Source organism: Pseudomonas halotolerans, from assembly GCF_039581215.1.
GTDB lineage: Bacteria > Pseudomonadota > Gammaproteobacteria > Pseudomonadales > Pseudomonadaceae > Aquipseudomonas > Aquipseudomonas tehranensis.
Genome location: NZ_JBCNTJ010000004.1, coordinates 1 through 420,209 on the forward strand (window position 1 = coordinate 1; position 420,209 = coordinate 420,209).

Sequence of the window (420,209 nt, forward strand, 5' to 3'; positions counted from 1 at the left end):
AGGCGTTGAGCTAACCCATACTAATTGCCCGTGAGGCTTGACCATATAACACCCAAGCAATTTGCTGACCCGATACATACAGGGCACCAGATTGCGGTGTGTGAAGACGCTATGAACCGAAAGTTCGCACAACACACAAATCTATCGCATACCCATTCGCTGGCACGTGACCGCAAGGCACGCACCGGCTACCGAATTTCTTGACGACCATAGAGCATTGGAACCACCTGATCCCATCCCGAACTCAGCAGTGAAACGATGCATCGCCGATGGTAGTGTGGGGTTTCCCCATGTGAGAGTAGGTCATCGTCAAGATTAAATTCCGAAACCCCTATCTGCTGATGCAGGTAGGGGTTTTGTTTTGCCCGCAATAAATTGCGCCGAGGCTGCGAATAAATTTGCACAGTTATTTTCAAGCCAGCGCACTAGAATAGTTTCCACCTTAGCTGAGCCAGAGCTCTTTATGCCCGATCCGTTTGACGCCCCTCGGTTGTCAGATCTGCCGTTGGATGACTTGGTGGCGTGCCATGAGTGCGACCTGTTGATGCGCAAGCCCCAGCTTGCCCATGGCGAAAAAGCCGAATGCCCGCGCTGTGGGTATGAGCTCTACGCTCACCGACACAACGTAGTCGAACGCAGTCTTGCCTTGGTCATTGCCGCTCTGCTGTTGTATGTGCCGGCGAACTTTTTACCCATCATGCAGCTCAATCTACTCGGGCAGTCCTCCCAGGACACCGTTTGGAGTGGCGTGGTCGGCCTGTTCAATACCGGTATGCAAGGTGTATCGGTGGTGGTTTTTCTGTGCAGCATGGGTATTCCGCTGCTCAAACTGCTTTGCCAACTGGCCGTGTTGCTGACCATCCGCTGGAACATCGGCCGTAGCTACGGTTTATTGCTGTATCGCATTTATCACCATTTACGTGACTGGGGCATGCTGGAGGTTTACCTCATGGGCGTGCTGGTGGCCATCGTCAAGTTGGCAGACATGGCAGCCATTACCGTGGGGCTTGGTCTGGCGTGTTTTATCAGTTTGTTGCTGGTTCAGGTCTGGCTGGAGGTGGTGATGTCGCCGCATCAGATCTGGCAAGCGTTATCAGGAGAGGATGCCCATGCGGGCGATTGATGCCGGTATTCTGATCTGCACGGAATGCCATGAGTTAAACCGGCAGGAAGCTGACGTCGATACACAAACCTGTACCCGTTGCGGCGCCCTGGTTCATCCTCGTCGCCCGAACAGCTTGATGCGGACCTGGGCGTTATTGGTCACCGCCGCGATTCTCTACATTCCAGCCAACATGCTACCGATCATGACCATCAACTCGCTGGGACAAGGGGCTCCGAGCACCATCATGGCCGGGGTTATCGAGCTGGTTCAACACGGGATGATTCCGATTGCCGCCGTGGTGTTCATCGCCAGTATCGTCGTTCCGACCTTCAAGCTGATAGGCATCGCCTTGTTGCTGTTTTCCGTGCAACGGCACCAGCCCATGTCTGCGCGGCAACGCATCCTTATGTACCGTTTTATCGAGTTCATTGGGCGCTGGTCGATGCTGGATATTTTTGTGATCGCCATATTGGTGGCGGTAGTGAATTTCGGCCGGCTCGCCAGTGTCGAAGCCGGTCTCGGTGCAATCGCTTTTGCCAGCGTAGTGATTTTGACAATGATTGCCGCAGTAACTTTCGATCCCCGACTGATTTGGGATAACACGGAGTCGGATGACGACCATGACTGATTTGCCTACCGCTAAAACCCGACCGGCTTCGAACTGGTCCGCTATTTGGGTCCTGCCGCTGATTGCCTTGATTATCGGCGGCTGGCTCGGCTGGCGCGCTTATAACGAAACCGGCATCGAGATCAACGTGCGCTTTGAAAGCGGCGAGGGCATTCAGGTCAACAAGACTGAAGTCGTTTACAAGGGTATGCCGGTTGGCAAAGTGAAGTCCCTCAAGCTCGATGACGAAGGCAGCTCGAAAGGCGTGGTTGCGACCATTGAGATGAACAAGGACGTCGAGCAATACCTCAAGACCGGGACACGTTTCTGGCTGGTCAAGCCGAGCGTGACCCTGGCCGGGATCACCGGCCTGGAAACCCTGGTTTCCGGTAACTACGTGGCCATCAGCCCGGGGGAAGGGGAGCCGGTCCGTAAATTCAAGGCCTTGGCCGAAGAACCGCCGCTATCGGACGCCAAGCCCGGTTTGCACCTGACCCTCAAGGCCGAGCGCCTGGGTTCGCTCAACCGTGGCAGCCCGGTGTTCTATAAACAGATCCAGGTCGGACAGGTGAAAAGCTACCTGCTGTCCGAGGACCAGGGCACGGTCGAGATCAAAATCTACATCGAACCGACTTATGCCAGCCTGGTGCGTAAACATACGCGTTTCTGGAATGCCAGCGGCATCAGCATCGATGCCAACCTGTCGGGCGTCAAAGTGCGCAGCGAATCCCTGGCGAGCATCGTGGCCGGTGGTATCGCGTTCGCCACGCCGGAGAGTCGCAAGGACAGTCCGCCCACGGACCCGAGCCTGCCGTTCCGTCTTTATGAAGACTTCGACGCAGCCGCTGCCGGCATCCGCGTGAAGGTCAAGCTCAGCGACTTCGAAGGATTGCAGGCCGGTCGTACCCCGGTGATGTACAAAGGCATCCAGGTGGGCAGCCTGAAGAACCTCAAGGTCGATCCGGACCTGTCCAGCGCTACCGCTGAATTGACCCTCGATCCACTGGCTGAAGATTACCTGGTGACCGGCACCCAGTTCTGGGTGGTCAAGCCGTCCATCTCCCTCGCAGGGATTACGGGCCTTGAGGCACTGGTCAAAGGTAACTACATCGCCATACGGCCCGGTGATAAGGGCGGGGCGCCGCAGCGCGAATTTGAAGCCAGGCCAAAGGCGCCACCGCTGGACTTGCGTTCGCCTGGGCTGCACCTGGTCTTGCTCACTGAAAATCTGGGCTCGCTGGAGGTCGGCAGTCCGATTCTCTACAAACAGGTCAAGGTTGGATCGGTGCAGAGCTACCAGTTCTCCCGCAAGAAAAAGCAGTTGATCATTGGTGTGCACATCGAGAAGGAATACGAAGGTCTGGTCAACGGATCGACCCGGTTCTGGAATGCCAGTGGGATTACGCTCACGGGTGGTTTGACGGGGGGTATCCAGGTCAAGAGCGAATCGCTGCAAAGCCTGATGGCCGGCGGCATTTCTTTCGAGACGCCGGAACCCAATGTGCCGTTGAAAAGGCGCATCCCACGGTTCCGCCTGCATGCGGACCGCGAAGCCGCGCAACAGAAAGGCACAATAGTGACGATCAAGGTCGATCGTGCCGATGGTTTGCGCAGCGGCACGCCGATCCGCTTCAAAGGGCTGGATGTGGGCAAGATCGAGGACGTGGACCTCAGCGCCGACATGCAATCCATCCTGCTCACTGCACGTATTACCGAAGTGCCGGAACGTATTGCTCGGGTCGGCTCTCAGTTCTGGGTGGTCAAGCCCGAACTGGGGCTGATGAAGACCTCGAACCTGGAGACGCTGGTGACCGGGCAGTACATCGAAGTACAGCCACCGGTGAAAAACCTGGGGCCGCAGAAAAACTTCGTGGCCCTCGCCAGCCCACCGCAAAACGCTGTCCCTGAAGCCGGTCTGAGCCTGGTGTTGAGCGCCGCTCGCCGTGGTTCGTTGAAGACCGGCGTGCCGGTGACGTATCGCGAGATTACCGTGGGCAAGGTGACCGGCTATGAATTGGGCCAGACGGCGGACCGTGTGCTGGTCCATATCCTCATCGAGCCCAAGTACGCGCCACTGGTGCGTAGCGGCACGCGGTTCTGGAACACCAGTGGCTTCGGCATGGACTTCGGGTTGTTCAAAGGTGCGACAGTGCGGACTGAGTCGCTGGAGACGCTGATCCAGGGGGGCATCGCTTTTGCCACCCCGGATGGCGAGCGGATGGGCAACCCGGCGCGACCGGAACAGACCTTCCCGTTGTTCGATCAGTTTGAAGAGGAGTGGCTGACCTGGGCGCCGAAAATCAAGCTGGGTAAGTGATTGGGGAAGTCAGGCTGTTCTGCCGCCATCGCGAGCAGATTTGCCCCCACCCAATGAGTGTCTTGCCGGATTGTCACGAACGACGCTAAACCTGTGGGAGCGAGTCTGCTCGCGATGATCCTGAAAAGCCCACCGCAATGAAAAAGGCCGCGATCCATTGGATCGCGGCCTTTTTTGTGTCCGGCTGTTCACCTCAAACCGGATCCAGCTCCGGCTCGTCGGCCTGCACGTTCACCGTGGCTTTCACCGCATCGTGACGGCGGATGTACTTCCAGTCTGCCTCGTCGATGTAGATGCCGTTGGGGCCGCTGCCGCCTTCCAGGTCGATGGCGACGCTGGCGCAGACTTGCGGCTTCACACTGGCCAGGATCGGCACAAAACCCAGCTGCAAACTGGTTTCCAGCAGCGCGGCCTGGTTTTTCTCGTCGATGTCTGCCGCTTCGTCAAGGTAGTACGGCAGACGCACGCGACCGGCCTGTTCGCGGTCCATCAGGTGCAGCAACAAATACATGTTGGTCAGCGCCTTGATGGTCATCGTGGTGCCGTTGGACGCCGCGCCATCGATATCGGTGTGGATCACTGGCTGGCCGTTGACCTTGGTGATCTCGAAGGCCAGTTCGAACAGGTCCTTGAGGCCGAGCTGGTTGTGGTTGGCCGCCACCAGGCGGGCCAGGTATTCCTTGGCCTCTTCGTTCTTGTTGTCCTGCTCGGCGCTCTGGCTGAGGTCGAACACCGACAGGGTCTCGCCTTCCTCGTACTGGCCGGCGCTGTGGATGATCTGGTCGATGTGCTTGAGCGCTTCCTTGTTGGGGGCCAGAACGATCCGGAAACTCTGCAGGTTGGAGACCTGGCGTTTGTTGATCTCGCGGTTGAACAGCGCCAGTTGATGCTCGAGGCTGTCGTAGTCGCTGCGAATGTTGCGCAGGGTCCGGGCAATGTCAGTCACCGCCGCACGGCGCGCCTTGCCCAGGGTCAAGGCTTCGTCGGTGCGGTGGGCATAGGCGTTGATCAACAGTTGCAGGCGGCGCTCCATGTCGTCTTCGCTGTCGAACTTGGCCACGCCCTTGAGGCGGACCTGGGCGTACAGCGCTTCGATCTGGCCATCGACCCGCAACAGACCCTGCCAGCTGTCCTGGTAGTCATTGAGCAGCGGCAACAGGTTATCCATGGAGTCGTCGACGGGGTCCATGAACGGCGTGCCAAACGGCAGATCCGCTGGCAACAATTGACGACGGCGCAGGGCATCGTCGAGGGTGCGTTGCTTGGCTTCCATGTCGGCGATCTGCCGGCCCACCAGTTGCAACTTGGCGGACAGTTGCTGGACACGTTCAGTGAACGCATCGCTGGAGCGCTTGAGTTCGTCCTGGGCGGCTTCCATCTGCGCCAGTTGTTCGAGCTTCTCGCCTTCTTCGGCGCTCAGGGTCTGCGTGCGACGGAAGTCTTCCAAGGCTTTTTGCGCATCCAGCACCTGTTGGTACAGCGCCTCGGTCTGGGTCTTGCTCGCGGCCCGGTCGGCGGCCACGGCTTGTTGGGTCTTGAGCTGCTTGAGTTCTTTTTCCAGGCGTTCTTTCTGGTCCCGCAGCGCGGCACGATCGGCCAGGGCTTGCAGGGCCGGCGGTTCGATGTGGGACAGGTCGATGGACAGGCCCGGGACTTCGAAACGCTCACCTTTGAAGCCGTCGAGGATCAGTTCCATGGATTTGACCCACTCGCCGTTCTCGTCCAGCGCGATACCGTGTTCACCCAGGGGCAGGCTGAACAGCGCACTGTTGAACAGGCGCATCAGGCGTTCGACGTCCTGTTGCGAGAATTCTTCCCGCAGGCGGGCGTAGCTGTTGTTATCGGCGTGATCGAGTTGCTGCTTGACCGACTTCAGGCGTTTTTCCAGATCCCGCAGGCGCTCATCCAGGTCTTCGGCGCTGAACTGCCGAGACTGGGCGAGGGCACCGGCCAGCTCATCGTGAGCATCCTTGGCCGCGAGCAGTTGCTGCTCGAGGACCTTGACGTCATCCACCAGGGCGAAGCGGTTCTTGAGCACCGACAGCTCGCCGAGCCAGCGCTGGATACCGCTGATTTCCCGCTCCAGGCGCATCAGCTCCTGAGTGCCGCCGCGCTGGTCGTTCTGCAACGAATCCTGTTCGTTGCGGTAGTGTTCGGCCTGGATGGTCAGCTCTTCCTTGCGCGCACTGGCGTAGTCCGACCAAGTACCCAGCAACGAGTCGAGCAACGGTGACAGGCGATGCAGTTTGCCGCGTAGGACATCGCGCTGCTTCACGCCATTGGCCAGCGCTTCCACCAATGGACCGGCGGCCACCAGGGAGTTGTAGTCCTGTTCCATGCGTCGTACATCGCGGAAGGCTTCTTCGCACGCGGCGATGTAGTCCACGCTACCGGAACGCAGGCTGTGCTCGAACGCGTCGAGGAACAGTTGCTTGAGCTTGGCCGCGGTAATTTCGCGCATGTGCAACAGGTTGATGAACAGCGCGCGGAAGGTCTTGAGGCTTTGCTCGCTGGTGGAGCGCAGCGGGATCAGCGTCAGGTCCAGCGGAATCGAGGTATGACCGCCCACCAGCAGGCGGCGCAATTCATCGGGCTTGAGTTCGTAGGCTTTGAGGCCTTCGCGCTCCAGATTTGTAAACAGCTCTTTCTGACGCAGGCAGGTGTCGTCTTTCTGATAATGGGCCAGGTCCAGCTTGCCAGCGTAGGCAAAGAACTGGTGGCCAAAACCGCCGCCAGGGCCGCGCCCAACCACACCGATCACATGCGGGCCGTGGGGCAGGGCGACTTCCACCAGGATGTAGCTGGTGTCCGAGGCAAAGTAGAACCGCCGGGATTGCTCCAGGCTGTACTTGCCGAAGCTCATGTCCGACATGCGCGCCAGGATCGGGAACTGCAAGGCGTTGATCGACGCGGATTTACCGAGGTTGTTTGCGCCGTACACCGACAGCGGTTCTTCCAGCGGGAACAGGCCCAGGCTGTAGCCGGCGGTGTTCAAAAGGGCAAAGCGGCGGATGCCGTAGCGTTCCTTGCTCATGCGTCGGTCTCCTGTTCTTCGGCAATGGCACGGGCCAGTGCGTCTTCTTCGCTCTCAGCCTCAAAGGGGCTCAGGTCCAGCGGATCGTCGGTCTGCAGCAGTTTTTCGTCGCTGTCTTCGTCGATCAGTACCGGCGCAGGCAACGGCAACACGCTGTGCAGGCTGGCGGCCAGGTCGCGGTCCTGCTGGACCGACAGGCAGACGTCGAGGAAACGGTGCATCGGTGGCAGGAAGCGGTAGACACCGTTCTCTTCGCCGGCAAAACCCAGTTGGGTCATGCGGCGCATGATTTTTTCTTCCAGCTCTTCCTGGGTCTGCACTTCGGCCTGAAGGAACAGGTCGCGGTACTTTTCCAGCAACGAAGGCAATTCATCGCGGCCCAGGCTACCACCGTCGAGCACGGCAATCGGGTCGCGGCCCTGGTCTGCCAGGTGCTCGACGAGAATGAAGGTGAACAGCGCCAAGCGTTGGGCAGTCTTGTTCACCGCGGCGGCGGCCAGGTCTGGCACGAAGTAGTAGAAGCCACGGGTATCGCACACCAGTTCGAAGCCCAGGGCCTTGAACAGCGTGCGGTACTGGTCCTGGAAGTTGGACAGTTGCGCGTACAGCTCCGGGTCACGGCGGCTGACGTGGTAGCCCTTGAACAGCTCGCGAAAGATCGGCGCCAGCTGGGACAGTTCGGATAGATCAAGATGCATGGGGGATGCTCGCAGAATCCTCGGCGGCGCTGTCGCGGGCCGAGAGCAGGGCGAAGGAGCGCAGGCTGACCTGATGCTCGTGAGTGTGATAGTCGCGGCGTTCCAGACGCTCGCGCTTGAAGCGTTTTTCCCGCGACAGGCGGGAGAACCAGTACAGCAATTCGTCGGTGGCGCCGTCCGGCTCCTGCTCCAGCAACCAGCTCATCAGGTCCGGCATTGGCAGCGCGTCTTCGCAACGCTCGACCATCTCACGTACGGTGCGCGGCGCGCGCGGCGCCTCGCCACCCTTGTGGGTCTTGTGGGATTTGGGGAAACGCGCCGGTTTCGGCTCGAAACGGGCCAGGGCGTACACGTAGGCTTCGACCTGGCTGGCGCTGCCCAGGAAGGTGCTTTGCGGCCGGGTGAACAGCGGCATGGCGGCCTGCGGCACGGCATCGAGGCCTTTGCGGCGAATGGCGGCCAGGGCCAACGCGGCGCCACGGGTCACGGCGTTGTGGCGGCGGGCCTCTTCGCGCAGCGGCAACAGCAACTCACGGGCATGGCGCAGGGTCAACTGGGCGCTGGTCTGCATCTCGAGGATGCGCGCGTGGGTGCGCAGCAGCATGTCGTCGTCCACCAGGTGGCCGAGGCGCTGCTGTTCGGTGAGCATGCGCAACAGCACATTCTCGACCTTGCGTACGCCTTGCTCGAACGCGCCGTCGGCGTTCACCAACTGGATCATTGGTTCGACGTATTCGTCCCAGGTCGCCAGCACTTCGGCGTAGCGCTGGCGCAACGGAATCTGCCGGTCGCTGGTCTTGGCCCGTTCGGCCACCGCTACCAGGGCCTGTTCGTCGTTGGCGAGTTTCTTGAGGACGTCCCGCACACGCATGTCCAGCAGGCGCAGCTGGCGGGCCAGGTCGTTGCCGTCGCGGATGTCGAACGCGTCCTGGATGTAGCCGGCCAGACGCTCGAGGTGGCGCAGGTAAGCTTCGATTTCCAGGCACAGGCCCAGGCGGTGTTCGCGGCGCAGGTAGGCGAGGAAGTCATGGATCTGGGCGTTGAGCTCGAAACGGTTCGGGCTTTTTGCCACCGGTACGAGGATGTCCAGGCGAATCCACACGTCCAGCAGATTGGTGATGTCCTGGGGCGTGCTGTCCAGTTGTTGGGCGGCCAATTGTGAACGCAATTCGTTGAGGCTCAGGGTGCCCTGGTCGAAGTGCTCGCACAAAGGTTCCAGCAATGCCCAGTGTTCAGCGAGGGCGCGCAAGACGCGCTTGGGTTCGATCATCGCAATGGCCGTCGGGTTGGCAATTAAAAGGGGCGATTGTACTGCATCAGGCCGGTTGCGATTCACCCCTGAGACGGACTGTCGGTTGAATCGCTCAACTATTGATTCAACAGGGAAGCGATCTGTCTCGAAGGGCGGTAGAATCCCTCCCACTTTCAGTTATCCACAAGTGGCCGACCCTTGCTTATCGAGTCCCGCCGCCGCGCCTATCTGACCGCCATGCAGGTGGTCAACTGGCTGCCGCGTACCGAATTGCCGTTCGCCGCCCCGTCGCGGGCCGAGCTGCTGGAAACGCCCGAGCCGATCGAGATCGAGCCGGTCGTGACCGCGCCCGTGGCCAGGACGGTTGCCGAGCCGGTGGCGCCCGTGGTCGAACGGCCGAAGATCGAGGTTCCGCGCCCGAGCCTGGCTTCGACCCGCACCAACGCCAAACCGGTAGAGGCCGCCGATGAGACCCCGGCCCCGGTCAAGGCACCTTACGTCGCACCGCCGCGTTTTGCGCTGCAATTGCTGCGGGCAGGGCGTTGCCTGCTACTGGTGGAACTGCCCACGGGCGAACCGTTTCAAAGCCGCGATCCGGCGTATCTGTTGCTCAAGGACATGTTGCGTGCCGCCGGTCTGCCGGACAGCCCACAGATCATTGGCGAGCCGGTGCGCTGGCCGTTGTTGTCCCGCGGGACCATGGACCAGGGGCCGGAAGCGGCACGCGATTTTGTCCAGGGTTTTGTCTCGGCGCGGCTTGAAGACGAGCCCTGCGCGTGCCTGTGGCTGATCGGCCTGCCGGCGGTGAAATTTGCTGGCGAGGTGGATGCGCAAGCGTTCAATCGCGAACTGCAGGTCGAAGGCCTGGGCTCGGCCTGGGCGTTGCCCGGCCTGGAATTGTTAATGGAAACGCCACAGCGCAAGGCTGATGTCTGGCAAGCCATGCGCCGGCTGATGGCGCGCTGGAAAGAATCGAATGAGTGACGCTGTATCGTTCCGCCCGATGACCGAGGCGGACCTCGACGCTGTGCTGAAAATCGAATACGCGGCCTACAGCCACCCCTGGACCCGAGGCATCTTCCTCGACGGGCTGGGCAAATACCAGATCTGGCTAATGTTCGAAGGCCAGCAGCCAGTGGGCCACGGCGTGGTGCAGATCATCCTGGATGAAGCGCATCTGCTCAACATCACCGTCAAACCGGAAAACCAGGGGCGTGGCTTGGGTTTGCGCCTGCTGGAGCACTTGATGTCCATTGCCTACAAGGCCGAGGCTCGGGAGTGCTTCCTGGAAGTGCGTGACAGTAATCGCACGGCCTTCCGGTTGTATGAGCGCTACGGCTTCAATGAAATTGGCCGGCGGCGCGACTATTACCCTGCGGTGGGCGGACGCGAAGATGCGGTGGTCATGGCCTGTACTTTGGTCGATTGAATTGCACGTGCCCCCATGTGGGAGCGAGCTTGCTCGCGATGAGGGCAGCACATTTAACATTAATGCAACCTGACCCACCGCCATCGCGAGCAAGCCCGCTCCCACAGGGGATCTGCGGTGAACTCGGATCTTGCGATCAGCGCTTGCCATCCAGTGGGTCGATATCGGCCATTTCCGCTTCATCCAAACCGTCGCCCCCGCCAATATCATCTTCATCCACCACGCTGAGATCCCAGTCGGCCTGCCCATCGTCGCCGGCTTCATGGGCGTCCCGGGCGCCGTCTTCGCGGATCAGCGTTTCCGGGCTCATGTCGTCGTCGGTGGCTTCGTGATCATCCATCGAGGCCCCTGTCAGCCCGGCTTCACGCACGCGTTCACGAGGCATCAACTGCTCGCGTTCGTTTTCCGGCAGTTCGTCACCGATTTTCGCACTGGGCTCTTGTTCGTCGAATTCCAGTTCATGCATCGAGCCCATGCGGTCTTCGTTATCGTCGATGGGTTCCGGTTGCACCGCGTCGAAAGGGCGTCGTGAATCATTCATGGCAATTCCTCATACTGTGGGGCTTACTGGGTGGACCCACAGCCGTGGCGAGAATTCCAACGGCATTCTGGACGTGACCTCGACAGGCGGTCGTCTGTCAAAGTTGCGCACTATTCTCGAGGGCTAGATAGCATGAACGAATTACAAGATCTGATTGATAACAACGCACGCTGGGCCGATGCGATCAAGCAGGAAGATCCTGACTTCTTTTCCAAGCTGGCCCGTCAGCAAACCCCTGAGTATCTGTGGATCGGCTGTTCCGATGCGCGGGTGCCGGCCAACGAGATCGTCGGCATGCTGCCCGGCGATCTGTTCGTGCACCGTAACGTGGCCAACGTGGTGCTGCACACCGACCTCAACTGCCTGTCGGTGATCCAGTACGCGGTGGACGTGCTCAAGGTCAAACATATCCTGGTCACCGGGCATTACGGCTGTGGCGGTGTGCGAGCCTCGATGCAGGATCGTCAACTGGGACTGATCGACGGATGGCTGCGCTCGATTCGCGACCTCTACTACGAGCACCGCGAAACGTTGGCCCAATTGCCGACCGAAGAAGAGCGCGTGGATCGCTTATGCGAGCTCAACGTGATCCAGCAGGTGGCCAACGTCGGCCATACCAGCATCGTGCAGAACGCTTGGCATCGCGGGCAGAAACTGTCGATCCACGGCTGTATCTACGGGATCAAGGACGGCCGCTGGAAAAGCCTGGATACGACGATCAGCGGTTTCGAGCAGTTGCCGCCGCAGTATCGGTTGCGCCCGGTCGACGCGCCCTGATTCGGCTCATTCAGTCGCGATGACAGCGGCGACGCCAGTGCCTCAGGAATTTCATCCCTCGCTCGTTGGGCGGTTCGTCATAGCCTGTGATCCAGCCATGACAGTTGGACGAACCGCACCGGCAGGCGAACTGTCGATACAGTTTCTGTTCGGTACTGGCGTAATCCATCGTCAGGCAGTCACCTGCCTCGATGCTGGTCAGCGCCCATAACCACAGTTCGCTCATGTCCAGGAAAACATTCGGGCTGCAGGAGTGCTGCAGCAATCCGGTGAAGCGCGGGTCATACATGTGGATGTCCGGCAGGATCTGCAGTGTATGCAGGCGTCGTCGGCTCACGATCAGCCCCGATACCCTGCACATCCTTTCCAACGGCGCAAACCGCCTGCGGGCGACGATGCCATTGCCGCGGCCGTTAGTCGTCTGGCGCACTTCGAAATCGCGCCTGGATGGATAACCCATGCGCGTGCTGAGTTGTTTCTCGGGATAGATGCCGTCCCGGCTCGCTGAGAAAGCGTTGTCTACAATGAGGGTGGTCATGACGGTCCCTGTCCCGTAGGACGCTCGGCCTTCTGGCGCTGGCGATCCTGCCAGCGGTCGTTGAAACCTGCCCAGCTTCGCGCAACCGTGAAACGACATCTACTGTCGACTCTGACAGGAGCCAAAGGCGCTTTCCCGCGTGAGCGCAGGCTTACGCGGGAAAGCCCTTGGGGTTTACACCGCGTCAGGCAGCGCTGGCATGGGGACTTTCAATTGTGGAAGTTGTGATTTGATCGCCGGCTCCGCGCATTTTTTCGCCGCTTCGTCCGCAGACAGCTTGCGGATCGAGGTATAGAACAGCTCACAGGTTTCTTCCTTTTGCGTGACCTGCCAGGTCTGTGTGCATTGGTTCAATTGCGCCGTCGGATCGGTGCCCGGTTTGCTGCCCATGCCGGCTTGCCAGCACGCAGCGCTCAGGTCCTGGCCCATGACTTTCAAACCTGCCGCATCCGCCTTGGCCTGGTCACCGTCGTAGCTGTCAGGATCGGCGGCGTACCAGATGTAGCTCGGGTGGTTGGAACCCAGGACCGGGACCTTGACGCCCGCAGACGGAGTAATGGTTGCCAGGCCGAGCACGTTCACGGTCTGGCCGTACTGTGTCTTGATCCAGTTCCGCACGGGAGCGCCGAAGGCCACCATCGGCAGCGTTTCTCCGCTGGTGTTCTGGCTGACCTCCTTGACCATGGTGGTCTGGTAATCGTTGAAATAGTCGTAGACCCCGCCCAGCGCCTGACCGGCATCGGATGGGGCGGCGATTGGCGCGATGTCGATGATGGTCTGGTAGGCCGGGGTCTGTTCGGCGGCGATGCCGTTGGCGGTCAGCAGCGTGGCCCAGCGATCGGTGGTGGCCGATTCCAGGTAATCCTGCGCCTGGGTCAGGGAGTAATCCGGCGGGAAGTGCAGCAGCTCGATGCTCTTGCGATTCTCCAAAGCCATGCCCAGCGGCAGGAACAGGTACCAGTCGTAGGCCCATTTGTTATCGCTGTTGAGTTTGCTGGCGCCGTTGTACGCCAGGTCACCGGCGTCGAGCAGCGCAGTCAGTGGTTGACCGTAACCCTTCGGCACCCCACTGATGCTGGCATAGACTTTATCGTTATCGCGTTTGACGCTGACCTTGGCCGTGCTGTAGCCATCACGTTGCACACTTTGGCTCAGGTAATGCTCGACGGTCTGTTCCAGCGTCCAGTCGCGAAAGCAAATGACGTTGCAGTTATTGGGATAAGCGAAGAGACGGGTGACGCGTTCGGTACTGCCAAGGTATACGTCGATGTCGGCGGCGTGGGTGGCGGCACTGAAGGCCAGGGTGGCAAGAGAAAGTACGGCGAGTTTGGACATGCTCAGATCCTTTTCAGCGTGTGGACCCCTCGAACAGGGTGTAGCCATACTGAAACAGACCGGAGCGAAGAAAAAGTGGGCCGACGAAAATATCGGCCCTTTTTTATGGCTTTATGGCATCACCGGTGGCAGATAAGACAATGTCGTCCCCAGCGCCCACAGCAGCACCAGCACCAATGGCGTGTGAACCAGTAATTGCACGAAGGAGAAACCGATCAGGTCCCGGGCCTTGAGCCCCAACACCCCCAGCAACGGCAGCATGTAGAACGGATTGATCAGGTTTGGCAGCGCTTCGGCGGCGTTATAGATCTGCACCGCCCACCCCAGGTGATAGTTCAGATCATTGGCCACCTGCATGACGTAGGGGGCTTCGATGATCCATTTGCCGCCTCCCGATGGAATGAAAAAGCCCAGCACCGCCGAGTAGGCGCCCATCAACACGGCGTAGGTATCGTGGGACGCGATCTGTACGAAAAAGGTGGATATGTGATGGGCAAGTGTCTGGGCGTCGCTGCCCTTGACCGTGGTCAGCAGCGCGGCAATCGAGCCGTACAGCGGGAACTGGATCAGTACGCCGGTGGTGGTCGGCACCGCGCGCGCCACGGCATCGAGAAAGCTGCGCGGCCGCCAATGCAGCAACGCGCCAAGCATCAGGAACAGGAAATTGTAAGTGTTAAGCCCGGAGATGGCGCTTATCGCAGGTTTGGTCGAGAACTCGTGGAACAACCAGCCGGCGGCCAGCAACGCCAGGGCAATGGTCAGCAGCGGGCTATGTTCCAGCCACTCTCCCGGGCGGGTGCGAGGCTGCAACGCCGGCATGCTGAAGCTAGGGTCTATCCCGCAGGCGGCGGCGTCACGGGCACTGTTCGGGCCGGGAGCGGTGGCATAGGCCACGATCAGCGAGATCACGATCAACGCCAGCAACATCACCCCGGATTGCCAGAGAAAAATGGTCTGGGTGAACGGAATGACCCCAGTAATCGACAGGATCGACGGTGGCAAACTGGCCGGATTGGCCTGCAATTGCGCTGCCGACGAAGACAAACCCAGTGCCCACACCGCGCCCAGGCCCAAGTAAGCGGCGGCGCCGGCGGCGCGATAATCCATTTTCAGATCGGTGCGACGGGCCAGGGCACGTACCAATAAACCGCCAAATACTAGGGAAAGACCCCAGTTGAGCAGCGACGCGACCATGGAGATCAGCGCGACCCAGGCCACCGCAGAGCGGCCGTTCTTCGGGATGCGGGCCAGGCGATCGATCAGTTTGACAGCGGGCGGCGAGCTGGCGACCACGTAACCGCCGATCACCACGAAGGCCATTTGCATGGTGAACGGTATCAGGCTCCAGAAGCCATCGCCGAACGCCATGGCAGCGGCCGTAGGCTTGGCGCCGATAAACAGTGTCGCCACCGCTACTACCAGTACCGCCAGTGCGGCAAACACCCAGGAATCGGGGAACCAGCGCTCGGCAAAACTGGAACAGCGCAAGGCGAAGCGGGCGGAACGGCTGTCTTGGATGTCGGTGGTCACGGCAATTACCTCGGTTTTTATGGTTATGGGAATTGGGAGCGGCCTGGTCTTGGCGGTCAGGCGCCAACACTGGAACACTCCAGTGACCATGGAGGTTAATCCGGGTTCGCGAGCGCGCAGGATTATTTTCAGAAGCGGCCTGTGGTGCTCTTTAGAAAAAAATCGGCGAGCCGATGGCAAGAGAACAGGCCACCTAACTCTCCTGCTCTCGGAGCATGCCCATGTTCAACAAACGCTTGAAGCAGGAGCTTTCGGCTCTTCGCCAGGAACTGTCCAGCCTTATGCAGGTGAAGGAGAGCCTGGACCGCGAGATGCTGGCCCTCACGTTGGATGCCGACGGGCGGGTGCAAACGGTCAATCAGAATTTCCTCGACGAAATGCATTACAAGGGTCAGGACCTCATTGGTCGGTCCGTCGAAGAGCTGGTGCCGGCTTACCTGAAATCCAATGAGTTCCAGTTGCGTTTCAAGACGGCGCTGACTCGAGGCGAGCATTTCTCTGGCGCCGTACGGCTGCTCCGGGGCAACGGTAAGGAAGCCTGGTTGCGTTCGATCCTCCAACCGGTACGGGCGACTGATGGGCGAATCCGCTATTTCTCGATGTATTCCAGCGACCTGACTCGTACCATCGAGGCGTCGCGCGAGCATGAAAACCTCATTGGTGCGCTGGTGCGTTCCACGGCGGTGATCGAATTCGACCTGGGCGGTCACGTACTGACAGCCAATGATCGTTTCCTCAATGCCATGGGTTACAGCCTGGCGCAGATCAAGGGCAAGCATCACCGCATGTTTTGCGAACCGGAGGAATACAACAGCGCCACCTACCAGCAATTCTGGCAGCGTCTCAATAGCGGCGAGTTTGTGGCCGGTCGCTTCAAACGCCTGGACAGCAACGGCCGTGAGGTCTGGCTGGAAGCCTCTTACAACCCAGTGGTCGATGCCAACGAGCGACTGTACAAAGTGGTCAAGTTCGCCACGAACATCACCGATCAGGTCAACCAGGAAAAAGCCGTCGCCGAGGCGGCCGGCATTGCCTACAGCACCTCGCTGCAAACCGACAATAGCGCCCAGCGCGGCACTGCCGTGGTGACCCAGGCCGTGGGCGTGATGCGCGACCTGGCCCGGCATATGCAAACCGCCGGCGAAGGCATCGAGGCCTTGAATGAGCAATCCCTGGTGATTGGCACCATCGTCAAGACCATCAGCGGCATCGCCGAACAGACCAACCTGTTGGCGCTCAACGCGGCCATCGAAGCCGCCCGGGCCGGTGAGCAGGGCCGGGGCTTCGCGGTGGTGGCCGATGAAGTGCGGCAACTGGCGTCGCGTACCAGTCAGGCCACTGATGAGATCGTCGGCGTGGTTCGCCAGAATCAGGACATGGCCCGCAACGCCGTGGCACTGATGACCGACGGCCAGCACCAGGCCGAACAGGGCCTGGCCCTGGCAGCGGAGGCGGGGACGGTGATCGTCGAGATTCAGGATGGAGCGAAGAAGGTGGTCGATGCCGTGAGTCAGTTTGCCAATCAGTTGTCGACTTGATTTGTTATTATCGTTTTTTACATATTAATTATTGTTTTGCGATAATTTCGACGCTATGGTTTGCGCTTCCTTTGTTCTGTGGAGCCTCCCATGTCTTCGAATCGTCTCGCCCTGTACAGCCAGCGCATGGCTGTCATAACCCTTGTCTTCATTATTACGATGATGGTCCTCAACGCCGGTGTCTGGTTGTTTCCTGACGTTGCTGCAGAATATGGTCTGGGCTTTGCCCTGACCGAGCGACAGCTGTCGAGCTTGTCAGCAGAGGCTATGCGATTGACTGGCTGGCAATGCCTTGGCGCAATGCTGCTGTCGAGCATACCGCTGCTGGCACTGGCGTTTGGGCTGGCCCATCTGCGGCAGTTGTTCCAGCGATATGCTCAAGGCGAGTACTTTTCCAGCGAAGCAGCCGTTTGCCTGGGGAAGGTAGGTCGCGCCGTGGCGCTGTGGGTGCTGCTGGATTTCCTGTGTGAGCCGTTTCTCAGCCTGCTGGTGACGATCAACGCACCGGTCGGCCAGCGATTGCTCACCCTCAGCGTTACCGCTCCGTCCTTTGTCGCGTTGTTTCTTGCTGCCTGCATTGCAATCATTGCCCGTATATTGTCCCGGGCCAGTGAAGTCGATTCAGAAAACCGAACTTTCGTTTGAGATCCCCATGCCTATCGTTATTCAACTTGATGTGATGCTGGCGACGCGCAAGGTTAAATCCAAGGACCTGGCCGCCGCGATAGGCATTACGGAAGCCAACCTTTCCTTGTTGAAGCAAGGAAAGGTCAAGGGTATTCGCCTGGCAACCCTCGAAGCCATTTGCAGCTATCTGCAATGTCAGCCTGCCGATCTGCTGATTTACCAACCGCAGAGCGACGCCCCCAAGGTCTGACTCCTGGGGGAGCGAGCCTGCTCGCGATGGCCGGCGACGCGACTTCGCAAACCGTCCGGATAGCCGCGACGCTCAATCCCCCAGGGCCTGACCCTCACGCCGCGGGTCCGCCCCACCGGCCAGTGAGGTTTTGCCCTGGGCATCGCGGACTCGGACGATCGCCTGGGTCCCACTGGTCATGTCGATTTCGCTCACGGCATGGCCTTTGTCTTTCAACGCCTGGATCAGCGTTGGGCTGAATTGACCCTGTTCCAGTTCGGTGGGGCCGTTGCGGCTGCCGAAGTTGGGGAGGTTGATGGCGGTTTGCGGGTCCAGGTTCCAGTCCAGCAGGCCGATCACTGACTTGGCGACGTATTCGATGATTTGGGAGCCGCCCGGTGAGCCGATCGCGGCCAACAGTTCACCGCTCTGGCGATCGAAGATCAGGGTCGGCGCCATGGACGAGCGGGGGCGTTTGCCGGGTTCGACGCGGTTGGCGACCTTTTGCCCGTTTTCTTCGGGTATGAACGAGAAGTCGGTCATCTGGTTATTGAGCATGAAACCCCGGACCATCAGGTGTGAGCCGAACGCTGACTCCACCGTAGTGGTCATCGACACGGCTCCCCCTTGGTCATCCACTGCCACTACTTGCGAGGTGGAAATGCGCAGGGGCGAACGGTCCGGGGCGTAGGCCACCTGGACGCCCGGTGGTGTGCCGGGTTTGGCGATGCCCATGCTGCGTGGACCGATCAGGCTCGCGCGGCTGGCCAGATAACCGGGATCGACCAGGCCGTTGACCGGCACGGGGACGAAGTCCGAGTCAGCGACATACAGCGCACGGTCGGCGTAGGTCAGGCGTTCGGCTTCGGAGATCAGATGCACTGCTTCGGGCGTCGGCTCAATGCCGGCGGGTTTCTCAGTCTTGACGGGTTTCAAGGACGTGAGAGCCGTGCGGCTGTCGCGTTGTTCCAGTGCCTGCAAGGTTCCGAGGATCTGCGCCACGGCGATCCCGCCCGAAGACGGGGGCGCCATGCCACAGACTTGCCAGCGCTTGTAGTCAGTGCAAAGCGGCGCACGCTCCCGGGCGGCGTAGCCCTGAAGATCATTCAATGACAGGCTGCCGGGGTTGGCATGCCCTTGCACCTTGGCGACGATCTCTTCGGCCACGGGCCCTTTGTACAAGGCGTCGGGGCCTTCGCTGGCGATGCGCTTGAGCACCTCGGCCAAAGCGGGATTTTTCAGCCGCGTACCGACCGCTTTCGGGCTGCCATCGGCGTTCAGGAAATAGGCGGCCATGTCCGGCGACCCCGGCAAGGATGCGTCGGCCGCAATCATCGAGTGCAACCTGGGCGAGATCGCAAAACCCTGTTCGGCCAACGCGATGGCCGGTTCGAACAGCGTGGCCCATTCAAGTCGGCCATGTTTGCGATGGGCCAGTTCCAGCGCCCGCAACACGCCCGGTGTGCCCACGGAACGGCCGCCTATCTGCGCGGCGGTAAACGGCATGGGTTTGCCATCAGCTTGCAGGAAAAGTCTCTCGGTGGCACCGGCCGGTGCCGTTTCGCGACCGTCGTAAGTGCGTACGGCCTTGCCGTCCCACAACACGATGAATGCACCGCCACCGATTCCGGAGGACTGCGGCTCCACCAGGGTCAGCACCGCCTGCATGGCAATCGCCGCGTCGATGGCTGAACCGCCGCGCCGCAACATCTGCCTCCCGGCTTCGGCCGCCAACGGGTTGGCCGCCGCGGCCATGTGCTTGTCGGCGTGGCGGGTCTGCAAGTCTGTGCGGTAGCCGGAGGCGATCTCCGGTGCGATGGGCAATGCTGGGGTTGTGGAGGAGGGCGGGGCTTTACAGGCAACCAGGGCCAGGGCGACAGCCAGCAGCGAAACGGCTGACAGGCGATGAAGATTGGGTTTCAGATCTGCAAGCATGTGTCGCTCCGTCCGTGGGCCAGGGGATAGGGAACGACTGTAGCGATGGGAGGCGTCTGGCGCAAATCAGCGCGAAGTTGAGGGAACGCTTTTATCGAGGCATAAAAAAACGGCTTATCTTTCGATAAGCCGTTTTTAGTACTTGGTGGCTACACAGGGACTTGAACCCCGGACCCCAGCATTATGAATGCTATGCTCTAACCAACTGAGCTATGTAGCCAAGTGGCGCGCATTATTCGCCGGTAACGAAGATGTGTCAAGCGTAAATCTGAAATATTTCTCAGCGCTTTCAACCGCTTATCCATCCTCGCTGCAAATACCCGTCAACCGAGTTGAAATCTCCCCGTGTTGGCGCTCAGAGCCTGGCTGCCCTGGCTCAACGTATCCGCCGCGAGGTTCACGGCTCGTGCCCCTTCAAGCAATCGCATGGCCGCCTGGTCGACCTGTTGGATATTGCCGCTGACCTCGTCGGCGGTGCTGGCTTGTTCGTCCACGGCGGTGGCGATTTGCGCCAAGGTGTCGGTGACGCTCTGCACGGCGCTGGCAATTTCTCCCAGTCGTTCGCCAAGGCCGGTAACGGCTTGCGCATCGGTCTGGGCCTGGCCGCACGCGGCTTCCATCAGGCTGACGGCTTCGTTGACCGTGGCGCGCAAACTGTCGACGGTGCCAGCAATCTGTTGGGTGGAGGACTGGGTGCGTTGCGACAGGCTGCGTACCTCATCGGCCACCACCGCGAAACCACGGCCTTGTTCCCCGGCGCGAGCGGCTTCGATGGCGGCATTGAGGGCCAGCAGGTTGGTCTGCTCGGCCACGCCACGGATGGTGTCGACCACTACCTGAATCTGTTGTCCCTGTTCGCTGACCCGGCCCAACGCGGCGGCGGTCTCGTTGAGCCGCTGGTTGAGTTGCTGGATGCTCGCCGTGGTGCGTTGACTGTCGCGGCTGCTGTCGGCGGCGATGCGGCGGGTCTGCTGGGCGCTGTCGGAAGCCTGCTCACAGCTTCTTGCGACCCCTTGAGAGGTGGCGGCCAGTTGCGTCGCGGCGGCCGCGATCTGGCTGATCTGTATCTGTTGGGCTTCGACTTCCCCCAGGGCGCCGCTGGAGTGAGTGTTGAGGGTGCGCACGGCATTGCTCAACTGCAACGTTTCGTGGTCCACACCTAACAGGCTGTTGCGCAACTGCACCACTGCGACGTTGAGGGCAGTACTGATGGCCGCCAGTTCGTCGCGTCCTTGCACCGGTACTTGCAGGCTGAGGTTGCCGTCACGCAGGGCTTCGGCCAGCAATGTGATACCACTGGCGCTATGGCGGATGGACGCTTGCAGGCAAACGAAGAGGTAGAGGGCGGCCAGTAACAGGCAGCCCAGCACCGTGGCCACCAGCGTGAACTGACGGATAGCTGAGGTGTGGTAGTGGTCCAGTCGTGCGTCCAGGGCGGTCAGAGACTGCTGGCGCAGAGTCGCCAAGTCCGCCAGAAGGGCATCCATGTGCTTCTCGAAGTCTTCCGGCTTGAGGTTGATGGAACCGCCGAACACCCCTTCATCCAGTACTTTCAGGCCAGCGTCCAGATGCTTTAGGCTGTTCTGGAATTGTCCGGCCCAGGTTTGCAGTTCGCTGGGCAGGTGTGCTTGCAGCACCCCACCGGTTTTGACCAGTTGATCCCGGGCGTCGCCGATCCGGCTGCGCAGGTCGCGTAATTGCAGGCGGCTTTGCAGGGTGAACTGCCCCGACACGACTGAGGCCTGGCCAACGCTGGCCAGGCGTCCGACCCGCTCTATCAGGTCGGGCGACTGTTGGGTCGAGATCTGGGTCAGCAGATAGGTTTCCAGCCAGGAGGCGAGGGTCAGGCGATTGTCCATGACGATCTGTTCGCGCAAGGCTTGCAAGGCACTCAAGGCCGCGGTGAAGCGGTCATAGCCGTCCGGCCACCAACCTACGGTGCCCAGGCTTTTTGAATCAAGGCCATTGAGACTGGTTTGCAGCGTTTGGTAGCGGGCGAGTGTGTCGGCTTCGGCACCCTCGGTTTGCAAGGTGCTACCCAGGTCATTGGCAGCCTGGTTGAGGGCCGGCTGCACGGCATCGAACGCCGCCATCGCGGCAAGTGTCGCGGGTGTTGCCTGTCGATTGGTTTCCGTGGCTCGCCAACGGGCCGCGCGGTTGCGCTGGGCGGCGAGCAGGTTGTCCAGGTTATCCAGGGCCAGCAATTGGCGAACCCCGGCGCGTTCTTCGGAAATCAGGCTGAGTTTGTCGCGATAGTCTTGGCCGATGATCCACAGGCTGCCCATCAGTGGCAGGATGAAAAGCAGGAACAACAGCTGAAATTTTCGGGCAAAGCCGAACCGCCCCAGCAATCTGATTCCCGGTGATAGAAAAGCCTGCATGCCCATACTCCCCTGAGCACCCTTGCACTGTTTTTGTGCGTTTTTGGCGCAATGCCAAAACGGGTGCCCTTTTAAAAGGCCTCGAAAGTTTGTCCAGGCCCGCTCTGTAGGCTGGCTCTGTAGCGAAACTTCCCATTCTCGGTCCCCTTTGTAAGGGGCCGCGTTGTAGACCGTTAACAAGGCAAGATTCAGACCATGGCGTTGCGCTATTACCGTGTTCGCTAACAATATTTCAAGTCGATAGCAAGCTAAGGGGATAGCCTTGTTGCACCGAAAAATGGCACATTGATGAATCCGCTTCCCGTGCCCAACCCGTATGGAAACTCCCATGGCTATCAGCGATACCCAGGTCGATACCGCGTCTATCCCTGCCGCACCCCAAAGCAGCCCGTTGGTCATGCGCATCATCGGAGCCGTGGCGTTGGCGCATTTGATCAACGACCTGATTCAGGCGGTACTGTCGTCCATTTACCCGATGCTCAAGGCCAGTTATGGGCTGACCTTCACCCAGGTTGGCCTGATTACACTGACCTTTCAGTTGACGGCATCACTGCTGCAGCCTTGGGTGGGTTATCACACGGACCGACACCCCAAGCCCTGGCTGCTGCCGGCCGGTACGGTATGCACGCTGATCGGGATCGTGATGATGTCGATGGTTGGCAGTTTTGCCATGATTCTGCTGGCCGCCGGTCTGATCGGTATTGGCTCCTCGACCTTTCACCCTGAAGCCTCGCGAGTCGCACGCTTGGCCTCGGGCGGGCGTTATGGGTTGGCGCAGTCGACGTTTCAGGTTGGTGGTAACGCCGGCTCTGCTTTCGGCCCTTTGCTGGCGGCGGCGATCATCGTTCCATATGGGCAAGGCAATGTGGCCTGGTTCGGGTTGTTCGCACTGTTTGCGCTGTTCGTGCTGTACCGCATCAGCCGCTGGTACGCCAACCACCTGAACCTGTTCAAGCTCAAGCAAGGTCAGGCGGCTACTCACGGTTTATCCAAGGGCCGGGTCTTGAATGCACTGGCGGTGCTGGGCTTGCTGGTGTTCTCCAAGTATTTCTACATGGCCAGTTTCACCAGCTACTTCACGTTCTACCTGATCGAGAAGTTCGACCTGTCGGTGGCGTCCTCGCAGTTGTATCTGTTCCTGTTCCTTGGCGCTGTGGCGGCCGGGACCTTCTTTGGTGGTCCGATAGGCGACAGGATCGGGCGTAAAGCGGTGATCTGGTTCTCGATCCTTGGCGTGGCACCGTTCACCCTGATTCTGCCTCACGTTGATCTGCTGTGGACCAGCATCCTCAGCGTGGTCATCGGCTTCATCCTGGCCTCGGCATTTTCGGCCATCGTGGTGTATGCCCAGGAACTGGTGCCGGGTAATGTCGGAATGATTGCTGGGGTGTTCTTTGGCTTGATGTTCGGCTTTGGCGGGATTGGCGCCGCGCTGCTGGGGCATCTGGCGGACATCCGGGGCATCGAGTATGTGTATTGGTTGTGCTCGTTTTTGCCGTTGTTTGGGGTCTTGGCGATCTTTCTGCCCAACAGCAGAAAAAACTGACGTGTGCCCACCGGCGGGGCGAGTTAACCCCCGCCAGTCCTAGTCAAACAACTGAATTTCAAAGCGTTGAAAAAACGCCGACAAGAGTGACTTGATCAGCCGCCTGGAATCACGACTAAAGTACCGTTTTGTATAAGTCTTAAGTTTGATTTTGTATAAACGTCGGCCATGTTAATTTGCGGGTGTGGTTGATGGATTGAATGGACGCTGCGGCAATCTTCAAGGGGGTCCGCTGGGGTGACCGGAAAGCAGGTTTCCACATTCTTTCCACCCGCCGCTCTTATGCCCTGGGGCATAAGGCCTTCGGCTCTTGATCTGAATACCTTCACCCTTCTGGTGAGGTGACTCACGCCCGAACCTGCCACGCTTCAAATACTTATAAAAGTAGCTGTACCGCCGTGCCCGTGAAGGCGATTGCCCCGTGGACGGTGGAAGCAGCCGTGATCGATTGTTATTTGCCGTGTCGTGCACAAGTTTGAGGCGGTCGTCTTAAACGTTGGCAATAAAAAGAATCAGGCAGGGGAAGATATGAAGTTCAAGTCGTTGCAGGCACGCATTTGTGTCACGGCAGGCGTATGCCTGTTTGTTTCATCAACCAGCCTGGTGATTTACGGGATCTTTACCGCCAGGGCCAATGAACAATATGTGGCGACCGAAGTCTCGGCGCTGGTTGAAAAATCAACGATCCGGGAGATTCAGAACCTGGCCGAGTCGCGTGCCAATGCCATTCAGGCCAAGTTGCAAAATGCGCTGGATGCGGCCCGCACCATGGCCAATACCTTTGCCTCCAGCAAGGCTGCGCAAAGCCCTTTGGCGTTGGGACGTGAACAGATCAACACGGTATTGCTCAGCGTTCTCAAAGATAACCCTGACTTCAATGGCACTTACTCCTGCTGGGAACCGGATGCGTTGGATGGCCAGGATCTTGAGTTCCGGAATGTACCGGACGGCAGTAATCCGTTGACAGGGCGCTTCACGCCTTACTGGACGCGCAGCGCTGGCGGACATGTGGCGGTACAACCGTTGGTCGAGTATGACTCCCCGGAGCGTCACCCCAACGGTGTACCCAAAGGGGGATGGTACAGCGGCCCACGTGACACGCTGAAGGAAAGCGTGTTGGACCCCATTCCTTATGTGGTTCAGGGCAAAAACGTATGGCTGACGACGTTGTCGGTACCGATCGTATCCAATGGCAAGTTCTACGGTGTGGTCGGAGCTGACTTCGACATCGACTTTATCCAGAAACTCAGCGAGCAGATGTCGGCCGATCTTTACGGTGGCAAGGGCACCGTGTCGATCCTGAGTAACCAGGGGCTGGTGGTCGCGGACAGTCAGCGGACCGACCTGATTGGCCAGCCCATCAAGGCCTTGTTGCCTGAGTCTTGGGAGAAAGTGCTGCGCGATATCCAGAGTGGTCGTGGTGACGGTCTGCTCAATCCGCACACCCAGCACATCGAAGTGCTGATGCCCATTGAGCTGGGGCGCACTGGCAAACCCTGGGCGGTGCTGATTCGTCTGCCAAAGGCGGTGGTCATGGCTCAGGCCATTGCCCTGGAACAGGAGTTACAGGCGCGCAGTATCAGCAACAGCATCTGGCAAGTGTCGGTTGGCCTGGGCGTTTCGTTATTGGCGCTGGTTGCCCTATGGTTTGCCGCCGCAAAAATCGTTGGGCCGATTCGCGAAGCCGCCGCCTTGGCAGCCAACATCAGCCTGGGGGATTTCTCGCGTCGCCTGGTGCAGAAATCCGAGGACGAAGTAGGTCAGTTGTCTGTCGCGCTTAACGACATGTCTGAAAGCCTGCAACGGCAGGTCAGGGTAGCCGAGCGCATCTCCGAAGGTGATCTGGACCTGGAGGTCCGGTTGTCCTCACCCCACGATACCCTTGGCAAGTCACTGGAGAAGATGGTGGGTAATCTGAACCAACTGATTGGCGAGGTTCAGGCCAGCGCCACCCAGATCACCGGCAGCTCGGCCCAGGTCACCGATCTGAGCCAGTCATTGTCCGATGGGGCGTCCAATTCTGCCTCGTCCATCACTGAAATCAGCGCGGTGATGACGCAAATGGCCGCACAGACCCGGGACAATGCCGAAAACGCCAAGAAAGCCGACGAGCAATCCCAGGCATCACGGGCCGATGCTGGGGAAAGCGACAAATTGATGAGTGAGCTGATTGCCGCCATGGCCGAAATCGACAATTCGGGCAAAGACATTACCGCAATCATCACCACCATCGATAACATCGCCGCACAAACCAATCTGTTGGCTTTGAACGCGGCTATCGAAGCCGCCAGGGCAGGTGAGCTGGGGCGTGGTTTTGCTGTGGTGGCGGATGAGGTACGCAGCCTGGCCGCGCGCAGCGCCGAGGCCGCCCAGCAGACGGCTGCACTGATCGCCGACTCTTCGAGCAAAACGCAACGCGGCATGATCATCGCAGGCCGGACCGCCGAATCGTTGAAAAACATCGTCAGCGGAACCAGTGCTGTTTCCAACCTGGTTTCGTTGATCTATCAAGCTTCCAGCGAGCAAGCGTCAGGTTTGCAGCAGGCCAGCATCGGGTTGGAACAGATCGATGAAGTGACGCAGAAAAACCAGTCCAACTCACAAGAGTGCGCGGTGGCGGCCAAGGATCTGTCGGAGCGAGCATCCCTGATGCAGCGCGTGCTGGGGCGCTTCAAAGTCAAAAGGGGGTAGGGTTTTTTCTGGCCGGCTTCAGGCGCCCGCCTGGCGTTGATCAAGCGATAGCCTGGATTGGCGGCTACGCTGTGCACCTAAGATCTCTCGTGCGAGGGAGTAAGCTCTCTCGCCACGGGTTCAATCCAGTGCTTGAAGGGGCGCCATTGCACGGTTTTGCCCAATAGCGTCTCGATAACGCCCCCGAGGGTGTACTATCGATACCTGCCCATCGGATATCAGTTAGCCATGTCCACGCTAAGCGAAGAGAGCCGTCAGATCGTAGCTTCTCTGGCGCACCGCGTTGGTCCCAACGCTGACATTGCAAAGATCGCCCACGCGATCGTGTCCATTTTGCAGGATGTAGAAGCGGCCCTGACCCCTGTGATTGGTCAGCAAGGGGTTGTCGCGTTGTATCGCCGCAGCCTGCATCTGTGTGGGGCCGCTCATCCGCGCCTGACCAGCGCCTGCAACAAGGTGCCGCCCGGCCTGGTTCTGACCGCTCTGAATTCAGTGCTTGTTGAGCAAAGCGAAGCCGATGCGCGGTTTTTCGGTGAAATGCTGCTGACCACCTTCTATGAGTTGCTGACCACGCTGATCGGACCCTCGCTTACCGCACGTTTGCTTCGTGGCGTGTGGGATTCTTCTTTGAGCGACACCCCTTCGCAGGAAAATTCGCCATGAGCAGCAAAGTGACTATCAACCGCTTGGCCACCGGCGTGCCAGGACTGGACGAGGTCTTGGGCGGAGGGTTGCCGGAGTTTTCGTTCAACCTGATCGCCGGCCCGCCCGGTTGCGGCAAGACCACCCTCGCGCACCAGATGATGTTCGCCCTGGCGACCCCCGAGCGTCCGGCACTGTTTTTTACCGTGCTGGGTGAGCCGCCACTGAAGATGCTGCGCTATCAGCAGCAGTTCGATTTCTTCGACAGCGACGCGATCAATCATTCGATCCGCTACGTCAACCTGGCCGACGACACCCTGGCCGGAGATCTGGACGAAGTGCTGCGACGCATTGTCAGTGAGGTGGAGGCGCACACCCCGGCGCTGGTGTTCGTTGACTCGTTTCGCTCGGTGGTGCTGGCCAGCCAGACTCAGGACAACCCGAATAACAACTTGCCGCAGTTCGTCCAGCAACTGGGCATGTTGATGACCACCTGGCAGGCCACGACGTTCCTGATCGGCGAGTATTTCACCGAAACCGATACCAACCCTATTTTCACCGTGGCCGACGGGCTGATCTGGCTGCGCCAGAGCGTTCAACGCAATTCCATGGTGCGCAAGATGGAAATCATGAAGATGCGTGGCCAGCCAACGCTGCCGGGTCTGCACACTTTCCGCATCGCCTCATCGGGAATCAAGGTATTTGCCCCTGCGCCCTACAATTCGGTCGAAGCCCCGCTGGAGTTCCCCATTAAACGCTTGGGAATGGGTGTGCCGCAGCTCGACGAAATGCTCGGTGGTGGTCTACCGCGCGGTTATTCCCTACTGGTCGCTGGCCCGTCGGGTTCTGGAAAAAGCATTCTCGCGGCATCTTTTCTCGCTGAGGGCGCGCGAAACGGTGAAAACGGCGTGATCGCCGTGTTCGAGCAGCGCCCTAATCACTCCCAGAACGCCACCCTCTCGAACTTGATTAAAAGCGGCAAAGTCGGGCTGGTGGATAGCCGCGCGCCAGACCTGTCCATCGACGAGATCGTGCAGTTGCTGTTGAGCGAGATTACACGCCTGAACGCCACGCGGGTGGTGATTGACTCGCTGTCGGGGTTCGAACTGGCCCTGGCGCCGACCTTTCGCGAAGACTTTCGCGAGTCGCTGTCGCGCATGGTCACCGCGTTGACCAGTGCCGGTGTCAGTGTATTGCTGACGTCGGAGCTGGAGGATCGCTACACGGACCTGCGTTTCAGTCCTTACGGCACGGCTTTTCTCACCGACGCGATCATCGTTCAGCGCTACATTGAAGTGCAAAGCCGCTTATTGCGCATCATGGCCGTGGTCAAGGTGCGAGCCAGTGCTCACTCCGATGAGTTACGTCTTTACAGTATTGACGATGGCGGTTTGCAGATCGGTGAAATGTTGCCGGATCAGGAAGGTTTGCTCGGAGGCCGGCCTACCCGGCGGCTGTCTGGCAAAGGCACTGGATGAGGCATCATCATGAATGAGGCCAATGGCGGGAATGAACAAGCGAAGGCGACAGCTGCTCGCGAGCTGTTCCTGCTCGGCCAGAAAACCGTCGAGGCGCGCGCGGTGCTGGCCGCGCTGCGCAAGGAACTGAACGATGCCAACACCCAACTGGCCGACAAGCAACATGTCGAGCAACTGATCGAGGCCAATCAGCAACTGGTGCTGGCGATCCTGTCGGCCCAGTCCGAGGCGCAAAAGCCTCCTTCCACGCAGGCGGAACAACAACTGTATCGGCAGATGCGCGAAGCCAATGAGCAATTGGTCATTGCCGCCATCAGTGCGCAACACCTGCAAGACTCGGCTGAACGGGCGCTGGAGCGCCAGCGCAGCGTTCTCACCTTGGTTGCCCACGAATTGCGCCATCCACTGACGCCCATCAGCATGATTGCCGGGCGACTGGTGCGGGTGCCCAGTGATGAACTGCCACGCATGCAGAAGCTGATCGAAGGTCAGGTTCGGCACATGTCTCGATTAGTCGAGGACTTGCTCGATGTCTCCCGCGTCAGCACCGGCAAGTTTCGTCTCGATTGCCAAACTGTCGATATGGTTTCGATCATTCATGAGGCCGTGGATATCTGTAAACCGGTCATGATCAGCGCAAACGTGCTGTTCAGCGCCACACTGCCCGAGTGTGCCCTGCTGGTGTACGGGGATCCGGTCCGGCTTGCCCAGATTCTCGGCAACCTGCTGGGTAATGCGGCCAAGTACACCCCCGTGGGCGGCACTGTCGAACTGTCGGTCACCGTCGAAGGCAGTGTCCTACAGGTCAGCATCCGCGATACCGGCATAGGTGTTTCGGCCAAGGCGCTGCCCTTTATCTTTGAACCCTTTGTGCAGGATGTTCACGCCATCGGCTTCAACGGCGCAGGCCTGGGCATTGGCTTGACAGTGGTGCGCGAGTTGGTCGAAAGCCACGGTGGCACAGTGGTCGGCAAGAGTGAGGGGGATGGCAAGGGCAGCGAGTTCGTGGTGAGGTTGCCGTTGGCAAACCACTGAGCTCGTGCAGTCGTCCCACCTCCAGGGCCGTTCGAGGGTGTCAAATTCTGTAATAATTCGAGCGGTATGACGGGGTCGGAAACATCATAAGATCACCTGCCCAATTATTTTCAGGTCTTTATGAACGCCCTCCAGGAGCCTCCCAGTCGTTTTTCCCCACCCGCGGCTTGTCCCCATCCGCTCTGCCAAGCCCTGCCTCGCTCCACCCGCCCGATAGCGCTTTTCCCCTTCGCGCCTTTCGCTCCGACTCTACGAGAGGTTAAATAACCTTATGGAATGGATTGCTGATCCGACGGCATGGCTCGGCCTGCTGACTCTGATCGTGCTGGAACTGGTGCTTGGCATTGATAACCTTGTATTCATCGCCATCCTGGCTGACAAGCTGCCGCCGGAGCAACGCGATCGTGCCCGTATCATTGGCCTGTCCCTCGCGTTGTTGATGCGTCTTGGCCTGCTGGCCAGCATTTCCTGGATGGTGACCCTGACCGAGCCGTTGTTCGAGGTCTTCGACAAGACGTTCTCCGGCCGGGACCTGATCATGCTGTTCGGTGGCGTGTTCCTGTTGTTCAAGGCCACTATGGAGTTGCACGAGCGACTTGAGGGCCATGTGACAGAACGTTCGGGCAATGCGGCCTATGCGATGTTCTGGCCGATCGTCGCGCAGATTGTGGTGCTGGATGCGGTCTTCTCGCTGGACGCTGTGATCACTGCCGTGGGCATGGTGGAACACCTGTCGGTCATGATGATCGCGGTGATCTTCTCCATCGGCTTGATGATCATCGCGAGCAAGCCTCTGACCAACTTCGTCAACGGGCACCCCACCGTCATCATGCTCTGCCTGGGCTTCTTGATGATGATTGGCTTCAGCCTCACGGCCGAGGGCCTGGGCTTTCACATTCCGAAGGGGTATCTCTACGCCGCGATCGGTTTCTCGATCCTGATCGAGCTGTTCAACCAGTTGGCCCGCTCTCGCCGCAAGAAGAGCGTGCAAGGTCATCGACCCATGCGTGAGCGTACCGCCCACGCGGTTTTGCGCTTGCTGGGTGGCCAAAAGTTGGGGGCCGATGAAGTCGGTGAAGAGATCGCTGACATGCTGTCAGGCGATGAAGCCGAACAGGTCTTCCATCGACGCGAACGGATCATGATCAGTGGCGTGCTGCAGTTGGCGGAGCGCCCAATACGTAACGTCATGACTCATCGCGCAGAAATCGACCACATCGACCTGGCCGACTCTGCAGAAGAGATTCGTACCAGGCTGATGCACTCGTCGTATTCCAGGTTGCCGTTGATCCGCGAAGGACGTGTGGATGAACCTTTGGGGTTCATCCACAAGAAGGAGTTGCTCAAGGAACTGTTGGCGGGCAACCAGCCGAATCTGGAAGCCATGGCTCGCAAGGCCATCAACCTGCTGGACAACTTCACGATTCTCAACGCGCTGGAACAGATGCGCAAAGAGTCGACCCACATCGCCTTTGTGGTGAACGAGTTCGGTGATTTCATCGGCCTGCTCACCATGACCGATATCCTTGAATCCATCGCCGGTGAACTGCCCGATGCCAGTGAAATAGAAGGTCCGAACATCGTGGCTCAAGATGGCGGCTTCCTGGTCAGTGGTGCGCTGAATCTCAGTCAGATTCGCGAACACATCGGCTTCCAGGCGAAAGCGACGGATGACTATCAAACGCTCGCGGGGTTAGTCATGAGCTTGCTGGATCGTTTGCCGATCATTGGGGATAAACTCAATTGGCAGGAGTGGAGCATGACCGTTGTCGCGGTCGAGGAGCGTCGAGTGACGAGGGTGCTGCTGCGTAAAGATCAAGCGTAGAAAGCTCCGGCGCAACACCGTTCCCAAGACGAAAAAAATCCCCGTATCAGCTAATGATTACGGGGATTTTTTTGTCTGTCGGGAGCCGAGGGATCGGTTACACGTTAAAGCGGAAGTGCATCACGTCGCCATCCTTGACGATGTATTCCTTGCCTTCCAGGCGCCATTTACCGGCTTCCTTGGCGCCAGCTTCACCCTTGTACTGGATGAAGTCTGCGTAGGCGATGACTTCGGCGCGGATGAAGCCTTTTTCGAAGTCGGTGTGGATCACGCCAGCGGCTTGCGGGGCCGTGGCGCCGACGCGTACGGTCCAGGCGCGGACCTCTTCGACACCGGCAGTGAAGTAAGTCTGCAGGTGGAGCATTTCGTAACCGGCGCGGATCACGCGGTTCAGGCCTGGCTCTTCCAGGCCCAGGGCCTCGAGGAACATGTCTTTTTCCTCACCATCGTCCAGCTCGGCGATTTCCGCTTCGATCTTGTTGCAGACCGGAACGACCATGGCGCCTTCTTCTTCGGCAATGGCCCTGACGACGTCCAGGTGCGGGTTGTTCTCGAAACCGTCTTCAGCGACGTTGGCGATGTACATGACCGGCTTGGTTGTCAGCAGGTGGAAGCCCTTGATCACCAGCTTCTCATCGGTGCTCATATTCTTCATCAGGCTGCGCGCTGGCTTGCCTTCGGTGAAGTGGGCGATCAACTGCTCCAGCAGGCCTTTCTGAACGACGGCGTCCTTGTCGCCCCCCTTGGCGTTGCGAGCGACTTTCTGCAGTTGCTTCTCGCAGCTGTCGAGGTCGGCAAAGATCAGCTCCAGGTCGATGATCTCGATATCACGCTTGGGATCGACGCTGTTGGAGACGTGAATCACGTTTTCGTCTTCGAAGCAGCGCACCACGTGGGCGATTGCATCGGTTTCGCGAATGTTGGCCAGGAACTTGTTACCCAGACCCTCACCTTTCGAGGCACCGGCGACGAGACCGGCGATGTCGACGAATTCCATGGTGGTCGGCAGGATGCGCTTGGGGTTGACGATAGCCGCCAGCGCTTCCAGGCGTGGATCGGGCATCGGCACGATGCCGCTGTTGGGCTCGATGGTGCAGAAGGGGAAGTTTTCCGCCGCGATACCGGACTTGGTCAGGGCGTTGAACAGGGTGGACTTGCCGACGTTAGGCAGGCCGACGATGCCGCAATTGAATCCCATGGTGTTTCCCCTCGGAGTAGTGTCAGGCCTTCTGGCTGTGCAGGTTTTTCATCGCGCGGTTCCATTCACCGGCGAGGATATCCGGCAGCACGCCGAGGGCAAAGTCGATGCTGGCATCGAGTTTTTCCTGCTCGGCGCGAGGCGCACGACCCAGGACAAAATTTGAAACCATACTGGCAACGCCCGGGTGGCCAATGCCAAGCCGCAGGCGGTGAAACGTATTCTGATTACCCAGTTGCGCGATGATGTCGCGCAACCCGTTGTGACCGCCATGGCCGCCGCCCTGCTTGAGTTTGGCGACGCCCGGAGGCAGGTCGAGTTCGTCGTGGGCCACCAGGATTTCTTCAGGTTTGATGCGAAAGAAACCGGCCAATGCCGCCACGGCCTGGCCGCTGCGGTTCATGTAGGTGGTGGGAATCAACAGACGAACATCCTGACCCTGATGTGAAAAACGCCCGGTCAGGCCGAAATATTTGCGATCAACCGCCAGGTTGACGCCTTGTGCGTGCGCGATGCGCTCAACAAAAAGGGCCCCTGCGTTATGCCGGGTCTGTTCGTATTCGGCGCCTGGATTTCCCAGGCCAACGATCAGTTTAATGGCAGTCACGATAGGGGCCCTTCCTGGAGTGTGGAAAACAACGTCGCGCTCAAACGGTGTGGCGACAGTGGACGAAAATGGCGGATCTACCGTTAAGTAAACTTCGCGTTCTCGCCCGCTGTCTCGCTACGTTCCAGTCCGCGATGTTTCCGGTCACTCCGGCGACAGAGTGAAATTACTCTGCAGCTTCTTCTTCAGTCGCTTCTGGAGCAACACGTGGAGCGTGGACGTTGGCAACAGCCTTGTCATCGCCGTGCGCCAGGGCAACAAACTCAACGCCTTTAGGAGCCTTGAGGTCGGACAGGTGAATGATCGTGCCGATTTCGGCGTCAGCCAGGTCGACTTCGATGAATTCAGGCAGGTCTTTCGGCAGGCAGGAAACTTCCAGCTCGGAAGTTACGTGCGAGATTTCGCCGCCTTTCTTGACCGGAGCAGCTTCGTTGATGAAGTGCACTGGAACAACAGCAGTCAGCTTCTGACCGGCAATAACGCGTACGAAGTCAGCGTGCATCACGTGGCCTTTGGCCGGGTGACGCTGCAGGGCTTTGATGACGACGTTTTGCTTGGTGCCGCCAACGTTCAGCTCGATGATGTGGCTGTAGGCCGCTTCGTTTTCGAGCAGTTTGGCAACTTCTTTGGCCAGCATGCTGATGGACTCAGGGGCTTTGTCGCCACCGTAGACTACAGCTGGAACCAGGCTTGCGAGACGACGCAGGCGGCGGCTCGCACCTTTCCCCAGGTCGGAACGCACTTCAGCATTCAGAGTAAAATCGTTCATGTTGTATCTCCAAAATAACCACATTCGCCCCAGCGTTTGCGACCAGCGCTAAAGGCGATATGGGCAAAAAAGCCCCGCCCCGGCAGGTAATGTCGGGGCGGGGCGCTTTTCGTCAACGAGATGTAATGGAAAGGGCAGGGCCCTTAACGGAACATCGCACTGATCGATTCTTCATTGCTGATGCGGCGAACCGCCTCGGCAACAACCGGTGCGATATCCAGTTGGCGGATACGCGCACAGGCTTGTGCTGCAGCGGACAGCGGGATGGTGTTAGTGACCACCAGCTCGTCCAGCACGGAATTTTCAATGTTTTCGATCGCTCGGCCCGACAGCACAGGGTGTGTGCAGTAGGCAAAGACCTTGGCAGCGCCATGCTCTTTCAGGGCCTTGGCCGCGTGGCACAGGGTGCCGGCGGTATCGACCATGTCGTCGACCAGAATACAGGTACGCCCTTCGACGTCGCCGATGATATGCATCACTTCGGAGTGATTGGCTTTCTCACGGCGTTTGTCGATGATACCCAGATCAACGCCCAGGGATTTGGCAACGGCCCGTGCACGCACGACGCCGCCAATGTCCGGGGACACGATCATCAGGTTTTCGAAGCGCTGATCTTCAATGTCATCCACCAGAACCGGGGAGCCGTAGATGTTATCCACGGGAATATCGAAGAAGCCCTGAATCTGGTCAGCATGCAGATCGACCGTGAGCACACGATCGATGCCGACTACGGTAAGCATGTCAGCCACGACTTTCGCGCTGATTGCCACACGTGCGGAACGCGGACGGCGATCCTGACGGGCATAACCAAAGTAAGGAATAACAGCAGTAATACGAGTAGCCGAGGAGCGACGGAAGGCATCAGCCATCACGACGAGTTCCATCAGGTTATCGTTGGTCGGAGCGCAAGTCGGCTGAATAATGAAGACGTCTTTACCGCGAACGTTTTCATTGATCTCGGCAGTGATTTCGCCGTCGGAAAACTTACCGACAGAGATGTCACCGAGAGGGATATGCAGCTGACGTACAACACGCCGAGCCAGATCGGGGTTAGCGTTCCCCGTAAAGACCATCATCTTGGACACGCGCAGTACCTGAAGGCTGAGGGTATACCTGGATGAGTATAGGAAAATGGCAGGGGCGGCTGGATTCGAACCAACGCATGGCAGGATCAAAACCTGCTGCCTTACCGCTTGGCGACGCCCCTGTATCTGTTGCTGCGAGTGCCCAGCACTCGATTCCTTTTAGAGCAGACTTTGCAGCTTGCGATGCAACATCGAAACGTTGCTTCCTTTCGCTACAAACCCTGTAAGGGTCTCTGTCAGAAGGGCCGAGACTTTATCAGCTTCAGCTTTGCTTGGGAAGCCCCCAAACACACAACTTCCAGTGCCGGTGAGTTTTGCTTCGGTAAATTTACCTAACAAATTCAAAGCGTTACGAACATCTGGATAACGCCTTGCTACCACCGGTAAGCAGTCATTTCGACTGTTTCCCTTGGGAACGGGGCGCACTTTAATGGGAGGAGAGTTACGTGTCAACAGTGGATCTGAAAAAATTTCTGCTGTACTTACAGATACTTGCGGCACCAGCACCAAGTACCAGGGTTCCTCGGGGTCTACCGGTGTGAGTTTTTCCCCGACGCCTTCGGCAAAAGCCGCGTGGCCCCGTACGAAAACCGGCACGTCGGCGCCCAGCGTCAGGCCCAATGCAGCCAGACGATCGGCGTCCCAATTCAGTTGCCACAGGTGGTTGAGCCCCAGCAAAGTCGTCGCCGCATTTGAGCTGCCGCCGCCGATGCCGCCGCCCATGGGCAGGATTTTCTCGATCCAGATATCAATGCCCAGCGAACAACCGGATTGCTCCTGAAGTTTTTTCGCGGCTTTGACGATCAGGTTGCTGTCGTGAGGAACGCCTTGGAATTCGGTGTGCAACTGAATCACGCCGTCGTCACGCACGGCAAAAGTGATTTCATCGCCGTAGTCGAGAAACTGAAAAATTGTCTGCAACTCGTGATAGCCGTCCGGACGACGGCCCAGGATATGCAACATCAGGTTGAGCTTGGCCGGGGAGGGCAGGGTCAGGCGTGCAGCGGTCATGTCATTGCCCCAGCTTGCGCGGCTGCCATTGCTTGATCACCAGCGTGACGTCCAGGTTGCTGCCATGCAGTTTGATGCGCTCGGGCAGCCAGTAACCGTTTTGCTGGGCATAACTTAAGTATTCGATCTGCCAGTTGTCCTGCTCCAGATTGGACAGGCGACTGTCGGCATCGAGGGTCAGGCGGCTTTTGCTGTCCGGTGCCGGCAGGCCGCGAACCCACCAGGTCAGGTGGGATACGGGCAGCTTCCAGCCCAGTTGCTCTTCCAGCAAGGCTTCCGGGGAGGGGGACTCGTAGCGACCCTGATTGGCCACTTCCAGTGAAACCTGGCCTGGCCGACCGGTCAGGCGCGCCGCGCCGCGACCCAGTGGGCCGGACAGGCGAATGTCGTAGTAGTCCTGGCGTTGCAGCCAGAACAGTGTGCCACTGCCCGAGTCTTTCGGTGCGCGTATGCCGATCTTGCCGTCGATCTGCCAGCCGTCGAGACCGCTCAGTTGTTCCTTGTGCTCGCGCCATTGGGCCGGGTTGCCGTGGCCCTGGACGGATTCTCGGGCGCCGAAGCCGGCACAACCGGCGAGCAGGGCGATAAAGCTGAAAACGATGAAGTGGCGCAAAAACATAATTTTAAAGGGTCTCTGATCCGGTCAGGCGTTTGATGGTACCGCGCAAGATGGGGCTGTCGGGCTGTTCCTTGAGGAACTTGCTCCAGATCTGCCGGGCTTCGCGCTGTTTGCCGTTGGCCCACAGGACTTCGCCCAGGTGCGCGGCGACTTCCTGGTCGGGGAAACGCTCCAGGGCCTGGCGCAGCAGGCGTTCGGCCTCGTCGAGGTTGCCCAGGCGGAAATGCACCCAGCCAAGACTGTCGAGCACCGCCGGGTCTTCCGGGTTGAGCTGGTGGGCCTGTTCGATCAGCACCTTGGCTTCGGCGTATCGGGTGGTGCGATCGGACAAGGTGTAGCCCAGGGCATTGAGGGCCATGGCATTGTTGGGGTCGCGCTGGATGATCAGGCGCAGGTCTTTCTCCATCTGGGCCAGGTCGTTGCGTTTTTCCGCCAGCATGGCACGGGTATACAACAGGTTCAGGTCGTCCGGGTATTGCTTCAACGCCTGATCAAGCACAGTCCAGGCTTTGCCACCCTGATTATTGGCCGAGAGGGTTTCTGCCTCGATCAGATACAACTGGATGCCGTAGTCCGGCTGCGTGTCCCGCTGCACGGCGAGGCGACTCTGGGCCTCGGCCGTTTTGCCGTTGCTCATCAGAATATCGGCCTGGCGCAACTGGGCCGGCAGATAATCGTTGCCTGGGCCGACCTGAGCGTACTCGAGCAGCGCACTCTCAGGGTCGTTGCGTTCTTCGGCGATGCGGCCCAGGTTCAAGTGGGCGGAGTCCACATGCGTTCCCCGGGCAATCAGGTCTTCCAGGTGGCCCTTGGCTTCTTCCCACGCTTTGGCTTCCAGGCATACCAATGCCAGGGAATAGCGCAATTCATCGTCTTCAGGGTACTGCTGGACCAGGCTGGAAAACTCCACCTTGGCGTCGTCCATGCGGTCGTTTTCCACCAGCATGCGCGCGTAGGTGAGGCGCAGGCGTTTGTCGTCCGGGTATTGCCTGATGCTTTTTTCCAGCAGCGGCAGGGCTTCGTCGCCGCGGTTCGAGCCTTGCAGCAAGCGTGCACGCAGCAGAATCGGCGCCACTTCGCCCGCTTGCGGCGGGTTGTTTTCCAGCAGGGTAAGGGCGCCTTGGGTGTCGCCATCCTGTTGCAGCAGCAGGGCCTTGCCAAAAATCAGTTGGCCGTTATCGGGATGACGCAGCAGCAGGCGATCAAAGCTTTTAGTCAGGCCGTCGCGGGTTTCCTGGTCGGTGTCGGCCGCTGACAGCGCAAGGAAATCGAAATGGGTGTCGCCCTTGCCCAGCAGGACTTTCTCCATGTACACCATGGAGTCGTCGTAGCGTCCGGCCCGCGCCAGTTGCACGGCGGCGGCGCGTTGCGCTTCGAGGTCCTGGGGGGCGTTTTTGGCCCAGATCAGTGCGGTATCCAGGGCGGGCTGGTCGGCACCCAGGTATTCGGCAATGCGAAACGCCCGCTCGGAAATGCCCGGGTCCTGCGTATTGATGGCCTGGGTGACATAGTTGTCCAGCGCAATGTCGAAGCGATTGCGCTGGCCTGCCAGTTCGGCGCTCAACAGGCTGAAAATGGTTTCTTCGCTGAATGAGCTGTAGACCTTGGGCTTTTCTGGGGCCTGGGTGCTGTCTTCGACCGGCGGCGTACCGTCTGTCGACACGGGGGCCATGGACTGACAGCCGCCGAGCAAGGCAAAAGCGAGGAGCAACGCGGAAGATCTATTCATATAGGAAAAGGACGACTAACCTGCGGTCGGATCATCATGACACAAGCCTTGGGTCAAACATAACCGGCCCGTCGATTTACGCCGTGTGCCACGACGATAGAGATCGAGTGGTTGTTCTGAATCTGGCGAAGTAGGACAATTGCCGGCTTCACGTCACTATCAGCGACCTTGAATGGCCTTCCTTGCACTTGGTATTAACCACAAGACTGCTTCCGTAGACGTCCGCGAGCGCGTGGCCTTTACGCCTGAGCAACTGGTTGAGGCCCTGCAGCAGCTTTGCCGACTCACCGAGAGCCGCGAGGCTGCCATCCTCTCCACCTGCAATCGCAGCGAGCTATATATAGAGCAGGATCACATTTCGGCCGATACCGTGCTGCGCTGGCTGGCCGAATATCACGATCTGAGCCTTGAAGAGCTGCGCGCCAGTGCCTATGTGCATGAAGATGATGCGGCCGTTCGTCACATGATGCGTGTTGCCTCCGGGCTCGATTCGCTGGTGCTGGGCGAACCGCAGATTCTCGGTCAGATGAAGTCGGCCTACGCCGTGGCCCGCGAGGCCGGCACGGTCGGGCCTCTGCTGGGGCGCCTGTTCCAGGCCACGTTCAATGCCGCCAAACAGGTGCGCACCGACACGGCCATTGGCGAAAACCCGGTGTCCGTGGCATTTGCCGCGGTCAGCCTGGCGAAACAGATTTTCAGCGATTTGCAACGCAGCCAGGCGCTGTTGATCGGCGCGGGAGAGACCATCACCCTGGTTGCCCGCCACCTGCACGACCTGGGGGTCAAGCGTATCGTCGTCGCCAACCGTACCCTGGAGCGCGCCAGTACCCTGGCCGAGCAGTTCGGCGCCCATGCCGTGTTGCTGTCGGACATCCCGGCCGAGTTGGTGCACAGTGACATCGTCATCAGCTCCACCGCCAGCCAGTTGCCGATCCTGGGCAAAGGCGCGGTGGAAAGCGCCCTGAAACTGCGCAAGCACAAGCCGATTTTCATGGTGGACATTGCCGTTCCCCGGGACATCGAGCCGGAAGTGGGCGAGCTGGACGATGTTTATCTCTACAGCGTCGACGACTTGCACGAAGTGGTCGCCGAGAACCTCAAGAGCCGGCAAGGCGCGGCCCAGGCAGCTGAAGAGATGATCACCGTCGGCGCCGAGGATTTCATGGTGCGCCTGCGCGAGCTGGCGGCGGTGGACGTGCTCAAGGCTTATCGTCAGCAGAGTGAACGCCTGCGCGACGAAGAGCTGCAGAAGGCCCGGCGCCTGCTGGCAAATGGTGGCAGTGCCGATGAGGTGCTGGTGCAACTGGCTCGCGGCCTGACCAATAAATTGCTTCATGCTCCCAGTGTCCAGCTCAAGAAGCTGACCGCCGAAGGCCGCCTCGATGCGTTGGCCATGGCCCAGGAACTCTTTGCCCTCGGTGAGGGTTCACCGGATAGCTTTTCGGATAAAAAATCGCAATGAAAGCGTCACTGCTCAATAAACTGGACATTCTCCAGGACCGTTTCGAGGAACTGACCGCCTTGCTGGGCGATGGTGAGGTCATTTCCGACCAGAATAAGTTCCGCACGTATTCCAAGGAATACGCCGAAGTCGAGCCGATTGTCGCCACCTATAAACAGTTGCTCAAAGTGCAGGGCGACCTTGAAGGCGCTCAGGCGTTGCTCAAGGACAGCGACCCGGACCTGCGCGAAATGGCGGTCGAGGAAGTCCGTGAAGCCAAGGAGCAGTTGCTTGAACTTGAAAGCAACCTGCAACGCATGCTGTTGCCCAAGGACCCTAATGACGGTCGCAATGTGTTTCTCGAGATCCGTGCCGGGACCGGCGGCGACGAGGCGGCGATATTCTCCGGTGACCTGTTCCGCATGTATTCGCGTTACGCCGAGCGTCGCGGCTGGCGGGTGGAAATCCTCTCGGAGAACGAAGGCGAACACGGCGGCTATAAAGAAGTCATCGCCCGGGTAGAGGGTGACAACGTCTACGGCAAGCTGAAATTCGAATCTGGCGCCCACCGTGTACAGCGTGTACCGGCCACTGAATCTCAGGGACGCATTCACACTTCGGCCTGCACCGTGGCGGTTTTGCCCGAGCCGGACGAGCAGGAGGCCATCGAGATCAACCCGGCGGACCTGCGGGTCGACACCTATCGCTCCTCGGGTGCGGGCGGTCAACACGTCAACAAGACCGATTCGGCGATCCGCATCACTCACCTGCCTTCGGGCATTGTGGTCGAGTGCCAGGAAGAACGTTCCCAGCACAAGAACCGTGCGCGTGCCATGTCCTGGTTGTCGGCCAAGCTCAACGATCAGCAGACCAGCGCCGCAGCCAATGCCATTGCCAGCGAACGCAAGCTGCTGGTGGGCTCGGGGGATCGCTCGGAGCGGATCCGTACCTACAATTTTGCCCAGGGCCGGGTCACCGACCATCGCGTCAACCTGACGTTGTATTCGCTCGACGAAATTCTCGCGGGCGGCGTCGATGCGGTGATCGAACCGTTGCTGGCTGAATACCAGGCCGACCAGTTGGCTGCAATTGGCGAGTAAGCACAGGTGAATATATGACCATCATCGCCAGTTTGTTACGCGCCGCCGAGTTGCCTGATTCGCCCACACCTCGACTGGATGCCGAATTGTTGCTCGCTGCAGCACTGGGCAAGTCCCGCAGCTTCCTGCACACCTGGCCCGAGCGAATCGTGCCAAGCGAAGCGGCGTTGTTGTTCTCTGAGTACCTGCGCCGCCGTCGTTCTGGCGAGCCAGTGGCTTATATCCTCGGGCAGCAAGGCTTCTGGAAGCTCGACCTGGAAGTGGCGCCCCACACCTTGATTCCGCGCCCCGACACCGAACTGCTGGTGGAAACCGCGCTGGCCTTGCTGCCTGCCGCGCCGGCCAGGGTTCTGGATTTGGGCACCGGCAGCGGCGCAATTGCCCTGGCATTGGCCAGCGAGCGTCCGGCCTGGGCAGTCACCGCAGTCGATCGTGTGTTGGAGGCGGTGGCCCTGGCCGAACGCAATCGCCAGCGCCTGGACCTGCGCAACGTCACGGTGCTGAGCAGCCACTGGTTCAGCGCTTTGGACGGCGAGCGTTTTGAGCTGATCATCAGCAACCCCCCCTATATAGCCGCCACCGATCCTCACCTGGCCGAGGGCGACGTGCGGTTCGAGCCGGCCAGCGCCCTGGTGGCAGGACACGACGGGCTTGATGATTTGCGCACCATCATCGCCCAGGCCCCCGATCATCTAAAAGCGGGTGGCTGGTTGATGCTCGAGCACGGTTATGATCAGGCCGACGCGGTGCGTGATCTGCTGCAAACCCAAGGGTTTGCTGAAGTCCACAGCCGCAGGGACCTGGGCGGGCATGAGCGTATCAGCCTGGGGCGCCTGCCGTGCTGAACGATCAGGAGCTGTTGCGCTATAGCCGGCAGATTCTGTTGCAGCACGTCGACATCGACGGGCAACTGCGACTCAAGCACAGCCGTGCATTGATCGTCGGCCTCGGCGGCCTTGGCGCTCCGGTGGCGTTGTACCTGGCCGCTGCAGGCGTCGGTGAATTGCATCTGGCGGATTTTGATACAGTCGACCTGACCAACCTGCAACGCCAGATCATCCACGACACCGACAGTGTGGGCCTGAGCAAGGTCGATTCGGCGATGCGTCGCCTGACGGCACTCAACCCCGATATCACGCTGGTGCCTCACCCACAGGCCATGGACGAAGACACCCTGTCTGCTGCCGTCGCGGCGGTGGATGTGGTGCTCGACTGTTCCGACAATTTCTCCACCCGCGAAGCGGTGAACGCGGCGTGTGTCGCCGCGGGCAAACCGCTGGTCAGCGGTGCGGCAATTCGCCTGGAAGGGCAGTTATCCGTGTTTGATCCGCGCCGTTCGGAAAGCCCCTGCTATCACTGCCTTTACGGCCACGGCAGTGAAGCCGAATTGACCTGCAGCGAAGCCGGGGTGCTCGGGCCGCTGGTGGGGTTGGTAGGCAGTCTGCAAGCCCTTGAAGCCTTGAAACTGTTGGCCGGCTTCGGCGAGCCACTGGTGGGGCGTCTGCTGTTGATCGACGCCTTGGGCAGCCGTTTTCGTGAGCTGAGGGTCAAGCGTGATCCGGGGTGCGCCGTCTGTGGTAGTCAGCATGAGTGAAGCGCCGGTCGGTGTGTTCGATTCGGGTGTCGGCGGGTTGTCGGTGCTGGGCGAGATCCGTCGCCTGCTACCCAATGAGTCACTGCTCTACGTTGCAGACTGTGGGCATATTCCCTACGGCGAGAAAACCCCGGAGTTCATCCGGCAGCGGTGTGCAATCATCGCCGACTTTCTCCATCATCAGGGTGCCAAGGCGCTGGTGGTGGCTTGCAATACCGCGACGGTCGCAGGGGTCGCCGATTTGCGTCGCGATTATCCCCACTGGCCCATTGTCGGCATGGAGCCGGCGGTCAAACCGGCGGCCGCTGCCACCCGTAGCGGCATTGTCGGTGTGCTGGCAACCACCGGCACACTCCAAAGCGCCAAATTCGCCGCATTACTTGATCGGTTCGCCACCGATGTACAGGTGATCACCCAACCATGTCCCGGGCTGGTAGAGCTGATTGAAGCCGGTGATCTCGATAGCCCGGCCCTGCGTCAATTGCTGCGGGGCTATGTCGAACCGTTACTGGCCGCCGGCTGCGACACGTTGATCCTGGGCTGCACGCATTATCCGTTCCTCAAGCCATTGCTCAAGCAGATGGTCCCCGAGCACATCAGCCTGATCGACACCGGTGCCGCCGTTGCCCGACAACTTCAACGCCTGCTTGATGAGCGCAGGCTCCTGGCGGCCGGGCCCGCCAGCGAAACGCGGTTCTGGAGCAGCGCTGATCCGATACATTTAAGAAATATCCTACCCGCGCTATGGAATTCGTCTGGCATTGTGCGAAGCTTCAGTCTGTAAAAAAAAACATGAAAAATGCCTAAGTCGGCTGAACTTCTGTTTTAACGCGGATTTCTATAGCTTTGTCTGTTTGTAAGAAAACTAACTAAGTCTGTTCGGAAAAGGATGTTTCTAATGAAGCGTTTATTCTGCTTGGCTGCACTTGCGGCTGCATTGTTGGGGCACACTTACACCGCACAAGCGGCAGGTGTGGAGTTTGGGGTAGGGCAGACCGGCGAGTCGACCATGACCTATCGCTTGGGCATGCAGTTCGACTGGGACAAGAGCTGGTGGCAGAGTGACGTCGGTCGCCTGACCGGCTACTGGAGTGGTGCCTATACGTACTGGGAAGGGGATGAGGCTTCCAGCAACCACAGCCTCTCATTCTCGCCCGTGTTTGTGTATGAATTTGCCGGCCAGAACGTAAAACCCTACATCGAAGCGGGTATCGGTGTGGCGTTATTCGAGAACACCCAAGTGGAAAACAACCAACTGGGGACTGCTTTCCAGTTCGAGGACCGCATTGGTCTGGGGCTGCGCTTCAATGGCGGACATGAAGTGGGTATTCGCGCCACTCATTACTCCAACGCAGGCATCAAGTCGACCAACGACGGTATTGAAAGTTACGCGCTGCACTACACGATGCCGCTGTAACACCCAAGTCCTGTGGGAGCGGGCTTGCTCGCGAAAGCGGTGGGTCAGTCAATAGGAACGTGCCTGACCCAACGCTTTCGCGAGCAAGCCCGCTCCCACAGTCAGTGCCTTGATTGGCTACTGATACGCCGTCGCAATCCCTTTGCGTTCCTCGATACATTCCGGTGCGCCCATCTCGAACTCGCGGCAGATCAACGGGCGTTTTTCGTAGATCGTGCACATCATGCTGTCGCGATCCAGCGCCGCGCACCAGCCATCATCGAGCCGCAACATCACTTCCCCACCCCATTCGTCCGTGTCGATAAAGCGTTCAGGCACGCCAGTGTCAGTGATCAACATCACTTCCAACTGGCAACAGCACGCCGCACACGTCGAACAAGTGACGGCAGGCAGGGGGATTTGTTGGACAGGGATAGTTTTCATGACGCGCAGTGTAAGGCAACCCGACCTCTCAGGGTTGGCCCTTGATCGGGCGCCCGTTACCCGCTTTATTTGAGTCGACATCAGCCAACATGGACTCGGTCGAGGAGGGCAAAGGCCAGAGTGTGGTCATGGACGAAACGGGAAGCTCCACTTCATGGGGGCGTGCGGCCAGTTGTGTCAGCACGTGATTCGCTGCCGTTTCGGCCGTCCACAGCACGGGGGCCGGAAAACAGTCGTCGAGGCTGCGCGAAGGGCTGTCAAAGCCCGGGTGAACCAGCGTCACGTCGATGCTCTCGGCCGCCAGCTTGACGCGAGCCGACTCGAACAGAAAACGCGTCCCCTTGCCATCGGCTTCGGTATACGACGGCGGCAGGTAAGTCGCCGGGCTGGTGATACCCACCAGATGGGATCGGTTGCCTGCGCGCAGCAGTGGCAGGGCCGTGTGAATGCAGAAGCTGGCCGCTATCAGATTGGTGCGCACAATGTGTTCGATGATCGATGGGTCGGTGAGTTGGCTGTCAATATATTCGGCTGTTCCGGCGTTGAGAATCACGGTGTCCAGAGAGCCCCACTGTCGGGCAATCTGTTCGCCGATCTCACGTACGGTCTGGCTGTCGGTCAGGTTGCCGGGTACCGCCAGTACTTGACCCGGATAACGTGCCGAAAGGTCTTCGCACGAGCGCGAAGAGCGCGAGCTAACGGCCAGATAAGCACCAGTTTTGAGTATCGCTTCGGCCAACGAAACACCGATGCCGTTGCCGGCACCTGTCAGCCAGTATCGCTTTCGAATTTCCAGACCCATTCCATACTTCCTTTCGACCGAGCTGCGTGGGCGAGCTTGATGTAAGACTGTATGGCCGCAGCATTGAAATTGCATCTTGCGATCGGGAATTTTTTCTGTTCGCTGATCGCCCGGTTTCTACTGAATGCTTATCGCGTGGGCAGGTTTCTGAACGCCTGCAGTGCACGCGACCGGGACTGACTCAGGTCGACAATCGCTGGAGGGTAATCCGCCACGTCAAACAATCCGCCCTGCATCTTTGGGTTATGGACCTGTTGCTTGTCAAGATCGTTCAGTTCAGGTAACCAGCGTTTTATGAACAATCCTTCCCGGTCGAATTTTTCCGATTGACTCAAAGGGTTGAAGATCCGGAACCAAGGCGCCGCATCCGTCCCGGTAGAGGCGCTCCATTGCCATCCGCCGTTGTTGGCGGCCAGGTCGCCGTCGATCAGGTGTTGCATGAAAAAGCGCTCACCCTCGCGCCAGTCGATCAGCAGGTTCTTGGTCAGAAACATCGCGACCACCATCCGCAAACGGTTGTGCATCCAACCGGTTTCCAGCAGTTGACGCATGGCCGCGTCGATAATCGGCAGGCCAGTGCGTGCCTGTTTCCAGGCCGCCAGCTCTTCGGGGGCGTTGCGCCAGGCCAGCGCTTCGGTTTCCGGGCGGAACGCACGGTGGCGGGATACACGCGGATAGCCCACCAAAATGTGTTTATAGAATTCACGCCAGAGCAATTCATTGATCCATGTCACAACTCCGACGCTTCCGCTCTCGAATTCACCCTGGTTGGCCTGCAGTGCCGCGTGCAGGCATTGACGGGGCGAGATCACACCGGCCACCAGGTACGCCGAGAGCTGGCTGGTGCCAGGCCTGGCGGGAAAATCCCGTTCGCTCTGGTAATCCTCCAGGTGTTGCTCCGTGAAAGTGTCCAGGCGTCGCCGGGCTTCGTTTTCACCGGCTGGCCAGAGGGCGCGCAGCTTTTCACTCGCAGGCGGGAAGCCTTCGACTTGGGTGGGTACCGAATCGCTGACAATACCGGTGGGTGCCTGCCGGGTAGGCGTGGCGACCAGGCTTGGCAGCGAAATGTGCAGGCGGCTGTAACAGACCTTGCGAAACTGGCTGAACACCTGGAAATAGGTACCGGTTTTGGTCAGCACACTGCCGGGTTTGAACAGCAATTGGTCGAGGTGGCTGTGAAATTCGATGCCCTGGCTCTGCAACGTTCGGGCAACGTCGGCATCGCGGCGAGTTTCGTTCAAGCCGTATTCTTCATTGACATGGACGGCGTCAATTTTTAGCTCCTGGCACAACGAGAGCAGAATCTGCGGTGCCTGATCCCAGCGCGGCGCGTGGCGGATCAGCAGCGGGATGTTCAACTCCTCCAGGGCAGTGCTCAACGAGGTGAGGTTACGCAGCCAAAAGTCGATCTTGCACGGCGCGTCGTCATGAGCGCGCCATTGTTCCGGGCTCGGCAAGTACACCGCCACACACGGCCCCCGGGTTGCTGCGGTGGCCAGGGCGGTGTTGTCGTGCAGGCGCAGGTCGCTGCGCAGCCAGATCAGTTGCAGGCGGTTTTTCATTTAAATAAGTTCTCTGCGGCTCAGTTCGCGGTAAGCCGATAACGGATCTTCGGCCCACGTCAGATTGTCGGTCGAGACGCCTGTGGATAACCGCGCATGATGAATCGACGCAGCCGGGCCGGCGATGATGATCGGGCAATCAACCCCACTGAGCAGTTTGGGCAGTTGGGACAGGTTCAGCGCGTTACTGGAATACAGCAGCACTGCGCGGGCCTTGAGGCGTTCGATGGCCAAGGCCAGTTCGCCCGCGGGTATCGGCCCATCGAACACTTCCACGGGGCAATCGGCGCTGCTGGCCAGCCAGGCGCTAAGCCACAATTGGGGTTCCAGGGGCAGGTCCGAATGGTTGACCAGCAGCAATGGTGCGCCGCGCAATTGACGATTGTTGTGGTAAATCCGGCTGCCGAATTTGCTGCGCAGCCAGGAATACAGAAACACCCGTTCCAACTGCGCACCAAACTGGCCTTGCCAGCGCAATTGCAGCTCGGCCAGCAACGGCAACAACAACTGTTCGCACACCGTCCAAGGCGGATAAAGCGCCATGGCCTGGTTGACCAAGTCATCGACCTGACGCTCGGCCAGTTGCGTGACTGCCTGGACCAGGGCGTGGCGCTGACGCTGCCAATCGTTTTCCAACGGTTCATTGGGCGGCTGCGGCGTGTCGAGCAGCGGTTTTATCTTGCTCACCGCCACCCCGCGATCAATCCAGGTGAGGATGCTCAAAATGCGCTGCACATGTTCGGCATTGAACAGTCGGTGGCCCTTGGGTGTGCGGTGCGGCACGATCAGGCCGTAACGGCGCTCCCAGGCTCTTAGCGTGACAGCATTCACGCCCGTTTGGCGGGCGACTTCGCGTATGGGCAGCCAGCCCTGCGCCAGGGCTTCGGCGAAGTCGGCCCCCAGGTCTTCGCTGGCGCTGGAATCAGGTTCGCTTTTCATCAAATGGCATTTCGCAGGCTGAGGTTTTCCGGGTGCGGCTGCAGGTAGACCTGCTGCGCCAAATAGGGATCGGGATGCAGGCGCAAGTGATGCTTGAGCAAGGTCAGCGGCACCACCAACGGCACGATGCCGAGGCGGTATTGCCCGATGAGGTGTTGCACTTCCTGTTTGTCCTCGGCGTTGATGGCGCGTTTGAGGTAACCGCTCAGGTGCTGCAGCACATTGGTGTGAGTGCGGCGGGTGGCGCATTTCTTCAAGGCAGCCATCAGGGCGCTGAAGTAGCGCGCGCCCAGTTCGTCAGGGTCGGCCTTGCCCATATTGCCCAACATATTGCCCAAGGCCTTGTATTGCACCGGGTTATGGGCCATCAACAGATATTTGTAGCGCGAGTGGAAGTGGATCAGGGCACGGCGTGTCAGGCCTTGGCGGCGCAGCGGTTGCCAGGCTGCGTAGGCAAATACCCGGGTCAGGAAATTTTCCCGCAGCACCGGGTCGTTCAGGCGCCCGTCTTCCTCCACCGGCAAATCGGGGTGGTGCTCACAAAACGCCTGGGCGTAGATGCCGCGTCCGCCGCCATCCTGTGGCACGCTGTTATGATCGTAGACCTTGACCCGCTCCAGTCCGCAGGAAGGCGACTTCTGCATGAAGATGTAGCCGCAGATGTCATCCAGTTCCTCGGCCATCCGGTGTCCGTAATCGGCCAATGGCCGGGTTACATTAAGCTCGTGCCGGACCGTGCCAACCGCTTCAGGCCGTTCGGGATTGCCCACCAGCCGGATCGGCTCGCGAGGGATGCCCAGGCCGATGGCGACTTCAGGGCAGACCGGCACGAAGTCGAAGTACTCAACCAAGGTGCGGCTGCATAGCTGCGATTGCTTGTGTCCGCCGTTGAAGCGAACTTCAGCGCCCATCAGGCAGGCGCTGATAGCGATTTTCGGTTTGGCGACGGCATCCTGGGGCATGGGCGACCTCTGATTTCAAAATCTTGTACAAAATAACATTCGTGTACAATATTTTCATCATAGATCCGAACGGACACAAGTCAACCGCTTTTATGTGTGAGAGGGGCGATGTGGTTTTCGCAGACAGGCTGCTGCCTGGTTCGACAGCAGCGGGTGACGCGCGATCGCAGGTTTTATTGCAGGCTGGCGTGCAGGCGGCGGGCGGCCTCCTGACCGCTTAGCCAAGCGCCTTCGACGCGGCCGGACAGGCACCAGTCGCCACAGACATACAGGCCCAGGTCGGCATCGGCCAAGGCGCCCCACTCGTGGGTGCCTGAGGGGCGCGCGTAAAGCCAGCGGTGGGCCACGCTGAAGCTGGGCGCAGGCATCGCACTGTGCAGCAACTCGGCGAAGGCACCATGCAGGTGTTCGATCACTGCCTCCTTGGCCATGTCAATGTGTTGGCGGCTCCAGTCGCTGGTGGCGTGCAGCACCCAGGTGTCGAGCTTGCTGTCACGTCCCGGTTTGCTGCGGTTGCGAGCCAGCCAGTCGAGGGGGCTGTCTTGGACGAAGCAGCCTTCCATGGACGTATCCAGCGCTGTTTCGAAGCCCAGGGCCACAGCCCAGGTGGGGTCCATCTTCACGCCAGCGGCCACTGCGGCCAACTTCGGCACGGCCGCCAGCAGTGCTGTGGCCTGGGGCGCGGGCGTGGCGATCACCACCTGGCCGAAAGGGCCATGGGTGAAGCCTTCGGCGTCCTGCAAGTGCCAATGTTCCTGACCGCGGTAGACCTCGGTGATGCGGCAGGAGAACTGCACCTGTAACTCGCCAAGCAGGGCACGGGTGATGGCGCTCATGCGCGGAGTGCCGACCCAGCGGGTCTGCTCATCCGGCGACGGGCTCAGTTGCCCATTCTTGAAATGATAAAGCTGCGGTGTCCATTCCGCCGCCCAGCCTTGGGCTTGCCAACGCTGGACCTCCATCACGAAGCGGCGGTCGCGAGCGGTGAAATACTGCGCGCCCATGTCCAGTGCGCCGGCATCACTGCGCTTGCTGGACATGCGTCCGCCACTGCCATGGCTTTTATCGAAGAGTTGAACAATATGCCCGGCCTCCGTCAGGGCCTGGGCGGCTGAAAGTCCGGCGATGCCGGTGCCGATGATTGCGATAGGTACAGTCATGAGGGCCTCGTTTACCTTTCTGTACAGACTACGCCGTCGTTTAAACCTGTACAATTAGGGTTTTTGGTATAAGTTTTACCGTTCGCGTTTTGACAGGGTGTCCTATTGTTAAACACAGACCCTGCCTGATACGAAAAATCCCTGCTTATAAAAATAGACTAATGGGCCGGGTAAAACGCGATGCGAGGAACACTTCATGCACATATTGCTGACCGGCGGTACTGGTTTGATCGGACGTCAACTCTGCAGCCTTTGGTTGAAGCAGGGCCATCGCTTGACGGTGTGGAGTCGTCGACCCGAAGTAGTGGCAAAACTCTGCGGCGCGCAGGTGCGGGGCGTCGCCAAGCTCGACGAAATTACCGAGCCGGTGGAGGCGGTGGTCAACCTCGCAGGGGCGCCGATTGCGGATAGACCCTGGAGCCACAAACGCAAGATGTTGTTGTGGAGCAGTCGCATTACCCTGACAGAAGTATTGCTGGCATGGCTGGAGCGTTGCGAACAAAAACCTGGGCTGTTGATTTCCGGTTCCGCGGTGGGGTGGTACGGCGACGGTGGTGAACGTGAGCTGACCGAAGACTCGGGACCGGTGAGCGAGGACTTTGCCAGCCAATTGTGCATCGCCTGGGAGGAAACCGCGCAGCGGGCCGAGGCCATGGGTATACGCGTGGTACTGGTTCGCACTGGCCTGGTCCTGTCGGCCGAAGGCGGCTTTTTGTCGCGCCTGCTGCCGCCGTTCAAACTGGCGCTGGGCGGGCGTATTGGCAATGGTCGGCAGTGGATGCCGTGGATTCACATCGCCGATCAAATCGCTCTGATTGATTTTCTTCTGCACCGCGATGAGGCCAGTGGTCCTTATAATGCCTGCGCACCGAACCCGGTGCGCAACCGCGATTTTGCCAAGGCCCTGGGGCGCGTTTTGCATCGGCCGGCCGTGGTGCCGATGCCTGAGCTGGTGCTGAAGGTTGCACTCGGCGAATTGTCACTGCTGTTGCTGGGCGGCCAGCGCGCGACGCCGGCCCGATTACAGGCGGCGGGTTTCACTTTCCGGTTCACTGATTTGCATGCGGCTCTCGACGACTTGTCGGGCCGCCTTTGAAATAGGACGTTGCATGACCGATCACGCGTTGCTTTTGGTGAATCTGGGTTCGCCTGCTTCCACTTCGGTGGCCGATGTGCGCCGCTACCTCAATCAGTTTCTGATGGACCCCTACGTCATCGACCTGCCATGGCCGGTGCGGCGCTTGCTGGTGTCGCTGATCCTGATCAAGCGCCCAGAGCAATCGGCCCATGCCTATGCATCGATCTGGTGGGACGAAGGCTCGCCGCTGGTGGTGCTCAGCCGTCGTTTGCAGCAAGCCATGACTGCGCAATGGACCCAGGGGCCGGTTGAGTTGGCGATGCGTTATGGCGAACCGTCCATAGAGTCGACCCTGGTGCGCCTGGCAAGCCAGGGCCACAAGAAGATCACGTTGGCGCCTCTGTATCCGCAATTTGCTGACAGCACGGTCACCACGGTGATCGAAGAAGCCAAGCGGGTGGTGCGCGAGAAGAAGCTCGATGTGCAGTTCTCGATTCTTCAGCCGTTCTACGATCAGCCGGAGTACCTCGACGCCCTGGTGGCCAGCGCCAAGCCGCATCTGATGCAGGATTACGATCATCTCCTGCTGAGCTTCCACGGCTTGCCGGAGCGGCACCTGACCAAGCTCGACCCCACCGGTTTTCATTGCTTCAAGGACGCCGATTGCTGCAAAAATGCACCGCCTGAGGTCATGGCGACGTGTTACCGCGCGCAATGCATTCGCACTGCCGACCTGTTCGCCCAGCGCATGGGGCTCAAGGATGGGCAGTGGTCGGTGTCGTTCCAGTCGCGCCTGGGGCGCGCCAAGTGGATCGAACCCTACACCGAAGCGCGCCTGGATGAACTGGCTAAAAGTGGCGTGAAAAAAGTGCTGGTGATGTGCCCGGCGTTCGTGGCCGACTGCATTGAAACCCTGGAAGAAATCGGTGATCGCGGGCGTGAGCAGTTTCGTGAGGCGGGCGGGGAGGAGTTAGTGTTGGTGCCGTGTCTCAATGATGATGCGCAGTGGGCGCAGGCGTTGAGCACTTTGTGTGAGCGGGCACCGATCGCCTTGTAATACAAGCCTGTGGCGAGGGAGCTTGCTCCCGCTGGGTTGCGCAGCGACCCCAAACTTAGCGAGCGCTTCGCACTCGAGCGGGAGAAAGCTCCCTCGCCACATTATGTACAGGCTGATTTATAGCAGCGGCTCATCCGCCTTCTTGTGCTTCCAGCCGTCATTGCCCGGCAGGATCAGGTTCAGGGCGATCGCCACCACCGCGCACAGCGCGATGCCTTTGAGGCCGAAGTCGTCCGGGCCGGTGCCGGTGCCTACCAGCACACCGCCGATACCAAACACCAGCGTCACCGAAACGATCACCAGGTTACGCGCTTCGCTCAGGTCGATCTTGTGGCGAATCAGCGTGTTCATGCCCACCGCCGCGATCGAACCGAACAACAGGCACAGGATCCCGCCCATCACGGGCACCGGGATGCTTTGCAGCAGTGCGCCGAACTTGCCGATGAACGCCAGGCTGATGGCGAAGATCGCCGCCCAGGTCATGATTTTCGGATTGTAGTTTTTGGTCAGCATCACCGCGCCAGTGACTTCGGCGTAAGTGGTGTTGGGCGGGCCGCCGAACAGGCCAGCTGCCGTGGTGGCGACGCCATCGCCGAGCAGGGTGCGGTGCAGGCCGGGTTTTTTCAGGTAGTCGCGACCGGTCACGCTGCCCACGGCGATGACCCCGCCGATGTGCTCGATGGCCGGCGCCAGGGCCACCGGTACGATGAACAGGATCGCTTGCCAGTTGAACTCCGGCGCGGTGAAGGCCGGCAGGGCGAACCACGGCGCGGCGGCGATCTTGGCGGTGTCCACCACCCCAAAATAAAACGCCATGGCAAAGCCCACCAGCACGCCGGAAATGATCGGCACCAGGCGGAAAATGCCTTTGCCGAACACCGCAACGATCAGGGTGGTGAGCAGTGCCGGCATCGAGATCAGCATGGCCGTCTGGTAGGCAATCAGTTCGCTGCCGTCACCGGCCTTGCCCATGGCCATGTTGGCGGCAATCGGTGCCATGGCCAGGCCGATGGAAATGATCACCGGCCCAATCACCACCGGTGGCAGCAAGCGGTCGATGAACCCGGTGCCCTTGACCTTCACCGCCAGGCCCAGGAAGGTGTAGACGAAACCGGCCGCCATCACGCCACCCATGGTCGCGGCCAGGCCGAACTGGCCCTTGGCGAGAATGATCGGGGTGATGAAGGCAAAGCTCGAGGCCAGAAATACCGGCACCTGACGCCCGGTGACGATCTGGAACAGGATTGTCCCCAGGCCCGCGGTGAACAGCGCTACGTTCGGGTCCAGCCCGGTGATCAGCGGCATCAGTACCAGCGCGCCGAAGGCGACGAACAGCATCTGCGCGCCGGACAAAACCTGGCGCCAGAGCGGATCGTTGAACTCATCCTGCATGCTCAAGCGTCCTTCTGCTTGGTGCCGAAGATCTTGTCGCCAGCATCGCCCAGGCCGGGGATGATGTAGCCATGTTCGTTGAGTTTCTGGTCGATCGAAGCGGTGTAAATGGTGACGTCGGGGTGAGCGTCTTCCACTGCCTTGATGCCTTCGGGGGCCGCCACCAGCACCATGGCGCGGATGTCACGGCAACCGGCTTTTTTCAGCAGGTCGATGGTGGCGACCATGGAGCTGCCGGTGGCGAGCATCGGGTCGATGATCATGGCCAGGCGCTCGTCGATTTCCGGCACCAGTTTTTCCAGGTAGGTGTGAGCCTGCAGGGTCTGCTCGTTGCGGGCCACGCCCACGGCGCTGACCTTGGCGCCCGGGATCAGGCTCAGCACGCCTTCGAGCATGCCGATGCCGGCACGCAGGATCGGCACCACGGTGATCTTCTTGCCGGCGATTTTTTCCACCTGGACCGTGCCGGCCCAACCGTCGATTTCATAGGACTCCAGCGGCAGGTCCTTGGTGGCTTCATAGGTGAGCAGTGCACCGACTTCCTGGGCAAGTTCGCGGAAGTTCTTCGTGCTAATGTCGGCGCGGCGCATCAGGCCGAGTTTATGTCTGATCAGCGGGTGGCGGATCTCGAGGATGGGCATGGGGAAAGCTCCGGCGGCGGGCAAAAAAACCGGCCTAGATTAATCTATCCGAGGGTGTTGTCCTATAGACAATACAGAACGTTAGTCCACAAACGCTTGATCTGGCCGGGCGGGATGCGTACCTTTGCCCGCTTTTCCGAACCCGTCCCTCCCCCAACCTCCCCTGGAGAGCGCCATGTCCGCTGATCTCGAGCATATCCGTCAAATCATGCGAGAGGCTGACTGCCTGTACACCGAAGCCGAAGTCGAAGCGGCCATCGCCCGTGTCGGTGCGCAAATCAACGACCAGTTGGCCGATTCCAACCCGGTGGTGTTCTGCGTCATGAACGGTGGGCTGATTTTCTCCGGCAAGCTGCTGACCTACCTGAACTTCCCGCTGGAGGCGTCCTACCTGCACGCCACCCGTTACCGTAACGAAACCAGCGGTGGCGACCTGTTCTGGAAAGCCAAGCCGGAAGTTTCGTTCATCGACCGCGACGTGCTGATCATCGACGACATCCTCGACGAAGGTCACACCCTGGGCGCCATCATCGACTTCTGCAAACACGCCGGTGCCCGCGCCGTGCACACCGCCGTGCTGATCGACAAGGACCACGACCGCAAGGCCCGTCCGGACCTGAAAGCCGATTTCGTCGGCCTGCCGTGTATCGACCGCTACATCTTCGGCTACGGCATGGACTACAAAGGTTACTGGCGCAACGCCAACGGTATTTTCGCCGTCAAAGGAATGTAATTGATGAACCGACCGGGCTTTCTGGATCAAGCGCTGTTCAACGAACTGGCCGAGAAAGCCACGGCCAGTCCTCGCGGGCGGCAACACCATAACTTTCATGAGATGGACGAGCCCTGCCACCGCATGGTGGTTGGCTTGCAGCCCTGCACCTATATTCCACCTCATCGCCACCTCAGTGCCGACAAGGCTGAAACCTTACTGGTACTCAAGGGCCGGCTCGGTGTGCTGATCTTTGATGAAGCCGGAACGGTGGTGGACAAGCGTATCTTGCAGGCCGGTGGCGATTGCCTCGGTGTCGATCTGCCGGCGGGCGTGTACCACGGTTTAGTGGTGCTGGAAGCCGACAGCATGATGTTCGAGTGCAAGGCCGGGCCTTACCGCCCGGTAGGCGACGGTGAACTGGCCCATTGGGCGCCCCGCGAAGGCGCGGTGGGGGTGGCTGAATATCAAGCCTGGATGCGCGCGCAGTTCGACTGAGCGGTGCGGTAGCGAGGCTTCTGTGGCGAGGGAGCTTTCTCCCGCTGGGCTGCGCAGCAGCCCCAGTTGCAGGTGGGTGCTACGCACCCAAGCGGGAGCAAGCTCCCTCGCCACAAAAAGCTCCATGGCCACAGATCAATCAGGCCGGCCTCGAGTGAGCTGGGCTACCGGCCAGCCATTTTTCGCTTTTGACCCGTGCCTGCTCCAGAGTCTGCACATACGCCAATTGGCGCTGCTCGCGATGGATGCCGGCGCGGCGCAACTTCAGGCGTACCCGTGGCGCGGTCGCCACCAGAATCAAGCCGATGCGCTGCTTGCGGTAGTCCTTGAGAATACTTTCAAAAGCCGCCAGTGCAGTCATGTCCAGCATCGGCACGGCGCTCATTTCCACCACCACCACCCGAACCCCCGGATCGAATTTGCGCAGCACATCCAGGGCCTTTTCTGCCGCGCCGAAGAACAGCGGTCCACGGATGGCGTAGCAGCGAACGTGCTCGGGCATGTCCAGTAAGGCCTGATGAAACTGGCGCGGCAGTTCGGCGGTGTCCGTCAGCTCGCTCATGCGTTTGATGAACAGCCCGGCGGCCAGCAGCAGGCCGACGGCGACCGCCATGACCATGTCGAACAGTACGGTCAGGGTCAGGCAGGTCAGTAGCACCAGCACGTCACTGCGTGGGGCGATGCGCAAGGTGTGCAGCACGTGTCCGGCTTCGCTCATGTTCCAGGCCACCATCACCAGCAGCGCCGCCAGCGCTGCCATGGGCAGATAGCTGAACAACGGCGCCAGCAGCACAATTGCCCCCAGCACCACGAGGCTGTGAATGATCGCGGCCAATGGCGAAGACGCGCCGCTGCGCACATTGGTGGCGCTGCGGGCAATCGCCGCCGTGGCAGTGATGCCGCCGAACAGTGGCGCCACCAGATTGCCCAGGCCCTGGCCGATCAGTTCGGCGTTGGGGTCGTGTTTACTGCCAGTCATGCCGTCGGCCACCACCGCGCACAACAGCGACTCAATGGCACCGAGCATGGCGATGGCGAAGGCGGGTGCCAGCAATTGGCGAATCAGATCGTAGGACAGTCCCAAGGGGTGACCCTGACTGTCCGCCAGGTTCCATGGCCAGTCGAAACTCGGCAAGAAGGGTGGGATGCCGGGGTAACTGATGCCGTCGACCACGTAGCTGAAACGTTCGCCCAGTGTCGCGATCTGCCATCCGGCGCTTTCCAGTGCCAGCCCCAACAGCGCACCCACCAGCAGGGCCACCAGATGACCAGGAATGCGGGGAACGAAGCGCGGCCAGATAATCAATACCGCCAGGCAGATGACGCCGATAAGGCCGTCGCCGAGCCGGGCGCTGGGCAGCGCCGTGATCAAGGCGCCCAGTTGCTCGATGTAATGTTCGGCGTTGCCGACCGTGGTCAGGCCCAGCAGGTCTTTGAGCTGCAGGGTGGCAATGACCACGCCGATGCCCGCGGTAAAACCGAGAACGACCGGATAAGGAATGTACTGGATCAGCCGCCCGGCCCGCATCAGGCCGAGCGCGATCAGAATCATCCCCGCCAGCATCGTGCACAGCAGCAGGCCGCCCAGGCCGTACTGCTGGGTGATGGGCAGCAGGATCACCACGAACGCCGCTGTCGGCCCGCTCACGTTGAAACGCGAGCCGCCGGTGAGGGCGATCAGGGGGGCGGCCACCAGCACCGTGTACAAGCCATGCTGCGGCGGGACACCAACGGCAATGGCCAGGGCCATGGCCAAGGGGATGGCAATAATGCCGACGGTCAGCCCGGCCACCAGATCGCCGCGCAGGCGTTCAAGGGTATAGCCGGCGCGCCAGGCTTGGCGCCAGGCTGCGAATAAGGGTGGGGCGGAGAAAGACATGGGCACTCCATGCACGAAAGAAAGGGATTCATCCTGAGCTTTGCCAAACCCAGAAACCGTGGCGAGGGAGCTCGCTCCCGCTCGGTTGCGCAGCGACCGCAAGATCTTGGGTCTGCTGCGCAGCCCAGCGGGAGCGAGCTCCCTCGCCACAAGGGCCGACACCGGTAGGCCAGGGCTGATGGCTCCTTGAGTATGCCGTGCTCGTGGCGCGGATGTATTGACCTGGATCGTTATTTTTAGCGCCTGGGCCCGTGCTAGAGTGCCAGGCCAAGATCAGGAGCCTGTCATGAGTGTATTGAACCGCCGCTGCGCCGCTCTGCTGCTGATGTCCAGCCTGTCGTGGGCGGCCGTTGGCGCGCCGATGCACAGTCAATTCCTGCCCCCGGATGAGCTGGCGGTGCGCCAGGAACAACCTGAACACCAGCAATTGCTTCAAGTCACCGAGTATTCGGTGGTGCTGGGCAATCAGCGTCAGTCCAACCAGCAACCGATACCGGTTACATCGCCGTTGCTGGTGCGCCTTAAAGGCAAGCCCTTGAATAAAGGCGCCACCCTCAACCAGGTAATCCTGAACTTTGATGGCGAAAGCAAAAGCCTGAAAAAACCTGCCTTCGACGAGGCGAGCAAGACCCTGACGCTGTCTTATCCACAGGCCCAGTATCAAGTGGTGATCGATCTGCTGCGCAACGACACGGTGTACGTGCAGTTCCTCAGCTACGCCAACGGCCATATCTGGGCCGACCTGCACACCGGCGCTGTACGCCCGCGTTGAGCCCCGAGGCCTGCCGGGGGTAAACTGCCCGCCCCCGTGAACTGTGCGAGCTGGAGCCCGGCAATGCGTAAAGACAAGAAACAAGTGATTGGTGACGAGATTGGCGATGAACAGATCAAGCTGTTCCTCAATTTCGACCCGGTCGATGCCACTTCGCCGTCGCTGCACAAACTGATCAAGGCGTACCGTGGCCTGCGGGTCGACGACTTCGAGCGGTTCCTGGTTTTTTTCGTCGAGGCCGGTTACGACCTCAATGGCAAGGATGAGCACGGCAACGATTTCGTCGCGCTGATTCAGGACCAGCGCAATGCCGAGGAATACATCGAGTTGATCAACAAGGCTCGTGGCTGAATATTTTGGGGCCTGCTTCGCAGGCCAGCGGGAGCAAGCTCCCTCGCCACAAAAGCTTCTCCCATAAAAAACGCCCCGCTCTCAGAAAGAACGGGGCGTTTTTTATGCGGTTGAATCAAGCGAAGCTGGGTGTCTCGCTGCTTTGTTCAACCAGTTCCAGGGCGATGTTGTTCTGCGTACTGACCTTGCGATACAGCGCCGCGTCGGTTTCCAGCACTTTTTCCCGCGCCGGGAAGATCTCTGCGAGTTTGCTCGCCCATTCTCCCTTGGCTTTGTCCGGGAAGCAGCGCTCGATCAGGTCCAGCATGATCGAGACGGTCACCGAAGCACCGGGCGATGCGCCGAGCAAGGCGGCGAGGGTGCCGTCCTTGGCCGCCACCAGTTCGGTGCCGAACTGCAGGACGCCGCCTTTCTTCGGGTCTTTCTTGATGATCTGAACCCGTTGGCCGGCCACTTCCAGGCGCCAGTCCTCGGCTTTCGCCTCGGGATAGAAACGACGCAAGGATTCCAGACGCTGTTCCATGGACTGCATCACTTCGCTGATCAGGTACTTGGTCAGGTCCATGTTGTCCCGGGCCACGGCCAGCATCGGGCCGATGTTGCCGGCACGTACCGACAGCGGCAGATCCATGAGCGAACCGTGCTTGAGGAACTTGGTGGTGAAACCGGCGTATGGCCCGAACAGCAGGGATTTCTTGCCGTCGACCACGCGGGTGTCCAGGTGCGGCACGGACATCGGTGGCGAGCCCACGGCGGCCTGGCTGTAAACCTTGGCCTGGTGGTGCTTGACCACTTCCGGGTTGTCGCAACGCAGCCACTGGCCGCTGACCGGGAAGCCGCCGAAGCCCTTGCTTTCTTCGATGCCCGACGCTTGCAGCAACGGCAATGCCGCACCACCGGCGCCCAGGAAGACGAACTTGGCATCGACTTCGCGGCTGCTGCCGGAATTGACGTCCTTGATGCTGACGGTCCAGCCAGTGCCATTGCGCTTGAGGCCGGTGACGCGCTTGCAATACTTGACCTGGGTGTCCGGGGCGCTGGTCAGGTGCTTGAGCAACTGATTGGTCAGGGCGCCGAAGTTGACGTCGGTGCCATTCATGACGCGGGTGGCGGCGATGACTTCATCAGCTGGCCGGCCCGGCATCATCAGCGGCATCCATTCGGCCATCAGGGCCTTGTCCTCGGTGTATTCCATGTCCGCGAAGGCGTGATGCTGGCGCATCAGCTCAAAGCGCTTTTTCAGGAACGACACGCCTTTTTCACCTTGCACGAAGCTCAGGTGCGGCACGGGGGCAATGAAGGATTTGGATGAGCCGAACGTGCCTTTTTTGGTCAGGTACGTCCAGAACTGCTTCGACACCTCGAACTGGGTGTTGATGTGCACGGCTTTCTTGATGTCGACACTGCCATCGGCCGCCTGGGGCGTGTAGTTCAGCTCGCACAGCCCGGCGTGGCCGGTGCCGGCGTTGTTCCACGGATTGGAACTCTCCGCGGCACCGGAATCCATCAACTCGACGACTTCCAGCGAGATCGCGGGGTCGAGTTCCTTGAGCAGCACGGCCAGGGTGGCACTCATGATGCCGGCCCCTACCAGAACTACATCGACTGCTTCGTTATGCGCCATTTAACGCGTCTCCAAAATCTGCAGCACCAAATTGTCGGCATGGCGGCCAGGGAGTGGCGGGGCAGGTCAGTTGCGCCCCAGGTATCCATGGCCAGGATCGCCATGTCCGAATCTTCGCAATTTATCGCAACTACTGCGGATGCATGCAGCCTGGCCTCAGAGTCCCATGAACTCATTTAAGCGCCGGGCAGGCAATTCGACTTATGGCCGAGACATCCGTTCGTGCAACCAAATCCGTAGCGGACAGGCTTCAGGCGCCGGTTCTTGAGCGATACGCGGTCCTGTGTCGTTGGGCTGTTTCAGACGCTAATGGTGCTTGTTCAGACGCAAAACTATTCATTTGCTCGCCACACTCTCGTGAAGTTGTGAAAACCCGTTTTTTCACGCTCTTTTGAAGACGTGAACCTCAAAAAAGGGCTGTCCCAGCCTGGCACTGCGCCCGGATTGGTTTGCCCCCATGTAATACATGACAGGCAAAACGGGCAGACAGCTCAGTGACCGAGCGTAATGACAGCTCTGCAGATTCGCGAAAAGTGGTGATTTGCTTTGAAAAACAGCAAGCACGCCAGCTTCACTCGATCTGTGTGGGCGGCTCTCTGTGGGCGGTGCGGGGTGCCAATACCAGCGCATTAGCGGTGTTGCGAGGCCCGATCAGGAGACGTCCTTATAATCGGGGGCAGATTGTATCGAAGAAACGCAGGGAAATGGTCGTGTTTAATGACTTTTATTAGCCTTCCGGTCAGACGGCCAACAGTTGACGGTTGCGTGGACGAGTGCCGAGGGTTTGCACGCGGGCGCTGGCGGGCAATGGCTGGTGCAGCCAGTTCAGGCGAATCTCTTCGATTTCCACCCAACCTTCGCCCATGGGCTGCAGGCTGCATTGCTTGAATGCCTGACAACGGCCGTTGCGGTCCAGCAGGGCGAAGCAGCGGTGCTGGGGGCGCGGGGTGAACAGGGAAATGAGAAAGCGCATGGTCGGATACCGTGTCGGAGAGCGTGTGACAAGGCTGACAGGAGGCCATGACATGCCGGTGTAAGGATCATGACAATGGCATGACGCGAAGCGCTTTTCCCACGCTGTGTCAGTCATTTGAGTATTCATCGTGCAGCGCTAGTTCACCGCCATGGCGCACCGCTATACTGCGGGCCTGTTTGTGCCCGATTCTGGAGAGAAGAGCATGTTGCAACGCCTGTTGTTCGGTTTGATCGCTGTGACCAGTCTGGCCCTCGTCGGCTGCGCCCACAGCCCGCAACAACTTAACCCGGAGCCCAAGCTCAACGCCCAGCTGGCGCCTGTAGGGCGCGGTCAGCCGGTGGTGGTGCGGGTGGTGGACGGTCGTCCGTCGCCGACCCTCGGCACCCGCGGCGGGCTGTACCCGGAAACCAGTGTGATCACGGTGCAGGGCGCGCAGATCCTGCCCAAGCTGCAGGCCCAGGCCGAAGCGGCGGTACGTTTGCTGGGCTTCACACCTACCGCCAACGCGATGAATGCACCGCAACTGACCGTCACCCTGGCCGAATTGAAGTACCAGTCGCCCAAGGAAGGCATGTATGTGACCGAAGCCACCATCGGCGCGACCTTCCGTTCCGAGGTGCAGAACGCCAATCGTCGCTACAGCGGTCGTTACGGTGCTTCGCTGGACCAGCGCTTCGGCATGGCGCCTAACCAGGACACCAACACCAAGCTGGTCAGCGACGTGTTGAGCGACGCCCTGACCCGCCTGTTCAAGGACCCGAGCATTGGTCAGGTGCTGGCTGAGTAAGGTATCGACCGCATGGCCCTGGGCTGCAATGGCCCAGTGGTTGCGATCAGATGTGTGAAAGCAAACCTGTGGGAGCAAGGCTCGCCCGCGATAGCGATCTGTCCTTCACCGCATTGTCGAAGGTGCCGTTCTCATCGCGGGTAAGTCTTGCTCCCACAGAGTGAAACCGTCATGCAGCCTGGGAATACAGCTCCAGCACGCTGATCCCCGTCAGCAGATCGGTCTCCGGAAGGTCGGCGTGTTGATGGCCACCAAGGGCGCAATACACCAGCCAATGCCGATCCTGCACGTTGAAGGACAGGCTGCCGACGAGGTTCTGTTGTTCGTCGCTCGGGCTGATGAGATAGAGACGATCCTGGTTTTCGGCGTGAAGCATGGCGGGTTCCGGGCAGGTTTGAAGGGCGACAGGGTGGCCTATTCAGATGACGAAACCGTGACGCCTGAAATTAGCCGGATTGAATCTGTGGCGAGGGGATTTATCCCCGTTGGGTCGCGAAGCGGCCCCTGGGACGTCTGCCTTGCTTAAGCGTTTGCGAGCGCTGCGCACTGGAGCGGGGATAAATCCCCTCGCCACAAAGTCTGCGCGCCATCCTCCCAACTGATCGTTATTGGTCGGAAAAAGTGCGGTAGGGGCGCAGGCTTTCGGTAGAATTCACGCCGTTCGTAGGTCCCGGACGCGTCCTGTCCGTTTATTGCTTGAGGTTCGTGATGTCGCTGCATTTGTTTTCGTTGTTCGCTGCTCACCCTGCCAAACTGATCAACCTGCTCGCATTGTTGTTTGCCTGCCCGGGCGGTTGGGTGCTGCATGCCACGCGCCGTCGTGAGCAACGGGCGCGGGCCTGCCTGGAAGCGCGTAATCGCGAAGGCGACGAGCGATTCGAAGCGCTGCTGGATCTGGCCACCCAGCGCATGAACCGGTTTTTCTATCGTTTTGGTTTTGCTTGCCTGGCGCTGGCGCTGCTGGTGTCTTGGATCAGCACGCAGTTCTGATGAAATAGCCCGTGGCGAGGGCGCTTGCTCCCGCTGGGCTGCGCCCTGTAGGCGCTGACGAGTGCAACGAGGCTGCGATCTTCCCCTGGCACCTGAACCCCAAGCGAACGATCAGAAGATCGTCCGAACGCGGCCCGAGCCTTCGGCAGCCCCTACACAAACCCAGCGAGAGCAAGCCCCCTCGTCATAGGGAACCGGTGTCCATCGCTTAAAGCGCCAACCCTGCCTTGACCCGATACTGATTACGCACCGGCGTCGCATATTGCAGCACCAGGAATGGCCGATGCTCCACCGGGCAAGCGTCCAGTCGGCGTTGCCATTCCTCCTGGGCCTTGGCCAGTTCGTCGGCGTCGAATACCTGGGCCGCTGTCGGCACCTGCAACTGCGGGTCGGCGTCGGCCCATTGGGCGTAAGCCAGGTAATGCACCGGGAACAGGCGGTAACCGCCGAGAATTTGCCGGTCCATTTCCTGGGCCAGTTGCTTGGTGTCCTCGAACAACTCAGTGATCGGCGCGGCAAAGTTCACGTGGACCCGACCCTTGTAGCCGGTAATGCCTTTGGCGATGCTCACGTCGTCCTCGCCCGGTGCCTTGGTGTAGGTGCCGGTGGTGGCGCGGATGTACAGTTCGCGAGCCTTGGCCTGGTCGCAGGGGTCGTATTCGTAGCTGATGGAGACCGGCGTGAGGTTCAGCGACTGGATGACCTCGCCGAACGGCTCGTCCTTGCGGCTCATGTGGAACATCTTGAGGATCGCCGATTCGGTGCGGTCGTCACCGTCCTTGGCCCGTCCTTCGGCCTGGGCAATCCAGATCGAGGCGCAGTCGTTGCGGATCGAGTGGTTGATGTAGGCCGACAGCAACTGGTAAGCGGCCATTTTTTCCCGTCGCCCGGTGATGGAGCGGTGCACGATGAAACTCTTGTTCAGGCGCATCAGGTCGCTGACAAAGGGCTTCTGCAACAGGTTGTCGCCAATGGCGATGCGTGGCGTTGGCAAGCCGGCGTGGTACACGGCGTAGTTGACGAAGGCCGGGTCCATCACGATGTCACGGTGATTGGCGATGAACAGGTACGCGCTACCGGATTTGAATTGCTCCACCCCGGTGTAGGTCACGCCATCGGTGGCACGCTCGATCGTGTGGTCGACATAGAACTCCACTTTGTCCTGCAAAGTGGCGACCGATGTCACACCGGCGAACTCACGACGCAGCCTTTGCGCTATAAGAGGCTTGAGCATCCAGCCCAAAGCCCCGGCCAGGCGTGGGAAGCGGAAGTGGGTGAGGATATCTAGAAACGCCTTGTCGCCGAGCAGCCGCGCCAGCACCGCTGGGACTTCGCTGTCGTCGTAAGGTCGGATGGCATCGAATTCGCCCATCATGCTCTCTTGTAGGAAACGGCTAGGGTAAGTAAAGGTTGGATCGAAAAACCGACAGGGCACGGCCTGAAAGATAAGCCAGACAAAAATAGCCCTGCAAACAGACCGGCGATTATACGCACAAGTCACCTGGGAGACCGCGATGCTGGAAACCGCTCCGTATGAATGTCCGTATTGTGGTGAGGAAGTGGAAACGTTGGTGGACCTGTCCGGCGGCGATCAGACCTATATCGAGGACTGTCAGGTCTGTTGCCGGCCGATAACCTTCGTCCTGCAGGTCCACGATGAAGAATGGCATCTGGAAGTCTTCAGTGAAAACGAATGATGGGGGCCGTCCATGCAGCGAATCTACGAGCTGGAAAACCTGATGGAAGGCGAACTGCTCCAGGGCATGCTCGCCAGTGAAGGCATCACCGCCCACCTGGTGGGTCGTGACCTGGTGGGCGGTGCGGGAGAGTTGCCGATGCATGGCCTGCTGGGGCTGGTGGTGGAGGACGACCAGGCGCAATACGCTCGGGACCTGATCGCCGCCTACAATGCCGCGTTGCCATTGCCCGGTGATGAGCTGGACAGTTACCCCGGCACACTGGTCTGTTAGGCTGGCGACCGATTGATCAAGAGTCGTGTTGCCCCATGTGTGGACGTTATGCCCTGTTTCGCTGGAACCCCGCCTTCGCGGCCTTGCCCGGCTTCCCCGCCGACCAAAAGGCCCAATGGAATATTTCGCCCAACGATTCGGTGCTGATGCTGCGCGCCGGCTCTGAAGGGCAGCGCGAACTGGCCCGGGCTCGTTGGGGCCTGACGCCGCCGTGGTTGACCGACCTGTCCCGTACCCCGGCGCACGCCCGGGCCGAAACCGTGGCCGAGCAACCCATGTTTCGTGAAGCTTTGCGCCTGCGCCGCTGCCTGCTGCCAGCCAACGGTTTCTATGAATGGCGCGGTGGCACGCGCAAGCGTCCGTACTGGCTAACGCCGGGGGAGGGCTCGTCGCTGTTTTTTGCCGCGATCTGGGAAGCTTATCCAGTGCAGGAGCAGGTGTGGCTGAGTACCGCTGTCATTACCCAGCCAGCGGCGGGGCAGCGTCGACCGTTGATTCTGGATGAAGAGGGGCAGCGCTTGTGGCTAGACCCCGAAACGCCACTGCATGCCTTGCAAGGGCTGCTGGCGAGCGAGCCGGGGCAATTGCGCGAGCGGGTGTTGGCCAACATGGTCAATGATCCGAAGCTCAATGGGCCGGAGTGCCTGACGCCGGCTTGAGTGTTGAGGCGTCTGTGCTGGCCTCATCGCGAGCAAGCTCGCTCCCACAGTGGGCTGCGGGTGTTCACAGCAATAGTGTTCACCGCCAATCCCTTGTGGGAGCGAGCTTGCTCGCGATGGGGGCCTAGGGTCAAACCTTGAACTGATTGATCAACCGCCGTTGTTGCTCCGCCAGTTTGGTCAGCCCCGCACTGGCCGCGCTGGATTCGTCCGCGCCGCCCGCCACTTCATTTGCCACCTGCCCGATGTTGATCACGTTACGGTTGATGTCGTCGGCCACCGCGCTTTGTTCCTCGGCGGCGCTGGCGATCTGGGTGTTCATGTCGTTGATCACCGATACCGCCTGAGTGATGGTCTCCAGAGCCTGGGCCGCTTTCGCCGCATGTTGCACGCTTTCGTCAGTGCGGTGCTGGCTGTCTTCCATCACCCGCACCACGTCCCGGGTGCCTTGCTGCAACTGTTGGATCATCGTCTGGATTTCTTCAGTGGCCTGCTGCGTTTTCTGCGCCAGGTTGCGCACCTCATCGGCCACCACCGCGAATCCACGCCCCTGTTCACCGGCGCGAGCCGCTTCGATGGCGGCGTTGAGGGCCAGCAGGTTGGTCTGTTCGGCGATCCCGCGGATGGCGGTGAGAATCGCGTTAATGTTCTCACTGTCCTTGGCCAGCGCTTGCACCACGCCCACGGCCTTACCGATTTCCAGGGCCAGGGCACCAATGGAGGTGGAAGTGTCCCGCACGATCTGCATGCCCTGGCTGGCGGCCTGGTCTGCGTGACCAGCAGCTTGCGCGGCCTGGGTCGCGTTGCGGGCCACGTCCTGGGCGGTGGCGGTCATCTCGTGCACGGCGGTGGCGACCTGATCGATCTCCACCATTTGCTTGTGCACGCCTTGGTTGGTGCGGATGGCGATGTCGGCCGTGTGCTCCGAGGAATCGCTGACGCTCTGCACCGAGGTGACGACTTGGGTGATCATCCCTTGCAACTTGCTCAGGAAGGTATTGAAGCCCTTGGCGATGGCACCCAGTTCATCGGCGCGGTCGCTCACCAGGCGCCGGGTCAAGTCGCCTTCGCCCTGGGCAATGTCATCAAGCATCGCCACCATTTGCTTGAGCGGTCGGGCAATGCCGTGGCCCACCAGCCAGATCACCAGCAGGCCGATGCCGGCAATCACCAGGCCGACCATGGTCATGCCGAAGATGTCGGTCTGGCGCTGCGCGTCCAAGTCTTTCTGCAACGCTTGCAGTTCAGCCATCACCGCGTTGAGCGGCAGTTGCAGCATCAGCGTCCAGCGGGCCTGGGTTTCACCGATGCCGAACGGCATGTACACCTCGATATGCCCATGGGCTTCATCGACGTCGTAACGCACCTGGCCGACGCTGAGTTTGGACAGGTTGTCCAGCTCATTGGCGTCCAGCAGGTCACTGGCCTTCTCTCCCAGTTTGGACGGGTCCTTTGTGAAGGCCACCAACCGGTTATTGCTGGAGAGCAACGCCATTTCCCCGGCACCCTCATACAGCTGGCGGTCGGCAGCGACGAGCATGTCCTGGATGAAGTTCACCGACAGGTCGGCGCCGACGATGCCTTGGAACTGGCCATCGACCATGATTGGCTCGATGAACGAGGCGAGCATGGTCATGGTGTCGCCGACGCGATACGGCGCCGGGTCGATCACGCAGGCTTTTTTGCTGTCTTGCGAGCACAGGTAATATTCACTGGCGCGAATGCCGGTGGACAGCAGTTTCTGGTCCGTGACGTCGGCGAGTTTCTCCAGGCCCAGGGTGCCGTCCTGGTTACGAAACCACCAGGGCAGGAAGCGCCCGTCGGTTTCCATGCCCAGCACCGGGCTGTTCGCGTAATTGGCGTCGTCGTGGTCGATGGCGTTTGGTTCCCAGGCGATATAGGCGCCGAGAATCTTCGGGTTGCGCACCACGGTCTCGCGCAGCAGGCTGATCATCTGCTCGCGGGGCACCTTCAGTTGTGCGTTGCCGTCCGTGCCATTCATGCCCATCAAGGCGTTGGTGGTCGCAAGGCCCCGGGCCAGCAACAGCGGAGCCTCCAGCTCCCGCTGAATCAGACTGGCCTGGGTGCGGGCCAGCGCGTCGAGGCGTTGTTCGATGAGATGCTCGAACTGCACCTTGGTCCGCTGTTGCACCATCTCCTGGGTGCGGGCACCGGCAAACAGTGCGTACAGCACCAGAGCAGCGACCACACTGAGGATGATGGCGCCGGCCAGAGCGGCCACGGAAAACTGGATCGATTTGAATTTCATAAAGGCTCCGGACGCGGGAATGACGTCTGAAGCCTGTATCGGCGTTTCTCAGGCCCGGCATGAGGCGCTGTTCGTCGGATGACTGTTTTGGCTTTATGGGTGTCGTAAATGGACTGGAGTAGGGTCTGTCTGAAAAAACTGTAATCCCTCGCTATGTATCTGGCGCCGATACAAATCAGCGCCTAGGATACGCCCACGTTTCCAGGGAGCTTCTTACATGAACAAGATATTGATGGTGAGTGCACTGAGTGTGGGCTTGCTGCTTGCCGGTTGCCAGTCGGTCAACACCACCAGCGGCGGAGCCGTGGGCGTGGAGCGCAAGCAATACATGTTCAGCATGCTGTCCACCGACCAGGTCAATCAGATGTATGCCCAGTCCTACCAAAAGACCATGGGCGAAGCGAGCGCCAAGGGTGTATTGGACAAGACCAGCAGCGACGCCAAACGCGTCCAGGCCATTTCCAGTCGGCTGATCGCTCAGGCACCTGTGTTCCGCCCGGATTCGGCGCAATGGAACTGGGAAGTGAACCTGATCAAAAGCGATGAGCTCAACGCCAGTTGCGGCCCCGGCGGCAAAATCATTTTCTATACCGGGCTGATCAACAAGCTCAAGCTCACTGACGATGAAATCGCCGCGATCATCGGCCATGAAATCGCCCACGCCTTGCGCGAGCACGGCCGCGAAGCGATGTCCAAGGCCTATGGCATCGAAATGGCCAAGCAGGGCGCCGGTGCATTGTTCGGTCTGGGCCAGGACAGCCTGGCGCTGGCCGATACTGTGGCCAACTACGGCATGACCCTGCCCAACAGCCGTGGGAACGAAAACGAAGCTGACCTGATTGGCCTGGAACTGGCCGCTCGCGCCGGTTATGACCCGAATGCCGCAATCACGTTGTGGAACAAGATGGCCAAGGCTTCGGAAGGCGCGCCGCCGGAGTTCATGAGCACCCACCCGTCGTCCAGCAGCCGGATTGCGGCGCTGCAGGCGGCGATTCCGAAGGTGATGCCGCTTTATCAGCAAGCCCGGAAATAAGTATTAAGGCTGTTTCTTTGTGGCGAGGGAGCTTGCTCCCGCTCGGTCGCGTAGCGGCCGCAAAAGCTTAGGGCTGCTTCGCAACCCAGCGGGAGCAAGCTCCCTCGCCACAAGAGCCTGTATCAACCTGATCAAACCCACCCACTGCTCTGCATCGCCTTGTAGACCGCCACGACTGCCAGGACAAAAAATGCCGAGGCCGCCAGGCGGCGGATCAGCGTCAGGGGGAGCTTTTCAGCGGCGAAGTTACCGGCCAGTACCACCGGCACGTTGGCAATCAGCATGCCCACGGTGGTGCCGATGATCACCAGCCACAGTTCCGGGTACTGCGCGGCGAGCATCACTGTGGCGATCTGGGTCTTGTCGCCGATTTCCGCCAGGAAGAACGCGATCAGCGTGGTCAGGAAAGGCCCGAATTTGCGGGTCGTGCTGGCTTCATCATCGTCCAGTTTGTCCGGCACCAGCGTCCACAGCGCCGTGGCGGCAAAACTCACCGCCAGAATCCAGTGCAGGACCGCATTGGAGAAGATGCCACTGACCCAGGCACCCACCGCCCCGGCCGCCGCATGGTTGGCCAGTGTCGCGGCCACGATGCCGGCAATGATGGGCCAGGGTTTGCGAAAGCGAGCCGCGAGAATAAGCGCAAGCAATTGCGTCTTGTCGCCGATTTCGGCCAGCGCAACGATAGCGGTAGGTACGAGGAAAGAGTCCAGCATCAGGTGATTCCTAGAGGGGCGGGTCGACACGGCTATGACACGTACAGCCTTCCCGCCCCGGGTAAGGTGTGCGTGTCATAGGTCTTGTCAAACCCAGCGACCATCTGCGTGGACGCTTGGGCCGCATACGCCATGGTCTGCTGACCAAGTATGTTGACGTATGCCGGGCGAGCAGGTTGCTCGCGGGAGACTACTCCCCTAGGACGGAGCGGATTCTGCCTAGGCAAATCCGATTGGGCAAGTGCTGTTTCTTAAATTTGCTTCAGCCGCGCTTGGCCCGGTAGATGCGGAAACCCTGGCCTTCGGCCTTGATTGCGCACACGCCCAGATGCTCTTCGATCAGTGGTTGATATTTGAGGAAGCTGTTCGCCACCAAGCGCAGTTCGCCGCCGTTTTTCAGATGTTTGGCTGCTTTTCGCAGCAGGTTTTCCGTGGCGTGGTAGTCGGTGTGCACGCCGACATGGAACGGCGGGTTGCTCAGAATCGCGCTTAATCCCATGGGCGCGGCGTCGATACCGTCGCCGGTCAACACCTCGGCTTCCAGGCCATTGGCGGCCAGGGTCAGGCGGCTGCTGGCGGCGGCGAAGGCATCCACGTCCAGCAGCGTGACGGTGTTGTGCGGATAGCGGCGCTTGACCACCGCCCCCAGCACGCCGGCACCACAGCCAAAATCCAGCAAGTGGCCGCTGGGCAGTTTGTCCAGGTGTTCCAGCAACAGCGCACTGCCGCGATCCAGGCGACCATGGCTGAACACCCCCGGTAGGCTGATGACCTTCAGCGCGCCTTCGGCCAGGGGCAGTTCGTAGGTCTGGGCCAGACTTTCCAAAGGCTTGGCCTCGGGGGCATCGGCCACGGTGACCTGCCACAACTGGCAATGACGCGCGCTGTCGAGCTTGCGCGGTTTGCCGAAGGCGTTGAGCTGCTTGGACGCGCCTTCGATGCCGCTGCGCTTTTCCCCCACCAGATACACCTCGCGACCGGCCAGGCGCGACGCCACGGCATTGAGGATGTAATCGGTCAGGTCCTTGGCCTTGGGCAGGAACACCACGGCGGTGTCGAACTCAAGGGCCGGCACGTTCACGCCGAAGTGGCTGCGTTCGGGGAAACGGGCATCCAGCGCGGCCTGATCACCGGCGTGCCAGCACCAGCCATGGGCTAGGGGCAAGCGACCGAGCAGATCGTCGGCGGGCAGGCCGGCCAGCAACACCGAACCCTGAAATAACTCGGCCTGACGAAGCAGTACTTCACTGCGCGGATCCATGGTCTGCTCCTTGAAAAAAAGTGCGGCAGTTTATCAACTGACGACTCGCTGCGCTGTACCGCTGAAAAAGCCCAGGGCGTTTTCCGTCAGTTGGCCGACGATCCGTTGCCGCGCCTCGCGGCTGCCCCAGGCGTTGTGGGGCGTGACGATCAACCGCGGAATGTCGGCGGCCAGCAGCGGGTTGCCCTGGGTGGGTGGCTCCACGCTCAGCACATCGGTGGCCGCGCCGCCCAAATGGCCGCTGCGCAGGGCATCGGCCAGGGCCTGTTCGTCAATCAGGCCGCCGCGGGCGGTGTTGAGCACAAAGGCGCCAGGTTTGAGCAGCGCCAGTTGCCGGGCACCGATGAAATTCCGGGTGTGCTCGTTGAGCGGACAGTGCAAGGTCAGGGCATCGACTTGCGGCAACAGTTGATCCAGCGGCAAGCGGTCGGGGCGAGCAGGGCGGCCGGGGATCTGCCCCAGCAGCACACGCATGCCGAAGGCTTCGGCCAGTCGCCCGACGGCGCTGCCCAGCTCACCATGACCCAGCAACCCGAGGGTTTTGCCTTCCAGTTCGACGATGGGGTAGTCCAGCAGACAGAACTGCGAAGCCTGTTGCCAACGGCCTTCGGCCACCGCCTTTTGGTAGTCACCCAGGCGCGTCGCTAGATTCAGCAACAGCATGATCGTGTGCTGGGCCACCGACGGCGTGCCGTAGCCCTGACAGTTGCACACGGTGATGCCGTGTTGGCGGGCGGCGTCCAGGTCGACGTTATTGGTGCCGGTGGCGCTGATCAGGATCAGCTTCAGTTCGGGGTTGGCAGCCATGGCAGTCGCATCGATCACGACCTTGTTGGTGATCGCCACCGTGGCGCCCTTGAGCCGTTCGGTCACTTCATCGCCGGTCGTGCGGGCGAACAGTTGCAGTTCGCTGAAGCACTTGCGCAGTGGTCCCAGGTTCAGATCGCCGAGGTCCAGGGAAGGGTGATCGAGGAAAACTGCGCGGCCGGTGTTTGTCATCAGCTGTACCTTTTATCTGAGGAATCGAAGGCGTAATGTGGCGAGCCTATCAGATGAATGGCGGCCCAGGCGCCGACCACCCGTGGCGAGGGAGCTTGCTCCCGCTGGACCTGTAGGAGCTGGCGAAGCCTGCGATCTCTTGATCTTTCGCTCAAGACTCAATGGACCATAAGAAGATCGCAGCTTCGCTTCGCTCGTCAGCTCCTACAGCGTCAGCGGGAGCAAGCACCCTTGCCACGGTATTCATTTTAAAAGGCCTACTCTCCAGGAGCCCCCATGTACCTCACCGAATTCCTCACCGTCGCCCTGATCCACCTGCTGGCCGTGGCCAGCCCGGGGCCGGACTTTGCCGTCGTGGTGCGTGAGAGCGTGACCCATGGCCGCCGCGCCGGAACCTGGACGGCGCTGGGTGTGGGCACGGCGATTTTCCTGCATGTGGGGTATTCGCTGCTGGGCATTGGCCTGATCGTGTCGCAATCGATCGTGCTGTTCAACGCGCTGAAATGGGCTGCCGCCGCCTACCTGCTGTACATCGGCTTCAAGGCGCTGCGAGCTCAACCGGTCAAGCCGACGGCGGACAACCTGCATAAAGAGGTTGGCGAACGTACCGCTCGTGGCGCGTTCACCTCGGGTTTCGTCACCAATGGCCTGAACCCCAAGGCGACGCTGTTTTTCCTGTCGCTGTTCACCGTGGTGATCAATCCTCATACGCCCCTGGCAATCCAGGCCGGCTACGGCGTGTACCTGGCGGTGGCGACGGCGGTGTGGTTCTGCCTGGTGGCCATGCTGTTCAGCCAACAGCGAGTGCGCGCCGGGTTTGCCCGCATGGGCCACTGGTTCGACCGGACCATGGGCGCGGTCCTCATTGCCATTGGCATAAAGCTGGCGTTTACCGAGTCTCACTGATCGGTTTTGATCCTTCCTGTGATCGTCTCCACACCCGCCAGGGGACGGTCAGTGGCGTTGACGAACGTACTCCAGAAAGGCGTCGATGTTGTCACTGCACAGCAGTGGCGACACCGCTTTGACCTCCTCCATCGGCCAGTCCCACCAGGCTGATTCAAGCAAGGCCTGACGTACCGGTTCCTCAAAGCGCCAGCGAATGAACCGGCACGGGTTGCCGCCGACGATGGCGTATGGCGCGACATCGCGCGTCACCACGGCGCCGGCCGCGACCACGGCGCCATGACCAATGGTCACCCCGGACAGAATCATCGCTTCGGCGCAGATCCAGCAGTCGCTGCCAATCACCACGTCGCCCTTGGTTGGGTTGCAGCCCGGAATACCCTGGGCCTGTTCGATCATCAGCGGGAACGGAAAGGTGCTGACCCAGTCGGTGCGATGCCCGCCACCCAGCAGGATTTTCACGCCTTGAGCGATCGAGGTATAAGACCCGACCTTGAGGATCGTGTCGTCGCCGAACTCCATGACTTCGGGAATGCCATACGTGCCCACACCAATCTGGTATTTCGGATAGCGCAAACGGATTTTTTCCGGCGCTCTCTCGAGTTTCTCCAGGCGCTTGAGATGTTTGCGTACTTTGCGCTCTTTGAGCTTTTTCAGAAAATTCAAGGACGAGGCCTCGCTGTCGGGCGTCGCAAGACCAGTCGCTTGAAGCGCTTCAGGCTGGTTGCGTTCAGGTGGCGCCACGGGATGCTGCGCAGCAGCCGCCAGGCTTCTTTGCGGTCTTCGACCACCGCGTACTTCAGCGCTTTGTGAACCAGCACCGTGCGGGCCGCCCCATAGGCGGGGTGGGCTCGATAGGGCTCGATAGCCTGCAGGTCGGCCTTGAGCATCAACCGGTATTTTCTCGACAGGTTATTGGGGTGGCGTCGATAGCGCGTCACACAAACCGGTAGTTCATGAATTTCATAACCCTTGTGGGCGATCCGCAAGGTGATCTGGAAATCCTGGACCCGCAGCAATGGATCATAAAAACCGGCGTCCCGCAGTGCGCTCATACGATACAGCGCTGTTGGCGCGCCGATTACCGCAGCGTTGCGTAGAAGGTCGTCGAAGGTATGCACCTGGATATGGTCGCGCTGTTGCTCCTTGATGGTGTGGCCTTCACTGTCCATGTAGATGATCAAGGCGCCGACACAACCGACTTGCGGATGCTCGTTCAGATACTGGGCGCGGACCCGGACCGAGTGGGGCAACATGATGTCGTCAAGGTCCGGGGTCGAGATGTAATCGCCCTTGGCGTACTTCAACCCGTGGTTGAGCGCCGCGCTGACACCCTGATTTTCCTGGGAGTACAGCTGAAAGTCGTAGGTCTGTTGCAACTGCCGGAGCATGGCGAGGCTGTTGTCGGTGGAGCCGTCATCGACCACGATGACCTCAACGTTCGGATAATCCTGGGCAAAGATGCTGTGGATCGCTTCTTCCAGGTATTTCTCGGCGTTGTAGCAAGGGGCCACGATCGACACGAGCGGCTCACTCTGTGGCGCGATGGCCGGGGAAGAAGTCAGGTCGGTGTTCATGATTCTCTGCAAAAAGCGGGTGGTATCGGGTGAGCCTGTGAGAGCACTTACCCACGGGCTTTTGTAACGACGTTGACACCTATGCTCGCTGCTGGATCCAACTCTGACAAGGTTTAACCCACATAAACCGTGCAAAACCTGCGGTTAGGTGGCTCAAGGCTAGTATTTGCGGGCGGATCAAATCATTCCTTTGGCTGATTTGATCCGCGTAGCCGCGCTCTAAAGTGCTTACCTCCAGCCACGACCGTGCAGTCAGAAAAGGGACTCTTATGTTGCAGACTCGCGTTATTCCTCCAGCCGAAGGCGCTTATCAATACCCGCTGCTGATCAAGCGGCTGCTGATGTCCGGTGCGCGTTACGAGAAAACCCGCGAGATCATTTACCGCGACCAGTTGCGCTACAGCTATCCGACCCTGATCGAACGCGTCGCGCGGTTGGCCAATGTGCTGACCGAGGCCGGGGTCAAGGCCGGTGATACCGTGGCGGTGATGGACTGGGACAGCCATCGTTACCTGGAATGCATGTTTGCGATCCCGATGATCGGCGCGGTGATCCACACCATCAACGTGCGCCTGTCACCGGAACAGATCCTCTACACCATGAACCACGCTGAAGACCGCTTCGTGCTGGTCAACAGCGAGTTCGTCGGTTTGTACCAGGCGATTGCCGGGCACCTGACGACCGTGGAAAAAAACCTCCTGCTGACTGACTTGCCTGAAAAGACCGCCGACCTGCCGAACATGGTGGGCGAATACGAACAGTTGCTCGCCGCCGCCAGCCCCGCCTACGACTTCGAGGATTTCGACGAAAACTCGGTCGCCACCACGTTCTATACCACCGGCACCACCGGCAACCCCAAGGGCGTGTACTTCACTCATCGGCAACTGGTGCTGCACACCATGGGCGTGGCGACCATCATGGGCGCCATCGACAGTGTGCGGTTGCTGGGTACCAACGACGTGTACATGCCGATCACGCCGATGTTTCATGTCCACGCCTGGGGCCTGCCGTACGTGGCGACCATGCTCGGGCTCAAACAGGTCTACCCCGGCCGTTATGACCCCGAGTTCCTGGTGCAGTTGTGGCGCAAGGAGAACGTGACCTTTTCCCACTGCGTGCCGACCATCCTGCAAATGGTCCTCAATGCCAAGGGCGCCCAGGAGACTGATTTTGGAGGCTGGAAAATCGTCATTGGCGGCAGCGCCCTGAACCGTAGCCTGTACGAAGCGGCCAAGGCCAGGGGCATCCAGCTCACCGCCGCCTACGGCATGTCGGAAACCGGCCCGCTGGTGTCTTGCGCCCACCTCAACGACGAATTGATGGCCGGCAGCGAAGACGAACGCATCACCTATCGGATCAAGGCTGGCGTACCAGGGCCGCTCGTGGAAGCGGCGATTGTCGACGCCGAGGGGCGTTTCCTGCCGGCTGACGGCGAGACCCAGGGCGAGCTGGTGCTGCGTGCACCGTGGCTCACCGAGGGTTATTTCAACGAACCGCAGAAGGGTGCCGAGCTCTGGGCCGGCGGCTGGCTGCACACCGGCGACGTTGCCACGCTGGACAGCATGGGCGTGATCGATATTCGTGATCGCATCAAGGACGTGATCAAGACCGGCGGTGAATGGATCTCGTCCCTGGACCTGGAAGACCTCATCAGCCGTCATGTGGCGGTACGCGAAGTAGCAGTGGTGGGTATTCCCGATCCGCAGTGGGGCGAGCGCCCATTTGCCTTGCTGGTCATCCGCGAAGGGCATCAGATCGGGGCTCGCGAGCTCAAGGAACATCTCAAGCCGTTCGTCGAATTGGGGCACCTGAGCAAGTGGGCGATCCCGAGCCAGATCGCCCTTGTTACGGAAATTCCCAAGACCAGCGTCGGCAAGCTCGACAAGAAGCGTATCCGCATCGACATCACCGAATGGCAGAGCAACAACAGCACTTTTCTGTCCACGCTTTAAACGTTTTTGCCGTGCCCAAAAGGGCACGGCAGCCCCACCAAGCAAGCGCTTGCCTTGTCAAACCGAAAATTTCAGCCATCCTTGCCGTGCCGACATCTGTCGGCCTGGCGAAAGGACTGTTCCAGAGTGGTCGCGGGCTGCAAATCACACTTTAGAGGGATCAAGCCGTACTACCTGCTGGCTATAGTCCGTTTAAGGATTTTCAAGAACGGGGCGCACGCACTAAACGGGCGATGCGACTTTGAACGGGGGTGGAACGTTGCCATTCCCAGCCGTTGAAAGTGTTCTTGGACAATACTGACTGCCATAAAAATAAAAGCACATGGAGTAGCGTCGATGACCTCAGCAAACACGTTCTGGCGCCGGGCAAAACTGCCTCTGGCGGTCAGTCTCGCCTCTTCGCTCGCCGGGCCAGCATTCGGCGTCAGTTTCAACATCGGTGAAATCGAGGGCCAGTTCGACTCGTCCCTGTCGGTAGGCGCAAGCTGGTCCACGGCCAAGGCCAACCGGGACCTGATCGGCGTCAACAACGGCGGCAAGGGCCTGTCCCAGACCTCCGACGACGGTCACCTGAACTTCAAGCGCGGGGAAACCTTTTCGAAGATCTTCAAGGGCATCCACGACCTGGAACTGAAGTACGGCGATACCGGCGTGTTTGTGCGCGGCAAGTACTGGTACGACTTCGAACTCAAGGACGAACATCGCCTGTACAAGGACATCAGTGACAGCAACCGCAAGGAAGGCGCCAAGTCTTCCGGCGGGCAGATTCTCGATGCGTTCATCTACCACAACTACGCCATTGCCGATCAGCCCGGTTCGGTTCGCCTGGGCAAACAGGTGGTCAGCTGGGGTGAAAGCACCTTCATCCAGGGCGGGATCAACTCGATCAACCCGGTCGACGTGTCGGCGTTCCGTCGTCCTGGTGCCGAGATCAAGGAAGGCCTGATTCCGGTCAACATGTTCTATGTGTCCCAGAGCCTGACCGACAACCTGTCGGCCGAGGCGTTCTACCAACTGGAGTGGGACCAGACCGTTGTGGATAACTGCGGTACGTTCTTCTCCCAGCCGGACGTGGTTGCCGATGGTTGCAGCGATAACCTGCGGGTATTGAACAAGCGCTCTACGCTGCCGACGGCCGCATTGGGCCCAGCGGAGGCGCTCGGCGTCGACGTCAACGAAGAAGGCGTGCTGGTGCGTCGCGGTCCGGATCGTGATGCCCGCGACAGCGGCCAGTGGGGCGTGTCGTTCAAGTACATGTTCGAGCCGCTGGACACCGAGTTCGGTGCCTACTTCATGAACTACCACAGCCGTGCACCGATTTTCAGTGCCACTGGTGCTCCGCAGTCCATCTTTGACCTGGCAGCCAGCTTGCCGCCTGCGTTCGCTGCGTTGTCGCCTTTGCTGGTGGCGGGTAACTCGAACTACTTCATCGAATACCCTGAAGACATCCGTCTCTACGGTTTGAGTTTCTCCACCACCTTGCCTACCGGTACGGCGTGGAGCGGTGAACTGAGCTATCGCCCGAACGCCCCGGTACAACTGAGCACCACCGACATTCTTTTCGCCGGTGTAACGCCACTTCCAGGGCTTGGCAATGCTTCGGTACTCCCTGGCTCCCCGGGTCAGGACCTGCATGGCTATAACCGCAAGGAGATCACTCAGTTCCAGACCACGTTCACCCACTTCCTGGATCAGGTCATGGGCGCCAGCCGTCTGACCCTGGTGGGCGAAGTCGGCGTGACCTACGTGGGCGGCCTGGAAAGCAAATCCGACGCTCGCTACGGCCGTGACCCGGTGTTCGGCCCAGGCGAACTGCCTAACAATTTCTGTAACGTGCTCAATGGCTCGACCGCGGCAGGTGGCGGCCAGACCAGTGCCGATGTGAACAGCAATTGCAACAACGATGGCTTCACCACCTCCACCTCCTGGGGCTATCGCGCTCGCGCCATCTGGGAATACCCGGACGTGTTCGCCGGCGTGAACCTCAAGCCCAACGTGGCCTGGTCCCACGACGTCAAAGGCTACTCGCCAGGCCCAGGCGGTAACTTCGAAGAAGGCCGCAAAGCTGTCAGCCTCGGCCTGGATGCCGAGTATCAGAACACCTACAACGCGAGCCTGGCCTACACCAACTTCTTTGGTGGCGACTTCAGCACCGTGGACGATCGCGACTTCCTGGCGCTCAGCGTCGGCGTGACCTTCTAAGCACAGTATTTCAGGACGACACACTATGAAAATAACAAAGAGTCTGTTGCAGGTCGGTGTTTTGGGGCTATCCCTGCTGGCCGCCAGCGTCATGGCAGCCGTACCTGCCGCCGACGCCGATAAACTGGGCAAAAGCCTGACGCCGATGGGCGCCGAAATGGCCGGCAATGCCGACGGTTCGATCCCTGCCTGGAAGCCCATGGCCAAGAACTCCGGCAGCGTGGACAGCAAGGGCTTCCTGTCCGACCCGTTTGCCAGTGAAAAACCGCTGTTCACCATCACCGCGCAGAACGTCGATCAGTACAAAGACAAACTTGCACCGGGCCAGTACGCGATGTTCAAGCGCTACCCGGAAAGCTTCAAGATGCCGGTCTACCCATCCCATCGCGGTGCCACGGTGCCGGATGAGGTGTTCGCCTCCATCAAGAAAAACGCGGTGAACACCAAGCTGGTGTCCGGCGGTAACGGTCTGGAGAACTTCGAGACGGCTGTGCCGTTCCCGATTCCCCAGAGCGGAGTGGAAGTGATCTGGAACCACATCACCCGCTATCGCGGCGGCAGTGTGACTCGCCTGGTGACCCAGGCCACGCCGCAGCCCAACGGTTCCTACAGCCTGGTGTACTTCAGGGACCAGTTCGTGTTCCGCGACAAGATGAAGGATTTCGATCCGGCCAACCCTGGCAACATCCTGTTCTACTTCAAGCAGCAAGTGACCGCGCCGGCGCGTCTGGCCGGTGGCGTACTGCTGGTGCACGAAACCCTCGACCAGGTCAAGGAACCGCGCTCTGCGTGGGTCTACAACGCCGGCCAGCGTCGTGTACGTCGTGCGCCGCAGGTCTCCTATGACGGCCCGGGTACCGCCGCCGACGGCCTGCGTACCTCCGACAACCTGGACATGTACAACGGTGCGCCGGATCGCTACGACTGGAAACTGGTGGGCAAGAAAGAACTGTACATTGCCTCCAACAGCTACAAGATCGATTCGCCTCAGCTCAAGTACGCCGACATCATCAAGGCCGGCCATATCAATCAGGACCTGGCTCGCTACGAGCTGCGTCGTGTCTGGCATGTGACCGCGACCCTGAAGGAAGGCCAACGCCATATCTACGCCAAGCGTGACTTCTACATCGACGAAGACACCTGGCAAGCCGCAGTGATCGACCATTACGATGGTCGTGGCCAACTGTGGCGCGTTGCCGAGGCCCATGCCGAGAACTACTACGACAAGCAAGTGCCGTGGTATGCCCTGGAGACCCTCTACGACCTGCAGTCCGGCCGCTATCTGGCGCTGGGCATGAAGAACGAAGAGAAATCGGCCTACGACTTCGGCTTCACCGCCACCACCGCCGAATTCACGCCTAACGCCCTGCGCCAGGAGGGTATCCGCTAAACAGCTTCACCCGAGGCCGCATCCTCAAAAAACGCCCCGACTGGTTCGGGGCGTTTTTTTGCCTGACACAAAACCCCTGTGGCGAGGGGATTTATCCCCGCTGGGCTGCGAAGCAGCCCCAAAAAGCTCGATCATTCCCTTGCTCCTGCGTGGGAATGATCAAAGCGCCACAAGAGCGGTGGCTATCTGAGTTTTTCGAGTCGGTCGGCTTGTAGCCTTTTTGTAGCCATTTGTAGCAGCTCCCTTCAATACCTCTGCGTTTACCGCTAGTCTGCGGACATCGGCAACGCCGCCACCCGCACTCCAACAAGAGCCGGCCATGACTGATCTGTCTTCACTTCCGGGTTCTGCCCGCACTGCCGTCGCGGTTCAGGACGGGCGTTTCTACCGCCCGCCCTTGCCCGATGGTCACGTCGTGCGGCCGCGGTTGTGCGAGCGTTTGAGGGCGGGGTTGGGAGGCCGATTGCTGTTGGTGAGCGCCCCGGCCGGGTTCGGCAAAAGTTCACTGGCGGTGGAGTTCTGCCAGAGTCTGCCGGCTCATTGGCAAAGCCTCTGGCTGGGGCTCAGTGCCCGGGACAACGATCCGGGGCGCTTTCTGGAACGGCTGCTCGAAGGGCTCCAGGCGTTCTTCCCGCAGTTGGGAGGGCGGGCGTTGGGGCTGCTGAAAATGCGCCAGCGCCACCAACCTTTCGCCTTCGAAGAGTGGCTCGACGGCCTGCTGGATGAACTGTCCGCGCATCTGTCGCCGGATACACCCTTGCTGCTGGTGCTCGACGACTACCACTTGGCCCAAAGCCCGGTGCTGGACCGTTGCCTGCAATTTTTCCTTAATCATCTGCCCGAAGGTTTGCTGGTGCTGGTCACCAGTCGACAGCGCCCGGACTGGCATCTGGCGCGCCTGCGTCTGTCGCGCCAACTGCTCGAACTGAACGAGCAGGACCTGCGCCTGACCCATGAAGAAGCCCAGACCCTGCTGCAGCACCACAGCAGCTCGTTACGCGGGGAAGCTTTGGAGAGCCTGATCCAGCGCAGTGAAGGCTGGGTGGCCGGGCTGCGCTTTTGGTTGCTGGCCGCTTCCGAGGCCGGGACTGAGGGCCGCATGCCCCAGGCGCTGCATGGCGGCGAAGGGCTGATCCGCGATTACCTGCTTGAGGAAGTCATCGACTGTTTGCCCGCCGAGGTGCAGGCGTTTCTCTACGACACCGCGTCCCAGGAGCGTTTTTGCAGCGAACTGTGCGATGCCGTACGCGAAGCCCATGACAGCGCCCAAATCCTGGAGTATCTGGCGGCCCACCAGGTGTTTCTGGTGCCGCTGGACGAGCATGGCCACTGGTACCGTTACCACCACCTGTTCTCCGACTTGCTGCGCAGCCGGCCCAGTGCGCCGGCCATGGTGCCGGCCGCGACCCTGCACCTGCGGGCCTGCCGCTGGTTCAACGCCCAGGGCCTGATCGACGAGGCCGTGGAGCAGGCGCTGCGGGCCGGGCACCTGGATGTGGCGGCGAACCTGGTGCAGAACCTCTCGGAGGAGCAATTGCTGGCCGAGCAGAACGTCGGCATGTTGCTGCGCTGGAAAATGGACTTGCCCGACAGCCTGCTTATCAGCACGCCGCGCTTGATCGTGCTGTACAGCTGGGCGCTGGGGCTGGCCTGCCAGTTGGACGCCGCCGAAGAACTGGCCGCCCATCTGAGTCGGTTCTTACCCGCGCCTTCGGCCACGGCGCAAAAATCCATGCTTGCCCAATGGCTGGCCCTGAGCGGAATCATTGCCCGTGGCCGTGGCGATCGCCAGGCGACTGTGCGTTATTGCACCGAAGCCTTGGAGAGCCTGCCGCAAAAGCGTTATGGCCAACGGCTGATGTGCCTGTCCACGCTGTCGAACCTGGCGATTGCCGACGGTGACCTGTGGCGCGCCCGGGCCTTGAACCGCGATTCCCTGGAGCTGGCGCAGCGCGTCGGTAACCCGTTGTTCGAGGCCCTGGCCCATTATGATCGCGCCCGGGTTTTGCAGGCGCGAGGGGAGATCCTGCGGGCGCTCGATGAAGTGCATCAGGGCCTGCAACGTTTGCACGCACTCTCACCCCAACGGCTGTATGCCGTGCGGGCGCGGTTGATTCTGTACGAAGGTTTTTTGCTGACCCTGCGCATGCAGCCCCAGGCCGGATTGGCGCGCTTACAGGCCGGCCTCAACGAAGCGCGGGCGTGCCGCGATATCAGCGTGTTGATCGGCCACTGCGTGATCGCGCGGGTTGAAGGCCATGCTCGCGAATTCGCCCGGGCTTTTGCCGAACTGGCCGAAGCCGAGCGCCTGATGCATATCTGGGACGTTCCGCCGATCTACTACCTGGCGATGATCACCCTGGTCAAATGCGAACTCTGGCTGGCCCAGGGCCGTACGGACCTGGCCGAAGCCTGGCTGGCGCGGCTGGGGCAGACCTACACCGGTGAACGGGCCGCCGCGCCGCCGGAGTTCCACCCGCAACTGCCGCTGCATGTCGAGCTGCAACAGGCGGTGCTGGAGTCCATCCGGGGTCAGCCCATGTTGGCCGAAGGACGGCTCAATGCGTTGCTTGAACACGGCCAGCAAACCGGCCGGCAGATGCTCAGTGTGATGGCGCTTAACCAGAAGGTCGCCTTGCTGCTGAGCGTCGGTCGCGAACCCGAAGCCCGCAGTACCCTGGCCCAAGCCCTCGAAGCCGCCGCTGGCGGTGTGTTGCAGCCGTTCGAATGGTTGCTGGGCGAACATCGGGAGTGGCTGCGCGAGCAATTGTTGCGCGCGCCACCCAGTCCCTTGCGCCAGAACCTGCTCGAGTGCCTGCCGTCGACGGTGGCTGCCGATTCATCGGCCCCCGTCGAAACCCTCAGCAGCCGCGAGCGGGCGGTACTGCAATTGATTGCCCAAGGCTGCTCGAACCAGGAAATCAGCGAGCAGTTGTTCATCTCGCTGCACACGGTCAAGACCCACGCCAGCCATATCAACAGCAAGCTCGGCGTGGAGCGCCGCACCCAGGCCGTTGCGCGAGCCAAGGTGTTGGGGTTGTTGGGCTAGAGGTAAGGTGGCATGACATGAGGTCCCTGTGGCGAGGGGATTTATCCCCGCTGGGCTGCGCAGCAGCCCTAAAACCTGAGATATCGGTGTGTCAGGCAAAAATCATGTCTTAATTTCCAGGGGCTGCTTCGCAGCCCAGCGGGGATAAATCCCCTCACCACAAAAAGCCAGTCAGAGGTCAGTAAAGGAATTGCCTGATGTTACCCCTGTACAAAACCATCCCATCCCCCGTGGGCGAGTTGATCCTCGTCGCCCGGGGCAGCAAGCTGGCGGCCATCCTCTGGGAAAACGAACGTCTCAACCGCGTGCGCCTGGGCCCTTTGGAAGAGGACAGTCAGCACCCGATCCTCAAGCAAACCGAACGCCAGCTCATGGAGTATTTCGCCGGCCAGCGCAGGCACTTCGATCTGGAACTGGACTTTGCCGGCACCGAATTCCAGGTCCGGGTCTGGCAGGCGCTGCTGACGATTCCCTTCGGTGAAACCCGCAGTTACCGCGACATCGCCATCCAGCTCGGCCAACCCACGGCGGTACGGGCGGTAGGTGCCGCCAACGGCCGCAACCCCATTTCCATCATCGCCCCCTGTCACCGCGTCATCGGCACCTCCGGCAGCCTCACCGGCTTTGCGGGCGGCCTTGCGGCCAAACAGTTCCTCCTGAGCCTGGAAGGTCAGCAGACGCTGCAGTTGGTGTTTTGAATGCTTAATTGTGGAGCGCCACTAAACCCTGTGGGAGCGAGCCTGCTCGCGATAGCGGAGTGTCAGCTTGCAAAAATGCTGGCTGTACCAGAGCCATCGCGAGCAGGCTCGCTCCCACAAATTGTGTGCAGTGCCCACTCGGTTCAGGCCGCAGGCTCTTGCGGCGCCCGCATGCGCGTCGGCGGTTTACCGTTGGCGTTGTGCTGGAATATCTGCGTCGGCTGCCCCTGCTCATTGAAGAACACCTGCCCGATCCCCGCCGAGTTCCACAACCGCTCGCCGGCCTCGGCGTGTTCCGGGGTGTGAGGAATGATGCGCATGCTGCGGCGCTTGGTGAACCAGTTCAGGGGCGAGCGGGGAGAGTAGAGCCAACGGTTGAGGCGATCGAACCATTCCAGCAGCGCCGGCGGGAACTCGTTCTTGATGCCGCTGCTGGTGATCTGCCAGATGCGCGGGCCGCCCCTGCGGTGGGGGATCAGCACTTCATAGACGAAGGAATAATGCACATCCCCGGACAGCACCACGTAATTACCCGGTGTGCGCGAGTGCCGGAAAATGTTCAGGATCACCTGCGCCGCGCCGCGATGGGCCATCCAGTTTTCCGCATCCACCAGCAACGGATAGCCGCACCAACTGAATACCCGTTGCACGGTTTCGATCAGCTTCACACCGAAGATCGGCGCTGGTGAAACGATGATCGCCGAGGGGTGATCCAGCAGCTCCTGCTGAAGTTCGCTCAGGGCTTCCCAGTCGAGCAATCCCGAAGGCTGCTTGAGATTGCGCTCGCTGCGCCAGCGACGGGTGCGGGTGTCGAGCACCACCAGGGCCGGGGTGGTCGGCAGCACGTAGTGCCATTGCTGGAAACCCAGCAACGTGTCGATCAGTTTGTCCTGTGGGCCGCTGTCCAGGTAGCGGTCCTGGGCAGTGTCGCTCAGGGCCAGAGTTTGCTGGACCACCTCATCGAACGCGTCGGGGTTGTTGCCCCAGCCCTGGCAGAGCATGTAGGCGATCAGTGCATTGCCGATGATGCGCTTGGAGAACGGGTGGCCGTAGGCCGTTTCTTCCCACTGCGCGGATAAGTTCCAGTCATCGGTGATGTCGTGGTCGTCGAAAATCATCAGGCATGACAGGTGCGCAAACACCCGCGCCACGCCCCCAAGACTCGCCTTGAAGCCATCGATGCGCTGCTGTTCCAGGTCGTAACGCTGGCGCCGCTCGGCGGTCAGTTGCGGTGGTTGCGGATCGATCAGCGTCCACGGCACAGGTGACCACACCAACAGGTACATCGCCATGACTTCAGCGAAGGTCACCAGATGATTGTCGGCGCTGCTGCTGGTGAAAATCGGCTTGCGGGCCCCGCCGAAAAACCGTTCGCGCAGGGTTTCGTTGCTTTCCAGCGCCGGTAAAAGATCGGCGCGGTGGTAGTAACTGGCCGGGTGTTCATAGAGCTTGGCGCTGTCTTCTACCACCGCGCCGTCCAGGCATTCCTCGAACAGCCCCAGCCGTTCGATCAATGCATGAATCGCCCGCAGTGTCGGCCCGGCGACGTCGTCGGCGTAGACCTGATCACCGCTCATCATTAACAGCGCCGGCCGCTGCTGCGGGGCTTGTGCCAACAGCCGGTCGACGCAGAGCAAGCCGTCGTTGGTCGGGTAGTGGGGTTTGCGGCAGGAGCCATGGACCAATTGATCGATACGCGAGTGCAGGACGAAGTTCGGACGCTGCGCCTGGCCATACAGCAGATGGGGCGCCCATTCGGCAATGGGGGCGCCGTCCACCAGCAGGTCGTAGTCAATCGCCACGTCCTGGGGCAGGGCGGTGTCGAGTCGCACATCGATCAGGTGCACAAAAGCCTGCTGCCCCACCGGCACGACGGTGCAACGCGGGGCATCCAGGGTGACATCACCCACACCGTCCACATGTAGCGTCAACCTGAGCGGGCGGGTACCCACCAACCACATCACCAGCCGCGTGGGCTCCAGCCGCCGCAACAGCGGGCCGACCAGGACTGGGGGCAAGGCAGGGGAGATGTCAGGTGGGGACGGCAACATTCGCGGGTAAAGCTCTGGTTCCGATAGAGGCGGGGATCATAACGCAATGCGCCACGTAGCTGGGATTCGCTGAAAAGGCGATGTGCTCCGGCCTTTGTGGAGAGGGAGCAAGCTCCCTCTCCAGGGGGGGCACTGGACTTTGCTGCATCACTGCGCCTGGTTGGACGCTTCTGCGGCTTTGATCAGGTCGGGGCCGATTTCCTTTTCGAACTTGGCCCACACCGGTTTCATCTTGTCGCGCCAGGCGTTGCGCTGCTGGGGCGTGAGGCTGATGATTTCGGTGGTCCCGGCGTCGAGAATGAACTGCTTGTCCTGCTGGTTCAGTCGGTCCGCCTCACTGTTTGCATAGGCGGTGGCCTCGGCCACGATCTTGTCCAGTTCGGTACGGATATCCGGCGGCAGGCCATTCCAGAAGTCGGACGAGGCAATCAGCATGTAGTCGAGGATGCCGTGGTTGGATTCGGTGATGTACTTCTGCACCTGATGCTGTTTCTGGTTGTAGAAATTTGAGTAAGTGTTTTCCGTGCCGTTGACCAACCCGGTGCGCAGGCCTTGGTACACCACAGAGAAAATCATCGGTTGGGGCCGGGCGTCCACCGCCTTGAATTGCTCTTCCAGCACGGCCGAACTCTGCACCCGGAATTTCAAGCCACGGGCGTCCTCGGGTACACGCAGGGGTTTGTTGGCCGACAACTGCTTCATGCCGTTGTGCCAATAGGCCAGACCCGTGATGTTCTTGCTTTCCATGGATTTGAGCAGTTTCTGGCCTTCCGGGCTCTGCTGGAAGCGGTCCACCGCAGCAATGTCGTTGAACAGAAACGGCAAGTCGAACAGCTGCACGGATCGGGTGTACTGATCGAACTTGGCCAGCGAGCGCGCAATGATCTGCACGTCACCCAGCAGCAGCGCTTCCATCTCCTTGTCATCGCCAAACAACGTGGAGTTGGGATACACCTCGACCTGCACCCGGCCCGGCAATCGTTCATCCACCAGTTTCTTGAACATCAACGCGCCCTGGCCCTTGGGCGTTTGCTCGGCGACCACATGGGAAAATTTGATCACGATGGGGTCAGCCGCCATGGCGGTGCCCAACACGCTGAAACTGAGGGAATAAACAAGCGCTTTCCATAGAGGTTTGAGCATTGCAAGGCTTCCCTTTTATTGTCGATGATGGGGCACGGACACTTGGCCCGACACCGCCGTGACGAGGGAACAAACTCCCTCGCCACAGCGCTTTGTGCAGTCGGGCTTAGCTCATCCCCAACCAGTTCGGCAATGCCAGTGAGATCCATGGCACATAGGTAATCAGTATCAGGAACGCGAGCAGGATCATCAGCCATGGCATGGCCGCGCGGATGGTGGCGGGCAGTGACATGCCGGTCACCGCTGAGGTGACGAACAGGTTGAGCCCCACCGGCGGCGTGATCAGGCCGATCTCCAGGTTCACCACCATGATGATGCCCAGGTGGATCGGGTCGATGCCCAGTTGCATGGCGATAGGGAACAGGATCGGCGCCAGGATCAGGATGATCGCCGACGGCTCCATGAACGCACCGGCAACCAGCAGCACGATGTTCACCACCAGCAGGAAGGTCACCGGTGTCAGCCCGGCCTCGATCACCCATGCGGTGATTTGCTGCGGCAGTTGCTCGGTGGTCAGCACATGGGCAAACAGCATGGCGTTGGCGATGATGAACATCAGCATGATGCTCAGCTTGGCCGATTCGAGCAGCACCTTGGGCGTCTCACGGAACGTCAGGTCCTTGTAGACGAACAGTGCGATGAATGCCGAATACACCGCCGCAACGGCAGCCGCTTCAGTGGGGGTGAACATCCCGGAGTAAATTCCGCCGAGGATGATCACCATCAGCAGCAGTCCCCAGAGCGCCTTGCGGGCCGTGGACAGCCATTCACGGAACGTCGCCCGAGGCAGGGCCGGCAGGTTTTTCTTCACGGCAACGATGTAGATCGCCACCATCAACGATAAGCCCAACAGCAGGCCCGGGATCACCCCGGCCATGAATAGCTTGCCCACCGAGGTTTCGGTCGCGGCGGCGTATACCACCATCACGATCGACGGCGGAATCAGGATGCCCAGGGTACCGGCGTTGCAGACGATGCCGGCGCCGAACGACTGTGGATAACCCGAGCGCACCATACCGGCAATGGCAATGGAGCCGACGGCCGCTACCGTCGCAGGACTTGAGCCCGACAACGCTGCAAACAGCATGCACGCCAGCACCGCGGCAATCGCCAGGCCGCCACGGATGTGGCCGACACAAGCGTTGGCAAAGTCGATCAACCGTCGCGCTACGCCGCCGGTGGTCATGAACGCACCGGCCAGCAGGAAGAACGGAATCGCCAGCAGCGTGTAGTGTTCAGAGGTTTCGAACAGCTTGATTGCCAGTGAGCGCACCGAGTCCGGGCTGAAGTAAATGATCGTCAGCGAACCGGCCAGTCCCAACGAAATGGCGATGGGCACGCCGATAAACATCAGCACGAACAGCGCGATGAACAGGAAGGCAATGGTCATGGCTTGTCTTCCTCGTGGTCGGTCAGTTTGATGGCTTCGGCTGCTTCATCGGCCAGGCCCAGGCCGGTTTGACGATTCATCAGGATGCGCACGAGAATTTCCGCGAAACGGATAAACACCAACGCAAAACCCACCGGCACGATCAGGCCGATGTGCCATTGCATGATGCCAAAGTGGCCCAGGTCCTCTGCGCCGATCTGCGCGATCATCAGGGTGTTGATCCATTCAAAACTGGCAACGGCCAGCAGCCCGGCGTAGGTCAGGCAGCACAGGCAAGCGATGACGCCGATAAAGCGTTGTACCGGCTTGCTTGCCAGTTTCACCAGCGCATCCACGCCGATGTGCCCGGCCGTGCGCACGCCGTACGACAAACCAAAAAAGATCAGCCAGCCAAACAGCGCCTTGGTCAGCGAGCTGCTCCAGGTCATGGCCTGGGCCATGCCCATGATGCTGTCGCCAATGGCGAACGCCGGTGTGCTAGCGGCAGGCCAGTTGTCGCCGAGGCTATAGAAAACGGTGTAGAGGTTGTTGAGTACCACATAGACGAAAGTAACCAGCGTCATGGCGGCCAGAAGAAAGGCAATGAAACCTTCCTCGAAGTGTTCCCAGATGCGCCGAAGGGCGTTCATGGATGACATCTCCTGCAGGGGGGACGACAGGCCGGCGCTGCCAGAGCGGCAGCACCGGCCAACCCATTACTGAGCCTTGTTGGAGGCTTCGGCGGCTTTGATCAGATCAGCACCGATGTCACCTTCAAACTTCTTCCACACCGGCTTCATCTTGTCGCGCCACTCGCCGCGCTCTTCAGGCGTGAGGGTGATGATCTCGGTGGTCTTGGCATCGACGATCTTCTGCTTGGCGTCCTGGTTCAGTTGCTCGGCTTCCTTGTTCACCTGAGCCGTGACTTCCTTGATGATCTTGTCCAGTTCAGTACGAACCTCTGGTTCCAGGCCGTTCCAGAACTTGGTGTTGGTGATCAGCATGTAGTCGAGTACACCGTGGTTGGACTCGGTGATGTACTTCTGCACTTCATGCATTTTCTGGCTGTAGATGTTCGAGTACGGGTTTTCCGCACCGTTGACCACGCCAGTCTGCAGGCCTTGGTACACCTCGGCGAAACTCATTTTGCGCGGGTTGGCGTTCACTGCCTTGAACTGCTCTTCCAGCACGGCCGAGGCCTGCACGCGGAACTTCAGACCACGGGCATCCTTGGGTTCACGCAAGGGCTTGTTGGCCGACAATTGCTTCATGCCGTTGTGCCAGTAGGCCAGGCCGGTGATGTTCTTGCTTTCCATGGACTTGAGCAACTTCTGGCCTTCAGGGCTCAACTGGAAGCGGTCCACGGCAGAGATGTCATCGAACAGAAACGGCAGGTCGAACAGTTGCACAGACTTGGTGTAGTGCTCGAACTTGGCCAGCGACGGCGCAATCATCTGCACGTCACCCAGCAGCAGCGCTTCCATTTCCTTGCCATCGCCGAACAGCGAGGAGTTGGGGTACACATCGACTTTCACTTTGCCTGGCAGACGCTCTTCCACGAGCTTCTTGAACAGCAGTGCGCCCTGGCCCTTGGGCGTTTGCTCGGCGACTACGTGGGAGAACTTGATGACGACAGGATCCGCCGCCATGGCCGTGCTCAACGCACTGAGTGCCAGCGTACAGGCGAGCGCTTTCCAGATAGGTTTGAACATTGTGGGGTTTCCTCTTTGTTTTTGTATTTATCGTGCGGGCTCATTCAAAACACAGCGCACGGCGGACAGTTGCAAGTCTAGGCAGAAAAACAGTTTGCCGGGGGATTGTGACGGTCAGTACGGGAAAAATCGCGAGTATGGGCTAACGCCTCAAAAGGGTGCGTTAGAGCCTTCCAGGGCCGGGGCGATAACCTATGGGACCGAAACAGGGCGAAAGGTTTCAGCCTGCAACTGTAACGGGGGTCAGGAAACCATAAAAGAGAAATAATGGCTACTGGCCTGTCGGTCCGCATCAAACGCCAGTGGCGAGGGATTTAACCCCGGTGAGGACGCGATAGGGTCCGTAATGGCCTTGTGATGCTGTTCATGATTGAGCCAAAATCCCCCTGCCAGACTCTACTGGCCCCAGGAAGCCTGGAACGCTGTTCAACCCCACAAGGATTTACGGATGATCGATTTCAACAACAAAGGCTTCTTCAAGCTCAAGCAAAACGACGAGTACGCAGAACGCGTAACAGCCCTGCTGCTGGACGGCGAACAGGTCATCGACGCCTATAAGTCCATGCGCGACGGCGTAGTCTTCACCAACAAACGCATCATCGCGGTGAACGTGCAGGGCATCACCGGCAGCAAAAAAGACTTCACCTCCCTGCCTTATAAAAACATCGTGGCTTACTCGGTGGAAACCTCCGGCACCTTCGATCTGGATTCGGAGCTGGAGATCTACTTTTCATCCCTGGGCAAAGTGAAATTCGAATTCACCGGCAAGACGGGCATCGTCGAAATATCGAGGCTGATCTCCAGGCATCTTTTGGCCTGATGTCAGCGGCCCCAGGATGAATGCGAAGACTCGAGGGGTGAAGTGGCGCCTGTTACGTTGAGCATTCAAATGCAAGGTGACAGCCACATGCCACTTCAATGAGGGGCATGTGGCGAGTCCTTCGGGGGAGTTCATCTGCAGTACATGTCGGTCACTATTTTGCTGTCGGAGCTGTCGGTAACCACAGTGAGACGATCATCGTTCAAGTCCTTGGTCATGACCACTCCGGTGACTCTGACAGTTTCCAGATTCAACTGTTTTTTATACTCCGCTTCGGACAGTGAAGGTTCGCCCACTCCACCCGGTTTCAACTCCTTGGCTTGCGCGACTTTGTCCGCGTTGCAAGGCTCGCCCTGCGCTGCGAAAGCTTGAAAAGTCATGCCGCTCAATAATAGGGAAAGAACCAGCAGGGTCGGTTGGGTGCGGCTGTATTTAGTGCTCATCATGAACTCCTTGCGGGTCATCGAAGATTGGCTTCGCGTACTTGCGAGGCTGGATCAGGTTAGAAGTGAGCCGCAGTGAGGACCACTGTCATATCTGACAGTCGCCAAGACCTGATTGAAGTAAGTGAATACGGATCTTGTATCGGAACGCTATAAACGAAAGCCCACCACACATCCCCTGTGGGAGCGAGCTTGCTCGCGATGACGGCGGCACATTCAGCATCCGTGAAGCTCAGGGCTCCAGCGCCGGGCCCTTCAGCTCGATCTGATTGCCATCCGGATCGAAGCAATAGATCGACCAACCCTTTCCCTCCGCTCCATAGCGCATCTGCGCTTTCTCAACGGTCAAGCCGGCCGAGGCCAAATGAGCGAGGAGGGCTGGTTCATCAAACGGCTCGATACGCAGGCAGAAGTGATCGACGTTGTGCCCTTGCTTGCCAGCTGCCGGCCCACCCTCGCGACCCAGCGGTCCGTCGACAGCAACCAGGTCGATCATCGAGACACCGGTGCTGAGGTGGAGCATCCCCAAGTCGTCCCGGCGCTTCTTGAGCTCGCAGCCGAGCACCGACGTATAGAAAGCGAGACTGCGCTCGAGGTCTTTTACCCGCAGGACGATGTGGTCGATGTGTTGGATTGTGAAGTTCCGCATACAAGCCTCATAGCTTCAGTGATGGGCACTAACGGGGTTACTTCACTTTAGCTAACCACGCTGGAATGTCGTCGCAGAACTCAACTTTGCTGTCCCTGATCAACATCCTCTTACGCGCTGGATGACGCCAGGGGCCGATGACTTGAGAAAATTGTATTTGCCCTTTGGGACCAACTTAGGAAAACCTCCTCGATACGATTGCACTCCGGCTCATCCAGGTACATGTGAAAAATCCCATGGGCCAGATACTCGGTGACGCCAATCAGTTTTTCGGTTTCCGTGTAGGTGGCGTTTTTTACGCAAGGAGGGTACTTGATTGTCGATTTTGCGCTGGAGCCGGGCGCCGTTCGTTGACTGTCGATATTCCAGCCAGTCTTCAAATCAGCCAATAACACTTTGATCGAAGCGCAGAATTCGGATGTCAGCAGGGCGAGAACTGCATCCCTATGCTCAAAGGGTGAAATTTTTTCCAGCTGCTCTACAAATGCCTCCAGTTGCCGAAGCTGTACGCGAATGTCGGCAGCCTTGAAACCCAGTGACCTCCATTGTTTGCCGCCTTTTATTTTCAGATCGGGCTCGCCCTTGCGTGGGCCGAAATCCTTGGCTGACAGACTCTTGTTATAGGCATTCTCACGCACGTAGCTGAAGCTCATGAACGCGCGAAGCACGATCTGGTAGATAGCCCTGGTGGTTTGTATTTTCTCTTCGTTGACTCTTTGGGCTTCACGCCTGTGATCTTCTGCGCGTTCCCGTCTGCTTCTTTCCTGGGCATTTCGGCCTTCGTGCCGGGAAACGAGTATCGCCACGATGATTGCGTAGATGCTGCCGATGCCTTGAAGCCATGCGGGAAGATCCTGGCTGCCCCAAATCAGTACCGCAGACATGATTATGATGAAGGACGTGGCAATGGCGCCGTACATGAACACCTGAGAGTCTTGATTCGATTTCTGATTGGCTTTGCTCAAGGTCTTCGTGATGCCCAGGACAAGCAAGCAGGATAAAACGATGATAAAAAACGTAGCACGTTGCCCGATGGCGTCGGCGGTGAGGAGGGTCATGAGCTGATCTTCATTGTGAAGCTCAGTGGGGTTGGCGTTCCAGGCATCTTCGGGCTTCCTTGAGGGTTGATGGCTCAATGCTATCTTCTGGGTGTTAATTCGGACAAGGCTCGCGAACACACCGCTCATGATGAAATGGTTCAAGACCCTCACCCGCACAGATGGAATTGGTATGAAATACAAGCTGCTGGATTCGACGGGCACACCCATGACCTTGCCTTTCCTGATCGCCGCGAAAGAAAGCAAGGTGGTCTTCCAGGCGTGGGCAATGGTGGAGCAACGCGTGAGCCTTGATCTGACTTCGATGTTCGTCACCAACCGTTTGAGCCTTTGGTGACCATAAGTTCTGGATGACGCTCAAGGACATGCCCTACGTCGCAACAATTTTCTCGCACGCTATCAATTCCTCTGATAGCGTGCAGAAAACATGATTCAAGTGAGGTGGAAGGCTTCTTCAATCGTCTTGATCAAACGGTCGCCATCTACACCTTTGTAGGCTTGAGGATTTGACGCCAGCTCAGCAGGCACTTGGTCAAGAAAGCTCTTCAAATCGCGCGCCAGCCGTTCCGGTAGTGGGGCCATTCCTTCGGTGAGACCGACAGTCAGTACTATCACATCCCTAAAGTGTTTTTTGATATCGCGACTGTCTACTGGAATACCTTGCTCAAGCTGCGCCTTCTTGTTAAGCCACGCATGGGCTTTGAGGGGAACGAGCCGGTCGGCACCAATGTGGCTGATCTCCTGGGTGTGATCAACGCCGTCCAGAAGAAAGGCGTAGTACTCGTCATCAAGAATGATCGCAGATAGGCTGGCGGCTTGCTCCTCCACGGGGACCTTGGTCATTCTGGCCGCTTCTTCGTGCTCCAGGCCATCCGGGAGACGGGAAAACAGCTCGACCTGAACGGGAAAGGATTTGTCCTCCGGATTCTGAAAACGATAAAAAACCGGGGAGTCTCCATCGCTGTCACCATTCTGGCGAATGGCATAGCCGCCGTCCTTGATGAACTTCCAGAACTGCCCGACGAACGCACGATCAAGTGCCTCGACGACCAGGACGATATCCAGGTCCTTGGTCAGTCGAAACTCTTCACCCAGTTCCTCCATAGCAATCGAGGCTGCCACCCCGCCGATCAGAACGTAGCTGCCCTGGAAGTCCCTGAAATACTCTCGAAACCGGTCGACACCCACTACCATTTCACGTTCTCCATCATTTCATCCAGACACATTTGCACGCGTTCATCATGGTTATCCTTGAGGCTCAGATAGAGAGAGAAGGGGTCTACCGTCCTCGTGGCGAAGTTGCTGCGTGGTGGCTCATAACTCCAAAACTGAATGCAACACGCTGCATGGTTTTGCGGCACTTCAAGGTAGGGCGCCGTGGTCTCGAGTTTCGATTTGGCCGTTTTCGAAGTTGAGCTCCAAGCGCCGAACTCTTCCCCATAGGCCGCAGCCGTTTCAGCCTGCGCGCGCGCACGAAGCTGATCGAACTGCGCCGTCGTCATTGCAACACAAGGGACTTTTGGGCTGGCAAGAAGGCTCATCTCCGCCAGGGCTGTTTCTCCCGCCAACAGCATTGGGGTATCAAACGCCTCAGGTATTACATTGAGCCAAAGGGTTTTCTTGACCGGCGTGCGCATGGACTCCTTCGCCATTTCCCAAGTCTCCCTGGGCGATAAAGGAAAAAGGATGGCTGCCTCACCCATTTCCTTTCCAGGCTTAACAATGTCCAAGTCGGTCAGTTCCTTGATCGCTCGGGTGACGGTCATTTTTGCGTAGGTAAAAGATTGCTCTAAGGCAGCGCGAGTGGTCAGAAACGGGTGATGCCATCCTTTGATCAGATATTGAATCAGTATGGCTTGGGTGGCGGGGCTCAGGACCTGAGGTTTCTCCAGGCGCTGGCGGTAATACTCACGCAAATCCATGCCAAAGGCCGGAAGGAAAAGCTGATTGCCCGGCACGATGAACTGGACGCCTTTCTCCACCAGTCGCTTGCGGTCATAGCTCGGAAGCGTGTCGGTGACGAAAATCATCAGGTCGCCGGTATCGGGCAACTTGTTGTATGCCTGCAAGTTGTGGATGGCCTGGATATGCTTGGCGACATCCGCAACGCTGGCTTCGCGCTGTGGACGTTCCTTGAGAATGAGGCAGCCGGCCCCGAAGATTTCCGTGACGAAAAATTCGTAGCGGTCACGCAATGCATATGGAAGGATCTTGACGTGCTCCCACGTTTTCAAGCGCAGCTTCAGGCCCAGCACGTTCTCTACGTAGACTTTAAGCTCAATCAGGTCACGCCTTTCGGAGAGGTCATGCTCTTGGCGGATCGCAGTCATGGTCATTCTTCCGTATCACGATTTCAACACGGTATCAGACGTTGTGATAGCGTGCAAAATTCTTGATGCGCTTCGATAAATGTTGGCGCCTAGAGTAACGAGAGGGGCAACCATTCAGCCGCATCCCAACCTCGTGGCGAGTTCAAGCTGTCTTGATTCACGTTAACTGGACACATGTGCAGGAGAAAATCGGGTTGAGCATCGCCACGTATCATGGTTTTTGACCTCACGCCTCAATGGGTTGCTACGCTCGTACTGGCGAGATTTGGAACCGATCACCCACGGACCCAAAACCATGAAAAAACAAGATCAGGAAAACCTCCTCAACACCCTGAAAACCCGCTTCGAGCAAAACCCCCACCGCCACCCAAACACCCCCTGGGCCGACGTCCAAACCCGGCTCGAAGCCAACCCCAACGTCCTGAAGTCCCTCAGGCCATGGAAGCCACCGGAGGCGAACCCGACGTCATAGACCAGAACAAAGAGACCGGCCTGATCACCTTCTGCGATTGCGCCAAAGAAAGCCCGACCGGCCGCCGAAGCCTCTGCTACGACCGCGCCGCCCTGGACGCACGCAAAGAGAACAAACCCAAAGGCAGCGTCCTGGAAATGGCCGAAGCGATGGGCATCGCCCTGCTGACGGAAGACCAGTACCGCGCCCTGCAACAGCTCGGTGAGTTTGATGCCAAAACATCCAGCTGGCTGGCCACACCTCCCGAACTTCGCGCACTCGGCGGGGCGTTGTTCGGTGATTACCGTTATGAGCGGGTGTTCGTCTACCACAATGGCGTGCAGTCGTATTACGCGGCGCGAGGGTTTCGGGGAGTGCTTTGGGTTTGATGGTTTATCTGGGAAGCCGCTCCCCACGCGCTGGGCCTAGACGCTCAAACCGAGATCATCGTAGCCGCAGGTTTTTCACTACTGCCTCCCCTTGCGAGCCGCCAGGCCAACACAAATCAACGGATGCTGAAGCACCGCCAGTTACATGGAAAATTGCAAAGTTTTTATCTTCCGAGTGACTGAATAGATGCTCAAAATAAATGGAAGTATGACCGCTAATCTTTCCAGAGTTGGCTATCCCTCCACTGGCGAGCTGGCCTGCCGGCATGCGAGAAATAGCGCTTGAGGTGACTTGGTAAACACTGGCTTTATGATATTTATTGTGGCTTAGTCGAAAGGCAGCGGCACAGTGTACATCACCACTGATGAATACAAGTGTCTTGCCGCTCTTGTCTAACGTTTGAAAAATGCATTCAAGCAAGAGATTGCGCTCCGCATGATTTTTACGATGGTCCCATTCATCCATGCAATCATCCTTTGCTGAGTCAATCCACGACCCGACCGTCAATACCACGGATTTCCAGTGAACGAAGGGCACCGGGCTTATTACAAATAAGAGAGGTGAGGGTAAGTTTTCATTGGCTTTCAGCCATGCTTCGAATCGTTCGATTTGTTTTGTACCAAGAAGAAAGTTTTTCTTTTCAGCATTTTCGACGTCATGATGTCCGCGCAGGTCAAGCATATAGAATGGAATGCCTCCATTCTCAAAGCTGTAATCCCAAATGCATGAGTCCGGTTCATTCAGTGAGTCCTTGGAAATGCCGGTGTTGGGGTTGTGGCTGTGAGCATACTCGAAGTAAGCCGTCCTCGCAGCCGTCCACATTGAGTTTACTAATTTTCTGTCTGTGGCTTTGTCATCACGCTTGAAAAATCTGGAAATGATTGCAATTCTTTCTGAGTATTTACGAGAGCCCCAGCCATCCATGATCTCATGATCATCCCAAATCATATACTGAGGGAATTTGGAAAACGCTTCCTGCAGGTGGGGGAATTTCCAGTACACACGATAGTACCAGCGATACAGATTCAGTAAGTACGCATCAAGTTTTTTGGTGTCAAGTTTTCCGTCTATGGAACTCTCGGTTATTAAATCGTCTTTGTTGTCTTTTAACCACTCCCAGATATCAGGAAAGTGCTTGCTGTTCTGGCAATCAACGTATACCTGATCCCCTCCGCCTATAGCGAAGCGGGCGGTTGAAATATTCATTTTTTCGAGGAAGAGAGGCCAGGCGCCATAACTTCCATTCGCATTGAATGGGTCATGGCAGCTATAGAATCCAAAGCTGAAGTCAGGCATTTTTTCAGCCATGGTCTTAAAGGTAAGCGACTTGTGACACCCGATTTCTGTTCTGCGAAATGTGTCCGTACCATCGGTCTCGTCGGTCATCAGATAGTAATAGTAAAAGGTATCCTGCTTTAGGCCCTCAAGATCAAAAGTATGAGTCAGATCGTCATCCCAACTGAAGTGATAGGGTTCATAGTTGCAGTCGAAAGGTTTTAGAAACATCGCCAAGGGTTTGCCGTCTAACTTGACCAAGTCTCCGTCAATGGGTTTCGTCGACCAGACCAAACTCCAGATGCCAGGTCGATACACACGAATCCAAATGCGCGCGGTGTGAGGTGTCACATGGCCAATAATGCTCGCGCTTTGAAGTTTGCAAACGTCATATTCGTTATTCCTGGGGTCTATCAGGGCCATGGGAGTTCCTTTGCCCGAGTTGTTTTTTCAGGGGCATGAGATGGTTTCGTTGTGTGGGGTGGTGCCCCTGCAATAGGATCTACAGAGGGACAATAGAGGTTACTCCTTGCTACTGGAATCCTCCGGGACCGGCGGGTGTCTGCTTGGGGCCTTTGGGATGTTCGGAGAACTTGGCAAGAGGAACCACTTGCGAGCTTGTACGTCTGAAGCGTAAGTTTCCCAGCCCAATACAGTTACCCGCGGATTGAAGCTGTTGTTTAATTCTTCCTCCAGATTTTTCAGATAATTCCCCAGGTGTTGCACCCAGTACATATTTAAAGTGGCTACCCAGCATAACGCTAGGGTGCCGATTATCGCCAAAAGTAATGCCCAGCCCTGATACGGTAGTGCCCGTTCGGCGCTGGGTATAGCAAATGCGATAATTGCCCCGGCGAACGCGACATGTGAAAACGCCGTGCGCAGGCGATTTTGTATTTCGTTTTTTAAATGGTCATACTCCTTGAGCTTAATGTCGAGTTGTACCTGAGAATAACTTTCGGTCGTCATAATATGCCCCTGATGTTGAGAGGAACGAAGCACAGTACAGGACAACTGGACACTGCAAATGGCTGCACGAGAAGGGTAGATCAAAAGTTAGAATAATCATGTGGCTGAAGTTAAAATATTAGGCGATAAAAATTACGTAAATTATCGCTAAATTCAAAGGCAGAGCCGTTGAAGATTGACTTCGCGTCTTTGGGGAAAGTGAAGTTTGAATCTTACCGGCAAGACAAGCATCGTCGAAGCCGGCAGACCGATCGTTCCCCATCCTCTCACCTGATCCGTCAGTCATCGAGCGACCTGTGAACCGAGTCTGCTCGCGATAACGGCAGCCATGTCCATCGTTGATGCCTTGGCCCTGTTGTTTTTTTCTACAAAGCGAAGCTCCTGCTTGGGTCTGCCCCCGTCGTGAGATGCGTGTGATAGCCTAAAATGCCATTAATTCTCAATTGAGTATCAATCCTATTTGGATTTCGGATGAGTTTACGTATGATAGGCATTCTCAATAACGCCCATCACATGTGAGCCACCATGTTCGCCTCCAACCTCTCCTGCGCACAAAACACCACTGCCCCACGCTCGCCTCTGACACTTCGGCCCTTGGCTCTTTCAGTGCACATGCTGGCAATCGGTATCGTCTTCTGCGCGCCTGCTGCACAGGCGGCGGAGCAGGTCGAGCAGGTTGAGACGGGAAACTCTCTGACCTTGGCCCCTATCGCGATCACGGAGACCGCTCCCCGCGAGCGCAGTGCCGTCACCGAAGACACCCACTCGTACACCACTGACGCGGCGCGCACGGCCACGCCGTTGAGCATGTCTTTGCGCGAAACGCCGCAATCGGTCAGTGTCGTTACCCAGCAGCGCATTCAAGACCAGGACCTGAAAACCATTCTCGATGTGGTTAATAACGCCACCGGGGTTTCGGTCAACCGCTACGAAACGAGCCGGGCGCAGTTCAACGCCCGGGGCTTTGAGCTCAACTCGTTGATGATCGATGGCGTACCCACCATTTACGAGCAGCCCTGGAGCTCAGGAGAAATTTTCAGCAGCCTGGCGATGTATGACCGCGTTGAAGTGGTGCGCGGTGCCAACGGTTTGATGACCGGCGCCGGCGACCCTTCCGCGTCCATCAATATGGTGCGCAAGCGCGCCAGCAGCACTGAACTCAAAGGCTCGGTCGAACTGAGCGCCGGCACATGGGACACCTATGGCGTTGAGGCCGATGTGGCGACCGCGTTGAACGAGGAGGGAACTATTCGCGCGCGTCTGGTCGGGGAGACCAACGAAGGCGATAGCTGGATGGACATGAATTCGACCCAGCGCCAAACCCTCTACGCCACCATGGACATCGACCTGACGCCCGACACCACGCTGTGGTTCGGTTTGAGCCGCCAGGAAACCAAGGAGAATTCGCCGATGTGGGGCGGCCTGCCGGTCTGGTACGCCGACGGCAGCCGTACTCGCTGGAGCCGTTCGAAGACCACTTCCGCCGATTGGAGCAAATGGGACACCACCTACGAAACCTACTTCGTCAACCTCGACCACACCTTTGCCAACGACTGGCAAGTCAACCTCAGTTACAACCGCGGCGAACGCACCGGCGACTCCTCCCTGCTTTACCTTTCTGGCAATCCCGGCAGGGATGGCAGCTCTGGAATGAGTTCGTTCCCGGCGACCTACAAGACCGAAACCACCCAGGATGATTACAGCATTCGTTTCAATGGCCCGTTCTCGCTACTGGGCCGTGAGCACGAGTTGGCCTTCGGTTACGTGGACAGCAAGCAGAAGTTCGACGCCGATGCACTCAACGCGCAAACAGGTTTTGGCGGGGTGGCCAATTTCGATGCTTATAACGGCAACTTTCCCGAGCCGGTATGGGGCCCAAGGTCCGACTACGGCTACAGCGAAACACGGCAGAAGGGCCTCTTCGCTGCCACCCGCTTGAACGTGACCGATGACTTGAAAGTGATCCTTGGCGCCCGTGAAAGCTGGTACGAAAAGACCAGTGATGACATCTATTCGGAAGTGAGCAAGATCGATGTTGATAACGAGCTGACGCCCTATGCCGGCATTGTTTATGACCTCACCGACACTATTTCGGCCTATGCCAGCTACACGGAAATTTTCCTGCCGCAGTCGGTGCGCGACCGCAGTGGTCAGACACTGGAGCCCATCGTGGGTGAGAGCAATGAAATGGGGCTCAAAGGAGAATTCTTCGAGGGCCGTTTGAACGCCTCCGCGGCGATTTTCCAGATCAAGCAGGACAACCTGGGCCAAAGCACCGGCCAGTTGATCGACCCTTCGAATCCCGTCGGCGGCTATGCGTACGAAGCCAGCGAGGGCGCCACCAGCAAGGGCTTCGAGCTGGAGGTCTCCGGCGAACTGGCCACCGACTGGAACGCCTCGGTGGGCTATACCCAATTCACCGCCGAAGACGCTGAGGGTAACGAGGTGAACACGCTGTACCCCACCAAGTTACTGCGTACCTTCACCACCTACCGCCTGCCAGGCGCCTTCAACAAACTGACCATTGGCGGTGGGGTTAACTGGCAAGACTCGATCTACACCTACGCCACCAACCCGGCCGGCAACCCCGAGAAGATCCAGCAAGATGCCTACGCCCTGGTCAACCTGATGGCGCGGTATGAAATCACCGGCAACCTCTCGGCGCAGGTGAATGCCAACAACGTCACCGACGAAAAGTACTTCGACATCTTCGATGCCTACGGCGCCCTGACCTACGGCGCACCTCGCAGCATCACCGCTTCGGCGAAGTACCGCTTCTAAGCAATCCTTGGGCGCCATTGCCCGCCGCTAAACCAAATGAACACGACACCGGCTTTTTGAGCCGGTGTTGTGCCTTTTCGCCGGCCCTACACCGAACCATCCTCGCTGTACGACCACGCAAGGACACCCGAACTTGTGGCGAGGGGATTTATCCCCGCCGGGCTGCGAAGCCGCCCCCAACCATCCAATACAATGCTCCCGGAACATGGCGCCCGGGTTGGCCCTCGTCTACCGTTGACAGGAACCGTCACCCCCCTGGAGAAAGCCCCCATGTTCACCTTCCCCCGAGCACACCAGAGCAGAAGATGGGAAGGGCAAGGAGCCCTATTCGGTGGGGGAATTCCTTGGTATGGAAGGGAGGGCCTGGGCGTGTGCTTCGGTTTCAGTACGCTCTGGGCCAAGATCGGTGCGCCCTTTGACTGTTTCGCCACGTTGCGGGCCAGGAAGGAGGACGTCTCCCGGACGCAGGAGATGCTGAGCGAGTCAATGACGTTGGGCGAACTCGTGGCGATGGGCAGCACCGCCGATGCGGTCATCGGACGCGACTCGATCAAAGAGACGGCTTACGCTGATGGCGTTGCCAGCCACATCGTCCTCGACGTCCTCCAGAGGACCGGGGCTCGCCACTTCATTATCTCGTTCTATTTCGTCGGTGGTCCGCAGGGCCGTGGTGCTCACGCCATCGCGGCGTCCTTCGATGAGGGCCAGACGGGCAGACTCTTTGACCCCAACTACGGTGTCGGTGCTTATCAATCGAGGACCCACCTGTGCAACGACCTGCATGCGCTACTGGCGAGCTACGTCCTTCCCGGTGGGCATGTGACCGAAAGCTACCTGTTGGAGTTTGATCACGAGGATGAATTCGGTGAGTTCCAAGGAGCCGCACTCCACTGATCGGAATCAAATTCACCTCACGTCAGTGGCCGGGGAGTTCGGATCGATAGCAAACCGGCGAACTCCCCTGCACCTGCTTCTCCACTTCATCCTCAAGCCATTCGGCCAACACCACCGCGAACTATCGATTAAACCGTTCAACCAACGAATATTGAGTCTTGGCCGTTTGGGTCAATTCCTTGCTGAGCTCTGCCGAATGCCTTGCTTGCTCCGACGTTTGATCCGCCAGGTTCGCGATGGTGTGGATGTTGCGGCTGATTTCCTCGGCAACCGCCGTTTGCTCTTCAGTCGCAGCGGCAATCTGGCTGGTCATGTCGGTAATGTGCGCCACGGCTTCACTGATGCCCACCAAGGCTTTGTCCGCTTCAAGCACCCACGTCACGCCTTCTTCGGCCTGGCGATGCCCGCTCTCCATGGTCTTCACGGCGTTGTTGGACGAGGCCTGCAGCTTTGAAATCAGGCTATGGATTTGTGCAGTCGACTCAGTCGTGCGCTGGGCCAACTGACGGACTTCATCGGCAACTACCGCAAAACCTCGACCCATGTCTCCTGCGCGAGCGGCTTCAATGGCCGCGTTCAGTGCCAGCAGGTTGGTCTGATCGGCAATGCCTTTGATCACGTCCACCACTGTGCCGATTTCGTTGCTGTCCTTAGCCAATTGCGCGACCGTGAGCCCGGTTTCACCCACCACCGCCGAGAGACGCTGAATAGCTTCGCGGGTGTCCCGAGCCACTTCGCGTCCACGCCCGGTGAGCACATTGGCTTGCTGGGTAGCATCAGCAGTGCGTTGAACGTGGCTGGCGACTTCTTGCGTGGTGGCTGCCATCTGATTGACGGCGGTCGATACTTGTTCGGTCTCCACGCGTTGGCGTTCAAGTCCGCGGGAGCTGTCGACCGCGAGACTATCGGATCTGCCGGCGAGTTGGTTCAATTGCTCTGCCGTATCCTGCAGTCGAGTGAGGCAGGTTTTGAGCCGGGATGCCTGGCTGACGAACGCCGTTTCAAGACGCGCCTGAGGGCCGCGCTCGTCGCTGTACATTTTCGCCAGCAACGAGTCGGAGGTTGAGGCTTCTGCCGTTTCCAGCAGGCGCAACGTTCCTCGGTTTTGCCAATGCGACACAAACAGCCCTATGGGAACCGATGCTGCGACAGCGAGAATAATGGCTTCAGGAATGCTCAGCAGCGCACCACCCAGCGTGCCCACTAAACCCATGACCAAAACCGGCAGCCAAGCGAGCAGCGCGGGTTGCCATTTATCACTGCCTGGGACGGCCGATTTTCCGAGACTGATGCGCTTGTAGAGCATTTCGGCGCGACGGATCTGTTCGGCGGTCGGCTTCACTCTGACCGATTCGTAGCCAACGACCTGACTGCCTTCGAAAATCGGCGTGACGTAGGCATTGACCCAATAGTGATCGCCGTTTTTCGAGCGGTTCTTGACGATGCCCATCCACGGTTTGCCCTGCTTCAGCGCCCCCCACATATGGGCGAATACGGCAGAAGGTACATCGGGGTGACGAACGATATTTTGCGGCGCGCCGATGAGGTCCACTTTGTTGAAACCGCTTATATCGACGAAAGCATCATTACAGTAGGTGATGACGCCGCGTGCATCGGTTGTCGAGATAAGTTTTTGTTGAGGTCCGAGGGTCACCTCGCGCTGCGTAACGGGTTGGTTGTTTCTCATCAATATCGCTCCTGTGCCCTAAGCTAGAGGCATCGGCCGCAATGAGAGAAAGCTGAGCGAGTAATGCTTATAGAACCTGTCGCGCGTCGGATAAGTGGCTTCCCGCCGCGATGTACAGCGGCGACATTGCGATCCCCCTTGAACAACCGCCCATCATTCACCCAGCACCGCTGACCTGAAGATACCGCTGAACCCGTGGCGAGGGAGCTTGCTCCCGCTGGGCTGCGCAGCAGCCCCAAACACCTCCGGCAGCCACTCGGCAATCGGGAGTTCGTCCTTGCGACAATTGCGCGTCCATAGACGGTCCACCAGAACCCGCACGCCATCTTCAGTGCCCGCTGATTCGTAGGCTCGTTTGCAGTGGATCATGAGGGCATGCCCCGAATCCCCCAGTCACCGACGAACCCACATCCCGTGCCCAGTCTGCCCGCAACAAAAAACTCGACGAAGCCGCCACTCGTGCCTTGGACTACTACCTGAAACCCAAGCCAGAGAAAGAAACGCCTGACAATCCCAGCACTATTTTCCGTATTGATCCTGATGTTGATTCGGAGTGTTTGCTCGCGAACCTCAGTGAGAACCTGGCTTCAGCGAATGCCATGATCAGCGATCTGGCGTTTGATCTGGATGGGGCACGACGGCATGTGGCGTTGGGGATTTTGCAGGTGATTGAGGTGAGTGAACTGTTGGCGAATCGGGCTTTGGGTATTGTTGAGGTGAGGTAGCGCTCAGCTGCCGTTGTAAAATAAAAAGGTCTTGTTTAACAAGACCTTTTTTTAAATAAATCCCTCTGTTTTACTTCTTTAAGAGGGATCGGTTGTTTCTAGCTGGAAGACCCAAAGCTGATCTGGAAAGCTACCAGAGTATAAGCCGAACACGCCATTGGTGTTGTAATAAAGGTTAGGCATGCCTTTTTGGATGCCCAGTTTGTTCTTTATATACACGCCCGCGAGTTCAGGGTCAGTGCTGAATTCCCATACCTGGTCGGGGCTATGCTCGTAAGCATTGTATTCCATTGAGCAGGTGGCCAATTCACTGCCGTTGTCGTTCCAATAAAAAGTGAGGTATGAGTTATACGCGACGCTGCATATTTTCAGATCGCCATCAAGGTTCTTTATATAAAATAATTGGTTGTTTTGGTCAGTGTCTGCGATATAGGCTTTTCCTGCGTCGCTGATGGTAATGTACTTTCCTGTTTGCGCATTCATAATCCTAAAGGTCACCCCTTCAGGAATGTTTTCCGCATTGACAGTAAAGGTCTGTATAGTGAAATGTTGGTCGGGGTAGTCCGGATTATAGACGCCGATACCAGCATTGTTGTTGGCAAAAAGGTTCAGGCCGGTGGCGCTGTTTTTTATCGTGACCACTTCCGGATTTTTACTTATTTCCGTAATGTCCCAATGTTGGTCCTCATAGTCCGCATACCCTAACGGATACAAACCGACTTTATTGTTGCTAGATGAGTAATCTGTCAGCCATTTTTGCGCATAGACATTAAGTATCTTTATTTCCCTAGTGTCGCTGCCGTGTTCTGGCTGAATAGACCAATAGGAAGGATATTCCAATGGGTTGTAGGGTTCGGAGTGATCCAAAATCTCAACGCCTTCTTTGTCTGGAGTCGCGGACAAGTACCCAGATGAATTGCAGGCGCGGACAAACATAGTGTCCGCATAGGCAGACAGATTCGGCTTGACATACAGCGGCTCAGAGTCGTAAGGAGGCGTGACCTGACCCGTGTCATGCTCAAGATGTAGATACCAGATTTTATGGCTGTGATCCAACTTGTATATTGGGTCGAGCGTCGCATAAACAACCAAGTCCGAGCTGCCGTAGACCCCTTCTTTTTTTGCACCAAAATAAGCGTCGGCGTCGGGGTTGGTGTTCTTTACCTTAAATATTCCCGATAGCTGTGATACGGCCCAGCCCAAAATTGAACCGGCAGCCGCCCCGCTTCCTCCTTCCTCCCAGTCAGCGGAATCGAATCCCAAATCATCAAGTTGTTGTACATAATCACCAGAGAACTGTTCCCACTGGCTAAGATTGATAGCATCTCCGGGTCCTTTAACCCTTGTAGAAAACCAAATTAAACAAGCGTGAGCCGTTTGTGTATCGTTGGCAGCCAATTCAAGCGTAGGGCCTGCAAGTGCGTAGAAGGTTACCGGAAACGGGCAGGCGTTACGTACTTTCATTCTTCCCCAGGTCATACTTAACTACTCCTTGTTGTGAACAATTCCATAAAATAAAGTTGTGCATGGCCCTGCCTTTGTAAATAAGGCTTTATCAATCCTGATGGGCAGTGCCAAGGAACCACTGATTCATAGCAACCGATCAAGGCGGGTTTCAGGTATGCGTTGTAACCTAGTGTTCGAAGCGATCGATTTCTCTCGATCTCAACCGTAGTTGAAGGTGTCTGTTTACGCAAATTGTTGAGGTGAGGTAGGTCACGCTGGAGAATATGTCCTTCAGCCGTAATAGGGGGCTCAGCAGCCCCTTTTTGAGGGGGCAATGAGACCTGGGGCGGCGATCTGGGCGGGCGGCTGTCATCTTGCGCCGGATGGCATAGGAGCAGGCCTGTGAGGTGGTGCCGACGTCCAGGTGCGAAAAGCCCTTCAGCTAGAACTGGGTGATGACCTAGAGAGTTACAGATGACGTTCAGAGCGCGGCTAGATCCTACGGGCAAAGCGCACGCGTACAGCCTCTCGCAACCTGCTGAGATAACCGTAATATCAATGCTCGGCTGGGTGCCTGGTCAGTGCTGATCCATGACATCGCGGCCGCAAATGGGTGGGGCTTGACAGGTCTGGGATACTGAAAGCAGTACCGCGGTTAACGCGATGCGTCTATCACGACTCAAGGTGCCCTATGCGCAATGAAGAACTCAAGACAGTGTTCGACCAGCAAGCTGTCAGCTACGACAAGCAATGGGAAAGGATGGCGCCGATTCGCGCCGCCCTCTATTTGCTGCTCGAATCTCAGTTCGCCGGCCTGACGGAAAATGCCCGGATACTCTGCGTCGGTGTTGGCACCGGGGCGGAACTTGCCCATCTGGCGGAGCGCTTTCCCGGCTGGCATTTCACTGCTGTCGACCCCTCGGGCGCGATGCTTGACGTCTGTCGTCAGAGAGCCGCTCAGAATGGCTTTCTCGCGCGCTGCCATTTTCACGAAGGCTACCTTGACACGCTCGTCGCCGAGGCCCGCTACGACGCGGCTACCTGCTTGCTGGTATCCCAATTCTTGTTAGAAGAAGGCGCCCGCACCTCGTTCTTTCGCGAGATTGCCCGCCGCCTTAAACCACACGGAATATTGGCGAACGCCGACCTCGCCTCTGATACCGAATCGCCGGCCTACGAGGTGCTGTTATGCAGTTGGCTGACATTGATGTCCTCCGATGGTCTTCAGCCAGAAGTGCTGGCGCGAGCGCGTACTGCCTACGCCAGGAATGTTGCGATCCTGCCTGCGCGACAGGTCGCGGGGCTTATTGAAGCCGCCGGGTTTGACGCCCCTGTGCAGTTCTTTCAGGCGGGATTGATGCACGGATGGTTCTGTATGCGGCAGACCGATCTAGAGTGAGTTAGGCGCACTGTCGCCGGAATACTTCTAAGCCTTATTCAAGACAGACGATTTGAATGATGCGGTTGTCGCCATGAATCGTTGTATGCGTCCACTCTTCTATCGTCTTTATCTGCTGTGGTGACAGGTCGTAGACGAAGCAGAAATCTTCAGGTTTTGTCCAACCCATCAGCGCGGCCAACGGGTCCATGTATGCGCTTGGGACTTCTACGGTCTGAATTAGCTCTTCAGTGGTCATGTCGAAAATTTCAACCGTGGGCGTCATTTTTCTACTTTCCTTGTTGGATCGGCAGGACGCTTTACGCCGCCGTCACGTACAAACGTTTTGGATGGGTGAGTGATTAGTTGTTTTTACCAATTGGTTCGGTACCGAAATGCGATTTGGTAGTCGAATTTTTCTGGTTCGATTGGATGGTCAAAGAAGGGCTGAATGATCGGTATCCACCCGGCGCGCACATCAAAGCCCCCGTCATATATTTCTGGTTCGCCTTCCAGAGCCAACGCAGTGATTACCGACAAGTCATCCCCTAGGTCGTTCGAGTATTCTTCGCCTTCACCCAGCTCGGTTTTCTTGTCATACCAATCCAGCCTTAGTTTTAAGCCCATCGAGTCCTCACAAATACCTTTTAATGTTGCGGTTTTTTCTAGCCTGACCTACTTGCGCGCCCGTCTCGTGATCGAACGCGCCTAAATGACTGCCATCGCTTGCGCGATATGCCTCTAGCTCACCATGTCTGGAGTCCCATTCGTAAATGGTCCTTCCTTTAGGATCAACCCACCGCTCTCTAAGTCCAGCCCCTGCTTGTTTTGGTGTTTTCTTTTTTGCCGATTTTAGATCCGGAAAACCGGTGATTTCTCCGGTTTCTGGTGCTGGATGGTAGTCATAGTCGGCATTGCCGCTTCGCCTGACAGAGACGACGACATAAACCGGCCGAACCCCCGAGTCCGCCGGAAACACCAGAATGAAATCCCTGTACTCCGGCGGATAGATCGGGTGGACGATGATGCTGTCGGCCATCGGCGTCGGTGGATAGATCCAGATGTGAGGTGCCTGGGGCGCCGCTTCCAGGGCGGGGATGCCGAGGGTGTCGGACGGGTTGGTGGCCGGCGTCCAGATCAGTTCAATGCCATCCCCCAGATCGGCGATGAACTGGTCGGCTCGCGGGGTGAACTGCACAACCTCGACCATTTCCCAATCGCGGTTCTGGCCGGTGTAGAAGCCGTAGCCCTTGAGACTGCCGTCGGCCTGCTGCTCGATGCTCAAGCGCATGCGGCTGCGGGCCTGTTTGAGGTTGCGTAACTGGTCTTCGCTGTAGAGCGCGCTGTCACCCAGATTGGACGGCCAGAGCAGGGCGACGACGCCTGTCAGCAAGGCTGCGCCGACGGTGCCGCCCGCAGCGGCAGCCGTGGAAGTTGCCGAACCGCCCAGCGCGAGCCGGCCCAAGGTAACCGGAACCGCGCCAGCGCCGAATGGCTTGAGGGGGAGCGTGCCGGATGGGTCGGCGCTCCGGCCGCCCAGCCACATGAGATCGCCGTACTGCTTGACCAGATCTGCCGGCACGTAGCCGTTGGGGTTGCTGTAATCGATGATGCCGTTGGGGAGCTTGCAGCTCTTGGCAAACACGCATCCGGGCACGGTGGGCAAAGGCTTGTTATCCACCGCGGCCCAGCGTTCTTGCTCATAAGCCGCCTGCCGAGCAAGCATGCCTTCGTACGCCTGCTGCCGGGTTTCGCGCTGGGCCAGTTCGCTGGCGGTCATGTCCCGATAAGTGACGTGATGCCCGTCACCGCTGGGCGGGTTGCGGACCTGGGGGATGTCCTTTTTGCGTGTCGCCACGTCGTGAGTCTCGTCCGGAAAAATGCAGGACAGACGCTAACGCGGGAAGGGAGGGACGCGATGTAGGAGCTTTCTTGAAGTGGTTGTTCTGGTTTCCTCAATACCGGTAGGGCTGGCTATTTGAAGCTCGGAAAAAGCTGAAGCGTCAGATCGGGCTGTCAGATATTGGGCGCCCGCAACTCGCCAGCCGACCTCGCCTTGCGCCTTTACCTACAACTACGCCAGAATCCGCCGGCTTGTTCGCCTTGGGTTGCGTCGGTAGTTTGAGTCCTGTCACTGCTCATCAGTGATCGGGTTTAGTCGCCCGTCGTTGCTAAGTCGCTCAAGCGTCCATCAGTCAGGTATCCCCATCCCTGCACTCGATGGTGGCTGTGCGCAGGGCGCCTCCGGGCGCGCCGATTTCTTAGCTCGTCGGTCGACTAACCTGCGTACAGCTGCCTCCCAATCGTTTAGTCGCGAACGGGAAGTAGCCTCAACCAAAGAGAGCTAAGGCCATGGTCAAAATTACACCGAATCCTCCAGTTACAGACGAACCCACATCACGGGCCCAATCTGCCCGCAACAAAAAGCTCGACGAAGCGGCCACTCGTGCCCTGGATTACTACCTGAAACCCAAGCCTAAGGGTGAAACGTCTGACAAGTCCGACTCTATTTTTCGGATTGATCCAGAGGTTGATTCTGAGTGTTTGCTTGCGAATCTGACTGAGAACCTGGCTTCGGCGAATGCCATGATCAGTGATCTGGCGTTTGATCTGGATGGTTCGCGGCGGCATGTTGCTTTGGGGATTTTGCAGGTGATTGAGGTGAGTGAGTTGTTGGCGAATCGGGCTTTGGATATTGTTGAAGTAAGATAGCCGAGCCGCTCGGCTGCACCAAAAAGGTCTAGCACAGCTAGACCTTTTTTGTTCAATGGGAAGTGTTTTCCGCCCTTCGACGAAACCTCAGAAAATGAGGGGGCGCATCGTGCAGGTTTAAGTTATTGGACCGGGCGCCGATAGGTGTGCGGAAGAAAATCACCCAAGGACTGGAAACATGTTTTACCCACGCGAAGCTGAAAAAGATCATCTGTACAACCGAATAGTCCTGCTGACCGTTGCATGCCTAGTCTTGCTGTTCCTCGCATCTCTGGCAAAGCATTCAGGGTCCATTTACGGAGCCATTCGATGGAGCGCCGTCGAGGTAAAAGGCACCGTAACGCAACTGGAAAGCATCCCGATGAATCCCAACGGCATAATTCTTCATTACCGCTATGTCGACAGCGATCAGCAAGCCCATGAGGACGAGTATGCGGACCAACGCTATAACGAACACGATCAGTACGAGGTAGGTGGCGACATTCCTCTGTTGTACTCACGCTGGTTCCCTCAAATCAGCAGTATCGCCACCGAGCTACATACGTATCGCACCGGCTTCATCATCATGGCTGGCGGAGTCGTGCTGACATTGGTATGCCTTGGAATCTCCTTCATGACCTTTGGACGAATTTATCGTATGAAGGAAGAGGATCGCTTCTATTGAAAGGCTGTGAGTCTAGGATCTCTGAGCGGTCGGCCTGCATCGTCTTGTAGAGAATATGGGGGGGCAGATTTCTCCCGAATAAGAAGTCTGGTTCCATCCCTTTTTTCCTCCTCATGGATTAGGAGCTATTGATGACCGTTGCCTCAACACTTAAACAGTACTCGATAAAAAGCTGGGCCGCTGTCGTAGCCATTGTTGGCTTGCTGGCATGTTTCCCCACCATTTCCTCTTGGTTGGCCGAGATGAGGGCCGACTACTACAAAAGCCATTTTATTGGCCGTTGGACCGAGGAGTTCAGTTATCCCAACGCCGGCGGCGTTCAGTTCGAATTCAAGGGCATGATCGAGTACTTCGCCAACGACCATTACAACGTTAGCGGCGTGGTCGCGTTGGTCGGTACAGAGCCTTCGAACCTCTTCCGGCTCGAATACAGCGTAAATGGCGCGGGTGGCTGGAGTGCTGATGGCGAGAACCTCTCGTTCACATTGCAGCAGATGAAGACGTTACCCAAGGCCTATATAGTTGACGGCAAGGCTGTTTCGCCGTTGTGGGTGGCGCAGTTTGTTGGCCCGAGCATGCCCAACCTCAGCGATATCTACCCGGCAGGAGCATCGGGGCAGGCGCGCATCAAGGAGCTGAAAAAGGACAAGATGGTCTTGGAGCAAATGGACCCCCAGGGCAGGCCCTACATCGTGACGGGCCATCGTCAGGTCGCTGAGCAGTCTGGGCAGCCTTGATTTGAGGCCTAGGTATCTGCAGGAAGTGGACAGCGTCAGATCGGGCTGTCAGACATTGTGCGCCCGCAACTCGCCAGCCGACCTCGCCTTGCGCCTTTGCCTACAACTACGCCAGAATCCGCCGGCTTGTCCGCCTTGGGTTGCGTCGGTAGTTTGGGACCTGTCACTGCTCATCAGTGATCGGGTTTAGTCGCCCAGGGTGAAACAGGTTGTGCAAGGCGTCATCCAGTCGGGATTCCCATCCTGCACTCGCTGGTGGCTGTGCGCAGGGCGTCCTCGGACGCGCCGGTTTCTTGTTTCCCCGGTCGACTAACCTGCGTACAGCTGCCTCCCATCGTTTAGTCGCGAGCGGGTGATGGCTCCAACTACAGGAAGCAAGACGATGGCAAAAGTTACTCCGAATCCCCCAGCGGCAGACGAACCCACCTCCCGCGCCCAGTCCGCCCGTAACAAGAAAATCGACGACGCCGCCACGCGAGCGTTGGATTTTTATCTGAAGCCCAAGCCTGAGAAAGAAACGTCTGACAAGTCCGACTCCATTTTGCGGATTGATCCGGGGGTGGATTCTGAGTGTTTGCTTGCGAATCTGAGTGAGAACCTGGCTTCGGCGAATGCCATGATCAGTGATTTGGCGTTTGATCTGGACGGGTCGAGGCGGCGGGTTGCGTTGGGGATTTTGCAGGTGATTGAGGTGAGTGAGCTGTTGGCGAATCGGGCGTTGGATATTGTTGAGGTGAGGTAGATAGCAATATCACGTGCTACCTAGGCTAGAAAAGGCCTTGTCCAGCAAGACCTTTTCTTGCCCGCTGGAGACTCGTGCGTTCCATAAACGGTATCTTGTAGCGAGTGGATTGCTGGGATTACATTTGAGGATACATGCTGCTCGATTTCGGAAGGGAGGCTAGATGTCGTAGCTAACGGTAAGCGACTCTCTAAATTCTATTTGAGACGCTGAACTTATGCTCGGTGAAAAAAGCTTGGCTTAGCTCATCCAATCACACGCTTGGGTTTGCAGCCAGCCGCCAATAGCTTGCCCAATTTCGGCAGATCCATGTGACGAGTAATCCCGTTTGTAGAAAGTGTAAAAGGACGGATTTATTTTTCTTTATTCGAAATATTTTTTATTCTGCCTTTCGTATTGATGTTACTTAACTGATCTTCGATCAGCACTAGTAAAAATCATCGTTTGCGATCGTCGATGAATTTTTCACTTGGCCATACAATGGAAAAGGTTCTACACATGAAGATTACGGATATTGTCCACAATTATCCAGATGGTTCCTGCTTAGCTCGTGGTTTGTGTCGAGTTAGATCATTCGTGAACGAGTCAGGGATAGTGGTTCTGCTTACTGATTTGGGTAATAAAAATGATGGCCAGTCAGTAACGAACGCTGTGGAGCATATTATCAAGTCGCTGCAGGTGTTGGGTGTCGTTATGGGCCCGGCAACATTTTTGGAGCACTACGAGCGAGAAGACCCTCGGGGCGATACTTTCGATGTTGTCACCGTTGGGTCTCCTGGTGGGACGCACTGGGAAACTATAAGTCGTGAAGAGGCATGTCGACTGATCGGATGTTCACTGAGCGAGTTGGATGAGCGGAGTTGGCAAAATGCTCGCATTGTTGCGGAAGCGGACCGGCTACGTTTTTCTAGAAACCGATTTGTTGATTCTCCCTATCGGGGGAGCAATGCCGTAATAAAACGTCGTTTGGAGATCGATGACGGAATGATTTCTAGGGCAGAAGTGAAGGCATTGATCGGCGCAGGTGCTCGCGAGCGAGATCTCCAATGCCTATTGAAAAGAGACCTTTCAATCTTTGCAGAGACCTACGCCCAGCCAGATGATGAGTACATTTGCTTTTCGGAGTTTCCTTTAGCAGACGGATACGTTGACTTCGTGGTACTCACTGGGCGCTCGCGCATGGACGTAATTTTGATCGAGATAAAGGGCGCCGATTTCAACTTGCTGAACGCAGACCATTACAAGGAGTTCAATCATAAGATCCACCAAGCGGCCGGCCAGCTCAGAAACCGTTTAGGACATATCTATCGTGAGCTTTCAACGTTCAGAGATCATGTCCATTCCGTCAGGGCCAGAGCTGAACGGGGAGAGTTGATTCATAACGCTTTTATGGGGCCTCACGATGGGCTTGAGGTTGACCCCCAAAAGGACATTAACATTCGAGCAGTTCTCATAGGGGGGCGGACGGTTGATGATCGTGCAGAAAGTACAAAGAGGCACGACTACGAACACCGTTTCACTCCTCCGATCAGGATTGAGTCTTGGGATACCTGGATACGTAGGCTTCAGCGATCTTGATCCTCTTTCTTAATCTGATGGCGCGTCCCCCCCTGCGGTGCTATGAGATAAGGGGGATTTATTTTTTATATGTGTCCGAGTAAATCCGTCACCATTTACATATAGTTGCACCGTTCGCCTTGAAATCGATAGGCGCCAAACTCATGAAACGTTAAGTCAGGCGCCTGTCCCGTCAGCTTTTTTTTGGCGGTGGTGGTGGCGGTGGAGACTTCGAAGGGTTTCCGTGATCTTTAACGAAGCGCATTGGAGGCGGTGGTGGCGGTGGAGGTTTTTGATTGCTCATGCTGGTATAGCTCCTGTTGGTGGGTATAGAAAGGAACGAACGATAATACTGAAAGGATCATGGTGAGCGTCACGTAGTTTGCTAACGATACGAGTTTCGAACCACGCTTATCGTTGTTTACTGTATTAAATGTTGCGCCTTCAATGTAGTAATTCAAAATAATAGATCTGAAATAGATTTCGGCATCGTCATCATTTTCACCGTGAACGGCGAAGTGAGCGGTCGCAGTGGCACGATACGCCTCTAGCTCGCTCAGCGTCGGAAGTCCTCTATCGAAATCGCGTAATTGCCAAGATGAACGAAAGTAATACGCCCCGCAAAGTAGGCAGAAGACAGCGCATAAATAAAGAGTCCAGAATGATACGCCCACAAAACCGTCATCTGTGTTGGGTGCCTTACTCAGCATGTACGATAAAAAAGATAAGAGTACGCCAAGAATGGCCAGAGGAAGGTTGAGCCTCGATATTAGCTTCTCCTTACGTTCCAGTTCGTAAAAATAAACTTTTTCATAAAATGCAAACCTTGCTGCGTCGTCCACGAGGGCATCCTTCAAACTTGGAGCTACCATGCCACACTAAAACCTGAGTCAAGGAGCTTAACACTGCATGGTTGGCTTCAGCTTTAATCTCTTCGACGGTCTAGCTGAACGTCAGCCAAATCGGTTCGAGGGTCATTATGAGAACTATATCAGTCTGTTTCAGGCTCCATTAGAAAATTGATCCAAAACCCTGGGGGTATTGGCAATTCATGATGGTGACAAGCGACCAAAATCACTGGCCAGAACCCTGACTTGATAGGCGATAGACTTTGCAAGTCGGTATTCAAGTCACATGCCTCTGCGATGGTTGCAATGAGCTGACGCCCGCCTGTGCTCAACGGGAGCCTGCAAAGGGCTCGCCCATGGGGATTGTTACCCACATAAAATTTTTCTTCTGACGTGGCATCAGGCAGCCAAAGCTGAAGGGTGCAGTGTTTTAATTCATTCTGAGCAAGGCGACTCAGAATCTCAACCGCCTCATGTTCACCAAATGCATGCAACCAAGCTGCGATCAAAGGGACTACTGTACTGCCCGCCGTCGCTTCCTTGAAGTACTCATCGGATTTATTGCGTGGGTGCTCGGCTAGGTCTCGGTAATCTGAAAGGGAACTCGTATAACGGCCATGTGTATGGATGGAGAAGTTGAGGCGATAAGCCATTTGCTGGAGCCAGGAAGCCACCTCCGTCGCATCAAGTCCGCTAACCATCCAAAGTTGAAGGAACAAGGCGATGCTAGTTCCTTGTCGATCTTTTATCGGTAGAAATAGTGCGGGATTGTTTCGGATTAGCGCCAGCCCTGCGTGCGTGAGCCGCACAACGCTTTTGCTGAATTGCTCTTTGTGTTCCTCGCTGCTCCGCTCTCCGATCCAATGGAGCCATAATCCGGCCAGACCAATGCGACCCAATATTTCAAATAGAGCAAGATTCACGTCCAATGGGCTGTGGGAACCTGTCGCCATTGATATCCCGTGGTGAATCTCCACGTATGGCAGCACTCGTTGCTCTAAGAACTCCAGGGAAATGGTAAAATGAAGTTGAATTATTTGATTGACAACGATGCTGAGGGCCTTCAGCTCACTGTTGTTACTGCCGAGAATGGGTCGAAGTAGTTCCCAAGCAGCCAGCATCGCCAGCTCACTTGCCCGATACGGAGACTCAAGATTGCCGGCACTACGGGCCCAAACAAATAAAATCCACAGACAGATGTTTAGTTGTCGGGAAGCGCGTACACGGGCTTTTTTCGATCCCGTGCCGAATTTACATAGCTCCCCTACCAAACGGTTAAAGTGTTCATATGAAACTTCTGGCTCGTCGACCATAGCAACAGCTTTCTGGAAGCTGCTGCGCAGCGGCTTTGGAAGAAGCTCCTCTCGCAATATTCCTTTTAGAATCATTTCGGCGATTTTGTCGCCATTCCACTCATCAAAGGAAACTTCCGTTGTGGTGTTCTTGTTGATAAAACCTGTTAATTTCTCTCGAACTTGCTCGTTAACATCTCCTCCAAAAGCTAGGCAGATAACAATCTTCAGGTGCTTGTATTTGGCTGGAACCCTGCTGGGAATATAGGCGTCTAGAATCTCATTCAACGATGATCGTAGAGCCTGTGGATTACCGTCCCAGTCTTGACGAGTAAGGTCACCTTTTTTGACGGAAAACAGAAAGAGCTTTTTCTCCCCATCGTCGTCCTTCCCAACAGCGGCAATATCTACGCCAAGCTGGCTTGTTCCTCTTTGAGGGCGCGAATAAACGTTGAAACCAATCTCGCTCAACAGGTCTGGGAGGATGGCATCTAATTCATCTCTCTCCTTGAGCGATGCCAAATAGTCACGAATCAATAGCTTCACTTTTCCATCCTTTCGTTGCGGAAAACGCGGAGGATGTAATCAAGACCGACGGGATCAATGGCCAACATGCGTGGCATCTCATAGGAAATGCCATGGGAGTGCAGGTCGAACTCCATGGGGCGCAGCCTTTCTTGGCCGTCATCTACGAAACTCAATGAACGATTGCCATAGAGCAGCACGGAGCGGCTTATCAGATTCAAAAAAACAGACTCGCTTTCCGCCTGTTTGTGGGCGTCTCGCATCTGATCCGAAATACGTAGGCGTTCTATGCGACGATGGTGTTCTGATGGTTGAAGCTCGACAATCAGTGGAACTGTTCGTTGAGCTTTGAGATTGGTCTCGTTATGAGCTAGGGCCCGGATAATAGTTTTACTCGCTGTATCATCCGGAGCAAGGCTTTCGAGATACTCTCGCACCCCGTTATAGTTTTGAAGCAAGGGGTCAATCAGTAGTTGTTGCACTTCTTGGGCAGTACTGGCGTCACAGACCCGTAGCACTGAGACCAATATAGACGCAGCCGTTATCGGCTTAAAGAAAAACCAACCAACAGCCTTTCGGCAAATGAACAGCTGTGCTGTGGGAGAGAGAGCTAGGTCTTCGGCCTTGAGGCTCAGTGGTACGCCATCTAGTCTCGGCCCTTGTATCGCATCGGCGAGCCCGTTACAAAGTCGGGGGGTCCCGAGTCCTAGCCATTGAACTACGACTCGGCTAAGAACGTCTGGGGGCCCAGAAAGCAAGGTCCGGCTGAAACTATCTAACGTTTCAAGTTCTAAATCATTATCTGGGCGTGAGAGAAGCACGGTAACGAAAGAAACAGCCGACTCGTCATAGCCAAGCTTTAACAATGTTTGCAGGCCAATATCTAGCTCCTCTACAGTTCCCTTGTTAGCTGAATCCATATAGCTCAATGCACCCAGCAGGAGGGTAACGATGTCTGACGTAAGGGCCTGCTGACGCGCCCAAAGGGCGTGTGCACACTGGTGTATAGTGAATTTGCTAGGGTTCATTAGCAGCCTACTTATTAGCAGGTTTGCATCTGCAGGCGATATATATGCACCACATGCCAAAATTCGCATGGAGGCATGCAGTAAACTGGCCCTTACAAAATCGTCAATATTGCCGTCTAGAAGTGCGTTGAAGACTGCAAAAGTCTCTGCACATGACGCTGAGTTTGGGTGCTGGATACGTCCCAGCGCAGCAATGGATGCCTGACGACAAGTCTCATATTCAAGCGTAATACGGCGCGCCTCGATCAGATCGTTAGTAGCCTCCAACGCGAATGCAAGATGGTGGCAAGCGAGTTCGTCGCCTTTAAGGGCAGCAGCGATTACCTCCTTAGCACGTTGGGGGACATGCTCGCACCATTCGCGAAATGCAGCATTGGGTTCATTCGCTGCTCCGTCGTTCCCCCCGTGGATTACCAACTCATTGACGCAGCGCATCATACGTTCAGGGGACGTATCTAATTCTGGTAAGAGACGGCAGAAAAAGTATGATGCGCTAAAAAAATCAGTTCCTTGGAGCTCCTGAATAGCGCCATTCTCAACAAGGACCAATAGGTCAATGGTTCCAGCGTTATGCAATGTAATGCAAAGCTTTTCGACCTCATGAGTGTTCACCCTGTCACTCATTCCAAACCCGCATGCCATTTGGTTAGCTAGCTCCCCGCCGTTGAACAAGTTGACTAGCTCTGCGGTTGTCGGTGCCACGTCCATGTACCTCACTTTAAATACATTGATCGGTCGGATGTCCGTCGCATTTCTATTGTAGAAATATTTTCAGCTATCTAGGTACGAGATGTCAGCTAGGATCGTTTCCCGATGTTGGCGACGGCAAGCATTTTCTGATGTTATGTCTTATATGATGGGCCGCTACGGGTCAATTGCAAGCGGCCATTGCTTGCACCTATTCAGCGCAGCAGAGTGCGTACCCGTATAGCTTTTTTATTTTCAGATGATTTCTTTCAAAACCGACATATGAATAGGCTTTCAGATAAGAATGGCTGGCTTGCAAAGGCTGTCTGCTTCTTCGAGCGAACTAGTCCCTCCCTACCCGCATGCAATGAAAGCACTGGAGCTTTTTTGGGGCTGCTGGGGCGTCGGTGTTGGGGGGGAAGGCGGTAGGTTAGGGCATTCGGTCCGGCATCAAGCTCCGACATCTCAAAGCTTGATTTGTCAGAAGCCTCTCGGCGTGCCAGAAGTGACATTTGCCTTTCGCAAAAGAAGGATGAGCCCGAGGCTGCGATGACTCCACAGGCTCTAACCGGTCACGCAGCCGAGAAAGGGCTGTTTGGCTCACATCAGATGTCGATCTCAGAGGAAGGCAGGTCTCCTGGCTGGCTTCACGATTCGTTTACTCATCGAATATCCCTCAGGTAGCACTCTGAGTGCGATGAGCGGTATATCAAGCTGCGTCATCATTTGCGCCGCGCTAAAATCCGCAGCCAAACGATGCAGCTCCCGCCCCAGCACCGTATCCACCCCACCAACCGCCCCCAACGCCAGATCCAAACACCGACCAATCTCACCCTGAATCCCAACCACATCCCGCCGCCGCACCAACAACCCAAAAACCTCCCGATCACAACCGCCCATCAACGGATCATCCCGCAGGATCGGTCTGTGACCCTCGGTCTCATAAGCCAGCTTCAGCGAGTAAAGAGCGACCGTTTCCAGCAGCAATTCCATGGGGTGAAGTCCTTTGTCAGCGGGTGAGGAAGGGCGGTGGGTCAACTGGGCGTTGCAAGGCGGAGCATCGGTGGGGGCAGTGGCATTTTTGTGAGCGCTTTGCGCTCAAGCGGGAGCAAGCTCCCTCGCCACGGGTTCTTCCTTGCTCCCAGGTTCTTCCTTACCACTGGCTCTTCCTCACCATAAGGTTGGGTATTCTGGGGCCGCTTCGCGGCCCAGCGGGGATAAATCCCCTCGCCACAAAGGGGAGCGGTGATTTATTCCTCCCACCACAAAAGCGGGTGGGGGATTGGTTGGGATCTGCGTTAGCCGCGAAAAACCACTTTCCTGCAGGCGAAAAAAAAGACCTTGAATTTCAAGGTCTTTTTTTAAGATGGTGCCCGAGGGAGACTCGAGTAATAGCATAGCTGTATGATTTAAATAGTTTTTTGTCTATGTACACTTCCACGTTGTGCTTCGAAGTGTACACCCTGCCTGCTGTCAATAAGGACTGGTGTGGATGAAAGTTTGATCGGATATCTCCATCCAATTTCCGACGAGCTGTCAATAATATTTTCACGAAACTGGTTAAGGATAGACTCCCAGGTCTGCCGAAAATGCTGAACCGACACCTGGCGAATTTTCATGATTAGTCGGGCGTCATGAGCCCCCCAAGCTGACTACTGCAGTTTCGACGGTTTAGGCTGATCCTTAAATGCAGAATTTTTTGCGAACACCTCGGCGATGAAATCCATGAATACAATGGCCCTCTTGGGGAGAAGCCGGTCGGCGACGTAAATGACTTGCACGGGGACAGGCGGAGCTGCGTAGTCCCTAAGCAACACCTGCAGATTGCCATTTTTCAGCCCTTCCTCGTAAAGCCATTCGGGGCCCTGTGCGATCCCCAGTCCGTCGTTTACACACTCTCGTATGGCCTCAGGTGAGTTGACCCGAAGCCTGCCAGAAACGGGAACATCGATATCCCGAAAGCGCCATGTGGTGCCTGTCGACAGCAGGGTGTAGATCAGGCAATCGTGCGTTCTCAGATCATTGGGCGTCGTGGGGATTCCGCGTTTGGCCAGGTATCCCTTGCTGGCAACGCATACACGCTCGAACCAGCCTAGCGGCCGCGCACGCATTGCGCTGTCTTCCAGATGTCCGATGCGGATCGCCAGTTCAGCCCCTTCGTCGACCAGATTCACATAGCGATCATTGATCTGCAGGTCGAGCGTCAACTCTGGATAGCGCTCCAGAAATGTGGATACATGCGGCACCACGAATGCATGGGCTAGCGCGGTCGGGCAGGCGACTCGCAACAATCCGGACGGGGCGACGTTCTCCCTGAAGGACGACTCCGATTCTTCCACGGCATCGAGAATGCGCCGGGTATCTGCGTAATAGCGTTCTCCCTCGGGGGTGAGGGCAAGCTTTCGTGTGGATCGGTGAAGCAGCCTGGTTTGCAAATGATCTTCCAGCGCCGCCACATAGCGGCTGACGTTGGGCTGCCCCAGCCCCAGGTCACGCCCCGCAGCCGAGAAGCTTCCTGTCTCAACAGCGCGAACAAAGCAGGTCATCAGCAGTAGTCGATCCATCTAGGCCTCTCATTCATGCAATACAAGCATGAAATGTATTCGAATAGACCATCTTATCAATGCACAGGTATGAATACATAGTTTCCTTCTGGCAGGTCAGTACATCGACTGACCGTGAAAACCGAAAAGGAAACTTACATGTCCCGATTGCAAGGCAAACGCACTCTCATCACCGGCGGCACCAGCGGCATTGGCCTGGAAACGGCTAAGCAGTTCCTCGCCGAAGGCGCTCGCGTGATCGTTACCGGAGTCAATCCGGAGTCCATCGCAAAGGCTCAGGCGGAACTGGGCAGCGAAGTATTGGTACTGCGTGCTGACTCAGCCAGCATCGATGCACAGAAGGAACTGGCGCAGGCCGTTCAGACTCACTATGGCCAACTCGATGTTGCCTTTCTCAATGCAGGCGTATCCGTTTGGCTGCCGATCGAAGAGTGGACGGAGGAAATGTTCGATCGCTCCTTCGACATCAACGTGAAGGGGCCGTACTTTCTGATCCAGGCATTGCTACCAGTCTTCGCGAATCCTGCGTCGGTGGTTCTCAATACCTCGGTTAGTGCACACCTCGGCGCCGCGCGTTCATCAGTTTATGGCGCGACCAAGGCCGCGTTCCTGAACATGTCGAAGACGCTTTCTAGCGAACTGCTCCCGCGTGGTATTCGCGTCAATGCAGTCAGCCCTGGTCCGATTGATACGCCGCTTTACGACAAGCTCGGTATTCCCGATGCCTATCGCGAACAGCTCAACCAGGATATCGCAGCGACCATTCCGTTCGGACGGTTTGGTACGCCCGAGGAAGTGGCAAAGGCCGTGCTGTACCTGGCGTCAGACGAGTCCCGCTGGACGGTTGGCTCGGAACTCATCGTCGACGGTGGCCGCTCGCTTTAGCTGCCAACGATACGCGAAGGAACGTCTCCTGCGCTTTTACGGAAAACTGATCGAATAGAACGGACTCGCCTTCATTGCCGTCTGTCGAGTGGCTGATTGGCGCCGTGCGCTGGCCAGCCGTTTCAGCATTCAGGCGGCAGTTGAAGGGACTACCCCATCCAGTTCCGCAAGCACTTGCAGGACGCAATAGCACTCTTGGTTACTGCATCGGAAACGCGTCCCCTTTGAATGCCGATGCGGGGAAAAAAGATTTATTTAGTGTCATGTGAGTTCTCATACGTTCCCCGTCGCGGGATGCGTTACCACGCGGAGCGTGGGAATGAGCGCTGCGGTTTATAGGATATCTTTCACGTAAGCGTTCAGCGCGATGAGTGGAGCATGAAGGTCCTCCATTCTCTGCGCCGCGCTGAAATTCGCAGTCAGACGATGCAGCTCCCGCCCTAGCACCGTATCCACCCCACCAACCGCCCCCAACGCCAAATCCAGGCACCGGCCTATCTCACTTTGAATCCCAGCCACATCCCCCCCGCCGCACCAACAACCCAAAAACCTCCCGATCACAACCGCTCATCAACGGATCATCCCGCAGGATCGGGCTGTGGCCCTCTGTCTCATAGGCCAGCTTGAGGGAGTAAAGAGCGACCGTTTCCAGTAGCAATTCCATTGGGTGAAGTCCTTTGTCAGCGGGTGAGGAGGGGCGGTGGGTCAACTGGGCGTCACAAGGCGGAGCATTGGTGGGTGTAGTGAGATTTTTGTGAGCGCTTTGCGCTCAAGCGGGAGCAAGCTCCCTCGCCACGGGTTCTTCCTTGCTCCCAGGTTCTTCCTTACCACTGGCTCTTCCTCAGCATGAGGTTGGGTATTCTGGGGCCGCTTCGCGGCCCAGCGGGGATAAATCCCCTCGCCACAACGGGGAGCGGTGATTTATCCCCCCACCACAAAAGGGATCGGGGTTGGCTGGGATTTGCTTGGGGCATGGCCAATCACTTTCCTGCAGGCGAAAAAAAAGACCTTGAATTTCAAGGTCTTTCTTTAAGATGGTGCCCCGAGGGAGACTCGAACTCCCACTCCTTTCGAAAACGGATTTTGAATCCGCCGCGTCTACCAATTCCGCCATCAGGGCTCAATGGCGGCGAAGTATAGAGAGGTGCCTACCGTTGGTCAATCACGTTTCATGGTGAATTTTTGATAATTCCGCTAGACTTTCCGGCCCTGCTAGACGAACCCCATCATGCGTGTTGCTGACTTTACTTTCGAACTCCCTGATTCGCTGATCGCTCGCCACCCTCTGGCCGAGCGTCGCGCCAGTCGACTGTTGACCCTGGACGGGGTCAGCGGTGCCATGGCTCACCGTCAATTCACTGATTTGCTTGAGCATTTGCGCCCAGGCGATTTGATGGTGTTCAACAATACCCGGGTGATTCCGGCGCGTTTGTTTGGCCAGAAAGCCTCCGGCGGCAAGCTGGAGATTCTGGTGGAGCGGGTGCTGGACAGTCATCGGGTGCTGGCCCATGTGCGCTCGAGTAAGTCGCCCAAACCGGGTTCGTCGATTCTGATCGACGGCGGCGGCGAGGCGGTGATGGTGGCGCGGCATGATGCGTTGTTCGAGCTGGAATTTGCCGAAGAGGTGTTGCCGCTGCTCGACCGTGTCGGGCACATGCCGTTGCCTCCTTATATAGACCGCCCGGACGAAGGTTCGGACCGCGAGCGTTATCAGACCGTGTACGCCGAGCGTTTGGGGGCGGTGGCGGCGCCGACGGCGGGGCTGCATTTTGATCAGCCGTTGCTGGAGGCGATTGCTGCCAAGGGCGTGGAGACGGCGTTCGTGACGCTGCACGTCGGCGCAGGTACGTTCCAGCCGGTGCGGGTGGAGCGTATCGAAGACCATCACATGCACAACGAATGGCTGGAAGTCAGCCAGGAAGTCGTCGATGCCGTGGCGGCTTGCCGCTCGCGCGGTGGTCGGGTGGTGGCGGTGGGGACCACCAGTGTGCGTTCCCTGGAAAGCGCTGCGCGTGATGGCGTGCTCAAGCCGTTCAGTGGCGACACTGACATTTTTATCTACCCGGGCCGGCCGTTCCATGTGGTCGATGCCCTGGTCACCAACTTTCATTTGCCCGAATCCACGCTGTTGATGCTGGTTTCGGCGTTCGCCGGTTATCCCGAAGCCATGGCCGCCTACAAGGCCGCCGTCGAGCATGGATACCGCTTTTTCAGCTACGGTGATGCGATGTTCATCACCCGTAACCCCGCGCCACGCGGACCCGAGGAAACAGTATGAGTCGCACCTGTCGCATGTCCTTCGAGTTGCTTGCTACCGATGGCAAGGCTCGTCGCGGTCGTCTGACCTTCCCCCGCGGTACGGTGGAAACCCCCGCGTTCATGCCGGTGGGTACTTACGGCACGGTCAAGGGTATGCTGCCGCGGGATATCGTTGCCACGGGCGCGGAAATTATCCTGGGCAACACTTTCCACCTGTGGCTGCGCCCGGGCATGGAAGTGATCAAGGCCCACGGTGACTTGCACGATTTCATGCAGTGGAACGGCCCGATTCTGACTGACTCCGGCGGCTTCCAGGTGTTCAGCCTGGGCGCCATGCGCAAGATCAAAGAAGAGGGCGTGACCTTCGCGTCTCCGGTGGATGGCGCCAAGGTGTTCATGGGGCCGGAAGAGTCGATGCAGGTCCAGCGCGACCTGGGCTCGGACATTGTGATGATCTTCGACGAATGCACGCCGTACCCGGCCGATGAAGACGTGGCGCGGGTGTCCATGGAGTTGTCGTTGCGTTGGGCCCAGCGCTCCAAGAACGCCCATGGCGAGAACACGGCGGCGCTGTTCGGCATCGTTCAGGGCGGCATGCATCAGGATCTGCGCATGCGCTCGCTCGAAGGCCTGGACAAGATCGGCTTCGACGGCCTGGCCATCGGCGGTCTGTCGGTGGGCGAGCCCAAGCACGAAATGATCAAGGTGCTCGATTACCTGCCGGGTCAGATGCCGGCTGACAAACCTCGTTACCTTATGGGCGTTGGCAAACCGGAAGATCTGGTTGAGGGTGTGCGCCGCGGGGTGGACATGTTCGATTGCGTGATGCCAACCCGTAATGCCCGCAATGGGCATCTGTTCATTGATACGGGCGTGCTGAAGATCCGTAACGCGTTTCATCGCCATGATAATTCGCCGCTGGATCCGACCTGCGATTGCTACACCTGCCAGAACTTCTCCCGTGCTTATCTGCACCATTTGGACAAGTGCGGCGAAATGCTGGGTAGCATGTTGAATACCATCCACAATTTGCGCCATTACCAGGTGCTTATGGCTGGTTTGCGCGAGGCTATTCAACAGGGTACATTGGCCGCCTTTGTCGATGCCTTCTATGCCAAGCGCGGGTTGCCTGTTCCGCCCTTGGACTGAGTTTTCCGATCCTAAGATTCAATACTTGCAACTGGAGTGCTAAATGAGCTTTTTTATCTCTAATGCCATGGCTGACGCGGCGGCACCTGCTGCCGGCCCTATGGGTGGCGGTTTCGAGTGGATTTTCCTGGTGGGCTTTCTGGTCATCTTCTACCTGATGATCTGGCGTCCACAGGCCAAGCGCGCCAAAGAGCAGAAGAACCTGCTCAGCAGCCTGCAAAAGGGCGATGAAGTGGTCACCACCGGCGGCATCGCTGGCAAGATCACCAAAGTGGCCGACGACTTCGTGGTACTGGAAGTGTCCGACACTGTTGAAATGAAGTTCCAGAAGGGCGCCATCGCGGCCACGCTGCCAAAAGGCACGCTGAAAGCGATCTAAGTAACAACTTCTATTCAATCGACGGGGCGCGCAAGGCGCCCCGCGTCATAAGCGGGCGGCGTGATGCTGAACAAATACCCTCTGTGGAAATATTTACTGATCCTGGCGGTGCTGGCGGTCGGTCTGATTTATTCCGCTCCCAATCTTTATCCTGATGACCCGGCCATTCAGGTCAGTGGCGCAAGCACTGCCTTGCAGGTCACTCAGGCCGATCTGGACCGTGCGAGCGCAGCGCTCAAGGCGTCCGGCATCGACGTAAAAGCCGCGACCGTTGCCGAAGGCGGCAAGGGCGGTTTGTTGCGTCTGGTCAAGGCTGAAGACCAGCTGCCGGCCAAGGACGTGGTGCGCAAGGCCCTCGGTGACGACTATGTCGTGGCCCTGAACCTGGCCCAAACCACGCCGCAATGGCTGCGCAACCTCGGCGCGCATCCGATGAAGCTGGGTCTGGACTTGTCCGGTGGTGTGCACTTCCTGCTGGAAGTGGACATGGACAAAGCGCTGGATGCACGCCTGAAAGTCTACGAAGGCGACGTCAAGAGCCTGTTGCGTAAAGAGCGCCTGCGCTATCGCAGCCTGCCGCAGCTCGACGGTGCCGTTCAGTTGGGTTTCGCTGACGAAGATGTACGCGAGAAGGCCCGTGCGCTGATCCGCAAGAACTTCAACGATTTCGACATTGTTCCGGCCGACCTCAATGGTCAGCCGGTGCTGCGTCTGGCGATGACCCCGGCCAAGCTGGCGGAAATCCGCGAATACTCCATCAAGCAGAACTTGACCACGGTGCGTAACCGCGTCAACGAGCTGGGTGTGGCCGAGCCGATCGTCCAGCGCCAGGGCGCCAACCGCATCGTGGTTGAGCTGCCGGGCGTGCAGGACACCGCCGAAGCCAAGCGTATCCTCGGCAAGACCGCCAACCTGGAATTCCGTCTCGCGGCCGAACCGGGTGCTTCCCGCGCCACCACCGAGAGCTTCGAGTTCCGTGAAGGCGGTCGTCCCGCGGCGCAGATCGAGCGTGGCCTGATCATCACCGGTGACCAGGTCACCGACGCCCAGGCGGGCTTCGACGAGCAGGGTCGCCCGCAGGTGAACATTCGCCTGGACGGCCACGGCGGCGAACTGATGAGCCGCGCCACGCGCAGCAATGTCGGTCGCAGCATGGCGGTGATCTTCATCGAGCAGAAGCCGACGACGACTTACACCAAGCAAGTGGTCAACGGCGTCGAGAAAGACGTACCGGTCCAGACGTTCAAGGAAGAGAAAAAGATCATCAGCCTGGCGACCATTCAGTCGCCGCTGGGCAGTCAGTTCCGCATCACCGGCCTCAACGGCCAGGGTGAATCCTCGGAACTGGCCCTGCTGCTGCGTGCCGGTGGTCTGGCGGCGCCGATGTACTTCGCTGAAGAGCGCACCATTGGCCCGAGCCTGGGTGCCGACAACATTGCCAAGGGTGTCGATGCATCGCTGTGGGGCATGCTGTTTGTCTCGCTGTTCATCATCGCCATCTACCGCTTCTTCGGTGTGATCGCCACGGTGGCGCTGGCGGTGAACATGGTGCTGCTGCTGGCGCTGATGTCGCTGCTGGGGGCTACGCTGACCCTGCCGGGTATCGCCGGTATCGTGTTGACCATGGGCATGGCGGTAGACGCCAACGTGCTGATCTTCTCGCGGATCCGTGAAGAGATCGCCGCCGGCATGTCGGTCCAGCGGGCAATCAACGAAGGCTTCGGCCGGGCATTTACCGCGATTATCGATGCCAACCTGACGACGTTGCTGGTGGGCGGGATTCTCTTCGCCATGGGCACCGGCCCGGTCAAGGGCTTCGCGGTCACCATGTCCCTCGGGATCTTTACCTCGATGTTCACAGCCATTCTGGTGACCCGTGCAATGGTCAACCTGATTTATGGTGGCCGTGACTTCAAGAAGTTGTGGATTTAAGGGGCTGCCATGTTACGTACAATCAACTTCATGGGCGTTCGCAACGTTGCGTTCGGCATCACTGTACTGCTGACCTTGCTGGCGTTGTTCAGCTGGTTCAGCAAGGGCCTGAACTACGGCCTGGACTTCACCGGCGGTACGCTGATCGAGCTGACCTACGAGCGTCCGGCCGATGTCGGCAAGGTGCGCGAGCAACTGCTGGCCTCGGGTTACACCGACGCGGTGGTGCAGAGCTTTGGCGCCACCACCGACCTGCTGGTGCGCATGCCGGGTGAAGACCCGCAGTTGGGTCAGCAAGTGGCCGAGGCCTTGCAGAAGGCCGGTGGCGACAACCCGGCGCAGGTCAAGCGTGTCGAGTATGTTGGCCCGCAAGTGGGTGAAGAGCTGCGCGACCAAGGCGGCCTCGGCATGCTGATGGCGCTGGGCGGCATCCTGCTCTACCTGGCCTTCCGCTTTCAGTGGAAGTTTGCGGTGGGCGCGATTGTCTCGCTGATCCACGACGTGATCGTGACCGTGGGCATCCTGTCGTTCTTCCAGATCACCTTCGATTTGACGGTGTTGGCGGCGGTGCTGGCGATCATCGGTTACTCGCTCAACGACACCATCGTGGTGTTCGACCGGGTGCGGGAAAACTTCCGTGTGCTGCGCAAGGCGACGCTGATCGAGAACATCAACATCTCGACCACCCAGACCCTGCTGCGGACCATGGCGACGTCGATCTCCACGTTGCTGGCGATCGGCGCGCTGCTGATTTTCGGTGGTGACAACCTGTTTGGCTTCTCCATTGCGCTGTTCATTGGTGTATTGGCGGGTACTTACTCGTCGATCTACATCGCCAACGTGGTGCTGATCTGGCTGAACCTGAGCACCGAGGATCTGATTCCTCCGGTGGCCACTGATACGGAAGTGGACGACCGCCCGTAGGGTTTGGTCTCCGCCCGTCACAGCCCGAAAGGCGCGAGTTGAACTCGCGCCTTTTTTTGTGCTCCAAGGCTGGGAGAAGCGCGGACAAATCCGCATGTGATGGTCAGGAGGTTCAAGTGAACAAATCGATGCTGGTTGGTGCGGTATTGGGTGCTGTCGGTGTGACTGCCGGTGGTGCGGTCGCCACCTACAGCTTGGTCAAAAGCGGCCCTGAGTATGCGCAAGTATTGGCCGTGGACCCGGTTAAAACACAAATCAAGACCCCCCGTGAAGTGTGCAAGGATGTCACCGTGACCCGGCAGAAGCCGGTCCAGGATCAACACCAGATCGCGGGTACCGTATTGGGCGCCGTGGCCGGTGGCCTGTTGGGTAACCAGATCGGCGGCGGCACCGGCAAGAAAATCGCCACCGTGGCGGGTGCGGCCGGCGGCGGTTATGCCGGTAACAAGATTCAGGAAGGCATGCAGGAGCGCGACACCTACACCACCACCCAAACTCGCTGCAATACGGTCAACGACATCAGCGACAAGGTTGTAGGTTACGACGTTCGCTACATGCTCGATGGCAAGGAAGGCAAAGTCCGCATGGACCGCGACCCGGGTAACCAGATCCCGGTGAACAAGGAAGGCCAACTGATCCTGGGGCAGAACGAACCGGCTCAGTGATCCGGCTGTTATGAAGAAGCACCCTTCGGGGTGCTTTTTTTACGCCCGTATTTCGGACATCCCTCCATCCTTGTGGGAGCGGGCTTGCCCGCGAAAGCGGTGGGTCAGCCTGCACCCTTTTTCGAAGATATGTCTCATTGTGGCGAGGGGATTTATCCCCGCTGGGGCGCGAAGCGGTCCTCAATGCCAGCAACCCGATATGTCAGGCAGATTGAATTGACTGCTTGAGGCAGGGGGCTGCTACGCAGCCCAGCGGGGATAAATCCCCTCGCCACAAATGGAGGTGCCAGGCATAAGGGGCGGTTCTAGAAGGCATAAAAAAAGCACCCCGAAAGGTGCTTTTTCTGTAGCCGAGCTGCTTAGCGCTTCAGCGAAGCCGGCAGGTGTGGCTGGATGGCGGTGAGCACAGCCTTGAAGCATTTGGTGTTGCCGGCAACGATGTGTCCTTTTTCAAGGAAGTCGTGGCCGCCGGTGAAGTCGCTCACCAAACCACCGGCTTCCTGGATCAGCAGGGCGCCTGCGGCCATGTCCCATTCGGACAGGCCCGACTCCCAGAAGGCATCGAAACGGCCGGCAGCGACATACGCCAGGTCCAGGCTCGCGGCGCCAGCGCGGCGGATGCCGGCGGTCTGGCCGACCAGGGCGCGGAACATGCCCAGGTAGTTGTCCAGGTTGTCCATCTGGTCATCGCGGAACGGGAAACCGGTACCCAGCAGGGCGCCGTCCAGGCTGGTGCGACCGCTGACGCGCAGGCGACGACCATTGAGTTGGGCGCCACGGCCACGGCTGGCGGTGAATTCTTCCTGGCGAACCGGGTCCAGCACGACGGCGTGTTCCAGGCGACCACGGTATTTGCAGGCAATGCTGACAGCGAAATGAGGGATGCCGCGCAGGAAGTTGGTGGTGCCGTCCAAAGGATCGATGATCCACAGGTACTCTTCACCTTCGATGCCGGTGCCGGCGTGCATGCCGGTCTCTTCACCCAGGATCGAGTGGTTCGGGTAAGCCTTGCGCAGCGCGTCGACGATTTTCTGTTCGGCGGCGCGATCAACCTCGGACACGTAGTCCTTGGCGTCTTTTTCATCGACCTTGATGGTATCCAGGCGCTCGATGGAGCGGAAGATCAGTTCACTGGCGCTGCGGGCGGCGCGCAGCGCGATATTCAGCATGGGCTGCATGGATGTGTCACCTAAGGTTGTTAAAGAAAGCCGCGCATTCTATCAGAAAGTTTTCACAGGAGAAGGTTGGTGTTCGCTTTCATAGCTTAACGGTAGGTGCTTAGGTAAGATTTGCTCCCTTTATCGTGTTCGAGAGCGCCTCCCTTGTTGCAGAACATTCGTGTCGTCCTGGTCAATACCAGCCATCCGGGAAATATCGGCGGGGCTGCGCGGGCCATGAAGAACATGGGCCTGTCGCGCCTGGTGCTGGTCGAGCCGCGCTCGTTTCCCCATCACGAAGCCGACGCCCGGGCTTCCGGTGCCGGTGACATCCTGGCAGCCGCCCAAGTGGTCGCCACCCTGGAAGATGCCCTGGTGGGCTGCAACCTGGTGCTCGGCACCAGCGCCCGCGACCGCCGCATCCCCTGGCCGCTGCTCGACCCCCGCGAATGCGGAACCAAAGTGGTCGAGGAAGCCGGGCAGGGCGCTGAGATCGCCCTCGTGTTTGGCCGTGAAGATTCCGGCCTGACCAACGAAGAGCTGCAGCGATGTCACTTTCACGTGCATATCCCTTCCGACCCACAGTTCAGTTCCCTGAACCTCGGGGCGGCGGTGCAGGTATTGAGTTATGAAGTGCGCATGGCCTGGCTGGCAGCCGAAGGCAAACCCAGCAAGGTCGAAAAATTCGAGGCCACGTCGCCGCGCAGTGAGACACTGGCGACCATGGACGAGCTGGAGCGGCTCTATGAGCACCTGGAGCAGACCCTGGTGGACATCGAGTTTCTTGACCCGGACAAGCCCCGGCACTTGATGGCGCGCCTGCGCCGGTTGTACGGACGAAGCTCGGTCAGCCGGGCGGAGATGAATATATTGCGCGGCATCCTCACGGAAACCCAGAAAGCGGCCCGTGGCGAGCTGATTAAGCGGAAGGAATAAAGATGTTCGATCGTTTGCGTGAAGATATCCAAAGCGTTTTCCATCGTGACCCGGCGGCGCGCAATGCCTTTGAAGTGCTGACCTGCTACCCGGGCATGCACGCGATCTGGATCCATCGCCTCTCTAGTGCCTTATGGGGCATGGGCTGGAAGTGGCTGGCGCGGGTGGTCTCCAACTTCGGACGCTGGCTGACCGGGATCGAGATCCACCCGGGCGCCAAGGTCGGTCGCCGGTTCTTCATCGACCACGGCATGGGCATTGTCATTGGTGAAACCGCCGAGATCGGCGATGACGTGACGCTGTACCAGGGCGTGACCCTCGGCGGCACCAGTTGGAACAAAGGCAAGCGCCACCCGACGCTGGAAGATGGCGTAGTGGTCGGTGCCGGCGCCAAGGTGCTCGGGCCGTTCACGGTGGGGGCGGGGGCGAAAGTCGGCTCCAACGCGGTGGTCACCAAGGCTGTGCCGGCCGGTGCAACCGTGGTGGGTATCCCGGGGCGAATCATCGTCAAGTCCGATGAAGAGCAGGACGCCCGCCGCAAGGCCATGGCCGAGAAGATCGGCTTCGATGCCTATGGTGTCGGCGAAGACATGCCCGACCCAGTCGCCCGTGCCATTAATCAGTTGCTCGATCACCTGCAGGCCGTCGATGGGCGCCTGGAGGGCATGTGTGGCGCCCTGAAGGACCTGGGCAGTAATTACTGCGCCAAGGACCTGCCTGAACTGCGCGAGGAAGATTTTGCGTGTGTGAAGGATAAGGATCAAAGCCAGGCCAGCTGAGGCCCTGCTGGCCTCATCGCGAGCAAGCTCGCTCCCACACTGGATCTGTGGCGTACGCAAATGATGCGGCCACCCAGGACCCCTTGTGGGAGCGAGCTTGCTCGCGATGAACGATAACGCGGTATCACTGGTCGCCACTGGCCAGCCTTTGCTATGATGCGCGCGCTCTTTTGCGGGTAAACCTGAGTAAAGCACTAGGTCTTATAGTTGACTTAAATACTCGGGAATTGCATACTCGCCCCATTCCGAACTCCGTGGTAATTGTCCATGCGACTGACTACAAAAGGCCGATACGCCGTGACCGCGATGCTGGATCTGGCATTGCACGCGCAGCACGGGCCGGTGTCCCTGGCCGATATCTCCGAGCGCCAGGGCATTTCCCTGTCTTACCTTGAGCAGCTGTTCGCCAAGCTGCGCCGCAGCAACCTGGTTTCCAGTGTGCGCGGCCCCGGTGGTGGCTATCAGCTGTCACGCGACATGCAGGGCATCCAGGTCGCCCAGGTGATCGACGCGGTGAACGAATCGGTCGATGCGACCAAATGCCAGGGCCTTGGCGACTGCCATGGCGGCGATACTTGCCTGACCCATCACTTGTGGTGTGACCTGAGCCTGCAGATTCACGAATTTCTAAGCGGTATCAGCTTGGCTGACCTTGTAACTCGCCGTGAGGTGCAAGAAGTAGCCCAGCGTCAGGACCAGCGCCGTTGCAACAGCAAGGCGCCGCACCTGGACAAGATTGAAGCGTCCGCCGTCGAATGACCGCCGCAGAGCACGCGGAACGCCAGCCAGCCTGATTTAGGAGAAAGTCCATGAAATTGCCGATTTACCTTGATTACTCTGCGACCACCCCGGTTGATCCGCGTGTCGCGCAAAAGATGAGTGAATGCCTGCTGGTCGACGGAAACTTCGGTAACCCGGCGTCCCGTTCCCACGTGTTTGGCTGGAAAGCTGAAGAGTCGGTCGAAAATGCCCGCCGCCAGGTCGCTGACCTGGTCAACGCCGATCCACGTGAAATCGTCTGGACCTCTGGTGCTACTGAGTCCGACAACCTGGCAATCAAGGGTGTCGCGCACTTCTATCACACCAAGGGCAAGCACCTGATCACCTCCAAGATCGAGCACAAGGCTGTCCTGGACACCATGCGCCAGCTGGAGCGTGAAGGCTTCGAAGTGACCTACATCGAGCCCGGTGAAGACGGCATCATCACCCCAGCCATGGTCGAAGCCGCACTGCGCGACGACACCATCCTGGTTTCGATCATGCATGTGAACAACGAAATCGGCACCGTCAACGACATCGAAGCCATCGGCGAGCTGACCCGCTCCAAGGGCGTCCTGTTCCACGTCGACGCGGCCCAGTCCACCGGCAAGGTCGACATCGACCTGTCCAAGCTCAAAGTCGACCTGATGTCGTTCTCTGCCCACAAGACCTACGGCCCTAAAGGCATCGGCGCGCTGTACGTGAGCCGCAAGCCGCGTGTTCGTATCGAAGCGACCATGCACGGCGGCGGTCACGAGCGTGGCATGCGTTCCGGCACCCTGGCGACCCACCAGATCGTTGGCATGGGCGAAGCCTTCCGTGTGGCCAAGGAAGACATGGCTGCCGAGAACGTGCGCATCAAGGCCCTGAGCGACCGTTTCTTCAAGCAGGTCGAGCACCTCGAAGAGCTCTACGTCAACGGCAGCATGATCGCCCGCGTACCGCACAACCTGAACCTGAGCTTCAACTACGTTGAAGGCGAGTCGCTGATCATGGCGCTCAAGGATCTGGCCGTGTCGTCCGGTTCGGCCTGCACCTCGGCGTCCCTCGAGCCTTCCTACGTATTGCGCGCCCTGGGCCGCAACGACGAACTGGCTCACAGCTCGATCCGCTTCACCTTCGGCCGCTTCACCACCGAAGAAGAAATCGATTACGCCGCGCAGAAAGTCTGCGAGGCCGTTACCAAGCTGCGCGCTCTGTCGCCGCTGTGGGATATGTACAAAGACGGTGTCGACATCTCGAAAATCGAGTGGGCGGCGCACTGAGAAGTCGCCTCCAGAGCGACTCACTGATGAGGATTGAAGCAAATGGCATATAGCGAAAAGGTCATCGACCACTACGAGAACCCGCGCAACGTCGGCAAGATGGACGCGCAGGACCCTGATGTTGGCACCGGCATGGTCGGCGCCCCAGCGTGCGGCGACGTGATGCGCCTGCAGATCAAGGTCAACGAGCAAGGCATCATCGAAGATGCCAAGTTCAAGACCTACGGCTGCGGTTCGGCCATTGCGTCCAGCTCCCTGGCCACCGAGTGGATGAAGGGCAAGACCCTTGATGAGGCTGAAACCATCAAGAACACTCAGTTGGCCGAAGAACTGGCCCTGCCGCCAGTGAAGATCCACTGCTCGGTACTCGCCGAAGACGCCATCAAGGCTGCCGTTCGCGATTACAAGCAGAAGAAAGGCTTGATCTGATCCGCGCACAGGTAAGGAGTTTTCATGGCTATCCAGATGACAGAAGCGGCAGCTAACCATATCCAGCGCTCTCTTGCAGGGCGCGGCAAGGGCGAGGGTATCCGCCTGGGTGTTCGCACCACGGGCTGCTCTGGTCTTGCCTACGTGCTCGAATTCGTCGACGAAGTGGGCGAAGACGATCAGGTGTTCGAGAGTCATGGTCAGAAAGTGATCATCGATCCGAAAAGCCTGACGTACCTGGACGGCACTGAACTGGATTTCGTCAAGGAAGGGTTGAACGAAGGCTTCAAGTTCAACAACCCCAACGTGCGCGGTGAATGTGGCTGCGGCGAAAGCTTCAACATCTGAGGCGGCTTGTGGGTACTCCTTGTCATTTTGCTTTGTTCCAGCTGCAACCGGGCTTTTCCCTGGATCTTGAGCAGTTGTCTGCTCGTTATCTGGAGCTGGCCCGCGGTGTCCATCCCGACCGTTTCGCTGATGCCTCGGAGGCAGAGCAGCGGCGTGCGCTGGAACAGTCGGCGAACCTCAACGACGCTTACCAGACGCTCAAGAACCCGGCCAAGCGCGCGCGTTATCTGCTGGCCATCAGCGGTCATGAGTTGCCTCTGGAAGTCACCGTGCATGATCCCGAGTTTCTATTGCAGCAGATGCAGTGGCGCGAAGAGCTCGAAGATCTGCAGGACAGCGCCGATCTGGCCGGTGTCGCGGTGTTCAAACGCCGTCTGAAGGATGCCCAGCACACCTTGAATGAAAGCTTCGCAGCCTGTTGGGACGATGCTGCGCAACGCGAACAGGCCGAACGCCTGATGCGGCGCATGCAATTCCTCGACAAGCTCACCTACGAAGTGCGCCAGCTCGAAGAGCGCCTCGACGATTAACCCAGTGCCGCTCCGGTCGCACGCCTGATTACAGATAAGTCCTGATTACGATGGCCCTACTGCAGATCGCCGAACCCGGCCAAAGTCCACAACCGCACCAGCGTCGCCTGGCTGTGGGAATTGACTTGGGTACTACCAATTCCCTGGTCGCTGCGTTGCGCAGCGGCCTTTCCGAACCGCTGGCCGATGAGCAGGGGCAAGTGATCCTGCCGTCTGCCGTGCGCTATCACGCCGATCGCGTGGAAGTGGGCGAGTCAGCCAAACTGGCCGCCGCGACCGATCCCTTCAACACCATTGTCTCGGTCAAGCGCCTGATGGGCCGTGGCCTGTCCGACGTCAAGCAATTGGGTGATCAGCTGCCGTACCGTTTCGTCGACGGCGAATCCCACATGCCGTTCATTGAAACCGTGCAGGGCCCGAAAAGCCCGGTGGAAGTCTCAGCCGACATCCTCAAGGTGCTGCGCCGGCGCGCCGAAGCGGCGTTGGGCGGTGAATTGGTCGGTGCGGTCATCACCGTCCCGGCCTATTTCGACGACGCCCAGCGTCAAGCCACCAAGGACGCGGCCAAGCTGGCCGGTCTGAACGTGCTGCGCCTGCTCAACGAGCCGACCGCCGCTGCGGTGGCCTACGGTCTGGACCAGCACGCCGAAGGCCTCGTCGCGATCTACGACTTGGGTGGCGGCACCTTTGATATTTCCATTTTGCGTCTGACCGGCGGCGTCTTCGAAGTCCTGGCCACTGGCGGCGACAGCGCCCTGGGCGGCGACGACTTCGATCACGCCATCGCTGGCTGGATCATCGAGCAGGCTGGGTTGTCCGCCGACCTTGATCCGGGCGCGCAACGTCACCTTCTGCAAGCGGCCTGCGCCGCCAAGGAAGCCCTGACCGACGCTGCAACGGTCGAAGTGGCGTACGGCGACTGGAAGGCTGTGCTGAGCCGTGAAGCCTTTGATGCGCTGATCGAACCCATGGTCGCTCGCAGCCTCAAGGCCTGCCGCCGCGCCGTGCGTGATTCCGGTGTGGAGCTCGAAGACGTCAAGGCCGTGGTCATGGTCGGCGGTTCCACCCGTGTGCCGCGGGTTCGTGAAGCCGTCGCCGAGGCCTTTGGCCGTCAGCCGCTGACTGAGATCGACCCGGACCAGGTGGTTGCCATTGGCGCCGCGATCCAGGCCGATACCCTGGCTGGCAACAAGCGCGATGGCGGCGAGCTGCTGCTGCTCGACGTGATTCCATTGTCCTTGGGCTTGGAAACCATGGGCGGCCTGATGGAGAAGGTGATCCCGCGCAACACCACCATCCCCGTTGCCCGTGCCCAGGACTTCACCACGTATAAAGACGGCCAGTCGGCCATGATGATTCATGTGCTGCAAGGCGAGCGTGAACTCATCAGCGACTGCCGTTCCCTGGCGCGCTTCGAATTGCGCGGCATCCCGGCGATGGTGGCCGGTGCGGCGAAGATCCGCGTGACCTTCCAGGTCGACGCCGACGGTTTGCTCAATGTTTCCGCCCGCGAGCTGGGTTCGGGCGTCGAGGCGAGTATCCAGGTCAAGCCGTCCTACGGTCTGACCGACGGCGAAATCGCCAAAATGCTCAAGGATTCGTTCCAGCATGCCAGCGATGACAAGGTCGCCCGTGTATTGCGCGAGCAACAGGTCGACGGCCAACGTCTGGTCGAAGCCGTGCAGGCCGCTCTTGAGGCCGATGGCGAGCGTCTGCTGGACGCCGAGGAGCGCATGGTGATCGAGCTGCAAATGCAGGAATTGTCTGAATTGATCAAAGGCACCGATGGTTATGCCATCGAGCAGCAGACCAAGCGTCTGTCGCAAGTCACCGATGCCTTTGCTGCCCGCCGCCTGGACTCGACGGTCAAAGCCGCCCTGGCGGGGCGCAACCTGAATGAAATTGAGGAATAACTGATGCCGCAGATCATTTTTCTGCCACACGCCGAGCATTGCCCGGACGGTATGGTGGTAGAGGCCGAAACCGGCAAGTCCCTTCTCGAAGTGGCCCATGACAACCACATCGAGATCGAGAGTGCTTGCGGCGGCGTCTGTGCCTGCACCACCTGCCATTGCATCATTCGCGAGGGTTTCGACTCGCTGAATGAGGCCGATGAGCTGGAAGAAGACTATCTTGACCGGGCCTGGGGCCTGGAGCCGACGTCGCGCCTGACATGCCAGGCCAAGGTCGGGACCGAAGACCTGGTGGTCGAAATTCCGAAATATTCGCTTAACCATGCGGCCGAAGCGCCGCACTGATGGTGACACTGTCATGAGCTATGGTTGGAATGATGTACAACGCATCGCAGAAGAGTTGGCCGAAGCCAAGCCGGACGTGGATCCACTGACTGTGAATTTTGTCGATTTACAGCGCTGGATCATGGAGCTGCCGGAATTCGACAGTACCTCTGGCCGTTGTGGCGAGAAGGTCTTGGAAGCTGTCCAACAGCTCTGGATCGAAGAAATCGACTGATCCACCTGGCAGGTTAGGCAATACCCCTGAACCCGCGTATAATTCGCGGGTTTAATTTTTCGCAAATTACCGTTTCTGGAGTTACACCATGGCTGTTCAACGTACTTTCTCCATCATCAAGCCTGACGCCGTTGCTAAAAACGTGATCGGCAAGATCGTTACCCGCTTCGAAGACGCTGGCCTGCGCGTTGTAGCTTCGAAAATGAAGCAACTGTCCAAGGCCGAAGCCGAAGGCTTCTACGCTGAGCACAGCGAGCGCGGTTTCTTCGGTGAGCTGGTTGCCTTCATGACTTCCGGTCCGGTTGTCGTTCAGGTGCTGGAAGGCGAAAACGCCATTGCTCGCAACCGTGAGCTGATGGGCGCCACCAACCCTAAAGAAGCTGCTGCCGGCACCATCCGTGCTGACTTCGCTGAGTCGATCGACGCCAACGCCGTTCACGGTTCGGACTCCGAAGCCGCTGCTGCTCGCGAAATCGCTTACTTTTTCTCCGCTACTGAAGTAACCACTCGCTAAGCCCAGGCTTTTGAGTGAAGGTGAATCCATGACTACATCGAACGGCAAAACCAACCTGTTGGGCCTGACCCAGCCGGAAATGGAGAAATTCTTCGACTCGATCGGGGAGAAGCGTTTTCGTGCCGGCCAGGTGATGAAATGGATTCACCATTTTGGTGTCGACGACTTCGACGCCATGACGAATGTCAGCAAGGCTCTGCGCGAAAAGCTCAAGGCTGTTGCTGAAATTCGCGGTCCGGAAGTGGTCAGCGAGGACATCTCCAGCGACGGCACCCGTAAATGGGTGGTGCGCGTGGCGTCTGGCAGCTGCGTCGAGACCGTTTACATTCCCCAGGGCAAACGCGGCACCTTGTGCGTTTCGTCCCAGGCAGGCTGTGCCCTGGATTGCAGTTTCTGCTCCACCGGCAAGCAAGGCTTCAATAGCAACCTCACCGCCGCCGAAGTGATCGGCCAGGTGTGGATTGCCAACAAATCCTTTGGCAGCGTCCCGGCGACCGTCGACCGTGCCATCACCAACGTGGTGATGATGGGCATGGGTGAGCCGCTGCTCAACTTCGACAACGTCATCGCCGCCATGCACCTGATGATGGATGACCTGGGTTATGGCATCTCCAAGCGCCGGGTGACCCTGTCTACCTCCGGCGTGGTGCCGATGATCGATGAGCTGGCCAAGCACATCGACGTCTCCCTGGCGTTGTCGCTGCACGCACCTAACGACGCATTGCGTAACCAATTGGTGCCGATCAACAAGAAATACCCGCTTAAGATGTTGCTGGAGTCGTGTCAGCGCTACATGTCGTCCCTGGGCGAAAAGCGCGTGCTGACCATCGAGTACACGCTGCTCAAGGACGTGAACGACAAGGTCGAACACGCGGTCGAGATGATCGAGTTGCTCAAGAACATTCCTTGCAAGATCAACCTGATTCCGTTCAACCCGTTCCCGCATTCCGGCTATGAACGTCCGAGCAACAACGCGATTCGTCGCTTCCAGGATCAGCTTCACCACGCTGGCTTCAACGTCACCGTGCGCACCACCCGCGGCGAAGACATCGATGCCGCGTGTGGCCAATTGGTAGGACAGGTGCTGGATCGCACCCGTCGCAGTGAGCGCTACATTGCCGTGCGTGAATTGAACGCCGCCGACGATGTCGCGCAAAACGCTGCGAACAGTCACTAAGAGAGGAACTCTATGTCCCTGCGCTTCGCGCTGCTGTTGCTGTTGGCCGGTCTTTGCACCGGTTGTGTTCTGTCGGGTGACTACAACCCCATGAAAACCAGCAAGGGGCGCGATGAGGCGCGTGAAGCCTATGTGCAATTGGGCATAGGCTATCTGCAACAGGGCATGACCGAGCGAGCCAAGGTGCCGCTCAAGAAGGCCCTGGAGCTGGACGACTCAGACGCTGATGCCAATGCGGCCCTGGCGTTGGTATTCCAGGCCGAGATGGAACCTGAGCTGGCCGACGCGCATTTTCGCAAGGCGCTGTCTGCCCAGCCGCAGGATGCGCGGATCCTGAATAACTACGGCAGTTTCCTCTTCGAGCAGGAGCGTTATAAAGAAGCCTACGAACGCTTCGAACAGGCGGCCGCCGACACCCTTTACCCCGAGCGCTCACGGGTTTTCGAGAACCTGGGCATGACGGCTTCGAAACTTGGTCAGCGTGATCTGGCCCGCCAGCAGCTTGAAAAAGCCCTGCGGCTCAACCGCCAGCAGCCGCGGGCATTGCTGGAAATGGCTGAGTTGTCTTACGAAGACAGGCATTATGTGCCCGCGCGGGATTATTACGAACGTTTTAGCCTGCTGAGCGAGCAAAATGCACGTAGTCTATTGCTCGGTGTCCGGCTGGCCCATGTGTTTGAAGATCGTGACAAGGCCGCCAGTTTTGGCCTGCAACTGAAAAGACTCTATCCCGGTACGCCGGAATATCAGCAATACCTGTCGGAGCAATGATGAAAGCGGCGCATCCTGAAGTTGTAGCAGCGACTCGCGTAAATCCCGGTGAGACCCTGCGCCAAGCTCGCGAAAGCCATGGCTGGTCGCTGGCAGAGGTGGCCCTCAAGCTCAATCTCACCGTGACTTCTCTGGGCAACCTGGAAGCCGGCGCGTTCGATAAACTGCCCGGGCATACTTTCGCCCGGGGCTACATCCGTGCCTACGCCAAATTGCTCGGCATGGACCAGACCGAACTGGTCCAGCAATTCGATCAATACACCGGTTCCGACGCCCAGGGCAGCAGCGTGCACAGCCTGGGCCGCATCGAGGAGCCGGTTCGCGTTTCCCACACCATTTTGAGAATCGTCAGTTTGCTGCTGTTGATCGCGGTGATTGGTGGCGGTTTCCTCTGGTGGCAGGACCAGGCTGCCTTGCGCGCCAAGGATCCGATCGGCATGAGCCCTGAGCATGTTGAGGTCGAAGGCGCCGACGGCACCACCCGCATACACCCACTGGACGAGCCGGAAGACCAGGCTGTCGTGGAAGGCCAGACCGCCGGAGAAAGCACTCTGGTGCTGCCTCAGGGGCAGGATGGCGCTGATCCCGCCGTCGGTGCCGAACCGAGTGTGCCGGCCGCTCCGGCAGACGCGCCCGCTGCATCCGCCCCCGCGCCAACTGATAGCGAGCCGGTTGCTCCAGCGCCGAGCGTGGCGAATACGCCGGCTCCGGCTGCGCCAGCACCCGCTGCACTCGCCGCAGCGCCAGCCGCTCCGACAGCCTCTACCGCTCCGGTCGCGCCTGTCGCACCCGCTGCCGGTGAAGGTCAGGTACAGATTCAGTTTACCGCCGACTGCTGGACGCAGATCACCGATGGCACCGGCAAGGTGCTGTTCAGTGGCCTCAAGCGCAAGGGCGATAGCACCTCCGTCAACGGCACGCCGCCGTTTGCCGTGCGCCTGGGTTACGCCCGTGGCGCGCAGGTCAGCTACAACGGCCAGCCGGTCGACGTGGCTCCGTTCACCAGTGGCGAGACCGCTCGCCTGAAGTTGGGTCAATAAGTCATGCACGGCGAATCTCCAATCAAACGTCGCGAATCGCGAAAGATCTGGGTCGGCAACGTTCCTGTTGGCGGCGATGCGCCCATCGCTGTGCAAAGCATGACTAACAGCGACACCAACGACGTCGCCGCCACCGTTGCGCAGATCAACCGACTGGAAGCCGCCGGTGTCGACATCGTGCGGGTTTCCGTGCCGGACATGGACGCCGCCGAGGCGTTCGGCAAAATCAAGCAGTTGGTCAAAGTGCCGCTGGTGGCCGACATTCACTTCGACTACCGCATCGCCCTGCGCGTGGCCGAGTTGGGTGTGGACTGCCTGCGCATCAATCCGGGCAACATCGGCCGCGAAGACCGCGTGCGTGCGGTGGTGGATGCCGCTCGCGACCGTGGCATTCCGATTCGCATCGGCGTCAACGCCGGTTCCCTGGAAAAAGACCTGCAAAAGAAATACGGCGAACCGACCCCGGCTGCGCTGGTGGAGTCGGCCCTGCGCCATGTCGAACATCTGGAGCGCCTGAACTTCCAGGACTTCAAGGTCAGCGTGAAGGCTTCCGACGTGTTCATGGCCGTTGAAGCCTATCGTCTGCTGGCCAAGGAAATCGTCCAGCCGTTGCACCTGGGCATCACCGAAGCCGGTGGGTTGCGTTCGGGCACGGTGAAATCCGCCGTCGGCCTCGGTATGCTGCTCGCCGAAGGAATTGGCGATACCATCCGCATCTCGTTGGCGGCCGACCCGGTGGAGGAAGTGAAAGTCGGCTACGACATTCTCAAGTCCCTGCACCTGCGTTCCCGTGGCATCAACTTCATTGCCTGCCCTAGCTGCTCGCGGCAGAACTTCGATGTGGTCAAGACCATGAACGAGCTGGAAGGGCGCCTGGAAGACCTGCTGGTACCGCTGGATGTCGCGGTGATTGGTTGCGTGGTCAACGGGCCGGGCGAAGCCAAGGAGGCCCATATCGGCCTCACCGGTGGTACGCCGAACCTGATTTATATCGACGGCAAGCCGTCGCAGAAGCTGACGAATGACAATCTGGTGGATGAACTGGAACGGCTGATCCGCCAGAAAGCGGCCGAAAAGGTCGAAGCCGACGCAGCGGTCATCGCACGCGGCTGAGCAAACGAATTTTTAAGGATTACCTGTGAGCAAGTCCCTGCAAGCCATTCGTGGCATGAACGACATCCTGCCCGAGCAAACGCCCCTGTGGCGTTATTTCGAAGGCACCGTGGCGCGTTTGCTGGATAACTACGGTTATCGGCAGATCCGCATGCCGATCGTCGAGTTCACCGAGCTGTTCAAGCGTTCCATCGGCGAAGTGACCGACATCGTCGAAAAAGAGATGTACACCTTCGAAGACCGCAACGGCGATTCGCTGACCTTGCGCCCCGAAGGCACGGCGGCGTGCGTGCGTGCAGTGCTCGAGCACGGCATTACCGGTGGTGGCCAGGTGCAGAAACTCTGGTACATCGGCCCGATGTTTCGTCACGAACGTCCGCAGAAAGGTCGTTATCGCCAGTTCCACCAGATAGGCCTCGAGGTGTTCAACCTCGACGGTCCGGACATCGACGCCGAGCTGATCGTGTTGACCTGGCGCCTGTGGGGCGAGCTGGGCATTCGTGATGCGGTCAAGCTCGAACTCAACAGCCTGGGCACCAGCGAGTCCCGTGGGCGCTACCGCGAAGCGCTGGTGGAGTTCCTGTCCGCTCACCTGGACAAGCTGGACGAAGACAGTCAGCGCCGCCTCAAGACCAATCCGCTACGGGTATTGGATACCAAGAACGCCGACACGCAGGCGATCCTGGTCGATGCGCCGAAGATGGCTGACTACCTCGACGAAGAGTCCCGCCTGCACTTCGAGGGGTTGAAGGCGCGCCTGGACGCCGTCGGCATTCCGTATGTTATCAACCCGAAGCTGGTCCGCGGTCTGGATTACTACAGCAAGACCGTTTTTGAATGGGTCACCGACAAGCTGGGTGCCCAGGGTACGGTGTGTGCCGGCGGCCGTTACGACGGGCTGGTGGAGCAGATGGGTGGGAAGCCGACGTCGGGCGTGGGTTTTGCCATGGGCATCGAACGTCTGGTGTTGATGCTTGAGACGCTGGACAAGATTCCGCAAGAAATCGCCCGTCAGGTCGACGTTTACCTGTGCGCCTTCGGCGAAGCAGCCGAACTGGCGGCCCTGGCGTTGAGCGAGCGAGTCCGCGACCAGCTGCCCAACCTGCGCCTGCAGATCAACGCCGGCGGCGGCAGCTTCAAGAGCCAGTTCAAGAAAGCCGACAAGAGCGGTGCGCTGTATGCACTGATTCTTGGTGACGACGAATTGGCCCAGCAAGTGGTAGGTTTCAAACCCCTGCGTGGCCAGGGCGAACAACAAAGCATTGCCTGGGATGCGCTTGCCGCACACCTGGCCACCTGCGTCGTGCAGGGTTGAAGCTGTCAAACAGCCGATTTAGCGATTAAGGAGTATTGGGGTGTCGAGTACCGAAGATGAACAGCTGGCGGATTTGAAGGACTGGTGGACGCGCAACGGCAAGCCGTTGGTCACTGGCGGCCTGTTGGCGCTGGTCATCGTGTTCGGCTGGCAGGCCTGGCAGAAGTACCAGAGCAACCAGGCGCAAGGCGCTTCGGTGCTCTATCAGCAATTGCTGGAAACCACCCTGACCCCGGACGGCAAGCCTGACGCTGCCCGCGTGGCGGAGTTGGCCGGCAAGCTCGACAACGAATTCGGCGGCACGGCCTACGCGCAATATGGTCGCCTGTTCGTGGCCAAGGTCGCGGTCGACACCGGCAAGCTGGACGACGCCGCCACCGAGCTGAAGGCCATTGTCGACAAGCCGGTCAACCCGACCCTGGGCGAAGTGGCGCGTCAGCGCCTGGCGCAGGTGCTGGCGGCGCAGAACAAGGCCGAAGACGCGTTGAAGCTGCTCGACGGCGATGCCGACAAGGCGTTCCTGGCGACCCGCGAAGAACTCAAGGGCGACCTGCTGGTACAGCTTGGTCGTGCTGATGAGGCCCATGCGGCCTACCAAAAAGCCAAGGCTGCGCTGTCGGATGAAGCCGCGGTCGGTGGCCTGCAAATCAAGCTGGACGACCTGGCCAAAGGGGATGCGTGACGTGATCCGTTGGAAACATGCAGCATTGCTGGCTCTGGCCATTCTGGCCGCGGGTTGCAGCAGCAACAGCAAGAAAGAACTGCCACCGGCCGAACTGACCGACTTCAAAGAAGAAGTCGTGCTGCAGAAGCAATGGAGCCGCTCCATTGGTGACGGCCAGGGGGAAACCTACAACATGCTGGTGCCGGCCATCGATGGCGACACCATTTATGCCTCCGACGTGACTGGCGTGGTGATGGCGATGGACCGCACCAACGGCGACGTCAAGTGGGAGCAGGATCTCGAACTGCCCGTTTCCGGCGCCGTTGGCGTGGGTTACGGGCTGGTCATGATCGGCACGCTCAAGGGCGAAATCGTTGCCCTGGATGCCAGCAGCGGTGAAGAGAAATGGCGTTCCCGCGTGACCAGTGAAGTCCTCGCACCGCCGGCCACCAACGGTGACGTGGTGGTGGTACAGACCCAGGATGACAGCCTGATCGGTCTGGATGCGGCTACTGGCGAGCAGCGCTGGTTGTACGACAGCACCCCGGCGGTACTGACCCTGCGCGGTACCAGTGCGCCGGTCGTGACCAACCGCCTCGCGGTGGCTGGGTTGTCGACCGGTAAAGTGGTTGCCTTGGATATTTCCAACGGCGTGCCGGTCTGGGAACAGCGCGTGGCCATCCCGCAGGGCCGTTCGGAACTGGAGCGTGTGGTCGATATCGACGGCGGCCTGCTGTTGTCTGGCGAGACGCTGTATGTCGCCAGTTACCAGGGCCGCGTTGCGGCGCTGGACCTGGAAAGCGGCCGCCCACTGTGGCAGCGCGATGCGTCCAGCTACGCCGGTGTCGCCCAAGGTTTTGGCAGCGTCTACGTGAGCCTGTCCTCGGGCACGGTTGAAGGCGTCGACGAGCGTTCCACCACCGCATTGTGGAGCAACGATTCCCTGGCCCGTCGTCAACTGTCGGCCCCGGAAGTGTTCTCCAGCTACGTTGCAGTCGGTGACCTGGAAGGTTACCTGCACCTGCTCAGCCAGGTGGACGGTCGTTTCGTCGGCCGTGAGCGCATCGACAGTGACGGCCTGCGTGCCCGTCCGCTGGTGGTGGGCAACATGATTTATGTGTATGGCAACAGCGGCAAACTGGAAGCCCTGACCATCAAGTAAGACTATGCTTGGGGCTAATCCCCCAAGCGGCCTTGTTCACAAGGTTTGCAGGGCTTGCACAGACTGCCCCGAGCACCAGCCGCTGCCTCGCAGCGGCTTTTGTATTTTCTGAAATAACGAAGTGGAGAGCCGCATGGTTCCCGTAATCGCCCTGGTGGGCCGACCGAACGTCGGCAAGTCCACCTTGTTCAACCGCCTGACCAGGACTCGCGACGCCATTGTCGGCGACTTGTCCGGTCTGACCCGTGATCGCCAATACGGTGAGGCCAAGTGGCAAGGGCGTACCTATATTCTGGTCGACACCGGCGGCATCTCCGGTGATGAACACGGCATGGACGAAAAAATGGCCGAGCAGTCGCTGCTGGCCATTGAAGAAGCGGATGTGGTGCTGTTCCTGGTAGACGCCAAGGCCGGTTTTACCGCCGCCGACCAGATGATCGCCGAGCATTTGCGCAAACGTAACAAGCGTTCCTACGTCGTAGCCAACAAGGTCGACAACATCGACCCGGACATGGCTCGCGCCGAGTTCGCTCCGTTGGGCATGGGTCAGGCGATTCCGATTGCCGGTGCGCATGGTCGGGGTATCACCCAGATGCTGGAAATCGCCCTGGCTGATTTCCCGAAAGACGACGAAGACGAACCGGAAGACGGCGAAGAAGAAATCGTTGCCGAAGGCGAGGAAGCCAAGCGCATTCCTGGCCCTAGCGAAAAAGACGGGATCAAGATCGCCATCATCGGCCGTCCGAACGTCGGCAAGTCGACGCTGGTCAACCGCATGCTCGGCGAAGACCGGGTCATTGTGTACGACCAGCCTGGCACCACCCGCGACAGTATCTACATCCCGTTCGAGCGTAACGAAGAGAAGTACACGCTGATCGACACGGCCGGTGTGCGCAAGCGCGGCAAGATCCACGAAGAAGTCGAAAAATTCTCCGTGGTCAAAACCCTGCAGGCGATCAAAGACGCCAACGTGGTGATCTTCGTGATGGACGCCCGCGAAGGCGTGGTCGATCACGACCTGAACCTGCTCGGCTTCGCCCTGGAAGCCGGCCGTGCGTTGGTCATCGCGATCAACAAGTGGGACGGCATGACGCCCAGCGAACGGGATTTCGTCAAGGTCGAACTGCAGCGTCGGCTGTTCTTCGTTGACTTCGCCGACATTCACTTCATCTCGGCCTTGCACGGTACGGGCGTGGGCAACCTTTACGCGTCGGTGCAGAACTCGTTCAAGTCGGCGGTCACCCGCTGGCCGACCAACCGCCTGACCCAGATCCTGGAAGACGCCGTTGGCGAGCACGCGCCACCGATGGTCAACAACCGCCGGATCAAGCTGCGTTACGCTCACCTGGGTGGCGCCAACCCGCCGATTATCGTGATTCACGGTAACCAGATCGAGAAAGTGCCCAAGTCGTACGTCCGCTATCTGGAAAACACGTATCGCCGCGTCCTCAAGCTGGTCGGCACGCCGATCCGCATCGAGTTCAAGGGCGGCGAGAACCCTTACGAAGGCAACAAGAACACGCTTACCGACCGTCAGGTCAACAAGAAGCGCCGCTTGATGTCGCACCACAAGAAAGCCGACAAGAAGCGCCGCGATAAGCGTTGATCTGCTGGTCACTGTGGGTGCTTTGTCCACAGTGCCCAAATGACAGCACACAGGACCCTGTGGCGAGGGGATTTATCCCCGCTGGGTTGCACAGCAACCCCAAAACAGTGAGTTCAACCTGGCTGACACATCGAGTTGCCGATTTTAGGGCTGCCTCGCAGCCCGACGGGGATAAATCCCCTCGCCACAAGGTTTGTGTCTGGCTGAGTAGTTATGTCATTGAGAGGGTGCCCATGGGCACCCTTTTTCATGCCCGGCGATTGGGCTATCCTCGAGCTCTCCCGCGCCGTACCAGAGCCGGGTGTAGACGCAGGGAACCCCAATGATCACCAGCAAGTTGCCGAATGTCGGCATCACCATTTTTACCCAGATGTCCCAGCTCGCCGCGCAGACCGGCGCGCTCAATCTGTCCCAGGGGTTTCCCGATTTCGATGGCCCGCAGGCCCTGCGCGATGCAGTCGGCCGGCATGTGGCCCAAGGTCATAACCAGTACTCGCCCATGACCGGTTTGCCGGCGCTGCGCCAGCAGATTGCGGCGAAGATTGCCCGCAGCTATGGCGTCAGCGTCGATGCCGATCAGGAAGTGACCGTGACCCCCGGTGCGACCCAGGCGATTTTCTGCGCCATCGCGGCCGTGGTTCACAGCGGCGACGAAGTGATTGTGTTCGACCCTTGCTACGACAGCTATGAACCCGCCGTCGAGTTGGCCGGTGGCCGTTGCGTGCATGTGCAGTTGGGCCTGGATGATTTCGCCATCGATTTCCAGAAGCTCGGTGAAGCCTTGAGCCCGCGTACGCGCATGATCATTCTCAACACGCCGCATAATCCCAGTGGAGCGCTGATCAGCCGCGCCGAACTCGACCAGTTGGCGGCGCTGATTCGCGACCGCGACATTTACCTGATCAGTGATGAAGTCTACGAACACCTGGTGTTCGACGGCGTCGCCCACGCCAGTGTCCTGGCCCATGAAGAACTGTACCGGCGGGCCTTTGTGGTCAGTTCGTTCGGCAAGACCTACCACGTCACTGGCTGGAAAACCGGCTACGTGGTGGCGCCACCCGCCCTCACGGCGGAATTGCGTAAGGTGCATCAGTACGTCAGCTTCTGCGGCGTGACGCCGTTGCAGTACGCCCTGGCCGACTACATGGCCGATCACCCGGAACACGTCGAAGAACTGCCGGACTTCTACCAGGCCAAGCGTGACCTGTTCTGCGACTTGCTGACCCCCTCGCGCTTCAGTTTCAAGCGGGTGCCCGGTACCTATTTCCAGTTGGTGGATTACTCGCAGATCCGCCCGGACCTCAAAGACGTCGACATGGCACTCTGGATGACCCGTGAGCACGGCGTGGCGACGATCCCCGTCTCGGTGTTCTACCAGAACCCACCCGCAGGTCAGCGCCTGGTACGCCTGTGCTTTGCCAAACGTGAGGAGACGCTGCGCGAAGCGGCGGAAAAACTATGCGTGATCTGAGTGCCTTGCCCAACCTCAATGTGGCGCTGATCCAGACCACCCTGGCCTGGCACGACCGCGAGGCCAACCTGGAACATTTCGAGGGCTTGCTGGCGCAGGCGCGCGGGGCAGACCTGATTATCCTGCCGGAGATGTTCACCACGGGTTTCTCCATGGATTCCGAGACCCTGGCTGAGCCGGAAAACGGTCCCTCACACAAATGGCTCCAGGCCCAGGCTGCGAAGCTTGAAGCGGTGATCACCGGCAGTGTGATGATCCAGGCCGCCGACGGCAGCCATCGCAATCGTCTGCTCTGGGCGCGACCGGACGGCGAAGTGCTGCATTACGACAAGCGTCATCTGTTCCGCATGGCCGGTGAGCACAATCACTACACGCCGGGCGAGCGCCAGGTGCTGTTCGAACTCAACGGCTGGCGCATCCGTCCGCTGATTTGCTATGACCTGCGCTTCCCCGTGTGGAGCCGCGACGCCGAGGACACTGATCTGTTGCTGTACACCGCCAACTGGCCCGGTGCGCGGCGCCAGCATTGGAACCGTTTGCTGCCGGCCCGGGCCATCGAGAACCTGTGCTACGTGGCCGCGGTAAACCGCATCGGCCACGACGGCAAGGGCTTTGCCTATACCGGTGACAGTCAGGTGTTGGACTTCCAGGGCGAAACCCTGCTCAGCGCCGGTGAGGCCGACGGGGTGTTCACCGTGTGTTTGAGTGCGGCGGACCTGGTGGCATATCGCACACGCTTTCCGGCGAACCTGGATGCCGATCGCTTCGAATTCACGAATTGAACGACTCAGCCTTAAAGAATGGTGTTGCGTGCTGATAACCGGTCAGCCAGGGAGAAGCTCTATGACCGACTTGTATTGCCTGACAGGTCGCCATCGCGAGCCAGCTCCCACAGGGGGCTGAGGTGGGACAGGATTTCGGCTCCCACTGAAGATCCAGCGTGGGAGCGAGCTTGCTCGCGATGAGGCCAGTACAGTCAGCACCACACCATCAGCCGAACAAAAAGGCCCCAGGGTTCACACCCCGGGGCCTTTTGCATTTCAGCTAAACCATCAGGCTGCTTTGGCTTCCGGCTGGCTCAGGGAGCGGTTCAGCGCGCTGAACAGGGCCTTGAAGCTGGCGGTGGTAATGTTTTCATCGATGCCCACGCCGTGGACCGCACGCTCACCGTTGACCCGCAGCTCGATGTACGCCGCAGCCTTGGCGTTGGTGCCGGCGCCGATGGCGTGTTCGTTGTAGTCCATGATCTCCACCGGGATCGGCAGGCCGGCCACCAGCGCTTCCAGCGCGCCGTTGCCCTTGCCGCGCCAGTGCAGGTTGGTCTCGCCTTGGCCCTTGCTGGCCACTTCCACTTCCACGGCGCTGTTGCCGTTTTCTTCCTGCAGGCGATGGCTGACCAGCGCATACGGGGTGTTGGCTTGCAGGTATTCGCTGTGGAGCAGGGCGTGGATCTGCTGGGCGGTCATTTCCAGGCCCAGGCGATCGGTTTCGCGCTGCACCACCTGGCTGAACTCGATCTGCATGCGACGCGGCAGGCTGATGCCGTATTCCTGCTCCAGCAAGTAGGCGATGCCGCCCTTGCCCGACTGGCTGTTGACCCGGATCACCGCCTCGTAGCTACGGCCGATGTCGGCCGGGTCGATCGGCAGGTACGGCACTTCCCACAGGGTGTCCGGTTTCTGCTGGGCGAAACCCTTGCGGATTGCGTCCTGGTGCGAGCCGGAGAACGCGGTGTGAACCAGGTCCCCCACGTACGGATGGCGCGGGTGCACCGGGATCTGGTTGCACTCTTCGACCACTTTGCGCACGCCGTCGATGTCGGAGAAATCCAGCTCAGGGTTGATGCCCTGGGTATAGAGGTTCAGCGCGACGGTCACCAGGTCGACGTTACCGGTGCGCTCGCCGTTGCCGAACAGGCAGCCTTCGACACGGTCGGCGCCGGCCATCAGGCCCAGTTCAGTGGCGGCTACGCCGGTGCCACGGTCGTTATGGGTGTGCAGGCTGATGAGCACGCTGTCGCGACGGGTGATGTTGCGACCGAACCACTCGATCTGGTCGGCGTAGACATTCGGAGTCGCGACTTCCACCGTGGCCGGCAGGTTGAGGATGACCTTGCGCTCAGGTGTCGGGTTCCAGACCTCGATCACCGCGTCGCAGACTTCCTTGGCGAATTCCAGCTCGGTGGCGCTGAAGGTTTCTGGCGAGTATTCGAACTGCCATTGGGTTTCTGGCTGTTGCGCGGCGTATTTGACGAACAGCTTGGCCGCGTTCACCGCGATTTCCTTCACGCCTTCCTTGTCCTGGTTGAACACGATGCGGCGGAATGACGGGCTGGTGGCGTTGTACAGGTGGACGATGGCTTTTTTCGCGCCGCGCAGAGATTCGAACGTGCGGGCGATCAGGTCTTCACGAGCCTGGGTCAGCACCTGGATGGTGGTGTCGTCCGGGATGTGGCCTTCTTCGATGAGGGTGCGCACGAAGTCGAAGTCGGTCTGCGAAGCCGCCGGGAACGACGCTTCGATTTCCTTCACGCCCACGGCGACCAGGGTTTTCCAGAAACGCAGCTTCTTGGCGGCGTCCATCGGCTCGATCAGCGACTGGTTACCGTCACGCAGGTCGGAGCTGCACCAGATCGGCGCGGCGGTGATGGTCTTCGATGGCCAGGTGCGATCCGGCAGGTTGATGGTCGGGAACGCGCGGTACTTGGAAGACGGGTCTTTGAGCATGCTCATCGGGGGAATCCTTTTATTGTCGTGGCCGGAAAAAGGCGGCCTGCCGGTGGTTCGAACGGGGGTGGCTTACAGCCGGGACGAGGTGCCGCGATTCAGCCTGGCAGTCGTGCGCTGACGAGGCACAGGCTGCGGTGCTGGCGAAGCTGAATGAGGGTGTGAGAGGTTTTCATGCCTTCAACCCTAACCGCGCGGAGGGCGGATCGCAAGCAGTCGGGAAAAATTGAGATAAGTTCTGTTTTTAGACTGGTTTGCGAGATTTAATCGCGCATATTAGAGGTGTTGATCTTGGAAATTGCGTCGATGTTTTGAGCTTGGCAATTCACAGGCGGTGGCGATGCGGCTACCGTCATCGCGAGCAAGCTCGCTCCCACAGGGGATCTCTGTGGGTTGCGAGAGAGGTATTCACAACAGATCCCACTGTGGGAGCGAGCTTGCTCGCGATGGGGCCAGTAGCCCCACCTTCCCATTCAGGGCTGGAACGCCCCGATAAAAATCGCCGGATCCACCCGCGCATCGTTCAGGCTGATGTTCCAGTGCATGTGTGGCCCGGTCGCCCGCCCCGTGGAGCCGACTTTGCCGACCACGGTGCCGCGCTTGAGCTGCTGGCCGACCTTCACGTCGATCTTCGACAGGTGGCAGAACATGCTGATGAAACCCTGGCCATGGTCGACGAACACCGTATTGCCATTGAAGAAGTAATTGCCAGTGAGGATCACCTTGCCCGCCGCCGGGGTTTTGATGGGCGTACCGGCGGGCACGGCGAAGTCCAGCCCGGCGTGGGGGTTGCGTTCTTCGCCGTTGAAGAAGCGCCGCACGCCGAACTTGCTCGACATCGGACCATTGACCGGCTTGTCCAGCAGCAGGTTGCTGGGGATGTTCGGGCTGAAGCTGCGATACGCCTTCAGTTGCACGGCCAGTTCGGCGTTGATGCGTTTGAGGTCCGCCGGATTTGGATTGACCTGGCGCTTATTCTTCAGCGTGATGTGTTGCTCGGGGTACTTTTTATAGCCGACCACGAACGGCTGAGTGCTGCCGCCACTGCTGATCTGCTGGGTGCCGGGCTTGACTGTCAGCGGGATGCCGACAATTGCCAGCCAGTTGTCCTTTTCCTTGACCACCAGCACCGGTTTGCCCTGGTAACTGGCCTTTGGCGGCTGGGCCGCGCTGCCCAGGTCCACCACGGCCACGCCGCCGGGCACCGGCTTGTTCAGCAGGCGGGTGATGTAGCTGTCGGCGTTGGCGTTGAAGGTCAGGCACAGCAAGAGCAATGGGGCGAGATATCGCGGCATGAATCAATCCAATAGAGAAAGGGTGACCGGCGTCAGGTGATTGTCTTCGACCCGGACCAGCAGTTCACCTTCACCGAGCCGTGCGGTCAGGCGCTGGCCGGTCTGGGTCTGCCCGGCGCTGCGGATCGCCTGGCCGCGCTCGTCCAGCAAAATACTGTAGCCCCGGCCGAGGGTCGCCAGTGGGCTGACGATGTGCAGCGTCTGCATCTGGTTGTGCAGTTGCACGCGTCGGGTTTTGAGCCCTTCACGCATCGCACGGGGCAAGCGCGCGGCGAGGCTGTCCAGGCGTTGGCGCAGCAGTGCCAGTTGCCGCCCCGGATGCTGCCCGGCCAGGCGGGTCTCCAGGCGGATCAGGCGTTCGCGGCGGGTATTGAGGCTGCGCTCGAAGGCCCGGCGCATGCGCATGTCCAGGTCGTCGAGACGCTGGGCTTGCTGGCGCAGACGCTCACCGGGGTGGCGCAGGCGCCGGGTGAGGCCTTCGAGGCGCAGTTGGTCGCGCATCAGGCGGTCGCGCATGCGCATCACCAGCCGCCGGTGCAGGCTTTCGACCCGGCGCACCAGGTCGCCGGCATCGGGGGCCAGCAGTTCGGCAGCGGCGGACGGGGTTGGGGCGCGCACGTCAGCGACGAAATCGCTGATGGACACGTCGGTCTCATGGCCGACGGCGCTGACGATCGGCGTGACGCAGGCGTCCACCGCCCGGGCCACGGCTTCTTCGTTGAAACACCACAAGTCTTCCAGCGAGCCGCCGCCCCGGGCCAGGATCAGCGCATCGAACCCCCGGGCGTCCGCCAGTTTCAGTGCGCGGACGATTTGCGCGGTGGCTTCGCGGCCCTGTACGGCGGTGGGGATCAGCGTCAGGGAAATCTGCGGCGCACGGCGGCGGAAGACGCTGATGATGTCGCGGATCACCGCGCCGGTGGGCGAACTGATGATGCCGATGCGTTGCGGATGGGCCGGCAGCGGCACCTTGCGTTCGGCGCTGAACAGGCCTTCGGCGCTGAGCTTTTCCTTCAGCGCATCGTAGGCCAGGCGCAGGGCGCCATCGCCCGCCGGTTCCACGGTGTCGAGAATCAACTGGTAGTCGCCGCGGCCCTCGAACAGCGAGACCTTGCCGCGTACTTTTACCGCCAGCCCGTCTTTGAGGGCCTGACGCACCCGCGCGGCATTTTGGCGGAACAGTGCGCAACGCACCTGGGCGCCGCTGTCCTTGAGGGTGAAATACACATGGCCGGAGGCAGGGCGGGCAAGGTTGGAAATTTCGCCCTCGACCCAGATGTTGCTGAACACGTCTTCAAGCAACACCCGCGCACGGCCGTTGAGCTGGCTGACAGTCAGGACTTCGCGGTCCAGGCCCAGTCGGGCAAAGGGATCTTTAATCATGGGCCGCATGATAAGGGCATTCGCTGCTCAATCTCCATGTTCACCGCAAAACCTTCCGGGAATGGGCGCGGTACAATGCTCCATTGCCCATAGGTTCCAGGTGGGCGCGGGCTTTGCTCGTCGCCACCGGTAGATTCACCGCAGGATGTCCCATGAATTCGCAAAGCATCATCGTCCCGAAAATTTCCACCCTGCCGGTCCACGAGCCCCGGGCCCGGGCGATCGTGCGCTGGTTAGTGCGCAAGAACATCGTCGAAGAACAACTGACCACCTGCGGGCGCACCGGCAATCGCATGGCCCACGCCATCGCTCCTGGCGCACGAGCGGTGGTCCTGCATCCCGAAGCCTTGCCGTTCGGCGAAGCGATCAATGGCCTGGAGATCATCACCAAGCGCTGTATCTATACGCCGGCCAAGGGCTTTCTCGAAGAGGCCGGCTGTGCCGAATGCCGCAAGGAAATCGGCGAGGCGCTGTTCGAAAGCCTGGAAGACTGGATGCCAGCGCGTACCGACAACTTCACCTGCCCCGAGTGTGGGCACGAAGATGACATCAACGGGTTCCTGTTCCTGCAGCCGTGTGGCTTCTCCAACCTGGGGTTCATCTTCAATAACTGGCTGGAGGCGGGGTTCAAGCAGGACTTTATCGACGAATTCGCCGACTGGCTGGATCAGCCGGTGAGTTGGGTGAAGGTGGAGTTGTAGATAGGCGCACTGGAGATTGCTTTTGTGGCGAGGGGATTTATCCCCGCTGGGGCGCGAAGCGGCCCTAAACCCAGGCTATGCGGTACATTAGGCATATTGAGTCGACTGCTTTGGGACTGCTGCGCAGTCCAGCGGGGATAAATCCCCTCGCCACAGGGGCTGGCGTGCAACAAGGAGTGTTGTGTTTTAGCCCATCAATCAGCCAGGCAATAATAGACAGAGTTTTACATTGAGCCAGAGGGGGTCCATGAGTATAATGGCGCGCTTCCATTTTCCCGCTCGGGAGCCCCCGCGATGCTGCGTATCAGCCAAGAAGCTCTGACCTTCGACGACATTCTTTTAGTGCCTGGTTATTCCGAGGTGCTGCCTAACGAAGTCAGTCTCAAAACCCGTCTTACCCGTGGCATCGAGCTGAATATTCCGCTGGTTTCCGCCGCCATGGACACCGTGACCGAAGCCCGTCTGGCCATTGCCATGGCCCAGGAAGGCGGTATCGGTATCATCCACAAGAACATGACCATCGAACAGCAGGCCGCCGAAGTGCGCAAGGTCAAGCGGTTCGAGGCTGGCGTGGTCAAGGACCCGATCACCATCGAGGCTGACGCCACGGTCCGTGATCTGTTCGAACTGACCCGCATGCACAACATCTCCGGCGTTCCGGTGCTGCACGATGGCGACCTGGTCGGCATTGTCACCTCCCGCGACGTGCGTTTCGAGAACCGTCTGGACGCCACCGTTCGCCAGGTGATGACGCCTAAAGAGCGTCTGGTCACGGTCAAGGAAGGCATCGGCAAGGACGAAGTTCGCGAGTTGCTGCACAAACACCGCATCGAACGCGTGCTGATCGTCGACGACAAGTTTGCCCTCAAGGGCATGATGACCGTCAATGACATCGAAAAAGCCAAGGCTTATCCGCTGGCCAGCAAGGACGACCAGGGTCGTCTGCGCGTAGGCGCTGCGGTCGGCACCGGCAAGGACACCGGCGACCGCGTCGCGGCCCTGGTCAATGCCGGCGTCGACGTGGTGGTGGTCGATACCGCCCACGGTCACTCCAAAGGCGTGATCGACCGCGTTCGCTGGGTCAAGCAGAACTTCCCTGACGTGCAGGTGATCGGCGGCAACATCGCCACCGGCGCTGCCGCCAAGGCCCTGGCCGAAGCTGGCGCCGATGCAGTCAAGGTCGGTATCGGCCCTGGCTCGATCTGCACCACCCGCATCGTTGCCGGTGTCGGCGTGCCGCAAATCAGCGCCATCGCCAACGTCGCCGCTGCCCTTGAAGGCACTGGCGTACCGTTGATCGCCGACGGCGGCATCCGGTTCTCCGGTGACCTGTCCAAGGCCATCGTCGCCGGTGCCTCCTGCGTGATGATGGGGTCGATGTTCGCCGGTACTGAAGAAGCGCCAGGCGAGATCGAACTGTTCCAGGGCCGCAGCTACAAGGCTTACCGCGGCATGGGCTCGCTGGGCGCCATGTCCCAGGCCCAGGGCTCCTCCGATCGTTACTTCCAGGACTCCTCCGCAGGCGCCGAGAAGCTGGTGCCTGAAGGCATCGAAGGTCGCGTGCCGTACAAAGGCACCCTGAGCGCCATCATCCATCAACTGATGGGCGGCCTGCGTTCTTCCATGGGCTACACCGGCAGCGCCAACATCGAAGAGATGCGCACCAAGCCGGAATTCGTCCGCATCACCGGCGCCGGCATGGCCGAGTCCCATGTCCACGACGTGCAGATCACCAAGGAAGCGCCGAACTACCGAGTAGGTTAAGGCCTTCAGTAAAACGTTAATCACCGGGGCTGTTCATTCAGCCCCGAGTTGTTTCTGATTCACTACATGAGAATGAGTCATGGCCCTCGACATTCACGCTCACCGCATCCTGATCCTCGACTTCGGTTCCCAGTACACCCAACTGATCGCCCGCCGCGTGCGTGAAATCGGTGTGTACTGCGAATTGCATCCGTTCGACATGGATGACGAAGCGATTCGCGAATTCGCGCCTAAAGGCGTCATCCTCGCCGGCGGCCCCGAGTCCGTGCACGAAGCCGACAGCCCGCGTTGCCCGCAAGCCGTGTTCGACCTTGGCGTGCCGGTCTTCGGTATCTGCTACGGCATGCAGACCATGGCCGAACAGCTGGGCGGCAAGGTAGAAGGTTCCGACCTGCGTGAGTTCGGCTATGCCCGCGTCGACGTGGTCGGCAAGAGCCGCCTGTTGGACGGCATCGAAGACCATATCGACGCCGACGGCCTGTTCGGCCTTGACGTGTGGATGAGCCACGGTGACAAGGTCACCAAGATGCCGGAAGATTTCCACGTCCTGGCCAGCACCCCGAGCTGCCCGATTGCCGGCATGTTCAACGATGATCGCCGTTACTACGGCGTGCAGTTCCACCCGGAAGTGACCCACACCAAGCAGGGCGGTCGCATCTTGTCGCGCTTCATCCTCGACATCTGCGAATGCGAGGCCCTGTGGACCCCGTCGAAGATCGCTGAAGACGCCATCGCCCAGGTTCGCGCCCAGGTGGGCACCGATAACGTACTGCTCGGCCTGTCCGGCGGCGTGGACTCCTCGGTGGTTGCCGCGTTGCTGCACAAGGCCATCGGCGATCAACTGACCTGCGTCTTCGTCGACAACGGCCTGCTGCGCCTGCACGAGGGTGAGCAAGTGATGGCCATGTTCGCCGAGAACATGGGCGTCAAGGTGATCCGCGCCAACGCCGAAGAGCAGTTCCTGAACAACCTGGCCGGCGAGTCCGACCCGGAGAAGAAGCGCAAGATCATCGGTCGCACCTTCATCGACGTATTCGATGCCGAATCCTGCAAGCTCGACAACATCAAGTATCTGGCCCAAGGCACCATCTACCCCGACGTGATCGAGTCGGCCGGCGCCAAGAGCGGCAAGGCCCACGTGATCAAGTCCCACCACAACGTCGGTGGCCTGCCAGAGGAAATGAACCTCAAGCTGGTCGAGCCGCTGCGCGAACTGTTCAAGGACGAAGTGCGTCGCCTCGGCCTGGAGCTGGGCCTGCCGTACGACATGGTCTACCGCCACCCATTCCCGGGCCCAGGCCTGGGCGTGCGGATCCTCGGTGAAGTGAAGAAGGAATACGCCGACCTGTTGCGTCGCGCCGACCACATCTTCATCGAAGAACTGCGCAAGGCCGACTGGTACCACAAGGTCAGCCAGGCGTTCGTGGTGTTCCAACCGGTGAAATCGGTGGGCGTGGTCGGCGACGGCCGTCGTTACGCCTGGGTCGTGGCCCTGCGTGCCGTGGAAACCATCGACTTCATGACCGCTCGCTGGGCGCACCTGCCGTACGAGCTGCTGGAAACCGTTTCCGGGCGCATCATCAACGAAATCGAAGGCATCTCCCGCGTCACGTATGACGTGTCGAGCAAGCCGCCGGCGACGATTGAGTGGGAATGATGGGGCGTCCGGCATTGTCCGGCACCCATTAGCAAGAAATGCCCTGAAGCCCGCGTAATTGCGGGCTTTTGGCTTTTTGGGTAAATGCCCTGCTGGCTGCTCGTTACCTTGTCGTCTTGGCAGGGAAGGGACTGGGATCAAATCTCTTGATCAGCCAGGTTTCGTTGGGTTCTCTCGTGATGCATGAGTGCTTTTTCCGGGCATGGTGTTATTTTTCGTGCGCGGCGATGAACATGGCGACGGCCGCCCGACAATAGGATTCGATTTCGATGTCGTCCTCTGCCCTGGCCTCATCGAAGCGCGCGATCATCAGGAGATCGGATCCTTTGAAAAGCGCGGCAAACAAGCGGGCGGACTGGAGAGGATCGGGCACGTTCAGAACCGTCTTCGCGTGCAACTGACGCAACAGGGCTTCGATCTGGGCAATGACATAGGCGGGGCCGGCTTCGTAATGGCGCTGGCTTAACGATTTTTGATTCGTCTTGTCGGCCATGATCATGGCTTCGACACTGCGCACATCCGGGCTCAGCAACGTGCGAAGCAGGGACGTTCCCACTGCCATGAGCTGATCTGCCGCCGAACCGCCGACGCCTTCAATAAGGGCCTGCGGTGCAAACTGATGGCAATGGGCCGCAATGGCCGCACTGAACAGCGCCTCCTTGTTCTCGAAGTGTCGATAGATGCTGAGCTTGGATATCTTCGCCCGCTGGGCGACCTTGTCCATTGTCGTCGCTTGAAAACCCAATTCCACAAAAAGTTCGCCTGCGGCGTCGATGATCGTCTGGCCTAGCGCATCGTTGACGGGGCGGCCGCGTCGGCCCTGACTGTTTTCGGTCATAAAATTCCAGTACTTGACAGTATCTAAATTCGTGAATTATGGTACTTCCGAGTTTCTTAATTGTGCAAGCGATCTCCCTTCATCACAGCGCGACAGCGCGGAGCCCATCACCATGAATGACGTCATCATCATCGGCGGCAGCTTTGCCGGTCTTGCCGCCGCCCTGCAGCTTGGCCGTGCCCGCCGAAAGGTCACCGTTCTCGATACCGGCCTGCCGCGCAATCGCTTCGCCGACCACTCCCATGGCCTGCTCGGCCACGACCACAAGCCACCGCTGGAGATCCTGGCCGAGGCGCGGCAGCAGCTGGCACGCTATCCCACGATCCAACTGGTCAATGCCCGGGCCGAGAGCGTCTCCGGCACCATCGACGATTTCTCCGTCCTCACGGGCGAGGGCGAAACCCTTAGGGCGCGCCGCCTGATCCTGAGCTATGGCGTCGCCGACCAGATGCCTGAACTTCCCGGCTTTGCCGAAGGCTGGGGCTCCTCCATCGTGCCTTGCCCCTATTGCGACGGCTTTGAAGTTGCCGGCCGGCATTGGGGTCTCGTCTGGTCCGGCCCAATGTCGCACAACTACGTCAGGCTGTACCACGACTGGACCGACACATTGACGGTCTTCACCAATGGTCATGACATTCCACCCGACATCCGGGCCGATCTGGCGCGCCGTGGCATCCCTGTCGTCGATGGTCGGGTCACCGAAATCGACCATGACGAGAGTCATAACGCCACCGTCAGGCTCGACGCCGGCCCCTCTGTCGCGGTCGACATCCTGTTCGCGCATCCGCGCAACAAGCCGTCCGCACGCCTGCATGAATCGCTGGGTCTCGCCACGGTCGATACGCCCCAGGGCATCGTCCTCAAGGTCGACGAGCGCCGCGAAACCAACGTGCCCGGCATCTACGCCGCCGGCGACCTCGCTAACCCCGCAATGCCCTCGGTCACCACGGCATCATGGCAAGGCGCGACGGCGGGCATCTCCGCCCAGCAATCGATGCTGGTTTGAGAGCACAGATTCCAACGATCAGAATGGAGATAACATGACAGAGCAAAAAGCCTATCAGGTCGCCGACTGGAATGGCCAAAGCGGAGAGTACTGGGCCGCCAACCAGGCCCGGCTCGACGCCATGTTTGCGGTGTTCGGCCAGACCGCGATCGAAGCCGCCGCGCCCGCCACGGGGGAACGCGTGCTGGACGTCGGCTGCGGCGCGGGCGCGTCGAGTCTGGAACTGGCTCGCCGCGTCGGCGCGGGCGGTCATGTGCTGGGCGTGGACATATCCGAACCGCTGATCGGCCGAGCGCGCGCACGGGCGCCCCAGGATACGCCGGCCCAGTTCCGAGTAGCCGACGCCAGCCGCGCCGAGCTGCCCGAGGGCGCGTTCGACATCCTGTTCTCGCGTTTCGGAGTCATGTTCTTCGACAATCCGACAGGGGCCTTCACCCATATGCGACGCGCGCTCCGGCCGGGCGGGCGGCTCGCTTTCGTCTGCTGGCGCGGCGTGGCCGAGAACGATTGGGTGCGCCTGCCGATGGGCGCGATCAAGGGCATCGTCCCACTGACCACACCGACCGATCCCGAAGCGCCCGGCCCATTCTCGTTCGGCGACCGGGGGCGGGTGACACGCATCCTGACGGCGGCCGGCTTCACCGGTATCACTATCGCGCCCTTCGATGCTTCCATCCCGTTCGGCGAGGGCGGGACGCGGGACGCGGCCATCGACGACGCGGTGAAGATGGCGTTCGAGGGTGGCCCATTGTCGCTTGTTCTCGCTGATCAGCCCGACGACCTCCGCGCCCGTGCCTGGGCCGCGGTTCGTGCCGCCTTCGCGGGCCTCCCCGGCGAGCGGTCGGTGATGATCGACGGCGCGGCGTGGATCGTCATGGCACGCAATCCGGCAAGCTGACAGGGTACCTGGCGGTAAAAACCGTCATGAACCGGAGGAAAAACCTCGATACTTACCGACACCGCACTGCGCAACTTCAAGTCAAAGTCCAAGATGGCTGTCCTAGAGCCGATCGAACGGTTTTCGATCCAAGAGACAGTCGATGAACGCCCCGAGGAGGGCTGGTCGATGCTGGCGGCTCGGATAGTAGAGGAACAACCCCGGGCGTGAAATCGACCAGTCCGGCAGGACCTGGACCAGCCGTCCCTGGGTCAAGAGCTCGCCCACGCCATCTCGCTCGAAGTGATAGGCAATGCCGAGCCCGTTCAGTGCAGCTGCAATGCCGATGTCAGCATGATTGGTGACGACGGGGCCGTCCACCGCCACTTCGAGTCGCTGCCCTCGTTTCTTGAACTCCCAACGATATTGCCTGCCGTCCATCTGGAGCCGCCAGTTGATGCATGCATGGTTATGCAAATCGGCAGGTGACTTGGGGGTTCCTCTACGCGCGATATAGTCCGGGGAGGCCACGGCCACCATGTTCAGGTCCTGCGTGAGGCGCACGGCAACCATGTCTTTCTCGAGCTGCCCACCCACGCGGATGCCCGCATCAAAGCGGCCAGAGACAATATCGGCGAGCGCGTCGTCGACCACGATGTCGAGAACCACGTCAGGGTGTGCTTGATGGAAGCGTGAAAGCCGGGGCGCGATGATGGTCCGCGCTGCGATCCCCAGCGTGTTGATGCGAAGCGTGCCGCTCATCTGCCCTGTCGCCTCACTGGCTTGGGCGACTGCAGCAGCCATCTCCCGAAACAATGGCGCTATGCGCCTGTAGAGCAGTTCGCCACTGGCTGATGGCGCGACGCTTCGAGTTGTGCGATTCAGAAGGCGAGCGCCGATGCGGCCTTCGAGCTGCCGGATGGTTTGGCTGAGTGCCGACGGCGATAGGCCCAAATGCTCTGCAGCTCGGGCAAAGCTTTGGCGCTCCACGACGGCTACGAAGGCCTTCAGTTCAGCGAAGTCGGATCCACGCATTCTGTATCGTTTCCTAAGCAACCTATAAAGATTCTAGTGTATTCACTGAATGCAGGTAGACGCGCATCCTGAGGCCTTCGCTGACCCCATGGAGCCAAAACTTGAATACCTTGACCCTTCCTGAGCCTATTGCCGCGTACTTCGCGGCGGAACACAACCCCGACGCCTTGGCGCGTTGCTTCACCGCGCAAGCCATCATGAAGGACGACGGCCGTACCTACACGGGCGTCGACGCCATCAAGGCCTTTATGGCCGAGGCATCGGCCAAGTACAGCGCGACGAGCGTGCCGTTCGCCATTGAGGGAGAGGACGGCTTTCAACTTGTCCGCGCCAACGTCACCGGCAACTTCCCTGGCAGCCCGATCGTTCTGTCCTACCGCTTTCGCCTTGAACGCGGCCTGATCGCATCGCTGGAGATCACGGCATGAGCTTCGACCTTCATCTGAATGGCCTGCGGACATTGGTCACGGGCGGCACGCTGGGCCTTGGTGCTGCCGTCGTGAAAACCCTTGTGAAGGCCGGCGCTCGGGTGGCGACATCCGCGCGCACCGTGCCAGCGGAGCCGGTGGAGGGCGTCAACTACGTGGCTGCCGATCTGTCGACGGCGGAAGGTGCGAATCACCTTGCTCAGACCGTCCTGCAGGACTGGGGCGGCGTCGATATCCTGATCAACGTGCTCGGCGGTTCGAACACTCCCGGTGGCGGTTTTGCCGCGATCAGTGATGAGCACTGGTTCGCCGAGCTGAACCTGAACTTGATGCCTGCCGTACGCCTGGATCGTGCGTTGCTGCCAGCGATGCTGGCTCAGGGCTCCGGCGTCATCATCCACGTCAGCTCCATCCAGCGCGTGCTGCCTTTGCCCGAGTCCACCACCGCCTACGCCGCAGCCAAGGGGGCCCTCACGACCTACAGCAAGTCTCTGGCGAGAGAGGTGACGCCGAAGGGCGTTCGCGTGCTGAGCGTTGCGCCGGGCTGGATTGAGACCGAGGCTTCCGTAGCGTTTGCGCAGCGGATGGCGGCAGACGCCGGAACGGATTACGAGGGCGGCAAGAAAATCGTCATGGATTGGCTGGGAGGAATTCCAGTAGGTCGACCGGCCACACCACAAGAGGTGGCCGATTTGATCGCTTTCCTGGCGTCCCCGCGGTCTGCTTCGATCGCCGGGGCCGAGTATCGGATCGACGGCGGCACCGTTCCAACAGTTTAGCCAACAGCCGCAACTGGCTGAACACTGGCCGCGTGACCTCGCAGTATGGCCCCGGCGTGCGCCGGGGCTCTTCCCGAACCGGACGCGGCAGTTCTGCCGCGTCCGGTCTCAATGGCCAACCGCAAACGCCTCGTCGCCACAGTCAAAGCTCTGTTCTCAAACTGTCAAAGGCGTCCTGCAGGAACTCGGCCACCGGCTTTCGCTGGCCGGTCTGATCCCGCCACGCCTGAAGTGCGAGTCTCATCGCACCGACGGACACCACGGCCACCATCCGAAGGGCCAACCGCCGTTCAGGCTGCCGCCAGACCTCACACAGCGTATTGAACAGCGCTTGCTCCTGTTCCGCGTAGTACGCCTGTTTGCGCGCAAGAAGCGATTCGCTCGAACGCATGAGATTGTCCACGGCTGTCATCTGCTCGGTCGTATAGCGCGCGATGTGCTTGACCATCACATCGCGAACAGCATCGAGTGGCGGTACGTCGGGCGATGTCTTCAGCAGGTCGGCAATCAGCCTGGCCGAATCGGCGTCCTGCCAGAACAAGATGATGTCGTCCTTCGATTTGAAGTACGAGAAAAACGTGCGGCGCGAGATGCCAGCCGCCGCCGCGATGGTGTCCAGCGTTGTGCCTTCGTAACCGTTGGCGAGGAACAAGCGTTGGCCGGCCTCGGCGATGCGCTGACGTGTTTCGCGGCGCTTGCGTTCCCGCAAGCCTTCTGTGGGGGGCGCACCTGCGGGAGGGAGGGTTTCTGACATTTCGATGGCCTGTTGCATTTCTGCACTAAGTGCATTAAGTTTTAGCACTAGGTGCATATTTATGTGCACCTAGTGTACGTTCCCACTCCTCGGCAGGCAAGGATCATGACCCACTGGACAGTTTCCGATATCCCTTCCCAACGCGGCCGTACGGCGGTCGTCACCGGTACTGGCGGCCTTGGGTTCCAGGACGCGCTGGCGCTGGCCCGTGCCGGTGCGAATGTCATCATCGCAGGTCGTAATCGGTCGAAAGGGGCAGCAGCAGTCAATCAGATTCGCCAAAGTGTTCCCGGCGCGAATGTGACTTTCGGGGCACTGGATCTCGCCAGCCTCGAATCCATCGAGGCGTTCGGCGAGAGCCTGCGGAGTTCGCGCGACAGCCTGGACTTGCTGATCAACAACGCGGCAGTGATGGCGCCGCCGAAGCGTCAGGTGACTTGCGACGGATTCGAGTTGCAGTTCGGCACGAACTACCTGGGTCACTTCGCCTTGACTGCCCAACTGCTGCCGCTGCTGCGCAAGGGTAACAAGCCACGCGTGGTCAGTCTTTCAAGCGTCGCCGCCCGAAGCGGCACGATCAACTTTGATGATCTGCAAGCTCAGCGCAGCTACAAGCCGATGCCGGTTTACAGTCAATCGAAACTCGCTTGCCTGATGTTCGCCCTTGAATTGCAACGCCGCAGCGAGGCTGCGGGCTGGGGCATCCAGAGCGTCGCTGCCCATCCTGGCATTTCGCGCACCGACCTGTTACCCAATGGCGCCGGTGCATTGAGCGTTCCGGGTATGGCTCGTCGGTACATGTGGTTCCTGTTCCAACCGGCAGCGCAGGGGGCGTTGCCGACCCTCTTCGCCGCGACTTCACCGCAGGCTCGAGGCGGTGTCTATTACGGCCCGGATAGGCTGAGCGAAACACGCGGCTATCCGGCCGTTGCCAAGATACCTCCGCAAGCACTGGATACGGGCGTTGCTGCGAGGCTGTGGATTGAGTCGCAAGGGCTTACGGAAGCGGTCTTTCGGTAAACCAACCGCGCCTACATACCGTGGCAGTGTTGGGAGGGGGGCCGTCACCTTTCGCTACGATTACCCGCCTTGGAGCGCACCAGGAAGCGCTTATCATCGGCTGCAGCCCTATGGGTATTTCACCGGCATGGTTCACGGAGGCTTGTCGCATGCCAATCAATTTAGCCTTTTTGAGATGCTGCTGTGTGCGGCTGCTTGAAAGAAGGGTAGGTTGTCATGTGACAACTCTGCGGGTCATGCGAATACTCGATACCACGGGCGATGCTGAGGAGTTGAACAATGGAATTTACCTTTACCTTGAAATATCAGCTTGCTGACGATGGTTGCACCCCGGATGAACTGGTCGAGCGGCTGGGTGAAGCGGGCTGCGACGATGCCTTGGCAGGCATCGGGTAGCCGGGGCGGCTGGCGCTTGAGTTCACTCGCGATGCGCCTGATGCGGTTGAGGCCGTGCTTAGTGCGCTGGGCGACGTTCGCCGCGCCGTGCCATCGGCCAGACTGATCGAGGTTGCGCCTGATTTAGTCGGGCTGACCGACGTAGCCGAGATCGTCGGTGTATCTCGGCAAAACATGCGCAAGCTGATGTTGGCTCATCCGGGCAGCTTCCCGGCTCCCGTGCACGAGGGGAGTGCGTCTATCTGGCACTTGGCGGACGTTCTGACCTGGCTGCAGGCCAAGGGCAGCTATTCGCTGACCAAGAACGTGTTGGACGTGGCCCGGGTGGCCTTGCAGGTCAACGTTGCGAAAGAAGGCCGAGGGTTACCGGGCATGGCTTCCAAAGAATTGGAAGCTTTGGTTGGGTGACATGCTTGTGGCGTCGCTGAACGGGGATTCCACACGACTTCAGCGCCGCGCCACATCCGAAAAATAGAACTTGTCCAGGGTATGCCGCGATTCGGTGTACTCGAACTGTCGGCCGTCCTGGAGAAAGGTCTGGTTGCTGACCACGATGACGTGGCTCTGGCCGTCGAGGTCCAGGTGTTGCTGGTCGTCCTTGCCGCAGCGGACTGCTTCGATGGTGCGCTGGGCATAGGCGATTTGTAGCTGCAGGGTCTGTTCGATGAAGGCGTAGATCGACTGCACAGCTATGTCGCGGGTCAGGCCGGGGATCACGTCGCTGACGAAATGGTTGATGTCCAGGATCACCCGTTTGCCATCGATTCGCCGTACCCGCTTGATGCGTGTGATCGGGCTGCCGGCGGGGGCCTTGATGTGCTCGAGCAGGGCGCCTTCTAACGGCAGTTGAGTGAACTCGACCACATCGGTGCTGACATCGTCGCCCAGGCGTGGGTACGTCTCCTGGAAACTGACGATCCCCCCGAGTTGGAACTCGATGGGAGAGGTTGACAGCACAAAGGTGCCCTTGCCATGGATCTTCTGGGCAAAACCACGTTCCTGAAGCTGTTCGATGGCCTTGCGTACCGTGCCACGACTGGCCTGGTAGCTGTCCATCAGTTCGGTTTCCGAAGGCAAGCGGGCGCCACGCTCCAGGCGTTCGGTGGTAATGCTGGTCAGCAGATCGTTGTAGATCTGATTGTATTTACTCATGGAAATGGCTCTGTGCCGCGCTGTTCACCGGGGCGGAACCTTAAGGGTCAAGTGGGGGCGTTGTCCATTCGGCTGTCATTATTTGATGACAGGAGCGTAGGACGTTTCCTGTTTTATTAGGGGGTATCATAAACAATTTCAAAACTCGTCTGTACGAGTTGTTGATTTAACTCGTACAGACGAGTACTTTCCCTTCCACGTGCTGTCGACTCTCAATAACAAGAATGACGCGGAAGAAAAAAGCATGAGCCACGACTACCCCAAAATCGCCAGTGAGCTGCTGCAAAGCCTCGGTGGCGTCGACAATATCGAGCAGGCGGCCCATTGCGTGACGCGCCTGCGCCTGTCCCTCAAGGACGCCGCGCAGGTGGACAGCGCCGCGCTGAACCAGGTTGACCTGGTCAAGGGCTCGTTTTTTACCGGCGGGCTGTTCCAGGTGGTCATCGGGCCGGGCGAAGTGGAGAAGGTCTACGCTGCCCTGCGGGAACTGACTGGCCTTGCGGCCGCGACCATTGCCGACGTCAAGCGTCAGGGCGCGCAGAAGGGCAACGGCATGCAGCGCCTGGTACGGGTGCTTTCCGACGTGTTCATGCCGATCCTGCCCGCACTGGTGATCGCCGGTCTGTTGATGGGCGTCAACAACCTGCTGGGCGCCAAGGGCATGTTCATTGCCGATCAGACGTTGCTCGACGCGTATCCGAACCTGGACGGTGTCTGGAGCCTGATCAACCTGATGGCCAACACGTCCTTCGTCTTTCTTCCGGCCCTGGTGGGATGGTCGGCGGCCAAGCGTTTTGGCGGCAGTGAAATCCTCGGCATCGTGCTGGGCCTGATGCTGGTCCACCCGGACCTGCTCAACGCCTGGAACTACGGCAAGGCAGTAGCGGGACTGGACGGTCAGAGCCTGCCCTATTTCGATATCTTCGGCTGGTTCCGGATCGAAAAAGTCGGCTACCAGGGGCAGATCCTGCCGATCCTGTTGGCGGCCTATGTCATGAGCGTGATCGAGAAATGGTTGCGTGCCAGGGTGCCCAACGCCATCCAGCTGCTGGTGATTCCCATCACCACCATCGTGGTCACCGGGGTGCTGGCCCTCGCTATCATCGGGCCGGTCACCCGGCACCTCGGGATCCTGATCACCGAAGGCATGGTGGCGTTGTTCGACCTGGCGCCCGTGATTGGCGGCGCGATTTTCGGCCTGCTCTATGCGCCGCTGGTGGTCACCGGCATGCACCACATGTTCCTGGCGGTGGACCTTCAGCTGATCTCGACCCAGGGCGGGACCTTTATCTGGCCGATGATCGTCATGTCCAACCTGGCCCAGGGTAGCGCGGCGCTGGCGGTGTTCTACATGACCCGCAATGCCCGGGACAAGAGCATGGCATCCACCTCGGCGATTTCTGCTTATTTCGGCATCACGGAACCGGCGATGTTCGGGGTCAACCTGCGTTACAAATTCCCCTTTTACTGCGCCCTGGCGGGCTCGGCCCTGGGCTGCATTTTCCTCTCGTTGAACAAGATCAAGGCCTCGGCCATTGGCGTAGGAGGCTTGCCGGGTTTCATTTCGATCGTTCCCGACGCCATACCGATGTTCGTGATCGGCATGGTCATCGCCATGAGCGTGCCCTTTGCCCTGACCTGTGCATTGAGCATGAAGATCGTCCGGCCGGGATATCGGGTCGCCTGACACTTGTGAGATTTGGGCTGGCCCGCGATGAGGCCCCCGGATCAGTAGCAAACAGACTGAAGGAATCTCGCCATGCAAGACTGGCAACGCTCAGTGATCTACCAGATTTATCCGAAGAGTTTCTACAGCCATGGCGGCCAGGCCACCGGTGATTTGCTGGGTGTCGTGGACAAGCTCGATTACCTGCACTGGCTGGGTGTGGATTACCTGTGGCTCACCCCTTTCCTGCGTTCCCCACAACGGGACAATGGCTACGACATCAGCGATTACTACGCCATTGACCCCAGCTACGGCACCATGGCCGATTGCGAGTTATTGATCGCCGAAGCCCGCAGGCGCGGCATCAAGCTGATGCTCGATATCGTGGTCAACCACACTTCCATCGAGCATCCCTGGTTCCAGGCCGCCCGCAGCAGCCTCGACAACCCATACCGTGATTTCTATATCTGGCGCGACCAGCCCAACAGTTGGGAGTCAAAATTCGGTGGTTCTGCCTGGGAGTACGAAGCGCAGACTGGCCAGTATTACTTGCACCTGTTCGACCACACCCAGGCCGATCTGAATTGGGACAACCCTCGGGTGCGCGCCGAAGTGTTCAAGATGATGCGCTTCTGGCGGGACAAGGGCGTGGGTGGTTTCCGTCTCGATGTGATCAATCTGATCTCCAAGCCGGCCGACTTTCCTGACGATCACACCGATGGCCGACGTTTCTATACCGATGGCCCGAACGTACACCGCTATCTGCAGGACATGCACCGGGAAGTCTTCGAAGGTTTCGACCTGATCAACGTCGGCGAGATGTCGTCCACCCACCTTGAACACTGCATTCGTTACTCGTGCCCGGACTCACGGGAGTTGTCGATGACCTTCAACTTCCATCATTTGAAAGTGGATTACCCGAACCTGCAAAAGTGGGTGCGGGCCGACTTCGACTTTCTTGAACTCAAGCGCATCCTGTCCGACTGGCAGATCGGCATGCAGGCCGGTGGCGGCTGGAACGCCCTGTTCTGGTGTAATCATGATCAGCCGCGGGTGGTATCGCGTTTCGGCCATGACGGAGAGTATCGGGTGGTCTCGGCGAAGATGCTCGCCACCGCGCTGCACTTTCTCCAGGGCACCCCCTTCGTGTACCAGGGCGAGGAACTGGGGATGACCAATCCGGGCTTCGATCACATCGATCAATACCGCGATGTGGAAACCCTGAACATCTACCGCCTCAAGCGTAACGCCGGTGTGCCTGAAGCCGAAGCCATGGCGCCGATCATGCAAAAGTCCCGCGACAACGGGCGCACGCCGATGCAATGGACTGCCGGGCCGAACGCGGGCTTCAGCCGTGCCGAACCCTGGATCGACGTACCCGACAATGCGGCCTTCATCAACGTCGAGCAGCAACTGCAAGACTCGACCTCGGTGCTGCATTACTACCGTCGCTTGATTGCCCTGCGCCGCAGCGAAGCGCTGATCCAGGACGGGGTCTATCGCCTGCTACTGCCCGAGCATCCCCATGTGTGGGCGTACCTGCGCGAAGGGCAAGGCGAGCGCCTGCTGGTCGTCAGCCACTTTTATGGTGGCGACTGCGAAGTCCAGTTGCCCGAAGAGATCCTCTGCGCCGACACCAGGCAACGATGGGTGATTGGCAACTACGACCGCCAACACCTTGAACGACGATTGTTCCTACGCCCCTACGAGTCGTTTGTGTTGCACCTGAGCGACTGAATAAACGTCATTTCTGACGAAGCATTGCTTGATAGCGACCACGTTGCGCTCGACGCACCGTGTGCCCTTTGTCGCCCATTTGTTGGCAGGCGAAGGCAGATTGAAGTGCATCAAAAAACAATAAAAAAGAAAGGGCGGCATATGAAAATAACAATAAATCGTGGACTTGCGGTGTCTTGTATCTGCCTGACGTTGCCATTTCCGGCCCAGGCTCTGGAGTTCTCCGGCTACCTGCGCAGTGGCGTCGGCAGCGCCACCAATGGCCGCTCCCAATCCTGTTTCCAGTTGCCCGGGGCGCAAAGCAAATACCGATTGGGCAACGAGTGCGAACAATATGGCGAACTGGAGCTGCGCCAGGATCTTTTCACCCTCGACGACGGCTCGGTGCTGAGCGTGGATGGCATGGCGTCGCTGTATAACCGTTACGACCGCACGCCGACTTTCCGGGGCGAAAACGGTGCGGCACGGATGCCGCAGATGTATGCCCAGTGGTCGAACATGCCCAGCCTGAACGGAGGCTCGCTCTGGGCCGGTCGGCGTTACTACAAACGTAACGACATCCATATTTCCGATTTCTACTACTGGAACCAGAGTGCCACCGGCGCCGGAATCGAGGACGTGTTGATCGGCGGGCTGAAATACAGCTACGCCTTTTCGCGCAAGGACAACCTGTACCAGAAAGATCCGGTCAACCGGCATGATTTCAACGTGGGCGGCTTCGATACCAACCCCGGTGGCGAGCTGGAGTTCGGCGTGAGCTTCATTGACCAAGCGAATCGTCGCGACGCTCATCGCGGTTGGGCCCTGACCGCCCAGCATGTGCAGCAGGACTTCCTTGGCGGCAAGAATAAACTGGCCTTGCAATATGGCGAAGGGCCCGGCACTGGGCTGGGTTATACCGGCGACACCGGGCTGGACGACAGCAACAAGAGCTATCGTCTGGTGGAGTTTTTCGATTGGCAGGTCACACCGCGTTTCGGCGGGCAGGTGCAGGCGGTGTACCAGAAGGATATCCGCCCCGAGGGTGCCGACCAGGACTGGCTGTCGTTGGGGGTTCGCCCGGCCTACGCCATCACTGATCAGTTCAAGCTGGTGGCCGAACTGGGTCACGACCAAGTGCAGGCCCGCGATGGGACGCGCAAGCTGAGCAAATTCACCTTTGCCCCTACTTGGTCGCCCAAGGGCCCGGAGTTCTGGGCTCGCCCGGAAGTACGACTGTATTACACCTACGCCAGTTGGAACGCGGCGGCCCAGCGCGCAGCCAATGAATTGGCGGCCGGTTCGGCGCTGTCCGACACCGGTGCATTTGGCGGCGCGCGGCATGGTTCCAACGTGGGCGTGCAGGTCGAGTACTGGTGGAAATGACCCGTGTGGCGCGGGTCGGTGGACTTTCCATGCCCGCGATGCGAAAAGAACAGACAGCAGCAGGTGAAGTCATGAACACAACGCAACCTTTGCAATTGCTCGCACCGTTGTCCGGGGTCTTGATGCCCTTGGACAACGTGCCTGATCCGGTCTTCTCCAACCGTGTAGTGGGGGATGGAATCTGCATCGATCCAACTTCGCAGACCCTTTGCGCGCCGCTCTCCGGTGTCGTCGGCACGCTCCAGGACAGCGCCCATGCGGTGAGTGTCACCGGTGACAACGGCGTTCAGGTGTTGATGCACATCGGCTTGGACACGGTGAACCTGGCGGGCAAGGGCTTTACTTCCCGGGTAGAAATAGGTCAACGAGTCGAGGTCGGGCAACCACTGATCGATTTCGATGCCGACTACATCGCCTTGCACGCGCGCAGTCTGTTGACGTTGATGCTGGTGGTCACTGGCGAAGACTTCATTCTGATACCGGCCCAGCCGTCCTGTGTGGAAAGCGGTCAGCCGCTGCTGCAGGTGAGTCAAGGGACACAAGGGCAGGGTGCACAGGCGCAACAGGGCTCGGTGCTGTTTTCCAAGCCGCTGGTCCTGCCGAATGACAGCGGTCTGCATGCGCGTCCCGCTGCGGTGTTCGCCCAGGCAGCCAAAGGCTTTGATGCGGACATCTGCTTGCACAAGCAGCAAGCCAGCGCCAATGCCAAATCCGTGGTGGCGATCATGGCGTTGCAGACGGGCCAGGGCGACAGTTTGCAGATCAGTGCCGCCGGTCCACAGGCCGAACAGGCGCTCGAGGCACTGACGCAACTATTGTTGGCGGGCTGCGGCGAATCCGTCCGGGCGCAGCCAACACCAGAAGTGCCCATGTGCGTCGAATCGCCCACGCCTGATCGCTGGCAAGGCGTGTGTGCCTCGCCAGGCTCGGTGTCGGGCGTGGTGGTGCAGATTGCGACCCAGGCGTTGGAAGTGCACGCGTCAGGCGCGGGAGTCGAGATCGAGCAGTCCCTCCTGGACCAGGCGTTGGACCAGGCCAACCAGGCATTGAAGGCGTTGCAGATTGAGAGTGCGGGCAGCGTCCAGGCCCAGATTTTTAGCGCTCATCAGGAGTTGCTGGAAGACCCCACCTTGCTGGAGCAGGCTCGGAATTTGATCCTCGAAGGCAAGAGTGCGGCCTTTGCCTGGAAAACCACGACCGAAACCACCGCCACGCAATTCCAGCAATCGGGCAGTGCCCTGCTGGCCGAGCGCGCGATGGACCTGTCCGATGTCGGGCATCGGGTCCTCAAGCTGATTCTCGGCGTGCAGGACCACATCTTGGACCTGCCCGAGCAGTCGATCCTGGTGGCCGCGCAGCTGACGCCATCCCAGACCGCCAACCTGGACACCTCGCGAATCGCCGGTTTCGTCACGGTGGGGGGCGGTGCTACCAGCCATGTGGCGATCCTGGCCCGTGCGCTGGGCCTGCCGTCGTTGTGTGGTGTGCCTGAGCAGGTATTGACCCTCGCCAACGGCACCCCGGTGTTGCTGGACGCCGACAGCGGCGAACTGCACTTGAATCCAGATCCGATGCGGATTGAACAACTCCAGGCCTCCCGTGACCGACAGTTGCGACGGCAGCGGCGTGACCTTGAACAATCAGCCCTGGCGGCCCGTACCCTTGATGGTCATCGAGTCGAAGTGAGTGCCAATGTGGGGTCGCTACAGGACGTGGAGCAGGCCATCACCCTGGGAGGCGAAGGTGTCGGATTGTTGCGCTCCGAACTGCTTTACCTGGATCGCGCCCACCCACCTGGCCATGACGAGCAAGCGGCCTTGTACAGCGCCGTCGCCCGGGCCCTGGGGGCCGAGCGCAATCTGGTGGTGCGTACCCTGGATGTGGGCGGGGACAAGCCGCTGGCCTATGTGCCGATGGCCCGCGAGGCCAATCCGTTCTTGGGCATGCGCGGTATTCGCCTGTGCCTGGAGCGACCGCAGCTGTTGCGCGAACAGTTCCGGGCAATTCTCGCCTGTTCGGGCCTGACGCGGCTGCACATCATGCTGCCAATGGTCACCCAACTGTCGGAGTTGCGCCTGGCGCGGCAGATGTTGGACGAAGAGGTGCGCAACCTGGGCCTGCCGCAAACGCCGAAGCTGGGCATCATGATCGAAGTTCCGGCGGCGGCCCTGATGGCCGACCTGTTTGCTCCCGAAGTGGATTTCTTCTCCATCGGGACCAACGACTTGACCCAGTACACCTTGGCCATGGACCGCGACCACCCGCGTTTGGCCAGCCAGGCCGATGGCCTGCATCCGTCGGTGCTGCGCCTGATCGCCCGGACGGTCGAGGCCGCTCACGCCCATGGCAAGTGGGTCGGGGTGTGTGGCGCGCTGGCGTCGGAAACCTTGGCGGTACCGGTGTTACTGGGCCTTGGCGTGGATGAGCTATCGGTCAGCGTGCCGTTGATTCCGGCCATCAAGGCCGGCGTGCGTGAATGGGATCTGAGCGAATGCCGTACGCTGGCCCAACAGGCCTTGGCCCAGGAAAGCGCCGAGCAGGTGCGCGACCTCTTGCGCAGGCATTCATCCACAGCCAATCCGGCCACCCTGGCCATGGAGCATTGAACATGTTCGACAAACTGCAACAGGCATTCTGGAAAGCCCTGACCCCGGACCTGGTACCGGAGGAACTGCCTAGGTCAGCGACAGCGGCTGATGAGCTGTCACCGGCCATCGTCGCCGCGCTGGGTGGCGTGGATAACCTCAAATCCCATCAGCCGGTGGCATTGACGCGGCTGCGGGTGGAGTTGCGGGATGTGGGACGAATCGACCGGGCGGCGCTGAGTGCGGCCGGGGTGGCCGGGGTGATGACGCTGGGAAACGGCGTGTTGCATCTGATTACCGGCTTGCAAGCCTGAGCCTGGGCCTGTGGTAAGCGATCTTTGGCAAGGGAAACAGATTGTCCATCAACAGGATGACATCCCTTGGTCATAACCACTCTTACTGTTTCTCATCTGCGGGTGTATCGTATTCGCCTTTTGCGGACCTGTCGGTTCGCCGCAGATTCAAAGGTGGTCGCTTCATGTCCTTTACCCGTCGCCAAATACTCGGTGGCCTGGCCGGTCTTGTTGTCGTTGGCGTAGGCGCGGGGGGCGCCTCGCGGTATTGGTTGGGCAAGATGGCCGATGCCGAGGCCGGTCACGACTATGAGCTGATCGCGGCACCGCTGGACGTTGAGCTGGTGGCCGGGCACAAGACCCAGGCCTGGGCCTTTGGTCCGTCGGCACCGGGCACCGAATTGCGGGTGCGCCAGGGCGAATGGTTGCGGGTGCGCTTCATCAATCACCTGCCGGTGGCGACCACCATTCACTGGCACGGTATCCGGCTGCCGCTGGAGATGGACGGCGTGCCGTATGTCTCGCAATTGCCGGTGCTGCCGGGTGAGTATTTTGATTACAAGTTCCGTGTGCCGGACGCCGGCAGCTATTGGTATCACCCCCACGTCAACAGCAGCGAAGAACTGGGGCGCGGGCTTGTCGGGCCCTTGATTGTCGAAGAGCGCGAGCCCACCGGCTTCAAATACGAGCAGACCCTGAGCCTGAAGAACTGGCATGTGGATGAGCAAGGCGAGTTCGTCGCCTTTAGCATTCCCCGTGAAGCAGCCCGGGGCGGGACGGCCGGGCGTCTGTCGACCATCAACGGCGTGTCGCTGCCGGTCATTGATCTGCCAGCCGGACAGATCACTCGGGTACGCTTGCTGAACCTGGACAATACCCTGACTTATCGCATCAACATTCCTGGCGTCGAGGCGCAGATCTACGCCCTGGACGGCAACCCGGTCGAGCCGCGCCCGTTGGGCAAGGAATACTGGCTGGGGCCGGGCATGCGTATTTGTCTGGCGATCAAGGCGCCGCCGGCCGGGGAAGAGTTGTCATTGCGCAATGGCCCGGTGCGCCTGGGCACGTTGCGCTCCGTGCCCAACAACGAGGCGCCGGCCCAGTGGCCGCCCGCGCTGCCACCTAACCCGGTGGCCGAGCCCGACCTGGCCAATGCCGAGAAACTCAACTTCAATTTCGAGTGGGTCGGTTCGGTGTCGGTCAACGTCGACAACGGCAAACCGCCCAGCCTTTGGCAGATCAACGGCAAGGCCTGGGACATCACCGACAAGACCTGCGCCGACCGGCCAATCGCCACGCTGAAGAAAGGCCAGAGTTACATTTTTGAATTGAAGAACATGACTCAGTACCAGCATCCGATCCATTTGCACGGCATGAGCTTCAAAGTGATTGCTTCCAACCGGCACAAGGTCATCCCGTATTTCACCGACACCTATCTGCTGGGCAAGAACGAGCGGGCGCAGGTCGCGCTGGTGGCGGATAACCCGGGGGTGTGGATGTTCCATTGCCATGTGATCGACCACATGGAAACCGGCCTGATGGCCGCCATCGAGGTGGCGTGATGCGCCAGATTCGTCCTGCCCGGATCATTGATCGCAGCCGTGACCAGGATTTCATGCGTGAAGCCCTGGCCCTCGCCGCACAAGGCGCGGCCCTGGGGGAAGTGCCGGTGGGCGCGGTGCTGGTGCAGGACGGTGAGATCATCGGCCGCGGCTTCAACTGCCCGATCAGCGGACATGACCCCAGCGCCCACGCGGAAATGGTCGCCATCCGCGCCGCCGCCCAGGCCGTGAGCAACTATCGCCTGCCCGGCAGCACCCTCTATGTGACGCTGGAGCCCTGCAGCATGTGCGCCGGCCTCATCGTCCATTCGCGCATCGCCCGGGTCGTCTACGGCGCCCTGGAGCCCAAGGCCGGCATTGTGCAAAGCCAGGGGCAATTTTTTAGTCAGGGGTTCCTGAATCATCGAGTGATGTTCGAGGGCGGGGTGCTGGCTGAAGAGTGCAGTGCGATGTTGAGTGAGTTTTTCAAGGCTCGCCGGGCCAAATCCCAACATTGACGCCGCCCCCCTAATGTGGGAGTGAATCTCTGTGGGAGCAAGGCTTGCCCGCGATGAACGATAACGCGGTCTTGCTATAGACCGCGCTGCCGCCATCGCGGGCAAGCCTTGCTCCCACAGGTTCATTCCCACAGAAGCTCGCGCACAGTGGGGGCGATTTATTTACGCGCCACAATCACCGCCCGCATCGGCGCCGGCAGGCCTTCGATGGTCTTGCTGTGGTCGGCGGGGTCGAGAAAGTCGCTCAGCGACTGATATTTCATCCACTCAGTGCCGCGCTGTTCTTCCACCGTCGTGATGCTCACGTCGACGCAACGCACATCGCTGAACCCGGCGCGGCGCAGCCAGCGTTCCAGGGCCGGGACCGAAGGCAGGAACCAGACGTTACGCATCTGCGCGTAGCGATCCTCGGGCACCAGCACCTGATGTTCGTCGCCCTCGATCACCAATGTTTCCAGGACCAGCTCTCCGCCCTTGACCAGGCAGTCCTTGAGCGCCAGCAGATGCTCGATCGGCGAGCGGCGGTGGTAGAACACGCCCATGGAAAACACCGTGTCGAAGCCTTCCAGCTCCGGCGGCAGGGCCTCGAATGGGAAAGGCAGGTGCCAGGCGTTGGGCTGCGCGAGGTAGCGCTGCACCGCCTGGAACTGGCAGAAGAACAGCCAGTTGGGGTCGACGCCGATCACCGTATCGGCCCCGGCGCCGAGCATCCGCCACATGTAATAACCGTTGCCACAGCCCACATCGAGAATGCGCTTGCCCGTCAGGTCCAGGTGCGGGGCCACCCGCGACCACTTCCAGTCCGAACGCCATTCGGTATCCACATGCACGCCAAACAGATCGAAAGGCCCTTTGCGCCAGGGCGACAGGCCCATCAGCGCGGTGCGCATCTGTGCACGGGTTTCGTCGCTGCAATCGGTGTCGAGGGTCAGGCCGTTCAGCAGGTCGACCCGGCTCGGTTGCAGCACTGGCAAGGCATCGAGGGCGCTCTGCCAGCGCTCCAGGTCGCCATGACCCTTTTCCATTTTGCTGTCCAGTTGCGTTTGCAACGTCGCTGCCCAATCGGCCAGGGGGGTGCCGGCCAGATGGCGGGCCAGGGGAGACAGATCAATCATGGCAGCGCAATCAACGAGGTAAAGTTAAGACACTGGAACCACGGCACGACTTTCGAGAAACCGGCCGCCAGCAGGCGTTCGCGGTGTTCTTCGAGGCTGTCGGGTTTCATGACGTTTTCGATGGCGCTGCGTTTCTGGGCAATCTCCAGCTCGCTGTACCCGTTGGCGCGCTTGAACGCCACATGCAGGTCGGTGAGCAGCGCGTGCTCTTGTTCATCGTTAAAGCGCAGCTTTTCCGAGAGGATCAATGCACCGCCGGGCAGCAGGGACTGGCGGATGCGGCTCAACAAGGCGGTACGTTGATCCGGCGCGATGAATTGCAGGGTGAAGTTCAGCGCAACCACCGAGGCCGGCTGGAACGTCAGGGCGAGGATGTCGCCTTCGATCACTTCAACCGGTAGCAACTCCTGGAACATCGAGTCCTGGCCGTTAAGGTACTCGCGGCAGCGCTCAACCATGGCCGCCGAGTTATCCACCGCAATCACTCGGCAACCGTCGGTGCGCACATGGCGGCGCAGCGCCTGGGTCACCGCGCCCAGGGACGAACCCAAGTCGTAGAGGACGGTGCCCGGCTGGGCAAATTGCGCGGCGAGCACGCCAAGGTTCTCGACGATGGTCGGGTAACCCGGCACCGAACGTTTGATCATGTCCGGAAACACCCGCACCACGTCCTCGTTAAAGGCGAAGTCAGGCACCTGGGCCAGGGGCTGGGCGAATAGACGATCGGGTTCTTTGCTCACGGCAGTTCCAGCGGCATGGGTGGTGAAAAGGCCGGCATTTTAACCAAAAAACCTCTGGGAGCGAGCCTTTGTGGGAGGCAAGCTTGCTCGCTGGCTCAATGCGGTTTTTGGCTGAACGCTGACGCCGCAATCCCCCACTGGCCCAGCCAATAGCTGATGATGATCAGGTAAGGCGCGGCATGAAAGGGCGCCACGAAGCGGTTGATGCCAATGACACTGTCGGAAAATACAAACGCCAGCGCCCCGGCAGCGGCCAGCCAGGCCGAACGTTCGGGGACTTCAGTGCCCAATCGCGCCAGCGCACGCCAGAGCATGGCGCTGATGGCCAGGCCATAGACAATCACCGGGACCAGCAAAGGCCCGAGACCGCTTGATATCAGAATTCCCAGCAGCGTTGCCCCAAGCCCCAAGGCCAGGGCCAGTGAGAGCAACGCCGGACGGCGACAGTCGCTGAGGTAGGCTTTCAGGTAGGCCAGGTGCGCCAGCAAAAACACGCCAAGGCCAAACACGAACAGATCCCCTGGCCAAGCCAGCAGCACATCGCCCACCAGCGAGAAAATCAATCCCAGGCTGATCCAGCGCCGATATTCGCTGGGTGGCGCATCGTGCAGCCAGCCGAGCAGGGCCAGTACTGGCATCGGCTTGACCAGCAGGCACAGCAGGGTGGCATGCACCGTGAGCCCGTACACATAGGTGGCCGCGCCCATCAATGCAAGGATCAGCCAACCCATGGTCAATTCACCGAAATGGCGCAGTCGAAGGTTTCCACCGGCGGTACTTCAGGTGCCCAGGGCTGTTGATAAGTCAGGCGCAAGCGACCGGTTCCAGCCGCAAATGCCTGGAAACGCCAGGTGGATACCCCGGCCGCGCCGACGATGCCGGCGTCTTCCGGGTTACGGTAAACCTCAGGTCCCAAGGCCTTCAACACGCCGCCAGCCGAATCCTGGATCGCCCAGCGATAGCCAGTGCTGGGGTTGCTGGGCAAATTCAGGATCAGGTTCTGGCCGTTAGTGAGCTGCACCGGGCACTGGCTCAGTTTTTCCACGGTCACGTTGTGTTTCGGTTGCGTGGCACAGGCACTCAGCAGGGCAAGGCTTACAGGGACGAGCAGGCGGGTGAGGGACATAAGGGCTCCGGCATTCACGACGAACGGCGAGCATAACCGAAGATGCTACTGGGTGTGTCAGGTGGGGATATGTTGTTGCTGATGACGCCATCGCGGGCAAGCCATTGCTCCCACAATGGATCTTGGTTGCACACACAATCTGTGAGCGACATCGACCTCTGTGGGAGCAAGGCTTGCCCGCGATGGGGCCCGCACAGGCGCTACAGAATTATCAGAACAACACCTTAGCCACATCAGCAAACCGCTTGGCAAAGTGCACGGTGACGCCTTCCTTGAGGTAGTCCGGCAGCTCTTCGAAGTTGCCCCGGTTGGCTTCCGGCAGGATCAGCTCATTGATTTTCTGCCGTCGCGCCGCGATCACTTTCTCGCGCACCCCACCAATGGGCAGCACGTGCCCGGTGAGGGTCAGTTCGCCGGTCATGGCCACGCCTTTTTTTGGTGCCTGGTTGCGTGCCAGGGACAGCAAGGCGCTGGCCATGGTCACCCCGGCACTCGGACCGTCCTTGGGGGTGGCGCCTTCCGGTACATGCAAGTGAACGAAGGCTTCGTCGAAGAACTTCGGATCGCCACCAAATTGCTTCAGATGCGAGCTGACGTAGCTGTGGGCGATTTCCGCTGACTCTTTCATCACCTCCCCCAACTGCCCGGTGAGCTTGAAGCCGCGATTGAGCGTGTGGATGCGCGTCGCTTCGATCGGCAGGGTCGCGCCGCCCATGCTGGTCCAGGCCAGGCCGGTAATCACACCGACGCCGGACAGCACTTGCTCGTTGCGGAACACCGGCTTGCCCAGGGATGCCTCGAGGTCCTTGGGCCCGAGCTTGATCACGGCCTTCGGGTCGTCGATCAGTTTCATCACCGCCTTGCGCACCAGCTTGCCCAGCTGTTTCTCCAGCTGCCGCACCCCGGCTTCACGGGCATAGCCGTCGATCAGGGCCTTGAGGGCGCTGTCGGAGATATTCAGGCTGCCTTTGGACACGCCGGCCTTGGCCAGTTGTTTGGGCCACAAATGGCGCTTGGCGATGGCGATCTTCTCTTCGGTGATATAGCCCGACAGGCGAATCACTTCCATCCGGTCCAGCAGCGGCCCGGGGATCGAGTCCAGGGTGTTGGCGGTGCACACGAAGAGCACTTTCGACAGGTCCAGGCGCAGGTCCAGGTAGTGATCGAGGAATTCGACGTTCTGCTCCGGGTCGAGGGTTTCCAGCAGGGCCGAGGCCGGATCGCCCTGGTAGCTCTGGCCCATCTTGTCGATCTCGTCGAGCATGATCACCGGGTTCATCACTTCGACGTCCTTGAGCGCCTGCACCAGCTTGCCCGGCTGGGCACCGATGTAGGTGCGCCGATGGCCCTTGATTTCGGCTTCATCGCGCATGCCGCCGACGCTGAAGCGGTAGAACGGCCGCCCCAGGGTTTCAGCGATGGATTTGCCGACACTGGTCTTGCCTACCCCCGGTGGTCCCACCAGCAGCACGATGGAACCGCTGATTTCGCCTTTATAGGCACCTACGGCGAGAAACTCGAGGATGCGGTCCTTGATGTCGCCCAATCCGGCGTGGTGCTGGTCGAGCACCTTGCGCGCGTGCTTGAGGTCGAGCTTGTCCTGGCCGTACACGCCCCATGGCACCGACGTCGCCCAATCGAGGTAATTGCGGGTGACGGCGTATTCCGGCGAGCCGGTTTCCAGGATCGAGAGCTTGTTCATTTCCTCTTCGATGCGCTTTTGCGCCTGGGCCGGCAGGTCCTTGCCCTCCAGCCGTTGCTCGAATTGTTCGAGATCGGCGCTGCGGTCGTCCTTGGTCAGCCCCAGCTCTTGCTGGATAACCTTCAGCTGCTCCTTGAGGAAGAATTCGCGCTGATGTTCGCCAATCTTGTTATTGACCTCGGCAGAAATCTCCTTCTGCAACCGCGCGACTTCAACTTCCTTGCGCAGCATCGGCAGCACTTTTTCCATGCGTTTGAGCATGGGGACGCAATCGAGCACTTCCTGCAGCTCACTGCCGGTGGCCGAGGTGAGCGCAGCGGCAAAGTCAGTCAGGGGCGAAGGGTCGTTGGGGCTGAAGCGGTTGAGGTAGTTTTTCAACTCTTCGCTGTACAGCGGATTGAGTGGAAGCAGTTCCTTGATCGCATTGATCAACGCCATGCCATAAGCCTTGACCTCGTCGGTCGGCTCGCTTGGCTGGTGCGGGTATTCGACTTCCACCAGGTACGGTGGGCGATGGTGCTTGAGCCAGGTACGGATGCGAACGCGGGTCAGGCCCTGGGCAACGAACTGCAGTTTGCCGCCTTCGCGACTGGCGTGGTGCACCTTGACCAGCGTGCCGTACAGCGGCAACGCCGACGTGTCGAAGTGGCGCGGGTCTTCCTGGGGCGTGTCCATGAAAAACAGCGCCAGGGAATGGTGTTCGGATTTGGCAACCAATTCCAGGGTTTCGGCCCAGGGTTCCTCATTGACAATGACCGGCAGCACCTGGGCCGGGAAGAACGGGCGATTATGGATTGGAATGATGTAGACCTTGTCCGGCAGGTTTTGCCCGGGCAGGGCCAGGCCAGTGCCGGAGGAGGTGTGTTCGATGTGTTCGGGGTCAGCGTAATCGTTTGTGGCTTCAGTAGAGTGCTGGTCGCTCATGGGGCACCTGCGCAATGGGGTATGGGTCTTAGATGGGGCAGGTGAGGGGTGGTTTCAATGGTGGGCGATTGTTAGCTGTTATTTCATTGGCGGGTTTGACGTCCGTAGGAGCTGTCGAGCGAAACGAGGCTGCGATCTTTCCACAAACGCTTGAGGTCCAAGTGAAAGATCAAAAGATCGCAGCCTCGCTTCGCTCGTCAGCTCCTCCGCAGTTCGGGATTCGCGTCAGTCTTCAGGTCAGGCAACCCTGTTCAAATCATTATGGCGCGTCTCTTTCAGGCACAGCACCGCGATCACGCTGAGCACCGCGGCTGCCGAGACATAACCGCCGACGTAGCTCAAACCGCCCATTGCCACCAGTTTCTGGGCAAAGAACGGGGCTGCCGAAGCGCCGACGATGCCGCCCAGGTTGTAGGCGGCCGAGGCGCCGGTATAGCGCACATGGGTGGGGAACAGTTCCGGTAGCAAGGCGCCCATGGGGGCGAAAGTCACGCCCATCAGAAACAACTCGATGCACAGGAACAGCGCCACGCCCCAGGTCGTTCCTTGGGTCAGCAAGGGTTCCATGAGGAAACCCGAGGCAATCGCCAGCACACCCCCGATGATCAGAATCGGTTTGCGCCCGTAGCGGTCGCTGGCCCAGGCCGACAGCGGCGTCGCGGCGGCCATGAACAGCACTGCAAAGCACAGCAGGCCGAGGAAGGTTTCGCGGCTGTAGCCAAGGGTGGCTACGCCGTAGCTCAGGGAAAACACGGTCGAGATGTAGAACAGCGCATAACACACCACCATCGCCGCGGCGCCCAGCAATGTCGGCGCCCAGTACTGGCTGAACAGCTCGACCAGCGGCACTTTCACCCGTTCCTGACGGGCCATGGCATCGGCGAATACGGGGGTTTCATGAAGCTTGAGTCGCACATAGAGGCCGACGATCACCAGCACCGCACTGAGCAGGAACGGGATCCGCCAGCCCCAGGAACGGAACTGCTCGTCGTCCAGGGTCATGGCCAGGGTCAGGAACAGCCCGTTGGCCGCCAGGAAACCAATGGAAGGCCCCAACTGGGGAAACATGCCGAACCAGGCGCGTTTGCCCTTGGGTGCGTTCTCGGTGGCGAGCAGCGCCGCGCCGCCCCATTCACCGCCCAGGCCTAGCCCCTGACCAAAACGCAGCACGCACAGCAGGATCGGCGCCCAGGCACCAATGCTGGCGTAACCGGGCAGCACGCCGATCAGCGTGGTACATACTCCCATCAGTAGCAGGGACGCCACCAGCGTGGACTTGCGCCCGATCCGGTCGCCGAAATGGCCGAACAGCGCCGAGCCCAACGGGCGAGCGAGGAAGGCGATGCCGAACGTCAGGAAGGACGAGAGCATTTGTGCCGTGCCTGAAGTCTGCGGGAAGAACACCGGCCCAATCACCAGGGCCGCAGCCGTGGCGTAGACGTAGAAGTCATAGAACTCGATGGCTGTGCCGATGAAACTGGCGGTCGCCACGCGAGTGGCGGAGTTCGTCGGCGGGGCAGACACAGCTTCGTTGCAAGTGGTCGTTGTCATGCGGTGATCCCTGACAGTCATGTGCTCCATTGGAGCGAATTATTATGGTCGAACTCCCTCGGGCCGCTGGCGCTGTTTCCGGTAGGAACAGTCCCAGGGTTGATGCAGATTTTGCCGATGGACTGGCCGGAACCGGTTGGGTGCGGGGTAAGCACAAGGTTCGGGCGGCGCTGGATAAGCGGGTTGAGTATAGGAAGGGTGCTAACGAATCGACAATATCTATTGACGCCGAAGCGAGCTTTTGTGGCGAGGGGATTTATCCCCGTTGGACTGCGAAGCAGTCCCAAAAAACGTTGCGCTGAATCTGATGCAACTGAGCTAATTAGTTGGGGCGGCTGCGCGACCCAGCGGGGATAAATCCCCTCGCCACAACAGTGTTTCACCTTGAGCTCGTGGGGAATCAGGAAACTGCAGGCACCGAACTGTTGTGCCACACCAGCACCTGGCTGACGCGGTTATCCACGGTTTCGATGATTTCCAGGCGATAGCGGCCGATCTTCAGGCAGACCGGGCTTTCGGGAATGGTTTCCAGCGCCTCGGTCACCAGGCCATTGAGAGTCTTGGGGCCTTCACAAGGCAGGTGCCAGCCCAGCGTTCTGTTCAGTTCGCGGATTGATGCGGCACCGTCGATCAAAAGTCGACCATCAGGCTGGGGATGAACGTGGGGGTTGTCGAGGCTGTGCTCGCTTTCGAACTCCCCGACGATTTCTTCAAGGATGTCTTCCAGGGTGACGATGCCCAGCACTTCGCCATATTCATCTACCACCATGCCCAGACGCCGTTGCTGCTTGTGGAAATTCAGCAATTGCAGCTGCAGTGGCGTGCTTTCGGGGACGAAGTAGGGTTCGTGGCAGGCAGCCAGCAACGCTTCCTGGGTCAGGCTCGCGTCCTTGAGCAGGTGGCGGATCTGGCGGGTGTTGAGCACTGCTTCGACCTGATTGATGTCACTGTGAAACACCGGCAGGCGAGTGCGGCGGTTCAGGCGCAGTTGCTCAATGATCTCACCGATGGGGTCGTCGAGGTTGATGCCATCGACCTCGCTGCGGGGCACGAGAATATCGTTGACGGTAATGTTGTCCAGAGCATGGATGCCGGAAACCGGGTGCGGCCGGCCGCTGCTGTATTCGGGTTCGTGATCGTTGCGCGCGGGTGTGGGCATCTCATCGTCGTTTTGCTGTACCACGCTTGCCTGGCGGGCAAACGGACGCAGCAGCAATTGACTGATGCCATTCAACAGCCAGGCAAATGGATACAGAAGCTTCAAGGGCACGCCAAGCAGGGCGTTGCCTAATGCCAACACCGCATCGGGGTGGCGGGTGGCCAAGGTGCGCGGCAGGTAGTCGGCAAAGACCAGCAGGGCCGCGCTGGTACCGAGCCACGCCACCCAGGGGCCGTGTTGCAGCCAGGTAAAGACTGCCAGCCACGTGCCGATAACGACCGCCAGGGCGCGGCAGAGGGTATTGCACAGAATCAGACTGTCCCGCGGGAAGCTCAGCTTCGCCAGTGGCTTGTCACCGGCGCGCGAAGCCTTGCGTTGGGCCAGCAAATGCTGCTGGGCGGCTTCGATGGCCGTGAACAGGGCGGACCAGAGAATCAGCACGACCAGTACAGCGAACAGCGGCCCCACGGGCAACCTATCCATTAGAGCCGTCCGTCAGACATGCAGAATGTATTCACGAACCAGCTTGCTGCCGAAATACGCCAGCATCAGCAGGCAGAAACCGGCCAGGGTCCAGCGAATGGCTTTATGGCCGCGCCAGCCCAGACGGTTGCGGCCCCACAGCAGTACGCTGAACACCACCCACGCCAGGCACGCCAACAGGGTTTTGTGCACCAGGTGCTGGGCGAACAGGTTCTCGACGAACAACCAGCCAGAAATCAGCGACAGCGACAGCAGTGTCCAGCCGGCCCAGAGGAAACCGAACAGCAGGCTTTCCATGGTTTGCAGCGGCGGGAAGTTGCGGATCAGCCCGGAGGGGTGCTTGTGCTTGAGCTGGTGATCCTGCACCAGCAGCAGCAAGGCCTGGAACACCGCGATGGTGAACAGGCCGTAGGCGAGGATCGAGAGCAGTATGTGGGCCAGGATGCCCGGTTCTTCATCAATGATCTGCACCGTGCCCGACGGCGCGAATTGCGCCAGCAGCACCGTGGCCAGTCCCAGCGGGAAAAGCAGCACCAGCAGGTTTTCCACCGGGATCCGTGAGCAGGCCAGCAGCGTCAGGGCGATCACGGCCACGGCAATGAGGCTGGCGGCGTTGAAGAAGTCCAGGCCCAGGCCAATGGGCGTCATCAGGTGGGTATAAAGGCTGGCCGCGTGGCCGAGCACCGCCAGCACGCCAAGTATGACCAGCAGGCGTTTGTTCGCCTTGGCGCCGGAGGCCAGGCGGGAGCCTTGATAGAAGGTCGCAGCGGCATAAAGACAAGCGGCGGCGAGGGAGGCAAGCAAACTGGGTGACAAGGGGAGCATAAATCCTGTTAGGCAGGCCCGAAAGGCGCTGAGTTTGGCATACAATCCCCATCGCACGAAAGACCAGCGCAACTGACGGCGAGGTGTGCGCCGGGCGCAGTCTTCGCTATAATCCGCGACCTGCCCACGCCGCAGGCTCGCCGAGCACACTTTTTACGGTCTGGGCCGCCATTATCCCGGTCATATCTGGGCCTGAAAGGATCGCGCATGTTTGAAAACCTAACCGACCGTCTCTCGCAGACGCTGCGCCATGTTACCGGCAAGGCGAAGCTGACCGAGGACAACATCAAAGACACCCTGCGCGAAGTGCGTATGGCGTTGCTTGAAGCCGACGTCGCCCTGCCGGTGGTCAAGGACTTCGTCAATTCGGTCAAGGAGCGCGCCGTCGGCGCCGAGGTGTCGCGCAGCCTGACGCCGGGCCAGGCGTTCGTGAAGATCGTCCAGGCCGAACTCGAAAGCCTGATGGGCGCCGCCAACGAAGACCTGAACCTGAGCGCCGTGCCGCCAGCGGTGGTGCTGATGGCCGGCCTGCAGGGCGCGGGCAAGACCACCACGGCCGGCAAGCTGGCGCGCTTCCTTAAAGAGCGCAAGAAGAAGTCGGTGATGGTGGTGTCCGCGGACATCTATCGCCCGGCGGCGATCAAACAGCTCGAAACCCTGGCCAACGACATCGGCGTGACATTCTTCCCGTCCGACCTGAGCCAGAAGCCGGTGGACATTGCCCAGGCGGCCATTAAAGAAGCAAAACTGAAATTCATCGACGTGGTCATCGTCGATACCGCCGGTCGCTTGCACATCGACGAAGAGATGATGGGCGAGATCAAGGCGCTGCATGCCGCGATCAACCCGGTGGAAACCCTGTTCGTGGTTGATGCCATGACCGGCCAGGACGCGGCCAACACCGCCAAGGCGTTCGGTGATGCACTGCCGCTGACCGGCGTGATCCTGACCAAGGTCGACGGTGATGCCCGTGGTGGCGCCGCGCTGTCGGTCCGTGCCATCACCGGTAAGCCGATCAAGTTCATCGGTATGGGCGAGAAGAGCGAAGCGCTCGAGCCGTTCCACCCCGAGCGTATCGCCTCGCGCATCCTCGGCATGGGCGACGTGCTCAGCCTGATCGAGCAGGCCGAGCAGACCCTCGACAAGGACAAGGCCGACAAACTGGCCAAGAAGCTGAAGAAGGGCAAGGGTTTCGACCTCGAAGACTTCCGCGATCAGTTGCAACAAATGAAGAACATGGGCGGCCTCGGCGGCCTCATGGACAAACTGCCGAGCATCGGTGGGGTAAACCTGGCGCAAATGGGTAATGCCCAGGGCGCGGCTGAAAAGCAGTTCAAGCAGATGGAAGCCATCATCAACTCCATGACCCCGGCCGAGCGCCGCGACCCTGAGTTGATCAGCGGTTCGCGCAAACGCCGCATCGCCATGGGGTCCGGCACCCAGGTGCAGGACATCGGTCGCTTGATCAAGCAGCACAAGCAGATGCAGAAGATGATGAAGAAATTCTCCGCCAAGGGCGGGATGGCCAAGATGATGCGCGGCATGGGCGGTATGTTGCCCGGCGGCGGCATGCCGAAAATGTAAAGAATCTGCGCCGGCTGTCATGTCGGCGTTGCCCCGCACGGATGCGGGGATCTCCAGCAAACCCGTGCTGCACGGGAGCTGACCTGCCGTTTTTCATGACGGCTCTATGGCAAATCTTGATCGCACGGCGCCAGGCGCCGGAAAAAGACATTTGCAAAAGTCCGGATATTCCTTAGAATATGCGGCCTTTCGGGCACCTATGCCCGCTGTGCATTTAGATTTGCAGCACCGACTACAGGAACGATGTTCACATGCTAACAATCCGTCTTGCCCTTGGCGGCTCCAAAAAGCGCCCGTTTTACCACCTGACCGTAACCGACAGCCGCAACCCGCGTGACGGTTCCCACAAGGAGCAGGTTGGTTTCTTCAACCCTGTTGCCCGTGGTCAGGAAGTTCGTCTGTCCGTGAACCAAGAGCGCGTAGCCTACTGGCTGAGCGTTGGTGCACAACCTTCTGAGCGTGTTGCTCAGTTGTTGAAGGAATCGGCTAAGGCTGCGGCCTGAGCAATATGAACGCGACGCCAAAAGATGCTGATGATTTGATCGTTGTCGGCAAAATCTATTCTGTTCATGGCGTTCGCGGCGAAGTGAAGGTTTATTCCTTTACTGATCCGATCAAAAACCTGTTGGACTACAAAACCTGGACGCTCAAGCGCGAAGGTAGCGTGAAACAGGTTGAGCTGGTCAGCGGACGTGGGAACGACAAGTTCCTGGTCGCAAAGCTCAAGGATCTTGATGATCGTGAAGAAGCACGTCTTCTGGCCGGTTTTGAGATCTGCGTGCCACGCAACCTGTTCCCTGAACTGACCGACGGCGAGTACTACTGGTACCAGCTGGTGGGTCTGAAGGTCATCGACCACCTCGGGCAACTGCTCGGGAAAATCGATCACCTGCTCGAGACCGGTTCGAACGATGTCATGGTGGTCAAGCCTTGCGTCGGCAGCCTGGATGATCGCGAACGCCTGTTGCCCTATACCGAGCAATGCGTGTTGGCCGTTGACCTTGCAGCAGGCGAGATGAAGGTGGAATGGGATGCGGATTTCTAAACGTGGCTAATTTGCGCGTTGAAGTCATCACGTTGTTTCCCGAGATGTTTTCCGCCATCAGCGAGTACGGCATAACCAGCCGCGCGGTGAAACAGCAGCTGCTGCAGCTGACCTGTTGGAATCCGCGGGACTACACCACGGATCGGCATCACACTGTGGACGATCGCCCGTTTGGCGGTGGTCCGGGCATGGTGATGAAGATCAAGCCCCTGGAAGACGCTCTGGTTCAGGCCAGAACCGCAGCCGGGGAGGGCGCGAAGGTGATTTACCTGTCGCCCCAAGGCCGCCAGCTGACTCAGTCGGCGGTACGCGAGCTGGCGAATTCGGATGCATTGATCCTGATTGCCGGCCGTTATGAAGGCATTGACGAGCGTTTTATTGACGCTCATGTCGATGAAGAGTGGTCGATTGGCGACTATGTACTGTCTGGCGGCGAGCTGCCGGCGATGGTGCTGATCGATGCGGTTACACGACTGCTGCCTGGAGCTTTAGGGCATGCAGATTCCGCCGAGGAAGATTCCTTTACGGATGGTCTGCTGGATTGCCCGCACTACACCCGACCGGAGGTGTATGCGGATCAGCGTGTTCCCGACGTATTGCTAAGTGGCAATCACGCGCACATCCGGCGTTGGCGTTTACAGCAGTCCCTTGGTCGGACCTATGAACGACGCGCCGATCTTCTGGAAAGCCGCTCGCTTTCTGGAGAAGAGAAGAAGCTGCTCGAGGAATATATCCGCGAGCGGGACGATAGTTCACAACGTATCGATGGTAAGTCCGACGACTTGCCTTAGGAGCACAGCATGACTAACAAAATCATTCTTGCACTCGAAGCAGAGCAGATGACCAAAGAAATCCCTACCTTTGCCCCGGGCGACACCATTGTCGTTCAGGTGAAAGTGAAGGAAGGCGACCGTTCGCGTCTGCAAGCGTTCGAAGGCGTTGTTATCGCCAAGCGTAACCGCGGCGTAAACAGTGCATTCACCGTTCGTAAAATCTCCAACGGTGTTGGCGTAGAGCGTACTTTCCAGACCTACAGCCCGCAAATCGACAGCATGGCTGTCAAGCGTCGCGGTGATGTGCGTAAAGCCAAGCTGTACTACCTGCGTGACCTGTCGGGTAAAGCAGCTCGCATCAAGGAAAAACTGGCTTAAGTCCAGCTTCCGATGCAAAAAAAGCAGCCTGCGGGCTGCTTTTTTGTTGCCTGCGATTTGGTCTTTGAGCACCCTGCATCTCATCATTTCCATTTCGATGCCGCGTACGCACGCATCCCTCATGAGTTTTTATGCCAGCCATTGATCACCCGCTGATAGACCAGTTTCTCGACGCCCTGTGGCTGGAGAAGGGGCTGTCCGACAACACCCGCGATGCCTATCGCAGCGACTTGGCGCTGTTCAATGGCTGGTTGCAGGAAAATCACTTGGAACTGGTCAATGCCGGCCGGGAGTTGATCCTCGATCACCTGGCGTGGCGTCTGGAGCAGAACTACAAACCCCGCTCGACCGCGCGGTTTCTCTCCGGTCTGCGTGGGTTTTATCGCTATTTGCTGCGGGAAAAGCTGATCGCGGTAGACCCGACCTTGCGTGTGGAAATGCCGCAACTGGGGCGTCCGCTGCCCAAGTCCCTGTCGGAAGCCGACGTGGAGGCGCTGCTGGCGGCGCCGGACCTCAGCGAGGCCATCGGTCAGCGCGACCGGGCCATGTTGGAAGTCCTGTATGCCTGTGGCTTGCGCGTCACCGAGTTGATCAGCTTGACGCTGGAGCAGGTCAACCTGCGCCAGGGCGTGCTGCGGGTGATGGGCAAAGGCAGCAAGGAGCGTCTGGTGCCGATGGGTGAAGAGGCAATCGTGTGGGTCGAGCGATACATGCGCGACGCCCGCCATGAACTGCTGGGCGGGCGCCCCAGCGACGTGCTGTTCCCCAGTCTGCGCGGCGAACAGATGACTCGCCAGACCTTCTGGCACCGCATCAAGCACCAGGCCAAGGTGGCCGGGATCGGCAAGTCACTGTCCCCCCATACCTTGCGTCATGCCTTTGCCACGCACCTGCTCAATCACGGTGCCGACCTGCGGGTGGTGCAGATGCTGCTGGGCCACAGTGACCTGTCCACCACCCAGATCTACACCCATGTCGCCCGGGCGCGGTTGCAGGATCTGCATGCCAAACACCACCCCCGCGGTTGAGTGAAGATCCCTGTGGGAGCGGGCTTGCTCGCGAAAGCGGTCCATCAGGAATCAATGGTGACCGACACACCGCATTCGCGAGCAAGCCCGCTCCCACAAAAAAGCATCAGCGAATGCCTTGTATCACCGGCATTCGGCCACGCGGGCCTTATGTGGTAGGCTTTGCCGGTTTGCACAGTGGGCGGTTGGAACCCGAATCTGCCGGTCGGCGTTCCCCGTCCCATTTGTCCGTCTCAGGAGCTCCCATGCGTTTGATCCAGATGTTCACCGCCGCCGCCATTGCGTTGGCCAGTACTGTTGCCATCGCCGATGACGCGGCCGACAAGGCTATCCGCAAGAGCCTGGAAAACCTTCAGATGGAGGTGCCGATCGAAACCATCACCGCCAGCCCCATGTCCGGCCTGTATGAAGTCAAGCTCCAGGGCAGTCGCGTGCTCTACGCCAGCGCCGACGGCCAATACATCGTCCAGGGCAACCTGTTCGAGCTCAAGGATGGCAAGCCGGTCAATCTCACCGAGAAGACCGAGCGCCAGGGCATTTCCAAGCTGATCAACGGTATTCCTGTTGCCGAAACCGTGGTTTACCCGGCGGTGGGTGAAACCAAGTCCCACATCACCGTGTTCACCGACACCACCTGCCCGTATTGCCACAAGCTGCACGCCGAAGTGCCAGAGCTGAACAAGCGCGGCATCGAAGTGCGCTATGTGGCGTTTCCGCGCCAGGGCCTGGGCTCGCCGGGTGATGAGCAGTTGCAGGCAGTCTGGTGCTCCAAGGACAAAAAAGCGGCCATGGACAAAATGGTCGATGGCAAGGAAATCAAGGCCGCCAAGTGCGAAAATCCGGTTTCCAAGCAGTTCGCCCTCGGGCAGTCCATCGGTGTGAACGGTACGCCGGCCATCGTTTTGGCGGACGGCCAGGTGATTCCGGGCTACCAGCCGGCGCCGCAAGTCGCCAAACTGGCCCTTGGCGCCAAATGATCATGGGCCGTGCCTTTATGAAGATCACGGCTCGGCGAAAACCTTCGTCGGGCCGTTAAACACAAAGTCGCGTTGCTGCGCGGCTGTATTTCACGGCCGACCTTGCGTCGGCCGTTTCATGGGGAGTCAAGAGTGAATCCGGTCAAAGTAGGCATCTGTGGGTTAGGTACCGTCGGTGGCGGCACCTTCAACGTACTTCAGCGCAACGCCGAGGAAATTGCTCGTCGTGCCGGGCGTGGAATCGAAGTGGCACAAATTGCCATGCGCACGCCAAAGCCTCAGTTCCAGACGACCGGTATTGCGATTACCAACGATGTCTTCGAAGTGGCCACGAACCCTGAGATCGACATCGTCATAGAGCTGATGGGCGGCTATACCGTTGCCCGCGAGCTGGTACTCAAGGCCATCGAGAATGGCAAGCATGTGGTCACCGCGAACAAGGCGCTTATCGCTGTTCACGGTAATGAGATTTTCGCCAAAGCGCGGGAAAAGGGCGTGATCGTCGCGTTCGAAGCCGCCGTGGCCGGTGGCATTCCGGTGATCAAGGCGATCCGCGAAGGCCTGTCGGCCAACCGCATCAACTGGGTCGCGGGGATCATCAACGGCACCGGTAACTTCATCCTCACCGAGATGCGCGAGAAGGGTCGCACCTTCGAAGACGTGCTCGCCGAGGCCCAGGCCCTGGGTTACGCAGAAGCCGATCCGACGTTCGACGTGGAAGGCATCGACGCGGCCCACAAGCTGACGATCCTGGCGTCCATCGCCTTTGGTATTCCGCTGCAATTCGACAAGGCCTACACCGAAGGCATCACCAAGCTGACCACCGCTGACGTGAACTACGCTGAGGCCCTGGGCTATCGCATCAAGCACCTGGGCGTGGCCCGTAGCACGGCCAGTGGCATCGAACTGCGCGTGCACCCGACCTTGATCCCGGCCGATCGCTTGATCGCCAACGTCAACGGCGTGATGAACGCGGTGATGGTCAATGGCGACGCTGCGGGCTCCACGCTGTTCTACGGCGCTGGCGCCGGCATGGAACCGACCGCTTCTTCGGTGGTGGCCGACCTGGTGGATGTGGTGCGCGCGATGACCTCCGACCCGGAGAACCGTGTGCCGCACCTGGCTTTCCAGCCGGACTCGCTGTCGGATCATCCGATTCTTCCGATCGAAGCATGCGAAAGTGCCTACTACCTGCGTATCCAGGCCAAGGACCATCCAGGCGTACTGGCCCAGGTGGCAAGCATTCTTTCGGAGCGCGGCATCAACATCGAGTCGATCATGCAGAAGGAAGTCGAGGAGCACGACGGCCTGGTGCCGATGATCCTGCTGACCCACCGAGTGGTCGAGCAGCGCATCAACGACGCGATCACCGCGTTGGAGGCCCTGCAGGGCGTGGTGGGTCCGGTGGTCCGTATCCGCGTCGAGCATTTGAATTGAAGCAGCTGCAAGCGCCAAGCTGAACGCTGCAAGTTAAGTCAATAAAGCTGCAAGCCATGAGCTGCAAGCTACAAGTGGAAGCCCGGCTGCTTTTAACTTGTCGCTTGTAGCTTGTAGCTCGAAGCTCAAACCAAAGGTTTGCCCCCATGCGCTATATCAGCACCCGCGGCCAGGCACCGGCCCTGAATTTCGAAGATGTCCTGCTGGCCGGCCTGGCCACGGACGGCGGCCTCTATGTGCCGGAAAACCTGCCGCGTTTCACCCAGGAAGAGATCGCCTCCTGGGCCGGCTTGTCGTATCACGAGTTGGCTTTCCGAGTCATGCGCCCGTTTGTCACCGGCAGCATTCCGGACGCCGATTTCAAGAAAATCCTGGAAGAGACCTATGGCGTCTTTTCCCATAACGCCATCGCACCGCTGCGTCAGCTCAACGGTAATGAATGGGTGATGGAGCTGTTCCACGGCCCGACCCTGGCCTTCAAGGACTTCGCCCTGCAATTGCTCGGTCGTCTGCTGGACTACGTGCTGCAAAAGCGTGGCGAGCGTGTCGTGATTGTCGGCGCTACCTCCGGCGACACCGGTTCGGCCGCCATCGAAGGCTGCAAGCATTGCGAGAACGTCGACATTTTCATCCTGCACCCGCACAACCGTGTCTCGGAAGTGCAGCGTCGGCAGATGACGACGATTTTCGGCGACAACATCCATAACATCGCCATCGAAGGCAACTTCGATGACTGCCAGGAAATGGTCAAGGCCAGTTTTGCCGACCAGAGCTTCCTCAAAGGGACGCGGCTGGTGGCGGTGAATTCGATCAACTGGGCGCGGATCATGGCCCAGATCGTTTATTACTTCCACGCGGCCCTGCAACTGGGCGGCCCGGCCCGTTCGGTAGCGTTCTCGGTGCCTACGGGCAACTTCGGCGATATCTTTGCCGGTTACCTGGCGCGCAACATGGGGCTGCCGATCAACCAGTTGATCGTGGCCACCAACCGCAACGACATCCTGCACCGCTTCATGAGCGGCAACCAGTACGTCAAGGAAACGCTGCACGCCACGCTGTCGCCGTCCATGGACATCATGGTGTCGTCGAACTTCGAGCGCTTGCTGTTCGACCTGCACGGTCGCAATGGTGCGGCGATTGCCGGCCTGATGGACAGCTTCCGGCAGGGCGGTGGTTTCAGCGTCGAGCCTGAGCGCTGGACTGAAGCGCGCAAGTTGTTCGACTCCCTGGCGGTGGATGATGCGCAAACCTGCGAGACCATTGCCGAGGTGTTCGAGCAGAGCGGTGAATTGCTCGATCCTCATACAGCCATCGGCGTGAGAGCCGCTCGTGAGTGCCGTCGCAGTCTGGACATCCCGATGGTGATCCTGGGCACTGCTCATCCGGTCAAGTTTCCGGAAGCGGTGGAGAAGGCTGGCGTAGGAAAAGCGCTTGAACTACCCGCACATCTTTCTGATTTGTTTGAGCGAGATGAGCGTTGCACCGTGTTACCCAATGACTTGAAAGCCGTGCAGGCCTTTGTCAGTCAGCATGGCAACCGCGGCAAGCCTCTCTGAACGCTGAAAACCTGTCACATTTTGAAGCCCGTCTCCTGACGGGCTTTCTTGTTTCTGCATGCCAAACTGATCGGGTTTTCGCCCTTGGAGGGACGGGCGAGTAATCTCGAAGGAAATGCAGATGTTGTTTTTTATCAGACGCAAACCAGCCCTGAGCTGGATGATGGGCCTGGTCCTGATGTACTGGGCGTTGGGGGTGGACGCGGCGCAGTTGGCGGCCTACGAAACGCCACCGTTCGGTCCCGTCGAGCGGTTGGCGCTGGATCCGCAGGAATTGAAGTGGATCAAGGAGAACCCACAGGTCATCGTGGCCTCGATGCAGTTTCCGTTGTACCTGTTCAAGAATGAGCATGGGCAATGGAACGGCCTGAACAACGACATTCTCCAGCGTATTGCACGCATGACGGGCCTTGAATTTGTGCATCGCGAGTCGTTCTCCCCTGATCAATTGCTGGCCATGCTGGAGAACGCAGAGGCCGACATGACGACCACGCTGGCGATGAACGACGAGCGCAGGGATTTTCTGAACTTCAGCCACGCCTTTGGCGGCTCCGGCTGGGTATTCGTCGGACGCGACGGGGAGGCCGTCCCCGATTCGCTGGAGCAGCTCAATGGCAAGATCCTGGCATTGCCGGCGCGACATGCCTTGGAAGCACAAATCCGGCGCGACTACCCGGCCATCGAGTTGCGCACGGTCAAGACTTACGGGGAAGCGAGGGCCCTGGTGGAGAGCCGGGAGGCCCACGCCACCATTGAAAACGAAACCGGGGTGCATCTTTATCCGGCAGGACAGTTGCGTGTAGGAAGAAGCCTGGAGGGCAAGTGGGAACCGGACTATCTGGCCGTGCGTCAGGATCTGCTCCCATTGCTGAGTATTCTGAACAAAGCGCTGGAGGTTTTTCCGGCCGAGGAAATGCGAGCGCTGCGCTCCAAATGGATGGCAGGTATCGCCCCTGGCCAGGCGCCATCGGTCTGGTTGCGGATTTCCCAGTGGGGGTATTGGTGTGTGACGGTGGTCGTGTTGTTCGCTCTGCTGTCTCTGCTTTGGAACCGCCGCCTGCAGATACAAATCGACCAGCGCCTCAAGGCCGAGGCTGTCCTCAATGATCAGTTGATGCTCCAGAGGGCCTTGATGGATGCCATTCCCGATCCGATTTTCATCCGTGATCTGGAAGGGCGTCTGATCATGTGCAACAAGAGTTACGAAGAACAGTTCGCGACGCGCTTTGAAAAGTTGCGGGGAACCCGGCTGACGGACTCTGCAGTGTTCCCGCCGGCGACTGCCGAGTTGCTGCATGGCGAGGTCATGGAGCAACTGCGAACCGGCCAGTCCCGGTTCGTCGATCGTCAACTGATGTTCAGGAGTGGATTCCGGAAAATCCATCATTGGTCAGTGCCTTTTTATGGGGCCGACGGGCAGTTGCGCGGTTTGTTGGGAGGCTGGATCGATGTCGGGCGCCGATGGAACCGTTCCGAGCAATCGCTGGCTTGACGCAGGCGGCTCGCGAGAAAGTTTCTTCCAGCGGCAGCTGTTGTTTGCCTGTCATATTGGACGCGCATGCTCGGTTGAACGGCTTCGAGGTGTACCGGCTCGGTATGCGAACGAACTTTCTACTGCAGCGCACGGTCATTTACTGTGAACAAGCAGTTGTTTTCGGACTATTGAAGGGTGAGCGAATGGAAAGTATCAGCCTATTGCTGGGTGAGGCTTTGAGCCCGTATCAGGTGACGCTGACTCCCTCTGGCGCCAGAGGCGAGTGCCTGGTAACGCTGAAGAATGCCTGCGGGGCCATCATGGTCGAACGCCTGTTCAACCAGGCCCAATTGACCGACAGACGCCAACTGACGGACGTGGTCGATGGCCTGCATCGCGATGTGCTGATTGCCGAGGGGCGTCTTGAGCCCTGTGTGATCGCGGCGTTGCGCAATCTGGCACGTGACAAGGTCATGGCTATCCCGAATTGAGCGCTATTTCGTGGGAACCTTCCTACGTCCTGATGAGTCAGAGCTTTTACCAGCAAGATCAAGCATTGTGCTCCGGTGCTTGTCGCTTGTTGTACCGACCTCAATGGTCGCGTTTAACCCCGAGTTGTCTCCCCACTTCTCGGGGTTTCTTTTTGCCCGTCGTTTTAGGTTTTAGCGTGCTCTGCCGCTGGGCGGCGCAGTAACTCTGTGGGAGCGAGCCTGCTCGCGATAGCGTCGGGTCAGTAGGCTGGGTAATGACTGGCACACCGTTATCGCGAGCAGGCTCGCTCCCACAGTTGATCTTCAGTCATCACAGACTTTCGTTCACTGCAGGGCGCCTCAAATGGCGCCGTCGGTGCGCAGCTTGGCGATTTGCTGTGCATCGTAGCCAAGCTCGCCGAGTACTTGGGCATTATGCTCACCCAGCGCTGGCCCCACCCATTCAGAGGTGCCCGGTGTGTCGGAGAGTTTCGGTACGATGCCCGGCATCTTGAACGCCTTGCCGTCCGGCAGCTTGGCCTTAAGAAACATTTCCCGGGCCAGGAACTGCGGATCGCTGAACATATCTTCGGCGCTGAAAATCCGGCTGGCCGGCACTCCTGCCTGATTCAAGTGCTCGATGACGGTATCGAGCGGCAGTGAATTGACCCAGCGATCAATGACCCCGTACAGCTCATCGCGGCGAGTGTCGCGCCCATCATTGCTGGCCAGTTGCGGGTCATTGGCCAGATCGTCACGGCCAATGACCTGCATGAAGCGCTTGAAGATCGCGTCGCCGTTGGCGCCGATCTGCACGTGCTTGCCATCGGCACTGGTGTGGATGGACGACGGGGTGATGCCGGGCATGATGTTGCCGGTGCGCTCGCGGATGAAGCCGAACACGTCGAACTCCGGCACCATGCTTTCCATCATGGCGAAAATCGCTTCGTACAGCGCCACGTCCACCACTTGCCCGGCTCCGCCGTTGACCTCGCGATGACGCAGCGCCATCAGTGCGCCAATCACGCCCCAGAGGGCGGCAATCGAATCACCGATGGATATGCCGGTGCGCACCGGTGGCCGGTCTTCGAAGCCGGTGATGTAGCGCAGGCCACCCATGGACTCGCCCACTGCGCCAAACCCGGGTTGATCTTTCATCGGCCCGGTCTGACCGAAGCCCGAGAGCCGCACCATGACCAGCTTCGGGTTCAGCGTATGCAACACATCCCAGCCCAGGCCGAGTTTTTCCAGCACACCGGGGCGAAAATTCTCGATCAGGATGTCGGCTTCGCCGAGCAGCTGTTTCAGAATCGCCAGACCTTCGGGGTGCTTGAGGTTCAGGGTCAGGGATTTCTTGTTCCGTGCCTGAACGAACCACCACAAGGACGTGCCTTCATACAGCTTGCGCCATTTACGTAACGGGTCGCCGCCATCGGGCGACTCGACCTTGATCACCTCGGCACCGAACTCACCGCAGATCCGCGAGGCGAAAGGTCCGGCGATCAAGGTGCCGAGTTCGATGACTTTGACGCCCGCAAGGGGTTTGGCAGTAAGCGACATGACGGATCCTGTAGAACAAAGGCAGAACGAATGGAGCGTTTTATCATAGGCCGGCTCCAGTCGCCGCAGGTTGATGGTCGGCAATTCGTGGAATACCCACCTCATCGGTTAGACTTGCCGCCTTTCCCTGTATCAAGAAGCCCGTTCATGGCCCAGCCGTCCACGACCTACAAGTTTGAACTGAACCTCACCGACCTCGACCGCAGTGTGTACGAGAACGTGAAGCAGACCATCGCCCGTCATCCTTCGGAAACCGAGGAGCGTATGACCGTGCGTCTGTTGGCCTACGCTTTCTGGTACAACGAACTGCTGGCGTTTGGCCGGGGTCTGTCGGACGTCGATGAACCAGCGCTGTGGGAAAAAAGTCTGGATGACCGTGTATTGCACTGGATTGAAGTTGGCCAGCCCGATGCCGACCGCCTGACCTGGTGCTCGCGCCGTACCGAACGTACCAGCCTGTTGGCCTATGGCAGCCTGCGGGTCTGGGAAGGCAAGGTGATCCCGGCGGTCAAGAACCTCAAGAACGTCAACATCGCCTCCGTGCCTCAGGAGGTGCTGGAGACGCTCGCTAAGGACATGCCCCGCGTGATCAAGTGGGATGTGATGATCAGCGAGGGGACGATTTTCGTGACCGATGATCGCGGCCAGCATGAAGTCCAGTTGCAATGGTTGCTGGGTGAGCGCGGCTGATCCCGCCTCGGCATCAATTGAACTCATTGTGGAAGCGGGCTTGCTCGCGAATACGGTAGATCAGTTTGCATTTATGTTGAATGTGCCGCCGCTTTCGCGAGCAAGCCCGCTCCCACACAAGCTCCCTTGCCAGAATTTTCACGATTATCCAGAGAAATATCCGTCACCCCATGCGCATAGAACCCCGCCAGTTACCCGACACCCTGCCATTTCTCGGTGATCTGCCGCCCCTGTTGACGCGCCTGTATGCGGCCCGTGGCGTGCAGTCCGAGGCTGAACTGGACAAGAGCCTGGCGCGCTTGATTCCTTATCAGCAACTCAAGGGCATCGACGCGGCGGTGGATCTGTTGGTGGTGGCGCTGGAGCAACGCCAGCGCATCCTGATTGTTGGCGACTTCGATGCCGACGGCGCGACGGCCAGCACGGTGGGCATGTTGGGCCTGCGTTTGCTCGGCGCCGCCCATGTCGATTATCTGGTGCCCAATCGCTTCGAATACGGCTACGGACTGACCCCGGAAATTGTCCAGGTCGCCCTGACCCGCGAGCCGCAGTTGCTGATCACCGTGGACAACGGCATTTCCAGCGTCGAAGGTGTGGCGGCGGCGAAGGCGGCGGGGCTCAAGGTGTTGGTTACCGACCACCATTTGCCGGGCCTCGAACTGCCGGCGGCCGACGCCATCGTCAACCCGAACCAGCCAGGCTGTGAGTTCCCGAGCAAGGCATTGGCCGGTGTCGGTGTGATTTTTTATGTGCTGATGGCGTTGCGGGCGCGTCTGCGCAGCCTGGGCCGGTACGCCAGCAGCCCCCAGCCAAACATCGGCGAACTGTTGGATCTGGTGGCACTGGGCAGCGTGGCGGATGTGGTGCCCCTTGACGCCAACAACCGGATCCTGGTGCATCAGGGCCTGGAACGCATTCGTGCCGGGCGTGCCCGCCCCGGTATCAAGGCCATCCTGGAAGTGGCCAGGCGCGATCATTCTCGCATCACCTCCACCGACCTCGGCTTTATCCTCGGCCCGCGCCTGAACGCAGCCGGGCGTCTGGACGACATGAGCCTGGGCATCGAATGCCTGCTCACTGACGATCCGGCTTTGGCGCGGGAGATGGCGGCGCAACTGGACGGCATGAACCAGGACCGCAAATCCATCGAGCAGGGCATGCAGCGTGAAGCACTGGCCCAGCTCAAGGATTTGCCGGTGGAATCGATGCCGTTCGGTTTATGCCTGTTCGATCCACAGTGGCACCAGGGCGTTATCGGGATTCTCGCCTCGCGGATGAAGGAGCGTTATTTCCGTCCGACCATTGCTTTTGCCGATGCCGGAGACGGCCTGCTCAAGGGGTCGGGGCGCTCGGTGCCGGGTTTTCATATTCGCGATGCCCTGAGTGTAGTGGCCGCGCAACATCCGACGCTGATCAGCAAGTATGGTGGCCATGCCATGGCGGCGGGACTGACGTTGGCGCAAGAGAATTTTCCAGCGTTCGCCGAGGCATTCGACGCTGAAGTGCGCCGACAATTGCGTGAAGAAGACCTGACCGGGCGCCTGTTGTCGGACGGCACCCTGGCGGTGGAAGAGTTTCACCTGGAGCTGGCTCGGGCGTTGCGTCACGCCGGGCCCTGGGGTCAGCACTTCCCGGAGCCGATGTTTCACGGGGTGTTCCAGTTGGTCGAACAGCGCGTGGTGGGCGAGCGGCACCTCAAGGTCGTCCTCAAGAGCGAGTGCGGCTCGGTGAAGCTCGACGGTATCGCCTTCGGCATCGATCGCGATATCTGGCCAAACCCCACGGTGCGCTGGGTGGAACTGGCCTACAAACTCGACCTCAACGAGTTTCGCGGCCAGGAAACGGTGCAGTTGATGATTGCCCATATCGAACCGCGGTAGGCTCCAATACTCATCTGCTGAGTGGCGACTCCTTGTGTGGGAGCCAGGCTTGCCCGCGATGAAGGCGATGCGGTTTTTCAAAGAACGAGGTGCCTGTCTCGCGAGCAAGCTTTGCTCCCACACGAGAATCAGGGGCGGTTTTTAATTCTGAACCCACCCTGATCCCGGGTTGTCGACTAGGCTCTAAGCACTGCTTGATAGCCCTTGTGACGTCTTGTCGGATTTCTTTGCCCGCGGGGGCGGGTGTTGCACCTTTTTGTCACTCGTCGACTTTTCAAACAGAACCCTGGAGCCTGCCCACTGATTCGAGAGGTGCCCCATGAGTCTGCTGCTGGAACCCTATACCCTTCGCCAATTGACCCTGCCCAATCGCATCGCCGTGTCGCCGATGTGCCAGTATTCGAGCGCCGATGGCCTGGCCAATGACTGGCACCTGGTACACCTCGGCAGCCGCGCCGTGGGTGGCGCCGGCCTGGTGTTCACCGAAGCCACTGCCGTCACTGCTGACGGCCGCATCACCGATCAGGACCTGGGGTTGTGGAACGATGAACAGATCGGCCCCCTGCAACGCATTACCCGCTTCATCACCGCCCAAGGGGCCGTGCCGGGCATACAACTGGCCCACGCCGGACGCAAGGCCAGCACCTGGCGGCCCTGGCTCGGCAAGCATGGCAGCGTAAAACCGGAGGAGGGTGGCTGGATTCCGGTCGGCCCATCGCCGATTGCCTTCGATCCGCAGCACACCCAGCCGGTCCAACTGGACGAGGGGCAGATTGCCGGTGTCATCCAGGCGTTCGTGGAGGCGGCCAAACGTAGCCTGACGGCCGGCTTCAAAGTCGTGGAAGTCCACGCCGCCCACGGCTATCTACTGCATCAATTCCTGTCTCCCTTGAGCAATCAGCGTCGTGATCAATACGGCGGCTCGTTCGAGAATCGCATCCGGCTGGTGCTGCAAGTGACCGAAGCGGTCAGGGCCGTATGGCCTGAGGAGCTGCCGGTGTTCGTGCGCGTATCGGCCACCGACTGGGTCGAAGATGGCTGGAACCCGGATGAAACCGTGGAGCTGGCGCGAAGATTCCGGGCACTGGGGGTGGACCTGATCGATGTGTCCTCGGGCGGCACCGCCGCGAATGCAGAAATTCCCACCGGTCCCGGGTATCAGACGCGGTTTGCCGAACGGGTGCGCAAGGAGTCGGAAATCGCCACCGGCACTGTCGGCATGATTACCGAACCGGCCCAGGCCGAGCACATCTTGCGAACCTGCCAGGCCGACATCATTTTCCTGGCCCGCGAATTGTTGCGCGACCCGTACTGGGCGTTGCATGCCGATGATGACTTGGGGGGACGCAAGGCCACGTGGCCAGCGCAGTACCAGCGGGCCACGCACCGGGAACAGCCGATTCATGAGTCGGATTTGCGCGATTAAGCGTTAGCTTGAAACAAAAAGCCCCGGTTTTTAGGCCGGGGCTTTTGTTTATTGGGCTGGATGGTCCGGCGTCTGTACTTGCCTCATCGCGAGCAGGCTCGCTCCCACAGTGGATTGGTGTTGTTCACAGAACTTGTGATCCACACCCTACCCTGTGGGAGCGAGCCTGCTCGCGATGGCGTCATCCCTGACGCTGAAGGCTTAAGGGTATTTACGCTTATCCGGCGCCGGCGGGAAGTACTGGTACAGCCAGGTCTCGCTCAAGGTCCGGTCCTTGGTGCGCAGGAACAGGCGCATCTCCACCGGGTCCACGCGGTCGTCGGTCGGGTACCAGTCGAAGGTGATGCGGTAACCCTTGATCGCATCCAGCACCAGCACGTTGAAGTCCTTCACCTCGCCGTGGGAGCAGGTCACGACCGGTTCGATACCGGTGCCGGGGGGGAGCTGGTCGAGACCGCCGCCGTTGAAGTCCACGGCAAAGCGTCGGGCCCAGACGGTAGGGTAGTGCTCGCCCGGTGCCCAGCCTTCGATGAAACCGCCCATGCCTGAACGGGTCGCGTTGACCTGGGCCAGCTCCGTGCTCACCGGTGGCAGGGCGCTCCAGTAGAGCTTGTAGCCATAGTTGAGCGATTCACCGGCGGCGACCGGCTTTTTCGGCGTCCAGAACGCGACGATGTTGTCCAGGGTTTCACCGGTGGTAGGAATCTCCAGCAGATCCACCGAGCCTTCGCCCCAGGCCGTCGTAGGTTCGACCCACAGGCTTGGGCGCTTGCTGTACCAGTCCACGGTGTCCTGGTAGCTGGCGAAGTCGTGGTCGGTCTGCACCAGGCCAAAGCCTTTGGGGTTGTTGTCGGCGAAGGCATTGAACTGCAGGGTGGCGGGGTTGTTCAGCGGGCGACAGACCCACTCGCCATTGCCGCGCCACATCGCCAGTCGGTCGGAGTCGTGAATTTGCGGGTGGATGGTGTCGCACATGCGCCGCTCAACGGTGCCGCAGCTGAACATGCTGGTCATCGGTGCGATGCCCAGTTGCTCGATGGCGGTACGCGCATTGATGTGCGCATCGATCTCCATCACGACACGGGTGGGCTGGCAATCGATGTCAAAGCGATAGGCGCCGGTGGCGCTGGGGGAGTCGAGCAGGGCGTAGACCACGAAACGGGTGCTGTTCTTGTCCGGGATTTCGAACCAGAACTTGGTGAAGTCCGGAAACTCCTCACGCTTCTTGGCGTACGTGTCGATGGCCAGGCCACGGGCCGATAACCCGTACTGGCCGGTGTTGTCCACGGCGCGGAAATAACTGGCCCCCAGAAACGAAACGATGTCGTGCCGGTCCAGTTCCGGCGCCTTGAACACCCTGAACCCTGAGAAGCCCAGATCACCGGTCAGTTGCGAAGTGTTGACCGTGGTTTTCTCATAGTTGAACAACTCCGGGCGGAAGTGCACTTCACGGGCCATACGGGTCTTGGCGTCGACGCTGTACATGCGCACCGGTTGCTTGAAGCCCATGCCGACGTGGAAAAACTGCACGTCCAACTGACCGTCCAGCTCATTCCACAGCGAGTGGTTGGCATCGTAGCGGATAGCGTTGAATTGCAACGGGGACATCATCGCCAGTGTCGGCGGCAAGACTTGCTTGGTGTCGACGTAACGGCTCTTGGACAGTTCGCGGGCCTGTTCTTTCAAACCATTGAAATCGAAAGGACGCGCCTTGCCGTCGGCGGTCCGGTCAGCAGCCCAGGCGCGTGCGGCCATGAGTCCTGAGGCCGAAAGCCCGGTGTAGGCAGCGAAAGCCATGGAGGCCTTGAGCAGATTCCTGCGGTGCATAAATACAACCTTTCTGGAAACAATCCCGAGCCTTTCCTGGCAACGAAGACTGGTAAAGAAGTTCGGACATGCCTTTGGCCAAACGCGACGGACGTTAGAACAGATGCCTGAGAGCTGGATCGGTTCACCGAGGCGCAAAATCATAGGGGATACGCAGGTCGGGAGAGAGAGGAAAGCGTGGTTTGGTTAAATTTCCTTACAGATATTTCCTTTTTTATCGGCTAACTCTGCATTTTTTGACTAATTACTCTAAAACTCCCTTTCCACGGTGTGAATCATCCCTATCCTTTAACGTGACAGAGGTTGAACCCGTGGATTCAGCAGGCGTTATCAGGTCAATTCGACGTACCAGAAGGACAAGGCTCAATGACAAAAATACAGGGCATCACCGAATTGCTGGGGATCCTTCCATGCTTGACGAACGCGCGCAGGACACGGCCGCTCAGCATGGACGAATTAAGGCTGGTGGAACGCTATCGGGAGCTGTCGGAAAACGACCGGATCGCCATGCGTTGCCTGATGGATGCAATGCGCAGTGTTTCGAGGTTTTGAATGGTTGCGGATCAGCGGCGGTTGCACCCCCAGGCATGAAGTATTACTTTTCAGGCAAAGGTAATACTTCAAAGGAGAACATTGTGTCGACAACGATGACGAGTAAGGGGCAGGTCACCATTCCTAAGCCAATTCGCGATGCGCTGCATTTGATTCCGGGTTGTGCAATCGAGTTTAGTGTCAACGCGCAGGGTGAGGTGGTGCTCCATGCCGGTAAACCCCAAGCAGCGAAGAAAACAGTCCATGATCGTTTCGAGGCTGCCCGTGGTAAGGCGGATATCAAATGGCGCACGGATGAGCTGATGGCGCTCTTGCGTGGTGAAGATTAATGATACTGGTCGACACCAACGTTTTGATTGATGTCCTGGAAAACGATCCCGTTTGGGCTGATTGGTCTATCCAGCAACTGCGGGCCCAATCGCAAGCCCATGACCTTGTCATCAACCCGATTATCTATGCCGAACTGTCTCAGACTTTTTCCACCTTTGAAGCGTTGGATGAGGTTGTTGCTGAGCTCGGGCTGCTGATGCAGGAAGTACCTCGACCGGCATTGTTCCTCGCAGGGAAGGCTTTTGTGCGTTACCGAAAGGTAGGGGGCGGAAAAAATAACGTGTTGGCCGATTTTTTTATCGGCGCCCATGCTGCTGTGAATGGCCTGCCCTTGCTCACCCGCGATGCCAAACGTTACCGAAGCTATTTTCCTTCAGTGGCGTTGCTAGTGCCGTCATGACACTTGAACCGCCACGACCAGACTCTGCCGTCCGGCCATGGTAGTCGTTCTTTGGCTCAATGCTTGAACATCACATGCCGCACCACCGTGTAGTCCTCCAGCCCATACATCGACATGTCCTTGCCATAACCAGAACGTTTCTGACCGCCATGGGGCATTTCGCTGACAAGCATGAAGTGGGTATTGACCCAGGTGCAGCCATATTGCAGGCGTGCCGCGAGGCGATGGGCGCGGCCGATGTCGGCGGTCCAGACTGAAGACGCCAGGCCGTAGTCCGAGTCGTTGGCCCAGGCCAGCACCTGCGCTTCGTCGATGAACGGCGTGACGGACACCACTGGCCCAAAAACCTCGCGGCGCACGATTTCGTCGTCCTGCTGGGCGTCGGCCAACACTGTCGGTTCAAAGAAGAACCCGTTGCCATCCACGGCCTTGCCACCAGTAATCAGGCGGATATGCGACTGGGCGATGGCCCGTTCGACGAAGCCGGCCACGCGGTCGCGGTGCTGGGCAGTGATCAGCGGGCCCATCTCGGTGTCCGGGGCGGTTTGCAGGCCGTACTTGATACTGGCCACCGCCGCGCCAAGTTTCTCGACGAACCGGTCGTAGATGCCTTGTTGGGCATAAATGCGGCAGGCAGCGGTGCAATCCTGGCCGGCATTGTAGAACCCAAAGGTGCGGATGCCTTCCACGGCCGCGTCAATGTCGGCATCGTCGAAAATGATCACCGGGGCTTTGCCGCCCAGCTCCATGTGGGTGCGTTTGACGCTGTCGGCGGTGCTGGAAATGATGTTTGCGCCCGTGGCGATGGAGCCGGTCAGTGACACCATGCGCACTTTCGCGTGGGTGACCAACGGTTGGCCGACAGTCTGCCCACGCCCGAACACGACGTTCAGTACGCCAGCGGGGAAAATATCCGACGCCAGTTCCGCCAGGCGCAACGCCGTCAGCGGGGTCTGCTCCGAGGGTTTGAGCACCACGGTATTACCGGCGGCCAGGGCCGGGGCGATTTTCCAGGCGACCATCATCAGCGGGTAATTCCACGGCGCGATGGAGGCGATCACGCCCACCGGGTCGCGGCGGGTCATCGACGTGTGTCCCGGCAGGTATTCGCCTCCTGCCGAACCGCTCATGCACCGGCTGGCGCCGGCAAAGAAACGGAACACGTCGGCAATGGCCGGAATCTCGTCGTTGAGCACGGCGTTCAAGGGCTTGCCGCAGTTGTCCGATTCCAGCTTCGCCAGCTCTTCAGCGTGGGCTTCGATGGCATCGGCCAGCCTGAGCAGCAGCACAGACCTGTCTTTGGGCGGAACCTGAGACCAGTTTTCGAAGGCATTGTCGGCCGCGCGCACGGCGGCATCGACCTGGGCTTCGCTGGCTTCGTTGATTTCCACCAGCACCCGGCCCAGCGCTGGGTTGAACACGGCTTGGCCGGGTCCGTCGCCGTTCACCAGTTGGCCATTGATCAGCAGTTTGGTTTGCATGTCCAATCCCTCGTCAAAGCTGTTTTTGCGGCGTTTTTTCAGTGGGTTCGAGTCTATATCGTTTTATCGGGTTCGCCGCAGCCACAAGAAAATCGGCGAGCAACATCTCGAAGCACTCTCACCGACAGGCGCGGGCACTTTCGAACTAGGCTGATTGCCTTAATGATCCGGTTACCCGAATGCGTGGAGGCAGCAAATGAACACCCGTGGATTGCTCGATCAGCTTCTCAAGTCCGGTCAGGAAATGTTGCAGAACAAGGCTGGCGGCGCCCAAGGCAAGTCATCCGGCGGCCTGGGCGGTTTGCTCGGCGGTGGCGCCGGCAATTTGGGCGGGATGCTCTCCGGCGCGGGTGGCGGGGCGCTGGCCGCCGGAGCCATGGGCCTGTTGCTGGGCAACAAGAAGGCTCGCCAGTTTGGCGGCAAGGCCCTGACCTACGGTGGTCTGGCGGCATTGGGTGTGATCGCCTACAAGGCCTATGGCAATTGGCAAGCCCAGCAGGGCAGTGCGCCGAAAACTGAACCGCAGACGCTGGATCGTCTACCTCCGGCCCAGGTCGAGCAGCACAGCCAGGCAATCCTCACGGCCCTGGTGGCCGCAGCCAAGGCCGATGGCCACGTCGACGAGCGTGAAAAGCAGTTGATCGAAGGCGAATTCATCAAGCTCGACAACGATCAGGAACTGCAACACTGGCTGCACGCCGAGCTCAACAAACCCCTGGACCCCACCGACGTCGCCCGGGCCGCCAGCACGCCGGAAATGGCCGCCGAAATGTACATCGCCAGCGTGATGCTGGTGGATGAGGAAAACTTCATGGAGAAATCCTACCTCGATGAACTGGCGCGCCAGCTCAAACTGGAGCCGGGTTTGAAGACCGAGCTGGAGAAGCAGGTACGTCAGGCTGCTCTATAACATAGTCCCAACATCCCTTGTGGGAGCGAACGAGCCCGCTTTCACACTGGTTTTGTGGCCCGTGCTGAAATTGGGGGCTGACGCAACCCCCTGTGGCGAGGGAGCTTGCTCCCGCTCGACGGCGCAGCCGGCGCAAAACCGGCTGACTGGGTTCGTCAGGAAGACACCTTAGGGCGGCTTCGCCACCCAGCGGGAGCAAGCTCCCTCGCCACAGGGGCGCATTCGATTCTTCAAGTGCGGCGAGTCGGCCTCGTTTAAATCATCCACCGCCGCCATACAGCCGCAACGTCGCCCTCGGCTATACTCCCCAGCATTTCAAATGCCTGAGGTTTCACTGTGAAGAACTGGACGTTGCGCCAACGCATCCTGGCGAGTTTTGCGGTAATCATCGCCATCATGCTGCTAATGGTGGTCGTCACGTATTCGCGGTTGTTGAAGATCGAGGCCAGTGAAGAAAAAGTGCGCGTCTACGCGGTGCCGGGGGTGTATTACAGTTCCATGATTCGCGGTGGCTGGGTCGACAGTTACGTCAAGACCCAGCAGATCGTCGGCCTCTCGGGACTGCGGGAAATCACTGCCGAGGACAAGGCGCTCTACCAGGGTTACGAGCAGCATCTGCGCGAGGAAATCCAGCACTATCAAAAGCTGATCCAGGACCCTGCCGACCAAGTCTCCTTCGACGAATTCGAGGTCAATCATCAGGACTTCAACAAGGCCCTGGCGAAGGTTCTGGACCTGTATGAACGCAAGGATTATGACGGGGCACAGCTGGCGCTGGAGAAGGAGCTGACGCCCGCATGGCTGGCTGGTCGCGGGCATTTGAACCAGATCATCGAGCGCAACCGTGAACGGGCGGAAAAAGCCGCCCTGACCATCAGTCAGTCGGTAACCGCCGCTGAAGTTGCCATGGGGCTGTCGTTTCTCGTGGCGGTGCTCATTGCCATGCTCTGCGGCCTGCTCTTGATGCGCGCGATCATGGCGCCGATGAACCGCATTGTGGAAATTCTCGGCGTCATGCGCAGCGGCGACCTGAGCGGGCGCCTGAACCTTGCGCGTAAAGACGAGTTCGGTGCGGTAGAAACCGGCTTTAACGACATGATGGCCGAGCTGACATCGTTGGTGTCCCAGGCCCAGCGTTCTTCGGTGCAGGTCACTACCTCGGTGACCGAGATCGCGGCCACCTCCCGTGAGCAACAGGCCACCGCCACGGAAACCGCCGCTACCACGACGGAGATCGGCGCGACCTCTCGAGAAATCGCCGCCACGTCCCGTGATCTGGTGCGCACCATGACCGAAGTGTCCAGTGCTGCCGATCAGGCCTCGGTGGCCGCCGGTTCCGGCCAGCAAGGCCTGGCGCGCATGGAAGAAACCATGCACTCGGTGATGGGCGCCGCGGATCTGGTGAATGCCAAGTTGGCGATCCTCAACGAGAAGGCCGGCAACATCAACCAGGTGGTGGTGACCATCGTCAAGGTGGCCGACCAGACCAACCTGTTGTCCCTCAATGCCGCCATCGAGGCCGAGAAGGCGGGTGAGTACGGTCGCGGTTTTGCCGTGGTCGCCACTGAGGTGCGGCGCCTGGCGGATCAGACGGCCGTGGCGACCTACGACATCGAGCAGATGGTGCGCGAAATCCAGTCCGCCGTATCCGCTGGCGTGATGGGCATGGACAAGTTCTCCGAAGAAGTGCGCCGAGGCATGGCCGAGGTGCAGCAGATCGGCGAGCAACTGTCGCAAATCATCCATCAGGTGCAGGCGCTGGCGCCACGGGTGTTGATGGTCAACGAAGGCATGCAGGCCCAGGCCACCGGCGCCGAGCAGATCAACCACGCCTTGGTGCAACTGGGCGACGCCAGCAGTCAGACGGTGGAGTCGCTGCGCCAGGCCAGTTCCGCCATCGATGAACTGAGCCAGGTGGCCGTGGGGCTGCGCAGCGGCGTCTCGCGTTTCAAAGTCTGATGAGCGAGCTCGAGGCCAGACGTGGCGCCGCAGCGACGGCCCGTCAGTCGTTGTTCCTGGTGTTTTGCATCGGCAACGAACGCTACGCCCTGCAAGCCATCGATGTGGTGGAAGTGCTGCCGCGCCTGCCCCTCAAGCCGATTGCCCGGGCACCGTCCTGGGTGGCGGGCGTGTTTGCCTGGCGCGGCGTGGTGGTCCCCGTGATCGATCTGTGCAGGCTGACCTTCGGTCAGAGCGCCCAGGCGCGTACCAGTACGCGGCTGGTGCTGGTGCATTACCGCCCCGACGCGCAGCAGGCGGGACAGGTTCTGGGGCTGATCCTGGAACAGGCCACCGACACCCTGCGTTGCGATCCGGCGGATTTCCGCCCCTATGGCTTGGACAACCCACAGGCGCCGTACTTGGGCCCGGTGCGCGAAGACGCGCGCGGCCTGTTGCAATGGGTACGGGTCAATGACCTGCTCGACGAGTCGGTCCGTGCCGTGCTGTTTCCCTCGCCGCCGTTGAGTTTCGATGACCTCGAGGGGCGCCCATGAACAGCGACCAGCGGTTTTTCGATTTCCTCAAAGAGCGTATCGGCCTGGATGTCACCTCCGTCGGGACCGCCATCATCGAGCGGGCCGTGCGCCAGCGCATCATTGCCGTGCCTGGGCGAACCGCAGAGGAGTACTGGCAGTGCCTGCAACATTCGGCCCAGGAGCAACAGGCGCTGATTGAAGCGGTGATCGTTCCGGAGACCTGGTTCTTCCGTTATCCCGAGTCCTTCGCCACCCTTGCCAGACTGGCGATCAAGCGTCTGGCCGAAATCAGGCACCTGCGCGCGCTGCGCATTCTCAGCTTGCCGTGCTCCACTGGTGAAGAGCCTTACTCCATCGCCATGGCCTTGCTCGACGCGGGCCTGGGGCCGCATCAGTTCAAGGTGGACGCGCTGGACGTCAGTCCGCTGTCGATAGAGCGTGCCAGGCAAGCGCGTTACGGCAGGAACTCTTTCCGTGGCGCCGACCTTGGTTTTCGCGAGCGACATTTCAACGCCGAGGCAGAGGGTTATCGCCTCAGCGAGCGGGTGAGTGAACAGGTGCGTCTGCAAGTGGGCAACCTGCTGGATCCGACCTTGCTGGTGAACGAGGCCCCTTACGATTTTGTGTTCTGCCGCAACCTGCTGATCTATTTCGACCAGCCAACCCAGCAGCAGGTGTTCGAGGTGCTCAAGCGCCTGACGCACCAGGACGGCGTACTGTTTATCGGCCCCGCCGAGGGCAGTTTGCTGGGGCGGTTGGGCATGCGTTCGATCGGGATTGCCCAGTCGTTCGCTTTCAGTCGCCAAGGTGCCCCGCAGCCACAACCGCTACCCGCCTTGACGTCGACTCCGCTGCCGGCCCCGCTGCCGCTTGGCCAGGTCGCGTCTCGCGTCATCCCCCCGGTGGTCCGGCCCCGGCCGTTCGCAGCAAGGGTGACCCCGATCACTGAGCCGAAAAACAGCGACGCCGCTACCTTGCTGGCCAATATCGCCGCGCTGGCCAACGCTGGAAAAAGTGCCGAAGCCCGTGCCGCCTGCCAGCAATACTTGAGCAGTCATGCGCCGGCGGCCCAGGTCTTCTACTGGCTGGGGCTGCTCAGTGACATGGCCGGTAGCGCGCTGGAGGCCCAGGGCTTTTATCGCAAGGCGCTCTATCTTGAACCGCAACACGCCGAGGCCCTGGTGCATCTGGCGGCGCTGCTGGCTTCCCAGGGAGACGCGGCCGGCGCCCGTCGATTGCAGGACCGCGCCGCTCGTAGCGGGCGCATGGCTGACAGTGAGCGTGAACAATGAGTGGTTCGGCGAATGACAACCTGACCCATGACGATGCCCAGGCCATCGATGACTGCTGGAATCGCATCGGGGTGCATGGCGATAAATCCTGTCCGTTGCTGGCCGAGCATATTCACTGCCGCAACTGCTCAGTGTATTCGGCGGCGGCCACCCGCTTGCTCGACCGCTACACCTTGCAGCGCGACGACCGGGACCAGACCCACGCGCCGCTGGACAGCGAGATCGTCACCCGATCGTTGTTGATGTTCCGGCTGGGTGAAGAGTGGCTGGGCCTGACCACCCGCAGTCTGGTGGAAGTGGCACCGTTGCAGCCGATTCATTCGTTGCCCCACCAGCGTTCGCGGGCCTTGCTGGGCGTAGCGAATGTGCGCGGGGCCCTGGTGGCTTGCCTGTCGCTGGTGGACCTGCTGGACCTGGAGCCCGGCGGGGCGGTGGTTGCCGGTGCACGGGTCATGCCGCGCATGTTGATCGTTGCGGCCCAGGGCGGTCCGGTGGTGGTGCCGGTGGACGAGGTGGACGGCATTCACGCCATCGATGAACGCGTCCTGAGTGCAGCCTCGCAATCGGCGGCCAAGTACACCCGTGGCGTATTGAAGTTCAAGGGCCGCAGCCTGCGCTGGCTGGACGAAGAACAGTTGTTGTCCGCCATGACCCGGAGCCTGTCATGACCCCTGATCAAATGCGTGACGCCTCGTTGCTGGAGTTGTTCAGCCTGGAAGCCGAAGCCCAGACTCAGGTGCTCAGCGCCGGCCTGCTGGCCCTGGAACGCGACCCGACCCAGGCCGATTATCTTGAGTCGTGCATGCGCGCGGCTCATTCCCTCAAGGGCGCAGCGCGGATCGTTGGGGTGAACGCCGGGGTCAGCGTGGCGCATGTCATGGAGGATTGCCTGGTCAGCGCCCAGGAGCGCCTCCTGGTCCTGCGCGCCGAGCATATCGATGCCTTGCTGCAAGGCACCGACCTGTTGACGCGAATTGCCACACCAGGCAACAGCATCGCAGCTCAGGACGTCGATGCGTATGTGGCGTTGATGGGGCAACTGCTTGATCCTGCCGCTGCGCAGACGCCTGCCGTGTTGCCGCGAATCGAGATGCAAGCCGAGGCCTTTCGCGTTGAGCCGGCCGAGGCAGAACCGCTGGCGTCAACGGAAGCGGTCCCCAAGGGGAAACGGGTCACCGAAGGGGGCGAACGGGTGTTGCGGGTCACTGCCGAGCGCCTCAATAGCCTGTTGGACCTGTCCAGTAAGTCCCTGGTGGAAACCCAGCGTCTCAAGCCCTGGCTGGCGACGATGCAGCGGCTCAAACGCCAGCAGAGCAACGGCTTGCGGGCCTTGGAAGAGCTGAATGTGCACCTCAAGGAACACGCGTTGAGCTTGCAGGCCGAGGAAGCGCTCAACGACGCCCGCCGTTTGCTGGCCGAAACCCAGCAACTGTTGGCGCAGAAAACCGCAGAGATGGATGAGTTCGCCTGGCAGGCCGGTCAGCGAGCACAGGTGTTGTACGACACGGCGCTGGCCTGTCGCATGCGACCGTTTGCCGATGTGTTATCCGGCCAGGCGCGGATGGTCCGTGACCTGGGCCGCAGCCTGGGCAAGCAGGTGCGCCTGGAGATTGAAGGCGACAAAACCCAGGTCGACCGCGACGTGCTGGAAAGGCTCGAAGCGCCGTTGACCCATCTGCTGCGCAACGCCGTGGACCATGGCATCGAATCCCCGGAACAGCGGGTGCTGGCCGGCAAACCCGCCGAAGGTTTGATCCGCTTGCGCGCGTCCCATCAGGCCGGCCTGCTGGTGCTGGAACTGGCGGACGACGGTGCCGGTGTGGACCTGGAGCGGGTGCGGCGCAGTGTCGTCGAACGAGGGCTTTCCCCTGAGCAGACCGCCGCCAACTTGAGCGAAGAGGAACTGCTGACGTTCCTGTTCCTGCCCGGCTTCAGCCTGCGCGACACCGTCACTGAAGTGTCCGGGCGCGGCGTCGGCCTGGACGCCGTCCAGCATATGGTCCGGCAGTTGCGCGGCGCGGTGGTCTTGGAGCAGACGGCCGGCGCGGGCAGCCGCTTCCATCTCGAGGTGCCGCTGACGCTCTCGGTGGTGCGCAGCCTGGTGGTGGAGGTCGGCGGTGAAGCCTACGCCTTTCCCCTGGCTCACATCGAGCGCATGTGCGACCTCGCTCCTGAGGACATCGTGCAGGTCGAAGGACGTCAGCACTTCTGGCACGAAGGGCGGCATGTCGGGCTGGTCGCGGCCAGTCAGTTGCTCAATCGCCCGGCATCACAGAACAACAACCAGGCGCTCAAGGTCGTGGTGATCCGTGAGCGCGAGGCAATCTACGGCGTGGCGGTCGAACGCTTCATTGGCGAGCGCACGCTGGTGGTCCTGCCCCTGGACGAACGCCTGGGCAAGATCCAGGACATCTCCGCCGGGGCCTTGCTGGACGATGGTTCGGTGGTGCTGATCGTCGATGTCGAAGACCTGCTGCGCTCGGTGGACAAGTTGCTCGACACCGGGCGCCTGGAACGCATCGCCCGCCAGAACCAGACGCAGACACCGCGTAAGCGGATCCTGGTGGTGGACGACTCCCTGACCGTGCGCGAGCTGCAACGCAAGCTGTTGCTCAATCGCGGCTATGACGTGGCGGTGGCCGTGGACGGCATGGACGGCTGGAACGCGCTGCGAGCGGAGGATTTTGACCTGCTGATCACCGACATCGACATGCCGCGCATGGACGGCATCGAGTTGGTGTCGCTGTTGCGGCGCGATAACCGTCTGCAGTCGCTGCCGGTGATGGTGGTGTCCTACAAGGATCGTGAAGAAGATCGTCGCCGTGGCCTGGACGCCGGCGCTGACTATTATCTAGCCAAGGCCAGTTTCCATGACGACGCCCTGCTCGATGCCGTCGTCGAATTGATCGGAGGAGCACGCGCTTGAAGATCGCCATCGTCAATGACATGCCCCTGGCGGTCGAAGCCCTGCGCCGTGCCCTGGCCTTCGAGCCGGCGCACCAGTTGGTCTGGGTGGCCGCCGACGGTGCCGAGGCGGTCCAGCGTTGCGCCGAATACACCCCGGACCTGATTCTGATGGACCTGCTCATGCCCATCATGGATGGTGTGGAGGCGACCCGGCGGATCATGGCCGAAACCCCGTGCGCCATTGTGATTGTCACCGGTGACAGCCAGCAGAACGTTCACCGCGTGTTCGAAGCCATGGGGTATGGCGCGCTGGATGTGGTTGATACCCCCACCTTGGGAGTCGGCAACCCCGCGCACGCGGCGGCACCGCTGCTGCGCAAGATCACCAACATCGGCTGGCTGATCGGTGAGCGCAATCACCGTGAACGCGCGGCACCGGCGGCGCAGCGTGTTTCGTTGTCACGCAATAGCCTGGTTGCCATCGGATCGTCGGCAGGTGGGCCGGCGGCGCTGGAGATCCTGCTCAAGGGCCTGCCCCGGCATTTCGCCCCGGCCATTGTGCTGGTCCAGCATGTGGACGAGGTGTTTGCCGCAGGCATGGCGCAATGGCTCAGCAGTGCGTCAGGCCTAGAGGTCCGCCTGGCCCGGCACGGCGAGCCGCCGCAAAGCGGTACGGTGCTGCTGGCCGGCACCAACCACCATCTGCGTCTCTTGAAAAACGGCACCCTGGCCTACACCGCGGAGCCGGTCAACGAGATCTATCGGCCTTCCATCGACGTGTTTTTCGAGAGCGTCGCCCACTTCTGGAGTGGTGACGCGGTGGGCGTTTTGCTCACGGGCATGGGCCGCGACGGGGCCCAAGGGCTTAAACTCATGCGCCAGCAGGGCTATCCGACCATCGCCCAGGACCAGCAGAGCAGCGCGGTGTACGGCATGCCCAAAGCGGCAGCGGCCATCGACGCGGCTGCGCAGATCCTTGCGCTGGACCAGATAGCGCCACGGTTGGCGGAAATTTTTACCCCATGAAGAACCCCGGCAACCTTGTCCACAGCCGTATTCAGGTGAGCTCCCATGAATGATTTACAACTCGACGATTTCAAGCGCGATGAGAATGCCGCCATGGTCTTGCTCGTCGACGACCAGGCGATGATCGGCGAGGCGGTGCGGCGTGGGCTGTCGAGTGAAGAGAACATCGACGTTCACTTCTGCGCCGACCCACACCAGGCCATCGCCCAGGCGGTGCGCATCAAACCAACGGTGATCCTCCAGGACCTGGTGATGCCCGGTCTTGACGGCCTGAGCCTGGTGCGTGAATACCGTAACCATCCGGCGACCCGGGATATTCCGATCATTGTCCTGTCCACCAAGGAGGACCCGCTGGTCAAAAGTGCGGCGTTCGCCGCCGGGGCCAACGATTATCTGGTCAAGTTGCCGGACAACATCGAACTGGTGGCGCGCATTCGCTATCACTCGCGGTCCTACATGATGCTGTTGCAACGCGACGCGGCGTATCGCGCCCTGCGGGTCAGTCAGCAGCAACTGCTCGACACCAATCTGGTGCTGCAACGCTTGATGAATTCCGACGGCCTGACCGGGTTGTCCAATCGTCGACACTTCGATGAGTACCTGGAGCTGGAGTGGAGAAGGGCGCTGCGGGACCAGTCCCAGCTCTCGCTGTTGATGATCGACGTGGATTACTTCAAGTCCTTCAACGACAACTTCGGCCATCTGGAGGGGGACGAAGCCCTGCGCAAGGTCGCCACGGCGATCCGGGATGCGTGCAGCCGTCCGTCCGACCTGCCGGCCCGTTACGGCGGCGAGGAGTTCGCCCTGGTACTGCCCGGCACCTCGCCTGGCGGTGCCCGATTGATGGCCGAAAAGCTGCGCCAGAGCGTCGTTGCCCTGAACATCCCCCACATCACGCCTCATGAGGGGGCGAACCTGACTGTCAGCGTTGGCGTCTCGACCTTCACGCCGCAACAAGGGGGCGATTGCCGGCAGTTGATTTCGGCGGCGGACAAGGGGTTGTACATGGCCAAGCACAATGGGCGTAATCGGGTGGGGATCGAATAAGCCCCGGCCTAGCAGAGGTTTCTTTATGGCAAAGGGATTTATTTGTGGCGAGGGGATTTATCCCCGCTGGCTGCGAAGCAGCCCTTGGTAGCCAACTCAATTTGCCTGGCACACCGAGTTGTCGGGTTTTAGGGCTGCTTCGCAGCCAGCGGGGATAAATCCCCTCGCCACAGGTTAGGTGGCGGACTCATTACCCCTAAAGCCGCCAGGCGGGCTGCCGCTGGCGCTTGATTACGTTATACTCGCCGGCTTTCAAAAGTTCGCCAACGAGTGCTGCCTGCCATGGAAATCAACCCGATCCTGAACACCATCAAGGACCTGTCCGAGCGCTCCGAAACTATTCGGGGGTATCTTTGACTACGATCAAAAGCATGAGCGTCTGACCGAAGTCAATCGCGAGCTTGAAGATCCGAATGTCTGGAACAACCCGTCGTACGCCCAGGAGCTGGGCCGCGAGCGTGCCGCGTTGGCGCAGATCGTTGAGACCCTGGATGAAATGTCCAGCGGCCTGGCCGACTGCCGCGACCTGCTGGACATGGCTGTCGAAGAAAACGATGAAGGTGCCGTCGGCGATGTTGTCGCCGAGCTGACACGCCTCGAGGAGGCGTTGGCCAAGCTGGAATTCCGGCGCATGTTCAGTGGCGAGATGGATGCCAACAACGCCTACCTGGACATCCAGGCCGGTTCCGGCGGCACCGAAGCCCAGGACTGGGCCAACATCCTGCTGCGCATGTACCTGCGCTGGGCCGACAAACGCGGCTTCGACGCGACCATCATGGAACTGTCGGCCGGTGAAGTCGCCGGGATCAAGGGCGCCACCGTGCACATCAAGGGCGAATACGCCTTTGGCTGGCTGCGCACCGAGATCGGCGTGCATCGCCTGGTGCGCAAGAGTCCGTTCGACTCCGGTAACCGTCGCCACACGTCGTTCTCGGCCGTGTTTGTCTCGCCGGAAATCGATGACAACATCGAAATCGACATCAACCCGTCGGACCTGCGCATCGACACCTACCGTTCCTCCGGGGCCGGTGGTCAGCACGTTAACACCACCGATTCGGCCGTACGGATTACCCACGTACCGACCAACACCGTGGTCAGTTGCCAGAACGAACGCTCCCAGCACGCGAACAAGGACACCGCGATGAAAATGCTGCGGGCCCGTTTGTACGAGCAGGAAGTGCAGAAGCGCAACGCGGCGTCCCAGGCCTTGGAAGACACCAAGTCGGACATCGGCTGGGGTCACCAGATCCGTTCGTATGTACTCGACGCCTCGCGGATCAAGGACCTGCGCACCAGCATCGAACGCAGCGACTGTGACAAGGTGCTCGACGGCGACATCGACGAATACCTGATCGCCAGCCTCAAACAAGGGCTGTAACGCGACACCCATGCGGCGGGCAGGCACGTTTCCAAGGGGAGCGAGGCCTGGCCGCAAACTCCGGCCCGGGGCCGGGGGCAACGAACCTGTGATGGAATCTTTAAAGACATGAGCGACCTAGAACTCGACCCGCAAGCCCTGCAACAGGAAGAAAACTCCCTGATCGCCCTGCGCAAGGAAAAGCTTGCTGCCGAGCGCGCCAAGGGCCAGGCCTTCCCCAACGACTTCCGCCGCGACGCGTACTGCGACGTTCTGCAGAAGAAGTACGCGGACAAGACCAAGGAAGAGCTGGCCGAGGCCGCGATTCCCGTCAAGGTGGCCGGTCGCATCATGCTCAACCGTGGTTCGTTCATGGTGATCCAGGACATGACCGGGCGCATCCAGGTCTACGTCAACCGCAAGACCCTGCCGGAAGAAACCCTGGCCGCCGTCAAGACCTGGGACCTGGGCGACATCATTGCCGCCGAAGGCACCCTGGCCCGTTCCGGCAAGGGCGACCTGTACGTCGAAATGACCAGTGTGCGCCTGCTGACCAAGTCCTTGCGCCCGCTGCCGGACAAGCACCACGGCCTGACCGACACCGAGCAACGCTATCGTCAGCGTTACGTCGACCTGATCGTCAACGAAGACGTGCGCCAGACCTTCCGCGTGCGCTCGCAGGTCATCGCCCATATCCGCAGCTTCCTGATGAAGCGTGACTTCCTCGAAGTCGAAACACCGATGCTGCAGACCATCCCCGGCGGTGCGGCGGCCAAGCCGTTCGAAACCCACCACAACGCCCTGGACATGGAAATGTTCCTGCGTATCGCGCCGGAGCTGTACCTCAAGCGCCTGGTTGTGGGCGGCTTCGAGAAGGTCTTCGAGATCAACCGCAACTTCCGTAACGAAGGCGTTTCGACCCGGCACAACCCCGAGTTCACCATGCTCGAGTTCTACCAGGCCTACGCCGACTACGAAGACAACATGGACCTGACCGAGGAGCTGTTCCGCGAGTTGGCGCAGTTGGTGCTCGGCACCACCGACGTGCCGTACGGCGACAAGGTGTTCCATTTCGGCGAACCGTTCGTGCGCCTGTCGGTGTTCGACTCGATCCTCAAGTACAACCCGGACATCACCGCGGCCGACCTGCAGGACATCGAAAAGGCCCGTGCCATCGCCAAGAAAGCCGGCGCCAAGGTGCTCGGCTTCGAGGGGCTGGGCAAGTTGCAAGTGATGATTTTCGAAGAGTTGGTCGAGCACAAGCTGGAGCAGCCGCATTTCATCACCCAGTACCCGTTCGAAGTGTCGCCGCTGGCCCGTCGCAACGACGAGAACCCAAGCGTGACCGACCGTTTCGAGCTGTTCATCGGTGGCCGCGAAATCGCCAACGCCTACTCCGAGCTCAATGACGCCGAAGATCAGGCAGAGCGTTTCATGGCCCAGGTGGCCGACAAGGACGCCGGCGACGACGAGGCCATGCACTACGATGCCGACTTCGTGCGCGCCCTTGAGTACGGCATGCCGCCGACGGCCGGCGAAGGCATCGGCATCGATCGCCTGGTGATGTTGCTGACCAACTCACCGTCGATCCGGGATGTCATTCTGTTCCCGCACATGCGGCCCCAAGCGTAAGTGTTTCAATTAAAAAGCCGCCTCCAACAGGCGGCTTTTTATTGCCTGTCTGGTACAAACGTATCAATTGGTTATTTTTGAAATAGCGAGGAAAGACCTGTCGTGAATCGTGCAATGGCTCCAGAAGGTGCGGCGGGCGTCGCCACTGCTGTCGCTGAAAGTGTTCAGTACCAGGGTCGCAAGGCCAGCCGGCAGGGCAGTGAACAGCGTCGCCAGGAGATTCTCGACGCGGCCATGCGCATTGTGGTGCGCGATGGTGTGCGGGCGGTACGCCACCGCGCCGTGGCCGCCGAAGCGGGTGTGCCGCTGTCGGCCACGACGTATTATTTCAAGGACATCGATGACCTGCTGACCGATACCTTCGCCCAGTACGTGGAGCGCAGCGCGGCGTTCATGGCCAAGCTGTGGACCAACAATGAAGGCCTGCTGCGGGAGATGGTTGCCTACGGAGATGGCAGCGCAGAATCCCGCTCGCAGTTGGCGGACGACATCGCCCGGATGACCGCCGACTACGTGCAGCATCAATTGCACAGCCGGCGCGAATACCTGATGGCAGAACAGGCATTTCGCCAGGAAGCACTGCTCAACCCGCGTCTGGCGGAGCTGGTGCGCTCCCACCAGCAAATCCTGCTGCAGGGTACTTGTCAGTTTTTCCAGGTTTTAGGCTCGCGCGAACCCCAGCAGGATGCCAAAGTGTTGACGGCGATTATCGGACGGATGGAATATCAAGGCTTGCTCAATGGCGCCGAGCCGGTAGCGGCAGAAGAAATGCTCGGCATCCTGACCCGCTACATGCACCTGGTATTGGCGTCGGTGTAACCTTGGTGGAACACGCATTTGTGGCGAGGGGATTTATCCCCGTTGGGGCGCGCAGCGGCCCTACAACCAGACAACTCAGCGTGCCAGGCAAATTGAGTTGACAGCCTTTGGGTCTGCTGCGCAGCCCAGCGGGGATAAATCCCCTCGCCACATTTGCATAGGAGTTCAAATGAAAGCCTGGCGTGCCGTTGTACTGGCCGTGTCGTTGCTGCTGCTCAGTGGCTGCCTGGTGTCCTTCAAGACGCCGTTGCCCGACAGCGAAGCTGCGCCCCAAGGCCTGGTCGGCCACTGGACCAGCACCAACGCCTGGGGCGAGCCGCTCAACCTGGAGTTGGCCGAAGTGGGCCCGCGCCGGTATCAAGCCGTCACGTACTTCAGGGCCAGGCCTCTGGAGCGCGAAGCCATCCCGGTGACCGTCTCCCGTCACGGCAGCCGCTGGTATCTGTCGGCCAAGGTGCCGGCCCGCTTTGGAGGGCATTTCGTGATCGCCGGTTTTGAACTGACCGACAAGCAGGAACTGGTGATCTACAACCTGGATATGGATCAGATCAACCAGGCCATCGGCCAGAAGATCCTCAGCGGCCAGCCGAACCAGAGCGAAGAAGGTGACGGCGTGCTGGTGGACAGCGACATGGACACGGTTTTCCGTTACCTCGACGACCCGGCCAACTCCGATGTGTTCTCGGAGGCCGTGCGCTACCAGCGGCTGGTCAAATCCCAATAATTGCAACAAGCGGACGTTTATTCACAGGAGTTCCGGGTGGACGATTACCAGCAGACGATACGCACCTTGTCCGATCGCATTGTGCTGGCGCAAACGCCGATTCGCATTCTCGACGCAGTAAAGTGGGACGAAAGCATCCGCAAGGGTTTCCTCAAGGCCAAGGGCAAGGAAATGCCCGCCGTGGACCGCGACTATTACCTCAACCGGCCCCTGTCCTTCGATTCCAGCAAAGTGAAGCTGGAATTCCAGAACATCGAACGCGACATCACCCGTCAACTCGGGCAGTTCAACCCGGTCGGCCAGATCATGCGTCGCATGTGCAAGGAATACCGCATGGTGGTGCGCATGCTCGAAGCGCGTGGCACCGAGGATTTCGGGCTGATCTCCCAGGAGCTGTATGGCGCCGCCTCCGACGCGTTCCATGCCGGTGACCCGACCCTGGCTGACCTGGGGCTGATGCTGTCCGATTACTTGAACAACATTGACGGCCGTGGCGACCTGAAGGATGAGCCGAAGATTCTGACCGCCCAGGACGCTGTCAGCCTGCTGCAGCATCGCCTCAACCGGGTCTTTGGCGAAGCCGAGGAAACCATCCGGGTATTCGAGTCCGACGGGATCGTGGCTGACGCGGCGGCCGGTGCCGATTACATCAAGATTCGCACCGATGCGATGTTCAACGACCGTGACGTCCGGGCCCTGGAAGTCCATGAGGGCCTGGTGCACGTCGGCACCACCCTCAACGGCCTGAATCAGCCGATCTGCACCTTCCTGTCCAAGGGGCCGCCCTCGTCCACGGTGACTCAGGAAGGCCTGGCGATCCTGATGGAGATCATCACCTTCGCCTCTTACCCCAGTCGCTTGCGCAAACTCACCAACCGCACCCGGGCCATTCACATGGTGGAGGAGGGGGCGGACTTTCTGCAGATATACGAGTTCTTCCGTGAGCAGGGCTTTGAGATGGGCGAAAGCTACGGCAACGCCAGCCGGGTTTTCCGGGGTTCGGTGCCGACCGGTCTGCCATTCACCAAAGACTTGTCCTACCTCAAGGGCTTCATCATGGTTTACAACTACATTCAGTTGGCCGTACGCAAAGGCAAGCTGGAACAGGTGCCGCTGTTGTTCTGCGGCAAAACCACCCTGGAAGACATGCGCACGATGCGCCAACTGGTGGACGAAGGCCTGGTCGTGCCACCCAAATACCTGCCGGAACAGTTCCGCGACATGAACGCGCTGTCGGCCTGGATGTGTTTCTCCAACTTCCTGAACCACCTGAGCCTGGACCGGATCGAAGCGGATTATTCCAATATCCTTTGAGCACAACACCGTCCCCCTGTGGGAGCGGGCTTGCTCGCGAAAGCGGAGGGTCAGATAACGATGATGTTGACTGACCCACCGCTTTCGCGAGCAAGCCCGCTCCCACAGGGGACTGTGTTCCAACTCTTTTCTTGCGAGGTTTCACCGGATGCGAACCCTCGGCATCATTTGCCTTTTACTGTCTCTGAGCGGGTGCAGCTCGCTGCTGTTCTACCCCGAACGCGGCCTGCCTTTTACCCCCGAGCGGGCCAAACTCGAGTATCGCGACGTCACCTTGACCACGGCCGACGGTCTCAAGCTCCACGGCTGGTGGCTGCCGGTCAAACAAGGGGTGGAGGTCAAGGGCACTGTACTGCACTTGCACGGTAACGGCGGCAACCTGGCCTGGCATCTGGGGGGGAGCTGGTGGTTGCCCGAGCAGGGTTACCAGGTATTGATGGTGGATTACCGCGGCTACGGCCGGTCCGAAGGCGAGCCGAGCCTGCCGGCGATCTATCAGGACATCGACGCGGCGTTCAAATGGTTCGACCAGGCGCCTGAGGTTCAAGGCAAGCCGTTGGTGCTGCTCGGCCAGAGCCTGGGCGGCGCGCTGGCGGTGCATTACCTGGCCGATCATCCCGAGCGTCAGCCGCAACTCAAGGCTTTGGTGCTCGATGGCGTGCCCGCCAGTTATCGCGACGTAGGGCGTTTCGCCCTGAGCACGTCCTGGCTGACCTGGGCCTTGCAAGTGCCGCTGTCCTGGCTGGTGCCCGACGGTGACAGCGCAATCGGTTCGGTGGCGCAATTGAAGGGCGTACCGAAATTGATCTACCACAGCCTCGATGATCCCATCGTGCCTCTTTCCAACGGCATCCGTCTGTATCAAGCTGCGCCGCCGCCCCGGGTCCTGCAACTGACTCGCGGTGGGCATGTGCAGACATTCGCCGACCCGGTCTGGCGCACGGTGATGCTGCGCTATCTCGACGACCCCTGGCACTTCGACGGCCTGCGCCGCCTGGGCGAGATCCCGAATTATCCGAAATCATCCGTTGAATCTTCAGAGAGCCCGCAATGAGCGAAGAACGTAACGCCATCCCCCTGATCATCACCGGTATCTGCAGCATCCTCGGCACCGTCGCGGTGCTCTGGTACTACGGCTACCTGCACTTCGCCAAGCCCGAGGATGCGTTGCTGCTCAACGAGTTCACCATGCTCAAGACTGTGCCGGGCGAAGACTACAAAGTCGCTCTGGAACCGGCCCCACAGGTCGCCCAATGCATCGATGGTGTGCTGGTGCTGTTCGACACCGAACAGAAAGGCCTGACCGGCGTGCTGATCAACGAGAAGAAGCGTGCGGTGCGATGCATGGGGCAGGAGACGCCGCAGAAGCTTGAGCCGTAACCCAGTCACAATTCCCCTGTGGGAGCGGGCTTGCTCGCGAAAGCGGTGTGTCAGTCTCCAGATAGGTCACTGATCCGACGCCTTCGCGAGCAAGCCCGCTCCCACAGGGGGAATGTGTATAGCCAATAAAAAGCCCCGCCTGATTCACTCAGGCGGGGCTTTTCAGTTGCGGTCAGCCGATCAATTGGCGCTCATGGTCGCGCGCGGGGCGACGGGTTGGTTGTCGTTGGAGATGGTCACCTCCACCCGACGGTTCATCGCACGGCCCGAGACGCTGGTGTTGTCCGCCACCGGGAATTCCTTGCCATAACCCTGGGTCACGATGCGCGCCGGGTCGACGCCCATTTTCACCAGTGCCATACGCACGGAGCTGGCGCGGCGCTCGGACAGCGACTGGTTGTAGGCGTCCGAACCGGTGCTGTCGGTGTAGCCTTCGACAATCACCTTGCGGTCCGGGTTTTCCTGGAGGAACTGGGCCAGTTTGTTCACGTTGACCAGGCCGCTGGAACGCAGCTCGGACTTGTTGGTGGCGAACAGCACATCACCGAAGGTCACCAGCGTGCCGCGTTCGGTCTGCTTGGCGTTGAGGCTGTCTTGCAGTTGCTTGATCTGCGCGTTACGCGCTTCGAGCAGAGCACGGGCGCGTTCGTCGCCGGCGTTTTTCAGTTCGGCCTCGGCATTGCGCAGGGCGATGGTCTGCTTGGCCACTTCCACGCGCTGGTTGGTCAGATAGGCCAGTTGGTCCACCTTGGCTTCGTCTTCCTTGTCCATGTACGCCTTGTCGGCTTTGGCCAGGAAGTCGGCGGCGTCCTTGGTTTCCAGAGCGGCAACCTTGGTCGCGGCCGGGTCGGCCTGCAGACCGTTGTAGTTGGTACGGGCCTGTTCCAGGTTCACGTTCGGATCTGTGGAACACGCGGCCAGCGAGACGCAGGCGGCCAGCAGGGCGGGGATCATCAAATGTTTGTGCATCATAGTCTGTCGTCCTTTTATCAATGAGAAGTACGTCGCGGCGTGAACGGCTTACTGAAGCTTGTTCATGCCTTCCTGACGCAGTTCCTGAACCCCTTTCTGGGAGTCCTTGAGAGCCTGTTCGGCCTTGGCGGCCTGGGCCTTGCGCTCAGCGACACGGGCGTCCCACTCGGCCTGCTCGGCCAGACGCTTGGCTTCTTCGTAGTTCTTGTCGTGCATCGCGATTTCGGCCTGCTTGAGCTTGTCCTGGGCCGACTTCATTTCCACAGCGGCGAATTCGGTACCGCCGGCGCTGACGGCGCTGTTGACCGCCGATTGGGTCACCGCGTACTGCTCCGAAGGGGGGTTGCCGGCGCAACCGGCGAGAATGAAGCTGCTACCGATAGCCAGGGCAGCCAACTTCAGGCCGCGCAGGCCAGTGGATGAGGGTTTGGCAGTGCAGGTATTCATAGGCTTCAACTCCATTGGAAAACTCCTGAAAAAACTACAAATCCATGCTGGGACCAAAGCCGTGACGTCTGTTTCGGCGCTGGCGCCAGGACGCGTTTATTTAAACGACCGTTCCAGTATGGTTACTCGGTGTGACCTGAGGCGTTTTTCAAAAGTTCAGCGAGGATGGCCAATCGCCAAAAGTTTTACTGACTGATCGGTCAGCGCCAAAAAAGCTGAACTTTCAAGGCGCGCAGCGGTATTCCCTGTCTTTCCCGAGCATGTTTATTTTTGGCGTATGCCTGTAGGAGCTGCCGCAGGCTGCTATCTTTTGATCTTCGGCTGGAGAACTGAAAAAGATCGCAGCCTTCGGCAGCTCCTACGCAAGAGGTGTGTCAGTGCTTGGCTTTGTCGTTGCGTGAGGAGAGTTCGTGCAGATGACGCCGCGACAGGGCGAGAAATCGCGGGGTCGGACCGACGTCTTCGTACAGCGGGTCACCTTCTTCATCGGTGGCCACCACTTGCGAACCCTTGATGTAAGGAAAGCTGGCTTCCAGTTCTTCCAGCGCCGCCCCGATCAATTCGCCCAGCAGTTCCTCGGGTTGGCGCTTGGGGTACATCTCGCAGATCGCCGCCAGGCGCGCGGCGGCCTCCACGTCCAGATGAATGGTGTAGCCGGTCTGGGTCAGGCAACCCTTGGCGTTTTCTTCCCAATGCTGGGCGAGCTCACGGATTTTCATGATGGCCTCAATAGCCCGCGGATGGCAGGCGCGCAGAGTGACAAGCCTTTGTGTGGCTTATCCATGAGACTAGCTTTGTCCGACAAGGTTTAAAGTCTCTTCGTCGCTTGTCATAAACGACTTGCGTCGGCACTCTCTCTTGATCGTGTAACCCAAGAGCTGTCCGGACCTTTTGCTGGAGAACTGCTGATGACCGATATCGATGCACGCTTGCGCGAGGATGTTCACCTGCTCGGCGAGCTGCTGGGCAACACCATCCGCGAACAGTACGGGGACAGGTTTCTCGACAAGATCGAGCAGATCCGCAAGGGCGCCAAGGCCGATCGACGCGGCTCCATGGACGCCGAACTCAGTGCCAGCCTCAATCAGTTGGGCGAGGACGAACTGCTGCCGGTGGCGCGGGCGTTCAATCAGTTCCTCAACCTGGCCAACATCGCCGAGCAATACCAACTTATCCACCGGCGCGAAGAGTCCAAGCCGGCACCGTTCGAGGCGCGGGTGTTGCCCGAACTGCTTGCGCGGTTGCGGGCCGAGGGCCATGGCGCCGAGTCCCTGGCGCGGCAATTGGGACGGCTGGAAATCGAGCTGGTGCTCACCGCCCACCCCACGGAAGTGGCCAGGCGCACGCTGATCCAGAAATACGACGCCATCGCCGCGCAACTGGCGGCCCAGGACCACCGCGATCTCACCAGCGCCGAGCGCGCGCAGATCCACGAGCGTCTGCAACGGTTGATCGCCGAAGCCTGGCACACCGAAGAAATACGCCGCACCCGGCCGACCCCGGTCGACGAGGCCAAGTGGGGCTTTGCGGTGATCGAACATTCGCTGTGGCAAGCCATTCCCAACTACCTGCGCAAAGCCGATCAGGCCCTGCATGCCGCCACCGGTTTGCGCCTGCCGCTGGAGGCTGCACCGATCCGCTTTGCCTCGTGGATGGGCGGCGACCGGGATGGCAACCCCAATGTCACCGCTGCGGTAACCCGCGAAGTGCTGTTGCTGGCGCGGTGGATGGCGGCGGATCTTTACCTGCGCGACGTTGATCACCTGGCGGCTGAGCTGTCCATGCAAAAAGCCAGCGAGGCTTTGCGCGCCCAGGCCGGCGACAGCGCCGAACCCTACCGTGCCGTGCTCAAACAATTGCGTGAACGCCTGCGCGCCACACGCAATTGGGCCCAGGCATCCCTGAAAGTCACCACCCCAGCCCCTGCCGATGTGTTGCAGAACAATCGCGAACTGCTGGACCCGCTGGAGCTTTGCTACCAGTCCCTGCACGAGTGTGGCATGGGCGTGATCGCCGACGGGCCGCTGCTCGACTGCTTGCGCCGGGCCGTGACATTCGGGTTGTTCCTGGTGCGGCTCGATGTGCGCCAGGACTCCACGCGCCACAGCGCAGCCATGACTGAAATTACGGACTACCTGGGCCTGGGCCGCTATGAGGACTGGAGCGAGGAGCAGCGCATCGGCTTTTTGCTGGAGGAGCTGAACAACCGGCGTCCGCTGTTGCCCGCTCATTTCAAACCGTCGGCCGATACGGCGGAAGTCTTGGCCACGTGCCGGGAAGTGGCGGCGGCGCCGGCGGCGTCCCTGGGTTCTTACGTGATTTCGATGGCGGGGGCGGCCTCCGATGTGCTCGCGGTGCAGCTCTTGTTGAAAGAGTCCGGTGTATTGCGGCCCATGCGCGTGGTGCCGCTGTTCGAGACCCTGGCCGACCTGGACAACGCCGGGCCAGTGATCGAGCAACTGTTGCTGTTGCCGGGCTATCGCTCACGGCTGCAAGGGCCTCAGGAGGTGATGATCGGCTATTCCGATTCGGCCAAGGATGCCGGCACGACAGCGGCGGCCTGGGCGCAGTACCGGGCTCAGGAACGACTGGTGGACATTTGCCGCGAACAGCAAGTCGAACTGCTGTTGTTCCATGGTCGCGGAGGCACCGTGGGGCGTGGCGGCGGTCCGGCTCACGCGGCGATTCTGTCGCAACCGCCGGGTTCGGTGGCCGGGCGGTTCCGTACCACTGAGCAGGGTGAAATGATTCGTTTCAAATTTGGCCTGCCGGACATCGCCGAACAGAATCTCAATCTGTACCTCGCCGCAGTGTTGGAAGCGACACTGCTGCCACCGCCGCCGCCCACACCTCAGTGGCGTCATCTGATGGATGAACTGGCGGCCGACGGGGTCAAGGCGTATCGCGCCGTGGTGCGGGAAAATCCGCAGTTCGTCGAGTATTTCCGCCAGTCCACACCAGAGCAGGAACTGGGGCGTCTGCCGCTGGGCAGCCGCCCGGCCAAGCGCCGGGCCGGAGGCATCGAAAGCCTGCGGGCGATCCCGTGGATCTTCGGCTGGACCCAGACCCGCCTGATGTTGCCGGCCTGGCTGGGCTGGGAAACCGCCCTGAGCAAAGCGCTGGAACGCGGCGAGGGCGAGTTACTGGGACAGATGCGCGAGCAATGGCCGTTTTTCCGCACCCGCATCGACATGCTGGAGATGGTGCTGGCCAAGGCCGACGCGGACATCGCGCGCTCCTACGATGAGCGTTTGGTAGAGCCTGCGCTGTTACCGTTGGGCGAGCATTTACGCGACCTATTGTCGCAGGCGTGCTCGGTGGTCCTGGGGTTGACCGGCCAGTCGCAGCTACTGGCACATAGCCCTGATACCCTGGAATTCATTCGCCTGCGCAACACCTACCTGGACCCCTTGCACCTGTTGCAGGCTGAACTGCTCGCCCGTTCGCGGCAGCAGGACGTTGCCCAGGGCAGCCCCGTGGAACAGGCGCTTCTGGTGTCTGTGGCGGGGATTGCCGCCGGTTTGCGCAACACCGGCTAAGGTGAAGCAGCGTACCGAAACGTCTCGCCCGGTATCCCCGGGCGAGATTCAGGGGGGCAGGGAGCAGGTCGTCCTGGCGACAGTTTGTTATCCGGTTGCGACGATCGCCACCTTCTTCAAAGGTCGCATCGTGCGCGGGTTCCTCCGACTTTCGGCGGCTTGTGTGGGTCGGGCCTGCTGTGTATCTTGATCAGCCTTTGGCCGTTTGGGCGGTCACGATCCTGTTTTCCGAGATTGGCCCCACGAGGCGAATCCGAGCGTTTACATAAAAAAATTGAGGAGCACATCGATGCGCGTCATTCTGCTGGGAGCTCCCGGGGCCGGTAAAGGTACTCAGGCAAAGTTCATCACCGAAAAATTCGGTATCCCGCAAATCTCCACTGGCGACATGCTGCGTGCCGCAGTCAAGGCCGGCACCGAGCTGGGCGTCAAGGCCAAGAGCATCATGGATGCCGGCGGCCTGGTGTCGGATGACCTGATCATCGCGCTGGTCCAGGATCGCATCGCTCAAGCCGATTGCGCCAACGGCTTCCTGTTCGACGGTTTCCCGCGCACCATTCCGCAGGCCGAAGCCTTGGTTACGGCTGGCGTGGAGCTGGATCACGTTGTCGAAATCGCCGTCGACGACGAGGAGATCGTTCAACGCATCGCCGGTCGTCGTGTCCACGAGCCGTCCGGGCGTGTCTATCACACCGTTTATAACCCGCCGAAACTCGCCGGCAAGGACGACATCACCGGTGAAGCATTGGTGCAGCGCAAGGACGACACCGAAGAAACCGTGCGCCATCGCCTGTCGGTCTACCACTCCCAGACCAAACCGCTGGTGGAGTTCTACCAGACGTTGTCCGCCAAGACTCAGGGCAAGCCCAAGTACAGCTACATCGCGGGCGTCGGTTCGGTTGAAGCGATCACCGGCAAGGTGCTTGAAGCGCTGAGCTGAAACGTCTGATCCACAGCCAACAACTCCGGCCCGCTTGCGGGCCGGAGTTGTTTATACTGGCACACTTTTTCCCACCTGATTTACGGACACACCGATGAGCACCTTGCTGGCCCTGGATACCGCGACTGAAGCTTGTTCCGTTGCCTTGCTGCACGACGGCAAGGTCACGAGCCATTACGAGGTGATCCCGCGCTTGCACGCCCAGAAGCTGCTGCCGATGATCCAGCAATTGCTCAGCGATGCCGGCACCACTTTGCAGGCTGTGGATGCGATTGCCTTTGGTCGTGGGCCGGGAGCGTTTACCGGCGTGCGCATCGCCGTCGGCGTGGTGCAGGGCCTGGCGTTTGCCCTGGAGCGACCGGTGTTGCCGGTGTCCAACCTGGCGGTACTCGCCCAGCGCGCCTTGCGTGAACAGGGCGTCAGCCAGGTCGCGGCGGCCATTGATGCGCGCATGGACGAGGTGTATTGGGGCTGCTACCGCGAAACCGATGGTGAGATGCGCCTGGTGGGCGTCGAAGCGGTACTCCCCCCCGAAGCGGCGGCTTTGCCTGCCGACGCCAGCGGCGACTGGTTCGGCGCCGGTACCGGTTGGGGCTACGGCGAGCGGATTGCCGTCCCCCTGAGCGGCCAGGACGCCTCGATGCTGCCGCACGCCGAAGACCTGCTGACCCTGGCCCGCTTCGCCTGGGAGCGCGGCGAAGCCATCCCGGCCGACGATGCGCAACCGGTGTACTTGCGGGACAAGGTCGCAACGCCCAAGTCCGAGCGCTAGACCCAGGCTGAACCGAACTCCCCAGTGGGCAGCGTTGTAGGAGCTGCCGAAGGCTGCGATCTTTCCATTGACACTTGAATCCTAAGTGCAAAATCAAAGATGAAAAGATCGCAGGCTTCGCCAGCTCCTACACTCAGTGGTGCTGAACTCTTTTGTCAAAAAAGTTATTTCCCCACCCCAAAGTCACACCCAATATTACCAGTCGTCATTTTTTCGACCCGTTTTTAAACCTTTTTGACTTTATGTGCTCTAGTTATCACTTGCGCATTTGCGCGGCTGCGAAAGTGCCGCTAAATTGCCATCATTGATACCGAGCATTCTGTTATGCGTATAGACGGCGTTTCATCCCAGTCCTACCCCATCAAACGCAGGCCTCGTGCCGGCAAAGTTGCTGCGGATGAGTCTTTCGATGACATCGATGGCGAACTGGAATTTCCGTCCGAAGAGCAACTGGCCGCCCGCGCTGCCAAAGCCTCGGCGCAACGCCTGAGCAATCTTCCCGCCCGTCAGCAAGACATGCTGTATCACCGCGCGATGAGCCGCAGTGTATCCGCGGCCCTGGCCAGCTACCTGAGCACTGCCGGTTTCGTTGATTGGGATATGGAAGTGCTGGGACTCGACCTCTACATCTGATGGGGCTGCCTTATTACCTGGGCTGCCCGTCCTGGAGCGAAAACGCCTGGCGCGATTATCTTTATCCGCAAGACGCCAAGAGCTCCGACTTCCTGAAACTCTATTCTCAAGTGTTCAACGCCGTGGAAGGCAATACGACCTTCTACGCAAGCCCCTCTGCGGCCATCGTGCAGCGCTGGGCCGAGACCATGCCCGAGCAGTTTCGCTTTACGGCCAAGTTGCCCGGTGACATCAGCCACAATGGCGATTTGCGTGAGCACCTGACGGCCATCGAAACCTTCGTGCAATTGCTCAGTCCCCTGGGCGAACGGGTGTCACCGTTCTGGTTGCAGCTATCGAAGGCCTTTACCCCGAATCGATTGCCGGAGCTGGCGGGCTTCATCGACGCCTTTGAGCGCCCCTTGGCCGTGGAGGTCCGTCACCCTGATTTCTTTGCCAAGGGCGATGCCGAACGGCAGCTCAACCGCCTGCTTCTTGATCGCGGTGTAGAACGCATCTGTCTGGATCCTCGGGCATTGTTCAGTTGCACCTCGACCGATCCGGCCATCCTCCATGCCCAATCGAAGAAACCGCGAGTCCCACCCCGGCCGACCGCGTTCACCCTCTGCCCGCAAGTGCGTTTCATCGGCCATCCGCTGCTGGAGGCCAACGAACCGTTCCTGACCCCCTGGGTGGAGAAAATCGCCGGGTGGATCGAAGAGGGGCGCACGCCTTATATCTTTCTGCACACCGCCGACAACGTGCTGGCGGCCAAACTCGCGCAACACTTTCATAGCCGATTGATGAGCCGTTTGCCTGGCTTGCCGGCCCTGCCTGAGCTATATAGAGAACCCGCCGCCGAGCAACTGGGTTTGCTCTGAGGCGAAAATTTCCTCTGCCAAGGAGTGATTTCCATGGATGCGCAAACCCGTCGAGCCCAGGCGTTCAAAGCCCTGCATGAGCGCGAAGGCGCGTTCGTCATTCCCAACCCGTGGGACGCCGGTTCAGCAAAAATGCTTGCCAGCCTCGGCTTCGAGGCCCTGGCTACCACCAGTGCCGGTTACGCTTTTTCCCTGGGACGGCCCGATGGTGCGGCGGGGCTGGATGACACCCTGGCCAATGTCCGGGCGATTGTGGCGGCCACCGATCTGCCCGTGGCGGTCGATCTGGAGAACGGTTTTGCCGATGAGCCCGAGGCGTGCGCTCGCAGCCTGGTCCGCGCAGCGCAGGCCGGCGCGGTAGGTGGCTCCATTGAAGATGCCACGGGCCGTGAAGACAGTCCGATCTATGGCTTCGAGCATGCCGTGGCGCGGGTTAAAGCCGCGGCCGAGGCGGTGCGCAGTTTGCCGTATCCCTTTGTGCTGACCGCCCGGGCGGAAAACTTCCTCCACGGCAATCCCGATCTGGATGACACGATCCGCCGCCTGAAGGCCTTCGCCGATGCCGGTGCCGACGTGTTGTACGCGCCGGGGTTGAGTTCGGCTGAGCAGGTGCTGGCGGTGGTCCAGGCGGTGGCGCCGAAACCGGTGAATGTGTTGATGTCCGGCGCGCTGGACCTGACGGTCGCACAGTTGAGCGAGATGGGCGTCAAGCGCATCAGTGTCGGCTCCGCGCTGGCCCTGGCGGCGTATGGCGAGTTCTTCCGCGCCGCGGAGGAAATCCGCGAGCAAGGCTCGTTCACCTTCACCCGTCGTTCGATGCCTTTCAACCAGGCTAACCAGCTCTTCAAGGGTTGAGACCCGAGGCATTGTCGTGCGGGTTTTGAAAGGTCTTACGTTCTTGCTGCTGGTCGTTGGCGTTGCAGTGCTGGGGGTATGGCGTGGCTGGCTGGCGGTGCCACCGCAGTGGAATCCCTGGGCGCCCCTGGACGTCAACGTGCCGCCGAACCTGCTGACCCGTTACAAGCTCATGGCCCTGCGCAACGATCCGCAGTTGTGCGACCAGGCGCTCGCGACGTCGGGGCTGCGGGTCACTCGCCAGGCCGACAGCAGTCCCCAGGCCTCTTGCCCGTTGAGCAATGTGCTGAGGGTGCAAGGCGGCGAGGTGGCACTGAGCAGCAGTTTCCTGGCCAGTTGCCCGCTGGCGGTTGCGTTCGCCTTATTTGAACGGCATGCGCTGCAGCCGGTGGCGCTGGCGACCTATGGGCAGAAAGTGGCGCGGGTCGATCATCTGGGCAGTTTCGCCTGTCGCAACCTGTATGGTCGTGAGAGCGGGGCACGCAGCCAGCATGCCACGGCCAGTGCGCTGGATATCGCCGGCTTTCGCCTGGCGGACGGCCGCAGCGTGAGCGTGCTCAAGGACTGGCCGAAGGACAACACCCATGCCCAATTCCTGCGACAGGTGCGCGACGGGGCCTGTGACATGTTCAGCGTGGTCCTGAGCCCAGACTACAACGCGGCGCACCGCAACCATTTTCATCTGGATGTCGGGCCCTGGTGGATTTGCCGCTGACTCAGGCGGCGATGCGCAGGTTCTGCAACACGATCGGGCGCGCCCAGCGGGTATCGAAGTCCAGTTGCTTCCGCTGTGCCAGCAGTTCCTCTTCCGGGAACGGCGGGAACGGCTTGTCCAGCAGGTCCAGTTCGAATTCGGCAATCGGCAGGTGCAGTGGACGTGGCTGAGGCGCTGGGCCCGGTTCTGGCAGCGGTTGGCCGGCGGCAAGAACCAGAGGGCGAACCCAGTTGCTTTCGAAGGTCTGCTGTTTTTGCTGGGTGGCGATTTCTTCCGGCGGGAACGGCGGGAAGGGTTTATCCAGCAGGTCGAGTTCAAACTCAGCGATTGGCAGGAACAGCGGCTCAGGCGGTTTGACTGGGGTTTCTGTCACTTGGCAGTTGCGCTGGCTGACGATGTGCTCGAGCAATTCGGCGCCGAGGGTCGGTTCAACAGCCTCATCGAGGGCGACTGGCTGGTAGCTGCCAGGCGCCGGTGCGTTTTCACCCAGTTGATCGGCCAGGGCCCGGGCAAAAAAATCCTGCCACAGGTGACTGACGCCGCTCAGGGCTTGGGTGTTGCGCAGGCTGTAATCGCCGTAAGGGGAGATGACGCCTATCGATGTGGATTGAATGTCTGACATTTTTCTCGGTCGACGCTCAGCTCTGGCAAAATGCCGTTCACCGTTGTTATCGGCCGTTTTTGCCGATCCTTAATTTTTTGAGCATGTTTTCATGAATGAACAACCTGCGGTCTGCCGCATCCATGTCGAGGCCCTGGCCCCGGCCTTCCAGCCGCAGGCCGAGCACTGGGCACAGCGCCTTGGCCTGCCGTTGCAGGTGGACGATGGCGAGTTTGCCTTGCAGGTCGGCGAGCAGGGGCTGCAATTGCAGCAACTGGGTCCGGACGCGCCGGGGCCGGTGCGGGTGGACTTCGTTGAAGGCGGCGCGGCCCATCGCCGCTTGTACGGCGGCGGTAGCGGCCAGATGATCGCCAAGGCTGTCGGTATCGCCCAGGGCGTGCGTCCGCGTGTGCTGGATGCCACGGCCGGGTTGGGCAAGGATGCGTTTGTGCTGGCCAGCCTGGGCTGTGAAATGAGCCTGATCGAGCGCCAGCCGCTGATCGGCGCATTGCTTGAGGATGGCCTGGCGCGAGCAGCGGAGGATTTCGATGTGGCGCCGATCATCGCCCGCATGCGTTTGCTCAAGGGCAACTCCATCGAGGTGATGCGCAACTGGCAGGGCGAGCCGCCCCAGGTGATCTACCTGGACCCGATGTTTCCTCATCGTGAGAAAACGGCCCTGGTGAAGAAGGAAATGCGCCTGTTCCGGCCGCTGGTGGGCGACGACCTGGACGCTCCAGCGCTGTTGGCCGCGGCCCTGGCCCTGGCCACCCACCGAGTCGTGGTCAAGCGCCCGCGCAAGGCACCGTGTATCGAAGGACCAAAACCCAGTCACGGGCTGGAGGGTAAGTCCAGTCGCTACGACATCTATCCCAAGAAGGCGCTCAAGGCCTGAGACCGCGTCGCCTGCATCGCGAGCAGGCTCGCTCCCACAGCGGATGTGTGTCGGTCTCAGAACGGGTGATCAACACTTTACCCTGTGGGAGCGAGCCTGCTCGCGATGAGGCCCGCCCAGTCGACGAAAATCTATCAGCTGATCTGCGGTCGATAAGCCCGCATAAACAACCCCACCACTTCCTCGACATGCGCCTCGGCCGCCGCGGCTTCCAACGGTGCGCCGCAGCCATACAGCAAGCGGAAATTCGCCGCGCCCTTGATCAGGCAGAAGAAATGCTCGGCGGCATGGCGTGGTTTGTCGATGCTCAGAGCACCGCTCTGGTTGACCTTGGTCAGCAGCCGTTCCATGCCTGAGAGCATCCGTTGCGGGCCGGCTTCAAAGAAGATCGTCGACAACTGAGGATCCTGGCTGCCCAAGGCCATGATCAACCGATGCAGGTTCACCGATTCGTCGCTGTTGATCAGTTGGTGAAAACCACGGGCAATGTTCAACAACACATGTTCGATCGGCACGCCGTCAGGCCATTCGAAGAAAAGCGGCGGCACTTGCTCTTCGCACTTGGCCACCACCGCAGCGGAAAACAGCGTTTCCTTGTCGTTGAAGTGGCTGTAGACCGTCAGCTTCGACACACCGGCCTCAGTGGCCACTGCGTCCATGCTGGTATTGGCATACCCCAGGCTCACAAAGAGTTTTTTTGCCGCGTCGAGGATGGCTTGGCGCTTGGCCAGATCCTTTGGACGGCCTGGGCCGTTGGGAGGGGAAAGATTGTTCGACATTCTTCGCTTTTAATACTGGACTGGTGAGTTTGCTATTAATAACATACTCGCCAGTATAATTATTCCAAGCACCATTAGCGAAAGGTCACTCGCCATGTTCCGCTATGCCTTGCCCCTCGCCCTGCCAGTGAGCCTGATTTTTTTATTGTCTGCGTGTGGCCAGGACGAGCCCGTGTCCCTGGCCGTGCGCCCCGCCATGGTGGTGCAGCCAGAGCCTTCGGGCCAGGCGACGGAAAGTTATCCGGGTGAAGTCAGGGCGCGATTCGAGCCAGACTTGGCCTTTCGCATTGGCGGCAAAGTGAGCCGACGACTGGTCGAAGAGGGCCAGCGAGTCAAGGCCAACCAGCCCCTGGCCGAACTCGATCCCCAGGATGTGCGCCTGCAACTGGAAGCGGCTCGTGCCCAGGTCGCTGCCGCCGAGGCCAACCTGAACCTGGTGCGCGCTGAACGTGATCGCTACAAAACCTTGATGGAGCGGCAGATGGTCAGCCGCTCCCAATACGACAACGCAGAGAACCTCTACCGTTCAGGTGCCGCGCGGCTCAAGCAGATCAAGGCTGAATTCGATGTCGCCAGCAACCAGGCCAGTTACGCGGTGTTGCGCGCGCCTCAGGATGGCGTGGTGGCCCGGCGCTCCGTGGAGGTCGGGCAGGTGGTGTCGGCCGGTCAAACGGTGTTCACCCTCGCTACCGATGGCGAGCGTGAAGTGTTGATCAGTCTGCCGGAGCAGGGCTTTGGTCGATTCAAGATTGGCCAGCCGGTTTCGGTCGAGTTATGGAGCCAGCCCGATCAGCGGTTTAGCGGGCGCATTCGCGAACTGTCGCCAGCCGCCGATCCCAGATCCCGCACCTTCGCCGCTCGCGTTGCCTTCACCGCCGGCAGTGTTCCGGCTGAGCTGGGCCAGAGTGCCCGAGTGTTTATCCAGACCGGCGACAAGGTGTCGCTGTCGGTGCCACTGTCTGCACTCACCGCCGAGAACGGCGCTACTTACGTGTGGATCGTCAACGGTAATAACACCCTGAAAAAAGCCCCGGTGCGCGTCGGTCCGTTTGGCGAAAAAACCGTTCCGGTGCTTGAAGGGCTGAGCCCCAATGACTGGGTCGTCGCAGCCGGTGTGCATGTGCTCCTCGACGGTCAGCAGGTGCGGCCGGTGGATCGCTCCAACCGCGTGGTCAATCTGGCGGTCAAGGAGTAATCCCCGATGGGCTTCAATCTTTCCGAATGGGCGCTGCGCAACCGCCAGATCGTACTGTTTTTGATGTTGCTGCTGGCCATCGTCGGCGCGCTTTCCTACACCAAGCTCGGCCAGAGCGAAGACCCGCCGTTTACCTTCAAGGCCATGGTCATTCGCACCAACTGGCCGGGGGCCACGGCCGAGGAGGTGTCTCGCCAGGTCACCGAACGCATCGAAAAGAAGCTGATGGAAACCGGCGATTACGAAAGAATCGTCTCGTTCTCCCGTCCGGGCGAATCCCAGGTGACTTTCATGGCCCGCGACTCCCTGCATTCGGCGCAGATTCCCGAGTTGTGGTACCAGATCCGCAAGAAGGTCAGCGACATCCGTCACACCTTGCCGCCGGGGATCCAGGGGCCGTTTTTCAACGATGAATTTGGCACCACCTTCGGCAACATCTATGCGCTGACGGGGGACGGTTTTGACTACGGCGTGCTCAGGGATTACGCCGATCGCATTCAGATCCAGCTGCAACGGGTCAAGGATGTGGGCAAGGTCGAGCTGCTGGGCTTGCAGGACGAAAAAATCTGGATCGAACTGTCGAACGTGAAGCTGGCGACCCTCGGTGTGCCGCTGGCGGCAGTCCAGCAGGCGTTGGAAGAGCAGAACGCAATATCGACCGCAGGCTTTTTTGAAACCAGCAGCGAGCGAATCCAGTTACGAGTATCGGGAAATTTTCAGACAGTAGAAGAGATTCGCGACTTTCCCATTCGTGTCGCTGATCGTACGTTCCGAATCGGCGATGTCGCGGACGTGCATCGCGGTTTCAACGATCCGCCGGCCCCGCGCATGCGCTTCATGGCCGAAGATGCCATTGGGCTGGCCGTGGCGATGAAGGACGGCGGCGACATCCTGATCCTGGGCAAGGCCCTGGAGACCGAGTTTGCCCGTATCCAGAACAACCTGCCGGCCGGCATGCAGTTGCGTAAGGTTTCAGACCAGCCGGCGGCGGTGAAAACCGGTGTCGGCGAGTTCGTTCAGGTGCTGGTGGAAGCCCTGACGATTGTGTTGCTGGTGAGCTTTTTCTCCCTCGGCCTGCGGACCGGGATGGTGGTCGCCCTGGCCATTCCGCTGGTGCTGGCGATGACCTTCGCCGCGATGTATTACCTGGGCATCGGCCTGCACAAGATTTCCCTTGGCGCACTGGTGTTGGCGTTGGGCCTGCTGGTGGATGACGCGATCATCGCGGTGGAGATGATGGCGATCAAAATGGAGCAAGGCTTCGACCGGATCAAGGCTGCCAGTTATGCCTGGACCAGCACCGCATTCCCGATGCTCACCGGTACGCTGATCACCGCTGCGGGTTTCCTGCCGATCGCCACGGCGCAATCAGGCACCGGCGAGTACACCCGTTCGATTTTCCAGGTCGTCACCCTGGCGCTGCTGGCTTCCTGGGTGGCCGCGGTGGTGTTCGTGCCGTATCTGGGGGAGAAACTGCTGCCGGACCTGGCGAAAATTCATGCCGCCAAACACGGCAGCGCTGATGGCCAGTTCGACCCCTACGGCACGCCGTTCTACCAGCGTGTCCGGCGCTTGGTGGAGTGGTGCGTGCGGCGGCGCAAAACCGTCATCGTGCTGACCGTGCTGTTATTTGTGGGCTCGGTGGCGCTGTTCCGTTTCGTGCCGCAACAGTTCTTCCCGGCCTCGGGGCGGCTGGAGTTGATGGTCGATCTGAAGCTGGCCGAAGGCGCCTCCCTGAGCAACACCGCCGAGCAGGTCAAGCGCCTTGAAGCGCTGCTCAAGGACCACGCGGGCATCGACAACTACGTGGCTTATGTGGGCACCGGTTCTCCACGCTTCTACCTGCCGCTGGACCAACAACTGCCAGCCCCCAGCTTTGCCCAGTTCGTGGTGCTGGCCAAGACCATCGAAGACCGCGAGCCCCTGCGCAGTTGGTTGATCACTACGTTGAACGAACAGTTCCCGGCCCTGCGCTCGCGGGTCACGCGCCTGGAGAATGGTCCGCCGGTTGGCTATCCGGTGCAGTTTCGTGTGACCGGTGAGCACATCGAACAAGTCCGGGCCCTGGCGCGGAAAGTGGCGACCAAGGTGCGTGAAAATCCCTACGTGGCCAACGTGCATCTGGATTGGGAAGAGCCGAGCAAGGTGGTGTACCTGAATGTCGATCAGGACCGTGCCCGAGCGTTGGGCGTGAGCACGGCGAACCTGTCGAGCTTTTTGCGCAGCTCCCTGACCGGCTCCAGCGTCAGCCAGTACCGGGAAGACAACGAACTGATCGAGATTCTGCTGCGCGGTACGTTGCATGAGCGCAGCGAATTGTCCCTGCTGCCGAGCCTGGCGGTGCCGACCGACAATGGTACAAGCGTTGCGCTGTCGCAAATCGCGACGCTGGAATACGGCTTCGAAGAAGGTGTGATCTGGCACCGCAATCGCCTGCCCAGTGTGACCGTGCGGGCTGATATCTATGGCAAGGAACAACCGGCGAGCCTGGTACAGCAGATCTTCCCGACCCTGGACCCTATTCGCGCCGAGCTGCCGGACGGTTACCTGCTGGAAGTAGGCGGTACGGTAGAGGATGCCGCCCGTGGTCAGGCGTCAGTGAACGCTGGGGTGCCGCTGTTCATCGTCGTAGTGCTGACGTTGTTGATGCTGCAACTGCGCAGTTTTTCGCGCACGGCCATGGTGTTTCTCACCGCGCCCCTGGGGCTGATCGGCGTCACGCTGTTCCTGCTGGTGTTCCGTCAGCCGTTCGGTTTTGTCGCCATGCTGGGCACCATCGCGTTGTCGGGGATGATCATGCGCAACTCGGTGATCCTGGTGGACCAGATCGAACAGGACATCAAGAGTGGGCTGGCGCCGTGGCAGGCGATCATCGAAGCCACGGTGCGACGCTTCCGCCCGATTGTGCTTACCGCGCTGGCGGCGGTGCTGGCGATGATCCCGCTGTCGCGCAGCCTGTTCTTTGGCCCGATGGCGGTGGCGATCATGGGTGGGCTGATCGTGGCGACGGCGTTGACGCTGTTGTTTTTGCCGGCGTTGTATGCGGCGTGGTTCAGGGTCAAGAAAACCTGATCAACAGCTGCACACTGGACTGTGGCGAGGGAGCTTGCTCCCGCTGGGCCGCGCAGCGGCCCTAAGCTTTTGCGGTTGCTGCGCAACCGAGCGGGAGCAAGCTCCCTCGCCACAAGGGTTTTGTGATGTGATTTAAAGGGTGCCAAACACCTTCTTCGCCAAACTGCTCGCCGCCGCCGCAGGGTTCTGGCGGATGGTGGCTTCCTGTTTACCGATCATCTCGAACAGACCGTCCAGCGCTTGTTCGGTCACGTAGTTTTCGATGTTGGCGCTTTTGGCGTCCAGCACACCGAAGGTCGCGGCCTGGCCTGCGAACGTGTTGTATTTCTGCGCCAGGCCAACCTTGTCGGTGGCTTGTTTGACGATGGGCAGGAACTTGGCGCGAATCTGCTCGCGGCTGCTCTTGTTCAGGTACTGCGTAGCGGAGTCGTTGCCGCCGCTCAAGATCCCCTTGGCATCGCTCACACTCATGTTCTTCACGGCATTGACCAGGATCGGCTGGGCCTGGACCACAGCGGCTTCAGCGGCCTGGTTCATGCTGGTTTCCAGTTGTTCGACTTGATCGCCCATGCCAAAGGCTTTCATCTTGCTGGCGACTTTACCGAGCTTGCCCGGCAGTTCGATCTTCACTTCGGGGTTGTTGCTGAAGCCACCGGGTGTGCCCAGCTGCTTGACCGCTACTTGGGCGCCCTGGGTCAGGGCGTCCTTGAGGCCGCCGGTGGCGTCCTTCTGCGAGAGGTCGGCGAGGGACAGGGCCATGGTGTTGGCGCAGAACAATAGGCCGGCACACAGGCTGGTGAAACGGAGCGTAGCGCGGAGCATGGCAGCTTCCTTGAAAACAGTTTGAAAGGGCAATCAGCGTGCGGCGTTGACGCGGATCTTCAACGGCTGGGGATCGTTACCATCGAGCTGCACACTGTGTTGTTCGGTCGTGATGAACATCAACTGACCGTCCACTTCAATGCGCGCGCTCACGGCATAGCGATGGCCGGGCTTGACCTGTGACTGATCATAACTGAGCTTGAACGGCAAGGGGACCTGGCCTTTGATCGGGCCGCTCTGTTGGTCGAGTATCGCCGCAGGGGCGTCGGCCAGGGAAACGTCCTGCAGGCTCACGGTCAGTATGGCGGTAGCGGGCAGGGCGATGCGTTGCAGATAAAACACCTCGCCGTTGAGACTCTTGGTGGGTGCGGTGGGGAGCGTTGTTGATTGGCAAGCGGCCAGTAAGGCACTGAATACAAGTAGAACGAGCTTTTTCATGTTGGAATTACCTTTTTGCTTTGACGCCAGCAATGTGTCGGCGTCAAAGCGAATCTGGAGCATCCAGAACTAAAAATCCAGCCGAAACATCACGGCTCAGTCGATGGATGCGGTCTCTTTTGCAGTTTCAGCGTCCGACAGCGACGCCAGGCTCAAATCAATCTCGACCTCTTGACTACCTCCATTCCAGATAAAGGTATGTTCGTTATCAACCAAGAGGTCGGTACCTTCGTGGTTGATCTGCATCTTTACCGAAAACTCATCCCCAGCAACGGCTGGGTCATGACCGGGGACGATGTGAAAGGAAAAGATCAAAGGTGATCCATTGGGAAACACGTTGGAGCTGATTTCAGGATAGGCGCCTGGCAGTCCGGTCGTTTTTTTGATGGAGATTGCGTAATGGCCGGCACCTGTTTGAGGCGCTTGATATTCATCGGGAAGACGCAGTTTTACGTTGATAGCATGTTTCATGATTGACTTCCTTTTCAGTACGTCGACATTGACGTGAGCCCATCCTAGAGGCCTGCTCCAAAGTTCTCTGTAAGTCTTTTCTTCGTTTGACGTCGCTTTAGCCGCTCCGAAGCGTCGGAGCAAGCTCGTTGACTGGCCCATCAACTCACCGGAACCGTTCCATGTTTCTCGGTGAGTGATCGGCAACGTTCAACTGTCCGGACTGACGGCGATTTCCGCCGCATCTTCACTGCGATGCAACGCCACCTGACGGATCGATAAACGGATCTCCGCCGGCAGGACCCGCTTGGCCGCACCTTCGGCCAGTTCACCCAGCAGCTCGTGATAGCTCAGCTTGCCGGCTTCGTCTCGGCGCAGCACGTCCAGGTCCAGCATGGTCTGGATGAAATGCCGGAACAGACTCTTGTCGAAGAATTCCGGTGCGTTCAGACCGTGCAGGATCGACAGACGCTGGGCCATGACCGTGCAGAGGTCTTCCAGTTCTTCGGCGCTGATGCTGTTCTGGCCGCTGTTGAGCAGCAGGGAGACGGTCATGTAGAAGCGCTGCAAGGTCTGCGCGATGCTCTTGGACAACAGGGTCAGCAGCACGAAATGCCGCGAACTTGGGGCCGGACGCAAGTACAGGTCTTTTTCGAAACGCAGCAGGCCCTGTTCGACGAACGCGTCGAGCCATTGGTCGACCACGGCGTCCAGTTCTTCCAGTGACCAGCGAATGAACAGCTCCGATTGCAGGTAGGGGTACAAGGCGCGGGTGTAGCGCAGGAGCTGTTCGCGGCTCATGCGCGAGGTGCTCTGGAAGAAACTCGCCAGCAACGCCGGCAGGGCGAAGATGTGCAGCACGTTGTTGCGGTAGTAGGTCATCAGCACCGCGTTCTGCTCGTCCAGATACAGAATCTTGCCCAGGGCGTCGCTCTGTTCCGACAGCAGGTGCATGCCTTTGACGTGCTCGATCAGCGCTCGACCATCGCCCTCGGGCAAGGTGGTGTGGGGCGAGTACGGCACCTTGCGCAGCAACGCCAGGTACAGGTCCAGCACCCGGGCCATGGCACGGTCGTCCAGGGCCAGGCGGCTGGTGGAGAGCAGCGCCAGGGCGACCAGATTGACCGGGTTGATGGCCGCCGCTTCGTTCAAGTGTCGGGCCACCCGCTCGCCGAGGCGGTGGGTGGTTGCGTTGAGCCAGGCCGGTTTGAATTGCGGGCCCAGCTCCTGTTGGCGCCAGCCAGGCTGTTCGCTGTCGAGAAATTCCGCCAGTTTGATCGGCTCGCCGAAGTTCACCGCCACCTGGCCGAAACGCTGCTTGAGGGCGCCGATGACCTTGAAGATGTCGAAGATCGATTCTTTCTTCTTGCTCGCCCCACGCAGTTCACCCAGGTAGGTGCGGCCTTCCAGGACCCGCTCATAGCCGATGTAGACCGGCACGAACACGATGGGCATGCGCGATGAGCGCAGGAAGCTGCGCAAGGTGATGGCGAGCATGCCGGTCTTGGGTTGCAGCATGCGCCCGGTGCGCGAGCGACCGCCCTCGACGAAATATTCCACCGGGAAGCCTTTGGTGAACAGCGTGTGCAGGTATTCGTTGAACACCGCGGTGTAGAGCGGGTTGCCTTTGAAGGTACGACGCATGAAAAACGCCCCGCCACGGCGCAACAGGCCGCCGATCACCGGCATGTTGAGGTTGATGCCGGCGGCGATGTGCGGCGGGGTCAGGCCGTTGCGAAACAGCAGGTACGACAGCAGCAGGTAGTCGATATGGCTGCGGTGGCACGGCACGTAGATGACTTCGTGGCCCTGGGCGACGTTCTGCACGCCTTCGATGTGGTTGACCTTGATGCCGTCGTAGATCTTGTTCCAGAACCAGCTCAGCACCACTTCCAGGAAACGTATCGCGGTGTAGGTGTAGTCCGACGCGATCTCGTTGCCGTAGCGCAGGGCTTGGGCCTTGGCTTTTTCCGGGGTGATTTTTTCCCGCTCGGCCTCGTCGACAATCGCCTGTTTGACCAGCGGCTGGTTCAGCAGACCCTTGACCAGGTTGCGTCGGTGAGAAATGTCGGGGCCGATGACCGCTGCTTTCAAATTGCGAAAATGCACCCGCAGGATCCGCTGGGCCATGCGCACGGTGCGTTCGTGACCCTTGTCGTGCTCGATCAGTTCGCGCAAATGGATCGGCGCGGAAAACTGCACGCGGGTCTTGCGCCCCAGGATCATGATGCTCAGCAAGCGACGCAGACGGCCGGTGACCGCCCAGCTGTCGGCGAACAACAGTTTCCACGGGCTGGATTCGCTGTCGGGCGACTGCCCCCAGAACACGCTGACCGGGATGATCTGCGCGTCTTCGGCGGCGTTGTGGGTCAGGGCATTGACCAGCCGTGTCAGGGTCGGCGGCGCGCCACGTTTGTCCTGCCGGCCGAGCCAGTCCGGCGCCGGGGTCAGGTAGAAAAACGCTGCCGGTTCCAGCAGGTTGCCCACAGACACCGGCAGTACCGGACGAGGCAGGCCAGCCTTGGTGCACTCGGTGTCGAGCACCGCCAGGTCGGTGAGCGAAGGGTTCTGCAGAACGTAGAACACCGGACGACTGCGGTCGAGGTTAAGGGTGAAGGACGACTGGTTGATCGTCTCGGAGCGAACCCAGAGGTACAACAGTCGGCGCAGGGTGCCAAACACAAGACGGCGGAACGGGGAACGGGTCATACGGCTTCTGCATGAGTGGATAAGATAAAGCGGCCGCTAGTGTGCCGGATTCGCCGAAAATCGGCAAAAAAGCGCCGAAGTAAAGTCAGTTGAGAGTTTTTGCGTCTGTCATATACTCGGGCGGCTGACTGCCTCTGCCTTCCTCGTGGACGGCTGGACGGCGGCGAAGATCGTACGGCTTTCCCTCGAAAGGCCGACTTAAAAATAAAAATGGGAGTGAGCAATCATGGCAGCACGCGAAACCGGCAATGTGAAGTGGTTCAACGACGCCAAAGGCTATGGCTTCATCCAGCGTGAAGGCGGGGCGGATGTATTCGTGCATTACCGCGCGATCCGCGGTGAGGGGCACCGTTCCCTGACGGAAGGCCAGCAGGTCGAGTACGCGGTGGTGGAAGGGCAGAAGGGCTTGCAGGCTGAGGATGTGGTGGGGTTGTAACCCGCGTTCAGGGGCTATTCAAAACCCATTGTGGGAGCGAGCCTGCTCGCGATAGCGGTGTATCAGGCAAATACATCATTGACTGCTACACCGCTATCGCGAGCAGGCTCGCTCCCACATGGGTTCTGCTTTTACATTTTTATCTGCGGCGGGCATCGCAATGGTGGCAGGCCCTCAGATAGTCACGCCGTCTTCCAGGTAATCTCTTCTTCCCCATCAACGCTGATGCGAATCCAGCGGTCCGCCGATTCTTCACCTTCTTCTTCCACCCACGAGCCGGGCGCGCAGCGCACTTCGACGTTTAGCGCGGCAAAGGCTGCACGGGCGCAGGCAATGTCGTCTTCCCACGGGGTCTGATCGCTTTCCAGGTACAGGCTGTTCCATTTGCCCACGGCCTTGGGCAGCCAGGTCACCGGGATGTTGCCGGCCTTGCACTTGTAGGTCTGGCCTTTCTGGACCCAGTCGCTGCACGGGCCCAGGGCCTGGCCGAGCCAGGCGGCAATGGCCTTGTGATCGACGTCGGCGTCTTTGAGGTAAATCTCGATATCGGGTTGGCGCATGGATGTCCTCACTGCGGTCTTGAAAAATCCATTCGCGGATTTAACGGGCCTCTGGCGGTTGCCCGAGGCCGGGAATCAAAAGGTTATTGAAGAACGAAATAATCGTAGCGCATCGACACCGTGACCTCGAACGGCTCAGCCTGCTCGATCACGCTGGCGCGGCGTTCGGCACTGGCGCGCCAGCCGTGGGGCGTCATCGCCAACAGGTTGGCGCGGTCCTGGGCACTTGTGAGCATGAGCTTGAATTCGAGGGTTTCGCTGTGATCGAGCATCATGCCCGCCGGCACCAGGGCCAGGTGCTTGTCATCCGTGTACTGGCGCACTTCGTCGTACAGCCGCTCGCGCAACTCCATCAGATGGCCGCTGGTCGGGCCCACCTTCATCAGGCCGCCACCGGGGCTGAGCAGGCGCTTGGCCTCCTGCCAGTCCAGCGGGCTGAACACGCTGGCCAGGAACTGGCAGCAGCCGTCCGCCAGCGGTACGCGGGCCATGCTGGCGATCAACCAGGTCAGCCGGGGATCGCGTTTGCAGGCACGTTTGACCGCTTCCCGGGAAATATCCAGGGCGTAGCCATCGGCATCGGGCAAGGCGTTGGCGATTTGTGCGGTGTAGTAGCCTTCGCCACAGCCGATGTCCAGCCAGCGACCGGGCGCACGCTCGGCGGCCAGTTCCGCCAGGCGCCGAGCGACAGGGGCGTAATGCCCGGCGTTGAGAAAATCGCGCCGGGCTTCGACCATGGCCTGGTTATCGCCGGGGTCGCGGCTGTTCTTGTGCTGCACCGGCAGCAGGTTCAGGTAACCCTGCCGCGCGCGGTCGAAGCGATGGCCGGCCGGGCACGCCACGCCGTTGTCCACGGCGCTCAGCGGTTCACTGCAGATCGGACAGGCGAGCATCAGGCGAGCAACTTGATCAGCGTCTTGTAGTAGATCTCGGTCAGCACGTCGAGGTCGGCCGCCAGCACGCGTTCGTTGACCTGGTGGATGGTTGCGTTGACCGGCCCCAGTTCCACCACTTGGGTGCCCATGGTGGCGATGAAGCGACCATCGGAGGTGCCACCGCTGGTGGATGCTTTTGTTTCGCGGCCGGTGACGTCCCTGATGCTCGACGATACGGCGTCCAGCAACGCGCCCGGTTCGGTGAGAAACGGCAGGCCCGACAACGCCCAATCGATGTGCCAGTCCAGTTGATGCTTGTCTAGGATATTGGCGACGCGTTTCTGCAAGCCTTCGACGGTGGACTCGGTAGAGAAGCGGAAGTTGAACACTGCCACCAGGTCGCCGGGGATCACGTTGGTCGCGCCAGTGCCGGAGTTGAGGTTGGAAATCTGGAAGCTGGTGGGCGGGAAGAAGTCGTTGCCGTGGTCCCAATGCTCGGCGGCCAACTCTGCCAGCGCTGGAGCCGCCAGATGGATGGGGTTCTTCGCCAGGTGCGGATAGGCCACGTGGCCTTGCTTGCCGCGCACCGTCAGTTTGGCGCCGAGGGAGCCACGGCGGCCGTTCTTGACCACGTCACCCACCAGGGTGGTGCTCGACGGCTCGCCGACGATGCACCAGTCCAGGCGTTCCTGGCGGGCCTTGAGGCGCTCGACCACGGCCTTGGTGCCATGGTGGGCCGGGCCTTCTTCGTCGCTGGTGATCAGAAAGGTGATCGAGCCTTTGTGGTCCGGGTAGTCGGCGACAAACCGCTCCGCTGCCACCACCATCGCCGCCAGGCTGCCCTTCATGTCCGCCGCGCCGCGACCACAGAGCATACCGTGTTCATCGATGACCGCATCGAACGGATCGAGCTGCCAGGCTTGTACCGGACCGGTCGGCACCACGTCGGTGTGCCCGGCGAAACATAGCACCGGACCGTCATGCTTGCCGTGGCTGGCCCAGAAGTTATCCACATCCTCGATGCGCATCGGCTCGAGCTGGAAACCCGCGTTGCCCAGGCGCTGCATCATCAGTTTCTGGCAATCGGCATCCACCGGCGTCACGGACGGACGGCGGATCAGGTCGCAGGCGAGTTGCAGGGTCGGCGAGAGGTCGGCGTGGGCCGTCATGGAGAACTCCGGAAACATGGAAAGGAAACACGGGCTCTGTGGAAGCGGGCTTGCTCGCGAAAGCGGTGTATCAGGCGATACATGTGTGACTGACACACCGCTTTCGCGAGCAAGCCCGCTCCCACAGGTCCTGAGTTTGGCCGTTGGGTTGTGTTTGGCCAAGGCTCGCAAAATGGCGGTTATCTTATAGCAAAACGACCAGCATGGGCCCAAGTATGCCGACGGTGTGTGACACAGAACCTGTGGGAGCGAGCTTGCTCGCGATGGCGTCGGATCAGCCAGCATCGATGTCGACTGATACACCGCTTTCGCGAGCAAGCTCGCTCCCACAGAGGTTTTGCTTAAATTGTTACGACAAAGCCCTATAATGCGCGCCGGTTTTTGGGGTAATGGTCATGAGTACAGAAGATCCACGGTTTGCCGGCATCGCCCGTTTGTACGGCATCGAAGGCCTGGAGCGCCTGCGGGCGGCCCATGTGGCGATTGTCGGGGTGGGCGGCGTTGGTTCCTGGGCGGCGGAAGCCATCGCCCGGTGCGGCGTGGGTGAGATCTCCCTGTTCGACCTGGACGATGTCTGCGTCAGCAATGCCAACCGCCAATTGCACGCCCTGGACAGCACCGTCGGCAAACCCAAGGTCGAGGTGATGGCCGAGCGCTTGCGCGGCATCAACCCCGACTGCACGGTGCATGCCGTGGCGGATTTCGTCACCCGCGACACCATGGCCGAGTACATCACGCCGAACATCGACTGCGTGATCGACTGCATCGACAGCGTCAACGCCAAGGCGGCGCTGATCGCCTGGTGCAAACGCCGCAAGATCCAGATCATCACCACCGGCGGCGCGGGCGGGCAGATCGACCCGACGCTGATCCAGGTCTGCGACCTGAACCGCACGTTCAACGATCCACTGGCCTCGAAAGTGCGTTCTACCTTGCGCCGCGACTACGGTTTTTCCCGCACGGTGACCCGCCACTACAGCGTGCCCTGCGTGTTCTCGACCGAACAACTGCGCTACCCCAAGCCCGACGGCAGCATTTGCCTGCAGAAGAGTTTTGTCGGCGATGGCGTCAAGCTCGACTGCGCTGGTGGGTTTGGCGCGGTGATGATGGTGACCGCGACGTTTGGCATGGTCGCGGCGACCAAGGCTGTGGATAAGATTGTGGCGGGTGTGCGGCGACCGGCGGACCGGGTTAAGCCCGGGCACTGAGCGCTTTATGTGGCGAGGGGATTTATCCCCGCTGGCCTGCGAAGCAGCCCTCAAACCTAACAATGCGCTGTGTCAGACAGTTTGAGTTGACTGCTTTAGGGCTGCTTCGCAGCCCAACGGGGATAAATCCCCTCACCACAATCATTGAGTCAACTCAAGCATCCGCTTCAACACCGCATTCAAACCATTGCTACGCGACGGCGACAACTGCCGGGACAATCCCAGCTGGTTGAACCAATCCGGTAAATCCACCTGCCGCAACTCCACGGCAGACAACCCATTGACCCGCGCCAGCAGCAACGCCACCAACCCACGGATCAACCGCGCATCGCTACTGGCGCAAAACTGCCAGTGCCCGTCGTGCAAGCGACCCACCAACCATACCTGGCTCTCACAGCCGTGGACGAGGTTGGTCTCGCACTTGTCCTCGTCGCCCAAGGGCGGCAGACGCTCGCCCCATTGCATCAGCAGCCGGGCGCGCTGTTCCCAACCCGATGCGTCCTGAAAAACTTGCAGCGCTGTGGCCGCGTCGGCCGGCAGGTTCATCGGAGCATCTCCAGGGCCTGGTCCAGCGCTTCGAAGAAGCGTTCGATATCGGCCGAGTCGTTGTACAGCGCCAGCGACACCCGAATCGCCCCGGACAGCTTCAGATGCTTGAACAGCGGCATGGCGCAGTGATGCCCGGCGCGTACAGCGATGCCTTGTTCGGTCAGCAAGTGGGCCAGGTCGGCGTTGTGCACGCCTTCGACCACGAAGCTGACCAGGGCCAGGCTCGGCTTGCCCACCAGGCGGACGCCGTTGCGGGCCAGCAGCCCGTGGAGCAGGTAGTCATGCAGCGCCGCTTCATGCTCGATGACCGCTTGCGGATCGAGGGTGGACAGGTAGTCCAGGGTCGCGCCCAACCCGATCACGCTGGCAATCGGCGGCGTGCCGGCCTCGAAGCCCAGCGGCGCAGGACGGAACGTGGCGCTGTGGTAATCGGCCTGTTGCACCATTTCGCCGCCGAACTGCCAATGGCGCAGCTTGCCAAGGGCTTCGGTACGGCCGAACAGCACGCCCAGTCCTTCGGGGCCATAGAGCTTGTGGCTGGAAAATACATAAAAGTCGCAGCCCAGTGCCTCCACATCGTGACGGCCATGAACCACGCCCTGGGCGCCATCGATCACCGTCAGCGCGCTCTGGGCCTTGGCCAGGGCCAATAGCGCTGGTAAGGGCTGCCCAGTACCCAGCACGTTGGACAACTGGCTCACTGCCAGCAGGCGCGTACGTGGGCCGATCAGTTCGGCGGCGGCGCCAGCATCGATCACCCCGTCGGCATCCAGCGGCAGCACCACCAGCGTCAGCGCACGACGCTCGGCCAGTTGTTGCCACGGCAGCAGGTTGGCGTGGTGTTCCAGGGCGCTGATGACGATTTCATCGCCCGGATTGAAGAGATGTTCCAGTCCATAGGCCAGAAGATTCAGCGCCGAAGTGGCGCCATGGGTGAAGACGATTTGCCCGCAATCCCCTGCATTGAGCCATTGCGACACTTTGAGTCGGCTGTCTTCGAAGGCCTGGGTCGCATGGGCGCCCGGCAGATGCTGCGCGCGGTGCACGTTGGCCGCGCCATTGGCATAGTAATGCGCCAGAGCGTCCAGCAGGGCCTGGGGTTTTTGCGTGGTGGCGGCGTTGTCCAGGTAGGTCTGGCCTTGCCGTTGCAGGGCGGCGATGGCCGGGAAATCGGCACGCCAGGGGGATTGGATCAACATGCTTTCGGGCCCTGCTGGAGTTACGCCGGACCTTGTGGGAGCGGGCTTTTTTGTGGGAGCCGAGCTTGCTCGCGATGGCAGCGACACGGTTTAACTGCAAGACCGCGTCATCCGCGTCATCGTTCATCGCGAGCAAGCTCGGCTCCCACACAGGCTCGCCCCCACAGGTGGTGGTGTGAAGCTTAGTTGTGGGCGTGCAGTGCTTCGTTCAGCTCGATGGCCGACTTGTGCGTCTTGCATTCCACCGCGCCGGTCTCGGAGTTGCGACGGAACAGCAGATCGGGCTGGCCGGCCAGCTCGCGGGCCTTGACCACTTTCACCAGTTGGTTGTTTTCGTCCAGCAGGGCGACTTTGGTGCCGGCGGTCACGTACAGGCCCGACTCCACGGTGTTGCGATCGCCCAGCGGGATACCGATGCCGGCGTTGGCGCCGATCAAGCAGCCTTCGCCGACCTTGATCACGATGTTGCCACCGCCCGACAGGGTGCCCATGGTCGAGCAACCGCCGCCCAGGTCCGAACCCTTGCCAACGAACACGCCAGCCGAGACACGGCCTTCAATCATGCCCGGGCCTTCGGTGCCGGCGTTGAAGTTGACGAAACCTTCGTGCATCACCGTGGTGCCTTCGCCCACGTAGGCGCCCAGGCGGATCCGCGCGGCATCGGCGATACGCACGCCGGCCGGGACCACGTAGTCAGTCATTTTCGGGAACTTGTCCACCGAGAACACTTCCAGCAGCTCGCCGCGCAGACGGGCTTCGAGCTGGTGCTCGGCCAGTTCGCTCAGGTCGATTGCGCCCTGGCTGGTCCAGGCCACGTTCGGCAGCAACGGGAAAATGCCAGTCAGGTTCAGGCCGTGAGGCTTGACCAGGCGGTGGGACAACAGATGCAGCTTGAGGTAGGCCTCAGGGGTGGAGCTCAGTTGTGCGTCTTCAGCCAGCAGGGTGGCGACCAGCGGCTTGTGGCTCTCGGCCAGGCGGGTCAGCAATGCGGCTTGCGCGGCATCGACGCCCTTGAGCGCGTCAGCCAGTTGCGAGGCCTGGGCGGTGGTGAAGGTGATGGCCTGGTTGCCTTCGCTGTAGCCAAGGATCGGCGCGATGGCTTTGACGATGTCGGCCGACGGGTTGAGCAGCGGTTGTGCGTAGAACACTTCCAGCCAAGCGCCTTGACGGTTTTGCGTGCCGACACCGAAGGCCAGGCTGAATAAAGTATTGGACATGAAGTTACCTCTACAAAATGGACTGGGCAGGCTTACTTGATCTCTGCCGCATAAATATCTGGCTTGAAGCCAATCAGGGTTCGGTCACCGAGATCGAGCACCGGGCGCTTGATCATCGAGGGTTGGGCGAGCATCAGTTCGATGGCTTTCGTCTGGTCGAGATCGGCTTTGCGTTCGTCGTCGAGTTTGCGAAAGGTCGTACCGGCACGGTTCAACACCACTTGCCAGCCATGCTCGTTGCACCATTGGGTCAGGTGTTCACGGTCAATGCCGGCGGTTTTGTAATCGTGAAAGTCATAGTTGACAGCGTGTTCATCGAGCCAGGTGCGCGCCTTTTTCATCGTGTCACAGGCTTTGATGCCGAAAAGGTGTAAGTGTTTGTTTTCATTGGGCATAAGTGCTCCCCCAAAACGTCCCTGGTATCGTCCTGACAATCAGCCGACGATTATGCCACGTCGTTCCTTTCAGTGCCTTGACTGTCGCGACGGATCGGACGAGGCGGAACCGATAGGAAAGAGGTGGCCACACAGCACAGGAAAACCCAGCACTTTTGCGCACAAGAGACCCGCCCATGGATTCCATCTCCCTGACACCGCCCCGTCCACTGACGAATCAAACTGAAGAAACACTCCCGCCCCATTCAACGACATCGACCACCGGGACCGCTGCATCCGTCCCGATCGGCCCCGTCACGGCTGAACAGGATCTGGCAAATCGCACGGGTGCAATCAAAGCCCAGCTCACCCGGGTATTCGAGCCGCATATAAACGGTGCCAATCGCCAGGCCTTCGAAGCACTGATCGATGATCGTTCGCGTACCTTGGCCAATGACGGGGAAACCACGCAAAGCGTCGATGCCGTGCTGACCAAAGGCTCGCGGCTGGATCGCGCGTCCCATGACACTGTTGGATTCCTTCGTTCGGTTCCCTTCGGCGCGGCGTCCATTGCGCTGGACTTCGCCCCGGCGGTGACCGGCAATGGCTCGATTACCGCTCCGTTGGCGCTGTCGGCGATTGCCGGCCTGGTCAGCAGCGCCGCCGACACGGTCGGCAATGGCCTGATCAAGCGCGCCACCAGCGACACCCAGTGGCTGGTGGCCGAAAATGCCGATCTGGAGCCGGTCATGCAGGAGGCGGCCAAAACGGTGAAGCCGAGCCTGACGACCCAGGCTGCCGAGGGCAGCATGACCTTCCAGACCTTCACGGCTCGAAACGTTTTGCGGACCGTCGTCCAACCCGTGGTGACCAAGACGGTCGATGCTCAAACGGGCAGCAAGGTCGATTCCGTGATAGCCGCGATTGGCTCCCCGCTTTCAGGCATGGCGGCCTATGACCTGCAGCATTCCATTGATAAATCCAAGCACCGGGTCGGTCCGGAGTACCTGTTGGGGCGGCAAGACTGGCATCAGCGTTTCAAAGACCTCAAGGACTATGGAGTAGGGGGCGCCGCCCTCGGGATCGCGAAGCGGGTCGGCAGCTTGCCCCTGGACATCGTACGTGATGGCAGCAAATCGCTGCAGGCGCTGGTTACTCCCACGGGACTGGTCAGTGGCCTCGGTGCATTGGCCGGTGGTATCACCGCGATTGGCATGGCCCAGACGGCCGCGGTCAACGCCGCCAGGCAGGCCGGCATTTCTCCCGCAGGCGTCGCGGCGGTGGGCAAGGCCACCGTCACCGCCACCATGGCCCCGGTGGTCGCCGCCTGGGTGACAACGGGGGTGTTGACCCAACCGCTGGCGGACAAAGCCTCGGCGGCGCTGGACAGGCTTACTGGCCCTGCCGGGCATCTGGATGAGCAGCAAGGGCTGTTGCCGCTGGTCGAGATGCCTGAGGCTGAACCGGTCCAAGGCGAGGGGAGCGATGGCGACAGATTCGTCTCGGCGCGCTCAAACCTCAATGCCGCCGAGCGAATGGTGTAGCTTCGAATCAGTCACGGTCGTTCCAGGCAATGCAAGGGCCTGGAACGACCGGGGCCTGTTTTTTCTCCCATGCTGGAGATAAAAGGTGTTTATCCAATAGCCGGACGGCGTCGGCTGGCGCAGCTGCGTGGCGCTGCCGCCGGGGTGCGACCAATGTGCAACGGCAGCGGCACGGTCGGAGGGGCTAATATGGCACTTCAACGGCAAGCTGTTGCCGGATGTGTGTCGCTGTAAATGGAAACTCGTTATGCAAAGCGCTTATACCGTGCTGATCCTGTTGACACTGGTGGGTGTTTCGCGGCTGATCGGACGGTTGGTCCCGCTGCCGTTGCCCTTGGTGCAGATCGGCGCAGGGGCGTTGCTGGCCTGGCCCTCCCTGGGGTTGCATGTAACGCTCAACCCGGAGTTGTTTCTGTTTTTGTTCCTGCCGCCTCTGCTGTTCTCCGACGGCTGGCGCATGCCCAAGCGCGAATTCTGGCGCCTGCGCGGGCCGATCCTGACGCTGGCGGTGGGGCTGGTGCTGTTTACGGTAGTGGGCGCCGGTTATTTTATTCATTGGCTGCTGCCGAGCATCCCGCTGCCGGTGGCGTTTGCCCTGGCGGCGGTGCTGTCGCCGACCGACGCGGTGGCAGTGTCGGCGATTGCCCGTGATCGGCTGCCTGGGCCCCTGATGCATATGCTCCAGGGTGAAGCTTTGATGAACGACGCCTCGGGCCTGGTGACGTTCAAATTTGCCTTGGCGGCGGCTATCACCGGCGTGTTTTCCCTCGCTAACGCCAGTCTGGCCTTCGTGCTGGTGGCAATCGGTGGTCTGCTGGTCGGCGTGGCCTTGAGCTGGCTGGTGGGGCGTTTGCGCGCCTGGATGGTCGCCCGGGGCTGGGACGACCCGGCGACCCATGTGGTGTTCATGTTGCTGTTGCCTTTCGCCGCGTATGTGCTGGCCGAACGATTGGGTGCATCAGGCATTCTCTCGGCGGTGGCGGCCGGGATGATGCAGAGCTGGCTTGATCTGCTGCCGCGTCAGACGGGCACGCGGTTGCTCAATCGCAGTGTCTGGTCATTGCTGGAGTTTGCCTTCAACGGCTTGATCTTCCTGCTGCTGGGCTTGCAATTACCGGATATCGTCAAGGCGGTGACCAGCCACGAAACCACGTTGTGGCCGACGCTGTTCTACCGCTGCCTGGACGTGGTGGCGATTTTCCTGGTGTTGCTGGTGCTGCGGTTTGTCTGGGTGCAAAGCATCTGGCGTTTGTCTGGGTGGTTGCGCCGTTGGCGTGGCAAGGGCGAGCTGACGCTCGTACCGACTGCGCGCTCCGGCTGGTTGCTGACCTTCGGCGGGGTGCGCGGTGCGGTGACGCTGGCGGGGGTGCTGTCGGTGCCGATGCTGTTGGCGGCGGGTGAGCCGTTTCCCGAGCGAGACTTGCTGATCTTCATCGCCGCCGGGGTCATTCTGCTGTCGTTGATTGCGGCCTGCATCGCCCTGCCTCTGCTGCTACGGGGCATCGAGAAGAGCCCCGACGACAAACGTCGCAACGAAGTGCGCGAAGCCTGGCGCAAAACCGCTGAAGCGGCGATCCATGCACTGGAAGTGGAAGAACCGACCGAGGCGGGCAGTACCCCGGATGCAGCCCAGGCGGCGCTGGCGGCCGAGGTCAAGGCCCGGTTGATGTCTGAGTATCGTCATCAGCTCGATGTGTTCAACGACTCCGCCGAGGCCCAGGCGTTGGCGTTCGAAATGGACCTGCTGGAGCGCCGGCTGCGCCTGAAGGCTTTTCGGGCGCAGCGCCTGGAGTTGTATCGCCTTAGTCGTCATCACCAGATTGGCGATGATGTGCTGCGTGAGGTGCTGGGGGAGTTGGATCTGGCGGAGGCGAATTTGGGGTTGGGTAAATAGAAGCCATTGCGCAAAGCTACTTGTGGCGAGGGAGCTTGCTCCCGCTGGGGCGCGAAGCGGCCCTAACACCGGGCAGCGCAGCATGTCAGACAGATCGAGTTGACTTGTTTGGGGCCGCTGCGCAGCCCAGCGGGAGCAAGCTCCCTCGCCACGGGGATGGTGGTCTGACAGACGCACCGAAGTTTCCGACAAGTTTTTAAGGTTGTCCGTCGGAAGCGGGGGCTCTAGCCTCTGGGTGTCGCTGCCAATTCAGCGACCGGACGTGAGAATCCGAACATCCTCTAGCAGCACTGGCTTCTGCACAATCCAAGTGCAGGGCTTACATCTTCAGCTCTAGGGAGCAAGCAATTCGATGAACAAAGAACCCCAAAATCCACCAAAACCTGCCTCTACTTTCCCTTATGGCGATTACGCCCCCGAAAAGCTGCAAGAGGCTGCAGACCGTGCGCTGGATCATTACCTCAAGCCTGACACCAGCGAGTCAGAACCCAAGCCCTCGATACAGTTGTTCACCGTGTCGGACAGCGTTGATACCGAAGCCTTGCTAGCCAATCTCAGCGAAACCCTGGCTTCGGCCAATGCGATGCTCAATGACCTTGCCTTCGATCAGGACGGCTCGCGACGACATGTAGCATTGGGAGTGGCCCAGATGATTGAGTTGGGGATGTTGTTGGCGAACAAGTGCCTGGATCGGGTAGAGCTTCGGGTTTGATGCAGTAAACAACGGCCTCATCGCGAGCAAGCTTTGCTCCCACAGAATCCGGTATCGATCACAGGTTGTGTGAGCCACACAAGTCCACTGTGGGAGCAAAGCTTGCTCGCGATAAATCGAAAGGCAAACACAAAAATTCCGGCAGAACACTGGACCTGTGGCGAGGGGATTTATCCCCGCTGGGCTGCGAAGCAGCCCCAAAGCAGTCCACTCACAATCTGCCTGAGACACCGAGGCGCCAGATTTTAGGGCTGCTTCGCAGCCCAGCGGGGATAAATCCCCTCGCCACAACAGCGGTCCGCTTCAGTCCGATATAACCATCAACCCCGACGCTGGATAAACGCGCGAATCCGCTCCGCCGCTTCCACGCATTCGGCCAATGGCGCGACCAGGGCCATGCGCACGCGCCCGGCGCCTGGGTTGACGCCAGCCACATCGCGGGACAGGTAGGAGCCCGGCACCACGGTGACGTGTTCCTGTTCGAACAGGTCCCGGCAGAATGCTGCGTCATCGCCGGCCACATTCGGCCACAGATAGAAGCTACCATCGGGACGTTGCACGTCCAGCACCGGGCTGAGGATCTCCAGCACGGCGTCGAACTTCTCCCGGTACAGCGCACGGTTGGCCCGTACATGCTCTTCGTCGTTCCACGCGGCGATGCTTGCCAGTTGGGTCTGAACCGGCATCGCGCAGCCGTGGTAGGTGCGATACAGCAAGAAGCCCTTGAGGATGTCCGCATCGCCGGCCACGAAGCCGGAGCGCAGGCCTGGCAGGTTGGAGCGTTTGGACAGGCTGTGGAACACCACGCAGCGCTGGAAATCCTGGCGGCCGAGCTCGACGCAGGCGCTGAGCAGGCCTGGCGGCGGGGTCTGTTCGTCGAAGTACAGTTCGCTGTAGCACTCGTCCGCGGCGATGACGAAGTCGTGCTCGTCGGCCAGGGCGATGAGTTTCTTCAGGACATCCACCGGAATCAGCGCGCCGGTCGGGTTGCCAGGCGAGCACAGGAACAGGATCTGGCAGCGTTTCCAGATGTCCGGCGAGACGGCATCGAAGTCCGGGTTGAAGCCGTTTTCGTCCAGGCAGGGCAGGTAATGCGGCTTGGCCCCGGCCAGGAACGCGGCGCCTTCATAGATCTGATAGAACGGATTCGGGCTGACCACCAGCGCATCGTCGCCACGGTTGACCACGGTCTGGGTGAAGGCAAACAGCGCTTCGCGGGTGCCATTGACCGGCAGCACGTGGCGCGCCGGGTCGAGCCAGCCGTTCGGCACGTTGAAGCGTCGTTCGCACCAGCCCGCGATCGCTTCACGCAACTCCGGGATACCGAGGGTGGTCGGGTACACGGCCATTTTTTCCAGATTACTGGCCAGGGCGTCGGCTACAAAGCTGGGCGAGCGATGCTTGGGCTCACCGATGGACAGGGCAATTGGCCGCTTGTCCGGGTTTGGCGTGACACTGCCCAGCAGGGCGCGGAGCTTTTCGAACGGGTAGGGCTGGAGCTGGTTCAGAGCGTTGTTCATCGAGGGCCTCGTCAATGTGGGCGCGGTCCTTGTGGGAGCGAGCTTGCTCGCGATAGCGGCGGAACATCCAGCATTGATGCTGCTGACACACCGCCATCGCGAGCAAGCTCGCTCCCACAGGAAGTTCGTTGATTCAGATATTGATACGTGTCAGATGAGTATCAGGTTCCTGGTTGACGCTCAGTTGCTGGACAATCGCGTCCTGCAAGCGGCTGCACAACTGCGGATCGGACAGCGGCTGGTTATGCGCGTCGGTGATGAAGAACACGTCTTCCACCCGCTCGCCCAGGGTGGCGATCTTGGCGTTCTGCAGCGACAGGTCGAACTCCAGGAAGATATGCCCGACCCGTGCCAGCAGACCCGGGCGGTCAGGGGCGCTGAGCTCCAGTACCGTGACCTGGCGCTGGGCGTCGTTGTGGATCGTCACCTGGGGCGCAAACGCAAAATGCTTGAGCTGGCGCGGGACCCGGCGCTGGATGATGGTCGGGTAATCCGCCGGGTTGCGCAGGGCCTCGGTGAGACCGTCGCGGATCTGTTTGACCCGCGCCGGGTTGTCGCCAATCGAATCGCCATCGGTGTCGAGCACAATGTAGGTGTCGAGGGTGAACTGGCTGCTGGACGTAATGACCCGGGCGTCGTGAATGTTGAGGTTGAGCTGGTCCATCGCCGCCACGGTCACGGCGAAGAAGTCGTGCTGGTCCGGGGCGTAGATGAAAATCTGCGTGCCGCCCTCGAACTCGCGCTGGGTGGTTTCCTTGATCAGCACCAACGGCCCGCCATCGGCCGGTTGCTGCAAAATCGCGTCACTGTGCCAGGCGACGTCGCCGGCAGTGTGGCGCAGGAAATAGTCATCGCCCAACTGCGACCAGAGCTGCTCGACGTCGTCCGGATCGGTGCCGCCGCGCACCAGGATGTCCAGGGCGGCAGTTTGGGTGCGACGGATCTGCTCTTCGCGGTCCACCGGGTTTTCCAGGCCGCGGCGCAAGGCACGCTTGGTCTCGGTGTAAAGCTGGCGCAACAGGCTGGCGCGCCAGGAATTCCACAGGCTCGGGTTGGTGGCGTTGATATCGGCCACGGTCAGCACATAGAGGTAGTCCAGCCGTGTTTCATCGCCGACGGTCTGGGCGAAGTCGTGGATCACCTGCGGGTCGGACAGGTCCTTGCGCTGGGCGGTGGTCGACATCACCAGGTGGTTCTGCACCAGCCAGACGATCAACCGGCTGTCCCACAGGGGCAATTGATGGCGCTGGCAGAATGCCTCGGCATCCACCGCGCCAATCTCGGAGTGGTCGCCCTGACGACCCTTGCCGATGTCGTGGTACAGCCCGGCCATGTAGATCAGCTCGGGTTTGGGCAGCTTGCCCATGAGCTTGCTGGCCAGCGGGAATTTCTCCGACACCTGGGTGTATTGCAACTTACGCAGGTGCTTGATCAGATTCAGCGTGTGGGCATCGACCGTATAGATGTGGAAGAGGTCGTGCTGCATTTGACCGACGATGAAGCCGAACTCCGGCAGGTAGCGCCCCAGAATGCCGTAGCGGTTCATCCGCCGCAGGTTGCGATGCACCCCGATCCTGCACTTGAACAGCTCGATGAACAGGCTGGTGTTACGAATGTCGTGGCGGAAATCGTCATCGATCAGGTGACGGTTTTCCCGCAGCAGGCGAATCGTGTCGGCTCGTACGCCCTTGATTTCCGGCTGCTGGGCCATGAGCACGAAGATCTCGAGCATGGCAAAAGGTGTGCGGCGGAACACATTGGCGTTGCGCGCTTCGATGTAGCCGTCATGCAGTTGGAACCGGGAGTTGATCGGCTGAGGCGGTTCTTCGTCCTCGGGGGCGAGGATGACTTCCTCGAAGTGCTGGATGATCAGTTCGCTGAGCTGGGCAATGCTCATCACTACCCGATAGTACTGCTGCATGAAGTTTTCGATGGACTGCTTGGCATCCTGGCCCTCGAAGCCCAGCAAGCCCGCGATGGAGCGCTGGTGATCGAACAGCAAGCGGTCTTCGGAGCGCCCGGCAAGCATGTGCAAGGCGTAGCGCACTTTCCACAGGAATTCCTGGGACGAGGCCAGCAGGGCGTTTTCACTTTCCACCAGAAAGCCTTCGCCCGCCAGGGCTCGCAGGTTCAGCGTGCCGTACTGCCGGCGGGCAACCCACAGGATCGTCTGGATGTCCCGCAATCCGCCAGGGGAGCCTTTGACGTTGGGTTCCAGGTTGTATTCGGTGTCGTTGTACTTGTGGTGGCGGGCCTTCTGCTCGGCGTGCTTGGCCAGGAAAAAGTCCTTGCTGGGCCACATGTGCGCCGTGCTGGTGACCTCGAGCATGCGCTGGCGCAGGCGCTCAGGGCCGGCGATGGTGCGGCTTTCCATCAGGTTGGTGATCACCGTCAGGTCGGCGCGGGCCTCGTCGGCGCATTCCTGCACCGAGCGCACGCTTTGACCGACTTCCAGGCCGATGTCCCACAACAGCGTCAGGAAACGCTCGATGGAATCGCGGAAAACTTCATGGTCGGCGCTGTCCAGCAGGATCAGCAAATCGATGTCGGAATAGGGATGCAGCTCGCCGCGCCCGTAGCCACCCACCGCCACCAGGGCAATGTCGGCATCTTCGCTCCAGTTGAACTGCTCCCAGGCCTTTTGCAGGATGTTATCGACGAACCAGGCGCGGTCTTCGATCAGCCGGCGAATATCCCGGCCACTGCGAAAGCGCTGGTCGAGCACTTCGTGAGCCTGGCGGATCGCCTTCTTGAAGGCCGATATGGGGCTTGCCTTCAGGGCCAGTTCAGCCTGGAACTGGCCGCGGTCGAAGAGTTCGGGATCCACCTGCGGCATCGAATGGCTTTCCTTTCTTTCTATCTATAGCTGGGTTCTATAGCTGGGTTGTGGATCAGGCGGAAACGCGAGCGATGGTGTCATCGCTGCGCAGGGTAAAGATCTCGTACCCGGTTTCGGTCACCAGCAGGGTATGTTCCCACTGGGCCGACAGCTTGCGGTCCTTGGTGATGGCGGTCCAGCCGTCGCCCAGCACCTTGGTGTCGGCGCGGCCCTGGTTGATCATGGGCTCAATGGTGAAGGTCATGCCCGCTTGCAGCTCCATGCCGGTGCCGGCACGGCCATAGTGCAGGATCTGCGGTTCTTCATGGAACACTTTGCCGATACCGTGGCCGCAGAATTCGCGCACCACCGAAAAACCGTTCTTCTGCGCGTGTTTCTGGATCACTTCGCCGATGTCCCCCAGGCGGCAGCCCGGTTTCACCAGTTCAATGGCCATGTACATGCATTCCTGGGTGACTTTCGACAGGCGCTGGGCCCATTCCGGCACGTTGCCGACATGGAACATGCGACTGGTGTCGCCGTGGTAACCGTCCTTGATGACGGTGACGTCGATGTTCAGGGTGTCGCCATCCTTCAACGGCTTTTCGTTGGGGATGCCGTGGCAGACCACGTGGTTGATCGAGGTGCAGATCGACTTGGGGAAGCCTTTATAGTTGAGCGGGGCAGGGATGGCTTTCTGCTCGTTGACAATATAGTCGTGGCAGATCCGGTCCAGCTCTTCGGTGGTAACGCCCGGCTTGACGTGTTCGGCAATCATTTCCAGCACGTCGGCGGCGAGTTTGCCGGCGACACGCATTTTTGCGATGTCCTCGGGGGTCTTGAGGGTGACGGTCATACAGGCTCTCTCTGCGCCCGGCGGCGCTGTTCAAAACGAAATAGGCGGCGGATGATGATCCGGGCGGCCCTGAAAAACGCAATTCTAACAGACGATCAGTGCAATGAGCTCTTCAGCCTGGAACTCTGTGGTGAGGGGATTTATCCCCGTTGGGCTGCGCAGCAGCCCCAAATCAGGCGGCATGGTGTATCAAGTCGATTGAATCGCCTGGTATGGGGCCGCTACGCGCCCCAGCGGGGATAAATCCCCTCGCCACAAGAGGTTTTCAGAATCCGTGTTCCGTTTTCGCCCTTGCTGTGGTATAAAATGCGCCGCTTTCCGGGGATGACCCCGCAAGCTTAAATCCACACACGTGTCGACACGATGACCTGGGTGCCTTCGGCTTATATAGGCCGCTGGTTGGTCATTGGGATACGTGGAGGCCAAACCCGACTTATCAAGGAACTATCATGTCCCAAGTCAACATGCGCGATATGCTGAAGGCCGGTGTGCACTTCGGTCACCAGACCCGTTACTGGAACCCGAAAATGGGTAAGTACATTTTCGGCGCGCGTAACAAGATCCACATCATCAACCTTGAAAAAACCCTGCCAATGTTCAACGAAGCTCTGACCTTCGTAGAGCGCCTGGCCCAGGGCAAAAACAAGATTCTGTTCGTCGGCACCAAGCGTTCCGCTGGCAAGATCGTTGCTGAAGAAGCAGCACGTTGCGGTTCGCCGTACGTCGATCACCGCTGGTTGGGCGGCATGCTGACCAACTTCAAGACCATTCGCGCTTCCATCAAGCGTCTGCGTGACCTTGAAGTCCAGTCCGAAGACGGTACTTTCGCCAAGCTGACCAAGAAAGAAGCGCTGATGCGCACTCGCGATCTTGAGAAGCTGGACCGCTCCCTGGGCGGTATCAAGGACATGGGCGGTCTGCCTGACGCGCTGTTCGTGATCGACGTTGACCACGAGCGCATCGCGATCACCGAAGCCAACAAGCTGGGTATCCCGGTCATCGGCGTTGTCGATACCAACAGCAGCCCGGAAGGCGTTGACTACATCATCCCAGGCAACGATGACGCCATTCGCGCCATCCAGCTGTACATGGGTTCGATGGCTGACGCTGTTATCCGTGGTCGCAACAACGTTAATGGCGGCACCGAAGTCTTCGCTGAAGAAGCTCCGGCAGCAGCCGCTGAGTAATTGACGCCCTGGCGTTGACTCAGTAAGCAAAAAGGGGGCTTGGCCCCCTTTTTGCCACCTCGGAAACCATTTGTAGGCAGCGCAGCTACAGCATCTGTAACGTGCAGCGGCTAACAAGGGTGGTTCGGGAAGAATTGCACGCCCGTTCAATCGGGTGGAATGGTTGAAAACCTATCCAAGAGGATTTTGAAATGGCAGAGATTACTGCAGCGTTGGTCAAAGAACTGCGCGAGCGTACCGGCGAAGGCATGATGGACTGCAAGAAAGCCTTGACCAAGGCTGGCGGCGACATCGAGAAAGCCATTGATGACATGCGTGCTTCGGGCGCCATCAAGGCTGCCAAGAAAGCCGGCAACGTTGCCGCTGAAGGCGCCATCGCCATCAAGGACGACGGCAAGGCCGCCGTTCTGCTGGAAGTCAACTCCCAGACCGACTTCCTGGCTCTGCAGGATGACTTCAAGGCATTCGTCGCTGCCAGCGTCGAAAAAGCTTTCGCTGACAAACTGACCGACGCAGCCCCGCTGATCGAGTCCCAGGAAGAAGCGCGCCTGGTCCTGGTTGGCAAGACCGGCGAGAACGTCAACATCCGTCGCCTGGTTCGCGTTGAAGGTGACGTGGTCGGTACCTACCTGCACGGCAACAAGATCGGTGTTGCGGTTGTCCTGAAGGGCGGCGATACCGAGCTGGCGAAAGACATTGCCATGCACGTGGCTGCAACCAACCCTGAGTTCCTGCTGCCTTCGGACGTTTCCGCTGAAGCGATCGAGCGCGAGAAGGGTGTTTTCCTGCAGCTGAACGAAGAGAAGCTCAAAGGCAAGCCTGCTGACATCGCAGAAAAAATGGTCAGCGGCCGTATCTCCAAGTTCCTGGCCGAAGCCAGCCTGGTTGAGCAGGCCTTCGTCAAGAACCCGGAAATCAAGGTCGGCGACCTGGCGAAGAAGGCGGGTGCTGAAATCGTTTCGTTCACCTACTTCAAAGTAGGCGAAGGCATCGAGAAGCCGGTCGACAACTTCGCTGAAGAAGTTGCTGCTCAGGTAGCGGCTGCTTCCAAGCAATAAGACGGTTTTTTTAACTGTCGCCCAGAAGAGGCTGCCCGCTTAACGCGCGCAGCCTCTTTTTGGATGGGGATGCCGATTTTTATTGGTTTCCTGTCGGAACTGGCTTACAAAGCCGTGTTTCGATGGCGCTGTGTCAGCGTCAAGCTAGAGTGAACGCAGGCTGCAAACAGCCTGAAAGAATTTTCGAAAATACGCCGCAGGAGAGATTCGCAATGGCTCAGCAGGGCAGTGGTTATCAGGCTCGCTATAAACGCATTCTACTCAAGCTTAGCGGCGAGGCCCTGATGGGCTCGGAAGAGTTCGGGATCGATCCGAAAGTGCTGGATCGCATGGCGCTGGAAGTCGGCCAGTTGGTCGGGATCGGCGTTCAGGTCGGCCTGGTCATCGGCGGCGGCAACCTGTTCCGCGGCGCTGCGCTGAGCGCGGCCGGCATGGATCGGGTGACGGGCGACCACATGGGCATGCTGGCCACTGTGATGAACGCCCTGGCTATGCGCGACGCGCTGGAGCGTGCCAATATCTCGGCCATCGTCATGTCGGCCATCTCCATGGTCGGCGTGACCGATCACTACGACCGCCGCAAAGCCATGCGCCACCTCAACGCCAAGGAAGTGGTGATTTTTGCCGCCGGTACCGGTAATCCGTTCTTTACCACGGATTCGGCCGCCTGCCTGCGAGCGATCGAGATCGATGCCGATGTCGTGCTCAAGGCAACCAAGGTCGATGGCGTCTATACCGCTGACCCGTTCAAAGATCCGCATGCCGAGAAGTTCGATCATCTGACCTACGATGAAGTACTGGATCGCAAGCTGGGTGTCATGGACCTCACGGCTATCTGCCTGTGCCGCGACCACAAGATGCCGCTGCGCGTCTTTAACATGAACAAGCCCGGCGCCCTGCTGAATATCGTGCATGGCGGCGCCGAAGGAACCCTGATCGAGGAAGTACAACAATGATCAACGAAATCAAGAAAGACGCTCAAGAGCGCATGCAGAAGTCCGTGGAATCGCTGGCGCACAACTTCGGTCGCATTCGTACCGGCCAGGCGCACCCAAGTATTCTCGAAGGCGTGATGGTGCCGTACTACGGTGCTGATACGCCGATCAAGCAAGTGGCCAACATCACCGTCAAGGATGCCCGGACCCTGCAAGTCGTTGCCTTTGAGCGCAACATGCTGGGCGCGGTCGACAAGGCCATCGGCAGTGCCGGCCTGAACCTGAACCCGACCAACCTGGGTGAGCTGCTGCTGATTTCCATGCCGGCCCTGACCGAGGAAACCCGTAGGGGGTTCACCAAGCAGGCCCGTGATGTGGCTGAAGACGCCCGCGTCGCCGTGCGTAACATCCGTCGCGATGCCAACAGCCAGCTCAAGGATCTGGTCAAGGAAAAGGAAATCAGCGAAGACGAAGAGCGTCGCGCCGCTGGCGAAATTGATGATCTGACCAAGAAGTTCGTGGCTAAGATCGATGCGGATTTGGCGCAGAAAGAAAAAGACCTGATGGCCGTATAAGGGTCTCGTTTTCATGGAAAAGACCAAGCAGGCCGTGCCGTTTGCGATTCCGCGTCACGTGGCGATCATCATGGATGGCAATAATCGCTGGGCCAAGAAGCGCTTCATGCCTGGCGTCGCCGGGCATAAGGCTGGGGTCGATGCAGTTCGCGCGGTCATCGAGGTATGTGCCGAGGCCGGGGTCGAGGTGCTGACCCTGTTCGCCTTCTCCAGCGAGAACTGGCAGCGTCCGGCCGATGAAGTCAGCGCCTTGATGGATCTGTTCCTCAAGGCTCTGCGGCGTGAGGCCAAGCGTCTCAACGACAACAGTATCAGCCTGCGCATCATTGGCGACCGCTCGCGCTTTCATCCCGAGTTGCAGGCCGCGATGCGCGAAGCCGAGGCTGCCACGGCAGGTGCCAATCGGTTCGTCCTGCAAATCGCCGCCAATTATGGCGGCCAGTGGGACATCGCCCAGGCAGCCCAGCGGCTGGCTCGGGAGGTCCAGGCCGGTCATCTGCAGCCGGAAGACATCACGCCTGAGCTGCTGCAGACCTGTCTGGCCACGGGTGACTTGCCGTTGCCGGACCTGTGCATCCGTACCGGTGGCGAGCATCGCATCAGCAACTTCCTGCTCTGGCAGCTGGCTTACGCCGAGCTGTACTTCTCCGACCTGTTCTGGCCGGACTTCAAACACGAAGCCATGCGCACGGCGCTGGCCGATTTCGCTTCCCGTCAGCGTCGTTTCGGTAAAACGAGCGAACAGATCGAAGCTGGAGCCCGGGTTTAATGCTTAAACAACGAATCATCACCGCCCTGATCCTGTTGCCCATCGCCCTGGGTGGATTTTTCCTGCTTAAAGGTGCCAGTTTCGCGCTGTTCATCGGGTTGGTCGTGACCTTGGGGGCGTGGGAGTGGGCGCGTCTGGCAGGTTTTCCTGCGCAATCTGCGCGGGTGGCCTACGCCGTGGCCGTCGCGGCGATGCTGTTCGTCATGTACCTGGTGCAGGGGCTCGCGCCTTGGGTGCTGGGAGCATCGGTGTTGTGGTGGGCCACGGCGACCTTCCTGGTGTTGACCTATCCGCAGACCACGCATCATTGGGCAGGCGCTGCGGCGAAGCTGCTGATTGGCCTGCTTATCCTGCTGCCGGCTTGGCAAGGGCTGATCTGGATCAAGCAAGGCCCGTTGGGCAACTGGCAGATCATGGCCGTGATGGTGTTGGTCTGGGGGGCGGATGTCGGTGCCTATTTCTCCGGACGAGCGTTTGGCAAGCGCAAGCTGGCCCCCAAGGTCAGTCCTGGCAAGAGCTGGGAAGGGGTCTATGGAGGCCTGGCCTTGAGCCTGGTGATCACAGCGGTGGTTGGCGTCGTGCGGGAGTGGAGTGCCGGGCAGTTGCTGATGGGCCTGTTGGGTGCCGCCCTCATCGTGTTTGTATCGGTGGTCGGCGACCTGACCGAAAGCATGTTCAAGCGTCAGTCCGGCATCAAGGACAGCAGTAATCTGCTGCCCGGCCATGGTGGCGTGCTGGATCGCATCGACAGCCTGACGGCTGCGATTCCGATCTTTGCCGTGTTGCTGTGGATGGCGGCATCGTGAGTCGCCCTCAACACATTACCGTCCTGGGGGCTACCGGTTCGATCGGTCTGAGTACACTTGATGTCATCGGTCGCCACCCGGAGCGCTATCAGGTATTTGCCCTCAGTGGTTTTACTCGCTTGAGTGAGCTGCTGGCGCTGTGCATACGCCACACCCCGCGTTTTGCCGTGGTGCCTGAGGCTGGCCTTGCCCGAGCCTTGCAGGACGACTTGCGTGCGGCAGGCTTGCCTACCCGTGTGCTGGTGGGGGAGGAGGGGCTCTGTCAGGTGGCCTCCGATCCTGAAGTCGACGCGGTGATGGCCGCGATTGTCGGCGCGGCGGGCTTGCGTCCGACGCTGGCGGCGGTGGAGGCAGGCAAGAAGATCCTGCTGGCCAATAAAGAAGCACTGGTCATGTCCGGCGCGCTGTTCATGCAGGCGGTGCGCAAAAGCGGTTCGGTGCTGCTGCCTATCGACAGCGAGCACAATGCGATTTTTCAATGCATGCCGCAGGACTTTTCCCGCGGTCTGGGTGCGGTGGGGGTCCGGCGAATTTTACTGACGGCTTCCGGCGGCCCATTCCGGCAGACCCCGCTGGAAGAATTGATGCACGTTTCACCGGAGCAGGCCTGTGCTCACCCGAACTGGTCCATGGGTCGCAAGATTTCCGTGGATTCGGCCAGCATGATGAACAAAGGGCTGGAGCTGATCGAGGCCTGCTGGTTGTTCGATGCCAGGCCGTCCCAGGTGGAAGTGGTGATTCACCCGCAGAGCGTGATTCACTCCCTGGTGGACTACATAGACGGTTCGGTGCTGGCCCAGTTGGGTAACCCGGACATGCGTACGCCGATCGCCAATGCACTGGCCTGGCCTGCGCGGATTGATTCGGGCGTGGCACCGCTGGACCTGTTCGCCATCGCCCGCCTGGATTTCCAGGCGCCCGACGAGCAGCGCTTTCCATGCCTGCGTCTGGCGCGACAGGCAGCCGAGGCAGGCAACAGTGCTCCGGCCATGCTTAATGCCGCCAATGAAGTGGCGGTTGCAGCGTTTCTCGACGGACGTGTCCGTTACCTCGAGATCGCGAGTATCATCGAGGAGGTCTTGAACCTCGAGGCTGTGGTTTCGCTCGATGACCTCGATGCAGTATTCACGGCGGACGCCAGGGCTCGTGAGCTGGCGGGTCAATGGTTGAAGCGCCACGGGCGTTGAGGCTGCGGTACGTTAGCCAGGGTTGTCCTGGGCAGGATTGCGGAGAAAACAGATGAGCGCGCTCTATATGATTGTCGGCACCCTGGTTGCCTTAGGGGTGTTGGTCACTTTTCACGAATTCGGTCATTTCTGGGTCGCGCGTCGCTGTGGCGTCAAGGTTCTGCGTTTTTCCGTCGGTTTCGGCATGCCGCTGTTGCGCTGGCATGACAAAAAGGGCACCGAATTTGTTGTGGCAGCCATCCCACTGGGCGGCTACGTAAAAATGCTCGACGAGCGTGAAGGTGAAGTGCCCGCCGATCAGCTCGACCAATCCTTCAATCGCAAGACCGTCCGTCAGCGCATAGCCATCGTGGCGGCCGGGCCGATTGCCAACTTCTTGCTGGCCATGGTTTTTTTCTGGGCCCTGGCCATGTTGGGCAGCGAACAGGTGCGGCCGGTCATCGGCGCGGTCGAGGCCGGCAGCATAGCTGCACGGGCGGGTCTGGGCGCGGGCGAGGAAATCGTCGCCATCGACGGTGAGCCCACCTCGGGCTGGGCGGCCGTGAATCTGCAATTGGTGCGGCGTCTGGGCGAGAGTGGCTCGTTGCAGTTGATGGTGCGTGAGCAAGGTTCGACAACGCAGTCGCCTCGCGAGCTGGTGCTGGATAACTGGCTCAAGGGTGCCGACGAGCCGGATCCGATCCGTTCCCTGGGTATCCGACCTTGGCGACCTGCGTTGCCGCCGGTGCTGGCCGAGCTTGATCCGAAAGGCCCGGCCCAGGCAGCAGGCCTGAAGACCGGTGATCGGCTGCTGGCGCTCGATGGCCTGCCGGTCAGCGATTGGCAGCAGGTGGTCGATTCGGTTCGTGTACGTCCTGATAGCAAAATTGTGCTGCGCGTCGAACGCGAGGGTGCGCCAATCGACGTCCCGGTCACCCTGGGCGCCCGTGGCGAGAGCAAGGCGCCGACCGGTTATCTGGGGGCTGGCGTCAAGGCCGTCGACTGGCCGCCGGAGATGGTCCGTGAGGTCAGTTTCGGCCCTGTGGCGGCGATTGGCGAGGGCGCGCGTCGTACCTGGACCATGAGCATCCTGACCCTCGATTCGCTCAAGAAAATGTTGTTCGGCGAGCTCTCGGTAAAAAACTTGAGTGGACCGATAACCATTGCTAAAGTGGCGGGCGCTTCTGCCCAGTCGGGCGTCGCTGATTTCCTGAATTTCCTTGCTTATCTGAGCATTAGCCTGGGGGTTCTGAATTTGCTGCCCATTCCGGTACTGGATGGGGGGCATCTGCTGTTTTATCTGATCGAGTGGGCGCGTGGTCGTCCCTTGTCGGATAGGGTGCAAGGTTGGGGGATACAGATCGGTATCAGCTTGGTGGTCGGGGTGATGTTGCTTGCCTTGGTCAACGATCTGGGTCGTCTGTAATGCTTCGCTGAATTGCGAATCTGCCGCATTTTGCGGCAGTTTGTTTATTGCCAGTTGGAATAAGAAAGGACTTCATGAAACGTCTGCTGCTAACTGCGGTTCTCACCGTATTGATGATCGCCGAAGTTCACGCCGAGTCCTTCACTATCTCTGATATTCGCGTCAATGGCCTCCAGCGGGTCTCCGCGGGTAGTGTCTTTGGTGCCTTGCCGTTAAACGTCGGCGAGCAGGCGGATGATCGGCGCCTGGTGGAGTCCACTCGTGCGCTGTTCAAAACCGGCTTCTTTCAAGATATCCAACTGGGTCGTGATGGCAATGTACTGGTCATCACGGTAGTCGAGCGGCCATCGGTCGCCAGTATCGAGATCGAAGGCAACAAGGCGATCTCCACTGAAGACCTGATGAAGGGCCTCAAACAATCGGGCCTGGCCGAAGGCGAGATCTTCCAGCGCGCCACCCTTGAAGGTGTTCGTAACGAGTTGCAACGCCAGTACGTTGCCCAGGGCCGTTACTCGGCCACCGTCGACACCGAAGTGGTACCGCAGCCGCGCAACCGCGTGGCCCTTAAGGTCAACATCAATGAAGGCACCGTTGCGGCCATCCAGCACATCAACGTGGTGGGCAACACTGTTTTCCCTGATGAAGACCTGATTGACCTGTTCGAGCTCAAGACCACCAACTGGCTGTCGTTCTTCAAGAACGATGACAAGTACGCCCGCGAAAAACTCTCCGGTGACCTGGAGCGTCTGCGTTCCTACTACCTGGACCGCGGCTATATCAACATGGACATCGCTTCGACCCAGGTGTCCATCACCCCGGACAAGAAGCACGTCTACATCACCGTCAACGTCAATGAAGGCGACAAGTACACCGTTCGTGACGTCAAGCTCAGCGGCGACCTGAAGGTCCCTGAAGACCAGGTCACGTCGTTGCTGCTGGTGCAGAAGGGCCAGGTGTTCTCGCGCAAGCTGATGACCACCACCTCCGAACTGATCACCCGTCGCCTGGGTAACGAGGGTTACACCTTCGCCAACGTCAACGGCGTGCCGCAACCGCACGATGAAGACCATACCGTCGACATCACCTTCGCCGTGGATCCGGGCAAGCGTGCCTACGTCAACCGCATCAACTTCCGTGGCAACACCAAGTCTGAGGACGAGGTGCTGCGCCGTGAAATGCGCCAGATGGAAGGTGGCTGGGCGTCGACCTACCTGATCGACCAGTCCAAGACCCGTTTGGAGCGCCTGGGCTTCTTCAAGGAAGTCAACGTCGAGACGCCGGCAGTACCGGGCGTCGATGACCAGGTCGATGTGAACTACAGCGTCGAAGAGCAGGCGTCCGGCTCGATCACCGCCAGCGTCGGTTTTGCCCAGAGCGCCGGCCTGATCCTCGGCGGTTCGATCACCCAGAACAACTTCCTGGGGACCGGTAACCGGGTCAGCGTTGGCTTGACCCGTAGCGAATACCAGACCCGTTACAACTTCGGTTTCGTTGACCCCTACTGGACTGCTGACGGTGTGAGTCTGGGCTACAACGCCTTCTATCGCACCACTGACTATGATGAGCTCGATGCTGACCTGACCAGCTATGCGGTCGACAGCATGGGTATCGGCGCGAACGTCGGTTATCCGATCAGCGAGACCTCGCGTCTGACCTTTGGTCTGACCGCCCAGGCGGACAAGATCAATACCGGCCTCTATACCGTTGACGAGATCTTCGACTTCGTAAACAAGGAAGGCGACAACTACCTGAACTTCAAGGCGTCCGCCGGCTGGTCCGAGTCGACCCTGAACAAAGGCGTGCTGGCGACCCGCGGCCACTCCCAGAGCCTGGTACTGGAAGCCACCACCCCTGGCAGCGACCTGTCGTTCTTCAAACTCGACTACCGTGGCCAGTTGTTCCAGCCCCTGACCGACAACTACACCATGCGCTTGCATACCGAGCTGGGTTACGGTGACGGTTACGGTTCGACTGAAGGCCTGCCGTTCTACGAGAACTACTATGCCGGTGGTTTCAACTCGGTGCGTGGCTTCAAGGACAGCACTCTCGGCCCTCGCAGTACCCCAAGTCTTGGCGTAGATCGGACGGGGAACGCAGGTACAGCTCGTGACCCGGACCAGGATCCACTGCCATTTGGTGGTAACGTTCTGATCCAGGGCGGTGTCGAGCTTCTGTTCCCGATGCCGTTCGTCAAGGACCAACGTTCCCTGCGTACCTCGGTATTCTGGGATGTGGGTAACGTATTCGATTCCAAGTGCGAGACCACCACCAACACCAACGGCAGCAAGTCCAACACTCAGTGCAACGACATCGGCCTGAGCAACCTGGCCAGTTCCGTGGGCGTGGGTGTGACCTGGGTCACCGCGCTGGGTCCTTTGAGCTTCGCCCTGGCGATGCCGATCAAGAAACCGGATGACGCTGAAACCCAAGTGTTCCAATTCTCCCTCGGCCAGACGTTCTAAGCGTCTGACCCAAGATAACGACAATGGATTTTGTAGGAGTACATCGTGCGTAAGTTGACTCAATTGGTTCTCCTGGCGACCTTGATGGTCGCAGGTCCGGCTTTTGCCGACATGAAGATCGCCGTACTGAACTATCAGATGGCACTGTTGGAATCCGACGCGGCGAAGAAGTATGCCGTGGATGCCGAGAAGAAGTTCGGTCCACAGCTGACAAAGCTCAAAGGCCTGGAGAGCAGCGCCAAGGGTATCCAGGATCGCCTGGTCTCCGGTGGCGACAAAATGGCCCAGGGCGAGCGTGAGCGTCTGGAACTCGAGTTCAAGCAAAAGGCCCGTGACTTCCAGTTCCAGTCCAAGGAACTGAACGAAGCGAAAGCCGTTGCCGACCGCGAGATGCTCAAGCAGCTCAAGCCAAAGCTCGACAGGGCAGTGGAAGAAGTCATCAAGAAAGGTGGTTTTGACCTGGTGTTCGAGCGTGGCGCAGTGATTGATGTCAAACCTCAGTACGACATCACGCGCCAGGTTATCGAGCGCATGAATCAGCTGAAGTAATCCATGACAGCGACTATCAAGCTCGGCCAGTTGGCCGAGTTCCTTGGCGCCACCCTGCGTGGCGACCCGGAGAAGGTCATCACTGGGCTAGCCACTTTACAAGAGGCTGGCCCAGCTCAGTTGAGCTTCCTGGCAAATCCTCAATATCGCAAATACCTGGCTGAAAGCCGGGCCGCCGCGCTGTTGCTCAAGCCCGCCGATGCCGACGGGTTTGCAGGCGATGCGCTGATCGTGCCGGATCCCTACCTGGCGTATGCGCGGATTTCCCATCTGTTCGACCCCAAGCCCAGGTCGGCCTCCGGTATTCATCCCAGCGCAGTCATTGCGGCGGATGCGGTGGTTGATCCCACGGCCAGCGTCGGTCCTTTTGTCGTCGTCGAAAGCGCAGCGCGGATCGGCCCGGGCGTCACGCTGGGTGCCCATTGCTTCATAGGCGCGCGCTGCGAGATCGGTGAGGGTGGCTGGCTGGCTCCGCGGGTCACGTTGTATCACGACGTGCGTATCGGTAAGCGGGTGGTGATCCAGTCGGGCGCGGTATTGGGCGGTGAAGGGTTCGGTTTTGCCAAGGAGAAGGGGATCTGGCAAAAGATCGCCCAGATCGGCGGCGTTACTGTCGGCGATGACGTGGAAATCGGCGTCAACACCGCGATCGACCGGGGTGCCCTGGCTGATACGGTCATCGGCAACGGCGTCAAGCTCGACAACCAGATCCAGATTGCCCACAACGTCCAGGTCGGTGATCACACCGCCATGGCCGCCTGCGTAGGCATCTCCGGCAGCACCCGGATCGGCAAGCATTGCATGCTCGCCGGTGGCGTGGGGCTGGTGGGACACATTGATATTTGTGACAACGTATTCCTCACCGGAATGACCATGGTGACCCATTCGATCACCGAGCCGGGTGCTTATTCTTCCGGCACGGCGATGCAACCGGCGGCCGAATGGCGCAAGAGCGCGGCCCGAATCCGCCAGCTCGATGACATCGCGCGGCGTTTGCGTCAGTTGGAAAAGCGTGTAGGGGACGTGACCCCTGACGGTAATGCTTCATCAGATGGCTGATACCATTTCCATATCAAGTGTGCACAGCCGCTAGACTGCCTCCTTGATTTGCTAGAGAGGCGCGCGTCGATCGTGCGCTTCCAATCTTTACATAGGCTTCCCCCCGAAATGATGGACATCAACGAGATTCGCGAATACCTGCCTCACCGTTACCCGTTCCTGCTGGTGGACCGGGTGGTGGAACTTGACGTTGAAGGCAAGCGGATTCGCGCCTACAAGAATGTCAGCATCAACGAACCGTTCTTCAATGGTCACTTCCCCGCGCATCCAATCATGCCCGGCGTGCTGATCATCGAGGCAATGGCTCAGGCTGCCGGGATCCTTGGTTTCAAAATGCTTGACGTGAAGCCTGCCGACGGCACGCTTTACTACTTCGTCGGCTCCGACAAGCTGCGTTTTCGCCAGCCGGTCACCCCGGGCGATCAACTGATCCTCGAAGCCACGTTCATCAGTTGCAAGCGCCAGATCTGGAAGTTCGAATGCCAGGCTTCGGTCGACGGCAAGCCGGTCTGCTCCGCTGAAATCATCTGTGCGGAACGCAAACTATGAGTTTGATTGACCCTCGCGCAATCATCGATCCGGCGGCAGTCCTGGCCGCCGATGTCGAGGTCGGCCCATGGTCGATCATCGGCCCAGGTGTGGAAATCGGCGAGGGTACGGTGATCGGGCCCCATGTAATTCTGAAGGGTCCGACCCGGATCGGTCGGCACAACCGCATCTACCAGTTTTCTTCGGTAGGCGAGGACACCCCCGATCTCAAGTACAAAGGTGAAGAAACCCGTCTGGTCATTGGCGATCACAACGTGATCCGCGAAGGCGTGACGATTCACCGTGGCACCGTTCAGGATCGTTCCGAAACGACCTTGGGCAACCATAACCTGATCATGGCCTACGCCCATATCGGTCATGACAGCGTCATTGGCAACCATTGCATCCTGGTCAACAACACTGCGTTGGCTGGCCATGTGCATGTGGACGACTGGGCGATCCTGTCCGGGTTCACCCTGGTGCACCAGTATTGCCATATCGGCGCCCACAGCTTCTCTGGCATGGGTACCGCTATTGGCAAGGACGTCCCGGCCTATATCACCGTCTTCGGCAACCCGGCTGAAGCCCGCAGCATGAATTTCGAAGGCATGCGCCGTCGTGGTTTCAGCGAAGAGGCGATCACGGCATTGCGGCGCGCCTACAAGGTTGTGTACCGCCAGGGGCTGACCGTTGAACAGGCCCTTGTCGAACTGGCCGAGGCTTCGGCGCAGTTCCCGGAAGTCGCGATTTTCCGCGACTCCATCCAGTCCTCGACTCGCGGCATCACTCGCTAACCATGGCTAACTTGCGTATAGCACTGGTGGCGGGAGAGGCTTCCGGTGACATTCTGGGTGCCGGTCTGATGCGCGCGCTCAAGGCGCAGCACCCAGCAGTGGAGTTCATCGGTGTCGGCGGGCCCTTGATGCAAGCCGAAGGGCTGACATCTTATTTCCCCATGGAACGCCTATCGGTGATGGGGCTGGTTGAAGTGCTCGGACGCCTGCGCGAACTGCTGGCCCGGCGCAAGAAGCTGATTGCGACCCTGATCGACGAAAAACCGGATGTGTTCATCGGCATCGATGCGCCGGATTTCACCCTCAATATCGAACTCAAGTTGCGTCAGGCCGGCATCAAGACGGTGCACTACGTCAGCCCCTCGGTCTGGGCCTGGCGGCAGAAGCGCGTGTTGAAAATCCGCGAAGGCTGCGACCTGATGCTCACGCTGCTGCCGTTCGAAGCCCGATTCTACGAAGAGAAGGGCGTGCCGGTGCGGTTTGTCGGCCATACCCTGGCCGATACCATTCCCCTGGAAGCGGATCGTGACGCGGCGCGTCAGGCGCTGGGCCTGCCCGACGGCCCACTGGTGGCCTTGATGCCGGGCAGTCGTGGTGGCGAGGTCAGTCGCCTGGGGGGCTTGTTCTTCGACGCCGCCGAGCGTCTGCGCGCGCTGCGTCCCGGCGTGCGGTTTGTTCTGCCCTGTGCCAGCCCGCAACGGCGGGCTCAGCTTGAAGCGCTGTTGGTCGGGCGCGACCTGCCTGTCACATTGCTCGATGGCCGCTCTCATCTCGCGCTCGCTGCGTGTGACGCCGTGTTGATTGCGTCCGGCACTGCTACCCTTGAGGCATTGTTGTATAAACGTCCGATGGTGGTCGCCTATCGCCTGGCGCCATTGACGTTCTGGATCCTCAAACGCATGGTCAAGAGCCCTTACATCTCCTTGCCCAATCTGTTGGCCCAGCGCTTGCTGGTGCCAGAGTTGCTGCAGGATGAGGCAACCGCCGATGCGCTGGCCCATACGCTGTCGCCCTTGATCGACGGCGGCCAGGAACAGACCCAGGGCTTTGACGAAATCCACCGTACCCTGCGCCGTGATGCCTCCAACCAGGCCGCCGACGCAGTATTGACCCTGATCGGCGCCAAACCATGAGTCACGTGAAATTGCAGATGGGCCTGGACTTCAATCTGGTGGCTGAAGTTGAAGAACTGGTGGCCGGTGTTGATGAGGTCGGCCGTGGTCCGTTGTGCGGCGCAGTGGTAACGGCAGCAGTGATTCTCGACCCGAACCGGCCCATTCTGGGCCTCAACGATTCCAAGAAGCTCACCGAAGCCCGTCGCGAAAAGCTCTACGACGAAATCTGCGAGAAAGCCCTGAGCTGGTGCATCGCCCGGGCTGAAGTGGAAGAGATCGACGAGCTGAATATCCTGCATGCCACCATGCTTGCGATGCAGCGTGCCGTGGAAGGCCTGCACATCACCCCAAAACTGGCGATGATCGATGGCAATCGCTGCCCTAAGCTGTCGATGCGCGCCGAAGCGGTCATTCAGGGTGACGGTAAGGTGCCGGCCATCGCCGCGGCCTCGATCCTGGCGAAAGTCAGTCGTGACCGGGAAATGAGTGCCTTCGAGTTGATCTATCCGGGCTACGGCATCGGCGGCCACAAGGGTTATCCAACGCCCGTTCATCTGGAAGCCCTGGCGCGCCTTGGGCCAACGCCCATCCATCGGCGCTCGTTCGCGCCGGTGCGGCTGGCTTATGAAGCCCGTGAAGGGCTGATGGAACGCTCGTCCATCAAGGGAACCCCGGCCCTGTAGGAACTGCCGCAGGCTGCGATCTTTTAATCTTGGGTTTCAAGATCAAGATCTAAAGATCGCAGCCTTCGGCAGCGCCTACATGTTTTACCCAAGGCTCGGTACAATCCGGGCCTTGTTGTTTTCATGACTTAACGCAGGATCACTATGCCGGCTTCATTCGTTCATCTACGCCTGCACACTGAATACTCCCTGGTCGATGGCCTGGTGCGGATCAAGCCACTGGTCAAGACATTGGTGGGCATGAACATGCCTGCTGTGGCGGTTACCGACCAGAACAACATGTGTTCGCTGGTCAAGTTCTACAAAAATGCCATGGGCGCCGGGATCAAGCCGATCTGCGGGGCCGACCTGTGGCTGTCGAACAAAGACCCGGATGCGCCGCTGAGCCGAATCAGCCTGCTGGTGATGAACGCCGTGGGTTACCGCAACCTCACCGAGTTGATCTCCCGCGGTTTTATCGATGGCCAGCGCAACGGCTCGATCATCATCGAGCGCGAATGGGTAGCCGAGGCCAATGAAGGTCTGATCATGCTGTCGGCGGCCAAGGAAGGTGAAATAGGCCTGGCCCTGCTCAGTGGCAATCCAGAAGAAGCCGAGACCCTGGCCCGCGATTGGATGGCAGTGTTCCCGGACCGCTTCTACATTGAAGTGCAACGCACCAATCGCCCCAACGATGAAGAACACCTGCATGCCGCCGTGGCCCTGGCCGACCGGATCGGTGCGCCGCTGGTGGCGACCAACGATGTGCGGTTCATCAAGCAGGAAGATTTCGAAGCCCACGAGACCCGCGTCTGCATCGGTGAAGGCCGAGCGCTCGATGATCCGCGTCGCCCGAAAAATTACAGCGATCAGCAATACCTCAAAAGCGCCGAGGAAATGGCCGAGCTGTTCAGTGACCTGCCCGAAGCGCTGGAAAACACCGTCGAGATCGCCAAGCGCTGCAACATCGAAGTGAAACTGGGCAAGCACTTCCTGCCTAACTTCCCGATCCCCGATGGCATGACCATCGACGAATATTTCCGCAAAGTGTCCTTCGATGGCCTGGACGAGCGCCTCAGCGTTCTCTTGCCCAAGGACACCACCGAAGATTACGAAGCCAAGCGTCAGGTCTATGTCGACCGGTTGAATTTCGAGCTGGATATCATCATCCAGATGGGTTTCCCCGGTTACTTCCTGATCGTGATGGACTTCATCCAGTGGGCCAAGAGCAACGGCGTGCCGGTGGGGCCGGGCCGGGGATCGGGTGCTGGCTCCCTGGTGGCTTACGTCCAGAAGATCACCGACCTCGACCCGCTGGAATATGACCTGCTGTTCGAACGTTTCCTCAACCCGGAACGGGTTTCCATGCCCGACTTCGACGTCGACTTCTGCATGGACGGTCGCGATCGGGTGATCGACTACGTGGCCGAGAAGTACGGCCGCAACGCGGTGAGCCAGATCATCACCTTTGGTTCCATGGCGGCCAAGGCTGTGGTGCGCGACGTGGCGCGGGTGCAGGGCAAGTCCTACGGTTTGGCGGATCGTCTGTCGAAGATGATTCCGTTCGAAGTCGGCATGACCCTGGAAAAAGCCTACGAGCAGGAAGAGATCCTGCGGGACTTCATCAAGGTCGATGAAGAAGCCGCGGAAATCTGGGAAATGGCCCGCAAGCTTGAGGGCGTGGTGCGTAACGTCGGCAAGCACGCCGGGGGCGTGGTGATTGCGCCGACCAAGCTGACTGACTTCTCGCCGATCTATTGCGATGAAGAAGGCGACGGCCTGGTGACCCAGTTCGACAAGGATGACGTCGAGGCCGCGGGCCTGGTGAAGTTCGACTTCCTCGGGCTGCGGACCCTGACGATCATCGACTGGGCGCTGAAAACCATCAACCGTGATCGGGCCAAGGTCGGCGAAGCGCCGCTGGACATCGCGTTTATTCCGCTGGACGACAAACCGACCTACAGCCTGTTGCAAAAAGCCGAAACCACGGCGGTGTTCCAGCTTGAATCCCGGGGCATGAAGGAGCTGATCAAAAAGCTCAAGCCCGACTGCCTCGAAGACCTGATCGCACTGGTGGCCCTGTTCCGTCCGGGCCCGCTGCAATCGGGCATGGTGGATGACTTCATCAACCGTAAGCACGGGCGCGCCGAGCTGGCGTACCCGCACCCGGATTATCAGTACGACGGCCTCAAGCCGGTACTGGCACCGACCTACGGCATCATCCTGTACCAGGAGCAGGTGATGCAGATTGCCCAGGTCATGGCCGGCTACACCCTCGGCGGCGCGGACATGCTGCGTCGGGCGATGGGCAAGAAAAAGCCCGAGGAAATGGCCAAGCAGCGCGGCGGTTTCATCGAAGGCTGTGCTAACAACGGCATCGACGCGGACCTGGCCGGCAACATCTTCGACCTGGTGGAAAAATTCGCCGGTTACGGCTTCAACAAATCCCACTCGGCCGCCTATGGCCTGGTGTCGTACCAGACCGCCTGGCTGAAGGCTCACTACCCGGCGCCGTTCATGGCCGCGGTACTGTCGGCGGATATGCACAACACCGACAAGGTCGTGACCTTGATCGAAGAAGTGCGGACCATGAAGTTGCGCCTCGACGCGCCGGACGTGAACGCCTCAGAGTTCAAGTTCACGGTGAACGACGAAGGCCGCATCATTTATGGACTGGGGGCGATCAAGGGCGTGGGTGAAGGACCGGTGGAAGCCATCACCGAAGCCCGTCAGGACGGGCCGTTCAAGGACCTGTTCGATTTCTGCGCGCGGGTCGATCTCAAACGCATCAACAAACGTACCCTCGATGGTTTGATTCGCAGTGGCGCGCTGGACCGTCTGGGCCCGTATTTCCAGGATGAGCCCAAAGCCTACCAGGCCAACATCGACCGCAACCGTGCGGTGCTGCTGGCGGCCATGGAAGAAGCGATCAAGGCCGCCGAGCAAACCGCCCGGACCCACGACAGCGGCCACGCCGACCTGTTTGGCGGGTTGTTCGTCGAGGAAGATGCCGATGTCTATGGCAATCATCGCAAGGCCAAGGAGCTGACCCTCAAGGAACGCCTCAAGGGTGAGAAGGACACCTTGGGCCTGTACCTGACCGGGCACCCGATCGACGAATACGAAGGCGAGATCCGTCGGTTCGCCCGCCAGCGCATCATTGACCTGAAGCCGGCGCGTGACACGCAGACCGTCGCCGGTATGATCATTGCCCTGCGGGTCATGAAAAACAAAAAGGGCGACAAGATGGGCTTCATCACCCTCGACGACCGCTCCGGACGCATCGAGGCGTCGTTGTTTGCCGATGCGTTCCATTCGGCCCAGTCGCTGTTGCAGACTGACGCGATGGTGGTGGTGGAAGGCGAAGTCAGCAACGACGATTTTTCCGGTGGCCTGCGGCTGCGGGTCAAGCGGGTGATGAGCATGGAAGATGCCCGAACCAACCTGGCCGAGAGCCTGCGCCTGAAGTTGCAGACCCAGGATCTCAAGGGCGATCAGCTACGCTGGCTGGGGGAGTTGTTCAAGCGCCATCGCGGTGCTTGCCCGATTACCATGGAGTACGTGCGCCCCGACGCCAAGGCCGTGTTGCAGTTCGGCGAAGGCTGGCGGATCGATCCGGCGGATGCGTTGATTCAAGCCTTGCGTGACCAGTTCGGCAAAGACAACGTCTTCCTCCAATACCGTTGACGGCCAGGTGCCACTCTTGAACCTTGGAGCGGCCCTGATCTCGACCCGAATTTTTAATCTCGACCTGAACGCGCCTCTCCCTTAAGGTAGGGCGCGAATAGACAACCGGCCGGCCCAAGCTCTCTTGGACGTCGACCCAAGACGGACGCCTATGAACCCGAATTTTCTAGATTTCGAACAGCCGATCGCCGACCTGCAAGCCAAGATCGAAGAGTTGCGCTTGGTCGGTAATGACAATTCGCTGAATATCGGCGATGAAATCTCTCGTCTGCAGGACAAAAGCCGCACGCTGACCGAAGACATCTTCGGCAAGCTGACCAGCTGGCAGATCGCCCGCCTGGCGCGTCATCCGCGTCGTCCATACACCCTGGACTACATCGAGCACATCTTCACCGAGTTCGATGAGCTGCATGGCGACCGCCACTTCTCCGACGACGCCGCGATCGTCGGCGGTGTTGCCCGTCTGGACGACCAGCCGGTGATGATCATCGGCCATCAGAAGGGCCGGGAAGTCCGCGAAAAGGTACGCCGCAATTTCGGCATGCCGCGGCCGGAAGGCTATCGCAAGGCGTGCCGCCTGATGGAAATGGCCGAGCGCTTCAAAATGCCGATCCTGACCTTCATCGACACACCGGGCGCATATCCGGGCATCGACGCCGAAGAGCGCAACCAGAGCGAAGCGATCGCCTGGAACCTGCGCGTGATGGCACGGCTGAAAACTCCGATCATCGCCACCGTGATCGGCGAGGGCGGTTCCGGCGGTGCGCTGGCCATTGGTGTCTGCGATCAACTGAACATGCTGCAATATTCCACCTACGCGGTGATCTCGCCGGAAGGCTGCGCCTCGATCCTGTGGAAGACCGCCGAGAAGGCGCCGGATGCCGCCGAAGCCATGGGCATCACCGCTGAGCGCCTCAAGGGCCTGGGCATCGTGGATAAAGTGATCAGCGAGCCTGTAGGCGGCGCTCATCGTGATCCGGCCGAGGCAGCGGCGTTGATTCGTGCCGAGCTGAGTTCGCAACTGTCGATGCTCAAGAAGTTCGACAATGACGCGCTGCTGGCCCGTCGCTATGAGCGGCTGATGAGCTACGGCCTCTAAGTCGAGCGCGATACCCATGTGGGAGCGGGCTTGCTCGCGAAGGCGGAGTGTCAGTCGACATAATCGTTAACTGATGCACCGCATTCGCGGGCAAGCCCGCTCCCACATTTGATTGGTGTGTAGGCCAGTTTCTATGAATCAGCCCAGGATCGATCTGCCAACCCGGCTCCTCACACAACTGTCCCCCTGGCGCGACGCTACCACCTGGCGCATCGCCTTCTCCGGTGGCCTCGATTCCACCGTCCTGCTGCACCTGCTCGCGTCTCTCTCTAAAACCCAAACCCTGCCACCGCTACGTGCTATCCACGTTCATCATGGTCTTCAGGCTGTGGCCGAGGCATGGCCGGACCATTGTCACTCGGTCTGCAAGGCCCTTGGGGTGCCGCTTGAAGTCGTGAACGTGCAAGTCCCGCCCGGCGCCAGCGTCGAGCGTGCCGCCCGGGAGGCGCGTTATGGTGCCTTCGTGGCGCGGCTCCACAGCAATGAAGTGCTGCTCACTGCCCAGCACCGTGACGATCAGTCTGAAACCCTGTTGTTTCGTTTGTTGCGCGGGGCAGGGGTGAGGGGCTTGTCGGCGATGCCGAGGCAGCGTCCTTTGGGTCAGGGGTATTTGCTGCGACCCTTGCTCGATGTGTCCCGGGCGGAGCTGGAGGCCTACGCAACGCAACAGGGCTTGAGCTGGGTCGAGGACCCTTCCAACGACGATCATCGCTACGCGCGCAATTTCCTGCGCCAGCGAGTTTTCCCGGTATTGACCGAGCAGTGGCCTCAGACCTCGGCGACCCTGGCCCGCAGCGCTGCGCACCTGAGTGAGGCCCAAGGCTTGCTGGATGACCTGGCGCGAATCGATCTACACCGAGCCATCACGCCCAGTTCGTTCGACTGGCTTGGGTTGCGGTCGCTTGAGTTGGCCCCGTTGCGAGCCTTGTCGCCGGCCCGTCAGCGTAATGCGTTGAGTCATTGGCTGGTTTCGATGACAACGCTGCCTGACAGCGATCATTGGTCTGGCTGGGATTCGTTGCGCGATGCAGCGGACGATGCCCGGCCGATCTGGCGGCTGGCCGGTGGTGAGCTGCACCGCGCCGTCGGGCGCATTTGGTGGTTATCCGACCGCTGGCTGCGAGCGGCCGCAGGCCCGGTAGAATGGCCGCTGACTGCTCAAGCATTGACCCTGCCAGACAACGGCACGGTGACCCTCGACGGTAAAATCCCCGACGGACCGCTCTGCGTCCGCTATCGTCAGGGAGGTGAAACCATGATGTTGCCCGGCCGTGGTCATCGGGACCTCAAGCGTTTGCTCAACGAAAGTGGCGTGCCGGCGTTTGCGCGCGGTCGATTGCCGCTGCTGTATCGAGACGAGCAATTGCTGGCAGTGGCTAACTTGTCAGGACTCGACAGTGGCCTTGATGGCACCTGGCAACTGATCTGGCAGCCATGAAACCAAGATCTGGGTTTGAGCTGAAAGGGGCTTTCCGGTAGACTACGCTCCCTTCTTGATACAACTTCTGTGGATTCGCCTGAATTGCAGGAGTTGCCGATTACCAAGCAGTCTTTGCTGGGCGATTCCAAAAAATGTGTAGCGAGCAACGTACCGGTGATTTCACTTCCGGTCTGTCCCAACGCGGCGGTTTTTTTGAAAGGTGCACTGTGATTAATGCAGGTGATCGGGGGCTTCGGCCTTCCTTCGCTTTCCCCGGCGGCTCGGACCGCTTTAACGCAGACTTCTAGGGTTTTTCATGACGCGCTACATATTCGTCACGGGCGGTGTTGTTTCTTCATTGGGGAAAGGCATTGCCTCGGCTTCATTGGCGGCCATCCTGGAGGCGCGGGGACTTAAGGTCACCATGCTCAAGCTGGACCCGTACATCAACGTCGACCCGGGCACCATGAGCCCGTTCCAGCACGGTGAAGTGTTCGTCACCCACGACGGCGCCGAGACCGACCTGGACCTGGGCCACTACGAGCGGTTCATCCGCACGACCATGACCCAGAACAACAACTTCACCACCGGCCGTGTCTACGAGCACGTGCTGCGCAAAGAGCGCCGTGGTGATTACCTGGGGGCGACCATCCAGGTCATCCCGCACATCACCGACGAAATCAAGCGCCGCATCATCAAGGGTGCCGGCGACGCCGACGTGGCGATGGTCGAAATCGGCGGCACCGTGGGTGACATCGAATCCCAGCCGTTCCTCGAAGCCATCCGCCAGTTGCGTTTCGAAATCGGCGCCAAGCGCGCGATGCTGATGCACCTGACCCTGGTTCCGTACATCGCCACCGCTGGCGAAACCAAGACCAAGCCCACCCAGCACTCGGTCAAGGAGCTGCGCTCCATCGGCCTGCAGCCGGATGTGCTGATCTGCCGCTCCGATCACCCGATCGATATTTCTTCGCGTCGCAAGATCGCCCAGTTCACCAACGTTGAAGAGCGTGCGGTGATCGGCCTGGAAGACGCTGACACCATCTACAAGATCCCGGGCATTCTGCATTCCCAGGGCTTGGACGATTTCGTCGTCGAGCGTTTCGGCCTGCAGTGCGCCAGCGCCGACCTGTCCGAATGGGAAGCAGTGGTCGATGCCAAGCTCAACCCGGAACACGAAGTCACCATCGCCATGGTCGGCAAGTACATGGAGCTGCTGGATGCCTACAAGTCGCTGATCGAGGCGATGAGTCACGCCGGCATCAGCAACCGTACCAAGGTCAACCTGCGCTATATCGACTCCGAAGACATCGAGAACCAGGGCACCGGTCTGCTCGAAGGCGCCGATGCGATCCTCGTGCCGGGCGGCTTTGGCCTGCGCGGCGTGGAAGGCAAGATCACCGCTGTTCAATACGCTCGCGAAAACAAGGTCCCGTACCTGGGCATCTGCCTGGGCATGCAAGTGGCGGTCATCGAGTTCGCCCGTAACGTGATGGGCTGGAAGGACGCCAACTCCACCGAGTTCGATCGCGCCAGCGGTCACCCGGTCGTGGGCCTGATCACCGAGTGGGAAGATGCCACCGGCGCTGTGGAAGTGCGCACCGAAACCTCCGACCTGGGCGGCACCATGCGCCTCGGCGCCCAGGAATGCCTGCTTGAAGCCGGCTCCAAGGTGCACGATTGCTATGCCAAGGATGTGATCGTCGAGCGTCACCGTCACCGCTACGAAGTGAACAACAACCTGCTGCCGCAACTGATCGAAGCCGGCCTGAAAATCTCCGGTCGCTCCGGTGACGGCGCGCTGGTGGAAGTGGTCGAAGCCCCGGATCATCCATGGTTCGTCGCTTGCCAGTTCCACCCCGAGTTCACTTCGACGCCGCGGGACGGTCACCCGCTGTTCAGCGGTTTCGTGAAAGCCGCTTTGGCTCAACACCAGAAGAAGGCATAAAACGATGGCCCAGAAGATCATTCGCGTCGGCGACATCGAGATTGCCAACGACAAGCCCATGGTGCTGTTCGGCGGCATGAACGTACTGGAAAGCCGCGACATGGCGATGCAGGTCTGCGAGGAGTACGTGAAGGTCACCCAGAAACTGGGCATCCCTTATGTCTTCAAGGCTAGCTTCGACAAGGCCAATCGCTCATCCGTGAGCTCTTACCGTGGCCCGGGCCTGGAAGAGGGCATGCGCATCTTCCAGGACATCAAGCAAGCCTTCGGCGTGCCGATCATCACCGACGTCCACGAGCCTGCCCAGGCCGCCGTGGTCGCCGAGGTCTGCGACATCATCCAGTTGCCGGCCTTCCTGTCGCGCCAGACCGACCTGGTGGTCGCGATGGCCAAGACCGGTGCGGTGATCAACATCAAGAAAGCCCAGTTCCTCGCGCCCCAGGAAATGAAGCACATCCTGAGCAAGTGCGAAGAGGCCGGCAATGACCAGTTGATCCTCTGCGAGCGTGGTTCGAGCTTCGGCTACAACAACCTGGTGGTGGACATGCTCGGCTTCGGCATCATGAAGCAGTTCGAATACCCGGTGTTCTTCGACGTGACCCACGCGCTGCAAATGCCCGGTGGTCGTTCAGATTCCGCGGGGGGGCGTCGCGCCCAGGTCACCGACCTGGCCAAGGCCGGCATGAGCCAGTCCCTGGCAGGTCTGTTTCTTGAGGCCCATCCGGACCCGGACAATGCCAAGTGTGACGGCCCTTGTGCCTTGCGCTTGAACAAGCTGGAACCGTTCCTGTCTCAGCTCAAGGCGTTGGACGAACTGGTCAAGAGTTTTCCGACGATAGAAACCGCGTAACGCGGTTTTCTCCGGTAAAGTACCGCTCGATTATCGCTCTGGCCCGCTGGCCGCACTGCTCTTGTGGGAGCATGGCCTGCGATGACGTCCTTCAAGGGCCATCGTCGGCACGCCTTGCTCCTAGTGGCGAGGGAGCTTGCTCCCGCTGGAGCGCGAAGCGCTCCCCATCCAGGCGCTTGGCTGCATCGCAGCTGAGCGTGAGCAAGTTTTCTGCAACGTTCTAGTCAACTTTGGAGTGTTTACAACAATGGCAAAAATCGTCGACATCAAAGGTCGTGAAGTTCTCGACTCCCGTGGCAACCCCACTGTTGAAGCGGACGTGCTTCTCGACAACGGTATCATCGGCAGCGCCTGCGCGCCGTCCGGTGCTTCCACTGGCTCGCGCGAAGCGCTGGAGCTGCGTGATGGCGACAAGAGCCGTTACCTGGGCAAGGGCGTGCTCAAAGCCGTCGCCAACATCAACGGTCCGATCCGTGACCTGTTGCTGGGCAAGGATCCTGCCGACCAGAAAGCTCTCGATCACGCGATGATCAAGCTCGACGGTACCGAAAACAAAGCCACCCTGGGCGCCAACGCGATCCTCGCCGTGTCCTTGGCCGCTGCCAAGGCTGCCGCCCAGGACCAGGACCTGCCGCTGTACGCACACATCGCCAACCTCAACGGTACCCCGGGTGTCTACTCGATGCCGGTGCCGATGATGAACATCATCAACGGTGGCGAGCATGCCGATAACAACGTCGACATCCAGGAATTCATGGTCCAGCCGGTGGGCGCCAAGTCCTTCTCCGAAGGCCTGCGCATGGGCACCGAGATTTTCCATCACCTCAAGGCTGTGCTGAAGGCCCGTGGCCTGAGCACTGCCGTTGGCGACGAAGGCGGTTTTGCACCGAACCTGGCCTCCAACGAAGACGCGCTGAAAGTGATCTCCGAAGCCGTGGCCAACGCCGGTTACACGCTGGGCACCGACGTGACCCTGGCCTTGGACTGCGCCGCCAGTGAGTTCTACGAAGACGGCAAGTACAACCTGTCCGGCGAAGGCCAGGTCTTCACCGCCGAAGGTTTCGCCGATTACCTCAAGGGCCTGACCGAACGCTACCCGATCATCTCCATCGAAGATGGCCTGGACGAGTCCGACTGGGCTGGCTGGAAAATCCTCACCGACAAGATCGGCGAAAAAACCCAGCTGGTGGGCGACGACCTGTTCGTGACCAACACCAAGATCCTGAAAGAAGGCATCGACAAGAAGATCGCCAACTCGATCCTGATCAAGTTCAACCAGATCGGTACCCTGACCGAAACCCTGGAAGCCATCCAGATGGCCAAGGCTGCTGGCTACACGGCTGTGATCTCCCACCGCTCCGGCGAAACCGAAGATTCGACCATTGCCGACCTGGCCGTGGGCACTGCGGCAGGCCAGATCAAGACCGGTTCGCTGTGCCGTTCCGATCGCGTCTCCAAGTACAATCAACTGCTGCGTATTGAAGAGCAGTTGAACGGCAAGGCCAAGTACAACGGTCGTGCCGAGTTTCGCGGCTAAGCAGTAAATGGTAAAAAGACAGCGGATTGTGTCGAAAAGGTCGCCCTGGCGGCGGTTTTGCCTCTAATCTGATGCCTTATCAAGCACAAGCCTGGTTTTTCCAGGCTTCGTGCTATCAGACGCTTCAAAGTGTGGCATGGCTGTCTTTTTCACTGGATACCTGAGATTCGATGCGCAGTCCCAATTGGTTGTTTCTTGTCTTGCTCCTGTTGCTGGCTGGCCTGCAGTACCGCCTATGGGTGGGTAATGGCAGCCTGGCGCAAGTGGCGGACCTGACTCAGCAGATTGCCGAACAGCATGCCGAAAACGAGGCGTTGCTGGAGCGTAACCGGGTGATGGACGCCGAAGTCAGTGAGCTGAAAAAAGGCATGGAGACCGTTGAAGAGCGGGCTCGCCATGAACTGGGCATGGTTAAAGAGGGCGAAACCCTCTACCAGTTGGCCCAATGAGTATCCGTTTGCCGGCCTTCTGGGCCGTGATTCCTGCCGCGGGCGTTGGAGCTCGTATGGGCGCGGACCGTCCCAAGCAATACCTGCAACTGGGCGGGCGCACAATTCTTGAACACAGCCTTGGCTGTTTCCTCGATCATCCGACCGTAAAAGGCGTGGTGGTCAGTGTTGCACACGATGACCCTTATTGGCCGACCCTGGCCTGCGCCAGCGATACGCGCATCCAGCGCGTGGACGGCGGCGAACAGCGTTCGGATTCGGTGCTCAATGCCTTGCTGCATCTTCACGGGCAGGGTGCCGATGATCACGACTGGGTATTGGTGCACGACGCCGCCCGGCCCAACCTGGCCCGGGACGATCTGGACACATTGCTCAGGGAACTGGTGAATGACCCGGTCGGTGGTCTCTTGGCTGTGCCGGCGCGTGACACCCTCAAGCGAGTCGACAAACACGGCCGTGTAGTGGAAACCGTTGACCGTAGCGTTATCTGGCAAGCCTACACACCGCAAATGTTTCGTCTCGGTGCCTTGCACCGGGCCCTGGCTGACAGCTTGGTGGCCGATGCGCTGATTACCGATGAGGCGTCCGCCATGGAGTGGGCGGGGCAAGCGCCACGGCTGATCGAAGGGCGGGCCGATAACATCAAGGTCACGCGACCGGAAGATTTGGAGTGGTTGCGTCAGCGTTGGGCGAATCGCCGCTAATTAATGGCGTATCTCGAATACCGCGTCGCGCCTTTCGCGAGCAAGCCCGCTCCCACACGGGTCCTGTAGTTGGCCACGCATTTGTGATCAACATAGATTTATGGTGGGAGCGGGCTTGCTCGCGAAGGCGAACATTCAGGCGCCGAATAAACCACGGACAGAAACGACCTAACCCCGATACTCCGGCCGCTGGGCCAATCCCTCCTTCAAGTAATCCACCAACTTGCGCACCTTCGGCGACAAATGCCGTTGCTGCGGATATAACGCCCACACCGCTGTATTCGGCGGCTGGTGAGCCTCTAACAGCGATATCAATGCCCCGCTGTGCAAATGCTCCAACACGTAATAGTCCGGCAACTGACACAACCCCACCCCTTGCAAAGCGGCATCCAGCACCGCCTGCCCACTGTTACAGCGCCAGTTTCCCTGCACTCGTTGGGAAAATTCCCGCCCATTCTGCTCCAGTTGCCAGAGGTCGGAGCTGCCGATCAGGCAGTTGTGGCGGCTCAATTCCGACAAGCTATGGGGGCGACCGTAGCGCTCCAGGTAGGACGCCGATGCGCACAGGTACATGCGCCGGGGCGCCAGGCGCGTGGCAACCAGTCGTGAGTCCTGCAAACGGCCCAGGCGAATCGCCAGGTCCAGGCCTTCGTGAACCAGATCCAGAGGGCGGTTGCTCAGTTCAATGTCCACCCGCAATTGCGGATAAAGCGTCATGAACCGTGTCACCAGCGGCACGATGAACCGCTCGCCGTAGGCCACGGCACAGGTCATGCGCAACATGCCCTTGGGTTCGCTGGTAAGGTCGCCCACCGCCCGCAGTGCTTCTTCGCGTCCATCCTGCAAACGCTGGCAATGCTGCAAGAACGTCTGGCCGGCCTCGGTCAGGGTGACCCGGCGGGTACTGCGATACAGCAGTCGAGTCTGCAGACGTTCTTCCAGGCGTACGATTTGTCGACTGATGTGGGAAGACGAAACGCCCAGACGTTCTGCGGCAGCGGTGAATTGGCTGCATTCGGCCACGGCGACGAACTCGTCAATCCCCTCCCAGCGGTTCTCGGACATGAATGATTATCCCTGTGCAGCAATAATGTTTTGCTTTTGGTTGGATTATTCATCGTCCGGTGAGGGATTACACTCCCTGTCTTGTTTTTATTTGCTGGAGACTCCCCATGATCAAGTCACGCGCGGCCGTTGCCTTCGAGGCCAAGAAACCCCTGGAAATCGTTGAAGTCGACGTCGCCATGCCCAAGGCCGGTGAAGTGTTGCTGCGTGTGGTGGCCTCGGGTGTCTGCCACACCGATGCCTACACCTTGTCGGGCGCTGATCCGGAAGGGATCTTTCCCTCGATTCTCGGCCATGAAGGCGGCGCAATTGTCGAAGCCATCGGCGAAGGTGTGACGTCGGTTGCGGTGGGCGATCATGTCATTCCGCTGTACACGCCGGAGTGCGGGCAGTGCAAGTTCTGTAAGTCGGGCAAGACCAACCTGTGTCAGGCGATTCGCGCTACCCAAGGCAAAGGCCTGATGCCGGATGGCACCTCGCGTTTTTCCTACAAGGGTGAGACGATTTTCCACTACATGGGAACCTCGACGTTCTCCGAATACACCGTATTGCCAGAAATATCCGTGGCGAAAATTCCCAAAGAAGCGCCGCTGGAAAAAGTCTGCCTGCTGGGTTGCGGCGTCACCACCGGTATCGGCGCGGTCCTCAACACTGCCAAGGTCAAGCCAGGTGACACCGTGGCGATCTTCGGCCTGGGCGGCATTGGCCTGTCGGCGGTGATTGGTGCGGTGAAAGCCAAGGCCTCGCGCATCATTGCCATCGACATCAACCCGGCCAAGTTCGAAATCGCCAAGCAACTGGGTGCCACCGATTGCGTCAACCCGAAAGAGTTCGACCGTCCGATCCAGGAGGTCATCGTCGACATGACTGACGGCGGCGTGGACTTCTCCTTCGAGTGCATCGGCAATGTCCAACTGATGCGTGCCGCGCTGGAATGCTGCCACAAGGGCTGGGGCGAGTCGGTGATCATCGGTGTGGCCGGGGCCGGCCAGGAAATCGCCACCCGTCCGTTCCAGTTGGTCACCGGGCGCGTCTGGCGTGGTTCGGCCTTTGGCGGCGTGCGCGGGCGCAGCGAATTGCCGAGCTACGTAGACATGGCCGAGAAGGGCGAGATTCCGCTGGATACCTTTATCACCCACACCATGGGCCTGGAAGATATCAACAAGGCATTCGACCTGATGCATGAAGGCAAGAGCATCCGTACCGTTATTCATTTCTGAGGTCGGTCATGAGCCTTGAAAATATCTCCTGCCAGAAAAGCTTCGGCGGCTGGCACAAGCGTTACCGTCACCGTTCCGAAGTGCTCGGTTGTGACATGGTGTTTGCCGTGTACCTGCCGCCCCAAGCCGAGCAGGGTGGCAAGTTACCGGTAGTGTATTGGTTGTCCGGATTGACCTGCACTGACGAGAACTTTATGCAAAAGGCCGGCGCCCAGCGCATGGCCGCCGAACTGGGCCTGATTATTGTCGCGCCGGACACCAGCCCGCGCGGCGCCGACGTGCCGGGCGATCCGGACGGTGCCTGGGACTTCGGCCTGGGGGCGGGGTTTTATCTGAACGCCACGCAGGAACCGTGGGCGCGGCACTATCGGATGCATGACTACGTGGTGCAGGAATTGCCGGCGTTGGTCGAAGCGCATTTCCCGGCCTCGGATAAGCGCGGCATCAGTGGTCATTCCATGGGCGGCCACGGTGCGTTGGTGTGCGCCTTGCGTAACCCTGGGCGTTACCGCTCGGTGTCGGCTTTTTCGCCGATCAACAATCCGATGGATTGCCCGTGGGGTCAGAAGGCGTTTTCTCGTTATCTGGGGGAAGACCGCTCGAAGTGGCGTGAGTGGGATGCCTGTGCATTGATCGCTGAAGCCGACGAGAAGCTGCCGTTGCTGGTGGATCAGGGCGACCGCGATGATTTCCTGGCCAACCAGCTCAAGCCCGAAGCCCTGCAGCAAGCGGCCAGGGCCGCCGGTCATCCGTTGGAACTGCGCTTGCAGCCGGGCTACGACCACAGCTACTTCTTCATCGCCAGCTTCATTGAGGATCACTTGCAACATCATGCCCACGCTTTAGGGGGCGCTTAGTCGGTTTCCCCTTGGCGGGGGAGCTAATTGAGGGCGCTCCCTACGCTGAATGCAGGTAGAATCACGCCCTGACAAAAATCGGGGCGTTTTTTATATGCGTATTGGCCACGGCTACGATGTTCACCGTTTCGCTGAAGGCGACTTCATTACTCTGGGCGGCGTGCGTATTGCACACAGCTTCGGGCTGCTCGCGCATTCTGACGGTGACGTCCTGCTGCACGCCTTGAGCGACGCCTTGCTGGGCGCGGCCGCGCTGGGTGATATCGGCAAACATTTTCCCGACACCGACCCGCAATTCAAGGGCGCCGACAGCCGGGTGCTGCTGCGCCATGTAGTCTCGCTGATCCATGCCAAGGGCTGGACAGTCGGCAATGTCGATAACACCATCGTCGCCCAGGCACCAAAAATGGCGCCGCACATCGAAGCGATGCGTCAGTTGATTGCCGAGGACCTGCAAGTTGAACTGGACCAGGTCAACGTGAAAGCCACCACCACCGAGAAACTGGGTTTCGTCGGTCGCGAAGAAGGCATTGCCGTTCATAGCGTTGCCTTGTTGCTGCGCCCATGACCGAACTGGAACTATTGGGCCCCCGTGCCTACGGCGAGTCGCTGGGCAGCGCCGTACTCAAGGCCACTGCTGAAGACTTCCAGGTCGACGAAGTGCTCGACATCCCGCTGACGGGCGAAGGCGAGCACTTATGGATATGGGTTGAAAAGCGCGGTTTGAATACCGAAGAGGCTGCCCGGCGAATTGCCAAGGCCGCCGGCGTATCGTTGCGCACCGTCAGTTATGCCGGTCTCAAGGACCGTCAGGCGCTGACCCGCCAGTGGTTCAGCGTGCAGTTGCCGGGCAAGGCCGACCCTGACCTGTCGGCGGCGGAAAACGAAACGCTGAAGATCCTCAAGACCGGTCGCCATAAACGCAAGCTGCAACGCGGCGCGCATTCGGCCAATGGCTTCACTTTGCGCCTGACCCAGTTCAAGGGGGACGTGGCCGCCATCGAGGCGCGGCTGCAACAGATTACGCGTCAGGGCATCCCCAATTATTTCGGCGCCCAACGGTTCGGGCATGACGGCGGTAACCTCGTCGATGCCCGCGCCTGGGCGGCGCGCAAGGCTTTGCCGGAACAGCGCAATGTGCGTTCACGGCTGTTGTCCACGGCCCGCAGTTTTCTGTTCAACCGGGTGTTGGCGGCTCGGGTGGCCGATGGCACCTGGCAGCAGGCGCAGGTGGGCGACCTGCTGGCCTTCACCGACAGCCGCAGTTTTTTCCCGGCGGGCGAAGCTGAATGCAGCGATCCACGCCTGGCGATCCTCGATCTGCACCCGACCGGGCCGCAGTGGGGCGAGGGACCTTCGCCTGCCGCCGGCGCGACCTTTGAGTTGGAACAGGCCATCGCCGAGAGCGAAGCCGACCTGCGGGACTGGTTGATAAACGCGGGAATGAGTCACGAACGTCGCATCCTGCGACTGCCCATTGGCGGCCTGTCGTGGCATTATCCCCAGCCTGACATTCTGCAACTGGAATTCGTCCTGCCGGCCGGATGTTTCGCCACTGTCTTGGTGCGCGAACTCGTCGATCTGGTGCCGGTGGGGCAGACGGACAGCCCATGCGTATTCTGATTTCTAACGACGACGGGGTGACAGCACCCGGCCTTGCCGCGCTTTATGCTGCGCTGGCGGATTTTGCCGAATGCGTGGTCATTGCCCCGGACCAGGACAAAAGCGGCGCCAGCAGTTCGCTGACGCTCGATCGACCATTACACCCGTGTTATCTGGATAATGGTTTCATCAGCCTCAACGGCACCCCGACCGATTGCGTGCACCTGGGCCTCAACGGCTTGCTGGAGCGTGAGCCGGACATGGTGGTTTCGGGCATCAACCTGGGGGCCAACCTGGGCGATGACGTGCTTTATTCCGGCACCGTGGGCGCCGCCCTTGAGGGACGTTTCCTCGGGCATCCGTCGTTTGCCTTTTCGTTTGTTTCGCGGCAAGTCGATAATTTGCCTACCGCCGCGTACTTCGCCCGCAAGCTGGTCGAGGCCCATGGCGAACTGGACCTGCCGCCGCGCACGGTGCTGAACGTGAACATTCCGAACCTGCCGCTCGATCACATCCGGGGTATCCAGCTCACTCGCCTGGGTCACCGTGCCCGCGCGGCGAAGCCCATGCAGGTAGTCGATCCCCGGGGCAAGGCCGGTTACTGGATCGCCGCCGCCGGTGATGCCGAGGATGGCGGGCCGGGCACCGATTTTCATGCAGTGATGCAAGGCTACGTCTCGATCACGCCGTTGCAGCTGGATCGCACCTTCAACGATGCTTTTCGAACCCTCGATGGCTGGCTGGAGGGGCTGCGCTGATGGCCCGCGAGCAAGACGACATACTGCGCCGCGGAATCGGCATGACCTCCCAGCGTACTCGGGAGCGGCTGATTCAACGGCTCTATGAAGAAGGCCTTTCCAACGCCCAGGTGCTGGAAGTGATTCGCCGCACCCCACGGCATTTGTTCGTCGATGAAGCCCTGGCCCATCGCGCCTACGAAGACACCGCATTGCCGATCGGCCACAACCAGACCATCTCCCAGCCTTATATGGTGGCCCGCATGAGCGAGTTGCTGCTGGAGGCGGGGCCGCTGGACAAGGTGCTGGAGATCGGCACCGGTTCCGGTTACCAGACGGCGGTGTTGTCGCAACTGGTGGAGCGGGTGTTTTCCGTGGAGCGGATCAAGGTGTTGCAGGATCGCGCCAAGGAACGCCTGGTGGAACTGAACCTGCGCAATGTGGTGTTTCGTTGGGGGGATGGCTGGGAAGGCTGGCCGGCCCTGGCGCCTTATAACGGCATCATCGTGACCGCCGTGGCCACTGATGTGCCCCAGGCCTTGCTGGATCAACTCGCGCCCGGTGGGCGGCTGGTGATTCCGGTGGGTGCCGGTGAAGTCCAGCAGTTGATGCTGATCGTGCGCGAAGAACAAGGTTTCTCACGTCATGTATTGGGGGCGGTGCGGTTCGTTCCGTTGCTTAACGGGCCATTGGCCTGAGCATTTATAAACAGACGCTGAATTCCGTGGCGTGGGTTGTGTCTTACATCGGCACTGATCTTGTCACCGTTGTTTGGTTAAACGGATTCCAACGGCGTCGAGCAAACGTGTGCGTCAGCGCCTCGCGCTTCTTTAATAGAGGTGGGGTTGCGGCCAGCTATATTTGTTATACCGTTGCCTGCACAGGCAGTTTCCAATTTTTCAACCACCACAAAGGGAGCGGCGGGTGAGTCTCACAGTCATTGCGCAGCGTATGGGTATCACGAGCTTTCAGCGCCTGGTGACTGGCCTTGTCTTGAGTACCTTGCTGGTCGGTTGCTCCAGTACCCCGTCGGGTAACGTCCGGGTTGTCGATCGCAACGCAACGCCTCAACGTCCTACAGTAACGACCGGTCAGTATGTAGTCCGTCGCGGTGATACGCTGTTTTCCATCGCATTTCGCTATGGCTGGGACTACAAAGCCCTCGCTGCGCGAAACAACATTCCTGCGCCTTATACGATTCATCCGGGTCAGAGAATTCGCTTTGATGGGCGCAGTGGTTCAACGCCTACCGCAGTGGTGACTCAGTCGGGTTCGACGGCTTCTTCGTCGAGTAAAACGACGGTGATTCGCCGTCCGGTCGGAGCGGCGACGGCGACAGTACCGTCCGTCGCGAGCAAACCGGCGCCGGCTCCTACCCCTGCGGCAGGCCCCAGCCCGACCGGCTGGGGATGGCCTTCTAATGGCGTTCTGATTGGAAAATTCTCTTCAAACGGTAGTTTGAATAAAGGAATTGATATCGCCGGGGATTTGGGACAGCCTGTTTTAGCCGCGTCTGATGGCACGGTTGTGTACGCCGGGAGTGGTTTAAGGGGCTACGGCGAACTCGTGATCATCAAACACAGCGATACCTACGTCAGTGCCTACGGTCACAACCGCAGGCTGTTGGTTCGGGAGGGGCAGCAGGTCAAGGTCGGGCAAAAAATTGCCGAAATGGGATCAACGGGAACGGACCGGGTGAAACTGCATTTTGAGATTCGCCGACAAGGTAAGCCAGTCGATCCGCTGCAATTCCTGCCACGTCGTTGATTTGAATGTCAGCCTGTTCCGTCACGTAGAGGGAACAGGCTCCAGCGTTGCCAAGGATAAAGGCGTCGCTTGAGCTTGAGGTCGAACTCACCAAAGGACTATAACAATGGCTCTCAGTAAAGAAGTGCCGGAGTTTGACATCGACGATGAGGTTCTCCTTATGGAGACCGGCATCGCTATGGATTCGATGTCGAATGATGAAGGGGCGACTCCACCTTCCGTTCGTGCCAAATCCAGACACTCCGCTTCGCTTAAACAACATAAGTACATCGACTACACACGGGCGCTGGACGCCACTCAGCTGTACCTCAACGAAATCGGCTTCTCGCCGCTGCTCTCCCCCGAAGAAGAAGTTCATTTTGCGCGTCTGTCGCAAAGTGGCGATCCGGCCGGGCGAAAACGCATGATTGAAAGTAACTTGCGCCTGGTGGTGAAAATCGCCCGACGCTACGTCAATCGTGGACTGTCGCTACTGGACCTGATCGAAGAGGGTAACCTGGGGCTGATTCGCGCTGTCGAGAAATTCGATCCCGAGCGAGGTTTCCGTTTCTCGACCTACGCGACCTGGTGGATTCGTCAGACCATCGAACGGGCGATCATGAATCAGACCCGGACCATCCGGTTGCCGATCCATGTGGTCAAGGAACTGAACGTCTACCTGCGGGCCGCCCGTGAACTGACCCAAAAGCTTGACCACGAACCTTCACCCGAAGAGATCGCCAACCTGCTGGAAAAACCGGTGGGCGAGGTCAAGCGCATGCTTGGGCTCAACGAGCGGGTTTCCTCGGTTGACGTCTCGTTGGGGCCGGACTCGGATAAAACCCTGCTGGACACACTCACCGATGACCGACCTACCGACCCTTGCGAGCTGCTCCAGGATGATGACTTGTCCCAGAGCATCGACCAGTGGCTCTCGGAGCTCACGGACAAGCAACGGGAAGTGGTGATTCGTCGCTTCGGCCTGCGCGGTCATGAAAGCAGCACCCTTGAAGATGTGGGCCTGGAGATTGGGTTGACCCGTGAGCGGGTCAGACAGATTCAGGTCGAAGGCCTCAAGCGTCTTCGGGAGATCCTGGAGAAGAACGGCCTGTCGAGCGAGTCGTTGTTCCAATAAACAGGAACGCGCGCGTAATAGGAAAAGCCCTGACTGGTTCGGGGTTTTTTCGTTTCTGTAGCGGCTGTTTCAGTGCTTACGTTGTTTGTCGGCTTGGCGTGTAAGCATTTGCCTAGTGTTGCGTAAGCGTTTGGTTTCCCAGTGGAGGGATAGACGACTATAAGGGGCGTCGTATTTTTCATATCTTATTGATATATAAGAGTATTATTCTGTATTTCAGTGCTGTGACAGGGCCGGTCGACGGTGTGAGGCCAATTGCACTCGCCGAGGAAAATACTAATATCAGTCCTGTGTCGACGGACAGACACACCTGTCACGGACGATGGGGAAGGAAGGACATCGCAGGACGCGATTCATCAGGACGATGAAAAGGATCAAAGGGATTAGGGAAAAAATGTGGGCGGGTCAAACCGCCCCTTTTTTTTGCCTGCGATTTAGTGAATCCGAGAAAACAAAAAGGCCCGCAAGGGGCCTTTTTCGACGAACGCAGGGTGATATCAGCGTTCGAGCTCTTTGAGCTTGTCTGGCTTGCCATCCCACTCTTTGGCTTCTGGCAGCTCGTCTTTCTTTTCGGTGATGTTCGGCCAGATGTCCGCCAGCTCGGCGTTCAGCTCGATGAAGTTTTCCATGCCGGCCGGCACTTCGTCTTCCGAGAAAATGGCGTTCGCCGGGCATTCCGGTTCACACAGGGCGCAATCGATGCACTCGTCCGGGTGAATGACCAGAAAGTTCGGCCCTTCGTAAAAGCAGTCCACCGGACAGACTTCTACGCAGTCGGTGTACTTGCACTTGATGCAGTTGTCGGTGACGACGAAGGTCATTCTAATTCTCTCCTCAGGCGCGGCGTGCTGCGCCCCTTCACGTGGGGGCGTAGGTTCGGGAGCGATAGTCTGCGGACCAGGCTAAAAGTCCGCAGCATCCCAAACCGCGCGAGATTCTAACAGCTTGCAAGCCCGTGCGTTAGATCCGTGTCTTCAATGTATAGAGCAATTCAAGTGCCCGACGTGGCGTCAGGTCGTCCAGATCCACTTTGGCCAGTTCATCGAGCACCGGATGCGGCAGGCTGGCGAACAGGTCGCTCTGCTGCGGAGCAGCCGGTTTGCCTTTGCTCGGGCGTGGTGTTTCGTGGGGCAAGCTGGTGGTTTCCAGCCGGCTCAGGTGTTCGCGGGCACGGCTGATCACTTCGCTCGGGACGCCAGCCAGTTGCGCGACTGCCAGGCCGTAACTCTGGCTGGCCGGGCCGGGCAGCACGTGGTGCAGGAACACGATGCGCTCGTTGTGCTCGGTGGCATTGAGGTGCACGTTAGCCACCAGTGGCTGGCTTTCTGGCAGCACCGTCAGTTCGAAATAGTGGGTGGCGAACAGGGTGTAGGCCCGCAGGTGCGCCAGGCGTTCGGCCGCCGCCCAGGCCAGGGACAGGCCGTCAAAGGTGCTAGTGCCACGTCCGACTTCGTCCATCAGCACCAGGCTGCGCTCGGTGGCGTTGTGCAGAATGTTCGCCGTTTCGCTCATTTCCACCATGAACGTCGAACGCCCGCCGGCCAGGTCATCGCTGGAACCGATACGGGTAAAGATCCGGTCCACCAGGGACAACTCGCAGCTGGCCGCCGGCACGAAGCTGCCGATGTGGGCCAGCAGCACGATCAATGCGGTCTGGCGCATGTAGGTGGATTTACCGCCCATGTTCGGACCGGTGATTACCAACATGCGGGTGTTGTCATCCAGGCTCAGGTCGTTGGCCACGAACGGCGTGGTCAATACCTGTTCGACCACCGGATGACGGCCCTGGCTGATGCGCATGCACGGCTCGCTGACAAAGCGCGGGCAGTTGAGGTCCAGGTTGAGCGCGCGTTCGGCCAGGTTGCTCAGCACGTCCAGCTCCGCCAGGGCTCCGGCGGTATCCTGCAGCGGTGGCAGTTGGCTGATCAAGTCTTCGAGCAGCGCTTCGTAGAGCATCTTTTCCCGGGCCAGGGCGCGGCTCTTGGCCGACAGCGCCTTGTCTTCGAAGGCCTTGAGTTCTGGGGTAATGAAGCGCTCGGCACCCTTCAGGGTTTGGCGGCGAATGTAGTCGGCCGGCGCCTGTTCGGCCTGTTTGCTCGGCAATTCGATGAAGTAACCGTGGATGCGGTTGTAGCCGACCTTGAGGTTGGCCAGGCCCGTACGGGCTTTTTCTCGGGCTTCGAGGTCGATCAGGAACTGCCCGGCGTTCTCGCTTAACGATTGCAGCTCGTCGAGTTCGGCGTCGTAGCCGGTTTTCAGCACGCCGCCGTCACGGATCACCGCCGGCGGGTTGTCGATAATGGCCTTTTCCAGCAGCGCGGCCAGCTCCGGGTAAGTGCTGGTGGTGCGCGCCAGTTGTTGCAGATGCGGCGCTTCCAGGTCGGTCATCGCCACCTGCAGCTCGGGCAGGGCGCCGAGGGCATCGCGCAGACGCGCCAGGTCGCGAGGACGGGCGTTGCGCAGGCCGATCCGCGCCAGGATCCGCTCGATGTCACCGATTTCCTTGAGTTGCGGTTGCAACTGTTCGAAGCGATAGCGATCCAGCAGGCAGGTAATGGAGCTCTGGCGCGCCAGCAGCACCGTCAGGTCCCGCAACGGACGGTTCAGCCAACGGGTCAGCAGACGACTACCCATCGCGGTCTGGCAGCGATCGACCACCGATTGCAGGGTGTTGTCGCGCCCGCCGGCCAGGTTGGTGTCCAGTTCTAGGTTGCGTCGACTCGCGCCGTCCAGCACCACCGTGTCATCCAGGCGTTCGTGACGCAGGCTGCGCAAATGGGGCAGGGCGGTGCGCTGAGTTTCCTTGGCGTAAGCCAGCAGGCAGCCGGCAGCGCCGATGGCCAGGGTCAGGTTTTCGCAACCGAAGCCTTTAAGGTCCTGAGTGGAGAACTGCTGGCAGAGACTTTTCAGCGCCGAGTCGCGCTCAAAATCCCACGGCGCCCGACGCCGCACGCCACGGCGTTTTTCCGCTGGCAGGTCTTTGGGCCAGTCATCCGGGATCAGCAGTTCTACCGGATTGACCCGCTCCAGCTCCGCCAACAGGTTTTCCCAGCCCTTGATTTCCAGCACCGAGAAATTGCCGCTGGTGATGTCCAACACCGCCAGGCCGAACAGGCGTTCGTCCCCCAGGACTGCGGCGATCAGGTTGTCCCGGCGTTCATCCAGCAAGGCTTCATCACTGACCGTACCCGGCGTGATGATCCGTACGACTTGGCGCTCCACCGGTCCTTTGCTGGTGGCCGGGTCGCCGACCTGCTCGCAGATCACCACCGACTCGCCGAGCTTGACCAGCTTCGCCAGGTAACCTTCCGCCGCGTGGTAAGGAATCCCACACATCGGAATGGCCATGCCTGCCGATTGCCCACGTGCCGTCAGGGTGATGTCTAGCAACTTGGCGGCTTTCTTCGCATCCTCGTAGAAGATCTCGTAGAAGTCGCCCATGCGGTAGAACATCAACTGATCGGGGTGCTGATTCTTCAAGCGCCAGTATTGCTGCATCATCGGCGTGTGGGAGGACAGGTCGTTCACGGCTGTATTCATCGGTGTCAGGGAGGCTCGTTGAAAGGTGTGGGGCAAAAGGAGGGGCATTGGCCCGGCTTTTCCGCGATGGGCGCAAGGTTAACATGGGCGGTCTGGTGCTACCCATACGTGAGTGTCTTTTGGGATTGGGTGTATATCCGTTGCTGCGGTGATGGCGGCTGACGGTTCCGCTCTTACAGCGGCTCACTTTTGAAGAGCGCAAAAGTAAGCAAAACGCTTTTGCCCCACCACTCGGCACCTCGCCTAGGCTCGGTGTGCCTGAACGAAGGCATTGCTCCGTGGGCCGCCGCGAAGGGCCATCCATGGCCCAGCGCGGCTAACCCGGCATCCATGCCGGGTTGCCCACTGCGCAATACCTTCGTTCAGCCAGCGTGGTTAATGGGGCGCCGAGATCAACGTCCACCGCGAGGCGGCCTGATAGCCGGCCTGGTTCTTGGTGGAACCGCGTTTCCCCCGTGGGAGCGGGCTTGCTCGCGAATGCGGCCTGACAGCCTGTACCCCGATCAACTGTGGGAGCGAGCTTGCTCGCGATGACGGCTGTCAATGCAACTTAGTTGTAACTGGACTACCGCTATCGCGAGCAAGCTCGCTCCCACAGTGATTACTCGGGCTTCTCTTGGGTCTCGGCGTGCATCATGACTGCCTACCTCGGCTCAACCACATCCAACGCCCGATTCGCCAACAACTGCCCCAACTCAATCATCTGCTGGACCCCCAACGCGATATGCCGTCGAGAGCCCTCCAGGTCAAACGCCAGGTCACTGACCATGGCATTGGCCGAGGCCAGGGTTTCGCTGAGGTTGGCGAGCAGGCATTCGGCGTCGATGTTAGGGGCGATGATGAAAAGGGTGTCGAGCGAGTCGGATGTTTCTTTGTCGGCTTTCGGCTTGAGGTAATAGTCCAAGGCTCGGGTGGCGGCTTCGTCGAGTTTCTTGGCGTTGGCAGACTGGCTGCGGGAAACGTGATCGTCAGGATTAGGGGGATTCGGAGTGTTCTTGAACATGCTTCTTAGATCCTTAAGTTGGAGCCGCCACCGATTCGCTACTAAACGAAGAGAGTGGCAGCTGTACGCAGGTTAGTAGACCGGGGATCCAAGAAACCGGCGCACCCGAAGGCGCCCTGCGCACAGCCACCATTGAGTGCAGGAATACCTGACTGAATGGAGCAATGAACATCTTGGATACCGAGCTACTAAACCCGATCACTGATGGGCAGTGACGAGAACCAAAGTACCGATGGGATCCAAGGTGAACAAGCCGGCGGATTCTGGCGCAGTCGTAGGCAGAGGCGCAAGGCGATGTAGCTTGGCGTCGCACATTTGAAGGACGCGGATCGAGGGATTTCCCAAGAAGCTGTAGGGGGAATTCCCCCGTGACCAGCAAGCTCTTGTGGCGAGGGGATTTATCCCCGTTGGCTGCGCAGCAGCCCCTAGAGTCATTCAATCTGCCTGACACACCGGCTGCGGCATTTTGGGGCCGCTTCGCGCCCCAGCGGGGATAAATCCCCTCGCCACAATGGACTGAATATGCTTCAAGTGAGCGGTATCCCATATTTATGCAAAACAGCATTTGTCTTCTACGAAAAGAACAAGCACTATGCGCGTTATGCAAAAACGCAACGTTTCTACCGTATTAAGAGCATTGCTCGATCAGCACGGGATCTCCCCCACGGAGCTTCACCGGCGTACCGGCGTGCCTCAGTCCACCCTCTCGCGGATTCTCAGCGGCAAGATCGTCGACCCTTCGGATAAACACATCTCGAAGATCGCCGAATACTTCGCCGTGAGCACCGACCAGTTGCGCGGGCGCGCGGACCTTTCGCCCGCGGGCAATAGCCGTCGCGACGAGCCGCATTCCGAACTCAAGGACATAAGCCTTTGGGACGACGAAACACCCGTCGAGGACGACGAGGTGTCAGTCCCTTTTCTGCGTGAGGTTGAATTGGCTGCTGGATCAGGAAGATTCGTCATCGAGGAAAGCGAGCGCTCAAGCCTGCGCTTCGGCAAGCGCAGCCTGCGGCATAACGGCGTGCAGTTCGACCAGGCCAAATGCGTGACCGTTCGCGGCAACAGCATGTTGCCGGTGCTGCGCGACGGCGCCACGGTCGGTGTGAATGCAGGCAAATGCGGGATCGGCGACATCGTCGACGGCGACCTCTACGCCATCAATCACAACGGCCAACTGCGAGTGAAGCAACTTTACCGCCTACCCACCGGCATCCGCCTGCGCAGCTTCAACCGCGACGAGCACCCGGATGAGGACTACACCTTTCAGGAAATGCAGGATGAGCAAATCGTCATCCTCGGCCACGTCTTCTGGTGGGGCATGTACGCCCGTTAACCCTCTCGCTGTCAGATAAAACCCGCCACCGTGCGGGTTTTTTTTCGCCTCTGAAAATCGGCCAACCCCCGTATCCATTGAACGTCGATGCGTTGATGCATGAGTCATGCATAAATAAATGCATTTACGCATTGACTGTATATGCATCCATGCATATTCTGTGTCCAAGCCGCTCGACAAAGCGGCTGGCAACACAGCTCTTTAGTTCCACCAACAGGCAGCGATGAACCGGCCTTAACGGTTCAGAGGGTTGGCAACTGACCCGGGTGTGCAGCGTAAAGCACCAGAAGCAGTTATCCGGCGGGCAGGGACCGCGGTCGGAAGAACAATTTGAATGGATCCGTACCGCGCCAGTCGCGCCGAAAGATCAAGCGCATTACTGAAAAGCCTGGGCAACCGGGCTTTTTGGAATGCCTCTGCCGCGAGGCACTTCAAACCGCCGCCAAAGGGAGGGCTTTCGATGCTGAAGGATTTCAGGTGCGGTCACTGCAAACGACTTCTGGCCCGCATGGGCGAGAACACCGAACTCCAGATCAAGTGTTCCCGATGTGGGACGTTGAATCATGTGAAGGCCATTGAGCCTTTGAGTAAACGCCTTTGAGCGACATGACGCGGGATTTACCGCGAACCAACTTCATGCAAAAAGTGAACAAATATGACTATCGAACTTCCCCCAACTTATATCTATCCAGAGGAATACGGCACGGCGCGCGAAGCCGGTCTGCCTGCACCGATGCCTCATTTGATGATTGCCAGGATGGTCGAGGAGCGTAGCGCTGCCTATGGTCGTGGGCACTGGTCTGCAATGGTTCAGCGGCATTTCAAGGCAATGAGGAACAATAGTCCCATTCCGTATGGTTTGGATGGTTTCATCACAGGTGACTTCAAGGTTGCTTATGGCGCTGATCTTGTACACCTGAGAAATCAGTCGCTCTCTGTTGGTGACGCCTGGAGCCAGGGAATTAACGAAGGTAAAAAAATCAAAGACTTGTCGGTATTGGCTACTGAAACCGAATTTTCAGGAAATGTATTCACCCCGTTCAAGGCACTGGCGCATTGGATTGTCGGTGACGGTAAGGCTGCCAGCGTAAAAATTGAAAATACTGGCATTGCACCAACGCCGGAGAAAATCCCCGATTTGAAGGCGATTATTGATACGGCCGGTATTGGTGAGACGACTGTCAATCTAAGGGTTCCTTACTCTACTGGCCAAGACTCTCAAATCTCTCGCATTTATCTCGGGAACATTACCGTCAGTATTGAGGGTAAGGTCGTACGGACCACCTCTGGCACCGTAACTTTCACCGGAACAGCAAAGGCTTTTTCGGATAGGTACGATGCCAATGCAAGCAGCCATCGGGCTGAGTTTGACGAGGGGGCGACCACCGCACTGCGCGAAATTGGTCGGGTGGTAAAAGCCAAGGATTACGAAATCAGAATCATAGGAGAGCTGCCGATCCGCTACTCACGATGACCTAAGACCCACCGGCTGAAAGGATCTATTGGTAGGGATGGAATGCGGCCAAGAATAGCTTGGTCGCAGCGATGACCTGCCCTATTGACTCGTTCGTTTGCGTAAGTTGTGGGTGGATGAGAATTTTTTGCATCACCAGGGTGAGTGGTATGCTCCAGGTCTTTCATGATTTTCGAGGGAACGCAGCGTATGAGTCGCTATAAATCTTTATTGATAGCCATTGCGGTATTCGTCATGGCGTGGTTCTTCCTTCTCTATGCATCCGTGGACGTGCCCGAAAACCCGAGTGATCTGAGTGACACGAGAGGCCTTCCTGCTGTCAGCATCTATTCGGTAATACTAGCCGTTATCGGAGGCGTCGCAATCATTATGTCAGGTGCAGGTATTCTAATATCCATGAGGCTTGGATCTGCTTCCTTTGTGAGCAACTTCATTGTGTTTGTCGTTTCGAATGCTTTATTGGTGCTCGGGGCATTGTTGGGTATTTTTATTATCCTTTCCTATGTCTTGGACAACCCATTCGGCGTCGCCGGGATGTTTCTTTATCTCGTGGTGATCGGCTTTGTCATGTATGCGGCACCCAGGAGAGCCTCTTTCCGGCCCCTGCCCTGATAGCTCGCTCATGGCTGATCGAAGCCCCGGTTTAACCGGGGCTTTTTATTGCGTACTCATCAAGTCTCTCTTACCTCTGTTCGTCAGTTCCAAGTTGAGCCGCGTCAAGTTAAGTCATATCCGCAGAGTGGTACACGGAATTCTTATGGTGCTTTGTTCGAAAGCACGACAGGCACTTATCGAATGTCTTGGCGCTACCGCCGCCAAATTCCGGCGGAGGGGATGTCAGGGAAATATCTCGGTTCTACACATCCAAAATCACCCCCAGGAGGCGTGACATGACAAACGAGCAACAAGCGTTGCTGGACATGCCAATCTGGCTGGTCATCGTGCTCGCCCTGGTGGGCGGGGTGACCGGCGAGATGTGGCGTGCCGACAAAGAGGGCGCCCGCGGCTGGTCGCTGTTGCGCCGCCTGGCCTTGCGCTCCGGCGCCTGCATGGTCTGCGGCGTCTCGGCAATCATGCTGCTGTATGCCCTTGGCCTGTCGATCTGGAGCGCCGGCGCCCTGGGCTGTTTGACCGCCATGGCCGGTGCCGATGTGGCCATCGGTCTTTATGAGCGATGGGTTGCCAAGCGCATTGGCGTTTGCGAAGTGCCGCCGCGTGATTCTCGTCACGACTAGTACAGCGGCAACTAGAAAAAACTACTGCTACAGGATCGATGCGACCTGCCTGGATGCCAGGGCCTAAACACCACTCCCCTGTGGGAGCGTTGCCCATACCTTCGCGCCCAACCGAGTTCTTCTGTGGGAGCGGGCTTGCTCGCGAAGACGCCGGCACATCCAACGTCCCTGTTGCCTGACCCACCGCTTTCGCGAGCAAGCCCGCTCCCACAGGGTTCACTCGCACCTTCAGATACTGGAGCACCTTCATGAAGATCACCCCGATCCTCACGCAACTGCGCGAGCAATGTCCCGCGCTCGCCGATCGCGTGGCCGCAGGTTTTGACCTCGCCACGTTGCAAGCCGACACGCCACTGCAGACCCCCTGCGCCTATGTCCTGCCCACCGCCGACATTGCCAGCAAGAACACCGCCCAGAACGCCACGCTGCAAGCAGTACGTGACCGTTTCGACACTGTATTGGTGCTCGACGCCACCGACGCGACAAAAGCGCTGGATCTGTTGCACGACCTGCGCGCCGAACTGTGGCGGGCCCTGGTGGGGTTCAAGCCCGGTGGTGACTACACCGGCATCGAGTACGACGGCAGTGAACTGGTTTCCATCAATAGCAGCCGCGTGTCGTATCGGCTGCACTTTTTCGCCGAGTTCCAGCTGGGCCGCAATCTGGCGAGCCAGCCTGCCGAAAGCTGGCACGAGCGTGAACTGGACGGCTTGTCGTCCTTTACCGGGGCCACCGTGCGGGTCGATCCCATCGACCCGGCGGACCCCAACCTGAAACGTCCCGGGCCCGATGGGCGCGTGGAACTGACTTTCTCTGGAGACGTAACCCCATGAGCAAACGCATCACCGTGCTGCCGGCCCCGGGCCGTGCCGTACCGGACCCGGAAGCGGGCGATCTGTTGCCCCTCGAGGGCCGTGAAGTACCGGACAGCGCCTGGTGGCGTCGACGTCTGGCCGATGGCGATATCACTACCAAAACCGTGAAAGCGGCAAAACCACAGGGAGCCAAATAATGGCGATCGGATTCAGTAACATTCCCGCGGACATTCGTGTTCCGCTGTTCTACGCCGAAATGGACAACTCGGCGGCCAATAGCGCGTCATCGGCCATGCGCCGGTTGATCGTGGCTCAGGTCAACGACAACGTGGCGCCGGCCGAGGTCGGCAAACTGGTGCTGGTGTCCAGCGTTGCGCTGGCCAAGAACATCGGCGGCCAAGGTTCGATGCTTGCTTCGATGTACGAAACCTGGCGCAAGACCGACCCGTTGGGCGAGATCTGGTGCTTGCCGCTGCACAACGTCGAAGGTTCCATCGCCCAAGGCGTGCTGACCCTGACCGGCGCCGCGACTCAAAGCGGCCTGCTTAATCTTTATGTGGGGGGTGTGCGTGTTCAAGCCGCCATCGTCAACGGTGCGACTGCCGCTCAAGCCGCCACTGCGCTGGCGCTGAAAATCAACGCGAGCGCCGACCTGCCGGTGATCGCTGCGGCCGCCGAAGGTGTCGTGACGCTGAGCGCCAAATGGACCGGCGACAGCGGCAACGACATCAGCCTGCAATTCAATCGTCTGGGCAAGAGCAATGGCGAAGACACCCCTGCCGGCCTGACCACCGCCATCACGGCAATGACCGGTGGCGCTGGTGTGCCGGACCAGACTGCCGCCGTCGCGGCCCTGGGTGACGAGCCATTCGAGTTCATCGCCATGCCGTGGTCCGATGTGGCGAGCCTCAACACCTGGCAAGCGGTCATGGACGACAGCACGGGTCGCTGGTCCTGGGCCAAGCAGTTGTTCGGCCATGTCTACAGTGCCAAGCGCGGCACCCTCGGCACTCTGGTGGCGGCCGGTCAGGCGCGCAACGACCAGCACATGACCGTTCAGGCCCTGGAACTGGGCGTACCGCAACCGTTCTGGGTCCAGGCCGCTGCGTTGGCCGCCCGTACTGCGGTGTTCATCTCCGCTGACGCCAGCCGTCCGACCCAGAGCGGCAGTCTGCCAGGCCTGGATCCGGCACCGGCCAGCGAGCGTTTCACCCTGACCGAACGTCAGTCGCTGCTCAACTACGGCATTGCCACGGCGTATTACGAAGGTGGCTACGTGCGCATCCAGCGCTCGATCACCACGTATCAAAAAAATGCCTTCGGCCAAGCTGACAATTCCTATCTGGACAGCGAAACCATGCACCAGTCGGCGTTCATCGTGCGTCGCCTGCAAAGCGTGATCACCAGCAAATACGGGCGGCACAAATTGGCTGCCGACGGCACCCGTTTCGGCGCCGGCCAACCGATCGTGACGCCGAGCACCATTCGCGGCGAGTTGATTGCCCAGTACGCCAAGCTGGAGTTGGAAGGTCACGTGGAAAACGCCGAGCTGTTCGCCGAGCACTTGGTTGTCGAGCGTGACAGTCAGGACCCGAGCCGGGTCAATGTGCTGTTCCCGCCGGATTACATCAATGGCCTGCGGGTGTTCGCACTGCTCAACCAATTCCGTCTGCAGTACGACGCCGCCTGACTGTGGCGAGGGAGCTTGCTCCCGCTGGGTTGCGCAGCAACCCCAAAACAGAGCTGGCGCTACGTAATGCAGCGCCAGCCCGGTCAAGCGGGAGCAAGCTCCCTCGCCACAATGATCTACACAAATCCTCAGTGAACAGCTTTTATTCGAAGGGAGAAACACCATGGGTCAACTAATTGCGGGTACCTGCTACGTCAAAGTGGACGGTGCTCAACTGACCATCAACGGCGGCTGCGAAGCGCCACTGATGTTTACCAAACGCGAAACCGTCGTACCGGGTTTCTACAAGGAAACCGACGTCGCCCCGTCGTTCAAGGTAACGGCGCTGCACACGGCGGATTTTCCGCTCAAGCAACTGGTCGCTGGCACCGACATGACCGTCACCTGCGAATTCAACAACGGCAAGGTCTACGTGCTGGCCGGCGCTTACCTGGTGGAAGAGCCAGTGTCCAAGGGCGACGACGCCACCATCGAACTGAAATTCGAAGGCATCAAGGGGACCTGGCAATGAGCGATGTCGTGACGCTGCGCGTGGCCATCGAGGCCCACGGCGAGCCGCTGAGCGAACTGACCCTGCGCCGTCCGACGGTGCAAGAAGTCCGGGCGATCAAGGCGCTGCCGTACAAAATCGACAAGAGCGAGGAGGTGAGCCTGGACATGGATGTCGCGGCCAAGTACATCGCGGTCTGCGCCGGCATCCCGCCGTCGTCGGTCAACCAGTTGGACCTGGCAGACCTCAACGCATTGAGCTGGGCCGTCGCGAGTTTTTTCATGAGTGCGGCGTCGCAGCCATCGGCGACCTGATCGCAGCCGCCTATGACCTGGCCTGGTTCTGGAAGGTTGACCCCGAACAGATGATGGCCAGGCCACTGGATGTGCTCCGCGAGTCCCTGGAGCACGCGCAACGGATCAATGCGATGCAGCAGGTGCAGTGATGGCAGAGACACAAAAGCTAGAGAAAAAAGCAGTGCTGCTGACCGGCATCGATGAGCTGTCGCCCAAGCTTGCCAGCCTTCGGGCCAAGGTCGCCAGCTTCAAACAGAACCTCGATGCCACGGGTCTTGGCAGCCTGGATATTTCCGCTCTGCTCCCCGAGGGCGGCCTGGCCAAACCGTTCATGGAGGGGCTCAAGTCAGCAGACGCGTTCAAAGGTGAAGTCGGCGCGGCCAACGCGGCGGCCAGCAGCTTGAAGGCCCCTGAAGCGCCGCGTGTGGCGGCACAGAGCCTGGATGGATTGAAGACTTCCATCAGCAATGTGTCGGTGCAGTTCGGTTCGGCCCTGGGGCCGGCGGTCAACGCGGCGGCAGTCAGCTTGCAGCCGATGGTCACGGGTGTGGCCCAGGTGCTGCAGGACAACCCGCAATTGGTGCAGGGCCTGGCGACGGGCGTCGTGGCGTTCAATGCGATTCAAACGGCGGTCAGCGGTGCGAGCCAGGCGCTGGAAGTGGTCAACCTGGCCTTGAAGATGAACCCCATCGGCTTGATTGCCATGGGCATCGCCTTGGCGGCCGGGATGATCATCGCCCACTGGACACCGATCTCTGCGTTCTTCGCCGGGCTTTGGCAGAAGCTGTCGCCGATCGTCATGCCGATGGTCGAGTTCTTCAAGACGGTGTTCGCCTTCACCCCGATGGGGCAGGTGATCAGCCATTGGGGCCCCATCAGCAGTTTTTTCGGCGCGCTCTGGAATGTGATCGTGGCGGCGGCGACGCCCATTATCGGTTTCATGCAGACGTTGTTTGCCTGGTCACCCTTGGGTTTGATCATCAGCAACTGGGCGCCCCTGACCGGGTTGTTCTCAGCGATCTGGGATCTGCTCAAGGCACTGACGGTGCCGGTGATGGACGCCTTGAAAGGCCTGTTCGACTGGACGCCGCTGGGGTTGATCATGGCCAACTGGGGCACGATCGGTGATGTCTTCGCCGGGATCTGGGAGGGCATTCGCAATCAGGTGTCGATCATGCTGGCGGTGTTCAGCGGTTTGTTCGACTGGTCGCCCATTGAGGGCCTGACCCGACAGTGGGGGCCGGTGGGTGAGTGGTTCAGCCAATGGTGGGATGAGCTGCAGGGTGTGATTGCGCCGATCAAGGCGTTCTTCAATGGCGGCTTCGGGGAACTCATCGCTACGTTTACCGGGAAGGTCGAAGGATTGACCGAGGCGCAACGGCAGACCAATGCCGAAGGCAAGGGTGAACTGGCGCCAGCGTTTTTTGGCGGGGCCAGTGAACAGCCTGCGGGCTTGTCTTCCAGCCTTGCGCCGGCGTCCGGTGACCCTGCGGTGAAAACCTCATTGGCGCCGGGCGCGTTGCCGCAAACCTCCAGCGCCCTGGTGCAACAAAGCGCCGCCAACAACCGCACGCAGCTCGAAGGCGGCCTGACCGTGCGCTTCGAAAACGCGCCGGCCGGGTTGCGCGCCGACCCGCCACAGACCAATCAACCGGCCCTGGCGGTGAGTTCGCGCATTGGCTATCGCTCACTTTCCACAGGAGGTTCCAATGAGCTGGCGTGATCGTTTGTTGCCGGCGTCGTTTCGCGGCGTCGGGTTCTGGGTCGATCAGGCGAAAACTCCGGTCGGTCACAAGGGGCAGTTGCATGAATATCCCCAGCGTGACCAGCCGTTTTTCGAAGGCCTCGGCCAGCAGGCGAAGATTCATGAGCTGACCGCGTTCATCGTCGGCCCCGATTGCCTGGAGCAGCGCGACAAGTTGCTCAAGGCCCTGGAGCAGGGCAGCGGCGAGCTGGTGCATCCGTGGTTGGGGCGCCTGCAGGTCAAGGTGGGCGAGTGCGACATGACCCAGACCCGTCAGGATGGCGGCCTGGTGACGTTCGCTCTGAAGTTCTACCCCGACCAGCCGCTGCAATTCCCGTCGGCCGCGATCAACAGCCAGAAACTGTTGCTGGTGTCGGCTGACAGCTTTCTGGGTTCGGCGGTGCGGCGCTTCGAAGAGGCCATGACCTTGATCAAGGCCGCGCGGATTGGCATTGCTGATCTGCGCAACAGCCTTAAGGAGGTCTACGGCGTCATCGAGCAGGAACTCAAGCCGTTGATCGAGACTTATCGGCAACTCAGCGATCTGGTCAAGGCGGTGAAGGAGCTGCCCAGCGAAGTGGCCGCCGAGTTTAAAGGGTTGCTGGGGGACATCCGGGAGTTGAAGGACTTTGCCCGTGACGGCTATCGCGGCGTGATTGCCAGCGTGTCGCAGCAGGTGGAAGCCATTCGCAAGGCGGACGCTCCCAAACTCACCACCGGCAAGGACACCACGGCGGCGGCCCAGGCCGTAGCCGATCTGGTGCAGGACACGCTGCTGGTGCAGGCCGCGCAATGGATTGCGGCGATGCCGGTGGCGGCGCCGGTGGTCAAGTTGGGTGCTACCCCATCGGTGGCGCAGCAGGCGATGCAGCCGGTTCAGCGCCGGGACGTGCCGGTGGCCGACGATGTGCTGGCCCTGCGCGATGCCCTCAACGAGGCCATCTGGCAAGCCTCGCTCAAGGCCGATCCGGATCACTATCAGGCGATGAACAACCTGCGTCAGCAAATGGCCGCGCACCTGACGGCGGTGGCGTCATCCGGTGTCAGACTGATCAGCCTGTCGTTCAAGCAAAGCCTGCCGGCGCTGGTAGTGGCGTATCAGCAATTTGCCGATGCCACTCGGGTTACCGAAGTGACTCAGCGCAATGGCGCGGCTCACCCTGGTTTCCTGCCGCCCAACGACCTCAAAGTCTCGGGAGAGTAAGCCATGAACGAGCTCGACAACGCTGTCTCGCTCACCGTCGGCGGGCTGGATTACGGCGGCTGGAAAAGCGTGGAAATCAGTGCGGACCTGGAGCGGCAGTTCCGCACCTTCAAACTCGACATCACCTGGCAGTGGCCGGGGCAGACCCAGTCGGTGCCGATTCGTCCGGGGGATGAATGTCAGGTGCGCATCGGTGCCGACCTGGTGCTCAGTGGCTACGTGTTCAAAGCCCCGGTCAGTTATGACGGACGCCAGATCAGCCTGAGCATCGAGGGTGGCTCCAGGACCCAGGACTTGGTGGACTGCGCGGCGATCAATCGCCCAAGCCAATGGCGTGGGCAAACGGTGCTGAGCATTGTCCAGGCCCTGGCTTCGCAATATGGCGTGGGAGTGATCAGTGAGATCCCTGAAACCGCTCGGTTGAGCGAACACAGCATCGTGCCGGGGGAAACGGTCTTTCAATCCATCGACCGTCTGCTGACGTTGTTTCGGGTGTTTTCCACCGACGACGCCGAAGGCCGCGTGTTGCTGGCTAAACCCGGTAGTGGCGGGCGAGCCAATGATGTGCTGGAACTGGGTAAAAACATTCTCTCGGGCAACGCAGCGATGGACTACAGCCAGGTGTTCTCCGAATACCGGGTCATCGGCCAGCACAAGGGCAATGATCAGCAGAGCGGGGCGGCGGTGAGCGAAGTCTCCGGCACCGCTACGGACCTGGGCTTCAAGCGCAAGCGGGTCACGGTGATCAGCGAAAGCGCGCAATTGACCTTCGAACTGGCCCAGCAGCGAGCCGACTGGGAAAGCGCCATCCGCACTGGCAAGGCCCTGACCACGACCTACCGCGTGCAGGGCTGGCGTCAGGCCAATGGCGATTTGTGGCGGCATAACACCCTGGTGCGGGTGATCGACCCGGTGCTGGGGTTTGACGGCGACATGCTGATCTCCAAAGTGACGTATTCACTGTCTGCCCAAGGCTCCGTCACCACCCTGCAAGTCGCCCCGCCCCATACGTTCGACGCGAACCCGACGCCACCCAAATCCTGAGCCCAACGCAAAACGCCTTGTGGGAGCGGGCTTGCTCGGGAAAGCGGTGGGTCAGCTTGCATCGATATTGGCTGCACTGCCGCCTTCGCGAGCAAGCCCGCTCCCACAGTATTTCGAGACCGCCTCCAAAGTTTCCGCCCACCACAGATCCCTTGTGGGAGCGAGCTTGCTCGCGATGGCGGCAGTGCAGCCAATAGAAATGTTGATCCAAACATCGCGTTCAAGTCCCTGATTCCAAGGAAACCTCAATGAGCCTACTGACTCGCCTCCTGGCGCGCGGCACCGTCGTGCTCGCCAATTCGGCCACCAAGCTGCAATCGCTGCAAATGCGCCTCACCGCCGGTGAAGTGAACGACGACATGGAGCACTTCGAACCCTACGGCTTCACCAGCAATCCGCTGGCCGGGGCCGAAGGGATCGCCACGTTCCTGGGCGGTGACCGTTCCCATGCCGTGGTGCTGGTGGTCGCCGACCGTCGTTTCCGCCTCAAGGCCCTGGCCCCTGGTGAAGTGGCGATCTACACCGACGAGGGCGACAAGATCCACTTCAAGCGCGGCCGGGTCATCGATATCCAGACTGCGACCCTGAACATCCGCGCCAGCAGCGCGGTGAACATCGACAGCCCGGTCATCAACCACACCGGCAAGTTCGTTTCCCAGGGCGATCAGATCGCCGGCGGCATCAGCCAGATCAAGCATGTGCACGTCGGCGTGCAGGCCGGTAACGGCCAGACCGGCATGCCGGCGGGAGGCCAGTGATGTTCATCAGCCAGAACCTGCACGCCGCGCTGACCCGCTCGGTGCTGATCAGCCTGTTCACCTGGCGCCGCGCCGTTGACGACGATGCCGTGGATGACGAGCAACGTTTCGGCTGGTGGGGCGACACTTTTCCTACCGTCGCCGACGACCGCATTGGTTCGCGGCTGTGGCTGCTGCGCCGGGTCAAGCTGACCCGGCAGACCCAGCTCGACGCCGAATTCTATGCCCGCGAAGCCTTGCAATGGCTGATCGACGACGGCCATTGCAGCGCCATCGACATCATCAGCGAACGCCTCGATGCCCAGCGCCTGAATCTGCGCACGGTTTTGACCCTGGCCGACGGCGAGCGCCTGGACATCAACCCCGATAACAGTTGGCAGGTGACCTATGCCGTTTGAAACCCCTTCGCTGCCGGTGCTGATCAAGCGCGCCCAAAGCGACCTGGCCAGCGATTCGCTGCGCCAGTCCGATGCTCAAGTGCTGGCTCGCACCCTGGGTGGCGCCGCCTACGGCCTGTATGGCTATCTGGATTGGATCGCTGAGCAGATCCTGCCGGACAAGGCCGACGAATCCACCCTGGAACGCATCGCCGCCCTGCGCCTGAACCAGGCGCGCAAAGCGGCCCAGATGGCCAGCGGTAGCGTCAGCTTCACCGCCACCGCGGGCGCGGTGCTGGATGTCGACACGCTGCTGCAATCCACCGATGGGCGCACCTACAAAGTGACCAGCGCGCGCACCACCAGTAATGGTCTGAACAGCACCACTGTCGCCGCGTTGGACGCCGGCAGCCTGGGTAATGCTGATGCCGGGCTGGTGTTGACGCCGGTGCAGCCGATCCTTGGGATCGGCAACAGCTTCACCGTGCTGGCGCCGGGGCTGACCGGCGGCCTCGCCCGGGAAAGCCTCGAATCCTTGCGAGCCAGAGTGATTCGCTCCTACCGCGTCATCCCCCACGGCGGTTCCGCGCAGGACTATGAAACCTGGGCTCTGGAATGCCCTGGCATCACCCGCGCCTGGTGTCGCGGCAGCTACCTGGGGCCGGGCACCGTTGGCGTGTTCGTCATGCGTGACGACGACCCACAGCCGATTCCCAACGCCGAGCAACTGGAAGAAGTCCGGGCCTATATCGAGCCACTGCGCCCGGTCACTGCCGAAGTGCATGTGCTGGCGCCAGCCCAGGTGCCGGTGACCTACCGGCTGCGCATTACCCCGGACACCAGCGCCGTGCGCGCCGCCATCGAAGCGCAACTGCGGGACCTGCATAACCGCGAAGCTGGCCTTGGCGAAACCCTCCTGCTGACCCACATCGCCGAAGCCATCAGCAGTGCCACCGGGGAAACCGACCACACACTGACTGCCCCCATCGCCGATGTGGTGGCCGCCAGCAATCAGTTGCTGACCTTCGGAGGCTGCGTATGGCTGGAATAAGAACCGCCGAGCAATACCAGGCCCAACTGCGCAGCCTGCTGCCCAGCGGCCCGGCATGGGACCCGGAGCGGGTGCCGGAACTGGAAGAGGTGCTGCAAGGCATCGCCCAGGAACTGGCGCGTCTCGACGCCCGCGCCGCCGACCTGCTCCACGAAATGGACCCGGCGGGTGTGAGTGAACTGGTGCCGGATTGGGAGCGGGTGATGAACCTGCCCGACCCGTGCCTGGGTGCTACACCGCTGTATGACGACCGCCGTTTGGCGGTGCGTCGGCGGTTGTTGGCGGTGGGCAGCCAGGCCATCGCTTATTACGTGGAAATTGCCAAGAGCCAGGGTTATCCCAACGCCACCATCACCGAACTCAAGGCCCCCCGCATGGGCCGCGCCCGTTTCGGTGAAGCCCACTTCGGCACCTGGCAGGCGCAATTCATGTGGACCCTCAACACCGGCGGCCGGCTGCTGCTCGGCCGACGTTTTGGCGCCAGCTATTGGGGGGAGCGTTTCGGTGTCAATCCGGGCTCGGCGCTCGAGTGCCTGATTCATCGTAGTGCGCCGGCGCATACGAAGGTTCACATCAATTATGACTAGGGAGTAGATGAATGGATTATCCGAAGAGTGTACCCAGCGCAGGCCTGGTGAATGGGAAGTTCGTGGATGAAAATCCGCTGACCGGGACGCCGGGGTCGTTGATTCCGGCCGCTTGGGGAAATGGCGTGACCCAGGAGATTGTGAATGTCATCAAGGCGGGGGATTTGACACCGGATGAGACCAACAATGATCAACTGCTCCAGGCGATTCAATCGGTCACCGCGAAGGCCTGGAACCAGGACCTTGCTCTACCGCTCGCCGCGTTGCCGCTGCCCACAATCGCAACGGCCGATGCACGTCTGCCAATAACGCCAGCAGCAGTATCAACCAGTGGCGGGCGCGTTTCGATTCCGGCGGGCGTGTATATCAGCATTGCTCAGGAAGTGGTGAGCGGGCGGTTGGGCCGGTCACGTACCTTTGTAACTTCGGCCTGGAGCAGTACCGATTTATTGCCCAGCGCCAGCTATTTTCTAAGAGCACAGGTCATAGGCGGTGCACTGACGTTCTATGTGCAGCGCGGAAGCTTGTATGACCTCCCGCCGGAGTTCTTGAAGGGGACTGTCAACGGCGCGTCCGGCGGCGGATTTGCGTCCAACCCTCTGGACATGTGCCTGGCCTGGGTGATGACCGGAGCGCCGGGCTCCTTGCCGACGATTCGCACGATCTATAACCGTGCGCAATTGACCTGGACGCAAACGGTGAATGGCAGTGGAGTGGTATATCTGCCGCTGGATCCCCACGCCCGTGCAGCACGGCTTGTGGCGGGTAATCCGACACCCGCGCCGAACGTCGTAACCTCGCTGTCGTTTGTTCAATCCGGGTGGCTTGGGGGCAACTACAGCTACCTGTCACCCGTCGCTACAACTCCTGGCAACAATGCCGTGGGCTGGGCGAACCCCGCAAGTCCGTATATGTGCGTGTTGTTTTCCAACAACGTCGTCAATGACGTAAGCGTCTCCACGGTCACGGCCAGTTTTGACCATGCCCAATCGCGTTCTCTTTGGCAGTCGTATCAGGCCGAGCACACATTAGGCGCCACTAATGCCGATAGCGACGAGTTGCTATTGAGCATGGGGATCAAGGGGCACCAGGCCCTGACGGATTACAGCGTGGGTATCGGCGTCAACTTTATCAACGCAGTCAACGTTCACCTGTCCTGGGAGCTGATCCGATGAAAGTCATTCAAGAACTGCACCAGTACGAAGATGGACTTCGCCCGCTTGCACCTTCATCCGCCCATATCTGGGAGGACGGTACTTGGGTGCTTACTGAAGAGAATGCCGCCGAGCAGTTGCGCCAGGAAGCCGAGCGCTTGTGCGCCACGGTCGATACCGCTGCCGACAGCGCCCGTCGCACGTTGGCCGGCGACCCCTTGCGTGCTTTGGAATACCAACGAGCCGCCTTGGAGGCGCAGGCCTTCAAGGATCAGGGCTACCCAAAAAAAGCCATCCCACTGGCCGTTTCTGCGTGGGTCGTCAAAGGGCGCACAGCCAGGCAAGCGGCGGATCAGATTCTCGCCAAGGCCGCCGAATTTGAAGCGAACCTGCTGGCGCTTCGCGAACTGCGCCTCAAGGCCAAAGCACTGATTCGCGCACACATGGCCAAAGGCAAGGCGGATCTTGCCAGCCAAGCCGCTGATGAGGTGCTTGCGACTATCCGAGCGCTACCTCTTCGCGCTTGACCCCCATCCCATAGAGAGCAATAAAACATGGATTATCCAAAAAGTGTTCCCAGCGTCGGGCTGGTGAACGGTCGGTTCGTGGACGAAAATCCGCTGGCGGGCACTCCAGGGTCGTTGATTCCGGCGGTGTGGGGAAACAGTGTCACCCAAGAAATCCTCGGCGTGATCTCCTCGGCCGGCATGACGCCGTCCGAAGCGGATAACGGCCAGTTGATCAAGGCACTGCAAACCATTCTCGGGCGTAGTAGTCCGATGCGTTCAGTCGTCACGCGGCTTACCACATCAAAGGTGTTGGCCGCCGACGAGTTGGGGCTGGTGCTGATTGATGCAAGTGCTGGTGCGAGCACTGTAACCCTACCTGCGGCTAATGCGGCGCTCGGTGTTCGCGATGTGATTGTGCGGCGTGTGGATAACAGTGGTAACCGTCTGACGGTGCGGGCCTCCGGTAGCGACAGAATTCGCTTTCATACTCATTTGGCGGCCAGTGGCTATCCGTTTCTGGTGTTGATGGGCAGCGGTGACTGGTGGCATCTGCGCAGTGATGAAACTGGGGTTTGGTGGCCGGTGGGACGGTTCGATGCGACGGCGCTGGGGCGTATTTCCTTTGAGAGCACGCGTCAGGTCATTCCCGGTGGGTATGCGGTGCTTAATGGAAATTTGCTGGTGCGTAGCGATTGGCCGTGGTTGTGGGATTACGCGCAATCGTCCGGTGCGTTAGTGACGGAGGGTTCCAGAGGAGGGAACGAGGGCGCGTGGACCAGCGGTGACGGTGCGACGACTTTTCGACTTCCGGATATTCGCGGTGAATTCTTGCGCGTGCTGGATGAGGCCCGCGGGGTGGATGTCGACCGTTCGGCGGGAAGCAGACAAATGTATTCCCTTGAAAGCCACAACCACTTTTTGCCCACCAGTTCAGGTAGTGCTAATCGTCCAGGGCCTAGTATTGCTGATGGTTCTTGGGACGTGACCCGCGACGTTAATGCTGCTCCTGCAACGGGAATAGTCGGTACGACGTACCCCAACCCACTGTTCTTTTCCAGTGGAGAGCTTGTAGGCAATATTGGTACTTTCAGTGCTGAAACTCGTCCCAGAAACATCGCCTATCCCGCCCGAATCAAGCTGATCTGAGGTAGTTATGTTTATTTATCTGTTCGATGATTCCGGTGTTCTATCTGGCCCGGTAGAGCTTTTCGTAACGCCCGGTATGGGCATCCAAATTCCCAGTAACGGCATTCAACTTTCCTTCGAACTTCCAGCCGCTCAAGAACATCATTCGTGGGTCATGGTGAACGGCGTTCCACGAGAAATGGTGGACTGGCGCGGTTCGGTGTATCGCAAGGACAACGGCGCTCATCTGGAGTGGACCGAGTTCGGCCAATTGCCGGACATATACACAGCCGAACCATGGCCGGGCAATTACTATGTATGGCGCGATACTACCTGGGTGTTTGACGAGATGCTGCAACTGGCCGACCTCAAGCGCGAAGCCTTGTCAAAGCGCGATAAATTGCTGCGCGAAGCCGTTCAGAAAGTCGCTCCTTTCCAATACGCCGAAGACATTGGCGACGCCAATGATCAGGAACAACTGGCCCTGATGGAGTGGAAGCTTTACAGCGTCGAGTTGAACCGTATCCAGCATCAAACCGGTTTTCCAACCGACATTAACTGGCCGGTCGTGCCTGAGTCTGCGGCTTAAAGCGCCACGGACCGAACCGCTTAAACCTTCTCAATTTTTTCGGGCTCTGTTGGGCGAATCAACAGGCGCAGTTTTCTATTGCCTGTTTTTTGGCCGTTTGAATATCAAGGGAGGAAAACGTGGACTATCCAAGAAGTGTGCCCAGTGCGGGTTTGGTGAATGGCAGGTTTGTGGATGAGGATCCCTTGACCGGGACGCCGGGCTCTTTGATCCCCGCCAGTTGGGGTAATGGCGTCACGCAGGAGGTGCTCAATGTCATTCAAGCCGCCGGGCTGACGCCATCGGAACAACTGAGCAATCAACTGTTGACGGCGTTGCGTGGCAACGGGTTATTTACCACCGCCGCGCAGTTTGACAGTGACGGGTCCGTAGCCACCACGGAGTTCGTGAGACGTAGCGGGCTGCAGTATTCCGGCTTTACTGCGTACGCAACCAATACCGCGTTGACGCTGGCGCATATCGGTGGAGCCGTCAGTTTTGCCAGTGCTACGCCGATCAGCGTCACGCTGCCTGGCACTACCGGAATCATGCATGGGGCGACGCTGACACTTATTAACGTCGGTGTCGGCGTGGTCACCCTATCGACGGCCTCGGCTGCCGATACGATAGGTTCGTCAAGTGCCGCATTGGGGCCAATCGATCTGGGGCGGGGTGAAACGGCTGAGTTCGTTAAACTCGATAGCCAATGGCGGTTGATCGGCGGCACCATTGTGCTGAAGTACACCTCGTTGTTTTCAGGTCATCTCGGTAATCCGGGTTATCAAAAATACGCCAGTGGGATTATCGATCAATGGGGAGCTGGCACGACCGATGCTAACGGCGATGTGTTCGTCACTTTTCCTATTTCATTTCCAACCGCTTTTGCTTCTGTTGTAGCCAACCATGTCGGCGGTGATGGTGCGGTGGTTATTCTCGTTGGAGGAAGCGGTACTAAGCAGGGCTGTCGTTTCCGGGTCCGTAATATGGATGGACAGGCGATGGCCGGGTGGGGTGTGTATTATTTTGCGAAGGGGTATTGAGTGAACGAATTCACTGTGTTGTTCAGTCCAAGTACCTGCGGCGCTTATGTCCCGGGTATCAATACTTCGGATATTCCAGAAGATGTCATAGAAGTCCCCAGGGCCTATTGGCTATCGTTGCTTCAGCAACTGGCAATGTCAGCCAAGAAAATTTCAGTCAATCCTGACAATGGTTATCCCATCCTCGTAGATCCACCTCCTCTGACGTCAGGCCAAGCTGCTGAGAACGAGTATGCGTGGCGCAATGCCCAGCTCTCGGCAACGGACCGTCTCGTCGCGCGGGATCGCGATGAAATGGACGACGGTAGCGGCACCACACTGGACCAGACGCAATACACACAACTGCAGACGTACCGACGGGCCCTCAGGGACTGGCCACAGGATGAGCTTTTCCCTGCTGCTGAGTATCGTCCGGTCGCGCCACCCTGGCTGGCCGAGCAACTTCAATAACGCCTTCGATGAACTGACCTATGGAAGTTACCCAACAGCAACTCATCAACATCATGCCCAACGCCCGCTCCCAAGCGGGCGTTTTCGTTTCGGCCCTTAACAGCGCCATGTCCAGCCATCGTATCGACACGCCCAAACGTATTGCCGCGTTTCTGGCCCAGGTTGGCCATGAGTCGGGGCAATTGCGCTATGTACGCGAGCTCGGCGGTGATCAGTATCTCAGTAAGTACGACACGGGGCCGTTGGCCGTTCGCTTGGGCAATACACCCCAGGCCGACGGCGACGGTCAGCAATATCGGGGGCGCGGGCTGATTCAGATTACCGGGCGCGACAATTATCGACGTTGCAGTCTGGGTTTGTTTGGCGATGAGCGATTGCTGGCATTACCGCAACTGCTGGAGCAACCGCAATGGGCGGCTGAGTCTGCCGCCTGGTTCTGGGATCAGAACGGTTTGAACGAACTGGCTGATCGTGACCAGTTCAACAGCATCACCCGGCGCATCAACGGTGGTTTGAATGGCCTGCAGGATCGTCTGCAACTCTGGGCGCGGGCGAGGGCGGTGATATGTCAGCCTTCGATTTGATACCTTTTTCTTCTCGCACCCTTGGCATCGCTGTGTTGCTGGCGTTGGTGGCCGGCGGTCCGGCGGTGTTGGCGTGGCAAGTCCAGGCGTGGCGTTATGACCGACGACTGGCGCAAACGGCCCAAATTCAAGCGCAGATGTTGAATCAAATAACCCAGGCGGCAGCGATTCAACAAAAGGCCGAGCAAGACAAACGCCTGGCCTTGGAACAGCAACTCTCCGCCAGCGAACAATCCCATTACCGAGCCTTGAGCGATGCCCAACGTGATCAGGATCGCTTGCGCGATCGCCTTGCTACTGCCGATGTCCGGCTGTCAGTCCTCCTTGACGCCGGCGATGTTGCCGCCGGTTGTGCAGTGCCGGCCACCGCCGGCGCCGGCGGCGTGGATCATGGCCCCCTACGCGCCCGACTTGACCCGGCGCATGCTCAACGAATTGTCGCCATCACCGACGAAGGGGATCGCGGATTGATCGCTCTGCAGGCCTGTCAGGCGTACGTCAGGGCATTGGGGCGGTGATCCGGCGAGCCTTGCAAGCCTGGCATGCTCGTGTACGGTAGGGCCCATTGCATCGAATCAGGAGCGCATCATGGAAGACATTACCGAACTGGCCGCTGAGCTGGGCCGACGTCTGCAGCGGGTCAATGCCCATGTGACCACGGCCGAGTCCTGCACCGGAGGCGGGATTGCTGAGGCGATCACTCGTATTCCCGGGAGTTCGGCGTGGTTCGAGGCGGGTTATGTCACCTATTCCAACCGCCAGAAGACTCAGCAACTGGATGTGCCGGCCGAGCTGTTTGCAACGGTGGGGGCGGTCAGTCGCGAGGTGGTGGAGGCTATGGTGCGGGGCGCGCAGCAAAAAAGCCTGGCGCGTTTTGCTGTGGCGGTCAGCGGCGTGGCCGGTCCTGATGGCGGTTCGCCGAACAAACCGGTGGGTACGGTGTGGCTGGCCTGGGGCGTTGGTGACACGGTCGTCAGCGAGCAGCGGTTCTTTGCCGGCAACCGCGACGAAGTCCGCCGACAAACGGTGAAGGCCGCGCTAGAGGGGCTGTTGCAACATGCCGCCGCAGAAATCTCAAATCAGGGGTAGGCGATCCTCAATCGCTGTGGAATAATACTGGCTACTTATACAGGTGTTGGCCGTCAGGCCTTATTGATTACGTGAGGACTTTAATGGACGACAACAAGAAGAAAGCCTTGGCTGCGGCCTTGGGTCAGATCGAACGTCAATTCGGCAAGGGTGCCGTAATGCGTATGGGCGATCAGGACCGTCAGGCTATTCCTTCCATCTCCACCGGCTCCCTGGGCCTGGACATTGCGCTTGGCATTGGCGGTCTGCCAAAAGGCCGTATCGTTGAAATCTACGGTCCTGAGTCTTCCGGTAAAACCACGCTGACCCTGTCCGTGATCGCTCAGGCTCAAAAAGCCGGTGCGACCTGCGCTTTCGTCGATGCCGAACACGCCCTGGACCCGGAATATGCCGGCAAGTTGGGCGTTAACGTCGATGACCTGCTGGTTTCTCAGCCGGACACCGGTGAACAGGCCCTGGAAATCACCGACATGCTGGTGCGTTCCAACGCCGTTGACGTGATCATCGTCGACTCCGTGGCTGCACTGGTACCCAAAGCGGAAATCGAAGGTGAAATGGGCGACATGCACGTGGGCCTCCAGGCTCGTCTGATGTCCCAGGCCCTGCGCAAGATCACCGGCAACATCAAGAACGCCAACTGCCTGGTGATCTTCATCAACCAGATCCGTATGAAGATCGGCGTGATGTTCGGCAGCCCGGAAACCACTACCGGTGGTAACGCACTGAAGTTCTACGCCTCGGTTCGCCTGGACATCCGTCGCACTGGCGCGGTGAAAGAAGGCGATGAGGTTGTCGGCAGCGAAACCCGCGTCAAGGTTGTGAAGAACAAGGTCGCTTCGCCGTTCCGTCAGGCAGAGTTCCAGATTCTTTATGGCAAGGGCATCTACCTCAATGGCGAGATGATCGACCTGGGTGTGTTGCACGGTTTCGTCGAAAAATCCGGCGCCTGGTATGCCTACAACGGCACCAAGATCGGTCAGGGCAAGGCCAACTCGGCCAAGTTCCTGGCGGACAACCCGGAAATTGCCGCAACCCTCGAGAAGCAACTGCGTGACAAGCTTCTGAGTCCGGTGGCGGACGTCAAGTCGGTCGCTAACCGCGAGACTGCAGACGACCTGGCTGACGCTGACATCTGATCGATTCGATGACCGTCGTACTCGATACCCTCGTCGCGGTGCGACGAACTGCAATGGACCTGCTCGCCAGGCGTGAGCACGGTCGAGTCGAGCTGACCCGCAAACTGCGTCAGCGCGGCGCTGCCGATGAGCTGATCGACACGGCCCTTGACCGTCTGACGGAAGAGGGTTTGTTGTCGGAGTCCCGCTACCTTGAGAGCTTTGTCTCTTATCGCGCTCGCTCTGGATACGGCCCCTTGCGAATTCGTGAGGAACTCGGTCAGCGTGGTTTGCAGCGCCCGGACATCGAACTTGCCCTGCGCGAAAGCGGTATCGATTGGCAGGCGCAACTGACGGACACCTGGCGCCGCAAGTTCTCAGGGCATTTGCCCATCGATGCAAGAGAGCGAGCCAAGCAAGGGCGTTTCCTGGCATATCGAGGATATTCCATGGAAATGATCAACCGTTTGTTCAGCGGTCGCGGCATGGACGACTAAACAACAACGGCCCGCTATTTTGATAGCGGGCCGTTTTTTTATGGGTTCAGGTCACCTTGATCGGCTCCCAGGTGAGGGGTTGGACCTTGGTGGCGGGCTCGGCCCAGTTTTCCGACAGGTTGATGTAATCCACCAGTTCCCTCAAACGACCGTGATCGCGGGCATTGAAGGTAAAGGCCAGTCGGGTCAGATGGCTGAAACGGGCCTCGTCGTGTTCCTCGCCGGCGTAGGCGTGTTGATGAAAACAATCGTTGAGGCACAGGTCGGCAAACTCCGCCTGCAAATGCCCAAGGGCCTGTTCGTTCAGCTTGTGATTCATACGGATCACGAATTGATGTTTGAGCCAGCGGCTGGAGTGGAAGTTGCTGTAGAACTGATTGATCTCCTCTACGGCCTCTTGAGCGCTGTACACCAGGCGCATCAACTTCATGTCGGTTGGCAGGATGTAGCGGTTTTCCTCCAGTTGCTCACGGATGAAGTGCAGGGCGCCTTGCCAGAACTTACCCCCCGGTACATCCAGCAGCACCACCGGCACCAGCGGGCTTTTACCGGTTTGCACCAACGTCAGGACTTCCAACGCTTCATCGAGGGTGCCGAAACCGCCCGGGCAGAGCACCAGTGCGTCGGCCTCTTTGACGAAGAACAGCTTACGGGTGAAGAAGAAGTGGAACGGCAGCAGATTTTGCGTGCCTTCAACGGTCGGATTCGCATGCTGTTCGAAAGGCAAGGTGATGTTGAAGCCCAGGCTGTGGTCCCGGCCGGCACCTTCATGGGCCGCGGCCATGATGCCACCGCCGGCGCCAGTGATGACCATCATGTCCGAGCGTGCCAACTCCGCCCCCAGTTCCCGGGCCAGGCCATACAGCGGATGTTCGATGGGCGTTCGTGCCGAGCCGAAGACCGTGACCTTGCGTCGTCCCTTGAATTGTTCGAGCGTACGGAAAGCGTGCTCCAGTTCCCGCAGGGCCTGCAGCGTGATCTTGGCATTCCAGCGGTTGTGATCTTCCTGGGCCATGCGCAGGACGGTCAGGATCATGTCGCGGTAGATGGGGAGGTTCGGGCTGTTGGGGGAGACCAGCTTGAGTTGCTCTTCGACCTTGCGGGTGAGGTCGAGTCCATGGTTCTCAAAATGACGACTCAGCAAGTCATTCGGTTTGTAAGGCATTCAGCTTCTCCTTCTTGGCAAAACCCCAGCCCGAACGAGAGATTCGTCAGGGCCACGACACTCCGTGTGTCGTTGTCAGCCCAGGACCATTGCCTGGACGTTCGACCTGGTTCGACGCGGCGTGCGGCAGGCACCAAGCCATCCTGCGGGTTCTGCGTTTCCCTTGTATGAAAGAACGGTCACGCGCAAGGTGTCGGCAGGGCAGCCTCGTTCTGCCCGAAGCAAAGAGATACCTTTGAATCTAGTCCCTCGCGCGGATCTTCGCTGCCTTGATCATGGCGCTCAAAAAACATCGTTGGCAACTGCTCAAATGCCATGCCGCTCGTCAGATTGCCTACTGGGTGCGTGCCGCTCTGATTTACTGATGAGCAAGGATTCAATGCAGTGGGACGTCCAGGACTGGGCGCCATGCGATGGATTGAAGTGGAAAGGGCAGGGAGGCAGGACGGATGACCAGAGTGACTTTGGAACTCGACAGGCAGCTGTACCTGACGCTGTTGGAAGCGGCTCAGGCTAATCGGGTAAGTCTCGAAGAGGAATGCTGTCGCCGGCTGGAAGGTCGAGCGTGGCGTTCGCGCTACCTGCAGGCGCTGGTGGCGGAACTGCGCGCCGACGATGAGCAGCGGCGCGCCAGTTCGGGTTGATTATTTCTTGGTCTTGGCCGGTTTCGGGCAGTCCGACTCCTGGAAGCGCTCAGTGGCGATGGGGCGATTGGTCTTCACTTCGGTGAACTCGTAGCGCATGGTCGCGCCCTGAGCCATCAGCTTGCGCAGGCCTGGGTTGGTACACACCGTGGCGCCCAGTTGGAAATACACGGCTTTGGGGTCGGCACGCATTTTCTGGGCGTGGCTGTTTTGCACGCTCAGGTGATTGATCAGCTCAGTGCCTTCTACGGTATAGCCCTGGTCGAGAATGTCCTCGTTGATTGCCCGGGGCGTGCCGGCGCTGCTTTGGGCGGCTACATTGCGCAGCATCTTGTTCAGTTCGAGTTCTTTCAGCGAAGCGGCCTGTGCGCTGACGGACGTCGCCAGCAGCACGGCAACGGTGGGGACGATAAGGCGCAGCATGAAACTCTCCTGGTTCAGTGACTGGTGGTTCGACCGATCACATGACTGTGCGTTCAGTGGCGGCAAATTATAGGGGAGGCCGGGCGGAGGGTACAGGTTTACACGCTCTGGTAGACTGCCGGCCTTTACCCTGTCGAGTCTTGTTCGTGTCGAGTTTTCCTGTCTGTCGGCGTCGCCTGCGATGAACCATGCCCCCAACGCTGTAGCCCGTCTGCGCGACCAGCGCATCGATGAGGGCATCAAGCCGATTCAGGCCCGTGGCTGGCGCGCGCCCCGTTGCAGTGCCTGCCGGGTGATAGAGAGTCATTGCCTGTGCGCCTGGCGCCCGAGTGTCGAGGCGCGGTCGGGTGTTTGCCTGATCATGACCAACAAGGAAGTATTCAAACCGAGTAACACGGGTTGGCTGATTGCCGACGTTGTGCGGGACAATCACGCTTTCATCTGGTCACGCACCGACGTCGACCAGCAACTGCTGGCGCTGCTCAACGACCCGCAATGGCAGCCGTACCTGGTGTTTCCCGGTGAGTATGTCGAGCCAGCGCGGGTCACTCATACCGTCAACCTCGATGAGGGCAAGCGTCCATTGTTCATTCTGCTGGATGCGACCTGGACCGAGGCGCGCAAGATTTTCCGCAAAAGCCCGTATTTCGACCGTTTGCCGATTCTGAGCCTGCTGCCCGACAGGCTATCGCGCTACCGTTTGCGCCGCTCGACTCGCAGCGAACATCTGTGCACCGCCGAAGTGGCGGCCTTGTGTCTGGAACTGGCGGGGGACAGTGGCGCTGCGTCGGCCCTGGATGCCTATTTCGACGTGTTCAGCCAGCATTACCTGGGGGCGAAACGACAGCAGGAGGTGGATGTGTCCACTCCGGCCCACGCCGAGTTGCAGCCCTTTATTCGTACCGCGCCGCCAGTGTTGGCCTAATAGTGGCGCATACTCAACACGGTAGCGGCCGTGCTGCTTGACCACCCCGGTTTCGCTGGGCATGCTTGGCGCCGATTAGGGTACGGCCAAGGTTTGAAACGCCGGGTTATTACGTGTTGGCGTTGAACGTACCCCTTTGATGCCGCTGCATGTCGGTGTCTTGAGTTGCTTGGGCGAGGCTGAGTGCATCGGGCTTGCCATTAAAAACAGGATCATTTGAACAATGGCCACATACGAAATCCTGATAGCCGATGACCATCCACTCTTTCGCAGCGCGTTACATCAGGCAGTGACCATGGGGCTCGGTCCCGATGTCCGACTCACGGAGGTGGCCAGTATTGCGGAACTGGAGGCCCGGCTGACTGAAAAGGCCGATTGGGATCTTGTCCTGCTGGATCTGAATATGCCCGGCGCCTATGGTTTTTCCGGGCTGGTGCTGCTACGCGGCCAATACCCACAAATTCCCGTGGTGATGGTCTCGGCACAGGAAGAAGCTTCGGTGATGGTCAAGGCCCGGGAGTTCGGGGCCAGTGGTTTCATTCCTAAATCCAGTTCCCTTGAGATGATTCAGGTCGCCGTGAAGGCGGTTCTGGATGGCGATGTGTCCTGGCCTCCCCAGGCATTCGAAGCCGTGAGCGTGTCCGACGAAGCCAAGGCCGCCAGCGAAGGGCTGGCCAGCCTCACCCCGCAGCAGTTCCGTGTGTTGACCATGGTGTGTGAAGGTCTGCTGAACAAGCAGATTGCCTACGAGTTGAGCGTGTCCGAAGCCACCATCAAAGCCCATGTCACTGCAATCTTTCGTAAACTGAATGTACGCACCCGGACCCAGGCGGCCTTGCTGCTGCAGCAACTTGAGTCCATTTCACCGCAATCGTAGCGTCTTGTTCACGTTTTTTTGACCGGGTTTGAATTAGCTTCTCCACCCCTTTTTGATCAGTTGCCCACTTATGTCGCCTTTTAAAGGCCAAACCGGCCTGAAACGCATCCTCAACGCCTCCGGCTATTCTCTGGATGGCCTGCGCGCGGCTTTTGTCGGTGAAGCCGCGTTTCGTCAGTTGGTTCTGGTCAACGTCGTCCTGATTCCGTTGTCGTTCTTCCTCAATGTCAGCCGTGTCGAACAGGCGCTGCTGATTGCGGTCTGCCTGCTGGCGTTGATTGTGGAGTTGCTCAACTCGGCAGTGGAGGCGGCCATTGACCGCATTTCCCTGGAGCAGCACCCGTTGTCGAAAAATGCCAAGGACATGGGTAGTGCCGCTCAGTTCGTTGCGTTGACGATGATTGCCTTGGTGTGGGGCCTGATTTTGCTCTAGTGCCCCGGCGCTCAGGCAATGGGGGGCAAGACGATTTCGTCGCTGCGCTGCACGCCGGCGGTGAACGCCCGGCACAGTTCAAGGAACTCGCGCATGGCCGATGTCTGGTATTTTTGTTTATGCCAGATGAAATAAAACTGCCGGGCCAGGTCCATGTCCGGGGTTTCCACGGCGACGAGGCTGCCGCGCCGGAAGGCGTCGCGCAGGGCCAGGCGTGAGATGCAGCCAATCCCCAGGCCTGATTCCACGGCCCGCTTGATGGCTTCGGTGTGTTCCAGTTCCAGACGCACGTTCAGCGCACTGCGATGGTGACGCATGGCCTGGTCAAAGGTCAGGCGGGTGCCGGAGCCCTGTTCCCGCAGAATCCACGCTTCATGGGTCAGTTCCTCCATGGTCGCCTGGCCACGTTTGGCCAGCGGATGTTGAGGGGCGCAAAACACCACCAGCTCATCCTCGACCCAGCTCTGGACCTCGATGTCCGGATGGCTGCAGTCGCCTTCGATTAGACCCAGATCAATTTCATAGTGGGCAACCTGGTGCACGATATTGGCAGTGTTTTGCACGTGCAGCTTCACCTGGCTTTCCGGATGACGCTGCATGAAGCTGCCGATCAGCAAGGTCGCCAGGTAATTGCCGATAGTCAGCGTCGCGCCGACCGCCAGTGAGCCGAAACCGGACTTGCCGTTGAGCAGGTCTTCGATCTCCTTGGACTGGTCCAGCAGTGCCACCGCCTGGGGCAGCAGTTGTTTGCCCAAGGCGTTGAGACTCAGGCGTTTGCCGGCGCGGTCGAACAATTGGCAGCTGGACTGGCGCTCCAGTTCGGTGATGGAGGTGCTGGCCGCCGACTGCGAAAGATTGAGCAGGCCCGCAGCACGGGACACGCTTTCTTGCTGGGCGACGGCGACGAAGACTTGAAGTTGACGGAGAGTAAATCGCATATCTATATAACCGATAACCCTTATCTTGATAATTCATTTAACAGATATTGTCGCCGCCATTAGAATGCGATGCAATTGCGCAAATTAACGACGCAGGCATCATTCCCAGGAGTCCCCGTACATGAGCAACATGAACCACGAGCGTGTCCTCAGTGTTCATCACTGGAACGACACTCTGTTCAGCTTCAAGTGCACCCGTGATCCGGGCCTGCGCTTCGAGAACGGTCAGTTCGTGATGATCGGCCTGCAGCAGCCCAACGGCCGCCCGCTTATGCGCGCTTACTCGATCGCCAGTCCGAACTGGGAAGAGCATCTCGAATTTTTCAGCATCAAGGTGCCTGACGGTCCGCTGACTTCCCAGTTGCAGCATCTGAAGGAAGGCGACGAGATCATCATCAGCAAGAAGCCCACCGGCACCCTGGTGCTGGACGATCTCAAGCCGGGCAAGCATTTGTACCTGCTCAGCACCGGCACCGGCCTGGCGCCATTCATGAGCGTGATCCAGGATCCGGAAACCTACGAGCGTTTCGAAAAAGTGATCCTGTGCCACGGCGTGCGTTACGTCAATGAAGTCGCCTACCGCGAGTTCATCACTGAGCACCTGCCGCAGAACGAGTTTTTCGGCGAAGCCCTGCGTGACAAGCTGATCTACTACCCGACCGTGACTCGCGAGCCGTTCGAGAACGAAGGTCGCCTGACCGACCTGATGCGCAGCGGCAAGCTGTTCCGCGACATCGGCCTGCCGCCGATCAACCCGCAGGACGACCGTGCCATGCTGTGCGGCAGCCCGAGCATGCTCGACGAGACCAGCGAAGTGCTCAACAGCTTCGGCCTGACCGTTTCGCCGCGCATGCGTGAGCCGGGTGATTACCTGATCGAGCGGGCGTTTGTAGAGAAGTAAGCCTGTTTGGATAAGTGTGGAGTGGGGTGTCAGCCGACATAGTCGTTGAATGTTGGACCGCTTTCGCGAGCAAGCCCCACACATTGGATCCTAGTGAACGCGAATCTTGTGTTCACCAGGAATCCAGTGTGGGAGCGGGCTTGCTCGCGAAGAAGGCGACTCGGTCCAACAGTGGCCCCACAAAGAAGCCCGCGCTACCTGAGGAAGGTAGCGCGGGCTTTTTCGTTTCTGGCGGTTACGATTTCGCCGCAATCACTTCCAGCACCTTGATCACCCCCGACTGCGGATAATGCCAACGCACGTCCACATCCCAGAACTGCGCACCATACTTCCGGTCGGGCGCAGGAATCTGGTACGCCGGACGTGGGTCTTGGGCCAGGCACTGTTCGATCAGCTCCACCAGGGGTTCTTCCAGGCGCTTGGCGTGGTCGCGGGCCTGATGCAGGGCAGAGCTGGCCCATCGCACCGCAATCAGCTCAGGCGCTGCGCTGGCGATGTTGTTGTGCGCCGAGCCGATGATGTCCGCGTAGGGCACGTAGGGTTTGATATCCAGCACCGGGGTGCCGTCCAGCAGGTCGATGCCCGAGATCCACAGGCGCCCGGCTTCGACCCGCTCCAGTTTCACCACCGACTGGCCTATGCCGTTGGGGCGATGGGTGGCGCGAGTGGCGAAGACCCCCATGGACGTGTTGCCGCCCAGACGCGGCGGGCGCACCTTCAGCCGTGGCTTGTCTCCCAGGGCCTGGTGGAACAGGAACAGCAGCCAGACATGGCTGACCTGCTCCAGGCCCTGCACGGCATCGCCTTGATCGAATGGCGCCACCAACTCCAGCACACCGCGCGCGGCCGGGGCCAGTTGCGGTTGGCGGGGAATGGCGAACTTCTCCTTGAAGCAGGAGCGGACGAAGCCGATGGGGGAGACGTTGTAGGGCATTTGAAAAAGCTTCAAGTTGCAAGCGACAAGCTGCAAGCCTTGAACTTGTCGCTTGAAGCCTATGGCTGCTGTTTATGCTCTGACGCGCAGCGTCAGGCCCTTGAGGAAGTTGCGCAGCAACTGGTCGCCGCACGGGCGGTAGTTGGTGTGGCCGAACTTGCGGAACAAGGCGCTCAGTTCCGGTTTGGACACCGGGAACTCGGCGGCCTTGAGGATGGCGTGCATGTCGTCTTCCTTCAGTTCGAAGGCCACTCGCAGCTTCTTGAGGATGATGTTGTTGGTGACCGGCACTTCGATCGGCTGCGGCGGACGGCTTTCGTCCTTGCCGCGCTTGAAGATCACCAGGCCGTCGAGAAAATGCGCCATGACTTCGTCAGGGCAGAACACGAAGCCTTCTTCCTCGTCTTTCTTGAGGTAACCCACCAGATCCGCCATGGGCACTTCCAGGCCGCCCAGCTTGATGATCTCGATGACTTTCTTGTCGCTGATGTCGAGCATGTAGCGCACGCTGCGAAGTACGTCGTTGTGAACCATGTGTGCAATCCTGATCAATCGGCAGTGGGCGCCGCAGCTCGGTGCGGCGCCGGAAAAAAGAAACTAGAACTTCTCTTTGGTGGACAGGTAACGCCACTGGCCCAGGGGCACCTTACCGATGGACACGCCGCCGATGCGGATGCGCCGAATGGCCACCACCTTGAGGCCGACCGCCTGGCAAAACAGTGCGATCACCCCCGGTTGCGGGTTCTTCATGGCAAAGCGCAAGCGGTTCTCGTTCTGCCAACTGGCTTTGACCGCCGGCAACTCCTTGCCTTTGTAGGTCAAGCCATGGTTCAGGCGATTGAGGCCATGGGCGACCATTTCGCCTTCGACTTCCACCACGTATTCCTGCTCGATCTTGGCGGCGTCGGCGGTGAGCTTGCGCAGAATCTTCCAGTCCTGGGTGAACACCAGCAACCCACTGGCGTTGGCCTGCAGGTCGGCGCTGGCGGTCAGGCGCAGAAAGTGGCCTTTGAGGGGGCGCTTGCCGAAGCGGTGTTCTTCGCTCAGGGTCTGTGGCCCAAGGGAGGCCATCGCCGTGTCCGCATCCATGCCCGCCGGGGCGTTCAACAGCAGGGTGACCGGCTCTGGCGCGGTGGCCTTGGCCTCTGGGGCGAGTTCGACGTTCTGGGTGGTGACCTTGAACTGCGGCTCGTCGATCACTTCGCCGTCCACGGTGACCCAGCCGCCCTCGATGAACAACTCAGCCTCCCGACGGGAACAGCCGACGAGTTCGATGAGGCGTTTGGAGAGACGAATCGGGTCAGTCATGACAGGGCCGTAACAAAAAGAGGGTGGGCATTGTACCTGCCTGGCGCCGGTTAATCGCGGGTCCATTTGCCTTTTAGCCGCGTTGGGCCTTCAGGTCGGGCTGTTTGTAGCGCATATGCAGCAGCGGGTACGGCTGGTTCATGCCGTCCTTTGCCGAACGGCCCACCACTTCGAAGCCTTGCTTGAGGTAAAAGCCCAGGGCTTGCGGGTTCTGTTCGTTGACATCCAGTTGATCGGCGTTCATGTGCTCCATGGCATAACGCAATAGCTGTTTGCCAAGGCCTTGGCCACGGTGTTGCGGGTCGATGAAAAGCATCTCGATCTTGCCGGCCGCGACACCGGCGAAACCGGTAATGCGTTGGCGAGCGTCCCGGGTGCAGATGAGCATGACTGCGTCCAGATAACGGGTGAGCACCAGGTTCTTCAACAGTTCGATGTAGCTGTCCGGCAGAAAATCGTGGGTGGCACGTACCGAGGCCTCCCAGACCCGGGTCAGTTCCTGGTAGTCGCTGGGTTTGGGTGTATGGATGACCGAATGCTGACGCATGCCCGCCTGCTCCTTGTGCTGATGCCTTGGTTTCTCCATACGATAGCCGTAAAAAAGCCCCGCATCTTGTCGCAAGAGCAGGGTTTGTTTATTTTTCGCAGCGCTAGAACGTGTGGGAGCCGAGCTTGCTCGTGATAGCGTCCTGTCAGCCAACATTAATGCTGACTGCTCCACCGTCATCGCGAGCAAGCTCGGCTCCCACAGGTATTGCTGTGCCCTTAAAAATGCGGCAGATCAGCCGATCTGTTCAGCCCACAGATCGTACTCGTCGGCGTCGGTCACCTTGCACCAGACCTTGTCGCCCGGCTTGAGGTTGCTGCCGTTGTCGATGAAGACGTTGCCATCGATTTCCGGGGCGTCGAAGAAGCAGCGGCCGACGGCGCCTTGCTCGTCAACTTCATCCACCAGCACTTCGATTTCACGGCCGATGCGCATTTGCAGGCGCGCCGAGCTGATGGCCTGCTGGTGCGCCATGAAGCGCTCCCAGCGGTCCTGTTTAACTTCGTCGGGCACCACGTCCAGGTCCAGGTCGTTGGCGGGGGCGCCTTCGACGGGCGAATACTGGAAGCAACCGACGCGGTCGAGTTGGGCTTCGGTCAGCCAATTGAGCAAGTACTGGAAATCTTCCTCGGTTTCGCCGGGGAAGCCGACGATGAAGGTCGAGCGGATGATCAGGTCCGGGCAGATCTGGCGCCAGTTCTTGATACGGGCCAGGGTCTTGTCTTCGAAAGCTGGGCGCTTCATGGCCTTGAGGACTTTCGGGCTGGCGTGCTGGAACGGGATGTCCAGGTACGGCAGGATCTTGCCGGCGGCCATCAGCGGGATCAGTTCGTCGACATGCGGATACGGGTAAACGTAATGCAGGCGGACCCACACACCGAGGGTGCTGAGGGCTTCGCACAGTTCGGTCATGCGGGTCTTCACCGGCGCGCCGTTCCAGAAGCCGGTGCGGTATTTCACGTCGACGCCATAGGCGCTGGTGTCCTGGGAGATGACCAGCAACTCCTTGACGCCAGCCTTGACCAGGCGCTGGGCCTCGTCGAGTACATCACCCACCGGGCGGCTCACCAGTTTGCCGCGCATCGACGGAATGATGCAGAAGCTGCAGCTGTGGTTGCAGCCTTCGGAAATCTTCAGGTAAGCGTAGTGGCGCGGGGTCAGCTTGATGCCTTGTGGCGGCACCAGGTCGATCAGCGGGTTGTGGTCCTGTCGGGGCGGCACCACGTCGTGTACGGCATTGACGACCTGCTCGTACTGCTGCGGACCGGTCACGGCCAGCACGCTGGGGTGCACGTCGCGGATATTGCCTTCTTCCACACCCATGCAGCCGGTGACGATGACCTTGCCGTTTTCCTTGATGGCTTCGCCGATCACTTCCAGGGACTCGGCCTTGGCCGAATCGATGAAGCCGCAGGTGTTGACCACTACCACGTCGGCGTCCTGATACGTGGATACGACGTCATAACCTTCCATGCGCAACTGGGTCAGGATGCGCTCGGAGTCGACCAGAGCCTTCGGGCAACCCAGGGATACGAAGCCAACCTTGGGGTTGGCCGGCGCGGTAGTGGTGGACATGTCTAACCTCGGTGTAGGGGAGATCGTCTCTGTGGAGACAGGACGCTTGACGCGCCTCTGATCAAAAAGTGCGCAATTCTAGCGGTGCATGAAGCGCTTGACCAGCTTTATACGGGGAAAAACGACGAGTGCTGCGCTATGCTTCGCGCCGTCAAGCTCAACTGAATCGCTACAGTCAATTATTCGTCTGTAACAAGAAGTAAGGTGGCGTCGACGCAAGGTCAATCAGAGTGCTTCTTTCCAGCAACGTGGATCAGGTAGTGGGAGTGTTGGATGGGGCAGGCAGAGAGTCAGGTGTCGGGGGCAGGGCATGCAGCGGCCAAGCCCGTCGGAATGTTGGTGGCCGCTGCGGGAGTGGTCTATGGCGACATCGGCACCAGTCCCTTGTACACCATCAAGGAAGTGTTTTCCGGTCAATACGGTGTGCCGGTCAATCATGACGGCGTGTTCGGGATTCTGGCGCTGATCTTCTGGTCGCTGATCTGGGTCGTCTCGATCAAATACGTGCTGTTTATCCTGCGCGCCGATAACCAGGGCGAAGGCGGCATCATGTCGTTGACCGCGCTGGCCCGGCGGGCGTCCGCCCCTTATCCCCGGTTGCGTTCGGTGCTGGTGATTCTCGGGCTGATCGGCGCCTCGTTGTTTTACGGTGACAGCATGATCACCCCGGCCATTTCCGTGTTGTCGGCCGTGGAGGGTCTGGAAGTGGCCTTTGATGGGCTGGATCACTGGGTTGTGCCGATGGCGCTGGTGATTCTGGTGGCGCTTTTCCTGATCCAGAAACACGGGACCGATCGGATCGGTAAATTGTTCGGGCCGGTCATGGTGCTGTGGTTCGTGGTCCTTGGCGGCCTGGGCATTCATGGCATCCTCCAGCATCCGCAGGTGCTCGAGGCGTTGAACCCGGCCTGGGGCGTACGCTTTTTCATGGTGCATCCGGGGGTTGGCGTTGCGATCCTGGGGGCCGTGGTACTGGCCTTGACCGGCGCCGAAGCCTTGTATGCGGATATGGGCCATTTTGGCCGCAAACCGATTGCCCGGGCCTGGTTCGCTCTGGTATTGCCAGGTCTGGTGCTCAACTATTTCGGTCAGGGCGCTTTGCTGTTGGAGAACCCGGAGGCCGCTCGCAACCCGTTTTATCTGCTGGCCCCAGGCTGGGCGCTGGTGCCGCTGGTGGTGCTCTCGACCCTTGCCACCGTGATCGCCTCCCAAGCGGTGATTTCCGGCGCGTTTTCCCTCACCCGCCAAGCCATCCAGCTCGGTTATATCCCGCGTATGTACATCCAGCACACCTCCAGCGCCGAGCAAGGGCAGGTCTACATTGGCGCGGTGAACTGGGCGTTGATGGTGGGTGTGATCCTGCTGGTGCTTGGCTTCGAGTCGTCTGGCGCGTTGGCCTCTGCCTATGGTGTGGCGGTGACCGGGACCATGCTGATCACCAGCATCCTGGTGTCGGCGGTGGCATTGTTGCTGTGGAAATGGCCACCTCTGCTGACGGTGCCGTTGCTGCTCGGTTTTCTATTGGTGGACGGCCTGTTCTTTGCCGCCAATGTCCCGAAAATCCTGCAGGGCGGCGCATTTCCAGTCTTGGCGGGGATCGTGTTGTTCATGCTGATGACCACATGGAAGCGCGGCAAGGAACTGCTGGTGGATCGGTTGGATGAAGGCGCTCTGCCGCTACCGGTCTTTATCAACAGCATTCGTATAGAGCCTCCCCATCGGGTCAAGGGAACGGCGGTTTTTCTCACCGCCCGCCCGGATGCCGTGCCTCACGCGCTGCTTCATAACCTGCTGCACAACCAGGTGCTGCACGCGCAAGTGGTGCTGCTGACGGTGGTGTACGAAGACATCCCCAGGGTGCCGCCACAACGGCGCTTCGAGGTGGATGCCTACGGCGAAGGTTTCTTCCGGGTGATCCTGCACTTCGGTTTCACCGACGAGCCGGACGTGCCTGAGGCGCTCAGGCTGTGTCATTTGGATGAGCTGGACTTCAGCCCGATGCGCACCACGTACTTCCTCAGTCGCGAGACGGTCATCGCGTCCAAGCTCGAAGGCATGGCCCGTTGGCGCGAAGTGTTGTTCGCCTTCATGCTGAAAAACGCCAACGGCAATTTGCGTTTTTTCAATTTGCCGCTGAACCGGGTGATAGAGCTGGGGACCCAGGTGGAGATGTAGCCCAAACAAAAAGCCCCCGTCGCCTGGTGGCAGCGGGGGCTTTTTTGGGGGGAGGCGTGGATGCGTGTGGACAACAACCTGTGGCGAGGGGATTTATCTCCGCTCAAGTGCGAAGCACTCGCACAGGTCATGAACCCAGGAAAATCCAGAGGGTTGCTTCGCAACCCAACGGGGATAAATCCCCTCGCCACATTAGGTTCGCAGCGTTCACAAAAAACCAGCCTCAGCTCACTGTTCGGCACTCTTGTGCTGGCGCTTATTGATTTCGTCCACCAAACGCTTGGCCAGTGCCGGGTAGTTCTCGTCGAAATGATGGCCGCCAGGTAGCTGGATGGCTTCGCCCACGGCCGTCTTGTCGGTGCAGCCACTCTCAGCCGCTTCTTCTACGCCATAGATGCACACCACTTTGTCGGCGGGCAGCTTGGCCATTTCCGGGCCGGTGGCGGCTTCGGTGCCGGCGTTGCCGAGCCAGCCTTCGACTTCGATCTCGAAGCTGCCGGTGCGTGCGAAGGCCAGCAGGATGATTGCGTCGACCCCTTGCTGCTCGCTGGCCGGCAGGCGATTGTAAATGGCGGGCAGCACGTCGGCGCCAAAGGAATAACCGGTCAGGATGAAGCGCTTGGTGCCCCAGACCTGGCGGTAGTGCTGCATCAGTTCGGTGAGGTCCTGGGCGCTTTGTTCCGGGCTCTTGTGCTGCCAGTAGTAGCGCAGGGTGTCGATGCCGACGACTGGGTAACCGATCTTGGCCATTTCTTCGGCCACGTCCCGGTCCAGGTCCCGCCAGCCGCCGTCTCCGGAGAGAAACAGCGTCACGGTGTCCCGGGCCTGGCTGGCGGGCACTTCCACCACGGGAATGCTCAGGCCGCCCTTGTCTGTGCCCACCAGGATCTTGTGCAGTTCGTTGTTCAGCACTTGTGGCAGGTTGATGTCGTAATTACTGATGCTGGTTTCAGCGTTTGGTTGATCCCGTACGAAAGCGGCGCTGGTGTCGTCAGGGTTGTCATTCCAGGCCACCAGCCAGTGGCCGTGGGCCGCGCTTTTCGGCAGCAGGTGGGTGCAGCCGGGTTTTTCCAGGGCCAGGTCGACCGACACGGCCTGGGCCTTGTCGTTCTTCTGCTCGGCCAGCCAGCGCCAGGCCAGCACGGCTCCGGGGCCGATACCGCTGACCAGTGTCGCCGGCCCCTGGAGCTGCTTCAGGCCGGCCTGCAGGGCACGACCTTGCAGCATGCAGTCCTTGGGCAGGATCACTTGGACGATCTGCGCCGCGCCGCTGCGGCTGAGAGTCAACAATTGCGTGTCGCTCAGTTTCTGGTCTTCGTTGACCGCCACCAGCACCTGGGCGCGGGGCGGGGTGCCGGGAATGATCCGGGTCATGGGGGCACCGTCGATCGGCGTCAGTTGTTCAAGGGTCGGTTGCGGGGCAGGGCGGTTCCAGTACCAGTAACCGCCACCGAGAATCACCGCCAACACCAACAGGGTGGCCACTACGTATCGCCAGGAGCGTTGCATCATCAGCGTTTCACCAATCCAGTCAGGCCGCCTGCAATCAGGGCGGCGGTATCGGCCAGGGCGACCAGCGGATCAAGTCCGGCGGGCACGGCCATGTAACGAGGTTCCCAGTCAGGCTGGAATTTATCTTTGAAGCGGCGCAGGCCCTGGAAGTTGTAGAGCTGTTCGCCGCGGCGGAACACCATCGAACCCAGACGCTGGGTCAACGGAGCGCCGCGTCGCGGTTGCAGGCCCGACAGGGGGACCATTCCGAGGCTGAAGCGCGCATAGTCGTGGGCTTTGTAATGCTGAATCAGTCCGACCATCATGAATTCCATGGTCAGTTTCGGGGCGTCGGGATGGGCGCGCATCAAGTCGAGGCTGGCCAATTCATGGCTGTGCGTTTCCAACAGATTGGCGAAGGCCACCGGGCGGCCCTCGAAACGAATCACAGCAATGCGAAAATGCTTGAGGTAGTCATCACTGAAGCGACCCAGTGAAAAGCCCTTCTCCCGCACGTTCTTGCCGGTCAGCCAGGCGTCGGAAATGACCTTCAGCTCATCCATCGGCGCTTGCCCTGGTTCGTGGATCTCCAGCGACAGACCGTCCCGGGTGCCGCGGTTCCAGGTGTAGCGCAAGTCCTTCATTTCCTTGCCCTTGGCTTCGAGATCGAAATGCTTGAGGTCCACCCGCGCTTCTTCACCCAGCTTGATCGCCGTCAGGCCGATGTCCATGTAATACGGCAGGTTTTCGGCGCGCACTTGGTAGAACACCGGACGCGCATGATGGGTATCGCACAGGTCGCGGAACTGCCAGATCATTTCAGCGCGTTGCTGGGTGGGGCCGATCGGGTCGTACAACGCCACCAGACTGCGGCCACGGCGGGCATACATCAGAAACGCTTCGTCGTTGGGGTGAAACAGCAGTGCCTTGTCACCGGTCAGGGCCAGGCCACCGTCGGGCTGGGAAGAGGCCATGAGAATCTTTTTGGCTCGCTCCAGTTCTTCTGCCTCCGGCAACTGGATCACCGGTCGCGCGGTGCGCAGCAACCAGGTCAGGGACACCGCCACCAGCAGCACCGCCGCGCCCAGCAGCGAGCGCAGGCTACGTGGGGCGTCGGCATCGAGGGTGAATTGCCACCACAGTTCATGGCTGTAGGGCACATCCTGGTACGCAAACAGCAGCAGCCAGATCGACGCGCCGAGCACGCACAGGCTGGCAATCAGAAACAGCGGCGAAAATGGCAGCTCGGTCAGACGACTCGGACGATAGAAGGAACGCCGAAACACCGCCAGCAAGCTGGCCGTCAGCGTCAGCAGCGTGGCCTCTTCCCAATCGAAGCCCTTGAGCAGTGAGAGCAGGGCGCCCACCAACAGTAAAACGGTGGTCAGCATCCAGGCGGCGGACAAACGACGGCGCAGGCCCTGGGCGAGCAACAGGCACAGCACGCCCACGAGGCTGGCGCCGAAGTGCGAGGCGTCCACCAGGCGATGAGGGATCAGGAAACCAATGTGCTCCAGGCGCGTATCAATCTCCGGAGTCACGCCGGAAAACAGCAGCACCACACCCGACAGGAACACCAGCACCGCCAGGATCGGTGCCGCCAGGCCCGAGGCAACCCGCAGGGACTGACGGGTCTGGAACAGCCGTTGCGCTTCATTGATCAACAGCAGCACACAGGCCACCAGCATCGGCAACAGCACGTAGATCAAGCGATACAAAAGCAGCGCGGCGGCCAATGGCGCGGCCCCCAGTTTGTCGGCAAAGGCCGCCAGCAGGATCGCCTCGAACACCCCGACCCCGCCGGGTACATGACTGAGCACGCCGGCTGCCAACGCCAGCAGGTACACCAACAGGAATGCGCCGAAGGGTGGCGCTTGCGGCAATAACAGATAGAGCACCGTGGCGGCCGCCATGACATCCAGTGCGGTGATGATCAGCTGCAGAAGCGTCAGGCGTCGGCCCGGCAAGCGCAGGGTGCGGCGACCGGCCTTGACCAGCAGGCTGTCCCGATAGGGTTGCTCTGGCAGGCGCCGACGGTAGATGCCGATGACCAGCCCACAGGTGAGCAGGAGCACCGCCACGCAGATGACCCCCAGCCATGCGGGCGGCGCGTGCAGGGCGACGGAGGCGGCGGGCAGATTACTGAGGGTTGCCAAGGCCGCCAGTGGCGGCAGTGCACAGCCCAGGGACAGGCTGGCGAACAGGGTCATGTGGGCGACATCCGTCGCACCCAGGCCATGGCGAGCATACAACCGGTAGCGAACCGAGCCCCCCGACAATAACGAGAGCCCGATGGCATTGCCGATGGCAAAAGCGCTGAATCCGCCCATGATCAGGGTTTGCGCGGGCAGCTTCACACCGGCATAGCGGCTGGCGGACCATTCATAGCCCAGCAAGATGACGAATCCGACTACCGTTGCGGCGACGGCGCCGAGCAGGGCTGCACGCGGCACTTGCACAATCGAGTCGTGCAGGGCGTACAGGTCGAGCTCGCTCAGCAGGTGACGACAGGCAATCAACGCGATCGCGAACAACAACAGCGTGACGGCGAGGCCGATAGGCTGACGGTACTGGCTGATACGCTCCAGCCAGCGCAAGCGCCCGGCCTTGATGGGTTGCACCGCAGTAACAGTGTCTTTTGGGGCAGACGAGTGAGCGCGCATCAATCACCTCTTGAACTATGCGCGACAGGATGGGGGCAACCCGCTCAGTTACCAATCCCTGCTGAAAAAAATAATTACAAAATATTTGTTATGAAAGCTTTTTTCGACAGGCACAAAAAAGGCCACTCTTTCGAGTAGCCTTTTCTGATGTTTGGTTGCGGGAGCCGGATTTGAACCGACGACCTTCGGGTTATGAGCCCGACGAGCTACCAGACTGCTCCATCCCGCGTCTGTGTGGCGGCATTCTACAGGCGAACGCCTGAGTGTCAACCGTTAAAAGGTGGGGAGGTCAAATAAACGGCCAATTTGTCGCCAACCCCGCTAAGCACGCGAAATCAAAAGAAAATTGTCCTACAAACCATAGCGCGCATTGCGCCGCCGCAGGCTTGCGCCCTGTTCGAATGGCCTCTCTTCAACAGGCCCTTGCTCAAAACAAGCGACCACAAAAAAGGCCACTCTTTCGAGTAGCCTTTTTTGATGTTTGGTTGCGGGAGCCGGATTTGAACCGACGACCTTCGGGTTATGAGCCCGACGAGCTACCAGACTGCTCCATCCCGCGTCTGTGTGGCGGCATTCTACAGAGGATCGGCAGGGTGTCAACCCTGGCGGCAGAAAAATCTGTTCAGCTTCAACTGCTTAGCCTAAGTCACGGGTATTGTGACAGCGCTGTGACGCACGCCTGGCAAGGGCTGGCGCTCTATTGGGGGCGTTGTTGCGATTGAAGAAATAAATTCACGTAGGTTTTTTCCCGTCACCGTGAAGGATATTGCCAACTACTGGTGCTATATACAGTTGTCGGTGCGATACTGGCGACCCGACTCGTCGCACATCCGCTTCTCTATGACGCAACGCAAAATCATCCACGTCGACTGTGACTGCTTCTACGCCGCTATCGAGATGCGCGATGACCCGCGGCTGGCCGGCAAACCCCTGGCGGTCGGTGGTTCGGCGGATCGGCGCGGGGTCATCGCGACTTGCAACTACGAGGCACGGGCCTATGGTGTGCGCTCGGCCATGTCATCGGGGCACGCCTTGAAGCTTTGCCCTGACCTGACCATCGTCAAGCCGCGGATGGAGGCCTACCGGGAGGCGTCGAAGGAAATTCATACGATTTTCAGCGATTACACTGACTTGATCGAGCCGCTTTCCCTGGATGAGGCCTACCTGGATGTCTCCGCCAGCGCCCATTTCGGGGGGAGTGCCACCCGCATCGCCCAGGACATTCGCCGACGGGTTTCCAATCAACTGCACATCACGGTGTCCGCTGGCGTCGCGCCCAACAAGTTTCTGGCCAAGATCGCCAGCGACTGGAAAAAACCCAACGGCTTGTTTGTCATCACCCCGGATCAGGTCGAAGACTTCGTCTCGGCTCTGCCAGTGAGCAAGCTGCATGGGGTTGGCAAAGTGACCGCCGACAAACTGAACCGGCTCGGCATTGTCGACTGCCTGCAGTTGCGTCAATGGGACAAGCTGGCGCTGGTGCGCGAGTTCGGCAGTTTCGGTGAGCGACTCTGGAGTCTGGCTCGTGGGATTGATGAGCGTCTTGTGCACAATGACAGCCGTAGACAGTCCATCAGTGTGGAAAACACCTACGATGTCGATCTGCCCGATCTGGCAAGCTGTCTCGATAAATTGCCGGAGCTGATGCAGACCCTGAGTGGGCGTATGGCGCGGATCGACAGCAGTTATCGACCGGGTAAGCCGTTCGTCAAAGTGAAATTCCACGACTTCACTCAGACCACCCTGGAGCAGGCCGGGGCAGGGCGGGATTTGGGCAGTTATCAGTTGCTATTGACCCAGGCGTTCAACCGCGGCGGCAAGCCGGTGCGGTTGTTGGGGATAGGGGTACGGCTGGAGGATCTGCGAGGCGGGTTTGAGCAGTTGGAGTTGTTTGAGCGGTGAGGCTGCTTGGCTGATGCCTTGTCTTGCTCTTGTGGCGAGGGAGCTTGCTCCCGCTGGGGCTGTAGGAGCTGCCGAAGGCTGCGATCTATTGATCTTTCGCTTGAGACTCAAGTGTCTGGGGAAAGATCGCAGCCTCGCTTCGCTCGACAGCTCCTACAGGTCCAGTGGGAGCAAAGGGGGTTTCAGTGAGCCCCTGGATCCGCCACCAAGCGCCCGCCATCCTTGGTCAGGGCTTTGAGGAATTCAGTCTGTAACTCCGGGTCATTGCGAGTCAGTTCGATCAGGCTCTGTTCCAGTTCGCTGGCCTCTTCTTCAAGCCCCAGCTCTGACAGTCGCTTGACCCGATGAACCCATTGGTCCACCTCGTCATCTTCCAGATCGTCGTAGATCAACGCGTGGGCTTCCACCAGCTTGCTGCGCAAGGTACTGCTGATGCTTAGGGACGAGTCGGTATGTGCCTCGTCCAAGGCGTCCGTCACGCTGATCTGCAGCTTGCCGAACTGGCTCAGGTCATGCTCGGCGAACGGGCTTTCCAGCAGGTTCAAGCGCAACACGCCATTGCGGTCAGTGCTCAGTTCGAAGGTCTGCCGGGCGGCCTTGACCTGTACCGGGCGTTCGCTCCAGGGCAGGCTTGTGTGTTCCACGCGTTTGTCGCGTTGAACTTCGTCGATTCCGGCCAGGTTCTGCTGGGCGCGGCCATGGGATGGCACGTTCATGAATGGATTGAGCCCGGCGAAACCGTAGCTGATCCAGTCTCGGGTCGCGCTCTCCGGGAGGTTGCCGAGGGCGAACACATTGACCACATTGGCGCCGACACCCGCGACCACGGCCACCGCGCCCAGCGGGATTTCGTAAATTTCGCGCCAGGGCTGATACGGCGTGTAGCGATCATAATGGCGGGTGACTTCGAATTCGGTGACTTCGAAGGTCTTCTGCTCATTGATCCGCACTCGACGTTGCGGCAGCTCGAGGACCTTGGGCTGGCCCACTTCGATATGCAGGTTGTGGTCGAGCAGTTTGCGCTCGACCCGCTCTTCGTGCTCGCTGCGTTGCGACATTTGGTTGGCACAGCCGCTGACCAGCAGGGCGCCGCATAGCGCGGCGCCCCCGAGGCCTAAGGTGTTTCGCTTGAACATGACGTCTCTATCTGGGGTCAGCGGCGGATACGGGCCTGGAGGAACGACAGCACGTCAGCGACCGGCAGTGCTTGCGGCTCGGCCTCGGTGCGACTTTTGTATTCCAGATTGCCTTCGGCCAGGCTGCGGTCACTGACGACGATCCGATGCGGGATGCCGATCAGTTCCATGTCTGCGAACTTGATGCCGGGGCTGGTTTTTTTGTCGCGGTCATCCAGCAGCACTTCGAAGCCGGCCGCCGTCAGTTCGGCGTAGAGCTTGTCGGTGGCTTCGCGAACCAGTTCGGTCTCGTAGCGTAACGGCACCAGGGCGATCTGGAATGGCGCCAGGGTGTCGCTCCAGATGATCCCTTTCTCGTCGTTGTTCTGCTCGATGGCCGCGGCGACCACGCGGGATACGCCAATGCCGTAGCAGCCCATTTCCAGGGTCACCGGCTTGCCATTCTCGCCCAGCACTTCGCACTTCATCGCCTTGCTGTATTTGTTGCCCAGCTGGAAGATGTGCCCGACTTCAATGCCGCGCTTGATTTCCAGGACCCCTTTGCCGTCCGGGCTCGGATCACCGGCTACGACGTTGCGCAGGTCGGCCACGGTCGGAACCGGCAGGTCGCGTTCCCAGTTCACGCCGAAGTAGTGTTTGTCATCGATGTTGGCGCCGATGGCGAAATCGCTCATCAACTCCACCGAACGGTCGATGATGATCGGCAGCGGCAGGTTCAGCGGGCCGAGGGAACCGGCACCGGCGCCGATGGCGTCACGCAGTTCGGCGTCGGTGGCCATGACCAGGGGGGTGGCGACGCCCGGCTGGTTGCCGGCCTTGATTTCGTTCAGCTCATGATCACCACGGATGATCAGGGCGATCAGCTTGCCTTCTTCTTCGGCGCGCACGATCAGAGTCTTGATGGTGCGTTCGATCGGCAGGTTGTAGCCTTCCACCAATTGGGCGATGGTCTTGGCGTTTGGCGTGTCCACCAGGCGCAGTTCTTCGGTCGGTGCAGGGCGGGACGTTTCCCGTGGCACGGCCTCGGCTTTTTCGATGTTGGCGGCGTAGTCGGAGCCGTTGCTGAAGACGATGTCGTCTTCGCCGGACTCGGCCAGTACGTGGAATTCGTGGGAGCCGGCGCCGCCGATGGAGCCGTTGTCGGCTTCAACCGGGCGGAATTTCAAGCCCAGGCGGGTGAAAATGTTGCAGTACGCCTGGTGCATGCGGTCGTAGGTGACTTGCAGCGAGGCCAGGTCGGTGTGGAACGAGTAGGCGTCCTTCATGATGAATTCGCGGCCGCGCATCAGGCCGAAGCGTGGACGGATTTCATCACGGAATTTGGTCTGGATCTGGTACAGGTTGATAGGCAGCTGCTTGTAGCTGCTCAACTCGTTTCGCATCAGGTCGGTGATCACTTCTTCGTGAGTCGGGCCGGCGCAGAAGTCACGACCATGACGATCTTTGATGCGCAGCAACTCCGGGCCGTACTCTTCCCAGCGCCCCGATTCCTGCCACAGCTCGGCCGGCTGGGTGCCCGGCATCAACACTTCCAGAGAGCCGGCGGCGTTCATTTCTTCGCGAACGATGGCTTCTACCTTGCGCATCACACGCAGACCCATCGGCAGCCAGGTGTACAGGCCAGAGGCGAGTTTGCGGATCATGCCGGCACGCAGCATCAGCTGGTGGCTGATCACGACGGCGTCGGAAGGTGTTTCTTTCTGTGTGGCGAGCAAAAATTGACTGGTGCGCATGGTTGGCCGTTGTCGGTTGCTGATGACGAGAAGTGACGGAGCATTGTACGGGCGAGATGCCCTGGCGTACAGGCGCGTGGCTGGTCGCCAGGCACGAGCGCCGGTTTCGCCGGCGCTTGCTGAAGTTTCCTACGATTCTTGCGCAGGTCGCGTGGGTGTCGGTTCCGCGTCTGAAGGCGAGCCCGAACCCTGGCGGCGGTTTTCCTGATACCAGTGCAAGGCGATCAGCAACAGGGTCGGAACCCCCAGCAGGGCGGTGATCAGGAAGAAGTCGTGATAGCCGAATTTCTCCACCATCACCCCTGAATAACCGCCGATCAAGCGCGGCAGCAACAGCATGATCGAGCTGAGCAGGGCGTATTGGGTGGCCGAGAACTTCAGGTTGGTCAGGCTCGACAAGTAGGCGACGAACGCCGAAGTGGCCAGGCCGGAGCTGAAGTTGTCCAGGGAGATGGTGACAATCAGCATCTGCAGGTTGGCGCCCATGTCGGCGAGCATCAGAAACAGGATGTTGGTGCCGGCGGAGGCCACGCCGCCGATAAACAGGATCGGCAGAATGCCGAAACGCACGATCAACAAACCGCCCATGCCGGCGCCGACGAGCGTCATGATCAGCCCGAAAATCTTGCTGACGCTGGCGATCTGGTCTTTGGTGAAGCCTTGGTCAATGTAGAACACATTGGCCATCACCCCCATGACGGTGTCGGACATCCGGTAGGTGGCAATCAGCCCAAGCAGCAACAGGGCCTGCCAGCGGTAACGCAGGATGAAGTCGTTGACCGGTGTCAGTACCGGCGCCAGTCCGCGGCGCCCCATGGCCGAGAGGCACAGGGCCGTCAGGGTGATATAGAGGATGGCCCGCAGGAAGGCGCGGTCTTCGAGCAGCAGGTCCAGCAGGCTGACGCCTTCGAACAGGACGCTGGCGAAGTCGGTGTTATAGAGCTGGGTGAACATCGCCGGCACCGACACCAGCAGCACAATGAGGACGAACACCGAGGCCAACTGGTGAGCGAAGCTATAGCGACCAGCCTGCAACTGGGTGCGCAGCGGCACCGGCGGTTCGCGCATGAACAGCGAGGTGAGCAGGGCGGGGACCATCAGCACGCCGAACAACAGATAGGTGCCTGCCCAAGCCGAGTGTTTATAGCTGAAACCGGTGGAGCCGAAGCCTTCGGCGAAGAACAGTGCGCCCGCGGTGGCCAGCAATGCCGCGATTCGGTACCCGGACATGTAGCTGGCGGCGAGGGCCGCCTGACGGGTGTCGTCGGCGATCTCCAGGCGATACGCATCGACGGCGATGTCCTGGGTGGCCGAGGCGAACGCCACGATCACGGCGATGGCAATCAACCAGGACAGGTGTTTTTGCGGATCGCAGAAGCCCATGCCGATCAGGCCGAGGATCACCAGGGCCTGGGAGAGCACCAGCCATGAACGCCGACGTCCGAGTTTGCCCAGCAGCGGCAGGCGCCATTGGTCGAGCAAGGGGGACCAGACCCATTTAAAGGCATAGGCCAGGCCGATGAGGCTCGCGTAACCAATGGTTTCGCGGGCCACGCCGGCTTCGCGCAACCAGACCGAAAGCGTGGAAAACACCAGCATGTAGGGCAAGCCGGCGGCGAAGCCAAGCAGCAACAGCACGAGCGTCGAGGGACTGGCATAGGCGGCGAGGGCGGCGCGCCAGGTTTTACGGGGCATGGGCTGGAGTCTGCCTCAAAAATTGCGAAAACAAAGCGCGCACTCTAACCGCTGTGCTCTACCGGGCGCCAGCCATGGCGCTGAATATCAACACGATTATTCAGGACACTGACCCCTTCCATGCGCAGGCGCGCGCGTTGTTCATCCCCTGAGGCGCTGCCGACCGGCAGGCTTATCCGACCACCGGCGCCCAACACTCGATGCCATGGCAGCTTTGTGTCGTTCGGCAACTGACTGAGGGTACGCCCTACCCAGCGCGCCGCTCGGCCCAGGCCGGCCATCTCGGCGAGCTGGCCATAGGTCACCACCTTGCCGGCCGGCACTTGTGCCAGCGTTAGGTACAGGGTAGTGCGGCGGATCTGGGCGGCGTTCTCTAGGGTCGCGGGAGCATCGGTCACATTCAGGCGTCCTGAGGAGGGGCGTATTGCCGTTTGTAGATTAAGTCGCGCCAGATTGGTTGAGAAGTGAACTCATTACAAATACTTCGGTCATTCCTTGCTAAGGTGTCGTCCCGGGGGATAATGCCGCCTTTTCACCGCAAACTTGAGCTCTTTATACGCTTATGTTGTCTAGAACTCTGCTATGCCTAGCTGTCACCAGCGCCTCCATGCCATTGCTTGCCGATACCGTCTGGTTGAAAAACGGTGACAAGCTCAGCGGCAAGATCACCGTTTTCGATGGCGGCAAGTTGCTGATCCAGACCGATTACGCCGGCGCGATTCCCATCGACTGGAAACAGGTCAAGACCCTTGAAAGCGACCAGCAGTTGCTGGTCAAGCAGGATGCCTACACCGGCGAAAAAGCCAAGGCGCTGCAGGCGGCCGAGGACGGCAAGGTGACCCTGGCCAATGGCGATGGGCCTAAAACCGTCGAGCTGGCGAGTATCCAGCAAATCCTCAAACCCAAACCGGTGGTCGAGGATTTGGTGTGGAAGGGCAATATCGATGCCGCACTGGATTATCAGCGCGCGGAAAACGATACCGATGACTACGACATCGATTTCAAGACCTCGGCGCGCCATGGCAGGTGGCGGCATACCGCTGAGGGCGAATACAACCGTGAATTCCAGGATGACGTGGTTTCCACCGACAACTGGAGGCTGGAGTATTCCCTCGACCGGTTCCTGACGGATAAATGGTTCTGGCAAGGGCGCCTGAACTACAAGCGCGACAAAGTCGAAGAGCTGGCTCGCCAGCGCGTGGTGGGCACCGGTCCGGGCTATCAGTTCTGGGATGACGAGTTGGGGGCTTTCTCGTTGGGCTCTCTGCTCAACCGCACCGATTACGAATACCGCGACGGTGGAACGGACAACTTCTATTCCATCGCCATGAAGTGGGACTACAACCGTTACCTGATCGGCAAACGCGTCGAGTTCTTCACCAATGGCGAAGTCGGCAAGCCGCTGTCCGGCGTCGCCGAGTACGCCTACGACGCTGAGGTAGGGCTGCGTTACAAGGTTACCGACTGGGCTTCGCTCAACCTCAAGGCCGAAAAAGATGTCATCGAGGGTACCGAAGACAGCGACCTGAGCAGGACGCGCTACACCGCCGGGTTTGGCGTGACCTGGTAATTCGGGCTAACACAGACCCTAATGTGGGAGCGGGCTTGCTCGCGAAAGCGGTGTTTCAGTCAACGAAAATGTTGCTGATCCACCGCTTTCGCGAGCAAGCCCGCTCCCACATTTTTTGTGCGTGGGCAAAAACACACAGGCACAAAAAAGCCCCGCTTTTGAGGGCGGGGCTTTTTACTAAAGCAAGGACAAGTTAGATAACTTGAACTTCTTCAGCTTGCATGCCTTTCTGACCGCGGGTAGCGATGAAAGAAACCTGTTGGCCTTCTTTCAGGCTTTTGAAGCCGTCGGATTGGATAGCTTTGAAGTGAACAAACAGGTCGTCACCGGATTGTGGAGTGATGAAGCCGAAGCCTTTTTCATCGTTGAACCACTTAACGGTACCAGTTTGGCGATTAGACATGGTGTAACTCCTTGAACAAAGATAACTGCGACTCAGGAAGAACCCTGGCCGAGACTGAGTGCAAAGAGCAGGAAAAATTCTTGTAGATGGTTGGATCGAAATTCAACATATCGTGTAGAGATTCTCAGTGACACAAGCAACACAGTGACGTCACCTTAACCCTTTTTCCGGTACGTGCCAATGGTCTTTGCGAAGGTTTCTCGGTTTTGGTGACTGACGGCCTCCGGGTATTGCCGTCAGGGCCTGGAAATCAAGGCGGATCGGCGAGATTTGCGTCGGGCGCTTTGAACCCGGCCCCGCGCCCCGGTAAGATGCCGGACGTATTTTTTCCACCTCGCTATTCAGGACACCCGCCATGAGCATCAAATCGGACAAGTGGATTCGCCGCATGGCGCAAGAGCAGGGCATGATCGAACCCTTCGTAGAGCGCCAGATGCGCGGCGAAGGCGCCGACCGGCTGATTTCCTTCGGCGTCTCCAGCTACGGCTACGACGTGCGCTGCGCCGACGAATTCAAGGTGTTCACCAACATCAACTCGGCCACCGTGGACCCGAAGAACTTCGACGAGAAGAGCTTCGTCGACGTCAAGAGCGACGTCTGCATCATTCCACCGAACTCATTTGCCCTGGCGCGCACCGTCGAGTATTTCCGTATCCCACGCAACGTGCTGACCATCTGCCTGGGTAAAAGCACGTACGCGCGCTGCGGCATCATCGTCAACGTCACGCCGCTGGAGCCTGAGTGGGAAGGCCATGTGACCCTGGAGTTCTCCAACACCACGACCTTGCCGGCAAAAATCTATGCCAACGAGGGTGTGGCGCAGATGCTGTTCCTTGAGTCCGATGAAGAATGTGAAGTGTCCTACAAGGATCGTGGTGGTAAATACCAGGGCCAGCGCGGCGTAACGCTGCCGCGTACCTGATTCTGACGAACAGTTTGAATTCCTGGGCGGGCAGGCACTCTATGGGGTGTACTGCCCGTTTTTTTGCCTCAGCGCAGCGGGCCTTCGCCCAGGAGTTGCTCTATGAAGATCGATCCGCGAATCAGTGCCGAACTGGCAAAGCTTGAGCCCAATCAGATCGGTGTCATGGCGTGGTCACTATTGGCCCACCCTGCCGAAGCGGCGGGCGGTATTCCAGGCCAGCCTGATCCCGATACCCCCAACGAACAGCCCCTTGAACCCAGCGAACCCGGTGAACCCACTCTGCCGGATGAGCCGCCTCCTGCGCCGGTTGCCTGATCTCAGTTACTGGAAGCTACAAGCAGCAAGCGGCAAGGGGACACGTTGCCGCTTGCCGCTTCAGGCTGTCAGCTGATCGGCCATATCTCGTTATCCCCAATGACAAAGACCCTGCAGTCGTTGTCCTGTTCGACCCGATGACCGCCTGTGAATGCGCCAAAGGCCGGTAGCAGGCTGATATCGCTGGCCAGCCGGAAGCAGGCCAGGCGCAGCCGTTGCCGACCTTTGCCGCTCAGGTGGTAGACGGGATGCACATGGCCGGCCAGGACGTGGCGGCTGGGATGCGGATCGGGCTCATGTTGTACGGCGAAAGGCCCCAGCAACAAAGGCTCCGGCACGACCCGGATGTTCAGCGCCAGCGGCGGGTCGCCGGCGCGCTTGTCGTGATTGCCGCGAATCAGCGTCATGGCCAGGTGCTGATGGCGTTCACGCCAGCTAGAAAGGGCCTTCAACGTGCCGGGGGCATGGGAACCTGGACCGTGGAGAAAGTCGCCCAGGAAGATCAGTTGGCGGCACGGCAGGCTCGCCAGTAGCCCGTCGAGCACGGCGATGTTGCTGGCCGTCGTGCCATGGGGCACCGGTTGGCCAAGGCTGCGATAGGCAGCGGCCTTGCCGAAATGCACATCGGCGACCATCAGGGTTTGCTGGGCGGGCCAATACAGGGCTTTTTCCGGCAATAGCCAGAGCTCTTCACCGGCCAGGCTGACGGGATAGGGCGCCGGCATCAGGCGTCACCACGGTCGGCGGTCTTTTCCAGTTCGCTGACCATCCGCCGGATGCGATCGGCGAGCTTCTCCGAACTCATGCTTTCCCTGAATCGCTCCACCAGCAACGGGAAACCCAGTGGGGTGGGGCGCTTGATGACATGCAGGTCGAGTTTCAAGGTATTGAGGCGTTCCAAGGTCTGCTCAAGTCGACGTATATCCAGTTCTTCACGCAAGACTTCTTCCCCGGCCTGGGCCAGCAAGAGGTTGTCGGCGTCGTACTGCTTGAACACCTGAAAGAACAATCCGCTGGACGCCTGGACTTGGCGGGTACTCTTTGGCGCGCCGGGATAGCCGGCAAATACCAGTCCGGCGATACGGGCGATTTCGCGAAAGCGTCGAAGCGCCAGTTCTCCGGCGTTCAGGCTCGCCAGCACATCGGCCAGCAAGTGGTCGACGCTCAGGAGTTCCGGCCCCAGGTGTTGCGTCCAGTCCAGTGCCGTGGCGCTGAGCAGTTCCAGGCCGTAATCGTTCACCGCGATGGAAAACGTCACTGGCTGTTGCCGGCTGACCCGCCAGGCCAGCAGGCTCGCCAACCCCAGATGAACCTGACGCCCGGCAAAGGGATACAGAAACAAGTGCCAGCCCTCGCGGGATTTAAGGCTCTCGGCCAACAATGTTTCTTGCGTGGGCAAACCGGACCAGCGTTGTTGAGTTGATAACAAGGGCTGCACGGCGCTCATCTCCGGGCCATCGAAGTGGCCTGCGGCGGCCTCGCTCAGACGGGCCACCACGGCGGCCGCCAGCTCGCTGGAAAGCGGCATCCGACCGCCGTTCCAGCGCGGCACGGCGGCCTTTTTGGCCTGGCTGCGCCGCACGTAGGCGGTCATGTCCTCAACCCGCACCAGTTCCAGCAAGCGTCCGGCAAACAGAAAGCCGTCACCGGGACGCAGGCGAGCGATGAAGCCTTCTTCCACGCTGCCCAGGGTTTTGCCACCACCGCCTTTGCTCCAGAACTTCAATTGCAGGCTGGCGTCGCTGACGATGGTGCCGATGCTCATGCGATGACGTCGTGCCAGTCGCGCATCGGGGACTCGCCACACGCCGTGTTCGTCCGGCTCGACCCGCCGGTAGTCGGGATAGGCGGTCAATGACAGCCCGCCATGGCGCACGAAGGCCAGGGCCCAGGTCCATTCGACTTCGTTGAGGTCCCGGTAGGCCCAGGCGCCGCGCACTTCCTCGAACAGTTCGTCAGGCAGGAAGCCGCCGCCCAGGGCCATGCTGACCAGATGCTGGACCAACACATCCAGCGGCTTGTGGGGCGATTCCCGGGGTTCGATGCGCCGTTGAGCCACGGCGTCTTGCGCGGCGGCGGCTTCGATCAGCTCCAGGCTGTGGGTCGGCACCAGCGTGACCCGCGAGGTTCGTCCCGGCGCATGACCGGAACGCCCTGCGCGCTGCATCAGCCGCGCCACGCCTTTGGCCGAACCAATTTGCAGGACCCGTTCGACTGGCAAGAAGTCCACCCCCAGATCCAGGCTGGAGGTGCAGACCACCGCCTTGAGCTGCCCTTCCTTGAGGGCCTGCTCTACCCAGTCGCGAGTTTCCCGGGACAATGAACTGTGATGCAGTGCGATCAGCCCGGCCCAGTCCGGTCTGGCTTGGAGAATGGCCTGGTACCAGATTTCCGATTGCGCCCGGGTATTGGTGAACACCAGGCAACTGCTGCTCGCGTCTATTTCAGCAACGACCTGGGGCAGCATCTTCAGACCGATGTGGCCGGCCCAGGGGAAACGTTCGATAGTCGGAGGGAGCAGGGTATCGACCCGCAGCGCCTTGCCATTGGCTCCCTGCACGCTAATGCCGTTGCCTTGTGGGATGAGTACCCGCTCGGCGTGGGCCTGGTTACCCAAGGTGGCGGACACGCCCCAGACGATGAGTTGGGGATGCCAGCGCCGCAAGCGCGTCAAAGCCAATTGCAACTGCACCCCCCGTTTGTTGCCGAGCAACTCGTGCCATTCATCCACCACGACCATGCGCAGCGTCGAGGTGGCCGTTTGCGCATCGGCACGGGCGAGCATCAGGGTCAGGCTTTCGGGCGTGGTGATCAGCGCAGTGGGCAGGCGTCGGCCCTGGCGGGCACGTTCGTTGGCGCTGGTATCGCCGGTGCGCAGGCCGACGCTCCAGGGAATCTGCAGCTCTGCCAAGGGGGCTTCGAGGGCTTTGCCTGTATCGGCGGCCAGCGCGCGCATCGGCGTGATCCACAAAACCGTCAGCGGTTCGGCCACGGGTTTGCGTTTACGGGGTTTCTGCGGCGGTGGCGCCGGGCGGGCGAACCGGTTGAGTGCCGCGAACCATACTGCGTAGGTCTTGCCGGCCCCGGTGTTGGCGTGCAGCAGCCCGGACTCGCCACGTTTGACCGCAGCCCACACTTGTTTTTGAAAGGCGAACGGCTTCCAGCCGCGGGCGCTGAACCATTGGTTTGCGAAATTGCTGGATGTCGCCATACCCGCCGCGTGCGTCCTGAAAGTCCTTCTTCAGTGACCACAATGGCGTATGAAAGGTTTTATGCAGGTTGTCGTGGCGAGCGAGCGTGCTTTTGTGGCGAGGGAGCTTGCTCCCGCTGGGGCGCGAAGCGGCCCCCTCGCGGTGTGTGTCAGGCAGAAACAGGGGGCCGCTTCGCAGCCCAGCGGGAGCAAGCTCCCTCGCCACAAAAGCAGTCTGTCAGGTTTGTCAGGTTTATTTCAGATTGCCACTGAGAAACTGCTGGAGCCGCTCGCTCTTGGGATTGCCCAGCACGTCTTGCGGCGCGCCTTCTTCTTCCACCAGGCCCTGGTGCAGAAACAGCACCTGATTCGACACCTGGCGGGCGAAGCTCATTTCGTGGGTCACCATGATCATGGTCCGGCCTTCTTCGGCCAGGCCCTGGATCACTTTCAAGACTTCTCCCACCAACTCCGGGTCAAGGGCCGAGGTGGGTTCGTCAAACAGCATCACTTCCGGCTCCATTGCCAGTGCGCGGGCGATGGCCACGCGCTGTTGCTGGCCACCGGAAAGAAACGCCGGGTACTGCTCGGCCACGCGCGCCGGCAGGCCGACCTTGTCCAGATAACGACGGGCACGGTCCTCGGCTTCCTGCTGACTGACGCCCAACACCCGGCGCGGCGCCATGGTGATGTTTTCCAGCACAGTCATGTGGCTCCACAGGTTGAAGTGCTGGAAAACCATGGCCAGGCGGGTGCGGATGCGCTGCAATTCATTCTCGTCGGCCACGCGCATGCCATGGCGGTCGTTGATCATGCGGATCGGTTGGCCGTCCAGGCTCATTGCACCGTCGTTGGGTTGTTCCAGAAAGTTGATGCAGCGCAAAAAGGTACTTTTGCCCGAGCCGCTGGCGCCGATCAGGCTGATGACGTCGCCGGTCCTGGCCTTGAGCGAAACGCCTTTGAGCACCTGATGTTCGCCATAGCTCTTATACAGGCCTTCGATGGTCAGTTTGTACATGGGGCATGCATCCTCAAGGCGAAAGTAGGTAGCCGCTGCGGTAGGCTTCGGTGCCGGCGACATGGGCGATCACCATGCCGGCGGTGGCCATGCGACGCAGCGAGCGGGCGTACAACAGCCCGGCATTGCAGCAATGAACGGGGGTGACGGTGTCGTTGATGGGGTCGATGATTTGCGCCACCTGTTGCCCCGCCTCCAGGTATTCGCCGGGCACGGCGCTGTAGACCAGCAGGCCGCCGACCGGCGTCGCCACTGGCTCCACGCCAGCGAGCGGCGTGGCCGGGTAGAGCAGATCGGGCAACGGCATTGGTTCGCCGTCAATGGCGCCGAAACGGATCAGGTATTCGATCAGGGCCTGGCAGTCGAGGCTCGCCAGGTCGTGGGTGACGTCGCCCTGGCCGCGCAGTTCGACGGTGACCGAAAAACTGCCCAGCGGAATTTCGAATTGTTCGCCGAAGCGTTCCTTGAGTTGCCACCAGAGCAGGGTGAAACATTCATCGAACGACTGACCGCCCGAATCCGTGGCCAGCAGGCTCGCCTCGGCACCGATGTAGCGGGCCAGCGGCTCGACCTGGGGCCAGGCCTCGGGGGTGGTGTAAAGGTGGGCGACGGCTTCGAAATCACAATGCAGGTCCAGCACCATGTCGGCGTCGCAGGCCAGCCGTTGCAGAACCAGGCGCTGTGATTGCAATTGCGTGCTGGCGGTCTGGCGGGCGAGGGCGTCGCGCAGGTGTTTGCGGATCAGCGTCAAGTTGTGCTGTGGGTCGTCAGTGAGCTGGCCTTCGATCTGGTTGCCGATCTCTTCGCTCAGGTCGACAAACCGGCGGTTGAAATTCTGCCCGCTCTCCATTTCGTAGCGGCCCAGCGGCACGTCCATCAGCACTTGTTCCAGGCCGATGGGATTGGCCACGGGCACCAGCACAATCTCGTGCCGCAGGTGGCCCGAAGCTTCGAGTTCGGCCAGGCGCTGCTTGAGGTGCCAGGCCACCAGCATGCCGGGCAACTCATCGGCGTGCAGGGACGACTGGATATAGATTTTACCGACGGCTTTTTCCGGGCCGAAGTGAAAGCTGTGGATCTTGCGTGCGGTCCCCGGCAGTGGGGCCAGCAGGTCATGAATCTGGTGGCGCATGTGCGTGTGTGTCCTGAAACAGAAGCCCTAGTGAGTCGGCCCGAGAAAGGCCAGCCAGCGGCGTTCGGCGAGGCGGAAAAGGCCCACCAGTGCAAAGGTGACGGTCAGGTAGATCAACGCGGCGATACCGAACGACTGGAAGGTCAGGAAGGTGGCCGAGTTGGCGTCCCGGGCGACTTTGAGCACGTCTGGAACGGTAGCGGTGAACGCCACGGTCGTCGAGTGCAACATCAGGATGACTTCGTTGCTGTAGTACGGCAGCGAACGCCGCAGTGCCGAAGGCATGATCACGTAGGCGTACAGCTTCCAGCCCGTCAGGCCATAAGCCTTGGCTGCTTCGACTTCGCCATGGTTCATGCTGCGGATCGCCCCGGCGAAGATTTCCGTGGTGTAGGCGCAGGTGTTCAGGGCGAAGGCCAGGATCGTGCAGTTCATGGCATCGCGAAAAAAGCTGTCGAGCAGGGGCTGGGCGCGCACCGCTTCAAGGCTGTAGATGCCGGTGTAGCAGATCAATAGCTGTATATAGAGCGGCGTGCCGCGGAACAGGTACGTGTAGAACTGCACGGGCCAGCGGATGTAGACCTTGGGTGAAACCCGGGCGATGGACAGCGGGATCGAGATCACGAAGCCGATCAGCAGCGAGGCGCTGAGCAGCCACATTGTCATGGCCAGGCCCGTGATGTGATTGCCGTCGCTGTAGAGGAACGGCCGCCAGTATTCCTGAAGAAGTTCGATCATCGCACTGCCTCCCGTGCGCCGGCGGCGTAACGGCGTTCAAGCCAGCGCAGGACGACATTGGACGCGCTGGTGATCAGCAGGTAGATCAGCGCCGCGAGCACGAGGAAGTAAAACAGTTGGTAAGTGCTTTTGCCGGCATCCTGGGCGGCCTTGACCAAATCGGCCAGGCCGATGATCGACACCAGCGCGGTGGCCTTGAGCATTACCATCCAGTTATTGCCAATGCCCGGCAGGGCAAAGCGCATCATTTGCGGAAACACCACGAACCGGAAACGCTGGCCACGCTTGAGGCCATACGCCGTGGCGGCTTCGACCTGACCCCGGGGCACCGCGAGAATCGCGCCGCGAAAGGTTTCGGTGAAGTACGCGCCATAAATGAAGCCCAGGGTGATGACCCCGGCGCCGAATGGGTTGATCTCGATGTATTCCCATTCCATGAAGTCGGTAAAAGAGGTCAGCCAGGTTTGCAGGCTGTAGAAGATCAGCAGCATCAGCACCAAGTCCGGCACGCCACGAATCAGCGTGGTGTAGAGCTGGGCCGGGATACGCAGCAGTTTGACGCTGGACAGCTTGGCGCTAGCCCCCAGCAGGCCGAGCAAAACGCTCAGTAACAAAGACAGGACCGCCAGCTTGATGGTCATCCAGGTGCCCTGCATCAGCAGCGGGCCGAAGCCCTGCAGGCTGAAGGCGCTGAGCCCCAGATTTTGTAGGAGTTGTTCGAACATGAAAGAGGCCTTTGGCAGAAAAAAAGCGCCCATCCGAGGCCGGATGGGCGCTGCGCATTATTTGCCGCTGTACAGATTCAGATCGCCAAAGTGTTTCTTCTGGATCTTGGCGTACGTGCCATCGTCGTGTAACGCTTTGATACCTTTATCCAAAAGTGCCTTCAGCTCTTTGTTACCTTTCTTGATACCGATGGCGGTCTTGGAAGGCAGCAGTTCGCTGTCCACGGGTTTGCTGACTTCATAGTCACCCCCTTTTGGCGATTTCAAGAAGCCCAGTTCGGCCTGCAGCATGTCCTGGATCGACGCATCGAGGCGGCCGGAGGTCAGGTCGGCATAAACCTGGTCCTGGTTCTGATAGGCCTGGGTCTTGACCCCAGCCTTGTCCAGTACGGTTTTGGCATAGGTTTCCTGGATGGTGCCTTGCTCGTAACCGACGGTTTTGCCTTTGAGAGACGCGACATCTTCGCTCAGGCCGGAGCCCTTCTTGAACACATACGAGGTCGGGCCGGAGAACAGCTCGTTGGAGAAGTCGATGACTTTTTCTCGCGCCGGTGTCACGGTCATGGACGAGATCACGCCGTCGAACTTATTGGCCTTCAGGCCCGGGATCATGCCGTCGAAATCGCTTTCGACCCAGCGGCACTTGACCTTCAATTCTTCGCAGATTGCATTGCCCAGGTCGATATCGAAACCTACCAGGCTACCGTCAGCGGCTTTGGATTCAAACGGGGCATAGGACGGGTCGACACCAAAACGCAGCTCCTTGTATTCCTTGGCCGTGGCGACGCCGGCGGCCATGCACAACGCCAGTGCAGAAAGGGTCAGCAGTGCTTTTTTCATTATTCAATCCCTAAAACCAATATGAGCGCTTGTGGCGCGTAAGTATTGTTACCGGTGAAGGCGAGAACGGTATGACGGCGTAAAGGTAGCAATTTTCGAACCAGAGTGCCGAACAAGCGTTTTAAAAACGTTGGCGGCAGCCGGCGGGACGTGATGGTGCGCAGGGATGAGCGGGCTTTAAAAAAATGCACCAGGATGGCGCGGACGCTGCGTTCAGACGCTCCTGTGGCGAGGCCCCACGGCGACTTGATGGTCTATAAGGTATTGCCTGCGGGCAGATAGCTACTGTATAGGTCGATGATGGCAGAGCGCCAAGCGCCTGAGTTGAAGACTGTGGAAAGCACACGATGAAATGCATTGCTGTGATAGTCACGCTAGCGTTCAGCAGTCTGGCTCAGGCCGCACCCATGCGCTGGGGCGATGTTCGTGACGGCAGCCTCTATTTGCAGGCGGGGCGCGACGACACGTTGCACGTCAGTTGGGTACCGGCCTGGCAAAACGATGCTAATGAGGAACGTATTTACCTGCTGGACGGGCAGGGGCAGTTGCGCGACGAGCGTTTTATTTCCGCCAGCGAAGGTAGCGGCAAACAAGACTGGGCATTGCCCGCCAGCGCCGCCAGCTACCGCGTGGAAGTGCCGGGCTATAGCTTCAGGCGCTATCGCTTCGAGCACGACGACAAAACCGTCGCCCTGTTCGCGCCGACGAAAGTGCACTTCAGCGTCGAGACCGCCGCCAACGTCGAGTTGTATTTCAAGGTCCGCGGCGGCGAGCAGGCGATTTTGGCAGGCAAGTATTTCGGCGGTGTCAGGGCTCTGAATGCCGAGCGCCTGGGCGATGGCAAAAAAGTCGAACTGAGGCTCAAGCCCTACCAGGCGTACCCGAAGTTCGACCAGATGGCCTTACCCGTCAGCGATAAGGATCAAGATTGGCGCCTGCGCCTGCAAGGCAAAGGCAAAGCGGCTTTCTGGCTGGACGGCACCGCCAACCTGTTTGCCCAGCGTCCTCAGCACTTGCAGCCGCTGCGGCAGGACAGCGGCCGTACCGAACTCGCCCTGCATCCCGAAATGTTGGGGCCCACGCCGCGTCTGGGCTTGGCCTTGCCCTACCGGCTTCCCCCGCCGGCAAGCTACAGCGCACTCGACGCGCTCAAGCCCCGTGCGGGTAGCTTTTACAGCATTGTCGACGTCCTGGCCGCTCAGCCCCATTTCGAAGATGCTTTCAGGCGTTTTTATCTGGAGCGCGGTGGTATCGATACCAACATCACCTTGCTCGCGGGCTCTGGGCGTAAGGCCGACCTGGAGGCCAACAGCCAGACCCTTGCCGGCCTGAACGCCTGGCTGGCGACAACCGTGGCCCTGGGTCGTGGCACTCACTACCTCTCGTTTGCCGACGAACCCAACTACAACTACCCGGACTATGCGACGTACAAGCGCTTCTTCGACGCCCTGTATCGCCAGGTGCTCGACTACCCCGGGGCACGGGAGGCCGGCGTGCGTATCGCCATGCCCGCCAGCTCGCGCTTCGTCAACGGACCGTTTATGCGACGAGGTGCCCAGCACCGTGGCATCGACTGGGCTCGGCGCATGCTCGACGAATCGGCCCCGCAAATCGATGCCTTGGCCTGGCACGAGTGGATGATTCGCGACCTGCTGGCCACGCGGGTCTATCGCGACTCGGTGCGCCGGGCTGCGGAAATCGTCGGCCTGCAAGCCGATGGCCGGCCACGCAAGGCGTTGTTGCTGGACCAGACCAATATCTCCAGCGGTTCAAGCGTGAGCCCCTACGAACAGGAGACGCGCTTCGCATCGCTCTGGTGGGCCTCTGTGGCGATCAACTCAGCCCAGGATGGTTTGCTCGACGTGCTCAATTGGTTTCCGGCCGCTGACGATCCGCATCACCTCAAAGGCATGATCCGCCTGACAGGGCCTGATCGCTTCGAGCTCAAACCGGTAGGCTTGGCGCAGCACTTCATCCAGTCGCACTGGCTCGATCAGGTTGTGCGTATGGACAACAGCGCGTTCGAGGTCGATGCCCTGGCGATGGCCCGCGGCAACGAACGCAGCGTGCTGGGCGTAAACAAGGGCGACCGTCTGCAACGGATCAGCCTGCAGGGCGCAGGCACTGCCTGCCCATCCCTCGTCCTTTTCGGTCCTGATAGCCGCCAGCGCGATGCCCCTGTCCAGTGCCGGGATGGACGCATCCGTTTTGAAGTGCCGGGTGAAAGTATTTTCGCCTTGACGTGGAGGGCGTCATGACCCGGGCCGACGCTGGCCCTGTTCGGAGCAGAGCGGTCACGCTTTCAACAGATCCTGAAGCGCCGCCAGCGTATCCGCCTCCTCGACGCTCTTGTCCTGGCGCCAGCGCAGCATCCGCGGGAAGCGCACAGCGATCCCGCTCTTGTGGCGCTTGGATAATGCAATGCCCTCGAAGCCCAGCTCAAAAACCAGGGTCGGCGTGACGCTGCTCACCGGGCCGAATTTCTCCACGGTGGTCTTGCGCACGATGCTGTCGACCTGACGCATTTGTTCATCGGTCAGCCCCGAATACGCCTTGGCGAACGGCACCAGTGTGCGTTCGCGGCTGCCCGGCGGGTTGTCCCAGACAGCAAAGGTGTAGTCGCTGTACAAGCTGGCACGGCGGCCATGCCCGCGTTGCGCATAGATCAGGACCGCGTCGACACTGAACGGGTCGATTTTCCACTTCCACCACACCCCCATGTCCTTGGTCCGACCAACGCCATACAGTGCGTCGCGGGCCTTGAGCATCATGCCTTCGACGCCAAGGCTGCGGGATGCTTCGCGTTGCCGGGCGAGGTCGAACCAGTCATTGCCAGTGACGATCGGCGACGGCAGCAGCACCGCGCTGCGACATCGGGCAATCAACGCCTCCAGTTGCTCGCGGCGCTCGGTCTGGGGACGACTGCGCCAGTCCGCGCCTTGCCATTCCAGCAGATCGTAGGCCATCACCACCACGGGGGCGTCTTCGAGAACTTTCTTGCCCAGGGTTTTGCGGCCGATGCGTTGTTGCAGCAAGGCAAACGGCTGCACCCTCGGTTCCAGCGGCGTATCCGGATCGAAGGCGTCTGCGGTGGTTGGCGATGCGGCTTTCCAGACCACGATTTCGCCGTCGATCACCGTGCCGTCGGGTAACGCCTGCGTCAGGCTGTGCAGTTCGGGGAAACGCTCGGTGATCAGTTCCTCGCCCCGGGACCAGACCCACAAATGCCCATCGCGCTTGACCACTTGGGAGCGGATTCCGTCCCACTTCCATTCCACTTGCCAGTCGCTGGCCGGCCCCAGGGTGGTGTCGAACTGCTCCACCGCTTGCGATAACGCATGAGCCAGGAAGAATGGATAAGGCTGGCCGCCGCGCTGGGCGTGCTCATCCTCGGATTCGGCAGCGATGAGTTTGAGGTAGCCTGTGGCGGTCGGACGATGGGACAGGTCGGTATACCCCACCAGTCGCTGGGCGACCCGTTTGCTGTCCAGCCCGGCCATGGCCGCCAGCGCTCGGGTGACCAGCAACTTGGACACGCCCACCCGGAAGCTGCCGGTGATGAGCTTGATGCACAGCATCAGGCTGGGGCGGTCGAGTTGCGCCCACAACGCCGGCAACCGCAGCGCCAGCACCTCGGGCGATTCACCGCGCAGCGGCAGGAGTTTCTCTTCGATCCACAGCGCCAGGCCTTCATCGGAGCGGTGAGGTGACTCCGGCAGCACCAGCGAGATGGTTTCAGCCAGATCGCCCACGGCCTGATAGCATTCTTCGAACAGCCACAGCGACAAGCCGGATATCTGCACCGCCAATTCCCTCAAGGTCTTGACCGGCACCAGTTGTCGCGGACGCCCTCCAGACAGGAAATACACAGCCCACGCAGCATCCTGGGGCGGGGCTTTGGTGAAGTAATCCTGCATGGCGGCGAGCTTGGCATTGCTGGAAGTGGTGGCGTCCAATTCGGCATACAACTCGGCGAAGGCTTTCATGACGCGTCCTCGCCAGTGGCGCTGTTCAAGTCTTCTTCATCGTCACCGTATTCGGTGCTGAAGCCTTGGGCATCCAGGCCTTGCTCGCACAAATGGCGCACCAGCACACCCACCGAACCGTGGGTGACCATCACTCGCTCGGCGCCGGTCTGTTCGATGGCCCAGAGCAGGCCGGGCCAGTCGGCGTGGTCGGACAATACAAAGCCCCGATCCACGCCGCGCCGCCGACGGGTGCCGCGCAAGCGCATCCAGCCGCTGGCGAAGGCGTCGCTGTAGTCACCGAAACGGCGCATCCAGGTGCTTCCACCGGCAGAGGGGGGAGCGATGATCAACGCCTGGTTCATGATCGGGTCGTTCTTTTTGATATCGCCGGCATAGATCGTTGCGGGCAAACGGATCCCGGCTTCGCGGTAGACCCGGTTCAGGGGTTCTACCGCGCCGTGGGCCAGGATCGGCCCCAGGCTCTCGTCGATTCCGTGGAGAATTCGCTGGGCTTTGCCAAAGGAATAGCAGAACAGCACGCTGGCCCGGCCGACGGCAATGTTGCTGCGCCACCACTGATTGATTTCGTCGAAGACCTGCAGTTGAGGCTGCCAGCGATAGATCGGCAGGCCGAAGGTGGATTCGGTGATGAACGTATGACACCTCACCGGCTCGAACGGCGCACAGGTGCCATCGGGTTCGACCTTGTAGTCCCCGGACGCCACCCAGACTTCACCCTTATATTCCAGTCGCACCTGGGCCGAACCCAGTACGTGGCCGGCAGGATGAAAGCTCAAGGTCACGCCGTGGTGCAGCAACCGCTCGCCGTAGGCCAGGGTTTGCAGGTTGATGTCCTGGCCCAGCCGCGACCGCAAAATGCCTTCGCCGGGGGCCGCTGCCAGGTAGTGTTGGTGGCCGCCACGGGCGTGATCGCCGTGGGCGTGGGTGATGACCGAACGTTCCACCGGGCGCCAGGGGTCGATGTAGAAGTCTCCAGGCGGGCAGTACAGGCCTTCGGGGCGGGCAATGACAAGATCCATGCATTCACCGGGAAGATGGGCTTGTCTGGTAGAGGCGGGGGCGGGAGGAGAAGTTCTATCGGGTTTTGATGCGCACCAGCACCGAGAATCCTGGACTGCACGCTCTGACTGGGCAGCGCCCCTGTAGGAGCTGTCGAGTGCAACGAGGCTGCGATCTTTTGACCTTTCGCTCAGGACCCAATTGGAGCGGATAAAGATCGCAGCCTCGTTGCACTCGACAGCTCCTACAAGGGGGCGAGTGCCCTTGCCACCGTAAACCCTGCGGTTATTTGCCAGGCACCAGGGTCAAGCGCGCCTTGCCATACGCCCGCTCAAAGTTCTGCGGTTGCAACGGCAGGTTCTGATAGTGCCCCTTGATCCACGGATCAATGCCATTGATGTAGTTCGGGCTGGCGGGGTTGCCCGACTGGCCGGTGCCGCCCTGGATCATCAACGGTTCGGGCAGGCCGAAGTCGACGATGAACCGCATGGCCGGCGCCAGGGTGGTGTTGAAATCTTCGCCCCAGGCGAATGCCGAGCTGTTGAGCGTGGAGGCATCGCCACCAGCTGGGATGGGACCGCGCACGATTTGCCCGTTGCTGTTCTTCCATTCGTAGCGATGCAGCTTGCCCCACTGCCAGGCCCGGTGATCAACGCCCAACTGGCTGTCGCCAGCCGTGATGGCGGCGGCCAGGCTGCGGGCCAGGATCACGGATTTGTCTTCCTTCTGCGGTGTGCGCACGTCGTCCCAGAACGGACTGTCTTCGCGACCGAGCAAGTGGTCGGCCTGGGCCGAGTAGGACAATTGGCCGTTGGCGAGCAGCGCTTTCCACGCCGGGCTGCTGTTCGGACCCAGTTCGTCGAGGAAGATCTGCTTCATGCTTTCCTGCAGAAACAGTTCATAAATCGCCGCATCGGCGGAGCTTGGGCTGAGCCGGCCATCGAAAGCCATCAGTCGGGTATAGGCCTCGCGAGCCTTGGCCCGGTCCGCCACTGGCAGCGCGTCGATCGCCTGCTTGAGCGGTTGGGCCATGCCCGGGGCTTCGAAGACTTGCTTGAGCTTGGCGGCAAAGGTCGTGGTCTGGTCATATTGCATGGCAGTCAGGCTGCGGCTGTCGTGCTTGCTGGCCCCGGCCAGCTCGGCCATGCGCTCGCCGCGCTCCGGGGCGCCCCAGGAATTGGACAACTGCATGCCGTAGCCGTCGGGAATGACCCGCTGGTTGGCGGCGCCGAGCCAGCCCTGGGTCGGATCCTGATCGTAGGGGTGCAGCATCGGGTCGGCGTAGCCATCCCAATCGTAGCGACCTTCCCAACCGGGCGATGGCAACAGGCCTTCGCCTTCGCGGCGGTTCGGATAGCGCCCGGTGACTTGCCAGCCAATGTGGCTGGCGTCGGCAAAGATCATGTTCACCGCGATGGCGCGGATTTCACGGCTGGCATCGGAGGCTTTCTCGACATTCTGCGCTCGGGACAAGTCGAAGAACGCGTCCAGGGTTTTGTCGTCGCTAAAGCTCGGCGTCTGCAAGGCCAGGCCAAGCCCGTTGGCCATGGCCGCGCCCTGGACGCTGTTGAGCAGCGGGCCGTGGCGGGTCTCATAGACGGCTTCGCGAATCGGCCGCTGGCCTTTGATGAAGTAGGTCTCGTTGCGGACCATCACCGGTTGCCATTTGCCGTTGACCTCGTAGGACAGACCATTGCCCTGGCGTCGGATTTTTTCCAGGAACAGGTCCTGGTTGTCGCCCAACACGCTGCTCATGCTCCAGGCCACTTTGCCGTTGAACCCCGCCAGAATCATCGGGATGCCCGCCACGGAAACCCCGGCTGCCTGATACTTGGGCGCACGAATCTGCACGGGAACCCACAGTGACGGCACGCTCAATGGGCCATGGTTGTCGCTGGCCAGCAGACTCTTGCCGTTGCGGCTGCGATGCGGCGCGATGGCCCAGTTGCTGGAGGAGGCAATATTCAGCACGTTCAGTTCGGACAACTGAGCGCTGGCCTTGCTGATCTCGTTCAGGCCCGGAACCTGGCCATTGAGCCGGACGCCCTGGAGCTTTTCGGCCTCAGCCATGGGCAGTTGTTCGTCCGGGTAGGACGGGCTCAGCCAAGCCAGTTTGTCGTTGCTCACGGTCTGGGCCAGCACCAAGGCGGCGATTTCTTCCGGCAGGTTGGCCGACTGGCTGAAATTGAGCAGGCAAAACAGCAGCGCCGAGTCTTGCGGTTTCCAGTATTCGGGTTTGTAGCCGGTGGCGGCCAGGTCCGGCGGCAACTTGTCGCGATAACGGAACAGGTACGCGTTGACGCCGCGGGCATAGACTTCGAAGAAGCGTTTGAGCCGCGGCGAGGAGGCTTTGTACAACTCGTCGGCGCTTTTCTTCAGATTGACCGCACGCATGTAGCGATCGACGTCCAGTCGTTCGGCGCCGGACATTTCTGCCAGACGACCCTGAGCCAGCAGACGCATGGTCACCATCTGGCTGATGCGGTCGCTGGCATGGACGTAGCCGAGGCTGAACAGGGCGTCATGGAAATTGTTGCTCTCGATCAGCGGCATACCCATGGCATTGCGTCGAACCGAGACGTTCTGCGCCAGCCCCTTGAGCGGTTGCACGCCGGACGTCGGAGGGACCGTGTCTTGGGCGTTCCAGGTCTGGCAACCGCTCAGACCGAGCACACTGGCCACTGCGGCGGCAGCGCCGAGCCGGGGGAAGGAAAAAATAGAGGCTGGCGAGGCCATGGCAAAGCTCCTGCGGGAGGGGGGACACCAATAAAGGCGCTACGTTAGTGAGCAGGAGGAGGGCGCGCAAGCGGGGGCGGGAGTTATTTGTTGGTTGGGCGATGAAAGCCTGCACTCAACGATGTTCATGCTTTTGTGGCGAGGGGATTTATCCCCGCTGGGCTGCGGAGCAGCCCCCTGCGTCCCGCCGGACAGTGCGCGGTGCATAGATACGGGGCCGCTTCGCGCCCCAGCGGGGATAAATCCCCTCGCCACAGGGTGTTGGGTGTTTCAGAAGGGTTAGGCTTTAGGCGGGTTGACCTTGTCCACCAGGGCGTAGGCCTTGGCGGTGGCCGGGCGCTCCTGGATGCGATTGAACCAGCGTTGCACGTTCGGGAAGTCTTCCAGCCGCTGGCTTTGCCATTGGTGAGAGACAGTCCACGGATAAATCGCCATGTCGGCAATGCTGTATTCGTGGCCCGCCACGAAGTCACGGTCTGCCAGGCGTCGATCCAGCACACCGTACAGACGAGCGGTTTCGTCGACATAGCGCTTGATCGCGTAGGGGATTTTTTCCGGGGCGAACCGGCTGAAGTGATGATTCTGCCCGGCCATCGGCCCCAGGCCACCCATTTGCCAGAACAGCCACTGCAACACCTCCTGTCGGCCGCGCAAATCCTCTGGGATGAACCGACCGGTTTTTTCCGCCAGGTACAGCAGGATCGCGCCCGACTCGAACAGCGAAATCGGCTCGCCGCCATCGGCGGGTTCATGGTCGATGATGGCCGGAATGCGGTTGTTGGGGGCGATTTTCAGGAAGTCGGGCTTGAACTGCTCGGCCTGGCCGATGTTGATCGGGTGCACCTTGTAGGGCATGCCGGCTTCTTCGAGGAACAACGAGATTTTGTGGCCGTTTGGCGTGGTCCAGTAATACAGGTCGATCATGGAGGGCTCCAGATAAGACAGCGTGATGGATGGACAACACATGACGGCGGGAGGTCGTCCTGATTGCCGAAAGGCTTGCCTGTAGGAAGAGGTGATGCTCAAGTGTGGACAATTCAATGACCGAGCGCGAGAAAACCGGCATGGAGTTACAAAAAAACGCAGCGTTGATTCTTATCGATCAACAAAAAGGCATCCTTCATCCCAGGCTCGGCCCTCGCAACAACCCCAACGCGGAGTTGCAAATGCTTCAATTGCTCGGTTTTTGGCGACAATCGGCACGACCGGTGATTCATGTCCACCACCTGTCCCGCTCGCCGGACTCAGTGTTCTGGCCTGGGCAATCGGGTGTCGAGGTTCAGGCGCGGTTCGAACCGCTGGCCGGGGAAAGTCTGGTTCAAAAACAAGTGCCGGATGCGTTCTGCGGCACGCGCTTGGAGGCGGACCTGCGGGGGGCGGGGATTGGACAGTTGGTGATCGTGGGTGTGGCGACGAACAACTCGGTGGAGTCCACGGCGCGGACGGCCGGCAATCTGGGATTCGACACCTGGGTGGCCGAAGATGCGTGTTTTACCTTCGACAAGGCTGATTATTTTGGCCATGCCCGTTCGGCTGGTGAGGTGCACGCCATGTCGCTGGGCAACTTGCATGGCGAGTATGCGACGGTGGTCAGCGTGAAGCACATCCTCGAGGCCGATTGATTAACCGTGGGAGCAACTGTCTTGGAGGGTTGATTTAGCCTTCGATTTCCCGGCCACCCAAACTTCTTCTGTGGGAGCAAAGCTTGCTCGCGATAGCGGTGGGTCAGCTTGCATCAATTTTGAATGTGCCTCGGTCATCGCGAGCAAGCTTTGCTCCCACAGCGGTCTTGTGGGGGTTCCGGTTTCCCTGCACCCCAAATCGCTGTGGGAGCGAGCTTGCTCGCGATAACGGTCTGACAGACGAAGCAGATTCACGCCCGGATCATCAAGCCCCGTGGCACTTCTTGAATTTCTTGCCATTGCCGCATGGGCAAGGGTCGTTGCGGCCGACATCCTTCAGGGTGTTGCGCACCGGTTCCTGGTGGGCGTGGCCACAGTTCGGGCCATGGACATGTCCGTGATCATGATCGTGGTGATGCTCATGATCGTGGTTGCAATCAGGGCCATGGACGTGGGGTTGCTGGGTCATCGGGGTTACTCCGCAATAAAATCGGCAGCGATTATCACGCCATTGCGCTTCAGGTGCACGTAGTGAGCGATGAATAAACCGGTTTCCAGCTCACCTTCCAGGCGGTAGGGGATCTGCTGGCGGGGTTTCTCGAGCATTTTCACCAGCTTGCGCACTTGCGGCCACAGATTGGTGCGGATCGGCACCCGGAAGTAGCGGCTATGCCCGGGACGCACGGTGAACCAGTGCTCATGCTCGCCTTCGGTCAATAACAGGTCGCCCAGATGGATGCGGTAGGTTATGCCGCGCACGGTCAAATCGCTGTCGCCGGGGTTGTCGACACGAAAGTGCAGCATGAACTTCTGCTCCACCAACCGGGCCCGTACCACCTCGACCTTGGTCAGATGCACCTGCGGTTCAGGGGCCTCGTCACCTCGCCAGGACGCACAACTGCCGAGCCCGACGAACAGCAGCAGGCAAGTGATGCGCAGCAGATGTGATGAAAGGGTCATGTCCGTGCCTCTGGTTTATCCCAGTCTAGCCTGCTGGCGTGCGCAGCAGCGTCGGACGATTGCGATATCAGCGATTAAAGTAGCCTGCGCAGCACTTCTTGAATTTGTGCCCACTGCCGCACGGGCAGTTGTCGTTACGTCCGGTCTTGACTGGCACCGTCGGGTCGATGAAGTACCAGCGTGCCCCGCTCTGTACGAAGGATGACTGTTCGCGGTGGCTGTGCTCCCCCTGGCCGTCGTGCCAGCGCGCGGTGAAGGTGACGAAGGCGTGTTCGGGCTGGCCACCGAATACTTCGCTGCTTTCCACCTCCAGGCCCAGCCAGGTGCTTTTGGCGCTCCACTCGCTGATGGATTGGCGATCCAGGCCGTCCTGCTGGGCGGGCAAGGTCGTGGCCACCAGATAGTCCACCAGCCCCAGCACGTAGGCGCTGTAACGCGAGCGCATCAAGGCTTCGGCGCAGGGCGCCGGGTGACCGTCGTGGTAATGGCCGCAGCAGGCGTCCAGTGGGTTGCCACTGCCGCACGGGCAAATGGTTGTGTGCATGCTTGTGTTCACGGCTACCACCAGTATTTTCCAAAGTTTTCCGGGTTGGCCCAAAAGCGTGAGTTGAGCCAGTCAGGGACTTGTTTGTATTCAAGCAGATCGTAAGTAAACAGGGTCAGCACCTGCTCCTGACGCTGAAATCGCTCGCTGGCCTGCAGGGCCAGGGAAAAGAAATCTGTTTCTTGCCAGCCGCAGGCATTGAGGTCCGCCAGCACGGCGATACGGCTGGCATTGAGATTGCGGATGCCACCCAACAGGTTCAGACCGTCGCGTTTGGGTAAATGCTCCAGGCAATCAAGGGCCAGGGCCAGGTCAAAACGCCGCGCCGCCACATCCGCCGGAAGGGAACCCGGGGCGGCGTGGACCACTTCAGTATCAGGATGCGCCTGTTGGAACGCTTCAAGGGCAGGGAAGCTGCTGGCACCGATCAACAGCAGTTTTTGCGGGGCATAACGGTCCAGCACGGCAGCCAGGGCTTGCTGGGGCGTACGGGAAGAAATGGCAACGGTCATCGAAGTTCCTCAGTCAGAGCCGCCACGATAGCCTGCGCGGACCCCATGGCCTAGAGCGGTTTGTGCTTAAACGTATCGATCTACGGCAAATAGGGGACAAAAGCCGCGATAGCGGGATGCTGGCGCAGATACGGAGTCGGGTCTTTACTCCCCTGAATCGGCGCAAAGTCGATCCCTCAAGGAGAAAAACCCAATGAGCATAGTTCGCACAGCGTTACCCTTGGTTCTGCTGACCGGTGTGTTGACTGGTTGCGCAGGTTTGCAGAAGACCGATTGGCCGACCTGCGCGGCGGTCGGCGGCGTGACAGGCGCTGGATTGGGCGCCATCGAAAGCACGTCCTGGGCCGGCGGCGGTGCATTGTTTGTCGGCACCATGGCGGCGGCTTACTGCTGGGTGCATGGCGACGGCGATGAGGATGGCGATGGCGTGCCGGACAGCCGCGACAAATGCCCGGGCACGCCTAAGGGCGTGCAAGTCGATGCCGACGGCTGCCCGCCACCGGCACCGGCGCCGATGGTTGAAGAAGCCGTGGTGGTCCAGGAAGAAACCATTGTGATCCGTGACGTGCATTTCGAATTCGACAAGGCCACCCTGACGGCAGCCGACAAGGAGGTCCTGAGCACGATTGCAACCCGACTGAAACAGGAAACGTCCACCGCGCAACTGCGCGTCACCGGTCACACCGACAGCGTTGGCAGCGATGCCTATAACCAGCGCCTGTCTGATAAACGGGCCAACTCGGTGGTGCAATACCTGGTCGAGAGCGGCGTGCCCCGTGCCAGCTTCGTTTCGGTGGAGGGTGCCGGTGAGAGCCAGCCGGTGGCGGATAACAGCACCGCCGATGGTCGGGCCATGAACCGCCGCACGGAGATCAAGATAAATCGCTGAAGCCCCCGTCAGCCGCGGCTTGTACAGTCGCGGATGCGGGTCTTTACTCCTGTGTGACCGGTATGGGCCGGTAACACAGGAGCATTCACCATGAACATGCTACTCAAGGCCGCCTTACCGGTACTGCTGGCGGGCAGTCTGTTGTCAGGTTGTGCCACTCACAGCGATGGCGGCGCACCGCTGAATCAACGCACTTGGCCAGTCTGTAGTTTGCTCGGTGGTCTGGTTGGCGGCGGCCTTGGGGCCCTTGAAAGCAGCGGCTGGGCGGCAGGCGGCGCAGCGCTGGGGCTGCTGACCGGCGGCCTGATCTGCTACGCCCAGGATGGCGACGAAGACGATGACGGCGTGTTCGACCGCCGTGACCGTTGTCCCGACACGCCGGCCAATACCCCGGTTGAACATCACGGCTGCCCGTTGCCGCAATACCCGGCCAGCGCACCGCCGGTTGAACCTCAGGCTCCGACCACTGAAGTGATCACCCTCAACGATGCCGGCAAGGTACTGTTCGACTTCGATAAATCCGATCTCACCCAGGAAGCGCGAAGCCAACTCGATGGGCTGATGAGCAAATTGAGTCATGCCAATGTCGCCAGTATCCGCGTGGTGGGGCACACCGACAGCGTTGGCACCGATGCCTACAACCAGGGGTTGTCCGAGCGTCGGGCAAGCAGCGTGGTGGAGTATCTGCTCACCCAGGGGCTGTCACCGGACAAACTCACCAGCGAGGGCAAGGGTGAAAGCGAGCCAGTGGCCGACAACGAGACCGATGAGGGGCGGGCGCAGAACCGTCGGGTCGAGTTGCATATCCAGCGATGAGCCGCGTGCCAGAGCCGCTGGGTCGCCGGAGGGGCGACCCGGCGAGCCGAGGTTTGTGTCAGATTAAATTTGCCCTGGCCTCTGGCTTATTCGGCGCGCAAGCCGTTACTGTGCGTCCAAAGAATAATACTCAGAGGGGGATGTATGAAGCTGTTATGGGCGCTAGGGCGCTTGTTGACCCTGCTGTTCTGGTTGGTGGTGCTGGTCAATCTGGTCATGCCGTTCATTCATCCGCTGCATCTGCTGGTCAATCTCGGCGCAGCGACGTTGCTGGCGATTCATTTGCTGGAACTGGTGACGTTTCGAGCCAGCCTGCGCGGTCGGCCCGCTTCAGGCCGTGATCGCCTGAGAGTGCTGCTGTTCGGCATCTTTCACTTGCAAACCCTCCCGATCGCCGCCGAGGCTTCCCATGCGTAAATTGTGTCTGCTTGTCGCACTCGTGTGCCCATGGGCCAGTGCCCAAGTAATCCAAGTCGAAAGCCACTCGTTGATGCGCCTGCCCAATACCACCAGCGCTCTGACTCTGGAACGGTTGGACGTGGCCGACTACGGCACATTGCTGGTGCCTGCCAATGTCACTGAGTTGTCCATTGGCCAATTGCACTTGGGGCGCGAAGCGCGGATCGCCATCGTGCCTGCGAAGCAGGCACTGCAGATAAAAGTTGCCGAGGGGGAATTGGCCGACGGCAGTCAGATCACCGCTCGGGGTGCGCCCGGAACCTATACCAAAGCGGCACGACCGGGGCGGGATCTCAATCTGCGTTTCAATGCCTTGAATGCGCCGCTGTTGTCGGTGGATGCTCGCGGTGGAACCGGTGCGCCAGGCTACGTGGGCCTCGACGGCGCCAATGGCCAGGCGCCGGGTTGTACGTGGGGGGCGGCCGGTCGCGGTGCCGACGGCAGTAATGGCAGCGATGGCCAGCCGGGTGCGGCGGGCGCGCAGGTGCGTCTGGAACTGCCTCGTGATTATCCCGATGAGCAGATCAAGGTCGCGGTGGAGGGGGGCGCGGGCGGCGCTGCCGGGCCCGGGGGTAAACCCGGCGCTGGCGGCAAGGCCAAGGGATGTTTCGTCTATACCGCCGACGGTGGCAAAAGCGGTCGCCCGGGTGCCGATGGCCAGCCAGGACCGGCCGGAGCAGCGGGGGCGGTGACGGTGCAGCGGTTCTGAGACCTGCAAAGCACTTGTGGGAGCGGGCTTGCTCGCGAAGAGGGAGTGTCAGGTTAGCCAATGCCAACTGACCCACCGCTTTCGCGAGCGAGCCCGCTCCCACAGGGCTGGGTCCAACAGACGATCTCTTCAGAACATCGGCCGCGCCGCGCCAATCGCCACCACCAGCAATCCGATCAACAGATTGATCCCTACCAGTTGCCGGATTTTCCCCAGCACCGCCGCGCCCTTCGGCCAGTCCTGGGCTGCTACGGCGTTGCGCAGGGCCGGCAACTGCAACCCCTGGATGCGGATGAACAACGCCGTCATCACCACATACAAGCCCATCATGATCTGCACATAACGTGGCGCGGTTTCAAAGCCGGCGAAGCGCATGTGGATCAGGCCCACGCCGCTGATCGGCAAAAGCACCACGGCCACCCAGACCCAAACGAAAAAACGCTGAAACACTTCTGCCCATAACTTGAGCCTGGCCGGGCCCTCAAGGGCCGCGATTGCGGCGGGGCGCAGGATCATCCAGGCGAAGAACATGCCGCCGACCCAGATCAGGGCCGCCAGTAAATGCAGGGTGTAGACGAGGGCAAAGGGTGTCATTGAGTTACTCCGTTCTGCGCAGGATTCATTAGCGGGGTATGATAGCCGCCGATCCGAACCACTGAAAATTTATCCAGCGTTTTTAGCGCCCGACCATTCATGATCAGCACCGAACTCAAAACCACGATCCAGGGCGCCTATTCGCGTTTTCTCGAAGCCAAGAGCCTCAAACCGCGATATGGCCAGCGCCTGATGATTGCCGAAGTGGCAAAAGTCCTGGGTGACATCGACACCGACGACGAAGGCCGGCGCAGTGGCGAGCCCGCCGTCGTGGCGGTGGAGGCCGGCACTGGCACCGGCAAGACTGTGGCCTACAGCCTGGCGGCAATCCCCACCGCCAAGGCCGCCGGCAAACGCCTGGTGATCGCCACGGCCACGATTGCCTTGCAGGAGCAGATCGTTTTCAAGGACCTGCCTGACCTGATGCGCAACAGCGGGCTGAATTTCAGCTTCGCCCTGGCCAAGGGGCGTGGGCGCTACATGTGCCTGTCCAAGCTCGACATGTTGCTCCAGGAAGGCCAGGCACAGACCGCCACGGCCCAGTTGTTCGAAGAAGAAGGCTTCAAGATTGAAGTCGATGAGGCCAGTCAGAAGCTGTTTACCAGCATGATCGAAAAATTGGCCGGCAATAAATGGGACGGCGACCGCGACAGCTGGTCCACCGCCCTGGAAGACGCCGACTGGTCACGCCTGACGACCGATCACAGCCAGTGCACCAACCGTCATTGCCCGAACTTCGGCCAGTGCGCCTTCTACAAGGCCCGCGAAGGCATGGGCAAGGTCGACGTCATCGTCACCAACCACGACATGGTCCTGGCCGACTTGGCCCTGGGCGGGGGCGCGGTGCTACCGGATCCGCGTGACACGATCTATGTGTTCGACGAAGGTCACCACCTGCCGGACAAGGCCATCGGCCATTTCGCCCATTACACCCGGCTGCGCTCCACCGCTGACTGGCTGGAAACCACCGCCAAGAACCTCACCAAGCTGTTGGCTCAACACCCGCTGCCGGGTGACCTGGGCAAGTTCATCGAGCAGGTGCCCGAGCTGGCCCGTGAGATCAAGACGAACCAGCAGTTCATGTTCAGTGCGTGCGAGCAAGTGGCGGATTTCAAGCCCGGCGAAGACGTCGAGGGTCGTGATCGACCTCGTCATCGCTTTGTCGGCGGCGTCATTCCCGAGCACATGCGCGAGATGGGCATCGAGCTCAAGAAAGGCTTCGCCCGCCTGACCGACCTGTTCACCCGTCTGACCGACCTGCTCAAGGAAGGCATGGACGGTGAGGTCAATATCGGTATCGCCAGCAACCAGGCTGAGGAGTGGTACCCGCTGTTCGGCAGTCTGCTGTCACGCTCCCAGGGCAACTGGGAGTTGTGGACCGCGTTCACGACTGAAGACCCGGAAGACAACCCGCCGATGGCGCGCTGGTTGACCCTGGCCGAAAGCGGCTCGCTGTTCGACATCGAGGTCAATGCCAGTCCGATCCTGGCGGCGGAAATGCTGCGTCGCAACCTGTGGAATGTGGCCTACGGCGCGCTGGTGACTTCCGCCACGCTGACTGCCCTGGGCACGTTCGACCGTTTCCGCATGCGCGCCGGCCTGCCGAAAAAAGCCGTGACCGCCGTGGTTCCGAGCCCCTTCCATCATGCCGACGCCGGCGTGCTGCGGGTCCCGGACCTCAAGGCCGACCCGCGGGATGCCGCCGCCCACACGGCGGCGATCATTCGCGACCTGCCGGAACTGGTGGAAGGCTCGCGGGGTACCCTGGTGCTGTTTTCCTCGCGCAAACAGATGCAGGACGTATTCGACGGCCTCGACCGCGACTGGCGCAAACAAGTGTTCATCCAGGGCAACCTGTCGAAACAGGAAACCCTGAACAAGCACAAGGCCCGGGTCGACGGCGGGGATTCCAGCGTGCTGTTCGGCCTGGCGAGTTTTGCCGAAGGCGTGGATTTGCCCGGTGCCTACTGTGAGCATGTGGTGATCGCCAAGATCCCGTTTTCGGTTCCGGATGACCCGGTGGAAGCGGCCTTGGCCGAATGGATCGAAGCCCGTGGCGGTAACCCGTTCATGGAGATATCCGTGCCGGACGCCTCGCTGAAACTGGTCCAGGCCTGTGGTCGACTGCTGCGCACCGAAGAAGACCGCGGCACCATCACCTTGCTCGACCGCCGACTGGTGACCCAGCGCTACGGCAAGGCGATCCTCAACGCCCTGCCGCCGTTCCGCCGGGAGATTTCCTGACGCGTGCAATGACTGCTGTGGCGAGGGACCGCTGGGCGTGTAGGAGCTGGCGAGCCTGCGATCTTTTGATCTTGATCTTGATCTTGATCTTGATCTTGATCTTTCGCTTGCGACTCAACTGTCTAGGACAAGATCGCAGCCTCGTTGCACTCGACAGCTCCTACAGGTGCAGCCCAGCGGGAGCAAGCTTCCTCGCCACAAAGGCCAGTGCCAGGCCGGTCAACCGTCCTGTGGCGGTTCCCAAAACCCCCAATGGCTGAAACAATGCAGGCCACTTCAAAAAAGTGTTTGTTTCAAGGGAGTTGCGGGTGCAGATTCAAGGCCATTATGAGCTTCAATTCGAGGCGGTGCGTGAAGCCTTCGCGGCGCTGTTCGACGATCCTCAGGCGCGCGGCGCGGCGTTGTGCATTCAGGTCGGCGGCCGCACGGTCATCGATCTGTGGGCCGGCACGGCCGACAAGGATGGCAGTGAAGCCTGGCACAGCGACACCATCGCCAACCTGTTTTCCTGCACCAAGACGTTCACCGCGGTAACCGCCCTGCAACTGGTGGCCGAAGGCAAGCTGCAACTGGACGCCCCTGTCGCCCGCTACTGGCCCGAGTTCGCGGCAGCCGGCAAGCAAGCCGTCACGCTCCGTCAGTTGCTTTGCCACCAGGCCGGGTTGCCGGCGTTACATGAACTGCTGGCGCCCGAAGCACTTTATAACTGGCAGACCATGGTCGATGCATTGGCCGCTGAAACGCCCTGGTGGACGCCGGGAGAGGGGCACGGCTACGCGGCGATCACTTACGGCTGGCTGGTCGGCGAACTGCTGCGCAGGGCTGACGGCCGTGGGCCGGGGGCATCCATCGTGGCCCGGATTGCCAAACCGTTGGGCCTGGATTTTCACGTCGGCCTGGCTGATGAAGAGTTTCATCGCGTGGCCCACATCGCTCGTGGCAAAGGCAATGTGGGCGATGCGGCGGCCCAGCGCCTTTTGCAAGTGACGATGCGCGAACCCACGGCCATGACGACCCGGGCCTTCACCAACCCGCCCTCGATCATGACCAGCACCAATAAGCCGGAGTGGCGGCGCATGGAGCAACCGGCGGCCAACGGCCACGGTAACGCCCGCAGCCTGGCCGGGTTCTACGCGGGCCTGCTGGACGGCAGCCTGCTGGAAGGTGAGATGCTCGACGAACTGACTCGCCAGCACAGCTTCGGCGAGGACAAGACCTTGTTGACCCAGACCCGTTTCGGCCTGGGTTGCATGCTCGATCAGCCGGATGTGCCGAACGCGACCTACGGCCTCGGCCCTCGGGCATTCGGTCATCCTGGGGCGGGGGGCTCCATCGGTTTTGCCGACCCGGAGCACGATGTGGCTTTTGGCTTTGTGACAAACACCCTCGGGCCATACGTTTTGATGGATCCGCGGGCGCAGAACCTTGCGCGGGTACTTGCCACTTGTCTATAAAACGTTAGCCAAGGCGGCGGGCACAGGAACCTCGTGTTCCTTTCAGTTTCCAACCGTCTGTTTATGCGGCCCGAACATGGCCTTTGTTTTTTCTTTACATCATTTTGTGGATATCCAATGTCATTGAATAAATCTTTCGCTCTGGCGCTGTGCTTCGCTATCACCGGTTGCGCACAAACCCCACAAAATGATGCCGAGGGCGGCAGTGGCTGGTGGCCGTTCGGTGCCTCCGACAAGGTGGCGGCCAAAGAACCGACGCCCGCGGCGCCCCTGAAACCGGCTGCCGTCGCGCCACAAGCCAAGGCCGAGGGGGCCACTCACTGGTGGTGGCCGTTCTCTTCCGATGACGCCGCCGACGGCGTCGCCAAAAAAGTCGAATCCAAACCTGAAGTCAAGGCGCCGGTTTCCGTCGCCAAGGCCGAAGCTGAAAGCAACGGCAAATGGTGGTGGCCATTCGGCGGCAACGATCAGCAAACCGCCAAGACGGTGCCGATGCCGGATCCTAAAGTCACCCAGGCCTGGCTCGATGACTACGAACCGAAATTGCGCATGGCCATCAAGGACAGCAAGCTCGAACTTGAACGCCGCGACGACGTGCTGGTGGTCACCGCACCGGTGGACGGCTCTTTCAACCCGGACCGGCCGGCCATGCTGCTGCCGGTGAGCCTCGGCCCGTTCACCCGTGTGGCGAAGCTTCTTGAAGCTGATCCAAAAAGCGCCGTGCTGATCCTCGGTCACGCCGACACATCGGGTGCCGCGCCGGTCAACCTGAAGCTCAGCCAGGAACGCGCCCAGTCCGTGGCGGCAATCTTCCGTCTCAGCGGCTTGCAGCGTGATCGCCTGATGCTGCGTGGCATGGGTTCGGTTGCGCCCCGTGCCGCTAATGACAGCGTTGAAGGTCGCGCTTTGAATCGTCGGGTCGAGCTGATGGTCACGCCGCAAAACACCCTGGTTGCGCTGCTGAGCAAGTACAACATGCCAGCCCCGGCGCCAGTAAGGTTGGTGGCGGTCCAGGACGTGAAACCTGCGGCTGTGGCGCCAGCGCCAGCGGCTAACAAATCCAAGGCTGTTGCCACCAAAAAAGCGCCGGTCAAAAAGGCTGCCGCCAAGGCTCCTGCCAAAAAAGCCCCGGCCAAGAAAGCGACGGTGGCGAAGAAGTCGCAACCGACCAAAGCCGCTACCGATGCCAAGAAAGTCGCGGCCGCCGATGCATCCAAGCAGTGATGGGCTAACTACAAGGAACGCGCCATGACCCAGACGCTGGCTGATATGCGCCGCGACTACACCCGCGATGGCCTGACCGAGGCGCAGGCTCCGGCCGAGCCGTTCGCACTGTTCCACCAATGGTTTGCCGACGCGGTGAAAACCGAACAGGCACCGGTGGAGGCCAACGCCATGACCTTGGCGACCGTGGATGCCGATGGGCGTCCGCACTGCCGGATCCTGTTACTCAAGGGACTCGACACCCAAGGCTTCACGTTCTTCACCAACTACGACAGCGCCAAGGGTCAGCAACTGGCCGCGAACCCGTTCGCGGCCATGACTTTTTTCTGGCCGACGCTGGAGCGTCAGGTGCGCATCGAGGGCAAAGTGCTGAAGGTCACGGCGCAAGAGTCGGACGCCTATTACCAGGTACGGCCATTGGGCAGTCGCCTCGGGGCCTGGGCTTCACCTCAAAGCCGGGTGATTGCCGGTCGAGGTGAGTTGGAAGACTTGCTCAAGGCCACCGAACAACGCTTCAGTGACAGCCAGCCTCACTGCCCGGAGCATTGGGGCGGCTATCGTCTGCTACCCGAGCGTATCGAGTTCTGGCAAGGGCGGGCGAGCCGTCTGCATGATCGCCTCAACTACCGCCTGCAAGAGGCGAAGTGGGTCCGCGAGCGTCTGGCGCCTTAACCGGGGTAGCTCGCCGCAGCGGCCTGAAGCCATTGCGGCAGGTCGCGTCGTTTGACCCCTTGCTGTTGGGCGTCGGCCAATTGTTGCAGCATGTAAGCTTTTTTCAGCTCATCCTGCCCCGCCAATGACAGTGCCAGATCGCGGTCCATCCAGCGCTTGATCCGCACGTACAGCCACCAATGAAAGTACAAACCGGCTACGGTGGTAGCGGCTATGATGAAGTAATCCATGAGAAACCTCAGGTCAGTGACGCGGATAGCGGAAATTGGCGCTACTGTTTGGGTGAATTTTTCGGGCGAGCCTGTATCCCACCTGAATGAAAACAATTTTATCCCGGCGAAGCCGTGACAGGCGTCAAGCTGCGGAGTTTAATGAATACCTGTCTTTTGGAGTTTGATGCTATGCGTAAGTCTGTTTTGCTGGTTGCTTCCTTTTCCACGATGGCGATGTTGCTCACTGGCTGTCAGTCGAGCCTGACCGGTGACTCTTACTCCCGTGACGAAGCGCGTCGCGTGCAGACGATTCGCATGGGGACCATTGAAGCCTTGCGTCCGGTCAAGATCGAAGGCACCAAGACCCCGATCGGCGGCGCGGCGGGTGCGGTGGTAGGTGGTGTGGGTGGCAGTGCCATCGGTGGCGGCCGTGGCAGCATCGTTGCTGCCGTGATCGGCGCCGTGGCCGGCGGCCTGATCGGCTCCGCAACCGAAGAAGGCCTGACCCGCACCCAGGGTGTGGAAATCACCGTTCGTGAAGACGACGGTAGCGTGCGCGCCTATGTGCAACAGGTTCAGGAAAACGAAGTGTTCCGTGTGGGTGAGCGGGTTCGTATTGCTACCGTGGATGGCACGAGTCGCGTATCGCACTAAGCGGGAAAATGGGTAAGAGAAAACCTCGAGACTCGTTGGTTCACCTGAAAAGAACGGCGCTTTTTCCTGATGGGAGAAGCGCCGTTTTTGTTTCAGGAATATGCAAATCAGGAAGGCAATGCTGCCCGCTTACGACTGGCCGCCGCCGTCACCGCGTAACCCAGCAACGCCGCCAGCAGCGAGCCGGTGAGAATACCCATTCGGTCCATGCCGGCGTATTCGCTGGCGCCGGGCACGAAGGCCAGGGAACCGACGAACAGGCTCATGGTGAAACCGATACCGCACAGGATGGCCACACCCAGTATCTGGCCCCAATTGGCATTGGCGGGCAGGCTGGCGATGCCGATCTTGACCGCCAGCCAGGTCAGGCCGAAGACACCCACGGTCTTGCCCAGCAACAGGCCGACGGCGATACCCATTGGCACATGATGGGTGAAGCTCTCGAGGGTGACGCCGCTCAGTGACAGGCCGGCGTTGGCGAAGGCGAACAGCGGCAGGATGCCGTAGGCCACCCAGGGGTGCAGGGCGTGTTCCAGGGTCAGCAGCGGTGAGGTCTCGGCGTTTTTGGTGCGCAGGGGAATGCAAAACGCCAGGGTTACCCCGGCGAGGGTGGCATGGACGCCGCTTTTGAGCACGCAGACCCACAGAATCAGGCCTACGATCATGTAAGGGCCGAGCTTGACCGCACCCATCCGGTTCATCGCCACCAGCGCGGCGATACAGGCGGCCGCAAGCGCCAGTGACAAGGTGGACAATGTGCCGGAGTAGAAAACGGCAATGATGACAATGGCACCCAGGTCGTCGATGATCGCCAGGGTCATCAGGAACAATTTGAGCGACACTGGCACTCGCTTGCCCAGCAAGGCCAGCACGCCGAGGGCGAAAGCAATGTCCGTGGCCGTAGGGATCGCCCAGCCTGCGAGGGCGCCCGGATTGTCACGGTTGAGGAACCAGTAGATCAGCGCCGGCACCACCATGCCGCCGATCGCTGCCGCACCCGGCAAGACGATTTGCGAGGGATTCGACAGCTGACCGTCGAGTATCTCGCGTTTGACTTCCAGGCCGATCAGCAGGAAGAACAGGGCCATCAGGCCGTCATTGATCCACAGCAGCGCCGGCTTGGCGATTTTCAGCGCTCCGATCTGGGCCACCACGGGTGTGTCCAGAAAGTCCGTATAGAGCCAGGACAGCGGTGAATTATTGAGTATCAGTGCCAGGACGGCGGCGGCAATCAGGAGCAGGCCGCCCGCGGCCTCCAACTGAAGAAAACGTGCCAAAGTGCTACGGATAGCCAAGGTAGCTCTCCCCTATCAAATCAAAAGATGGCCCACCCTAACCCGTGGTGTTGGTAGTTAAAACAAAAGTTATATTCTTTTTTGTTATATGTCGTTACAGCACATGCGCTGCACTCGGTGGGCAGTGACAGTCCATATTGGACCTTAGCTGTACCTGTGCGTGATGTCGGTTTTTTCCTAAGCTTGCGCCTGGTTTTTCCGAGACAAATCGTGCCTGCCTGAACGTCAGGTTACCCGCGTCGCATCGACCCAGTGAGAAGACACCATGAATGACCACCGCCAGTGGGCGCGTGAAGCGATCCGTATCATCGAGGCTGACTTCCAGCGCAGCGCCGACACCCATTTGATCCCGCTGGCGCTGCCAGGGCTGCCGGGTATCGAGTTGTACTTCAAGGATGAATCCAGCCACCCCACCGGCAGCCTCAAGCATCGACTTGCCCGCTCGCTGTTTCTCTACGCGTTGTGTAACGGCTGGCTCAAGCCCGGGGCTCCGGTGATCGAGGCTTCAAGTGGATCGACGGCCATTTCCGAGGCTTACTTCGCGAGGCTTTTGGGCTTGCCCTTTATTGCGGTGATGCCGGCGACCACGTCCAGGGAAAAAATCGCACAGATCGCCTTCTATGGTGGCCAGAGTCATCTGGTGGACGATCCTACGCAGATCTACGCCGAGTCCGAGCGTTTGGCCCGTGAGCATGACGGCCACTTCATCGACCAGTTCACCTACGCCGAGCGCGCCACGGACTGGCGCGCCAATAACAACATTGCCGAATCGATCTTCCAGCAGATGCGTTTCGAGCGGCATCCGGAGCCGAGCTGGCTGATTTCCAGCCCCGGCACCGGCGGCACCACCGCGACCCTGGGCCGTTACGTACGCTACCGCCAGCACTGTACCCGTGTGCTGTGTGCCGACGCCGAGCGTTCGGTGTTCTTCGACTACTACCGCAACGGCGATGCGAGTCTGCGCCTGGATTGCGGTTCGCGAATCGAGGGCATTGGCCGGCCACGGGTCGAGGCGTCGTTTTTACCCAAGGTGATCGATGCGATGGTCAAAGTGCCTGACGCCTTGTCGCTGGCGGCCATGCATTACCTGGCCCAGCGATTGGGCCGACGGGTCGGCGGATCCAGCGGCACCAACCTGATCGGTGCGTTGATCGCCGCCAGGAAAATGGTCGAAGCCGGGGAGACGGGCTCCATCGTGGCCATTCTGTGTGATGGTGGAGAGCGCTATGCCACGACCTACTACGATCCGGCGTGGCTCAAGGCCCAAGGCTATGAGTTGAATGGGCTGATGGATGCCGTGGCGGCGAGTGTAGAGCGGGGTGAGGCGCTGCCGGAAAGCGTGCTTCGAGCCAATATCTGAACCCTTGAAAACACTGAGATCCCTTGTGGGAGCGGGCTTTTGTGGGAGCTGGGCTTGCCCGCGATACCATCACCTCGGTTCACCTGATAGACCGAGTTGCCTGCATCGCGGGCAAGCCCAGCTCCCACAAAGCTTCTCCCACAGTGGGTAGGGATCAGGCCTTGAGGCCCAGGATATCCCGCGCCACCGCCTCGGCAATCCGGATTCCGTCCACGCCCGCCGACAGAATCCCGCCCGCGTAGCCAGCGCCTTCGCCAGCCGGGAACAAGCCCTTGACGTTCAGGCTTTGCAACGTTTCGTCGCGGGTGATGCGCAGCGGCGACGAGGTGCGGGTTTCAATGCCGGTCAGCACGGCGTCGTGCAGCGAATAGCCGCGAATCTGTTTTTCGAATGCTGGCAGAGCTTCGCGGATGGCCTCGATGGCGAAGTCGGGCAGGGCCAGGGCCAGGTCGCCCAAAGACACGCCCGGTTTGTAGGACGGCTCGACGCTGCCCAGCGCCGTAGACGGTTTGCCGGCAATGAAGTCGCCCACCAGTTGCGCCGGGGCTTCGTAGTTGCTGCCACCGAGCACGAAAGCGTGGGATTCCAGGCGCTCCTGCAGTTCGATGCCTGCCAATGGGCCCCCCGGATAATCGACTTCCGGGGTAATGCCCACCACGATGCCGGAGTTGGCGTTACGTTCGTTGCGTGAATACTGGCTCATGCCGTTGGTCACGACGCGGTTCGGCTCGGAGGTGGCCGCCACCACGGTGCCGCCCGGGCACATGCAGAAGCTGTACACCGAGCGACCGTTCTTGGCGTGGTGCACCAGTTTGTAATCGGCGGCGCCAAGCTTCGGGTGACCGGCATACTTGCCCAGACGCGCGCTGTCGATCAGCGATTGCGGGTGTTCGATACGGAAACCCACCGAGAACGGCTTGGCTTCCATGTACACGCCGCGGCCGTGGAGCATGCGGAACGTGTCTCGGGCGCTGTGGCCCAGGGCCAGAATCACATGTCTTGAATGAATACGTTCGCCACTGGCCAGTTCAACACCGACCAACTGGCCGTCCTCGATCAACACATCCGTGACCCGCTGCTGGAAGCGAACTTCACCGCCCAGGGCGCGAATTTGCTCACGCATGTTTTCCACGACGCCTGTCAGGCGGAACGTACCGATGTGCGGCTTGCTGACGTAGAGGATTTCTTCCGGCGCGCCGGCCTTGACGAATTCGTGCAGCACTTTGCGACCCAGGAACTTGGGGTCCTTGATCTGGCTGTAGAGCTTGCCATCGGAGAACGTCCCCGCGCCGCCTTCGCCGAACTGCACGTTGGATTCGGGGTTGAGCACGCTTTTGCGCCACAGGCCCCAGGTGTCCTTGGTGCGCTGGCGCACTTCGGGGCCGCGCTCGAGGATGATCGGCTTGAAGCCCATCTGTGCCAGCAACATGGCGGCGAAGATCCCGCACGGGCCGAAGCCGACCACGATCGGCCGCTCGCTCAGGTCGGTGGGCGCCTGGCCCACCACTTTATAGCTGACATCCGGCGCCGGGTTGACGTTACGGTCATCGGCGAACTTGCGCAGCAAGCCGGTTTCATCGCGCACCGTCAGGTCGATGGTGTAGATGAAGCACAGTTCGGAGGACTTCTTACGCGCATCGTAGCTGCGTTTGAACAGGGTGAAGTCGAGCAGGTCATCGCTGGCGATGCCCAGGCGCTGCACGATGGCCGGGCGCAGGTCTTCTTCGGGATGGTCGATCGGCAGCTTGAGTTCGGTGATTCGTAACATGACAGGATCCGGTTCGCGGGACGCACAACTGCGCCAGGGCGTGAGGCGGCGATTATAAGCCAAAAACCTTCGAATCAGTCGTTACGCGCACCGCCGAAGTAAGCGCAGCCGCGCTGTACCTGACCGTTGACCCGCAGCTCGGCGCTCATGTGCTGCACGCTGCCGGTCGCGCTGTCGACGCAGCGCTGGGGAGTGACCCAAAGCTCGACCTTCTGGCCGTTGGCTTCGGTGCCGAGATTGAAGCGGCCATCGCCCAGTTGTTCTTCAACGAAAGGCACTGCCAGAGGCGGCTGGCCCTCACGTTCAAGCACCAGGCCCTTGCCGCTGGCGTCCAGAGTCCACTCGGGGCCATGGCCGGCGGCGCGCAGGAGCAGCCGCTTGAAGTCAGCGTCGTCGCAAGCGTTGCCTGAACGCTCCAGGCGATACAGTTGTTCCAGGTTCAATTGGCTGTCGGTACCAGCCGCTGCGCGGGTGACGATATGGCCTCGCACATCGGCAAACAGTTTGCCCTGGTCATCGGCCAGGCTGGCGGCCTCTTGCAGCACGCTGGTGCCGCCGCTGTCGTTGACGATGTAGCGACGCTGTTCCTGGCACGGCTGAAACACCAGCTTGCCATCGGCTGCAGTCAGTTCGCCCTGCATGCGCATCTGGCCGGCATGGGAAACGCTCTGACGTGGAGCGTCGAACAACTGGCAGCCGGCGAAAAGCGGCAGGAGGGCGACAAACAGCAGGGAACGGGCGGCACGCATCATTGAGTCTCCAGACAAGTGCCGTCACGTTACGCAGACTGATCCTGCATCACAAGGGGTCAACCAACGTGAAAGGTCTGGCCAGTCTGCAGGCCTTCGACACTCTTGGCGTAGGCCAATGCGACATCGGCGGCCGGCACCGGCTTATAGCCACGGAAGTACGGTGCGTAGCTGTCCATGGCTTCCAGCAGCACGTTCGGACTCACCGAGTTGACCCGCAAGCCCCGGGGCAACTCGATGGCCGCGGCACGCACGAAACTGTCCAAGGCACCGTTGACCAGGGCCGCCGATGCACCGCTTCTGATCGGGTCGTGGCTGAGCACACCCGTGGTGAAGGTGAAGGACGCCCCGTCGTTGGCGAATTCGCGGCCGATCAGCAGCAGGTTGACCTGGCCCATCAGTTTGTCTTTCAAGCCCAGGGCGAAGCTGTCCTGCGTCATCTCGTCCAAGGGTGCAAAGGTGACGTTGCCCGCTGCGCAGACCAGCGCATCGAAGTGGCCGGTCTTCTCGAACAGGGCGCGGATCGAGCTGCTGTCACTGATATCCACGTGCAGGTCGCCGCTGTGACGGCCGATACGCACAATGTCGTGACGCGGCGACAGTTCGTTATCAATGGCCGAACCAATGGTGCCGCTGGCGCCGATCAACAGGATTTTCATGAGCTGTTCCTCAATGGGCTGGATGAAGCATCAGTCTAGAGAGGTTCTTTCTCGTGATAATCGTGCTAATAGGCAACCTTTGGTTTTCAATTGGAAACAATCTGATGAGCGAAATGGACGACCTGGCGGCGTTCGCCGTGTTGATCGAGGCGGGGAGTTTCACCCTGGCGGCCCAGCAATTGGGCTGCAGCAAGGGCCAGTTATCCAAGCGCATCAGCCTGCTGGAGAATCGGTTTTCGGTGGTGTTGCTACAGCGCACCACGCGGCGCTTGAGTCTCACGGCAGCGGGGGCTGCGTTATTGCCCCAGGCCCAGGCGTTGTTGGTGCAGGTGCAAAGGGCGCGTCAGGCGCTGGCTCGCCTGAAGGACGAAATTTCCGGGCCGGTGCGTATGACGGTTCCAGTGTCGTTGGGCGAAACCTTCTTTGAGGGTTTGCTGACGGAGTTCGCCCAGCGCTACCCCGACGTGCAGATCGAACTGGAGCTCAACAACGGCTACCGGGATCTGTCCCGTGATGGCTTCGACCTGGCGATCCGCTCCGACGCGGCCCTTGATGAGCGCCTGGTAGCGCGTCCGTTGCTGGCCTGGCATGAGCTGACCTGCGCCACCCCGGCCTACCTCGAACACTATGGCGAACCCCTGACACCCCAGGGCCTTACGGCACACCGCTGCCTGCTCAACAGTCATTACAGCGGTCGGGAGGAATGGCTCTATCACCAGCAACACGAATTGTTGCGGGTGCGGGTATCGGGGCCGTTCGCCAGCAATCACTACAGCCTGCTGAAAAAAGCCGCCCTGGCCAGCGCCGGGATCGCCCGGTTGCCGTCCTATCTGTTGCATGAGGAATTGGCTGACGGACGTTTGCGCTGGTTGCTCAGGGACTTTCAGACCCGTCGCATGCCGATGTACCTCGTGCATCCGTACCAGGGCGGTTTGCCCAAGCGTACCCAGGTGCTGGCCGATTATCTGATCGACTGGTTCAAGCGCAGTGGCGAGGCGCTGGATCGGCTTCAGCGATAGCAAGGCATCACACGAGCCCTTGTGGGAGCGAGCCTGCTCGCGATAGCGGTGGATCAGTCAACCACTGCGTTGACGCTGATATTGCTATCGCGAGCAGGCTCGCTCCCACAGGAGTCCCGACCTTGATCAGCGAGCGTAGTGCCTGGCGATCAGGTGGTCGATGGACAGTTTGCCCGGCCCGTGGGCCATCAGATAAAGCAGTACCGCCGCCCAGGTGCCATGGGTCGGATAGGCGTCGGGGTAGACGAACAGTTGAATGGTCAAGGTCATGCCCAGCAGGGCCAGGGCCGAGAAACGTGTCGCCAGGCCAAACAGAATCAGGGTCGGGAACACATGCTCGGCCACCGCCGCCAGATACGCCGCCAGCTCTGGCGACAGCAGCGGCAAGGCATATTCGCTTTTGAACAGGGGAATGGTCGAATCCGCCAGCCGCGGCACGCCGAGCTGGAAGGTGCCGTCGAACAGGTCGATGGCCAGGCCTTCGATTTTGGTCTGGCCGGATTTCCAGAACACCGCAGCGATGGAGAATCGTGCGACGAAGGCGATCAGGCTGTGAGGGATTTTATCCAGCCATTGAATGGCGCGGGTGATCAGGGCGTTCATGGCAATACCTGCTCGGGTAACAGATGGGTGATGGCTCGGTGGCTGATGAGTTGCGCGAGGGTGTGCTCCAGCTCCAGACCGGTGTCGCGCCTGGTTGAGGCATCAATGGCGGCGGACAGGGACACACCTTGCAGCAGGTCCTGGATGAAATCATGGGCGCCAGGGCTGATCGCAAACACTTCCACCTCCAGGTCGTTGCGCAGGACCAGGGCGCAGTGCGGTGAGAAGGGGTCGAACGGCACGACGGGCGCTTGTTGATGGGCCGCCCAGATCGCCACCACGGCGAAGGGCGACTGCAACAGGTGCAGTGAAGGGTGAAGACCGACCCTCAGATGATCATGGGAGGCGGGGGATGACAGCACTTGCATGACCTGGTGTGCGTCCATGGGGCGGGCGTCGGCGGCGTGCCAGGCTTGCACCTGCAAGCGCTCCAGTCGGGCGACATCCGCCAGGTAAGGCACGTTGGCGGCGGGTTCGAAGTGTTCGATGAACTCGGCAAAGTCGGCACCGTAGTCGCTCATCACCGGGCTTCGCGGTGCGGCGGACTGGACGTACATTCTGGCCATGGCGCGGAAAAAATCTTCGCCCACCAGTTGCGCCACCACCGGGTAGTTGTCGGCCAGGGCGTTGATCAACGAGCTGAGCACGTTGTTGCGATACACCGCGAACCGGCTTTCTGGATCGGCGCCCGTGGCGCAGGTCAAACCCTGCGGACAAGCTTTGTGCGGGTCGAGCAGGGCAGTGGCGAATTCGCTGTAGCGGCTCATGGCCGGCCCCCAGCGGTGTTTAGCAGTTGATCGGCTTGACCGGCTTCGGCCAGCAGCACTCCGAACGCTGGGATGCGGTTGTCCCTTTCGATCAGTGTGGCGACAGGTCCGGTTCGCGCCAGGACGGTGCGATACAAGCGCCATACCTCGTTATCGATGGGCGCACCGTGGTCATCGATCAGCAAACGCGCCCCCAGGCTGTCGGCGTCTTCGGCAAACCCGGCCAGATGAATTTCCCCGGTGGCGTGCAGAGGCAATGCGTCGAGGTAGGCCAAGGGATCACGGCAATGATTGATGCACGAAACGTAGACGTTGTTCACATCCAGTAGCAGTCCGCAGCCGGTGCGACGGATGACTTCACTGATGAAGTCGGGCTCGTCGAGGGTTGAATCCTCGAACGCCAGATAGGTGGCCGGGTTTTCCAGTAGCAGCGTGCATTTGAGGCTGGACTGGACCTGATCGACGTGTTCGCAGACGCGCTTGAGCGTCGTTTCATCGTAGGCCAGGGGCAGCAGGTCATTGAGGAACATCGGGCCATGGCTGGACCAAGCCAGGTGTTCGGAAAAAGACTGGGGCTGATAGCGTTCGATCAGGGCTGCCAGACGTTGCAGATGCGCATTGTCCAGCGGACCCTCGCCACCGATCGACAGACCGACACCGTGCAGTGACAACGGATACTGTTCGCGTATCCGCCCCAGGAAGTGATGAAACGGCCCGCCGGCCACCATGTAGTTTTCCGCGTGCACTTCGAAGAAGCCCAGATCCGGTCGGGTCTGGAGCACTTCACGAAAATGCTCGGTCTTGAGCCCCAACCCTGCCCTTGGCGGTAGCCGGGTATCGGTGGCGAGGGAGGGGGCTTTCGACATGGAGATTGGCCTCAGGCAGATGCGATCAAGACTTGGCTTTGAACGCTTCGAGCTGGCCGAAACCAGTCGGGGAGGTTTTGCTTTCCATGGTGGTGCAGGTGCCTTTAGGGACCGATTTCCAGGCGTTGGCCTGATAGTCCATCTTCGCGGTACCGGCACAGGTGGTGCCAGCGCCGGCGGCGCAGTCGTTCTTGCCTTTGAGGGCGACACCGAAGCATTTTTCCATGGTGTCGTCAGCGGCATGGACAGTCGAGACGCCTGTCATGCTCAAGGCGGAGCCAAGGGCCAGGGCCAGGGCGGCGGCGGACAGGGTGCGGGTCGAAGCAGTCATGATGATTCTCCAGTTTCAGGAAATGAACCGGCGTTAGCGCCGGTCTGCTGAACTAGAGAGGGGAGGTGGGGAAGTGTTACAGCAGATTCTCGATTTTTTTGTTTGTTTCGAAATCCATTGTGGCGAGGGGATTTAGCGAAACGTCGCACCGCCCCGTTGGGCTGCGAAGCAGCCCCTAAGGCAGGCAACTCATCTTCCTGACCCAATGCGGAGCTGGTTTTAGGTCTGCTTCGCAGCCCGACGGGGATAAATCCCCTCGCCACAACAGCGTTTGAAATCCGGGCAAAAAAAACGGCCCGAAGGCCGTTTTTTTCATTGCGACAGGCTCAACCGCCCAAGTACGCCTCGCGTACTTTCGGGTCGGTCAGCAGTGCTTCACCCGTGCCCTGCATCACTACCCGGCCGTTCTCCAGCACGTACGCCCGGTCAGCGATTTTCAGGGCCTGGTTGGCGTTCTGCTCTACCAGAAATACCGTCACACCATCCTTGCGCAGTTGTTCGATGATGTCGAAGATCTGCTGGATGATGATTGGCGCCAGGCCCAGGGACGGTTCGTCGAGCAGCAGTAGCTTGGGCTTGCTCATCAGGGCACGGCCGATGGCGAGCATTTGCTGTTCGCCGCCGGACATGGTGCCGCCACGCTGACTAAAGCGTTCTTTCAGGCGTGGGAAAAGGTGCAGCACCTTGTCCATTTGCTCCTGAAAGTCGCCCTTGTCGGTGAAAAAACCGCCCATGGCGAGGTTTTCTTCCACGGTCAGCCGGGCAAATACCCGACGGCCTTCCGGCACCACGGCGATGCTCTTGCGCATGATCTGCGAAGAGTCCTGACCCACCAGTTCCTCACCCATGTAGCGGATGCTACCGCTGTGGGCCTGGGGCGAACCGCAGAGTGTCATCAGCAGGGTGGATTTGCCGGCACCGTTGGCACCGATCAGCGTTACGATTTCGCCCTGGCGGACTTCGACGTTGACGCTGTGCAGGGCCTGGATCTTGCCGTAGAAGGTGGAAACGTTTTCGAACTGCAGCATTTACGCTTCCCCCAGGTAGGCTTTGATCACTTCAGGATTGTCGCGGATCTGTTCCGGCGAACCGTCGGCCAGCGGCGTGCCCTGGTTGATCACGACGATATGGTCGGAAATGCTCATGACCAGCTTCATGTCGTGCTCGATCAGCAACACGGTGACATTGTGCTCCTCGCGCAGCACGCCGATCAGCGCTTTGAGGTCTTCGGTTTCCTTCGGGTTCAGGCCGGCGGCCGGTTCGTCGAGCATGAGGATCCGCGGACGGGTCATCATGCAGCGGGCGATTTCCAGGCGCCGTTGCTGACCGTAGGCCAGGGTGCCGGCGGTACGGTTGGCGAACTCCTTGAGGTTGACCTTCTCCAGCCAGTACTCGGCGAACTCCATGGCCTCGCGTTCGCTCTTGCGAAACGCCGGGGTCTTGAACAGGCCGGCAAAGAAGTTGGTGTTCAGGTGACGGTGCTGGGCGATCAACAGGTTTTCGACCGCCGTCATGTCCTTGAACAGCCGCACGTTCTGGAAGGTGCGCACCACACCCTTGCGGGCGATGTGGTGACCCGGCAGGCCCTGGATCGGCTCGCCGTCCAGCAGTATGGTGCCGCCGGTAGGCTGATAGAAGCCGGTCAGGCAGTTGAACACGGTGGTCTTGCCCGCGCCGTTCGGCCCGATCAATGCAACGACCTGTTTCTCTTTCACGGTCAGGGCCACGCCGTTGACCGCCAGCAAGCCGCCGAAGCGCATGCTTAGATTTTCAACCTTGAGGATCTCGCGGCTCATTTGCGCAGCTCCATGTGTGGGCGTTGCATAGGCAGCAGACCTTGAGGACGCCAGATCATCATCAGCACCATCAAGGCGCCGAACATCAACATGCGGTATTCGCTGAATTCACGCATCATTTCGGGCAACAGGATCATCACGATCGCCGCCAGGATCACACCCAACTGCGAGCCCATCCCACCCAGCACCACGATGGCGAGGATGATCGCCGACTCGATGAAGGTGAAGGATTCCGGCGTCACCAGGCCCTGGCGGGCGGCAAAGAAGCTACCGGCAAAACCGGCGAAGGCGGCACCCAGGGTGAAGGCCGAGAGCTTGATCACGGTCGGGTTCAGACCCAGGGCACGGCAGGCGATTTCGTCTTCACGCAGCGCTTCCCACGCGCGACCGATAGGCATGCGCAGCAGGCGGTTGATGACGAACAGCGCAGCCAGGGCCAGCAACAGCGCAACCAGGTAGAGGAAAATCACCTTGTTGATCGAGCTGTAGGGCAACCCGAAGTACTCGTGGAAGGTCTGCAGGCCTTCAGCGGCTTTACGTTCGAAGGTCAGGCCGAAGAACGTCGGCTTCTCGATGTTGCTGATGCCGTTCGGGCCGCCGGTGATGTCGGTCAGGTTGCGCAGGAACAGACGGATGATCTCACCGAAGCCCAGGGTCACGATTGCCAGGTAGTCGCCGCGCAAGCGCAGCACCGGGAAACCCAGCAGGAAACCGAAGGTGGCGGCCATCATCCCGGCGATGGGCAGGCAGATCCAGAAGCTCCAGCCGAAGTAATGGGACAGCAGCGCGTAGCTGTAGGCGCCGACGGCATAGAAGCCGACGTAACCCAGGTCCAGCAGACCGGCCAGGCCTACCACGATGTTCAGGCCCAGGCCCAGCATCACGTAGATCAGGATCAGCGTGGCGATGTCCACCGCACCGCGAGAGCCGAAAAACGGCCAGACCAGTGCTACGACGATCAGGGCCAGGATGATCCAGCGCTGGGTCGTCGGCAGGGTCAGGAAGTTACTGGCCTTGGCCGGGACTATCGGCAGGCCGGGCGATGCCTTCCAGGCGGCGCTGATCTGCGTGCTGAACAGCACCCGCAGGAACATCAGCACCGAACACACGGCGATGGTCGCCAGGATGGCCGGGCTGGTGCCGTGTACTTCAAGGTCGATGCCGACGATGGTCAGTTTCAGGCCGAGTACCGGGTACGCGACCGCCCAGACCAACAGCGCGCTGAAGAGCGCCGATTTAAGATGTTTAGTCATACCTTCTCAACCTCCGGACGGCCCAGGATGCCGGTCGGCCGGAACAGCAGCACCAGAACCAACAAGCCGAACGCCACGACGTCCTTGTATTGATCGCCGAAAATGTCGGCACCAAAGGCTTCCGCCACGCCCAGCACCAGCCCGCCGAGCATGGCGCCGGGGATGCTGCCGATGCCGCCCAGTACCGCGGCGGTGAAGGCCTTCAGGCCCACGAGGAAACCGGCGTTGGGGTTGATCACACCGTATTGCATGCTCAACAGCACGGCGGCGATGGCCGCCAGGGCCGCGCCGATGACGAAGGTCAGGGCGATGATGTTGTTGGTGTTGATGCCCAGCAGGTTGGCCATCTTGATGTCCTCGGCACAGGCACGGCAGGCGCGACCCAGACGGGAACGGGAGATGAACAGCGTGAGGCCGAGCATGGCGACCAGGGTCACCACGAACACCACGATTTGCATGTAGGAAATCAGCACTTCCTGTGCCCCCCCTGGCCCGAAGGTAAAGTTACCCGGAATCAGGTTGGGAATGGATTTGTCCTTGGAGTCTTGCGAAAGCAGAACCGTGTTCTGCAGGAAGATCGACATGCCGATGGCCGAAATCAGCGGGATCAGACGGTTGCTGCCGCGCAAGGGGCGGTAGGCGATCCGTTCGATGCTGTAACCATAGGAACTGGTCACCACGATGCTCGCTATGAAAGCCGCGGTCATCAACAGCGGGACACTGTCGAGTCCCATCATGGCCAGCCCGGCGATGGCGATGAACGCCACGTAGGAGCCGATCATGTACACCTCGCCGTGGGCGAAGTTGATCATTCCAATGATGCCGTAAACCATCGTATAGCCGATGGCGATCAGGGCATACGTACTGCCAACGGTCAGACCGTTAACCAGCTGCTGGAAGAAGTGATAGATGTCAGGCATTACAGCGCTCCTAAAAACCTGATACGCATTTCACTGGTGGAGTCATTTTCCCGCCCGGCCCCGTGGATCTGCATCCACTTCGAGCACGAGGTTTGCCAGCGAACCGCTGATGACGGTTTTGAGATTTTCAGGTGGGGAGACTGGCGGATCACGCCAGCGCGGCCCAATACATTTAAAACAAAGCCCACGGCACGCCGTGGGCTTTGTGGGCAGTCAGTCAGGCCAGGCCTTACTGAGGCGAAGCTTCGGTTTTAGGTTTGCCGAAATGCCACTGGTAAACCACGAACTTGAAGTCCTTCAGGTCGCCCTTGTCGTCGAAGCTCAGGTCGCCGGTCGGGGTCTTGAAAGTACCGGCGTGGATGGCTTCAGCCACTTTTTCCGGGTCTTCGCTCTTGGCTTCGGTGATGGCCTGGGCAATCACTTGAACGGCCGAGTAGGACGGGAACACGAACGGACCGCTCGGGTCTTCCTTCTTGGCCTTGAACGCGTCAGCCAGGGCGATGTTGGCCGGATCCTGGTCGAAGGATTTCGGCAGGGTCACCAGCAGGCCTTCGGAAGCTTCCTTGGCGATCTGCGAGATCGAGTCATTACCCACGCCTTCCGGGCCCATGAACTTGGCGTTCAGGCCTTTTTCCTGCGATTGACGCAGGATCAGACCCAGCTCCGGGTGGTAGCCGCCGTAGTAGACGAAGTCGACGTTGGCTTGCTTGAGCTTGGCGATCATCGAGGAGAAGTCTTTGTCGCCGGCGTTCACGCCTTCGAACACGGCAACCTTGACGCCTTTATCTTCGAGGGTTTTCTTCACGGCACTGGCGATACCTTCACCGTATTGCTGCTTGTCGTGCAGGACCGCAACGACTTTCGGCTTGACGTGATCGGCAATGTAGTTGCCGGCGGCAGGGCCCTGGGCGCTGTCCAGGCCGATGGTGCGGAAGATCATCTTGTAGCCGCGAGCGGTGATGTCCGGGCTGGTAGCGGCCGGCGTGATCATGATCACGCCTTCGTCTTCGTAGATGTCCGAAGCCGGTTGGGTGGAGCTGGAGCACAGGTGGCCGACCACGAACTTGACGCCGTCGTTGACGACTTTGTTCGCGACCGCGACCGCTTGTTTTGGATCACAGGCGTCATCGTATTCAACGGCGACCAGTTGCTTGCCATTGACGCCGCCCTTGGCGTTGATCTGCTCGATGGCCATTTTGGAGCCACTGAATTGCATGTCGCCGTATTGGGCTACGGGGCCGGTCTTGGGGCCGGCGATACCGATCTTGATGGTGTCGGCGGCGAACGAATGGCTGGCAACCCCGGCCAGAACCATAGCGGCAAACAGTTTGGAAATCTGCTTAGTAGCCTTAGTCATAGTGCTCCACTCATGCTGTTGTAGTTTTTATAGTCCTGGCGCCGAAGCAGCAGAACCGGGTCAGATATCTTGGATATCCTCGCGGAAAATGCCCCCGGCAACTGTACCGGTACAGTGTAGAGCGCCGATTGTTGGCAAGGGAAGCTGGCGCGTGGGGGCAAAACCTGAGGGTGTCGCTTAATTGAAAGAAAAAGACAGAATGGCGGCGGGGTTTGTCCGGTGAAATCGGCAATCCCTGGCTTTCCTGCGCTTTTCAATCGGTGCTGCAAATTGCTACCGGGTTTTTCTGCCAGACCACCGACGTTATCATTCGCGCCGATTTCTTTTCCGGACAGCTCCCATGAGTCAAGAACCTAGCACCCTCTATGCCAAACTGCTTGGTGAAACTGCATCCATTACCTGGAAGGAGCTGGAGCCGTTCTTTGCCAAGGGTGCCCTATTGTGGGTCGACCCGGCCCTGGATCTGATCGCTGCGGCCGAGGCCGTTGCCCAGGACGAAGGTACCAAAGTGGCCGCCTGGCTGGCTGCCGACCAGCTTGCCAAACTGTCTGAAACGCGGGCGCTGGACTTTTTGGAACGTGATCCGCTGCTATGGGCGGTGGTGGTTTCACCGTGGATTATGATCCAGGAAAGGGCGTCTATCTGACGTGCGCACCAAGTTGGTTCGTATTTTCTCCGGCGTAAAAGTGTGTAGGTGAGTAGCGTGGTGGCATCCTGCCGTGGTGAAACGCCACAGGCAGGGTGACGTATACGTAACGGGAACAGTTTATTGGGCAGCCTGTGGGCTGCTTAATTGTTTCTGGATGTTGTCTCGGTGGTGCAGTCAAGGCCGCCTTCGCGAGCAAGCCCGCTCCCACATGGAACCGCGTTTCTTCAGAAAGAATGCGGTCCACTGTGGGAGCGGGCTTGCTCGCGAAAGGGGCGACTCGGTCTTGCGTCAGCCTCAATAACTCTTGCCCGTATGGTTATTCAAAGAAATAACCTTGGTCTTGCCAATGCGGTGACGGTAGATCTCGCGCAAATACTTGATCGACTTCTTCACGCAGTCGCGGGACAGGCGGATGTCGTTGATCGAGACAAACTTGTCTTTGTCGCTGATCAGCTCGCGGTATTTCTTCTCGTACATCGGCTTGATGGCGTACCAGTTGGTGTCGAGGATCTTCGCCGGGTTTTCGAACTCATTGAGCAGATCGTCGAGGCGCTCTTCGTCGAAGTCTTCATTGATGATGAAGTCCAGGATCGAGTTGTCCAGGGTGTCGTCGAAGCGATACGGGGCGCGGGCAAAGCAGCGTTTGATGAACGCCACGATCAGCGTCAGGAAGTCGTCCGACAGGCAGGGGCTCTTGGCGATCAGGGTGGTCAGCGACAGGTTGGCCGAGGCACCGATCACCAGTGCGTAGCGCTTGAGGGTGGTGTTGGGGAACAGGCTGTTGAGGTGAGTCTTGAGCCGGTTCAGGTCCATGTAGGACAGCTTGTAGTCCTTGGGCAGCGAGACGATCGACACCACCGACGAGCAGTTCTTGAAGAAGTGCAGGTCATGCAGCGCGGCAGCGTCATAGCCAGAGTTCTTGTATTGCTCCAGCGAGGCGCGGTAGCGCTTGGATTCAATCGGCAACAGGCTGATGCCTTCAATGGCCTGGGTGACCTTGTTGAAGTGTGGCAGGTCGATGGAGCGGAAGAACAGGTCGTCGATGTTCAGGCGCGGTGGCTCTTTCTCGAACACCTTGAACTTGTCGCCGCTGGGCACCGGCGTTTCCGGGACCACGGATTCGGCATAGGCGATCGCCACCGGGCCGGCCAGGCTCATGAACAGGTCGTTGGCGTCCAGGCGGATGGTTTCACCAATGTCGATACCGGCACGCCGGAAGTAATTCTGGTCGTAGTCGGTGGTCACGGCCTGGGCGGTCAGGATGTTGAAAATCTGCTGGGAGATGTACTGGTTGGCGTGCTTCTCCATGGCATTGACATCAATGTTCTGGATATTGCCATCGTCGCTCTCCTCGGCGTAGCGCATGATGTCGTTGGAGATCAGCATCATCGCGTTCCAGGGGCGGATGCGGCCCATGACGCTGGCTTCGCTGCTGTCGTCGTTGGCGAAGTTGTACGAGAAATCCCATTCTTCCGACAGGTACTTGCACAGCAGGCGTCCGGCGTTGATGTGCAGCGCCTCGGACATTTCGCTGCGGTGATCGGAAATGTTCGGCAGTACGCAAATGCCGCTGGTGAAGATCGGCTCGAAGACGAAGGAGTGACCGCTCTTGCTGTCGTGTTCGTCCATCGGCTTGGTGTCGAATGTCTTGTTCATGTACGAGTATTGCTGGGCCAGGCCGAACTCCGAGGCCATGCCCGAGCCGGTCCCGCCGCCGGCACTGAAGATCGAGAAGTACAGGCGCGACTGGTTGGCCTTGATGCCGCAACTATCGATCAGGTACGAGTGGATCATTTTCCAGTCGGGGCTGGAGAACCGCTGGGTGTCCTTGTTCAGGATGATCTTGGCCAGGTACTGCCCCAGGATTGGCGCGTTACCGGCGCCACCGGCGTGAACTTCCGACAGGTCCATGATTTTCATTTTGCTGTAGTCGCGCAAGAAGCCGCTTTTTTCGCCTTTGCGCGAGAAGCGGATACGCCCGGCGATGTCTTTGTCCAGGTCGCCGAGCATCACCAGGGGTTCGACCAGGAACACCGGTTTGCTCGCCTTGCTGGTGCCCAGGCGCAAATTGTTGCGGATCCACTGCGCCGGGCTGTAGCCCTTGTCGCTGTAGTTCTTGTCTTCGGCGTTGAATTCGTTGAGGTAGAACTTGCGGGCGTTGTACACCAGTTCGGCCACGTCCAGGGCGATGTTGGAGCCACAACGACCCAGGCCGATCAAGCACACCGAAGGGAATTCCTGCTGGCCACGCTCGCTCTCGTCGTCCACCAGGTGCGGCGGACGTGGGAACACGGTGTCACGCAAGCCGTCGAGGTTGTCGAGGATGCGGTCGGTGTTGGTTTCGGTGAAGTACAGATACTGCTGGGTCGCCAGGGGACGAGGGCTACTCGATGGCGTCGAGGTTTCAGGGCCGTTGGCGGCCGGGCTCAGCGTCAGATCGGATACTGCAGTGGCTGTTTTTTTGGAGGTCATTTTTCGCCATGTGCCTGAACTGGTCGGTGCGATGAGCACTGTCATCGAACCGTCGCGGATGGGAGCTCGCGTCCTTGATGGCGCGAAGGTCGGCCCAAGCGTTCAGGGTTGCAACCTGAGCAGCGCTTGGGAAAATCTTTTCCTGATAGATTGAATCGGCCATCAGAAGGCGATCTTTAGTCGAAATAAGGCAAACTGATGGCAGTTGCTTCAGGGCATTGACCACAGTCACTGAACCCGCCCCCCGCCATGGTCGGGTATCAGTCATGCGAATGATTGGAGACAGCTCGCGCGCCGCTGTCTAGATTGCAGACTCCGGGTTCGGATGCCTCGCCGTGCCCCATAACAATAAAGAGACGGACCCATGCAGAACTCGACCCAAGCGGCGAATGCCTGGCGCATTCTGTTCCTGCTGTTCCTGGCCAACCTGTTCAACTTCTTTGACCGCACCATTCCGGCGATCATCATCGAACCGATCCGTATGGAGTGGAGCCTCAGCGACTTCCAGATCGGCATCATCGGCACCGCCTTCACCATCGTCTATGCCATCGCCGGGCTGCCACTGGGGCGCCTGGCCGATACCGGTTCACGCAGCAAGTTGATGGGCTGGGGCCTGGCGACCTGGAGCGGGCTGACGGCGGTCAACGGTTTGGTGGGCAGTTTCTGGGCGTTTCTGGTGGTACGCATGGGCGTGGGGATCGGTGAAGCCAGTTACGCGCCAGCGGCCAACTCGCTGATCGGCGACCTGTTTCCGGCCCACCGTCGGGCACGGGCCATGGGCATTTTCATGCTGGGCCTGCCGATCGGTCTGCTGCTGGCGTTCTTCACCATCGGGGCGATGGTCAAGGCTTTCGACAGCTGGCGCGCGCCGTTCTTTATCGCGGCGGTGCCGGGGCTGGTGCTGGCGGTGTTCATGTTTTTCATCAAGGAACCCAAGCGCGGCGCGGCGGAAACGGTGCAGATCTCCCAGGAAAAAATCGACAGGCCCATCCGTCGGGTGCTGGCGATTCCTACTTTCCTGTGGCTGGTGTTGGCGGGGCTGTGCTTCAACTTCGCCACCTATGCCTGCAACTCGTTCCTGGTGCCAATGCTGCAGCGCTATTTCCTGATGCCGCTGCACGACGCGGCGGTTGCCACCGGGATCATGGTGGGCGTGACCGGGCTGTTCGGGTTGACCCTGGGCGGCTGGATCGCCGACAAGATTCATCAGCGGGTGCCCAACGGACGCCTGCTGTTCGCCGCGTTCAGCTTGGTGATCTCCACGGCCACCACCGCTTGGGCGTTGTATGCCGGGCGGATTGAAATTGGTGTGTTCGTCGCGGTGTTCAGTGTCGGCTGGCTGTTTGCCTATACCTTTTATACGTGCGTGTACACGGCAATCCAGGATGTCGTCGAGCCGCGTCTGCGGGCCACGGCGATGGCGTTGTTCTTTGCCGGGTTATACCTGTTGGGTGGCGGCATGGGGCCGGTGGTGGTGGGTGGTTTGTCTGACTACTTTGCCCATGCGGCCATGGCCGCGGCCGGCGCCGCGCAAATGACCGAGGCGTTCAAGGCCATTGGTTTGCATGACGCGATGTTCCTGATTCCGGTGGCGCTGTTTCTGACCATGGTGTTCCTGTTCCTGGCGTCGCGCTGTTTTGTACGCGATGCCAAGCGGATGAAGGATGGGATGAGTGCGCAGGTGGTGCCGGCGGGTGTCGCGGCGACGGCCTGATAGCACCAGACTCAGCTCTGGTGATGAGCCTGCTTTTGTGGCGAGGGGATTTATCCCCGTTGGGGCGCGAAGCGCCCCCAAAACTGACGCCTCTGATTCTCAGAAAGACTGAGTCGACTGCCTTGGGGCTGTTCCACAGCCCAGCGGGGATAAATCCCCTCGCCACAGGTTTGTGCATGGCAGCGAAATTGTGCCTAGCGAGCCTTCTCATCCCGCCCACGCAGCAAGCGATTGGGCATCGCCACCGCGGCCGCCAGCCCCAGCAACGACACCGCCGCGCTGATCAACAGCAGATGCCGGAATGTTGCCTGCAATGCCTGGCGCAAGGCCTCCTGCGCCTCGCCCGGGGCGGCGTTCAGACCGTCCAGCAAGACATTGCCGCTATGCCCCTCGCCGAGCAGCGACGATCCGGCAAGCTGGGCAAAGCTTGAGTCCTGCAGCAAGGCCAGCAGCAACGCCGACATCAGCGCCACGCCCACGGCGCCGCCGAGGGCGCGGAACAGGTTGGTGGTGCTGGTGGCGACCCCGATGTCCTGCTGTTGCACCGAATTTTGCGACCCCACCAGCGAAGTCGGGAACTGCATGCCGGAAGCGATGCCGCTGAGCAGCATGAACAGGCTACTGAGCCAGAACGCGTCGGGCGGGGTGAAGGCCATGCCGAGGATGGCGAACGGGAAGAGCAGGGCGCCGCAGAGGATCATCGGTTGGTAATGGCCGGTGATCGAGGTACGGCGTCCGGCAAAATACGCACCCATGGGCAGCCCCATCGCCAACGGCAACAGGTGCAACGCCGCGCTGTCGGCACCGGCGCCGGTCACGCTCTGGAAGCGCAACGGCACCAGCACCGTCAGGGAAATCGCCTGGAAGCTGGTGAAAAACACCGTGCACCAGCACAGCACCGCGCTGCGGTTGGCGAACAGGTGCATCGGCAGCAACGGTTCCCGCGCCCGACGCTCGTACCAGACGAACACCCCCAGGGCTACCCCCGCGCAACCCAGTAATCCCAGCACTTCACGGCTGTGCCAGGCATGGCCCTGGCCGACCTCGGTGATCCCCAGCAGCAACGCAGTCAGGCCAATGATCAACAACACAGTGCCCAGGTAATCGATGATCGGCGTGCGTTGCGGCACTGGTAGCCCCACCAGGGTGCGGCGGGCCACCCACCAGGCCGTGAGGCCCAGCGGCAGGTTGATCAGGAACACCCAGCGCCACGACAGGTACTCGGTCAGGTAGCCACCCAACACCGGCCCGGCCACACTGGCCACTGCGTACATGCTGCTGAAATAACCCTGATAGCGACCACGTTCGCGGGGCGGCACAATGTCGCCGATGATCGCCTGGCTTACGGAGATCATCCCGCCGGCGCCGATGCCCTGGAATATTCGCGCCAGGACCAGTTGTTCCATGTTTTGCGCCAGGCCACAGAACAGTGAGGCCAGGGTGAACAGCCCCATGCCGAACAGCATCAAGGGGCGTCGACCGTAGAGGTCACCGAGTTTGCCGTAGATCGGCACCGCCACGGTCATGGCGACCATGTAGCCGGAAATCACCCAGGCCAGCAGGCTGACATCACCGAACCGGGCGGAAATGGCCGGCATCGAGACGGCGACAATGGTCTGGTCCAGTGCACCGAGAAAAATTGCCAGCATCAGGGCCACCAGCACGCTACGAATGGCGGGCTGTGGGGCTTGGAGGGTATGGGCTTGGGTCAAGGCAGAACCTGCGGGCATCACGCCAGGGTGGCGAAAAGGACTGAGCCCGCAGTTTAAGTCGATAGCCGACTATTCGATAGCCTCGTAAGGAAGTCCGACGTAATTTTCCGCGATGGTTTTCCGACCGGCCTCGGAGTCGACGAAATATTCCAGCTCCGCTTCGCTGATGCGCTGGTTGAAGGCGTCGTCGTCGAAGCGGTGCAGCATGGAGGTCATCCACCAGGAGAAGCGCTCGGCTTTCCACACCCGTCGCAGGCAAATGGCGGAATATTTTTCCAGCAAGTCGGTACGGCCGTCGCGATAGACCTTGAGCAGAATGTTGAACAGCGTGCTGACGTCGCTGGCGGCCAGGTTCAGCCCCTTGGCGCCGGTGGGCGGAACGATGTGGGCCGCGTCACCGACCAGGAACATCCGTCCATACTGCATCGGCTCGACCACGAAGCTGCGCAGCGGCGCGATGCTCTTCTCGATGGAGGGACCTGTCACCAGTGCCTGGGCCAGGTCGGCTGGCAGGCGGTTTTTCAGTTCAGACCAGAAGCGCTCGTCCGGCCAATCGGCCACTTGCTCCTCGGCGGGCACTTGCAGGTAATAGCGGGTGCGAGTCTTGGAGCGCATGCTGCACAGGGCAAAACCCCGTTCGTGACGGGCGTAGACCAACTCCTCGTGAACCGGTGGGGTGTCGGCCAGGATGCCGAGCCAGCCGAACGGGTAGACCCGCTCGAAGACCTTGAGATTTTCCGCCGGGATCGACTGGCGCGCCACACCATGGAAACCGTCGCAACCGGCAATGTAATCGCAGTCCAGGCGCCAGGTGTGTCCTTGGTGCTCGAAGGTCACGAAGGGGCTGTCGGTCTGCATGTCGTGGGGCTGGGCGTTGTCGACCTGATAAAGCGTGCGTGCGCCAGCGGCCTCACGGGCGGCCATCAGGTCGCGGGTGACCTCGGTCTGGCCGTAGATCATGACGTTTTTACCGCCGGTCAGGCCCTTTAGATCAATGTGCACCCGCCGACCGTTGAGCGCCAGCTCAAAGCCGTCATGGGGCAGTCCTTCGGCGTCCATGCGCTGGCCGACGCCGGCCTGGCGCAACAAGTGGGCCATGCCTTGCTCCAGCACACCGGCGCGGATGCGGCTCAGCACATAGTCTGGGGTCTGGCGTTCGAGGATCACCGTGTCAATTCCAGCGTTGTGCAGCAATTGGCCGAGCAGCAGCCCAGAGGGGCCGGCACCGATAATGGCAACTTGGGTCTTGAGAGTGTTCATTGTTGTTATGACTCGCACGAAGCACGCGACCAAGGTCGGTGTTGATTGGGGTGCTTGCATTTTTCGCTTGCGGACCTGTCAATTGAAGGGGAAAACTGAGCCGATACCTGTACTTTCTACCAATCGGTGCGATTATCGCCCGCAACCCAGGCCGATCCTCGTGATGAAAAAAACAGACCTGCCTTCAATCCCGGTATTCAAGCTCTACGGCGAAAGCCAGGATTGGCCGACGCCGGACCTGCTGCACTGTGAAACCATTTCCAAGCGCAGCCGGGAGCACCAATGGGAGATCAAACCCCATCGGCATGCCGATCTCTGTCAGTTGTTGTTTGTCTTCAAGGGCCAGGCGGAGTTGGAAATCGAAGGCCAGCGCACCCGGCTCGACGAGCCGGCGGTGCAGATCCTGCCGCCATTGTCGGTGCATGGCTTCCGTTTTTCCGAGGATGTCGACGGTTACGTGGTGACCCTGGCGGCTCCGCTGGTCACGCATCTGCAAGCGCAGTTGGGTCACTCGATCAACGTTCTGGCCCAGGCGGAAAGTTACCCGGCCGGTGAGAACGCCCAATACCTCAACAGTCTGTTCAGCGCTTTGCAGGCTGAATACATGGGGCATCAGCCGGCCCGGGAAATGCTGATGCATGCCTTGGTCAGCGTGATCATGGTCTGGGTCAGTCGTCAGGTGATGCAGCGGCGCACGCAGGCCCAGCGCCCACAACGTGCGCGGGAGTACCTCAACGGGTTCATTCAGTTGGTGGAAGAAACCTATCGCCAGCATGTCAAGGTCGAAGACCTGGCCCATCGTCTGGGCATCTCCGTGTCGCACCTCAACGGCACCTGTCGGGAATTGGCGGGGCAGCCGGCCCTGCAGATCATGCATGAGCGCCAGCTACTGGAGGCCAAGCGACTGCTGACCTACACCGGCATGACGATCTATGAGATTTCCGAAATGCTCGGTTTTTCTGACCCGACCAATTTCACCCGGTTGTTTCGCCGGCGGGTTGGCATCTCTCCCAAGGCATTCCGTGACCGGCTCAAGACCGATCAGCAGGACGACTGAGCACGCCTCAGCGCAAAGCGTTCAGGGTCGCGCTATGGGGAATGCAGCGCTCCAGGTTGCAACTGGCGTGTTCACGGGGCAGTTGCCTGGCCTGTTCGACCCGATAGGCCGCCGTGCCATAGAGCGCCAGCGTGACGGTGCAGGTGACAAAAATGGCGAGGCGTCTTCTTGTTTTGATGTTCATGGCGGTGACCTCTGAACGAATACCCTGGGGTACTACTTTCAGCATAGGTCAGCCATGGCGGGTTTCCAGCCAGGCAGTGAGTGCGTTTAACCCGATATTCAGAACACTGATAACCCTTAAGGGAGCGAGCCTGTGGGAGCAAGGCTTGCCCGCGATGCAAACACCTCGGTGTAGCTGATAGACCGAGGCGATACCATCGCGGGCAAGCCTTGCTCCCACAGGGCACGCACACGTAGAGGTGTTTTTCGCGTGGGTTATTCCAGATGCTCAGGCTTCATCGGGTCGCCTGGCTTAACGTCCAGTTGCTTGCGTACGTCTTCGAACATCTCATCGTAATACTTGTGCATCGAGCCAATGCTGGCGCTCTTGGGCATGCCGTGTGTCTGAGCGATGCGCGTGGCATGGCGGGCGAAGTCGAAGGCCTGGTCCTTGGCCAGGAAAAAAGTTTCGTCCACGGATTTGTCCTCGACCGTGCCGTGCAACCGGAACGACATGCCCTGGCCCTCCTTGGGATCCTGCGCCAGCTCATAGTCGATACACAGGTTGTAGCTGAAATCATCCTTGTTCAGCGCGTGGCGCTCCATGTGCAGGTGACCGGGTTCGAACATGGCCATAAACGACTCTCCTTCGAAGGCGTGGGTGTAGGGCAGACCGCGAATCCGCCCCGCAAGTTTCCTGTTAGCGATAAGCGATGCCAGGTTGGGCCGTGCTGATGCGGGTGCCGGCGGTGCCCTGGACGATGGCTTCGATGTCCGAGAGTGAGCCGATCACCGCGACCTTGCCAGTGTTGCGGGCAAATTCGCAGGCGGCCTGGACTTTCGGCCCCATGGAGCCTGCGGCAAACCCCAGCTTGTCCATTTCATCGGGGTGAGCCTGGGCAATGGCTTTCTGGGTCGGCTTGCCGAAGTCGACGAACGCGGCGTTGACGTCCGTGGCGATCACCAGCAGATCGCTTTCCAGTTGTTCAGCCAGTAGCGCCGAGCACAAGTCTTTGTCGATCACCGCTTCCACGCCTTGCAGCTTGCCATCGGCGTCGTACATCGTCGGGATGCCGCCACCCCCGGCGCAGATCACGATGCTGCCCTTTTCCAGCAGCCACTTGATCGGGCGGATTTCGAAGATGCGCTTGGGCCGCGGGCTGGCGACCACGCGGCGAAACTTGTCACCGTCCGGGGCAATGGCCCAACCTTTTTCGGCCGCAAGTTTTTCCGCCTCAGCCTTTGTGTAGACCGGGCCAATGGGCTTGGTGGGGTTCTGGAAACCCGGGTCGTTGGCGTCCACTTCGACCTGGGTCAACAGCGTTGCGAACGGCACTTCGAAGTCCAGTAGGTTGCCCAGCTCCTGTTCGATGATGTAGCCGATCATGCCCTCGGTCTCGGCGCCGAGCACGTCCAACGGATACGGCGTGACCGAGGTGTAGGCCGCGGCCTGCAGCGACAGTAGGCCGACCTGGGGGCCGTTGCCGTGAGCGATGACCAGTTGGTTGCCGGGGTGGATCTTGGCGATCTGTTCGGTCGCGGTGCGGATGTTGCTGCGTTGGTTGTCGGCGGTCATGGGTTCACCCCGACGCAGGAGGGCGTTCCCGCCAAGGGCTACGACGATGCGCATGGTGCTGTCCTCTGACAGAGAAATAATGGACGACTCGGTCCCCTTGTGGGAGCGAGCCTGCTCGCGATGACGGCAGCACATCCAACATCAATGCAAGCTGATACTCCGCTATCGCGAGCAGGCTCGCTCCCACAGTGAAAAACACTTCAGATGGGGGCGGCCGGTGTCAGATATCCGCCAGCGCCGACACCAGGATCGCCTTGATGGTGTGCATGCGGTTTTCCGCTTGCTCAAAGGCGATGTTGGCCGGGGATTCGAACACCTCCTCGGTCACCTCCACGCCGTTGGCCAGGTTCGGATAGCGCGCAGCGATGTCTTTGCCGACCTTGGTTTCGCTGTTATGGAACGCGGGCAGACAATGCATGAATTTCACCCGGGGGTTGCCCGAGGCTTTCATCATTTGCGCGTTGACCTGGTAGGGCAGCAGTTGTTCGATGCGCTCGTCCCATGCCTCGACCGGCTCGCCCATGGACACCCAGATGTCGGTGTGGATGAAGTCCACGCCCTTGACGGCTTCCTTGGGGTCTTCGGTGATGGTGATGCGTGCGCCGCTTTCAGCGGCGAAGGCCTGGCACTGGTCGATGAAGTCCTGGTGCGGCCAGAGGGCTTTGGGGGCGCCGATGCGCACGTCCATGCCCAGTTTGGCGCCGATCATCAGCAGCGAGTTGCCCATGTTGTAGCGGGCGTCGCCCAGGTAGGCGTAGCTGATGTCATGCAGCGGCTTATCGCTGTGTTCGCGCATGGTCAGGGTGTCGGCGATCATTTGGGTGGGGTGGAATTCAGCGGTCAGGCCGTTGAACACTGGCACGCCGGCGAACTTGGCCAGCTCCTCGACGATCTCCTGTTCGAAGCCGCGATATTCGATGGCGTCGAACATCCGCCCCAGCACCCGGGCGGTGTCTTTCATGCTCTCTTTGTGGCCGATCTGCGAAGAGACGGGATCGATGTAGGTGACGTGGGCGCCCTGGTCATGGGCCGCGACTTCGAAGGCGCAGCGGGTGCGGGTCGAGGTTTTCTCGAAGATCAGCGCGATGTTCTTGCCCTTGAGGTGTGGCCGCTCGGTGCCGGTGTATTTGGCACGCTTGAGGTCCCGGGACAGGTCCAGCAGATAATGCAGCTCGCGATTGGTGTGGTGCATCAAACTCAGCAGGCTGCGGTTGTGCATGTTGAAAGCCATGATGGATCTCCTCAGGTGGGGGTTATCCCCTGGGCTGCGTTGGATAAACGGCAACCCAGGCTCAAAGGTCAGTAGTCGATCGGGTCGCGAATGATCGGGCAGGTCATGCAATGGCCACCGCCACGGCCTCGGCCCAGCTCGCTGGCGCTGATGGTGATGACTTCCACGCCGGCCTTGCGCAGCAGGGTGTTGGTGTAGGTGTTGCGGTCGTAACCGATCACCACGCCCGGTTCCAGGGCCACCACGTTGTTGCCGTCATCCCATTGCTCGCGTTCGGCGGCGAAGCTGTTGCCGCCGGTTTCCACCACGCGCAGCGCTTTGAGGTTCAGGGCCTTGGCCACGGTGTCGAGGAAGTTGGTTTCTTCGCGACGAATGTCGATGCCGCCGGGTTTGCTCTCGTCAGGGCGCAGGGAGAAGGCGACGATCTGGCTCACCACTTCCGGGAAGATCGTCACCAGGTCGCGGTCGCAGAAGCTGAACACGGTGTCCAGGTGCATGGCGGCGCGGGACTTGGGCAAACCGGCGACGATCACGCGCTCCACGGCCTGGTGCTTGAACAGGTTCAGCGCCAGTTGGCCAATGGCCTGGCGCGACGAACGCTCGCCCATGCCGATCAGTACCACGCCGTTGCCAATGGGCATCACGTCGCCGCCTTCCAGCGTAGCGTTGCCGTGATCCTGGTCCGGATCGCCGTACCAGACCTGGAAGTCGGCCTGGGTGAATTCGGGGTGGAATTTGTAGATGGCGCTGGCCAGCAAGGTTTCCTGGCGTCGCGCCGGCCAATACATCGGGTTCAAAGTGACGCCACCGTAGATCCAGCAGGTGGTGTCGCGGGTGAATTGAGTGTTGGGCAATGGCGGCAGGATGAAGCTGGAGTGACCGAGGAAGTCGCGGAACATCTGGATGGTCTTGCCACCGAAACTGTCCGGCAGATCATCGGCCGAGACACCACCGATCAGGAACTCGGCGATGTGACGCGGCTCCAGGCTGCGCAGCCAGGAATCGACTTCATGCACCAGGCCAATGCCGACCGAGTTGGGGGTGATCTTGCGTTGCAGGATCCAGTCCAGGGCTTCGGGAATGGCAACGATATCGGTCAACAGGTTGTGCATTTCCAGCACATCGACGCCACGCTCGCGCATCTTGGTGACGAAATCGAAATGGTCGCGCTTGGCCTGGTTGACCCACAGGACATCGTCGAACAGCAGTTCGTCGCAGTTGTTCGGGGTCAGCCGCTGATGGGCCAGGCCTGGGGAACACACCATGACTTTGCGCAGCTTGCCGGCTTCGGAATGAACGCCGTACTTCACTTTTTCCGTGGTCATTACAAAGATCCTCCAGATAAAACAATCAGTCAGTTACAAGGTCAGGAAGCCGTCGTAGAGGCCGTAGGCAGCCACCAGGGCACCTGCGATCACTGCGGCGAAAATCAGCTTCTCGACGGAGGTGAAAACCGGTTTACCCAACTCGCGCTTGGCCTTGGCGAACAGGATCGCGCCGGGGGCATAGAGCAGGGCGGACAGCAGCAGGTATTTGATCCCGCCGGCATACAGCAGCCACACCGCGTAGATCAGGGCGATGGCGCCGATGATCAGGTCCTTGCGCCGCTCGGCCGCGAAGCCTTCGTAGGTCTCGCCGCGCACCGCCAGCAGCACCGCATAGGCCGCCGACCACAGGTACGGCACCAGAATCATCGACGTGGCAAGGTAGATCAGCGACAGATAGGTGCTGGCCGAGAACAGGGTGATGACCAGAAACAGCTGGACCATCGCGTTGGTCAGCCACAGGGCGTTGGCGGGTACGTGATTCACGTTTTCGCGGCGCAAGAACTCCGGCATGGTGTGGTCTTTGGCAGCGGCAAACATGATCTCGGCGCACAGCAGTACCCAGGACAGCAGGGCGCCGAGCAGCGAGATGATCAGGCCGACGCTGATCAGCACCGCGCCCCAGTGGCCCACCACATGCTCCAGCACCGCAGCCATGGACGGATTCTGCAACTTGGCCAGTTCCGGTTGGGTCATGATGCCCAGGGACAGCACGTTCACCAGCACCAGAAACAGCAGCACGGTGATGAAACCGATCACCGTGGCCTTGCCGACATCCGTGCGTTTCTCGGCACGGGCGGAAAAGATGCTTGCCCCTTCAATGCCAATGAACACCCATACGGTGACCAGCATCATGTTGCGCACTTGATCCATCACGCTGCCCAGGTCCGGGTTCTTCAGGCCCCAGATGTCGGCGGTGAAGATATCGAGCCTGAAGGCGAACACCGCGATCAGCACGAACAGCAACAGCGGCACCACCTTGGCGATGGTGGTCACCAGGTTGATGAACGCCGCTTCCCTGATGCCTCGCAGGACCAGGAAATGCACCGCCCACAGCAGCACTGACGCACCGATCACCGCTGCTACGGTGTTGCCTTCGCCGAAGATCGGGAAGAAATACCCCAAGGTGCTGAACAACAGGACGAAGTAACCGACGTTGCCCAGCCAGGCGCTGATCCAGTAGCCCCAGGCCGACGAGAAGCCCATGTAGTCGCCGAAACCGGCCTTGGCGTAGGCATACACACCGCCGTCCAGATCAGGTTTGCGATTGGCCAGGGTCTGAAAGACAAAGGCGAGGGTCAGCATGCCGACAGCGGTAATGGCCCAGCCAATCAGTACCGCACCGACATCAGCGCTGGCGGCCATGTTTTGTGGCAGGGAAAATATTCCGCCGCCGATCATGGAGCCGACAACCAGTGCAACTAACGCACCCAATCGAAGTTTTCCGGGGGTATCAGACATTTGCGAGACTCCAGTGCAGGAGAAGAGAGTCGACAGAATAAGTCGATTGGAAAGCGAAATACCTGATCTGGATCAGTGCATGACAACATTCCATTGTTAATGAAGAAGTTAAGTGCTTTTCTTCATGTCCATAAGTTGCCAGGAGGCCCGTTTTAGAGGCTTCGGCAAGGTGCAGCGAGGCGGGCTTCATCCCGTAGGACTATTCACGCTAGTTGATTTTTTCTGAATCGCAACTATTTTTTAGGAAGTTTTCTGACAAAGATAATCGGCTGTCGCGGCCTTTCCTGATTACTGTCCTGAACGATGAGCGGGGTAATAATTCCTCGGACTTTGCGCGGGCAGCATTATTCATAAATGTTATGTTGTTTTATTTAACTTGTTGAGTGAACACAATGCCCCAGCCGATTGAAAAGTTACGCCTCGGTGCGCTGGTGGCGCTGGTGGTGGGATCGATGATCGGCGGCGGGATTTTTTCCCTGCCACAAAACATGGCCGCCCGCGCCGATGTGGGGGCGGTGCTGATCGGTTGGGCGATCACCGCCGTCGGCATGCTGACCCTCGCCTTTGTCTTTCAGACCCTGGCCAATCGCAAGCCCGAACTGGACTCAGGTGTCTATGCCTACGCCAAGGCCGGTTTCGGCGACTACATGGGCTTCTCTTCGGCGTGGGGTTACTGGATCAGTGCCTGGATGGGCAACGTGGGTTACTTCGTGTTGCTGTTCAGCACCCTGGGGTATTTTTTTCCGGTGTTCGGCCAGGGCAATACCCCGGTGGCCATCGCGTGTGCCTCGTTGCTGCTGTGGGCGGTGCATTTCCTGGTGCTGCGGGGGATCAAGGAGGCGGCGTTCATCAACCTGGTGACCACCGTGGCCAAGGTCGTGCCGCTGTTGATGTTCGTCGTCATCGCTGGCGTGGCCTTCGAGGCCGAGATTTTCACCCGTGATATCTGGGGCGTCATGAACCCGGATCTGGGCAGCGTGATGGACCAGGTACGGCACATGATGCTGGTCACCGTGTTCGTGTTTATCGGCATCGAAGGCGCCAGCGTATATTCGGCGCGGGCGCAAAAGCGCGCGGACGTGGGGCGGGCGACGGTCATCGGGTTCCTCGGGGTTCTGGCACTGCTGGTGCTGGTCAACGTGCTGTCTCTGGGGATCATGGCCCAACCGGAACTGGCCAAGCTGCAGAACCCGTCCCTGGCCGGTGTACTGGAACACATTGTCGGGCCCTGGGGCGCCGTGCTGATCAGCCTGGGCCTGGTGGTGTCATTGCTCGGTGCGCTGCTGTCCTGGGCGCTGTTGTGCGCAGAAATCCTCTATGCCACCGCCCGGGACAAGACCATGCCGGCGTTTCTGACCAAGGAAAACGCCAACCATGCGCCGGTCAACGCGCTGTGGCTGACCAATGGCATGATCCAGCTGTTTTTGTTGATCACCCTGTTTTCCGCAGGCACCTACACCAGCCTGATCTACCTTGCGTCGTCGATGATCCTGGTGCCCTACCTGTGGTCGGCGGCCTATGCGGTGCTGCTTTGCGTACGGGGAGAAACCTACGGCCAGGCCTCGGCACGGCGCATGAAAGACCTGTGTATTGGTGGCGTCGCCCTGTGTTACGCGGTGTGGCTGCTGTATGCCGGAGGGGTGAAATACCTGCTGTTGTCGGCGCTGTTGTATGCACCGGGGGTGATTTTGTTTGCCCAGGCCAAGCGTGAGCAGGGGTTGCGGTTATTTACGCCGATGGAAAAGGGGATTTTTGCCAGTGTGGTGGTCGGGGCCGGGGTGGCGGCTTATGGGTTGTTCAGCGGTTTTCTGACGCTGTGAGGCGAAGGTCGCCTTTTAGGGGGCGTTGAGGGGGGCTGTGGGAGCAAGGCTTGCTCCCACATAAATCCCCTCGCGACAACGGACGGTCGTCACCACCGGGCCCGATGCGCGCCCAATTCCGCCGCCGGCGAGGTCCATTGCAGTGGCGTCCCGGTGATTTTCAAGGGCACCTGCAGTCGATGGGCCGGGCCCCAGGGTGTCTGTTCGACGAGCAGTCCCTGATCGTTCTCGTCCTCGGCCCGCAACGCAATCCCGGCGCCCGCGCCACGTTCGATCAACAGCTTCGCCGTGCGCGCCAGTGACAAACGTGCCGAGCCGCCCTGGCCGCTTGCCAACCGTCGGGACAGCAACACAATCGCGCTGGCGGCCATCAGGTATCCGGTGCCGTGGTCCAGGGCCTGCACCGGCAGCGGGGTCGGTTTGTCGGTCTGTTTCCAGCCCATGCCGGCTTCGGCAATGCCGCTGCTCATCTGCACCAGGCTGTCGAAGCCGCGGCGGTTCTGCCAAGGGCCGCTCCAGCCGTAGGCGTTGAGGCTGACGTCGATCAGACCAGGCGCTATTCGCTGGCGTTGTTCGGCACCGTAGCCCAAACGTTCCAGGGCGTCGGCGCGGTAGCCATGGAGCAGAATGTCAGTGTCTTTGAGCAGCGCCTCAAACGCGGCGCGGTCGTCGGGCCGGTGCAGGTCGAGGCGGGCGCAGCGTTTGCCGAGGGTGACCTCCGGCACCACGCCGGGCTCGTTCCAGCTCGGTGGGTCGATGCGCAGGACGTCGGCTCCCAGGCCTGCGAGGAAACGGCTGGCGATGGGGCCTGCCAGTACGCGGGTCAGGTCCAGCACCTTGAGGCCGGCCAATGGCTGGGCCACGCTACCGAGCCAGGGCTTGGGCTGTTGAGCGGCGGTGGCGTCCAGATGAACCAGCGGCTCGGCATTCACCGCCATGCCCTGGGGATGAATCTGCCACGCCTGCCACGCGCGCATTTCGGCGGCGCAACCGCCGGCCTGGACCACCGCGTCTTCCAGTTCGGCTTTGTTCCAGCGCGCCACCTTGGTCGCCATGTCGGCGCGGTCGATGCACGCGCCCAAGACCTTTTCGGCGGCGAGGCGATGGTGAGGCGCATTGGTGTGCAGACGAATCCAGCCGTCGGCGGTGGGGTAGTCGCCGGCCACCGGATCCCACATCGGCGGTACGCTCCAGCCGATGGGACGCAGGGAGGTGGAGAACCAGAACGAAGCCAGCCGTCGGTCGACCTCCAGGGTCGGCCGGCGGCCGGTTTGCTGATGGATGAGTTCGGCGGTCGCCTGACCGGCCGTGGCGATGCTGGCGCAGGCCAGCTCCGTGACGGCGAACGCCGAGGGCAGAGCGCCCTCGTCGGTGAAGGGGATTGGCGTCGTGGGTAAGCCGAGTGCGGCTTGCATGGACGTGAGCAGATCTGTCATCGAAGGCCCTCCAAATCAGAGAGCGAGCATAGATCAAAAATCCGTAGGGGGCCGCTTCGCGGCCCAGCGGGAGCAAGCTCCCTCGCCACGGGAATGGCTATGGATATGCTCTGGGCGCGACCAGATCCACAGGTTGCCCAGGCCCATGCCGGCCAGGGCCAGATACACCGGCCAGCCATGGTCGAGCATCACCAGCATCAGCCCGGCGCAAAGCAGCATGCTGACGGTGGCCGCAACCTTGGCCCGGCGAGGGACGACTTTGCCGTTGCGCCAGTTGCGCAGCATCGGCCCGAACAGCCGGTGGTTTTCCAGCCAGGCGCTCAGGCGCGGCGAGCTGCGGGTCGCGGCCCAGGCGGCCAACAGAATGAACTCGGTCGTCGGCAGGCCGGGCACGACTATGGCGACCAGGCCGATCGCCAGGCTTATGTAGGCGAGCAGGCCGAAGAGCAGTTGGGCGAGTTTCGTGGGGTTGCGGTTCATGTGGCTTTGTTCAGGCATGCATATGCCCCCTGTGGGAGCGAGCTTGCTCGCGATAGCGGTGCATCAGGCGACACCAAAGCGACTGAAACTCCGTCATCGCGAGCAAGCTCGCTCCCACAGGGGATGGCGGTGTCTTCAAGCCAACTCCACCGCATAAGCCTGCTCTAGCAACACCGTAAACCGATTGAAGGCATCCAGTGCGCCTTTGTCCGCTTCGGCTTCCTGCTGTTCAGTGAAGGCCAGGCCGTCGAGGCTGCGGATGAAGGTTTTCCAGCCTTCGGCACGACCGCCCAACGGTTCCGCCAAGTGACGGGCGCCGAAGGTTTCGCTCAGGCCCAGGCCGACGGCGCGCTTGATCAAAAATGCAGCACCGAGCTTGGAGCCTTCGGAGACGAACAACCAGCCCAAGGCCTCGGCCAGGGTCGGATTACTTACCGCGCCCGCCACCGGCGCAGGCACTGCGGTGTCCAGGTCCGCCAGGTCCGCTCTGGCCGCTTCGGCGCGGCAGCGCTGCGGCAGATCGGGAATCAGGGCGGCCAGTTGCGCGTCGTTGTACAGCGCCACCAGCTCGGACTGGAACAGGTATTGGGCGACGACGAACCGGGCGAAGCTGGCCGGGGTTTCGAACGGGGCGTGGGCTTTGACCAGGGCGTCGAGCTTGCTATGGGGCTCGTGGGTGATCTGGTTCAGGCGTTGGGAACGTAAAACGGGATGTTGTGTCGTCATGAAAAATTCCTTCGAATGAGCACATGGTGGCGAGGGGCTGTGGGAGCAAAGCTTGCTCGCGAACAGGCGCCTCGATGTCTGAAAGATCGCATCACCTTCATCGCGGGCAAGCCTTGCTCCCACATGACGCTCCTCGCCACAGGTATTTGTTTGGCCTGGCAACCTGGTCAGATGTCCCAGATCAGGTTGACTGCGAAGTTGCGCCCCGGCTGAGTCAGGCGATCGAGGTTGGCCGGGCTCAGCACCGCGGCTTCTCCCACGCTGTCGTAGCCACGCACGTCATCCCACAGCCAGTACTTCTTGTCGGTGAGGTTGTAGAGACCGCCGCTGACGGTGATGTCGTCGGTCACCTTGTAGAATCCGGTCAGGTCGAGGATGCCGAAGCCCGGGGTCTTGAACTGGCCGCTGACGCCATCGGGCGAGTTGAAGTTGCTGTCGTCGACGCGGTCTTTTTTCTTGACCAAGGTCCAGTTGAGCAACGTGCCGAACCGGTCCTGCTCGTAACCCAGGCCGAACAAGCCGGTCAGCGGGTTGACGCTGTTGATCGGCTCGCCAGTGTCGTTGTTGCGACCGTAGGCATAGGCCACCGAGGCTTGGGTATAGAGGCCTTGCGGTGCGCCGAACAGATCCAGGTTCAGGCGTCCCTTGACCTCGGCGCCCTTGATGGTGGCGTGCTTGATGTTGTTGCTCTGGAAGGTCAGCTCGTCGGCCCCGGGCGTGACCGCATCTTCATTGATGAAGTCGCGGTACTTGTTGTAGAACACCGCCACATCGAACGAACCGGCATCGAAACGGCCCCGCAGGCCAGTCTCATAGCTTTTGCTTTTTTCCGGTTCCAGGTCGGGGTTGGGGGCCACGCTGTAGCCGGCGTCGGGATTGTCGAAGCGACCATACAGCGCCTTGGCGGTTGGCGTGCGGAAGCCTTCGGCGTACTGGCCGTACCAGGTGTACTGGTCGGTCAGGGCGTAGGTCAGGCCGAATTTGGGCGAGACGCGATGCCAGGTCTTGTTTTTGTCGCTGACCTCACCGCCGCCGGTGGGGTTCACGGTGTTGAGGAATGCCTCGGTCAGGTGCGGCTTGAGCCGGGTGTAGTCGTAACGCAGGGCTGGCGTGAAGGTCCACCGGTTCCAACTGATCTGGTCTTGGGCGAACAGGCTGTAGGTGTGGATGGTCGGGTCCGGGAAGTCACTGGCCTTTTCCAGTACGTCCCGGGTGCTGATGGCGCCGACGGCGGAGCAACCCACGCCGACGGCCAGGCAGATGCCATTGCCGCTGCGCGAGCCGGTGACTTTCTGCTGCTTGATCGTGGTGCCGTAGGTCAGCGCGTGATCGGTGTCGGCGAGGCTGAAGGCCTTGTCCAGCTGGGCGTCGAAAACCCACTGTTTTTCTTCGTAGAGGGTCTCTCGTGTGCGGAGCACCTGGCGGGTGATGGGGAAGTAAAACTCGGCGGTGCTCTGGTCGGTCTTGGCGATCTGGTGGTTCAGGCTCCACTTCACGGTGTCGGCCAGCAGGCTGTCGAGGACGAAGCTGTGCTCCAGGCCCACGCGCTCGCGGCTGATGGTGTCGTTGCCGGTGCGCCACTGATACATGCCACCGGGCAACACAAAATCAGGAATCGCCGGCTGGCCGTTGGCGTAGGGGCCGCCATAGGCGCTTTTCAGATCGGTGTCTCGGTCATCCTTGTACTTCTCGTAGACCAGGCCCAGGCGTGAGTCGTCGTTGTAGTTCCAGCCGAGCTTGGCCAGCACATTGTGGGTGCGCACGTCTTCCGGGTTGGCCGCAGTGCGGTCCAGGCCGGTGCCATTGTGATTGCCGTAGGATTGAGTTTCATGACCGTCGCGCTGGCTGTAGTGCAACAGGCCGTCGAACTGCCCGCTGCGACCGGCGACGGTGGCGGACTTGAGCCAGCTCTCGTCAGCGGAACTGTAGCCGGTCTTCAGGCGGGCGCCGACGTCGCTACCCGGTTTGATGATGTCGTCCGGATCAAGGGTGAAATAGCTGACGGCACCGCCGATGGCATTGCTGCCGTACAGCACCGAGGCCGGGCCGCGGAGGATCTCCACGCGCTTGACGATTTCCGGGTCCACGTAATTGCGCTGAGTCTTGGCGTACGGGCCGTTGAAGAAACTGTCGGGAATTTCCACGCCGTCGACCTGCGTCAGGACTCGGTTGCCGTCGATTCCGCGAATGTTGTAGCCGCTGATGCCGCCGCGTTGGCCCGCCCCACCGACTGAAACACCGGGTTCATAGCGCACCAGATCCTTGAGGGTGTTGACGGTGTTGCGGTCCAGTTCCTGGCGGTCGTGGACGGAAACTGTGCTCGGCACGCTGGCGATTTCCTGTTCCTGGCGGGTGGCGCTGATGGTCACCTGTTGCAGGTTCACCACGCTGCCGGCGCTGCGCTTTTCCAGGACGATGCTGTTGTTGCCCAGTTTGCGGTAGCTCAGGTTAGTCCCCACCAACAGGCGCTCCAGGGCTTTTTCCGCCGGCAGTGAGCCGCTGACGCCGGGCGAGGCAACGCCTTCGGCCAATTCTGCTGGCAAGCCGACCTGCCAGCCCGTGACGGCGGTAAACGCATTCAGCGCCGAGACCAGCGGTTGCTGGGCAATGGCAAAGGTGTAATCACCGATGTTGCGCGCAGCCGGCTGCGCGGTGGTAGCGGCCAGTGCGGCCGGCGCGGTGCCGGCCATCAGGACGGCGGCGGTCAGCAACGACAGCGTGCAGGCGGGGGCAAGGGACCGGCGGGTAAGGCGAGAGGACATCGATAGCGCTCCGTGTCGCATCTGTTATAGGTGCAGATGATGTCGCTAGATGCGAATCAATTGCATTGGCTATAACGAGACGAACCAGCGGAGCCTATCGAGTAAAAATAATTCTCATTTAGTTCAAGATCACCAGCGCCGGGAATTCCTGGAGGCGCGCAGAGGTGATGTGGGCCAGAGAACGGACTACATCGAGCGGCTGATCGAGGCGGTAATTGCCGGTCACTGCGACTTGGGCCAACCGTTCGTTGTTGTTGATGATCCAGCCGGGGTAGTAGCGTCGCAGCTCGGCCAGCACCTGGCTCAACGGTCGGTTCTCGAACACCAGTCGCCCCTGCACCCACGCCAGATCGGTGCCAGCATCCATCTGTACAGGGCGGTCGAAGCCGTTGGGACCGATGCGGATGCTTTCCCCGGCCGACAGCCTGATATGGGCGTCATAGCGCGTGGCCCGCAAATCCACATCCCCGCGCTGCACCTGCACTTGCGTCACGCCATCGAGGTAGCGCACCGCGAAGGAGGTGTTGCTGACGCTGGCGATAACCGGGCCGGCGTCGATTTGCAGGGGCAGGTGGCGAGTGTCCGGGACGTCGAAAAACGCCTCGCCTTTGTACAACCGGGCCAAGTGCCGTTGGTCGTTGAACGTGCTGGAAAAGGCCGAATCGGTGTTGAGCAGGACCTTGGAGCCATCCTCCAGTTGCAGGCGCTGGCGTTCCCCGACCACGGTCAGGTGATCGGCCTGCAGGCGCAGGGGCAGGTCGCTGAAGTTGAACAGGCCCAGAAACAGCACGGCAGCGGTGGCCAAGGGTTTCCAATGGGCGCGCAAGCGTGACACTGCGCTGGCCTGAGGGCGGCCTTTGAGTTGCCGGGCGCTTTGCATCACTTGCGGGCCGTTCCAGATCGCCTGGGCCCGCTTGAATGCCTGGCCATGGCGCGGATCGGCCGCCAGCCAGGCCTGGAACTGCCGGGTCTGCTCCTCGCTGGGGTTGTCCAGCAGAATGAGCCAGTCCAGCGCCTGTTCCATGGCGTGGGCGGTGTCCTGCGCCGCAGCGTGCTCAGGGGCACGGAGTTTGTCTGTCACGGTGGTTCCTCGCAGTGTCTTTTGCACGGCTATTTAGCGTCAGCGACCAAGCCTAGCAGGGCCGCAGGTCAGCGCAATCGGCGACGGTCTCTTAGAGAAAATCCTTACAGGCTCAGTCGCAACCAAGGCGTTCGGCCACGCCCACACAGATTGCCATGATCAGCTTCAGTTCCTTCTGCACGGTGCTCAGCGACACGTCCAGCCGCTTGGCGATGTCCTGATAGCTGTGACCATGCAGCCGGCTGAGGATAAAAATCTGTTGCTGTCGCGGGCTCAGCGCTTGCAGCCTGACATTGAGGCGTTCGAGCATTTGCTCGGCATGGGCCGCGTCTTCGGCGCTGCTTTGGGAGGCGACCACGTTGTGGATAACTTCCTGTGGCACGTCGTCCAGCAGGGTCCGGGACTGGATACGCCGCGCACGCAGATGGTCCAGTGCCAGGTTGCGGGCGGTCTGGAAGACAAAAGGCTCAAGATGCTCGACCGTACGTTCAGCCAGTGCGCGGGTGACGCGCAGGTAGGTTTCCTGAAGCAGGTCTTCGGCGGTGCTGGGGTTGTTGACCATGCGCTGGAGGGTGCGCAGCAGTGGCGTGCGCTGGGCAAGGAAGACGTGATGAAAGCGCGATTGACTCACGGTAGGGCCCGATTCGGTTTGACTAGATGATAATGCTTATCATCTGCCGCGATGGTCAAGTGTTCATTTCACCGGTCCCCTTGTGACCCTGTGGGAGCGGGCTTGCTCGCGAAAGCGGTGGGTCAGCCAACTTTTTCATCGACTGGCCCTCCGCTTTCGCGAGCAAGCCCGCTCCCACAAAAAGCTCAACAGCCGTGTCAGTTATTCGGCGTTGCACAACGCCAGGCAGTTATCCAGCATGCGGTTGGAGAAGCCCCATTCGTTGTCATACCAGGCCAGTACCTTGAGCAGCTTGCCGCTGGCCTTGGTGTGGTTGGCGTCGAAAATCGACGACAGCGGGTTGTGGTTGAAATCGCTGGAGACCAGCGGCAGGGTGTTGTAGCCGAGGATCTTCGAATGCTGGCTGGCCTGGCGCAGCAGTTCGTTGACTTCTTCGGCCGACGCTTCACGCTTGAGCTGCACGGTCAAATCCACCAGCGACACGTTGATCACCGGTACGCGCACCGCCATGCCGGTCAGCTTGCCCGCCAGTTCCGGCAATACCAGGCCCACCGCCTCGGCGGCGCCGGTCTTGCTCGGGATCATGTTCTGGGTGGCCGAACGGGCGCGGTACGGGTCGCTGTGATAGACGTCGGTCAGGTTCTGGTCATTGGTGTAGGCATGGATCGTGGTCATCAGGCCGCTTTCGATGCCCAGTTCGCGGTGCAGCACCTGGGCCACCGGGGCCAGGCAATTGGTGGTGCACGAAGCGTTGGAGATGATCTGGTGGGACTGGCGCAGGATGTCGTGGTTGACGCCATACACCACGGTGGCGTCGGCACCCTTGGCCGGGGCTGAAATGATCACCTTGCGGGCGCCGGCGCTGAGGTGGGCCGCGGCCTTGGCGCGGTCGGTGAACAAACCGGTGCATTCGAACACGACGTCGATCTTTTCGGCGGCCCAAGGCAGTTCGGCCGGGTTGCGGATGGCGCTGACCGAGATACGGTCGCCATTGACCGTCAGGCTTTCGTGATCGTGCTGCACGTCGGCATCGAAGGTGCCGTGGACCGTGTCGAACTTGAGCAGATGAGCATTGATTGCACTGTCGCCCAGGTCGTTGATGGCGACGATCTGCAAGTCGCGACGATAGCCTTGGGTATACAGTGCACGGAGGACGTTGCGGCCGATGCGGCCAAAACCATTGATTGCGATTCGAAGAGTCATTAACTGCGCCGCCGTCGATTTGTTGTTGGAATTACAAGATTATTCGCATAAAAATAGAAAACAAGCCTTTTTAGTGGCAATATTTTGTTTTATCTACAACGAGTGACCTGAATCAACTGGTCCGAATGGTCAAGAAATCCGCTGTCGCCCAATGCGTGGCGGGGTTTTGACCAGCATAGACAATCAGGTCGCCACACCCGTTAGCCTGGAGTTCTACACATGCATCCCCGCGTTCTTGAGGTCACCGAACGGCTTATCGCCCGCAGCCGCGCCACGCGTCAGGCTTACCTTGCATTGATCCGCGGTGCGGCCAGCGACGGACCGATGCGCGGTAAGCTGCAATGCGCCAACTTCGCCCACGGCGTGGCCGGTTGTGGCACCGAAGACAAGCATCACCTGCGGATGATGAACGCCGCCAACATCGCCATCGTGTCTTCCTACAACGACATGCTCTCGGCCCATCAGCCCTACGAAACCTTCCCGGAACAGATCAAGAAAGCCCTGCGCGAGATCGGCTCGGTCGGCCAGTTCGCCGGTGGCACGCCGGCCATGTGCGATGGTGTGACCCAAGGCGAGGCGGGGATGGAGCTGAGCCTGCCGAGCCGCGAAGTGATCGCGCTGTCGACGGCGGTGGCGTTGTCCCACAACATGTTTGACGGCGCGCTGATGCTCGGCATCTGCGACAAGATCGTGCCAGGCTTGATGATGGGCGCGCTGCGCTTCGGTCATTTGCCGACGATTTTCGTGCCCGGCGGGCCCATGGTCTCGGGCATTTCCAACAAGCAGAAAGCCGATGTGCGTCAGCGCTATGCCGAGGGCAAGGCCACCCGCGAAGAGCTGCTGGAGTCGGAGATGAAGTCCTACCACAGCCCCGGTACCTGCACGTTCTACGGCACCGCTAACACCAATCAGTTGTTGATGGAAGTCATGGGCCTGCACTTGCCGGGTGCCTCGTTCGTCAACCCGAACACGCCATTGCGCGATGCCCTGACTCGCGAAGCGGCGTTCCAGGTCACGCGCCTGACCAAGCAGAGCGGCAACTTCATGCCCATCGGCGAAATCGTTGATGAGCGCTCGCTGGTCAATTCCGTTGTCGCGCTGCACGCCACCGGCGGTTCCACCAATCACACCTTGCACATGCCGGCTATCGCCATGGCCGCCGGTATCCAGCTGACCTGGCAGGACATGGCCGACCTCTCCGAGGTGGTGCCGACCCTGAGTCACGTCTATCCGAACGGCAAGGCCGATATCAACCACTTCCAGGCGGCGGGCGGCATGTCGTTCCTGATCCGCGAGTTGTTGGAAGCCGGCTTGCTCCACGAAAACGTCAACACCGTGCTCGGCCACGGTCTGAGCCGCTACACCCAGGAACCGTTTCTCGAAGACGGCGAGCTGGTATGGCGCGAAGGCCCGATCGAAAGCCTCGATGAAAGCATCCTGCGCCCGGTGGCCCGGGCGTTCTCCGCCGAGGGCGGCTTGCGGGTGATGGAAGGCAACCTGGGGCGCGGCGTGATGAAAGTCTCGGCAGTGGCCCTGGAAAACCAGGTCGTCGAAGCCCCGGCCATGGTCTTCCAGGATCAACAGGACCTGGCCGATGCGTTCAAGGCCGGCCTGCTGGAAAAAGATTTTGTCGCGGTGATGCGCTTCCAGGGCCCGCGCTCCAATGGCATGCCTGAGCTGCACAAGATGACGCCGTTCCTCGGCGTGTTGCAGGATCGCGGTTTCAAAGTGGCCTTGGTGACCGATGGACGCATGTCCGGCGCGTCGGGGAAAATTCCGGCGGCTATCCACGTCAGCCCCGAAGCCTACGTCGGCGGCGCATTGGCCCGCGTGCAGGAGGGCGATATCATCCGCGTCGATGGCGTCAAAGGCACCTTGGAGTTGAAGGTGGACGCCGAGGAATTCGCCGCACGCACACCGGCCAAGGGCTTGTTGGGCAACAACATTGGCACCGGTCGCGAGCTGTTTGGTTTCATGCGCATGGCCTTCAGCTCGGCAGAGCAGGGCGCCAGCGCCTTCACTTCTGCCCTGGAGACGCTTAATTGAAACTGGCTTTGGTCGGTGATATCGGTGGGACCAACGCACGGTTCGCCTTGTGGAAGAACCACAACCTGGAAAACATCCAGGTGCTGGCGACCGCGGATTACGCCTGTCCCGAAGATGCCATCAAGGTTTACCTGAGCGGCGTGGGCTTGAAACCGGGCTCGATCGGCTCGGTGTGCCTGTCCGTGGCGGGGCCGGTCAGCGGCGATGAGTTTCGCTTCACCAACAATCACTGGCGCCTGAGCAACCTGGCCTTTTGCAAGACCCTTGAGGTCGAGAAGCTGCTACTGGTCAATGACTTTTCGGCCATGGCCCTGGGCATGACGTGCTTGCGTCCCGATGAATACCGGATGGTCTGCGAGGGCACGCCGGAACCCATGCGTCCGGCGGTGGTGATCGGTCCTGGCACCGGGCTGGGTGTGGGCACATTGCTGGATTTGGGTGGCGGTCGTTTCGCGGCATTGCCGGGGGAGGGTGGCCATGTCGACCTGCCCATGAGCAGCCCGCGGGAAACCCAGCTGTGGCAACACATCTACAACGAGATCGGTCATGTCAGCGCCGAAACCGCCCTGAGCGGCAGCGGGTTGCCTCGGGTGTACCGCGCCATCTGCGCGGTGGATGGCCATGCGCCGGTGCTCGATACGCCCGAATCCATCACCGCCGCCGGCCTGGCCAGAGACCCCATTGCCCTGGAAGTGCTCGAGCAATTCTGCCGCTGGCTGGGGCGCGTAGCAGGTAACAATGTGCTGACGGTGGGTGGGCGTGGCGGTGTCTACATCGTCGGCGGGGTGGTCCCACGCTTCGCCGATTTTTTCCTTGAAAGCGGTTTCGCCCGCTGCTTCGCCGACAAGGGCTGCATGAGCGATTACTTCAAGGGCATCCCGGTCTGGCTGGTGACGGCGCCGTATTCCGGGCTGATGGGCGCGGGTGTGGCGTTGGAGCAATCTGCACAATCTTGAAGTTTGAAATACGGCCTCTGTGGGAGCGGGCTTGCTCGCGAAGGCGGTGCGTCAGGCGACGGAAATGTTGACTGACGCACC

At 60.1% G+C, this 420,209-nt stretch carries 386 protein-coding genes, 5 tRNA genes, 1 rRNA gene, 9 pseudogenes and 1 riboswitch; of the genes and pseudogenes, 232 read left to right on the forward strand and 169 right to left on the reverse strand.

Going from position 1 to position 420,209, the window contains the following annotated elements; all coding sequences use genetic code 11:
* The first annotated feature begins 199 nt into the window (after positions 1-199).
* The 4 genes from rrf to AAIS01_RS06740 all read left to right on the forward strand — a co-directional run bounded on the left by rrf (position 200) and on the right by AAIS01_RS06740 (position 4,029).
* Positions 200-315: ribosomal RNA gene (gene rrf, locus AAIS01_RS06725) — 5S ribosomal RNA — on the forward strand.
* 148 nt (positions 316-463) lie between these two features.
* Positions 464-1,123, forward strand: a complete 660-nt coding sequence (locus AAIS01_RS06730) for a paraquat-inducible protein A (protein WP_047229370.1) — start codon at positions 464-466, stop codon at positions 1,121-1,123.
* On the forward strand, positions 1,110-1,733 hold the full coding sequence (locus AAIS01_RS06735; RefSeq protein ID WP_343468369.1) for a paraquat-inducible protein A: 624 nt from the start codon (positions 1,110-1,112) through the stop codon (positions 1,731-1,733). Before AAIS01_RS06730 ends, AAIS01_RS06735 begins: the two co-directional genes overlap by 14 nt.
* On the forward strand, positions 1,726-4,029 hold the full coding sequence (locus AAIS01_RS06740) for a PqiB family protein (RefSeq protein ID WP_343468370.1): 2,304 nt from the start codon (positions 1,726-1,728) through the stop codon (positions 4,027-4,029). The genes AAIS01_RS06735 and AAIS01_RS06740 overlap by 8 nt, the downstream gene beginning before the upstream one ends.
* A gap of 193 nt (positions 4,030-4,222) precedes the next feature.
* Here AAIS01_RS06740 and mksF read toward each other — a convergent pair whose 3' ends face one another.
* The 3 genes from mksF to mksB are packed head-to-tail and all read right to left on the reverse strand — an operon-like array spanning position 4,223 to position 9,031.
* Positions 4,223-7,063: an Mks condensin complex protein MksF gene (gene mksF / locus AAIS01_RS06745; protein WP_343468371.1), complete on the reverse strand. Its 2,841-nt coding sequence runs from the start codon at positions 7,061-7,063 to the stop codon at positions 4,223-4,225.
* Complete coding sequence (gene mksE / locus AAIS01_RS06750) at positions 7,060-7,761, reverse strand: Mks condensin complex protein MksE (protein WP_343468372.1); 702 nt, start codon at positions 7,759-7,761, stop codon at positions 7,060-7,062. Before mksE ends, mksF begins: the two co-directional genes overlap by 4 nt.
* Positions 7,751-9,031: an Mks condensin complex protein MksB gene (gene mksB, locus AAIS01_RS06755; RefSeq protein WP_343468373.1), complete on the reverse strand. Its 1,281-nt coding sequence runs from the start codon at positions 9,029-9,031 to the stop codon at positions 7,751-7,753. Before mksB ends, mksE begins: the two co-directional genes overlap by 11 nt.
* A 180-nt stretch (positions 9,032-9,211) precedes the next feature.
* On the opposite strand from mksB, the gene AAIS01_RS06760 reads away from it, so the two are divergent.
* Together AAIS01_RS06760 and rimI are read left to right on the forward strand one after the other, a co-directional pair.
* Positions 9,212-9,997: an energy transducer TonB gene (locus tag AAIS01_RS06760; protein ID WP_343468374.1), complete on the forward strand. Its 786-nt coding sequence runs from the start codon at positions 9,212-9,214 to the stop codon at positions 9,995-9,997.
* A complete protein-coding gene (gene rimI, locus AAIS01_RS06765; protein WP_343468375.1) occupies positions 9,990-10,442 on the forward strand; it encodes a ribosomal protein S18-alanine N-acetyltransferase in 453 nt (150 codons plus the stop codon). The genes AAIS01_RS06760 and rimI overlap by 8 nt, the downstream gene beginning before the upstream one ends.
* 136 nt (positions 10,443-10,578) lie before the next feature.
* Here rimI and AAIS01_RS06770 read toward each other — a convergent pair whose 3' ends face one another.
* Positions 10,579-10,983 (reverse strand): serine kinase/phosphatase, encoded by a 405-nt coding sequence (locus AAIS01_RS06770; protein ID WP_092402544.1) that lies wholly within the window; start codon positions 10,981-10,983, stop codon positions 10,579-10,581.
* A 132-nt stretch (positions 10,984-11,115) separates the two neighbouring features.
* On the opposite strand from AAIS01_RS06770, the gene can reads away from it, so the two are divergent.
* A complete protein-coding gene (gene can, locus AAIS01_RS06775; protein WP_092402542.1) occupies positions 11,116-11,760 on the forward strand; it encodes a carbonate dehydratase in 645 nt (214 codons plus the stop codon).
* 10 nt (positions 11,761-11,770) lie between these two features.
* On the opposite strand, the gene AAIS01_RS06780 is transcribed toward can, so the two are convergent.
* From AAIS01_RS06780 to AAIS01_RS06790, 3 genes are all read right to left on the reverse strand, one after another.
* Entirely contained in the window at positions 11,771-12,298 is a 528-nt protein-coding gene (locus tag AAIS01_RS06780) for an SET domain-containing protein (RefSeq protein ID WP_343468376.1), read from the reverse strand.
* Between the two features lie 174 nt (positions 12,299-12,472).
* A complete protein-coding gene (locus AAIS01_RS06785; protein WP_343468377.1) occupies positions 12,473-13,633 on the reverse strand; it encodes a hypothetical protein in 1,161 nt (386 codons plus the stop codon).
* Between the two features lie 111 nt (positions 13,634-13,744).
* On the reverse strand, positions 13,745-15,163 hold the full coding sequence (locus tag AAIS01_RS06790; RefSeq protein WP_076386741.1) for a short-chain fatty acid transporter: 1,419 nt from the start codon (positions 15,161-15,163) through the stop codon (positions 13,745-13,747).
* A gap of 311 nt (positions 15,164-15,474) precedes the next feature.
* Between AAIS01_RS06790 and AAIS01_RS25655 the strand changes: the two are divergent.
* The 4 genes and pseudogenes from AAIS01_RS25655 to AAIS01_RS06805 all read left to right on the forward strand — a co-directional run.
* A pseudogene (locus AAIS01_RS25655) lies at positions 15,475-16,161 on the forward strand (PAS domain-containing protein); the annotation flags it as partial.
* 108 nt (positions 16,162-16,269) lie between these two features.
* A pseudogene (locus AAIS01_RS25660) lies at positions 16,270-16,701 on the forward strand (methyl-accepting chemotaxis protein); the annotation flags it as partial.
* A gap of 90 nt (positions 16,702-16,791) precedes the next feature.
* Entirely contained in the window at positions 16,792-17,346 is a 555-nt protein-coding gene (locus tag AAIS01_RS06800) for a DUF2975 domain-containing protein (RefSeq protein ID WP_343468379.1), read from the forward strand.
* Between the two features lie 7 nt (positions 17,347-17,353).
* Entirely contained in the window at positions 17,354-17,578 is a 225-nt protein-coding gene (locus tag AAIS01_RS06805) for a helix-turn-helix domain-containing protein (RefSeq protein ID WP_343468380.1), read from the forward strand.
* Positions 17,579-17,650: 72 nt separating this feature from the next.
* Here AAIS01_RS06805 and ggt read toward each other — a convergent pair whose 3' ends face one another.
* The 3 genes from ggt to AAIS01_RS06820 all read right to left on the reverse strand — a co-directional run bounded on the left by ggt (position 17,651) and on the right by AAIS01_RS06820 (position 21,873).
* The gene (gene ggt, locus AAIS01_RS06810) at positions 17,651-19,492 is read right to left on the reverse strand and encodes a gamma-glutamyltransferase (RefSeq protein ID WP_343468381.1); all 1,842 of its coding nucleotides are present in this window, start codon (positions 19,490-19,492) and stop codon (positions 17,651-17,653) included.
* A 143-nt stretch (positions 19,493-19,635) separates the two neighbouring features.
* A tRNA-Met gene (locus AAIS01_RS06815) sits at positions 19,636-19,712 on the reverse strand.
* A gap of 103 nt (positions 19,713-19,815) precedes the next feature.
* Complete coding sequence (locus tag AAIS01_RS06820; RefSeq protein ID WP_343468382.1) at positions 19,816-21,873, reverse strand: methyl-accepting chemotaxis protein; 2,058 nt, start codon at positions 21,871-21,873, stop codon at positions 19,816-19,818.
* A 328-nt stretch (positions 21,874-22,201) separates the two neighbouring features.
* Here AAIS01_RS06820 and AAIS01_RS06825 point away from each other — a divergent pair, with 328 nt between their 5' ends.
* The 6 genes from AAIS01_RS06825 (at position 22,202) to AAIS01_RS06850 (ending at position 31,090) form a co-directional block, all read left to right on the forward strand.
* Positions 22,202-23,419: an MFS transporter gene (locus tag AAIS01_RS06825; protein ID WP_343468383.1), complete on the forward strand. Its 1,218-nt coding sequence runs from the start codon at positions 22,202-22,204 to the stop codon at positions 23,417-23,419.
* Between the two features lie 528 nt (positions 23,420-23,947).
* Positions 23,948-26,110, forward strand: coding sequence for a methyl-accepting chemotaxis protein (locus tag AAIS01_RS06830; protein ID WP_343468384.1), 2,163 nt, complete (start codon positions 23,948-23,950; stop codon positions 26,108-26,110).
* A 228-nt stretch (positions 26,111-26,338) separates the two neighbouring features.
* A complete protein-coding gene (locus AAIS01_RS06835) occupies positions 26,339-26,773 on the forward strand; it encodes a hypothetical protein (protein WP_343468385.1) in 435 nt (144 codons plus the stop codon).
* Positions 26,770-28,230, forward strand: coding sequence for an ATPase domain-containing protein (locus AAIS01_RS06840; RefSeq protein ID WP_343468386.1), 1,461 nt, complete (start codon positions 26,770-26,772; stop codon positions 28,228-28,230). Before AAIS01_RS06835 ends, AAIS01_RS06840 begins: the two co-directional genes overlap by 4 nt.
* A gap of 9 nt (positions 28,231-28,239) precedes the next feature.
* Positions 28,240-29,265, forward strand: coding sequence for a sensor histidine kinase (locus tag AAIS01_RS06845; protein WP_343468387.1), 1,026 nt, complete (start codon positions 28,240-28,242; stop codon positions 29,263-29,265).
* 271 nt (positions 29,266-29,536) lie between these two features.
* The gene (locus tag AAIS01_RS06850; RefSeq protein WP_343468388.1) at positions 29,537-31,090 is read left to right on the forward strand and encodes a TerC family protein; all 1,554 of its coding nucleotides are present in this window, start codon (positions 29,537-29,539) and stop codon (positions 31,088-31,090) included.
* Positions 31,091-31,187: 97 nt separating this feature from the next.
* Here AAIS01_RS06850 and ychF read toward each other — a convergent pair whose 3' ends face one another.
* The 8 genes from ychF to AAIS01_RS06890 all read right to left on the reverse strand — a co-directional run bounded on the left by ychF (position 31,188) and on the right by AAIS01_RS06890 (position 38,108).
* A complete protein-coding gene (gene ychF, locus AAIS01_RS06855; protein ID WP_047229391.1) occupies positions 31,188-32,288 on the reverse strand; it encodes a redox-regulated ATPase YchF in 1,101 nt (366 codons plus the stop codon).
* 22 nt (positions 32,289-32,310) lie between these two features.
* On the reverse strand, positions 32,311-32,895 hold the full coding sequence (gene pth / locus AAIS01_RS06860; protein WP_214915918.1) for an aminoacyl-tRNA hydrolase: 585 nt from the start codon (positions 32,893-32,895) through the stop codon (positions 32,311-32,313).
* 166 nt (positions 32,896-33,061) lie between these two features.
* Positions 33,062-33,664, reverse strand: a complete 603-nt coding sequence (locus AAIS01_RS06865; RefSeq protein ID WP_092453932.1) for a 50S ribosomal protein L25/general stress protein Ctc — start codon at positions 33,662-33,664, stop codon at positions 33,062-33,064.
* A 143-nt stretch (positions 33,665-33,807) separates the two neighbouring features.
* Positions 33,808-34,749, reverse strand: a complete 942-nt coding sequence (locus tag AAIS01_RS06870) for a ribose-phosphate pyrophosphokinase (protein ID WP_003171603.1) — start codon at positions 34,747-34,749, stop codon at positions 33,808-33,810.
* 47 nt (positions 34,750-34,796) lie between these two features.
* Positions 34,797-34,871: transfer RNA gene (locus AAIS01_RS06875), tRNA-Gln, on the reverse strand.
* Between the two features lie 37 nt (positions 34,872-34,908).
* A complete protein-coding gene (gene ispE, locus AAIS01_RS06880) occupies positions 34,909-35,760 on the reverse strand; it encodes a 4-(cytidine 5'-diphospho)-2-C-methyl-D-erythritol kinase (RefSeq protein ID WP_343468389.1) in 852 nt (283 codons plus the stop codon).
* Between the two features lies 1 nt (position 35,761).
* Positions 35,762-36,379 (reverse strand): lipoprotein insertase outer membrane protein LolB, encoded by a 618-nt coding sequence (lolB, locus tag AAIS01_RS06885; protein WP_343468390.1) that lies wholly within the window; start codon positions 36,377-36,379, stop codon positions 35,762-35,764.
* Between the two features lie 4 nt (positions 36,380-36,383).
* Positions 36,384-38,108, reverse strand: a complete 1,725-nt coding sequence (locus AAIS01_RS06890) for a tetratricopeptide repeat protein (RefSeq protein ID WP_343468391.1) — start codon at positions 38,106-38,108, stop codon at positions 36,384-36,386.
* Between the two features lie 172 nt (positions 38,109-38,280).
* Between AAIS01_RS06890 and hemA the strand changes: the two genes are divergently transcribed.
* The 6 genes from hemA (at position 38,281) to AAIS01_RS06920 (ending at position 43,660) form a co-directional block, all read left to right on the forward strand.
* Positions 38,281-39,570: a glutamyl-tRNA reductase gene (gene hemA / locus AAIS01_RS06895; RefSeq protein ID WP_343468392.1), complete on the forward strand. Its 1,290-nt coding sequence runs from the start codon at positions 38,281-38,283 to the stop codon at positions 39,568-39,570.
* Positions 39,567-40,649 carry a peptide chain release factor 1 gene (gene prfA / locus AAIS01_RS06900; protein ID WP_343468393.1) on the forward strand — a complete coding sequence of 361 codons (1,083 nt, stop codon included), beginning with the start codon at positions 39,567-39,569 and terminating at the stop codon, positions 40,647-40,649. The genes hemA and prfA overlap by 4 nt, the downstream gene beginning before the upstream one ends.
* A gap of 14 nt (positions 40,650-40,663) precedes the next feature.
* Positions 40,664-41,494, forward strand: coding sequence for a peptide chain release factor N(5)-glutamine methyltransferase (prmC, locus tag AAIS01_RS06905; RefSeq protein ID WP_343468394.1), 831 nt, complete (start codon positions 40,664-40,666; stop codon positions 41,492-41,494).
* A complete protein-coding gene (locus tag AAIS01_RS06910) occupies positions 41,488-42,243 on the forward strand; it encodes a molybdopterin-synthase adenylyltransferase MoeB (protein ID WP_343468395.1) in 756 nt (251 codons plus the stop codon). The genes prmC and AAIS01_RS06910 overlap by 7 nt, the downstream gene beginning before the upstream one ends.
* On the forward strand, positions 42,236-43,027 hold the full coding sequence (murI, locus tag AAIS01_RS06915) for a glutamate racemase (protein ID WP_343468396.1): 792 nt from the start codon (positions 42,236-42,238) through the stop codon (positions 43,025-43,027). The genes AAIS01_RS06910 and murI overlap by 8 nt, the downstream gene beginning before the upstream one ends.
* A gap of 114 nt (positions 43,028-43,141) precedes the next feature.
* A complete protein-coding gene (locus tag AAIS01_RS06920; protein WP_343468397.1) occupies positions 43,142-43,660 on the forward strand; it encodes an acyloxyacyl hydrolase in 519 nt (172 codons plus the stop codon).
* Between the two features lie 117 nt (positions 43,661-43,777).
* Here AAIS01_RS06920 and AAIS01_RS06925 read toward each other — a convergent pair whose 3' ends face one another.
* From AAIS01_RS06925 to AAIS01_RS06950, 6 genes are all read right to left on the reverse strand, one after another.
* Positions 43,778-44,083: a YkgJ family cysteine cluster protein gene (locus AAIS01_RS06925; RefSeq protein WP_343468398.1), complete on the reverse strand. Its 306-nt coding sequence runs from the start codon at positions 44,081-44,083 to the stop codon at positions 43,778-43,780.
* Positions 44,084-44,111: 28 nt separating this feature from the next.
* Positions 44,112-44,885 carry an SDR family NAD(P)-dependent oxidoreductase gene (locus AAIS01_RS06930; RefSeq protein WP_343468399.1) on the reverse strand — a complete coding sequence of 258 codons (774 nt, stop codon included), beginning with the start codon at positions 44,883-44,885 and terminating at the stop codon, positions 44,112-44,114.
* 128 nt (positions 44,886-45,013) lie between these two features.
* On the reverse strand, positions 45,014-46,435 hold the full coding sequence (gene phrB, locus AAIS01_RS06935) for a deoxyribodipyrimidine photo-lyase (RefSeq protein WP_343468637.1): 1,422 nt from the start codon (positions 46,433-46,435) through the stop codon (positions 45,014-45,016).
* 12 nt (positions 46,436-46,447) lie between these two features.
* Positions 46,448-47,386 (reverse strand): MerR family transcriptional regulator, encoded by a 939-nt coding sequence (locus AAIS01_RS06940; RefSeq protein WP_343468400.1) that lies wholly within the window; start codon positions 47,384-47,386, stop codon positions 46,448-46,450.
* Positions 47,386-48,348, reverse strand: coding sequence for a YbgA family protein (locus tag AAIS01_RS06945; protein ID WP_343468401.1), 963 nt, complete (start codon positions 48,346-48,348; stop codon positions 47,386-47,388). Before AAIS01_RS06945 ends, AAIS01_RS06940 begins: the two co-directional genes overlap by 1 nt.
* A 173-nt stretch (positions 48,349-48,521) precedes the next feature.
* Entirely contained in the window at positions 48,522-49,508 is a 987-nt protein-coding gene (locus AAIS01_RS06950) for an NAD(P)/FAD-dependent oxidoreductase (protein WP_343468402.1), read from the reverse strand.
* A 196-nt stretch (positions 49,509-49,704) separates the two neighbouring features.
* Here AAIS01_RS06950 and AAIS01_RS06955 point away from each other — a divergent pair, with 196 nt between their 5' ends.
* Both AAIS01_RS06955 and hemH read left to right on the forward strand, forming a co-directional pair.
* Positions 49,705-50,604, forward strand: a complete 900-nt coding sequence (locus AAIS01_RS06955; protein WP_343468403.1) for a TIGR01777 family oxidoreductase — start codon at positions 49,705-49,707, stop codon at positions 50,602-50,604.
* Between the two features lie 13 nt (positions 50,605-50,617).
* Positions 50,618-51,643: a ferrochelatase gene (hemH, locus tag AAIS01_RS06960; RefSeq protein ID WP_343468404.1), complete on the forward strand. Its 1,026-nt coding sequence runs from the start codon at positions 50,618-50,620 to the stop codon at positions 51,641-51,643.
* Positions 51,644-51,760: 117 nt separating this feature from the next.
* Here hemH and AAIS01_RS06965 read toward each other — a convergent pair whose 3' ends face one another.
* Both AAIS01_RS06965 and upp read right to left on the reverse strand, forming a co-directional pair.
* Positions 51,761-53,035, reverse strand: coding sequence for a uracil-xanthine permease family protein (locus AAIS01_RS06965; protein ID WP_092402485.1), 1,275 nt, complete (start codon positions 53,033-53,035; stop codon positions 51,761-51,763).
* A 2-nt stretch (positions 53,036-53,037) separates the two neighbouring features.
* Complete coding sequence (gene upp, locus AAIS01_RS06970) at positions 53,038-53,676, reverse strand: uracil phosphoribosyltransferase (protein WP_030138594.1); 639 nt, start codon at positions 53,674-53,676, stop codon at positions 53,038-53,040.
* 175 nt (positions 53,677-53,851) lie between these two features.
* Here upp and AAIS01_RS06975 point away from each other — a divergent pair, with 175 nt between their 5' ends.
* Together AAIS01_RS06975 and AAIS01_RS06980 are read left to right on the forward strand one after the other, a co-directional pair.
* The gene (locus tag AAIS01_RS06975) at positions 53,852-54,409 is read left to right on the forward strand and encodes a hypoxanthine-guanine phosphoribosyltransferase (protein WP_047229412.1); all 558 of its coding nucleotides are present in this window, start codon (positions 53,852-53,854) and stop codon (positions 54,407-54,409) included.
* A 3-nt stretch (positions 54,410-54,412) separates the two neighbouring features.
* Positions 54,413-54,886, forward strand: a complete 474-nt coding sequence (locus AAIS01_RS06980; RefSeq protein ID WP_343468405.1) for a WbuC family cupin fold metalloprotein — start codon at positions 54,413-54,415, stop codon at positions 54,884-54,886.
* Positions 54,887-55,025: 139 nt separating this feature from the next.
* On the opposite strand, the gene dauA is transcribed toward AAIS01_RS06980, so the two are convergent.
* Positions 55,026-56,765: a C4-dicarboxylic acid transporter DauA gene (gene dauA / locus AAIS01_RS06985; RefSeq protein ID WP_343468406.1), complete on the reverse strand. Its 1,740-nt coding sequence runs from the start codon at positions 56,763-56,765 to the stop codon at positions 55,026-55,028.
* Positions 56,766-57,051: 286 nt separating this feature from the next.
* Here dauA and AAIS01_RS06990 point away from each other — a divergent pair, with 286 nt between their 5' ends.
* A complete protein-coding gene (locus tag AAIS01_RS06990) occupies positions 57,052-57,537 on the forward strand; it encodes a hypothetical protein (RefSeq protein ID WP_343468407.1) in 486 nt (161 codons plus the stop codon).
* Positions 57,538-57,600: 63 nt separating this feature from the next.
* On the forward strand, positions 57,601-57,888 hold the full coding sequence (locus AAIS01_RS06995; protein ID WP_343468408.1) for a PA4642 family protein: 288 nt from the start codon (positions 57,601-57,603) through the stop codon (positions 57,886-57,888).
* Between the two features lie 115 nt (positions 57,889-58,003).
* Here the strand turns inward: AAIS01_RS06995 and mqo are convergent, their stop codons facing one another.
* Together mqo and AAIS01_RS07005 are read right to left on the reverse strand one after the other, a co-directional pair.
* Entirely contained in the window at positions 58,004-59,512 is a 1,509-nt protein-coding gene (gene mqo / locus AAIS01_RS07000; protein WP_343468409.1) for a malate dehydrogenase (quinone), read from the reverse strand.
* A 739-nt stretch (positions 59,513-60,251) separates the two neighbouring features.
* Positions 60,252-60,485 carry a hypothetical protein gene (locus AAIS01_RS07005; protein ID WP_343468410.1) on the reverse strand — a complete coding sequence of 78 codons (234 nt, stop codon included), beginning with the start codon at positions 60,483-60,485 and terminating at the stop codon, positions 60,252-60,254.
* Between the two features lie 205 nt (positions 60,486-60,690).
* Here AAIS01_RS07005 and AAIS01_RS07010 point away from each other — a divergent pair, with 205 nt between their 5' ends.
* The gene (locus AAIS01_RS07010) at positions 60,691-61,275 is read left to right on the forward strand and encodes a YajG family lipoprotein (protein ID WP_305385864.1); all 585 of its coding nucleotides are present in this window, start codon (positions 60,691-60,693) and stop codon (positions 61,273-61,275) included.
* Positions 61,276-61,444: 169 nt separating this feature from the next.
* Here the strand turns inward: AAIS01_RS07010 and AAIS01_RS07015 are convergent, their stop codons facing one another.
* Positions 61,445-61,651: a hypothetical protein gene (locus AAIS01_RS07015; RefSeq protein WP_047229420.1), complete on the reverse strand. Its 207-nt coding sequence runs from the start codon at positions 61,649-61,651 to the stop codon at positions 61,445-61,447.
* Between the two features lie 332 nt (positions 61,652-61,983).
* On the opposite strand from AAIS01_RS07015, the gene AAIS01_RS07020 reads away from it, so the two are divergent.
* Positions 61,984-62,265: a hypothetical protein gene (locus AAIS01_RS07020; RefSeq protein ID WP_214915865.1), complete on the forward strand. Its 282-nt coding sequence runs from the start codon at positions 61,984-61,986 to the stop codon at positions 62,263-62,265.
* A gap of 208 nt (positions 62,266-62,473) precedes the next feature.
* On the opposite strand, the gene AAIS01_RS07025 is transcribed toward AAIS01_RS07020, so the two are convergent.
* Positions 62,474-63,640, reverse strand: coding sequence for a 1-acyl-sn-glycerol-3-phosphate acyltransferase (locus tag AAIS01_RS07025; protein WP_343468411.1), 1,167 nt, complete (start codon positions 63,638-63,640; stop codon positions 62,474-62,476).
* A gap of 139 nt (positions 63,641-63,779) precedes the next feature.
* On the opposite strand from AAIS01_RS07025, the gene AAIS01_RS07030 reads away from it, so the two are divergent.
* Genes AAIS01_RS07030 through AAIS01_RS07040 form a run of 3 tightly spaced genes read left to right on the forward strand, consistent with a single transcriptional unit; the run spans position 63,780 to position 64,894 of the window.
* Complete coding sequence (locus tag AAIS01_RS07030; protein WP_047229423.1) at positions 63,780-63,962, forward strand: CPXCG motif-containing cysteine-rich protein; 183 nt, start codon at positions 63,780-63,782, stop codon at positions 63,960-63,962.
* Positions 63,963-63,974: 12 nt separating this feature from the next.
* Positions 63,975-64,235 carry a putative signal transducing protein gene (locus AAIS01_RS07035; RefSeq protein ID WP_343468412.1) on the forward strand — a complete coding sequence of 87 codons (261 nt, stop codon included), beginning with the start codon at positions 63,975-63,977 and terminating at the stop codon, positions 64,233-64,235.
* A gap of 35 nt (positions 64,236-64,270) precedes the next feature.
* On the forward strand, positions 64,271-64,894 hold the full coding sequence (locus AAIS01_RS07040) for an SOS response-associated peptidase (protein WP_343468413.1): 624 nt from the start codon (positions 64,271-64,273) through the stop codon (positions 64,892-64,894).
* Positions 64,895-65,024: 130 nt separating this feature from the next.
* On the opposite strand, the gene AAIS01_RS25665 is transcribed toward AAIS01_RS07040, so the two are convergent.
* Together AAIS01_RS25665 and AAIS01_RS25670 are read right to left on the reverse strand one after the other, a co-directional pair.
* On the reverse strand, positions 65,025-65,867 hold the full coding sequence (locus AAIS01_RS25665) for a methyl-accepting chemotaxis protein (protein ID WP_431191913.1): 843 nt from the start codon (positions 65,865-65,867) through the stop codon (positions 65,025-65,027).
* A gap of 15 nt (positions 65,868-65,882) precedes the next feature.
* Positions 65,883-67,163: pseudogene (locus AAIS01_RS25670) on the reverse strand (methyl-accepting chemotaxis protein); the annotation flags it as partial.
* Between the two features lie 217 nt (positions 67,164-67,380).
* Here AAIS01_RS25670 and AAIS01_RS07050 point away from each other — a divergent pair.
* Positions 67,381-68,196, forward strand: a complete 816-nt coding sequence (locus AAIS01_RS07050; protein WP_214915852.1) for a M48 family metallopeptidase — start codon at positions 67,381-67,383, stop codon at positions 68,194-68,196.
* A gap of 131 nt (positions 68,197-68,327) precedes the next feature.
* Here AAIS01_RS07050 and AAIS01_RS07055 read toward each other — a convergent pair whose 3' ends face one another.
* The 3 genes from AAIS01_RS07055 to AAIS01_RS07065 all read right to left on the reverse strand — a co-directional run bounded on the left by AAIS01_RS07055 (position 68,328) and on the right by AAIS01_RS07065 (position 71,172).
* Positions 68,328-68,912, reverse strand: coding sequence for a TMEM165/GDT1 family protein (locus AAIS01_RS07055; RefSeq protein WP_343468415.1), 585 nt, complete (start codon positions 68,910-68,912; stop codon positions 68,328-68,330).
* Between the two features lie 89 nt (positions 68,913-69,001).
* Positions 69,002-69,124: riboswitch (yybP-ykoY riboswitch) on the reverse strand.
* A gap of 50 nt (positions 69,125-69,174) precedes the next feature.
* Entirely contained in the window at positions 69,175-70,173 is a 999-nt protein-coding gene (locus AAIS01_RS07060) for a methyltransferase (RefSeq protein ID WP_343468416.1), read from the reverse strand.
* A gap of 33 nt (positions 70,174-70,206) precedes the next feature.
* Positions 70,207-71,172, reverse strand: coding sequence for a 2-hydroxyacid dehydrogenase (locus AAIS01_RS07065; protein ID WP_343468417.1), 966 nt, complete (start codon positions 71,170-71,172; stop codon positions 70,207-70,209).
* A gap of 276 nt (positions 71,173-71,448) precedes the next feature.
* On the opposite strand from AAIS01_RS07065, the gene AAIS01_RS07070 reads away from it, so the two are divergent.
* Positions 71,449-72,078, forward strand: a complete 630-nt coding sequence (locus tag AAIS01_RS07070; RefSeq protein WP_343468418.1) for a LysE family translocator — start codon at positions 71,449-71,451, stop codon at positions 72,076-72,078.
* Positions 72,079-72,126: 48 nt separating this feature from the next.
* Here AAIS01_RS07070 and AAIS01_RS07075 read toward each other — a convergent pair whose 3' ends face one another.
* On the reverse strand, positions 72,127-72,744 hold the full coding sequence (locus AAIS01_RS07075) for a CatB-related O-acetyltransferase (protein WP_343468419.1): 618 nt from the start codon (positions 72,742-72,744) through the stop codon (positions 72,127-72,129).
* Entirely contained in the window at positions 72,741-73,655 is a 915-nt protein-coding gene (locus tag AAIS01_RS07080) for a glycosyltransferase family 2 protein (RefSeq protein ID WP_343468420.1), read from the reverse strand. Before AAIS01_RS07080 ends, AAIS01_RS07075 begins: the two co-directional genes overlap by 4 nt.
* A 269-nt stretch (positions 73,656-73,924) precedes the next feature.
* Between AAIS01_RS07080 and AAIS01_RS07085 the strand changes: the two genes are divergently transcribed.
* The 5 genes from AAIS01_RS07085 (at position 73,925) to AAIS01_RS07105 (ending at position 82,946) form a co-directional block, all read left to right on the forward strand.
* Positions 73,925-75,607, forward strand: a complete 1,683-nt coding sequence (locus AAIS01_RS07085) for a fatty acid--CoA ligase (RefSeq protein ID WP_343468421.1) — start codon at positions 73,925-73,927, stop codon at positions 75,605-75,607.
* A gap of 336 nt (positions 75,608-75,943) precedes the next feature.
* A complete protein-coding gene (locus tag AAIS01_RS07090) occupies positions 75,944-77,809 on the forward strand; it encodes a DUF1302 domain-containing protein (protein WP_186657591.1) in 1,866 nt (621 codons plus the stop codon).
* Positions 77,810-77,834: 25 nt separating this feature from the next.
* Positions 77,835-79,199, forward strand: coding sequence for a DUF1329 domain-containing protein (locus AAIS01_RS07095; protein ID WP_343468422.1), 1,365 nt, complete (start codon positions 77,835-77,837; stop codon positions 79,197-79,199).
* Positions 79,200-79,518: 319 nt separating this feature from the next.
* The gene (locus AAIS01_RS07100) at positions 79,519-82,248 is read left to right on the forward strand and encodes a winged helix-turn-helix domain-containing protein (protein WP_343468423.1); all 2,730 of its coding nucleotides are present in this window, start codon (positions 79,519-79,521) and stop codon (positions 82,246-82,248) included.
* 197 nt (positions 82,249-82,445) lie between these two features.
* Positions 82,446-82,946 (forward strand): methylated-DNA--[protein]-cysteine S-methyltransferase, encoded by a 501-nt coding sequence (locus tag AAIS01_RS07105; RefSeq protein ID WP_343468424.1) that lies wholly within the window; start codon positions 82,446-82,448, stop codon positions 82,944-82,946.
* Positions 82,947-83,089: 143 nt separating this feature from the next.
* Here the strand turns inward: AAIS01_RS07105 and AAIS01_RS07110 are convergent, their stop codons facing one another.
* The 5 genes from AAIS01_RS07110 to dctP all read right to left on the reverse strand — a co-directional run bounded on the left by AAIS01_RS07110 (position 83,090) and on the right by dctP (position 89,221).
* Complete coding sequence (locus tag AAIS01_RS07110; RefSeq protein ID WP_343468425.1) at positions 83,090-84,997, reverse strand: alkaline phosphatase D family protein; 1,908 nt, start codon at positions 84,995-84,997, stop codon at positions 83,090-83,092.
* Positions 84,998-85,144: 147 nt separating this feature from the next.
* Entirely contained in the window at positions 85,145-86,140 is a 996-nt protein-coding gene (locus tag AAIS01_RS07115; RefSeq protein ID WP_214915822.1) for a TRAP transporter substrate-binding protein, read from the reverse strand.
* A 106-nt stretch (positions 86,141-86,246) separates the two neighbouring features.
* Positions 86,247-87,530, reverse strand: a complete 1,284-nt coding sequence (gene dctM / locus AAIS01_RS07120) for a C4-dicarboxylate TRAP transporter large permease protein DctM (RefSeq protein ID WP_343468426.1) — start codon at positions 87,528-87,530, stop codon at positions 86,247-86,249.
* On the reverse strand, positions 87,527-88,159 hold the full coding sequence (locus AAIS01_RS07125; protein ID WP_343468427.1) for a TRAP transporter small permease: 633 nt from the start codon (positions 88,157-88,159) through the stop codon (positions 87,527-87,529). Before AAIS01_RS07125 ends, dctM begins: the two co-directional genes overlap by 4 nt.
* Before the next feature lie 66 nt (positions 88,160-88,225).
* Complete coding sequence (dctP, locus tag AAIS01_RS07130; RefSeq protein ID WP_431191911.1) at positions 88,226-89,221, reverse strand: C4-dicarboxylate TRAP substrate-binding protein DctP; 996 nt, start codon at positions 89,219-89,221, stop codon at positions 88,226-88,228.
* Positions 89,222-89,669: 448 nt separating this feature from the next.
* Here dctP and AAIS01_RS07135 point away from each other — a divergent pair, with 448 nt between their 5' ends.
* Positions 89,670-90,041 carry a PH domain-containing protein gene (locus AAIS01_RS07135; RefSeq protein ID WP_343468428.1) on the forward strand — a complete coding sequence of 124 codons (372 nt, stop codon included), beginning with the start codon at positions 89,670-89,672 and terminating at the stop codon, positions 90,039-90,041.
* Positions 90,042-90,172: 131 nt separating this feature from the next.
* Here the strand turns inward: AAIS01_RS07135 and AAIS01_RS07140 are convergent, their stop codons facing one another.
* From AAIS01_RS07140 to AAIS01_RS07150, 3 genes are all read right to left on the reverse strand, one after another.
* Positions 90,173-90,484 carry a hypothetical protein gene (locus AAIS01_RS07140; protein WP_343468429.1) on the reverse strand — a complete coding sequence of 104 codons (312 nt, stop codon included), beginning with the start codon at positions 90,482-90,484 and terminating at the stop codon, positions 90,173-90,175.
* A gap of 232 nt (positions 90,485-90,716) precedes the next feature.
* Positions 90,717-91,133 (reverse strand): VOC family protein, encoded by a 417-nt coding sequence (locus tag AAIS01_RS07145; protein ID WP_343468430.1) that lies wholly within the window; start codon positions 91,131-91,133, stop codon positions 90,717-90,719.
* A 110-nt stretch (positions 91,134-91,243) separates the two neighbouring features.
* The gene (locus tag AAIS01_RS07150) at positions 91,244-92,335 is read right to left on the reverse strand and encodes a hypothetical protein (RefSeq protein ID WP_343468431.1); all 1,092 of its coding nucleotides are present in this window, start codon (positions 92,333-92,335) and stop codon (positions 91,244-91,246) included.
* A gap of 28 nt (positions 92,336-92,363) precedes the next feature.
* On the opposite strand from AAIS01_RS07150, the gene AAIS01_RS07155 reads away from it, so the two are divergent.
* Entirely contained in the window at positions 92,364-92,528 is a 165-nt protein-coding gene (locus tag AAIS01_RS07155) for a hypothetical protein (protein ID WP_343468432.1), read from the forward strand.
* A 95-nt stretch (positions 92,529-92,623) separates the two neighbouring features.
* Here the strand turns inward: AAIS01_RS07155 and AAIS01_RS07160 are convergent, their stop codons facing one another.
* Positions 92,624-93,385, reverse strand: coding sequence for a hypothetical protein (locus tag AAIS01_RS07160; protein ID WP_343468433.1), 762 nt, complete (start codon positions 93,383-93,385; stop codon positions 92,624-92,626).
* Positions 93,379-94,521: a hypothetical protein gene (locus AAIS01_RS07165; RefSeq protein ID WP_343468434.1), complete on the reverse strand. Its 1,143-nt coding sequence runs from the start codon at positions 94,519-94,521 to the stop codon at positions 93,379-93,381. The genes AAIS01_RS07160 and AAIS01_RS07165 overlap by 7 nt, the downstream gene beginning before the upstream one ends.
* Before the next feature lie 295 nt (positions 94,522-94,816).
* Between AAIS01_RS07165 and AAIS01_RS07170 the strand changes: the two are divergent.
* A pseudogene (locus AAIS01_RS07170) lies at positions 94,817-95,361 on the forward strand (DUF4256 domain-containing protein).
* A 55-nt stretch (positions 95,362-95,416) separates the two neighbouring features.
* On the opposite strand, the gene AAIS01_RS07175 reads toward AAIS01_RS07170, so the two are convergent.
* Positions 95,417-97,060: an alkaline phosphatase D family protein gene (locus tag AAIS01_RS07175; protein ID WP_343468435.1), complete on the reverse strand. Its 1,644-nt coding sequence runs from the start codon at positions 97,058-97,060 to the stop codon at positions 95,417-95,419.
* 99 nt (positions 97,061-97,159) lie between these two features.
* Positions 97,160-97,606 (reverse strand): hypothetical protein, encoded by a 447-nt coding sequence (locus AAIS01_RS07180; protein ID WP_343468436.1) that lies wholly within the window; start codon positions 97,604-97,606, stop codon positions 97,160-97,162.
* A gap of 612 nt (positions 97,607-98,218) precedes the next feature.
* Between AAIS01_RS07180 and AAIS01_RS07185 the strand changes: the two genes are divergently transcribed.
* Together AAIS01_RS07185 and AAIS01_RS07190 are read left to right on the forward strand one after the other, a co-directional pair.
* A complete protein-coding gene (locus tag AAIS01_RS07185) occupies positions 98,219-100,387 on the forward strand; it encodes a TonB-dependent siderophore receptor (RefSeq protein ID WP_343468639.1) in 2,169 nt (722 codons plus the stop codon).
* A gap of 270 nt (positions 100,388-100,657) precedes the next feature.
* On the forward strand, positions 100,658-101,281 hold the full coding sequence (locus tag AAIS01_RS07190; protein WP_343468437.1) for a YopT-type cysteine protease domain-containing protein: 624 nt from the start codon (positions 100,658-100,660) through the stop codon (positions 101,279-101,281).
* Positions 101,282-101,402: 121 nt separating this feature from the next.
* Here AAIS01_RS07190 and AAIS01_RS07195 read toward each other — a convergent pair whose 3' ends face one another.
* The 3 genes and pseudogenes from AAIS01_RS07195 to AAIS01_RS25680 all read right to left on the reverse strand — a co-directional run bounded on the left by AAIS01_RS07195 (position 101,403) and on the right by AAIS01_RS25680 (position 103,337).
* Entirely contained in the window at positions 101,403-102,494 is a 1,092-nt protein-coding gene (locus tag AAIS01_RS07195; RefSeq protein ID WP_431191914.1) for a methyl-accepting chemotaxis protein, read from the reverse strand.
* 201 nt (positions 102,495-102,695) lie between these two features.
* Positions 102,696-102,968 (reverse strand): annotated as a pseudogene (locus AAIS01_RS25675) (PAS domain-containing protein); the annotation flags it as partial.
* 153 nt (positions 102,969-103,121) lie between these two features.
* Positions 103,122-103,337 carry a DUF488 family protein, N3 subclade gene (locus AAIS01_RS25680; protein ID WP_431191912.1) on the reverse strand — a complete coding sequence of 72 codons (216 nt, stop codon included), beginning with the start codon at positions 103,335-103,337 and terminating at the stop codon, positions 103,122-103,124.
* Between the two features lie 11 nt (positions 103,338-103,348).
* Between AAIS01_RS25680 and AAIS01_RS07205 the strand changes: the two are divergent.
* A pseudogene (locus AAIS01_RS07205) lies at positions 103,349-103,693 on the forward strand (DUF6124 family protein); the annotation flags it as partial.
* Between the two features lie 78 nt (positions 103,694-103,771).
* Here the strand turns inward: AAIS01_RS07205 and AAIS01_RS07210 are convergent.
* Positions 103,772-105,157, reverse strand: coding sequence for an RICIN domain-containing protein (locus AAIS01_RS07210; protein WP_343468439.1), 1,386 nt, complete (start codon positions 105,155-105,157; stop codon positions 103,772-103,774).
* Positions 105,158-105,830: 673 nt separating this feature from the next.
* On the opposite strand from AAIS01_RS07210, the gene AAIS01_RS07215 reads away from it, so the two are divergent.
* Positions 105,831-106,538: a class I SAM-dependent methyltransferase gene (locus AAIS01_RS07215; protein ID WP_343468440.1), complete on the forward strand. Its 708-nt coding sequence runs from the start codon at positions 105,831-105,833 to the stop codon at positions 106,536-106,538.
* A 34-nt stretch (positions 106,539-106,572) separates the two neighbouring features.
* Here the strand turns inward: AAIS01_RS07215 and AAIS01_RS07220 are convergent, their stop codons facing one another.
* From AAIS01_RS07220 to AAIS01_RS07230, 3 genes are all read right to left on the reverse strand, one after another.
* The gene (locus AAIS01_RS07220; protein WP_092454010.1) at positions 106,573-106,803 is read right to left on the reverse strand and encodes a DUF7683 domain-containing protein; all 231 of its coding nucleotides are present in this window, start codon (positions 106,801-106,803) and stop codon (positions 106,573-106,575) included.
* An 86-nt stretch (positions 106,804-106,889) separates the two neighbouring features.
* Entirely contained in the window at positions 106,890-107,144 is a 255-nt protein-coding gene (locus AAIS01_RS07225; RefSeq protein WP_214915794.1) for a colicin E3-like toxin immunity protein, read from the reverse strand.
* A 7-nt stretch (positions 107,145-107,151) separates the two neighbouring features.
* Positions 107,152-108,375, reverse strand: a complete 1,224-nt coding sequence (locus AAIS01_RS07230) for a colicin E3/pyocin S6 family cytotoxin (protein WP_343468441.1) — start codon at positions 108,373-108,375, stop codon at positions 107,152-107,154.
* Between the two features lie 494 nt (positions 108,376-108,869).
* Between AAIS01_RS07230 and AAIS01_RS07235 the strand changes: the two genes are divergently transcribed.
* The 5 genes from AAIS01_RS07235 to AAIS01_RS07255 all read left to right on the forward strand — a co-directional run bounded on the left by AAIS01_RS07235 (position 108,870) and on the right by AAIS01_RS07255 (position 112,950).
* Complete coding sequence (locus AAIS01_RS07235) at positions 108,870-109,229, forward strand: DUF6124 family protein (protein ID WP_343468442.1); 360 nt, start codon at positions 108,870-108,872, stop codon at positions 109,227-109,229.
* Positions 109,230-109,407: 178 nt separating this feature from the next.
* Positions 109,408-109,893, forward strand: a complete 486-nt coding sequence (locus AAIS01_RS07240) for a hypothetical protein (RefSeq protein WP_343468443.1) — start codon at positions 109,408-109,410, stop codon at positions 109,891-109,893.
* A 131-nt stretch (positions 109,894-110,024) separates the two neighbouring features.
* Positions 110,025-110,630, forward strand: coding sequence for a hypothetical protein (locus tag AAIS01_RS07245; RefSeq protein WP_343468444.1), 606 nt, complete (start codon positions 110,025-110,027; stop codon positions 110,628-110,630).
* A gap of 382 nt (positions 110,631-111,012) precedes the next feature.
* Complete coding sequence (locus AAIS01_RS07250) at positions 111,013-111,372, forward strand: DUF6124 family protein (RefSeq protein WP_288914270.1); 360 nt, start codon at positions 111,013-111,015, stop codon at positions 111,370-111,372.
* Between the two features lie 498 nt (positions 111,373-111,870).
* On the forward strand, positions 111,871-112,950 hold the full coding sequence (locus AAIS01_RS07255) for a Shedu immune nuclease family protein (RefSeq protein WP_343468445.1): 1,080 nt from the start codon (positions 111,871-111,873) through the stop codon (positions 112,948-112,950).
* Between the two features lie 230 nt (positions 112,951-113,180).
* Here the strand turns inward: AAIS01_RS07255 and AAIS01_RS07260 are convergent, their stop codons facing one another.
* From AAIS01_RS07260 to AAIS01_RS07280, 5 genes and pseudogenes are all read right to left on the reverse strand, one after another.
* The gene (locus tag AAIS01_RS07260; protein WP_343468446.1) at positions 113,181-113,771 is read right to left on the reverse strand and encodes a hypothetical protein; all 591 of its coding nucleotides are present in this window, start codon (positions 113,769-113,771) and stop codon (positions 113,181-113,183) included.
* A 149-nt stretch (positions 113,772-113,920) separates the two neighbouring features.
* Positions 113,921-115,615, reverse strand: a complete 1,695-nt coding sequence (locus AAIS01_RS07265) for a chemotaxis protein (protein ID WP_343468447.1) — start codon at positions 115,613-115,615, stop codon at positions 113,921-113,923.
* Positions 115,612-117,330, reverse strand: coding sequence for a hypothetical protein (locus AAIS01_RS07270; protein ID WP_343468448.1), 1,719 nt, complete (start codon positions 117,328-117,330; stop codon positions 115,612-115,614). Before AAIS01_RS07270 ends, AAIS01_RS07265 begins: the two co-directional genes overlap by 4 nt.
* Positions 117,331-117,971: 641 nt before the next feature.
* A pseudogene (locus AAIS01_RS07275) lies at positions 117,972-118,302 on the reverse strand (hypothetical protein).
* A gap of 659 nt (positions 118,303-118,961) precedes the next feature.
* Positions 118,962-119,873, reverse strand: coding sequence for a LysR family transcriptional regulator (locus tag AAIS01_RS07280; protein ID WP_343468450.1), 912 nt, complete (start codon positions 119,871-119,873; stop codon positions 118,962-118,964).
* Positions 119,874-120,011: 138 nt separating this feature from the next.
* On the opposite strand from AAIS01_RS07280, the gene AAIS01_RS07285 reads away from it, so the two are divergent.
* A complete protein-coding gene (locus tag AAIS01_RS07285) occupies positions 120,012-120,758 on the forward strand; it encodes an SDR family oxidoreductase (protein WP_086946342.1) in 747 nt (248 codons plus the stop codon).
* A 333-nt stretch (positions 120,759-121,091) separates the two neighbouring features.
* On the opposite strand, the pseudogene AAIS01_RS07290 reads toward AAIS01_RS07285, so the two are convergent.
* Positions 121,092-121,422, reverse strand: a pseudogene (locus AAIS01_RS07290) (hypothetical protein).
* Between the two features lie 371 nt (positions 121,423-121,793).
* Positions 121,794-121,878: transfer RNA gene (locus AAIS01_RS07295), tRNA-Leu, on the reverse strand.
* 108 nt (positions 121,879-121,986) lie between these two features.
* Between AAIS01_RS07295 and queA the strand changes: the two genes are divergently transcribed.
* From queA to AAIS01_RS07325, 6 genes are all read left to right on the forward strand, one after another.
* Complete coding sequence (gene queA / locus AAIS01_RS07300) at positions 121,987-123,036, forward strand: tRNA preQ1(34) S-adenosylmethionine ribosyltransferase-isomerase QueA (protein ID WP_343468451.1); 1,050 nt, start codon at positions 121,987-121,989, stop codon at positions 123,034-123,036.
* A gap of 14 nt (positions 123,037-123,050) precedes the next feature.
* A complete protein-coding gene (tgt, locus tag AAIS01_RS07305; RefSeq protein WP_177218148.1) occupies positions 123,051-124,166 on the forward strand; it encodes a tRNA guanosine(34) transglycosylase Tgt in 1,116 nt (371 codons plus the stop codon).
* A gap of 43 nt (positions 124,167-124,209) precedes the next feature.
* A complete protein-coding gene (gene yajC, locus AAIS01_RS07310) occupies positions 124,210-124,545 on the forward strand; it encodes a preprotein translocase subunit YajC (RefSeq protein WP_007982729.1) in 336 nt (111 codons plus the stop codon).
* Between the two features lie 63 nt (positions 124,546-124,608).
* Complete coding sequence (gene secD, locus AAIS01_RS07315) at positions 124,609-126,477, forward strand: protein translocase subunit SecD (RefSeq protein ID WP_343468452.1); 1,869 nt, start codon at positions 124,609-124,611, stop codon at positions 126,475-126,477.
* 9 nt (positions 126,478-126,486) lie between these two features.
* A complete protein-coding gene (secF, locus tag AAIS01_RS07320) occupies positions 126,487-127,401 on the forward strand; it encodes a protein translocase subunit SecF (protein ID WP_343468453.1) in 915 nt (304 codons plus the stop codon).
* Positions 127,402-127,517: 116 nt separating this feature from the next.
* A complete protein-coding gene (locus AAIS01_RS07325; RefSeq protein WP_047227466.1) occupies positions 127,518-128,066 on the forward strand; it encodes a glycine zipper 2TM domain-containing protein in 549 nt (182 codons plus the stop codon).
* A 359-nt stretch (positions 128,067-128,425) separates the two neighbouring features.
* On the opposite strand, the gene suhB is transcribed toward AAIS01_RS07325, so the two are convergent.
* On the reverse strand, positions 128,426-129,244 hold the full coding sequence (gene suhB, locus AAIS01_RS07330; protein WP_003185165.1) for a type III secretion system regulator SuhB: 819 nt from the start codon (positions 129,242-129,244) through the stop codon (positions 128,426-128,428).
* A 144-nt stretch (positions 129,245-129,388) separates the two neighbouring features.
* Between suhB and trmJ the strand changes: the two genes are divergently transcribed.
* The 21 genes from trmJ to AAIS01_RS07435 all read left to right on the forward strand — a co-directional run bounded on the left by trmJ (position 129,389) and on the right by AAIS01_RS07435 (position 148,356).
* Positions 129,389-130,159 carry a tRNA (cytosine(32)/uridine(32)-2'-O)-methyltransferase TrmJ gene (trmJ, locus tag AAIS01_RS07335; protein ID WP_047227467.1) on the forward strand — a complete coding sequence of 257 codons (771 nt, stop codon included), beginning with the start codon at positions 129,389-129,391 and terminating at the stop codon, positions 130,157-130,159.
* A gap of 2 nt (positions 130,160-130,161) precedes the next feature.
* Positions 130,162-130,938 (forward strand): serine O-acetyltransferase, encoded by a 777-nt coding sequence (gene cysE, locus AAIS01_RS07340; protein ID WP_343468454.1) that lies wholly within the window; start codon positions 130,162-130,164, stop codon positions 130,936-130,938.
* Between the two features lie 267 nt (positions 130,939-131,205).
* The gene (gene iscR, locus AAIS01_RS07345) at positions 131,206-131,697 is read left to right on the forward strand and encodes a Fe-S cluster assembly transcriptional regulator IscR (RefSeq protein ID WP_003185160.1); all 492 of its coding nucleotides are present in this window, start codon (positions 131,206-131,208) and stop codon (positions 131,695-131,697) included.
* Between the two features lie 50 nt (positions 131,698-131,747).
* Positions 131,748-132,962 carry an IscS subfamily cysteine desulfurase gene (locus AAIS01_RS07350; protein WP_025212002.1) on the forward strand — a complete coding sequence of 405 codons (1,215 nt, stop codon included), beginning with the start codon at positions 131,748-131,750 and terminating at the stop codon, positions 132,960-132,962.
* Between the two features lie 42 nt (positions 132,963-133,004).
* Entirely contained in the window at positions 133,005-133,391 is a 387-nt protein-coding gene (gene iscU, locus AAIS01_RS07355) for a Fe-S cluster assembly scaffold IscU (protein ID WP_003185157.1), read from the forward strand.
* 24 nt (positions 133,392-133,415) lie between these two features.
* Positions 133,416-133,739, forward strand: coding sequence for an iron-sulfur cluster assembly protein IscA (gene iscA / locus AAIS01_RS07360; protein ID WP_003185155.1), 324 nt, complete (start codon positions 133,416-133,418; stop codon positions 133,737-133,739).
* Positions 133,740-133,747: 8 nt separating this feature from the next.
* A complete protein-coding gene (gene hscB, locus AAIS01_RS07365) occupies positions 133,748-134,269 on the forward strand; it encodes a co-chaperone HscB (protein ID WP_047227472.1) in 522 nt (173 codons plus the stop codon).
* Positions 134,270-134,319: 50 nt separating this feature from the next.
* Positions 134,320-136,182: a Fe-S protein assembly chaperone HscA gene (gene hscA / locus AAIS01_RS07370; protein WP_343468455.1), complete on the forward strand. Its 1,863-nt coding sequence runs from the start codon at positions 134,320-134,322 to the stop codon at positions 136,180-136,182.
* A gap of 3 nt (positions 136,183-136,185) precedes the next feature.
* On the forward strand, positions 136,186-136,527 hold the full coding sequence (gene fdx / locus AAIS01_RS07375) for an ISC system 2Fe-2S type ferredoxin (protein WP_042727996.1): 342 nt from the start codon (positions 136,186-136,188) through the stop codon (positions 136,525-136,527).
* 13 nt (positions 136,528-136,540) lie between these two features.
* Positions 136,541-136,741 carry a Fe-S cluster assembly protein IscX gene (gene iscX / locus AAIS01_RS07380; RefSeq protein WP_343468456.1) on the forward strand — a complete coding sequence of 67 codons (201 nt, stop codon included), beginning with the start codon at positions 136,541-136,543 and terminating at the stop codon, positions 136,739-136,741.
* Between the two features lie 88 nt (positions 136,742-136,829).
* A complete protein-coding gene (gene ndk, locus AAIS01_RS07385) occupies positions 136,830-137,255 on the forward strand; it encodes a nucleoside-diphosphate kinase (RefSeq protein ID WP_042727994.1) in 426 nt (141 codons plus the stop codon).
* 28 nt (positions 137,256-137,283) lie between these two features.
* Complete coding sequence (gene rlmN / locus AAIS01_RS07390) at positions 137,284-138,432, forward strand: dual-specificity RNA methyltransferase RlmN (RefSeq protein ID WP_047227475.1); 1,149 nt, start codon at positions 137,284-137,286, stop codon at positions 138,430-138,432.
* Between the two features lie 12 nt (positions 138,433-138,444).
* Complete coding sequence (gene pilW / locus AAIS01_RS07395; RefSeq protein ID WP_092402606.1) at positions 138,445-139,203, forward strand: type IV pilus biogenesis/stability protein PilW; 759 nt, start codon at positions 138,445-138,447, stop codon at positions 139,201-139,203.
* On the forward strand, positions 139,203-140,243 hold the full coding sequence (locus AAIS01_RS07400) for a RodZ domain-containing protein (RefSeq protein ID WP_343468457.1): 1,041 nt from the start codon (positions 139,203-139,205) through the stop codon (positions 140,241-140,243). The genes pilW and AAIS01_RS07400 overlap by 1 nt, the downstream gene beginning before the upstream one ends.
* A 3-nt stretch (positions 140,244-140,246) precedes the next feature.
* Positions 140,247-141,356, forward strand: coding sequence for a flavodoxin-dependent (E)-4-hydroxy-3-methylbut-2-enyl-diphosphate synthase (gene ispG / locus AAIS01_RS07405; protein ID WP_003185136.1), 1,110 nt, complete (start codon positions 140,247-140,249; stop codon positions 141,354-141,356).
* 25 nt (positions 141,357-141,381) lie between these two features.
* Entirely contained in the window at positions 141,382-142,671 is a 1,290-nt protein-coding gene (gene hisS, locus AAIS01_RS07410; RefSeq protein ID WP_092402611.1) for a histidine--tRNA ligase, read from the forward strand.
* A 40-nt stretch (positions 142,672-142,711) separates the two neighbouring features.
* Positions 142,712-143,353, forward strand: coding sequence for a YfgM family protein (locus tag AAIS01_RS07415; RefSeq protein ID WP_343468458.1), 642 nt, complete (start codon positions 142,712-142,714; stop codon positions 143,351-143,353).
* Positions 143,346-144,497: an outer membrane protein assembly factor BamB gene (bamB, locus tag AAIS01_RS07420; RefSeq protein WP_343468459.1), complete on the forward strand. Its 1,152-nt coding sequence runs from the start codon at positions 143,346-143,348 to the stop codon at positions 144,495-144,497. The genes AAIS01_RS07415 and bamB overlap by 8 nt, the downstream gene beginning before the upstream one ends.
* A 133-nt stretch (positions 144,498-144,630) precedes the next feature.
* Positions 144,631-146,103 (forward strand): ribosome biogenesis GTPase Der, encoded by a 1,473-nt coding sequence (gene der / locus AAIS01_RS07425; protein WP_076386232.1) that lies wholly within the window; start codon positions 144,631-144,633, stop codon positions 146,101-146,103.
* A 322-nt stretch (positions 146,104-146,425) separates the two neighbouring features.
* A complete protein-coding gene (locus AAIS01_RS07430) occupies positions 146,426-147,574 on the forward strand; it encodes a pyridoxal phosphate-dependent aminotransferase (protein WP_343468460.1) in 1,149 nt (382 codons plus the stop codon).
* On the forward strand, positions 147,562-148,356 hold the full coding sequence (locus AAIS01_RS07435; RefSeq protein ID WP_343468461.1) for an amidohydrolase: 795 nt from the start codon (positions 147,562-147,564) through the stop codon (positions 148,354-148,356). Before AAIS01_RS07430 ends, AAIS01_RS07435 begins: the two co-directional genes overlap by 13 nt.
* A gap of 270 nt (positions 148,357-148,626) precedes the next feature.
* Here AAIS01_RS07435 and leuA read toward each other — a convergent pair whose 3' ends face one another.
* The 3 genes from leuA to xseA form a co-directional block, all read right to left on the reverse strand.
* Positions 148,627-150,306, reverse strand: coding sequence for a 2-isopropylmalate synthase (leuA, locus tag AAIS01_RS07440; RefSeq protein ID WP_047227484.1), 1,680 nt, complete (start codon positions 150,304-150,306; stop codon positions 148,627-148,629).
* Between the two features lie 467 nt (positions 150,307-150,773).
* Positions 150,774-151,595: a peptidoglycan DD-metalloendopeptidase family protein gene (locus AAIS01_RS07445; RefSeq protein ID WP_343468462.1), complete on the reverse strand. Its 822-nt coding sequence runs from the start codon at positions 151,593-151,595 to the stop codon at positions 150,774-150,776.
* 3 nt (positions 151,596-151,598) lie between these two features.
* Complete coding sequence (gene xseA, locus AAIS01_RS07450; protein ID WP_343468463.1) at positions 151,599-152,978, reverse strand: exodeoxyribonuclease VII large subunit; 1,380 nt, start codon at positions 152,976-152,978, stop codon at positions 151,599-151,601.
* A gap of 152 nt (positions 152,979-153,130) precedes the next feature.
* On the opposite strand from xseA, the gene AAIS01_RS07455 reads away from it, so the two are divergent.
* The 3 genes from AAIS01_RS07455 to guaA all read left to right on the forward strand — a co-directional run bounded on the left by AAIS01_RS07455 (position 153,131) and on the right by guaA (position 157,100).
* Entirely contained in the window at positions 153,131-153,679 is a 549-nt protein-coding gene (locus tag AAIS01_RS07455; protein ID WP_343468464.1) for a sugar ABC transporter ATPase, read from the forward strand.
* 294 nt (positions 153,680-153,973) lie between these two features.
* Positions 153,974-155,443, forward strand: a complete 1,470-nt coding sequence (gene guaB, locus AAIS01_RS07460) for an IMP dehydrogenase (RefSeq protein ID WP_343468465.1) — start codon at positions 153,974-153,976, stop codon at positions 155,441-155,443.
* Between the two features lie 79 nt (positions 155,444-155,522).
* Positions 155,523-157,100: a glutamine-hydrolyzing GMP synthase gene (gene guaA / locus AAIS01_RS07465; protein ID WP_214915733.1), complete on the forward strand. Its 1,578-nt coding sequence runs from the start codon at positions 155,523-155,525 to the stop codon at positions 157,098-157,100.
* Positions 157,101-157,308: 208 nt separating this feature from the next.
* Here the strand turns inward: guaA and AAIS01_RS07470 are convergent, their stop codons facing one another.
* Positions 157,309-157,938, reverse strand: a complete 630-nt coding sequence (locus tag AAIS01_RS07470; RefSeq protein ID WP_343468466.1) for a TetR/AcrR family transcriptional regulator — start codon at positions 157,936-157,938, stop codon at positions 157,309-157,311.
* Between the two features lie 112 nt (positions 157,939-158,050).
* Here AAIS01_RS07470 and AAIS01_RS07475 point away from each other — a divergent pair, with 112 nt between their 5' ends.
* Both AAIS01_RS07475 and AAIS01_RS07480 read left to right on the forward strand, forming a co-directional pair.
* Entirely contained in the window at positions 158,051-158,944 is an 894-nt protein-coding gene (locus AAIS01_RS07475) for an NAD(P)/FAD-dependent oxidoreductase (protein ID WP_343468467.1), read from the forward strand.
* Positions 158,945-158,978: 34 nt separating this feature from the next.
* On the forward strand, positions 158,979-159,842 hold the full coding sequence (locus tag AAIS01_RS07480) for a class I SAM-dependent methyltransferase (RefSeq protein ID WP_343468468.1): 864 nt from the start codon (positions 158,979-158,981) through the stop codon (positions 159,840-159,842).
* 102 nt (positions 159,843-159,944) lie between these two features.
* Here AAIS01_RS07480 and AAIS01_RS07485 read toward each other — a convergent pair whose 3' ends face one another.
* Positions 159,945-160,856: a LysR family transcriptional regulator gene (locus AAIS01_RS07485; protein WP_343468469.1), complete on the reverse strand. Its 912-nt coding sequence runs from the start codon at positions 160,854-160,856 to the stop codon at positions 159,945-159,947.
* Between the two features lie 101 nt (positions 160,857-160,957).
* Here AAIS01_RS07485 and AAIS01_RS07490 point away from each other — a divergent pair, with 101 nt between their 5' ends.
* Together AAIS01_RS07490 and AAIS01_RS07495 are read left to right on the forward strand one after the other, a co-directional pair.
* Complete coding sequence (locus tag AAIS01_RS07490) at positions 160,958-161,284, forward strand: nuclear transport factor 2 family protein (protein WP_343468470.1); 327 nt, start codon at positions 160,958-160,960, stop codon at positions 161,282-161,284.
* Positions 161,281-162,063 carry an SDR family oxidoreductase gene (locus AAIS01_RS07495; protein ID WP_343468471.1) on the forward strand — a complete coding sequence of 261 codons (783 nt, stop codon included), beginning with the start codon at positions 161,281-161,283 and terminating at the stop codon, positions 162,061-162,063. The genes AAIS01_RS07490 and AAIS01_RS07495 overlap by 4 nt, the downstream gene beginning before the upstream one ends.
* A 142-nt stretch (positions 162,064-162,205) precedes the next feature.
* Here AAIS01_RS07495 and AAIS01_RS07500 read toward each other — a convergent pair whose 3' ends face one another.
* Entirely contained in the window at positions 162,206-162,835 is a 630-nt protein-coding gene (locus AAIS01_RS07500) for a TetR/AcrR family transcriptional regulator (protein WP_343468472.1), read from the reverse strand.
* 87 nt (positions 162,836-162,922) lie between these two features.
* On the opposite strand from AAIS01_RS07500, the gene AAIS01_RS07505 reads away from it, so the two are divergent.
* Positions 162,923-163,837 carry an SDR family oxidoreductase gene (locus AAIS01_RS07505; protein ID WP_343468473.1) on the forward strand — a complete coding sequence of 305 codons (915 nt, stop codon included), beginning with the start codon at positions 162,923-162,925 and terminating at the stop codon, positions 163,835-163,837.
* Positions 163,838-164,116: 279 nt separating this feature from the next.
* Positions 164,117-164,641 (forward strand): annotated as a pseudogene (locus tag AAIS01_RS07510) (helix-turn-helix transcriptional regulator).
* Between the two features lie 39 nt (positions 164,642-164,680).
* Here the strand turns inward: AAIS01_RS07510 and treR are convergent.
* The gene (treR, locus tag AAIS01_RS07515) at positions 164,681-165,385 is read right to left on the reverse strand and encodes a trehalose operon repressor (protein ID WP_092402637.1); all 705 of its coding nucleotides are present in this window, start codon (positions 165,383-165,385) and stop codon (positions 164,681-164,683) included.
* 244 nt (positions 165,386-165,629) lie between these two features.
* Between treR and treP the strand changes: the two genes are divergently transcribed.
* The 7 genes from treP (at position 165,630) to tadA (ending at position 175,090) form a co-directional block, all read left to right on the forward strand.
* On the forward strand, positions 165,630-167,072 hold the full coding sequence (treP, locus tag AAIS01_RS07520) for a PTS system trehalose-specific EIIBC component (RefSeq protein WP_343468474.1): 1,443 nt from the start codon (positions 165,630-165,632) through the stop codon (positions 167,070-167,072).
* 72 nt (positions 167,073-167,144) lie between these two features.
* Positions 167,145-168,788, forward strand: coding sequence for an alpha,alpha-phosphotrehalase (treC, locus tag AAIS01_RS07525; protein WP_343468475.1), 1,644 nt, complete (start codon positions 167,145-167,147; stop codon positions 168,786-168,788).
* 141 nt (positions 168,789-168,929) lie between these two features.
* Entirely contained in the window at positions 168,930-170,153 is a 1,224-nt protein-coding gene (locus tag AAIS01_RS07530; RefSeq protein ID WP_343468476.1) for a maltoporin, read from the forward strand.
* Positions 170,154-170,224: 71 nt separating this feature from the next.
* The gene (gene ptsP, locus AAIS01_RS07535; protein WP_343468477.1) at positions 170,225-172,759 is read left to right on the forward strand and encodes a phosphoenolpyruvate--protein phosphotransferase; all 2,535 of its coding nucleotides are present in this window, start codon (positions 170,225-170,227) and stop codon (positions 172,757-172,759) included.
* A 2-nt stretch (positions 172,760-172,761) separates the two neighbouring features.
* Positions 172,762-173,052, forward strand: coding sequence for a PTS sugar transporter subunit IIB (locus AAIS01_RS07540; RefSeq protein WP_343468478.1), 291 nt, complete (start codon positions 172,762-172,764; stop codon positions 173,050-173,052).
* A gap of 164 nt (positions 173,053-173,216) precedes the next feature.
* Positions 173,217-174,593 (forward strand): multicopper oxidase family protein, encoded by a 1,377-nt coding sequence (locus AAIS01_RS07545; protein WP_186656881.1) that lies wholly within the window; start codon positions 173,217-173,219, stop codon positions 174,591-174,593.
* Positions 174,593-175,090: a tRNA adenosine(34) deaminase TadA gene (gene tadA, locus AAIS01_RS07550; RefSeq protein ID WP_092454074.1), complete on the forward strand. Its 498-nt coding sequence runs from the start codon at positions 174,593-174,595 to the stop codon at positions 175,088-175,090. The genes AAIS01_RS07545 and tadA overlap by 1 nt, the downstream gene beginning before the upstream one ends.
* A 158-nt stretch (positions 175,091-175,248) precedes the next feature.
* Here the strand turns inward: tadA and cmoB are convergent, their stop codons facing one another.
* The 8 genes from cmoB to AAIS01_RS07590 all read right to left on the reverse strand — a co-directional run bounded on the left by cmoB (position 175,249) and on the right by AAIS01_RS07590 (position 184,715).
* Positions 175,249-176,205 (reverse strand): tRNA 5-methoxyuridine(34)/uridine 5-oxyacetic acid(34) synthase CmoB, encoded by a 957-nt coding sequence (cmoB, locus tag AAIS01_RS07555; protein ID WP_343468479.1) that lies wholly within the window; start codon positions 176,203-176,205, stop codon positions 175,249-175,251.
* Positions 176,202-176,945, reverse strand: coding sequence for a carboxy-S-adenosyl-L-methionine synthase CmoA (gene cmoA, locus AAIS01_RS07560; protein WP_343468480.1), 744 nt, complete (start codon positions 176,943-176,945; stop codon positions 176,202-176,204). Before cmoA ends, cmoB begins: the two co-directional genes overlap by 4 nt.
* A gap of 95 nt (positions 176,946-177,040) precedes the next feature.
* Complete coding sequence (locus AAIS01_RS07565) at positions 177,041-177,676, reverse strand: lysoplasmalogenase (protein WP_343468481.1); 636 nt, start codon at positions 177,674-177,676, stop codon at positions 177,041-177,043.
* 2 nt (positions 177,677-177,678) lie between these two features.
* On the reverse strand, positions 177,679-178,071 hold the full coding sequence (locus AAIS01_RS07570) for a protease inhibitor I42 family protein (protein ID WP_343468482.1): 393 nt from the start codon (positions 178,069-178,071) through the stop codon (positions 177,679-177,681).
* Between the two features lie 211 nt (positions 178,072-178,282).
* Complete coding sequence (lon, locus tag AAIS01_RS07575; protein ID WP_092402660.1) at positions 178,283-180,697, reverse strand: endopeptidase La; 2,415 nt, start codon at positions 180,695-180,697, stop codon at positions 178,283-178,285.
* Between the two features lie 237 nt (positions 180,698-180,934).
* Positions 180,935-182,248, reverse strand: a complete 1,314-nt coding sequence (locus AAIS01_RS07580; RefSeq protein WP_343468483.1) for an MFS transporter — start codon at positions 182,246-182,248, stop codon at positions 180,935-180,937.
* A gap of 400 nt (positions 182,249-182,648) precedes the next feature.
* Positions 182,649-183,890, reverse strand: coding sequence for an HlyC/CorC family transporter (locus AAIS01_RS07585; RefSeq protein ID WP_343468484.1), 1,242 nt, complete (start codon positions 183,888-183,890; stop codon positions 182,649-182,651).
* A gap of 12 nt (positions 183,891-183,902) precedes the next feature.
* Complete coding sequence (locus AAIS01_RS07590) at positions 183,903-184,715, reverse strand: cytochrome C assembly family protein (RefSeq protein ID WP_343468485.1); 813 nt, start codon at positions 184,713-184,715, stop codon at positions 183,903-183,905.
* A 207-nt stretch (positions 184,716-184,922) separates the two neighbouring features.
* Between AAIS01_RS07590 and ffh the strand changes: the two genes are divergently transcribed.
* From ffh to AAIS01_RS07645, 11 genes are all read left to right on the forward strand, one after another.
* On the forward strand, positions 184,923-186,299 hold the full coding sequence (ffh, locus tag AAIS01_RS07595; RefSeq protein WP_047227501.1) for a signal recognition particle protein: 1,377 nt from the start codon (positions 184,923-184,925) through the stop codon (positions 186,297-186,299).
* Between the two features lie 251 nt (positions 186,300-186,550).
* A complete protein-coding gene (gene rpsP / locus AAIS01_RS07600) occupies positions 186,551-186,802 on the forward strand; it encodes a 30S ribosomal protein S16 (RefSeq protein WP_003198088.1) in 252 nt (83 codons plus the stop codon).
* A gap of 5 nt (positions 186,803-186,807) precedes the next feature.
* Complete coding sequence (gene rimM / locus AAIS01_RS07605; RefSeq protein WP_047227502.1) at positions 186,808-187,344, forward strand: ribosome maturation factor RimM; 537 nt, start codon at positions 186,808-186,810, stop codon at positions 187,342-187,344.
* Positions 187,326-188,135, forward strand: a complete 810-nt coding sequence (gene trmD / locus AAIS01_RS07610) for a tRNA (guanosine(37)-N1)-methyltransferase TrmD (RefSeq protein WP_343468486.1) — start codon at positions 187,326-187,328, stop codon at positions 188,133-188,135. Before rimM ends, trmD begins: the two co-directional genes overlap by 19 nt.
* 9 nt (positions 188,136-188,144) lie before the next feature.
* Complete coding sequence (gene rplS / locus AAIS01_RS07615) at positions 188,145-188,495, forward strand: 50S ribosomal protein L19 (protein ID WP_003175895.1); 351 nt, start codon at positions 188,145-188,147, stop codon at positions 188,493-188,495.
* Positions 188,496-188,626: 131 nt separating this feature from the next.
* Positions 188,627-189,523, forward strand: coding sequence for a site-specific tyrosine recombinase XerD (gene xerD, locus AAIS01_RS07620; protein WP_103307910.1), 897 nt, complete (start codon positions 188,627-188,629; stop codon positions 189,521-189,523).
* 245 nt (positions 189,524-189,768) lie between these two features.
* Entirely contained in the window at positions 189,769-190,500 is a 732-nt protein-coding gene (gene dsbC / locus AAIS01_RS07625; RefSeq protein WP_076386216.1) for a bifunctional protein-disulfide isomerase/oxidoreductase DsbC, read from the forward strand.
* A gap of 132 nt (positions 190,501-190,632) precedes the next feature.
* A complete protein-coding gene (locus AAIS01_RS07630) occupies positions 190,633-191,937 on the forward strand; it encodes a homoserine dehydrogenase (protein ID WP_047227506.1) in 1,305 nt (434 codons plus the stop codon).
* A 146-nt stretch (positions 191,938-192,083) separates the two neighbouring features.
* Positions 192,084-193,493, forward strand: a complete 1,410-nt coding sequence (gene thrC / locus AAIS01_RS07635) for a threonine synthase (protein ID WP_343468487.1) — start codon at positions 192,084-192,086, stop codon at positions 193,491-193,493.
* A 121-nt stretch (positions 193,494-193,614) separates the two neighbouring features.
* Positions 193,615-194,985 (forward strand): transporter substrate-binding domain-containing protein, encoded by a 1,371-nt coding sequence (locus tag AAIS01_RS07640; protein ID WP_343468488.1) that lies wholly within the window; start codon positions 193,615-193,617, stop codon positions 194,983-194,985.
* Positions 194,986-195,170: 185 nt separating this feature from the next.
* Positions 195,171-195,458, forward strand: coding sequence for a DUF3509 domain-containing protein (locus AAIS01_RS07645; protein WP_343468489.1), 288 nt, complete (start codon positions 195,171-195,173; stop codon positions 195,456-195,458).
* A gap of 339 nt (positions 195,459-195,797) precedes the next feature.
* Here the strand turns inward: AAIS01_RS07645 and AAIS01_RS07650 are convergent, their stop codons facing one another.
* Complete coding sequence (locus AAIS01_RS07650; RefSeq protein ID WP_343468490.1) at positions 195,798-196,997, reverse strand: CaiB/BaiF CoA transferase family protein; 1,200 nt, start codon at positions 196,995-196,997, stop codon at positions 195,798-195,800.
* A 147-nt stretch (positions 196,998-197,144) separates the two neighbouring features.
* Between AAIS01_RS07650 and AAIS01_RS07655 the strand changes: the two genes are divergently transcribed.
* The 3 genes from AAIS01_RS07655 to AAIS01_RS07665 all read left to right on the forward strand — a co-directional run bounded on the left by AAIS01_RS07655 (position 197,145) and on the right by AAIS01_RS07665 (position 200,993).
* Positions 197,145-197,687, forward strand: a complete 543-nt coding sequence (locus tag AAIS01_RS07655) for a YaeQ family protein (protein WP_256232329.1) — start codon at positions 197,145-197,147, stop codon at positions 197,685-197,687.
* A gap of 170 nt (positions 197,688-197,857) precedes the next feature.
* Positions 197,858-199,567, forward strand: coding sequence for a single-stranded-DNA-specific exonuclease RecJ (gene recJ / locus AAIS01_RS07660; RefSeq protein WP_343468491.1), 1,710 nt, complete (start codon positions 197,858-197,860; stop codon positions 199,565-199,567).
* 319 nt (positions 199,568-199,886) lie between these two features.
* Positions 199,887-200,993 (forward strand): NADH:flavin oxidoreductase/NADH oxidase, encoded by a 1,107-nt coding sequence (locus AAIS01_RS07665; RefSeq protein WP_343468492.1) that lies wholly within the window; start codon positions 199,887-199,889, stop codon positions 200,991-200,993.
* Positions 200,994-201,194: 201 nt separating this feature from the next.
* Here the strand turns inward: AAIS01_RS07665 and AAIS01_RS07670 are convergent, their stop codons facing one another.
* A complete protein-coding gene (locus AAIS01_RS07670) occupies positions 201,195-202,820 on the reverse strand; it encodes a glucan biosynthesis protein D (protein ID WP_343468493.1) in 1,626 nt (541 codons plus the stop codon).
* 366 nt (positions 202,821-203,186) lie between these two features.
* Between AAIS01_RS07670 and AAIS01_RS07675 the strand changes: the two genes are divergently transcribed.
* From AAIS01_RS07675 to AAIS01_RS07685, 3 genes are all read left to right on the forward strand, one after another.
* On the forward strand, positions 203,187-203,372 hold the full coding sequence (locus AAIS01_RS07675) for a hypothetical protein (RefSeq protein ID WP_214915667.1): 186 nt from the start codon (positions 203,187-203,189) through the stop codon (positions 203,370-203,372).
* Between the two features lie 95 nt (positions 203,373-203,467).
* Entirely contained in the window at positions 203,468-203,701 is a 234-nt protein-coding gene (locus tag AAIS01_RS07680; RefSeq protein ID WP_225248425.1) for an AbrB/MazE/SpoVT family DNA-binding domain-containing protein, read from the forward strand.
* Entirely contained in the window at positions 203,701-204,102 is a 402-nt protein-coding gene (locus AAIS01_RS07685; RefSeq protein WP_092401327.1) for a type II toxin-antitoxin system VapC family toxin, read from the forward strand. Before AAIS01_RS07680 ends, AAIS01_RS07685 begins: the two co-directional genes overlap by 1 nt.
* A gap of 56 nt (positions 204,103-204,158) precedes the next feature.
* Here AAIS01_RS07685 and AAIS01_RS07690 read toward each other — a convergent pair whose 3' ends face one another.
* On the reverse strand, positions 204,159-205,583 hold the full coding sequence (locus tag AAIS01_RS07690) for a gamma-aminobutyraldehyde dehydrogenase (RefSeq protein WP_343468494.1): 1,425 nt from the start codon (positions 205,581-205,583) through the stop codon (positions 204,159-204,161).
* A gap of 196 nt (positions 205,584-205,779) precedes the next feature.
* Here AAIS01_RS07690 and AAIS01_RS07695 point away from each other — a divergent pair, with 196 nt between their 5' ends.
* From AAIS01_RS07695 to AAIS01_RS07765, 15 genes are all read left to right on the forward strand, one after another.
* Entirely contained in the window at positions 205,780-206,493 is a 714-nt protein-coding gene (locus AAIS01_RS07695; protein WP_343468495.1) for a tellurite resistance TerB family protein, read from the forward strand.
* Between the two features lie 336 nt (positions 206,494-206,829).
* Positions 206,830-208,452 carry a methyl-accepting chemotaxis protein gene (locus AAIS01_RS07700; protein ID WP_343468496.1) on the forward strand — a complete coding sequence of 541 codons (1,623 nt, stop codon included), beginning with the start codon at positions 206,830-206,832 and terminating at the stop codon, positions 208,450-208,452.
* Complete coding sequence (locus tag AAIS01_RS07705) at positions 208,452-208,988, forward strand: chemotaxis protein CheW (protein WP_343468497.1); 537 nt, start codon at positions 208,452-208,454, stop codon at positions 208,986-208,988. The genes AAIS01_RS07700 and AAIS01_RS07705 overlap by 1 nt, the downstream gene beginning before the upstream one ends.
* Entirely contained in the window at positions 208,985-210,262 is a 1,278-nt protein-coding gene (locus AAIS01_RS07710; protein ID WP_343468498.1) for a CheR family methyltransferase, read from the forward strand. Before AAIS01_RS07705 ends, AAIS01_RS07710 begins: the two co-directional genes overlap by 4 nt.
* Complete coding sequence (locus AAIS01_RS07715) at positions 210,259-210,930, forward strand: chemotaxis protein CheW (protein ID WP_343468499.1); 672 nt, start codon at positions 210,259-210,261, stop codon at positions 210,928-210,930. The genes AAIS01_RS07710 and AAIS01_RS07715 overlap by 4 nt, the downstream gene beginning before the upstream one ends.
* The gene (locus tag AAIS01_RS07720) at positions 210,927-213,188 is read left to right on the forward strand and encodes a hybrid sensor histidine kinase/response regulator (protein ID WP_343468500.1); all 2,262 of its coding nucleotides are present in this window, start codon (positions 210,927-210,929) and stop codon (positions 213,186-213,188) included. The genes AAIS01_RS07715 and AAIS01_RS07720 overlap by 4 nt, the downstream gene beginning before the upstream one ends.
* Positions 213,185-214,195 carry a chemotaxis response regulator protein-glutamate methylesterase gene (locus AAIS01_RS07725; RefSeq protein WP_092454109.1) on the forward strand — a complete coding sequence of 337 codons (1,011 nt, stop codon included), beginning with the start codon at positions 213,185-213,187 and terminating at the stop codon, positions 214,193-214,195. The genes AAIS01_RS07720 and AAIS01_RS07725 overlap by 4 nt, the downstream gene beginning before the upstream one ends.
* 45 nt (positions 214,196-214,240) lie before the next feature.
* On the forward strand, positions 214,241-215,242 hold the full coding sequence (locus AAIS01_RS07730; protein ID WP_214915645.1) for a diguanylate cyclase domain-containing protein: 1,002 nt from the start codon (positions 214,241-214,243) through the stop codon (positions 215,240-215,242).
* A gap of 282 nt (positions 215,243-215,524) precedes the next feature.
* Positions 215,525-216,620 (forward strand): peptide chain release factor 2 gene (prfB, locus tag AAIS01_RS07735; RefSeq protein WP_107321555.1). Its coding sequence is split into 2 segments (ribosomal slippage): positions 215,525-215,596 and positions 215,598-216,620, totalling 1,095 coding nucleotides; the frame shifts between segments, so codons are not numbered across the junction.
* Between the two features lie 108 nt (positions 216,621-216,728).
* Entirely contained in the window at positions 216,729-218,231 is a 1,503-nt protein-coding gene (gene lysS, locus AAIS01_RS07740; RefSeq protein ID WP_092401298.1) for a lysine--tRNA ligase, read from the forward strand.
* Positions 218,232-218,333: 102 nt separating this feature from the next.
* Positions 218,334-219,050, forward strand: a complete 717-nt coding sequence (locus AAIS01_RS07745) for a TetR/AcrR family transcriptional regulator (RefSeq protein WP_343468501.1) — start codon at positions 218,334-218,336, stop codon at positions 219,048-219,050.
* Positions 219,051-219,219: 169 nt separating this feature from the next.
* On the forward strand, positions 219,220-219,774 hold the full coding sequence (locus AAIS01_RS07750) for a hypothetical protein (protein WP_343468502.1): 555 nt from the start codon (positions 219,220-219,222) through the stop codon (positions 219,772-219,774).
* A 36-nt stretch (positions 219,775-219,810) separates the two neighbouring features.
* Positions 219,811-221,088, forward strand: a complete 1,278-nt coding sequence (locus AAIS01_RS07755; RefSeq protein WP_047227529.1) for a flavohemoglobin expression-modulating QEGLA motif protein — start codon at positions 219,811-219,813, stop codon at positions 221,086-221,088.
* Between the two features lie 148 nt (positions 221,089-221,236).
* A complete protein-coding gene (locus AAIS01_RS07760) occupies positions 221,237-222,142 on the forward strand; it encodes an alpha/beta hydrolase (RefSeq protein ID WP_343468503.1) in 906 nt (301 codons plus the stop codon).
* A complete protein-coding gene (locus AAIS01_RS07765; RefSeq protein ID WP_047227531.1) occupies positions 222,139-222,468 on the forward strand; it encodes a PA3694 family proteiin in 330 nt (109 codons plus the stop codon). Before AAIS01_RS07760 ends, AAIS01_RS07765 begins: the two co-directional genes overlap by 4 nt.
* A 180-nt stretch (positions 222,469-222,648) precedes the next feature.
* On the opposite strand, the gene lptF is transcribed toward AAIS01_RS07765, so the two are convergent.
* The 3 genes from lptF to AAIS01_RS07780 form a co-directional block, all read right to left on the reverse strand.
* Entirely contained in the window at positions 222,649-223,437 is a 789-nt protein-coding gene (gene lptF / locus AAIS01_RS07770; RefSeq protein ID WP_343468640.1) for a lipotoxin F family OmpA-related lipoprotein LptF, read from the reverse strand.
* Positions 223,438-223,488: 51 nt separating this feature from the next.
* Entirely contained in the window at positions 223,489-223,902 is a 414-nt protein-coding gene (locus AAIS01_RS07775; protein ID WP_047227532.1) for a DUF4398 domain-containing protein, read from the reverse strand.
* A gap of 359 nt (positions 223,903-224,261) precedes the next feature.
* Positions 224,262-224,606 carry a pilin assembly protein gene (locus AAIS01_RS07780; protein ID WP_092454117.1) on the reverse strand — a complete coding sequence of 115 codons (345 nt, stop codon included), beginning with the start codon at positions 224,604-224,606 and terminating at the stop codon, positions 224,262-224,264.
* A 189-nt stretch (positions 224,607-224,795) separates the two neighbouring features.
* On the opposite strand from AAIS01_RS07780, the gene ppc reads away from it, so the two are divergent.
* From ppc to AAIS01_RS07815, 7 genes are all read left to right on the forward strand, one after another.
* Complete coding sequence (gene ppc, locus AAIS01_RS07785; RefSeq protein WP_343468504.1) at positions 224,796-227,426, forward strand: phosphoenolpyruvate carboxylase; 2,631 nt, start codon at positions 224,796-224,798, stop codon at positions 227,424-227,426.
* Positions 227,427-227,715: 289 nt separating this feature from the next.
* Positions 227,716-228,366, forward strand: a complete 651-nt coding sequence (gene adk, locus AAIS01_RS07790) for an adenylate kinase (protein ID WP_343468505.1) — start codon at positions 227,716-227,718, stop codon at positions 228,364-228,366.
* Positions 228,367-228,460: 94 nt separating this feature from the next.
* Positions 228,461-229,138 carry a tRNA (adenosine(37)-N6)-threonylcarbamoyltransferase complex dimerization subunit type 1 TsaB gene (tsaB, locus tag AAIS01_RS07795; RefSeq protein WP_092401281.1) on the forward strand — a complete coding sequence of 226 codons (678 nt, stop codon included), beginning with the start codon at positions 228,461-228,463 and terminating at the stop codon, positions 229,136-229,138.
* Between the two features lie 324 nt (positions 229,139-229,462).
* The gene (locus AAIS01_RS07800; protein ID WP_047227537.1) at positions 229,463-229,771 is read left to right on the forward strand and encodes a hypothetical protein; all 309 of its coding nucleotides are present in this window, start codon (positions 229,463-229,465) and stop codon (positions 229,769-229,771) included.
* Complete coding sequence (locus AAIS01_RS07805) at positions 229,771-230,631, forward strand: DUF72 domain-containing protein (protein WP_343468506.1); 861 nt, start codon at positions 229,771-229,773, stop codon at positions 230,629-230,631. The genes AAIS01_RS07800 and AAIS01_RS07805 overlap by 1 nt, the downstream gene beginning before the upstream one ends.
* Positions 230,632-230,664: 33 nt before the next feature.
* Positions 230,665-231,486, forward strand: coding sequence for an isocitrate lyase/PEP mutase family protein (locus AAIS01_RS07810; protein WP_343468507.1), 822 nt, complete (start codon positions 230,665-230,667; stop codon positions 231,484-231,486).
* Between the two features lie 16 nt (positions 231,487-231,502).
* Positions 231,503-232,201, forward strand: a complete 699-nt coding sequence (locus AAIS01_RS07815; protein ID WP_343468508.1) for an extensin-like domain-containing protein — start codon at positions 231,503-231,505, stop codon at positions 232,199-232,201.
* A gap of 1 nt (position 232,202) precedes the next feature.
* On the opposite strand, the gene AAIS01_RS07820 is transcribed toward AAIS01_RS07815, so the two are convergent.
* Positions 232,203-232,823: an energy transducer TonB gene (locus AAIS01_RS07820; protein WP_343468509.1), complete on the reverse strand. Its 621-nt coding sequence runs from the start codon at positions 232,821-232,823 to the stop codon at positions 232,203-232,205.
* Between the two features lie 91 nt (positions 232,824-232,914).
* On the opposite strand from AAIS01_RS07820, the gene AAIS01_RS07825 reads away from it, so the two are divergent.
* Positions 232,915-233,697, forward strand: coding sequence for a class I SAM-dependent methyltransferase (locus AAIS01_RS07825; protein WP_343468510.1), 783 nt, complete (start codon positions 232,915-232,917; stop codon positions 233,695-233,697).
* Positions 233,698-233,831: 134 nt separating this feature from the next.
* Here the strand turns inward: AAIS01_RS07825 and AAIS01_RS07830 are convergent, their stop codons facing one another.
* Positions 233,832-234,476, reverse strand: coding sequence for a TetR/AcrR family transcriptional regulator (locus AAIS01_RS07830; RefSeq protein ID WP_343468511.1), 645 nt, complete (start codon positions 234,474-234,476; stop codon positions 233,832-233,834).
* A gap of 94 nt (positions 234,477-234,570) precedes the next feature.
* Between AAIS01_RS07830 and AAIS01_RS07835 the strand changes: the two genes are divergently transcribed.
* Together AAIS01_RS07835 and AAIS01_RS07840 are read left to right on the forward strand one after the other, a co-directional pair.
* On the forward strand, positions 234,571-235,671 hold the full coding sequence (locus AAIS01_RS07835) for an efflux RND transporter periplasmic adaptor subunit (RefSeq protein ID WP_343468512.1): 1,101 nt from the start codon (positions 234,571-234,573) through the stop codon (positions 235,669-235,671).
* 6 nt (positions 235,672-235,677) lie between these two features.
* The gene (locus AAIS01_RS07840; RefSeq protein ID WP_343468513.1) at positions 235,678-238,743 is read left to right on the forward strand and encodes an efflux RND transporter permease subunit; all 3,066 of its coding nucleotides are present in this window, start codon (positions 235,678-235,680) and stop codon (positions 238,741-238,743) included.
* 132 nt (positions 238,744-238,875) lie between these two features.
* Here the strand turns inward: AAIS01_RS07840 and AAIS01_RS07845 are convergent, their stop codons facing one another.
* The 4 genes from AAIS01_RS07845 to plsB all read right to left on the reverse strand — a co-directional run bounded on the left by AAIS01_RS07845 (position 238,876) and on the right by plsB (position 243,162).
* Complete coding sequence (locus tag AAIS01_RS07845) at positions 238,876-239,565, reverse strand: DUF4197 domain-containing protein (RefSeq protein ID WP_343468514.1); 690 nt, start codon at positions 239,563-239,565, stop codon at positions 238,876-238,878.
* A 33-nt stretch (positions 239,566-239,598) separates the two neighbouring features.
* A complete protein-coding gene (locus AAIS01_RS07850) occupies positions 239,599-240,003 on the reverse strand; it encodes a YbaY family lipoprotein (protein WP_343468515.1) in 405 nt (134 codons plus the stop codon).
* Positions 240,004-240,099: 96 nt separating this feature from the next.
* A complete protein-coding gene (locus AAIS01_RS07855; RefSeq protein ID WP_343468516.1) occupies positions 240,100-240,474 on the reverse strand; it encodes a hypothetical protein in 375 nt (124 codons plus the stop codon).
* A gap of 189 nt (positions 240,475-240,663) precedes the next feature.
* On the reverse strand, positions 240,664-243,162 hold the full coding sequence (plsB, locus tag AAIS01_RS07860) for a glycerol-3-phosphate 1-O-acyltransferase PlsB (RefSeq protein WP_343468517.1): 2,499 nt from the start codon (positions 243,160-243,162) through the stop codon (positions 240,664-240,666).
* Between the two features lie 226 nt (positions 243,163-243,388).
* On the opposite strand from plsB, the gene AAIS01_RS07865 reads away from it, so the two are divergent.
* Positions 243,389-243,598 carry a cold-shock protein gene (locus tag AAIS01_RS07865; protein ID WP_003184959.1) on the forward strand — a complete coding sequence of 70 codons (210 nt, stop codon included), beginning with the start codon at positions 243,389-243,391 and terminating at the stop codon, positions 243,596-243,598.
* Positions 243,599-243,780: 182 nt separating this feature from the next.
* Here AAIS01_RS07865 and AAIS01_RS07870 read toward each other — a convergent pair whose 3' ends face one another.
* From AAIS01_RS07870 to dapE, 3 genes are all read right to left on the reverse strand, one after another.
* Positions 243,781-244,158 (reverse strand): hypothetical protein, encoded by a 378-nt coding sequence (locus AAIS01_RS07870; RefSeq protein WP_063322778.1) that lies wholly within the window; start codon positions 244,156-244,158, stop codon positions 243,781-243,783.
* Between the two features lie 83 nt (positions 244,159-244,241).
* The gene (locus tag AAIS01_RS07875; protein WP_343468518.1) at positions 244,242-245,051 is read right to left on the reverse strand and encodes a putative RNA methyltransferase; all 810 of its coding nucleotides are present in this window, start codon (positions 245,049-245,051) and stop codon (positions 244,242-244,244) included.
* Complete coding sequence (gene dapE / locus AAIS01_RS07880) at positions 245,051-246,202, reverse strand: succinyl-diaminopimelate desuccinylase (RefSeq protein ID WP_343468519.1); 1,152 nt, start codon at positions 246,200-246,202, stop codon at positions 245,051-245,053. The genes AAIS01_RS07875 and dapE overlap by 1 nt, the downstream gene beginning before the upstream one ends.
* A gap of 389 nt (positions 246,203-246,591) precedes the next feature.
* On the opposite strand from dapE, the gene tcdA reads away from it, so the two are divergent.
* Positions 246,592-247,410, forward strand: coding sequence for a tRNA cyclic N6-threonylcarbamoyladenosine(37) synthase TcdA (tcdA, locus tag AAIS01_RS07890; RefSeq protein WP_343468520.1), 819 nt, complete (start codon positions 246,592-246,594; stop codon positions 247,408-247,410).
* A gap of 141 nt (positions 247,411-247,551) precedes the next feature.
* Here tcdA and AAIS01_RS07895 read toward each other — a convergent pair whose 3' ends face one another.
* The 4 genes from AAIS01_RS07895 to AAIS01_RS07910 all read right to left on the reverse strand — a co-directional run bounded on the left by AAIS01_RS07895 (position 247,552) and on the right by AAIS01_RS07910 (position 250,770).
* Positions 247,552-247,956 carry a SufE family protein gene (locus AAIS01_RS07895; protein ID WP_343468521.1) on the reverse strand — a complete coding sequence of 135 codons (405 nt, stop codon included), beginning with the start codon at positions 247,954-247,956 and terminating at the stop codon, positions 247,552-247,554.
* Complete coding sequence (locus AAIS01_RS07900) at positions 247,953-249,158, reverse strand: aminotransferase class V-fold PLP-dependent enzyme (protein WP_343468522.1); 1,206 nt, start codon at positions 249,156-249,158, stop codon at positions 247,953-247,955. The genes AAIS01_RS07895 and AAIS01_RS07900 overlap by 4 nt, the downstream gene beginning before the upstream one ends.
* Positions 249,159-249,340: 182 nt before the next feature.
* On the reverse strand, positions 249,341-250,375 hold the full coding sequence (gene dapD, locus AAIS01_RS07905) for a 2,3,4,5-tetrahydropyridine-2,6-dicarboxylate N-succinyltransferase (protein WP_214915606.1): 1,035 nt from the start codon (positions 250,373-250,375) through the stop codon (positions 249,341-249,343).
* 32 nt (positions 250,376-250,407) lie between these two features.
* Complete coding sequence (locus AAIS01_RS07910) at positions 250,408-250,770, reverse strand: ArsC family reductase (protein WP_343468523.1); 363 nt, start codon at positions 250,768-250,770, stop codon at positions 250,408-250,410.
* A 176-nt stretch (positions 250,771-250,946) separates the two neighbouring features.
* Here AAIS01_RS07910 and AAIS01_RS07915 point away from each other — a divergent pair, with 176 nt between their 5' ends.
* The 3 genes from AAIS01_RS07915 (at position 250,947) to AAIS01_RS07925 (ending at position 254,899) form a co-directional block, all read left to right on the forward strand.
* Positions 250,947-252,293: a type III effector protein RopAA gene (locus AAIS01_RS07915; protein ID WP_343468524.1), complete on the forward strand. Its 1,347-nt coding sequence runs from the start codon at positions 250,947-250,949 to the stop codon at positions 252,291-252,293.
* A gap of 247 nt (positions 252,294-252,540) precedes the next feature.
* Complete coding sequence (locus AAIS01_RS07920) at positions 252,541-254,187, forward strand: Na+/H+ antiporter (RefSeq protein ID WP_343468525.1); 1,647 nt, start codon at positions 252,541-252,543, stop codon at positions 254,185-254,187.
* A gap of 352 nt (positions 254,188-254,539) precedes the next feature.
* The gene (locus AAIS01_RS07925) at positions 254,540-254,899 is read left to right on the forward strand and encodes a DUF6124 family protein (RefSeq protein WP_343468526.1); all 360 of its coding nucleotides are present in this window, start codon (positions 254,540-254,542) and stop codon (positions 254,897-254,899) included.
* 320 nt (positions 254,900-255,219) lie between these two features.
* Here AAIS01_RS07925 and dapC read toward each other — a convergent pair whose 3' ends face one another.
* The 3 genes from dapC to map all read right to left on the reverse strand — a co-directional run bounded on the left by dapC (position 255,220) and on the right by map (position 260,093).
* Complete coding sequence (gene dapC / locus AAIS01_RS07930; protein ID WP_343468527.1) at positions 255,220-256,419, reverse strand: succinyldiaminopimelate transaminase; 1,200 nt, start codon at positions 256,417-256,419, stop codon at positions 255,220-255,222.
* Positions 256,420-256,552: 133 nt separating this feature from the next.
* A complete protein-coding gene (locus AAIS01_RS07935; protein ID WP_343468528.1) occupies positions 256,553-259,255 on the reverse strand; it encodes a [protein-PII] uridylyltransferase in 2,703 nt (900 codons plus the stop codon).
* Between the two features lie 55 nt (positions 259,256-259,310).
* Positions 259,311-260,093 (reverse strand): type I methionyl aminopeptidase, encoded by a 783-nt coding sequence (map, locus tag AAIS01_RS07940; RefSeq protein ID WP_047227560.1) that lies wholly within the window; start codon positions 260,091-260,093, stop codon positions 259,311-259,313.
* A 449-nt stretch (positions 260,094-260,542) separates the two neighbouring features.
* Between map and rpsB the strand changes: the two genes are divergently transcribed.
* The 23 genes from rpsB to ispD all read left to right on the forward strand — a co-directional run bounded on the left by rpsB (position 260,543) and on the right by ispD (position 286,878).
* On the forward strand, positions 260,543-261,280 hold the full coding sequence (gene rpsB / locus AAIS01_RS07945; protein ID WP_003198231.1) for a 30S ribosomal protein S2: 738 nt from the start codon (positions 260,543-260,545) through the stop codon (positions 261,278-261,280).
* A 191-nt stretch (positions 261,281-261,471) separates the two neighbouring features.
* Entirely contained in the window at positions 261,472-262,338 is an 867-nt protein-coding gene (tsf, locus tag AAIS01_RS07950; RefSeq protein ID WP_214915599.1) for a translation elongation factor Ts, read from the forward strand.
* Positions 262,339-262,550: 212 nt separating this feature from the next.
* A complete protein-coding gene (gene pyrH, locus AAIS01_RS07955) occupies positions 262,551-263,294 on the forward strand; it encodes a UMP kinase (protein WP_024779012.1) in 744 nt (247 codons plus the stop codon).
* Entirely contained in the window at positions 263,291-263,848 is a 558-nt protein-coding gene (gene frr / locus AAIS01_RS07960; protein WP_343468529.1) for a ribosome recycling factor, read from the forward strand. The genes pyrH and frr overlap by 4 nt, the downstream gene beginning before the upstream one ends.
* A gap of 13 nt (positions 263,849-263,861) precedes the next feature.
* Positions 263,862-264,617 carry a polyprenyl diphosphate synthase gene (uppS, locus tag AAIS01_RS07965; RefSeq protein ID WP_343468530.1) on the forward strand — a complete coding sequence of 252 codons (756 nt, stop codon included), beginning with the start codon at positions 263,862-263,864 and terminating at the stop codon, positions 264,615-264,617.
* Positions 264,617-265,423 carry a phosphatidate cytidylyltransferase gene (locus tag AAIS01_RS07970; protein ID WP_343468531.1) on the forward strand — a complete coding sequence of 269 codons (807 nt, stop codon included), beginning with the start codon at positions 264,617-264,619 and terminating at the stop codon, positions 265,421-265,423. Before uppS ends, AAIS01_RS07970 begins: the two co-directional genes overlap by 1 nt.
* Positions 265,420-266,610, forward strand: a complete 1,191-nt coding sequence (gene ispC / locus AAIS01_RS07975; RefSeq protein ID WP_343468532.1) for a 1-deoxy-D-xylulose-5-phosphate reductoisomerase — start codon at positions 265,420-265,422, stop codon at positions 266,608-266,610. Before AAIS01_RS07970 ends, ispC begins: the two co-directional genes overlap by 4 nt.
* A 52-nt stretch (positions 266,611-266,662) precedes the next feature.
* Positions 266,663-268,015: an RIP metalloprotease RseP gene (gene rseP, locus AAIS01_RS07980; protein ID WP_343468533.1), complete on the forward strand. Its 1,353-nt coding sequence runs from the start codon at positions 266,663-266,665 to the stop codon at positions 268,013-268,015.
* Between the two features lie 74 nt (positions 268,016-268,089).
* Complete coding sequence (gene bamA / locus AAIS01_RS07985) at positions 268,090-270,477, forward strand: outer membrane protein assembly factor BamA (protein WP_343468534.1); 2,388 nt, start codon at positions 268,090-268,092, stop codon at positions 270,475-270,477.
* A 45-nt stretch (positions 270,478-270,522) separates the two neighbouring features.
* Positions 270,523-271,026 (forward strand): OmpH/Skp family outer membrane protein, encoded by a 504-nt coding sequence (locus tag AAIS01_RS07990; RefSeq protein ID WP_092401204.1) that lies wholly within the window; start codon positions 270,523-270,525, stop codon positions 271,024-271,026.
* A 3-nt stretch (positions 271,027-271,029) separates the two neighbouring features.
* Entirely contained in the window at positions 271,030-272,085 is a 1,056-nt protein-coding gene (gene lpxD, locus AAIS01_RS07995; protein WP_343468535.1) for a UDP-3-O-(3-hydroxymyristoyl)glucosamine N-acyltransferase, read from the forward strand.
* 108 nt (positions 272,086-272,193) lie between these two features.
* Positions 272,194-272,634 (forward strand): 3-hydroxyacyl-ACP dehydratase FabZ, encoded by a 441-nt coding sequence (gene fabZ / locus AAIS01_RS08000; RefSeq protein ID WP_047227569.1) that lies wholly within the window; start codon positions 272,194-272,196, stop codon positions 272,632-272,634.
* Positions 272,631-273,407: an acyl-ACP--UDP-N-acetylglucosamine O-acyltransferase gene (gene lpxA / locus AAIS01_RS08005; protein ID WP_343468536.1), complete on the forward strand. Its 777-nt coding sequence runs from the start codon at positions 272,631-272,633 to the stop codon at positions 273,405-273,407. Before fabZ ends, lpxA begins: the two co-directional genes overlap by 4 nt.
* A gap of 2 nt (positions 273,408-273,409) precedes the next feature.
* Positions 273,410-274,540, forward strand: coding sequence for a lipid-A-disaccharide synthase (lpxB, locus tag AAIS01_RS08010; RefSeq protein WP_343468537.1), 1,131 nt, complete (start codon positions 273,410-273,412; stop codon positions 274,538-274,540).
* A gap of 11 nt (positions 274,541-274,551) precedes the next feature.
* A complete protein-coding gene (rnhB, locus tag AAIS01_RS08015; protein WP_177218150.1) occupies positions 274,552-275,205 on the forward strand; it encodes a ribonuclease HII in 654 nt (217 codons plus the stop codon).
* Positions 275,206-275,349: 144 nt separating this feature from the next.
* Positions 275,350-278,871 (forward strand): DNA polymerase III subunit alpha, encoded by a 3,522-nt coding sequence (gene dnaE, locus AAIS01_RS08020; protein ID WP_186656057.1) that lies wholly within the window; start codon positions 275,350-275,352, stop codon positions 278,869-278,871.
* Between the two features lie 151 nt (positions 278,872-279,022).
* On the forward strand, positions 279,023-279,970 hold the full coding sequence (locus AAIS01_RS08025; protein WP_092401185.1) for an acetyl-CoA carboxylase carboxyltransferase subunit alpha: 948 nt from the start codon (positions 279,023-279,025) through the stop codon (positions 279,968-279,970).
* A 133-nt stretch (positions 279,971-280,103) separates the two neighbouring features.
* The gene (tilS, locus tag AAIS01_RS08030; RefSeq protein ID WP_343468538.1) at positions 280,104-281,408 is read left to right on the forward strand and encodes a tRNA lysidine(34) synthetase TilS; all 1,305 of its coding nucleotides are present in this window, start codon (positions 280,104-280,106) and stop codon (positions 281,406-281,408) included.
* A gap of 298 nt (positions 281,409-281,706) precedes the next feature.
* Positions 281,707-283,338, forward strand: coding sequence for a CTP synthase (gene pyrG, locus AAIS01_RS08035; RefSeq protein WP_092401179.1), 1,632 nt, complete (start codon positions 281,707-281,709; stop codon positions 283,336-283,338).
* 4 nt (positions 283,339-283,342) lie between these two features.
* Positions 283,343-284,188 (forward strand): 3-deoxy-8-phosphooctulonate synthase, encoded by an 846-nt coding sequence (gene kdsA, locus AAIS01_RS08040; protein WP_092401176.1) that lies wholly within the window; start codon positions 283,343-283,345, stop codon positions 284,186-284,188.
* A 247-nt stretch (positions 284,189-284,435) separates the two neighbouring features.
* The gene (gene eno, locus AAIS01_RS08045) at positions 284,436-285,725 is read left to right on the forward strand and encodes a phosphopyruvate hydratase (protein ID WP_003184875.1); all 1,290 of its coding nucleotides are present in this window, start codon (positions 284,436-284,438) and stop codon (positions 285,723-285,725) included.
* A 170-nt stretch (positions 285,726-285,895) separates the two neighbouring features.
* The gene (gene ftsB / locus AAIS01_RS08050) at positions 285,896-286,174 is read left to right on the forward strand and encodes a cell division protein FtsB (protein WP_047227579.1); all 279 of its coding nucleotides are present in this window, start codon (positions 285,896-285,898) and stop codon (positions 286,172-286,174) included.
* On the forward strand, positions 286,171-286,878 hold the full coding sequence (gene ispD, locus AAIS01_RS08055; RefSeq protein WP_343468539.1) for a 2-C-methyl-D-erythritol 4-phosphate cytidylyltransferase: 708 nt from the start codon (positions 286,171-286,173) through the stop codon (positions 286,876-286,878). Before ftsB ends, ispD begins: the two co-directional genes overlap by 4 nt.
* Before the next feature lie 168 nt (positions 286,879-287,046).
* Here ispD and AAIS01_RS08060 read toward each other — a convergent pair whose 3' ends face one another.
* Positions 287,047-287,943: a LysR substrate-binding domain-containing protein gene (locus AAIS01_RS08060; protein WP_092401166.1), complete on the reverse strand. Its 897-nt coding sequence runs from the start codon at positions 287,941-287,943 to the stop codon at positions 287,047-287,049.
* Positions 287,944-288,050: 107 nt separating this feature from the next.
* On the opposite strand from AAIS01_RS08060, the gene AAIS01_RS08065 reads away from it, so the two are divergent.
* The 8 genes from AAIS01_RS08065 (at position 288,051) to rpoS (ending at position 295,240) form a co-directional block, all read left to right on the forward strand.
* Positions 288,051-289,163, forward strand: a complete 1,113-nt coding sequence (locus tag AAIS01_RS08065; protein ID WP_343468540.1) for an S-(hydroxymethyl)glutathione dehydrogenase/class III alcohol dehydrogenase — start codon at positions 288,051-288,053, stop codon at positions 289,161-289,163.
* An 8-nt stretch (positions 289,164-289,171) separates the two neighbouring features.
* The gene (gene fghA, locus AAIS01_RS08070; RefSeq protein WP_343468541.1) at positions 289,172-290,020 is read left to right on the forward strand and encodes an S-formylglutathione hydrolase; all 849 of its coding nucleotides are present in this window, start codon (positions 289,172-289,174) and stop codon (positions 290,018-290,020) included.
* A 94-nt stretch (positions 290,021-290,114) separates the two neighbouring features.
* On the forward strand, positions 290,115-290,588 hold the full coding sequence (gene ispF / locus AAIS01_RS08075; protein WP_343468542.1) for a 2-C-methyl-D-erythritol 2,4-cyclodiphosphate synthase: 474 nt from the start codon (positions 290,115-290,117) through the stop codon (positions 290,586-290,588).
* Positions 290,585-291,643: a tRNA pseudouridine(13) synthase TruD gene (gene truD / locus AAIS01_RS08080; RefSeq protein ID WP_092454168.1), complete on the forward strand. Its 1,059-nt coding sequence runs from the start codon at positions 290,585-290,587 to the stop codon at positions 291,641-291,643. Before ispF ends, truD begins: the two co-directional genes overlap by 4 nt.
* On the forward strand, positions 291,631-292,380 hold the full coding sequence (gene surE, locus AAIS01_RS08085) for a 5'/3'-nucleotidase SurE (protein WP_343468543.1): 750 nt from the start codon (positions 291,631-291,633) through the stop codon (positions 292,378-292,380). Before truD ends, surE begins: the two co-directional genes overlap by 13 nt.
* A 41-nt stretch (positions 292,381-292,421) precedes the next feature.
* Positions 292,422-293,057: a protein-L-isoaspartate(D-aspartate) O-methyltransferase gene (locus AAIS01_RS08090; RefSeq protein WP_171061419.1), complete on the forward strand. Its 636-nt coding sequence runs from the start codon at positions 292,422-292,424 to the stop codon at positions 293,055-293,057.
* 226 nt (positions 293,058-293,283) lie between these two features.
* Positions 293,284-294,126 (forward strand): peptidoglycan DD-metalloendopeptidase family protein, encoded by an 843-nt coding sequence (locus AAIS01_RS08095; protein WP_343468544.1) that lies wholly within the window; start codon positions 293,284-293,286, stop codon positions 294,124-294,126.
* Between the two features lie 106 nt (positions 294,127-294,232).
* The gene (gene rpoS / locus AAIS01_RS08100; RefSeq protein ID WP_047227588.1) at positions 294,233-295,240 is read left to right on the forward strand and encodes an RNA polymerase sigma factor RpoS; all 1,008 of its coding nucleotides are present in this window, start codon (positions 294,233-294,235) and stop codon (positions 295,238-295,240) included.
* A gap of 497 nt (positions 295,241-295,737) precedes the next feature.
* Here rpoS and fdxA read toward each other — a convergent pair whose 3' ends face one another.
* From fdxA to AAIS01_RS08115, 3 genes are all read right to left on the reverse strand, one after another.
* Complete coding sequence (gene fdxA, locus AAIS01_RS08105; protein ID WP_343468545.1) at positions 295,738-296,061, reverse strand: ferredoxin FdxA; 324 nt, start codon at positions 296,059-296,061, stop codon at positions 295,738-295,740.
* Positions 296,062-296,200: 139 nt separating this feature from the next.
* Complete coding sequence (gene mutS, locus AAIS01_RS08110) at positions 296,201-298,768, reverse strand: DNA mismatch repair protein MutS (protein ID WP_343468546.1); 2,568 nt, start codon at positions 298,766-298,768, stop codon at positions 296,201-296,203.
* A 655-nt stretch (positions 298,769-299,423) separates the two neighbouring features.
* Complete coding sequence (locus AAIS01_RS08115) at positions 299,424-299,783, reverse strand: DUF6124 family protein (RefSeq protein WP_343468547.1); 360 nt, start codon at positions 299,781-299,783, stop codon at positions 299,424-299,426.
* A 601-nt stretch (positions 299,784-300,384) separates the two neighbouring features.
* Here AAIS01_RS08115 and AAIS01_RS08120 point away from each other — a divergent pair.
* The 28 genes from AAIS01_RS08120 to recX all read left to right on the forward strand — a co-directional run bounded on the left by AAIS01_RS08120 (position 300,385) and on the right by recX (position 322,015).
* Entirely contained in the window at positions 300,385-301,119 is a 735-nt protein-coding gene (locus AAIS01_RS08120) for a LexA family transcriptional regulator (protein WP_092401339.1), read from the forward strand.
* Between the two features lie 460 nt (positions 301,120-301,579).
* Positions 301,580-301,720, forward strand: coding sequence for a Com family DNA-binding transcriptional regulator (locus AAIS01_RS08125; protein ID WP_343468641.1), 141 nt, complete (start codon positions 301,580-301,582; stop codon positions 301,718-301,720).
* 54 nt (positions 301,721-301,774) lie between these two features.
* Positions 301,775-302,593: a lipid II-degrading bacteriocin gene (locus tag AAIS01_RS08130; RefSeq protein ID WP_343468548.1), complete on the forward strand. Its 819-nt coding sequence runs from the start codon at positions 301,775-301,777 to the stop codon at positions 302,591-302,593.
* A 189-nt stretch (positions 302,594-302,782) separates the two neighbouring features.
* The gene (locus AAIS01_RS08135) at positions 302,783-303,205 is read left to right on the forward strand and encodes a hypothetical protein (RefSeq protein ID WP_343468549.1); all 423 of its coding nucleotides are present in this window, start codon (positions 302,783-302,785) and stop codon (positions 303,203-303,205) included.
* Positions 303,206-303,483: 278 nt separating this feature from the next.
* On the forward strand, positions 303,484-303,828 hold the full coding sequence (locus AAIS01_RS08140) for a phage holin family protein (protein WP_343468550.1): 345 nt from the start codon (positions 303,484-303,486) through the stop codon (positions 303,826-303,828).
* Positions 303,829-304,076: 248 nt separating this feature from the next.
* On the forward strand, positions 304,077-304,661 hold the full coding sequence (locus AAIS01_RS08145) for a phage tail terminator protein (RefSeq protein ID WP_343468551.1): 585 nt from the start codon (positions 304,077-304,079) through the stop codon (positions 304,659-304,661).
* On the forward strand, positions 304,658-304,840 hold the full coding sequence (locus AAIS01_RS08150) for a DUF2635 domain-containing protein (protein ID WP_047230004.1): 183 nt from the start codon (positions 304,658-304,660) through the stop codon (positions 304,838-304,840). Before AAIS01_RS08145 ends, AAIS01_RS08150 begins: the two co-directional genes overlap by 4 nt.
* Complete coding sequence (locus AAIS01_RS08155) at positions 304,840-306,333, forward strand: phage tail sheath subtilisin-like domain-containing protein (RefSeq protein ID WP_343468552.1); 1,494 nt, start codon at positions 304,840-304,842, stop codon at positions 306,331-306,333. Before AAIS01_RS08150 ends, AAIS01_RS08155 begins: the two co-directional genes overlap by 1 nt.
* Positions 306,334-306,496: 163 nt before the next feature.
* Entirely contained in the window at positions 306,497-306,844 is a 348-nt protein-coding gene (locus AAIS01_RS08160) for a phage tail tube protein (protein ID WP_214915547.1), read from the forward strand.
* On the forward strand, positions 306,841-307,137 hold the full coding sequence (locus tag AAIS01_RS08165) for a phage tail assembly protein (protein ID WP_047230006.1): 297 nt from the start codon (positions 306,841-306,843) through the stop codon (positions 307,135-307,137). Before AAIS01_RS08160 ends, AAIS01_RS08165 begins: the two co-directional genes overlap by 4 nt.
* 130 nt (positions 307,138-307,267) lie before the next feature.
* A complete protein-coding gene (locus AAIS01_RS08170; protein WP_343468553.1) occupies positions 307,268-308,842 on the forward strand; it encodes a phage tail protein in 1,575 nt (524 codons plus the stop codon).
* Positions 308,829-310,067 (forward strand): DNA circularization protein, encoded by a 1,239-nt coding sequence (locus AAIS01_RS08175; RefSeq protein ID WP_343468554.1) that lies wholly within the window; start codon positions 308,829-308,831, stop codon positions 310,065-310,067. Before AAIS01_RS08170 ends, AAIS01_RS08175 begins: the two co-directional genes overlap by 14 nt.
* A gap of 3 nt (positions 310,068-310,070) precedes the next feature.
* Positions 310,071-311,111 carry a phage baseplate assembly protein gene (locus AAIS01_RS08180; protein WP_343468555.1) on the forward strand — a complete coding sequence of 347 codons (1,041 nt, stop codon included), beginning with the start codon at positions 310,071-310,073 and terminating at the stop codon, positions 311,109-311,111.
* Between the two features lie 248 nt (positions 311,112-311,359).
* Positions 311,360-311,869 carry a phage baseplate assembly protein V gene (locus tag AAIS01_RS08185; RefSeq protein WP_343468556.1) on the forward strand — a complete coding sequence of 170 codons (510 nt, stop codon included), beginning with the start codon at positions 311,360-311,362 and terminating at the stop codon, positions 311,867-311,869.
* On the forward strand, positions 311,869-312,267 hold the full coding sequence (locus AAIS01_RS08190) for a phage GP46 family protein (RefSeq protein ID WP_343468557.1): 399 nt from the start codon (positions 311,869-311,871) through the stop codon (positions 312,265-312,267). The genes AAIS01_RS08185 and AAIS01_RS08190 overlap by 1 nt, the downstream gene beginning before the upstream one ends.
* Positions 312,257-313,297: a baseplate J/gp47 family protein gene (locus AAIS01_RS08195; RefSeq protein WP_343468558.1), complete on the forward strand. Its 1,041-nt coding sequence runs from the start codon at positions 312,257-312,259 to the stop codon at positions 313,295-313,297. Before AAIS01_RS08190 ends, AAIS01_RS08195 begins: the two co-directional genes overlap by 11 nt.
* Positions 313,285-313,884, forward strand: coding sequence for a YmfQ family protein (locus AAIS01_RS08200; protein WP_343468559.1), 600 nt, complete (start codon positions 313,285-313,287; stop codon positions 313,882-313,884). Before AAIS01_RS08195 ends, AAIS01_RS08200 begins: the two co-directional genes overlap by 13 nt.
* A gap of 11 nt (positions 313,885-313,895) precedes the next feature.
* Entirely contained in the window at positions 313,896-315,059 is a 1,164-nt protein-coding gene (locus AAIS01_RS08205; protein ID WP_343468560.1) for a phage tail protein, read from the forward strand.
* The gene (locus AAIS01_RS08210) at positions 315,056-315,565 is read left to right on the forward strand and encodes a phage tail protein (RefSeq protein ID WP_343468561.1); all 510 of its coding nucleotides are present in this window, start codon (positions 315,056-315,058) and stop codon (positions 315,563-315,565) included. The genes AAIS01_RS08205 and AAIS01_RS08210 overlap by 4 nt, the downstream gene beginning before the upstream one ends.
* 27 nt (positions 315,566-315,592) lie before the next feature.
* Positions 315,593-316,693, forward strand: coding sequence for a phage tail protein (locus AAIS01_RS08215; protein WP_343468562.1), 1,101 nt, complete (start codon positions 315,593-315,595; stop codon positions 316,691-316,693).
* Between the two features lie 7 nt (positions 316,694-316,700).
* The gene (locus AAIS01_RS08220) at positions 316,701-317,261 is read left to right on the forward strand and encodes a tail fiber assembly protein (RefSeq protein ID WP_343468563.1); all 561 of its coding nucleotides are present in this window, start codon (positions 316,701-316,703) and stop codon (positions 317,259-317,261) included.
* A 119-nt stretch (positions 317,262-317,380) separates the two neighbouring features.
* A complete protein-coding gene (locus AAIS01_RS08225) occupies positions 317,381-318,280 on the forward strand; it encodes a gp53-like domain-containing protein (protein ID WP_343468564.1) in 900 nt (299 codons plus the stop codon).
* Positions 318,281-318,730, forward strand: coding sequence for a phage tail assembly chaperone (locus tag AAIS01_RS08230; protein WP_343468565.1), 450 nt, complete (start codon positions 318,281-318,283; stop codon positions 318,728-318,730).
* A gap of 20 nt (positions 318,731-318,750) precedes the next feature.
* A complete protein-coding gene (locus AAIS01_RS08235; RefSeq protein ID WP_343468566.1) occupies positions 318,751-319,314 on the forward strand; it encodes a glycoside hydrolase family 19 protein in 564 nt (187 codons plus the stop codon).
* Positions 319,296-319,832, forward strand: coding sequence for a lysis system i-spanin subunit Rz (locus AAIS01_RS08240; RefSeq protein WP_343468567.1), 537 nt, complete (start codon positions 319,296-319,298; stop codon positions 319,830-319,832). Before AAIS01_RS08235 ends, AAIS01_RS08240 begins: the two co-directional genes overlap by 19 nt.
* Before the next feature lie 70 nt (positions 319,833-319,902).
* Positions 319,903-320,403: a CinA family protein gene (locus AAIS01_RS08245; RefSeq protein ID WP_343468568.1), complete on the forward strand. Its 501-nt coding sequence runs from the start codon at positions 319,903-319,905 to the stop codon at positions 320,401-320,403.
* Positions 320,404-320,486: 83 nt separating this feature from the next.
* Positions 320,487-321,539, forward strand: a complete 1,053-nt coding sequence (recA, locus tag AAIS01_RS08250; protein WP_047230023.1) for a recombinase RecA — start codon at positions 320,487-320,489, stop codon at positions 321,537-321,539.
* An 8-nt stretch (positions 321,540-321,547) separates the two neighbouring features.
* Positions 321,548-322,015 (forward strand): recombination regulator RecX, encoded by a 468-nt coding sequence (gene recX / locus AAIS01_RS08255; RefSeq protein ID WP_092401050.1) that lies wholly within the window; start codon positions 321,548-321,550, stop codon positions 322,013-322,015.
* A 46-nt stretch (positions 322,016-322,061) separates the two neighbouring features.
* Here recX and AAIS01_RS08260 read toward each other — a convergent pair whose 3' ends face one another.
* A complete protein-coding gene (locus tag AAIS01_RS08260; RefSeq protein WP_343468569.1) occupies positions 322,062-323,180 on the reverse strand; it encodes an LOG family protein in 1,119 nt (372 codons plus the stop codon).
* A gap of 449 nt (positions 323,181-323,629) precedes the next feature.
* Between AAIS01_RS08260 and AAIS01_RS08265 the strand changes: the two genes are divergently transcribed.
* Entirely contained in the window at positions 323,630-323,824 is a 195-nt protein-coding gene (locus tag AAIS01_RS08265) for a hypothetical protein (RefSeq protein WP_092401045.1), read from the forward strand.
* Here AAIS01_RS08265 and AAIS01_RS08270 read toward each other — a convergent pair whose 3' ends face one another.
* Positions 323,825-324,247, reverse strand: a complete 423-nt coding sequence (locus AAIS01_RS08270) for a PA3611 family quorum-sensing-regulated virulence factor (RefSeq protein ID WP_343468570.1) — start codon at positions 324,245-324,247, stop codon at positions 323,825-323,827.
* 181 nt (positions 324,248-324,428) lie between these two features.
* On the opposite strand from AAIS01_RS08270, the gene AAIS01_RS08275 reads away from it, so the two are divergent.
* The 3 genes from AAIS01_RS08275 (at position 324,429) to AAIS01_RS08285 (ending at position 326,482) form a co-directional block, all read left to right on the forward strand.
* Complete coding sequence (locus AAIS01_RS08275; RefSeq protein ID WP_343468571.1) at positions 324,429-325,172, forward strand: tRNA-uridine aminocarboxypropyltransferase; 744 nt, start codon at positions 324,429-324,431, stop codon at positions 325,170-325,172.
* 223 nt (positions 325,173-325,395) lie between these two features.
* On the forward strand, positions 325,396-326,049 hold the full coding sequence (gene erdR, locus AAIS01_RS08280) for a response regulator transcription factor ErdR (protein WP_305385707.1): 654 nt from the start codon (positions 325,396-325,398) through the stop codon (positions 326,047-326,049).
* Positions 326,050-326,119: 70 nt separating this feature from the next.
* Positions 326,120-326,482: a diacylglycerol kinase gene (locus AAIS01_RS08285; RefSeq protein ID WP_343468572.1), complete on the forward strand. Its 363-nt coding sequence runs from the start codon at positions 326,120-326,122 to the stop codon at positions 326,480-326,482.
* An 11-nt stretch (positions 326,483-326,493) separates the two neighbouring features.
* Here AAIS01_RS08285 and AAIS01_RS08290 read toward each other — a convergent pair whose 3' ends face one another.
* The gene (locus tag AAIS01_RS08290; RefSeq protein ID WP_047230031.1) at positions 326,494-327,420 is read right to left on the reverse strand and encodes a LysR family transcriptional regulator; all 927 of its coding nucleotides are present in this window, start codon (positions 327,418-327,420) and stop codon (positions 326,494-326,496) included.
* Between the two features lie 121 nt (positions 327,421-327,541).
* Here AAIS01_RS08290 and fpr point away from each other — a divergent pair, with 121 nt between their 5' ends.
* Positions 327,542-328,321: a ferredoxin-NADP reductase gene (gene fpr / locus AAIS01_RS08295; protein ID WP_003184787.1), complete on the forward strand. Its 780-nt coding sequence runs from the start codon at positions 327,542-327,544 to the stop codon at positions 328,319-328,321.
* Between the two features lie 235 nt (positions 328,322-328,556).
* Here the strand turns inward: fpr and tsaA are convergent, their stop codons facing one another.
* The 5 genes from tsaA to rimO form a co-directional block, all read right to left on the reverse strand.
* Positions 328,557-329,255, reverse strand: coding sequence for a tRNA (N6-threonylcarbamoyladenosine(37)-N6)-methyltransferase TrmO (gene tsaA, locus AAIS01_RS08300; protein WP_343468573.1), 699 nt, complete (start codon positions 329,253-329,255; stop codon positions 328,557-328,559).
* A gap of 72 nt (positions 329,256-329,327) precedes the next feature.
* On the reverse strand, positions 329,328-329,789 hold the full coding sequence (locus tag AAIS01_RS08305; protein ID WP_092401030.1) for a YehS family protein: 462 nt from the start codon (positions 329,787-329,789) through the stop codon (positions 329,328-329,330).
* A 63-nt stretch (positions 329,790-329,852) separates the two neighbouring features.
* Positions 329,853-330,563 (reverse strand): rRNA pseudouridine synthase, encoded by a 711-nt coding sequence (locus tag AAIS01_RS08310; RefSeq protein WP_343468574.1) that lies wholly within the window; start codon positions 330,561-330,563, stop codon positions 329,853-329,855.
* Positions 330,564-330,636: 73 nt separating this feature from the next.
* Complete coding sequence (locus AAIS01_RS08315; RefSeq protein ID WP_343468575.1) at positions 330,637-331,110, reverse strand: GNAT family N-acetyltransferase; 474 nt, start codon at positions 331,108-331,110, stop codon at positions 330,637-330,639.
* Between the two features lie 234 nt (positions 331,111-331,344).
* The gene (gene rimO / locus AAIS01_RS08320; RefSeq protein ID WP_343468576.1) at positions 331,345-332,685 is read right to left on the reverse strand and encodes a 30S ribosomal protein S12 methylthiotransferase RimO; all 1,341 of its coding nucleotides are present in this window, start codon (positions 332,683-332,685) and stop codon (positions 331,345-331,347) included.
* A 333-nt stretch (positions 332,686-333,018) separates the two neighbouring features.
* Between rimO and AAIS01_RS08325 the strand changes: the two genes are divergently transcribed.
* Positions 333,019-334,860, forward strand: coding sequence for a potassium transporter Kup (locus AAIS01_RS08325; RefSeq protein ID WP_431191915.1), 1,842 nt, complete (start codon positions 333,019-333,021; stop codon positions 334,858-334,860).
* 228 nt (positions 334,861-335,088) lie between these two features.
* On the opposite strand, the gene AAIS01_RS08330 is transcribed toward AAIS01_RS08325, so the two are convergent.
* The 4 genes from AAIS01_RS08330 to AAIS01_RS08345 form a co-directional block, all read right to left on the reverse strand.
* Positions 335,089-336,372: a virulence factor family protein gene (locus AAIS01_RS08330; RefSeq protein WP_343468578.1), complete on the reverse strand. Its 1,284-nt coding sequence runs from the start codon at positions 336,370-336,372 to the stop codon at positions 335,089-335,091.
* On the reverse strand, positions 336,372-339,014 hold the full coding sequence (mprF, locus tag AAIS01_RS08335; protein WP_343468579.1) for a bifunctional lysylphosphatidylglycerol flippase/synthetase MprF: 2,643 nt from the start codon (positions 339,012-339,014) through the stop codon (positions 336,372-336,374). Before mprF ends, AAIS01_RS08330 begins: the two co-directional genes overlap by 1 nt.
* 152 nt (positions 339,015-339,166) lie before the next feature.
* Positions 339,167-339,243: transfer RNA gene (locus tag AAIS01_RS08340), tRNA-Met, on the reverse strand.
* A 253-nt stretch (positions 339,244-339,496) separates the two neighbouring features.
* A tRNA-Met gene (locus AAIS01_RS08345) sits at positions 339,497-339,573 on the reverse strand.
* Between the two features lie 281 nt (positions 339,574-339,854).
* Between AAIS01_RS08345 and dinB the strand changes: the two genes are divergently transcribed.
* Complete coding sequence (dinB, locus tag AAIS01_RS08350; RefSeq protein ID WP_343468580.1) at positions 339,855-340,916, forward strand: DNA polymerase IV; 1,062 nt, start codon at positions 339,855-339,857, stop codon at positions 340,914-340,916.
* A gap of 182 nt (positions 340,917-341,098) precedes the next feature.
* Here dinB and AAIS01_RS08355 read toward each other — a convergent pair whose 3' ends face one another.
* The 4 genes from AAIS01_RS08355 to AAIS01_RS08370 all read right to left on the reverse strand — a co-directional run bounded on the left by AAIS01_RS08355 (position 341,099) and on the right by AAIS01_RS08370 (position 345,905).
* The gene (locus AAIS01_RS08355; protein WP_343468581.1) at positions 341,099-342,052 is read right to left on the reverse strand and encodes a hypothetical protein; all 954 of its coding nucleotides are present in this window, start codon (positions 342,050-342,052) and stop codon (positions 341,099-341,101) included.
* A 17-nt stretch (positions 342,053-342,069) separates the two neighbouring features.
* A complete protein-coding gene (locus AAIS01_RS08360) occupies positions 342,070-343,785 on the reverse strand; it encodes a proline--tRNA ligase (protein ID WP_343468582.1) in 1,716 nt (571 codons plus the stop codon).
* Positions 343,786-343,914: 129 nt separating this feature from the next.
* Complete coding sequence (locus tag AAIS01_RS08365; RefSeq protein WP_343468583.1) at positions 343,915-345,480, reverse strand: AmpG family muropeptide MFS transporter; 1,566 nt, start codon at positions 345,478-345,480, stop codon at positions 343,915-343,917.
* Positions 345,481-345,524: 44 nt separating this feature from the next.
* Positions 345,525-345,905, reverse strand: a complete 381-nt coding sequence (locus AAIS01_RS08370) for an MGMT family protein (RefSeq protein WP_343468642.1) — start codon at positions 345,903-345,905, stop codon at positions 345,525-345,527.
* 137 nt (positions 345,906-346,042) lie between these two features.
* Here AAIS01_RS08370 and AAIS01_RS08375 point away from each other — a divergent pair, with 137 nt between their 5' ends.
* Complete coding sequence (locus tag AAIS01_RS08375) at positions 346,043-347,050, forward strand: DUF481 domain-containing protein (protein ID WP_343468584.1); 1,008 nt, start codon at positions 346,043-346,045, stop codon at positions 347,048-347,050.
* A gap of 193 nt (positions 347,051-347,243) precedes the next feature.
* On the opposite strand, the gene AAIS01_RS08380 is transcribed toward AAIS01_RS08375, so the two are convergent.
* On the reverse strand, positions 347,244-347,453 hold the full coding sequence (locus tag AAIS01_RS08380) for a cold-shock protein (RefSeq protein WP_002554837.1): 210 nt from the start codon (positions 347,451-347,453) through the stop codon (positions 347,244-347,246).
* A 355-nt stretch (positions 347,454-347,808) separates the two neighbouring features.
* On the opposite strand from AAIS01_RS08380, the gene dcd reads away from it, so the two are divergent.
* A complete protein-coding gene (gene dcd / locus AAIS01_RS08385; protein WP_214918353.1) occupies positions 347,809-348,375 on the forward strand; it encodes a dCTP deaminase in 567 nt (188 codons plus the stop codon).
* Positions 348,376-348,477: 102 nt separating this feature from the next.
* Positions 348,478-348,693, forward strand: coding sequence for a hypothetical protein (locus tag AAIS01_RS08390; protein WP_047228427.1), 216 nt, complete (start codon positions 348,478-348,480; stop codon positions 348,691-348,693).
* A gap of 68 nt (positions 348,694-348,761) precedes the next feature.
* Here AAIS01_RS08390 and pdeM read toward each other — a convergent pair whose 3' ends face one another.
* From pdeM to AAIS01_RS08425, 7 genes are all read right to left on the reverse strand, one after another.
* On the reverse strand, positions 348,762-349,418 hold the full coding sequence (pdeM, locus tag AAIS01_RS08395; RefSeq protein WP_343468585.1) for a ligase-associated DNA damage response endonuclease PdeM: 657 nt from the start codon (positions 349,416-349,418) through the stop codon (positions 348,762-348,764).
* Positions 349,418-351,904, reverse strand: a complete 2,487-nt coding sequence (locus AAIS01_RS08400) for a ligase-associated DNA damage response DEXH box helicase (protein ID WP_343468586.1) — start codon at positions 351,902-351,904, stop codon at positions 349,418-349,420. The genes pdeM and AAIS01_RS08400 overlap by 1 nt, the downstream gene beginning before the upstream one ends.
* Before the next feature lie 232 nt (positions 351,905-352,136).
* Complete coding sequence (locus tag AAIS01_RS08405) at positions 352,137-352,901, reverse strand: ABC transporter ATP-binding protein (RefSeq protein WP_343468587.1); 765 nt, start codon at positions 352,899-352,901, stop codon at positions 352,137-352,139.
* 13 nt (positions 352,902-352,914) lie between these two features.
* Positions 352,915-354,033 carry a succinylglutamate desuccinylase/aspartoacylase family protein gene (locus tag AAIS01_RS08410; protein ID WP_343468588.1) on the reverse strand — a complete coding sequence of 373 codons (1,119 nt, stop codon included), beginning with the start codon at positions 354,031-354,033 and terminating at the stop codon, positions 352,915-352,917.
* Between the two features lie 27 nt (positions 354,034-354,060).
* A complete protein-coding gene (locus AAIS01_RS08415; RefSeq protein WP_343468589.1) occupies positions 354,061-354,771 on the reverse strand; it encodes an ABC transporter permease in 711 nt (236 codons plus the stop codon).
* Positions 354,768-355,496 carry an ABC transporter permease gene (locus AAIS01_RS08420; protein ID WP_047228421.1) on the reverse strand — a complete coding sequence of 243 codons (729 nt, stop codon included), beginning with the start codon at positions 355,494-355,496 and terminating at the stop codon, positions 354,768-354,770. The genes AAIS01_RS08415 and AAIS01_RS08420 overlap by 4 nt, the downstream gene beginning before the upstream one ends.
* Before the next feature lie 57 nt (positions 355,497-355,553).
* Positions 355,554-356,336 (reverse strand): transporter substrate-binding domain-containing protein, encoded by a 783-nt coding sequence (locus AAIS01_RS08425; protein ID WP_343468590.1) that lies wholly within the window; start codon positions 356,334-356,336, stop codon positions 355,554-355,556.
* A gap of 347 nt (positions 356,337-356,683) precedes the next feature.
* On the opposite strand from AAIS01_RS08425, the gene AAIS01_RS08430 reads away from it, so the two are divergent.
* Positions 356,684-358,594: a hypothetical protein gene (locus tag AAIS01_RS08430; protein ID WP_343468591.1), complete on the forward strand. Its 1,911-nt coding sequence runs from the start codon at positions 356,684-356,686 to the stop codon at positions 358,592-358,594.
* A gap of 36 nt (positions 358,595-358,630) precedes the next feature.
* Here AAIS01_RS08430 and AAIS01_RS08435 read toward each other — a convergent pair whose 3' ends face one another.
* From AAIS01_RS08435 to AAIS01_RS08450, 4 genes are all read right to left on the reverse strand, one after another.
* On the reverse strand, positions 358,631-360,322 hold the full coding sequence (locus tag AAIS01_RS08435) for an ATP-dependent DNA ligase (RefSeq protein WP_343468592.1): 1,692 nt from the start codon (positions 360,320-360,322) through the stop codon (positions 358,631-358,633).
* On the reverse strand, positions 360,319-361,344 hold the full coding sequence (locus AAIS01_RS08440) for a ligase-associated DNA damage response exonuclease (RefSeq protein WP_343468593.1): 1,026 nt from the start codon (positions 361,342-361,344) through the stop codon (positions 360,319-360,321). Before AAIS01_RS08440 ends, AAIS01_RS08435 begins: the two co-directional genes overlap by 4 nt.
* A gap of 265 nt (positions 361,345-361,609) precedes the next feature.
* Positions 361,610-364,060 (reverse strand): penicillin acylase family protein, encoded by a 2,451-nt coding sequence (locus tag AAIS01_RS08445; protein ID WP_343468594.1) that lies wholly within the window; start codon positions 364,058-364,060, stop codon positions 361,610-361,612.
* Between the two features lie 279 nt (positions 364,061-364,339).
* Positions 364,340-364,984 carry a glutathione binding-like protein gene (locus tag AAIS01_RS08450; protein WP_343468595.1) on the reverse strand — a complete coding sequence of 215 codons (645 nt, stop codon included), beginning with the start codon at positions 364,982-364,984 and terminating at the stop codon, positions 364,340-364,342.
* Positions 364,985-365,124: 140 nt separating this feature from the next.
* On the opposite strand from AAIS01_RS08450, the gene AAIS01_RS08455 reads away from it, so the two are divergent.
* Positions 365,125-365,682, forward strand: coding sequence for a cysteine hydrolase family protein (locus AAIS01_RS08455; protein ID WP_343468643.1), 558 nt, complete (start codon positions 365,125-365,127; stop codon positions 365,680-365,682).
* Between the two features lie 265 nt (positions 365,683-365,947).
* On the opposite strand, the gene AAIS01_RS08460 is transcribed toward AAIS01_RS08455, so the two are convergent.
* The 4 genes from AAIS01_RS08460 to AAIS01_RS08475 form a co-directional block, all read right to left on the reverse strand.
* Entirely contained in the window at positions 365,948-366,151 is a 204-nt protein-coding gene (locus AAIS01_RS08460; protein WP_343468596.1) for an SEC-C metal-binding domain-containing protein, read from the reverse strand.
* A gap of 5 nt (positions 366,152-366,156) precedes the next feature.
* On the reverse strand, positions 366,157-366,642 hold the full coding sequence (locus AAIS01_RS08465; RefSeq protein WP_343468597.1) for an LEA/WHy family protein: 486 nt from the start codon (positions 366,640-366,642) through the stop codon (positions 366,157-366,159).
* Positions 366,643-366,709: 67 nt separating this feature from the next.
* Positions 366,710-367,186, reverse strand: a complete 477-nt coding sequence (locus AAIS01_RS08470) for a YchJ family protein (protein ID WP_343468598.1) — start codon at positions 367,184-367,186, stop codon at positions 366,710-366,712.
* Positions 367,187-367,200: 14 nt separating this feature from the next.
* Positions 367,201-367,698: a DUF6231 family protein gene (locus AAIS01_RS08475; protein ID WP_343468599.1), complete on the reverse strand. Its 498-nt coding sequence runs from the start codon at positions 367,696-367,698 to the stop codon at positions 367,201-367,203.
* Between the two features lie 193 nt (positions 367,699-367,891).
* Between AAIS01_RS08475 and AAIS01_RS08480 the strand changes: the two genes are divergently transcribed.
* The 4 genes from AAIS01_RS08480 (at position 367,892) to AAIS01_RS08495 (ending at position 370,571) form a co-directional block, all read left to right on the forward strand.
* Positions 367,892-368,587 (forward strand): PA1041 family peptidoglycan-binding anchor lipoprotein, encoded by a 696-nt coding sequence (locus AAIS01_RS08480; protein ID WP_186655820.1) that lies wholly within the window; start codon positions 367,892-367,894, stop codon positions 368,585-368,587.
* A 90-nt stretch (positions 368,588-368,677) separates the two neighbouring features.
* Complete coding sequence (locus AAIS01_RS08485) at positions 368,678-369,403, forward strand: PA1041 family peptidoglycan-binding anchor lipoprotein (RefSeq protein ID WP_343468600.1); 726 nt, start codon at positions 368,678-368,680, stop codon at positions 369,401-369,403.
* A 144-nt stretch (positions 369,404-369,547) separates the two neighbouring features.
* Positions 369,548-369,820 (forward strand): DUF1145 domain-containing protein, encoded by a 273-nt coding sequence (locus tag AAIS01_RS08490; protein WP_343468601.1) that lies wholly within the window; start codon positions 369,548-369,550, stop codon positions 369,818-369,820.
* A complete protein-coding gene (locus AAIS01_RS08495) occupies positions 369,813-370,571 on the forward strand; it encodes a collagen-like protein (protein WP_343468602.1) in 759 nt (252 codons plus the stop codon). Before AAIS01_RS08490 ends, AAIS01_RS08495 begins: the two co-directional genes overlap by 8 nt.
* Before the next feature lie 129 nt (positions 370,572-370,700).
* Here AAIS01_RS08495 and AAIS01_RS08500 read toward each other — a convergent pair whose 3' ends face one another.
* Positions 370,701-371,165, reverse strand: coding sequence for a CopD family protein (locus AAIS01_RS08500; RefSeq protein ID WP_343468603.1), 465 nt, complete (start codon positions 371,163-371,165; stop codon positions 370,701-370,703).
* A 99-nt stretch (positions 371,166-371,264) separates the two neighbouring features.
* Between AAIS01_RS08500 and dinG the strand changes: the two genes are divergently transcribed.
* The 4 genes from dinG to pdxH all read left to right on the forward strand — a co-directional run bounded on the left by dinG (position 371,265) and on the right by pdxH (position 376,759).
* Positions 371,265-373,409, forward strand: coding sequence for an ATP-dependent DNA helicase DinG (dinG, locus tag AAIS01_RS08505; RefSeq protein ID WP_047228404.1), 2,145 nt, complete (start codon positions 371,265-371,267; stop codon positions 373,407-373,409).
* Between the two features lie 308 nt (positions 373,410-373,717).
* Positions 373,718-374,863 carry a serine hydrolase domain-containing protein gene (locus AAIS01_RS08510; RefSeq protein WP_343468604.1) on the forward strand — a complete coding sequence of 382 codons (1,146 nt, stop codon included), beginning with the start codon at positions 373,718-373,720 and terminating at the stop codon, positions 374,861-374,863.
* Positions 374,864-374,980: 117 nt separating this feature from the next.
* Positions 374,981-376,087 (forward strand): OmpA family protein, encoded by a 1,107-nt coding sequence (locus AAIS01_RS08515; RefSeq protein ID WP_343468605.1) that lies wholly within the window; start codon positions 374,981-374,983, stop codon positions 376,085-376,087.
* A 24-nt stretch (positions 376,088-376,111) separates the two neighbouring features.
* A complete protein-coding gene (pdxH, locus tag AAIS01_RS08520) occupies positions 376,112-376,759 on the forward strand; it encodes a pyridoxamine 5'-phosphate oxidase (RefSeq protein WP_343468606.1) in 648 nt (215 codons plus the stop codon).
* Here pdxH and AAIS01_RS08525 read toward each other — a convergent pair.
* Positions 376,756-376,989 carry a hypothetical protein gene (locus AAIS01_RS08525; protein WP_343468607.1) on the reverse strand — a complete coding sequence of 78 codons (234 nt, stop codon included), beginning with the start codon at positions 376,987-376,989 and terminating at the stop codon, positions 376,756-376,758. The two genes, pdxH and AAIS01_RS08525, sit on opposite strands and share 4 nt — an antisense overlap.
* Before the next feature lie 171 nt (positions 376,990-377,160).
* On the opposite strand from AAIS01_RS08525, the gene AAIS01_RS08530 reads away from it, so the two are divergent.
* Entirely contained in the window at positions 377,161-377,625 is a 465-nt protein-coding gene (locus tag AAIS01_RS08530) for an outer membrane lipoprotein (RefSeq protein WP_343468608.1), read from the forward strand.
* A gap of 107 nt (positions 377,626-377,732) precedes the next feature.
* On the opposite strand, the gene nhaA is transcribed toward AAIS01_RS08530, so the two are convergent.
* The gene (gene nhaA, locus AAIS01_RS08535; RefSeq protein WP_343468609.1) at positions 377,733-378,920 is read right to left on the reverse strand and encodes a Na+/H+ antiporter NhaA; all 1,188 of its coding nucleotides are present in this window, start codon (positions 378,918-378,920) and stop codon (positions 377,733-377,735) included.
* Positions 378,921-379,185: 265 nt separating this feature from the next.
* On the opposite strand from nhaA, the gene AAIS01_RS08540 reads away from it, so the two are divergent.
* Positions 379,186-380,280 (forward strand): PLP-dependent cysteine synthase family protein, encoded by a 1,095-nt coding sequence (locus tag AAIS01_RS08540; RefSeq protein WP_343468610.1) that lies wholly within the window; start codon positions 379,186-379,188, stop codon positions 380,278-380,280.
* A 154-nt stretch (positions 380,281-380,434) separates the two neighbouring features.
* Here AAIS01_RS08540 and AAIS01_RS08545 read toward each other — a convergent pair whose 3' ends face one another.
* The 3 genes from AAIS01_RS08545 to AAIS01_RS08555 form a co-directional block, all read right to left on the reverse strand.
* Positions 380,435-382,048: an NAD(P)/FAD-dependent oxidoreductase gene (locus AAIS01_RS08545; protein WP_343468611.1), complete on the reverse strand. Its 1,614-nt coding sequence runs from the start codon at positions 382,046-382,048 to the stop codon at positions 380,435-380,437.
* 74 nt (positions 382,049-382,122) lie between these two features.
* The gene (locus tag AAIS01_RS08550) at positions 382,123-382,797 is read right to left on the reverse strand and encodes a COG3650 family protein (RefSeq protein ID WP_343468644.1); all 675 of its coding nucleotides are present in this window, start codon (positions 382,795-382,797) and stop codon (positions 382,123-382,125) included.
* A 59-nt stretch (positions 382,798-382,856) separates the two neighbouring features.
* The gene (locus tag AAIS01_RS08555) at positions 382,857-383,456 is read right to left on the reverse strand and encodes a short chain dehydrogenase (RefSeq protein WP_092396998.1); all 600 of its coding nucleotides are present in this window, start codon (positions 383,454-383,456) and stop codon (positions 382,857-382,859) included.
* Positions 383,457-383,560: 104 nt separating this feature from the next.
* Between AAIS01_RS08555 and AAIS01_RS08560 the strand changes: the two genes are divergently transcribed.
* On the forward strand, positions 383,561-384,475 hold the full coding sequence (locus AAIS01_RS08560; RefSeq protein WP_343468612.1) for a LysR family transcriptional regulator: 915 nt from the start codon (positions 383,561-383,563) through the stop codon (positions 384,473-384,475).
* A gap of 126 nt (positions 384,476-384,601) precedes the next feature.
* On the opposite strand, the gene AAIS01_RS08565 is transcribed toward AAIS01_RS08560, so the two are convergent.
* From AAIS01_RS08565 to AAIS01_RS08605, 9 genes are all read right to left on the reverse strand, one after another.
* Positions 384,602-385,078: a DoxX family protein gene (locus tag AAIS01_RS08565; RefSeq protein WP_343468613.1), complete on the reverse strand. Its 477-nt coding sequence runs from the start codon at positions 385,076-385,078 to the stop codon at positions 384,602-384,604.
* Positions 385,075-385,845, reverse strand: coding sequence for an HvfC/BufC N-terminal domain-containing protein (locus AAIS01_RS08570; protein ID WP_343468614.1), 771 nt, complete (start codon positions 385,843-385,845; stop codon positions 385,075-385,077). The genes AAIS01_RS08565 and AAIS01_RS08570 overlap by 4 nt, the downstream gene beginning before the upstream one ends.
* Positions 385,842-386,711 (reverse strand): MNIO family bufferin maturase, encoded by an 870-nt coding sequence (bufB, locus tag AAIS01_RS08575; RefSeq protein WP_343468615.1) that lies wholly within the window; start codon positions 386,709-386,711, stop codon positions 385,842-385,844. Before bufB ends, AAIS01_RS08570 begins: the two co-directional genes overlap by 4 nt.
* Before the next feature lie 25 nt (positions 386,712-386,736).
* Positions 386,737-387,042: a BufA1 family periplasmic bufferin-type metallophore gene (locus AAIS01_RS08580; RefSeq protein WP_139050991.1), complete on the reverse strand. Its 306-nt coding sequence runs from the start codon at positions 387,040-387,042 to the stop codon at positions 386,737-386,739.
* Between the two features lie 326 nt (positions 387,043-387,368).
* On the reverse strand, positions 387,369-388,070 hold the full coding sequence (locus AAIS01_RS08585) for an ABC transporter ATP-binding protein (RefSeq protein WP_092397010.1): 702 nt from the start codon (positions 388,068-388,070) through the stop codon (positions 387,369-387,371).
* The gene (gene livG / locus AAIS01_RS08590) at positions 388,071-388,838 is read right to left on the reverse strand and encodes a high-affinity branched-chain amino acid ABC transporter ATP-binding protein LivG (protein ID WP_343468616.1); all 768 of its coding nucleotides are present in this window, start codon (positions 388,836-388,838) and stop codon (positions 388,071-388,073) included.
* Positions 388,835-390,091, reverse strand: a complete 1,257-nt coding sequence (locus tag AAIS01_RS08595) for a high-affinity branched-chain amino acid ABC transporter permease LivM (protein ID WP_343468617.1) — start codon at positions 390,089-390,091, stop codon at positions 388,835-388,837. The genes livG and AAIS01_RS08595 overlap by 4 nt, the downstream gene beginning before the upstream one ends.
* Positions 390,088-391,011: a high-affinity branched-chain amino acid ABC transporter permease LivH gene (gene livH / locus AAIS01_RS08600; RefSeq protein WP_047228386.1), complete on the reverse strand. Its 924-nt coding sequence runs from the start codon at positions 391,009-391,011 to the stop codon at positions 390,088-390,090. The genes AAIS01_RS08595 and livH overlap by 4 nt, the downstream gene beginning before the upstream one ends.
* Positions 391,012-391,240: 229 nt before the next feature.
* The gene (locus AAIS01_RS08605) at positions 391,241-392,368 is read right to left on the reverse strand and encodes a branched-chain amino acid ABC transporter substrate-binding protein (RefSeq protein WP_343468618.1); all 1,128 of its coding nucleotides are present in this window, start codon (positions 392,366-392,368) and stop codon (positions 391,241-391,243) included.
* A gap of 340 nt (positions 392,369-392,708) precedes the next feature.
* On the opposite strand from AAIS01_RS08605, the gene AAIS01_RS08610 reads away from it, so the two are divergent.
* On the forward strand, positions 392,709-393,014 hold the full coding sequence (locus AAIS01_RS08610) for a DUF2288 domain-containing protein (protein ID WP_343468619.1): 306 nt from the start codon (positions 392,709-392,711) through the stop codon (positions 393,012-393,014).
* A 297-nt stretch (positions 393,015-393,311) separates the two neighbouring features.
* Here AAIS01_RS08610 and AAIS01_RS08615 read toward each other — a convergent pair whose 3' ends face one another.
* The gene (locus AAIS01_RS08615; protein ID WP_343468620.1) at positions 393,312-395,489 is read right to left on the reverse strand and encodes a hypothetical protein; all 2,178 of its coding nucleotides are present in this window, start codon (positions 395,487-395,489) and stop codon (positions 393,312-393,314) included.
* Between the two features lie 364 nt (positions 395,490-395,853).
* Between AAIS01_RS08615 and AAIS01_RS08620 the strand changes: the two genes are divergently transcribed.
* The gene (locus tag AAIS01_RS08620; protein ID WP_343468621.1) at positions 395,854-397,203 is read left to right on the forward strand and encodes a spinster family MFS transporter; all 1,350 of its coding nucleotides are present in this window, start codon (positions 395,854-395,856) and stop codon (positions 397,201-397,203) included.
* Between the two features lie 194 nt (positions 397,204-397,397).
* On the opposite strand, the gene AAIS01_RS08625 is transcribed toward AAIS01_RS08620, so the two are convergent.
* Both AAIS01_RS08625 and pobA read right to left on the reverse strand, forming a co-directional pair.
* The gene (locus tag AAIS01_RS08625; protein WP_489685657.1) at positions 397,398-398,915 is read right to left on the reverse strand and encodes an MDR family MFS transporter; all 1,518 of its coding nucleotides are present in this window, start codon (positions 398,913-398,915) and stop codon (positions 397,398-397,400) included.
* A gap of 69 nt (positions 398,916-398,984) precedes the next feature.
* Positions 398,985-400,175, reverse strand: a complete 1,191-nt coding sequence (pobA, locus tag AAIS01_RS08630) for a 4-hydroxybenzoate 3-monooxygenase (RefSeq protein ID WP_343468623.1) — start codon at positions 400,173-400,175, stop codon at positions 398,985-398,987.
* A gap of 163 nt (positions 400,176-400,338) precedes the next feature.
* On the opposite strand from pobA, the gene AAIS01_RS08635 reads away from it, so the two are divergent.
* Positions 400,339-401,232, forward strand: coding sequence for a helix-turn-helix domain-containing protein (locus tag AAIS01_RS08635; RefSeq protein WP_343468624.1), 894 nt, complete (start codon positions 400,339-400,341; stop codon positions 401,230-401,232).
* 7 nt (positions 401,233-401,239) lie between these two features.
* Here the strand turns inward: AAIS01_RS08635 and AAIS01_RS08640 are convergent, their stop codons facing one another.
* The 6 genes from AAIS01_RS08640 to arcD (AAIS01_RS08665) all read right to left on the reverse strand — a co-directional run bounded on the left by AAIS01_RS08640 (position 401,240) and on the right by arcD (AAIS01_RS08665) (position 406,987).
* Positions 401,240-401,416: a hypothetical protein gene (locus AAIS01_RS08640; protein WP_177193333.1), complete on the reverse strand. Its 177-nt coding sequence runs from the start codon at positions 401,414-401,416 to the stop codon at positions 401,240-401,242.
* Between the two features lie 254 nt (positions 401,417-401,670).
* Entirely contained in the window at positions 401,671-402,030 is a 360-nt protein-coding gene (locus AAIS01_RS08645; RefSeq protein ID WP_186655622.1) for a DUF5064 family protein, read from the reverse strand.
* Positions 402,031-402,094: 64 nt separating this feature from the next.
* Positions 402,095-403,024, reverse strand: a complete 930-nt coding sequence (gene arcC / locus AAIS01_RS08650; protein ID WP_343468625.1) for a carbamate kinase — start codon at positions 403,022-403,024, stop codon at positions 402,095-402,097.
* A gap of 166 nt (positions 403,025-403,190) precedes the next feature.
* Positions 403,191-404,201: an ornithine carbamoyltransferase gene (locus AAIS01_RS08655; protein WP_343468626.1), complete on the reverse strand. Its 1,011-nt coding sequence runs from the start codon at positions 404,199-404,201 to the stop codon at positions 403,191-403,193.
* A gap of 68 nt (positions 404,202-404,269) precedes the next feature.
* Positions 404,270-405,526: an arginine deiminase gene (arcA, locus tag AAIS01_RS08660; protein ID WP_343468627.1), complete on the reverse strand. Its 1,257-nt coding sequence runs from the start codon at positions 405,524-405,526 to the stop codon at positions 404,270-404,272.
* Positions 405,527-405,559: 33 nt separating this feature from the next.
* Positions 405,560-406,987, reverse strand: a complete 1,428-nt coding sequence (gene arcD / locus AAIS01_RS08665; RefSeq protein WP_343468628.1) for an arginine-ornithine antiporter — start codon at positions 406,985-406,987, stop codon at positions 405,560-405,562.
* 392 nt (positions 406,988-407,379) lie between these two features.
* Between arcD (AAIS01_RS08665) and arcD (AAIS01_RS08670) the strand changes: the two genes are divergently transcribed.
* The gene (gene arcD, locus AAIS01_RS08670) at positions 407,380-408,807 is read left to right on the forward strand and encodes an arginine-ornithine antiporter (RefSeq protein ID WP_343468629.1); all 1,428 of its coding nucleotides are present in this window, start codon (positions 407,380-407,382) and stop codon (positions 408,805-408,807) included.
* A gap of 89 nt (positions 408,808-408,896) precedes the next feature.
* On the opposite strand, the gene AAIS01_RS08675 is transcribed toward arcD (AAIS01_RS08670), so the two are convergent.
* From AAIS01_RS08675 to gap, 7 genes are all read right to left on the reverse strand, one after another.
* Positions 408,897-410,243 carry a CoA transferase gene (locus AAIS01_RS08675; RefSeq protein WP_343468630.1) on the reverse strand — a complete coding sequence of 449 codons (1,347 nt, stop codon included), beginning with the start codon at positions 410,241-410,243 and terminating at the stop codon, positions 408,897-408,899.
* 33 nt (positions 410,244-410,276) lie between these two features.
* Positions 410,277-410,723 (reverse strand): YbaN family protein, encoded by a 447-nt coding sequence (locus AAIS01_RS08680; RefSeq protein ID WP_343468645.1) that lies wholly within the window; start codon positions 410,721-410,723, stop codon positions 410,277-410,279.
* A 135-nt stretch (positions 410,724-410,858) separates the two neighbouring features.
* The gene (locus AAIS01_RS08685; protein ID WP_343468631.1) at positions 410,859-411,449 is read right to left on the reverse strand and encodes a biliverdin-producing heme oxygenase; all 591 of its coding nucleotides are present in this window, start codon (positions 411,447-411,449) and stop codon (positions 410,859-410,861) included.
* 167 nt (positions 411,450-411,616) lie between these two features.
* On the reverse strand, positions 411,617-414,211 hold the full coding sequence (locus tag AAIS01_RS08690) for a TonB-dependent receptor (protein ID WP_343468632.1): 2,595 nt from the start codon (positions 414,209-414,211) through the stop codon (positions 411,617-411,619).
* Between the two features lie 118 nt (positions 414,212-414,329).
* Positions 414,330-415,235 (reverse strand): FecR family protein, encoded by a 906-nt coding sequence (locus AAIS01_RS08695; protein WP_431191916.1) that lies wholly within the window; start codon positions 415,233-415,235, stop codon positions 414,330-414,332.
* A 169-nt stretch (positions 415,236-415,404) separates the two neighbouring features.
* Entirely contained in the window at positions 415,405-415,923 is a 519-nt protein-coding gene (locus AAIS01_RS08700; RefSeq protein ID WP_343468634.1) for an RNA polymerase sigma factor, read from the reverse strand.
* 201 nt (positions 415,924-416,124) lie between these two features.
* The gene (gap, locus tag AAIS01_RS08705) at positions 416,125-417,126 is read right to left on the reverse strand and encodes a type I glyceraldehyde-3-phosphate dehydrogenase (protein ID WP_092397053.1); all 1,002 of its coding nucleotides are present in this window, start codon (positions 417,124-417,126) and stop codon (positions 416,125-416,127) included.
* Between the two features lie 219 nt (positions 417,127-417,345).
* Between gap and edd the strand changes: the two genes are divergently transcribed.
* Together edd and AAIS01_RS08715 are read left to right on the forward strand one after the other, a co-directional pair.
* Entirely contained in the window at positions 417,346-419,172 is a 1,827-nt protein-coding gene (gene edd, locus AAIS01_RS08710) for a phosphogluconate dehydratase (RefSeq protein WP_343468635.1), read from the forward strand.
* Positions 419,169-420,128: a glucokinase gene (locus tag AAIS01_RS08715; protein WP_343468636.1), complete on the forward strand. Its 960-nt coding sequence runs from the start codon at positions 419,169-419,171 to the stop codon at positions 420,126-420,128. Before edd ends, AAIS01_RS08715 begins: the two co-directional genes overlap by 4 nt.
* Positions 420,129-420,209: the final 81 nt, after the last annotated feature.

Excerpts from the sequence above, each read along its gene's own strand:
- AAIS01_RS06850 (WP_343468388.1), top strand. The coding sequence starts at position 29,537 with ATGGAATGGATTGCTGATCCGACGGCATGGCTCGGCCTGCTGACTCTG.
- AAIS01_RS06825 (WP_343468383.1), top strand. The coding sequence starts at position 22,202 with ATGGCTATCAGCGATACCCAGGTCGATACCGCGTCTATCCCTGCCGCA.
- AAIS01_RS08500 (WP_343468603.1), bottom strand. The coding sequence starts at position 371,165 with ATGACACCCTTTGCCCTCGTCTACACCCTGCATTTACTGGCGGCCCTG.
- AAIS01_RS08240 (WP_343468567.1), top strand. The coding sequence starts at position 319,296 with ATGTCAGCCTTCGATTTGATACCTTTTTCTTCTCGCACCCTTGGCATC.
- suhB (WP_003185165.1), bottom strand. The coding sequence starts at position 129,244 with ATGCAGCCCATGCTGAATATCGCGCTGCGCGCCGCCCGCAGCGCCAGT.
- AAIS01_RS08165 (WP_047230006.1), top strand. The coding sequence starts at position 306,841 with ATGAGCGATGTCGTGACGCTGCGCGTGGCCATCGAGGCCCACGGCGAG.
- AAIS01_RS08540 (WP_343468610.1), top strand. The coding sequence starts at position 379,186 with ATGAATGACCACCGCCAGTGGGCGCGTGAAGCGATCCGTATCATCGAG.
- AAIS01_RS08185 (WP_343468556.1), top strand. The coding sequence starts at position 311,360 with ATGAGCCTACTGACTCGCCTCCTGGCGCGCGGCACCGTCGTGCTCGCC.
- trmD (WP_343468486.1), top strand. The coding sequence starts at position 187,326 with ATGGGATGCGGATTTCTAAACGTGGCTAATTTGCGCGTTGAAGTCATC.
- AAIS01_RS08605 (WP_343468618.1), bottom strand. The coding sequence starts at position 392,368 with ATGACTAAGGCTACTAAGCAGATTTCCAAACTGTTTGCCGCTATGGTT.
- murI (WP_343468396.1), top strand. The coding sequence starts at position 42,236 with ATGAGTGAAGCGCCGGTCGGTGTGTTCGATTCGGGTGTCGGCGGGTTG.
- guaB (WP_343468465.1), top strand. The coding sequence starts at position 153,974 with ATGCTGCGTATCAGCCAAGAAGCTCTGACCTTCGACGACATTCTTTTA.
- AAIS01_RS08455 (WP_343468643.1), top strand. The coding sequence starts at position 365,125 with ATGGAGTTACAAAAAAACGCAGCGTTGATTCTTATCGATCAACAAAAA.
- dctM (WP_343468426.1), bottom strand. The coding sequence starts at position 87,530 with ATGACCATTGCCTTCCTGTTCATCGCGCTGTTCGTGCTGATGTTTATC.
- tsaB (WP_092401281.1), top strand. The coding sequence starts at position 228,461 with ATGAGCACCTTGCTGGCCCTGGATACCGCGACTGAAGCTTGTTCCGTT.
- rimI (WP_343468375.1), top strand. The coding sequence starts at position 9,990 with ATGAGTGACGCTGTATCGTTCCGCCCGATGACCGAGGCGGACCTCGAC.
- secF (WP_343468453.1), top strand. The coding sequence starts at position 126,487 with ATGTTACGTACAATCAACTTCATGGGCGTTCGCAACGTTGCGTTCGGC.
- AAIS01_RS07970 (WP_343468531.1), top strand. The coding sequence starts at position 264,617 with ATGCTTAAACAACGAATCATCACCGCCCTGATCCTGTTGCCCATCGCC.
- AAIS01_RS07895 (WP_343468521.1), bottom strand. The coding sequence starts at position 247,956 with ATGAACCTGCCGGCCGACGCGGCCACAGCGCTGCAAGTTTTTCAGGAC.
- AAIS01_RS07455 (WP_343468464.1), top strand. The coding sequence starts at position 153,131 with ATGAATTCGCAAAGCATCATCGTCCCGAAAATTTCCACCCTGCCGGTC.
- AAIS01_RS08515 (WP_343468605.1), top strand. The coding sequence starts at position 374,981 with ATGTCATTGAATAAATCTTTCGCTCTGGCGCTGTGCTTCGCTATCACC.
- treP (WP_343468474.1), top strand. The coding sequence starts at position 165,630 with ATGAGCCACGACTACCCCAAAATCGCCAGTGAGCTGCTGCAAAGCCTC.
- AAIS01_RS07180 (WP_343468436.1), bottom strand. The coding sequence starts at position 97,606 with ATGACGACCGAAAGTTATTCTCAGGTACAACTCGACATTAAGCTCAAG.
- AAIS01_RS06890 (WP_343468391.1), bottom strand. The coding sequence starts at position 38,108 with ATGAATAGATCTTCCGCGTTGCTCCTCGCTTTTGCCTTGCTCGGCGGC.
- bamB (WP_343468459.1), top strand. The coding sequence starts at position 143,346 with ATGCGTGACGTGATCCGTTGGAAACATGCAGCATTGCTGGCTCTGGCC.
- AAIS01_RS08215 (WP_343468562.1), top strand. The coding sequence starts at position 315,593 with ATGGATTATCCAAAAAGTGTTCCCAGCGTCGGGCTGGTGAACGGTCGG.
- AAIS01_RS07750 (WP_343468502.1), top strand. The coding sequence starts at position 219,220 with ATGAAAGCCTGGCGTGCCGTTGTACTGGCCGTGTCGTTGCTGCTGCTC.
- AAIS01_RS06980 (WP_343468405.1), top strand. The coding sequence starts at position 54,413 with ATGAACCGACCGGGCTTTCTGGATCAAGCGCTGTTCAACGAACTGGCC.
- AAIS01_RS08400 (WP_343468586.1), bottom strand. The coding sequence starts at position 351,904 with ATGGCGACATCCAGCAATTTCGCAAACCAATGGTTCAGCGCCCGCGGC.
- recJ (WP_343468491.1), top strand. The coding sequence starts at position 197,858 with ATGCGCATAGAACCCCGCCAGTTACCCGACACCCTGCCATTTCTCGGT.
- rplS (WP_003175895.1), top strand. The coding sequence starts at position 188,145 with ATGACTAACAAAATCATTCTTGCACTCGAAGCAGAGCAGATGACCAAA.
- dsbC (WP_076386216.1), top strand. The coding sequence starts at position 189,769 with ATGCGTTTGATCCAGATGTTCACCGCCGCCGCCATTGCGTTGGCCAGT.
- AAIS01_RS08125 (WP_343468641.1), top strand. The coding sequence starts at position 301,580 with ATGCTGAAGGATTTCAGGTGCGGTCACTGCAAACGACTTCTGGCCCGC.
- AAIS01_RS07585 (WP_343468484.1), bottom strand. The coding sequence starts at position 183,890 with ATGGATAGGTTGCCCGTGGGGCCGCTGTTCGCTGTACTGGTCGTGCTG.
- dcd (WP_214918353.1), top strand. The coding sequence starts at position 347,809 with ATGAGCATCAAATCGGACAAGTGGATTCGCCGCATGGCGCAAGAGCAG.
- AAIS01_RS08545 (WP_343468611.1), bottom strand. The coding sequence starts at position 382,048 with ATGTTACGAATCACCGAACTCAAGCTGCCGATCGACCATCCCGAAGAA.
- fpr (WP_003184787.1), top strand. The coding sequence starts at position 327,542 with ATGAGCAACATGAACCACGAGCGTGTCCTCAGTGTTCATCACTGGAAC.
- AAIS01_RS08260 (WP_343468569.1), bottom strand. The coding sequence starts at position 323,180 with ATGCCTTACAAACCGAATGACTTGCTGAGTCGTCATTTTGAGAACCAT.
- gap (WP_092397053.1), bottom strand. The coding sequence starts at position 417,126 with ATGACTCTTCGAATCGCAATCAATGGTTTTGGCCGCATCGGCCGCAAC.
- AAIS01_RS08525 (WP_343468607.1), bottom strand. The coding sequence starts at position 376,989 with ATGGATTACTTCATCATAGCCGCTACCACCGTAGCCGGTTTGTACTTT.
- AAIS01_RS07935 (WP_343468528.1), bottom strand. The coding sequence starts at position 259,255 with ATGCCGCAGGTGGATCCCGAACTCTTCGACCGCGGCCAGTTCCAGGCT.
- pyrG (WP_092401179.1), top strand. The coding sequence starts at position 281,707 with ATGACGCGCTACATATTCGTCACGGGCGGTGTTGTTTCTTCATTGGGG.
- AAIS01_RS07715 (WP_343468499.1), top strand. The coding sequence starts at position 210,259 with ATGAGTGGTTCGGCGAATGACAACCTGACCCATGACGATGCCCAGGCC.
- AAIS01_RS07800 (WP_047227537.1), top strand. The coding sequence starts at position 229,463 with ATGCGTATAGACGGCGTTTCATCCCAGTCCTACCCCATCAAACGCAGG.
- AAIS01_RS07685 (WP_092401327.1), top strand. The coding sequence starts at position 203,701 with ATGATACTGGTCGACACCAACGTTTTGATTGATGTCCTGGAAAACGAT.
- AAIS01_RS08190 (WP_343468557.1), top strand. The coding sequence starts at position 311,869 with ATGTTCATCAGCCAGAACCTGCACGCCGCGCTGACCCGCTCGGTGCTG.
- ptsP (WP_343468477.1), top strand. The coding sequence starts at position 170,225 with ATGAACACAACGCAACCTTTGCAATTGCTCGCACCGTTGTCCGGGGTC.
- AAIS01_RS08430 (WP_343468591.1), top strand. The coding sequence starts at position 356,684 with ATGAAATGCATTGCTGTGATAGTCACGCTAGCGTTCAGCAGTCTGGCT.
- can (WP_092402542.1), top strand. The coding sequence starts at position 11,116 with ATGAACGAATTACAAGATCTGATTGATAACAACGCACGCTGGGCCGAT.
- AAIS01_RS07565 (WP_343468481.1), bottom strand. The coding sequence starts at position 177,676 with ATGGGTTGGCTGATCCTTGCATTGATGGGCGCGGCCACCTATGTGTAC.
- AAIS01_RS07165 (WP_343468434.1), bottom strand. The coding sequence starts at position 94,521 with ATGACTGCGATCCGCCAAGAGCATGACCTCTCCGAAAGGCGTGACCTG.
- AAIS01_RS07185 (WP_343468639.1), top strand. The coding sequence starts at position 98,219 with ATGCTGGCAATCGGTATCGTCTTCTGCGCGCCTGCTGCACAGGCGGCG.
- lon (WP_092402660.1), bottom strand. The coding sequence starts at position 180,697 with ATGAGCGACCAGCACTCTACTGAAGCCACAAACGATTACGCTGACCCC.
- dapC (WP_343468527.1), bottom strand. The coding sequence starts at position 256,419 with ATGAACAACGCTCTGAACCAGCTCCAGCCCTACCCGTTCGAAAAGCTC.
- adk (WP_343468505.1), top strand. The coding sequence starts at position 227,716 with ATGCGCGTCATTCTGCTGGGAGCTCCCGGGGCCGGTAAAGGTACTCAG.
- rimO (WP_343468576.1), bottom strand. The coding sequence starts at position 332,685 with ATGTCCACCACTACCGCGCCGGCCAACCCCAAGGTTGGCTTCGTATCC.
- AAIS01_RS08570 (WP_343468614.1), bottom strand. The coding sequence starts at position 385,845 with ATGAGCCGCTACAGCGAATTCGCCACTGCCCTGCTCGACCCGCACAAA.
- AAIS01_RS06830 (WP_343468384.1), top strand. The coding sequence starts at position 23,948 with ATGAAGTTCAAGTCGTTGCAGGCACGCATTTGTGTCACGGCAGGCGTA.
- rpsP (WP_003198088.1), top strand. The coding sequence starts at position 186,551 with ATGCTAACAATCCGTCTTGCCCTTGGCGGCTCCAAAAAGCGCCCGTTT.
- AAIS01_RS06865 (WP_092453932.1), bottom strand. The coding sequence starts at position 33,664 with ATGAACGATTTTACTCTGAATGCTGAAGTGCGTTCCGACCTGGGGAAA.
- AAIS01_RS08325 (WP_431191915.1), top strand. The coding sequence starts at position 333,019 with ATGTTGGTGGCCGCTGCGGGAGTGGTCTATGGCGACATCGGCACCAGT.
- AAIS01_RS08130 (WP_343468548.1), top strand. The coding sequence starts at position 301,775 with ATGACTATCGAACTTCCCCCAACTTATATCTATCCAGAGGAATACGGC.
- AAIS01_RS08615 (WP_343468620.1), bottom strand. The coding sequence starts at position 395,489 with ATGACCTCCAAAAAAACAGCCACTGCAGTATCCGATCTGACGCTGAGC.
- prmC (WP_343468394.1), top strand. The coding sequence starts at position 40,664 with ATGACCATCATCGCCAGTTTGTTACGCGCCGCCGAGTTGCCTGATTCG.
- AAIS01_RS08480 (WP_186655820.1), top strand. The coding sequence starts at position 367,892 with ATGAGCATAGTTCGCACAGCGTTACCCTTGGTTCTGCTGACCGGTGTG.
- ispD (WP_343468539.1), top strand. The coding sequence starts at position 286,171 with ATGAGTATCCGTTTGCCGGCCTTCTGGGCCGTGATTCCTGCCGCGGGC.
- AAIS01_RS25665 (WP_431191913.1), bottom strand. The coding sequence starts at position 65,867 with ATGATCACCCAAGTCGTCACCTCGGTGCAGAGCGTCAGCGATTCCTCG.
- AAIS01_RS07035 (WP_343468412.1), top strand. The coding sequence starts at position 63,975 with ATGCAGCGAATCTACGAGCTGGAAAACCTGATGGAAGGCGAACTGCTC.
- AAIS01_RS08470 (WP_343468598.1), bottom strand. The coding sequence starts at position 367,186 with ATGCACACAACCATTTGCCCGTGCGGCAGTGGCAACCCACTGGACGCC.
- AAIS01_RS07655 (WP_256232329.1), top strand. The coding sequence starts at position 197,145 with ATGGCCCAGCCGTCCACGACCTACAAGTTTGAACTGAACCTCACCGAC.
- AAIS01_RS07925 (WP_343468526.1), top strand. The coding sequence starts at position 254,540 with ATGAACAAAGAACCCCAAAATCCACCAAAACCTGCCTCTACTTTCCCT.
- AAIS01_RS08695 (WP_431191916.1), bottom strand. The coding sequence starts at position 415,235 with ATGGAACAGGCGCTGGACTGGCTCATTCTGCTGGACAACCCCAGCGAG.
- AAIS01_RS07215 (WP_343468440.1), top strand. The coding sequence starts at position 105,831 with ATGCGCAATGAAGAACTCAAGACAGTGTTCGACCAGCAAGCTGTCAGC.
- tcdA (WP_343468520.1), top strand. The coding sequence starts at position 246,592 with ATGGTCATGAGTACAGAAGATCCACGGTTTGCCGGCATCGCCCGTTTG.
- AAIS01_RS08645 (WP_186655622.1), bottom strand. The coding sequence starts at position 402,030 with ATGGCCATGTTCGAACCCGGTCACCTGCACATGGAGCGCCACGCGCTG.
- AAIS01_RS06735 (WP_343468369.1), top strand. The coding sequence starts at position 1,110 with ATGCGGGCGATTGATGCCGGTATTCTGATCTGCACGGAATGCCATGAG.
- fdxA (WP_343468545.1), bottom strand. The coding sequence starts at position 296,061 with ATGACCTTCGTCGTCACCGACAACTGCATCAAGTGCAAGTACACCGAC.
- AAIS01_RS07470 (WP_343468466.1), bottom strand. The coding sequence starts at position 157,938 with ATGACCGAAAACAGTCAGGGCCGACGCGGCCGCCCCGTCAACGATGCG.
- upp (WP_030138594.1), bottom strand. The coding sequence starts at position 53,676 with ATGCCCATCCTCGAGATCCGCCACCCGCTGATCAGACATAAACTCGGC.
- AAIS01_RS07760 (WP_343468503.1), top strand. The coding sequence starts at position 221,237 with ATGCGAACCCTCGGCATCATTTGCCTTTTACTGTCTCTGAGCGGGTGC.
- AAIS01_RS07220 (WP_092454010.1), bottom strand. The coding sequence starts at position 106,803 with ATGACGCCCACGGTTGAAATTTTCGACATGACCACTGAAGAGCTAATT.
- AAIS01_RS07695 (WP_343468495.1), top strand. The coding sequence starts at position 205,780 with ATGAACACCCGTGGATTGCTCGATCAGCTTCTCAAGTCCGGTCAGGAA.
- ggt (WP_343468381.1), bottom strand. The coding sequence starts at position 19,492 with ATGCTTGCAGATCTGAAACCCAATCTTCATCGCCTGTCAGCCGTTTCG.
- tadA (WP_092454074.1), top strand. The coding sequence starts at position 174,593 with ATGCGCCAGATTCGTCCTGCCCGGATCATTGATCGCAGCCGTGACCAG.
- AAIS01_RS08120 (WP_092401339.1), top strand. The coding sequence starts at position 300,385 with ATGCAAAAACGCAACGTTTCTACCGTATTAAGAGCATTGCTCGATCAG.
- AAIS01_RS08200 (WP_343468559.1), top strand. The coding sequence starts at position 313,285 with ATGGCTGGAATAAGAACCGCCGAGCAATACCAGGCCCAACTGCGCAGC.
- AAIS01_RS07805 (WP_343468506.1), top strand. The coding sequence starts at position 229,771 with ATGGGGCTGCCTTATTACCTGGGCTGCCCGTCCTGGAGCGAAAACGCC.
- AAIS01_RS08595 (WP_343468617.1), bottom strand. The coding sequence starts at position 390,091 with ATGACTAAACATCTTAAATCGGCGCTCTTCAGCGCGCTGTTGGTCTGG.
- AAIS01_RS07920 (WP_343468525.1), top strand. The coding sequence starts at position 252,541 with ATGCAAAGCGCTTATACCGTGCTGATCCTGTTGACACTGGTGGGTGTT.
- AAIS01_RS07780 (WP_092454117.1), bottom strand. The coding sequence starts at position 224,606 with ATGAAAATCCGTGAGCTCGCCCAGCATTGGGAAGAAAACGCCAAGGGT.
- AAIS01_RS07245 (WP_343468444.1), top strand. The coding sequence starts at position 110,025 with ATGACCGTTGCCTCAACACTTAAACAGTACTCGATAAAAAGCTGGGCC.
- AAIS01_RS06800 (WP_343468379.1), top strand. The coding sequence starts at position 16,792 with ATGTCTTCGAATCGTCTCGCCCTGTACAGCCAGCGCATGGCTGTCATA.
- AAIS01_RS07015 (WP_047229420.1), bottom strand. The coding sequence starts at position 61,651 with ATGCTTCACGCCGAAAACCAGGATCGTCTCTATCTCATCAGCCCGAGC.
- tsf (WP_214915599.1), top strand. The coding sequence starts at position 261,472 with ATGGCAGAGATTACTGCAGCGTTGGTCAAAGAACTGCGCGAGCGTACC.
- AAIS01_RS08375 (WP_343468584.1), top strand. The coding sequence starts at position 346,043 with ATGTTGTCTAGAACTCTGCTATGCCTAGCTGTCACCAGCGCCTCCATG.
- AAIS01_RS07530 (WP_343468476.1), top strand. The coding sequence starts at position 168,930 with ATGAAAATAACAATAAATCGTGGACTTGCGGTGTCTTGTATCTGCCTG.
- AAIS01_RS08440 (WP_343468593.1), bottom strand. The coding sequence starts at position 361,344 with ATGGATCTTGTCATTGCCCGCCCCGAAGGCCTGTACTGCCCGCCTGGA.
- ffh (WP_047227501.1), top strand. The coding sequence starts at position 184,923 with ATGTTTGAAAACCTAACCGACCGTCTCTCGCAGACGCTGCGCCATGTT.
- AAIS01_RS06955 (WP_343468403.1), top strand. The coding sequence starts at position 49,705 with ATGCACATATTGCTGACCGGCGGTACTGGTTTGATCGGACGTCAACTC.
- pyrH (WP_024779012.1), top strand. The coding sequence starts at position 262,551 with ATGGCTCAGCAGGGCAGTGGTTATCAGGCTCGCTATAAACGCATTCTA.
- AAIS01_RS07675 (WP_214915667.1), top strand. The coding sequence starts at position 203,187 with ATGACAAAAATACAGGGCATCACCGAATTGCTGGGGATCCTTCCATGC.
- AAIS01_RS08090 (WP_171061419.1), top strand. The coding sequence starts at position 292,422 with ATGACCTCCCAGCGTACTCGGGAGCGGCTGATTCAACGGCTCTATGAA.
- AAIS01_RS07710 (WP_343468498.1), top strand. The coding sequence starts at position 208,985 with ATGAACAGCGACCAGCGGTTTTTCGATTTCCTCAAAGAGCGTATCGGC.
- AAIS01_RS08675 (WP_343468630.1), bottom strand. The coding sequence starts at position 410,243 with ATGACAGATCTGCTCACGTCCATGCAAGCCGCACTCGGCTTACCCACG.
- AAIS01_RS07430 (WP_343468460.1), top strand. The coding sequence starts at position 146,426 with ATGATCACCAGCAAGTTGCCGAATGTCGGCATCACCATTTTTACCCAG.
- AAIS01_RS07820 (WP_343468509.1), bottom strand. The coding sequence starts at position 232,823 with ATGTCAGACATTCAATCCACATCGATAGGCGTCATCTCCCCTTACGGC.
- AAIS01_RS08170 (WP_343468553.1), top strand. The coding sequence starts at position 307,268 with ATGGCAGAGACACAAAAGCTAGAGAAAAAAGCAGTGCTGCTGACCGGC.
- AAIS01_RS08495 (WP_343468602.1), top strand. The coding sequence starts at position 369,813 with ATGCGTAAATTGTGTCTGCTTGTCGCACTCGTGTGCCCATGGGCCAGT.
- livG (WP_343468616.1), bottom strand. The coding sequence starts at position 388,838 with ATGAGCCGCGAGATCCTCAAGGTTGAAAATCTAAGCATGCGCTTCGGC.
- AAIS01_RS08025 (WP_092401185.1), top strand. The coding sequence starts at position 279,023 with ATGAACCCGAATTTTCTAGATTTCGAACAGCCGATCGCCGACCTGCAA.
- AAIS01_RS07690 (WP_343468494.1), bottom strand. The coding sequence starts at position 205,583 with ATGCAAACCAAACTGCTGATCAATGGCCAACTGGTGAACGGCGACGGA.
- AAIS01_RS08415 (WP_343468589.1), bottom strand. The coding sequence starts at position 354,771 with ATGATCGAACTTCTTCAGGAATACTGGCGGCCGTTCCTCTACAGCGAC.
- iscU (WP_003185157.1), top strand. The coding sequence starts at position 133,005 with ATGGCATATAGCGAAAAGGTCATCGACCACTACGAGAACCCGCGCAAC.
- dapD (WP_214915606.1), bottom strand. The coding sequence starts at position 250,375 with ATGTCCAATACTTTATTCAGCCTGGCCTTCGGTGTCGGCACGCAAAAC.
- uppS (WP_343468530.1), top strand. The coding sequence starts at position 263,862 with ATGGAAAAGACCAAGCAGGCCGTGCCGTTTGCGATTCCGCGTCACGTG.
- lolB (WP_343468390.1), bottom strand. The coding sequence starts at position 36,379 with ATGTTTTTGCGCCACTTCATCGTTTTCAGCTTTATCGCCCTGCTCGCC.
- tilS (WP_343468538.1), top strand. The coding sequence starts at position 280,104 with ATGAATCAGCCCAGGATCGATCTGCCAACCCGGCTCCTCACACAACTG.
- AAIS01_RS08460 (WP_343468596.1), bottom strand. The coding sequence starts at position 366,151 with ATGACCCAGCAACCCCACGTCCATGGCCCTGATTGCAACCACGATCAT.
- map (WP_047227560.1), bottom strand. The coding sequence starts at position 260,093 with ATGACCGTCACCCTCAAGACCCCCGAGGACATCGCAAAAATGCGTGTC.
- AAIS01_RS08690 (WP_343468632.1), bottom strand. The coding sequence starts at position 414,211 with ATGTCCTCTCGCCTTACCCGCCGGTCCCTTGCCCCCGCCTGCACGCTG.
- ndk (WP_042727994.1), top strand. The coding sequence starts at position 136,830 with ATGGCTGTTCAACGTACTTTCTCCATCATCAAGCCTGACGCCGTTGCT.
- AAIS01_RS08060 (WP_092401166.1), bottom strand. The coding sequence starts at position 287,943 with ATGTCCGAGAACCGCTGGGAGGGGATTGACGAGTTCGTCGCCGTGGCC.
- AAIS01_RS08465 (WP_343468597.1), bottom strand. The coding sequence starts at position 366,642 with ATGACCCTTTCATCACATCTGCTGCGCATCACTTGCCTGCTGCTGTTC.
- AAIS01_RS07065 (WP_343468417.1), bottom strand. The coding sequence starts at position 71,172 with ATGACAAACACCGGCCGCGCAGTTTTCCTCGATCACCCTTCCCTGGAC.
- AAIS01_RS08135 (WP_343468549.1), top strand. The coding sequence starts at position 302,783 with ATGAGTCGCTATAAATCTTTATTGATAGCCATTGCGGTATTCGTCATG.
- cysE (WP_343468454.1), top strand. The coding sequence starts at position 130,162 with ATGTTCGATCGTTTGCGTGAAGATATCCAAAGCGTTTTCCATCGTGAC.
- xseA (WP_343468463.1), bottom strand. The coding sequence starts at position 152,978 with ATGATTAAAGATCCCTTTGCCCGACTGGGCCTGGACCGCGAAGTCCTG.
- AAIS01_RS07865 (WP_003184959.1), top strand. The coding sequence starts at position 243,389 with ATGGCAGCACGCGAAACCGGCAATGTGAAGTGGTTCAACGACGCCAAA.
- dauA (WP_343468406.1), bottom strand. The coding sequence starts at position 56,765 with ATGTCTTTCTCCGCCCCACCCTTATTCGCAGCCTGGCGCCAAGCCTGG.
- AAIS01_RS07005 (WP_343468410.1), bottom strand. The coding sequence starts at position 60,485 with ATGCGCTTTCTCATTTCCCTGTTCACCCCGCGCCCCCAGCACCGCTGC.
- AAIS01_RS07580 (WP_343468483.1), bottom strand. The coding sequence starts at position 182,248 with ATGACAACGACCACTTGCAACGAAGCTGTGTCTGCCCCGCCGACGAAC.
- AAIS01_RS08065 (WP_343468540.1), top strand. The coding sequence starts at position 288,051 with ATGATCAAGTCACGCGCGGCCGTTGCCTTCGAGGCCAAGAAACCCCTG.
- AAIS01_RS07095 (WP_343468422.1), top strand. The coding sequence starts at position 77,835 with ATGAAAATAACAAAGAGTCTGTTGCAGGTCGGTGTTTTGGGGCTATCC.
- AAIS01_RS07435 (WP_343468461.1), top strand. The coding sequence starts at position 147,562 with ATGCGTGATCTGAGTGCCTTGCCCAACCTCAATGTGGCGCTGATCCAG.
- frr (WP_343468529.1), top strand. The coding sequence starts at position 263,291 with ATGATCAACGAAATCAAGAAAGACGCTCAAGAGCGCATGCAGAAGTCC.
- rpoS (WP_047227588.1), top strand. The coding sequence starts at position 294,233 with ATGGCTCTCAGTAAAGAAGTGCCGGAGTTTGACATCGACGATGAGGTT.
- AAIS01_RS07505 (WP_343468473.1), top strand. The coding sequence starts at position 162,923 with ATGACCCACTGGACAGTTTCCGATATCCCTTCCCAACGCGGCCGTACG.
- AAIS01_RS08560 (WP_343468612.1), top strand. The coding sequence starts at position 383,561 with ATGAGCGAAATGGACGACCTGGCGGCGTTCGCCGTGTTGATCGAGGCG.
- AAIS01_RS07485 (WP_343468469.1), bottom strand. The coding sequence starts at position 160,856 with ATGCGTGGATCCGACTTCGCTGAACTGAAGGCCTTCGTAGCCGTCGTG.
- AAIS01_RS07850 (WP_343468515.1), bottom strand. The coding sequence starts at position 240,003 with ATGAAAAAGCTCGTTCTACTTGTATTCAGTGCCTTACTGGCCGCTTGC.
- lpxB (WP_343468537.1), top strand. The coding sequence starts at position 273,410 with ATGGCTAACTTGCGTATAGCACTGGTGGCGGGAGAGGCTTCCGGTGAC.
- lptF (WP_343468640.1), bottom strand. The coding sequence starts at position 223,437 with ATGCACAAACATTTGATGATCCCCGCCCTGCTGGCCGCCTGCGTCTCG.
- AAIS01_RS06770 (WP_092402544.1), bottom strand. The coding sequence starts at position 10,983 with ATGAATGATTCACGACGCCCTTTCGACGCGGTGCAACCGGAACCCATC.
- pobA (WP_343468623.1), bottom strand. The coding sequence starts at position 400,175 with ATGAACACTCTCAAGACCCAAGTTGCCATTATCGGTGCCGGCCCCTCT.
- AAIS01_RS07540 (WP_343468478.1), top strand. The coding sequence starts at position 172,762 with ATGTTCGACAAACTGCAACAGGCATTCTGGAAAGCCCTGACCCCGGAC.
- AAIS01_RS08160 (WP_214915547.1), top strand. The coding sequence starts at position 306,497 with ATGGGTCAACTAATTGCGGGTACCTGCTACGTCAAAGTGGACGGTGCT.
- AAIS01_RS07915 (WP_343468524.1), top strand. The coding sequence starts at position 250,947 with ATGGATTCCATCTCCCTGACACCGCCCCGTCCACTGACGAATCAAACT.
- dctP (WP_431191911.1), bottom strand. The coding sequence starts at position 89,221 with ATGTTCAAACCTATCTGGAAAGCGCTCGCCTGTACGCTGGCACTCAGT.
- hemH (WP_343468404.1), top strand. The coding sequence starts at position 50,618 with ATGACCGATCACGCGTTGCTTTTGGTGAATCTGGGTTCGCCTGCTTCC.
- AAIS01_RS07080 (WP_343468420.1), bottom strand. The coding sequence starts at position 73,655 with ATGAACACCGACCTGACTTCTTCCCCGGCCATCGCGCCACAGAGTGAG.
- plsB (WP_343468517.1), bottom strand. The coding sequence starts at position 243,162 with ATGACCCGTTCCCCGTTCCGCCGTCTTGTGTTTGGCACCCTGCGCCGA.
- AAIS01_RS08685 (WP_343468631.1), bottom strand. The coding sequence starts at position 411,449 with ATGACGACACAACATCCCGTTTTACGTTCCCAACGCCTGAACCAGATC.
- der (WP_076386232.1), top strand. The coding sequence starts at position 144,631 with ATGGTTCCCGTAATCGCCCTGGTGGGCCGACCGAACGTCGGCAAGTCC.
- AAIS01_RS08220 (WP_343468563.1), top strand. The coding sequence starts at position 316,701 with ATGTTTATTTATCTGTTCGATGATTCCGGTGTTCTATCTGGCCCGGTA.
- AAIS01_RS07110 (WP_343468425.1), bottom strand. The coding sequence starts at position 84,997 with ATGTTGCCGTCCCCACCTGACATCTCCCCTGCCTTGCCCCCAGTCCTG.
- AAIS01_RS07840 (WP_343468513.1), top strand. The coding sequence starts at position 235,678 with ATGGGCTTCAATCTTTCCGAATGGGCGCTGCGCAACCGCCAGATCGTA.
- AAIS01_RS07670 (WP_343468493.1), bottom strand. The coding sequence starts at position 202,820 with ATGCACCGCAGGAATCTGCTCAAGGCCTCCATGGCTTTCGCTGCCTAC.
- bufB (WP_343468615.1), bottom strand. The coding sequence starts at position 386,711 with ATGTCGAAAGCCCCCTCCCTCGCCACCGATACCCGGCTACCGCCAAGG.
- AAIS01_RS08530 (WP_343468608.1), top strand. The coding sequence starts at position 377,161 with ATGCGTAAGTCTGTTTTGCTGGTTGCTTCCTTTTCCACGATGGCGATG.
- AAIS01_RS07480 (WP_343468468.1), top strand. The coding sequence starts at position 158,979 with ATGACAGAGCAAAAAGCCTATCAGGTCGCCGACTGGAATGGCCAAAGC.
- rlmN (WP_047227475.1), top strand. The coding sequence starts at position 137,284 with ATGACTACATCGAACGGCAAAACCAACCTGTTGGGCCTGACCCAGCCG.
- AAIS01_RS07350 (WP_025212002.1), top strand. The coding sequence starts at position 131,748 with ATGAAATTGCCGATTTACCTTGATTACTCTGCGACCACCCCGGTTGAT.
- ppc (WP_343468504.1), top strand. The coding sequence starts at position 224,796 with ATGACCGATATCGATGCACGCTTGCGCGAGGATGTTCACCTGCTCGGC.
- AAIS01_RS08210 (WP_343468561.1), top strand. The coding sequence starts at position 315,056 with ATGAAAGTCATTCAAGAACTGCACCAGTACGAAGATGGACTTCGCCCG.
- iscR (WP_003185160.1), top strand. The coding sequence starts at position 131,206 with ATGCGACTGACTACAAAAGGCCGATACGCCGTGACCGCGATGCTGGAT.
- AAIS01_RS08420 (WP_047228421.1), bottom strand. The coding sequence starts at position 355,496 with ATGTTCGAACAACTCCTACAAAATCTGGGGCTCAGCGCCTTCAGCCTG.
- kdsA (WP_092401176.1), top strand. The coding sequence starts at position 283,343 with ATGGCCCAGAAGATCATTCGCGTCGGCGACATCGAGATTGCCAACGAC.
- AAIS01_RS07155 (WP_343468432.1), top strand. The coding sequence starts at position 92,364 with ATGAAATACAAGCTGCTGGATTCGACGGGCACACCCATGACCTTGCCT.
- ispF (WP_343468542.1), top strand. The coding sequence starts at position 290,115 with ATGCGTATTGGCCACGGCTACGATGTTCACCGTTTCGCTGAAGGCGAC.
- AAIS01_RS07210 (WP_343468439.1), bottom strand. The coding sequence starts at position 105,157 with ATGAAAGTACGTAACGCCTGCCCGTTTCCGGTAACCTTCTACGCACTT.
- AAIS01_RS07870 (WP_063322778.1), bottom strand. The coding sequence starts at position 244,158 with ATGCGCCAACCCGATATCGAGATTTACCTCAAAGACGCCGACGTCGAT.
- ychF (WP_047229391.1), bottom strand. The coding sequence starts at position 32,288 with ATGGGATTCAATTGCGGCATCGTCGGCCTGCCTAACGTCGGCAAGTCC.
- AAIS01_RS07900 (WP_343468522.1), bottom strand. The coding sequence starts at position 249,158 with ATGTTGATCCAATCCCCCTGGCGTGCCGATTTCCCGGCCATCGCCGCC.
- AAIS01_RS06920 (WP_343468397.1), top strand. The coding sequence starts at position 43,142 with ATGAAGCGTTTATTCTGCTTGGCTGCACTTGCGGCTGCATTGTTGGGG.
- AAIS01_RS06740 (WP_343468370.1), top strand. The coding sequence starts at position 1,726 with ATGACTGATTTGCCTACCGCTAAAACCCGACCGGCTTCGAACTGGTCC.
- AAIS01_RS07775 (WP_047227532.1), bottom strand. The coding sequence starts at position 223,902 with ATGGAGTTGAAGCCTATGAATACCTGCACTGCCAAACCCTCATCCACT.
- dinB (WP_343468580.1), top strand. The coding sequence starts at position 339,855 with ATGACGCAACGCAAAATCATCCACGTCGACTGTGACTGCTTCTACGCC.
- AAIS01_RS08265 (WP_092401045.1), top strand. The coding sequence starts at position 323,630 with ATGACCAGAGTGACTTTGGAACTCGACAGGCAGCTGTACCTGACGCTG.
- AAIS01_RS07100 (WP_343468423.1), top strand. The coding sequence starts at position 79,519 with ATGACTGATCTGTCTTCACTTCCGGGTTCTGCCCGCACTGCCGTCGCG.
- AAIS01_RS07055 (WP_343468415.1), bottom strand. The coding sequence starts at position 68,912 with ATGCTGGACTCTTTCCTCGTACCTACCGCTATCGTTGCGCTGGCCGAA.
- mksB (WP_343468373.1), bottom strand. The coding sequence starts at position 9,031 with ATGATCGAACCCAAGCGCGTCTTGCGCGCCCTCGCTGAACACTGGGCA.
- pilW (WP_092402606.1), top strand. The coding sequence starts at position 138,445 with ATGTCCCTGCGCTTCGCGCTGCTGTTGCTGTTGGCCGGTCTTTGCACC.
- pdxH (WP_343468606.1), top strand. The coding sequence starts at position 376,112 with ATGACCCAGACGCTGGCTGATATGCGCCGCGACTACACCCGCGATGGC.
- rimM (WP_047227502.1), top strand. The coding sequence starts at position 186,808 with ATGAACGCGACGCCAAAAGATGCTGATGATTTGATCGTTGTCGGCAAA.
- AAIS01_RS07070 (WP_343468418.1), top strand. The coding sequence starts at position 71,449 with ATGTACCTCACCGAATTCCTCACCGTCGCCCTGATCCACCTGCTGGCC.
- AAIS01_RS08235 (WP_343468566.1), top strand. The coding sequence starts at position 318,751 with ATGGAAGTTACCCAACAGCAACTCATCAACATCATGCCCAACGCCCGC.
- guaA (WP_214915733.1), top strand. The coding sequence starts at position 155,523 with ATGGCCCTCGACATTCACGCTCACCGCATCCTGATCCTCGACTTCGGT.
- truD (WP_092454168.1), top strand. The coding sequence starts at position 290,585 with ATGACCGAACTGGAACTATTGGGCCCCCGTGCCTACGGCGAGTCGCTG.
- fghA (WP_343468541.1), top strand. The coding sequence starts at position 289,172 with ATGAGCCTTGAAAATATCTCCTGCCAGAAAAGCTTCGGCGGCTGGCAC.
- AAIS01_RS08365 (WP_343468583.1), bottom strand. The coding sequence starts at position 345,480 with ATGCCCCGTAAAACCTGGCGCGCCGCCCTCGCCGCCTATGCCAGTCCC.
- AAIS01_RS06845 (WP_343468387.1), top strand. The coding sequence starts at position 28,240 with ATGAATGAGGCCAATGGCGGGAATGAACAAGCGAAGGCGACAGCTGCT.
- AAIS01_RS06975 (WP_047229412.1), top strand. The coding sequence starts at position 53,852 with ATGTCCGCTGATCTCGAGCATATCCGTCAAATCATGCGAGAGGCTGAC.
- AAIS01_RS07125 (WP_343468427.1), bottom strand. The coding sequence starts at position 88,159 with ATGAACGCCCTTCGGCGCATCTGGGAACACTTCGAGGAAGGTTTCATT.
- AAIS01_RS07270 (WP_343468448.1), bottom strand. The coding sequence starts at position 117,330 with ATGGACGTGGCACCGACAACCGCAGAGCTAGTCAACTTGTTCAACGGC.
- AAIS01_RS08450 (WP_343468595.1), bottom strand. The coding sequence starts at position 364,984 with ATGATCGACCTGTATTACTGGACCACGCCAAACGGCCACAAAATCTCG.
- AAIS01_RS08435 (WP_343468592.1), bottom strand. The coding sequence starts at position 360,322 with ATGAAAGCCTTCGCCGAGTTGTATGCCGAATTGGACGCCACCACTTCC.
- AAIS01_RS08180 (WP_343468555.1), top strand. The coding sequence starts at position 310,071 with ATGAACGAGCTCGACAACGCTGTCTCGCTCACCGTCGGCGGGCTGGAT.
- AAIS01_RS08475 (WP_343468599.1), bottom strand. The coding sequence starts at position 367,698 with ATGACCGTTGCCATTTCTTCCCGTACGCCCCAGCAAGCCCTGGCTGCC.
- AAIS01_RS07705 (WP_343468497.1), top strand. The coding sequence starts at position 208,452 with ATGAGCGAGCTCGAGGCCAGACGTGGCGCCGCAGCGACGGCCCGTCAG.
- AAIS01_RS07855 (WP_343468516.1), bottom strand. The coding sequence starts at position 240,474 with ATGAAACATGCTATCAACGTAAAACTGCGTCTTCCCGATGAATATCAA.
- AAIS01_RS08285 (WP_343468572.1), top strand. The coding sequence starts at position 326,120 with ATGTCGCCTTTTAAAGGCCAAACCGGCCTGAAACGCATCCTCAACGCC.
- mprF (WP_343468579.1), bottom strand. The coding sequence starts at position 339,014 with ATGCGCGCTCACTCGTCTGCCCCAAAAGACACTGTTACTGCGGTGCAA.
- hemA (WP_343468392.1), top strand. The coding sequence starts at position 38,281 with ATGGCCTTCCTTGCACTTGGTATTAACCACAAGACTGCTTCCGTAGAC.
- AAIS01_RS08290 (WP_047230031.1), bottom strand. The coding sequence starts at position 327,420 with ATGCGATTTACTCTCCGTCAACTTCAAGTCTTCGTCGCCGTCGCCCAG.
- AAIS01_RS07240 (WP_343468443.1), top strand. The coding sequence starts at position 109,408 with ATGTTTTACCCACGCGAAGCTGAAAAAGATCATCTGTACAACCGAATA.
- AAIS01_RS08585 (WP_092397010.1), bottom strand. The coding sequence starts at position 388,070 with ATGCTGCAGTTCGAAAACGTTTCCACCTTCTACGGCAAGATCCAGGCC.
- recA (WP_047230023.1), top strand. The coding sequence starts at position 320,487 with ATGGACGACAACAAGAAGAAAGCCTTGGCTGCGGCCTTGGGTCAGATC.
- AAIS01_RS07680 (WP_225248425.1), top strand. The coding sequence starts at position 203,468 with ATGACGAGTAAGGGGCAGGTCACCATTCCTAAGCCAATTCGCGATGCG.
- AAIS01_RS06950 (WP_343468402.1), bottom strand. The coding sequence starts at position 49,508 with ATGACTGTACCTATCGCAATCATCGGCACCGGCATCGCCGGACTTTCA.
- AAIS01_RS07250 (WP_288914270.1), top strand. The coding sequence starts at position 111,013 with ATGGCAAAAGTTACTCCGAATCCCCCAGCGGCAGACGAACCCACCTCC.
- yajC (WP_007982729.1), top strand. The coding sequence starts at position 124,210 with ATGAGCTTTTTTATCTCTAATGCCATGGCTGACGCGGCGGCACCTGCT.
- mksE (WP_343468372.1), bottom strand. The coding sequence starts at position 7,761 with ATGCATCTTGATCTATCCGAACTGTCCCAGCTGGCGCCGATCTTTCGC.
- AAIS01_RS07445 (WP_343468462.1), bottom strand. The coding sequence starts at position 151,595 with ATGCCGCGATATCTCGCCCCATTGCTCTTGCTGTGCCTGACCTTCAAC.
- AAIS01_RS07400 (WP_343468457.1), top strand. The coding sequence starts at position 139,203 with ATGAAAGCGGCGCATCCTGAAGTTGTAGCAGCGACTCGCGTAAATCCC.
- AAIS01_RS08550 (WP_343468644.1), bottom strand. The coding sequence starts at position 382,797 with ATGCGTGCCGCCCGTTCCCTGCTGTTTGTCGCCCTCCTGCCGCTTTTC.
- AAIS01_RS08555 (WP_092396998.1), bottom strand. The coding sequence starts at position 383,456 with ATGAAAATCCTGTTGATCGGCGCCAGCGGCACCATTGGTTCGGCCATT.
- AAIS01_RS08580 (WP_139050991.1), bottom strand. The coding sequence starts at position 387,042 with ATGACTGCTTCGACCCGCACCCTGTCCGCCGCCGCCCTGGCCCTGGCC.
- AAIS01_RS08610 (WP_343468619.1), top strand. The coding sequence starts at position 392,709 with ATGAGTCAAGAACCTAGCACCCTCTATGCCAAACTGCTTGGTGAAACT.
- queA (WP_343468451.1), top strand. The coding sequence starts at position 121,987 with ATGCGTGTTGCTGACTTTACTTTCGAACTCCCTGATTCGCTGATCGCT.
- AAIS01_RS06940 (WP_343468400.1), bottom strand. The coding sequence starts at position 47,386 with ATGAAAAGCGAACCTGATTCCAGCGCCAGCGAAGACCTGGGGGCCGAC.
- AAIS01_RS08360 (WP_343468582.1), bottom strand. The coding sequence starts at position 343,785 with ATGCGCACCAGTCAATTTTTGCTCGCCACACAGAAAGAAACACCTTCC.
- surE (WP_343468543.1), top strand. The coding sequence starts at position 291,631 with ATGCGTATTCTGATTTCTAACGACGACGGGGTGACAGCACCCGGCCTT.
- AAIS01_RS08305 (WP_092401030.1), bottom strand. The coding sequence starts at position 329,789 with ATGGTTCACAACGACGTACTTCGCAGCGTGCGCTACATGCTCGACATC.
- AAIS01_RS07020 (WP_214915865.1), top strand. The coding sequence starts at position 61,984 with ATGTCGCTGCATTTGTTTTCGTTGTTCGCTGCTCACCCTGCCAAACTG.
- arcD (WP_343468629.1), top strand. The coding sequence starts at position 407,380 with ATGCCCCAGCCGATTGAAAAGTTACGCCTCGGTGCGCTGGTGGCGCTG.
- AAIS01_RS08195 (WP_343468558.1), top strand. The coding sequence starts at position 312,257 with ATGCCGTTTGAAACCCCTTCGCTGCCGGTGCTGATCAAGCGCGCCCAA.
- AAIS01_RS08565 (WP_343468613.1), bottom strand. The coding sequence starts at position 385,078 with ATGAACGCCCTGATCACCCGCGCCATTCAATGGCTGGATAAAATCCCT.
- AAIS01_RS08315 (WP_343468575.1), bottom strand. The coding sequence starts at position 331,110 with ATGCGTCAGCATTCGGTCATCCATACACCCAAACCCAGCGACTACCAG.
- AAIS01_RS08140 (WP_343468550.1), top strand. The coding sequence starts at position 303,484 with ATGACAAACGAGCAACAAGCGTTGCTGGACATGCCAATCTGGCTGGTC.
- AAIS01_RS07050 (WP_214915852.1), top strand. The coding sequence starts at position 67,381 with ATGAACAAGATATTGATGGTGAGTGCACTGAGTGTGGGCTTGCTGCTT.
- AAIS01_RS08330 (WP_343468578.1), bottom strand. The coding sequence starts at position 336,372 with ATGATGCAACGCTCCTGGCGATACGTAGTGGCCACCCTGTTGGTGTTG.
- pdeM (WP_343468585.1), bottom strand. The coding sequence starts at position 349,418 with ATGCCGGCGCCCTATCCCGTCAGCCTGGCCGGTGAAGAGCTCTGGCTA.
- ftsB (WP_047227579.1), top strand. The coding sequence starts at position 285,896 with ATGCGCAGTCCCAATTGGTTGTTTCTTGTCTTGCTCCTGTTGCTGGCT.
- AAIS01_RS08640 (WP_177193333.1), bottom strand. The coding sequence starts at position 401,416 with ATGAACATCAAAACAAGAAGACGCCTCGCCATTTTTGTCACCTGCACC.
- AAIS01_RS07090 (WP_186657591.1), top strand. The coding sequence starts at position 75,944 with ATGACCTCAGCAAACACGTTCTGGCGCCGGGCAAAACTGCCTCTGGCG.
- AAIS01_RS08270 (WP_343468570.1), bottom strand. The coding sequence starts at position 324,247 with ATGCTGCGCCTTATCGTCCCCACCGTTGCCGTGCTGCTGGCGACGTCC.
- AAIS01_RS07115 (WP_214915822.1), bottom strand. The coding sequence starts at position 86,140 with ATGCTCAAACCTCTATGGAAAGCGCTTGTTTATTCCCTCAGTTTCAGC.
- AAIS01_RS07720 (WP_343468500.1), top strand. The coding sequence starts at position 210,927 with ATGACCCCTGATCAAATGCGTGACGCCTCGTTGCTGGAGTTGTTCAGC.
- ispG (WP_003185136.1), top strand. The coding sequence starts at position 140,247 with ATGCACGGCGAATCTCCAATCAAACGTCGCGAATCGCGAAAGATCTGG.
- AAIS01_RS07280 (WP_343468450.1), bottom strand. The coding sequence starts at position 119,873 with ATGGATCGACTACTGCTGATGACCTGCTTTGTTCGCGCTGTTGAGACA.
- AAIS01_RS07845 (WP_343468514.1), bottom strand. The coding sequence starts at position 239,565 with ATGCTCCGCGCTACGCTCCGTTTCACCAGCCTGTGTGCCGGCCTATTG.
- fabZ (WP_047227569.1), top strand. The coding sequence starts at position 272,194 with ATGATGGACATCAACGAGATTCGCGAATACCTGCCTCACCGTTACCCG.
- AAIS01_RS07190 (WP_343468437.1), top strand. The coding sequence starts at position 100,658 with ATGTTCACCTTCCCCCGAGCACACCAGAGCAGAAGATGGGAAGGGCAA.
- AAIS01_RS06835 (WP_343468385.1), top strand. The coding sequence starts at position 26,339 with ATGTCCACGCTAAGCGAAGAGAGCCGTCAGATCGTAGCTTCTCTGGCG.
- edd (WP_343468635.1), top strand. The coding sequence starts at position 417,346 with ATGCATCCCCGCGTTCTTGAGGTCACCGAACGGCTTATCGCCCGCAGC.
- AAIS01_RS07475 (WP_343468467.1), top strand. The coding sequence starts at position 158,051 with ATGAATGACGTCATCATCATCGGCGGCAGCTTTGCCGGTCTTGCCGCC.
- AAIS01_RS07195 (WP_431191914.1), bottom strand. The coding sequence starts at position 102,494 with ATGGGTTTAGTGGGCACGCTGGGTGGTGCGCTGCTGAGCATTCCTGAA.
- AAIS01_RS07030 (WP_047229423.1), top strand. The coding sequence starts at position 63,780 with ATGCTGGAAACCGCTCCGTATGAATGTCCGTATTGTGGTGAGGAAGTG.
- AAIS01_RS07175 (WP_343468435.1), bottom strand. The coding sequence starts at position 97,060 with ATGGCCCTGATAGACCCCAGGAATAACGAATATGACGTTTGCAAACTT.
- AAIS01_RS08445 (WP_343468594.1), bottom strand. The coding sequence starts at position 364,060 with ATGGCCTCGCCAGCCTCTATTTTTTCCTTCCCCCGGCTCGGCGCTGCC.
- secD (WP_343468452.1), top strand. The coding sequence starts at position 124,609 with ATGCTGAACAAATACCCTCTGTGGAAATATTTACTGATCCTGGCGGTG.
- AAIS01_RS07040 (WP_343468413.1), top strand. The coding sequence starts at position 64,271 with ATGTGTGGACGTTATGCCCTGTTTCGCTGGAACCCCGCCTTCGCGGCC.
- prfA (WP_343468393.1), top strand. The coding sequence starts at position 39,567 with ATGAAAGCGTCACTGCTCAATAAACTGGACATTCTCCAGGACCGTTTC.
- AAIS01_RS07500 (WP_343468472.1), bottom strand. The coding sequence starts at position 162,835 with ATGCAACAGGCCATCGAAATGTCAGAAACCCTCCCTCCCGCAGGTGCG.
- lpxA (WP_343468536.1), top strand. The coding sequence starts at position 272,631 with ATGAGTTTGATTGACCCTCGCGCAATCATCGATCCGGCGGCAGTCCTG.
- AAIS01_RS08655 (WP_343468626.1), bottom strand. The coding sequence starts at position 404,201 with ATGGCTTTCAACATGCACAACCGCAGCCTGCTGAGTTTGATGCACCAC.
- AAIS01_RS07545 (WP_186656881.1), top strand. The coding sequence starts at position 173,217 with ATGTCCTTTACCCGTCGCCAAATACTCGGTGGCCTGGCCGGTCTTGTT.
- AAIS01_RS08410 (WP_343468588.1), bottom strand. The coding sequence starts at position 354,033 with ATGCGCCACCAGATTCATGACCTGCTGGCCCCACTGCCGGGGACCGCA.
- AAIS01_RS07140 (WP_343468429.1), bottom strand. The coding sequence starts at position 90,484 with ATGAGCACTAAATACAGCCGCACCCAACCGACCCTGCTGGTTCTTTCC.
- AAIS01_RS06925 (WP_343468398.1), bottom strand. The coding sequence starts at position 44,083 with ATGAAAACTATCCCTGTCCAACAAATCCCCCTGCCTGCCGTCACTTGT.
- ispE (WP_343468389.1), bottom strand. The coding sequence starts at position 35,760 with ATGACCGCTGCACGCCTGACCCTGCCCTCCCCGGCCAAGCTCAACCTG.
- AAIS01_RS08390 (WP_047228427.1), top strand. The coding sequence starts at position 348,478 with ATGAAGATCGATCCGCGAATCAGTGCCGAACTGGCAAAGCTTGAGCCC.
- AAIS01_RS07235 (WP_343468442.1), top strand. The coding sequence starts at position 108,870 with ATGGTCAAAATTACACCGAATCCTCCAGTTACAGACGAACCCACATCA.
- AAIS01_RS06785 (WP_343468377.1), bottom strand. The coding sequence starts at position 13,633 with ATGTCCAAACTCGCCGTACTTTCTCTTGCCACCCTGGCCTTCAGTGCC.
- cmoB (WP_343468479.1), bottom strand. The coding sequence starts at position 176,205 with ATGATTGATCTGTCTCCCCTGGCCCGCCATCTGGCCGGCACCCCCCTG.
- AAIS01_RS08355 (WP_343468581.1), bottom strand. The coding sequence starts at position 342,052 with ATGTTCAAGCGAAACACCTTAGGCCTCGGGGGCGCCGCGCTATGCGGC.
- AAIS01_RS07495 (WP_343468471.1), top strand. The coding sequence starts at position 161,281 with ATGAGCTTCGACCTTCATCTGAATGGCCTGCGGACATTGGTCACGGGC.
- AAIS01_RS07010 (WP_305385864.1), top strand. The coding sequence starts at position 60,691 with ATGTTGCAACGCCTGTTGTTCGGTTTGATCGCTGTGACCAGTCTGGCC.
- AAIS01_RS06730 (WP_047229370.1), top strand. The coding sequence starts at position 464 with ATGCCCGATCCGTTTGACGCCCCTCGGTTGTCAGATCTGCCGTTGGAT.
- bamA (WP_343468534.1), top strand. The coding sequence starts at position 268,090 with ATGAAACGTCTGCTGCTAACTGCGGTTCTCACCGTATTGATGATCGCC.
- AAIS01_RS08620 (WP_343468621.1), top strand. The coding sequence starts at position 395,854 with ATGCAGAACTCGACCCAAGCGGCGAATGCCTGGCGCATTCTGTTCCTG.
- AAIS01_RS07875 (WP_343468518.1), bottom strand. The coding sequence starts at position 245,051 with ATGCTCGCCTGTCCGATCTGCAGTGAACCGCTGAGCGCCGTGGACAAC.
- AAIS01_RS08635 (WP_343468624.1), top strand. The coding sequence starts at position 400,339 with ATGAAAAAAACAGACCTGCCTTCAATCCCGGTATTCAAGCTCTACGGC.
- AAIS01_RS08310 (WP_343468574.1), bottom strand. The coding sequence starts at position 330,563 with ATGACTGACCCGATTCGTCTCTCCAAACGCCTCATCGAACTCGTCGGC.
- dnaE (WP_186656057.1), top strand. The coding sequence starts at position 275,350 with ATGCCGGCTTCATTCGTTCATCTACGCCTGCACACTGAATACTCCCTG.
- AAIS01_RS07570 (WP_343468482.1), bottom strand. The coding sequence starts at position 178,071 with ATGTCCCTCACCCGCCTGCTCGTCCCTGTAAGCCTTGCCCTGCTGAGT.
- thrC (WP_343468487.1), top strand. The coding sequence starts at position 192,084 with ATGCGCTATATCAGCACCCGCGGCCAGGCACCGGCCCTGAATTTCGAA.
- livH (WP_047228386.1), bottom strand. The coding sequence starts at position 391,011 with ATGCCTGACATCTATCACTTCTTCCAGCAGCTGGTTAACGGTCTGACC.
- AAIS01_RS07105 (WP_343468424.1), top strand. The coding sequence starts at position 82,446 with ATGTTACCCCTGTACAAAACCATCCCATCCCCCGTGGGCGAGTTGATC.
- lpxD (WP_343468535.1), top strand. The coding sequence starts at position 271,030 with ATGACAGCGACTATCAAGCTCGGCCAGTTGGCCGAGTTCCTTGGCGCC.
- AAIS01_RS07225 (WP_214915794.1), bottom strand. The coding sequence starts at position 107,144 with ATGGGCTTAAAACTAAGGCTGGATTGGTATGACAAGAAAACCGAGCTG.
- AAIS01_RS08490 (WP_343468601.1), top strand. The coding sequence starts at position 369,548 with ATGAAGCTGTTATGGGCGCTAGGGCGCTTGTTGACCCTGCTGTTCTGG.
- AAIS01_RS07810 (WP_343468507.1), top strand. The coding sequence starts at position 230,665 with ATGGATGCGCAAACCCGTCGAGCCCAGGCGTTCAAAGCCCTGCATGAG.
- AAIS01_RS08380 (WP_002554837.1), bottom strand. The coding sequence starts at position 347,453 with ATGTCTAATCGCCAAACTGGTACCGTTAAGTGGTTCAACGATGAAAAA.
- AAIS01_RS07085 (WP_343468421.1), top strand. The coding sequence starts at position 73,925 with ATGTTGCAGACTCGCGTTATTCCTCCAGCCGAAGGCGCTTATCAATAC.
- tgt (WP_177218148.1), top strand. The coding sequence starts at position 123,051 with ATGTCCTTCGAGTTGCTTGCTACCGATGGCAAGGCTCGTCGCGGTCGT.
- AAIS01_RS07025 (WP_343468411.1), bottom strand. The coding sequence starts at position 63,640 with ATGATGGGCGAATTCGATGCCATCCGACCTTACGACGACAGCGAAGTC.
- recX (WP_092401050.1), top strand. The coding sequence starts at position 321,548 with ATGACCGTCGTACTCGATACCCTCGTCGCGGTGCGACGAACTGCAATG.
- mksF (WP_343468371.1), bottom strand. The coding sequence starts at position 7,063 with ATGAGCAAGGAACGCTACGGCATCCGCCGCTTTGCCCTTTTGAACACC.
- rpsB (WP_003198231.1), top strand. The coding sequence starts at position 260,543 with ATGTCCCAAGTCAACATGCGCGATATGCTGAAGGCCGGTGTGCACTTC.
- AAIS01_RS06995 (WP_343468408.1), top strand. The coding sequence starts at position 57,601 with ATGCGTAAAGACAAGAAACAAGTGATTGGTGACGAGATTGGCGATGAA.
- AAIS01_RS07835 (WP_343468512.1), top strand. The coding sequence starts at position 234,571 with ATGTTCCGCTATGCCTTGCCCCTCGCCCTGCCAGTGAGCCTGATTTTT.
- AAIS01_RS08485 (WP_343468600.1), top strand. The coding sequence starts at position 368,678 with ATGAACATGCTACTCAAGGCCGCCTTACCGGTACTGCTGGCGGGCAGT.
- AAIS01_RS08245 (WP_343468568.1), top strand. The coding sequence starts at position 319,903 with ATGGAAGACATTACCGAACTGGCCGCTGAGCTGGGCCGACGTCTGCAG.
- AAIS01_RS06990 (WP_343468407.1), top strand. The coding sequence starts at position 57,052 with ATGAGTGTATTGAACCGCCGCTGCGCCGCTCTGCTGCTGATGTCCAGC.
- AAIS01_RS06820 (WP_343468382.1), bottom strand. The coding sequence starts at position 21,873 with ATGCAGGCTTTTCTATCACCGGGAATCAGATTGCTGGGGCGGTTCGGC.
- AAIS01_RS08155 (WP_343468552.1), top strand. The coding sequence starts at position 304,840 with ATGGCGATCGGATTCAGTAACATTCCCGCGGACATTCGTGTTCCGCTG.
- AAIS01_RS06780 (WP_343468376.1), bottom strand. The coding sequence starts at position 12,298 with ATGACCACCCTCATTGTAGACAACGCTTTCTCAGCGAGCCGGGACGGC.
- AAIS01_RS06945 (WP_343468401.1), bottom strand. The coding sequence starts at position 48,348 with ATGCCCCAGGATGCCGTCGCCAAACCGAAAATCGCTATCAGCGCCTGC.
- AAIS01_RS08145 (WP_343468551.1), top strand. The coding sequence starts at position 304,077 with ATGAAGATCACCCCGATCCTCACGCAACTGCGCGAGCAATGTCCCGCG.
- AAIS01_RS07590 (WP_343468485.1), bottom strand. The coding sequence starts at position 184,715 with ATGCTCCCCTTGTCACCCAGTTTGCTTGCCTCCCTCGCCGCCGCTTGT.
- arcC (WP_343468625.1), bottom strand. The coding sequence starts at position 403,024 with ATGCGCATCGTCGTAGCCCTTGGCGGGAACGCCCTCCTGCGTCGGGGT.
- treR (WP_092402637.1), bottom strand. The coding sequence starts at position 165,385 with ATGAGTAAATACAATCAGATCTACAACGATCTGCTGACCAGCATTACC.
- treC (WP_343468475.1), top strand. The coding sequence starts at position 167,145 with ATGCAAGACTGGCAACGCTCAGTGATCTACCAGATTTATCCGAAGAGT.
- xerD (WP_103307910.1), top strand. The coding sequence starts at position 188,627 with ATGCCAGCCATTGATCACCCGCTGATAGACCAGTTTCTCGACGCCCTG.
- AAIS01_RS25680 (WP_431191912.1), bottom strand. The coding sequence starts at position 103,337 with ATGATCCACTGCAAACGAGCCTACGAATCAGCGGGCACTGAAGATGGC.
- AAIS01_RS08205 (WP_343468560.1), top strand. The coding sequence starts at position 313,896 with ATGGATTATCCGAAGAGTGTACCCAGCGCAGGCCTGGTGAATGGGAAG.
- AAIS01_RS07060 (WP_343468416.1), bottom strand. The coding sequence starts at position 70,173 with ATGGATCCGCGCAGTGAAGTACTGCTTCGTCAGGCCGAGTTATTTCAG.
- AAIS01_RS07645 (WP_343468489.1), top strand. The coding sequence starts at position 195,171 with ATGGAAAGTATCAGCCTATTGCTGGGTGAGGCTTTGAGCCCGTATCAG.
- AAIS01_RS07825 (WP_343468510.1), top strand. The coding sequence starts at position 232,915 with ATGAATGAACAACCTGCGGTCTGCCGCATCCATGTCGAGGCCCTGGCC.
- AAIS01_RS07765 (WP_047227531.1), top strand. The coding sequence starts at position 222,139 with ATGAGCGAAGAACGTAACGCCATCCCCCTGATCATCACCGGTATCTGC.
- iscX (WP_343468456.1), top strand. The coding sequence starts at position 136,541 with ATGAGCTATGGTTGGAATGATGTACAACGCATCGCAGAAGAGTTGGCC.
- AAIS01_RS08680 (WP_343468645.1), bottom strand. The coding sequence starts at position 410,723 with ATGAACCGCAACCCCACGAAACTCGCCCAACTGCTCTTCGGCCTGCTC.
- AAIS01_RS08150 (WP_047230004.1), top strand. The coding sequence starts at position 304,658 with ATGAGCAAACGCATCACCGTGCTGCCGGCCCCGGGCCGTGCCGTACCG.
- AAIS01_RS07650 (WP_343468490.1), bottom strand. The coding sequence starts at position 196,997 with ATGTCGCTTACTGCCAAACCCCTTGCGGGCGTCAAAGTCATCGAACTC.
- rseP (WP_343468533.1), top strand. The coding sequence starts at position 266,663 with ATGAGCGCGCTCTATATGATTGTCGGCACCCTGGTTGCCTTAGGGGTG.
- arcA (WP_343468627.1), bottom strand. The coding sequence starts at position 405,526 with ATGACCACGGAAAAAGTGAAGTACGGCGTTCATTCCGAAGCCGGCAAG.
- AAIS01_RS07285 (WP_086946342.1), top strand. The coding sequence starts at position 120,012 with ATGTCCCGATTGCAAGGCAAACGCACTCTCATCACCGGCGGCACCAGC.
- mqo (WP_343468409.1), bottom strand. The coding sequence starts at position 59,512 with ATGGCGCATAACGAAGCAGTCGATGTAGTTCTGGTAGGGGCCGGCATC.
- hscA (WP_343468455.1), top strand. The coding sequence starts at position 134,320 with ATGGCCCTACTGCAGATCGCCGAACCCGGCCAAAGTCCACAACCGCAC.
- AAIS01_RS07640 (WP_343468488.1), top strand. The coding sequence starts at position 193,615 with ATGTTGTTTTTTATCAGACGCAAACCAGCCCTGAGCTGGATGATGGGC.
- arcD (WP_343468628.1), bottom strand. The coding sequence starts at position 406,987 with ATGTCTGATACCCCCGGAAAACTTCGATTGGGTGCGTTAGTTGCACTG.
- AAIS01_RS07145 (WP_343468430.1), bottom strand. The coding sequence starts at position 91,133 with ATGCGGAACTTCACAATCCAACACATCGACCACATCGTCCTGCGGGTA.
- AAIS01_RS07730 (WP_214915645.1), top strand. The coding sequence starts at position 214,241 with ATGAATGATTTACAACTCGACGATTTCAAGCGCGATGAGAATGCCGCC.
- AAIS01_RS08425 (WP_343468590.1), bottom strand. The coding sequence starts at position 356,336 with ATGAAAAAAGCACTGCTGACCCTTTCTGCACTGGCGTTGTGCATGGCC.
- AAIS01_RS06965 (WP_092402485.1), bottom strand. The coding sequence starts at position 53,035 with ATGCAGGATGAGTTCAACGATCCGCTCTGGCGCCAGGTTTTGTCCGGC.
- AAIS01_RS07665 (WP_343468492.1), top strand. The coding sequence starts at position 199,887 with ATGAGTCTGCTGCTGGAACCCTATACCCTTCGCCAATTGACCCTGCCC.
- AAIS01_RS07830 (WP_343468511.1), bottom strand. The coding sequence starts at position 234,476 with ATGTCGAACAATCTTTCCCCTCCCAACGGCCCAGGCCGTCCAAAGGAT.
- AAIS01_RS07255 (WP_343468445.1), top strand. The coding sequence starts at position 111,871 with ATGAAGATTACGGATATTGTCCACAATTATCCAGATGGTTCCTGCTTA.
- fdx (WP_042727996.1), top strand. The coding sequence starts at position 136,186 with ATGCCGCAGATCATTTTTCTGCCACACGCCGAGCATTGCCCGGACGGT.
- AAIS01_RS08405 (WP_343468587.1), bottom strand. The coding sequence starts at position 352,901 with ATGTACAAACTGACCATCGAAGGCCTGTATAAGAGCTATGGCGAACAT.
- AAIS01_RS06805 (WP_343468380.1), top strand. The coding sequence starts at position 17,354 with ATGCCTATCGTTATTCAACTTGATGTGATGCTGGCGACGCGCAAGGTT.
- AAIS01_RS07160 (WP_343468433.1), bottom strand. The coding sequence starts at position 93,385 with ATGGTAGTGGGTGTCGACCGGTTTCGAGAGTATTTCAGGGACTTCCAG.
- leuA (WP_047227484.1), bottom strand. The coding sequence starts at position 150,306 with ATGAGCATGCTCAAAGACCCGTCTTCCAAGTACCGCGCGTTCCCGACC.
- AAIS01_RS06840 (WP_343468386.1), top strand. The coding sequence starts at position 26,770 with ATGAGCAGCAAAGTGACTATCAACCGCTTGGCCACCGGCGTGCCAGGA.
- AAIS01_RS07910 (WP_343468523.1), bottom strand. The coding sequence starts at position 250,770 with ATGCCCAATGAAAACAAACACTTACACCTTTTCGGCATCAAAGCCTGT.
- lysS (WP_092401298.1), top strand. The coding sequence starts at position 216,729 with ATGAGCGACCTAGAACTCGACCCGCAAGCCCTGCAACAGGAAGAAAAC.
- AAIS01_RS08115 (WP_343468547.1), bottom strand. The coding sequence starts at position 299,783 with ATGTTCAAGAACACTCCGAATCCCCCTAATCCTGACGATCACGTTTCC.
- dinG (WP_047228404.1), top strand. The coding sequence starts at position 371,265 with ATGATCAGCACCGAACTCAAAACCACGATCCAGGGCGCCTATTCGCGT.
- AAIS01_RS08275 (WP_343468571.1), top strand. The coding sequence starts at position 324,429 with ATGAACCATGCCCCCAACGCTGTAGCCCGTCTGCGCGACCAGCGCATC.
- AAIS01_RS06930 (WP_343468399.1), bottom strand. The coding sequence starts at position 44,885 with ATGGGTCTGGAAATTCGAAAGCGATACTGGCTGACAGGTGCCGGCAAC.
- AAIS01_RS07135 (WP_343468428.1), top strand. The coding sequence starts at position 89,670 with ATGATCGATTTCAACAACAAAGGCTTCTTCAAGCTCAAGCAAAACGAC.
- iscA (WP_003185155.1), top strand. The coding sequence starts at position 133,416 with ATGGCTATCCAGATGACAGAAGCGGCAGCTAACCATATCCAGCGCTCT.
- eno (WP_003184875.1), top strand. The coding sequence starts at position 284,436 with ATGGCAAAAATCGTCGACATCAAAGGTCGTGAAGTTCTCGACTCCCGT.
- AAIS01_RS08175 (WP_343468554.1), top strand. The coding sequence starts at position 308,829 with ATGAGCTGGCGTGATCGTTTGTTGCCGGCGTCGTTTCGCGGCGTCGGG.
- dapE (WP_343468519.1), bottom strand. The coding sequence starts at position 246,202 with ATGACGGCCCACGCCGACCTCTCGCCGACCCTGCAACTCGCCTGCGAC.
- erdR (WP_305385707.1), top strand. The coding sequence starts at position 325,396 with ATGGCCACATACGAAATCCTGATAGCCGATGACCATCCACTCTTTCGC.
- tsaA (WP_343468573.1), bottom strand. The coding sequence starts at position 329,255 with ATGCCCTACAACGTCTCCCCCATCGGCTTCGTCCGCTCCTGCTTCAAG.